At 59.2% G+C, this 397,293-nt stretch carries 332 protein-coding genes, 1 tRNA gene, 6 pseudogenes and 2 riboswitches; of the genes and pseudogenes, 146 read left to right on the top strand and 193 right to left on the bottom strand.

Translation table 11 applies throughout. The features are described 5' to 3' along the window. Positions 1-198 (top strand): NAD(P)(+) transhydrogenase (Re/Si-specific) subunit beta (locus tag AC1DIH_RS04920; RefSeq protein WP_477770818.1); only part of this gene is annotated, 198 nt, incomplete at its 5' end. Positions 199-282: 84 nt separating this feature from the next. Here the strand turns inward: AC1DIH_RS04920 and AC1DIH_RS04925 are convergent. Beyond that, positions 283-1,251 (bottom strand): DNA-binding protein, encoded by a 969-nt coding sequence (locus AC1DIH_RS04925; RefSeq protein ID WP_477770819.1) that lies wholly within the window; start codon positions 1,249-1,251, stop codon positions 283-285. Positions 1,252-1,433: 182 nt separating this feature from the next. On the opposite strand from AC1DIH_RS04925, the gene AC1DIH_RS04930 reads away from it, so the two are divergent. Next, on the top strand, positions 1,434-2,414 hold the full coding sequence (locus AC1DIH_RS04930; RefSeq protein ID WP_477770820.1) for a tyrosine-type recombinase/integrase: 981 nt from the start codon (positions 1,434-1,436) through the stop codon (positions 2,412-2,414). A gap of 6 nt (positions 2,415-2,420) precedes the next feature. On the opposite strand, the gene AC1DIH_RS04935 is transcribed toward AC1DIH_RS04930, so the two are convergent. The 14 genes from AC1DIH_RS04935 to AC1DIH_RS05000 form a co-directional block, all read right to left on the bottom strand. Beyond that, positions 2,421-3,614 (bottom strand): EAL domain-containing response regulator, encoded by a 1,194-nt coding sequence (locus AC1DIH_RS04935; RefSeq protein WP_477770821.1) that lies wholly within the window; start codon positions 3,612-3,614, stop codon positions 2,421-2,423. Positions 3,615-3,625: 11 nt separating this feature from the next. Then, positions 3,626-4,720, bottom strand: coding sequence for a fimbrial protein (locus AC1DIH_RS04940; RefSeq protein ID WP_477770822.1), 1,095 nt, complete (start codon positions 4,718-4,720; stop codon positions 3,626-3,628). Beyond that, positions 4,720-7,317 (bottom strand): fimbria/pilus outer membrane usher protein, encoded by a 2,598-nt coding sequence (locus tag AC1DIH_RS04945; protein WP_477770823.1) that lies wholly within the window; start codon positions 7,315-7,317, stop codon positions 4,720-4,722. The genes AC1DIH_RS04940 and AC1DIH_RS04945 overlap by 1 nt, the downstream gene beginning before the upstream one ends. A gap of 34 nt (positions 7,318-7,351) precedes the next feature. Further along, positions 7,352-8,092, bottom strand: coding sequence for a fimbria/pilus periplasmic chaperone (locus AC1DIH_RS04950; protein ID WP_477770824.1), 741 nt, complete (start codon positions 8,090-8,092; stop codon positions 7,352-7,354). Between the two features lie 72 nt (positions 8,093-8,164). Then, positions 8,165-8,710: a fimbrial protein gene (locus tag AC1DIH_RS04955; RefSeq protein ID WP_477770825.1), complete on the bottom strand. Its 546-nt coding sequence runs from the start codon at positions 8,708-8,710 to the stop codon at positions 8,165-8,167. A gap of 293 nt (positions 8,711-9,003) precedes the next feature. Next, complete coding sequence (locus AC1DIH_RS04960) at positions 9,004-9,777, bottom strand: OmpA family protein (protein ID WP_477770826.1); 774 nt, start codon at positions 9,775-9,777, stop codon at positions 9,004-9,006. A gap of 10 nt (positions 9,778-9,787) precedes the next feature. After that, positions 9,788-10,204, bottom strand: coding sequence for a DUF4398 domain-containing protein (locus tag AC1DIH_RS04965; RefSeq protein ID WP_427528943.1), 417 nt, complete (start codon positions 10,202-10,204; stop codon positions 9,788-9,790). A 479-nt stretch (positions 10,205-10,683) separates the two neighbouring features. Next, the gene (locus AC1DIH_RS04970) at positions 10,684-10,917 is read right to left on the bottom strand and encodes an Hpt domain-containing protein (protein WP_477770827.1); all 234 of its coding nucleotides are present in this window, start codon (positions 10,915-10,917) and stop codon (positions 10,684-10,686) included. Next, positions 10,883-14,326, bottom strand: coding sequence for a transporter substrate-binding domain-containing protein (locus AC1DIH_RS04975; protein ID WP_477770828.1), 3,444 nt, complete (start codon positions 14,324-14,326; stop codon positions 10,883-10,885). Before AC1DIH_RS04975 ends, AC1DIH_RS04970 begins: the two co-directional genes overlap by 35 nt. Further along, complete coding sequence (locus tag AC1DIH_RS04980) at positions 14,327-14,953, bottom strand: response regulator (RefSeq protein ID WP_477770829.1); 627 nt, start codon at positions 14,951-14,953, stop codon at positions 14,327-14,329. It lies immediately after the preceding gene. 141 nt (positions 14,954-15,094) lie between these two features. Continuing rightward, positions 15,095-15,883: an EAL domain-containing protein gene (locus tag AC1DIH_RS04985; protein ID WP_477770830.1), complete on the bottom strand. Its 789-nt coding sequence runs from the start codon at positions 15,881-15,883 to the stop codon at positions 15,095-15,097. Further along, positions 15,787-16,284, bottom strand: a complete 498-nt coding sequence (locus AC1DIH_RS04990) for a response regulator (protein WP_477770831.1) — start codon at positions 16,282-16,284, stop codon at positions 15,787-15,789. The genes AC1DIH_RS04985 and AC1DIH_RS04990 overlap by 97 nt, the downstream gene beginning before the upstream one ends. A 148-nt stretch (positions 16,285-16,432) precedes the next feature. Continuing rightward, positions 16,433-16,777 (bottom strand): cupin domain-containing protein, encoded by a 345-nt coding sequence (locus AC1DIH_RS04995; RefSeq protein WP_477770832.1) that lies wholly within the window; start codon positions 16,775-16,777, stop codon positions 16,433-16,435. Between the two features lie 209 nt (positions 16,778-16,986). Continuing rightward, positions 16,987-17,544 (bottom strand): ester cyclase, encoded by a 558-nt coding sequence (locus AC1DIH_RS05000; RefSeq protein ID WP_477770833.1) that lies wholly within the window; start codon positions 17,542-17,544, stop codon positions 16,987-16,989. Between the two features lie 103 nt (positions 17,545-17,647). Here AC1DIH_RS05000 and AC1DIH_RS05005 point away from each other — a divergent pair, with 103 nt between their 5' ends. After that, on the top strand, positions 17,648-18,571 hold the full coding sequence (locus AC1DIH_RS05005) for a LysR family transcriptional regulator (protein ID WP_477770834.1): 924 nt from the start codon (positions 17,648-17,650) through the stop codon (positions 18,569-18,571). A gap of 3 nt (positions 18,572-18,574) precedes the next feature. Here the strand turns inward: AC1DIH_RS05005 and AC1DIH_RS05010 are convergent, their stop codons facing one another. Then, a complete protein-coding gene (locus AC1DIH_RS05010) occupies positions 18,575-19,567 on the bottom strand; it encodes a sodium:calcium antiporter (RefSeq protein ID WP_477770835.1) in 993 nt (330 codons plus the stop codon). Between the two features lie 33 nt (positions 19,568-19,600). Then, positions 19,601-19,761, bottom strand: a riboswitch (yybP-ykoY riboswitch). A 374-nt stretch (positions 19,762-20,135) separates the two neighbouring features. Further along, positions 20,136-20,310: riboswitch (M-box (ykoK) riboswitch) on the top strand. A gap of 76 nt (positions 20,311-20,386) precedes the next feature. On the opposite strand from AC1DIH_RS05010, the gene AC1DIH_RS05015 reads away from it, so the two are divergent. Continuing rightward, entirely contained in the window at positions 20,387-21,406 is a 1,020-nt protein-coding gene (locus tag AC1DIH_RS05015) for a magnesium transporter (protein ID WP_477770836.1), read from the top strand. 60 nt (positions 21,407-21,466) lie between these two features. On the opposite strand, the gene AC1DIH_RS05020 is transcribed toward AC1DIH_RS05015, so the two are convergent. From AC1DIH_RS05020 to AC1DIH_RS05095, 16 genes are all read right to left on the bottom strand, one after another. After that, positions 21,467-21,562: transfer RNA gene (locus tag AC1DIH_RS05020), tRNA-Sec, on the bottom strand. Between the two features lie 6 nt (positions 21,563-21,568). Beyond that, a complete protein-coding gene (selB, locus tag AC1DIH_RS05025) occupies positions 21,569-23,488 on the bottom strand; it encodes a selenocysteine-specific translation elongation factor (protein WP_477770837.1) in 1,920 nt (639 codons plus the stop codon). After that, positions 23,485-24,915: an L-seryl-tRNA(Sec) selenium transferase gene (gene selA, locus AC1DIH_RS05030; protein ID WP_477770838.1), complete on the bottom strand. Its 1,431-nt coding sequence runs from the start codon at positions 24,913-24,915 to the stop codon at positions 23,485-23,487. The genes selB and selA overlap by 4 nt, the downstream gene beginning before the upstream one ends. An 86-nt stretch (positions 24,916-25,001) precedes the next feature. After that, a complete protein-coding gene (fdhE, locus tag AC1DIH_RS05035) occupies positions 25,002-25,928 on the bottom strand; it encodes a formate dehydrogenase accessory protein FdhE (protein WP_477770839.1) in 927 nt (308 codons plus the stop codon). 4 nt (positions 25,929-25,932) lie between these two features. Continuing rightward, positions 25,933-26,586 carry a formate dehydrogenase subunit gamma gene (locus tag AC1DIH_RS05040; RefSeq protein WP_477770840.1) on the bottom strand — a complete coding sequence of 218 codons (654 nt, stop codon included), beginning with the start codon at positions 26,584-26,586 and terminating at the stop codon, positions 25,933-25,935. Then, positions 26,583-27,533: a formate dehydrogenase subunit beta gene (gene fdxH, locus AC1DIH_RS05045; protein ID WP_477770841.1), complete on the bottom strand. Its 951-nt coding sequence runs from the start codon at positions 27,531-27,533 to the stop codon at positions 26,583-26,585. The genes AC1DIH_RS05040 and fdxH overlap by 4 nt, the downstream gene beginning before the upstream one ends. Then, on the bottom strand, positions 27,533-30,598 hold the full coding sequence (gene fdnG / locus AC1DIH_RS05050; RefSeq protein ID WP_477770842.1) for a formate dehydrogenase-N subunit alpha: 3,066 nt from the start codon (positions 30,596-30,598) through the stop codon (positions 27,533-27,535). Before fdnG ends, fdxH begins: the two co-directional genes overlap by 1 nt. Before the next feature lie 144 nt (positions 30,599-30,742). Next, positions 30,743-31,090 carry a carboxymuconolactone decarboxylase family protein gene (locus AC1DIH_RS05055; protein WP_054597361.1) on the bottom strand — a complete coding sequence of 116 codons (348 nt, stop codon included), beginning with the start codon at positions 31,088-31,090 and terminating at the stop codon, positions 30,743-30,745. Positions 31,091-31,131: 41 nt separating this feature from the next. Then, entirely contained in the window at positions 31,132-33,120 is a 1,989-nt protein-coding gene (locus AC1DIH_RS05060) for a thioredoxin domain-containing protein (protein WP_477770843.1), read from the bottom strand. 24 nt (positions 33,121-33,144) lie between these two features. Continuing rightward, positions 33,145-33,978, bottom strand: coding sequence for a putative Fe-S cluster assembly protein SufT (sufT, locus tag AC1DIH_RS05065; RefSeq protein ID WP_477770844.1), 834 nt, complete (start codon positions 33,976-33,978; stop codon positions 33,145-33,147). Between the two features lie 6 nt (positions 33,979-33,984). Next, positions 33,985-34,443, bottom strand: coding sequence for a Fe-S cluster assembly sulfur transfer protein SufU (gene sufU / locus AC1DIH_RS05070; protein ID WP_477770845.1), 459 nt, complete (start codon positions 34,441-34,443; stop codon positions 33,985-33,987). After that, positions 34,440-35,714 carry a SufS family cysteine desulfurase gene (locus tag AC1DIH_RS05075; protein ID WP_477770846.1) on the bottom strand — a complete coding sequence of 425 codons (1,275 nt, stop codon included), beginning with the start codon at positions 35,712-35,714 and terminating at the stop codon, positions 34,440-34,442. Before AC1DIH_RS05075 ends, sufU begins: the two co-directional genes overlap by 4 nt. Next, complete coding sequence (gene sufD / locus AC1DIH_RS05080) at positions 35,711-37,021, bottom strand: Fe-S cluster assembly protein SufD (protein WP_477770847.1); 1,311 nt, start codon at positions 37,019-37,021, stop codon at positions 35,711-35,713. Before sufD ends, AC1DIH_RS05075 begins: the two co-directional genes overlap by 4 nt. After that, positions 37,018-37,782 (bottom strand): Fe-S cluster assembly ATPase SufC, encoded by a 765-nt coding sequence (gene sufC / locus AC1DIH_RS05085; RefSeq protein ID WP_477765581.1) that lies wholly within the window; start codon positions 37,780-37,782, stop codon positions 37,018-37,020. Before sufC ends, sufD begins: the two co-directional genes overlap by 4 nt. A gap of 16 nt (positions 37,783-37,798) precedes the next feature. Continuing rightward, entirely contained in the window at positions 37,799-39,247 is a 1,449-nt protein-coding gene (sufB, locus tag AC1DIH_RS05090) for a Fe-S cluster assembly protein SufB (RefSeq protein WP_477770848.1), read from the bottom strand. Between the two features lie 89 nt (positions 39,248-39,336). Next, entirely contained in the window at positions 39,337-39,654 is a 318-nt protein-coding gene (locus AC1DIH_RS05095; protein ID WP_103314615.1) for a Rieske (2Fe-2S) protein, read from the bottom strand. 339 nt (positions 39,655-39,993) lie between these two features. Between AC1DIH_RS05095 and AC1DIH_RS05100 the strand changes: the two genes are divergently transcribed. The 3 genes from AC1DIH_RS05100 to AC1DIH_RS05110 are packed head-to-tail and all read left to right on the top strand — an operon-like array spanning position 39,994 to position 43,945. Beyond that, positions 39,994-41,367: a glutamine synthetase family protein gene (locus AC1DIH_RS05100; protein ID WP_477770849.1), complete on the top strand. Its 1,374-nt coding sequence runs from the start codon at positions 39,994-39,996 to the stop codon at positions 41,365-41,367. Positions 41,368-41,389: 22 nt separating this feature from the next. Further along, a complete protein-coding gene (locus tag AC1DIH_RS05105) occupies positions 41,390-42,781 on the top strand; it encodes an aldehyde dehydrogenase family protein (protein ID WP_477770850.1) in 1,392 nt (463 codons plus the stop codon). 3 nt (positions 42,782-42,784) lie between these two features. Then, a complete protein-coding gene (locus tag AC1DIH_RS05110; RefSeq protein ID WP_477770851.1) occupies positions 42,785-43,945 on the top strand; it encodes an iron-containing alcohol dehydrogenase in 1,161 nt (386 codons plus the stop codon). A 71-nt stretch (positions 43,946-44,016) separates the two neighbouring features. On the opposite strand, the gene cls is transcribed toward AC1DIH_RS05110, so the two are convergent. Then, a complete protein-coding gene (gene cls, locus AC1DIH_RS05115; protein WP_477770852.1) occupies positions 44,017-45,411 on the bottom strand; it encodes a cardiolipin synthase in 1,395 nt (464 codons plus the stop codon). Positions 45,412-45,639: 228 nt separating this feature from the next. Here cls and AC1DIH_RS05120 point away from each other — a divergent pair, with 228 nt between their 5' ends. Next, on the top strand, positions 45,640-46,368 hold the full coding sequence (locus AC1DIH_RS05120) for a Crp/Fnr family transcriptional regulator (protein WP_477770853.1): 729 nt from the start codon (positions 45,640-45,642) through the stop codon (positions 46,366-46,368). 123 nt (positions 46,369-46,491) lie between these two features. Further along, positions 46,492-47,187 (top strand): Crp/Fnr family transcriptional regulator, encoded by a 696-nt coding sequence (locus tag AC1DIH_RS05125; RefSeq protein WP_477770854.1) that lies wholly within the window; start codon positions 46,492-46,494, stop codon positions 47,185-47,187. A 5-nt stretch (positions 47,188-47,192) separates the two neighbouring features. Here the strand turns inward: AC1DIH_RS05125 and AC1DIH_RS05130 are convergent, their stop codons facing one another. The 4 genes from AC1DIH_RS05130 to AC1DIH_RS05145 form a co-directional block, all read right to left on the bottom strand. Then, complete coding sequence (locus tag AC1DIH_RS05130) at positions 47,193-48,044, bottom strand: sensor histidine kinase (protein WP_477770855.1); 852 nt, start codon at positions 48,042-48,044, stop codon at positions 47,193-47,195. A 1-nt stretch (position 48,045) separates the two neighbouring features. Then, complete coding sequence (locus AC1DIH_RS05135) at positions 48,046-48,495, bottom strand: carboxypeptidase regulatory-like domain-containing protein (RefSeq protein WP_427528964.1); 450 nt, start codon at positions 48,493-48,495, stop codon at positions 48,046-48,048. 125 nt (positions 48,496-48,620) lie between these two features. Beyond that, positions 48,621-48,779: a DUF3309 family protein gene (locus AC1DIH_RS05140; protein WP_081013818.1), complete on the bottom strand. Its 159-nt coding sequence runs from the start codon at positions 48,777-48,779 to the stop codon at positions 48,621-48,623. A 529-nt stretch (positions 48,780-49,308) separates the two neighbouring features. Beyond that, positions 49,309-49,869, bottom strand: coding sequence for a lipid-binding SYLF domain-containing protein (locus tag AC1DIH_RS05145; protein WP_477770856.1), 561 nt, complete (start codon positions 49,867-49,869; stop codon positions 49,309-49,311). 580 nt (positions 49,870-50,449) lie between these two features. Between AC1DIH_RS05145 and AC1DIH_RS05150 the strand changes: the two genes are divergently transcribed. Next, complete coding sequence (locus tag AC1DIH_RS05150) at positions 50,450-50,731, top strand: DUF3077 domain-containing protein (protein WP_477770857.1); 282 nt, start codon at positions 50,450-50,452, stop codon at positions 50,729-50,731. A gap of 122 nt (positions 50,732-50,853) precedes the next feature. Here the strand turns inward: AC1DIH_RS05150 and AC1DIH_RS05155 are convergent, their stop codons facing one another. From AC1DIH_RS05155 to AC1DIH_RS05215, 13 genes are all read right to left on the bottom strand, one after another. Further along, entirely contained in the window at positions 50,854-51,576 is a 723-nt protein-coding gene (locus tag AC1DIH_RS05155) for an NAD(P)H-dependent oxidoreductase (RefSeq protein ID WP_427528863.1), read from the bottom strand. 69 nt (positions 51,577-51,645) lie between these two features. Further along, positions 51,646-53,061: an aldehyde dehydrogenase family protein gene (locus tag AC1DIH_RS05160; RefSeq protein WP_477770858.1), complete on the bottom strand. Its 1,416-nt coding sequence runs from the start codon at positions 53,059-53,061 to the stop codon at positions 51,646-51,648. After that, complete coding sequence (locus AC1DIH_RS05165; RefSeq protein ID WP_477770859.1) at positions 53,054-54,244, bottom strand: pyridoxal phosphate-dependent aminotransferase; 1,191 nt, start codon at positions 54,242-54,244, stop codon at positions 53,054-53,056. The genes AC1DIH_RS05160 and AC1DIH_RS05165 overlap by 8 nt, the downstream gene beginning before the upstream one ends. A 42-nt stretch (positions 54,245-54,286) precedes the next feature. Then, positions 54,287-55,894 (bottom strand): 5-guanidino-2-oxopentanoate decarboxylase, encoded by a 1,608-nt coding sequence (locus AC1DIH_RS05170; RefSeq protein ID WP_477770860.1) that lies wholly within the window; start codon positions 55,892-55,894, stop codon positions 54,287-54,289. A 10-nt stretch (positions 55,895-55,904) separates the two neighbouring features. Next, the gene (locus AC1DIH_RS05175) at positions 55,905-58,004 is read right to left on the bottom strand and encodes an acetate--CoA ligase family protein (protein ID WP_477770861.1); all 2,100 of its coding nucleotides are present in this window, start codon (positions 58,002-58,004) and stop codon (positions 55,905-55,907) included. Positions 58,005-58,022: 18 nt separating this feature from the next. Then, positions 58,023-59,183, bottom strand: coding sequence for an acyl-CoA dehydrogenase family protein (locus AC1DIH_RS05180; protein ID WP_477770862.1), 1,161 nt, complete (start codon positions 59,181-59,183; stop codon positions 58,023-58,025). Between the two features lie 45 nt (positions 59,184-59,228). Then, positions 59,229-60,020, bottom strand: a complete 792-nt coding sequence (locus AC1DIH_RS05185; RefSeq protein WP_477770863.1) for an enoyl-CoA hydratase/isomerase family protein — start codon at positions 60,018-60,020, stop codon at positions 59,229-59,231. A 330-nt stretch (positions 60,021-60,350) separates the two neighbouring features. Then, positions 60,351-61,763, bottom strand: a complete 1,413-nt coding sequence (locus AC1DIH_RS05190) for an amino acid permease (RefSeq protein ID WP_477770864.1) — start codon at positions 61,761-61,763, stop codon at positions 60,351-60,353. A gap of 222 nt (positions 61,764-61,985) precedes the next feature. Further along, a complete protein-coding gene (locus tag AC1DIH_RS05195) occupies positions 61,986-64,247 on the bottom strand; it encodes an ATP-binding protein (RefSeq protein WP_477770865.1) in 2,262 nt (753 codons plus the stop codon). Further along, the gene (locus AC1DIH_RS05200; protein WP_477770866.1) at positions 64,244-65,017 is read right to left on the bottom strand and encodes a substrate-binding periplasmic protein; all 774 of its coding nucleotides are present in this window, start codon (positions 65,015-65,017) and stop codon (positions 64,244-64,246) included. Before AC1DIH_RS05200 ends, AC1DIH_RS05195 begins: the two co-directional genes overlap by 4 nt. Before the next feature lie 5 nt (positions 65,018-65,022). Further along, positions 65,023-65,739, bottom strand: a complete 717-nt coding sequence (locus tag AC1DIH_RS05205; RefSeq protein WP_477770867.1) for a response regulator — start codon at positions 65,737-65,739, stop codon at positions 65,023-65,025. 92 nt (positions 65,740-65,831) lie between these two features. Beyond that, on the bottom strand, positions 65,832-66,479 hold the full coding sequence (locus AC1DIH_RS05210) for a TetR family transcriptional regulator C-terminal domain-containing protein (protein WP_477770868.1): 648 nt from the start codon (positions 66,477-66,479) through the stop codon (positions 65,832-65,834). 103 nt (positions 66,480-66,582) lie between these two features. Then, entirely contained in the window at positions 66,583-67,632 is a 1,050-nt protein-coding gene (locus AC1DIH_RS05215; protein WP_477770869.1) for an ABC transporter substrate-binding protein, read from the bottom strand. Between the two features lie 218 nt (positions 67,633-67,850). Here AC1DIH_RS05215 and AC1DIH_RS05220 point away from each other — a divergent pair, with 218 nt between their 5' ends. Both AC1DIH_RS05220 and AC1DIH_RS05225 read left to right on the top strand, forming a co-directional pair. After that, positions 67,851-69,812: an oxidoreductase gene (locus tag AC1DIH_RS05220; protein ID WP_477770870.1), complete on the top strand. Its 1,962-nt coding sequence runs from the start codon at positions 67,851-67,853 to the stop codon at positions 69,810-69,812. 207 nt (positions 69,813-70,019) lie between these two features. Further along, positions 70,020-70,619: a cupin domain-containing protein gene (locus tag AC1DIH_RS05225; RefSeq protein ID WP_477771079.1), complete on the top strand. Its 600-nt coding sequence runs from the start codon at positions 70,020-70,022 to the stop codon at positions 70,617-70,619. Here AC1DIH_RS05225 and AC1DIH_RS05230 read toward each other — a convergent pair. After that, positions 70,616-71,548 carry a helix-turn-helix domain-containing protein gene (locus AC1DIH_RS05230; RefSeq protein WP_477770871.1) on the bottom strand — a complete coding sequence of 311 codons (933 nt, stop codon included), beginning with the start codon at positions 71,546-71,548 and terminating at the stop codon, positions 70,616-70,618. The genes AC1DIH_RS05225 and AC1DIH_RS05230 overlap by 4 nt on opposite strands. Before the next feature lie 173 nt (positions 71,549-71,721). On the opposite strand from AC1DIH_RS05230, the gene AC1DIH_RS05235 reads away from it, so the two are divergent. From AC1DIH_RS05235 to AC1DIH_RS05255, 5 genes are all read left to right on the top strand, one after another. Then, a complete protein-coding gene (locus tag AC1DIH_RS05235; protein WP_477770872.1) occupies positions 71,722-73,080 on the top strand; it encodes a glutamine synthetase family protein in 1,359 nt (452 codons plus the stop codon). Positions 73,081-73,275: 195 nt separating this feature from the next. After that, on the top strand, positions 73,276-74,364 hold the full coding sequence (locus AC1DIH_RS05240) for a polyamine ABC transporter substrate-binding protein (protein ID WP_477770873.1): 1,089 nt from the start codon (positions 73,276-73,278) through the stop codon (positions 74,362-74,364). After that, complete coding sequence (locus AC1DIH_RS05245) at positions 74,361-75,671, top strand: NAD(P)/FAD-dependent oxidoreductase (RefSeq protein ID WP_477770874.1); 1,311 nt, start codon at positions 74,361-74,363, stop codon at positions 75,669-75,671. Before AC1DIH_RS05240 ends, AC1DIH_RS05245 begins: the two co-directional genes overlap by 4 nt. 36 nt (positions 75,672-75,707) lie before the next feature. Next, positions 75,708-76,205, top strand: a complete 498-nt coding sequence (locus tag AC1DIH_RS05250) for a GNAT family N-acetyltransferase (RefSeq protein ID WP_477770875.1) — start codon at positions 75,708-75,710, stop codon at positions 76,203-76,205. 108 nt (positions 76,206-76,313) lie between these two features. Further along, positions 76,314-77,111 (top strand): DJ-1/PfpI family protein, encoded by a 798-nt coding sequence (locus AC1DIH_RS05255; RefSeq protein ID WP_477770876.1) that lies wholly within the window; start codon positions 76,314-76,316, stop codon positions 77,109-77,111. Positions 77,112-77,126: 15 nt separating this feature from the next. Here the strand turns inward: AC1DIH_RS05255 and AC1DIH_RS05260 are convergent, their stop codons facing one another. Both AC1DIH_RS05260 and AC1DIH_RS05265 read right to left on the bottom strand, forming a co-directional pair. Beyond that, positions 77,127-79,391 carry an ATP-dependent DNA helicase gene (locus tag AC1DIH_RS05260; protein ID WP_477770877.1) on the bottom strand — a complete coding sequence of 755 codons (2,265 nt, stop codon included), beginning with the start codon at positions 79,389-79,391 and terminating at the stop codon, positions 77,127-77,129. Then, a complete protein-coding gene (locus AC1DIH_RS05265) occupies positions 79,388-81,040 on the bottom strand; it encodes a VRR-NUC domain-containing protein (protein WP_477770878.1) in 1,653 nt (550 codons plus the stop codon). Before AC1DIH_RS05265 ends, AC1DIH_RS05260 begins: the two co-directional genes overlap by 4 nt. Positions 81,041-81,600: 560 nt before the next feature. Here AC1DIH_RS05265 and AC1DIH_RS05270 point away from each other — a divergent pair. Then, complete coding sequence (locus tag AC1DIH_RS05270) at positions 81,601-82,140, top strand: P-loop NTPase family protein (RefSeq protein WP_477770879.1); 540 nt, start codon at positions 81,601-81,603, stop codon at positions 82,138-82,140. A gap of 303 nt (positions 82,141-82,443) precedes the next feature. Continuing rightward, positions 82,444-82,668: a YgdI/YgdR family lipoprotein gene (locus AC1DIH_RS05275; protein WP_477770880.1), complete on the top strand. Its 225-nt coding sequence runs from the start codon at positions 82,444-82,446 to the stop codon at positions 82,666-82,668. Between the two features lie 9 nt (positions 82,669-82,677). Here AC1DIH_RS05275 and AC1DIH_RS05280 read toward each other — a convergent pair whose 3' ends face one another. Continuing rightward, positions 82,678-83,064, bottom strand: a complete 387-nt coding sequence (locus AC1DIH_RS05280) for a hypothetical protein (RefSeq protein ID WP_477770881.1) — start codon at positions 83,062-83,064, stop codon at positions 82,678-82,680. 284 nt (positions 83,065-83,348) lie between these two features. Here AC1DIH_RS05280 and AC1DIH_RS05285 point away from each other — a divergent pair, with 284 nt between their 5' ends. Next, complete coding sequence (locus AC1DIH_RS05285; protein WP_477770882.1) at positions 83,349-83,792, top strand: hypothetical protein; 444 nt, start codon at positions 83,349-83,351, stop codon at positions 83,790-83,792. 48 nt (positions 83,793-83,840) lie between these two features. Here the strand turns inward: AC1DIH_RS05285 and AC1DIH_RS05290 are convergent, their stop codons facing one another. The 13 genes and pseudogenes from AC1DIH_RS05290 to AC1DIH_RS05350 form a co-directional block, all read right to left on the bottom strand. Next, the gene (locus AC1DIH_RS05290; protein ID WP_477770883.1) at positions 83,841-85,694 is read right to left on the bottom strand and encodes a polyurethane esterase; all 1,854 of its coding nucleotides are present in this window, start codon (positions 85,692-85,694) and stop codon (positions 83,841-83,843) included. A 102-nt stretch (positions 85,695-85,796) separates the two neighbouring features. Then, positions 85,797-87,491 carry a polyurethane esterase gene (locus AC1DIH_RS05295; RefSeq protein ID WP_477770884.1) on the bottom strand — a complete coding sequence of 565 codons (1,695 nt, stop codon included), beginning with the start codon at positions 87,489-87,491 and terminating at the stop codon, positions 85,797-85,799. 43 nt (positions 87,492-87,534) lie between these two features. Next, on the bottom strand, positions 87,535-90,630 hold the full coding sequence (locus AC1DIH_RS05300) for an autotransporter domain-containing protein (RefSeq protein WP_477770885.1): 3,096 nt from the start codon (positions 90,628-90,630) through the stop codon (positions 87,535-87,537). Between the two features lie 241 nt (positions 90,631-90,871). Further along, positions 90,872-93,838: an autotransporter serine peptidase EprS gene (gene eprS, locus AC1DIH_RS05305; RefSeq protein ID WP_477770886.1), complete on the bottom strand. Its 2,967-nt coding sequence runs from the start codon at positions 93,836-93,838 to the stop codon at positions 90,872-90,874. 69 nt (positions 93,839-93,907) lie between these two features. Next, positions 93,908-95,272 carry a TolC family outer membrane protein gene (locus AC1DIH_RS05310; protein ID WP_477770887.1) on the bottom strand — a complete coding sequence of 455 codons (1,365 nt, stop codon included), beginning with the start codon at positions 95,270-95,272 and terminating at the stop codon, positions 93,908-93,910. A gap of 2 nt (positions 95,273-95,274) precedes the next feature. After that, positions 95,275-96,591, bottom strand: coding sequence for an HlyD family type I secretion periplasmic adaptor subunit (locus tag AC1DIH_RS05315; protein WP_477770888.1), 1,317 nt, complete (start codon positions 96,589-96,591; stop codon positions 95,275-95,277). 14 nt (positions 96,592-96,605) lie between these two features. Further along, positions 96,606-98,399, bottom strand: coding sequence for a type I secretion system permease/ATPase (locus tag AC1DIH_RS05320; RefSeq protein WP_477770889.1), 1,794 nt, complete (start codon positions 98,397-98,399; stop codon positions 96,606-96,608). A 217-nt stretch (positions 98,400-98,616) separates the two neighbouring features. Next, on the bottom strand, positions 98,617-99,003 hold the full coding sequence (locus AC1DIH_RS05325; protein ID WP_477770890.1) for an AprI/Inh family metalloprotease inhibitor: 387 nt from the start codon (positions 99,001-99,003) through the stop codon (positions 98,617-98,619). A gap of 103 nt (positions 99,004-99,106) precedes the next feature. Continuing rightward, complete coding sequence (locus AC1DIH_RS05330; protein WP_477770891.1) at positions 99,107-100,531, bottom strand: serralysin family metalloprotease; 1,425 nt, start codon at positions 100,529-100,531, stop codon at positions 99,107-99,109. A 570-nt stretch (positions 100,532-101,101) separates the two neighbouring features. Beyond that, a complete protein-coding gene (locus AC1DIH_RS05335) occupies positions 101,102-101,560 on the bottom strand; it encodes an REP-associated tyrosine transposase (RefSeq protein WP_477770892.1) in 459 nt (152 codons plus the stop codon). Positions 101,561-101,779: 219 nt separating this feature from the next. Continuing rightward, positions 101,780-101,950 (bottom strand): annotated as a pseudogene (locus AC1DIH_RS05340) (spermidine/putrescine ABC transporter substrate-binding protein PotF); the annotation flags it as partial. Positions 101,951-102,058: 108 nt separating this feature from the next. Then, the gene (locus AC1DIH_RS05345) at positions 102,059-103,465 is read right to left on the bottom strand and encodes an NAD(P)/FAD-dependent oxidoreductase (RefSeq protein ID WP_477770893.1); all 1,407 of its coding nucleotides are present in this window, start codon (positions 103,463-103,465) and stop codon (positions 102,059-102,061) included. Positions 103,466-103,515: 50 nt separating this feature from the next. Next, positions 103,516-104,331 carry an AraC family transcriptional regulator gene (locus tag AC1DIH_RS05350; RefSeq protein ID WP_477770894.1) on the bottom strand — a complete coding sequence of 272 codons (816 nt, stop codon included), beginning with the start codon at positions 104,329-104,331 and terminating at the stop codon, positions 103,516-103,518. A gap of 274 nt (positions 104,332-104,605) precedes the next feature. Between AC1DIH_RS05350 and AC1DIH_RS05355 the strand changes: the two genes are divergently transcribed. Continuing rightward, complete coding sequence (locus AC1DIH_RS05355) at positions 104,606-104,881, top strand: DUF1652 domain-containing protein (RefSeq protein ID WP_019690213.1); 276 nt, start codon at positions 104,606-104,608, stop codon at positions 104,879-104,881. A 79-nt stretch (positions 104,882-104,960) separates the two neighbouring features. On the opposite strand, the gene AC1DIH_RS05360 is transcribed toward AC1DIH_RS05355, so the two are convergent. Continuing rightward, a complete protein-coding gene (locus AC1DIH_RS05360; protein ID WP_477770895.1) occupies positions 104,961-107,435 on the bottom strand; it encodes a UvrD-helicase domain-containing protein in 2,475 nt (824 codons plus the stop codon). Positions 107,436-107,711: 276 nt separating this feature from the next. On the opposite strand from AC1DIH_RS05360, the gene AC1DIH_RS05365 reads away from it, so the two are divergent. Next, positions 107,712-108,407 (top strand): pirin family protein, encoded by a 696-nt coding sequence (locus AC1DIH_RS05365; protein WP_477770896.1) that lies wholly within the window; start codon positions 107,712-107,714, stop codon positions 108,405-108,407. Between the two features lie 202 nt (positions 108,408-108,609). On the opposite strand, the gene pgm is transcribed toward AC1DIH_RS05365, so the two are convergent. From pgm to AC1DIH_RS05385, 4 genes are all read right to left on the bottom strand, one after another. Beyond that, positions 108,610-110,256, bottom strand: coding sequence for a phosphoglucomutase (alpha-D-glucose-1,6-bisphosphate-dependent) (pgm, locus tag AC1DIH_RS05370; protein WP_477770897.1), 1,647 nt, complete (start codon positions 110,254-110,256; stop codon positions 108,610-108,612). A 125-nt stretch (positions 110,257-110,381) separates the two neighbouring features. After that, positions 110,382-111,782 carry an aminotransferase-like domain-containing protein gene (locus AC1DIH_RS05375; RefSeq protein WP_477771080.1) on the bottom strand — a complete coding sequence of 467 codons (1,401 nt, stop codon included), beginning with the start codon at positions 111,780-111,782 and terminating at the stop codon, positions 110,382-110,384. A 55-nt stretch (positions 111,783-111,837) separates the two neighbouring features. Further along, positions 111,838-113,313, bottom strand: a complete 1,476-nt coding sequence (locus AC1DIH_RS05380; protein ID WP_477770898.1) for a hypothetical protein — start codon at positions 113,311-113,313, stop codon at positions 111,838-111,840. A 598-nt stretch (positions 113,314-113,911) separates the two neighbouring features. Next, positions 113,912-114,934 carry a zinc-dependent alcohol dehydrogenase family protein gene (locus AC1DIH_RS05385; RefSeq protein ID WP_054597238.1) on the bottom strand — a complete coding sequence of 341 codons (1,023 nt, stop codon included), beginning with the start codon at positions 114,932-114,934 and terminating at the stop codon, positions 113,912-113,914. A gap of 267 nt (positions 114,935-115,201) precedes the next feature. On the opposite strand from AC1DIH_RS05385, the gene AC1DIH_RS05390 reads away from it, so the two are divergent. After that, a complete protein-coding gene (locus AC1DIH_RS05390; protein ID WP_019690206.1) occupies positions 115,202-116,116 on the top strand; it encodes a LysR family transcriptional regulator in 915 nt (304 codons plus the stop codon). A gap of 16 nt (positions 116,117-116,132) precedes the next feature. Here AC1DIH_RS05390 and fabF read toward each other — a convergent pair whose 3' ends face one another. Genes fabF through AC1DIH_RS05405 form a run of 3 tightly spaced genes read right to left on the bottom strand, consistent with a single transcriptional unit; the run spans position 116,133 to position 121,739 of the window. Then, positions 116,133-117,425, bottom strand: coding sequence for a beta-ketoacyl-ACP synthase II (gene fabF / locus AC1DIH_RS05395; RefSeq protein WP_477770899.1), 1,293 nt, complete (start codon positions 117,423-117,425; stop codon positions 116,133-116,135). Between the two features lie 58 nt (positions 117,426-117,483). After that, complete coding sequence (locus AC1DIH_RS05400) at positions 117,484-120,633, bottom strand: efflux RND transporter permease subunit (protein WP_477770900.1); 3,150 nt, start codon at positions 120,631-120,633, stop codon at positions 117,484-117,486. After that, positions 120,630-121,739, bottom strand: a complete 1,110-nt coding sequence (locus tag AC1DIH_RS05405) for an efflux RND transporter periplasmic adaptor subunit (RefSeq protein ID WP_477770901.1) — start codon at positions 121,737-121,739, stop codon at positions 120,630-120,632. Before AC1DIH_RS05405 ends, AC1DIH_RS05400 begins: the two co-directional genes overlap by 4 nt. 220 nt (positions 121,740-121,959) lie before the next feature. Between AC1DIH_RS05405 and AC1DIH_RS05410 the strand changes: the two genes are divergently transcribed. Both AC1DIH_RS05410 and AC1DIH_RS05415 read left to right on the top strand, forming a co-directional pair. Beyond that, on the top strand, positions 121,960-123,420 hold the full coding sequence (locus AC1DIH_RS05410) for an efflux transporter outer membrane subunit (protein ID WP_477770902.1): 1,461 nt from the start codon (positions 121,960-121,962) through the stop codon (positions 123,418-123,420). 140 nt (positions 123,421-123,560) lie between these two features. Next, positions 123,561-124,346, top strand: a complete 786-nt coding sequence (locus AC1DIH_RS05415) for an SDR family NAD(P)-dependent oxidoreductase (RefSeq protein ID WP_347929964.1) — start codon at positions 123,561-123,563, stop codon at positions 124,344-124,346. Positions 124,347-124,457: 111 nt separating this feature from the next. Here AC1DIH_RS05415 and AC1DIH_RS05420 read toward each other — a convergent pair whose 3' ends face one another. The 11 genes and pseudogenes from AC1DIH_RS05420 to AC1DIH_RS05470 all read right to left on the bottom strand — a co-directional run bounded on the left by AC1DIH_RS05420 (position 124,458) and on the right by AC1DIH_RS05470 (position 137,492). Beyond that, the gene (locus AC1DIH_RS05420; protein ID WP_477771081.1) at positions 124,458-125,729 is read right to left on the bottom strand and encodes an OmpP1/FadL family transporter; all 1,272 of its coding nucleotides are present in this window, start codon (positions 125,727-125,729) and stop codon (positions 124,458-124,460) included. A gap of 199 nt (positions 125,730-125,928) precedes the next feature. Next, on the bottom strand, positions 125,929-126,555 hold the full coding sequence (locus AC1DIH_RS05425) for a TetR/AcrR family transcriptional regulator (RefSeq protein WP_054597228.1): 627 nt from the start codon (positions 126,553-126,555) through the stop codon (positions 125,929-125,931). Positions 126,556-126,630: 75 nt separating this feature from the next. Further along, positions 126,631-126,840, bottom strand: a pseudogene (locus tag AC1DIH_RS05430) (12-oxophytodienoate reductase); the annotation flags it as partial. 270 nt (positions 126,841-127,110) lie between these two features. Beyond that, entirely contained in the window at positions 127,111-129,381 is a 2,271-nt protein-coding gene (locus tag AC1DIH_RS05435; RefSeq protein WP_477770903.1) for a TonB-dependent receptor, read from the bottom strand. A 230-nt stretch (positions 129,382-129,611) separates the two neighbouring features. Continuing rightward, positions 129,612-130,595 carry a siderophore ABC transporter substrate-binding protein gene (locus tag AC1DIH_RS05440; protein ID WP_477770904.1) on the bottom strand — a complete coding sequence of 328 codons (984 nt, stop codon included), beginning with the start codon at positions 130,593-130,595 and terminating at the stop codon, positions 129,612-129,614. Then, positions 130,592-131,374 (bottom strand): iron ABC transporter ATP-binding protein, encoded by a 783-nt coding sequence (locus AC1DIH_RS05445; protein WP_477770905.1) that lies wholly within the window; start codon positions 131,372-131,374, stop codon positions 130,592-130,594. Before AC1DIH_RS05445 ends, AC1DIH_RS05440 begins: the two co-directional genes overlap by 4 nt. Continuing rightward, positions 131,371-132,321: an iron chelate uptake ABC transporter family permease subunit gene (locus tag AC1DIH_RS05450; RefSeq protein WP_477770906.1), complete on the bottom strand. Its 951-nt coding sequence runs from the start codon at positions 132,319-132,321 to the stop codon at positions 131,371-131,373. The genes AC1DIH_RS05445 and AC1DIH_RS05450 overlap by 4 nt, the downstream gene beginning before the upstream one ends. Then, complete coding sequence (locus tag AC1DIH_RS05455; protein ID WP_477770907.1) at positions 132,318-133,262, bottom strand: ABC transporter permease; 945 nt, start codon at positions 133,260-133,262, stop codon at positions 132,318-132,320. The genes AC1DIH_RS05450 and AC1DIH_RS05455 overlap by 4 nt, the downstream gene beginning before the upstream one ends. Next, positions 133,259-135,028: an ABC transporter ATP-binding protein gene (locus tag AC1DIH_RS05460; RefSeq protein WP_477770908.1), complete on the bottom strand. Its 1,770-nt coding sequence runs from the start codon at positions 135,026-135,028 to the stop codon at positions 133,259-133,261. The genes AC1DIH_RS05455 and AC1DIH_RS05460 overlap by 4 nt, the downstream gene beginning before the upstream one ends. Next, complete coding sequence (locus tag AC1DIH_RS05465; protein ID WP_477770909.1) at positions 135,022-136,812, bottom strand: ABC transporter ATP-binding protein; 1,791 nt, start codon at positions 136,810-136,812, stop codon at positions 135,022-135,024. The genes AC1DIH_RS05460 and AC1DIH_RS05465 overlap by 7 nt, the downstream gene beginning before the upstream one ends. 161 nt (positions 136,813-136,973) lie before the next feature. Beyond that, positions 136,974-137,492: a sigma-70 family RNA polymerase sigma factor gene (locus AC1DIH_RS05470; RefSeq protein WP_103314543.1), complete on the bottom strand. Its 519-nt coding sequence runs from the start codon at positions 137,490-137,492 to the stop codon at positions 136,974-136,976. A 229-nt stretch (positions 137,493-137,721) separates the two neighbouring features. Here AC1DIH_RS05470 and AC1DIH_RS05475 point away from each other — a divergent pair, with 229 nt between their 5' ends. Next, positions 137,722-139,890: a condensation domain-containing protein gene (locus tag AC1DIH_RS05475; protein WP_477770910.1), complete on the top strand. Its 2,169-nt coding sequence runs from the start codon at positions 137,722-137,724 to the stop codon at positions 139,888-139,890. Positions 139,891-139,948: 58 nt separating this feature from the next. On the opposite strand, the gene basC is transcribed toward AC1DIH_RS05475, so the two are convergent. Together basC and AC1DIH_RS05485 are read right to left on the bottom strand one after the other, a co-directional pair. Then, complete coding sequence (gene basC / locus AC1DIH_RS05480) at positions 139,949-141,277, bottom strand: putative histamine N-monooxygenase (protein ID WP_477770911.1); 1,329 nt, start codon at positions 141,275-141,277, stop codon at positions 139,949-139,951. 83 nt (positions 141,278-141,360) lie between these two features. Further along, the gene (locus tag AC1DIH_RS05485) at positions 141,361-145,695 is read right to left on the bottom strand and encodes an amino acid adenylation domain-containing protein (RefSeq protein WP_477770912.1); all 4,335 of its coding nucleotides are present in this window, start codon (positions 145,693-145,695) and stop codon (positions 141,361-141,363) included. Positions 145,696-145,826: 131 nt separating this feature from the next. On the opposite strand from AC1DIH_RS05485, the gene AC1DIH_RS05490 reads away from it, so the two are divergent. From AC1DIH_RS05490 to AC1DIH_RS05530, 9 genes are all read left to right on the top strand, one after another. Next, the gene (locus AC1DIH_RS05490; protein ID WP_477770913.1) at positions 145,827-147,002 is read left to right on the top strand and encodes an isochorismate synthase; all 1,176 of its coding nucleotides are present in this window, start codon (positions 145,827-145,829) and stop codon (positions 147,000-147,002) included. A 25-nt stretch (positions 147,003-147,027) separates the two neighbouring features. Beyond that, positions 147,028-148,863 carry a (2,3-dihydroxybenzoyl)adenylate synthase gene (locus tag AC1DIH_RS05495; protein WP_477770914.1) on the top strand — a complete coding sequence of 612 codons (1,836 nt, stop codon included), beginning with the start codon at positions 147,028-147,030 and terminating at the stop codon, positions 148,861-148,863. A gap of 27 nt (positions 148,864-148,890) precedes the next feature. Next, positions 148,891-150,117, top strand: coding sequence for a histidine decarboxylase (locus AC1DIH_RS05500; protein WP_477770915.1), 1,227 nt, complete (start codon positions 148,891-148,893; stop codon positions 150,115-150,117). Between the two features lie 36 nt (positions 150,118-150,153). Then, positions 150,154-150,477: an isochorismate lyase gene (locus AC1DIH_RS05505; RefSeq protein WP_054597213.1), complete on the top strand. Its 324-nt coding sequence runs from the start codon at positions 150,154-150,156 to the stop codon at positions 150,475-150,477. Between the two features lie 267 nt (positions 150,478-150,744). Further along, positions 150,745-151,095 carry a DUF4190 domain-containing protein gene (locus tag AC1DIH_RS05510; protein WP_477770916.1) on the top strand — a complete coding sequence of 117 codons (351 nt, stop codon included), beginning with the start codon at positions 150,745-150,747 and terminating at the stop codon, positions 151,093-151,095. Between the two features lie 15 nt (positions 151,096-151,110). Next, complete coding sequence (locus AC1DIH_RS05515; protein ID WP_477770917.1) at positions 151,111-151,566, top strand: DUF805 domain-containing protein; 456 nt, start codon at positions 151,111-151,113, stop codon at positions 151,564-151,566. Positions 151,567-151,841: 275 nt separating this feature from the next. Then, positions 151,842-153,095, top strand: coding sequence for a multidrug efflux RND transporter periplasmic adaptor subunit MexE (gene mexE / locus AC1DIH_RS05520; protein ID WP_477770918.1), 1,254 nt, complete (start codon positions 151,842-151,844; stop codon positions 153,093-153,095). 15 nt (positions 153,096-153,110) lie between these two features. After that, positions 153,111-156,290, top strand: a complete 3,180-nt coding sequence (locus tag AC1DIH_RS05525) for an efflux RND transporter permease subunit (protein WP_477770919.1) — start codon at positions 153,111-153,113, stop codon at positions 156,288-156,290. Then, positions 156,287-157,708, top strand: a complete 1,422-nt coding sequence (locus tag AC1DIH_RS05530; RefSeq protein ID WP_477770920.1) for an efflux transporter outer membrane subunit — start codon at positions 156,287-156,289, stop codon at positions 157,706-157,708. The genes AC1DIH_RS05525 and AC1DIH_RS05530 overlap by 4 nt, the downstream gene beginning before the upstream one ends. A 92-nt stretch (positions 157,709-157,800) precedes the next feature. On the opposite strand, the gene AC1DIH_RS05535 is transcribed toward AC1DIH_RS05530, so the two are convergent. Genes AC1DIH_RS05535 through AC1DIH_RS05545 form a run of 3 tightly spaced genes read right to left on the bottom strand, consistent with a single transcriptional unit; the run spans position 157,801 to position 161,096 of the window. Next, the gene (locus AC1DIH_RS05535; protein ID WP_103314532.1) at positions 157,801-158,766 is read right to left on the bottom strand and encodes an HlyD family secretion protein; all 966 of its coding nucleotides are present in this window, start codon (positions 158,764-158,766) and stop codon (positions 157,801-157,803) included. Between the two features lie 4 nt (positions 158,767-158,770). Further along, complete coding sequence (locus tag AC1DIH_RS05540) at positions 158,771-158,971, bottom strand: DUF1656 domain-containing protein (protein WP_216743770.1); 201 nt, start codon at positions 158,969-158,971, stop codon at positions 158,771-158,773. Then, positions 158,961-161,096 carry an FUSC family protein gene (locus AC1DIH_RS05545; RefSeq protein ID WP_477770921.1) on the bottom strand — a complete coding sequence of 712 codons (2,136 nt, stop codon included), beginning with the start codon at positions 161,094-161,096 and terminating at the stop codon, positions 158,961-158,963. The genes AC1DIH_RS05540 and AC1DIH_RS05545 overlap by 11 nt, the downstream gene beginning before the upstream one ends. 175 nt (positions 161,097-161,271) lie before the next feature. Here AC1DIH_RS05545 and AC1DIH_RS05550 point away from each other — a divergent pair, with 175 nt between their 5' ends. Then, positions 161,272-162,327: a tetratricopeptide repeat protein gene (locus AC1DIH_RS05550; RefSeq protein ID WP_477770922.1), complete on the top strand. Its 1,056-nt coding sequence runs from the start codon at positions 161,272-161,274 to the stop codon at positions 162,325-162,327. 392 nt (positions 162,328-162,719) lie between these two features. Here AC1DIH_RS05550 and AC1DIH_RS05555 read toward each other — a convergent pair whose 3' ends face one another. From AC1DIH_RS05555 to AC1DIH_RS05570, 4 genes are read right to left on the bottom strand one after another with little or no spacing between them, the layout of a single operon-like run. Beyond that, entirely contained in the window at positions 162,720-163,097 is a 378-nt protein-coding gene (locus AC1DIH_RS05555) for a response regulator (RefSeq protein WP_054597203.1), read from the bottom strand. A gap of 44 nt (positions 163,098-163,141) precedes the next feature. Further along, entirely contained in the window at positions 163,142-164,356 is a 1,215-nt protein-coding gene (locus tag AC1DIH_RS05560; protein ID WP_477770923.1) for a hybrid sensor histidine kinase/response regulator, read from the bottom strand. Beyond that, a complete protein-coding gene (locus AC1DIH_RS05565) occupies positions 164,346-165,167 on the bottom strand; it encodes a CheR family methyltransferase (protein WP_477770924.1) in 822 nt (273 codons plus the stop codon). The genes AC1DIH_RS05560 and AC1DIH_RS05565 overlap by 11 nt, the downstream gene beginning before the upstream one ends. Continuing rightward, the gene (locus tag AC1DIH_RS05570; RefSeq protein WP_477770925.1) at positions 165,168-168,656 is read right to left on the bottom strand and encodes a response regulator; all 3,489 of its coding nucleotides are present in this window, start codon (positions 168,654-168,656) and stop codon (positions 165,168-165,170) included. It abuts the gene before it with no gap. 194 nt (positions 168,657-168,850) lie between these two features. On the opposite strand from AC1DIH_RS05570, the gene AC1DIH_RS05575 reads away from it, so the two are divergent. Beyond that, positions 168,851-169,213, top strand: coding sequence for a response regulator (locus AC1DIH_RS05575; protein ID WP_477770926.1), 363 nt, complete (start codon positions 168,851-168,853; stop codon positions 169,211-169,213). 2 nt (positions 169,214-169,215) lie between these two features. On the opposite strand, the gene AC1DIH_RS05580 is transcribed toward AC1DIH_RS05575, so the two are convergent. Continuing rightward, the gene (locus AC1DIH_RS05580) at positions 169,216-170,094 is read right to left on the bottom strand and encodes a GntR family transcriptional regulator (RefSeq protein ID WP_054597198.1); all 879 of its coding nucleotides are present in this window, start codon (positions 170,092-170,094) and stop codon (positions 169,216-169,218) included. 180 nt (positions 170,095-170,274) lie between these two features. On the opposite strand from AC1DIH_RS05580, the gene AC1DIH_RS05585 reads away from it, so the two are divergent. The 5 genes from AC1DIH_RS05585 to AC1DIH_RS05605 all read left to right on the top strand — a co-directional run bounded on the left by AC1DIH_RS05585 (position 170,275) and on the right by AC1DIH_RS05605 (position 175,695). Continuing rightward, complete coding sequence (locus AC1DIH_RS05585) at positions 170,275-171,570, top strand: glycosyltransferase (protein WP_477770927.1); 1,296 nt, start codon at positions 170,275-170,277, stop codon at positions 171,568-171,570. Positions 171,571-171,802: 232 nt separating this feature from the next. After that, entirely contained in the window at positions 171,803-172,660 is an 858-nt protein-coding gene (locus AC1DIH_RS05590) for a phosphatidylinositol-specific phospholipase C domain-containing protein (RefSeq protein ID WP_477770928.1), read from the top strand. Between the two features lie 43 nt (positions 172,661-172,703). Further along, positions 172,704-173,063, top strand: a complete 360-nt coding sequence (gene tnpB, locus AC1DIH_RS05595) for an IS66 family insertion sequence element accessory protein TnpB (RefSeq protein ID WP_477770929.1) — start codon at positions 172,704-172,706, stop codon at positions 173,061-173,063. Between the two features lie 18 nt (positions 173,064-173,081). Continuing rightward, complete coding sequence (gene tnpC, locus AC1DIH_RS05600) at positions 173,082-174,593, top strand: IS66 family transposase (RefSeq protein WP_477770930.1); 1,512 nt, start codon at positions 173,082-173,084, stop codon at positions 174,591-174,593. Between the two features lie 196 nt (positions 174,594-174,789). Beyond that, a complete protein-coding gene (locus tag AC1DIH_RS05605; RefSeq protein WP_477770931.1) occupies positions 174,790-175,695 on the top strand; it encodes an AraC family transcriptional regulator in 906 nt (301 codons plus the stop codon). A 10-nt stretch (positions 175,696-175,705) separates the two neighbouring features. Here AC1DIH_RS05605 and zapE read toward each other — a convergent pair whose 3' ends face one another. The 3 genes from zapE to AC1DIH_RS05620 all read right to left on the bottom strand — a co-directional run bounded on the left by zapE (position 175,706) and on the right by AC1DIH_RS05620 (position 178,087). Next, positions 175,706-176,824 carry a cell division protein ZapE gene (gene zapE, locus AC1DIH_RS05610; RefSeq protein WP_477771082.1) on the bottom strand — a complete coding sequence of 373 codons (1,119 nt, stop codon included), beginning with the start codon at positions 176,822-176,824 and terminating at the stop codon, positions 175,706-175,708. 153 nt (positions 176,825-176,977) lie between these two features. After that, complete coding sequence (locus AC1DIH_RS05615) at positions 176,978-177,319, bottom strand: nuclear transport factor 2 family protein (protein ID WP_054597193.1); 342 nt, start codon at positions 177,317-177,319, stop codon at positions 176,978-176,980. Positions 177,320-177,370: 51 nt separating this feature from the next. Further along, complete coding sequence (locus AC1DIH_RS05620) at positions 177,371-178,087, bottom strand: helix-turn-helix transcriptional regulator (RefSeq protein ID WP_103314518.1); 717 nt, start codon at positions 178,085-178,087, stop codon at positions 177,371-177,373. 698 nt (positions 178,088-178,785) lie between these two features. Here AC1DIH_RS05620 and AC1DIH_RS05625 point away from each other — a divergent pair. The 3 genes from AC1DIH_RS05625 (at position 178,786) to AC1DIH_RS05635 (ending at position 181,467) form a co-directional block, all read left to right on the top strand. Continuing rightward, positions 178,786-179,160, top strand: coding sequence for a DUF6124 family protein (locus AC1DIH_RS05625; RefSeq protein ID WP_477770932.1), 375 nt, complete (start codon positions 178,786-178,788; stop codon positions 179,158-179,160). A gap of 302 nt (positions 179,161-179,462) precedes the next feature. Next, positions 179,463-180,935, top strand: coding sequence for a nucleobase:cation symporter-2 family protein (locus AC1DIH_RS05630; protein ID WP_477770933.1), 1,473 nt, complete (start codon positions 179,463-179,465; stop codon positions 180,933-180,935). Positions 180,936-180,993: 58 nt separating this feature from the next. Then, positions 180,994-181,467, top strand: a complete 474-nt coding sequence (locus tag AC1DIH_RS05635; RefSeq protein ID WP_427537404.1) for an LEA/WHy family protein — start codon at positions 180,994-180,996, stop codon at positions 181,465-181,467. Positions 181,468-181,489: 22 nt separating this feature from the next. On the opposite strand, the gene AC1DIH_RS05640 is transcribed toward AC1DIH_RS05635, so the two are convergent. Continuing rightward, the gene (locus AC1DIH_RS05640) at positions 181,490-182,410 is read right to left on the bottom strand and encodes a carbon-nitrogen hydrolase family protein (protein ID WP_477770934.1); all 921 of its coding nucleotides are present in this window, start codon (positions 182,408-182,410) and stop codon (positions 181,490-181,492) included. Positions 182,411-182,495: 85 nt separating this feature from the next. Here AC1DIH_RS05640 and AC1DIH_RS05645 point away from each other — a divergent pair, with 85 nt between their 5' ends. Continuing rightward, complete coding sequence (locus AC1DIH_RS05645) at positions 182,496-183,401, top strand: LysR family transcriptional regulator (RefSeq protein ID WP_477770935.1); 906 nt, start codon at positions 182,496-182,498, stop codon at positions 183,399-183,401. A gap of 7 nt (positions 183,402-183,408) precedes the next feature. Here AC1DIH_RS05645 and AC1DIH_RS05650 read toward each other — a convergent pair whose 3' ends face one another. Further along, positions 183,409-183,660: a hypothetical protein gene (locus AC1DIH_RS05650; protein ID WP_339546978.1), complete on the bottom strand. Its 252-nt coding sequence runs from the start codon at positions 183,658-183,660 to the stop codon at positions 183,409-183,411. Between the two features lie 165 nt (positions 183,661-183,825). Here AC1DIH_RS05650 and AC1DIH_RS05655 point away from each other — a divergent pair, with 165 nt between their 5' ends. Then, positions 183,826-184,143, top strand: coding sequence for an ElaB/YgaM/YqjD family protein (locus AC1DIH_RS05655; protein ID WP_347929938.1), 318 nt, complete (start codon positions 183,826-183,828; stop codon positions 184,141-184,143). Between the two features lie 241 nt (positions 184,144-184,384). On the opposite strand, the gene AC1DIH_RS05660 is transcribed toward AC1DIH_RS05655, so the two are convergent. Continuing rightward, positions 184,385-185,425, bottom strand: coding sequence for an Ldh family oxidoreductase (locus tag AC1DIH_RS05660; RefSeq protein WP_477770936.1), 1,041 nt, complete (start codon positions 185,423-185,425; stop codon positions 184,385-184,387). A gap of 252 nt (positions 185,426-185,677) precedes the next feature. On the opposite strand from AC1DIH_RS05660, the gene AC1DIH_RS05665 reads away from it, so the two are divergent. The 3 genes from AC1DIH_RS05665 to AC1DIH_RS05675 all read left to right on the top strand — a co-directional run bounded on the left by AC1DIH_RS05665 (position 185,678) and on the right by AC1DIH_RS05675 (position 191,241). Beyond that, positions 185,678-188,941 (top strand): dermonecrotic toxin domain-containing protein, encoded by a 3,264-nt coding sequence (locus tag AC1DIH_RS05665; protein ID WP_477770937.1) that lies wholly within the window; start codon positions 185,678-185,680, stop codon positions 188,939-188,941. Beyond that, positions 188,919-190,508: a hypothetical protein gene (locus AC1DIH_RS05670; protein ID WP_477770938.1), complete on the top strand. Its 1,590-nt coding sequence runs from the start codon at positions 188,919-188,921 to the stop codon at positions 190,506-190,508. The genes AC1DIH_RS05665 and AC1DIH_RS05670 overlap by 23 nt, the downstream gene beginning before the upstream one ends. A 355-nt stretch (positions 190,509-190,863) precedes the next feature. Continuing rightward, complete coding sequence (locus tag AC1DIH_RS05675) at positions 190,864-191,241, top strand: fe2+ zn2+ uptake regulation protein (RefSeq protein ID WP_477770939.1); 378 nt, start codon at positions 190,864-190,866, stop codon at positions 191,239-191,241. Between the two features lie 16 nt (positions 191,242-191,257). Here AC1DIH_RS05675 and AC1DIH_RS05680 read toward each other — a convergent pair whose 3' ends face one another. Further along, positions 191,258-191,446, bottom strand: coding sequence for a hypothetical protein (locus AC1DIH_RS05680; RefSeq protein ID WP_019690573.1), 189 nt, complete (start codon positions 191,444-191,446; stop codon positions 191,258-191,260). Positions 191,447-191,603: 157 nt separating this feature from the next. Here AC1DIH_RS05680 and AC1DIH_RS05685 point away from each other — a divergent pair, with 157 nt between their 5' ends. From AC1DIH_RS05685 to AC1DIH_RS05710, 6 genes are all read left to right on the top strand, one after another. After that, positions 191,604-191,735 (top strand): hypothetical protein, encoded by a 132-nt coding sequence (locus AC1DIH_RS05685; RefSeq protein WP_256583727.1) that lies wholly within the window; start codon positions 191,604-191,606, stop codon positions 191,733-191,735. 307 nt (positions 191,736-192,042) lie between these two features. Then, positions 192,043-193,290 (top strand): MFS transporter, encoded by a 1,248-nt coding sequence (locus AC1DIH_RS05690; RefSeq protein ID WP_477770940.1) that lies wholly within the window; start codon positions 192,043-192,045, stop codon positions 193,288-193,290. A 22-nt stretch (positions 193,291-193,312) separates the two neighbouring features. After that, a complete protein-coding gene (locus AC1DIH_RS05695; protein ID WP_477770941.1) occupies positions 193,313-194,440 on the top strand; it encodes a LuxE/PaaK family acyltransferase in 1,128 nt (375 codons plus the stop codon). 1 nt (position 194,441) lies between these two features. Beyond that, positions 194,442-196,874, top strand: coding sequence for an acyl-CoA reductase (locus AC1DIH_RS05700; protein ID WP_477770942.1), 2,433 nt, complete (start codon positions 194,442-194,444; stop codon positions 196,872-196,874). Positions 196,875-196,908: 34 nt separating this feature from the next. Continuing rightward, positions 196,909-198,201, top strand: coding sequence for a phenylacetate--CoA ligase family protein (locus AC1DIH_RS05705; RefSeq protein ID WP_477770943.1), 1,293 nt, complete (start codon positions 196,909-196,911; stop codon positions 198,199-198,201). Beyond that, complete coding sequence (locus AC1DIH_RS05710; protein WP_477770944.1) at positions 198,198-199,163, top strand: GNAT family N-acetyltransferase; 966 nt, start codon at positions 198,198-198,200, stop codon at positions 199,161-199,163. Before AC1DIH_RS05705 ends, AC1DIH_RS05710 begins: the two co-directional genes overlap by 4 nt. Here AC1DIH_RS05710 and AC1DIH_RS05715 read toward each other — a convergent pair. Then, positions 199,121-200,047 (bottom strand): LysR family transcriptional regulator, encoded by a 927-nt coding sequence (locus AC1DIH_RS05715; RefSeq protein ID WP_477770945.1) that lies wholly within the window; start codon positions 200,045-200,047, stop codon positions 199,121-199,123. The two genes, AC1DIH_RS05710 and AC1DIH_RS05715, sit on opposite strands and share 43 nt — an antisense overlap. Before the next feature lie 117 nt (positions 200,048-200,164). Here AC1DIH_RS05715 and AC1DIH_RS05720 point away from each other — a divergent pair, with 117 nt between their 5' ends. Next, entirely contained in the window at positions 200,165-201,160 is a 996-nt protein-coding gene (locus tag AC1DIH_RS05720) for an aldo/keto reductase (RefSeq protein ID WP_477770946.1), read from the top strand. Between the two features lie 57 nt (positions 201,161-201,217). Here AC1DIH_RS05720 and AC1DIH_RS05725 read toward each other — a convergent pair whose 3' ends face one another. Further along, positions 201,218-201,751 carry a hypothetical protein gene (locus tag AC1DIH_RS05725; protein ID WP_477770947.1) on the bottom strand — a complete coding sequence of 178 codons (534 nt, stop codon included), beginning with the start codon at positions 201,749-201,751 and terminating at the stop codon, positions 201,218-201,220. 442 nt (positions 201,752-202,193) lie between these two features. Between AC1DIH_RS05725 and AC1DIH_RS05730 the strand changes: the two genes are divergently transcribed. The 13 genes and pseudogenes from AC1DIH_RS05730 (at position 202,194) to proS (ending at position 221,389) form a co-directional block, all read left to right on the top strand. Further along, complete coding sequence (locus AC1DIH_RS05730) at positions 202,194-204,188, top strand: methyl-accepting chemotaxis protein (protein ID WP_477770948.1); 1,995 nt, start codon at positions 202,194-202,196, stop codon at positions 204,186-204,188. A gap of 141 nt (positions 204,189-204,329) precedes the next feature. Continuing rightward, the gene (locus AC1DIH_RS05735) at positions 204,330-204,773 is read left to right on the top strand and encodes a DUF411 domain-containing protein (protein ID WP_477770949.1); all 444 of its coding nucleotides are present in this window, start codon (positions 204,330-204,332) and stop codon (positions 204,771-204,773) included. After that, positions 204,773-205,207, top strand: coding sequence for a YqaA family protein (locus AC1DIH_RS05740; RefSeq protein WP_477770950.1), 435 nt, complete (start codon positions 204,773-204,775; stop codon positions 205,205-205,207). Before AC1DIH_RS05735 ends, AC1DIH_RS05740 begins: the two co-directional genes overlap by 1 nt. A 98-nt stretch (positions 205,208-205,305) precedes the next feature. Next, entirely contained in the window at positions 205,306-206,259 is a 954-nt protein-coding gene (locus AC1DIH_RS05745) for a D-2-hydroxyacid dehydrogenase family protein (RefSeq protein WP_477770951.1), read from the top strand. Between the two features lie 646 nt (positions 206,260-206,905). Beyond that, on the top strand, positions 206,906-208,474 hold the full coding sequence (gene glgA / locus AC1DIH_RS05750) for a glycogen synthase GlgA (protein ID WP_477770952.1): 1,569 nt from the start codon (positions 206,906-206,908) through the stop codon (positions 208,472-208,474). A gap of 13 nt (positions 208,475-208,487) precedes the next feature. Next, positions 208,488-210,293: a malto-oligosyltrehalose trehalohydrolase gene (gene treZ / locus AC1DIH_RS05755; protein WP_477770953.1), complete on the top strand. Its 1,806-nt coding sequence runs from the start codon at positions 208,488-208,490 to the stop codon at positions 210,291-210,293. After that, positions 210,290-212,371, top strand: coding sequence for a 4-alpha-glucanotransferase (gene malQ, locus AC1DIH_RS05760; protein ID WP_477770954.1), 2,082 nt, complete (start codon positions 210,290-210,292; stop codon positions 212,369-212,371). The genes treZ and malQ overlap by 4 nt, the downstream gene beginning before the upstream one ends. Further along, entirely contained in the window at positions 212,368-215,154 is a 2,787-nt protein-coding gene (locus tag AC1DIH_RS05765) for a malto-oligosyltrehalose synthase (RefSeq protein WP_477770955.1), read from the top strand. The genes malQ and AC1DIH_RS05765 overlap by 4 nt, the downstream gene beginning before the upstream one ends. A 21-nt stretch (positions 215,155-215,175) precedes the next feature. Next, positions 215,176-215,493, top strand: a complete 318-nt coding sequence (locus AC1DIH_RS05770; RefSeq protein ID WP_477770956.1) for a DUF2934 domain-containing protein — start codon at positions 215,176-215,178, stop codon at positions 215,491-215,493. Positions 215,494-215,609: 116 nt separating this feature from the next. Next, on the top strand, positions 215,610-217,769 hold the full coding sequence (gene glgX, locus AC1DIH_RS05775) for a glycogen debranching protein GlgX (RefSeq protein ID WP_477770957.1): 2,160 nt from the start codon (positions 215,610-215,612) through the stop codon (positions 217,767-217,769). 224 nt (positions 217,770-217,993) lie between these two features. Further along, positions 217,994-218,752, top strand: a complete 759-nt coding sequence (locus AC1DIH_RS05780; protein ID WP_477770958.1) for a PIG-L deacetylase family protein — start codon at positions 217,994-217,996, stop codon at positions 218,750-218,752. Between the two features lie 138 nt (positions 218,753-218,890). Continuing rightward, positions 218,891-219,647 (top strand): annotated as a pseudogene (locus AC1DIH_RS05785) (endonuclease/exonuclease/phosphatase family protein). A 251-nt stretch (positions 219,648-219,898) separates the two neighbouring features. Next, positions 219,899-221,389, top strand: coding sequence for a proline--tRNA ligase (proS, locus tag AC1DIH_RS05790; RefSeq protein ID WP_477770959.1), 1,491 nt, complete (start codon positions 219,899-219,901; stop codon positions 221,387-221,389). A 52-nt stretch (positions 221,390-221,441) separates the two neighbouring features. Here the strand turns inward: proS and AC1DIH_RS05795 are convergent, their stop codons facing one another. Together AC1DIH_RS05795 and AC1DIH_RS05800 are read right to left on the bottom strand one after the other, a co-directional pair. Beyond that, positions 221,442-222,635, bottom strand: a complete 1,194-nt coding sequence (locus AC1DIH_RS05795) for an MFS transporter (protein WP_477770960.1) — start codon at positions 222,633-222,635, stop codon at positions 221,442-221,444. After that, positions 222,622-223,620: a class I SAM-dependent methyltransferase gene (locus tag AC1DIH_RS05800; protein ID WP_477770961.1), complete on the bottom strand. Its 999-nt coding sequence runs from the start codon at positions 223,618-223,620 to the stop codon at positions 222,622-222,624. Before AC1DIH_RS05800 ends, AC1DIH_RS05795 begins: the two co-directional genes overlap by 14 nt. 769 nt (positions 223,621-224,389) lie before the next feature. Here AC1DIH_RS05800 and AC1DIH_RS05805 point away from each other — a divergent pair. The 7 genes from AC1DIH_RS05805 (at position 224,390) to AC1DIH_RS05835 (ending at position 232,577) form a co-directional block, all read left to right on the top strand. Beyond that, entirely contained in the window at positions 224,390-225,454 is a 1,065-nt protein-coding gene (locus AC1DIH_RS05805) for an autotransporter domain-containing protein (RefSeq protein WP_477770962.1), read from the top strand. A gap of 280 nt (positions 225,455-225,734) precedes the next feature. Then, complete coding sequence (locus tag AC1DIH_RS05810) at positions 225,735-226,694, top strand: AAA family ATPase (protein ID WP_071550307.1); 960 nt, start codon at positions 225,735-225,737, stop codon at positions 226,692-226,694. A 5-nt stretch (positions 226,695-226,699) separates the two neighbouring features. After that, on the top strand, positions 226,700-227,644 hold the full coding sequence (locus AC1DIH_RS05815) for a DUF58 domain-containing protein (protein ID WP_477770963.1): 945 nt from the start codon (positions 226,700-226,702) through the stop codon (positions 227,642-227,644). Next, a complete protein-coding gene (locus AC1DIH_RS05820) occupies positions 227,641-228,135 on the top strand; it encodes a DUF4381 domain-containing protein (RefSeq protein WP_019690593.1) in 495 nt (164 codons plus the stop codon). The genes AC1DIH_RS05815 and AC1DIH_RS05820 overlap by 4 nt, the downstream gene beginning before the upstream one ends. Further along, positions 228,128-229,204 carry a vWA domain-containing protein gene (locus tag AC1DIH_RS05825; protein WP_477770964.1) on the top strand — a complete coding sequence of 359 codons (1,077 nt, stop codon included), beginning with the start codon at positions 228,128-228,130 and terminating at the stop codon, positions 229,202-229,204. Before AC1DIH_RS05820 ends, AC1DIH_RS05825 begins: the two co-directional genes overlap by 8 nt. Beyond that, positions 229,201-230,940 carry a vWA domain-containing protein gene (locus AC1DIH_RS05830; protein WP_477770965.1) on the top strand — a complete coding sequence of 580 codons (1,740 nt, stop codon included), beginning with the start codon at positions 229,201-229,203 and terminating at the stop codon, positions 230,938-230,940. The genes AC1DIH_RS05825 and AC1DIH_RS05830 overlap by 4 nt, the downstream gene beginning before the upstream one ends. Continuing rightward, positions 230,937-232,577 carry a BatD family protein gene (locus AC1DIH_RS05835; protein WP_477770966.1) on the top strand — a complete coding sequence of 547 codons (1,641 nt, stop codon included), beginning with the start codon at positions 230,937-230,939 and terminating at the stop codon, positions 232,575-232,577. The genes AC1DIH_RS05830 and AC1DIH_RS05835 overlap by 4 nt, the downstream gene beginning before the upstream one ends. 18 nt (positions 232,578-232,595) lie before the next feature. Here AC1DIH_RS05835 and AC1DIH_RS05840 read toward each other — a convergent pair whose 3' ends face one another. Beyond that, positions 232,596-235,115: an RHS repeat domain-containing protein gene (locus AC1DIH_RS05840; protein ID WP_477770967.1), complete on the bottom strand. Its 2,520-nt coding sequence runs from the start codon at positions 235,113-235,115 to the stop codon at positions 232,596-232,598. A gap of 340 nt (positions 235,116-235,455) precedes the next feature. Here AC1DIH_RS05840 and AC1DIH_RS05845 point away from each other — a divergent pair. Continuing rightward, positions 235,456-235,656, top strand: a pseudogene (locus AC1DIH_RS05845) (BatD family protein); the annotation flags it as partial. A gap of 72 nt (positions 235,657-235,728) precedes the next feature. Here the strand turns inward: AC1DIH_RS05845 and AC1DIH_RS05850 are convergent. Continuing rightward, on the bottom strand, positions 235,729-237,072 hold the full coding sequence (locus AC1DIH_RS05850; RefSeq protein ID WP_477770968.1) for a lytic polysaccharide monooxygenase: 1,344 nt from the start codon (positions 237,070-237,072) through the stop codon (positions 235,729-235,731). Positions 237,073-237,315: 243 nt separating this feature from the next. Between AC1DIH_RS05850 and AC1DIH_RS05855 the strand changes: the two genes are divergently transcribed. From AC1DIH_RS05855 to AC1DIH_RS05865, 3 genes are read left to right on the top strand one after another with little or no spacing between them, the layout of a single operon-like run. Next, on the top strand, positions 237,316-238,560 hold the full coding sequence (locus AC1DIH_RS05855) for an exonuclease SbcCD subunit D C-terminal domain-containing protein (RefSeq protein ID WP_477766836.1): 1,245 nt from the start codon (positions 237,316-237,318) through the stop codon (positions 238,558-238,560). Beyond that, the gene (locus AC1DIH_RS05860; RefSeq protein ID WP_477770969.1) at positions 238,557-242,198 is read left to right on the top strand and encodes an AAA family ATPase; all 3,642 of its coding nucleotides are present in this window, start codon (positions 238,557-238,559) and stop codon (positions 242,196-242,198) included. The genes AC1DIH_RS05855 and AC1DIH_RS05860 overlap by 4 nt, the downstream gene beginning before the upstream one ends. Beyond that, entirely contained in the window at positions 242,195-242,800 is a 606-nt protein-coding gene (locus AC1DIH_RS05865; RefSeq protein WP_477770970.1) for a glutathione S-transferase, read from the top strand. The genes AC1DIH_RS05860 and AC1DIH_RS05865 overlap by 4 nt, the downstream gene beginning before the upstream one ends. 89 nt (positions 242,801-242,889) lie before the next feature. On the opposite strand, the gene AC1DIH_RS05870 is transcribed toward AC1DIH_RS05865, so the two are convergent. The 6 genes from AC1DIH_RS05870 to AC1DIH_RS05895 form a co-directional block, all read right to left on the bottom strand. Beyond that, positions 242,890-243,147: a hypothetical protein gene (locus AC1DIH_RS05870; protein WP_216743825.1), complete on the bottom strand. Its 258-nt coding sequence runs from the start codon at positions 243,145-243,147 to the stop codon at positions 242,890-242,892. Further along, the gene (locus AC1DIH_RS05875) at positions 243,144-243,353 is read right to left on the bottom strand and encodes a hypothetical protein (protein ID WP_477770971.1); all 210 of its coding nucleotides are present in this window, start codon (positions 243,351-243,353) and stop codon (positions 243,144-243,146) included. The genes AC1DIH_RS05870 and AC1DIH_RS05875 overlap by 4 nt, the downstream gene beginning before the upstream one ends. Before the next feature lie 115 nt (positions 243,354-243,468). Then, positions 243,469-243,594 (bottom strand): hypothetical protein, encoded by a 126-nt coding sequence (locus tag AC1DIH_RS05880; RefSeq protein WP_427537509.1) that lies wholly within the window; start codon positions 243,592-243,594, stop codon positions 243,469-243,471. 211 nt (positions 243,595-243,805) lie between these two features. Next, on the bottom strand, positions 243,806-243,985 hold the full coding sequence (locus AC1DIH_RS05885) for a hypothetical protein (RefSeq protein WP_054597153.1): 180 nt from the start codon (positions 243,983-243,985) through the stop codon (positions 243,806-243,808). A gap of 158 nt (positions 243,986-244,143) precedes the next feature. Then, positions 244,144-245,319 carry a lactonase family protein gene (locus AC1DIH_RS05890; protein ID WP_477770972.1) on the bottom strand — a complete coding sequence of 392 codons (1,176 nt, stop codon included), beginning with the start codon at positions 245,317-245,319 and terminating at the stop codon, positions 244,144-244,146. Next, entirely contained in the window at positions 245,306-245,593 is a 288-nt protein-coding gene (locus AC1DIH_RS05895; RefSeq protein ID WP_477770973.1) for a DUF5629 family protein, read from the bottom strand. The genes AC1DIH_RS05890 and AC1DIH_RS05895 overlap by 14 nt, the downstream gene beginning before the upstream one ends. Positions 245,594-245,712: 119 nt before the next feature. Here AC1DIH_RS05895 and AC1DIH_RS05900 point away from each other — a divergent pair, with 119 nt between their 5' ends. Continuing rightward, positions 245,713-250,383: a dermonecrotic toxin domain-containing protein gene (locus AC1DIH_RS05900; RefSeq protein ID WP_477770974.1), complete on the top strand. Its 4,671-nt coding sequence runs from the start codon at positions 245,713-245,715 to the stop codon at positions 250,381-250,383. A gap of 79 nt (positions 250,384-250,462) precedes the next feature. Here the strand turns inward: AC1DIH_RS05900 and AC1DIH_RS05905 are convergent, their stop codons facing one another. The 8 genes from AC1DIH_RS05905 to AC1DIH_RS05940 all read right to left on the bottom strand — a co-directional run bounded on the left by AC1DIH_RS05905 (position 250,463) and on the right by AC1DIH_RS05940 (position 261,372). Further along, entirely contained in the window at positions 250,463-252,838 is a 2,376-nt protein-coding gene (locus tag AC1DIH_RS05905; protein ID WP_477771083.1) for an efflux RND transporter permease subunit, read from the bottom strand. A 23-nt stretch (positions 252,839-252,861) separates the two neighbouring features. Continuing rightward, positions 252,862-253,914 (bottom strand): WD40/YVTN/BNR-like repeat-containing protein, encoded by a 1,053-nt coding sequence (locus AC1DIH_RS05910; RefSeq protein ID WP_477770975.1) that lies wholly within the window; start codon positions 253,912-253,914, stop codon positions 252,862-252,864. Between the two features lie 922 nt (positions 253,915-254,836). Further along, positions 254,837-257,494: an aminopeptidase N gene (gene pepN / locus AC1DIH_RS05915; RefSeq protein WP_477770976.1), complete on the bottom strand. Its 2,658-nt coding sequence runs from the start codon at positions 257,492-257,494 to the stop codon at positions 254,837-254,839. A gap of 12 nt (positions 257,495-257,506) precedes the next feature. Further along, positions 257,507-258,337, bottom strand: coding sequence for a DUF2797 domain-containing protein (locus tag AC1DIH_RS05920; RefSeq protein ID WP_477770977.1), 831 nt, complete (start codon positions 258,335-258,337; stop codon positions 257,507-257,509). After that, entirely contained in the window at positions 258,334-258,594 is a 261-nt protein-coding gene (locus AC1DIH_RS05925) for a YeaC family protein (protein WP_019690610.1), read from the bottom strand. Before AC1DIH_RS05925 ends, AC1DIH_RS05920 begins: the two co-directional genes overlap by 4 nt. 44 nt (positions 258,595-258,638) lie before the next feature. Continuing rightward, positions 258,639-259,514 (bottom strand): rhomboid family intramembrane serine protease, encoded by an 876-nt coding sequence (locus tag AC1DIH_RS05930; protein ID WP_477770978.1) that lies wholly within the window; start codon positions 259,512-259,514, stop codon positions 258,639-258,641. After that, a complete protein-coding gene (locus AC1DIH_RS05935; RefSeq protein WP_477771084.1) occupies positions 259,511-260,485 on the bottom strand; it encodes a metallophosphoesterase in 975 nt (324 codons plus the stop codon). Before AC1DIH_RS05935 ends, AC1DIH_RS05930 begins: the two co-directional genes overlap by 4 nt. Then, a complete protein-coding gene (locus tag AC1DIH_RS05940; protein WP_019690613.1) occupies positions 260,482-261,372 on the bottom strand; it encodes an NAD(+) kinase in 891 nt (296 codons plus the stop codon). Before AC1DIH_RS05940 ends, AC1DIH_RS05935 begins: the two co-directional genes overlap by 4 nt. A 120-nt stretch (positions 261,373-261,492) precedes the next feature. Here AC1DIH_RS05940 and AC1DIH_RS05945 point away from each other — a divergent pair, with 120 nt between their 5' ends. Then, positions 261,493-262,443: a DUF1853 family protein gene (locus AC1DIH_RS05945; protein WP_477770979.1), complete on the top strand. Its 951-nt coding sequence runs from the start codon at positions 261,493-261,495 to the stop codon at positions 262,441-262,443. 103 nt (positions 262,444-262,546) lie between these two features. Here the strand turns inward: AC1DIH_RS05945 and AC1DIH_RS05950 are convergent, their stop codons facing one another. From AC1DIH_RS05950 to AC1DIH_RS05965, 4 genes are all read right to left on the bottom strand, one after another. After that, positions 262,547-263,830, bottom strand: coding sequence for an arsenic transporter (locus tag AC1DIH_RS05950; protein ID WP_477770980.1), 1,284 nt, complete (start codon positions 263,828-263,830; stop codon positions 262,547-262,549). A gap of 42 nt (positions 263,831-263,872) precedes the next feature. Continuing rightward, positions 263,873-264,220, bottom strand: a complete 348-nt coding sequence (locus tag AC1DIH_RS05955; RefSeq protein WP_429538711.1) for a metalloregulator ArsR/SmtB family transcription factor — start codon at positions 264,218-264,220, stop codon at positions 263,873-263,875. Positions 264,221-264,362: 142 nt separating this feature from the next. Continuing rightward, positions 264,363-265,466: a DUF2855 family protein gene (locus tag AC1DIH_RS05960; RefSeq protein ID WP_477770981.1), complete on the bottom strand. Its 1,104-nt coding sequence runs from the start codon at positions 265,464-265,466 to the stop codon at positions 264,363-264,365. Between the two features lie 99 nt (positions 265,467-265,565). Further along, the gene (locus tag AC1DIH_RS05965) at positions 265,566-266,123 is read right to left on the bottom strand and encodes an NADPH-dependent FMN reductase (protein ID WP_427533675.1); all 558 of its coding nucleotides are present in this window, start codon (positions 266,121-266,123) and stop codon (positions 265,566-265,568) included. 184 nt (positions 266,124-266,307) lie between these two features. On the opposite strand from AC1DIH_RS05965, the gene AC1DIH_RS05970 reads away from it, so the two are divergent. Then, positions 266,308-266,544: a hypothetical protein gene (locus tag AC1DIH_RS05970; RefSeq protein WP_477770982.1), complete on the top strand. Its 237-nt coding sequence runs from the start codon at positions 266,308-266,310 to the stop codon at positions 266,542-266,544. Between the two features lie 88 nt (positions 266,545-266,632). Then, positions 266,633-267,526, top strand: a complete 894-nt coding sequence (locus tag AC1DIH_RS05975; protein WP_477770983.1) for a LysR substrate-binding domain-containing protein — start codon at positions 266,633-266,635, stop codon at positions 267,524-267,526. Here AC1DIH_RS05975 and AC1DIH_RS05980 read toward each other — a convergent pair. From AC1DIH_RS05980 to AC1DIH_RS06030, 11 genes are all read right to left on the bottom strand, one after another. After that, complete coding sequence (locus AC1DIH_RS05980) at positions 267,492-268,106, bottom strand: GNAT family N-acetyltransferase (protein ID WP_477770984.1); 615 nt, start codon at positions 268,104-268,106, stop codon at positions 267,492-267,494. The genes AC1DIH_RS05975 and AC1DIH_RS05980 overlap by 35 nt on opposite strands. Before the next feature lie 14 nt (positions 268,107-268,120). After that, on the bottom strand, positions 268,121-270,376 hold the full coding sequence (locus AC1DIH_RS05985) for an Orn/Lys/Arg family decarboxylase (RefSeq protein WP_477770985.1): 2,256 nt from the start codon (positions 270,374-270,376) through the stop codon (positions 268,121-268,123). Positions 270,377-270,648: 272 nt separating this feature from the next. Beyond that, on the bottom strand, positions 270,649-271,407 hold the full coding sequence (gene dnaQ, locus AC1DIH_RS05990) for a DNA polymerase III subunit epsilon (protein WP_145016520.1): 759 nt from the start codon (positions 271,405-271,407) through the stop codon (positions 270,649-270,651). Between the two features lie 111 nt (positions 271,408-271,518). Further along, positions 271,519-272,292, bottom strand: coding sequence for a 1,6-dihydroxycyclohexa-2,4-diene-1-carboxylate dehydrogenase (locus tag AC1DIH_RS05995; RefSeq protein WP_477770986.1), 774 nt, complete (start codon positions 272,290-272,292; stop codon positions 271,519-271,521). Between the two features lie 141 nt (positions 272,293-272,433). Next, entirely contained in the window at positions 272,434-273,447 is a 1,014-nt protein-coding gene (benC, locus tag AC1DIH_RS06000; RefSeq protein WP_477770987.1) for a benzoate 1,2-dioxygenase electron transfer component BenC, read from the bottom strand. Positions 273,448-273,457: 10 nt separating this feature from the next. After that, positions 273,458-273,946, bottom strand: coding sequence for a benzoate 1,2-dioxygenase small subunit (benB, locus tag AC1DIH_RS06005; RefSeq protein ID WP_103314468.1), 489 nt, complete (start codon positions 273,944-273,946; stop codon positions 273,458-273,460). Further along, a complete protein-coding gene (gene benA, locus AC1DIH_RS06010) occupies positions 273,943-275,307 on the bottom strand; it encodes a benzoate 1,2-dioxygenase large subunit (protein ID WP_347929900.1) in 1,365 nt (454 codons plus the stop codon). The genes benB and benA overlap by 4 nt, the downstream gene beginning before the upstream one ends. Positions 275,308-275,540: 233 nt before the next feature. Beyond that, positions 275,541-276,497, bottom strand: a complete 957-nt coding sequence (locus tag AC1DIH_RS06015) for an AraC family transcriptional regulator (RefSeq protein WP_477770988.1) — start codon at positions 276,495-276,497, stop codon at positions 275,541-275,543. A gap of 155 nt (positions 276,498-276,652) precedes the next feature. Continuing rightward, positions 276,653-277,582: a catechol 1,2-dioxygenase gene (catA, locus tag AC1DIH_RS06020; protein ID WP_477770989.1), complete on the bottom strand. Its 930-nt coding sequence runs from the start codon at positions 277,580-277,582 to the stop codon at positions 276,653-276,655. Between the two features lie 51 nt (positions 277,583-277,633). Continuing rightward, positions 277,634-277,924, bottom strand: a complete 291-nt coding sequence (gene catC / locus AC1DIH_RS06025; RefSeq protein ID WP_054597129.1) for a muconolactone Delta-isomerase — start codon at positions 277,922-277,924, stop codon at positions 277,634-277,636. A 10-nt stretch (positions 277,925-277,934) separates the two neighbouring features. Further along, positions 277,935-279,083, bottom strand: a complete 1,149-nt coding sequence (locus AC1DIH_RS06030) for a muconate cycloisomerase family protein (RefSeq protein ID WP_477770990.1) — start codon at positions 279,081-279,083, stop codon at positions 277,935-277,937. Between the two features lie 127 nt (positions 279,084-279,210). Between AC1DIH_RS06030 and AC1DIH_RS06035 the strand changes: the two genes are divergently transcribed. Further along, positions 279,211-280,101 carry a LysR family transcriptional regulator gene (locus AC1DIH_RS06035; RefSeq protein ID WP_477770991.1) on the top strand — a complete coding sequence of 297 codons (891 nt, stop codon included), beginning with the start codon at positions 279,211-279,213 and terminating at the stop codon, positions 280,099-280,101. A gap of 31 nt (positions 280,102-280,132) precedes the next feature. Here the strand turns inward: AC1DIH_RS06035 and rnhA are convergent, their stop codons facing one another. Together rnhA and AC1DIH_RS06045 are read right to left on the bottom strand one after the other, a co-directional pair. Beyond that, a complete protein-coding gene (rnhA, locus tag AC1DIH_RS06040; protein ID WP_145016463.1) occupies positions 280,133-280,585 on the bottom strand; it encodes a ribonuclease HI in 453 nt (150 codons plus the stop codon). A 92-nt stretch (positions 280,586-280,677) separates the two neighbouring features. After that, a complete protein-coding gene (locus AC1DIH_RS06045; protein WP_123580423.1) occupies positions 280,678-281,436 on the bottom strand; it encodes a class I SAM-dependent methyltransferase in 759 nt (252 codons plus the stop codon). Positions 281,437-281,501: 65 nt separating this feature from the next. On the opposite strand from AC1DIH_RS06045, the gene gloB reads away from it, so the two are divergent. From gloB to fabI, 8 genes are all read left to right on the top strand, one after another. Next, complete coding sequence (gene gloB, locus AC1DIH_RS06050; RefSeq protein WP_477770992.1) at positions 281,502-282,269, top strand: hydroxyacylglutathione hydrolase; 768 nt, start codon at positions 281,502-281,504, stop codon at positions 282,267-282,269. Positions 282,270-282,368: 99 nt separating this feature from the next. Continuing rightward, the gene (locus tag AC1DIH_RS06055) at positions 282,369-283,796 is read left to right on the top strand and encodes a transglycosylase SLT domain-containing protein (RefSeq protein ID WP_477770993.1); all 1,428 of its coding nucleotides are present in this window, start codon (positions 282,369-282,371) and stop codon (positions 283,794-283,796) included. A gap of 173 nt (positions 283,797-283,969) precedes the next feature. After that, positions 283,970-285,796, top strand: a complete 1,827-nt coding sequence (locus AC1DIH_RS06060; RefSeq protein ID WP_477771085.1) for an extracellular solute-binding protein — start codon at positions 283,970-283,972, stop codon at positions 285,794-285,796. After that, on the top strand, positions 285,793-287,634 hold the full coding sequence (locus AC1DIH_RS06065) for an extracellular solute-binding protein (RefSeq protein WP_477770994.1): 1,842 nt from the start codon (positions 285,793-285,795) through the stop codon (positions 287,632-287,634). Before AC1DIH_RS06060 ends, AC1DIH_RS06065 begins: the two co-directional genes overlap by 4 nt. 1 nt (position 287,635) lies before the next feature. Beyond that, positions 287,636-288,709: a microcin C ABC transporter permease YejB gene (locus AC1DIH_RS06070; protein WP_347929894.1), complete on the top strand. Its 1,074-nt coding sequence runs from the start codon at positions 287,636-287,638 to the stop codon at positions 288,707-288,709. Between the two features lies 1 nt (position 288,710). Further along, entirely contained in the window at positions 288,711-289,730 is a 1,020-nt protein-coding gene (locus AC1DIH_RS06075) for an ABC transporter permease (RefSeq protein WP_054597120.1), read from the top strand. Position 289,731: 1 nt separating this feature from the next. Further along, positions 289,732-291,342 (top strand): ABC transporter ATP-binding protein, encoded by a 1,611-nt coding sequence (locus AC1DIH_RS06080; protein WP_477770995.1) that lies wholly within the window; start codon positions 289,732-289,734, stop codon positions 291,340-291,342. 19 nt (positions 291,343-291,361) lie between these two features. After that, positions 291,362-292,156, top strand: a complete 795-nt coding sequence (gene fabI, locus AC1DIH_RS06085; RefSeq protein WP_477770996.1) for an enoyl-ACP reductase FabI — start codon at positions 291,362-291,364, stop codon at positions 292,154-292,156. 176 nt (positions 292,157-292,332) lie between these two features. On the opposite strand, the gene AC1DIH_RS06090 is transcribed toward fabI, so the two are convergent. Continuing rightward, entirely contained in the window at positions 292,333-293,199 is an 867-nt protein-coding gene (locus tag AC1DIH_RS06090; RefSeq protein WP_477770997.1) for a LysR family transcriptional regulator, read from the bottom strand. A 114-nt stretch (positions 293,200-293,313) separates the two neighbouring features. On the opposite strand from AC1DIH_RS06090, the gene AC1DIH_RS06095 reads away from it, so the two are divergent. Next, on the top strand, positions 293,314-293,739 hold the full coding sequence (locus tag AC1DIH_RS06095; RefSeq protein ID WP_477770998.1) for a VOC family protein: 426 nt from the start codon (positions 293,314-293,316) through the stop codon (positions 293,737-293,739). Positions 293,740-293,758: 19 nt separating this feature from the next. Here the strand turns inward: AC1DIH_RS06095 and AC1DIH_RS06100 are convergent, their stop codons facing one another. After that, the gene (locus tag AC1DIH_RS06100; RefSeq protein WP_477770999.1) at positions 293,759-295,927 is read right to left on the bottom strand and encodes a xanthine dehydrogenase family protein molybdopterin-binding subunit; all 2,169 of its coding nucleotides are present in this window, start codon (positions 295,925-295,927) and stop codon (positions 293,759-293,761) included. 2 nt (positions 295,928-295,929) lie between these two features. Next, positions 295,930-296,391, bottom strand: coding sequence for a (2Fe-2S)-binding protein (locus tag AC1DIH_RS06105; protein WP_054598315.1), 462 nt, complete (start codon positions 296,389-296,391; stop codon positions 295,930-295,932). Between the two features lie 283 nt (positions 296,392-296,674). Between AC1DIH_RS06105 and AC1DIH_RS06110 the strand changes: the two genes are divergently transcribed. Further along, entirely contained in the window at positions 296,675-297,178 is a 504-nt protein-coding gene (locus AC1DIH_RS06110) for a VOC family protein (protein ID WP_477771000.1), read from the top strand. A 37-nt stretch (positions 297,179-297,215) separates the two neighbouring features. Then, positions 297,216-298,049, top strand: a complete 834-nt coding sequence (locus AC1DIH_RS06115; RefSeq protein ID WP_477771001.1) for an AraC family ligand binding domain-containing protein — start codon at positions 297,216-297,218, stop codon at positions 298,047-298,049. 10 nt (positions 298,050-298,059) lie between these two features. Here AC1DIH_RS06115 and AC1DIH_RS06120 read toward each other — a convergent pair whose 3' ends face one another. Further along, positions 298,060-298,647, bottom strand: coding sequence for a LysE family translocator (locus tag AC1DIH_RS06120; RefSeq protein ID WP_477771002.1), 588 nt, complete (start codon positions 298,645-298,647; stop codon positions 298,060-298,062). Positions 298,648-298,925: 278 nt separating this feature from the next. Here AC1DIH_RS06120 and AC1DIH_RS06125 point away from each other — a divergent pair, with 278 nt between their 5' ends. Then, complete coding sequence (locus tag AC1DIH_RS06125) at positions 298,926-299,210, top strand: hypothetical protein (RefSeq protein ID WP_031319492.1); 285 nt, start codon at positions 298,926-298,928, stop codon at positions 299,208-299,210. Between the two features lie 69 nt (positions 299,211-299,279). On the opposite strand, the gene AC1DIH_RS06130 is transcribed toward AC1DIH_RS06125, so the two are convergent. Then, a complete protein-coding gene (locus AC1DIH_RS06130) occupies positions 299,280-299,480 on the bottom strand; it encodes a hypothetical protein (RefSeq protein WP_477771003.1) in 201 nt (66 codons plus the stop codon). A gap of 194 nt (positions 299,481-299,674) precedes the next feature. Between AC1DIH_RS06130 and AC1DIH_RS06135 the strand changes: the two genes are divergently transcribed. The 3 genes from AC1DIH_RS06135 to AC1DIH_RS06145 all read left to right on the top strand — a co-directional run bounded on the left by AC1DIH_RS06135 (position 299,675) and on the right by AC1DIH_RS06145 (position 301,462). Further along, entirely contained in the window at positions 299,675-300,004 is a 330-nt protein-coding gene (locus AC1DIH_RS06135; RefSeq protein ID WP_477771004.1) for a DHCW motif cupin fold protein, read from the top strand. A gap of 143 nt (positions 300,005-300,147) precedes the next feature. Further along, the gene (locus tag AC1DIH_RS06140; protein WP_477771005.1) at positions 300,148-300,777 is read left to right on the top strand and encodes a hypothetical protein; all 630 of its coding nucleotides are present in this window, start codon (positions 300,148-300,150) and stop codon (positions 300,775-300,777) included. A 19-nt stretch (positions 300,778-300,796) separates the two neighbouring features. Continuing rightward, complete coding sequence (locus tag AC1DIH_RS06145; protein ID WP_477771006.1) at positions 300,797-301,462, top strand: helix-turn-helix transcriptional regulator; 666 nt, start codon at positions 300,797-300,799, stop codon at positions 301,460-301,462. Between the two features lie 59 nt (positions 301,463-301,521). Here the strand turns inward: AC1DIH_RS06145 and fabV are convergent, their stop codons facing one another. Then, positions 301,522-302,718, bottom strand: a complete 1,197-nt coding sequence (gene fabV / locus AC1DIH_RS06150) for an enoyl-ACP reductase FabV (RefSeq protein ID WP_216742151.1) — start codon at positions 302,716-302,718, stop codon at positions 301,522-301,524. A 281-nt stretch (positions 302,719-302,999) separates the two neighbouring features. On the opposite strand from fabV, the gene AC1DIH_RS06155 reads away from it, so the two are divergent. Continuing rightward, positions 303,000-304,367 (top strand): hypothetical protein, encoded by a 1,368-nt coding sequence (locus AC1DIH_RS06155; protein ID WP_477771007.1) that lies wholly within the window; start codon positions 303,000-303,002, stop codon positions 304,365-304,367. Positions 304,368-304,381: 14 nt separating this feature from the next. On the opposite strand, the gene AC1DIH_RS06160 is transcribed toward AC1DIH_RS06155, so the two are convergent. From AC1DIH_RS06160 to AC1DIH_RS06190, 7 genes are all read right to left on the bottom strand, one after another. Next, positions 304,382-304,717, bottom strand: a complete 336-nt coding sequence (locus AC1DIH_RS06160; RefSeq protein WP_477771008.1) for a hypothetical protein — start codon at positions 304,715-304,717, stop codon at positions 304,382-304,384. Between the two features lie 111 nt (positions 304,718-304,828). Further along, the gene (locus tag AC1DIH_RS06165; protein ID WP_477771009.1) at positions 304,829-305,218 is read right to left on the bottom strand and encodes a c-type cytochrome; all 390 of its coding nucleotides are present in this window, start codon (positions 305,216-305,218) and stop codon (positions 304,829-304,831) included. Between the two features lie 64 nt (positions 305,219-305,282). Beyond that, positions 305,283-306,281, bottom strand: coding sequence for a LacI family DNA-binding transcriptional regulator (locus AC1DIH_RS06170; RefSeq protein ID WP_427528992.1), 999 nt, complete (start codon positions 306,279-306,281; stop codon positions 305,283-305,285). A 105-nt stretch (positions 306,282-306,386) separates the two neighbouring features. Further along, positions 306,387-306,563 carry a GH32 C-terminal domain-containing protein gene (locus AC1DIH_RS06175; RefSeq protein ID WP_477771086.1) on the bottom strand — a complete coding sequence of 59 codons (177 nt, stop codon included), beginning with the start codon at positions 306,561-306,563 and terminating at the stop codon, positions 306,387-306,389. A 9-nt stretch (positions 306,564-306,572) separates the two neighbouring features. Next, positions 306,573-306,977 (bottom strand): acyl-CoA thioesterase, encoded by a 405-nt coding sequence (locus AC1DIH_RS06180; RefSeq protein ID WP_477771010.1) that lies wholly within the window; start codon positions 306,975-306,977, stop codon positions 306,573-306,575. Between the two features lie 22 nt (positions 306,978-306,999). Beyond that, positions 307,000-307,770, bottom strand: a complete 771-nt coding sequence (locus tag AC1DIH_RS06185) for a phytanoyl-CoA dioxygenase family protein (RefSeq protein ID WP_477771011.1) — start codon at positions 307,768-307,770, stop codon at positions 307,000-307,002. A 98-nt stretch (positions 307,771-307,868) separates the two neighbouring features. Next, the gene (locus tag AC1DIH_RS06190; protein ID WP_477771012.1) at positions 307,869-308,489 is read right to left on the bottom strand and encodes a cell wall hydrolase; all 621 of its coding nucleotides are present in this window, start codon (positions 308,487-308,489) and stop codon (positions 307,869-307,871) included. 239 nt (positions 308,490-308,728) lie between these two features. Here AC1DIH_RS06190 and AC1DIH_RS06195 point away from each other — a divergent pair, with 239 nt between their 5' ends. Together AC1DIH_RS06195 and AC1DIH_RS06200 are read left to right on the top strand one after the other, a co-directional pair. Continuing rightward, positions 308,729-309,046: a DUF2388 domain-containing protein gene (locus AC1DIH_RS06195; protein WP_054597100.1), complete on the top strand. Its 318-nt coding sequence runs from the start codon at positions 308,729-308,731 to the stop codon at positions 309,044-309,046. A 178-nt stretch (positions 309,047-309,224) separates the two neighbouring features. Then, positions 309,225-309,563, top strand: coding sequence for a DUF2388 domain-containing protein (locus tag AC1DIH_RS06200; RefSeq protein ID WP_477771013.1), 339 nt, complete (start codon positions 309,225-309,227; stop codon positions 309,561-309,563). 97 nt (positions 309,564-309,660) lie between these two features. On the opposite strand, the gene cuyB is transcribed toward AC1DIH_RS06200, so the two are convergent. Next, complete coding sequence (gene cuyB / locus AC1DIH_RS06205) at positions 309,661-311,127, bottom strand: cysteate racemase (RefSeq protein ID WP_477771087.1); 1,467 nt, start codon at positions 311,125-311,127, stop codon at positions 309,661-309,663. A gap of 8 nt (positions 311,128-311,135) precedes the next feature. Beyond that, entirely contained in the window at positions 311,136-312,431 is a 1,296-nt protein-coding gene (locus AC1DIH_RS06210) for a dicarboxylate/amino acid:cation symporter (RefSeq protein WP_477771014.1), read from the bottom strand. Positions 312,432-312,660: 229 nt separating this feature from the next. On the opposite strand from AC1DIH_RS06210, the gene AC1DIH_RS06215 reads away from it, so the two are divergent. Next, on the top strand, positions 312,661-313,578 hold the full coding sequence (locus tag AC1DIH_RS06215) for a LysR substrate-binding domain-containing protein (protein WP_477771015.1): 918 nt from the start codon (positions 312,661-312,663) through the stop codon (positions 313,576-313,578). 143 nt (positions 313,579-313,721) lie between these two features. After that, positions 313,722-315,485, top strand: a complete 1,764-nt coding sequence (locus tag AC1DIH_RS06220; protein WP_477771016.1) for an L-lactate permease — start codon at positions 313,722-313,724, stop codon at positions 315,483-315,485. A 74-nt stretch (positions 315,486-315,559) separates the two neighbouring features. Here AC1DIH_RS06220 and AC1DIH_RS06225 read toward each other — a convergent pair whose 3' ends face one another. The 3 genes from AC1DIH_RS06225 to AC1DIH_RS06235 form a co-directional block, all read right to left on the bottom strand. Further along, positions 315,560-316,918 (bottom strand): MATE family efflux transporter, encoded by a 1,359-nt coding sequence (locus AC1DIH_RS06225; RefSeq protein WP_477771017.1) that lies wholly within the window; start codon positions 316,916-316,918, stop codon positions 315,560-315,562. A gap of 410 nt (positions 316,919-317,328) precedes the next feature. Beyond that, a complete protein-coding gene (locus AC1DIH_RS06230; RefSeq protein ID WP_442114495.1) occupies positions 317,329-317,772 on the bottom strand; it encodes a hypothetical protein in 444 nt (147 codons plus the stop codon). A 233-nt stretch (positions 317,773-318,005) separates the two neighbouring features. Continuing rightward, positions 318,006-318,626 (bottom strand): DUF6988 family protein, encoded by a 621-nt coding sequence (locus AC1DIH_RS06235; RefSeq protein ID WP_477771018.1) that lies wholly within the window; start codon positions 318,624-318,626, stop codon positions 318,006-318,008. A gap of 474 nt (positions 318,627-319,100) precedes the next feature. Here AC1DIH_RS06235 and AC1DIH_RS06240 point away from each other — a divergent pair, with 474 nt between their 5' ends. Then, positions 319,101-319,373 carry a hypothetical protein gene (locus AC1DIH_RS06240; protein WP_477771019.1) on the top strand — a complete coding sequence of 91 codons (273 nt, stop codon included), beginning with the start codon at positions 319,101-319,103 and terminating at the stop codon, positions 319,371-319,373. Positions 319,374-319,451: 78 nt separating this feature from the next. On the opposite strand, the gene AC1DIH_RS06245 is transcribed toward AC1DIH_RS06240, so the two are convergent. From AC1DIH_RS06245 to AC1DIH_RS06265, 5 genes are all read right to left on the bottom strand, one after another. Then, the gene (locus tag AC1DIH_RS06245; RefSeq protein WP_019690667.1) at positions 319,452-319,742 is read right to left on the bottom strand and encodes a hypothetical protein; all 291 of its coding nucleotides are present in this window, start codon (positions 319,740-319,742) and stop codon (positions 319,452-319,454) included. Positions 319,743-319,892: 150 nt separating this feature from the next. Beyond that, entirely contained in the window at positions 319,893-320,555 is a 663-nt protein-coding gene (locus AC1DIH_RS06250; protein WP_477771020.1) for a dihydrofolate reductase family protein, read from the bottom strand. Positions 320,556-320,841: 286 nt separating this feature from the next. Continuing rightward, complete coding sequence (locus tag AC1DIH_RS06255; protein WP_477771021.1) at positions 320,842-322,020, bottom strand: cystathionine gamma-synthase; 1,179 nt, start codon at positions 322,018-322,020, stop codon at positions 320,842-320,844. Continuing rightward, positions 322,017-323,393: a pyridoxal-phosphate dependent enzyme gene (locus AC1DIH_RS06260; RefSeq protein ID WP_477771022.1), complete on the bottom strand. Its 1,377-nt coding sequence runs from the start codon at positions 323,391-323,393 to the stop codon at positions 322,017-322,019. Before AC1DIH_RS06260 ends, AC1DIH_RS06255 begins: the two co-directional genes overlap by 4 nt. Before the next feature lie 334 nt (positions 323,394-323,727). Next, entirely contained in the window at positions 323,728-324,063 is a 336-nt protein-coding gene (locus tag AC1DIH_RS06265; RefSeq protein ID WP_054597088.1) for a hypothetical protein, read from the bottom strand. Positions 324,064-324,211: 148 nt separating this feature from the next. On the opposite strand from AC1DIH_RS06265, the gene AC1DIH_RS06270 reads away from it, so the two are divergent. The 5 genes from AC1DIH_RS06270 to AC1DIH_RS06290 all read left to right on the top strand — a co-directional run bounded on the left by AC1DIH_RS06270 (position 324,212) and on the right by AC1DIH_RS06290 (position 328,367). Continuing rightward, positions 324,212-324,832: a LysE family translocator gene (locus AC1DIH_RS06270; protein ID WP_477771023.1), complete on the top strand. Its 621-nt coding sequence runs from the start codon at positions 324,212-324,214 to the stop codon at positions 324,830-324,832. A gap of 33 nt (positions 324,833-324,865) precedes the next feature. Beyond that, positions 324,866-325,906, top strand: a complete 1,041-nt coding sequence (locus AC1DIH_RS06275; protein ID WP_054597086.1) for a DMT family transporter — start codon at positions 324,866-324,868, stop codon at positions 325,904-325,906. Between the two features lie 76 nt (positions 325,907-325,982). Continuing rightward, complete coding sequence (gene chrA / locus AC1DIH_RS06280; RefSeq protein ID WP_477771024.1) at positions 325,983-327,341, top strand: chromate efflux transporter; 1,359 nt, start codon at positions 325,983-325,985, stop codon at positions 327,339-327,341. A gap of 97 nt (positions 327,342-327,438) precedes the next feature. Further along, on the top strand, positions 327,439-328,050 hold the full coding sequence (locus AC1DIH_RS06285; RefSeq protein WP_477771025.1) for a DNA-3-methyladenine glycosylase family protein: 612 nt from the start codon (positions 327,439-327,441) through the stop codon (positions 328,048-328,050). After that, a complete protein-coding gene (locus AC1DIH_RS06290) occupies positions 328,047-328,367 on the top strand; it encodes an Ada metal-binding domain-containing protein (protein ID WP_477771026.1) in 321 nt (106 codons plus the stop codon). Before AC1DIH_RS06285 ends, AC1DIH_RS06290 begins: the two co-directional genes overlap by 4 nt. Here the strand turns inward: AC1DIH_RS06290 and AC1DIH_RS06295 are convergent. Continuing rightward, positions 328,330-329,226, bottom strand: coding sequence for a LysR family transcriptional regulator (locus AC1DIH_RS06295; protein WP_477771027.1), 897 nt, complete (start codon positions 329,224-329,226; stop codon positions 328,330-328,332). The genes AC1DIH_RS06290 and AC1DIH_RS06295 overlap by 38 nt on opposite strands. A 100-nt stretch (positions 329,227-329,326) precedes the next feature. Between AC1DIH_RS06295 and AC1DIH_RS06300 the strand changes: the two genes are divergently transcribed. Beyond that, positions 329,327-329,989: an NADPH-dependent F420 reductase gene (locus tag AC1DIH_RS06300; protein ID WP_477771028.1), complete on the top strand. Its 663-nt coding sequence runs from the start codon at positions 329,327-329,329 to the stop codon at positions 329,987-329,989. A 135-nt stretch (positions 329,990-330,124) separates the two neighbouring features. Here AC1DIH_RS06300 and AC1DIH_RS06305 read toward each other — a convergent pair whose 3' ends face one another. The 5 genes from AC1DIH_RS06305 to AC1DIH_RS06325 form a co-directional block, all read right to left on the bottom strand. Continuing rightward, positions 330,125-331,444: an outer membrane protein transport protein gene (locus AC1DIH_RS06305; protein WP_477771029.1), complete on the bottom strand. Its 1,320-nt coding sequence runs from the start codon at positions 331,442-331,444 to the stop codon at positions 330,125-330,127. A gap of 161 nt (positions 331,445-331,605) precedes the next feature. Further along, positions 331,606-333,507 carry an acyl-CoA synthetase gene (locus AC1DIH_RS06310; RefSeq protein WP_477771030.1) on the bottom strand — a complete coding sequence of 634 codons (1,902 nt, stop codon included), beginning with the start codon at positions 333,505-333,507 and terminating at the stop codon, positions 331,606-331,608. After that, the gene (locus AC1DIH_RS06315) at positions 333,507-334,463 is read right to left on the bottom strand and encodes a fumarylacetoacetate hydrolase family protein (RefSeq protein ID WP_216742185.1); all 957 of its coding nucleotides are present in this window, start codon (positions 334,461-334,463) and stop codon (positions 333,507-333,509) included. Before AC1DIH_RS06315 ends, AC1DIH_RS06310 begins: the two co-directional genes overlap by 1 nt. A gap of 81 nt (positions 334,464-334,544) precedes the next feature. Next, positions 334,545-335,636, bottom strand: a complete 1,092-nt coding sequence (locus AC1DIH_RS06320; RefSeq protein WP_477771031.1) for a VOC family protein — start codon at positions 335,634-335,636, stop codon at positions 334,545-334,547. 88 nt (positions 335,637-335,724) lie between these two features. Next, complete coding sequence (locus tag AC1DIH_RS06325; RefSeq protein WP_477771032.1) at positions 335,725-336,339, bottom strand: TetR/AcrR family transcriptional regulator; 615 nt, start codon at positions 336,337-336,339, stop codon at positions 335,725-335,727. Positions 336,340-336,701: 362 nt separating this feature from the next. Between AC1DIH_RS06325 and AC1DIH_RS06330 the strand changes: the two genes are divergently transcribed. Beyond that, positions 336,702-337,946: an NADH:flavin oxidoreductase/NADH oxidase family protein gene (locus AC1DIH_RS06330; RefSeq protein ID WP_477771033.1), complete on the top strand. Its 1,245-nt coding sequence runs from the start codon at positions 336,702-336,704 to the stop codon at positions 337,944-337,946. Positions 337,947-338,061: 115 nt separating this feature from the next. On the opposite strand, the gene AC1DIH_RS06335 is transcribed toward AC1DIH_RS06330, so the two are convergent. Both AC1DIH_RS06335 and mhpA read right to left on the bottom strand, forming a co-directional pair. Beyond that, positions 338,062-338,706, bottom strand: coding sequence for a TetR/AcrR family transcriptional regulator (locus AC1DIH_RS06335; RefSeq protein ID WP_477771034.1), 645 nt, complete (start codon positions 338,704-338,706; stop codon positions 338,062-338,064). Between the two features lie 2 nt (positions 338,707-338,708). Then, on the bottom strand, positions 338,709-340,367 hold the full coding sequence (gene mhpA, locus AC1DIH_RS06340; protein ID WP_477771035.1) for a bifunctional 3-(3-hydroxy-phenyl)propionate/3-hydroxycinnamic acid hydroxylase MhpA: 1,659 nt from the start codon (positions 340,365-340,367) through the stop codon (positions 338,709-338,711). Positions 340,368-340,706: 339 nt separating this feature from the next. On the opposite strand from mhpA, the gene AC1DIH_RS06345 reads away from it, so the two are divergent. The 11 genes from AC1DIH_RS06345 (at position 340,707) to AC1DIH_RS06395 (ending at position 355,753) form a co-directional block, all read left to right on the top strand. After that, positions 340,707-343,607 carry an ATP-binding protein gene (locus AC1DIH_RS06345; protein ID WP_477771036.1) on the top strand — a complete coding sequence of 967 codons (2,901 nt, stop codon included), beginning with the start codon at positions 340,707-340,709 and terminating at the stop codon, positions 343,605-343,607. Between the two features lie 216 nt (positions 343,608-343,823). Beyond that, positions 343,824-344,039, top strand: coding sequence for a hypothetical protein (locus AC1DIH_RS06350; protein ID WP_477771037.1), 216 nt, complete (start codon positions 343,824-343,826; stop codon positions 344,037-344,039). A gap of 172 nt (positions 344,040-344,211) precedes the next feature. Further along, entirely contained in the window at positions 344,212-345,663 is a 1,452-nt protein-coding gene (locus AC1DIH_RS06355; RefSeq protein ID WP_477771038.1) for an efflux transporter outer membrane subunit, read from the top strand. A 30-nt stretch (positions 345,664-345,693) separates the two neighbouring features. Further along, a complete protein-coding gene (locus tag AC1DIH_RS06360; protein ID WP_477771039.1) occupies positions 345,694-346,806 on the top strand; it encodes an efflux RND transporter periplasmic adaptor subunit in 1,113 nt (370 codons plus the stop codon). Further along, positions 346,803-349,907, top strand: a complete 3,105-nt coding sequence (locus tag AC1DIH_RS06365) for an efflux RND transporter permease subunit (RefSeq protein WP_477771040.1) — start codon at positions 346,803-346,805, stop codon at positions 349,905-349,907. Before AC1DIH_RS06360 ends, AC1DIH_RS06365 begins: the two co-directional genes overlap by 4 nt. Before the next feature lie 203 nt (positions 349,908-350,110). Continuing rightward, positions 350,111-351,103, top strand: coding sequence for an aldo/keto reductase (locus tag AC1DIH_RS06370; RefSeq protein WP_477771041.1), 993 nt, complete (start codon positions 350,111-350,113; stop codon positions 351,101-351,103). 74 nt (positions 351,104-351,177) lie between these two features. After that, complete coding sequence (locus AC1DIH_RS06375) at positions 351,178-351,669, top strand: (R)-mandelonitrile lyase (protein ID WP_477771042.1); 492 nt, start codon at positions 351,178-351,180, stop codon at positions 351,667-351,669. A gap of 65 nt (positions 351,670-351,734) precedes the next feature. Beyond that, positions 351,735-352,517 (top strand): carboxymuconolactone decarboxylase family protein, encoded by a 783-nt coding sequence (locus AC1DIH_RS06380; protein ID WP_477771043.1) that lies wholly within the window; start codon positions 351,735-351,737, stop codon positions 352,515-352,517. Between the two features lie 2 nt (positions 352,518-352,519). Next, complete coding sequence (locus AC1DIH_RS06385; protein ID WP_477771044.1) at positions 352,520-353,602, top strand: alpha/beta hydrolase; 1,083 nt, start codon at positions 352,520-352,522, stop codon at positions 353,600-353,602. A 45-nt stretch (positions 353,603-353,647) separates the two neighbouring features. After that, a complete protein-coding gene (locus AC1DIH_RS06390) occupies positions 353,648-354,703 on the top strand; it encodes an alpha/beta hydrolase (protein WP_477771045.1) in 1,056 nt (351 codons plus the stop codon). 156 nt (positions 354,704-354,859) lie between these two features. Then, entirely contained in the window at positions 354,860-355,753 is an 894-nt protein-coding gene (locus tag AC1DIH_RS06395; RefSeq protein ID WP_477771046.1) for a LysR family transcriptional regulator, read from the top strand. Positions 355,754-355,817: 64 nt separating this feature from the next. Here AC1DIH_RS06395 and AC1DIH_RS06400 read toward each other — a convergent pair whose 3' ends face one another. From AC1DIH_RS06400 to AC1DIH_RS06410, 3 genes are all read right to left on the bottom strand, one after another. Next, the gene (locus AC1DIH_RS06400) at positions 355,818-356,513 is read right to left on the bottom strand and encodes a tRNA (adenine(22)-N(1))-methyltransferase (protein ID WP_477771088.1); all 696 of its coding nucleotides are present in this window, start codon (positions 356,511-356,513) and stop codon (positions 355,818-355,820) included. 253 nt (positions 356,514-356,766) lie between these two features. Then, the gene (locus AC1DIH_RS06405; RefSeq protein ID WP_477771047.1) at positions 356,767-357,150 is read right to left on the bottom strand and encodes a VOC family protein; all 384 of its coding nucleotides are present in this window, start codon (positions 357,148-357,150) and stop codon (positions 356,767-356,769) included. Positions 357,151-357,247: 97 nt separating this feature from the next. Continuing rightward, positions 357,248-358,366, bottom strand: coding sequence for an S-(hydroxymethyl)glutathione dehydrogenase/class III alcohol dehydrogenase (locus AC1DIH_RS06410; RefSeq protein ID WP_477771048.1), 1,119 nt, complete (start codon positions 358,364-358,366; stop codon positions 357,248-357,250). A gap of 68 nt (positions 358,367-358,434) precedes the next feature. Between AC1DIH_RS06410 and AC1DIH_RS06415 the strand changes: the two genes are divergently transcribed. Then, positions 358,435-359,565 carry a LysR family transcriptional regulator gene (locus tag AC1DIH_RS06415; protein WP_477771049.1) on the top strand — a complete coding sequence of 377 codons (1,131 nt, stop codon included), beginning with the start codon at positions 358,435-358,437 and terminating at the stop codon, positions 359,563-359,565. Positions 359,566-359,672: 107 nt separating this feature from the next. On the opposite strand, the gene AC1DIH_RS06420 is transcribed toward AC1DIH_RS06415, so the two are convergent. After that, the gene (locus AC1DIH_RS06420) at positions 359,673-360,569 is read right to left on the bottom strand and encodes a LysR substrate-binding domain-containing protein (RefSeq protein ID WP_477771050.1); all 897 of its coding nucleotides are present in this window, start codon (positions 360,567-360,569) and stop codon (positions 359,673-359,675) included. A 105-nt stretch (positions 360,570-360,674) separates the two neighbouring features. Here AC1DIH_RS06420 and AC1DIH_RS06425 point away from each other — a divergent pair, with 105 nt between their 5' ends. The 8 genes from AC1DIH_RS06425 (at position 360,675) to AC1DIH_RS06460 (ending at position 367,522) form a co-directional block, all read left to right on the top strand. Continuing rightward, positions 360,675-361,463 (top strand): HalD/BesD family halogenase, encoded by a 789-nt coding sequence (locus AC1DIH_RS06425; RefSeq protein ID WP_019690701.1) that lies wholly within the window; start codon positions 360,675-360,677, stop codon positions 361,461-361,463. Between the two features lie 196 nt (positions 361,464-361,659). Continuing rightward, positions 361,660-362,418, top strand: coding sequence for a transporter substrate-binding domain-containing protein (locus AC1DIH_RS06430; protein ID WP_477771089.1), 759 nt, complete (start codon positions 361,660-361,662; stop codon positions 362,416-362,418). Between the two features lie 154 nt (positions 362,419-362,572). Then, complete coding sequence (locus tag AC1DIH_RS06435; RefSeq protein ID WP_477771051.1) at positions 362,573-363,295, top strand: ABC transporter permease; 723 nt, start codon at positions 362,573-362,575, stop codon at positions 363,293-363,295. 16 nt (positions 363,296-363,311) lie between these two features. Next, entirely contained in the window at positions 363,312-364,070 is a 759-nt protein-coding gene (locus AC1DIH_RS06440; protein WP_477771052.1) for an ABC transporter permease, read from the top strand. Then, the gene (locus tag AC1DIH_RS06445) at positions 364,067-364,858 is read left to right on the top strand and encodes an ABC transporter ATP-binding protein (RefSeq protein WP_019690706.1); all 792 of its coding nucleotides are present in this window, start codon (positions 364,067-364,069) and stop codon (positions 364,856-364,858) included. Before AC1DIH_RS06440 ends, AC1DIH_RS06445 begins: the two co-directional genes overlap by 4 nt. Next, a complete protein-coding gene (gene hutH / locus AC1DIH_RS06450) occupies positions 364,855-366,501 on the top strand; it encodes a histidine ammonia-lyase (RefSeq protein ID WP_477771053.1) in 1,647 nt (548 codons plus the stop codon). Before AC1DIH_RS06445 ends, hutH begins: the two co-directional genes overlap by 4 nt. A gap of 255 nt (positions 366,502-366,756) precedes the next feature. After that, entirely contained in the window at positions 366,757-367,056 is a 300-nt protein-coding gene (locus AC1DIH_RS06455) for a hypothetical protein (protein WP_477771054.1), read from the top strand. Between the two features lie 40 nt (positions 367,057-367,096). Then, positions 367,097-367,522, top strand: a complete 426-nt coding sequence (locus tag AC1DIH_RS06460; protein WP_477771055.1) for a DUF1810 domain-containing protein — start codon at positions 367,097-367,099, stop codon at positions 367,520-367,522. 187 nt (positions 367,523-367,709) lie between these two features. On the opposite strand, the gene katG is transcribed toward AC1DIH_RS06460, so the two are convergent. Then, positions 367,710-369,944 (bottom strand): catalase/peroxidase HPI, encoded by a 2,235-nt coding sequence (gene katG / locus AC1DIH_RS06465; RefSeq protein WP_477771056.1) that lies wholly within the window; start codon positions 369,942-369,944, stop codon positions 367,710-367,712. Positions 369,945-370,302: 358 nt separating this feature from the next. Between katG and AC1DIH_RS06470 the strand changes: the two genes are divergently transcribed. After that, positions 370,303-370,965: a hypothetical protein gene (locus AC1DIH_RS06470; RefSeq protein ID WP_477771057.1), complete on the top strand. Its 663-nt coding sequence runs from the start codon at positions 370,303-370,305 to the stop codon at positions 370,963-370,965. A 118-nt stretch (positions 370,966-371,083) separates the two neighbouring features. Further along, positions 371,084-371,971 carry a YghX family hydrolase gene (gene yghX, locus AC1DIH_RS06475; RefSeq protein WP_477771058.1) on the top strand — a complete coding sequence of 296 codons (888 nt, stop codon included), beginning with the start codon at positions 371,084-371,086 and terminating at the stop codon, positions 371,969-371,971. Between the two features lie 82 nt (positions 371,972-372,053). Here yghX and AC1DIH_RS06480 read toward each other — a convergent pair whose 3' ends face one another. Together AC1DIH_RS06480 and AC1DIH_RS06485 are read right to left on the bottom strand one after the other, a co-directional pair. Next, complete coding sequence (locus tag AC1DIH_RS06480; RefSeq protein ID WP_477771059.1) at positions 372,054-372,617, bottom strand: antibiotic biosynthesis monooxygenase; 564 nt, start codon at positions 372,615-372,617, stop codon at positions 372,054-372,056. 78 nt (positions 372,618-372,695) lie between these two features. Next, positions 372,696-373,340: a hydrolase gene (locus AC1DIH_RS06485; protein WP_054597057.1), complete on the bottom strand. Its 645-nt coding sequence runs from the start codon at positions 373,338-373,340 to the stop codon at positions 372,696-372,698. Positions 373,341-373,516: 176 nt separating this feature from the next. Between AC1DIH_RS06485 and AC1DIH_RS06490 the strand changes: the two genes are divergently transcribed. After that, positions 373,517-374,410, top strand: coding sequence for a LysR family transcriptional regulator (locus AC1DIH_RS06490; protein WP_477771060.1), 894 nt, complete (start codon positions 373,517-373,519; stop codon positions 374,408-374,410). A gap of 30 nt (positions 374,411-374,440) precedes the next feature. Here AC1DIH_RS06490 and AC1DIH_RS06495 read toward each other — a convergent pair whose 3' ends face one another. After that, positions 374,441-375,055, bottom strand: coding sequence for a DJ-1/PfpI family protein (locus tag AC1DIH_RS06495; RefSeq protein WP_477771061.1), 615 nt, complete (start codon positions 375,053-375,055; stop codon positions 374,441-374,443). A gap of 112 nt (positions 375,056-375,167) precedes the next feature. Here AC1DIH_RS06495 and AC1DIH_RS06500 point away from each other — a divergent pair, with 112 nt between their 5' ends. Beyond that, positions 375,168-376,502, top strand: coding sequence for an aminotransferase-like domain-containing protein (locus AC1DIH_RS06500; RefSeq protein ID WP_477771062.1), 1,335 nt, complete (start codon positions 375,168-375,170; stop codon positions 376,500-376,502). A 276-nt stretch (positions 376,503-376,778) separates the two neighbouring features. On the opposite strand, the gene AC1DIH_RS06505 is transcribed toward AC1DIH_RS06500, so the two are convergent. Continuing rightward, positions 376,779-377,438: a LysE family translocator gene (locus tag AC1DIH_RS06505; RefSeq protein ID WP_477771063.1), complete on the bottom strand. Its 660-nt coding sequence runs from the start codon at positions 377,436-377,438 to the stop codon at positions 376,779-376,781. 174 nt (positions 377,439-377,612) lie between these two features. Next, positions 377,613-378,530 carry a LysR substrate-binding domain-containing protein gene (locus AC1DIH_RS06510; RefSeq protein ID WP_477771064.1) on the bottom strand — a complete coding sequence of 306 codons (918 nt, stop codon included), beginning with the start codon at positions 378,528-378,530 and terminating at the stop codon, positions 377,613-377,615. Positions 378,531-378,740: 210 nt separating this feature from the next. Here AC1DIH_RS06510 and AC1DIH_RS06515 point away from each other — a divergent pair, with 210 nt between their 5' ends. Genes AC1DIH_RS06515 through scpB form a run of 3 tightly spaced genes read left to right on the top strand, consistent with a single transcriptional unit; the run spans position 378,741 to position 382,118 of the window. Further along, entirely contained in the window at positions 378,741-380,030 is a 1,290-nt protein-coding gene (locus AC1DIH_RS06515; protein WP_427546180.1) for an MFS transporter, read from the top strand. A gap of 34 nt (positions 380,031-380,064) precedes the next feature. Then, positions 380,065-381,321 carry a CaiB/BaiF CoA transferase family protein gene (locus AC1DIH_RS06520; protein WP_477771065.1) on the top strand — a complete coding sequence of 419 codons (1,257 nt, stop codon included), beginning with the start codon at positions 380,065-380,067 and terminating at the stop codon, positions 381,319-381,321. Continuing rightward, entirely contained in the window at positions 381,318-382,118 is an 801-nt protein-coding gene (gene scpB / locus AC1DIH_RS06525) for a methylmalonyl-CoA decarboxylase (RefSeq protein ID WP_477771066.1), read from the top strand. The genes AC1DIH_RS06520 and scpB overlap by 4 nt, the downstream gene beginning before the upstream one ends. A gap of 526 nt (positions 382,119-382,644) precedes the next feature. On the opposite strand, the pseudogene AC1DIH_RS06530 reads toward scpB, so the two are convergent. From AC1DIH_RS06530 to AC1DIH_RS06540, 3 genes and pseudogenes are all read right to left on the bottom strand, one after another. Continuing rightward, a pseudogene (locus tag AC1DIH_RS06530) lies at positions 382,645-382,761 on the bottom strand (SAM-dependent methyltransferase); the annotation flags it as partial. Between the two features lie 247 nt (positions 382,762-383,008). After that, positions 383,009-383,500 (bottom strand): DUF2269 family protein, encoded by a 492-nt coding sequence (locus AC1DIH_RS06535; RefSeq protein ID WP_477771067.1) that lies wholly within the window; start codon positions 383,498-383,500, stop codon positions 383,009-383,011. 2 nt (positions 383,501-383,502) lie between these two features. Continuing rightward, positions 383,503-384,630, bottom strand: a complete 1,128-nt coding sequence (locus AC1DIH_RS06540) for a saccharopine dehydrogenase family protein (protein WP_477771068.1) — start codon at positions 384,628-384,630, stop codon at positions 383,503-383,505. 204 nt (positions 384,631-384,834) lie between these two features. Here AC1DIH_RS06540 and AC1DIH_RS06545 point away from each other — a divergent pair, with 204 nt between their 5' ends. Further along, entirely contained in the window at positions 384,835-386,253 is a 1,419-nt protein-coding gene (locus AC1DIH_RS06545) for a M15 family metallopeptidase (RefSeq protein ID WP_477771069.1), read from the top strand. Between the two features lie 40 nt (positions 386,254-386,293). Here AC1DIH_RS06545 and AC1DIH_RS06550 read toward each other — a convergent pair whose 3' ends face one another. The 8 genes from AC1DIH_RS06550 to AC1DIH_RS06585 form a co-directional block, all read right to left on the bottom strand. Further along, the gene (locus AC1DIH_RS06550; RefSeq protein ID WP_477771070.1) at positions 386,294-387,739 is read right to left on the bottom strand and encodes a SulP family inorganic anion transporter; all 1,446 of its coding nucleotides are present in this window, start codon (positions 387,737-387,739) and stop codon (positions 386,294-386,296) included. A 172-nt stretch (positions 387,740-387,911) separates the two neighbouring features. Further along, positions 387,912-388,568, bottom strand: coding sequence for a VOC family protein (locus AC1DIH_RS06555; protein ID WP_477771071.1), 657 nt, complete (start codon positions 388,566-388,568; stop codon positions 387,912-387,914). Positions 388,569-388,644: 76 nt separating this feature from the next. Continuing rightward, on the bottom strand, positions 388,645-388,827 hold the full coding sequence (locus AC1DIH_RS06560) for a DUF1289 domain-containing protein (protein ID WP_123580624.1): 183 nt from the start codon (positions 388,825-388,827) through the stop codon (positions 388,645-388,647). Between the two features lie 3 nt (positions 388,828-388,830). Then, complete coding sequence (locus AC1DIH_RS06565) at positions 388,831-389,202, bottom strand: hypothetical protein (RefSeq protein WP_477771072.1); 372 nt, start codon at positions 389,200-389,202, stop codon at positions 388,831-388,833. An 83-nt stretch (positions 389,203-389,285) separates the two neighbouring features. Next, a complete protein-coding gene (locus AC1DIH_RS06570; protein WP_477771073.1) occupies positions 389,286-390,671 on the bottom strand; it encodes an ATP-binding protein in 1,386 nt (461 codons plus the stop codon). Then, positions 390,647-391,312 carry a response regulator transcription factor gene (locus AC1DIH_RS06575; RefSeq protein WP_427529101.1) on the bottom strand — a complete coding sequence of 222 codons (666 nt, stop codon included), beginning with the start codon at positions 391,310-391,312 and terminating at the stop codon, positions 390,647-390,649. The genes AC1DIH_RS06570 and AC1DIH_RS06575 overlap by 25 nt, the downstream gene beginning before the upstream one ends. Positions 391,313-391,432: 120 nt before the next feature. Further along, positions 391,433-391,870 carry a hypothetical protein gene (locus AC1DIH_RS06580; RefSeq protein ID WP_477771074.1) on the bottom strand — a complete coding sequence of 146 codons (438 nt, stop codon included), beginning with the start codon at positions 391,868-391,870 and terminating at the stop codon, positions 391,433-391,435. Positions 391,871-391,899: 29 nt separating this feature from the next. Then, positions 391,900-392,667 (bottom strand): COG4705 family protein, encoded by a 768-nt coding sequence (locus tag AC1DIH_RS06585; protein ID WP_477771075.1) that lies wholly within the window; start codon positions 392,665-392,667, stop codon positions 391,900-391,902. Positions 392,668-393,011: 344 nt separating this feature from the next. Between AC1DIH_RS06585 and AC1DIH_RS06590 the strand changes: the two genes are divergently transcribed. Further along, on the top strand, positions 393,012-393,884 hold the full coding sequence (locus AC1DIH_RS06590; protein ID WP_103314373.1) for an undecaprenyl-diphosphate phosphatase: 873 nt from the start codon (positions 393,012-393,014) through the stop codon (positions 393,882-393,884). Between the two features lie 128 nt (positions 393,885-394,012). Here AC1DIH_RS06590 and AC1DIH_RS06595 read toward each other — a convergent pair whose 3' ends face one another. Next, complete coding sequence (locus AC1DIH_RS06595) at positions 394,013-394,366, bottom strand: BON domain-containing protein (RefSeq protein ID WP_477771076.1); 354 nt, start codon at positions 394,364-394,366, stop codon at positions 394,013-394,015. Between the two features lie 747 nt (positions 394,367-395,113). Here AC1DIH_RS06595 and AC1DIH_RS06600 point away from each other — a divergent pair. The 3 genes and pseudogenes from AC1DIH_RS06600 (at position 395,114) to AC1DIH_RS06610 (ending at position 397,143) form a co-directional block, all read left to right on the top strand. Continuing rightward, a complete protein-coding gene (locus tag AC1DIH_RS06600; protein WP_477771077.1) occupies positions 395,114-395,608 on the top strand; it encodes a Spy/CpxP family protein refolding chaperone in 495 nt (164 codons plus the stop codon). Between the two features lie 152 nt (positions 395,609-395,760). Continuing rightward, positions 395,761-396,248, top strand: a pseudogene (locus AC1DIH_RS06605) (GFA family protein). Between the two features lie 91 nt (positions 396,249-396,339). Then, the gene (locus AC1DIH_RS06610) at positions 396,340-397,143 is read left to right on the top strand and encodes a MipA/OmpV family protein (protein WP_477771078.1); all 804 of its coding nucleotides are present in this window, start codon (positions 396,340-396,342) and stop codon (positions 397,141-397,143) included. The last annotated feature ends 150 nt before the right edge of the window (positions 397,144-397,293 follow it).

Raw genomic sequence — 397,293 nt, forward strand, 5'->3', positions numbered from 1 at the left:
AAGAACGACCCGAAATCGCCGATTGCCGGCATGCCGATTCTCGAAGCCTTCAAAGCCAAGACCATCATCGTCAACAAACGCTCGATGGCCAGCGGTTATGCCGGCCTGGACAACGAACTGTTCTACCTCGACAAGACCATGATGGTCTTCGGTGATGCCAAGAAGGTCATCGAAGACATGGTTAAAGCCGTCGAATAAGCTCCCCACATACATTCTGCGAGGGCTATGCTTTCGCAGAATGTCGCGCGACCTACCCAGCATCGGTCGAAAGCTTGATGCACCTTAGCCATCGACATTTTTTGCGATAGTTGCTCGAGCAGCATCCAGCTCTTCTGCCAGGTCGTTCGCCTCTAGTGATCTCTTCTCCAGAGCATCAGCCAGCTCATTAATGTTGTGCTGCAAAGTGCTGACCTGATCCAGCAACACCTGTTTGCCACCCTCGCCTTGCGCGACCAGGGTTTTGAGCGAGTTTATTTCGCCCGTCTGGCGCTCCTTGACCAATTCCTGATCCAGATACGCCTTCTGCTGCTGGCGAGCTTCGGTTAATAAACGCTCGTTGTCCCGATTCAACTGAGTCAGCTCATCCTGTTTGATGATCAGCGTTTGCTGCAGATGGCGCAGCTCCATCTGGACCTGTTGCAACTGCCCTTCATGGCGGCGTTGTTCCTGCTCGCGCTGCTCCTTGATCGCTCCACGGTAGTGCTCTAGCGCATCACGTGCGTGCAGGTGCTTTTCCTCCAGCGAACGAATCTGCTCGTCCTTGTCCTTCATCCGCGCTTCAAGATCCAGATTGGACTGACTCAGCCGGGCATTGCGGGTTTGTTCGGCCTGTAATGTCGTACGGCAGGTCTGCAGTTCGGTCGACTCTGTATCCAGGGCGCTACGCTGGATATCGAACTGTTGCTGGAGTTGTCGCAGTGCATCCTGACTGGCCTGAAGCTGTTCGAGTAACTCGCTTTTCTCGGCCCGCGAAGCCGCGAGTGCCTGTTCAATCTGCTCCTCGCCCTCCTCTGCCAGGCGCTGCGCCACCCGCGCCACCAACTCGTTCAATTCGTCGCTGAGCCCCTGTTGAGGCGCTTTTCGGCGCTGATCAACCTCATCGAGCTCCTTCAGATAGCGATGAATTGTGGTTTTCGAGCCAGTATTTCCGAGTTCAACCCGCACGGCATCAATGCTCGGATTCTCTCCGCGAGCCAGCAGCGCCTCGCGTGCTTTCTGCACGATTGCCTTGTTTACACCGCCACGGGCCATTTTTTGCTCCTACGATTTCATACTGTTTTACATACCATGTATTTACGTTCTATTTTTGCGTGAAGTAAAGACCTATAAAACCGCAGTCATCTGATAAAGTAATCGAGCGTTATCGCATCAGATAAACAAAAATCGTCTTTTCCACGGCCGGAAAAGGTACGTTCGCGGGGAGATGGGTCGAGATGAGCAAGGTTGATCGCTACCTGCAGGCGGGCACCCGGGAAAACACCCGGCGCAGCTACCGCGCCGCAGTGGAGCACTTCGAAGTGACGTGGGGCGGCTTTCTGCCGGCAACCGGGGACAGCATCGTGCGCTACCTGGCGGAATACGCCGACCAGCACACCGTCAGCACGCTCAAGCAGCGTCTGGCCGCCCTCGCCCAATGGCACATCACCCAGGGCTTTCCCGATCCGACCAAGACACCGGCCGTGCGGCAGATGATCAAGGGCATTCGGGCCTTGCACCCGGCCCGGGAAAAACAGGCGGCTCCCCTGCTCCTGCAGCACCTGGAACACGCTGTTCAGTGGCTGGAACGAGAGGCGGAACAGGCCGCCGCGCGGCACGACCTGACGGGGATGTTGCGCAGTCGGCGGGATATCGCGTTGATGCTGATCGGGTTCTGGCGGGGTTTTCGCGGCGATGAGTTATCGCGAATACAGGTGGAGCACACCCAGGCGCAAACAGGTGTGGGCATCACCTTCTATCTGCCGCACAGCAAAGGCGATCGCCAGCACTTGGGAACGACCTTCCGCACACCGGCCTTGAAGAAGCTCTGCCCCGTCCAGGCCTATGTGAACTGGATTACCGTCGCGGGCATTGCGCGAGGGCCGGTCTTCAGAAAACTCGATCGTTGGGGGCACCTGGCGGAGGATGGCCTGAATGCCAACAGCCTGATCCCTTTGCTGCGTCGGGTGTTTAGCCGAGCGGGCGTGCCCGGCGAGCTGTACACCAGCCACTCATTGCGTCGAGGGTTTGCGACCTGGGCTACCGCTAATGGCTGGGATGTAAAATCGCTGATGACGTACGTCGGCTGGAAGGACATGAAATCGGCCATGCGCTATATCGACACGGCCGACTCATTTGGGGAGTTAGCCATGGAGCATTCGCCCTCTCCTTCGCCAATGCCTCGAAAACATTCCAGCGCTCTCGCCGAAAAGCTCTAGGTTGTGTCATGCAGCGGATGCAATCGGTAGCCATCGCAATAGCTCAGGACCACTCATGGGCCTGGCAAACAGGTACCCCTGCCCCTGCCTGCAACCGAGCGTAACCAGCTGCTCGCGCTGCTCCTCAGTCTCAATACCTTCGATCACCACAGACATGCCAAGACTTGCACCAAGGGCCAGAGTGCTACTGATCACCGCCCGACAACGCGGTTCTTCATTTAAGGTGCGGACGAACTCAGCGTCGAGTTTGATTTCGTTGAACGGCAACTGACACAGGCGTTGCATCGATGAAAAGCCCGCACCGAAATCATCAATGGATAATCGGCAACCCATCATCCGCAAGCGCACCAGGCTTTCGAGACTCGTGACTGGCGCTTCCAGCAAACCACTTTCTGTAAGCTCGAATGTCAGGCCGAATCCCGGCGCCGCATGATGAGCCAACATTTCCTTTATAAGGGTAGTCAGTTTGCTATTGGATAATTGGACCGTTTGCAGATTAAAAGCAATGTTCAAATTGAAACCCAGGCCCTGCGCCTGCTGTTGCATCTGCAAGGCCTGATGCATCTGCCCGAGCAATAGCTCATCCAATAACCCGCAACGCTCCATTACCGGCATGAACACCGCTGGAGACAGAGTCCCCTTGAGCGGGTGGATCCAGCGAGCCAACACCTCAACTCCGCAAACTTCCCCGGTCAGCAGATCAAGTTTTGGTTGGTAGTGCGCCTGCAATTGTTGTCGGGATAAAGCCAAACGAATTTCATCTTCACTCGCCAGCTGCGGCGACGGTTGGGAGACGACATCTACCTTAGGAGCCACCAGATACTGAATCAGTAAGGCCTTCAACTCGCTGGACTGAACGGGTTTACCAAGATCCCCCAGAAACTCAAGGCCTAGCAAAGAAACGATCTGCTGCACTGTTCGGCGCAGATCAGCCGACAACGAACTGTTGATAATGATCGAGCCCACTAGCACGGAAAGACCCGCCCGCTGAAAAAATTCCAGACCGTCCATCCCCTCCATGCGCAAATCACACAACGCAATGTCGACCGGACCAACCTCTTTCAGGATCTCCAGCGCGTGAGCACCGTCAGCCGCCTGGAATACTTCACTACAGCCAAGCTGGTGCAGCATATTGACCGCAACCGATCGCTGAAAGGAGTGATCCTCAAGCACCAGTACACGTAACGGGAGCTTAGGCATGCGCTCGACTCCTATTGGTAATTGATGGTGAAAACCGCAGACGCATTGGCGGGGCCCGCTGAAATGTTCCCTGCGGTCAGGATATAGCGAGCCTTGAGCGGGATGGTGTAGCTCGCGCCCTCCAGAGCTCGCGGGATAACGCCGCTGGGGCCAAGGGTGGCCAAGGGCAAAGGGGGACCGGAACTGTAAGCCACCTGCACACCGACTCCGGTTGCTTCAGCAGCGTCGCCGGGAGCGCTGGGGTTGAGGCTCAGGATACCAAGGGACGGATTGATCGCAGGCCGTGTTGCATCCAGACGCAGCATTAGCACGTTTGCATCAGGGGTACGCGGGGTCACCGTACCATCGCTCCCCCACCTTGGGCCGCCGCCTCTCTGCGTACCGTAAAAAGCAGGGCAGTTATTCAGCGCAATGGAAAAATCCTTCCACGGTGTGAAACTGTTCAGCCCGGAAAACTCGTTGGTCATATGCGTGCCCATGGGTACCGTGACATCCGGTGTTTCACAGGTCCTGGATACGACATTGATACTTCCGGAGAAATTGACGCGTGAAACATCAAGCGTATTACTGCTCACCCATTTCTGGTCGGCGGTGGGCAGTTGCGAACCTTGAATGGTCCCCGGAGATACATCGCCGATTTTGATGAATGACACATCAAATGCCACCGTTGATTGGACACCCCAGACACAGTTAGCTGTACCGCCACCGCAGTTTATAAAGCTTTCGGAGAACGGAAGTGGAGTACCAGCGTACCAAATAGCCACACCGATGCCCGGCACCCCTGATTGATAGACATGCCCCCCCCAAGGTACTCCCACCCAACTTGACAAAGGCAGCGGCAAAACAGGCAGTCCGCGACGCCTTTCAATGTTGTATAGCCCGGACGAGCAGCTAATTCTCAAGCCGGTAGAAGGTGAAAACGTCTGCCGATACACCTCGGTCCCCAAGGGCACATCACGTCCCACCGTAATATTGCCACCCAGCAACGGCATGGTCCTGATCAGAGTAGAGGTGCCGTCAACAAAGTTGCAGTCGGCCATCGCCGTCCCCACGACCGACGACAATCCCAGCGCCGCACTCAACTTCAACACTTGCATCATGTTCATCACTTGATCTCCTGTGCGCTGTTCACAGAAGCAACGCGATTATCGGGTTGTGCGGCCGAACACACGGCATCCACCTGTCGCAGTTGTTTGCCATCACTTTTGCCAGGCGGCAGGGGCAAGGCGCATTGCTGACCAACCTGGGGCCCCCAACTGATCAACAGTCGGCGGGCGTCTTCCTTGACTCGCGCATAGAGCTGACCGCCCTGCCCGACCACACCCACAGAAACTCCGCGATCATCGACCACACCGGCACCGAACGGCAGCGGGCTGCCATCGATCAAGGTCACGTTGAGCAACAATGCCTGGCCATTGCTGGTGCCGTACTTGAGTGCTACCACAGCACCGGCACGCGGAGCGGTTTGCTGACTGGTTTCGGTCAACTCGACGTCCAGCGAAGTGCCCAACGGATCGATCGCTACTTCGTTAAGTTCATAAGGACGCAAGTAAGGCACCACTGCATTACCCCGACCATCAAGCTTGAGACCCGGGAAGCCGACGACTTTCGCACCCTCGGCTCCCGGCGCACTGACCACTGCCATGGTTTCACCGCGATACGGGGTGAAGGTCACGCCGGTCGGGTGAGCCACCACCGATCCGCTGGCATTGAGCGACATGCTGTCATAGCCCTCGCCCCGACTCAGTGTTCCGCCGACGATAGCTTTAGGGCTGATGTACTGACCATTCAGCGAAGTGCTGCTGGTACCACTTGCGCCTTCGTGGCCGGCAGTGACGCCGTAGTTATATTGGCGATCCTCACCGGCCGTGCCGCTCAGGGTCGCCTGCTCACTGAAGCTGCCGTTATTGTCGCGCATGACCCGTGCCGACAGCTGTGGCCGGTTGATCGAGAATCCGAACTCCAACGGCATACTGACGGTAAACAACAGGTTGTTTTCCATGTCGCCCAGGCCAATGCGGCTGCGGTTGGCGCTGACACCATAGCTGACCGAATTGACCTGCTTGTTGTAGCTGAACTGGTACTGCACATCGCTGCCCGGGAGGTTCCAGTAATTTTGGGTAAAGCCACTGAATGCGACCTGGCCCCAATCACCGAGGCTTTGGTTGGCGGTCAGCGAAAAACGACTGCGTGGACGTCCGAACAGGCTGGTATCCAAACCGCTACGCTCGGCATCCAACAGTTGCACGGCATTGTTGAAATCCAGGTAACCCTCGGTAGAAAACCGCGTGGCTGCCACCGCAAAGTTACTGCCTGTACTGAGGATGTTTTTGCTATATGACAAACGCAGGCTCTGGCCTTTGGCAGCACCGCTTGGCAGATCAGTCTGAGCATGCGTGATGTCCGCCGCCATGGCACCAATCGGAGTGCTAAACGCCAGACCACTGAGCACGGCCATGTAGTCGTCGCTGACTTGAGAGCCCCCAAATCCCGTAAATGTATTGTTCAGGCCACGCTGATAAGTGCCTTGCAGCACTTGGGCCTGCTGAGTGATGTAGTTGTTGCGCGTTTCACCGGCAGTGACGCTGAAACGCGAAGTCCCCGGACGCAGCAACTGCGCGGTCGAGGCATAGGGAACAATGAAGTGCTGCTCGCTACCGTCCGCTTCGTAGACAGTCACGTCCAGATCACCACCGTAACCCGTGGAGTACAGATCATCGAGAACGAAGGCTCCCGGCGCCACGGTGGTTTCATACAACAGGTTGCCAGCCTGACGCACGGCCACTCGGGCGCTGGTACGGGCAATACCGCGAATCACCGGCGCGTATCCGCGCTGGGACTCGGGCAACATCCGGTCATCAGTACCCAACTGCATGCCACGATAGGCCACGGTGTCGAAAATCTCGCCGCTGGTGTTGGATTCACCGACGGTCAGCTGGCTTTTGAGCGACGTAATATCGCGCTGCGCGTAGGTATTCAGCGTCTGGTAATCCGGACCACTGATCTTGTCCCAGCTCAGCGAACCGTTGTGACGCAGGCGCCAGTCACCCACGTTCAGGCCGGTATTCAAGCCCATGTAGGCCGAATCATAATCTCCGGTACGGGTCTTGTTGTGGTTGGCGTTGACGTTATAGTTCAGGGTGCCAGCGGTCACACCACGGTCCCACAACTCAGGGCTAACGTAGCCACGGGCGTCACGGCGCAGGGCAATCTGAGGAATGCTTAGATCCAATTGCTGCGTGGACGGCGAAAAACTCGCACTCGCCCCTTCAATCAACTGCGCCAGGTCCAGGCACTGTTTGCCGCTTTCCAGGCTTAGCGTCGCCTCGGGGCTTAGCTTGCGCAAATCAACGCCTATCAACTCCAACAGCCCACGGTTGATACAGATGGTCGGGCTGCTGCCATCGGCTTCTGCATTGATGCGAATATCCTGACGGCTCACCAGCCGGCCATTGACCGCCACATCGGCACGGTATTCACCTGGCAGAACCGGATTGCCTTTCTGGTACTGAGTCAGGTCCAGGCTGCGCGAGTCTTGTGGCAGGAACACATCGTTGAACTGCACGTCTTCAGCCAGCGCGCCCTGTGCTGCAAAAATCCCCGGAGCAACCGCAAAGGCTTTGAGAATCAGCGCCGTCAATGGATTCAAGGCAAAGCGAGGCCGAGCCCGCAGGGTCGCCCCGTGGCTGAATAAAGTGGTCATAGGCTACTCGTGCGCAGGAACGTTCGCGTAAGGGTTAAGGCTTCAGAACTTGCTGAGTGGGCAACAATGCGCCGTAGTCGTTGATGGCGTTGAATTGCACTTGAGCACTCGTCGCCGGCATGGCCTTGAGGGTGGGTATCGCAAACGATTTGCTCTCGCCCGGGCCGACCATGCCATCTTCGCTTGGATAGCGCTGATTGCCCGCCACCAGAGTCAACTCGACCTGGGAAACGTGGTAGGCCGTCGGGTTGTAGGCCTGCAAAGCAAAGCCTTGATCAACCTTGACCAGCTTCCATTGCAACTGCGCAATAGCGTCAGTCGGCTTGCCTTGCAAGCCATCAGGCCGGTAGAAAATCTTGATCCGTGAACGGAAGGCCATCTGCAATACGTTCAGATCCACCGGGCCTTCAGCCTTGGGTGGAATCTCCAGCACGTTGAGCCAAAACACCGACTCCTTAGTGGTAGGCAAGGCCGCACCTGTGAACATCAGGCGCAGGCTTTGCCCCTTGCTCGGGTCAATACGCGATACCGGCGGCGAGAGCACAAACGGTGCTTTCGAACTGGTAGGACTGGAATCTATATCGCCACTGTCCACCCAGGATTGCACCAGGGCCGGACGAGTACCGTTGTTGTTCAATTTGACGGTGATTTCTTTCTGACCCGCCGGGTAAACCAGTCGGGTTCCGGTGATCACCACACCGGCCATGGCTTGGGAACAGATCAAGCCTGCAAGCATCGCCAACACACCACAGCGAAGTGTTTTTGCATAATTCATCATGCACCTCATCAGCCTCACGGTGGCGCACCCCCGCCCTCCTGGACGAGAGCGCGCTGCCGTGGACGTGGCTTATTGGTAGTCGACGTTGTAAGTCACGGAGCTGACCACGGTGCCCGGCGTGGTGGTGCCGGTAGCGAAATACTGAACGGCGTACGGCATGGTGGCCGCACCCGTGGCATCGATAGTGTTACGGGTAGTCTGGGTCTTCTGGTTGGTGTTACCCGCCTGAATGATCGCGCCGCCTTGGGCGTCGACCAGTTGCAGCTGCACGTTGGTCGCAGTGCCTGTCATGTTGTTCAGGTTGCCGCTGACCGGGTCAACCGTCGAACCCGAATTGAAGAAAGCGGCTGCGGTAGTCGCTGCACCTACGCAGTTAGTCAGCTGGATGTTGAAACCGGTACGGCCTTCGGCCTGTCCGGCAGCGTTCAAAAGACTGGTAGAGATGGTTGGCAGGGTTACAGTGGCAACGGCTGGAGTCACCACACCGTCAACAGCGATGGTGCATGTCTGGTTGACCAGTTCACCGTTGAAGTTGATGGTGCCGTCGGCGGCATTGGCGAACTGAGTACCTGTAGCTGCAACCAGCACGGCGAGAGCGAGGGCTTTGCGATTCATGAGACAACTCCAAAAAGAAAGAATTTGAAACCTGTCGCGTATGCCTCGATGGTTTGCCAGACGCTGGATGCGTCGTGGATAAGATCAAACCATCTGCCTTGGGCGACGGGGCTATATTCGCCTTCTACCCAGGCTGCAAACGTAGGCACCTTCCCCTCCGTTTGTAGGAAATTTCCTAGGAAATTCGTTCCATGTGGCGAGTGAAAAACTTCGACATTACAAAACCGACGCCCATTAAAAAGCCCGCATCCCATAGATGGGCAGCGGGCTTCAAGACAATGAGAGAGCACTGGTCAGTTGCGATTTCCGACGCTGGCCGCGGCATTGGAGACAATGACTTCGACCCGGCGATTATGCTGGCGCGACTCGGCATTGCCATTGTCGGCAACCGGGAATTCCTCGCCGTAACCCTGGGTGCTGAGCCGTTGGCGATCGATGCCCAGGCGCACCAGCGCCGAAGCCACAGACGCTGCGCGCCGTTCCGATAGTTGCTGATTGGAGTGCGCACTGCCGACGTCATCGGTGAAGCCTTCTACCCGAACCTTGCGCTCAGGGTTGCTGAGCAAAAAGTTCGCCAGTTGCTGAAGCTGCCGTTGGCTGCCGTACTTGAGATCAGCCTTGCCAGTGTCGAACAGCACATCGCCGAAGGTAATCACTTGCCCACGCGGCGTCTGTTTGGCTTTCATCGCCTGTAACGCCTTAAGCTGCTGAGTACGCACATCGAGTTGAACCTGAGTGCGCTCAGCGGCGATGTTTTTCAGCTTTGCCTCAGCTTCGCGCCCCAGAATGGTCTGTTCGGCCAGGGCTATTTTCTGACTGGCCAAGTAGGCCAATTGGTCGATTGCCGGGTCGCGACGATTCTGGTTGGACGCTGCGTCCGCCTTGTTCAGGGCGTTGAACGCTTCTTTGGTTTCCAGTGCCGCCAGCGTCTGAGACTCAGGCTTGCCTTGCAACGAACTGAATTGCTCGCGGGCCTGCTGCAAGTGGCTGTTGATCGGCGGTACGGCACACCCGGCAATCGTCAGCACCAACAGGGAAATGCCAGGGAACATCATGGATCTACACATAATCGTATCCTCACTCGGCGTCGGTGGCAGTTGGGTTAAAGCCCGTATCCGGGGCCTGGAGCATTTCCTGTTTCAGCACCTGAATGCCAGCGCGGGACTGTTGCAATTGCTGCTGCCACTTCACGGTGCGTGCCTTGCGCTCGGCCAGGTTTGCATCCACTTCGATCTGTTCGGCCAGAGCCCGTGCCTGAACGTAATTACGCTCGCCCATGGCACGTTCCATCAGAAACATCTTGTCCTGAGCGGCTTTCATTTCCAGCGGCGCATACTGCGTTGCCTCGGCGGACACGGCACGACTCACTGCATTTCTGGACAACACCATTTGGTCATCCGGCGCGGGGACATTGGCACAGGCACTCAACGCCAAACTGGCCGCTAACAGCGCCGTCCAGTTAATCGCACGGCGATATACAGGTTGAATAGTCATCAACAGCTCCAAATCAAATCACGTTTAATCCGGGACCTCTCCCGAATCAGCTCATACATATTTCAATACTCGAATCGTTAGAAAAGCCGTTTAAAAGGCGATAGAACTCCTTGCCCTGATAATTCAAGGCTGTTGCAAAAAGTGGCTTAAATCAGTTGCGGGAGGCTTGGGCGAAAAGAGGACGTCGGCATAACACGGTAATAGCCCAGTGTATGGACGTGTTTTTCAATGCGGGGGCGTTGGGCACGCTGCGGATCGGCAACGAATATTTTCAGTTGGGTGGACATGATTTCGACAGCCTCGCTTGGACACTCAAGATGCGACATGTCCAACAAACTATCCGAAGCTACTACCCAACTATGTAGGACATTTCCCAATGATGAAACCGAGAAAAAGGCTCTTCTTGGCTCACGCCGTGGCGTTGTCAGCAAGCGCGTGCACTTCACGAACGAGCTTGCTCACCACCGCGTCATAGCTCCTTATTCGAAGCGCAGCTCCAGTCTCAGCGCCAGCTTTTCCATTGTCTGGTGCAGTACATCCACCGCCTCGGTCAACACCGCAGAATCGAGCCCGTTGCAGGCTTCCTCCAGCACTTCGCAGCATTGGATCAGGCTGTGGGCCTTGATGATCCGCGCGCCGCCCTTGACGCGGTGGGCAAGATCCGAAAGTCCCTGCATGTCATGCTGAGTGAAGAGTTGCATCAGCCGCGCCATGTCCTCTTCGTTGCTGCTGGCCAAGTCCCCCCAACAGACTATTGATTGAGGCTCGATCGCCTCGGGTAAGTTGCTCGAGACTGGAAAGGTCGAAGCCGTCGTCACTCTCCATTCGATCTTCTTGCGCCGGGATCGACACGGTGTCTGGCGTTACCGATGACAGTCGCGCGCCAAGGTCTTTGAGACTGATGGGCTTGAACAGACAATCGTCCATTCCCGCCTCCAGGCAATGGATCTTTTCTTCAGGTTGGGCGTTGGCGGTGAACCCGAGAATCAGGCTCGGCACCAAGCCTCGCGTGCGCTCTTCGTCACGGATGGCCCGGGTCAGTTCATAGCCATTCATGATCGGCATGTTGCAGTCAGTGATCACGACATCGAAGCGTTGGCTGCGCCAGGCACGCAAGCCGTGCGCACCGTCTTCAGCGTCCTTGACCTTATGCCCCAGATAGCTCAGTTGTTGTGACAACAACAGGCGGTTGGCCGGGTAATCGTCGATCACCAGAATATTCAATGCCTGGTTTTTTTGATCCGGCTCCTCATCCTCGACGGCTGCCTGAGCCAATGGCGCCAGAGTCAACAGGTTCAGCGTAATGTCGATTTTCGTGCCCTGGTTCAACTGACTCGTCAGAACCAACTGGCCACCCATCATTTCACACAGAGTCCGGCTGATCACAAGCCCCAATCCGGAGCCGCTGCGCACCGACTGGTTATTGTTGCTTGCCTGGGAGAAAGGGCTGAACAGGCGCTGCTGGTCTTCCTCTGAAATCCCCCTGCCCGAGTCTTCAATCTGCAAGGCTATAAGCAGGCGCTCGCCATTAGTGTCGGGCTCGACACGCAGACTCAAACCCACCCGGCCTTGTGACGTGAACTTGATGGCATTGCTCAGCAGATTGGACACGACCTGTTTGAAGCGAAGGGGGTCGATCAACACATCGCAGTTCGCGCCAGCGTCCAGATCCAACACCAATTGCAAGCGTTTCTGCCGGGCCAGACCTTCGAAGATCCTCATCACGGACTCCAGCAGCTCACGCAGGTTGGCACGTTCAGGACTCAATGACAGGCGTCCCGACTCGATGCGCGCGATATCGAGAATATCGCCGATCAGATCAAGCAATCCCCGTGCGGCCCCGGAGGCCACCTCAATGGAAAACCGGTCGGTGACGCCCTGCTCGGCTTTTTTCATGGCCAGTTCCAGCATGCCGATCACCGCATTCAACGGTGTCCGAATTTCGTGGCTCATAGTGGCCAAAAAGGTGGTCTTCGCGCGGTTGGCGTCATCGGCACCCTTCTTGGCTTCGCGCAGCTCCTCGAGCAAGCGTTGCCGCTCGCTCACATCAATCCAGCCGGCAATCATGCCGCTGACTTCGCCGTCACTGCCGCGATACGGCAGCATCCAGTGGTAAATGGTCAGCGCTCGACCGTCGGGCATGCTCAAGGTCCGGTCCTGAACGCGAGGCACGCCCTCTTCCATGACCTGTAGGTAATCCTGGTGATAGCCCATAGCTTGCGCAGGGTGACTCAACACGCCCTCAATCACGGTTTTACCGATGACAGCTTCACGCTCAACACCGAATACCGTCAGGTAGCCGGAGTTGCAGATCATCAAGCGACCTTCCCGATCACGTACGTAAATCGGGTGCGGTGTGCCGTCGATCAATACCCGCATGAACTCCAGCTGATCGTTGAGTGCCAGCTCCGCTTGTTCACGCCGACGCATCAATCGGCGCAGGTAGGCAATCCACGCCAGCGCCAGAAACAGCAGCACCGCCGCAAGCGAAAAACCTTGAATGATCGCCGTGCGGTTGCGCAGCCAATAGCTATCATCCACCACGACCTCACTGCGCCAACGGTTCGTCAACTCGTCCAGCTCTTCCGGTGGAATACTCAGCAGTGCTTTATCAAGGATCGAATACAGCTCCAGCGCGCCCCGTTGCGTAGCGAAGGCAATCAGTGCCGGCTGGGTGCCAACGGTACTGGTTACCTGCAGGCGTTCGCGGTAACGGCGGGAGATGATGTAGCGAGCACTGATGAGCGAATTGACCGCACCCTGGACCTTGCCTTGAGCGACCAGCTCCATGGCATCGGAGGCATTTTCGGCAGATACCAGCTCCACCTCCGGAAAATGTTCGATCAGATACTCGCGCAGCACGTTGCCGCGAATCAGCGCCAGGCGCATACCTGCCATATCATCGAGCGTATTGGGCTTGAGCGTTCCAGCGCGAGTGACCAACACGAACGGGTTGACCAAGTAAGGCCTGGTGAAACGCAACGCGCCTTCCCGCTCGTCGCTGGGCGTGATGGCGGCCAGCATATCCGCTTTGCCACTGGTGACCTGATCGATCAGGTTGCCGACCGAATCACCCCGCTGAACATCGAACTTCAGACCGGTTCGCAGGCTGACCTTGGCCAGCACATCTGCGCTGATGCCACGAAAGCGTCCCTGCTCGTCCATGAAGGTCAGCGGCAGGAAACTATCGTTGATCACCACTTTGACTCGCGGATGCTTGTCCAGCCATCGCTGCTCACTGACACTGAAATGCAACGGCTGCTCTCCTGGCATGCTGCTGCCTCCGGCGCTCCAGCGACGCAGAATGTTGATGCGCTCGGTCACCGGAATCGCGTCCACCGCCTCATTGACGATACGCAACAAACGGCTATTGCTGCCAGCCACTGCGAACGCGAACGGTTGGACCTCCATACGCGAGAAGTCCGCCAGTTGCACATTGTTCAGGTAGTTTTTGCTGATCAGGTAATTGGCGCTGATCGAGTCCCCGAGGTACACATCGGCCTGACCAAAAGCCACAGCGCCAATTGCGCTGAGGGTTGAAGGATAAAGACGCACCGAGGCCTTGGGGTAAAACGCTTCGACCGCACTGGGCGGTAAGTAGTGATACAACATCGCCACTTTTTTACCTGCGAGGTCCGGCGCGAGTGTCTGGCTATCGCCCGCACGGGTAACCAGCGTCGGTTGATCCTGAGCGTAGGCCTTCGACATCGCCAGCTCCGGGTCAGTTGCTTCGAACCCGTTGGCGGTACCCAACAAATCAATCTCACCACGCTTGAGTGCATCGATTACCTCGACCCGTGACGAGTAGCGGCGCACTTTCACATCGATGTGCAACAGCTGGGAAAGCAGCTTTGCATAGTCGGCCGTCAGCCCTTCGTATTCATTACTCTTATTGCTTATGCTGAACGGTGGGTAATCTGGCGTCGAATCACCTAACACCAACGAACCCTTGTGCCGTAACCAGCTCCAGTCCTGTTCATCCAGGTTGACCTGATAGTCTTCAACGCTCGAACGCCCAAGAATATGCAAGTGCTCCGGCTCAGCGGCATCCACCGGTAATACGCTACTCAGCGAACACAGAAGCATCAGTGCAATGAGGTACTTTCGAAAAGAAGCACTCATCTAGACGAGGTTGTTACGCTTGGCGAAATCAGCCAGGTACACCACCGACTTCACTCTGAGTTTCTCGATCAGGCGTGTTTTGTAGGTGCTTATCGTTTTATTGCTCAGCAGCATGGCGTCGCCGATTTCCTTGTTGCTCAAGCCATTGGACAGCTGTTGCAGAATCGTCAGCTCGCGATCGGACAAACTTTGGATCAGCTCAAGATCCGTGGTTTCTGCGTCGCTGCGGCGCACGGAACTGGTCGCCAAGTTGGGGAAGAAGGTGTAACCGGACATCACTGCCTTGATCGCCTTGACCAATTCATCCAGGTCATTTGTCTTTGAGATGTAGCCCGCGGCTCCGGCCTTCATGCAGCGCATGGAATAAAATAGCGGCGACTGCGAAGTCAGCACCAGAATTTTGCTCGGCATCCCCAGCGCAGAGATACGACTGATGACCTCCAGACCATCAAGCTTGGGCATGGAAATATCCAGGATGATCAGGTCTGGTTCATGTTCACGGGCCATCTGCAACGCATCTGCACCGTTACCTGCCTCCGCGACCACTTCGAACTGTTCCTGTTTCAGAAGCATCTTGACCGACGAGCGAATGAACGGGTGATCGTCCACAACCAAAGCTTTATACATATGAACCCCTGTAAGGCACGCCGAAGATATCCGGTGACGAGAACGTCCATGTTGCTAAAAACGATGGAATGATTAACGGGCCGACCCGGGCTAAAAATACACGAGCGGCGCTTAATTGTAGGAAATATCTGAGCACTGATTTCACTGCGCCTTCCGAGGCTCTTCCAGCCACTTCAACAAACAGTGCCCGGTCATGGGACGCGCCAGGTAATAGCCCTGTCCGATCTTGCAATCCATCTGCACCAGCACATCACGTATTTGCTGGCTGCTCACGCCCTCGATCACAAGATTCATGTTGAGTGAGTGAGCCAGCGCCTTGGTACTGGAAACCATGGCCCGGCTTCGCGGTTCAGCCAGGTTTCGGACAAACTCACCGTCAAGCTTGATCTGATTGAATGGCAACTGACACAGTAACTTCAAAGAGGAGAAGCCTACGCCAAAATCATCGATAGACAGGCCGCAGCCCAACATTCGCAGGCGAAGCAGATTTTCCTGGGTTTTTGGCTGCAAATCCAGCAAACCATTTTCCGATAATTCGAATAACAGTCTGGATCCGGGTAGCTCATGACGCATCAAGGCATACCGGATATGTTCGGTCAGTTCATAGCTGGCTAACTGTGAAGCGTGAAGGTTGAACGCTAGCTCAAGGCTCACATTTTTGCGGCGCAGTACACCCAGCAGACACAACCCCTGCTCCAGCAGTTGTTTAAACATCTCGTCGATCAAGTCGTAGGCCAGGACAGCCGCGAGAAAGTCCTTCGGCAACAGCAGGCCCCGAGCGGGATGCTCCCAACGTACCAGGACTTCTGCACCGGCCAATTCACCACTGTCCATCAATAACTTGGGCTGGAACCACCCACGAAACTCACCCAACGCCAGGCCACGCCGCACATTATCCTCACTCGGTAGCTCATCATATCGATCGTGCATGACCAGGATGTTCGGCGCGGTCGACTGTAACGCTGTAGCAATTTGTGCAATGAGCGCAGCTTTAACGGCTGGCTAAGCATCCCGAGCAATTCGATACCCGATAACAAGGCCATTTGCCCAATTGCACGTTGCAACTCAGGCTGCAACTCGCGGAATAAAACCACGGCCCGGACCATATCGGTCTTGCTTGCGCAGTGCAGAAACTCCAGACAATCGAGCCCATTGCCGCTCAGGTCACAGAGCACAATATCGACGCCGCCCGATAAGTGCATCTGCACCATCGCCTGTTCGCCATTACTCGCTTGCAGCACATCGTGCACGCCGAGTCGCTGTAGCATCTTTACCAGCACGCTTCGCTGAAACCCGTGATTGTCCATAACCAGCACACGTGGAAGGATCATCTTTATCAACCGATTTGCAGACCCGAAGGCAGCAATAGTCGCGGTTTAAGATGATCATCCTGGAAGGATTAATCCCGCCGTCTTGTAGGAAATTTCCCAAGGTGTGGCTGGGCATTGCATAGTCGGAATGAGGCGCCTGAGGCTGACCTCACTCCTGCCTGACAATATCGACCGAGATCTCCACCGCCGCAACCGTCCCTCTGTTTTCAAGCCAGTGCGTGGTGTTCCTGTCCTCTGGCCAGCCCACTCCGGGCCCATAGTCCGTGGCGACTCCATTTCGATGGTCAGTGATCGTGCCTTGCAGAATGTAGACGATGCCCGGTCGGTCTTTATGGTTGTGAACCGGCCCGAAGACGCCTCCAGGCTCGATGGTCACCATACGCATTCGAAATTGGCGCCCTGCCATGCCCTCGATCTCAGGACCCAGGTCAACGGTGGCAAGTAACTTCACCGCCACACCTTTCGTCTCGGGTGCTACCTGTTCGCGACTCATCATGCTCTCCTCTCTGTACAAGCAGGGCCTGACTGTAAGTAAACACCCTAAAAGGCTAACCGGGTACCGTATCCTGACGCCAAGGGCCCATGAAACATTCCAGGCCGCGGCAATACGCGAGCTGCTCATGGAGCCGGTGTCTACGAGTCAGCTACATAACCGTCGCTGCCAAATGGATTCATGATCAATGTCCATCAGCGTGATCCCCCTTACTTCACCATGCCAAGCTGTTGCAGCAGGGTCAGGTTATCTTCGAGATGCCAGTTCTCGGCGATACGACCTTCGACGACGCGGTAGATGTCCGTCGCGATGAAGTCGATCGGCTGCCCTGTGCCCTGAACGCCCTTGAACTGGCCGGTAAAGTGACCGGTGAAACGCAAATGAGCGATGACCCGGTCGCCGACCACCATTATCTGTTCCACTTCGCACTGGATATCAGGAATCGCCGCGTGCATGGTTTTCGATGCCGCGATCGGCCCGGTGATGCCTTGGGGGCGACCTGGCGGCAGTGTCGAATCCTTGAAGTCGGGTGCCAGGGCGGCGCGAGCGAGCGCTTCGTCGCCGGTGGTCCAGAACGTGCCATAACGGCGTGCGGCCAGGATCTGTGCGTCGGCCTGCGCCTTCGCAAGGCTATGGTCGACGGTCACCGTGTGGGGCTGGACGAGCGGATCGGTCGCGGCGAAGACGGGGCCCGCCGTGATGGCGACCAGGGAAGAGAACAACCAGCAACGTGCGTGGGTCAGGCGTGCAACAGGGAAAAATGACATCAGGAGTCTCCAGTCGTTGATTGATGTCGCCATTCTGTGCAGGTCTCGTTTATTTGATAATTGACGTACTATTTGAATCACTTTCAAAAACTATCGAAATATCATGGACTACCTGGGCGACATCAGGCTGTTTGTCGAAGCCGCCAATCTGGGCGGATTATCGGCCGCCGGCCGCAAACTCGGACTATCCCCCGCTGCCGCGAGTGCGCGCCTGGTCAAGCTCGAGTCGGTGTTGCATACGCGCCTGTTCGAGCGCACGACACGCCACCTGCGCTTGACGGATGAGGGGCAGGCGTATTTGGCCTATTGTCAGCAGGCACTCCAGGCACTCGATGATGGCCATGCCTTCCTACAAGCCGGGAAAAGCGTCGTGGGGGGCAAGGTGCGAATTTCCGCAACCTCGGATTTCGGTCGAAACGTGCTGAAGAACTGGCTTGACCAGTTCAACACCCAATACCCCGAGGTGAAGTTCGCGTTAGTGCTGTCGGATTCGCTGTCGCATTTGTTGCAAGACGATATCGACCTCGCCATCCGATTTGGTGTGCCACCGGACAGTTCCTTCGTTGCCCGGCAGTTGGCCCCCAACCGGCGCGTGTTGTGCGCCTCGCCCCACTATCTTGCAAAGCATGACGCCCCCGAGCACCCACGGGATCTGGAGCGTTTCGACTGTATTGTCCTCAACTCTGTTGCCGGGCCGGCGAACGACTGGCGCTTCACCCGAAATGGCAAAGTTGAAAACTATACGGTCCCGCTCGCAAACGCTCGCGAGACGAATGACGGCGCGGTTGCTCGAGAATGGGCGGTTCACGGTTACGGCATTGCGATGAAATCGCTGTGGGATATTGGTGCAGACCTGCGAGCAGGACGCTTGAAGATCCTGTTGCCGGAGTGGCGAACTGCGGAGGCGCCGGTACATGCCCTGTATCAACGCAACCGGTACATGGCGCCCCGCGTACGTGCCCTACTCGATTTTCTGGTCGAGCGCTTTGCAGAAGAGTCCAGCCACCTGGACGACTACTTGAGCTGACAGCTACGCCAGATCAAGAACCTTCAAAAGGACTGCAAAGAGGATGTACAGCGACACCATCGATGCCAATAGCCAGCGCGAGATGATGCCCTTTCGGAACGCGAAGAACATGATGCCCACACCTATAAGGGTGATGATTGCTGCCAGAACCAGCGACGTGTCCAGCGCCCAAGGCGTAAAGAACAGCCCGAATGCAGTGGGCACTGTGGCTTGAATCATCATGGCGCCACTGATGTTGGCCAAGGCCAGTCGGTGTTTACCCTGCCGAACCCAAATGATCGCATTCAGCGTTTCAGGCAGCTCGGTGGCAATCGGGCTGAGCAACAGGGCCAGCAGTTGAGGGTGAATACCCAGCATGGGGCCCAGGGCATCGAGTTGTCCGACAAAGAAGTGCGAGGCCGCAAAGATAACCGCCAATGCAATAAGCGTTTGAATCACTGCCGCGAAGGTCGACGGAGTCGCTTTGCCTGGCGCAAGTTTCAGGGGCTCGAGTTCATGCTCTTCTTCATCCTGCTCACCGCGCATTTCCTTCCAGAAATACGCCGCATAGGCCGCCAGGAAAAGAACACCCAACCAAGGTTTGTAGGCGAACACGACAAGACCGAGCGCAATCTTTGCAATGAAGATTGCGAGGAACCATCCTTGATCACGGCTGAGCCGCTTGAAGTCCTGACGGATGGCCTCGGTATTCGCCAGGCGCTGACGACACAGCAAGAGTGTTACACCGACTACCGCATAGGCGATCGTCGCCAAAACCAGAGGGCCGCCGAGTGCAGCACCGACGCCGAGGGATTTCTGCTCTGGCGTGTCGCCAAACACAACGGCAATAAACGTGATGACGCTTTCCGGTAATGCCGTACCAAAGGCCGCCAGAATGGAACCCGTGGCTTGTTGCCCGACCGCAAGTTTGCGACCGACCCACTCGATGCCATTAACGAAGTATTCACAAGCCAGATAGATGACAACTGCGGAGCCCAACAGCAACGCAAACGTCATGGGCATTGAATGCATAAGGAAACCTGAGGGGCCGGACACAAGAGCCAATGGTTCAGACACCCGCGTCCGACCCACAGACAGGTGTCTTCACCAATGGTCTTGCCAAGTCATATGACCGGTCACGCCATGGCTTGCGAGCCAAGTATGTTGACGTGACCCCTTCCGAAAACGAAGGCGGCTACTCCCCAAGGGAGCGGCGATCCTAAAGACCAGGTACTAATGCGTCAACGACTTAGTTGCGAGTTTTCAAATTCAGGAGTTCATTGTTTTATGTCAGGCCCATATATAGCTAGAGCAGGCGGTACTTTAAATGCTTGATACAAGCACTTGTAACATTCCATGTCTAAAAAGAGCTTCAGCAGCAATTTCTGAATGAACGCTGAACACTATCCATCGAGTGGGTTACAGCAAAAGCAATCCCTCTTATTCTTGTTCCGGAAGTAATCCTTCAGGGGGTTATCAAACATTCTTTAATGGCAGTTATTGTTCAGGAGGCAATTAAACAGCAGCAAACTCACACCGGCGTTGCCCGACTCCAGATCGGCACCGCCCTGGTTTATTTAATGTTGCAGTATCTCGTTCGGCGAGGCTCCTGTACAAACACAGGTCACTGATCTGACGACGTCGAGAGACGCCCAAGGTTAAGACAGGCTCTATCGGATTAAGGTTTAGCCCAAGTGACTTCCGGCCAACATGGCCCGGATACGTTGTACAGTGCCAAAACCTAGACGTGGAGATCGCTTTCTGCACTCTCTTCTCTGGTTTACGCCCCTATGTGAGATCTGTTTGTGGTCAAAACAGCTACGGGGACTACCTCAAATGTCAATGGCAAGCGCTACCCCTTCCACCTTCAAGGACATCCGCCTGAAAGACACAGTAGTGTCTTACATGAGCCCTCTGCTCATCACCGTGACCGGCAACATGACGGTCAACCTGGCCAGGGAACATCTGCTCAAGCAACTACCGGACGATGATATTCCGGCCCACATCTTTGTCACCGACCCGCGCAGCGCTTTGCATGGTCAGCTGTCGGTGAAAACACTGCTTACGGAGAAAAACACCGACCTTTGCGTCCGCGATCTGATGCTGCCCATCCGCTTTTCGGTTTCGCCGAATCAGCTCCGGCACGATGTTGCGCCCGAGCTGATCGAGAAAGGCGTGGACATCGTTCCCGTGGTCAGCGAAGGCCGGCTATTGGGCGTGCTGTATGAAAAAGAAATCGCGACGCTGATTCAGGATGAAGGCACCGACGACGCTCAACGCCAGGGTGCCAGCCTGCCGCTGGAAACGCCCTACCTCAGCACCAGCCCGTGGAGTTTGTGGAAAAAGCGCTTGCCGTGGCTACTGCTGCTATTTCTCGCCGAAGCCTACACCAGCACCATCTTGCAGGTATTTGAAGAGCAACTCGAAGCCGCCATTGCCCTGGCCTTCTTCATTCCCCTGCTGATCGGCACTGGCGGCAACAGCGGCACCCAGATCACCTCCACGCTGGTACGGGCCATGGCCCTGGGCGAAGTCAGCCTGCGCAATGTCGGCACGGTGCTGCGCAAGGAAGTGACCACTTCCTTCATGATCGCACTGGCCATCGGTGTCGTGGCGTGGATCCGGGCGTGGATGCTCGGAGTGGGATCGGAAATCGCCATGGTGGTCTGCCTGACGCTGGTCGCCATCACCATCTGGAGCGCCGTTGTCTCATCGATCATCCCGATGCTGTTAAGAAAACTGCGCATTGATCCGGCAGTGGTCTCCGCCCCCTTCATCGCGACCTTTATCGACGGTACCGGCCTGGTGATCTATTTCAACATCGCCAAAATGGTGATGACCGACCTGCCGGCTTAAGCCACTCACCAGACAGCCCCGAGTCACCAGATGCCGGGGCCGTCTTGTTTTTGAAAAAAATGGCGGAAGGCAGCAGGAGTCGAACCTGCCCGGGAACGGCTGCCGTCCCCAACCGGGTTTGAAGCCCGGCCGCGCCACCGGACGCGATTACCTTCCTTGATGTCAGCTCTCGGGGCGCTGCGCCAGGGCATTGTCCGCACGGATGCAACGCTGGTCGCCAAGCCTGCGGGTCAAGCCGATCCGGTCGAAGAACTCGAGTATCTGGATGCAGCGCTTGCGGCCGATCCCTACCCTGTCGCGAAACGCCGCCACCTGAATCAACGAATGGTTGTCGACCAGTTGCATCAGCATAGCCGCCAGTTGGTGCACCGACGCGTCGAGGTAAAACAAGTCACGGACGACCTGGTGAACCAGCCCTAATCTCGCCATTTTGCGCAGCAGCAAGCGCACCGCAGCTTCGTCACGGCCAATGGCGCTGGCCAGGTTGCGCACCCAGGGTGGATCGAAGCCAGCTTGCTCGAACAATGGCCGCAATTGCTGCCACATGGCCTCGTCTTCTTCACTCAGTCGCACCTGGTGTTCGGGTAAGTGCAACCACGGCCCACTGACGGCAATGGCACCGCTGGACAGCAGTTCGTCGAGCAGGCTGATGAACGTTGGTCGGTCCAGCGACATGGCCGAAAACCGCCGCAAGCGATCCCGGTCCGGGCCCAGCTCATCCGGTTCAAGTTGATGAAAGTGCGCCAGATGCTCCAGCAACGAGACTTTCAGCGCCTCCCAGCGTTCGGTGTTGAACAATAACGGACCTTGGCGCGTGGCAATGACACGGACATCCGCCGGCAAATGCCAGGTGCTGCGCAGGCGATTGAACTGGCGCTCCAGGCGCACTGGGTCAAGCCCGGCGTCACTATTGGCCAGCAGCACTGGCAGTATTTGCTCCAGGCTTTCGCCAGTGGCCAGCGCTTGCAACTGCATCAGCCTGGCCGGACTGCGACGTTGGCGGGCCGGGGCAAACGGATCGAGCACCTGTCCGCCGCCGAGGGTCCGTCGGGCGCTCTGGTCACGCAGCACCAGACGGTCGCCATGCACCGCCTGCAACGGCGCGTTCAGCAACAACTGCGCGAACATCCGCGTCCCCGGTTCCAGGCGTGTGCCCTCCAGCAAGGCGACCCGGGCGGTGACATCCTGAGTGCCCAGATGCACGTGCACCGGGCTGAAATGTTCGAAAGCGCGTGGTTCGCTGGCCAGCAACTGCATCTCGATGTCCAGGCGCTGCGTGGGTGCGAATAGCCACTCGGCCAGCAACCAGTCACCGCGATGGATCTGTTCCAGGGCCAGGCGTTCGGCACTCAGGTTCAACGCCACCCGCTGCCCGCCCCACGCCTCGACGACCGCATGATTCTGCGCATGCAAACTCCGCACTCGTACAGGCTTGCCTGTCTGGCCCAGCAGGAGTGTGTCGCCGACCCTCACCTGCCCGGCCAGCGCTGTGCCGGTGACCACAATGCCGGCGCCAGCGACGCTGAAAGCGCGGTCGATTGCCAGACGAAATCCTCCGCTGGCGCTACGCTGCCGGACCTCATGCTGGGCGGCCAACAATGCCTGGCGCAGGGCTTCAACGCCCTCCCCGGTCAGGCTCGACACGGCGAACTGTGGCGCGCCGCAATACGGCCCCGGCGCCAGCAACGCGGCGACCTGGGCGTGTACCGACTGCACCCGTGCCGGCTCGACCCGGTCGATTTTGCTGATCACCACCAGCGCTCGTGGAATCCCCAGTAGTTCGACAATCGCCAAGTGCTCACGAGTCTGGGGCATGACCCCGTCATCGGCGGCCACCACCAGTAGCACCAGATCAATGCCCTGGGCGCCGGCGAGCATGTTGTGAATGAAGCGCTCGTGACCCGGGACGTCGATAAAACCGGTCATCTCCGCACCAGGTTCCAGCGGCGCATAAAGGAAACCCAGGTCGATGGTGATACCGCGTTCTCGTTCTTCCCGATGGCGATCGCCGGCCTGTCCCGTCAGGGCCTTGAGCAAGGCCGTTTTACCGTGGTCAACGTGTCCTGCGGTGCCGACAATCACCTTGCCTCCCCCGCTCCTTGCAGCAGGTCGAGTTGAGCGAGCCAGGCCGCTTCGTCGTCCAGTTGGCGCAGATCCAGCCACAGCGCATCGTCGTCGATGCGACCGAGCACCGGAATGGGCAAGGCTCGAAAAGCCGCTTCCAGGCCATGCAGTTGCCGCCCACGCAAGCGTTTGGACACCTGCGGACGCAGACACAACGCGGCGCTTGGCAAGCGCGCAATCGGTTGGCTACCGCTGCCGATCATGCCCAGCGCCGGCAGCGCCGCTACTGCCCAGCCGTCGCCCAATACACGCGCCAGCAGCGGACACAGGCGTTCGGCCTGAGCGAGGATATCGGCTTGCGGGCGGGTGAGCAGGCGCAGGCTGGGCAAGCGCTCGGCCAATCGATCGGGGTCGCGGTACAGACCCAGCACGGCTTCGAGGGCGGCCAGGGTCAGCTTGTCTACACGCAACGCCCGCTTGAGCGGATTCTTCTTGATCCGGGCGATCAGCTCCTTGCGACCGACGATCAATCCGGCCTGAGGACCACCGAGCAACTTGTCACCGCTGAAGGTGACGATATCGGCCCCGTCGACCAGCGCCTGGCGCACTGTCGGTTCGGCGGGCAGGCCCCAGCGGGTCAGGTCCAGCAGACTGCCGCTGCCCAGATCTTCCAGCAATGGCAGTCCGTGTCGATGGGCCAGTTGCGCCAGTTCGGCGGTCGGCACCTGGGCCGTAAAGCCCTGAATGCTGTAATTGCTCGCGTGTACGCGCATCAACAAGCCGCTGCGCGGGCCGATGGCGGCTTCGTAGTCGCGGGGATGGGTGCGGTTGGTGGTGCCGACTTCATGCAGTCTGACCCCGGCCCGCGCCATGATGTCGGGGATGCGGAATGCCCCGCCGATCTCGATCAGCTCGCCGCGGGAGATGATGCCCTCTTTGCGCGCGCCCAGGCTGTTGAGCGCGAGCAACACGGCGGCGGCATTGTTGTTGACCACCGTCACCGCCTCGGCACCGGTCAGCTCGCGTATCAGGCCTTCAATCAGATCATCACGATCACCACGCTTGCCACTTGCCAGGTCGAATTCCAGATTGAGCGGGTAGCGGGCAGCCTGTTGCACCGCCTCGATCGCTTCCTCCGGCAACAGTGCCCGACCGAGGTTGGTATGCAGTACCGTTCCGGTGAGGTTGAACACTCGCCGTACCCGACTGCGGTACTGGTTTGCCAGGCGCTCGCCGGCCCTCCCCGCCAATACCTGAGCCGTGAGTTCAATGGCGTCAAGCTGACCTAGTTGAACCGGTTCACGCACATCGTCGAGCAACTGCCGGAGGGTGGCGAGCAAGGCGTTGCGGCCATAACGTTCAGCCAGCGGCTGGCAGGCGGCGTTGCGCAACAGGCTATCGATGGAAGGTAAACGCGCGGGGACGCTGGCAAGTTTTGCGGGCATCAAGGGGGCTCCCTGAAACGGTTGGCCGTCGCGGGAGTGGAATGAAACAGGCTCCGGTCCCGGAAACCTGAGTGTAGCCGCTGTGATCAATCTCCCCCGGGCGCCAGCATCAGGTTCGGTGCCAGCCGCTGGTAGCCTTCCAGGTCCAGGCGCATGTCCAGCGTCAAGCTGGCGAGGTCCGCCGAGAGCGCTTCGGCGTCAGCGTCGTTTTCCAGGTACAGCAGTTTCAGGTAACTGTTGCAGCCGGGGCAGATTTCAGCTCGCAGTGGCGCCTGGCTGGCCGTATGCCGATCATCCTCGAAACTGACGTATTTGAGCCCCTTGCTCTGCTCGCAATAGACGCACTTGACCCGCACCACGTGCCATTCGCAGGCACACAGCGAACACACCAGGTAACGCAGCCCGTTGTATTTACCCCGTTGGTGAATCACTCCGGCCATGGCCGGCGAACCACAGGCCGGGCATTGGCCAAGGCTGGCGCACGGCTTCAGTTCACTAACCGGCATGCTGAGTAACCAGTGACTCCATGCCGCCTGCAAGGCCGCACCGAGAAATGGCACCAGCGCCGCCGGCAGCCCTGCATACTGGCCGCTGAGCAAGGCAATCGCCCAGACCTTGCGCTGCCCGACGCTGGCGGTGTTCAAGGTGGCCACGGCACTTTTCACTGCCGAACGCGGCGGTGCCTGGTAACGCCGCAGCAGGGTTTCCAGGTACGGCAGCCAGCCGTCTTCGCGTACCAGACTGTCGGCGGCCAGCGGCGGCAAGCCATGTTCCTGGCACAACAACAGACGTTCAGGGTTCGGCGCCGGGGCCAGCGGTGGCTCGTCCAACAGGCTTTGCTGGACGTGACACAAATCGGCCACCAGCCGCAGGAAATCAGCCAGCGGATGCCCATTGGCCAATCGCTCCAGGCGCATCGCACGCAAGGTGAACAGGTTGGGCGGCGGCAGGCGCAGGAACGGCGGTGTGCTCGCCGCCGCCTCGATTTGTCCGGGCTCGAGTATCGTGCTCAAGGCATCATCCTTTCTTGCTTATCTGGCTGTCAGGGTTCTCGTCGTGCGTCACCTCGCGGTACCAGAGCGCATGATGTTTCTTCGCCCAGGCACGGCTGACCCCGCCATGCAGCATTGCGCTGACCGAGCCCTTGATCCAGAGGCCGGCGTAGATGTGCACGATGATACTCAGCACCAGCACGAACGCCGCCAGGGCATGCAACAGCATCGCCAGGCGAATCGAGGTGATGCCGAAGTATTGGCTGAAATAGGCCCGCCAGATCACCACACCGCTCAGCAGCAATATCAGCATGCAGGCCAGCAAGGTCCAGAACAGCAGCTTCTGCCCGGGGTTGTACTTGCCGATGGGCGGTACGCCTTCCTCCTCATTGCGCATCACCCGGTTGACCCGTTTGAGCCACAGGCGGTCGTTGGCAATAAAGACATTGGCCCGCCAGAAGCTGATCACCAACCCCAGGAAAAACACGAACATCAGCACGCCCATGAAGGGGTGCAGGATGCGCGTCCACGGCCCGCCGCCAAACAACTCGCTGAGCCAGAACAGCGACGGGTGGAACAGTGCCAGACCCGACAGGGCCGCCATGAAAAACAGAATCGCTACCAGCCAGTGGTTGGTGCGTTGGTTGGCGTTGTAGCGCAGGATCGTTTTGTCTTTCATGGTCGCCTGTCCTCCTGCGATCCTGGCGTGTTCGGGTCATAGACATGCACTGTCGGGTCGACTTCATGCACGCTGGAATCCTTGCCAGGTGGATGCTCGTCTTCCTCGACGCGCTGCGGGCCGATACGCACATAATGGAAGAATCCCGCCAGCACCGCGGCGCCCATGGCCAGCAACGCCAGTGGTTTGCTCATGCCTTTCCACAGCCCGACCAATGGACTGATGACGGGCTGGTTCGGCAAGCCGGCGTACAGCGATGGCTGGTCGGCGTGATGCAGGACGTACATCACATGCGTGCCACCGACGCCGGCGGGATCGTACAGGCCGGCGTTGTCGAAGCCCCGTGACTTGAGGTCGACGATGCGCTCGGCGGCGTGTTCTTTCATGTCCTCCTTGCTGCCGAACACGATGGCCCCGGTCGGGCAGGTCTTGACGCACGCCGGTTCCAGCCCGACCGCCACCCGGTCCGAACACAGCGTGCACTTGTAAGCCTTGTGGTCTTTGCGTGAAATGCGCGGAATGTTGAAGGGGCAGCCGGTGATGCAATAACCGCAGCCGATGCAATGGTCCTGATCGAAGTCGACGATGCCATTGGCGTGCTTGATGATCGCCCCCGGACTCGGACACGCCGCGAGGCAGCCAGGTTCAGCGCAGTGCATGCAGCCGTCCTTGCGGATCAGCCATTCGAGGTTGCCGGCATCGGTTTCGTGCTCGGTGAAGCGCATCAGGGTCCAGGTTTCGGCGCTGAGGTCCTGCGGGTTGTCATAGGTTCCATGGTTGTGGCCGACCTCGTCGCGCAATTCATTCCATTCCGAACAGGCGACCTGGCAGGCCTTGCAACCGATGCACTTGGTGGTATCGATGAGTTTGGCGACTTCTTCCTGTTGACGTACCGAAGGCGGCAAGGTGGTGGTGGCCGAACGGGCAATGATGTCTTGGTTGGCCATCAGATTTTCTCCACATTGACCAGGAACGACTTGGATTCCGGGGTCTGTGTATTGCCGTCACCGAGGAACGGCACCAGGGTGTTTGTCAGGTAGCCATGCCGGGTTGCCCCGGTGAACCCCCAGTGCAACGGAATGCCGATATGGTGCACGGTCTGGTTGTTGACCTGCAGCGGACGAATCCGCTTGGTCACCACCGCCACCGCCTCGATATGCCCGCGCTTGGAGCTGACCCTTACCCGATCGCCTGGGGCAATCCCCTTTTCCTTGGCCAGGGCTTCACCAATCTCGACGAACTGCTCGGGCTGGGTGATGGCATTGATCGGGCAATGCTTGGTCCAGAAGTGGAAGTGCTCGGTGAGCCGGTAGCTCGTGGCGGCATAGGGGAAATCCTTCGCCGTCCCGAGCGAGTCCCAGACCGAATCGAAGATGCGCCCGGCCGGGTTGCTGGTCGCCTTCTTGTTGGTGGGATGCAGCGGGTTGATGCCGATAGGCGTTTCGAACGGTTCGTAATGTTCCGGGAAGGGACCTTCGTTCATCTTGTCGAGGGCGAAGAAACGCGCCACCCCTTCGGGGTTCATGATGAACGGGTTCATACCCGCTTCCGGCGGAACGTCGGCCTTGTAGTCAGGCACATCGGTGCCGCCCCAGGTCTTGCCGTTCCACCACACCAGGCGTTTTTTCGGATCCCAGGGTTGGCCTTTCGGGTCGGCCGAGGCGCGGTTGTAGAGAATGCGCCGGTTCATCGGCCAGGCCCAGGCCCATCCCAGATTCTGCTTCATCCCGAAAGGGTCGCTGTTGTCGCGGCGGGCCATCTGGTTGCCCTGCTCGGTCCAGCTACCGCAGAAGATCCAGCAGCCCGACGCCGTGCTGCCGTCGTCCTTGAGCTGGCCAAAACTGGATAGCTGCTGCCCGGCCTTGAGCGTCACTCCCGTAGCGTCGGTGACATCGGCAACCGCGTAGCCGTTGAACTCCTTGGCAAGCTCTTCCGGTGTCGGATCGTCAGGCACCTTGTAGGGCCAGCTGAGCTTGAGAATCGGCTCGGCGAAAGTCCCGCCGTTGGCCTGGTAGCGCTGACGCAAACGGATGAACAGCTCGCTCATGATCTTGATGTCGGTGCGTGCTTGTCCCGGGCCATTGGCGCCCTTCCAATGCCATTGCAGCCAACGGCCGCTGTTGACCAGCGAGCCGTCTTCTTCAGCGAAGCAGGTGGTGGGCAGGCGGATGACTTCAGTCTGTATTCCGGCCGTTTCGACATCGTTGTAAGGCCCGACATTACGCCAGAATTCCGAGGTCTCAGTGGCGAGCGGGTCCATCACCACCAGCCACTTGAGTTTGGCCAGCGCGGCCATCACCCGGTTCTTGTCGGGCAAGGCAGCGATAGGATTGAAGCCCTGGCAGACGTAGCCGTTGACCTGCCCGCTGGACATCATGTCGAACACTTTGAGGATGTCGTAACCGGGGATATCGAGCTTCGGCAGCCAGTCGTAGCCCCAGTGGTTGTCGGCGGTGGCATTGGCGCCGTACCAGGCCTTCATCAGGCTGACGTGGAACTTGCCGTAGTTCTGCCAGTAGGACAATTGCCCGGGCCGCAACGGTTTGAGCGCACGCTTGGCAATGTACGCGTCGTAGTCCTGTTCGGCATCGCCCGGCAAGGTCAGGTAGCCGGGCAGCAGGTTCGACAGCAACCCAAGGTCGGTCAGGCCCTGGATGTTGGAGTGCCCGCGCAGGGCATTGACGCCCCCACCCGGCATGCCGACGTTGCCCAACAGCAACTGCACCATGGCTGCGCTGCGAATCATCTGCGATCCGGTGGAATGCTGGGTCCAGCCCAGCGCATAGAGAATCGTCATGGTCTTGCCCGGTTGCGAGCAGGTGGCGATCTCTTCCCAGATCTTTTGCAGGGCATCTTGCGGCATGCCGCAGATCTGGCTGGTCAGCTCCAGGGTGTAGCGGCTGTAATGCTGCTTCATCAGTTGGTAGACGCAACGCGGGTGCATCAGGGACGGGTCGACTTTGGCGAAACCGTCCTCGCCGATTTCATAGCCCCAGCTCGACTTGTCGCTGTAGGTACGCTTGGTCGCGTCGTAGCCGGTAAACAGCCCGTCCTCGAATCCATAGCTGTCCTTGACGATGAACGCCACGTCCGTATAGGCGTGCACGTACTCGTGCTGGATCTTGTTTTCAGTAAGCAAATAGTTGATCAGACCGCCCATGAAGGCGATGTCGGTGCCGGTGCGGATCGGTGCGTAATAGTCGGCCACCGAGGCGGTACGGGTGAAGCGCGGGTCGACCACGATCAATCGCGCCTGGTTGTGCGCTTTCGCTTCGGTCACCCATTTAAAGCCACAGGGGTGGGCTTCAGCGGCATTGCCGCCCATGACCAGGACCAGATTCGCGTTGGCGATATCGGTCCAGTGGTTGGTCATCGCACCTCGGCCATACGTTGGGGCAAGACTTGCCACCGTAGGGCCATGTCAGACACGTGCCTGGTTATCGAACCCCAGCATGCCCAGACTGCGAACGACCTTGTGGGTCATGTAACCGGCTTCGTTGGAGGACGCCGAGGCGGCGAGAAAACCCGTCGTCAGCCAACGGTTGACCGTTTGGCCCTTGGCATTCTTCTCGATGAAGTTGGCATCACGGTCGGCCTTCATCAGGTCGGCGATGCGATCCAGCGCTTCATCCCACGACACCCGCGTCCACTCCTTGCTGCCCGGCTTGCGCACCTGCGGATATTGCAGCCGGCTGGGGCTATGGACGAAGTCCAGCAGGCCTGCGCCTTTAGGGCACAGCGTGCCGCGATTGACCGGGTGGTCGGCATCCCCTTCGATGTGGATGATGCTCTGATTGACGTTCTTGGCCGCATCGCCCTGGCTGTACATGATCAAGCCGCAACCCACCGAACAGTAGGGGCAGGTATTGCGGGTTTCATGGGTATGGGCCAGCTTGAAGTGGCGGACTTGCTCGGCGAAGGCTGGCGCGGGTGCCATACCCAGCGCGGCCAGGCTGGAGCCTCCAAGGCCGATAGCGGCGACCTTGAAGAACTGACGACGGTTGAGGTCCATCGTGCGCTCCTGATCAGGTGGAGTTACCCGGAACGTGCCCGGGAAATCTTGGACGAACACGGTGACTTAACGACGGCCGCCGACACTTGAAACTATAGTCAAGATTGCACCGGATGTAGCGAAACCCGGTCATCGGCGGTGTACTCAGAGCTCCGGCGCGTCATTGCCTCTTTTCCCGATCACATCATCCACCCAGCTCATCGCCGCAATGACCGTCGGGAAGCCGATCGTGCTGGTCAAGGCGATCAGTGCGTGATGGATCTCCTCAGTCGTCGCCCCGGCTGCCAGTGCCCGTCGGGTATGACTGTGCACGGCGCCTTCCGAGCGGATGGCCGCCGCGGCACCGAGCTGAATCAGTTGGACGGTTTTCTCTTCCAGCGGCCCGGCATGATGCACCGCTGTACCCAGGGCCTCCAAGGCACTGAAGTAATCAGGATATAGATGCTTGAGACGTTGGTACGTGTACGGGTTGTGGCTGTTCTTGTTGTCCATCGTTGTCTCCTCGTGTGACGGTTCGATTCAGTTCTGGTCCTTCACTTCAGACAGCGCTCTACAAGCTCTTCGGCGCTGGTGACCGGTGGCTCGCAGGTGCGGTTTCGGCAGACATAGGCGCTGGTTTGTCCCGCGAGCGCATGCCGGCCCCCGCCGATGGGCACATCCTCGGCAAAGGCCAGGACGCGTGCCGGCAGGTAGCGGCGCTGCAACTTCGCGACCAAGGCGCTGGCGGCGGAACGCTCGCCGGCAATGACGATGCTGATCGGGCCACGTTGCATCCAGTCCTGTGCCGCCAGCAGATGGGCGAAACCGAAGGGATTCTGCGCGGCTGCGGCGCGGTACATCGCCAAGACCTGCTCGGCGCGTTCGCGGTAAAGCTCGCGGTCGGTCAGCTCGAAGAGCCGCAGAAAAGCCAACACGCAGGACGAAGTTCCTGACGGCCAGGCACTGTCGTGCGGTGCCCGAGGCCTGTGCACCAGCGGCTCGCCATCGCTGGGGGTGAAGTAAAGTCCGTCCTCCCAGAACTTGTCGAGGACCACCTCAACCAGTTGTGTGGCGCGTTCGACATAACGATTATCGAAGTCGCACTCGTAGAGATCGATCAAGGCGTTGGCGAGGAAGGCGTAGTCTTCAAGGAAGCCTGGAACCTTCGCCGTGCCCTCCCGCCAGGCCCGGTACAGGCTACCTTCGGGCGTCGAGAGTCGGTCCAGAATGAAATCGGCGGCGCGCCTCGCGGCGTCCAGATACGTTGTGGTTCCGGTCGCCTGATAAGCCGCGCAGAGACCCTGGATCATTAACGCGTTCCAGCTGGTGAGGATGTTCTCGTCGCGCCCCGGACGAATACGCTGGGCACGCGCCAGCAATAACCTGTCGCGCAGGCCCTTGAGCTCTAGTTCCTGCACCGCGTCCAGTGCGACTGCGCGGTGCAGCACCGTGCTGCCATGCTCGAAGTTACCGTTGGCGGTGACGCCGTAAGCCCGGCAGGCCAGCCCGGCATCCGGCTCGCCGAGCGCGGCCTGCACTTGAGCGAGTGTCCACACGTAGAACTTGCCCTCTTCGCCCTCGCTGTCAGCGTCTTCACTGGCGTAGAAACCGCCGTCAGGGTGAGTCATGTCACGCAGGATGTAGTCGATGGTTTCCTCGAACACGCGCCGCCAGGCAGGCTTGCCGGTCTCGCGATAGGCGTCGGCATAGAGCTTCACGAGCTGGCCGTTGTCGTAGAGCATCTTTTCAAAATGAGGGACGGCCCAGCGTTCATCCACACAGTAACGAGCAAAACCGCCGCCGAGGTGATCGTAGAGCCCGCCGGCGGCCATATGATCAAGGGTCAGCTCCACCGAATGCAGCAGATCCGGTTCGTGCAGACGCTGATAGACGCGCAGGACCAGATCATGGCAGGCCGGGTTGGGAAATTTCGGAGCGTTGCCCAGGCCGCCGTTCACCGGGTCGGTGTTTCGGGCAAACAATCGGGCAGCGGCAGCCGGCTGGTCAGGCTCCAGCGGTGTATCGCCCTCCAGCATTGACGCCTCCAGCGTGCGGTAACCTTGAAGGAACTGCTTGACGTTCTGTTGCAGCGCCGCGCGGTTGTTCTGCCAGGCATCGCTCAGACCGAGCAGCAGTTGAGCGAAGCCTGGCCGACCATAACCGTCGTCTGGCGGAAAGTAGGTGCCGCCGAAGAACGGCTCGCGCTCGGCAGTCAGGAACACCGTTAACGGCCAGCCGCCGCCCTGCCCCATCATTTGCACGACTTGTTGATAGATGTCGTCGAGGTCAGGCCGTTCCTGGCGGTCGACTTTGATATTGATGAAGCGCTCGTTCATCAGGCGCGCGGTCTCGGGGTTCTCGAACGACTCGTGGGCCATCACATGACACCAGTGGCAGGCGGCATAACCCAGCGACAAGTGGATGGGCTTGTCCTCGTCGCGCGCGCGGCGGAACGCTTCCTCGCCCCACGGATACCAATCGACGGGGTTCTCTGCATGCTGGCGCAGATAGGGCGAAGTCTCTTTGGCGAGTCGATTGCTCATGGCTGGCTCCTCACGCCGGGTTCCTCAGAACAGCCCCAACTGCAAGCGCGCTGCCTCGGACATGCGGCTTTGATCCCATGGCGGGTCCCAGACGATCTCGACCTCGACCTCGCTGACTCCAGGGATACTCTGGACCTTGGTATACGCCTCCTCTTTGAGTACGTCGCCCATTCCGCAACCGGGCGCGGTCATGGACATCTTGATCTCGACTCGCTGGCCGCCGTCGGCAAGCAAACGGGTTTCACATTGGTAAATGAGCCCGAGATCGACCACGTTGACCGGGATCTCCGGGTCGTAGACGGTGCGCAGCATGTCGAGCACCTGCTGGATGTCGAACCCGCCACTGCTCGCCTGAGGCTGCTCCTGCTGCTGAGCATCCCGCCCCAACGCATCGGCGTCAGCGGCGGCGATCCGTGCCAGCCGGCCCCTGGAGATTTGCACCGTGAAGCTGCCACCGAGCGCCTGGGTCACCACTACCTGCTCGCCACGACCCAGTTGCAGTCGCTCCCCGCCCGGAATCAGGGTCACTGCGCAGTCGCGCGTGAGCTCGATCGGTTGCAGGTAGCCCGGTTTATTCGGGTTATCGAAATGGAAGCCGGCGCCATGCAGGTCATACTCGAAATCGACGGACAAGCCATCCGCGCGCTCTGCGCTCGCGGGATCGAGCAACAGCTTGATGCCGTCTGCCTCGACCGTGATGTCACCTTCGGCAGCGCGCTCAAAGAAAAACTCATGCGCGAAATGCTCGTCGATCCTGAGCCGCACGCCGCGCACATGGCCGTCCGCCAGGGCATCGAGCAAGACTTTGCGTGCCGGTTCGCGCAGGTGAATACGCGGGATTGGTAATGTGGCTGCCATGGCTGATTACTCCGTCGTGACCTGCGAGGCGCCACCTTCGAGTGCGCTACGCAGCGTGTGCCAGGCCAGAGTGGCGCACTTGACCCGCACCGGAAACTCCCAAACGCCTGAAAGCACCGCGAGTTTCCCGAGCTCTGCGGGTGTCACCCGGGCGTTTGGCCCTTCGGTGAGCAACGTATGCACCCGGGCAAAAAGTGCCTGCGCCTCCTCCGGTTTTTTGCCCTTCACCGCCAGCGTCATCAGGGATGCCGAGGCCTGGGAGATGGCACAGCCAACCCCCTGAAAGCTGATGTCCTCGATCACCCCATTTGCAAGCTTGATATAAATCTTCAGTTGATCGCCGCACAACGGATTAAAACCCTCCGCCGTACAGGTCGCGTCCGCAAGCGGGTGAAAGTTACGCGGCCGCTTGCCGTGGTCGATGATCACGTCCTGGTAGAGGTCGCGCAGTTCGTCGCTACTCATCGGAACACCTCCTGAACCTTGGCCAGCCCCGCCACCAGCGCATCGATATCCTGCTCGGTGCTGTAGCAGCCGAGCGAAGCGCGAGCCGTGGCGGGCACGCCGAAACGGTTCATCAAGGGTTGTGCGCAGTGGTGCCCGGTGCGAATCGCGATCCCTTCGCGGTCAAGGATAGTGCCGATATCGTGCGGGTGGATGCCGTCGAGGACAAACGAGAGAACGCCGACCTTCTCCGCTGCCGTACCGATCAGCCGCAGGCCGGGCACCGTTGCCAACGCCTTGGTGGCGTAGGCCTGCACGGCCTGCTCGTGAGCCGCAATCGCCTCCGGTCCCAGCTCAGCGAGAAAGTCGATCGCCGCACCAAGGCCGATAGCGCCGGCCATGTTCGGCGTTCCTGCTTCAAACTTGTACGGCGGTTTGTTGTAGACGGTCTTCTCGAAGCTGACCGAGAGAATCATGTCGCCGCCGCCCTGATACGGCGGCATGCTTTCGAGCAGCTCGTGACGGCCGTAGAGCACGCCGATGCCGGTGGGGCCGTACATCTTGTGGCCTGACAGCGCATAAAAGTCACAGCCCAGTGCTCGGACGTCGACCTTCAGGTGCGGAGCTGCCTGGGCGCCGTCGACCAGCACGCGTACGCCCCGCGCATGGGCGAGTTCGACAATGCGCCGGATCGGGTTGATGGTGCCGAGCACATTGGAGACATGAGTGACGGCCAGCAGCCGGGTCCTGGGCCCGATCAACCGTTCCAGCTCATCGAGCAGCAGTTCGCCGGCGTCGTTGATCGGTGCCACGCGCAGCCGCGCGCCAGTCTGCTCGCAGAGCATCTGCCAAGGCACGATATTCGAATGGTGTTCCATGGCCGTGATCAGCACCTCGTCGCCTGCGCGGAGCTGAGTCTTGCCATATGTTTGCGCCACGAGATTGACCGCTTCAGTCGTGCCGCGGACGAAGACGATCTCTTCGACGGACTCGGCATTGAGGAAGCCCTGGACCTTGGCCCGAGCCTTTTCATACTCCTCGGTGGCGCGCACCGAAAGATAATGCACACCGCGGTGCACATTGGCGTTTTCCTTTGAAAAGAAGTGCGACATGGCGTCGATGACCGCCTGCGGCTTCTGGCTGGTCGCGGCACTGTCGAGGTAAATCAGCGGCTTGCCGTAGATCGTCTCCGCGAGGATCGGGAACGCCTGGCGCACACGTTCGACGTCGTAGCCTGGCGTAAGGTGGAGCGGTTTCGATAGCCCCTGAAGGCGGTTTTCGAGGTCGCTCATGCCGACACCTCCCGCCCACGCAATTGCGCGGTGACCAGTCGTTGTACATGTTCGCGCAACGGCTCCAGCTCAATGAGCTCGAGCATCTCGCTGACAAACGCAAAGGTCAGCAGTGACCGCGCTGCCGCCAGCGGAATCCCCCGTGAGCGCAGGTAGAAAATAGCCTGCTCATCCAGTTGGCCGACGGCGGCACCGTGAGCGCACTTGACGTCATCGGCGAAGATCTCCAGCCGAGGCTGAGAGTTGACCTGGGCCGACGTCGACAACAGCAGATTCTTGTTGGTCTGGCTGGCATCGGTCTTCATCGCTCCCGGACGCACGATGATCCGTCCGTCAAAGATTCCATGCCCATGATCATCGATCACGCCTTTATAGCGTTCGCGGCTGGTGCAACGCGGGGCCCGATGCTCGATGGTGGTCTGGTTGTCCAGGTGCTGCTGGCCTCGCGGCAGGTACAGACCGTTCAGGGCGACTTCGGCGCCTGGACCTTCGAGTACAACGCGCAGTTCCTGCCGTGCCAGTTTCGAACCCAGTGCCAGGGAATGCGCTGTGAAGTGACTGCCCTGAGCCTGGCGCACGCTGAGCAGCGCGACATGGAAGGCCGCCGTGCTCTCGTTCTGCAGCGTGTAGTGTTCAAGCGTAGCGTCGGCGTCGAGCAGCACCTCGCTGACTGCGTTACTCAGGTAGACCTCGCCCTCGCTGCCGACGTGGCTTTCCACCAGAGTTGCCCGGCTCCCTGGCCCCATCTGCACCAGGACACGCGGATGGGTCACCCGTGGCGTGGCGTCTGACGTCGAGAGAAACACCAGATGGATCGGGACGTCGAGCGTCGTGTGGGCGGGAATCTGCACCAACGCCCCGTCCTCGGCGAACGCCGCATTCAGCGCGGTAAAGGCTTGTGGTTGTGAGCGAAACGCATGGGCGAACAGGTTTTCGAGCGCCCCGTTGTCGGCGTTCAGCAGCGGTGCAAATGCGCACACCTTTACGCCCTGCGGTAGTCCTTCAAGCGCCGACAGCTCCGCTGCGAAATAGCCGTTGACGAAAACCAGCCGCACGCCACCGTAGTTGCCGGCGAGTCGTTCGATGTCGACGGCGGACAGGTCCTGACTCGCGATCGTTTCGACCGGCTGGAAAGGAATCTCCAGGATCGGCGCGACTCGCGTGTGCTTCCAGGCCTCGTCCTTGACCGTCGGAAAGCCTTGCTCGGTCACCCACTGGAACGCATCGCGGCGTAACGCTTGCAGCCAGGCCGGACGCCGGGCGTCAACGCTGGGGTTGAGCTGCGAGAGCAACGCCGCGCTGTTCATGGCCTGGCTCCGGGCGCTGCAGAATCCTGCTCATAACTCGCATAGCCGTGTTTCTCCAGCTCGACAGCCAGCTCCTTGCCACCGGACTGGACGATCCGCCCGTTGGCCATGACGTGCACGTGATCCGGGACGATGTAGTCGAGCAGGCGTTGATAGTGGGTGATCACCAGCAGCGCGCGATCCTTGCTGCGCAGCGCATTGACGCCGGCTGCGACTGTTCGCAGCGCATCGATGTCGAGGCCCGAGTCGGTCTCGTCGAGGATCGCCAGCCGGGGTTCGAGAATCGCCATCTGGAAAATCTCGTTGCGCTTCTTCTCGCCGCCCGAAAAATCGACGTTGAGCGAGCGGTTCATGAAGCTCTGGTCCATCTCGACCAGCGCCATGCGCTCCTTGGCGAGCTCGAGGAAATCCAGCGCATCGAGCTCTTCAAGCCCGCGCTGCTTGCGCACGGCGTTGAGGGCCGTGCGCAGGAAGTAGAGGTTGCCGACGCCGGGAATTTCCACCGGGTACTGAAACGCCAGGAAAATCCCGGCGACCGCCCGTGCCTCCGGCGGCATGGCGAGCAGGTCCTGGCCGTCATACAGCACCTGGCCGCTGACCTCGTAAGTCTCAAGGCCCGCGAGGACCTGGGCCAGCGTGCTCTTGCCGGAGCCGTTCGGTCCCATGATCGCGTGCACCTCGCCCGCTTCCACCCGCAGCGTGATGCCCCGCAGGATTTCACGGCCGTCGACGCTGGCGTGCAGATCATTGATCTCGAGCATGCTCCCACCCCGGGCCTTAGCCCACGCAGCCCTCCAGGCTCACACCCAGCAGTTTCTGGGCTTCCACCGCGAACTCCATCGGCAGCTCCTTGAGCACTTCGCGGCAGAAGCCGTTGACGATCATCGGCACCGCGTCCTCTGCGCTGATACCGCGCTGCCGGCAGTAAAACAGCTGCTCGTCGCTGATCTTCGACGTGGAAGCTTCATGCTCGACCTGAGCACTGGGGTTCTTCACGTCGATATAAGGGAACGTGTGCGCGCCACACTCGCTGCCCAGTAGCAGCGAATCGCACTGCGTGTGGTTGCGGGCACCGGTCGCGGCTTTCTGGATTTTCACCAGGCCGCGGTAGGTGTTCTGCCCATGGCCGGCGGAGATTCCCTTGGACAGAATCGTGCTGCGGGTGTGCCGGCCGATGTGGATCATCTTGGTGCCGGTGTCTGCCTGTTGGTGATTGGCCGTCAGGGCGACTGAATAGAACTCGCCGACCGAATAGTCGCCCTGGAGAATCACTCCCGGGTATTTCCAGGTGATCGCGGAGCCGGTTTCGACCTGGGTCCAGGAAATCTTCGAGTGCGCGCCTGCACATTTGCCGCGCTTGGTGACGAAATTGAAGATGCCGCCGCGTCCTTCGGCATCGCCGGGGTACCAGTTCTGCACCGTGGCGTACTTGATCTGGGCGTTATCCAGCGCAACCAGTTCGACCACCGCCGCGTGCAGTTGGTTATTGTCGCGCATCGGCGCGGTGCAGCCCTCGAGGTAGCTCACATAGGCGCCCTCTTCTGCAACGATCAACGTGCGTTCGAACTGTCCGGTGTCCGCGGCGTTAATGCGGAAATAGGTCGAGAGCTCCATCGGGCAGCGCACACCCTTGGGCACGTAGCAGAAAGAACCGTCGGAAAACACCGCCGAGTTCAGTGTGGCGAAGAAGTTGTCGCTGTAGGGCACCACCGAACCGAGGTACTTGCGCACCAGTTCCGGATGGTTTTGCACGGCTTCGGAGAACGAGCAGAAGATCACCCCGACTTCGGCGAGTTTGTGCTTGAAGGTGGTCGCGACCGAGACCGAGTCGACCACCGCATCCACCGCTACGCCGGTCAGGCGTTCCTGTTCGGCGAGCGAGATACCGAGCTTGCCGAACATCTCGCGCAGCTCGGGATCAACCTCGTCAAGACTGGCGGGCCCCGGCGTTTTCGGTTTGGGCGCCGAGTAATAGATGATGTCCTGGTAGTCGATGGGCGCGTAATGGACGTTCTGCCAGGTGGGCTCGCGCATCGTCAGCCAGTGGCGATAGGCCTTCAGGCGCCAGTCGAGCAGCCACTGCGGCTCGTTCTTCTTGGTCGAGATCAGGAGGATGAGGTCTTCGTTGAGGCCGCGCGGGGCCGCATCGCTCTCAAAATCAGAGACAAAGCCGTACTTGTAGGCCCGGTTGCTGAGTTCGCGGATCCTCGCATTGTCAGTGCTCATCGCGGATGCCTCCTGCTGTTGGCAGGATGATGTGATCGTTTAACTATACTCCTTCCCTATTCCTTGCGACCCGAGCGCATCCCTGGCGTTCAAACATCCGACGATTGCCGTAACAGGATGTCGTTACCGTCCACCCGGACCTCGAACTGTTCGACCTGATAAGCCGGTTCTGTGAGGCATTCGCCGCTGGTCACGTCGAACTCGTAGGCGTGGACCGGGCAAATCACCACGGTGTCGCACAGGATTCCGTCCCCCAGCGAGCCGTCTTCGTGCGGGCAGGTGTTGTGGATGGCGAAGTACTGGCCATCGACATTGAACAACGCGACGGGCGTGCCCCCGAGGTTGACGGTTATGCCGTTACCCGGTTCGACATCCCCCACGCAGGCGACCTTGACGAACTCACTCATGACGCCACTCCAGGAGGTATAAGAAATTCCGGGTTTAACGCATACGCGTAGCAGCTGCCGAAGGCTGCGTTCGGCCGCGAAGCGGTCGTAAATCCTGCCTCCTCGGTCGATCTGGACGTCCGCATCGCGTGATTTCACGACCGCTGCGCGGCCGAACGCAGCCTTCGGCAGCTGCTACAGATTGCGTATTGACTTAACTGACTGACATTTCTTGATAGTTATTTTAGCTTCTGGATCTGCTGCTGATTCGTCGGGTTTCGTCCGCCAAGACTTGTTTACAGCAGCAGTAGGCTACGCTTTCAGCAACTCATTGCTCATATTTCACGCAGGACTGACGTGATGACCGAGCCCCTTCTCAGCTTCGAAGAACTGAAACTCGCCGCTAGCGCAGGTGATATCGATACCGTGCTGGTCTGCATGGTCGATATGCAGGGGCGACTGGTCGGCAAGCGATTCCAGGTCGAGTTTTTCATCGACAGCGGCCATGAAGAAACCCACTGCTGCAATTACCTGCTGGCCGACGACATCGACATGGAGCCGGTGCCAGGTTACGCCGCCGCCAGCTGGAGCAAAGGCTATGGCGATTTTGTACTGAAACCCGACATGGCCACCTTGCGTCGCGTGCCGTGGCTCGAATGCACGGCGCTGGTGCTCTGCGACGTGCTCGACCATCACCATCGGCGGGACTTGCCCCATAGCCCTCGGGCAATCCTGAAGAAGCAGATCGAGCGACTGCGCGAGCGCGGCTACAGCGGCATGTTTGCTTCTGAGCTGGAGTTCTATCTGTTCGACGAGAGTTACGAGGCCATCCACGAGCGCAACTACCACAAGCCGAAAACCGCCGGCCACTACATCGAGGATTACAACATCCTCCAGACCACCCGCGAGGAGCCGGTGCTGCGGGCGATTCGCAAGCATCTGCAGGCATCCGGCATTCCCGTGGAAAACTCCAAGGGTGAATGGGGCCCGGGGCAGGAAGAAATCAACGTCCGTTATGCCGATGCCCTGACCATGGCCGACCAGCACGTGATCATCAAGCACGCCTGCAAAGAGATCGCGCAATTGCAGGGCAAAGCGATCACGTTCATGGCCAAGTGGCGCTATGACGCCGCCGGGTCCAGTAGCCATATCCACAACTCGTTGTGGGACAAGAATGGCAAAAAACCGCTGTTTTTCGACCCCAAGGCCGAGTTCGGCATGTCGACGCTGATGCGCGCCTGGGTGGCCGGGCAGCTCAAGTACGCCAACGACATCACCTGTTTTCTTGCGCCTTACATCAATTCGTACAAGCGCTTCCAGGCCGGTACTTTCGCGCCGACCCGGGCGATCTGGAGTCGGGACAACCGCACCGCAGGCTTTCGTTTGTGCGCCGAAGGCAGCAAATCCATCCGTATCGAATGCCGCATCGGCGGCGCCGACCTCAACCCTTATCTGGCCTTCGCCGCGTTGATCGCCGCAGGCCTGGCCGGTATCGATGAGCAGCTCAGCCTGGCGCCACCCTTTGAAGGCGATGCCTACCTCGACGAACACTTGCCGGAAGTCTCGAAGACCCTGCGCGAAGCCTGCGCCGCGCTCAAGGCCTCGAACATGTTGCGCGAGGCGTTCGGTGACGAAGTGGTCGACCACTACGTGCACACCGCCGAATGGGAGCAGAAAGAGTACGACCGACGGATAACCGACTGGGAACTGCAGCGCGGTTTTGAGCGCTATTGAGCAATCGATTATTGAGGCAGCCATGACGACGATGATTCAACTCATCTCCCCGGTCGATGGCCGGGTCTACGCCGAACGCCACTGCGCCGATGCGACGCAGATCGAGCAAGCTCTGACAGCGGCCGCAGCCGCCCAGGCGTTATGGAAGAGCCGACCACTGAGCGAGCGCGCCGCATTTTGCAGCGCCGCCGTGGACGCGATGCTGGCCATGAAAGACGAAATTGTCCCGGAACTGGCCTGGCAAATGGGCCGCCCGGTACGCTTCGGTGCCGGCGAGCTGCGCGGTTTCGAAGAGCGTGCGCGGCATATGATCGCCATCGCACCTGAAGCCTTGGCAGCGGTCGAACCTGCACCTGTCGCGGGGTTTCGACGCCAGATCAAACGCGAGCCGCTGGGCACGGTGCTGGTTATCGCGCCTTGGAACTACCCTTACCTGACGGCGGTGAATACGATTATTCCGGCACTGATGGCCGGCAACAGCGTCATCCTCAAACACGCCTCGCAAACGCTGCTGGTCGGCGAACGTTTCGCCGAAGCCTTTCGCCGCGCCAATCTGCCTGAAGGGCTGTTCCAGAACCTGCTGCTCAATCACACCTATACCGCGGCGATCATTGCCTCGGGACGGGTGCAGCAAGTGAATTTCACCGGTTCGGTCGAGGCTGGCAAAACCATCGAAATCGCCGCCGCCGGGCTCTTCCTCGGCTTGGGGCTGGAGCTCGGCGGCAAAGACCCGGCCTATGTCCGGGCAGACGTCAACCTTGAGCACGCCGTGGAAAACCTGGTGGACGGCAGCTTCTTCAACTCCGGGCAAAGCTGTTGCGCCGTCGAACGCATTTATGTCGATCAAACAATTTACCCGGCGTTTGTCGAGCGCTTTGCCGCCCTGACCCGCCAATATGTGTTGGGCAACCCGCTGGACGAAGCCACCACTCTCGGCCCGCTGGTCAATCCGGGGGCTGCCGAGTTCGTGCGCGGGCAGATCGCCGAAGCGCTGGCAAAAGGTGCAAAAGCACTGATCGATCCAAAGGCCTTTCCAGCGGACCTGCCCGGCAGCGCCTACCTCGCGCCGCAGGTGTTAGTCGATGTCAGCCATCAAATGTCGGTGATGCGCGAGGAAAGCTTTGGTCCGGTGGTCGGCATCATGCCGGTTGCCAGCGACGACGAAGCCATCGCCTTGATGAATGACAGTGAGTTCGGGCTCAGCGCTTCCATCTGGACCACCGACCTTGCCGCCGCCGAACGCATCGGCAACGAGATCGCCACCGGCAGCGTATTCATGAACCGCTGCGATTACCTGGACCCGGCCCTTGCCTGGACCGGAGTGAAAAACAGCGGGCGCGGCGTCACGCTGTCGCGCATCGGTTACGAACACCTGACCCGAGCCAAATCCTTCCATCTGCGCCATGAGATCTGAGCCATGAGCCTGACTGCGAACTGGAACTACCCCACGAGCATCCACTTCGGTATTGGCCGTATCGCCGAACTGGCCGACACCTGCCGCAGCCAAGGTATCCAGCGACCGTTGCTGGTCACCGACAGTGGCCTGGCACGCGCACCGATCACCACCGCGGCGCTGGAGTCCCTGCGCGCCGCCGGCCTCGGCGTGGAGCTGTTTTGCGACCTCAAGCCGAATCCGGTCGAGGCCAACCTGGCGGGAGGGCTCGACGCCTGGCGCGCCGGCAAGCACGACGGCGTGGTCGCCTTCGGTGGCGGCAGCGGTCTGGATATGGGCAAGCTGATCGCCTTCATGAGTGGCCAGACCCGGCCGGTGTGGGATTTCGAAGACATAGGCGATTACTGGACCCGCGCCGACGAAAGCAGCATCGCCCCGATCATTGCGGTGCCGACCACGGCGGGTACGGGCTCCGAGGTCGGCCGTGCAGCGGTGATCATTGATGAGAGTACGCACACCAAACGGATCATCTTCCACCCGAAAATGATGCCGCGGGTGGTCATCAGCGACCCGGCGCTCACCGTCGGCATGCCGGCCAAGGTCACCGCCGGCACCGGCATGGATGCCTTTGCGCATTGCCTGGAGTCGTACTGCGCTCCCGGTTTCCACCCCATGGCCGAAGGGATTGCGGTAGAAGGCATGCGCCTGGTGGCCAACGCCCTGGTGCGGGCAGTACGCACCCCCTCTGATCTAGAGGCGCGCGCGGAAATGCTCGCGGCGGCGGCGATGGGCGCCACCGCCTTCCAGAAAGGCCTGGGCGGGATGCACGCGCTCGCGCATCCGGTGGGCGCCCTGTACGACACCCATCACGGCATGACCAACGCCACGTTCATGCCCTATGTGTTGAAGTTCAATCGCCCGGCCATCGAGGAACGCATCACCCGCCTGGCCGCTTACTTGCGACTGCCCTCGCCTGGCTTCGACAGCTTTCTGGCGTTCGTCCTCAAGTTGCGCAAGGACATCGGCGTGCCGCACACGCTGTTTGAGCTGGGAGTGGATGATCGGCAGGCTGACCTGATCGCCGACATGGCGATTGTCGATCCGTGCGCTGGCGGCAACCCGCTGCCCTTGACCCGCAATGGCGCGGCAGAGATTTTCGATGCGGCGTATCACGGCCGGCTCTAGAGTGCGGAACCTGTGGGAGCAAGCCCGCTCCCACATGGATTTCGCCCGGTTCAAAAGCCCCAGGGGTTGCCTCACAGCCAGTACTCCCAGAGGTGCGCAAACTGCTCCTTGGCTCTTACGTCAAGGGAACGCCGCTGCCACTTCTCAAGCGTAATTTCGTTCGACTTCAGCAGGTCCGCGAGGAACGCTGCACGCATTTTCTCGCCGAATCCGCTGCCCAATATCACGACGTTGACTTCCTGATTGTGCAAAAAACTCCGCCAGTCAAGATTGGTAGAGCCGACCGTGGACCAGACACCATCGATCACCGCGGTTTTGACATGCAGCAAGGCATCGCGGCGTTCGTAGAGCTTGACGCCGGCCTCCAGCAGCTCGGTGTAGTGCCTGCGGCCAGCGTTGAATACCAGCCAGGAATCAGTGCTGCTGGGCAGCAGCAGCTTCACATCGACGCCGCGTGCCACTGCGTTCTTGAGCTCCGTCAGCAACTGCGGATCGGGCACGAAGTAGGCGTTAGTCAGCCAGATTTCGGTTTGCGCACTGCGTAGCGCCGAAATCAGCGTGGCGTAGATCAGGCTGTAGGGTTCGTCTGGCGAGCTGCCGATGGCGCGCACGACCTCGTGGCCTTTGCGTTCGGTTTGCGGGAAGTAATGGCGTGCCGCAAGCGGTTTGCCTCTCTGCTTTTGCCACGTCTCGATAAACAGCTTTTGCAGTTCAGCCACGGCCGGCCCTTCAACCCGCAGGTCAGTGTCGCGCCAAGGCAACTTGCCGCCGGGCTTGACCTTGGCGTTCAGGCTGAACGAGTTGCCTGAATGGACACTGCTCACGTTGATACCGCCGAGGAAGGCAACGCGGCCATCAACGATCAGTAGCTTACGATGATCCCGCTGGTTCACTTGCCACCCAGCCTTGGCGGTCGCTGGATTGACCGGATTGAATTCCAGCACATTGATGCCCGCAGCGGTCAGTCGGGTAAAAAAAGCCGAAGGTGTGCTGAGGGTCCCAACGCTGTCCCGGATCAGATTGACCTGCACCCCAGCCGCCTGTTTGGCAATCAGCGCTGCGGCAAAGCGCTCGCCGATTTCATCGTCGTCAAAAATGTAACTCTCGATATTGATGTGATCACGCGCGCTGCCAATCGCAGAAATCATTGATTGGTAGGTAGTCGGACCGTTCTGTAGCAGTTCGACCTTGTTGCCGTCCGTCAGCGGGCTGCCGACGATGGCCTCCTCGATCGCCATATGCAGGTCGAAGATGTTCGTCTGGACGCCTTTGGCCTTCAAACGGTCAATAACGGCCTTGCTACGTTCGGCTGACAGCGGTCCATGCGTACTGTCGATCTTCACAGAGGCCGGGTTGGTGTAGGCCATATCGGGAACGATGGTGGGCAACGAACCACACGCCACCAGCAGTGTCAGGCTCGGCACTGTCAGCGTTCGCAGCAAAATCCGGATGGAAAACAGGTTCATGCAGCCTCCGCCCGAAACTGAAGGGATGCGCAGTAACTGAGCACAGTTTCGGTGCGATAACGCTCTTAAATCTAGACTCTGCACGGCCGCCCTGCGGCTTTTTTATCGCTGACAGCGGATTTGAATGCATGCAGTAATACCGACAGACGGTTAAGCACGGTCATGTACGCAGCACGCCATGGATTAATCTGTAGCGATAGGGAATCTCAACTTCGGACGGTGGCTGAAATGCCTGATGCTCCAAAGCCACAACAAAACCATCTGCTGGCGGCCCTGCCCGCGCAATCGCTGGAGCGTTTGCTGCCGCACCTCGAGCCGATCACCCTGCCGCTCGGCAAGGTGCTCTACGAGTCCGGGGATGCCCTGCGACACGTCTACTTCCCCACCGACTCCATCGTGTCCTTGCTGTACGTGATGGAAAACGGCGCCTCGGCAGAAATTTCAGTGGTCGGTAATGAAGGCTTGATCGGCATTGCCGTCTTCATGGGTGGCGAAAGCACGCCGAGCCGGGCAATTGTCCAGAGTGCCGGGCATGCCTTCCGGTTACCCGGCCAGCGACTCAAGGATGAGTTCAACCGCCACGGGGAGATGCTCCTGCTGATGTTGCGCTACACCCAGGCATTGATCACCCAGATGGCCCAGACTGCGGTGTGCAACCGCCATCACTCGATTGACCAACAATTGTGCCGTTGGCTGCTGCTATCCCTCGATCGCCTGCAAGACAATCAACTGATCATGACCCAGGAATTGATCGCCAACATGCTCGGCGTACGTCGTGAAGGCGTGACCGATGCCGCCGGCAAGCTGCAACGCCTCGGCGTTATCGAGTACAGCCGTGGCCACATCAAGGTGCTGGACAGAGCCGCGCTCGAGCAACTGAGCTGCGAGTGCTACGCGGTGGTCAGAAAAGAAACCGAGCGCCTGCTGCCTTACGTTCCGCTAAAGCCAACCCGCTGACTGCCAGTGCCTGCGTGTTCTAGCGAACAGACCGGCCTGCCAGAGTCACCCACACTTAAAACATGAGACGGCCCCGGCACCTGTCCCGCCCATCCAGGGCCCACTGTGCCGCAGGATCTGCGCATGCCAATTACGTCAGGGCAACCAATAGAAAACCGGCTACTCCAGGGGCTGTCGAAGACTGACTACAGCCGGCTGCAAGCACAGTGCGATAACGTCGAACTGGCGTTTGGCACTGTCCTGTTCGAACCGGGCCATCCGATCCTGCATGTGTATTTCCCTCAAACAGCGCTCATCGCTGAAGTGGTGACGTTGTACCGCCACCCTCCTCTGCACATGAGCCTGATCGGCAATGAAGGAATGCTTGGGGCGACACTCGCTCTGGGGGTTAATACCGCCCCCATGCGCGCCGTGGTGCAAGGCGCCGGCACGTGCCTGAGGATGAGAGGCTTGCAGTTGCAGGTCGCACTGCGAGAGAGCCCGTTATTGTTGCGCAGGCTCAATCAGTACCTGTACGTGCAGATGATGCAGCTCGCTCAAACCGCCGCCTGTACCCATTTTCACGAGATTGAGCCACGCCTGGCGCGCTGGTTGCTGATGACCCACGATCGCGCGCACGCCAATCACTTTCATCTGACCCACATGTCCCTTGCGGACATGCTCGGGGTTCGGCGCAGCGGCGTGACATTGGCCGCCGGCATGCTGCAACAGCGTGGATTGATCCGTTACACCCGTGGTGAAATCACGATTCTTGACCGCAAGGGATTGGAAGCGGCGTCATGCGAGTGCTATAGCGACACTCTCTCGACTCCGTTATGACGCAGTTATCGTGGTAAGGGAAAGGTCGCCGTGAACGTAGTGCCGCCTTCTATCGAGGAAGTCACCCTGATATCGCCGTGATGCGCCCTGACAATCTCTCTCACAATGAACAGGCCGAGCCCGACACTGCGCAGTTTTGCATTATCGTGACTGCCGCGAATCATCGGTTCGAACACGTTGTCGAGCAACTCCGAGGGTATCGGCGTGCCAAGGTTGTGCACGGTAATGATTACCTGGTCCTCGAAGCACGAAGACACCGTGACCCCACCCTCAGCCATGCCATAGGCAATCGCGTTGGCAACCAGATTGCCAATAAGCTGATGGATCCGGTCACTGTCGGCGATGAAATGACCTTGGCCGATACAAAGATGGGTCAGCGTGTGCTCAGGGAACACCAGACTCAGTTCATCCAGGCATTCGCCCACCAATGCGTGCAAATCAACCGGTTTGGGGGAAACCGCCATGCTTCGCCCGACTTGCCTCAGGGTGAAGTCCAGCAGGTCTGCCACCAGACGTTGCGCGCGCTCTGCAGCGTGCGTGATGTGGCCGAGTATTTGTGCTTGCTTGGGAGGCAGGTCAAGACATCCGAGCAATTGCGAAGCCATTTTTATCGCCGCCAACGGATTGCGCAGGTCGTGACTGACAATCCCGATCAGCTGTTCGGCGAACAGCGCCCGCTCTTCTGCCGCGGCGTAGTTGCTCCATAACGCATCCTGTGCAACGTCCATCGCATAGTCGGCCTTGAGGTTCATCGGCAGATACCGCTCGGCAAGCATGCGGGCAGCGAGAGGCCGGTCATCTGTCTTGAACGGCCTCACCTCATGAAACGTGCCGTGGTACGCCATACTCGGTTGCACGCTATTCACTCCAGTGTAGGTTCAGCGTTTCGATGGATTTACCGCCGACTGAAATGGTGTGGCGCTCTTCATGGCCATTCAAACTGGCAATGACCAGGTATTTGTTTGCCGGCAATTGCGCGTACACGATGGGCCCCACCTGACTCAGCGACAACAGGGGGCTACCTTTTTCGCTCTGGATCACCACGTCGACATTGCTGACGTACTGATTGGCAGGTCCGGTTGAAAAGGTCATGTGAAGGTTGTAGCCCTGGGTCTGGAGCAAGGCCTTTGACTCATCAAGGCCGATGCCTCCCGTCAGATAGCGGATGCCATTTTGCTCCTGCGGTTCCAACTGCACGGCCGACATGTCGACCGGCTCTGCGGTGGCTGCATGCAGCACCACGGGAGACAATCCCAGCAATAGGGCCAGGGTGAGTCTTGAAAGCGTCAGTGAATGACTGAATAACATGAGGGTTTTCATATTTTCTCCGGTAAATAACCAGCAGTAATCTGCCTGGTACTCAGAGTGCGCGTAGTGGCCGGATTGAGTCTGTGCGCTAGTGCACGGAGGTGTGCGTGTTTTATTAGCGGGTGTCAGATTCTCCCTAATAAAAGCAACACAACCAGGACAATAACGACCACGCCTAATAAACCGCTCGGTGCATAGCCCCAGCTTCGGCTGTGCGGCCAAGTCGGAATAGCGCCAACCAGCAGCAAAATCAGCAGGATCAACAGTATGGTTCCCAAGCTCATGGCTTTTCTCCTTGAGTCTGCAAGTAAGTGGATGTTGTGCAGGCGGTGAGACCTTGATCTGTGCAGTGCAGGCTACCAACATGACGCAAGTACCCGGTGCGGTCTGTACGGCAACACACATATCGTCAGTGTTTGATTGATCAGAGGCGCAGTCGTTGTTATTCCGCTTGTGCAACGTTTTTTGCGTTATTTAGATTGCCCAGTGTGTGATGGCGTACAGAACGCTGCGACGATCAGGCACAGAATAAAAATAACCACAGAGTAGCCTTCGCTGCAGCAGGTAACACCATGAACACGATGACCGAATCCGCCCTGGTACGCCGTATTAATGCACGGTGCCATCCCTTGATGCGCTACCTCCACAAATTAAGTGGCGTACGCTATTTGGCCGTCTATGACGCCGGCAGTTATGAACTGAACCCTATAAACGGCCACGCAAAACACGCGAACGACAGCGAGTTAGCCAATACGGAAGTCTGGGAGAGACTGCCTTAGGCAGCCTCTCGAACCCAGAGCTACGTTGTCGAATTTATCGTTTGATCAGCGAAATCTTGGTGCCTTCAATACTGACGCCCGCCATCAAGCCTTGCTGGCCAAAGACAAACGCATAAGCATCGTCTTTCAATGTCGAGCTCGACAGATTTTTCGCCACCCCTTCATCAACCACAACAACCGTAGGGCCTACGCCAACTTCCCAGCCCTTGGTCTCACGTACATACTTGACCGCTTTGTCAGTCATCAGGAACACGGCATACGCATAGGACTGGGCCCCGGCCTGTAAACCCCATGAGCCGGTCACGGTGTTGTAGTAATTATCAACTTTTGAACCGCTGAACATGACCCCCTCGCCATAACTGCCACCAAATACCAGACCCGCCTTGATAACTTTAGGGAATACGAGCACCGCCTTGGCAGTGCGCGACATGGTCTCGGCCACCGGGTTAGCTTTGTAGAGCATTTGCAAGGCATGCCGCGAATCCTGTTCCAGGTCCGCGGCCGTTGCGGCGCTTGCGGTATTAAGCAAACCTGTTGAGGCCAGTGACAGGGTTGTGAGGGCGATAAACAGCAGTGAGCGTAATGAAGTTGTCATGGTTGTACTCCAATGCCAGCGATACACACGATGCGGCAAGCTGATAATCAGCAGGATGGGTAGCCGCGACTGTCTATTAGAGTGTAGTAGCGACCGGGCCATGTCTGTTCGGTGGCGCACACACCGCCAGCCGCTGAAAGGCTTCAATCGTGGTGCAGCCAGCGCGAATTCCGCTCTGGATGAGGCCACTGGTTTTGCGGGCGGCGCCATAAGCGAGTGTTGTCGGAATGATCAACACTCTCAAGACAGTGGAGATCCCTGTGGGAGCGAGCCTGCTCGCGATGGCGGTGTATCAGGTCGCTTCGATGTTGGATTTGCCGACGTCATCGCGAGCAAGCTCGCTCCCACAGGGTTTCGTGTGTTTATGCCGAGCGGCGCGGTGTCAGTCGAGGGCTACGCGGCCTTGAGTTGTGACCTACACCTGTGCCAGAACCCGCTGGCTTGTGTGTCTGGCAGCGGTTCTCTATCGTTTCCGTGTCGCTGAATGTCCAGTGACCGGGTGTGAGAATCCGAAACAATCAAGGGTGTAACAGCGCCCTACATGACATGTAGTGGCTCCCAACAGTCAAGGAGCTAGACAATGCCCCACCCTCAGCCTCTGAAAACCGCCGGCCTCACCCCGTTTTCCATCCACAACGATCAAGCCCTGTTCCGCGTCAACAGCGGCGTGCCGATCCGCGAGGCGTTGTCCCACGTATCTGATTTGCTCCATCTCTCCAAACTCCTGGCCGAAGACGCGGCCATGGAACGCAGCACCGACCGCTATGCCTGGGCAGCGCACTACTTGCAGGAAATGAGCAAGGCGGTGATCGATGATATGGTGAAAGTGCTGGGCGCGGTGGACGGCCAGCGCACTCAGTAAGCACCTACGCATAACCTGTGGGAGCGAGCCTGCTCGCGATGCGGTGTTTCATTCAACATCAATGCTGACTGACAGTTCGCTATCGCGAGCAGGCTCGCTCCCACAAGGGTATGTGGTGTTGATCAGACGTCGGCGGTTGCCGGGTTGCGCAACGGATAGAGTTGTTCATCGAACTGCGACAAGCGCGGGAATTCCAGTGGCTGTTCATCGCCAAGGTGCTCCAGCCGCAGGCGATAATCTTCCAGAAACGCCTGGCGCGCCTCATCGCTGATGTAAGGCACATGCCAGGCCACGAACGGTTCCAGCACCTCAAACCCGACGTAAGCCAGCGTGCCGCGCAAGATCGGCCGCAGCATGTCCTGCAACGGGCCGTGAATCGCATCCTCACCGAACATATGTTCGCGTCCGCCCAGCGTTACGCTCACCAGCGCCTTCTTGCCGCTCAACCCGCCCTGATCGTAAAAACGCTTGCCGCCGTAGCAGACGCCGGATACCAGCACCCGGTCGATCCAGCCCTTGAGCATGGCCGGGGCGGAGAACCAGAAAATCGGGAAGTTGAGGATCAGCAAGTCCGCCCACAGCAGCTTGTCGAGTTCCGACTGGATATCCGCCGCCAGCGACTGGCTCTTCACGCCCAAACGTTGCTCCAGCGCATAGACCAGGTACTCCGGGTTCTCCCGCGAAGAAAAGTCATTGCTGCTTGCCACCGGGTTCCAGTTCATCGCGTACAGGTCACTGACCTGGACCTCATGCCCTTGGGCTTCAAGGGTCGCGACAGCCTGGTCACGCAGCGCAGCGGTAAACGATTTCGGCTCCGGATGGGCGTGGACGATCAGTACTTTCATGGCAATTCCTTGGACGTTTGCACGCTTTGTGTTTGAAGGCAGTAAAGGGTACGTGGACTCATCGCGAGATCACACCTGGATCGCCTTCACTTCGACGAATTCGTTGAGCCCCTCCTCCCCCCATTCGCGGCCGTTACCCGACTGTTTGTAACCACCGAACGGCGCCTGATAGTTGAACGCGGCACCATTGAGGAAACACTGGCCCGCACGCAATTGACGACCGAGTTGCAAGGCCCGATCTGCGCTGCCGGCCCAGATACCGCTGGACAGGCCAAACGGTGAATCATTGGCGATCTGAATCGCTTGCGCCTCGTCGGTGTAGGGAATCAGGCACAGCACCGGGCCGAAGATTTCTTCCTGAGCGATGCGCATCCGGTTGTCGACTTCGGCGAACAGTGTCGGGCTGACGTAGTAGCCACGCTCGAACGCTTGCGCCGTATCGCCGCCACACACCAGCCGCGCGCCTTCCTGCTGACCGACCTGAATGTAGTCGCGCACGGTACGCCGTTGGGCCGCCGAACACATCGGCCCGAGGAAGCTCTGCGGGTCGAGCGGATCGCCCATGCGCAAGCTCAAGGTTTCTGCCAGTGCCAGTTCCACCGCCTCGGCGTAACGACTGGCCGGCAGCAGCATGCGGGTCAACGCGGTGCAGGTCTGCCCGGAGTTAATCATCACGTCCTGCACGCCGTAGCGCACGGCGGCGGCCAGATCCGCATCCTCAGCAATCAGCAGCGGCGACTTGCCGCCCAGTTCCAGGCAGACGCGCTTCACCGACGGAGCCGCCGCTTGCGCCACCCGCACGCCGGCGCCGGTGGAACCGGTGAACGACACCATGTCGACGTCCGGGTGTTTGGCCAATGCTTCGCCGACCTTCGAACCCGGCCCGCTGACCAGGTTGAACACCCCGGCCGGCAAGCCGATGGCCTCGATCATTTGCGCCAGTAAAAACGCATGCAGCGGGGTTTCCTGACTCGGCTTGACCACCACCGTGCAACCGGCCGCCAGCGCTGGTGCGAGCTTGCCGATCAGTTGATGCAACGGGTAGTTCCATGGGTTGATGAAGGCACAAACGCCCACCGGTTCCCGAATCACCAGCGAATTGCCGACCTCGCGCACCTCATCCATCAAGCTGGCGAGTTCGACGTATTGCTCCAGGCCGATGATTGGCCCGTCCACCTGAACCGAACGACACCATTGCACCGGCATTCCCAGTTCGGCGGTGATCAGCGCGGCCATCTCGTCGGCCCGTGCGCGCAACTGCTCGGCGAGGGCGCGGATGTAGCCGGCGCGTACGCTGGACGGTGTCCGCGACCATGGTCCAAAGGCCCGACGTGCTGCGGCCACCGCGCTCTCGACATCACGCTCATCACCCAGCGGCACCGAACCTGCCACTTCCTCGGTGGCCGGGTTGATCACCTCGGCGATGCCCTGCCCCGACGGCGTTTGCCAGCGGCCATCAATAAACAGCGCGGTGTGGTTATGCATGGACCTGGGCCTCCATCAGTTCACTGGCACACCGGGCAATCCGCTGGCAGGCATCGCGCAACGGTTCTGCTCCCACCACCAGTCCCAGACGAATATGCCCGGCAGCACTCGGGCCGAACGCTTCACCGGCCAGCACCGACACACCATGCCGGTCGAGCAAACGATCGGCGAACGCCTGGGCGCTGAGCCCGGTTTCGCGAATGTCGACCATCACGAACATCCCGCCATCCGGCTTCAACGGCCGCACACCGGGGCAATCGGCGAGGGATTCACAGACCAGGTCGCGGCGCTGGCGATAGGCATCGCGCATGGCGGCCAGCTCCGGCAAGTTGCTTTCCAGCGCCACGACGGCGGCGTCCTGAACGAAGTCCGGCGAGCCATAAAGCATGCACAGCGCGAGGTTTTCCAGATGCGCCGCGAGGGATGTTGGCGCCACCACCCAGCCGACGCGCCAGCCGGTCATGGCGTGGGATTTCGACAGGCTGTTGAGCGTCGCGGTGCGCTCGGCCATGCCCGGCAAACTGGCCGGGCTGACGTGTTCACCCTCAAACAGCAGCTCGCTGTAGACCTCATCAGAAATCAGCCACAGGTCGTGGGCGATGCACAGTTCGGCCAGCGCCTGCCAGGTGGTGCGCGGCAGGCTGGCGCCCGAAGGGTTGTGCGGGCTGTTCAGCGCCAGTGCCCGAGTGCGCGGGGTGATGCGGGTGGCAACGTCTTCGGGAAGCACCCGAAAGCCGTTCTCGGAACGCACCGGAACCGGGACTACCACAGCGCCGCAAGCACCGAACACCGCTTCATAAGTGACATACATCGGCTCGGCGACAATCACTTCATCACCTGGGTTGAGCACGCACTGGGCGACGCTGAACAGCGCACATTGCGCCCCGGCCAGCACCGTGACCTGATCGGCCGAAACCCGCTGGCCGCTGCGTTGCTGGTGACGCTTGGCGATGCTTTCACGCAACGCACGCTTGCCACGCACCTCTGCATAGTGAGTGTTGCCGGACAACAGGCTGTCGATAGCCGCCTGCACGATCGGCACTGGCGTATCGAAATCCGGGTCGCCTACCGACAGCAGCAGAATGTCTTCGCCCTGTTCTTGCCGCGCCAGTGCGCGGTAGTGAATGTCCCAGGCGGCGGCGCCGTCACCGGCGATACGTTGAGTCAGATCGGAAAAGCGCATGGCCCCATCCCCTTTTAAAAAGCCCGAAACAATGTTTGGAAGTCAGTGCGCGCACGCATGCTTGAGTTCGATCAGGGTCACGCCGTTGCGTTTGAAGCCGTGGCGCAAATCGGTTTGTAGCTCAGCCAGACTCTGCGGCTGGCTCACGCTGCAGCCGAACGCCCGGCCAAGGGCGGCGAAGTCCGGGTTGCGCGGCAGTACGCCAATCGGCTCGATATCCAGCCCGAGCATGTCGTCGCGAATCTGCCCCAACGCGTCGTTGTTCCACAGCAGCACCACCAGTGGGCTGTCCAGTTCCTCGACGGCAGTCGCCAGTTCTTGCGCGGTGTAGAGAAAACCGCCGTCGCCAACCAGCACCAGCCCGGGCCGTTGCGGCGCACCGAACTTGGCGCCGATGCCCGCCGGCAGGCCATAACCCAAGGTGCCGTAGCCGGTCGGATGCAGCCAACTGCGCGGCGCCAGGCTGTTGAAGGCGTAGTTGCCGGTGTAGGCCAGTTGGGTCATGTCAGTGCTGATAAAGGCGTTGTCCGGCAGCTCGGCGGCGATACGCTCAAGAATTGCCTGATGGATCGACTGCAACGGACCGTGGCCGGCCTTCACTGCTGCACGCAATGCAGCGACTGCCTCTATTGGCGCACTGGCATCGCGGGTGGCGGGCGACAGGCGCTCAAGTAACGCCGCCAGGGTTTGTTGCGCATCGCCGTGCAACGCCACCGCGCATGGATAAAAGTCGTTGAACTTGCGCGGGTCGATGTCCACGCGCAGCAGTTCGGCTTTCAGCGGCAGACGCTCGCGCCAGAAATCGGTGTCGGCCATTTCGGTGCCGACCGCCAGCACCACATCGGCTTCGGCGATCAGTTGCCAACCCGGCTCTACGCACAAAGTCGAGCCGGCATTCAGCGGTGCATCCGGCGGCAACAAGCCTTTGCCAGCGACACTGGTGAAAAACGGTGCAGCCAGCCGGGTGCTGAGGCTCTGAAGTTCCTGCGCCGCGTTCAGCGCGCCGCCACCGGCAATGATCATCGGCCGCTTGGCCGCTTGCAGCTTGGCCACGGCTTGATCCAGCGCAGTTGCTGCCGGTACGCCGCGGCCGGGCCGACGCACCACTTCATGGCTCCAATCACGAGTGACCTGCGCTGACAGCACATCCAGCGGCACAGAGATGTGTACCGGCCGTGGCCGTTCGCTGTCGAACACTGCATAGGCACGGGCGATCAGCTCCGGCAGGTCCTCGGTGCTCAGCGCCACTGCCGAGAACGCGGTGATTGGCGCGGTCATGGCGCGCTGGTCCTGGGTTTCGTGCAGGCAACCCCAACCCTTGCCGAGGCTGGCAGTGTGGTTGACGCTGGAAATCACCAGCATCGGAATCGAGTCGGCATAAGCCTGACCGATGCCGGTCGCGGCGTTGGTCACGCCCGGCCCGGTGATGATGAAGCACACGCCGGGTTTGCCGCTGACCCGCGCATAACCGTCGGCCATGAAACTGGCTCCTTGCTCGTGTCGGGTCAACACGTGGCGAATGCCGCTGCCGGGCAGGCCGCGATACAGCTCCAGGGTGTGTACCCCGGGAATCCCGAATACGGTGTCGACGCCGTAGTTGGCCAGCAGGCGTACCAGGGCCTGGCCGCCGGTCAAAGTTGTGGTTTGCATGTTCATATCCTCACGTGTGGCCGAGGCGAATCAACGCATCGACCGCTGTCGTGCCGTGGGCACCGACCAGCAATGGGTTCACATCGAGTTCCAGCAACTGTCCGGCGTTTTCGCAGGCGTAATCGGCCACGGCACGAATCGCCGCCACCAATGCGTCCAGATCTGCCGCTTCACGACCGCGAAAACCTTGCAGCAACGCGGCACTGCGCAGGCTCAACAACGCGCTGCGAATCGCACCATCGGTGGTCGGCAGCAGCAGGCTGCGGCTGTCCTTGAGCAACTCCACCAGAATTCCGCCGGCACCGATTACCAAGGCCAGACCGAAATCGTTTTCACGCTTGATGCCGACAATCAGTTCGGCCAATGGCGGTGTAGCCATGGGCTCCAGCAGCACCCGATCGAACGGCACATTCGGTGCGTAATCGGCAATGCTCGCGCGCATCTTTTCCAGCGCGGCACTCAGGGCCGCGCCATCCTTGAGGTTGAGCGCCACGGCACCGGCTTCGGTTTTGTGCGGCAATTGCGCGCTGAGCGCCTTCAGCACCAACGGGTAACCCAGCGCTTTAGCGTCATTCAGTGCCTGGTCCGGGATGCTTAACACGCCGTTTGGAGTCGGCAGACCAAATGCACGCAGGGCCTGTTTGGAGTCCCACTCGTTGAGCAAGCGACCTTCGCCATCCAGGGCCTGCGGGCACAGCGGCACCAGCGCCGATTCGCCAAGGGCCAGCAACGCCTGACGATTGCGCTGATAGCCGGCGATTCGGCCCCACGCGGCCAGCCCGTCTTCCACGCCTTGCAACGCCGCCACGCCTTGAGCATGCAACCGCTCGCGGGCACTGGCCGGTAGCAGTTCGGGAAAGGCCGAGGTGACGAAACCGGTCTTGCCGTGACGGACCAACGCCTGGCAGTACAGCTCCAGCAGCAAGTCGCACTCTTTGCGCTCGCCAGTGAACTCTGCCGGATAGTCCAGCACCAGCATCGCCGCATCGGCTTCAGTGCGCAGGGCACTGTCGAGCATGTGGTTCAAGGCATCGCCATCGCCCCAGATTGCGGTGGTGAAATCCAGCGGATTGACCAGGTTGGCGTAGCTCGGCAACACCTGCGCCAGCTCATCGGTTTGACGCTCATCGAGCTTGGGCAGGCTCAGGTCGTTACGTTCGGCGTAGTCGGCAATCAGCCCGGCGTCACCGCCCGAACAGGCCAGCGCAATCAGGCTGTTGCCCGCGGGGAGCTTGCCGCACGCCGCGGCCTTGAGGGTTTCGACGAAACTCACCGGGCCACTGACGCGGATTACCCCAAGCCGTGCGAACAGGCTGTCGTACAGCGCATCGGAGCCCGACAGCGAGCTGGTGTGACTGAGGGCCAGTTCGGCGCCGATCTGCGACACGCCGGTTTTCAAGGCGATGATCGGAATGCCTTTCTCCAGCGCCTTGTGCGCTGCCCGGGCAAACCCCGGAACATTTTTCAGGCCTTCCAGGTGCAAGCCAATGGCAGTGACCCGAGGTTCGTCGAGCAGCACGTCCATCAATTCGGCGATACCGAGTTGCGCCTGATTACCAACCGAGGCCATGTAGGCCACCGGCAACGAACGGTCGCTCATCGACAGGTTGTAAGCGAAGTTGCCGCTCTGGGTCAGCACCGCGACGCCCTGCTCCACCGGTTTGCCGCCGTGGGCCACCGGCCACAACGCCGCGCTGTGCAAATAATCCAGCAAGCCGTAGCAGTTAGGCCCGAGCAAGGCCATGTTGCCGGCGACCTTGAGCAACTGTTGTTGCAGTGCCTGACCTTTAGCGCCGGTCTCGGCAAAACCGGAGGCGTAGCAAATCACCCCGCCCGCGCCTTTGGCGGCCAGTTCGGCGACGCAGGTCAGGGTCAGTTCACGGTTGGTCGCGACAAACACCGCATCCGGGCCGCACGGCAGTTCGGCGATGCTGCGCACACACGGCACGCCTTCAAGGCTTTCATGTTGCGGGTTGACCAGCCACAGTTGCCCAAGGTAGCCACCTTCAGCGCAGCGCTTAAGGGCCCGAGCCATGCTGCGGCCACCGACAAACGCCAGATGGCGCGGCGCGAGCAGGCGTTTGAGGTTGTCACGAATCGTCTGGGACATGGGTATTCTCCGGGGCGATCAGCGCAACAGCGGCCGCAGCAGTTCGCGGGAAATGATGTGGCGCTGGATTTCCGAAGTGCCCTCCCAGATCCGCTCGATCCGCGCGTTACGCCAGATGCGCTCCACCGGCCCTTCATCCATCAGGCCCATGCCACCAAAAATCTGCACCGCCTCATCGGCCGCCCGACCGAGCACTTCACTGGCGAACAGCTTGGCCATTCCGGCCTCGCCATCGGTCATCGTGCCTTGATCCATTTTCCACGCCGTGTGCAAGGTCAGCAGTTCAGCAGCGCGGATCTGCGTCGCCATGTCGGCCAACTTGAATGACACGCCCTGATAGCTGCCGATCGGCTGGCCGAACTGCTTGCGATCCGCCGCCCATTGCAGCGACACATCGAGTGCGCGCTGTGCCTGGCCGACGCAGTTGGCGGCGACCATCACTCGCCCGGCCGTCAGCCAGGCGTTGGCGACTTCCCAACCCTTGCCGACTTCGCCGAGCACTTTGGAGGCCGGTACGCGGCAATCGTCGAAGAACATTTCGAAGGTGTGGTAACCGCGGTTGCTCACGCACTTCGGCCCACGGCGAATGGTCATGCCCGGGGTATCGCGATCCACCAGGAACGAGGTCACGGCGTTGCGCTTGCGGCCGTTGTGTTCGTAGGTGTCGGTGACCGCGAAAACGATGGCGAAATCGGCGTGCCCGGCGTGGCTGATGAAGTGCTTGCTGCCGTTGAGCACAAAGTCATCACCGTCACGCACCGCGCGGGTCTTGATCGCGTTGGCATCGGAACCGGCGCCCGGTTCGGTCAACGCGAAGCAGTCGATCTTCTCGCCCTGGATGCACGGCAACAGGTAATCGTCGATCTGCTGGCCGGTGCAGGCCATGAGGATTTTCGACGGCCGTGCGACAAACACATGCAGCGCCCAGGAAACCTTGGACAGCTCCCGTTCGATCAGCGCCTGTGACAGGTAATCAAGGCCGCCACCGCCGACTTCTTCAGGCATGTTGAAGGCATAGAAGCCCGCCGCGATGGCCTTGCCGCGAATCTGTGCCGCCAGCTCCGGAGAGACTTCGTCGGCGCGATCGACCGCTTCCTCGTGGGGCAGCAATTCCTTGGCGACAAAGCTGCGGACCGCATCCACCAACATTTCTTGTTCTTGGGTCAGTTGGAAATTCATGGTGTTACCTGTTGTTCGTTCACTGAATAGATGAGCTGCGCGGGCCTACTTGCCGACAAACTGTGGCGGACGCTTTTCCATGGCCGCGCGCAGGGCTTCGGCACCGTCTTCGCTGCGACCGCAGAGCAAACCCGCCGCCAGTTCGGCGTGCAGTTGCTCTGGCAGGCTGCGCTGGGCGCCTTCGCGCATGAGTTTCTTGGTCTGGGCAAACGCAAAGGTCGGGCCATTGGCCAGGCGCGTGGCCAATTCACTGGCGGCGCCGAGCAGTTGTTCGTCGGCGCAAACTTCGCTGACCAGCCCCGCTGCCAAGGCGCGATCGGCGCCCCACAATTCGTCGAGGAACAGCAGGCGTTTGGCCTGTTCGGTGCCGATCAGCCGTGGCAGATGCCAGCTGGCACCGGCGTCCGGCGAATACGCCATGCTGGTGTAGCCGGCCTTGAACCGCGCCGATTGCCCGGCGATGCGCAGGTCACAGCACAGCGTCAGGTCCATCCCGGCGCCGACGGCAGTGCCGTTGATCGCTGCGATGGTCGGCTTGTCCAGGCTGTACAACCGGCTCATCAGCGCGTGGGCGGTTTCGGTCCAGCCGTAACTTTCCAGCGCACCACGGGCTTCGGCTTCGGCCCACTCGGCAAGGTCGGCACCGGCGCAGAAACTGCGGCCACTGCCGGTCAATACAACAACCCGAACGGCCGGGTCGGCATTGAAGCCATCGAGCAAGGCGTGAAGGTTTTTCAGGGTTGGAATGTCCAGCGCATTGCGCTGTGCAGTGCGATTGAGGGTGATCCAGGCAACGCCTGCTTCGACCTGACTGAGCAGAGAAGATTGAGTAGTCATGCGAGTCCTCGAATTATTGTGTTTGGCATGAGGTGATGCGACTTGAGGTCATACTAAACGAGTGTTCAGCAAGACGGCAATCTGCGAGGAAATTGGCTGTAACAGCCTTAAAAAATCTTTAAATAATTGTTTTTATTGAGTATTTATCTGCTTCTTCGCCGTACCGCAGCTACGCTGTTACAACTTTGAACAACTGGCTACAGGACACCGCAAACCACTGTGGGAGCGAGCCTGCTCGCGATAGCGGTCGATCAGTCAACAGAGATGTTGAATGTGACGCCGCTATCGCGAGCAGGCTCGCTCCCACAGGAAATGTGCTAAATCAAGGAATCAAACGGTCGGCAAGCTTGGTGCCAACACCGCCTGGCGTTTGCGGTGAATCAGGAAATACGCGCCGTAACACAGCGCCATGAACCCAAAGCCCCAATACAGTGAAGGGCGCTGGGTTTCATCCATGGCCAGGAACACAAACAGCGAGCAGCACAAGGCGATGCACAGGATTGGCAGCAGCGGGAACCACGGCGCACGGTATTTCAGGTCGCTGAGCTTGCCGCCATCGCGGATATAGGCGCGGCGGAACTTGTACTGCGCCAGTGCAATGACGATCCAGGTCACGGTACCGGACATCCCACTCACCGCCATCAGCACCATGAACAAGGTGTCGGCAGCGACGAAACTGGTCATCAGCGACACCAGCGCGAAGCACAAGGTGATGCTCAGCGCCCGCAATGGCACGCCGCGTTTGCTCAACGGCGACAGGCTCTTCGGCGCCATGCCGGTCTTCGACATCGCCCATAGAATCCGCGTCGAAGCGTACAGACCGGAGTTACCAACCGACAGAATTGCCGTGAGGATCACGAAGTTCATCAAATCGGCAGCGTAAGGAATACCAACCATGTCGAACACCTGCACGAACGGGCTTTCCATCAGCCCGGCCTGCTGCCACGGCACAATGGCCGACAGCACCACAATCGCCAGCACGTAGAAGATCAGCACGCGGAACACTACGTTACGCACGGCACGCGGAATGCTTTTTTCCGGCTGATCGGTTTCGCCGGCAGCCACGCCCATGATCTCGCAACCCTGGAAGGCGTAGACCACGGTCATCATCACCGCGAACACCGCGGGCAAGCCGTTGGGGAACAACGAGTCGCCGATCAGGTTGCTCATCATCGGCGCCGGCGCGCCGCTGGTCAGTGGAATCGCGCCGAAGATCACCAGGACGCCGACCACAATGAAACCGAGAATTGCCGCAACCTTGATCCCGGAGAACCAGTATTCCGCTTCACCGAAAGCGCGGGTCGCCAAGGCATTCAGCCCGAACAAGACGACCACGAACAGTGCCGACCAGTACCAGATCGGCACTGTCGGGAACCAGCGCACCATCAACATCCCGGCCGCGGTGAACTCCAGGCCGACAGTGGACGCCCAGCTCATCCAGTACACCCAGCCGATCATGAACCCGGTGGCCGGGCCGATGAACTTGGTGGCGTGGGTCTGGAACGAACCGGACACCGGCATCTGTACCGACAATTCACCGAGGCAGACCATCACCAGGTACATCAGGAAGCCGGCGACCAGGTAGGCCAGAATCGCCCCCACCGGACCGCCCTGGTTGATAGTCACGCCAGAGCCCATGAACAGCCCGGTGCCGATCACGCCACCCAGCGAGAGCATGAATATGTGTCGGCTTTTCAGGGCACGGGTCAGGTGTATGCCTTTACGTTCGATAGATTCGCTCATGTCGGCACCTCAGTAGTTGGCGAGGTGCGCGGCGGATGACAGGACGTCATGACGCTGGGAAGGATCAGCTTTACGGCAGTTCATTATTATTATCTCCAATAAGCTTAGAAGACCGCGCTGACGGCGGTTGCGTCGATTATTGGAAACCCGTGTAAGTTCGCGTTGAACGTACAGATCAAAGATGTAAAAAGTCGTAACATTCTTGTACGTCAGGCTTGTACGTCAGGCGTTCAACAGCTCGGCCAGCGTCTGTTGCGAACGCTGCAATTGCTCATGCACCTGCGGTGCCAACGCCCGCAACGCTGACTCATCGTTGACCAGCGCCGCCTCTTCCAACAAGCGCAGCACATTGGCCAGTGCGCGAAAGCCCAATGAGTCGCTGCTCCCGGCCAAGCGATGCGCCAGGTGGGCGACTTCGGTGCAATCGTCGGCCTCGACGGCCTCCGTTAACGCCTCTTGATGCTGAGTGATCGAATTGCGTAACACCGCGAGCAAGCCCTGAACCTTCTGTTCACCGAGCAAGGTCCGGTGAGTCTGTAACAGCGGCCAATCCATCGCCTCGTCATCGGGTTGCGGCTCGGGAATTGGCGACCGCCCTGCCAGCGCCTGCCGCAGGTTTTCGAGCTTCAAGGGTTTGGCGAGAATGCCGTCCATGCCGGCATCCAGATAGCCGCGCACTAGGACTGGTTGCACGCTGGCAGTCAGGGCGAAAATCCGGCTGTGACGGTTCGGGCCGGCGCTGCTGCGGATCAGTTTGCACAACTCGACGCCGCTGATACCCGGCAGGTGCACATCGAGCAGGATCAAATCGAAGGTCTGGCTCGCGCATTGCCTCAGCGCCTGTTTGGCCTCTTCGGCGAGCCAGACCTGATGCCCGTCGCGTTGCAGCAAGCCGCTGACCACGTCACGGTTCAGCGCCACGTCCTCGACCACCAGAACGTTCAGCATGTGACCTGCTGCGCTGCTCGATACCACATCGATCATGCCGGTGGCCGGTTGCAACGTCAGCTCGAACCAGAAACAGCTACCCTGCCCTATCTCGCTCTGAACACCGATCCGTCCGCCGAGTTGCTCCACCAAATGCTTGCTGATGGCCAGGCCGAGCCCGGTACCGCCAAAGCGTTGCGCAACATCTTCGCTGGCCTGAGTGAAACGTTCGAAAATCTTTGCCTGCATCGCCGGGACAATGCCGATGCCGTTGTCGGTCACGCTCAACTGCAGCCGTTGGCCGGTTTGCCCCGAATCTTGCGCCAGTAACGTCACCTCGACGCTGACCCTCCCGCCTTCGGTGAACTTGATCGCGTTGGCCAGCAGGTTGCTCAACACCTGACGCAAGAACTGCTCGGCACCGTAATGCCTGTCGGCGACCTGCGGATCGATCCGGCAGTGCAGTGTCGTGTCGTTGCTCAGCGCGCGCGGCTCAAGCAGCATCAGCACCTCGTCGAGCAAGTGCCGGACCGAGAAGTCGACCGGTTCCGGGTGGGTTTCGCCTTCTTCCAGCCGGGCGAAATACAGCACTTCGTTGAGAATCGTCAGCAACCCTTCGCCAGCCTTGTACAGCGCATCCAGACGTTTGCCGTCGCGCTCGCCAAGACTGGCACCGCGCAGCAACTCGGCCATGCCGAGGATGCCGTTGAGCGGCGTGCGCAGTTCGTGGCTCATGGTCGCCAGAAACCGCGACTTGGCGAGGTTGGCCGCTTCGGCTTCGTCCTTGGCGCGCATCAGGCTGGCCGTGCGGCGTTCGACCATTCTCAGCAGTTCATCGCGGTTATCCTGCAACGCCAAGCGATCGGTTTCGCGCCGATCAATGTCACTGAGGATCGCCCGGCGCATATCGTCCAGCGCATGGGCCACCGTGTCGATTTCGTCTTCGTTGGCGCTGCGGCTCTTGTCCAGATGCAAAGGCTCATGCCAGTCACCGGCAGCAATACGCCGGGCGAATCCGGCCATGACTTGCAGGTGCCGCGTGACCAATCGGTAAAACAACCCCGACAGCGCCACCGCCAATCCACAGAGAAATACACTCATCCACAACAGGCTGGTCAAGCCGGTAGCGAACAGCCGCTGATGTACCGCTCCCAAATCAGTACTGACCTCCAATTGCCCCAGATGCCGCACAGGACCTGTTGGCGGTTGGTAGTCCAGTTCAAAACGCTCGACGCGCAACGGTCCGATCGGCTCCTGGTTGCCTTGCAGCAGGTCGAAATCCGGGCCGGTCAGACGAACCCGGGCCACATCGGAGAAATCCACCAGGCCGCGCAGTTGCACATTCAACTGCTCCTGGTTCAGGTCCCAGAGGCTGCGTTCCAGGCTGGCCAGGTAACCGGCGCGAATCAGTTCCATGCGCGAGTCGATGTCACGCATCTCGCGGCGGTATTCGAAATACAGTTGCACGGTGCTCGCCAGTACGGTGAAGCACAGGCTGAACAACAGAATGAACAGCAGCAGGCGCCGCAACAGTCCACCGGGCCGTGCGCGGATCATTGCGTATCTGCCGGCAGGTTGATCATGTCGCGATAGGTCACCTCACTTTCGTTCAGCCAACGGTCGATGTCCCCGGCATCGACCATGCGCTTCAACTGCGCATCGATCTCCGGCATGCGGTTGGCCAGCAGGGAACGGCGCGATACCGCAACCCGCAGATAATCCACGCTCAAGGCATTCGGCAAGGCCACGATGTCTTGCGCCCCTGCCAGGTTTTCGACGTACAACTGCCCGGTGCGCCGTTCCGACGTGATGAAGTCGATGCGCCCGCGAATCAGCTTGCCGAAGTTCTGGCTGCTGTCGGACACCCATTCGATGTTCTGATGTTGGGCGACCAGGCGGTCGAAATCCACGCCATAACTTTCACCGAACAACAGCCCGCCACGGTAGTTGGCCAGGTCCTCCAGGCGTTCGAACTTCACCGGATGCTGACGATTGGTGAACAGTGCGACCTCTTCGCGCAACACCGGCACCGTCGAAAAAACCATGCTCTGCTCACGTTGTACGGTGCTGTAGGCCAGCACCACGTCGACCCGGCCTTCGGCAGCGTCCAGCAGGCAGCGTTTCCAGTTGCCCAACACGACGAGCTCGACTTCGTAGCCCAGTTGCCCGAACAGGTTTTTCACCACGCTGGGGGCCAGGCCGCGTACCTGTTTACCGTCGCTCCAGGAAATTGGCGGGTACACCGGATAATCGCAGTAGCGAACCTTCTCCGCCGCTATCGCGCTGTTGGCCACCAATGCCAACATCAGCCCAAACAGCCGCAACATACGGCTCAGGCCGCAACGCTGGCGGTGAACAGGTAACCGGCGCCGTGGATGGTGATGATCAATTGCGGCTCGGCCGGATCGTCGTTCAACTTGCGCCGCAAACGCCCGACCAGCACATCGATGGAACGATCGTTAGGCACCCACTCGCGGTTGCGGATCTGGTCCATCAACTGGTCACGGCTCAAGGTGTGGCCGCTGTTGCGCAGGAACACGCTGAGCAACTGGTACTCGCCATGGGTCAGCATGGTTTCGCTGCCGGCGTGGTCGATCAGCCGTCGGCGGTCGGTGTCCAGCGCCCAGGCGGCGAACTGCTTGACCGGCCGAGGGATCGCTGCAACCGGTTGCGGCGTCTGGGCATGACGAACCCTGCGCACCAGGTTTTTTGCCCGGGACACCAGCTCGCGTGGATTAAGGGGTTTGATCACATAGTCATCGGCGCCGCATTCAAGGCCGACGATACGGTCGATTTCATCGTTACGGCCGGTGATCAGAATGATCCCGACTTCCGAACGGACCCGCAGCTCCCGGGTGAGGGTCAGGCCGTCCTTGCCCGGCAGACGAATATCGAGCATCACCAGATCGACTGTCTGGCTCGCCAGAAAGGTTTCGGCGAGTTCCGCCGTGGCGGCGCAATGCACCTCATAACCTTCCTGGGACAGGTAGGCATGCAGCAGTTCGCGAATCAGCGGATCGTCATCGACGATCAGTACCCGAGGAGCCATCGCTTGGAGTCCTGCGTATGCCCGAAGGCGTGTTTCTTATTAGAGTTTTTTCCTGCACCCGCGCCAGAGAGTATCCATTGCTGAACAGGCGATCAACAGTCAGTCGTCCGCAAGCAAAAACGCTGGCGCCCACCGGCCTGTAAACCGTCGACCCAGGCTTCGCAAATCTGCATGCCCTGCTCCGGGGTAAAGGTCCCGGGGTTGAGTCCCGACTCCAGCCACAAGCCATCGAGCAAGGCGCTGAGGCTGATGGCGGCCAGGTCGGCGTCGAAGTGTTCCCAGCCCTCCTCCTGCGCCAATTCCGTCAGCACCTTGCGCAATATGCCGCGGTACTCGCCATAGGAATGATCGTGCGCCTGGTTGATCGCCTCCGCGGTCTTGACTGCCCCCCAGAACGCCAGCCAGGCGTCCAGCAGTTGCGGGTCCAATATCTCGGCGGAAAACGAGCCGCGGAAGAACGCCGACAAACGCTCGCGGGCATTCGGTGCCGCCTGTTCCATGGCCTCGCGCAGCAGGCTCATGACCCGCCCGGTGATCGACATATAGGCCTCGGCCACCAGTTCGTCCTTGCCCGAATAGTGATGGCTGATCAGCCCGACCGAAACCCCGGCCTCGGCGGAAATCTTGCGGATCGATGCGCCCTGGAAGCCATGGCGCTTGAGGCACACCAGTGTTGCCTCGATCAGGTTGGCCTTGCGCAACTCCGGCTCCATGCGGGAAAAACGGGCTTCCTGACTCATGCGCGACACTCTCCGTGGATCAATCGTTAGGGACCGCGGCCAGGAAGACCGCGGGCTAAACGACTGTACAGCAAGAGCGTGGCAAGTCTCCAGCCCGTGGCAATTACTTGCTGGCCCAGGCGTTGAAGCGCTCTTCAAGCTCCTCGCCGTGGTCGACCCAGAACGCCACGTTCATCGACAGTGCACCCTTGAGGTTTTGCGGCGCAGTCGGCACCCATTGCGCCAGTTTGCTGTCCAGTCGTGCGGCGGCCTGGGTATTGGTCGGGCCGTAGGGAATCTGCTCGACGTACTTGACCTGGGCATCCGGCTGATTGGCGAAGGCGATAAAACGCTTGGCCTGATCGACGTGTCTGGAACCCTTGATGATCGCCCAGTAGTCCATGCCGTACAGGCTGCCCGGCCAGACCAGCCCGAGGTGACTGCCGCTTTGTGCGGCAGCAGCCACGCGCCCGCTGTAGGTCGAGGTCATCACCACGTCGCCGGCGGTCAGCCATTGCGCCGGTTGCGCGCCGGCTTCCCACCACTGGATATGCGGCTTGAGTTCGGTGAGTTTGGCGAACGCCCGGTCCACGCCTTGCGGGGTGCTCAGCACCTTGTACACGTCCTCGACTTTCACCCCGTCTGCCAGCAAAGCGAACTCCAGGTTGTACACCGCACGTTTGCGCAGCCCGCGTTTGCCGGGAAATTTCTGCACATCCCAGAAGTCGGCCCATGAGGTCGGGGCCTGCGCCAGCTTCCGGGTGTCGTAGGCAATCGCCACGCTCCACACCAGCGCCGCGGAACCGCATTCCTGCGCAGCCTCGGGGATCAACTGCTCGGCGCGTCCCAGAGCTTTCCAGTCCAGGCGTTCGTACATGCCTTCGTCGCAGCCGCGCATCAGGTCCGGGCCTTCAATCTGCACCACGTCCCAATCGACGTTGCCGGTGTCGACCATCACTTTGATCCGGGCCATTTCGCCGTTGTATTCGCTCTGGATCAGTGTGCTCCGATCCGCCGTGCTGAAGGGTTTGAAGAACGCCACATCCTGGGCTTTTTGTCCGGCTCCGCCGTAACCTACCACCACCATCTCCGGTGCTGCCTGAGCGTTGCCAAGGCCGACGGCCAGGGTCAACAACAAGGGATAAAAACCGTGCTTGAGCGTGTTCGATTTCATCAGTGGTTCCTCGTGCTGGTGTCACTCAGGCAAACGCCGGCGTGACCCATTTTTTATTGTGGTGAGGTTCGCCCCAGGAGTGGGCGCCAAAACAAGCTACTGCAAGCGCAAGAAAAAAAACAAGTTGATTTTTTACTGGTGGTAAATTTCTATAGGGCAATAATAACAACGCCGAAAACCCGGCCTTTCGGCTTCAGCCCGCCTGGAGTACCCGTACCATGCCGACCTCGACCCCAGCTTTTGCGCATCTGTTCGAACCCTTGCAGATTCGTGGCAAACGCCTGAAAAACCGCATCATGTCCAGCGGGCATGACACCTCGATGCCCACCGACAACCGGGTCAACGAACAACTGATCGCCTACCACAAGGCGCGCGCCGAAGGCGGTGTCGGGTTGATCGTGTTGCAAGTGGCCGGTGTGCATGACAGTGCGCGCTACACCTCGCATGTGCTGATGGCGACCGACGACGCCTGTATCGAGGGCTATCGGAAGCTCGCGCAAAGCTGCCACGCCCACGGCACCGTGGTGCTCTCGCAGATTTTCCATCCGGGACGCGAGATCATGGAGTCCAGCGATGGCCTGCTGGCGGTCGCCTATTCGCCTTCGGCTGTGCCCAACGAGCGTTTTCGGGTGATGCCGCGCGCGCTTGATCAGGCGATGATCGACGAGATCGTCGCCGGTTATGGTGCTGCTGCAAGGCGCCTGTATCAGGCCGGGCTCGACGGCGTCGAAGTAGTCGCCAGCCATGGCTACCTGCCGGCGCAATTCATCAACCCACGGCTCAACCGTCGCACCGACGACTACAACGGTGACCTGCAACAGCGTCTGCGCTTTTTGCGTGAAGTGATCGCCGCCGTGCGTGCCAACACCGATGAGCAGTTCATCATCGGCTTGCGCATTTCCGCCGATGAGCGCGACCCCGAGGGGCTCACCGAAGACGAGTCGTTGCAAGCCGTCCAATCGCTGCAAACGCAGCTGGATTATGTGCACATCGTCGCCGGCACCTCGGCGTCGTTGGGTGGCGCGGTGCACATCGTGCCGCCGATGGCGATCGAAGCCGCTTACCTGGCCAAGGAAGCCGGAACCTTCAAGGCCGGCCTGAGCATTCCGTTGTTCGTCACCGGGCGCATTAACCAGCCACAGGAAGCCGAACTGATTCTGGCGCGTGGCCAGGCCGATGTGTGCGGCATGACCCGAGCACTCATTTGCGACCCGCAAATGCCCAACAAGACCGACACCGGGCGCGCCGAAGATGTGCGGGCCTGCATCGCCTGCAATCAGGCATGCATCGGGCATTTCCACAAAGGTCTGCCGATTTCCTGTATCCAGCACCCGGAAACCGGTCGCGAGCTGCTGTTCGGCCAGCGACAACCGACCACCCAGCGCAAACGCATCATGATTGCCGGCGGTGGTCCGGCCGGGATGAAAGCCGCGGCGGTGGCTGCGCAACGCGGGCATGAGGTGACGCTCTACGAGGCCCGCTCACAACTCGGCGGGCAAGTGCTGCTGGCGCAACTGTTGCCACGGCGCAGCGAGTTCGGCGGTGCCAGCACCAACCTCCAGCGCGAGATGGAACTGGCCGGGGTGCGCGTGGTGCGCAATACCCGGGTCGACCGCGCCTTGGTGGAGCGCGAACGGCCGGACATGGTGATCGTCGCCACCGGTGCCGAACCCTACTGGCCAGCGTTCGAACGTGGCGGTGAGTTGCAGGTGGTGGACGCCTGGCAGGTGCTGCGCGAGGAGGTGCAGATTGGCCGTTCAGTGGTGGTGGTCGACTGGCGCTGTGACTGGATCGGCCCCGGCATTGCCGAACGGCTGGTGCGCGCCGGGCATCAGGTGCAACTGGCGGTCAATGGCACCCACTGCGGGGAAAACCTGCCGCTGTACGTGCGCGATCAACTGGCCGGCGAACTGCATAAGCTGGGCATCCCGATCACGCCTTATGCGCGGCTTTACGGTTGCGACGACAACACCGTCTACTTGCAACACACCGCCAGCGGCGAACCGATGCTCTTCGAAAACGTCGATACGCTGGTGCTGTGTCAGGGCCATCAGCCGGTGGATACGCTGGGTTCAGAACTGCAAGGTCTGGTGGAGTTTCGGCGGATCGGCGACTGCCTGGCACCGCGCACCGCCGAAGAAGCGATTTATGAAGGCTTGAAAGTCGCCTGGGAGCTTTGAGGCTGTTTATACTCCGGGACTTTTACGTTGGGCCGTGAGTCAAGCACAGTTCATGTGGGAGCGAGCCTGCTCGCGATGACGGTGCATCAGTCAATGTTGATGTGACTGCCATGTCCTCATCGCGAGCAGGCTCGCTCCCACAATGGACTGCGCGCAACTGACTGGGCCCTTTACCGTTCGGAGCACGCCATGAGCAATAGCAGCAAGATGCCGCCTGCCAGCAGCGCGCCTTCGCCAGAAAGCAGCGCGGCAGAACCGCATTTTCTCGGCACGCGGATTCGCGGCCTGCGCAAACGTCGGGGCATGACCCTGGCGGAACTGGCGCACATGAGTGAGTTGACGGCAGGCTACATCAGCCAGCTCGAACGCAACCTCGCCTACCCGTCGATCCCTGCGCTGTTCAACATCGCCCGAAGCCTGGGCGTGACCATCCAGTGGTTCTTCGCCAGCGAAGCCAACACCGCGCCCGAAGACCACGGTTACGTGGTGCGCAAGAACAGCCGCATGAGCGTGCATTACGAAGACGGCATCGTCGACCAACTGCTGACCCCGCAACCCAACCGTCAGCTGGAAATGCTCCATTCACGCTTCCCGCCAGGCACCTACAGCCAGCACAGCTACAGCCACGAAGGCGAAGAAGCCGGTTATCTGCTGTCGGGCACTTTCGAGTTGTGGGTCGCAGAACGTCATTTCCAGCTCAACGAAGGCGACAGCTTCAGTTTTTCCAGCCAGGAACCCCACCGTTATGGCAACCCCGGCGACGTCGATGCGGTGGTGATCTGGGTGATCACCCCGCCTACATTCTAGCGACGCACGCGCCCATTCGACTGAGTGGCGCATGCACGCTTCAAGGTGTCACTCGGCAATTCCTTGAACAGCGCCCGGTAGCTGCTGGAAAACCGCCCCAGGTGCCAGAACGACCAGTTCATTGCCACTTCGGCCACCGTGGTGTCGGTCGCGGTGCGGTTGAGCAATTCGCGACGGGCGCTGTTGAGCCGGCGCAAACGCAGCCATTGCGTCGGTGCCATGCCGGTGTAGGTCTTGAACGCGTGTTGCAGCTGACGCAATGACACTTCGGCGACCTGGGAAAACTCGAGCAAATTGAGGTTCTCTTCYGGTGTATCCGCCGCCCATTCACCGATCCGTTTCATGATCGTTCGCTCCCCTGCCCGGCGCTGCAACGCGCCCTGGTCCAGGCACACGCAGGCGTTGTCGAGAATAAACAGGCAGTCGTCCAGCAGCTGTTGGGTCAGCGCGTCCTTGCTTGGCGGATCGATGGTCTGTGACAGACGCGTCAGGGTGCCGCTCAGCCAACGGCTGAACAATGCGTTCTGCTGCGAGTTGAGCGGCGCCATGAACAAGCCTTCCAGCCGCTCTACATTCAATCCATGGCGCTGAACGAATTCCGGGCCGAAGACCACGGCCACTTCCTGATAATTCTCTGGCGTGATCCAGATGTTGCGGCTTTCGCCGTTCAGCACATACAGCGCGTTGTCACTGCGATCGAAACAGAACGCCAGCGAGCCCGGTGGCGCACTGAAATTCTGCTCGACGCGGGTGTTCATGCACTCCTCGTAAATCTCCACGCCTTGCAGGTCCAGATAACGCACTTGCCCTGCGAAATGCCCGGGCGACATCTGCTGATAGTGCTGCACCCACCCAGGGGTCGCGCGGATCTGTTCGGCGACATCAGCGGTGTTGAAAGCCTGCACGTGCAAGGGGTTTGACTCTGTCATGGAATGACCTGTGCGCACTTTTTTGGTGCGTTTTGGTTCTGCTTAAAGTGGATAGATGGATCGAAACGCGTCGACCAAGATAGTCGTCAACGCGCTACAGGGGAAGTCTCTCGCCGCTTGTACGGAATGCAGAGACCGACTCTGGCGCTGACAAAACCAACCACGAGGTCTTTATGAATGCCCCTTTCGATCAGCTGTCTTCATGGCTGAAAGAACACAAGATTACCGAAGTCGAATGCGTGGTCAGTGACCTGACCGGTATCGCTCGCGGCAAGATAGCGCCCACCAACAAGTTCCTGCATGAGCGAGGCATGCGCCTGCCGGAAAGTGTGCTGTTGCAAACGGTAACCGGGGACTTTGTCGACGACGACGTTTACTACGACCTGCTCGACCCTGCCGACATCGACATGGTTTGCCGCCCGGATTCTTCGGCGATTTACCTGGTGCCGTGGGCGATCGAGCCGACCGCCATCGTGATTCACGACACTTTCGACAAGCTCGGCAATCCGATCGAACTGTCGCCGCGCAACGTCTTGAAGAAAGTCCTCAAGCTCTATGCCGACAAGGGCTGGCAGCCGATTGTGGCGCCGGAAATGGAGTTCTACCTGACCCAGCGCTGCGAAGATCCGGACTTGCCGCTCAAGGCGCCATTGGGTCGCTCGGGCCGCGCCGAAAGCGGTCGCCAGTCGTTTTCCATCGATGCGGCCAACGAATTCGATCCGCTGTTCGAAGACGTCTACGACTGGTGCGAACTGCAAGGGCTGGACCTCGACACGCTGATCCACGAAGACGGCCCGGCGCAGATGGAAATCAACTTCCGTCATGGCGACGCGCTGGATCTGGCCGACCAGATCACCGTGTTCAAGCGCACCCTGCGCGAAGCGGCGCTCAAGCACAACGTCACCGCGACCTTCATGGCCAAGCCGATCGGCGACGAACCGGGCAGCGCCATGCACCTGCACCAGAGCGTGGTCGACATCGCCACCGGCAAGCCGATCTTCGCCGACAGCGACGGGCAGATGAGCGAGCTGTTCCTGCACCACATCGGCGGTCTGCAAAAGTACATTCCGAAACTGCTGCCGATGTTCGCGCCCAACGTCAACTCGTTCCGCCGTTTCCTGCCGGACACCTCGGCACCGGTGAACGTCGAGTGGGGCGAAGAAAACCGTACCGTCGGCCTGCGCGTACCGACTTCCGGTCCCGAAGCCATGCGCGTGGAAAACCGTTTGCCGGGCGCCGATGCCAACCCGTACCTGGCCATCGCTGCCAGCCTGTTGTGCGGATACCTGGGCATGATCGAACGCATCGAACCGAGCGCACCGGTGCAGGGCCGCGCCTATGAACGACGTAACCTGCGCCTGCCGATCACCATCGAGGATGCACTGGCGCACATGGAAGACTGCCCGACCATCGAGCGTTATCTGGGGACCAAGTTTGTCCGCGGTTACGTCGCGGTCAAGCGCGCCGAGCATGAAAACTTCAAGCGGGTGATCAGCTCCTGGGAGCGTGAGTTTCTGTTGCTGAGTGTTTGATCTCAATCAATTGAAACACCACCCCCTGTGGGAGCGAGCCTGCTCGCGATGGCGGTGCATCAGTCAATGTTGATGTGACTGCCATGTCCTCATCGCGAGCAGGCTCGCTCCCACAAGGTCCGTGCCTGGCATTGGCCCGGGGGTGCAACAAACAAATCCAGAACATCGAAAACAATCATTCAAAGAGGTGTCGAAATGCGTCTATTGAAATCAGTCGTTCCCGCAGCGCTCGCGCTGTTCTGCAGCCTCGGCGCACAAGCGCAGCCGAGCGTCAGTGTGTACAACTGGACCGACTATATCGGTACGACCACCCTCGCCGACTTCCAGGCGAAAACCGGTATCAAGGTCATCTACGACGTATTCGACTCCAACGAAACCCTGGAAGGCAAACTGCTTGCCGGGCGTACCGGGTATGACGTGGTGGTGCCTTCCAACCATTTCCTGGCCCGTCAGGTCAAAGCCGGCGCGTTCCTCAAACTGGACCGCTCGCAGCTGCCGAACTGGAAAAACCTCGACCCGAAATTGCTCACGCTGCTGGAGAAGAACGACCCGGGTAACACGCATTCGGTACCGTACCTGTGGGGCACCAACGGCATCGGCTACAACGTCGACAAGATCAAGCAAGTGCTGGGTGTCGATCACATCGACTCCTGGGCCGTGCTGTTCGAACCGGAAAACCTGAAAAAGCTCAGCCAGTGTGGCGTGTCGATGATGGATTCGCCCGACGAAGTCTTCCCGGCGGTGCTCAACTACATGGGCATGGACCCACGCAGTTCGAATGCCGAAGACTACAAAAAAGCCGAAGCCAAGCTGCTGACGCTACGTCCGTACATTACCTACTTCCACTCCTCCAAGTACGTGTCGGACCTGGCCAACGGCGACATCTGCATCGCCTTCGGTTACTCGGGGGACGTGTTCCAGGCGGCGAACCGCGCCAAGGAAGCGAAAAACGGCGTGAACATCGCCTATGCGATTCCCAAGGAAGGCAGCAACCTGTGGTTCGACTTGCTGGCCGTGCCCGCCGATGCCGGCAACGCGAAGCAAGCCCACGAATTCATCAACTACCTGCTGGAGCCGGAGGTGATCGCCAAGGTCAGCGCCACCGTCGGTTACGCCAACCCCAACCCTGCGGCCAAGCAGTTCATGGACGCGGAACTGGTGAACAATCCAGAGGTTTACCCCTCCCAGGCGGTGCTGGACAAGCTGTATATCTCGACCACACCGACAGCGGAAATCATGCGTGTGATGACCCGTTCCTGGAGCAAAGTGAAGTCCAACAAATGAATCGGATTGCAATAAACCTGTCGGCGGAACACGCCCGCTCCTATTACAACGCCTCGGCCAACGCAATGGTGCAACACCCGACGTTGACGTCGGATCTGCAAGCCGACGTCTGCGTGATTGGCGGCGGCTTTACCGGCGTCAACACCGCCATTGAGCTGGCCCAGCGCGGGCTCTCGGTAATTCTACTGGAGGGGCGGCGGATCGGCTGGGGCGCCAGTGGCCGCAATGGCGGGCAGTTGATCCGGGGTATTGGCCACGACGTTTCGGGCTTTGCCCGTTACGTCGGCCAGGAAGGCGTGCGCTATCTGGAGCGCGCCGGCACCGAATCGGTCGAGGTGGTGGGCAATTGCATCCGCGAGCACGGCATCGACTGCGACCTGCGCTGGGGCTTCTGCGAACTGGCCAATACACCCGCGCAATTCGCTGCGTTTCAGCTGGAGCAAGAAACCCTGGACGCCCAGGGTTATGCCCATGCAACCCGCCTCGTCAGGCCCGAAGACATGCGCCAGGTGGTGAACTCCGGTGTATACGCAGGCGGACTGGTGGACATGGGCTCCGGCCATCTGCACCCGCTCAACCTGGTGCTCGGCGAGGCTCGGGTCGCCGAGTCGCTGGGGGTGCGGGTTTTCGAGCAAAGCCCGGTGCTGGAGATCATCCATGGCAGTACCGTGCAGGTTCGCTGCGCAGGCGGCACGGTGCGCGCCGGAAGTCTGGTGCTGGGCTGCAACGCGCACCTGGAGGATCTGGAACCACGGCTCAGCGGCAAGGTGCTGCCGGCGGGCAGTTACATCATTGCGACCGAGCCATTGTCAGCGCAGGCTGCCGCCGAATTGATCCCGCAGAACCTGGCGCTGTGCGACCAGAAAGTCGGACTCGACTATTACCGATTATCAGCAGACCGGCGCTTGCTGTTTGGCGGCGCCTGCCATTATTCCGGGCGCGATCCAGCTGACATCGCCGCCTACATGCGCCCGAAAATGCTCAAGGTGTTCCCGCAGTTGGCCGATGCGCGCATCGACTATCAATGGGGCGGCAGGATTGGCATCACCGCCAATCGTTTCCCCCAGGTCGGGCGGTTGTCGCAGTACCCGAACGTGTTTTATGCCCAAGGCTATTCCGGTCATGGCCTCAACGTCACGCACTGGACCGCGCGCCTGCTGGCCGAGGCGATTCATGCCGGACACAGCCAGGGCCTGGACGTGTTCAGTGCGGTGCCACACATGATCTTTCCAGGTGGCCGTGCATTGCGCACTCCGCTCCTGGCACTGGGTATGTTGTGGCATCGTTTGCGTGAGGTGCTAGGTTAATCGCCATCACCATCGAATCGTCTGGAGCTTCTAGCAATGGCCGCGATCGAGCTGCACCGCGCACAACGGGATGAACTGGACTGCATCGAAAACCTGATGCAGTTCTATATGTACGATTTCAGCGAGTGGCTGCCGCTGGAGTTTGGCGCCCATGGTTTTTTCAATATTCAGCCAAAACTCGACTACTGGCGAAAGCCTGCGACGCAGCCGTTCCTGATCAAGGTTGACGGGGAGATCGCCGGCTTCGTGACGGTCGACGACGCAGTTCGTTTCGACGACGTGCAATACAACATCGGTTATCTCTTCGTCAGCCGCCGCTATCGAGGTCGCGGCGTCGGCAGGTTTGTGGTGTCTGCCCTGCTCCAGCAGCTTCCCGGTCAGTGGCAGATTTTTCATATCGACGCCAATCAGCCGGCGCAGGCGTTCTGGTCAAAAGTCATCCCCGAGCTGACCCAGGGTCAGTTCACTCTTCATCAGCTTCCCGTCGACGGCTACCCGTGCACGCTGTTCAAGTTTCGGTTCACTGAAGCTTGAACCGCTGACTGCATCAAATCGGCAGGCAACGGCTGGCGAAGTCTAGTCCCTGCGTCCAGACTCAGAGCAATAGACGATCCCCAGCGCTGACGACTCGAGGCTTTGAGCATGCTGCTTTTCCTGTTACCTCAGGCTGACTACGACCCCACTGAAAGCAGCGTTCCCTGGCAGGCGCTGCATGACGCCGGAATCGAGGTGCGCTTCGCGACGCCAAAAGGCTTGCCGGCCTACGCCGACGCGCGACTGGTGGACATCGGTTTCGGGCCACTGAACTCGCTGCTGATGACCCGCAAGGAAGATCTTCAGTGTTACGCCGCCATGACCGCCGACGAGGGTTTCAAATCACCCATGGCCTACGCCGAAGTAGACCCCGAGCAGTTCGAGGGGCTGGTGATCCCGGGCGGCCATGCCAAGGGCATGCGCAGTTTGCTCGAATCCGAAGACGCCCGGCGGATTGTCCGGCACTTCTTTGAGGCACAGAAACCGGTCGCGGCGGTCTGCCACGGTGTCTTGCTGCTGGCCCGCACGCGGGATACCGATAACGTTCTTTCGGTGCTGCACGGGCGCAAGGTGACCGCGTTGCTGGCCAACACCATGGAGCTGCCAGCCTGGTGGATCACCGCGCCATGGCTTGGCCGCTACTACCGCACCTATTCGCAAACGGTGCAGGCCGAAGTCACCGCGGCATTGGCCAGCGTCCATGACTTCTTGCCGGGGCCGCGATTCGCGCAACGTGATTCGACAGAAAACCCGCAATGCGGATTTATCGTGCATGACGGCAACCTGTTGACCGCACGTTGGCCGGGCGACTGCCACCGTTTTGCCGCGGAGCTGGTCAGCATGGTGCACCAGGCACGCAGTGTTCAGACCTCGCGCCGGGCCGACCGGACAGTTGGCATGCATTGACGGCGGCGGCGCGTCTCACACGCGCCCGCTGACCGACCACCAGCGCGGCAACAACTGCTGAACCTTGCTTTCGCCAAAACGGTCATCGATCAGCATCACCACGCCTTGATCCTGCGGGGTACGAATCACCCGCCCGGCGGCTTGCACCACTTTCTGCACACCGGGAAACAGGTAGGTGTAGTCGTAACCTGCACCGAAGATCGCCGCCATGCGCTGTTTCAATTGCTCATTGACCGGGTTCAGTTGCGCCAGCCCCAGCGTTGCGATGAACGCACCGATCAACCGTGAGCCAGGCAAGTCGATACCTTCACCAAACGCCCCGCCCAACACCGCAAAGCCGATGCCCTGGCTCGCTGGCGTGAACTGTTCAAGAAACTCCTGACGCCGGGCTTCGTCCATGCCGCGCGACTGTGACCACTGGTTGATCAGCGGCCAGCTCTGGGCAAACAACTGCGCCACTTGTTGCAGATAATCAAAGCTGCTGAAAAACGCCAGGTAATTGCCGGGACGCTCCATGAATTGTCGGGCCATCAGCTCGACAATCGGCGCAAGCGAGGCCTGCCGGTGCACGAATCGGGTGGAGATCCGGCTGACAATCTGCACCTTGAGCTGCTCGGCGCTGAACGGCGACTCGACGTCGATCCATACCGTGCTCGTCGGCAACCCGAGCAGGTCGGCGTAATAGCGCTGCGGGCTCAAGGTCGCGGAAAACATCACGGTGCTGCGCGCCGCCGTCAGGCGCGGGCGGATAAACCCGGCCGGCACCACATTGCGCAGGCACAGCTGCGAAAGGCTGCGCGTGTTGCCGAGCTCGCGCTTGCTGATGTCGAACAGGAAATGCTCATCGAACAGCTCGGCGACCCGGCTGAATTGCAGCGCATCGAAATAGAAGCTCTGCAACGCAGCGTCCAGCCCCTGCGGGTGATCGTTGAGGTAGTCGCCGATGGCGGTCGTGCAGAGCGACAGCGCCTGCAACAGTTTTTCCGGGGCCTTGGCGTAGGCCTGATAAGGGCTGATCTGTGTTTTATGCAGTGCGTTCCATTCACGGTTGACCCGCTGCAAGCTCTTCTTCAGCACCTCGGGTGCGCTTTTGCGCAGGGTATTCAAGGTGAATTGATCGAGGCTGGCGCTGTACATCTGCCGACCGCGCTCCACCAGATTGTGGGCCTCATCCACCAGCACCGCGACCTTCCACTGGTTGGCCTGGGCCAAACCGAATAGCAACGCGCTGAAGTCGAAATAGTAGTTGTAGTCAGCGACCACCACGTCAGCCCAACGGGCCATTTCCTGGCTCAGGTAATACGGACATACCTGATGTTCCAGGGCGATCTCGCGCAGGGCCGTCTGATTGAGCAAAGTCACCCGGCTCGCCGCCTCGCGGGCCGCCGGCAAGCGATCGTAAAAGCCGTTCGCCAATGGGCAGGATTCGCCGTGGCAGGCTTTGTCCAGGTGCTCGCAGGCTTTGTCGCGGGCAATCATCTCGAGTACTCGCAACGGTAAACCGTCGCTGCTGTCGACGATCACCTGTGCCGCATCCAGCGCCAGTTTGCGTCCGGGAGTCTTGGCCGTGAGGAAGAACACCTTGTCGATTTGTTGTGGCGCCAACGCCTTGAGCATCGGGAACAGTGTACCGACCGTTTTGCCGATACCGGTCGGGGCCTGGGCCATCAGGCAGCGACCGGTGCTGACCGCCTTGAACACCGATTCGGCAAGGTGACGCTGCCCCGGGCGAAAGTCCGGGTACGCAAAGCCCAGTACCTGCGCGGCCTGATTGCGCGCTTCGCGATGGGCCATTTCCTGCTCGGCCCACTGCAGGAACAGCCCGCACTGCAGCGTGAAGAAACGCTCCAGCTCAAGCGCGCTCCAGGTTTCGACCAGGCTGGTTTCCTTTTCGCTGACGATATCGAAATACACCAGCGCCAGCTTGATCTCGGCCAGCTGCAATTTCTGGCACATCAACCAGCCGTAGATTTTCGCCTGGGCCCAATGCAACTGGCGGTGGTTGGCCGGCATTCGCTCCAGTTCGCCACGGTAGGTCTTGATTTCCTCAAGGCGGTTCTGGCCGGGGTCATAACCGTCCGCCCTGCCCCTGACCGTCAACTGCCGATATTCGCCTTCAAGGGCCACTTCGTTTTGATAGGTCTCGCTACGCCGCGAAGCGACAGTGCGGTGACCGACGATGCCTTCCAGGGCCGTCGGCGACGGGGTGAAACGCAAGTCGAGATCACCGACCTTGGCGGTGAACTCACACAGCGCACGCACCGCAACGCTATAGCTCACGCCTCGTGCTCCACCCATTGCACATAACAGACAGCGACAGGCATCTGATGCTCGTGGCAGAACTCCAGCCAGCGCAGTTGGTTGTCTTGCAGGCGATCGCCCGGGCCTTTTACCTCGATCATCCGGTAGGTCTTGTGTTGCGGCCAGAACTGGATCAGGTCCGGCATCCCGGCGCGGTTGGCCTTGATGTCCAGCAACAGGCGATTGAACCAGTGCCTGAGGTGTTCGGCCGGCAGACAGTCCAGCGCCTGCTCAAGCAGCTCTTCGGTCAGTACGCCCCAAAACACAAAGGGTGACTGCACACCCGACTTGGCGCGAAAACGCTGGCGGATGGTCTCGGCATAACGCCCATCGTCCAGCTCTGCCAGGCACGCCTGGAACAGCTCGGCACGCCGGGAATGAAAATCCTCGCTGAGCAGGTCTACCGGCCCCCGCTGGAACGGGTGAAAGAACGCACCCGGCAACGGTGCGAAAATCGCCGGCCAGCAGAGCAGCCCGAACAACGAGTTGATCAGGCTGTTTTCGACGTAATGCACCGGGGCTGTGGGTTCATCGAGATGAGCCTGCACGTAGAACTCGACTGACTGCGCCGGATCGATTCGCGACAGACTCAGCTCCAGGCGCTCAACTTCGCGGGCCTTGACCCGCGGCATTGGCGGCCCGCCAAGTTTGCGCCGCAACCGGGGCAGCACCCGCAACAATTGTTGTTGCTCGGCGGCGCTCTCCGGCGCGTGTTCAGCGTGGGTCGCCAACTCCAGGGCCAATTGAAACTCGGCGCAACGCTCCAGCACCCGGATCAAGCGCAACCTGGCGCCGGGGTACGCACATGCGCGGTAGATCGTCAGCGCTACCGGGAAATCGGACATGCGCTCGCAGTGTTGCCCGATCTGAAACAGCAGCTTGGCGCGTCGCCGCTCGAGCCAGGGGTTGGCGGTTTGCAGTGCCTGGATCTGTTCGACGACTTGTTCCAGCGGCTCCCCGGATTCAAAACGCAGCTGACAATCGTGCAGATAGAGAAACGCCTCGACGTCGTCACGACTGCGCAAGCCTCGGGATTCGGCGCAGAACTCGACTTTCTCGTAGGTGAAGATCCCAAGATCCGCCAGGACAAACTCCGACCAGTCCTGATACAGGTTGCCGAAGAACATCAGCCGCAACCGATCGCACAGGTCCATGATGGTCAGGCTCAACAACCGGTCATCCAGCGTCGGGCACCAGGTCTTGAAGGACTGCGTCTCGGTGAACTGCTCGCTCAGTGCGGCCAGCCACTCGGACTTCTTCGCTTTGGGTTGTTTGATGGCCGTGCTGAAACACTGAAGGATTTCCGGTTTGAGCAGTACCTCGAACAGTTGCTCAATCGACAGTGGCGTCTGTTCGTCAACCCAGCCAAGGTTCAGCAAGGGTTCTGCCGCGCGGGCGATCTCGCCTATTTCGGCGTAATGCAACTTGCCGAGGCGAAAATGCTCGCCCTTTCGCATGACCATTCTGACCAGCAGTGCCTGCGACGCGCGCGGCAACTGGCCAAAATCAACGATGAATTGCTGCTCCTCCACGCTGAGCACGTCGGCATAGCGCTGTTCAAGCCAGGCGAGCACTTGTTGAAAGTTGTTCAGGTAATAGAAGGGATCATCGAGCGGATTGACTGTCACGAATAGAAAGCGCCATGGCGAGCGGGTACTGGTTATGCGTACAGATATCAGCTGAAGCACGGTGCTGGCAAATGGAAAAAGATAAGTGGCGGGTTTTGCGTAATGAAGGTCACCATGTCCGGGCACGACGCATGACCCGTAGCAGCTGGCGAAGCCTGCGTTCGGCTGCGAAGCGGCCGTAAAATCAGGCCATGCGGTACGTCAGACAGACCGTGCAAGTAGGATTTACGACTGCTTCGCAGCCGAACGCAGGCTTCGCCAGCTGCTACGGACCGCGTTACGGCTTGACTGATAGTCATCAGCCGGTTGGGTGGCTTTTTCCACCATAAATCGAATTTTGCCGAAATGAGTGAAACCAAGGACGGTCAGTATCGAAATGACGCATGTGTGTGTCGAAACGATCTAGTGATTTCTGTAAGAGAGGTTTATTCACGAATATCTGACACACTTGCCTACGAAGAAAATGGGCAGTAAGCGCAACTACTGCCACAAAATTGAATGCCACCTCATACTATCTGCCTCCCCATAGCCATGTTCTGAACATATAGGAGATCCATGAAGTGAGCAGGCGTGTTTACATAAGCGGTGCATCTGGAGCCGGCGTGAGCACTCTGGGAGCCGCTCTGGCAGCAAGGCTTCGAGTCCCCCACTTTGATGTCGATGACTATTATTGGTATCCGACAGAGCCACCATTCGAGCAATCACGACCTCCAGCAGAGAGAGTTAACCTACTCAACCATAGCTTGGCTGATGGCCAGTGGGTACTCTCCGGTTCATTGGATGGCTGGGGAGACGAAGTGATTCAACACGCTGATCTGGTCATCTTCATCGATACGCCCACACACCTCCGAATTGAGCGCCTAAAGGCACGCGAATCACAGCGTTATGGTGAGCGCATTCTCCTAGGAGGGGACATGCACGCGAATCACTTGGCGTTTGTCGCGTGGGCTGAAAGTTACGAAGAGGGCACTAAGGCTGGCCGCAGCCGACCACGCCATGAGCGGTGGCTCAAGCAGTTGGACTTGCCCTCACTAAGGGTAAATGGAGAGCTCCCAACTGAGCAGTTGCTTGTACAGGTAATCGCTGCGATCCAGGATTGAGGAGTTCCACGCGCCTCCAATCAAAATGTAATCACCAGCCGTGAAATCAGGTAGCTCGGTCTATCAGATTAATCGCGCAATCAGGGTTTACGACTACTTCGCCCGAGCGCAGACCGATCCGAATGCAGGCTTCGCCATCTACGGACCGCGTTACGGCTTGACGGGTCGTCATCATTCGGTTTTGGACTTTTTCCGTCATCAACCGAACTTTCCGGGAGTGAGTGACACCAAGAACGGTCGGTATCGAAATGACGCACCTATGCGTCGAGACGATCAAAAGAATTCTGTAAGCGAGGTTTATTGATGAGTATCCGCATTCTGAGCATGCCCCTGACTATCGTAGGCTTGCTGGCATTAGGCGGTTGCGCGTCGCCAACGGTGGTGACGTTGCAGAACGGCACGCAATATTTGACCCAGGACACGCCGAAAACCAAAGGCACAGACGGTTTCATTGAGTTCAAGGACATTTCCGACGCCAGGATCAAGGTCAAGGCGGACGACGTCGCCACCATCCGCACAGGAAAATGATCGAAAGCCTCAGGGCATCTGCAATGCAGGGTTTTGCCCCGGGATACTGTTATCGCAGGAAATAACCTGCTCGCCGCGTCGCAGCAATTGCCCCCTGATCATTTGGCAGCGCTCGTATTCCCGGGCATTCGCGTTGTCGATGCTGATGTTGCCGGTCACGGGCGGTTGCTTGCCGTCACCCAGGCTCAGTTTCACCCAGGGTTGTTCCGGCTGAATCTGGAAACGGCTGTTCTCGGGTTCAGGCTCGGTTTGTTCAACCTGTGCGGGGGGTGGCAGTTGATCGGCGGTCACGCCGTACCGGTTCAAAATCGAGCCATGAGGCAACTCCTCAGCTATCGCGCTCGCCGATAACATCATCAGCGCCGCTGCGACTGCCTGCCTCTTGTTGTTACTCACTGTGTTCAATCTCCTGTTTCGGTTCACCGCGCCTGGTGTCTGTGCTGCTCGAAGGTGGCGCCCTCTGGAAACGCATGGCCTGCCCGGTGGTTTAATGCCATGGCAAAAAAAATACCGGGGCACGCGCGCAAAATTCTAATTTACGCCTGGCTCACCGGAACATTGTGGCTATGCTTTTCGGAGTCGACGGGCGTTTTCCTGATCCCGGGGAAATGCTTTTGTCCGGTATTTGAGCCTGCCGTGTAGCGACAGGTCACCTTTTCCGATCACAAGGAATCAACAGCGTGCAGACCCTACAACGCCTTTTGAGCGATAAGGAATTCGCGCTTCCCCTGCCCGGCTTCAAAGTTCTGGCACTGACCCTAGCCGTCTTCGGGCTCAGTGCATGCAGCAGTATCCGCGCGCACACCACCGAATACGCCGGGGCCCAGCACACAACCGCCACGTCCCCGGACTCGGTGCAAATACTGCGTACCCCGCCGACACGACCGTACACGCGGTTGGGTGAAGTGATTCTGCACACACGCGCGCAGCCGGCTCCGCCCATCGACGAGTTCGAGCAGAGACTGCGTGAAGAAGCGGCAAAAATCGGCGGCGATGCCGTGGTGGTGATCTACGACATGACCCTGCCCATTTCGGATTACGTCAGCGCTGCGCTTCCGATGGACCGGGATGTCCACAGCGAGCAGAGACGCAAGCTCAAGGGCATCGTGATTCACTATGAATAAATGCTGAAAAGCCCGACGCGAACCGAGGTTTGCGCCGGGCTTTTAATGTCAGGCGATCACCACGCCTGAACTGGCCAGGTGATCGAGCCCGACCCCGACCAGCGTCACCGAGTCATTGCCGAAGCTCAACACGGTATCGGCGCCTACGGCTTTGGCGTGGTCGCGTACGTCGTAGTTTTGCCCCACACCGTCGACGCCGAGGAAGACCAGCTTGTCGCTGCTCTGGTAGCCCACGATTCGGTCGTTGCCGAAGTCGCCGCTGAACAGGAAGGTGTTGCTCCCCCCGCCCGACTCCATCAGGTCATTACCGGCACCGCCGACAAACACGTCATTGCCCTTGCCGCCGATCAGATGATCATTGCCGTCCAGGCCAAACAGCCAGTCGCCAGCCGCATGCGCCGTGAGGACATTGCCTCCGGCGTCGCCCTTCACCGATGACGCGTACTGGGTCAGGTTATTGCCGGCCTGCAAGCCTTTGTCGGTAACGCTATGAGTCACGTCATCCTTGAGCAAGCCCCAGAGAAAACCCGGTTCTTTACTGATGATGCTGCCGATATCGCGGGTGATGCTGATCCCGCCGTTGGCATCGCGCACGTACAAGGTGCCGGCGCCATCGCTGGCAAAGTCGAAGTTTTTTACTGACTGCTGCAAGTCCAGTGTGTTGCTGCCCTTGCCGCCCAGCAGGATGTTGTAGCCACCGGCATCCCTGAAGGTGTCGTTGCCATCGCCGCCCTCCAGGTAGTCATTGCCTTTGCCGCCCTGGATCAGGTCGTCACCGTTACTGCCGATGATGAAGGTGCTGCCCTTGTGGGTTTCGGCGTTGCGGTTGAGGTCCTGAACCCAGGTGTTGCTGCGCGCCGGGTCCGACAGGTTGGCGACGATGATCGTCGAGTCCTTGCTGGTCAGGTCATAGAACTTCGACTCCAGCACCCGGGTCATGCCATCGCCGTAACCGGTGGGCAGATGGGAAATCCAGGTCGGGACGTTGAGGATCGAAAACGGCAGTACGTTCCACGCCGCCGAGGCGTAATGGTCGTTGAAGCTGACGATGTTGTTGGTTGCCGAATCCTGATGCGCATCGTGTACGCCGACCGATGCCAGGTTGAACGTTGAACCGTCCAGCGCGCGGAATACCGGATCGTTTTCGTAACCGATGTTGAGCACCTTGTCGGTGCTGCTTTGGGTCGGTGACGCGTAGGCGATGTAGTTGGAATCCTTATAGAAACCGTTCCAGTGATCGCCGCTCAGGTCCGCCAGGCTATTGACCGCCAGCCCGCCGAGGCTGTGGCCGCTGACCAGTACGTCCTTGCCGTTCAGGCCATTGGCGGTGGCAAATGCGGCGACATTCTTGAGCAATGAACCAAAGGCTTCACCGACGTAGTTCTTGGCGTAGTCCTTGGGGCCCAGCGCCGCCATCAGGTCGTTGATCACATCGCCGATGGAGTCGCTGATCTGTATCTCACGCGGGCCGCTGGTGCCGCGAAACGCGATGCCGATTTCCGTGAGATGCCCTTGAGCGTCGTACTTGCCAAGGATCTCGACCTGAGCGCTGGTGTAACCGGCTTTCTCGCCGAAGAAAGTTCCCCGCACATCGACCTTGCCGCCATAACCTAACTGGCTGGCAGTGATCGGGGGCCAACCGGCCTTTTGTACTGCGTCCAGCGCGGCTTTTTCCGAATCGGGGTTCCAGGGGACACCGGGAATCACCCCTTGCGAGTCGGTGCCGCCGATCAGCGCAGTGACCAGCGTCGCCGGCAGCCCGAGGCCGAAACCATTGTGCTGATAGCCCGTGGCAAAGCCATTGTCGAGGTTGTGATAGGAATACAGCGTGATCGCCAGCGCATCGGAAAACAGCGCTTTGGATTCGGCTGAGTTGTGGTTTTTGTAGTCATAGACACCCATGGTATTGCCTCTCTTTTGTTGAAATTGTTAGAGATAGCTCACGCAGATGGAGCGCCCCGCAGCGCAGGGCGTTCCATTTAGTGCAATGCCTTGTGCTGCGGTTTAAGCAAATACGATCTCCGCACCCGACAGGTTATTCAGGCCGACACCCACCAGCGTCACCGCGTAGTCGCCGACCTTGAGCAGCGTGTCATTACCCGATTGCGAAACGTGCTGGCTGTAGTCATAACCCTGCCCCGCGCCTTGAACGCCCATGAACACCAGCTTGTCGCTGCCCTGGTAACCATTGATGGCGTCGAAACCGAACGCGCCGCTGAACAGGAAGGTGTTGTGGCCGCCGGAGGCATACATGACGTCATTGCCCGCGCCGCCGACGAACGTCACCTGACTCTTGTCGCTGCGCAGCACGTCGTTGCCCGACAACCCGAACAGCCAGTCACCGTCGGCGGTCGCCACCAGCGAATTGCCGTAGGCATCGCCATTGAGCGAGTGGTTGTAGTGGGTCAGCTCGGTGCCGGCCAACAAGCCTTTGGCGCTGACGTTGTAGGTAACGTCCTTGTTCAGCAGGCCCCACATGGCCCCCGATTCCTTGCTGACCAGCGCGCCGATATCGCGGGTGATGCTGATGCCGCCGTAGCTGTCGCGCACATACAGCGTGCCGTCACCGTCGTTGGCAAAGGTGAAGTTCTTCAGTGGCTGTTGCAGGTCGAAAACGTTCTGCCCTTTGCCGCCGAGCAGGATGTTGTAGCCACCCGCGTCCCTGAAGGTGTCATTGCCGTCGCGGCCTTCGAGGAAGTCATTGCCCTTGCCACCGCGCAGCAAATCGTTGCTGTCGGTGCCGATGATGAAGGTGCTGCCGGTGTGCGTTTCACCACTGCGGCCCAGGTCTTCGATCCAGGTGCTGGCGCGCAACGACTCCGACAAGGTCGAGACGAGGATCGTCGAGTCCTTGCTGGTGAGGTCGTAGAAGCTCGAGCCGATCACCCGGTTCAGGCCGTCGGCATAACCGAGGGAACTGTGGGCCGCCCAGTGTTGCGGGTTGGCAATGCTGAACGGGGTCATCTGGGTGGAGACGTAGTGGTCGTTGACGTTGACGATATTGTTGGTCGCCGAGTCTTGAACCTTGTCGTGCTTGTACAGCGATGAACTGGTGAAGGTGGTACCGTCGAGCACGCGAAACACCGGATCGTTTTCGTAACCGATGTTCAACACATGAGTGCCTGCCGAGCTTTGCGTCGGCGAGGCGAAGGTCATGTAGTTGGCGTCCTTGAAGTAACCGTCCCAGTGGTCGGCACTCAATTCGGCCACGCTGTTGGCGCCCAGGCCACCGAGGCTGTGGCCGGTGATCAGCACGTCCCTGGCATTCAGACCCTTGGCGCTGGCGAACGCGGCGACGTCCTTGAGCAAGGTGTCGAAGGCGCTTTTGGCGTAGTTCTTTGCATAATCCGTCGGGCCGACAGCGGCCAGCAGATTGTTCTTCATGTCGCCGTAGGTGTCGCTGTAACCCAGGCCTCCGGTCCCGCGGAACGCGATGCCGAGGGAGATCAGCTTGCCTGCCGCATCGTACTTGGCCAGCACTTCGGCTTCTGCACTGGTGAAGCCATCCTGCTCGCCAAAGAAGGTGCCCTGGGCGCCGACCTTGCCCTTATAGCCCAATTGTCCGGCGGTGACCGGCGTCCAGCCCGTGGCCAATGGCTTGCCGGTCGGCGTGTAGGCGTACAGCGTCAATGCAATCGCATCGCTGTACAGGGCCTTGCTGGCCTCGCTGCCGAACTTCCTGTAATCAAAAACACCCATTTTCTTGCCTCTTCATTGCTGGTATGTGTTGCGGTTTTTCAAATCAGAACTGCCAGTCGAGGGTCAGCCCGACGCCGTGGGTCTTGTCCCGCGAGCCCAGCAGTCCGTTGTAATCCAGGTTCAGCGAGACATCGCGTGCCAACGCCAGCCCTGCGCGAACGCCGACCACCGCCGCGTTGCGGTCCATGGACACGCTCTGCACGGCAAACGGCGTGCTGCCGGATGCAAACGCGAGGTTTTCCTCGGCGTGGGTATTGCTCAGGTTGTGCTGCCAGCCCAGGGTCCCGGACAGGTCGAGTTGCTGATGCTCGGTGAGCGCCAGGCGTTTGCTCGCCCGCAGGCCCAGGGTGGAAAGCACCGCGTCGCGGTTGTCGTCGCCGCCGTTGAGCGCCGCCGCACCGCCCTTCTCGGTGAAACTGTCACTGTCCAGGTGCACGTAGGCCAGATTGGCAAACGGCTCCAGTGCCAACGGTTGCAGGTCCAGGCGATAAGCCGCCTCAGTGAACACTTGTGTGGTGTGGGCATCGCGCCTGGATTTCTGCTTGGCACTGATGTCGCCAAACTGCAGGTCGCGTTTGGCATCGATACGGTGCCAGCTGTACGCACCGCCGACGCTCAGACGCAGCGCGTCCATTTCATGCCCGGCGTACAGACCCAGGTGGTAGCTGTCGACCGTTGCCGAAGAATGGGTGTCATCGCCCATGTTCAGCGAACTGTTGCTGTAACCGGTGACGAAACCCAGGCGTGTGTGGTCGGCAATCAAACCGTCGGCCCCGGCCAGCAGACCGCTGATGGAGCTGGTGTAGTTGGCGTTGTCGTGGCCGCTGTCGGTCTTGCCCCAGGCGCCCAGCACTTTGACCCAGGCGTTGTTCTCGGTGCTGTTCGGCGTCGCGGCGTCATAGAGACCGCCATCGCGCAGGCGCTCACCAACGGCATCACGCACATAGCGCGAGTCATTGACCAGCAAGGTGCCGATCGCCGGATGAATTTCCCCGGACAATTGCTGGAAGGCTTGCTGCGCGCTTGCCGCGTTCGGCGACAGCAGCAGGCTTTCATACACGGCGTTGCCCGCGCCCAGTTGCTCGGCGACAGCAGCCACGGAGCGTTGATTCGGGGTTTGCCCGACGCTGGCGAAGGAGTTGCCGTTGCGCTCGATCGCCAATTGCACGCCGGTCGCCGAGTAATCGAGGCTGCCACCGATAAACGCGTAGTTGGGCAACACCGCACCGAACTGGCCCTGGATACCACCGGCCGCTTGCAGGATGTTGTATTGATGACCGATCAGGCTGCGCACGTCGCCGGGGCTCAACAGCGTCGGGCTGTTTTCCAGCGACAGGCTCACGGTCGCGCCCTGGATCGTGGCGGTGCCGCTGGCAACGATGCTGTCGCTGTTGGTGGGGGACAGCTCGACGGCATAGGTCGAACCGGGCTCGAAGGTTACGTTGCCGGCGACGTGCAAGGTGCCGATCGAGTTGCCCGGCGCGACGGTGCCGCCGCTTTTCGCGGTCAATACGCCGACCTGCCCGGAGCCACCGAGGATGCCGCTGTCGTTCACCGTGACCGCCGACAGCAGCGAACCGTTGACGGCCAGTCGCCCCTGATTCACCAGGGTTGGCCCGGAATACGTGTTGCTGCCCGTCATCACCAGCGTGCCAATGCCCTGCTTGGTCAAGCCGCCGTGGCCGGAAATATCGTTGCGCCAGACGTCGAACCCGCAACTGATGTCGTTACAGATCCGCTGCGTTGGCTTGCCGGCATCGATGACCGCACCAATGCCCGGCAGGTCGGCGACAAACTGGCCGGAGCCATAGGAGCCGGCCACGCGGAATTCCTGCGGAATGTCGGCATCGGCGACAAACATGCCGGGGCCGTCGATGCCCTTGCGCAGGTTGATCATGCCCCAGCCGTACACCGAATCGATGCCCGGTGCGCCCATGTCGGTGGCGGTGGTTTTCAGCACCGTGGCGACCTGCGCGCCCGTCATGTACGGGAAGCGCTCCATCAGCACCGCCGTGGCGCCGGCAACGTGTGGCGCGGCCATCGAGGTGCCGTTCTTGTTGGCATAGCCCACGGTCAGGTCATCGGCGTTGGTGCCGCCGATCACTGCGCTGTAGATCTTGGTACCCGGCGCCGACACACAAAAGCCTGCGGTATAACCGCAACGCGACGAGAAGGTGCTGATGATGTAGGGATTGGCGCTAGTGGTGTCCGGGTTCATTTGCAGCGCCGCGACCGTGACCCAGTTCGCGGCAATGTCCGGCACGAAGTAACCCAGGCCGGCGATCGCGTCCGGGTTGTTGAGGTTGTAGTCGTTACCCGCGGCGAAGATAGTCACGATACCGCTGCGCGCCGCGTCGATGGCGCCGCGGTACGCACCGCCCTGTTTGGTGTTGAGCAGCGGCTGGATTTGATCGAACTGCGCCTGGCCGTCCTGCACGGTGAAATGCGGGAACGCCGGGTCCTTGCCACCCTTTTTGAAGCGATCGGTGATGCCGATGCCCCAGCTGTTGTTGATGATCCGTGCGCCGCTTTCTCGCAGAGCATCCCAGCCGGCTTTGTAGACCGCGCCGTCGTTGCCGAGAATGATCCCGTCTTCAGGTCCCGGGTCACCGTTGTCGGCGCTGATGATTTGCGCGTTGAACGCCACGCCGTGCATCGGGCTGCCATCGCGGCTGCCGGCGGCAATCCCGCCGACATGGGTGCCATGAGACCCCAGCTTGCCGTCGGAACCTACCGTCGGTGTGCCGTCATACCGAAAGGCATCTCCGGCTTTGACCGGAATGTAGGGGTCGGTGTATTCACGAATACCGCTGGTGACCAGCGTCACTACTTTGTCTACGCCGGAAAACTCCGGGTGCTTGGCGTAGACCGGTTGATCGAAGATGCCCAGCTTGACGCCTTTGCCGGTGTACCCGGCTGCGTAGGCATCCTGGGCGTTGATCGCGCCCAGGCCCCATTCGGCGTTGAATTCGGGACTGCGCCAGCTGCTCGGATCGCCGAGCTTGCCGCTTTCCACATAGGGTGCGGCCTGAGCGACCCCGATTGCCGCCAGATAAGCGATAAAAGCCCCATTGAGGGCTTTGGCCTTGCGGCTGATGCCGATTTGCACAGGCGTGTTGTTGCGAGAGTTACCTTCCATCCAGCGACCTTCCTTAGTTGTCTTGCTTGAATCCCTTCGTGTTTATCTGCACACACTTTGATGTGTTCCACGCTCCCCTGTAGCAGCGGCCGCAGGCCGCGTTCGGCTGCGAAGCAGTCGTAAATCCATGCCCCGCGGTGCGTCAGGCTCACCGAGCTGTCCGCAATTGCGAGCGCTGCGCCCGAACGCGGACCGACTCGAACGCCGGCTGCGCCAGCCGCTACAAAAGCCGTGGTGTTCTTTAGAACTGCCAATTCAGGCTCAGCCCTACTCCGTGGCTGTTTTCGCCGCTGGCCAGGCGGCCGTTGTAATCGAGGTTCAAACGGACGTCCTTGGCCAATGCCAGCCCTGCCTGAACCCCGATCAGCGCCGCGTTGCGGGCCAGTGGTGCGCTTTCGACGGCGAACGTCGGACCGCCACTGGCAAAGGCCAGATGGTCTTCCGATCGGGTAGCACTCAGGTTGTGTTGCCAGCCGAGGGTGCCGGCCAGGTCGAGCTGTTGCTGACTGGAAAGGTTGATGGTTTTCAGCGCTCGCACGCCCAACGTGCCGAGCACCGCATCACGCGGGTCGCGGCCGCTTTTCAGCCCTGCGGCATCGCCTTTTTCGGTGAAACCCTCAGTGTCCAGGTGCACATAGGCGAGGTTGGCGAACGGCTCCATCGCTACTGGCTGCCGGTCCATCCGGTAGGCGGCTTCGGTGAACACTTGCGTGGTGTTGGCATCGACCTTGGCTTTCTGCCTGGCACTGACCTCGCCGTAGTGCAGGTCACGCTTGATGTCTGCCCGGTGCCAGCTGTAAGACCCGCCGAGACTCAGACGCCACGCGCCCAGTTCGCGCCCGGCGTAAGCGCCCAGGTGGTAGCTGTCGACCTGGGCCCGCGAGTGGGTGCCGCTGTCCAGGTTCAGCGAGCTGTCGCTGTAGCCCGTGACGAAACCCAGACGCGTGTCTTCGTCGAGCAAACCGTCGACCCCGGCCAGCAAGCCGCCAATCGAGCTGGTCGAACCCGCCATGTCATTGCGCTCATCGGTCTTGCCCCAGGCGCCCAGCGCCTTGACCCAACCGCTACCGCCCGTTGCCGGATCGGCCTGCAAACGCTCTGTCACCGCATCACGCAGGTAGCGGCTGTCGTTGATCAGCAAGGTGTCGAGCGCCGGATAGATTTCCCCGGACAACTGCTGGAACGCCTGTTGCGCAGACGCTGCCGACGGCGACAACAAGAGGCTTTCATAAACCGGATTGCCCGTGCCCAATTGTTCGACGACAGCCGCCACGGAACGTTGGTTCGGGGTTTGCCCGACACTCGCGAACGAAGTGCCGTTGCGTTGAATCGCCAGCTGCACGCCCGTCGCCGAGTAGTCGAGACTGCCGCCGATGAACAGGTAGTTCGGCACCACCGCACCGAATTGCCCCTGAATGCCGCCCGCCGCTTGCAGGATGTTGTACTGGTGCCCCAGCAGGCTTTCGACCTGGCTGGCACTTAACAGTGTCGGGCTGTTTTCCAGAGCAAGGCTGACAGTCGCGCCCGAAACGGTCGCCGTGCCGCTGGCGACAATCCGGTCGCTGTTGGTCGGCGACAGCTCCACCGCATAGGTCGAACCGGGTGCCAGCGTCACATTACCGTTGACCTGCAAGGTGCCGATCGAATTACCCGGCGCGACCGTTGCGCCGCGGTTGGCGATCAAGCCACCGACCCGCCCGGAACCGCCCAGGGTGCCGCTGTCATTGACCGTGACCGCCGAGCTCAGCGCCCCATTGACCGTCAACAGGCCGCCATTGACCGTGGTTGCACCGCGATAGCTGTTGTTCCCGGTCAGTATCAACTGACCCGCGCCGGACTTGATCAGGCTGCCTTCATACAGTCGTGTCGCGGCAGCGGCATCGCGCGCCGTGCCCACGGCGTAATCGGTCTTGTCCTGCTGACTGGCATTGGCCGCGACACCGTTTTCCCAACCTTTGTCTTTCAAGGTCTGTTGCCAGGCGCTGTGCTCGGCGGCGTCTTCGCTCTGACGCTGGATCAGCGCCTTATCCGAGATGTCGTTGCTCCACACATCACGCTGACCGGCGGCAAGACTGGCGTCGAATGGACCGAGCAATTGCCCCGGCCCTCTCATCGCCCGCGCAAGGTCGGGCACGCCCCAACCGACCCGAGTGCTCGGCGCGTCGGTGATCGAACCGTCAAGCTGGGTCGCGGTGGTCAGCAACACCTGCAAGGCTTGCTGGTTGTTCATGTACGGGTAGCGTTCCATCACCAGCGCCAAGGCACCGGTCGCATGAGGGGCCGCCATCGAGGTGCCGTTGTAACTGGCATAGCCACCACCAACGATAGTGCTGTAGATCTTTGCGCCCGGCGTGCTGATGCACCAGTACCTGGCGATCCCGCACTGGTTGTATTTTTGCTGGTTGTTTTTATCCAGCCCCGACACCGCCAGCCAGTGACCTTCCAGGTCCGGCTCGAAATACGGCAGGCTCGCACGCACGCTGGCGTTGGCGTACCCGCTGTTGCCGGCGCTGAACACGTTGATCACGCCGCGACGCGAGACATCGGCGGCCGCATCGATCCAGGTGTTCTGGTTCCAGTGCTGGGCATAGGCGGCGTGCAGGCTCTCGAGCGTCTTGTAGTCGACATCCTTGGGCTGGCTGCCCCAGCTGTTGTTGATGACCCGTACGCCGGCATCGGCCAAGGCGTCATAGGCCGCCTTGAAATACTTCGGATCGGGGCCAGGGCCAAACAGGAAGCTGTCGTTCTGATTGGTGTTGGCGACGTACACATCCGCGTTGAACGCCACGCCGTGCATGCCGACACCGTCGCGCGCGGCGCCCATGGTGCCGGTGACATGGGTACCGTGGGAGTCGTTGTTGGCGTTGTGAATGCCGCTGACGCTGAACGGTGTGCCGTTGACGTAGTTGCCGGTGGCCGTTACCGCGTGAAAGCGTGCTGCTTCGGGGTGGTTCGGGTCAAAACCCGAGTCCAGCGCGCCGATCTTCACCCCTTTGCCGGTGAATCCTGAGGCGTAGGCTTCATTCGCCTTGAGGCGATCCAGGCCCCAGTCACTCCGGTACTCAGCGGTGCGCCAACTGGCGGGATCCCCCACTTGCCCCGGATCAAGATAAGCCGCCTGAACTGCAGCAGGCAGCGCGGCGACGAGCAACAGCAATGAGCCAGTGGTGATCGGCTGGGCACGATTACGACGTACGTCCGTGTTCATAAATACTCGCTTTCCTGGCGTTATTAGACTTGTAGTCCCCTATCCCGGGGCGGTGCAGCGGTGTGGCGTTTATCGGGTCGTCTTGCGCGGGCCGAAGGCTTCATCGACCTTGGCCAGGTCCTCTTCACGCAAGTTGCCGGCGTAGTAATGCAACTTGGTCCAGGCCATTAAATAGTCATAACGGGCCTGGGCCAGGTCGCGGCGTGTGGTGTAGAGCTGCTGTTCGGCGTTCAGTGCATCAAGGTTGACTCGCTCGCCACCGAGGATGCTTTGCTTGGTCGAGACCACCAGCGCTTCGGCCGAGGTCAGGGCCTTTTGATAGGCGCGCAGCTTGCTGACTCCCGACAGACAGGCGCTGAACTGGCGACGCAGCTCGATCAGGGTTTCGCGGGTTTTCGAGTCCAGGTCGTATTCGGCCTGCTCCATCGAGCGACTGGCCTGACGCGTCGATGCCGACACCCCGCCGCCGGCATACAACGGCACGCTGATCTCGATACCGATGGTGTTGGTGTCGTAACGCTGGTTGTAGGTGTTGCCGCTTTCCGACTCGTTCTTGCGTGCCGTCGCGTAGGCGTTGACCCTGGGCAAGTGACCGGCGCGATTGCGCTCGACCTCGTAACGCGCCACTTCCACCGCCTGACGCTGGGAAGCGAGGTTCGGGTTGTTGCTCAGTGCGAGCTCATGCCAGCTGTCGAAATTGGCCGGTTGCAAGGAGAACGACTCAAAGGACTCGCTCAACGGCTCGAGGTCCTTGATATCGATATCCCGCGTACCGATCAGCGCGCCCAGCTCACGCAAGGCAGCGTCTTGCTCGTCGCGGGCCTCGATCTCTTCAGCGGTGGCCAGTTCGTAACGCGATTCCGCTTCGAGAATATCGGTGCGGGTGCCCTCGCCCTGACGGAACATCTGTTCGTTCTGCTGGAACTGTTGCTCGAAGGCTTTTTTCTTCGCTTGCGCGATGTCGATCTGATCCTGGGCAAACAGCGCCTGGGTGTAATAGGTCAGCACCCGAACCAGCAGCTCCTGGCTCTTGCCGCGAAAGTTCTCATCGGCAAACAGCGATTGCGCCACGCCCTTGCGATACGCCGCGTATGCCTCGTAGTCGAACAGCGGCTGTTGCAGGGTGAACGTCGAGCCGTAGCTGTTGTAGTTGCGGTCTTCGGTCTGGTTGCGACGGCGTTCGTCCAGGGACGTGGCCTTGGAGTTGTTGCGGCCCTTGTTGTAGTTGTACGACAGTTTTGGCAGCAGGCCGGCGCGACCAATCGTACGGTTTTCCAGGCCGGCGTCGCGTTCCTTGATGGCGCCGAGGAATATCGGATCATTGCGCAGCGCCTGTTCGTAAACTTCAAAGGGCCCCATGGCGTAAACGTTGGTGCAGACCAGCAATGCGATAGCGGTCCCGAGAATGGAATGCTTGCTCATACGACGGGACATCCTTATTCCTCGGTCAATGCGGAGCCTGCCCGGTCGAGCAGAGGTTTGAACAGATAGTTGAGGAGTGAGCGTTCGCCGGTGCGCACGAACATCTCGGCCGGCATGCCCGGCTTGATCACCAGACCGTTGAGTTTCTCCATGGCCACGTCACTGACGCTGCTGCGCAGCACGTAGTACGGCACGCCGGTTTTCTCGTCGACCATCTGGTCGGCGGAAATCAGGCTGACTTCGCCCGGCACGCGCGGTGTCTTGCTCTGGTTGAAGGCAGTGAACAGGATGTCCACCGGCAAGTGGCTACCGACCTTGTCGATCAGGTTCACCGGCAAATGACCCTCGACCTCCAGACGCGTGCCCTGGGGCACGATTTCCAGCAAGGTTTCGCCCGGACGAATCACCGCGCCTTCGGTGTGCACACCGAGGTTGACCGCGATGCCGTCGGCTGGCGCGACGATTTCACTCTGTTGCAGATTAAAACCGGCCGAGGTCAGTTGCTGCTCGAGGGTCAGGCTCTTGAGCTGCGCGTCCGCCAACTGGCTGCGTACCTCTTTCTGGTATTCCTCGCTGTGCTGTTGCAGCTTCAAGCGCGTTTCAAGAATGCCCTGCTCCACTCGCCCGCTTTCGCCGCTGTTCTGCGCCAGTTGCTGTTGCACCTGCGAGAGCTGACGCTGGAATTCCATCAGCCGGTTGCGCGGGATGTAACCGTTGTCCGCCAAGGGTTGCAGGTTGGTCAGTTGCTGGCGCAGGGATTCGGCCTGCGCGGTCAGGTCGGTGCGCGCCCGGCGCATCCCAGCCAGTTGTGCGTTGGCACCTTCGATGTTGGCGCGCATCCCGGCCTGCTCACGATCAAACGCTTCGCGGCGGCTGCTGAACAGTTGCCGCTGGCCTTCCAGCACCAACGCCAGTCGCGGGTCGGGGTCGTTGCTCAGTTCGGCCGGGAAACTCACCTGCTTGAGGTTGTCACGCTCGCTTTGCCAACGCGCCAGGCTGGCCCAGGCCATGCGGTACTGGGCTTGCAGGGATTGCACATCGGCTTCGACCTGCGTCTGGTCGAGGCGAAACAACGGTTGCCCTTGCTTCACCGCCTCACCTTCACGCACCAGAATCCGGCTGAGCACCCCGCCGCTCATCGATTGCACGGCCTTGCGCTTACCGGACACCACCACCGTGCCCTGCACCGGAATCCCCTGATCGAGAGGCGCCAGGCTGGCCCAGAGAAAAAAGCTGCCGGCGCCGACCACGGCGAGTATCCAGCCCAGGCGGGCAAAATAACCGGCGTCGCGCTCAGGACGCTCCGGTGCGTAAGCTTGTTCGATTGTCATGCCGCTGTCCTTGCTCATACACCACTACTCTTGGTCGGGGCCTGATACTGGCGGCTCATGCTGAGCCCGGCCGGTGCTGCGGCTTTTTTTTCCCGTGGCTGTTCCTGTTGTGCGCCAGACTGCTGTGCGCCAGACAGCGCCTTGAGCACTTCCTGACTCGGTCCAAAGGCTTGCAGGCGGCCTTCGTTGAGCACCAGCAACTTGTCGGCCTGGGCCAGCGCCGAGGAACGGTGGGTCACCAGAATCACGCTGGTGCCCTGGGCTTTCATCTGTGCGATGGCACTGGCCAATGCAGCCTCGCCAACGGTGTCAAGGTTCGAATTCGGCTCATCGAGCACCACCAGGCTCGGCTTGCCATACAGCGCTCGGGCCAGGGCCACGCGCTGTTTCTGGCCGCCGGACAAACCGCTGCCATCCTCGCCCAGCACGGTGTCGTAGCCGTGCGGCAGGCGCAGGATCATCTCGTGCACACCGGCCTGCTGCGCGGCCTCGACCACCTTCTGCGGGTCGGCTTCGCGAAAGCGCGCGATGTTTTCGGCGACGCTGCCGCTGAACAGTTCGATGGCCTGTGGCAGATAGCCGATGTAGGGACCGAGGTCGTCGCGGTTCCAGCGATGGATGTCCGCACCGTCCAGCCGCACGGTGCCGACCAGGGTTGGCCAGACGCCCACCAGCACCCGGGCCAGGGTCGACTTGCCGGAGCCGGAAGCCCCCAACACACCTAACACTTCACCAGCCCTGAGGTTGAAATTGACCATGTGCAGGGTTGCTGTGCGTTGACCTGGCGGGCCGGCGCTGACCTGTTCGAAGGTCACTTGGCCCTTGGGCGCAGGCAACTCCATGGCATCTTCATTGGGTGGGAACTCTTGCAGCAGAGCGTCCAGCCGTCGGTAAGCCAGCTTCGCCCCGCTCCATTGCTTCCAGACAGCAATCAACTGATCGATCGGGCTCAGAACCCGGCCCATCAGGATGGACCCTGCGATCATCATCCCGGCGGTCATCTCGCCCTTGATCACCAACAAGGCACCCAACCCCAGCACCAGCGATTGCAGGCATAGACGCAGGGTCTTGCTGAAGGAGCTGATGACCGCGCCGGTATCGCTGGCCTGGTTCTGCAAGCCGAGAAAACGTGAATGCACCTGGAACCAGCGTTTGCGCAACGCCCCGAGCATGCCCATCGCCTGGATGGTCTCGGCGTTATGCAGGTGACTGGTGGCCAGTTGCGTGGACCGCTGCGAGTAACCGCCGGCCTCACCCAAGGGTTTTTTGGTGATCGCCTCATTGAGGAACGCCAGACCGATCAACAGCACCGCGCCGACGGTAGCGAACACCCCAAGCCAGACATTGAACAGATAAATCACGAACAGGTAGACCGGAAACCACGGTGCATCGAAGAACGCGAACAGCGCAGGTCCCGTGACGAACTGGCGAATGTGGGTCAGGTCGCCCAACGACTGGCCGGCGTTGCCCTCGCCCTTGAACAGATTGCGCTCGAAGGCGGCCTGATAGACCCGCAGATTGAAACGTCGCTCCAGTTGGCTGCCGATGCGAATCACGATGAAGCTGCGCACGGTCTCCAGCAAACCGATAAACGCAAAGAAACCCACCACCATCAGCGACAGCATGGCCAGGGTGGTTTCATTCTGCGACGAGAGTACCCGGTCATAGACCTGGAGCATGTAAATCGACGGCACTAACATCAGTACGTTAATCAATGCGGTGAAACAACCGACGCTGATCAGAATACTTTTATAGTCGCCCAGCGCCTTCAATAGCGGTGCAGTGGGAGTGGTCTTCGCCATTCTCATTGATCTTCCCTGAGCTGATAGCCCGTGCGGTAGTTCGACACGGTTCCAATAAACTGCCCCCCACGCTGGCTGGGACATGCTTTTAATAATGCAACTGGCAGGCGAACGAACTCTATGTCATGACGATATAGAGTTCAGGTTATTTACCGGTCAGCAAAAAACTGTGAGGGCGTCGTTATTTCCATTACAGGAAAAGACTCGACTTACCCTGGCGCTCTTAGTTTGGAGCGCGTTGCAGGACAATCTGCGGATCAGAGTGTTTGGTACTTTCGTAGCGCCCTTCCTGCTGTCGGCCAAGATGAATAATTCTTGAACCTTCTTTACCCGTCAGCGATATACCGTCGGGTTCCGGGAACCAACCAACGGGTGTTTCACTCAGCCAACTGGCGAGGCATTGAATATCGCCCGCCAATGTTTGATTTTGCACAAGTTCCAGTGAACAGGTGTTCTGCGGCTGTGCCGTCAGGTAAACCTGCCATTGCCCGGCCAGTTCCGACGGGTCCGCTAATCTCAGGCTGCTTGCCATGGCTACATCTCCAGAAAACATCATCAGCGTGGCAATCAGCCAGGCCATTGCCCTGTAGGTAAAGGCGTTATGGGTCATAAGGTGCTTCGTTCCAGGTTGTAGCCTATGCAGCCTCGCCTACCGCAGCGGTGCTGGCAAGGACAAAGGGCAGCGCAGATGCGCTGCCCCCATAGTCATCGACTCAGGCCACAATGTCCGTGGTAGCTGCCTGGCCAATGGTGGTGACCAGGAAGTCCGCCACGCCATGCCCGGAAAAGTCGATGGCAAGGCTGCTGCCACCGGAGATCGTGCTCAATACCGCGTCGCCCGCTGCACCGGTGAACGAATTCACGAAGTGCAGGCCTGCGCCGTTGGTAATGGCACTCAGGTCGATTTTGTCCAGACCGCTGGTGAAATCCAGGATCTGATCGGCCGCCCCCGGCTTGGAGTCGGAGCTAGCTGCAAACACGAAGGTGTCGGAACCGCTGCCACCCCAGAGTTTGTCCGCGCCACCGGCACCGTAGATGATGTCGTTGCCGGCACCGCCCTTGAGCTCGTTGGCCACGCTGTTACCGATCAGCAAGTCGTTGCCCGAACCGCCGATGGCGTTCTCGATGGTCACACCCTTGGCAATGGAAACGTTGCCTACCATGCCACCAACGTCGGAGAACGAGGCTTCATTGAGGTTGATCTTCTGGTTTTGGGTGAAACCGGAGAAGTCCAGGGTGTCCTTGCCGCCCGCGTCCCACACCGAGAACACGACTTTGTCCGACGACGAGGTCGCGCTGTAGAAATCGCGGCCGGCGTTGGAGTTGAAGCCGTAGGTGGTGTCACCGGTACGGGTGCTCATGTTGGCGCCGTAGAGCTTCTGCACCGCAGCGATATCGTCCATCAACGGACCGGACGAATAAGCCTCGACGCCACCCTTGCTGAAGTTCTGGTTGGTGTTGCTTTCACTCCAGTAACTCATGAGGCTGTAGCCGCGCGTGTCCTGGCCATAGGACGCATCGTTGTAGGTCGGGTTGCCTTCGCCGGCGTTGTAGTCGCCAGGGTGAGACAGGCCGAGGGTGTGGCCGATTTCGTGAGTCAGGGTCTGACGACCGTAGTTGTTCACGCCCGGGGTCTTGTTGACGTTGTAGCCACTGCCGGTCAGGTACCACGATTGGCCGTCATAGCCAGGCTCGGTACCCGGCAGGAAGGCGAATGCTGCTGCACCTTCCTGGCCGCCACTGTAGTTGCCGAAGGTCATGTGACCGTCACCGCCCTTGGCGGCTTCAGTGAAGGTGACATTGGCCACGTCTGCCCAGGATTGCATGGCGAGCACGGCCTGAGCCTTCTGCAAAGAGCTGAACTGGCTAAAGCCGGTAACGCCCAGACCGCTGAAGTTCGACGTCGGTGCGGTCAGAAACGTGTACGTGAGTTCGATCTTGCCGCTGCCGTTGAGATCGTGCCAGGAGGCACCATCACGCAGCAGTTGCGTCGCAGCTTGATCTACCGAGTAGGAGGGTTTGCCATTGACCGTAAGATTGCCGCCACGGTCATACTGATGGCTGAAACTATCGATCTGCGACCACGCACTACTTGTGGCGGCCAGTGAGTCAATAGCGTTCACTTTTACTTTCGACATAAACACACTTCCTTGTTTAGCAATGGAACAGTTTTTGTCAGACAGCGACAATCTCTGGCGAGATCGTCCTATCACTCGCCCAATGAAGGCGTAAGAAAGCTGACACATTTCGAAATCAGACGTCTACTATTTTTTTGACGTCAAATTGAACTGCTCCACAAAACTCCCGAAAACAATGACCGACGAGTCGAAATAATCTTTGTGGTTCAATCCCTCAATAGGATTGTCGGACAATCTTCTATTTAAATATTAAATAGCAGTACAGTTGTATTTGATTACTACGTCGCAGTTTTATTTGGATTCCTTCACCCACTTATACTCAATACGCGCAGTAAATATTCGGATTGAAGTACATCAACTGCCGGGTTTACGAAGCCGCCGTAAAACCATGCCCTGCGGTGCATCAGATTCACCGAGTCGTCCGCATTGGCGAGCGCTGCGCCCGAACGCGGACCGACTCGAACGCCGGCTGCGCCAGCTGCTACAAAAGCTGCGGTGCGCACACACCCTGTAGCAGCGGCCGCAGGCCGCGTTCGGCTGCGAAGCAGTCGTAAACCAGGCGCCTCGGCATTAGAACCAGCACGCATCCCATAACGGATAATCGTGAACCCGTTGAACCAACCCGGCACGAATCGGGTTTTGAATGACGTATCGTGCAAGGGTTTTCACGTCTTCGTCAGTGCGAACAGCGCGATCGTGATACCCCTTCTGCCACAAACGTCCTTTACGCCCCAATGCCTGATTCACCGCCAAACTACTGCGCGACTTGATACGACACATCACTTGCGCCAACGTCTTTTCTCGCAGTTCAAGCAGGCAATGAAAATGATCTGGCATCACAACCCAGGTCAAGAAATCTGCCCAATCATCTTCCTGAACAAGCTTGAGTTGCTCCACGACCAACCGCCCCAAGCGCCAATCCGCAAAAACCGGATGGCGCTGATGGACGACTGCAGTCAGCAAATAAATCCGCCCAACCTCCGACACCCGTCCCTTGCGCAATAGTCCCGCATTCGTTGAAACAGGCATTCCTTGCCCCTTCATCCATTCATAGGTGGCTCGGAACTTACAACGATAACGACATTCAGGCTGGCGCAAAGCTCAACCAGATGTAACCCCTCAACTCCCCGTCCGAATCTTCTTCCACAACCGTGAACGAATCCGGTCGATGTTCAGTGGCATGGACTCCAGCGCAATCAGCTTGCCCATCATTTCCGGGCTCGGATACACCTTGGTGTCGCTCTTGGTTTCATTGCTGTCGTAGACGTCATAGCTGAAACCGATGCCGGTTTGCGCCTGGAAGTTTTTCATCGTGTCCGGGGCGATGTAGTCCGACCAGTTGTAGATCTTGACGGTTTCGGCGGCCTGACTGAGTGACGCAACGAGCATCAGCGGCGCCAGCAACAAGGGAGCCTTCATTGATGAAGCTTTGGGGGTACGGATCACGATTCGATTCCTGTATGGCGTTTTTATTGGCAGGTTTTCGGGTGATCAGAGGATCAGAAAATCAAGACGTAGGTACGGCGTTTACTGCATGAAACCTTCCATGAAACCCGCGACCCGAGAGGCCAGTCTGCGGCGCCATGGCGCGCTGGTCGGGTCGGCCAGGGTCTGGTCTTCATGGATGAAACTACGAATGATCGCGTTGTAGCCCAGCCAGCGCAGCGGCTCCGGCTCCCAGGCTTTGAGCGCGTCGAGGCCACCCTGCGTGATGACCCACGGCTGGCGGACCCGCTCGGTGTCGCGTCCAAGGATCAGGTCTGCCAGGGTCCTGCCGCCGAGATGGCTTGCGCCGACTCCCTCGCCGCCGTAACCGCCAGACAAGGCGATACCGTTGCACTGATCACAGAGCATGTGCGGCTTGAAACGTCGGGACATGCCGAGGTTGCCGCCCCAGAAATGGGTGATTTCGACATGCTTCAGCTGCGGGAAAAGCTCGCCAAACAGGTAGCGGCGCAACTCGACTTCATTGCGGGTCAGGTCAAAGTCGTGGCGTAGCTTGCCGGCAAACTGATAGCCGCCACGGGCACCGAACACCAGTCGGTTGTCGGCGGTGCGCTGACCGTAAGTCACCTGACGGCTGCTTTCGCTGAATGCCTGACCACGGTCCAGGCCAATCTCGTCCCAGGTCGCGGCGGACAAGGGTTCGGTCGCCACCAGCAGGCTCTGCACCGGTAATTGATATCGCCCCAACGGTGCCAGCGTCACGGCGTAGCCTTCCACGGCCGGCACGATCCAACGGCTGCGCACTGAAGCTTTGGCGGTGCGCAAACGGCCGGACTGCCACTGTGTGACCGGGCTGTTTTCGTAGATGTTGACGCCCATGCGCTCCACCGTCCGCGCCAGGCCACGCACCAGCTTCGCCGGCTGGATCGTCGCGCAATGTGGCGCATACACTCCGCCGTAGGGTTTGGCCACACGGATCTGCTGAGCGAGTTGCTCGGGGTTGAGCCAGCGGTAATCGGCTTCATTCAGGCCCTGGCGGTAGAGCGAGTCCAGATAGCGGCGCAGGCTGCTTTCCTGTTCGGGGTAACGAGCTGCGCAGTAAAGCACCCCACCCTTGCGAAAATCGCAGTCGATGCCCTCTCGTTCGAGGACAACTTGCACTTCATCGGGAATGCAGTGCAGCAAATCAAAAGACGCGCGGCGCTGCTCAGCCGGCAAGCCTGCGAGTAAACGCTCCTCGCCCAGCAAATTACCCATCAGCCAACCGCCATTGCGCCCCGATGCACCGAAACCGGCGGTCCTGGCTTCAATGATGGCGATCTTCAGGTCAGGCGCCTGACGCTTGAGGTAATAAGCGGTCCAAAGACCGGTATAACCAGCGCCGATGATTGCGATATCGACGTCCAGGTCCTGCTCAAGCGACGGCCGAGCCAGCAACGGCTCCTCAAGCTGATCCATCCACAAACTGATAGTGCGCCACGCCGGCATGCAAGACTCCGCCACTCAAACTTCGATGTCGTCGATCCTAGTGCCTCGGTTCAGTGGCTGTCTTGCGCGCGTGCACGCAAGGAAATTTGTTTGGCGTAGGTCTTGGGTGACAGGCCGGTGTGCTGGCGAAAGCAGCTGTAGAACGCCGAAAGCGAGTTGAAACCGGCGGCGAACGCCAGCTCGTCGATGCGCAGCGGCGGCGTTGCCGTGTCCAGCGCTGCCAGCAAGTGCCGCAGGCGTGCCTGGTTCACGTAACGGTAAAAGCTCTGGCCGAGCACCTGGTTCAGCAGATAGGAAATCTGATTTCGGCTGTAGCCACACTCCTTCGCCACCCGTTGCAGATCGAGTTCCGGGTCGAGATAGGGTTGCTGACGCTCGAAGTACTGTTGCAGGTCCTCAGCCATGAAACTCAATTGCCGCGGCGAAAGCCCCAGTCGACTGACCGCCGGGCGCGAGCTGGCGGCCGACTTGCTGGACGCCTGTTCGTGGACCAGCGAGGCGTATTCATTGACGCGCCAGATCAGCCCGTCGCGCACGGTGATCGCCTCGCTGGAGCGAAACGACACCAAGCCTTCGCCGCCGCGTAACGTCACCCGGTACTGAATGAATGCGGTGTTGCCGTCCAGGCGAATCCGGTCCGAATGTTCCAGCGCCTCATCCGGATCGCGCGGCATGCTGCTGCGCACGTACTCGCGCAGCTCACTCAAACCAAGCGTGCGGTTCTGGAAAAAGTCGTTGTACTGGATGTCCGGGTGATACAGCGCCATGACGCCGTCCAGGTCCCGGTGCTTCCAGCACAAGTGATAACGCAGCACGGTTTCGCCGGTTGCCCGGGTTTGCAGCGGGCCATCATCGTGGGCAGGCATAGGGCACTCAACGACAGAAAAACCGAGCTTGCCGAACTTCGGCCAAGGCTTCAATGCTCACTTTAATCGACAGATACAGCGGCGCTCCGGCCGATGCCCCACAAAACATGATCCAGATCAATGACAGCGCTTCAATCGCCAAACGGCCTTAAAGATTTCACGGTCCTTTCACCAACGAGTGCTATTTTTAAAATTCTAACGGTTGGGCCAGTGAGGGCTCATCCCTCCTAACTACGGGCTAACGGACGCGCTCGATGAACAAGGCGGGCAACACATGAATAGAGTGTCGTTGAGTAAGGTTACGTTTCCAAACGCCTGCCAGCTGATGCGCTGGTATTTTCATCCCATGGGATTCGAGGCGAGCATGGATGCCCCGGACAGTATGATTGCCCGGTTGTTTGATCGTGCCAGTGGCGAGACCATGATCGCCATTGCGGGAATTCCCTGCGCTACCGTGATGAACGCCGCCGATGTCGAACGCATAATCGAAGCGGTGGAAGATGAGCTTGAAGCCTTTGCTCCTCCGCTTGCCCTGAAAAGTGCTTCTTGAGCCGCACCCTTGATATCAAAGCCCACGCAGCGTGGGCTTTTTTCGTTCGGAGGCATTCCGGATGCCTGCACCATCCTGTTCAGGCTGACGGCTTGCCAACTCGCTGATCGGCGAAGAAAGGCTTGCCCTGCGCGATCCTGTCGGATGCCTTGGGCATATTGACCGATTGATTGTCCTGGCCATCGACATACCAATAGCAGTGCTTCACTGCCCGGGTGATGCCAACGTAAGCCAACCGCAGAATTTCGTCTTTCTGTGCACTGTCATAAGGCTCCGCGTCGCCGTCCTTGCCCAGCCCGGCCATGCGATAGACCTGATTCTTGTACGGTGAACTGGTCAGGTGCTGGCAATCGCCGAGCAGGAATACCGCGTCTGCCTGAAGCCCCTTGGCACTGTGATAGGTCAGCTGCTTGAGCCGTCGAGCCTCGAACGGCAAGCTAGAATCAGCATTAACTACAGGCAAAATATGCTCTTCAATCAATGACTTATCGCTACTTTTTCGATAAAGCATCAAGATTGAATCACCGTTTCGATAGTGTTCCGTCAGACGCTTGGCCATGGCCGAATCATCCCGATCATGGACGTTGACCGGCAGCAGTTCCCCCGGCTCGCCACTGGCCTTGGCTTTTTTGCCGGGAATCGCCGGTGCGGCGCGCACGATATGCTCGGCAGCGTCGATGATGTGCTGATGGCTGCGGTAGTTTTCGCTGAGCATTACCCGTGTGGTAGCGGGTGACGGAAATTCCTTGTTGAACTCCATGAAGTACTTCGGCGAACTGCCGCGCCAGCCATAGATCGACTGCCAGTCATCGCCGACACACAGTAGCGACGAGCGTTGCGCCCCGCGCCCGATGTGCATGGCCGGACCACGGCTGCGGATTTCCATCAGGGTTGCGCGAATCCAGGAGACGATTTGCGGGGAAACGTCCTGAAATTCATCGATCATCAAATGCGACATCGGTCGCAGCAACTCATCGCTCAGCAGCTTGAGGTTTTCTGGCGAATGCTCGCTGAACAAGGCGAACATCCGGTTGTAGGTCATCACCGGCGGCGACTGATCCAGCAGGTGATCCTCCAGGGCTCGCCAGTACAGGCTGAGCGCTTCAAAGAACAAACGGTCCGGATCGTCCTTGGCGAAACTCATCTGGCCCACGGCAGCCGGAACATCCAGCCCAAGGTTTTCGATAAAGCTGGCCGCCGCGACAAAACAGTCGAGCAGCGGCGCGGAACCCAGTTCGCCCTTGACCTTGTAATCGAACCCCGGCCCGGCGCTGGCATCCCCGGCCAGCGTGGCCAAGACGCGTTTTGAAGACTCGTAGCTATCTAGCCAAATCAAAGGCTTACGGCAGAAAGCTTGAAATAGGGTGCGCTTGACTGCCCATTCGGCGCGAACCGTCAGTTTGGCGTTGGGACGGCTGACTTGCGGGTTTTCACGAGGGTCGAAGCCTAGGACCACCCAGGCGTCGAGCGTCGGGATGTAACCGTGACAATGGAAGGTCGAACCGTTGATCTCGAATGTCTGGCGGCTCGGCTCAATGCCCTTGATCGGCCAGGCGCCTGCGTGAATCCACAGATCTTCGACGACATCGCAGAGTTCTTCATCGCGCTTGGCCGCCAGTTCAGTCACCGCCATACGCTTTTGCACATCCGGATGATCGCGTTCCAGCTCCTTGAGCTGCAAGGCATGACGGGACAGCGGCGTGATCAGCTCGCGAAAGCGCTCGCTTTGGGTAAACAGCCGGTGAAAACAGGCATTGAGTAGTTGGCGCTGAGTGTCGTTGATCCGCAGATCGAACGGGTTGCTGTCGACCTCTGCCTCATCGAACAGCGAACGACCGCTGAGGTTTTCGAAGGCCTGCAGCCGCTCGAATCCCGGCAGGCTGCGGACCATCGGCAGAATGCGTGAGTGGAAAGTTCGCACCAGATCGCGGGCGTCTTTCTGGGAGAGCGCTCGGCCCCACACGGCAAACAGCCCGATCAGCTTGTTGATGAAGTCCTTGCGCGATTCGCGGGTGAATGTCACCACGGTCAACGAATCGAGTTCAAACCCCAGGTAATGGGTCAGCAGCAAAATGCGCAGCGCCAGGGTTGTGGACTTCCCGGCGCCCGCCCCGGCGATCACCGAAGTCGAAGGGGTGTCGCTGAAGATCATCTTCCACTGTGCAGCACTCGGCTGCGCCGATTCCGGCAACAAGCGGGCGACATCGGCCTTCATGCGTTTCTTGATCTCGGCACTCAGCGGCAGCCGCCAGTCGTCGAACAGGTTTTCATCAATGCGCGGCGCCGGATGCTCGGTGGATCGACTGTCGCGGATCAGCAGTACCTGACGGCCTTCCTCTATTCCGTCCAGCTTGCCTTCCTTGTAGCCGTAGTCGACGCCGGCGCTATGACCGCTGCGAAAGCCGTCGGCCTGGCCGTGCAGCCAGGACGCCCGATGCTGCGCGTGCAGGCGGTTGAGGCCGTGGCCAAAAAAACGCGCGGCCAGGCGTTTGAGCAACGGCATCTCGGCCAGGGGCAAAAGCTCGGAAGGAAGATCGGGATTGTGGCGCGGCACGCTGACTCCAGGGTGTGAGGCTGTTGCAGGCTATGGTGTCTTCATTTGCCGGCGAGTTCTAGTCAAATGCTTATCCATCATTGGTTTAAGCGATGAAGTGAATGCTGAAACGTAGAATATAGTCTTTAAATAACATCTAATAAACTGATCAGATTAAGGCAGTTTTTACGCTTTTTATCGATTGTTGACTGATAGATGATGTTTGCCATCAACCACCGGTTCTCGTTTTGCGGCTCAAGCGTTCCGCCCCATGACGAACCTTTTCAGGAGACGATCATGCTTGAACTCAGACCCTTCAATTCCCTGGGCGGCGCCCACCATGGCTGGTTGGATGCCCATCATCACTTTTCGTTCGCCGAGTACCATGACCCCAAGCGCATGAACTGGGGCAACCTGCGGGTGTGGAACGACGATGTGATTGAGCCGGGTACCGGATTCCCGAAACACCCGCATCGGGACATGGAAATCATCACCTACGTTCGCGAAGGTGCGATCAGCCATGAAGACAACCTGGGTAACAAGGGCCGCACCGAGGCCGGTGATGTACAGGTCATGAGCGCCGGCACCGGGATTGCTCACAGCGAGTACAACCTGGAATCGACATCGACGAAGATTTTCCAGATCTGGATCATCCCGAATGAAACCGGGTTGGCGCCATCCTGGGGTGCCAAACCGTTTCCCCAAGGTCAGCGCGAAGGTTTCGTCACCCTGGCCAGCGGCAAGGCCGGCGACGACCAAAGCCTGCGGATCCGCGCCGATGCACGGTTGGTGGCGGCAAACCTGAAAGCTGGCGAAACCGCCGAGTATCAACTGGACAACGGTCGCCGGGCGTACCTGGTGCCTGCCACCGGAGTCATTGAAGTCAATGGCTTGCGTGCACAAGCTCGAGACGGTGTAGCGGTTGCGCAGGAACAGGTGCTGCGGGTGACCGCCATCGAGGACAGTGAAATCGTGTTGGTGGACCTGGCTTGATGCGCTGAAGGTCGGATGCAAAAAGGGGTGACCATTTAGGTCACCCCTTTTTGCTTACAATCGATGTTGGCTGCACTGCCTTCATCGCGGGCATAGTTTCTACACATCTAGCTGTCCCAGCACTCGTAGCAGCTGCTACGGAGGTGGTGCTTCACCGTATGTCAAGGTTGTGTAGATTCCTATGCAGTGATGGGGCCCTCGATTATTTGGTGCTGATGGCGCTGTCTACCAGTGTCTGGGCTTCGCTGACCAACTGCTTGAGGTGAGCGTCGCCAATGAAGCTTTCGGCGTAGATCTTGTAGATATCCTCGGTGCCCGAAGGACGTGCCGCGAACCAGCCATTTTCGGTCATGACTTTCAGCCCGCCGATTGCCTGGTCGTTACCCGGCGCCTTGCTGAGAATGCTCTGGATCGCTTCGCCAGCCAGTTGTGTCGACTTGACCTGGTCCGGTGACAGCTTGCCGAGCAAGGCTTTTTGCTCAGGGTTGGCCTTGGCGTCGACGCGTACCGAGAACGGCTCACCCAGTTCATCGGTCAGTGCGCGATAAGCCTGGCTTGGATCACGCCCTGTGCGAGCAGTCATTTCAGCCGCCAGCAAGGCTGGAATCAGACCGTCCTTGTCGGTGCTCCAGACGCAGCCATCCTTACGCAGGAACGAGGCACCGGCACTTTCTTCGCCACCAAAACCCAGCGAGCCGTCGAACAGGCCATCGGCGAACCATTTGAAACCGACCGGCACTTCGTACAGACGACGATTCAGACGCTTGGCAACGCGGTCGATCAAGCCACTGCTGACCACGGTTTTACCCACCGCCGCATCGGCGCGCCATTGCGGACGGTTCTGGAACAGATAGTCGATGGACACGGCCAGGTAGTTGTTCGGTGCCAGCAAGCCGCCGGACGGGGTGACGATGCCATGACGGTCGTGGTCCGGGTCGCAGGCGAACGCCACGTCGAAACGCTCTTTCAGACCGATCAGGCCTTGCATGGCATAGCTCGACGATGGGTCCATGCGAATCTGACCGTCCCAGTCGACGGACATGAAGCGGAACGTTGGATCGACCTGGGTGTTCACCACTTCAAGGTTCAGGCGGTAATGCTCGGCAATCGCCGACCAGTAGCGCACCCCTGCTCCGCCCAACGGGTCCACGCCCAGGCGCAGGTTGGCGCCACGGATGGCGTCGAAGTCGATCACGTTGACCAGATCGGCGACGTAGGTATTGAGGTAATCGTGACGATGGGTGGTGCTGGCCTTGAGTGCCTGCTCGTAGCTGATGCGTTTGACACCGGCAAGCTTGTTGGCCAGCAACTCGTTGGCCTTGGCCTCGATCCACTTGGTGATGTGGGTATCGGCCGGGCCACCGTTGGTGGGGTTGTACTTGTAACCGCCGCTTTGCGGTGGGTTATGCGATGGCGTGATGACGATGCCGTCCGCGAGCCCCGACGTACGGCCGCGGTTGTAGCAAAGAATTGCGTGGGAAATAGCCGGCGTCGGCGTGTACTCGTCGCCTTCGGCAATCATCACGGTCACGCCATTGGCGGCGAGGACTTCCAGCGCACTGGCGCCGGCCGGCGTCGATAGCGCGTGGGTGTCGATGCCGACAAACAACGGGCCGTCGATTCCCTGGGCTTCGCGATACAGGCAGATGGCCTGGCTGATGGCCAGAACGTGCCATTCGTTGAAACTCAGCTCGAACGAGCTGCCACGATGGCCTGAAGTACCAAACGCGACGCGCTGGGTCGAAACGGAGGCATCGGGCTGGCCGGTGTAATAAGCCGTTACCAGTCGCGGGATGTCGACCAACAACTCTACGGGTGCCGGTTTGCCCGCAAAAGGACTGAGTGTCATGCAAAACCTCTGAAAAAGAGTGGTTCAGGAATGGGGACGCAGTTTACTGGCAGTTTGACCAGAGAGCGACGATATCTATCCAGACAAAATCTATCCAGACATCGGCTGGGTATATTGACGCCCGGTCAATCGATGAGTTCAAGCCTCAACGCATCTGCCAGCATCGTCAATGCAGCCTCCAGGTCATGCTGCCCGCTGAATGTGTGGCTGAGCCTGACGTGCTGCGAATGCAGCCCATGCAGGCTGAACAGTTCACCGGGAGCAATCACCACCTGTTGCTTGAGCATGCGCTGGAAGACCCGCCGCACATCGACCGGCCGTAACGAGCGCGCCCAGATGGTCGCCCCGCCCGCCGGCTCGACAAACTCCAGCGAGTCGCTCAGACGGTCCTGCAGCATCTGGGTCATTCGGCCTTTTCGCTCTTTCAACAGCCGGCGCAACACCTGCAAGTGCTGGTCGATTCGGCCGCTGCTGTACAAACGCGCGATGGCTTTCTGACGAATTGGCGACAGGCGAAACGAGCGCAGCAAAAAATGTCGCTGCAATTGCGCGCTCAAATGCCGTGAAAGCAGATAACCGTAAGGCGCCTCAGGCCCCATGAGCTTTTCGAAGGTGGAAAACACGATCAGTCGATCAGGATCGAGCACATCGCGAAAACGACTTTCATTCGGCTCATGAGCGAGTTCGCCATACATGTCGTTTTCCAGTACCCAACTGCCGTGTTGTTCCAACAGCTCGGCGGTGGATTGCCGGTTGTCCGACGGCATCAGGCTGCCGCGCGGCATGCTCACGCCCGACGACAGCACCACCAGGCGAACCGCCTCGGTCTGGAGCAAATGCTCGAGCAACTCGAGGTCAAGGCAGCCGTTGCTGTCTATCGGCAACTCGATCACCTGCACGCCAGCGGTCTGGAACAAGCGCAAAATGGCCCAGTCGCAGGGCGATTCGACCAGCACGGTCGCATCCTTGAGTTCGAGCACTGCGATCAGTATTTCCAGCACACCCCGCCAGTCGGCACCGATGTAAACATCATCGGCGTGCCAGCAGCGTGCCGGTGAAGTGGTGTAGCGTGCCGCCAGCGCGGTGCGTAATTCCAGCTCGCCACACGGCTGCGAGTGAAGCTGCGGCTGACGCGGATACTGGCGCACCAGTTCTCGCTCCAGCAGTAACAGTGGACTGTCCAGCGACTGCAGAAGCGCGGGTTCGTCGATACTCAGGACCAGCATTCCCGGGCGCCTCGCGCTGACATAGACCGTTTCAAGCAGGTCGTTGCCGCTGCTGAACGACGTGTTCAAGGACACCGGCAACGCGTAGTAGCCGGACTTTGCCACCGAATACACTCGCCCTTCTTTCTCCAGCAGCGAATAAGCGTACTGGATAGTTGAAATCGACACGTTCAACCGGTCTGCCAGTTGCCTTAGCGAAGGCAGCTTGATCGGTGCTTCAGTCGCCATTTCATTAATCAGGGTGGTCAGGTATCGGTACACGGCCTGGTAGGCAAAATCGGTTTCCCTTTGCCCCTTCATGAACGCTGGCCAATCGCGGTGCAGGTAGTGTTTGAATCGGTCAAACCAGACTCCTTCAACGTCTCGCTGACCGTTCACTCAGCGCGTCATCCACCTCAAACTTTCCCGTGCCTGCGGCACTCAAGCCCGAATCACCTGCTTCGAGCCCGATCCCGGACACCGAACGCATGCCGTAGAGCTTGCAGATCAGGCTGACCGGCAGACCGCTGACGTCGATCATCCATTGCATGACTTGCTCTGGAGCGGCGTTGCCCTGCATCGCCTTGTGCAGCTCGGGCATCGCCACCAACATGCCGGGATGGCAGCGGCGCAAAAAGTGCTCGAGCCCGGCACCGGCATCGACAAAGGGAGCGAACAGCAGGCACAGCTGCTGTGTTTCATTGAGCCCCAATACTTGCTGAGCCTCGGCCGACGCCTGGGTCCGAAGCTCGGCCATTGCCTGCGGATTGCCGTAGACCTCCAGCACCTGCTCGCAAAGCCGCTCGGGCAGACGTCGTTTACGCATCTTCAACAACGCCCGTTGTATGTACTCGCTGAATCCGCTTTCGTAGGCCAGGCCATTCACGAAGCAGGCCTGCAAGCCCCCCAAATGGGCCGAGAGCAAAGGACTGGCAAATTCGTTTTCGCGCAGGTGAACGTCAATTTCATCCGGTTGCAGCCCGAGAAAGTCGGTCAGCAATGGCCAACGCTCCTCCATGTTGCCGGTCACGAGGTCCTGGATATCGATGTAGTCTGCGCCGCGTCGCGCCTCAAAACTCTCGCGTGGCCGCCACTCGACTGTTTCATGGCCCGCATAAAGCTTGCGATAACAATCGCCGCCCAATTGATCGAGCGTTGAAAACAATCCTTCATAACTGAAGGCCGGATGAGTGATTGCCGGCAAGCCGGCCTTTTGTGCCTCATGCATCAGGCCGGCCAAGAACCGCTTTTGCTGACGCACGGTTTCACCGCTGATCAACGCATCGACACCGCCCTCCCAACGGGCCATCTGCGAGTAGAACTCGCCTGTCGCCAGATAGCCGTCGCCACACGCTTCAAACACCCCGCCGGCCCCTCGCAAATGGCCGAGCATCAGCATGTTGGTGCGATTCAAATCGCGACCAGCCTCAGACATCGGCGCCAGATGGCTGAAGGGCAACACCTCGCGGTTATCGGCCATCACCACCTCGACCCGCGGATCGTCGTAGACAAACAGGGCACCGTAGCTGCTATGAATATTCTCCATGATCATCGACGTCGTCCCGCCCAGCCGTAGCGTGGCGACACGCAACTGAAAGGTTGCTGGCGCTCTGCCCGCGATACTCAACTGCGCGGCACGCAGGAATGCCAGTGTGTAGCAACTGTCGCGCGTTCCAGAGTGCATCATCAGCACCTTGTAAGTACCGATTCTGTCCATTCCCCCGGCAGCCACCACCAGACGCTGGATCAACAGCTGCAATGCAGTACGTTCCGCGCGAGAAAAGAAACTCAGCAACCGCTGCAAAACTTGCTGATAGACATAGTTCATCGCTTGATCATGAGTTGTGCTCATTGTCATTTACCTGATATTCAAAAAGTCGGCATCGCACAAACAATCATTTGCTTGCACGACCTGCGATCGATGCTGGCTGATAACGGCTTATCGTGAGTATCTGCTTTCAAATGCTAACACTTTGGTTGTGGTAACTATTTGAAACGATTGTTATAGGAATAACAGTCACGACCGAGCCAATCGCCCACAACCCCCTAGGCCATGAGCTCTGGCGGAGCGGATGGGCGGCCTAGGATTTTTCCGACAACGTCCCACAGACAATGAGCACGAGAAATAAGGAAGCCAGAACAAGGCAATACTTCCATAACTAACAAGCGAACCGCTTACTTGCCGCGTTTCAACGCGAAGCGCAAGCGAGCAATGGTCCGTATACATAGCACCAAAAGCAGTACTCATTAAAAAAAGATACCCAGCCATGACTTATTCCTTGAGATGAAATTAATCATGCAATTATCAGGGCTTATATGATGATTAGAAGATACAGATCAGGAGCAAAAACCAGTTCAGTTGCTGAACCGGAAGAGGACAAAGAGGCAGGAGAGGATTGCCCGTCCAACAAAAACGCAAGAGTCCGTCAACACGGACTCTTGCGCAAGCGTCATGCAGGTTCTACTTGAAGCGCCACTCGCTCGTGACACGGACATTCATCCATGTAACGGTGTGCCTGGACAAACTCGCTAAACGGGAAGACCCGGGTCTTGAGTGGCAGCAGTACACGATCAGCCGTCAACTGGTTGATATCGCGCAAGGCCCGCTGCAGTGCGACCTGGTCCTGAATGATCCCCAGTTCCGGTTTGCCGGTGAAGTTACCGATGCAGTGCACGAAGAACTGAATGTTTTTCTGGAACGCTGCGCAGGCCGGGAACGGCGTCTGGTTACCGCCTTGCAGGCCATACAGCACCAGGCTGCCACGAGGCGCCAGCACGTCACCGAGCATCGACATCTGCGGACCACCAAGGCCGTCGAATACCACGTCGACACCGCGGTTGTCGGTGAGCTTGTTGATCTGCATGAGCAGATCCTGCTCTTCAGTGACGATCACCTTCTCGGCACCTAGGGATAACAGGTACTCGCGCTCGCTGGCCGTTTTGGTCGCAGCAATGACCCGCACACCCAAGGCCTTGCCAAGCTGTACGAAGGACGGGCCGGCACAATGGCTCGCATCGGTGACCAGTGCAAACTGGCCGGGTTTGACCCGTGCCAGATCGGCGTAGGCAAAGTAGGCAACCAACAGCGGTGTGTAATGCACAGCGGCTTCGATCGGGCTGAGCACATCCGGATAGCGCGTCAGCGCCGAACGCGGCAGAACGATCTGCTCGCCGTAGACGGGATAGTCATTGGGACTTTCTGCCGGGAAGCTCGCGACCTTGTCACCCACGGCCAGATCATCGACACCTTCGCCGACGGCGGTGACCACGCCGGCCATTTCATGACCCAGGCCCGATGGCAACCGGGCATGGGATGACGCCAGGTTCTGGCGCCAGAGGATGTCATACCAACTGATGCCGATCGCTTCGACACGCACCTGCACTTCGCCCGGCGCTGGCAGAGCTGCCGCATGCTCTTCGCATTTGAGCACCTCGGCAGGACCAAACTTGTGAAAACGGATCGTGCGGGACATCGCAAACCTCGTCAAAGTAACCTCTAATGCCATGAACTCTATCTGGGCTTTCTGGCCAAGACCATCAGTGGCTATTAATAGTCGACATGCCTGTCATTGATTCCGCAGCTCCGGCAATACGTCAATAAACGTAGAAAACCGAACCAGCATTGTGGGAAAAATGAATTACTCGGTGCAGAGTAACAGCCTTTCCCCGTAAGATTCATGCCGGCCATTGTTCTCATATGGCCGCTCTCGTCAAGTTTGCTGACTCTGCCAGGACTCCAGATGAATCGTAATGACCTGCGTCGTGTCGACCTGAACCTGTTGATCGTGTTCGAAACCCTCATGCATGAACGCAGCGTGACCCGCGCGGCGGAGAAGCTGTTTCTCGGTCAGCCGGCCATCAGTGCGGCGTTATCACGCCTGCGCAGCCTGTTCGACGACCCGCTGTTCGTGCGTACCGGACGCAGCATGGAGCCTTCGGCCCGGGCGGTGGAAATCTTCGCCCTGCTCTCTCCGGCGCTGGATTCGATTTCTACCGCCGTCAGTCGCGCCGCTGAATTCGACCCGGCCACCAGCACCGCGGTATTTCGCATCGGTCTCTCGGATGATGTCGAGTTCGCCCTGCTGCCGATGCTGTTGAAGCGCCTGCGTGCCGAGGCCCCCGGCATCGTGCTGGTGGTGCGACGTGTCAACTATCTATTGATGCCGAGCCTTTTGGCGTCGGGCGAAATCTCGATTGGCGTCAGCTACACCACCGATCTGCCCGCCAACGCCAAACGCAAAGTCCTACGACGCAGCATGCCGAAACTGCTGCGCGCCGACTCGGTCCCCGGCGCCTTGAGCCTGGACGACTTCTGCGCTCGCCCCCATGCCCTGGTGTCCTTCGCCGGCGACCTCAGCGGTTTCATCGATGAAGAACTGGAGAAACTCGGACGCAAGCGTCATGTGGTGCTCGCGGTTCCACAGTTCAATGGATTGGGCACGCTGTTGGCCGGCACCGATATTCTCGCCACCGTGCCGGACTACACCGCCGATGCACTGACCGCCGCCGGAGGCGTACGCGCCGAAGACCCGCCGCTGCCGACACGAACCTTCGAGCTGCACATGGCCTGGCGCGGCTCTCAGGACAACGATCCGGGTGAGCGCTGGCTAAGGTCGCGGATTCAGATGTTTTTTGGGGATCCTGATAGTTTGTAACAACCCCCCGCCAGGCTCAAAATTCAGGCTCCCAGCGGCGGAACAGGACGCTGGCGTTAACACCACCAAACCCGAACCCATTTGAGAGCGCGTGCCTTATCAACGTCTTCCGGGACTTCAGGCCGACCAGATCGAGCCCGACGGCCGCCTCATCGGGATGAACCAGATTCAACGTGGGGGGCACGACCTGGTCACGAAGCGCCAGTACGGTGAAGATGGCTTCAATACCACCGGCCGCTCCCAGAAGATGCCCGGTGGCGGACTTGGTCGAAGTGATCGCCACGCCCGAGTCACTCCCGAACAACGAGCGAATTGCCGCCTGCTCCCCTTTATCGCCAACCGGAGTGGAGGTCGCGTGCGCGTTGATATGCTGCACGTCCGCAGGACTGACAGCGGCCTGCCGCAGTGCTTGCTCCATGGCGCGCCGTGCTCCGTTGCCATCTTCCGGACCTGCCGTCAGGTGATAGGCATCGGCGCTGGTGCCATAGCCGACCAGTTCCGCCAAGGGTTTGGCTCCACGTGAGAGGGCATGCTCCAGCGACTCGATTACAAGCAACCCGGCCCCCTCAGACATAACGAAGCCGTCACGATCGCGATCAAAGGGACGTGATGCCTCCTGCGGACGCTGGGCAAAACCAGTGGATAGTGCGCGGGCGGCAGCAAAACACCCCAGAGTCACACGGTCTATCGCTGCTTCGGTACCGCCGCATATGGCGATGTCCGCCTCGCCACTTCTGATGAGCCTGGCCGCATCGCCGATAGCCTGCACCCCTGCAGCACAGGCCGTTATGGGCGCCCCGAGGGGCCCTTTGAAACCATGCCGAATGGAAACGTGCCCAGCCGCCATATTGGCGAGAAATGACGGTGCAGTGAACGGCGACAATCTGCGAGGGCCACGCGCGTCGGTGGTACGTACAGCGTCGGCAATCGCGCCAAAACCACCTACGCCCGATGCAATGATCGTAGCGGTACGCTCCTGGTCTGCGACATCCGTCGGATGCCAGCCGGCCTGCTCCAGAGCTTCGTGCGCGGCCACAAGCGCAAACTCGATGAAGCGATCCATCTTCTTGCGATCCTTGGCCGAGATAATGCGCTCCGGGTCGTAACCCGCGATGGCATCATCTTCTAAAGACGGCACCTGGCCGCCTACTGCAACGCCCGTACCCTCAGTAATATCGTCGGGCAGGCTACGGATGCCAGAACGTCCGGCCAGCAATCTCTTCCAGACTTCTTCTACTCCGCATCCCAGAGGTCCGACAATTCCGGCGCCCGTGACTACGATTCGCTTCTGACTTTCGAGATTAATCATTGAACCCTCTTCATTTTTCAGTCGACACCCAATAAAAACAGCAAGCTATGGTGTACGGCTAAAGCTTTGTGGTGAGGTGAGTGGCGAGAGGACGGGGTGGCGTCCTGTCCACTAGGCTTGCTTGCCTTTTCGCTGGTTCAGGTTGATCCGTATTGTCAGGACGGATCTTGAACCAGATGGAGTACATCGCTGGCAGGAACACCAGCGTCATGATGGTTCCGATGAACGTGCCTCCGATCAACGTGTAGGCCAGCGTCCCCCAGAAGACGGAGTGTGTCAGGGGAATGAACGCCAGGATTGCCGCCAGCGCTGTCAGCAGTACCGGGCGGGCACGTTGGACCGTGGCTTCGACCACCGCGTGAAACGGATCCAGCCCTTCTTGCGCGTTGTGATGAATTTGCCCAATCAGAATCAGCGTATTGCGCATCAAAATGCCTGAAAGGGCGATTAGACCTACCAGAGCGTTGATACCAAACGGCTGCTGGAAGATAAGCAGTGTCGGCACCACACCAATCAACCCCAGTGGCGAGGTGAGGAACACCATGATCATCGCCGAGATCGAACGTACCTGCAGAATAATGATCAGTAGCGTCATGGCAATCATGATCGGGAACAACGGCAACATCGCCTTACCGGCTTTGCCCGACTCCTCGATTGCACCCGCCTGCTCGATCCGGTACCCGTCAGGCAGCTTGTCGATGACCGGCTGCAGCTCTTTCATGATCACGCTCGAGACGTCCGGTGGCTGCAGGCCTTCGGCAATGTCACCGCGCACGGTAATGGTCGGCGTGCGATCACGACGTCGGAGGATCGGGTCCTCCATACGAACATCGACCTCTCCCACCTGAGACAGCGGAATCCGCTGACCCGCCGTGCCTACCAGCGTAAAGCCTTCTATCTTGGCGGGATCGAGCCGGATATCACCCGCTGCGCGACCAACCACCTGCACCGAACGAATGTCCTCACGAACTGCGGTGATCGGCACTCCGGCCAACAGGAACTGCAGTTGCTGCGCGACTGAGTTTGACGTCAACCCCACCGCCTCCAAGCGATCCTGATCCAGAGCCAAATGCAGCGTCGGTGTCAGTGGCCCCCAGTCAGTGTTGACGGTTCTCATCATCGAGCTCGATTGCATCACGTCCTGTACCTGGCCCGCGATCTCGCGCAATTTCGACGGATCAGGCCCCATCACCCGATAGGCAACAGGGAACGGCGAATACGGACCAAACACAAGCTGAGTCACCCTGACACGCGCTTCTGGGGCAAGTCCCTCGGCAGCGGCCTCGCGGAGACGGAACTTGAGGGCCTCGCGCTCCTCCTGGCTGTCCGTCAGCACCACAATCTTCGCGAAAGACGGATCGGGGAGTTCCGGCGCCATCGCCAGATAGAAACGCGGCGCGCCTTGCCCGATATAAGCGGTGACGATTTTTGCCTCATCCTGCTTTTGCAGCCAGGCCTCTATCTTGGCGGTAGTGGCGCTGGTCTGTTCAATGGAGGTTCCATAAGGCATTTGCACTTCAATCAATACCTCTGGACGGTCCGAGGTAGGGAAGAACTGTTTCTTGACCAGGCTCATGCCGAGAATCGCCACGCCAAACATTGCGATAACAGTACCGGCTACCAGCCATTTGCGAGCGATGACACGCGTCAACACCTGGCGGAAGTGGTTGTAATTTCGGGTGTTGTAGATGGCCGCATGACCACCCTCCACCTTTTTGATGTTCGGCAACATCTTCACGCCCAGGTACGGGGTAAAAGCCACCGCAACCACCCAGGAGGCAATCAGGGCAATGCCCACGATCCAGAACATGTTGCTGGTGTACTCGCCGGCTGTCGACTGCGCGAAGCCGTTGGGCATAAAGCCGATAGCCGTCACCAGCGTACCGGAAAGCATCGGTGCGGCTGTATGACTCCAGGCATACGCGGAAGCTTTGATGCGGTCGTAGCCCTCCTCCATTTTCACCACCATCATTTCGATAGCAATGATGGCGTCGTCCACCAGCAGTCCGAGCGCCAGAATCAACGAGCCGAGGGTGATACGGTCAAAGTTCTTTCCAGTGGCCGCCATCACCACAAACACCACCGCCAACGTCAACGGTACAGCCGCAGCGACCACAACGCCTACACGCCAGCCCATGCTGAGAAAACAGACAAGCATCACCACAAGCAGCGCGACGAAAAATTTGACCATGAACTCGCCGACGGCCGAACTGATATTTACAGATTGATCGGTGACCTTGGAGAGCGTCATGCCCAAAGGCATGCCTTCATTTATCTTGACCGTCTCCGCGTCCAACGCCTTGCCGAGGTCAAGACCGTTCCAGCCCTCACGCATCACGATCCCCAGCAACAAGGCCTCTTCACCGTTATTACGCACGAGAAAGGTTGCCGGATCTTCATAACCACGTTCGATCGTCGCCACGTCCGAGAGCTTCAGCGTCCGCCCCTGAACCGCAATGGGTGTGTCACGAATCTTTTGCACCTTATCGAAGGCGCCATCCAGCCGGAGGAAGACTTGTGGCCCGTTGCTTTCGATCGAACCGGCAGGCGTGAGCACGTTCTGATTGTTCAGCGCGGCAAAGATGTCCTGAGGCGATACGCCCAAGGTGGCCAGCCGATCATGGGAAAAGGAAACAAAGATGCGCTCGGGTTGCTCACCAATAATGTTGACCTTCTTCACGCCCGGCACATGCAACAGTTGTTGGCGCAACGATTCTGCATCACGTACCAACAGTCGCTGCGGTTCGCCTTTGGCTTTCAGGGCGAACAGTGCAAATGTCACGTCCGAAAACTCGTCGTTGACCATTGGCCCGATGACACCCGCCGGCAGCTTCCTGGCCTCATCGTCGAGTTTTTTACGCGCCTGATAGAACTCCTCCTGCACTTGCGAGGGCGGTGTGCTATCGCGCAGTGACACCATCGTGAAAGCGAGGCCTGGACGGGTGTAAGTTTCCGTGCGGTCGTACCATTTCAGTTCTTGCAGGCGTTTTTCAAGTGGCTCTGCTACCTGATCCTGCATCTCCTGTGCCGTGGCGCCCGGCCACGCGGTAATGACCGTCAATTGCTTGACCGTAAACGGAGGATCTTCCGCACGCCCCAGTTGGAAGAACGACAGGATGCCCGCAACGGCGATCAGGAAGATCAGAAACACCGTGATGGAGCGCTCACGAACGGCGATCGCGGAAAGATTGAAGCGCCCCTCGCTCATGGATGACTCCCGGCAACCTTGACGTCACCCGGTTGAGCCAGTCTCACCTCCTCACCATCGCGCAGCAGATGCGCGCCTAACGCTACAATCTGCTCGCCGACCTTGAGATCGCCTGCGACTCGCGCTGCGTCGTCGCTCAAGCCCAGGACCTGAACAGATCGCCAAGTCACTTTCGCCGGTGTACCGGCGATGACCCACACGCCAGTGCCTTGGCCTGGGTCATAAACGGCAGCGATCGGTACTTGCAGCCCCTGCCCTTGCGTGGTGCTTTCAGCGATCCGAAGTGTGACGGTCGAACCTAGCGGTGCATTGGCCAGTGCGCCCTCAAGCACATACCGCGCCTCGAAGGTGCGTGTCATACGGTCGGCCGAGTCAGAAAGCAGCCTCAGCTTCGCTGTAACTGCACCCGTGGTATTGCCATAAAGCGTCGCCTGCGCAGTGGATCCTGCTGTGGGGCGTAGCGTCTCGGGCAGATGCACGATGGCTTCGCGTTGCCCTGCCCGCGCCAGTCGAACCACGGGCTGTCCCGGGCTGACAACTTGTCCGGGCTCGGCGAGCGTCTCCACCACTACGCCGTCGGAATCCGCAAACAGCACCGCATAACCAGAAGCATTGCGGGCAACGTCAGCCTGCGCTTCAGCAGCGCTGAGCTGCGCTTTTGCGGTATCCGCTGCGGCTTTGATCTGGTCATAGGCCGATGCAGAAACAGCACCTGCGGCGACCAGGTCGCGATATCGCGCCTCGTCATCTGCAGTCTGCTTGGCTCGGGCCCGAGCGGCTATGACTGACTCTTGCTGTGCTCGCGCCTGCAACCCCAGGTCGATTGGGTCAAGGCGCATGAGTGGCTGCCCACGTTTAACGGTCTGACCGGTGTCAACCAGACGCTCAAGCACCTTGCCTGATACCCGAAAACCCAGATCGCCCTGGACGCGGGCAGCCACGACACCCGTGAAAGAACGTGAGACGTCGGACGAAGCCTGAACCGCAGAAGACCTCACCAAAGGGGCCTGCGTGCGTGGATCTTCAACGGTGGATGAGTCGCCACACGCCGTCAGGACGAGAGGCAACAAGCAAGCGGCAATGGGGACAGGTCGAAGTCGGCGCATAGGTTCCCTTACTTAAAAAATAGGACAGGCGTCATATTCTCAGTCTGGTGACCATATCTGTCAATGGTCACACATTATGAAATACCGAGCCCCTTTAATCTCAGCACTAGTATCGCCGTAAGCTGTTGGCCAACCTCGAGCTTAGCCCAAAGAGTGTCGATTGACAGAAAGTGACCATAACGTAATATGGTCACAAACATCCTCAATTGAAGGAACCTCAATGCCTACCCTCCGTCCCGTTGCTCTCTTGGTGAGTGCCAGCTTGATGACAGGTTGCGCGGTCGGTCCGGACTATCACCGTCCGGACGCCCCACTTTCGGACCATTACCTGGGGCAGTCTTCTGTCGAACAGAGGCCAGGGGCGACGCCGGCCGGTCTTGTCGCCTGGTGGGAAGGCTTTGGTGATCCACTGTTAGCCGACTTCGTCTCCAAGGCACTTGAGCAGAACCTGGATCTGGCGCAGGCGTCGGCGCGAGTCACGCAGGCACGGGCCGGACTGGGCGCCGCAAATGCCGCTTTACTGCCCTCGGGGAACATCACCGGACAGGCCGCGCGCTCCTTCCAGTCAATCGAGACGCCGCTCGGCCAGATGTTGAACTCAACGCCTGGCTATGATCGGTACGGAAGTTCCTACGAGGCCAACCTCGATGCCAGCTGGGAGGTAGATGTCTTTGGCGGATTGCGCCGCGGACGCGAGGCTGCTCTGGCCGAGTACCAGGTGTCCCAGGCGGGCGTCGCTGCCACACGATTGGCCATCGCCGCGCAGACCGCTGATATCTACATCACTGTCCGCGGACTGCAGACCCGGCTGGACATTGCGAACCGACAAGTCAAAACACAGCAGGATCTGCTAGAGAAAGTCCAAATGCTCTACAGCAAGGGGCTCGCCGCCAACTATCAGATTCGCCAGGCCGAGGGAGCGCTATCGCAGGTCCAAGCGACAGTGCCGGTCCTGCAGACCGGTCTGGATGCTGCCATGAATGCGCTGGATGTCATGCTCGGCACGCCGCCAGGCACTCACCGCACACAACTGGCAAGTGCGGGGAGCATTCCTGTAGCGCCGCAATTAAAGGCGATGGGAACGCCGGCCGATTTGCTGCGCCGCAGGCCAGACCTCATTGTGGCTGAGCGCCGTCTTGCGGCCTCAAACGCACGCATCGGGGAGGCGATTGCCGAGTACTACCCGAAATTCTCCCTTAGCGCATTGCTGGGCAGTGCCACGGCTGTATCCGCAGGCAACCTTTTTACTGGCGGCGCCAGCCAGTCGGCGGGCGTATTGGGATTGCGCTGGAGGCTCTTCGATTTTGGTCGCATAAACGCCCAAATCGACCAAGCCAAGGGACAGGAAGCCGAAACCCTGGCCGCTTACCGTCAGTCTGTGCTGCGCGCCACCGAGGATGTGGAGAACGCGCTCTCCTCACTGGTGAATCGGGAAGCTCAAGCAACCACCCTCACCGGGGGAGAGGCGTCTCTGACACAGGCTCGCCAATCGTCGTTCATTGCCTATGAGAAAGGCACGGCCAGCCTGATCGACGTCCTGCACGCCGACGAGACGATGCTGCAGGCTTCCGATGCCCGGGCACAAGCACGAACGGAATCGGCACGGGCGGCGGTCGCGGCATTCAAGGCGCTCGGTGGTGGCTGGCAGCCTCCTGAAGCCCAGCCTGTTGCGACACGATGATTTAACCAGGTGACGTAGCACTTGATGCACGCACCTACCCCTCCTCTTTCAGCTACTACCCAATCCGAGCGCGGGTTCGTTCACCGACTGACGCGGTCAGTAGCCAATTGCTCAATAGAAACCAACCGGAGTACAGCGAAATGAAGTCGAACGAGAATTCCTGGGTGCTCATCACCGGAGCATCAAGCGGATTTGGCGAGGAGTTTGCCCGGCAATATGCAGCACAGGGAAAATCGCTCGTTCTGGTAGCAAGAAGACTGAGCAAGCTCGAAGCACTATCGGCGCAGTTGCGCGAACGCTTCGGCGTTGATGTGATCGTCGAACAAGTAGACCTGTCCTCGATCCCGGCGATCATCGAACTGCATGAGCGACTCAGCGAACGCAATATAGTGATCGATGTGCTCATCAACAATGCGGGTCATGGATTGCAGGGGCCTTTCCTGGATCAATCTCTGGATGAGTCTCTGACCATGATTGATTTGGATATCGCCAGCCTGACAGGGCTGACACGCCTTTTCGCGGCCGACATGCGAGCCCGCAAACGTGGGCACATCCTGATGGTCGCCAGCTTGCTGTCCTTCCAGGGCGTGAAGAATTTCGCCGTTTACTCTGCCGCGAAAGCCTATGTTCTTCGCTTCTCTGATGCGCTTCATCGCGAACTGAAAAAAGACGGCGTCGTCGTTACCGCACTTTGCCCAGGAATGTCGGATACCGGATTTGCAGAAAGCGCCAAGCAACGGATCACACCGGCCTTAAAAATGGTGATGATGCAGCCTCAACCCGTCGTGCGTGCAGGAATCCGTGCACTGCAAGCCGGACGCATGAGTGTGGTGCCGGGTTTTGGCAACAAGGCCATTACTGTCTTGACTTGGGCCACGCCTCGTCGGTTTCATCAGAGCCTTATGGCGCAGGTGATGGGAGTCTGAGGGGGCGACAAAGGGGCCTTTTACCTCAGGGGAAAGGCCCGAGATATGTTCTTAAAGGTCGGGAGGCAACGCATGCTCCCGACAGGACATTTATCGTGTAACAGCACTCAATTAGAAGCGGTAACTAACGGACGTACCGAGCCCGTTCGCACTGTTCTTGAATTTGGCACTGTATACACCTCTGTTCGCAGAGGCGTCGTTGATCTGCACGCTCTCCTCCCATAGGTAGGAATAAGCAACATCGATCGTGACATTGTCCGCCGGAGTCCAGCCAGCACCGAAGCTGATAACCTTCCGGTCGCCCGTGGGAATACGTGGTCCTCGGTTGGTGTTGTTGGTGGGCGACTGGTCGACCGAGAAGCCTGCGCGAAGTACCCATTGGCTGTTCAATTTGTACGCCGTGCCGATAGCGTGAGCCCACGTATCATGCCAGTTCTGTTCTTCGGTAATAGTGCCCAGGGAGCCGCTCAACAAAGGGGGTAAACCCGTGTTCTCGATGGTTAATTCTTTAAAGCGACTCCAGCGTGTCCAGGTACTCCCCAAATATAGAGTCCAGTCATTATTGAGCTGATGAGTCACCGAGAAATCCACTGACTCTGGGGTATCCACATCCAGCGAAGCGTCATAGCTCCGACCGCTGACCCCCAACACGCTAAAGATGCCGTCGGTGACCTTGGTCTTGGCGTCCAAGTGGTAACTGACCTTGGAATGGTAAGTCATGCCCAAGCGAGTTTGGTCTGTAGCCTGCACCAGGATACCGGCGTTGAAACCGAGGGCCGTGTCATCGCCCGTGCTTTTGAGTTTTCCGTCATTGCGACCTGGGCTCAGTGGATTGGGCACCATCCCGGACAGCTCACCGGTGATGCGGTTGATGGTCGGACCGAACCCGATCGAAACTTTGTCGTTAAAGGCATAGCTGATGGTGGGCTGGAACGTAAGGGTCGTGACCTCACTTTTGTTGGCGTAGTAACGCCCGGCAAAATCGCTGCCGTAGTCAGTCATCAGACCGAAAGGTACATAAAAACCTACACCAAACGCCCAATGCTCATCGATGGGTTTGACGTAGTAACCCATAGGCACTGTGGTGGTTGGCACCATGTCGCCGTCTTCCTGGCCTCCGAATGTACTGCGGGTTTGGCTTATGTCGGTCTTCGCGAATAGAGTCGCCGCGCCCACGCTGACCTGCTCTCTTTTCAATCGAGACATGCCCGCCGGATTACCGAAGACCGTGCTCGCATCTTCAGCGGATGAGGAGCGCCCGGCAAACCCGGCCCCCATCCCGCTGACGCTTTGTTCATTGAGAGCGAAACCGCTTGCAAACACATTTGAAGATGCGAGCACGACAGCGAGGCCAAATGGGCTCTTGAGCACTATTTTTTTCATTGTTTGAACTCTATGGGGATCACTGAGATGAAGCAGTAGAAGCAATGGCTCACCATATTTATTCATGTGACCAATTCAGTCAACGGTCACAATGCGAATAAATGAAATGCCCTTCGACGACTGGAAGAAGGGCAAAGTGAAAAGCCGTTTTGGTGATGTGTCGCTTACACAGGCATGACGTAAAACCGTTAGCCGAAGGTCAAGGCATGAGGCTACGCAAAATGAGGTTGGAGGTGAGCGTGGGCGCCTCCTCGACATAATCGAGGTTGTACTGCAGGAGTAAAGGATTGACGAAAGGCCGCAAAGCCAGATGTATCGCCTCTACTGTTTCGTCCAGGGGAGTCTTGCGTTCAAATTCGCCGATCTCTCGCCCCTCCCGCACAATTTGCAACACGAAGCGTTTGATCTGTGCGTCATAAGCCTGCGTACTGGGCCAGCTTTCCGACGCCGCGAATGCTGCAATGTCATAGAGTTTTCGGTCGTTAAAGAACAGATTCACACCTGTGGCGATCACAGTTTTGACCAATCGTCGAAAGCGCTCCGTCGGCGACAGGTCTTCTATATTGATCGCCTGCTCCACAGCCGCGACGATTTCTGCCAGACAATTTGCGCAGATGGCTTCACCGATCGCCTGCTTGGAATCAAAAAATTTGTAGATGTAGGCCTTGGAAAACCCGATGGCCCTGGCCAGGTCGGAAACCGTGGTTTTGCCGTAGCCGTATTGACTGAAGTGTTCGTTGGCCGCCGCGACAATCTGGTCTCGAATGTCGTGATCGGCTGGGCCACGGGGGCTGGGGGAAGCTGAAGATATTGATGGCTGATTCATGGGAACAGCTTACTCATCCTATCGAGGACTGACAACTTGTGACCGATAATACATATAGTCACAAATCGACCATGAAGAATCTAACGCTACATTACCTAGCGACACTGTGTAGCCTGCGCGTAAATGCCCGGGCCACACTGCAACGCAGTTCAGTCCGTTCTCCCCGTCAATTTCKGGAAATTCAGGGTCCCAGAAGCGTCGCTGCGAGCAATGCAGAACATCAACACCAGCCTCAACCAACGGTAGCAGCCAGTCTTCCATTAATGCAGGGGTCTCGGCGAACCGATGTTTCAGGCACATCCGCACTTGTGGCGAGGGAGCTTGCTCCCGCCGGACTGCGTAGCAGGCCCGATTCAGGGCCGCTTCGCGCCCCAGCGGGAGCAAGCTCCCTCGCCACAGATACTTCTCACGTCTCCAGACTTTCTTAAGTGAACAGCATTGCCGATTGATCGGGGCTTTATCGTTAAATCCAGCGAGAATTCCCGCGGGCCGTGTCGTACCGCCAAGACCGGAGAAAGTCGTAGAACTCTCCCCCGCCTCTTGGCTGGCCGACTGTCAGAAATCGACCGATGCTGAAAGCTGAAGGGTACGTGGAGCGCCCAGGCCGCCGGACAGGCCACTGCCGTCGCCGCCATTGTAGGAGCCGAGCCAGTAGGCCCGGTTGGCGAGGTTCTCTACGTTAGCCCGTAAGGTCACAGGTTTGGACATGACCTTGGTGGTGTACCGACCGCCCACATCGAACACGGTGTAGGACGGCAACTCCATCCGATGGTCGTCCGTAACGTAGCGGCTACCTACGTAGTTCGTGCCTGCGGTCAAGGTCAGCCCAGGGACCCTCTCCAGATCGTACTCGACCCCGAGTTTGCCGATGATTTTCGGAACTCCAGTCACCTGATTGCCTTCGTTCGACGCTACCAGCGCCTTCGTCAACACCGCCTGTGTGTAGGAAACACCGCCCATCAAACGCAGATCTGGTCGGGCCTCACCGAAGAAGCTCCATTCCACGCCACGGTTGCGCTGCTCTCCATTGACGCCAAAAATATTGGTGACCGGGTCGGTAAAGGTGCTGGGTTTTTCGATCTGGAACACGGCCAACGTAGTGGCGAACGTACCCAGGTCAAGCTTGGCGCCCACCTCATACTGTTTTGTCTGAATCGGGCTCAAGATTTCACCCGGGTTGGCTGCCGTCGTCGGAGCCGTCCCCCCCTTGGACAGACCTTCGATGTAGTTCGCGTAGACCGATACATCGTCAGTGACCTTGACCAGCAACGCGGTAGCCGGCGAAACACGGCTCTCGTCGTAGTGAGAGGTCTTGACCCGCGCCGGAGTCAGGTTAGTGCTCTCCACCGACTGACGTCGCACACCCACCGTCCATTGGATGCGATCATCAAGGAACGAAAGGGTATCGAGAAAAGCCAGACTGCCCAGCTTGTCTTCGGTCCGAGAGGTGACCGCACCGAAATTGTCCAACGGCGGTGTTTGGCCAAAGTCGAGGTTGTAGTAGTTGGTGGTCACGTAGTTGGCTATCTGTTTATCCTTGAAGCTCATCTCCGACTTGTACTGAGTGGCCGCCAGCGACCATTGGTGGCCTACGGGACCGGTGTCGAAGTTGCCCTTCAGGCCAACCTCGCCCGATTTCTGGGTGCCCTGCCCATCCGAGCGATAAGCCAGAACATTGATATCACCGGCGTTGTTGAGCAGCGTGTCGCGCGTCATCAGGGCGTTGCGGCCACCGTCCCTCTGCCCATAGGCCGCAAAGGCGGTGAGCGATTCATTCAAATCGACCTCGCCTCTGAGCAAAAAGGTTTCGGTGTCGTTGGTGGTGTACGCCCAGTCAGGTGCCAGCGCGTAATCACCTTTCTTCGCGCGGGGTACGCTGGTGACCGTGGGGTTGACCGAGAAAATACCGAAGTAGTTCGCGCCCTCCAGATGTTCACGGTGCTTGTAGGCGTCCAACGACAGGCGAATGCGTTCGGCGCGCCAGTCCAGGCCCAGCGCATTGAGCTGCATGTTTTGTTTCTGGTCGTCCACAGCGGTATCGCCGTCGCGGTACGCCCCGTTGTAGCGGATACCAAACTGATTCTGCTCGCCAAAGCGCCGACCCACATCGGCATGCGCACCGTATAAACCATTGGATTCAAAAGAGGTCGTCAGGCGTGTCAGCGGTTCGTCGCCAGCGCGCTTGGGCACCATGTTGATGCTGCCTGCGACGCTGCCATCCGGCGGCATGCCGTTCAGCAGCGCAGACGGGCCCTTGAGCACTTCGATGCGTTCGGCCAGCTCGGTCGCGCCGCGCAGGTTCGGCGCCATGCCGATCAGGCCGTTGTAGGTGATGTCGTTGGCGCTGGTATTGAAGCCACGAATGAAGAAGGTTTCGAGGATGGCCCGTTTGGAGGGAACGTTCACCGATGGATCGGTTGCGCCGATGACCGAACCGATGTCCTTCGCCTGGTGGTTGCGCACGAAGTCATCGGTGTAGCTGATGGCGCTGAAGGGCGTCTCCATAAAGTCCTTGGTGCCCAGCAGCCCGACTCGACTGCCAGTGGCAACCTGGCCTCCCGCATAGGCGGGCGGCAGGTCGGCAGTTGCACCCATAGTGCCCTCCACCGTCGTTTCAGACAGCACAAGGCTACCTTCGCCAGTGCCCGTCGGAGACTGTGTTGACGGCTCAGGCGCAGCAGCCACAGCCATCGATCCCCCAGTCAGCCCTAGTAACAGTGCCATGTGTACAGCAGAGAAGGTTCGATTCAAGGTAAACGAAAAAGCGCGTTGCGTAGCCTGCGATGAATCAGGATTGGCGCTGTGTGGGCGGCCGTGTTCCGACATGCTGGATTCCTTTCGATGCGATGAATTGAAGTGCATTCATTAGGTTTCCGTACCAGAACGCCAATTCCTCAATCCAAATGATAATAATTTGCATATACCGCACCAAGAACACTCCAAGGGGCTGGATCAGTGGCGCCCCCCCCAATGACCGAAGCAACATTCGAAAGCCACAAAAAAGGGCCGGTGCCTGAACAGGACCAGCCCTTTGTGCCGCAGATACACGTCGCGAATCAGCCCTTGTAGCCCTGAACCACCTCGTCAGCCATTCGATTCAGACAGGTCACGCTAGCGGTACACAGATACCAGGTCTGAGCATCGACAAAGATTACACGGCCGTTGTTCCAGGCCTTGGTCTTGCGCAGCAGCGGGTTATCCAGGCTCTTGATGTCCAGTGCCGGACGATGCTCCATCACCGCGGTTCGGTCGATTACATAAAGAATGTCGGGATCGGCCTGCTGGATAAACTCATTGGAAATCGGCTGTCCATGTAAACCGGCTTCGATGTCAGTGCTGGCCGGTTTCACGCCCAGGGTGTCGAAGACAAAGCCGTAGCGCGACTTCACGCCGTAGGAGGTGAAGGCGCCGTTGTTATGCAGCACGATCAAGGCTTTCTCTGGACGTCCTTCGGTGACACGGCGGGTCTGTTCCACCTTGGCGTCCATTTCCGCGACTTTCTGGCGGGCCAGCTCCTCTTTGCCGAGGATGCGTCCCAGGAGGGTCAAATGCTCCTTGGCTGTGCCGATGAAATTGCCTTGTTTGTTGGTCAGGTCCACGTCGTCGTAGACGGTCGGGGCGATCTGGCTGAGATCCTTATAGCTTTGCGCCTGGAGCGGAGAGATCAGAATCAGGTCCGGCTTGAGCGCATGCAACCGCTCGAGATTGGGCTGAATAGTCGATCCGACATCCATGACATTCGAGTCGTCACGGTATTTGGCGAGAAAGCTGGTGACGTAGTCCTTGGCGATACCCACCACCGGCGCACCCAACTGATCGAGTGTATCGAGCTCGCTCATATCGAAAGCCACTACGCGCTCGGGCAGTTTGCTCACCACGGTTGTGCCCAGAGGATGCTCGATCTTGATCGGCTCGTAGTGCGCCTGCGCACTCACTGGTGGCTTGGCCTCTGCCGCCGGCTTGTCACAGCCCTGCAGCCCGGCCGCTACGGCCATTGCCAGTAGCATTCCACAGAATTTGTTCGCGTGATCCATGCTCATATCAGTTCCCTTGAAGGTGATGGGTTGAAGTAGTTGCAGACAAACCCTTGTTCGCTCTGCAGGATTTCGAAATCCAGATCAAAAAGTTCGCGCAGGTGCGCCTCGGTCACCACCTCCGCGACTGGGCCGTGGCAGTGAACTCCCCCGCCTTTCATGGCAACGATATGATCGGAATAGTTGGCCGCGAAGTTGATGTCATGGACCACCAGGATCACTGTGCGGCCTTGCTCATCACACAAGCGCCGCAGGGCACGCATGATCTGTACGCCATGCTTCATGTCGAGGTTGTTGAGCGGTTCGTCCAGCAACAGGTAATCCGTTTGCTGGGCAATGGTCATCGCTAGGAAGGCCATCTGCCGCTGTCCGCCGCTGAGCTCGTCAATGTAGGAGAGGCGCAGGGACTGCAAAGACAGGAACTCGATGGCTTCATCGATAGCCTCGCGGTCCTGGGCGGTAAGCGCTCCACGGCTGTAGGGGAAGCGCCCGAAGGCGACCAGTTCCTCGACGGTCAGGCGCAGGTTGAAATCCGGGGACTGGCGCAAGGTGGCCACGCGCTTGGCATAGTCGCGAACGGGCACATCCAGAATGCTCCGCCCGCCAATCAGCACGTCGCCCCGGGTCGGCGTCAGCAGGCGTGCGATCAACATCAGCAGCGTGGTCTTGCCCGCTCCGTTTGGGCCGATCAGCGACGTGACCTGCCCCGGTGGAAACCGGACGCTGACGTCACTCAGGACGTGCCGGCTGCCATAGGCCTTGTAAACGTTATTGAGGGCGATCATGGGGTGCCTCGGGTTCGAATCATCAGCGCAAGGAAATACACACCACACACCAGGTTGATGAGAATGCTGACGGAGGTGTTGTAGTTGAATATCTGCTCGACCAGGTATTGGGCGACAATGAAAATGCCAATGGCGATGGCGCAACTCATGGGCAACGTGACCCGGTGCCGAGCGGTTCGGGCAAGCGCATAGGAGATGTTCGCAACGAACACGCCCATGAATGCCGTCGGCCCGACGAGGCTCGTCGAGATCGCCACCAGAATGGCAATAAGTGCCAGTTGAAGGCGCACGCTGCGCGGGTAATCGACCCCCAGGGAAATGGCCTGGTCACGCCCCAGGGAAAGCACATCGAGCACCGGCAGGGTTCGTTGGGCGATGCCGCACACCGCCGCGACCAGCACGCCCGAATAGATCACTTGCCCAGGTTGCGCCTTGTTGAAGGAGGCGTAGTTGAACCCTTGGAAAATCGAGAATTCTCCGGGGCTGATCTTCAGCTGGATGAATTGGGTAAACGTCCCCATCACCATGCTCAGTACCAGTCCCAACAGGAGCAGCAGGTACACGTTGTTGCTCCCGTCACGGAACAGCCACCGATGAATAAGCCATGAATAGCCGAGCATCAGCAGGACCGACAACAGGACGTTACCGTCACGCCCCAGCAACACCAGGCTCTGGGTGCCCAGCAGCAGAATCAACAGTGCCTGGAACAGCAGGTAGATCGCCTCATACCCCATGATCGCCGGCGTCAGTATTCGGTTGCCGGCGATGGTCTGGAAAATCACTGACGAATAGGCGATGCATACCCCGGCAATGCACATCGCCGCCAAACGGGTCAGTCGCTTGGGAATGACGTAGTCGAAGTCGAAACCGGCCCCCAACAACAGGAACCCGATCGCCAGCGCCAGAACCAGCAGCCAGAGACCATAACGGGTAGCCACGCGCCTCATGTGTACTTCCTGATCAGCAGCACGAGAAATAACAGGCCGCCCACACTGCCGGCGGTGAGGCCGATAGGCACTTCGAAGGGGTAGATCAGCAGGCGGCCGAGGATGTCGCAGGCCAATAGCAACGACGCGCCACACAAGGCGACGATGGGCAATGTTCGCTCCAGGTTTTCGCCGTAGTGCAGCGCCACCAGGTTGGGAATCACCAGACCGACAAAGGGGATCGCCCCGACCGTGATGACCGTGGCGGAAACGGTGACCGCCACGAGCATCAGACCTAGCGCCGCATTGGCCGCGTAGTTCAAGCCCAGGCTGCTGGCCATGCCCTCACCCATCCCCAGGACGGTAAACCGGTGCGCATACAGGTAGGTGAGCATGACAATCGGCAGGATCAGATAGATGATCTCGTAATTGCCCTGCACGATTTTCGAGAAGTCACCGAGCATCCAGCCCTGCATGCTCTGCAAGATGTTATGACGGTAGGCGTAGAACTCGGCGACGGCGCTCAACACGCCGCCATACATCAGGCCTATGACAGGGACCATCACCGTGTTCTTGAACTTGATACGGCGGATGATCGCGATATAGATCAGGCTCGCGGCAAAACAGAACGCCAGGGCAAACAGCATCCTGCCGGCAGTCCCCGCGGCGGGGGCTACCGTCAGTGAAATCAGAATGCCCAGCTTTGCCGCATCCAGCCCACCGGACGTGGCGGGTTCGACGAACCGGTTACGCACGATCTGCTGCAGGATCACGCCGCAGACGGCCAGCCCTACCCCGGTGAGTATCAGGGCTGCGAGGCGCGGAAGGCGGCTGGCGGTCAGTGTCAGCCAGGCATCTTCGGAAAAGGTGAAGAGCGCCGTCCAGGAGACCTGCTTGACTCCAACCATCAGCGAAAGGCAACAGAGCACAACAAACAGGATCAGTAAGGTTGCACGACTCAAGAATCGTCCTCACTGCCAAACGCCCCGGCAATCCGCCAGCCCTTTGCGGCCCGGCGCTGAGCGAGAAAGTGCGCGTAGAGACCTGGCTTGGCACTCAATTGCGCGTGGGAACCTTGCTCGCTGATCCGGCCATTATCGAGCACCAGGATCTGGTCGGCCATGGCCACCGTCGAGAGCTGGTGCGCGATGACGATCAGCGTACGCGTACCACGCAAGCGTGCCAGTGCCTCGGCAATAGCGGCCTGGTTCTCGGCGTCGAGCGCAGCAGTCGCCTCATCGACCAACAGAATCGGTGCATCCTTGATCAACGCGCGGGCGATGGAAATCCGCTGGCGTTCGCCGCCGGACAATCGGGCGCCGCCCTCGCCCACCGGGGTATCCAGGCCTTGAGGCAGTCGTTCGATGATCTCCACGACACCGGCTTGTCGTGCCGCTTCCATCACCTGGGCATCACTGGCATCGGGTTTGCCAATGCGAATGTTGTCGGCGATGCTGCCCTGGAACAGGTAAGCATCCTGGAAGATCTGACTGATCTGGCCGGCCAGTTGCTCGCCGGACATCTGGCGCACATCCACACCACCGACGATCACACTGCCTTGAGTCACGTCGAAGAAACGCGCGATCAGCCTCACCAGCGTGGTCTTGCCCGAGCCGGAAGCGCCGACCAGAGCGGTCATGCTGCCCGGCTCGATACGCAGGCTGACCTTCTGTAATACATCAGCCTGATCCTCGGCATAACGAAAGCTCACGTTGCGCAGTTCAACGGACCCACCGACGGGTGCCTGTGGCGTTTGCGGTTCAGGTAGCGGCTTGACCGCAAAGATCTCGTGCACGGCTCTCAACTGCCCTCGCGCGCCACGCAACACCTCGCTATAGCCAGCCACTTCCAGCAACGGATCGATAAAGCGGCTGACCAGCAGCAGTGAAACGATGACCGCGATGACCGTTCCCGCCTCCAGGCTTGCGCCCGACAGCTCACCCAGCCATAGCGCGGCGGCCACCAGCAAGGCGGCGAAGCTCGCCTGTACAGCCCAGGCATTGAACACCACCGACATCGCCGAGACGTGAATCAGCTGTCTTGCGGAACGCTGCTGGCGCCCGATGGCCTGTTCAAGAAACCGGGTACCACCGTCCTCGCCATTGAACGCCCGCAGCACCGATTGCGCCTGGGCGAACTCGACCATGCGCTGGCTGGTGTGGGCAGCGTTGTACTGGAAGTCCTGGTCGGCACGCTGCCCCAAGCGGGCGGTCAATACAAAGACACCCAACAGGATCGGCAGCGTCACCAGCGCGATCAGGCCCATCTGCCAGTGCAAGGCGAACAGTGCAATCAGGATCACTACCGGCGTGATCACGCCGGTAATCAGCGGCGTGAAAACGTGGGCGGGAAGCTGGGCCATTTCCATCATGCCCTGGGACGCGACATGGTTTAGCCGCGCGGTATTTTGTGCGGTGAACCATCCCACCGGCAAACGCGCCACATGGTCGCCGAGCCGATGGCGGCCCCGCTGGAGAACGGCGATGCCGACACGGATACCGGCTTTCTCCACGGTGCGTCGTAGTGCCCAGCAAATCACCACCCCGATCACCAGCGCGATCAACCATTGCCCCGCTGCGCGCGTTTCACTGCCCAGCAGGCTGGTGAGTATCGGCACCAGGGTGACAATCGTCAGCCCGCAGAGCAGGCCGTAGACCAGCGTCATATAGAGATAGCGCCGCAGCACCGGGGCATCATCACCCAACAGTTGAATAAAGGTTCTCAGCATGACGGCACCGCCTGTTCCTTGGCCTGTTCGTAGCCGCCCAGTGCCCACAGTCGGGCGTAGCGGCCTTTGCGGGCGAGCAGTTCGTGATGACGTCCCTGCTCACAAATCGTACCGTTGTCGATCAGAATGATCCGGTCGGCGTGCATCACCGTATCGAGCCGGTGAGCGATCACCATCAAGGTGCGGCCCCGGGCGAATCGCGATAGCGCTTGCTGGAGCTTTACCTCGTTCTCGGCATCGGCTGCCGCCGTGGCTTCATCAAGCACTAGCACCGGCGGGTCGAGCAACACGGCGCGGGCGATACTCACGCGCTGTAACTCGCCGCCAGAGAGCTGCACATCCTCGCCGATCACTGAGTCATAACCGCGCGGCAAGGCGAGGATGCGCTCGTGAATATTCGCGGTGCGTGCTGCGTCTTCGATGTCCTGCTGGCTGGCCGATGGCCTGCCCAAGGCAATGTTGTCGCGCAGGCTGGCATGGATAAGACGCACTTCCTGCAGCACAAAACCGATGCGCCGGTACAGCTGCGTGCTCTCGATCTGCCTGATGTCGACGCCGTCCAGCGTAATGCGCCCTTCAGTCGGATCGAAGAAGCGCAGCAGCAGGCGTGCCAATGTCGACTTGCCGGAGCCGGAAGCACCGACAATCGCTGTCACGGTACCGGGCTTGAGGGTGAAGCCAATGTCCTTGAGCACCGGGTTCTGGCCGTCGTAGCTATAGCCGAGCTGCTCGACGCGAATTTCGGCATTTTCAGGCAACTGCCGTGATTCGCCCGCCAGGGTTTCCAGTACCGGCGTTTCCAGTAACCCATGCACACGCTGGGCAGCGGCGGTAGCATTGTTCAGGTCGTGGGTGATGTAGCTCAACAGCAGCAGTGGCGCACAGATGCCCGGCGCCACCAAGGCGAAGGGCAAGACTTCTACCGGCGTGATCCAGCCCAGGCTCACCAACAAAGTGCCAAAGGCCAGCACCACCCCGAGTACCGCAACCGGGGTAACCATTGCATGGGCGTTGGCCATCGCACTGACCAGCGGCCGAGTGAAGTCGGTGAACGCTTCGGCGAAGGCATCCACCGCCTCACGGTAGCTGCCATGGGCCTTGCCCTCGACACCGAAGGCCTTGACCACGGGAATGCCGTTGACGAACTCGACCACTGCGTTGTTGATGCGTGCCATGCCGGCACCGAACGATTGCATGTTCGCCCCACTGGCCTTGGTCGCCCTGGAGAAAAACAGGAAAAACAGCGGGAATGGCAGCAGGGAGACAATCGCCATGCGCCAGTCCATGGCAAACAGGTACAGGATGGCAATGAGGATCGCCCCCACGGTACGGCCCAGCGTGGTAAAGAAATGCGCAGTCAGGCTGTGCAGCGTACCGATGTCATCCTGCATGGCCTGTTTGACTTCACCCGAAGCCCGACTGGTAAACCAACCCAGCGGCACCTTGGCCAGTCGACGAGTAATCGCCAGGCGCAAATGGCCGGTGATGTGATTGTCGGCCAGGTGCGCAACCATCTCGCCCACCGAAATCAACGTCATGCCGAGGAACAGGCACACCAGGCTGATGCTGACAACCTGCCAGACCTGACCCTGCATCTGGACCCAGCCGGTAGCGACCCCGGCCTGCCCCATCGAGAGCTGTGCGATATGGGCGATGCCGGCCAGTGGCACCATCGTCAGCATGGTCCCGATCGCGGCCAGTACCGCGGCGACAATCAGCCGGCCGCGAACAGGTTTCAGTATCCGGGATACCGAGCCGGCGGCGGGTGTGTCTTTATCACTCATGAGCTCTCCTGAATTACCACTGGTGACAGCCTGAAGGCATGCCTGACTTCCTTTGTGTTCGAGCGTTTTGCGCGATGCGTACCTTTTATTCCGAACGGCGACGCAAAATCCTCAATCGAAATGCGGATTAATCCGTTCGCCGTCGTGAACCGAACGATCGATCACAGGCCCGCCCCCGATGCAAATGGGTGACAGGCCCGAAGGCCCGCAGCGATGTATTTCTCGACGGAGGACACCGACACCTTCAATTCGGCCGCGATATCCCGGTGGCCCATGCCATGCAACTTGCACATCAGCAATGCTTCGCGGGCCTTGAGTGGCTTGTTATGCAAGGCGACATCGATCTGTGACAGGGCCTCGGATGCCAGTGCACGAACCTCTTCTGATGGCACCTGAGGCTCGGCTTGCTGCATCAGCCCTTCCAGATGGCTGGCCTCAAGATGCCGGCGGCGATACAGATCTATCACCATTCCCTTGGCGATTTGAGTCAGATGACGGCGTGAGTTCTCGGTCGAGGGAACCCGGCCCTTCCTGATGAGATTGAGATAGACGTCATGGGCCAGATCCGCGGCATCCACCGAATTGCCCAGCTTGCGACGCAACAAACTGCACAACCAACGGTGGTGGTCGACATACAGCTTTTCAAATTGCTCCTGGGACGCGAACGCTCCGTTGTCCACAACACCTCTCCTGAGACGATGGTCTTCGCGATCAGATTTTGACTAATGCGAATAGGTATGATTATTATTTAACATCATACGGTGTTCACAGAGCCCCTGCAATGCGACCTCATTGCAACTCCTTTGATGCCCGGAACCCTGGGCGTTACACCAGACCGAGGATCGGTCTGTCGGCACTCGGTGCCACCTCTACTTCTTACTGTTCAGTTTGATAAGGCGGGAAATTTCCATGATGGAACTCAGTCCAGATTCGTTACCGAAGCTATCTATCAACGGTCACGAGGAACATATCTGGCTCTTGCAGCAGCAATACCCCGAACGCATCCTCAAACACCTCTGCGCCTGGCGGCTCGACGCGGATGTCGATCTTTCAAGGCTTGAGTTGGCGATCAAGGCCGTCATCGAAGCACAGCCCGATTTGAATGCACGCTATCAATTCAACGACGACGGCGAGGTGGACAAGGTCCACGCCAGTGACTGGAAATCCTGTGTCGAACTCATTCACTCACCCTCCGACGCCGAAGCCACCGAGCAATTGCTCTCGCGGCAAGCGGCAGCGTGGGATGCGCAAAGCCAGCCGCCATTCAAGGCGCTGATAATTCAAACCAGGCAGAACGTTATCCTGGCGTTCGTGATCCATCAGATCCTCGACCAGACCTGCCAGGACATCGACCTCTATCACCAAGTCCTGAACGCCTATGTCGGTCACTCGACCAGCGACACCCCGTGGTTACGCCGTCAGGCCGATGGCAAGGATGCAGCTCCAGCAGCCAGTGCACCCAACGCCCGGCCAGTGGCCAACAGCAGTGAAGTGGCGACGATTATCCTTGGCGAATTCCGTGGTGCCCTGGCGGAGCCGGACATGCAATCTACGGATGACTTCTTTGATTTCGGCGGCCACTCCCTGCTGGCCACCCGCATCATTGGCAAGCTGTTGAGCAATCACGGCATCGAAGTCCAGTTCAATGACTTTTTCAGCGCCCCTACCGCCGAGGCCCTGGCATCACGGGCCCACGTCATCGCGCATGACAACCCGGCAGCAGCTGCGGCGGGCCAGCCGCAAGACGTGCAGCGGGCACCTTTCGCGCTGGCCCAGGCCTCCCTCGGGCGGGCCTATGTCGCCTATGGGTTCGGGACGATTTTCAACCTGCCCTTTGCCTTGGATTTCCTCGACAACGTGGATGAGGCGCTGTTCGAGCAAGCCTTCCACGACCTGCTCGTACGCCATGCCAGCCTGCGTACGACCTTCCACTTCCAGGACGCTGAGGCGTATCAGCAAATCGTGCCGATCGCGCAACTGTCCCACTACAAATGGTTCTGGCCCAGCCATGAGAGCCGAGGGGCAACACTGGAAAGCGAAGCCGCTTATCAATTCGACCTGGCCCGCGAACTGCCCCTCAGGGTTCGCTTCATTTACGACTCGCAGCGCAAGCGCCAAACCCTGTCTTTGCTGATCCATCACATGGCCATTGATGAATGGTCGCTCAACGTCATGATGGAGGAACTGGCCCAAGCCTACCTCGCCCGTGCCGCCGATAAAGCGCCGACCTGGGAAGCGCCTGCCCGCTCTTTCCACGAGTTCGCCGTGCAAGAACAAAGTACCGGCGTCAATCAGCAGCATCTCGACTATTGGACGAGCCTGTTGCGTGATGCAACCCGCGGCTTGACACTGCCCTCCCCCGATCATCAGGCGAGCGCGCCTGCCGAAGCCGCTTCGACGAAGGCTCAATGGTTCGAAATCAAACCCGACCAGGACCTCACCGATAACCTGTATGCCTTCGCCAGACAGAACAACTCGTCGCTGTTCGGCGTGGTCTATACGGCCATTGCGCTGTCGCTGCACAAACTCGGTGACTTGCAGGACCTGGTGATCGGCACATCGGCTTCCGGGCGCACCGACCCCGGGTTTTACGAAACGGTCGGTTACTTCACCACCATGGTCGCGCACCGGGTGCAGTTCGATCCTCAGCAGACAGTGGGCACGCTGGTCGAAAACGTCACCCACCTGATCAATGACTCCATGGCCTATGCCGATGTGCCGATGGAGACGATTCAACAAGCCTTGGGCATGACGGCTGCGGACGGCCTGCTGTTCGACGTCTATATCCAGATTCATGCCAACAATGCATTGAACGGTACGCTGAGCACGCCAGACGCAGGAACGATCCGCTACCGACAGATCGACCCGGACAAGAACCAGTCGATGTTCGGTATTCAGTTCGAGATCCTGGAAAACCTGATCGACGGCAAACGCTCACTGCGCCTGGTGATCACCTACCGTTCGGAGCGTTACAGCGCCGAACAGATGGCACGCCTCAGCGCAATGATCGATCACGTGTTCGCACGTTTTACAACGCCAGATGCAGCCGGCATCACCCTGAATCATATCCGCGCATAACCCTCAATCAGGGTCTTGTTAACGCCATAAGTGTTAACAAGACCCTGCACATCAAGCTCTACGCTTCATGCATCCCGTAGCGCTGGAACGATGAGCGCTTGGGCAAGCGGTAGTGCGTGTGGCCGAGTAACCGGTTGGCAATTGTCGCATTGCGAATGGCAGCTACTCCGAGATCCGGCGAACCAACACCATGCTGGAAGATCTCCGCATTCTGCACAAAAACACGGCCCGTGCCTTCGTCGCAGCGGCGCGCCGTAAAGTCTTCCTGGACGATACAGTCGCCGAATTCATCGGTTTCAAGCACGACGCCTTTGAGCCGTTCAAACCACTGTGGCCAGGCATGCCCGTATCCCGTCGCCGCAACAATGGCATCGGCCTCAAGGGTGCCGGTCTGGTCCAGCTCGCGGTGCCGGTAGGCAATTCGCAGCGTGCCGTCGACATCCTCAACGGTCTCGACCTCGCAGTTGGAAAGCAACGTCAGGCCTGTATCAGCGCCGCCAATCGAGCGTTCGTAGATCAGGTCGTAGATCTGGGCAATGGTCGAAAAACTGATGCCCTTGTACAGCAACCCCTGCCCCGCAACGATGTCTCGGCGACGCTCCCGTGGAATACTGTGGAAGTACTCCATGTAGGATGGCGTAAAGCACTCCTGCCCAAGTTTTGAATACTCCATGGGATGGAAGCCTGGCGAACGCGTGATCCAGCGAATCGAAGCACCGGCCGCAATCCGTTCGGGGGTCAACTCGTTGAACAATGCCAGCACGCACTCCGCCGCACTCTGCCCGGAGCCAATCACCGTGACCCGCCGGCACTGCGCCAACTGCTCCTGCCTTTTGCCGAACTGCGCCGAATGCATGACCGGCGCCGTGCTCTTGAGCTGGGCCCATTTCGGCAACAGCGGCACGGTGCCGACCCCAATCGCCAGGTCCCGGCTGTAGTAACGGCGTTTGAAGCCGGACACGGACTGGCTTTCAATCAGGAATCGGTCAACGCTCGCGTCATAGCTCACATCACAGATGTCTTCGCCGAAGTGGCAAGCGGGCAACTGCTGCGACGCCCATCGGCAGTAATGGTCGTACTCGCGCCGCGGCACCTGAAAGTTCTCGTAGTAATAGAACTGATACAGGCGATCGTGCTGATGCAGGTAGTTCAGATAACTCAGTGGATGCGTGGGGTCAGCCATCGTCACCAGGTCCGCCAGGAAGGGAACCTGCAGCGTCGTGCCGGGCAAGAGAAGCCCTTCATGCCAACGAAATTCCGCTTTGCGATCAAGGAAAATACCCGTCACGCCCGTGTGCCTGGACAGTAATGCAGCCAGCCCGAGATTAAAGGGCCCAATGCCAACACCGGCAATATCTACAGTGGGTATATCCGTCATCCGATCCATCTCCAAAGGGACTGCTTTCTGGATAGAAGGGAGCACGCTCTGTGGTGCCCCACTCCATACATTTCAATATTATTCAGAGGCGCTCACGAGCCTTCAGCCATGAGTAGCCGTTCGACGTCGTGTGCATTGCGGCAGCGCAGCAATTGCCCGGGTGAAAGCGCCACCGAAAAGTCTTCCTGGAACCGCGCCGAAATGGCTTTCAAATGCTGGGGACGCAACCCCAGGCTGATGAAATCCACCGCGTCATTGACCCCGTCTTCCAACGGGCGGCCCAGTACACTCAAGTAGAGGTCCAGCACCTTGTTTCTCCTGGTCGAGATGATCCTGGCGGCAGGCTCGGCCACTTCATTCGCCGGCGCAGTGAGCAGGCTGCGGGCCCGCTGGCGATCAGGCTTGCCGTTTTGCGACAGCGGCAACTCATCCACGCTCAAGAACCGCGTGGGGACATGGGAGTGCGGCAGATGTTGGCGGGCATAGTTGCGCAACTCGGTTGCCGTCAGCTCTGGGGCACCCTGCTGGCCGACATACAGCGCACCGATGCAGACCTCACCTTGACGTTGCTCGCCATAATCCACGACCAGCACGTGCCTGACCGATGGGTGATTGATCAGTTCGATCTCGATATCCGGGAGCGACACCCGTACACCGCGAACTTTCACATAGCCGTCGACCCGACTGTCGAAGATCAAGGTGCCATCGCGACGGTAGCGACCACAGTCACCGGTGCGGAACGCACGAACGGCTTGGCCATGTTCATCGTTGACGGTCACGAACTCGCTCTGTGTCAGCTCGCCGTTTTCCAGGTAGCCCAATGCGAGATTGACACCAGCCGTGTGAATTCGGCCGACAACGCCCACCGGGCAATGCTCACCCTGTGAATCAAGGGTGAAGTAACCGTTACCGGGCAAAGGCCTTCCGTAGGGGATCAGCGCTTGGTCATCGGCCGTGATTTCGTGCCAGATACTCCAGATGGTTGTCTCCGTCGGCCCCCCAAGTGAGATCAACCGGGAATCCGGCAGCAGCGCGCGCAGCTCGGCGATCACGGCGGGCTTGATGTAGTCACCACCCTGCGCAATCAGGCGCAGGCTCCTCAAGTCATGAGCGGCGCGGCAAGAAAGAAGCATCTCCAGGATGGCGGGCACCGAACACCACAACGTCACCTGATGCCGGGCAATCAACTGATTCCAGCGCACTGCATCCTTTTCTTCGCCCTGGCCAGGCAGTACCAGCGTCGCCCCCGCTGTCAGGCAGCCCAACACGTCGAAAACCGACATGTCATGGTGAAGCGGGGTTACGGACATGAACACATCGCGCTCGGTCACTGCCCAGCGCTCAAGGGTGCTGCCAATGACATTGGCGGTGGCTCGGTTGCTCAGCACCACACATTTGGGCTTTCCGGTGGTGCCCGAGGTATAGAGGTAATAGGCCGGCGCTTCGCTTGACGACAGGTCCTCCATCACCGGTGGAACCTCGGCTTGCGCTGCCAGCAGCTCATCGGGTGTCGTACAAGGATGCTCGACAGACTCGCCCTGGGTGATCACCACCAGATCAGGTTGACAGTTTTCCAGCAGGAAAAGCCGTCGTTCCTCAGGTGCCGAAGCATCGATGGGGACCCAGATCAAGCCCGTCAGTGCACAGGCCAACGTCACCATCGTGTGCTCCGGGCTACGGGGCAGGCATATGGCAACCACATCGAGCCGAGAAAGCCCGCGCGCTCGCAAGGCAGCGATCACCCGGCATACGCCGTCGCCAAGCTCGGCATAACTGATTTGCCGGTCGCCGCTGATGAGGGCGATTCTGGCGTTGCTACGATCAAAGATATTGCTCGCGATCTGCCCGAGAAAGGGTGCATGGCACGCCTCGGTCACCGGGCTATTCAGCCGATAGTGGCGCCTGTCGATAATCGCCGGAGCATCAATGGCAAAAACACCGTTTGCCGTGATCTGGTCGATCGCCCTTTCGAAGGCACTCAAGATATCGCTGACCACCGCCGGATCCAGTACTTCGCGCGCATAGTCGATGTCGAACACCAAGGCACCCTCGGCGTTGGCCGAGAAGCGGATATCCATCGCCACCTGTGGTGTCTGGGTCAGCCCGCCACACAGGCTCATGGGACTGTCCGTCGGCGAGACCGGCCAGGAAAAACCGTTGGTGATCACCACGGGCAGGACCGGGCCTGGACCGTGGGATTCGAACAGCAACCGGGCAAGGTCAACCCCTGAAAAGGCCAGATGCTGCAAACCTTCCAGCACATCGACTTGCAGCTGGGTAGCCCGCTGCGCAAAACCGTCTGGATCGGAGTTCCAGTTGACCGCGATAAAGCTTGAGCGATTGGCGAAGGCACCACTCGTTTGCGGAGCAACAGGCACCGCGACACACACGCCCCCCTCATCGACCCAGTGGGAAAGCACTTCCAGCACCAGCGCCATCAGGGCGGAATTCTTGAACAGCCGTTGCCGCGCTCCCAGTTTGCAGAACGCGCTGAACGCCGCTTTGGGCACCAACAGGCTCTGTCGCTCATAGCGAGAAGCGCCCACCTGGTCCAGCGGGGTGATCCACGGCAAACGTGGAGCGCCGCTTACGCAGGCGAGTTTGGCTTTCCAATAAACAGCATCCGCCTTGCGTTGGCTGACGAGCTCTTCTGGCTCAGGCGTAACCTCGGTGAACGGCTCCTCGCCGACCACACCGTCGAACAGTTCAACCATGAGGGTTGCGATCGATCGCCCATCGAGAATCAATGCATCAAGGCGCACAAAAACGCTCAGATGACCTTCCGGGAGCAGGAAAACCGTGACATTCCAGGGCGAGCGATCCAGTTCGAACAGAGCATGCGCATACGCCTCACGACGCTCCTCAACATAGCCAAGCGCTTCGTCTGGCGACAGAGCCGTGAGGTCGACTTCCTGCAGGTTTATCTGCACCTCGTCACTGACAAACTGCACGAGCTTTTGCGCATCGATCCGTGTTCTCAGGCTTTCGTGGCGCCGGACCATCCCGGCCAAACGGCTTCGCAGCAGAGCAGGATCCACAGAGCCGCGGTATTCGCGAAACTCCTGCATGGCCACGCCACCCAGCGGCATCTGCTGGCTACGCCCAAGCAGATAGGCCTGCTGAAGAGCGGTCAGCGGCAGTGTGCGCTGAGAAAACGGTTGATCCAGGACCGCGGAGCAGACAGACGCCTCACGCACGATCGCCACGAAGCGATTGAACAGATCCGACACCCAGGCTTCTGGCAGAGCATCAAGGCGAATATCCCAATTGATCAAGATGCCACCGTCGACGCACGCGATCTGCGCGTCGAGTGCAACCTGGGGCCCTTGGGAGATCACCCAGTTCATCGGCCCGAAGACCCGCCGGACGCGCTCGGAGAGAAGATCGCCGCCCGGCATGTCCAGCGCTGCGGTAAACACCACCGGTGCCAGTTGCGGCGAACCATGATGACGAGATAAATCGCGCATCAGATTCACCCCGGAATAGGCGCTATGTTCGAGCAAGTCGAGCATTCTTTTCGCCATCTGCGTGCAAAGGGCAGCGGGGCTGCGGGCCGACTCGATATCCACATCGAGAATCAGCACATTGGCAAAATCACCGACTACCCGTTCGACGTCGTCCACCAGTGGCGGACGCCAGAACGAGGGCACGTTGAGGCGGAATTTCCGGTCCCCTGTCTGCGCCCCGAGTACCGCCGCGAAAAGCCCCATCATCAAGGTCGACAGGGTCATTCTTCGCTCACGGGCCAGACGCTGCAGTGCCTGACGCTCATCGGGGCCAAGCCATGTGCTTAATCGATGGCTGCGGGCTTGATCAGGCTGAACCTCGAGAAACGGCAATGTGGGCGCAGGAGCGATTTCAGCCAGGCGCTCACGCCACCAAATGCGGTCTCGTTCCCGGGCGACTTTGAGCGAGGTGTCGGTACGCGCCTTGTCGTACCAATCGAAGAAAGAAGGCGTGTGTGGAACCGGTCCGTCGGGGTCGTCATAAAACCGTGCGAGGTCTTCGATTAACGTGCGAAAACCCGATGGGTCGATGGCGATCATGTCCGTATCGACGTGCAAGCGGAACTCATCGTCCGCCAGCAGGCTGACCGAGAAACGGACGCCCGGGCAATGACCAAGATCAAGCTGCTGATGAGTCCATTCCTCGCGCTTGCAGAGCAGATGTCTCGCTACTTCCGACTCGATCATCGAGCGTAGATCTTCGACTTCCAGCTGCGGTGACTGGTCCATCGAAGCAATGGATTGCAGGCCATCCGCATTCAGCCGGACCCGCAGCATGGGATGCAGCCAGCATACCCGTTCAAGCGCCGTGCGCAGCCGTTCAAGGTCAATGGAACGGCCATCGAACTCGGCATAAAGATGAGCCGAAACTCTCCCTAAAGACGCATGAGCAGCGCGCCCGATCCAACAGGCGGCTTGCATTGAAGTTAACTCTCTCATGGCTCACTCATGTGATTGACAAATCTAAATGATTAGCGTCCCATAATAGAAACGATAATGATTATATTTCAAGACTTAATTTTTTACCCATAGGCCACGGAGGCTTTCCCCAAATGAGATCGGGCACCCTAAGAGCGAATGACACGGATGAGGTGCAAGCTATTGATGAAAAAGAGAGTTTTTCATTTACCTCCGGCGATCGAGAACTAACAGTCGCCGGGATGCTTCAGCGAATCGAAACACCTGCCATTGGCGGCGATAACGCCAATAGCTTGTTCCAGAAAACCGTGCTGCAAGCCTTCGACCGGGCGCGCAAGGCCGGCCAGAGCAACCCGATAATCGTCGGCGCCATCCCCTTCGATCCTGCTGAAGGCTCCTGCCTCTATATTCCTGAACACGCCGAGTGGCGAACACGAACCGCCACCGTATGGACGGGCCTTGCAGCACTGCCTGAACTGATCGAGCAAAAAAACATACCGGACGAGCAAGGCTTCAAACGCGCGGTAGAGCACGCGATCGTCAACTTCCGCCACAGTGACGTGCGCAAGGCCGTGCTCTCGGTGCAACGTGAGTTGGTGTTTGCGCAGGATGTGGATGTGGGCGCCATGCAGAACAATCTGCGGGCCCAGAATCAAAGCGGTTATCACTTCCGTGTACCTATGCCGGACGGCGCTACGCTGATCGGCGTCAGCCCTGAACTGCTCGTTCACAAGGACGGTCTGGACTTCGTTTCCAACCCGCTGGCAGGCTCGGCCAAACGCATGAGCGATCCACAAGCGGACCAGCGCAACGCCGATTGGCTGTCAGCTTCGGAAAAGGATCACTACGAGCACCGCCTCGTGACCGAGGACATCGCCACTCAACTGGGGGAGCTGTGCACACAGCTGAATGTGCCCCAGCGCCCTTCCCTCATCAGCACACCCGCACTCTGGCATCTCTCCACCCGCATCGAAGGCACCTTGGCGGATCCGACCGTCTCGGCCTTGCAGCTTGCCTGCCGCCTACATCCAACCCCTGCCGTCTGTGGCTTCCCCACCGAGCGCGCCCGGCGCCTGATCCGCTTTGTCGAACCCTTCGAGCGTGGCCTGTTCACCGGCATGGTTGGCTGGTGCGACGCCCAAGGCAATGGCGAGTGGGTGGTGACCATTCGCTGCGGCACCGTCAAGCGCAACAGGGTTCGCCTGTTCGCCGGCGCTGGCATCGTCGAAGCCTCGAGCCCCGACTCCGAATGGACAGAAGTCCAGACCAAACTCGGCACCATGCTGCGCGCATGCGGTTTGGCCCACTAATACGAACTTTTCAGTAGTGACAATCATGACTATAGAATTCAATCACTGGCCCCTCGACAGAGCACAGCGCTATCGGGAAAAAGGCTACTGGCTCGACCAACCACTCACACACATTCTCCAGGCACGCAGCCAGTCGCAACCTCACGCATCGGCGATCATTTGCGGTGATCGTCGTTTCAGCTATGCCGAGCTGGAGCAGCTGTCGTCCAACCTGGCCTCGCGCCTGGCGGCCAGCGGGCTTGGCAAAGGCGACACCGCCTTGGTGCAATTGCCCAATATTGCGGAGTTTTACATTGTCTTGTTCGCGCTGCTCAAGGCCGGGATTGCGCCCCTCAACGCGCTCTACAGCCATCGAAAACTGGAACTCAAGAGCTACGCCCAGCAAATCGCGCCAAGGTTGCTGATCGCCTCTCGCGAGCATGAAGTCTTTCGCGACGACAGCTACATCACAGACCTTAAGGAAGTGGGTTCCAACCCTGAAATCACCCTGCTGCTGGGCGAACCGCGTGACGAAAACAACCTCGCCGCCTGGATCAAAACCCCGAGTGAGCAGTACGTGGACTTCTCCCCCAGCGAACCGGGTGAAGTGGCACTATTCCAATTGTCGGGCGGCAGCACAGGCACCCCAAAACTCATCCCGCGCACCCATAACGACTATCACTACAACGCCCGGGCGAGTGCGCAAGTATGCGAGCTCACTGCACAAACGCGCTTTCTGTGCGCCCTGCCTGCGGCGCACAACTTCTTGCTCAGCTCGCCCGGTGCCCTGGGTGTCCTGTATGCCGGCGGCACTATTGTCATGGCTCCGAGCCCGGAGCCGTCGACGTGCTTTTCGATCATTCAGCGCCATGAAGTGAATACCGTGGCCCTGGTTCCAAGTGCAGTCGCCTTATGGTTGCAGGCCGCGCCGGAGCACAAGGAGCAACTGCAATCGCTGGAGTTCCTCCAGGTCGGCGGCGCCTGTTTCGCCGACTCGCTGGCACGCCAGGTTCCCGGAGTGCTCGGCTGCAAGTTGCAGCAGGTGTTCGGCATGGCCGAGGGTCTGATCAACTACACCCGCCTGGGCGACACTGACGAACAGATCTTCGCCACCCAAGGCCGTCCGATCTGCCCGGATGACGAAATCAAAATCGTCGACGAACAAGGCATTCCAGTCCCGCACGGTGAGCCTGGCATGCTCGCTACTCGCGGTCCTTACACGTTCTGCGGCTATTACCGAAGCCCCGAGCAGAATGCCCAGGCGTTTGACCATGAGGGTTACTACTATTCCGGCGACCTCGTTGAGCTCACACCGACAGGCGATTTACGGGTCGTCGGCAGGGTCAAGGATCAGATCAACCGCGGTGGCGAAAAAGTAGCCTCGGAGGAAATCGAAAACCTCATCGTCCTCCACCCGGACGTGACCCACGCTGGCCTCGTGGCCATGCCCGACGAAAGACTGGGGGAAAAGAGCTGCGCCTTCGTCGTCACCCGTAACCCCCATCTCAAACCACCCGCCTTGAGACGCCACCTGATGGAACTCGGCATCGCCGAATACAAACTCCCCGATCGTATCCGGCTCATCGAGACCATGCCCCTGACGGCCGTCGGCAAGATCGACAAAAAACAACTACGCCAACTCCTGGCGGCGGAAACCACCCGCGCCTGGCTACACACCCGCGTACTGCAACTTGTCGAGGACTGTGAAGACCTGGACCCGGAAGAAAACCTGATTTTCTACGGCCTCGACTCCTTGCGGGTGATGAAGCTCGCTGCAGAGCTCAAAGAGCGCGGCATCGCTGTCAGCTTCGAAGAGCTGGCGGCCTCGCCGACGCTCGCCAGTTGGTGGTCGCTGGTAGACACCAAGCAAAAAGCCGCCTGACCGGGCGGCTTCTAAAAGGAGTTAGGCATGACTTTATCCACTGCCGACCAAAGCAGGCTTGAACGCTTCTGGCAGCACTGCGTGACGAATCAGTACTTCAATATCGGGTACCCCGAATCAGCGGACTTCGATTACTCCCAACTGCATCGTTTCCTGCGATTTTCGATCAACAACTGCGGGGATTGGAACGAGTACAGCAACTACCTGTTGAACTCATTCGACTTTGAGAAGGACGTCATGACGTACTTCTCCGAGCTGTTCAACATCGCGCTCGAAGACAGCTGGGGCTACGTCACCAACGGGGGAACCGAAGGCAACATGTTTGGCTGCTACCTGGGTCGCGAACTGTTCCCGAACGGCACCCTGTACTACTCGAAAGACACCCATTACTCCGTTGCGAAGATCGTCAAGTTGCTACGGATCAAATGTCGTGCAGTCGAGTCATTGGCCAATGGCGAAATCGACTACGACGACCTGATGGCCAAAATAACCGCCGACCAGGAACGCCACCCGATCATCTTCGCCAACATCGGCACCACCCTGCGCGGAGCGGTCGACAATATCGTCACCATTCAACAGCGTCTGAAGCAGGCGGGCATTGCCCGTCATGACTACTACCTGCACGCAGACGCAGCGCTGAGCGGGATGATCCTGCCCTTCGTCGATCACCCACAACCCTTCTCGTTCGCCGATGGCATCGACTCGATCTGCGTTTCCGGCCACAAGATGATCGGTTCGCCCATTCCTTGCGGGATCGTCGTGGCCAAACGCAAGGACGTTGCGCGCATCTCGGTGGAAGTGGATTACATCCTGGCCCATGACAAGACCATCAGCGGCTCGCGCAATGGCCATACACCCTTGATGATGTGGACGGCACTACGTAGCCACTCGTTCGCTGACTGGCGCCAGCGTATCCACCACTGCCTGGAAAAAGCCCAGTATGCGGTGGATCGATTCCAGGCCGCGGGCATTGATGCCTGGCGCAACGAGAACTCCATCACCGTAGTGTTCCCTTGTCCGTCGCAGAGGATTGCGAAGAAATATTGCCTGGCGGTATCTGGCGATACAGCGCACTTGATAACGACACCCCATCATCACGACAACGTAATGATCGATGCATTGATCGATGAAGTCATTACCGAGCTTGAAACGGATGCCTGGCGATTCGGGGGAGCGCATGTCAAACAAGGAGGGAATGAGCGACGACCTTCAAACTCCGTCAGGGAGACCTGCCCCCGATTCGACGTCATCTGAAATTGGCTATTTTCAACACACCTTGAGACAAGCACCATGTCGCCACTTAAAACACCTGAAGCCTGCGAAAACCTCAATGATATTCGGGCAGGCATCGATTTTTATGATCGCCAGATCCTCGAGTCCTTGAAACTACGCCTGGGTTATGTAAAAGCCGCCGCGCAATTCAAAGCCAATGAGCGGGCTATTCCCGCTCCAGAGCGGGTCGCGGCGATGCTCGAAGACCGTCGCGAGTGGGCAGTCGCCGCCGGGTTCGAAGTGGCCTTCGTCGAGAAACTCTACAAGCACATTATTCATTGGAATATCCAACAGCAGATTCTGCACTGGCAAGAAACCTATTCCGACCGAAATACGGCCTAAGCCATTAATGAGCGTATGACCAGGAATATGGTGTAGACGTTTCAGAGTTTGTGGTTCTCAAAGGGCGCCAGAGAGGGGCGCCCTGCACTTTCAATGTTGCGTTCGCTGGCCGGCTTGTGACCACGCCATCGAGGCCGCACCAGGATCCGGACAGCCTCCAATAGCAGTGAATAAACCCTACCGAAATTTATTTTAAATAATCCTAACGTTTTTCCAGGTCTGGTCGATAATGAGGCGGGTATTTAGCATTAGACGTTAAGGAAAACGATGGCAATGGTCTTTTGTCGTGCGTGCGCCAAGGAAATTCACGAGACGGCCCCAACGTGCCCCCAATGCGGCGCGAGCCAACACGTTGCTATCGCTGCAACGAATGACGTTGGTTCGCCGTGGCTGGCCATCCTCTCGTTAATATTGGGCATCCTCTGCGTACTCAGTCTGTTTGATGACTCTGAATGGGATAGAGATACCCTCATTGGACTGGGAGCCCTCTCCGTCACAGGTCTCATTTGCGGCATCATCAGCATTAACCAAAAAAAATCAGGAAATAACCTGGCGATCGCCGGTGTCGTCTTATCGGCTATTGCGACGTTTATTTTTGTTGGACTGTCGTTTGACTAATTTTAGGGAAAAAATATGAGCATGGTTTTTTGTCGTGGTTGCGCCAAGGAAATTCACAGCACTGCTACGACCTGCCCGCAATGTGGCGCACCTCAGGCGTTCCAGCCAACACGTCCAGCGTCAAGCGCTGTACCAGAGACCGGCAATCCGTACCTTGAAGTGCTCAAGAAATATGCCGAGTTTAAAGGCCGCGCCAGCCGCCGCGAATACTGGATGTTTATTCTGATCAACCTCGGGGTCTCTTTAGGGCTCATCGTTATTGAGGCCTTGCTGGGTGGCAAAGGGTACATTTACAACCTTTATAGCCTTGCCGTGTTTCTTCCTGGTCTGGCGGCAGCCGTTCGCCGGATGCACGACACTAACCGCAGTGGCTGGTGGATCTTGCTACCTATCGTGAACATTGTCTTCATGGTCCAGGACAGTCAGCCTGGCGACAACCGTTTCGGGTCGAACCCAAAAGGGATCAACTGAACCTGGTTCACAAGACGCTTATCGAGACGGCCGCAATGGCCGTCTCTTTGCTTATAGCAGTTGACCCGCCTGACAATCCGTCCGATCTTTGCACTCCCCGCAACACTGAATTGCGCTTGAGCCAATTGATAGCTACCTAACAAAACCCCCATGCTAGAGGGCTTACTTCGCGCTTATATCATTCCGAATGATAGTTACCTTTGCCTCATTCGATTCGTTTGATACAGCCCCGCCGAGCATCATCCGCCCATCTCAATACAGTGGCGGATGCATCCATGGAACAGTCATTCAAACATTTGCGCTTCCCCTTGGCCGTTTTGGCCTTGCTGGTGATGAGCGCCTGCGGCAAGACCCCGGGAGCTGCTGCCGCCATGCCTGCGGCCAAAGTCAGCGTGGCCAAGGTACTGGAACAACCGGTCAACGAGTGGGACGATTTCACCGGCCGCCTGGAAGCACCGGAAACCGTCGAGATTCGTCCTCGGGTGTCTGGCCAGATCGACGAAGTCGCATTCACCGAAGGCGCCCTTGTGAAAAAGGGCGATTTGCTGTTCCAGATCGACCCTCGTCCCTTCCAGGCTGAGGTCCGCCGTCTTGAAGCCCTGGTTGCCCAGGGCCGAGCCAATGCTACCCGCAGCGAAAACGAAGCCCAACGCGGTGAGCGCCTGCGCACCAGCAATGCGATTTCTGCCGAGCTGGCCGACTCGCGCAGCAGCGCCGCCCAAGAAGCCCGAGCGGCTGTCGGCGCCCTCCAGGCGCAACTGGACCTGGCCAAACTGAACCTCAGTTTCACTCGCGTCACCGCACCGATCAGCGGCCGCGTCAGCCGTGCCGAAATCACCGCCGGCAACCTGGTCACCGCGGATGTCACCGCGCTGACCAGCGTGGTTTCCACCGACAAGATTTACGCCTACTTCGACGCCGATGAGCGCGTGTATCTCAAGTACACCCAGCTCGCCCGCCAGGGCCAACGCGGTCAAACCACTCCGGTTTACCTTGGCCTGTCCAATGAAGAAGGCAACCCACACCTGGGCCAGATGAACTTCGTCGACAACCAGGTCAACCCGAAAACCGGCACCATCCGTGGTCGCGCCGTATTTGACAACAGCAAGGGCGAATACACCCCCGGCCTCTATGCTCGCCTGAAACTGGTGGGCAGCGGGACCTATTCCGCCGTGCTGATCAACGACGAAGCCGTCGGCACCGACCTGGGTAAAAAGTTCGTGCTGGTGATGGACGCCGACAACAAGTCGGCTTATCGCGCCGTCGAACTGGGACCGAAGATCGAAGGTTTGCGCATTGTGCGCAGCGGCCTGAACAAGGACGACACGATCATCGTCAAGGGCTTGCAACGGGTACGTCCGGGTTCCCCGGTGACACCTGAAGTGATCCCGATGGCCAGCCAGGAAACCCTAGCGGCCCTCGCTCAACAACGCCAAGCGCTTGAAGCCAGCAACCTGCCCCAAGTCGCACCTGCCAAGGTTGCGCCGGGTACGGCTGTGAAACTCGCCGCTGCGACTCCACGCGGTTAAGGGACGACAACTCCGATGAATTTTTCCCAATTCTTCATTTCACGGCCGATCTTCGCAGCGGTGCTCTCGCTGCTGATCCTGATCGCCGGCAGCATCTCGCTGTTCCAGCTACCGATCAGCGAATACCCGGAAGTCGTGCCACCGACCGTGGTGGTCCGCGCCAACTTCCCGGGTGCCAACCCTAAAGTCATCGGTGAAACCGTGGCCGCTCCGCTGGAGCAAGCCATCACCGGTGTCGAGAACATGCTGTACATGTCGTCGCAGTCCACCGCTGACGGCAAGATCACCCTGACCATCACCTTTGCGCTGGGCACCGACCTGGACAACGCCCAGGTGCAGGTACAGAACCGTGTCACCCGCTCCGAGCCCAAGCTGCCCGCAGAAGTGACCCGGATCGGCATCACGGTGGACAAGGCCTCGCCCGATCTGACCATGGTTGTGCACTTGACCTCGCCGGACAAGCGCTACGACATGCTCTACCTGTCCAACTACGCCCTGCTCAACATCAAGGATGAGCTGGCGCGGCTGGGCGGTGTCGGTGACGTACAACTGTTCGGCATGGGCGACTACTCGCTGCGGGTCTGGCTCGATCCGAACAAGACCGCTTCGCGCAACCTGACCGCGACTGATGTGGTCAACGCGATTCGCGAACAGAACCGCCAGGTCGCCGCCGGTGCCCTGGGTGCGCCGCCTGCGCCGAACGCCACCGCGTTCCAGCTCTCGGTCAACACCCAAGGTCGCCTGGTCTCCGAGGAAGAGTTCGAGAACATCATTATTCGCTCTGGCGAAAACGGTGAAATCACTCGCCTCAAGGACATTGCTCGTGTCGAGCTGGGCTCCAGCCAGTACGCCTTGCGCTCCCTGCTGAACAACCAACCGGCCGTGGCGATCCCGATCTTCCAGCGTCCGGGCTCCAACGCTATCGAGATCTCCAACGAAGTGCGCGCCAAAATGGCCGAGCTGAAGAAGGGCTTCCCCGAAGGCATGGACTACAGCATCGTGTATGACCCGACGATTTTCGTTCGCGGTTCCATCGAAGCGGTGGTGCACACGCTGTTCGAAGCACTGATTCTGGTAGTTCTGGTGGTGATCCTGTTCCTGCAAACCTGGCGCGCCTCGATCATTCCGTTGGTGGCAGTCCCGGTATCGCTGATCGGTACGTTCGCCGTGATGCATCTGTTCGGCTTCTCGCTGAACGCGTTGTCATTGTTCGGATTGGTATTGGCCATCGGTATCGTGGTCGACGATGCGATTGTGGTGGTGGAAAACGTCGAACGGAACATCGGCCTCGGGCTGACACCGGTCGAAGCGACCAAGCGCGCGATGCGTGAAGTAACCGGACCGATCATCGCCACCGCGCTGGTGCTGTGTGCCGTGTTTATCCCGGCGGCCTTCATCTCCGGCTTGACCGGGCAGTTCTACAAGCAGTTCGCGTTGACCATTGCGATCTCCACGGTGATCTCGGCCTTCAACTCGCTGACCCTGTCGCCAGCGTTGGCGGCTGTGTTGCTCAAGAGCCATGACGCGCCGAAGGACCGTTTCTCGAAGGTCCTCGACGGGATCTTCGGTGGCTGGCTGTTCCGTCCGTTCAACCGTTTCTTTGATCGTGCCAGCCATGGTTATGTCGGCACTGTTGGTCGTGTGATCCGCAGCAGCGGTATCGCCCTGCTGCTGTACGCCGGTCTGATGGCGCTGACGTTCCTCGGTTTCTCCAACACCCCGACCGGGTTCGTTCCGGCCCAAGACAAGCAATACCTGGTGGCGTTTGCTCAACTGCCTGACGCATCGAGCCTGGATCGCACTGAAGAAGTGATCAAGCAGATGTCCGAGATTGCCCTCAAGCAACCCGGTGTCGCCAACTCGGTGGCTTTCCCTGGTCTGTCGATCAACGGCTTCACCAACAGCCCCAACGCCGGCATTGTATTCACCCCGCTCAAGCCGTTCGATGAGCGTAAGGACCCGAGCGAATCGGCCGGAGCTATCGCAGCGGCATTGAACGCCAAATTCGCTGACATTCAAGGCGCATACATCGCGATCTTCCCGCCGCCGCCAGTACAGGGCCTGGGCACCATCGGTGGTTTCCGCCTGCAGATCGAAGACCGGGGCAACCTGGGGTATGACGAGCTGTACAAAGAAACCATGAACATTATTGCCAAGAGCCGCAGCGTGCCGGAACTGGCTGGACTGTTCACCAGCTACACCGTGAACGTGCCACAGGTCGATGCCGCCATCGACCGCGAAAAAGCCAAGACCCACGGCGTGGCCGTCAGCGACATCTTCGACACCCTGCAGATCTACCTGGGTTCGCTGTATGCCAACGACTTCAACCGCTTCGGTCGCACTTATCAGGTCAACGTTCAGGCCGAGCAACAGTTCCGCCTCGAACCGGATCAGATCGGCCAGCTGAAAGTGCGCAACAACAAAGGCGAGATGATCCCGCTGGCGACCTTCATCAAGGTCAGCGACACCTCGGGGCCGGACCGCGTGATGCACTACAACGGCTTTATCACCGCCGAAATCAACGGTGCCGCAGCCCCTGGCTACAGCTCCGGCCAAGCGCAACAGGCCATCGAAAAACTGCTCAAGGACGAACTGCCCAACGGCATGACCTACGAGTGGACCGACCTGACCTACCAGCAGATTCTGTCCGGCAACACCGCGCTGTTCGTGTTCCCGCTCTGCGTACTGCTGGCGTTCCTGGTACTGGCCGCGCAATACGAGAGCTGGAGCCTGCCACTGGCGGTGATCCTGATCGTCCCGATGACCCTGCTGTCGGCGATTACCGGGGTGATTCTGTCCGGTAGCGACAACAACATCTTCACCCAGATCGGCTTGATCGTTCTGGTGGGACTGGCCTGCAAGAACGCGATCCTGATCGTCGAGTTCGCCAAGGACAAGCAAGAGGAAGGCCTGGACCCGCTCAGCGCGGTACTGGAAGCCTGCCGTCTGCGTCTGCGGCCGATCCTGATGACGTCCTTCGCCTTCATCATGGGCGTGGTGCCACTGGTGTTCTCCAGCGGTGCCGGTGCAGAAATGCGTCACGCCATGGGTGTAGCGGTGTTCTCCGGGATGCTCGGGGTGACCTTCTTCGGTCTGTTGCTGACGCCGGTGTTCTACGTATTGATCCGTCGTTTTGTGGAGCGCAGCGATGCACGCAAAGCGGCCAAGGCCCTGAAACTGGAGGCGCAACAATGAGCCTGAAAGCCTTCCTGCCGAGCTTGCTGGTGCTGGCCCTGAGCGCCTGTGCCGTCGGCCCGGACTACAAGACCCCGGCAACGGAGGCGGCCAACATCACGGCCGCCACCGACGGCGCCAACGGTCAGAAGAACTTCGACCGCGCACGCTTCGAAGGTGTCTGGTGGCAGCAGTTCGACGACCCGATCCTCAATCAGTTGGTGACCCAGTCGTTGCAGGGCAACCGTGATCTGCGAGTGGCGTATGCCCGCTTGAAGGCGTCTCGTGCGTTCCGTGACGACGCGGCCACCCAGACCACGCCCAATGTCACCAGCCGTGCCAGCAGCGATTTGGCCAAGGGCCAGATTCCCGGCCAGACCACTCAGCGCGTCAACAGCGAGCGCTATGACCTGGGCCTGGACATGGCCTGGGAAGTGGATCTGTTCGGCCGAATCCAGCGCAACCTGGAAGCCGCCGATGCCGATCAGCAAGTGGCCGAAGCCGACCTGCACCAACTGCAAGTCAGCATGATTGCCGAACTGGTGGACGCCTACGGTCAACTGCGCGGTGCGCAACTGCGGGAAAAAATCGCGCTGGCCAACCTGCAGAACCAGCAAGAGTCGAGCAAGATCACCGTGAGCCTGCGTGATGCCGGCGTCGGCGATCAGCTCGATGTGGTTCGTGCCGATGCCCGCCTCGCTTCCGTCGAAGCCAGCGTGCCGCAGCTGCAAGAAGTGCAGGTACGCCAACGCAACCGCATCGCCACCCTGCTCGGTGAACGGCCGGACAAACTGACCGTCGACCTCAGCCCGGCCAACTTGCCGGCGATTGCCAAGGCCCTGCCGATTGGTGATCCGGGTGAACTGCTGCAACGCCGTCCGGATATCCGCAGTGCCGAGCGCAAACTGGCGGCCGCCACCGCCCGCATCGGTGTGGCCAAGGCCGATCTGTTCCCACGGGTCAGCCTCAGCGGCTTCCTCGGCTTCACCGCCGGGCGTGGCTCGCAAATCGGCTCGTCGGCAGCCAGCGCCTGGRCGCTCAGCCCAAGCATTACCTGGGCCGCGTTCGACCTGGGCAGCGTGCGCGCTCGTTTGCGAGCAGCCGATGCTAACGCCGAGGGCGCCCTGGCGACCTACGAGCAGCAAGTGTTGTTAGCACTGGAAGAGTCGGAGAACGCTTTCTCCGATTACGGTAAACGTCAGCAACGCCTGATCTCGCTGATTCGCCAAAGCGAATCGAGCCGCGCTGCCGCCGACCTCGCGCAAATTCGCTACCGCGAAGGCACCGTGGATTTTCTGGTGCTGCTCGACGCGCAACGTGAACGCCTGGCCGCCGAGGATTCCCAGGCCCAGGCCGAGGTTGATCTTTACCGTGGCATCGTTGCCATCTACAAGGCCCTCGGCGGTGGCTGGCAACCCGAGACGGTCGCCAGCAGGTAATCCCCTTTCAAGAGCTCCTTTGGTTGGCCGCAACCAACCAAATTTTTTGCCCCGTGCCTCATTCGGTCGCGGGGTTTTTTTTGCCTGCAAACTTAGCGGTGATCGTCGGATTTGCGGGTTTCCTGGACAGTCACCGTAGCCGTGGTCCCGGCGCGCAGCGTGTTTTTTCCGGCGTAGTCGGCATCGATCTGAATCCGTACCGGCACCCGCTGCGCCAGTTTGACCCAGGTGTAGCTCGGGTTGATGTTGGCCAGCAAACGGCCGCCGGGCAGGTTTTCCCGGTCGGCAATAGCGAAGGCGATGCTTTGCACGGTGCCGCCAAAACGTTCGCCACTCATCAGTTCGATGTCGACCCGGTCACCTTCCGCGATTCGTGGCAGTTTGGTTTCTTCGAAGTAGCCGCTGACATAAAACGAGTCGCTGTCCACCAGCGCCACCAGCGGACCGCCCGCAGTCGCGTAATCGCCCTGCCGAGTCAGCAGATTGGTGACGTAGCCACTGACCGGCGATTCGACCCGGGTGCGCTCCAGATCGTGTTCAGCCTCGGCCAATGCGGCGATGGCCAGTTGCACATTGGCCTGGGCAAAACCCAGGTTGGCCTGGTTGCGCAGCAAATCGGCCTGAGCCACCGACACCTCGGTACTGGATTTTTCCCACTCTTCGCCAGAGACCGCCATGCGTTCCTTGAGGGTCCGTCGACGCAGCTCCTCGCTTTGACGCTGCTTGAGCAGCGCCTGGCTGGCAACGATGGTCGCTTGCGATTGCCCGAGAGAAGCCTTCGCCACTTCCACCGAACGCTTGGCATGTTCCACCGCCAGGGCGTAACGCGAGGGATCGATTTCCAGCAGCAACTGCCCCTTCTCCACATGCTGGTTATCCTGCACACCCAGGCGGACGATGCGTCCCGCAACATCGGCGGACAAGGTCACCACATCAGCCCGCACTCGTGCGTCCCGGGTCCAGGGTGCGCGGGTGTAATGCTCCCAGGCAAACCAGCCGAGCACAAAAGCCAGCACGACCACCGCCAGTGTCGAGAGTTGGGCAAGGATCTTCTTCAAGGCATCAGGCTCCCATCACCAGAATCAACACCGCGCACACGCAGGCGTACAACGCGCCTTCGAACAAGGCTTCATGCCAGACGAACTGCAACACGCCGAGGCGCCGCAGGATCCAGTCCAGCACCAGGAAAATCGGCAAGCCCAGCAACAGCGCCTGGGCAATCGGCGGCAGATAGACGCCGCCTATTTCCAGATCAATGGTCAAGCGCAGGTACTCCTTGCAAGGTGACAGGCTCAAAGTGGCCACGGTGGCGCTCCAGGAACGACACCACGATCAACAACGCCACGCGCATGCGAAACACTGACCACAGGTGTTCATGGACGCTGCAGTGCAGCGCGTCCAGCTCATCGCCCAAGGCGTGCAGGCTGTCGATCACGCGATCCACTTCGAAGTTCGGCCGACCGGCAACCAGCCGCCCGGCTTCCTGAACGGTGGCAAACAACCGGGTTTGCGTCTGCGGACTCAGTAGCACGTTGTTCTGCCCCTGCTGCCTGAGCTGGTTCAAGGCAATGCCCAGGGCCAGACAGCCGAGGCTGACCTCGAACAGGTCGCGCGACGGCTTGTCCTGGATGGCGGGCAACAGCCCCAGCATCGTGGTCAGACGGTCGACAAGACGACTCTCGAAGGCAAACTGGTTTTCATCCGTGGCCGGTTTTTTCAGCAAGGCATAGACCTGCTCGCAATTTTCCTGGTGCAGCCGGCGAATACGCAGAACGGGCCTGAAGGGGAAGATCAAGGCATACACACTCAACGCCAGCACGGTGGCGCAGGTGTAAGCGCCAGCAAATTCAAACCACTGGATCGCGGTGTTCTGCCCCAATCCGGTGTTCTGCGGGCCCAATAACAGAAACGTCGACAATCCCAGCCCGATCCCCGTCCCCGTGGTTGGCGGGCTGGACAACCCCACCGCAACGGCATACAGCAATGGCGCCAGCAACAGGGCCAACAGTTCGAAGCTACTGATCATCGGCACCAGCGCAAACTCAAGCACCGCCGACACCACCAGCGCCAGCCCCAGGCCCCGGGCATAGCTCTGGGCAGCCAACAACGGGCGGGGAAACGTCGCCATCAACGAGCAGAGGATCCCCGCCACAATCATCCCGCCCCGGGCGCCATCCCAACCGGTTTCAATCCATATCAGGCCAGCCACCATCAGTGCGCAGAACGCGCGGATGGCATTCATCGTCGCCAGGGTGAAATCCAGGTGCAGCGGATTGGCCTTACCGCGAAACACGCTACTGGCCTTGCGTCCGCTCTGGATCGCGTCGCTCAATTCCAGAATCGTTTCAAGCTGCTGCAGCATTCGCGCCTGTTCCCAACGCAGTGACCATGACAGCGAGCGCAAGGTGGCCTTCAAGGGCTCGGTCAGTTGCTCCGAACGGTAGGCCAGTGCATCGAAGCGCTGTTGCAATGCCGCAAACTGGTGCCGCTTCTCGCTGGACAGCGCGCGCCCCTGCCGGGCCAGTTCATCGAGAAAGGTCAGCTCTTCGTTCAGCAAATGCTGGATTTCGCCAGGGATCTCGCCTTCCCAGCGTTCGAGCAACAGCTCGCGCTGATGGCGCAATGCGGTGAGCCGCGCGGTCAGCAACAGCAGTTGATTGCCAAGCAATTGCACCAGGTCGTCGGCACTGCGCAAACGCGGCGCGTCGTAATACAAATGCCGGCGTACCCCCTCCAGCGCGCTGATCTGCGCAAGCAGTTGCATTTGCCGACGGTGGAAGTCTTCCTCGCTTTCCTCGGTCCGAATGACCGCGCTGGCATGGGTTGCCAGCAGCTTGATCACCTGATCGATCCTGGCAAAGTAATCCTTGGCCACAGCCTCCGGACGCGCGGTCAGCAGGCTGACCACACAGACACAGGCAACCGCCAGCAACGTCTCGGTCACGCGGGTCACGGCCAACAGGAAGGTGCCCTCCAGATCAGGCACTGCCAACAGCCCCACCACGACTGCCGTATAGCCGCTGAGCACAAATGCCTGGGAACTGGTGTAGCGCAACAAGGTGCCACCGGCGGTGCACAGCGCCAGCCACAGGGACAACGTCATCACGAAAGGCACCGGCGCCTGGGGGAAGATCGCCATGATCACCACGGCCACGGCCGCGCCCAGCGTGGTGCCGATGACCTGGCCAAAACTGCGAGCAAGCGCCATCCCGGCCAGGGGTTGGCTGACGATGACCACGGCCATGATCGACCATTTGGGCTGGTCGAGGTCAAACACAAAGGCCAGGTACAGTGTCAGCAACCCGGCGGTGATCGTTCTCAAGGCAAACAGCAACACCCCGGGACCGGGGTGGAGGATCGCCTTGAAGTACTGCAGCAACGCTTGCATGGCAACGCTCGTCGAGTCATCTCCAGCAAGCGTAGTCACTACGACGACACGTGAGAGGTTTCAGCTCGACTTGTGCCCATCAAGTATGGTTTTAACCATGTCCCGGGTTTGACTCGCAGCGCCAGCTGACCGATGCTGGCAGCTTTGCAAACACTGTCAGATTCCGGATTCCTGCATGCCCATGCCTCGCCGCTACCTGTACATCAGCCTGCTGGTCCTGTTTGCCGTCGGCATTGCCTGGTTTTCTCTACGCAGTACAACGCCCCAGGTGCCCCCCGCAATCAAGCAGGGCTATCACGACGCCATGGAAAAGGCCCGTAACGGCCAACCCGGTGCGGCGCGAGTGCTCTATCAGCAACTGGCACGTCCGGACTTGTCGGATACGCGCCGTGTCCTGTTGCATGCCGAACTGGCGAATTACCCGAGCCCGCAGGCACTGAAACTGGCAGACGCCGACCTGCAAAATCCTGTGGCCGAGGTTCGCCAGGCGGCGATCAAAAGCATCGTCGGGCTGGTGCCCAATGGCCAACGCAGCCTGTTGCTCGGGCCATTGCTCGACGACCACGAGCAAGTCGTGCGTTTTGCCACCGCGAACGCGTTGCTGGGGCTTTCGCCGGATGATCTGGGGTTGTACTTCGGCCCTTTGCAGCAGGTCATCGACGAGTATGAGCACTCGCTTAACAGTCAGCCCGAAAGCGCCGAGACCCAATACCAACTGGCTCGCCTGCACCTGCACAACGCCCAATTGAAAGAAGCACAACAAGCGCTCGATCAGACCTTGCGCCTGGACCCGGGCAACTTGCCGGCGCTGGTGATGCAAATCGAGGTCCTGGATAAACAGGGCCAGGCCGATGCGGCCCAACAAATGCTTGCCAGGCAGTTGAAGGCCCAACCTGACTCTGCCTATCTGCAACATGCCTTGGGGCTTTGGCTGCTGCATCACGGGCAAAGCGAGTTTGCCTTGCTCGGCCTTTCAAAAGCCGTGGAACTTGCGCCCGACAACAAGGAATACCGCTACGACCTGGCCACCACGTTGCACGGCCAGGAAGAACTCGAAGCCGCACAAAAGCAGCTTCAGGAAATCGTTCAACGCCACCCGGCCGACCGCAAGGCGCGCGTAACGTTGATCAACTACTGGAAGGAAAGTGGCCAGCTGCAGAACGTTCAGGTGCTGCTGGCACAGCTTGAGCAGATGAATCCGGATGACCCGGCGTTGCAGCAGGGACTGTAAAAGACCACCAGGTTCGATAGATGCGCCGTGGGGCATACGAAAGCACGGATCGTTCCCACGCGCGTGGGAACGATCAAGGGCTGCGCCCGTAGCAGCTGCCGAGCCTGCGAGGCTGCGTTCGGCTGCGAAGCAGTCGTAAAATCATGCAACACGTTCTGTCACGTAAACCGCGTGCGCAGGATTGGCGAGGACTGCGTCCTCGAACGCAGCCTCGCAGGCTCGTCAGCTGCTACGACGGGTGTTTAGGCTTGCCTACTCGGTGAATCGCGCACTGGATCACCTCGATACACCTGAACCAGCGTAGGAGCTGGCGCAGCCTGCGATCTTTTGATCCTGGAAAGATCGTCCGAACGCGGCCCGAACCTTCGGCTGCCCGGGGTATTGCGTGGGACTTACGAAAGCATTTCGTGCATCAAGACCTGCAACTCGTCGAGATCGAACGGCTTGGCCAGGATCGGCGCCTTTTGCGCGATCGGACTGCCGGACTCGCGAATTTCCTGCGGGTAACCGCTGATGAAAATCACCTTGAGTTCAGGTCGCAACTTCACCGCAGGTTCGGCAATCTGTACGCCGGAGATGCCACCGGGCAGACGGTAATCGGTGATCATCATATCCAGGTGCGGTTTGCTCGCGAGAATTTCGAAAGCCTGCTCGCCATCTACAGCCTGCAAAACCCGATAGCCCTCACCCGACAGATAGGCGACCAGTACCATCAGGATCGAGGGGTCATCTTCAACGATCAATACGACGTCTTGTGCATCTTCACTCATGGGAAGCCTTTGTTCGGTCAATAGCTGCTGATACGACCCTTCGGTCACGCAGAGGTTGCGTTGCTTTGTCTGTTTTCCTGCAGCGGTAGGCAAACACGAAATAACGAACCTTGATTAATCTTGCTCTCAACGGTGATGGATCCGCCATGGGCGGCGACGATTTGCTCGGAAATAAATAGCCCTAAACCCAGTCCGGCCACCACGGTTTTCGCCGACACACGCTCGAACTGCTGAAAAATACGTTTCTGGTTTTCCTCACTGATGCCAATCCCCTGGTCCCTGATCTCCATCCGCGCTTCGCCGTCCTGGCTGTACACGCGCACCTCGATCGGACGCTTGGCACCGTAACGCAGGGCGTTGGTCAGCAAGTTGGACACCACCTGCTCGATGCGAAATTCATCCCAATTGCCTTCCACCGGTTGCGGCGCGAAAAACGTCACCGACGATTCGGCAGACTCCACCTGCGGTGCAAAATTCTGCAACAGGTTACCCGTCAACTGCGCCAGGTCAAAACGACTGGGGCGAATGGACAGCTTGCCGGTGCGAATCCGCGACACATCGAGCATGTCCTCGATCAAGCGAATCAGGCTCTTGATCTGCCGCTCATCGCGATCGACCATCGCGTGCATCTTGTCCAGGGTAAACGCTGCCGCATTGTCCCGGGCCAGGTGCATCTTGCGCAGCTGGGTTTCGAGGATCAGCCCGTTCAACGGTGTACGGACTTCGTGAGCGACGATCGACATGAAGTCATCGCGCATGCGCACGGCCTGCTCCAGTTCGTTCTGCGTGGCCTGCAATTGCTTGAGTAACGCCTCCTGCTCACGGCGGCTTTGCTCCAGGGCGTCGACCTGCAGTTTCATCGCCTTGCGCTGTCGGTACAGGTCGACAAACACGTTGACCTTGCTTTTCACCGCGTGGATATCCAGCGGTTTATGCAAAAAGTCTACCGCGCCACTTTCGTAGCCCTTGAACGCGTAATTGCTCTCGCGCCCTGCCGCACTGACGAAAATTATCGGAATGCTCCGGGTTTTCTCGGTTCCGCGCATCAGTTCGGCCAGTTCGAAGCCGCTCATGCCGGGCATCTGCACATCGAGGATGGCGATGGCGAACTCGTGTTGCAGCAGTAATGACAAGGCTTCGTCCGCTGATAGCGCCTTGTACACCGTACGGTCTTCACGGGCGATCAGCGCTTCGAGCGCCAGCAGGTTCTCTGGCAGATCGTCGACGATCAGCAATTTGGCCTGGATATTACTCAGCATGCTTGCGGTAGATCCGTTCTTGTTTGACCAAAGGTTCGAACTGCTTGCCATAGATTGAGAATTCCAGGGTCTCCTTACTGCCCAACACCAGGAAACCACGATGGCACAGCGACTCATGAAACAGCCCGAAGGCGCGATCCTGTAACTTTTTATTGAAATAAATCAATACATTGCGACATGAAATTAATTGAGTTTCTGAAAAGACGCTATCAGTCGCCAGGCTGTGATCGGCGAAGGTCACGTTCTCACACAGGGTCTTGTCGAATATCGCGTGGTCATACGCTGCCGTGTAGTAGTCGGCGAACGAGCGCTGACCACCGGCCTGCTGGTAGTTATGGGTGTAGGCGCGGATGTTCGCCAACGAGAAGATCCCTTGCCTGGCCTTTTCCAGCGAGCGTGGGTTGATGTCAGTGGCGTAAATGATCGTGCGCTCCAGCAAGCCTTCTTCGCGCAGCAGAATGGCCATCGAATAGACCTCTTCGCCCGTGCTGCACCCGGCAATCCAGACCTTGATCGAAGGATAGGTCTTGAGCAGCGGCACCACTTCCTGACGAATGGCCTGGAAGTGCGCCGGGTCGCGAAACATCTCGCTGACCGGAATCGTCAGCAACTGCAGCAACTGCATGAACGCCGTCGGGTCGTGCAGCACCCGCTCCTGCAGCGCAGAAATGCTCTTGCACTCGAACTGATGCAGGGCGTGATTGACCCGGCGCTTGATCGAAGCGCCGGAGTAATCACGAAAGTCGTAGCTGTATTTGAGGTAGATCGCTTCGACCAGCAACCGCAGCTCGATGTCGATATTGTTCTCCACTTAGATACGTTCCATCTTCGGCAACCACACGCGAATCAGCGAGAACAGCCGATCCAGGTCGATGGGCTTGGCCAGGTAATCGTTGGAACCTGCTTGCAGGCAGCGCTCCTGATCGTCCTTCATGGCCTTGGCCGTCACCGCGATGATCGGCAGCTTGCGCCAGCGCGGGTCCTTGCGGATCTCGAGGGTGGCTTCGAAACCGTCCATCTCCGGCATCATCACGTCCATCAGCACCAGGTCGATGTCATCCACTTCATTGAGTTTATCGATCGCTTCACGACCGTTACGGCCAATCACCACGATAGCGCCCTTGTGCTCCAGTGCGCTGGTGAGGGCAAAAATATTGCGCACATCATCATCCACCAACAGCACCTTGCGGCCTTCGAAAACCCGGTCGCGGCTGCGGGCAGTCTTGAGCATCGTTTGCCGCTCATGGGACAACCGCGATTCGACCTTGTGCAGAAAGAGTGTCACCTCGTCGAGCAGGCGCTCTGGCGAGCGTGCGCCCTTGATGATGATCGAGCGTGAATACTTGCGCAGGTCCGCCTCTTCATCGCGGGTCAGGTTACGCCCGGTATAGACGATCACTGGCGGGAACGAACAGATATCTTCGGTGGACATGCGCTTGAGCAAGTCATTGCCGAGCATGTCCGGCAGTTTCAGGTCGATGATCATGCAGTCATAGATCGTCTCGCGCAGCAGGTCCAGTGCTTCCTGGGCCAGGCCAACGGCGGTGATCTCGATGTCATCGTCACCGATCAGCCGGGCAATGCTGTCGCGTTGCAGGTCATCATCTTCCACCAGCAACACGCGCTTGACCTTTTGCGTCAACTTGGCTTCCAGTCGCGCGAACACGTCCTTGAGCTCTTCGCGGGTAGTCGGCTTGAGCGCATAACCGATGGCGCCCATGTGCATGGCGGCCTCGACGCGGTCCTCGACGGAAATCACGTGAACCGGGATGTGCCGGGTTTCGGCATGTTCTTTCAGGCGCTGCAACACCGTCAGCCCCGAATGGTCCGGCAGGCGCATGTCCAGCAGGATCGCATCCGGCATGAAGCGTGTCGCCAGCTCGTAACCTTCATCGGCGCCGTGAGCCACCAGGCATTGAAAGCCCAGTTCATGGGCCAGGTCGAAGAGGATGTGTGCAAAATTCACTTCATCTTCCACTACCAGCATGCAACGGCGGGTGAACGGCGCTTTGTCACGGTCATCCGCAAAGCGCGGAATCTTCGCTTCGACGATCAGCGGCGCAGGCGCGGCAGTCACCTTGGGAGCGGCGACGACCGGTTCGATCTTCAGCAGCTCACGCGGCTCATCGCCGGGCTCGACATACTGCACAGGCAACACCAGCGTGAATGAGCTGCCCTGCCCCGGCTCGCTGATGAGGCTGATCGAGCCACCGAGCAATGCGGCCAGGTCACGCGAAATCGACAAGCCCAGTCCCGTGCCACCATAACGACGGTTGGTGCTGCCATCGGCCTGACGGAAGGCCTCGAAAATGCCTTCCTGCTGATCACTGGCAATACCGATGCCCGAGTCACGAACGATAAAGGTAATGCCCTCACCCGACTGCCTGGCGACCGTCAGGCTGACGCTGCCCTTCTCGGTGAATTTGATGGCGTTCGACAAGAGGTTCTTGAGCACCTGTTCCAGACGCTGGCGATCGGTGAACAGCGTCAACGGTGCATCCGCTTGCAGTTCGACGTTGAACGCCAGATGCTTGTGCGCGGCCAGCGGTTCAAACATGCCGCACAAGCCATCGACCAACCGCGCGACGCTTGTGTTCTCCGGGCGTATTTCAAGCTTGCCGGCCTCGACCTTGGAAATATCGAGAATGTCGTTGATCAGGTTGAGCAAGTCGTTGCCGGCCGAATAGATCGACTCGGCAAATGTCACCTGTTCAGCGCTGAGATTTTGTTGTGGGTTCTCTGCCAGCAATCTGGCGAGAATCAACGAACTGTTCAGCGGCGTGCGCAGTTCGTGGGACATGTTGGCGAGGAATTCGGATTTGTACTGGCTGGAACGCTGCAATTCTTGCGCACGCTCTTCAAGTTGTACCTGGACCTGGTTCAACTCGCCGTTCTTGCGATCCATTGCATCACGCTGCTCGGCCAAAAATTTTGCCTGTTCGGCTAGCTGCTCGTTGGTCTGCTCAAGCTCGGCCTGCTGAGTCTCCAGGTGCCACTGCGACTCTTTGAGCACCCGTGACTGTTCTTCCAGCTCTTCGTTGGCAGTCTTCAGTTCTTCTTGCTGCACCTGCAACTCTTCATTGAGTTGCTGGGTTTGGGCGAGTACCTCCTGCAACCGTTGGCGATAACGCGCCGCTTCGATGGAGGTGCCGATATTCCCGGCGATCAGCTCCAGCAACTCGACATCGCGTTCGGTCAGGGCACGCAGAAAACCCAGTTCGATGACACCGTTGACCCGATCGTCATCACGGGTCGGCACCACCAGCACACTGCACGGCACGCCCTCACCCAACCCGGAGCTGACTTTGAAATAGCCGGCGGGCACTGTATCCAGACGGATCAGCCGACCTTGTTGTGCCACCTGCCCGGTAATGCCCTCGCCACTGTCGATCGCTTGCTCGCGCCCTTCCTGTTCGCGGGAGAAACCATAAGAGGCGATGCGCGTGAGGCCTCCGTGCTCTTCTTTGACGTACATTGCGCCGACAGCGGTGCCGAGGTACTGCGCGCAAAACTGCAGAATATTGCGGCCCAACCGATTTAACGTCAGTTGCCCAAGCACCTGTTCCGCCAATTCAGTCTGGCCATTGCGCAGCCAGGCTTGTTGTTCCAGACGTTGTGCGCTGCTCTGTTGCGCTGCGAGATTGGCGCTGTAGTTTTTCGACAGACTGAGCAAATCGCGACGGCCGACGTAGGCCAGCAAACCACTGATACCGGCAACCAACAGCAAATACAGGGAAATGCTCCAGATCGTTGTGCGTCGAACCTCTTCGTTGCGCGTAATGCGCAACTGTTGCTCCATATCGATGACATCTTCGTACTGCTTGCGGATTTCATCGGTCAGTCGCTTACCCCGGCCGGCTTTCACGGCGGCTCGGTAATCACCGCTGCGGTGCTGCAAGTCGATCATGGTCTGCGAGTAATCGTTCCACTCGACCTGCAACGCCTCGAGCCTGCGCAGGCGATCAACCTGTGGCGGGTTATCGGCCGTCAGTTCCTGCAAGGTCTTGAGCGCAGCAATGATCCTCGGTTTGGCCGTTTCGTAGGGATCGAGAAAGTGCTCGTCACCGGACAACAGAAAACCCCGCATCCCGGTTTCCAGGTCGACCGTCAGCGTCAACGCTTCGTTGGCGTTATTGATCACCCGGTCTGTGTGCTGGACCCATTGAATCACCGACAACAGATAAGTGATCAAAGAGACAAAAAACACCGCGCTAAGCACGCCCATACCCAGCGGCAAGCTGATATTGCGGCTCAGCAGTTTGCGAAAACTTTGCTCATCAACCGAAGACGAAGAAGTCATTGGATGGCCTTGGTGAACCGTTGTAAGTGAAGGAGTTTGCTCCATAAACGCCTCTCGGATACTTTTTTCTGACAACCTTGTCGGCAATACCCTGCATCGTTCTGCATGATTCAAAGAGAACGGTTACCCTGTCGACTCATGCCGGTCACTACAATCAACCTGTGACCGACCGCCTTCTTCCGAGAGCCACCACCATGTCCGCCACAGCGCCCACCATCCTTGTAGTCGAAGACGATAGCATCGTGCGCATGCTGATCGTCGACGTGCTGGAAGAACTGAAGTTCAAGGTACTGGAGGCCGACAGTGGCAAAGCAGCGCTTGCCCTGCTCAACGATAGCGCGCAAATCATCGATCTGCTGATGACTGATGTGGGATTGCCGGAGATGGATGGCCGGGAGCTGGCCGCTCGGGCGCGTGCACTGCACCCGGCGTTGCCGATACTGTTTGCCAGTGGCTATGCGGAAAGTATTGAGGTGCCGGAGGGCATGTCGGTGATTGGCAAGCCGTTCTCTATCGAGCAGTTGCGCGACAAGGTCCTGAGCATGCTCACGGCTTGAGCTCAGCTTTTCTTGCGCACTTCATTCAAGGTACTGGCCACTTTCAAGTGCCGGTACAGCAATGTCGACGCCCATTCCCGATCGCCCTGCTCCAGCGCATCGATAATTTCCAGGTGCTCACGGCAGGAGGTGCGAACCCGCTCAAGATTGGACACGGTGTGAAATTCGGTCAGCCGGCGCAGACGGTTTTGCTGCTGCACGGTTTGCAGGATGAAGCTATTGCCGGACGCAGCAGCCAATAATTCGTGGAACTCGGCATTGGCTTCGAAAAAGCTCAGGCTGTCGGGAGTCCCTTCGAGCAGCGCCTGCTGCTTTTCACGGCAACGCTGCAAGCGTTCACGCGGCAAATTGAAGGTCGGTTCGAGCAAGCCCGCAGGCTCCAGGAGCATGCGGAAGCGATAGCTTTCGAAGCGCTTTTCGGCTGAACCCAAGGTGGGTAAAAACATCCAGCCGTGCCCGTGTTTGCGCTGCATCACACCTTCGTCGGACAACCGCAGCAAGCAACGGCGCAATACCGCTTTACTGGCACCGTAGCGACGCAGCAGGTCACTCTCCATCACCTGATCGGGAATCGCCTGAGCCAGTCGATCATCGATCAGCCGCTGATACAGCTCCTCATCCTCACCGATCGGCAGACTGACCTTGGCCAACTCATCGCTGAGCGGTGTATCCAGCACGCAATACCCCTGATGGGGCAAACGTCCGATCACCTGCTCTTGCGCCAGATAGACCAGCGCCCCGCGAATCGGCGAGCGAGACACGCCAAAGCGCTCGGCCAGTTCGACCTCTTTGAGGTGACTGCCGGGGGTTAACTCGCCAGACCGGATCGCCATGAGAATCTGCGAGGCGACTTTGGTCTGGAGTGCGGTGGGTTGGGTCATCGAAAAACGTCCATGAATCAGCTGTCAGACGCTAACTCATGAATCGGTAAACTTCCAGTCAATACAAGCGCATAAGGCACCGCTGGGCGATTGTCGGGCACTATAAACATCATCAGCTGTGGTTTAATTGCGCCCCGCGTTTCTCCCCAGTCTTCTGCCCGCATCAAGGAAATCCCGTTCATGAGTCAGCCCCGCGCAACCAAAGTCCTGGTCATTGGTTACGTCTGGCCCGAGCCGCGCTCATCCGCAGCCAGCGGACACGTGATGCAAATCCTTGAAACGTTTTTACAACAAGGTTGGGACATTACGTTCAGCAGCCCGGCCGGCGCGGGCGAACACAAGGCCGATCTGGCGGAGTTGGGTATTCGTGAAGTCCCCATCGAGCTGAACAACAGCAGTTTCGATGCCTTCGTCAGCGATCTGGCTCCCGACATCGTGCTATTCGATCAATTCATGATGGAAGAACAGTTCGGCTGGCGTGTCGAGAAACATTGCCCTGGCGCCTTGCGCGTACTTGAGACCTCTGATCTGCAGAGCTTGCGACATGCCCGCCACCAGCGGCTCAAGGACCGCCTGAAGGCCAGTGACGACGCCAATGACTTCAGCGAGTTGTTCGCCCCGGCGTTGCGTGAAGAGTTCGAACTCATGGCCGATACCGACCTGGCCAAGCGCGAAATTGCCGCGCTGTTCCGCTGTGACCTGAACCTGATGATCTCGGAAGTGGAAATCGAGCTGCTGGTCGAGCAGTTCAAACTGCCACGCCAGTTGCTGCACTGGTGCCCGCTGATGATCGACCCGATCACTCAGCCGTTCACACCCTTCGAGGACCGTGCGCACTTCCTCAGCATCGGCAATTTCCGCCACGCGCCGAACTGGGATGCCGTGCTCTGGATGAAAACCACCCTCTGGCCACTGATCCGGCAACAACTGCCCGGTGCGCAACTGCACATATATGGCGCGTATACGCCGCCAAAGGCGACCGCGCTGCACAACCCGAGCCAGGGATTCCACGTAATGAACTGGGCCGAAGACGCCTTGCAGGTCATGTCTGCGGCACGCATCTGCCTGGCTCCGCTGCGTTTCGGTGCTGGCATCAAGGGCAAGATTGTCGACGCCATGCTGTGCGGCACACCGAATGTCACTACGCCGGTCGGTGCCGAAGCCATGCACGGACAATGGCCATGGCCTGGAGCAGTGGCTGAGTCTGCCAGTGCATTGGCCAGCGCCGCTGTGAGGCTTTATCAGGATAAAAAGCAATGGTCAGTGGCTCAGGCGCAAGGGGCTGACCTGCTGGCAGCGCGTTACCAACAACAGGTTCATGGTCCTGCACTCATCGATAAAATTGCCTACTGCCGTCAAAACCTGCCGCAGCTAAGACGTGACAACTTCACCGGTAGCATGCTTCGACACCACCACCATAAAAGCACTCAATATATGGCTCAATGGATCGAGGCCAAAAATCGAGCCGACTCATAAACATGACCGCTATAACCCCAGGCAACATGTATTACCTCCGCTGCCAAACAAGCATTTCCTCTGCCTGATCGAAAAGAAACACCAGCGCATTTAATTACCTGGAAACCTTTATCGCCTTGCAAGTAAACCTTCCATTGGATTATCTATAACTCACGAGTGCTGCTGAACGCGCACCCCACATAACAAGCCATTCAACTTGTTACCCAGTTAATATTAAGCAATGGAATGCATCATGGCGAATTCATACCCCTATAAGAAATGGATGTCCGAAACATATTACATTGACCGCCTATCCATTGGCGAAATAGTTTGGCCTGGCGCCCACAACGCCGGTGTAGACTTTGACTTTTCTTATCCACCTCATATAGCCGTCATTTCCAACTGGGTTGTGTGTCAGGATGGCCCATTCATCCAGCAACTCAATGAAGGCGTGCGAGCGCTCGACTTGAGATTCCACTCGATTGAACACTGGATAGGCGTCAAGAAATTCCATACGTTTCACGGCCCTGCTACAGGTCGTTCGTTAAGCGAGCTAATTAAAAGCCTGAACTATTTCCTCGATGAAAATCCAGATGAATTTATTATTCTGGACATGCACGAACTGAAGGCATCGAATGGTAGCGTCTTCGACTACAAGACATTTAATACGGTCATCATGAATGAGTTGGGATGGCGGCTCATTCCCAGTGAGAACAAGTACCTTACGCTGGGAGAACTCAAAAAACTCAGCAGCAAACAAAGGATCGTGCTGGCAGCTGAATGGCATCCTGACTTTAACAGTCCGCTGTATTGGGACGGCATCAGCCACAAATGGAGCGGCAATAACATTACGTCCCCCAATGAACTGAAACAGTACATTGCACGTACATTGCAATCTCCACCATCGGGTCCTATGCCTTGGTCATTGTCAGCAACCAGTTATGGGGAGCTTGCCGGTGTGAAAAGAATCACCACAGAACTGAATGAGTGGTTCGGACCAACGTCTGGCTGGGCACCGAAATGTAGCATTATCAATGTCGATTTTTTGGGAGACTCTTCGCTGATCAACCGTAACCGCTCCACGAACCCCACATTCAAAGCCGCGATTTGATGCCTGATGCTGGGCTCCCGATCTCTTTCAGGAGCCAGCGGCCATGATGCGTCCCGATGCCAAAGTTGAAAAAGTGTACCTCTACCCTAAACCAGTAGACTTTCGAAAATCCATCGACGGCCTAGCCGCACTGGTGGAACTGGATATTAAAGTGGCGGTGTTCGATCCGGTGCTTTTCGTCTTTCTCAACAAACCCCGCAATCGGGTGAAGATTTTGTATTGGGAGCGCAACGGCTTTTGCCTTTGGCTCAAACGCCTTGAATCCGAACGCTTCAAAACATCGCCCGATCACACCGGCGAAGCCATCGTGCTGACGGTCCAGGAGCTGAACTGGCTGCTCGATGGTTTTGATCTGTGGCGCAACCGTCCACATCAGGTTTTGACACCTCGATTTGTCGCCTGATTCGGTATAATCCACGGCATGATTTCCATGCCCGACCACCTTCCCGATGACCTGACTGCGCTCAAGCAATTACTGGCTCAGATGCAGTCCAAGGTTGTTCATCTCGAAGAAGAAAATGCGCTGCTCCGCCAGCGTCTCTTCGGGCGTAAATCCGAACAAACAGTCGATCCAGCGACCCCGCAATTGGCTCTTTTTAATGAAGCCGAAAGTGTCGCTGAACCTGCCGCCGAAGAGGCGGAGGAAGAAGTCGTCGCTGCGACCAAATGCCGTGGCAAACGCAAGCCTCTGCCCGCCGATTTGCCCCGTATCGAAGTCATCCACGAACTGCCCGAGCACGAGCTGACGTGTGCTTGCGGCTGCCGCAAGCACGCCATCGGCGAAGAAACCAGCGAGCAGCTGGAAATCGTGCCGATGCAGATCCGCGTGATCAAACACATTCGCAAGGTCTACGCCTGCCGTGGCTGTGAAACCGCGCCGGTCACCGCTGACAAGCCAGCGCAATTGATTGAAAAGAGCATGGCGAGTCCCAGCGTGTTGGCGATGTTGCTGACCACCAAATACGTCGACGGTCTGCCGCTGCATCGCTTCGAAAAAGTACTCGGTCGCCACGGCGTCGATATTCCACGACAAACCTTGGCACGTTGGGTCATCCAGTGCGGCGTACACCTGCAACCGCTGCTCAACTTGATGCGGGATCGGCTGCTGGAAAGTCGCGTAATCCACTGCGACGAAACGCGTGTCCAAGTGATGAAAGAGCCTGATCGAGACCCGACTAGCCAATCCTGGATGTGGGTACAAACCGGCGGACCGCCGAATCAGCCAGTGATCCTTTTTGATTACTCGACCAGCCGAGCGCAAGAGGTGCCGTCGCGCCTGCTCGAAGGTTATCGCGGCTATCTGATGACCGACGATTACGCCGGTTATAACGCCTTGGGCGCGCAGGCGGGTGTCGAACGCTTAGGCTGCTGGGCACATGCGCGACGCAAGTTTGTCGAGGCGCAAAAAGTGCAACCCAAGGGCAAAACCGGGCGTGCCGATATCGCCCTGAATCTGATCAACAAGCTGTACGGTATCGAGCAAGATTTAAAAGAAGTCGGCGATGAACATCGCCATGAAGGTCGACAGCAAAACAGCCTGCCGGTGCTGGCGCAGTTACACGCCTGGCTGGAGAAAACGCAGCCTCAGGTGACGGCGCAAAACGCGCTGGGCAAAGCCATCAGTTATCTGGCCAGCAACTGGGACAAGTTAGTGCGCTACACCGAAGCCGGTTTTTTGCCGATCGACAACAACGCGGCAGAGCGTGCGATCAGGCCCTTCGTGATCGGGCGCAAGAACTGGCTGTTCAGCGACACGCCCAAAGGCGCGACGGCCAGCGCTCAACTTTACAGTTTGGTCGAGACGGCTAAAGCCAACGGCCAAGAGCCCTATGCGTGGCTGCGCCACGCACTTGAACGGTTGCCGCGAGCCGCCACAGTAGAAGACGTCGAAGCCTTGCTGCCGTGGAACTGCACGCCGCAAATGCCAAGATAGCTATACGCCCCACCTTTAAAAGGTGGGGTTCATGGATCGCATACGATCAACCACTGCGGGGAGGCGAATATGACCAAGGGGCGAGCCAAGCGCTGACCCTAAAATATCGGAAATCCTCGCCTAGCGGCGCGACGGGTTGGAACTGTCTTCCTGAAAGTGCATCATCCAGTCGCGATAACCATAAAAGCGCCCTGCCATGACCCGAGTCGCCCGAGTTACCGACCCATCCTACGAGCTGATGGACGACCACAACGGGTTGTCCATCATCTATCGCCAGCACGGTTTCCCCTGCCCGCTGGTGCGTTGGCATTTCCACAAGGAATACGAACTGCACCTGATTGTCGCCAGTTCGGGCAAGGTGTTCATTGGCGACTACATTGGCAACTTCTATCCCGAAACGCTGTTTCTGACCGGCCCCAACCTGCCCCACAACTGGATCAGCCAGGTCGCCGAAGACGAAGTGGTGCCCAAGCGCGACATGCTGGTGAACTTCACCGATGAGCTGTTCGAAAGCGGCCATCAGGTGTTCAGCGAACTCAAGAGCCTGACGCCCCTGCTGGAGCGTGCGCAGTACGGCATCGAGTTTCGCTGTAAACACACGATCCGCCAGGCCATGGACCTGATGCAGCGGATTGCCGACGCCAAAGGCGTTACCCGCCTTGGGTACTTTTTCATTCTGCTGGAGTTGCTGGCGGCCACCGACGATTACCAGTTGCTGTCCGGCGCCACCACGCCGCAATTGGCCGACGAACACAACATCGACCGTACCAACCGGGCAGTGGATTACATCTTTGCCCACTACGCTCGCGAACTGCCACTGGAAGAAGTCGCCGAACACCTGGGCATGAAACCGACCTACTTCTCGCGAGTCTTCAAGCAGGCGACCGGGCGCTGTTTCATCGAGTTCGTCAATCGCTTGCGCATCAGCAAATCCTGCGAGCTGCTGGCCGATGGCGATAAACCGGTGACCGAGGTGTGCTTTGAGTCGGGCTTCAACAATATTTCCAACTTCAATCGGCGCTTTCAGCAACTCAAAGGCATGACCCCCACCGATTACCGTCGGCTGGCGGTGCAGCGTTTGACTGAACAGAATCTCGGTTAGCCTGATAGATTCAGGCTTCGGCAAAACGCTGTAATTGCATTTCCTTCAACCGGCTGTGGGTCCGGCGAAACGGAAACTCCAGGTAACCCTCGGTGTACAGTTCATCCATCGGCACCTGCGCGTCGAGGTACAGCGGCACTTTGCGGTCATAGCACTCGTCGACCAGCGCGATGAAGCGCCGCACGCTGTCATCGTGTATCGACAATTGCGGCAACTCACGGTCGCCGGCCTCGACGCGCTCGGCGCCATCCTCAGTGCCACGGGCAATGCGGCCGGGGCGCTGATGGGCGCTGAGATTGGGGACTTCGCTCAACAAAATAGCGCTGAAGCGATCACACAACGCCATGAAGTCCATCGCCGCAAATGGTTGCTCGCACAGGTCCGCGTAACGGCACCAGAGTACGGTTTCACTGGCCTTGACGACCGTCACCGAGCGATAGCCGATGATCACCGGATCGCTGGATACCGGCTGTCCCTCGGTCAGTTGTTTGAACACCTCACTCATCGGATCGGGCTGACCCGGTGCGCTGACCCAATAACGCTGCAGCGCTGTGCCAGGATGCAATCGGTGATCTTCACCACCGTCCACCGCCACCACGTGCATGTGGCCTTTGATCGCGGCAATCCCCGGCAAGAACCGGTCACGGTTGAAACCGTCTGCGTAGAGCTGGTCCGGTGGTTGATTGGAGGTGCAGACCATCACCACACCTTCGTCGAACATCACTTGGAACAGCCGCCCGAGAATGAGCGCGTCACCGATGTCGTTGACGAACAGTTCATCAAAACACAGTACCCGCACATCCCGGGCCAACTCACGGGCCAGCGCTCGCAGCGGGTCGGCGGTGCCGGTCAGTTGAAACGAGCGCTGATGCACCCAGCCCATGAAATGGTGAAAGTGCTGACGCCGCGCCGGCACCCGCAGGCTTTGGTAAAACTGATCCATCAACCAGGTCTTGCCACGCCCGACCGGCCCCCAGAGGTAAACCCCGGTGACTGGCGTTCGGCCTTGATGCAAGGCTTCGTGACACTGCTGCAACGCCAGAACGGCACGTTCTTGCGCGGCATCGGGGACGAAGCCTTTTTGCTTGATTGCGTAGTGGTAAGCGCTGAGGGGCGAATCGAAAGTCATATCGGCCATGGGTCCGAACGCAAAAGTCCAGAGTATGCCACGACACACGTAGCAGCTGCCGCCAGGCTGCGCGTGTATTCAGATAGACCGAGAAGACCGGATTACGAGTGCTTCGCCCTCGAACACAGGCTTCGCCAGCTGCTACAGGGGGGGTTAGAGCGAGATGTCGAGTCGGGTGATTTTGCCCTGTTCGTTCAGGCGGAACACGTAGCGCAATTCCAGCGGGCTGCCGGGGAACGTGCCGGAAATCAGGTTACTGACCAGTACCTTGCCGGTGCGTTGCTGCACGTCCAGCACCTCGACCCGAGGCTGGTAACGGCGTGCGGTGTCTTCCATCCATTGGGCGATGGCCTGGGTACCGACCTGATGGGCGCCCTCATCGAAAACATTGGCATCCTCGGCAAAAAAACTGGCGACCGCCGAACTGTCACGGGCATTGGCAGCGGCGATATAAGCGGCAATGGCAGGTGCGAGTGAAACGGCTGGGTTCGACATGGTACGGCTCCTTGTTGATTGATTCTGGATCCATGCTAAAACAACGCTGTGTCAATTCTTGTCAGGAGTGAATCGCCCCGCTTCATCCAGTTGCATCGCCTTGCGCCAGGCTCGCAACAAGTCACTGCGACGACCTGGATAGCGTTCACCCAGCTCTTGGGCGGCGGCAATCCGGTCGGTACGAAAAGTTCGATAATCCCCGCGCAACTCGCACCAGGCAACGATCACCCGCGCCTCATTCAGAAAACCCAGCGCCAACGGCCAGATCAACCGCTGGCTGGGGGTTTTGTTCACGTCCGCGTAATCGATATGCAACTTGGCCTGCGCACGAATTGCCTGGCGAAACACATTCAATTCCACAGCGTTTTGCGGATAACCGTAACCCGGTGGCCCCGGCAATACTGTCGGATTGCGCAAGGCTTCCTGAGCGTCCGGCGCCAACACCGCGGCAATCTTCGCCAATGCGTCGGCGGCGGCCTTGCTCAACACCTCGTCGCCACGCTGATCGACATAACGCAACCCCAGCACCACCGCTTCGGTCTCGTCGGCATTGAGCATCAGCGGTGGCAGAAACAGACCGCTGCGCAGCACATAGCCGATACCCGCCTCGCCAAAGATCGGCGCGCCGAGGGCTGTCAGTTCGGCGATATCGCGGTACAGCGTGCGCTCCGAGATCTCCAGCTCGCTGGCCAGTGTCGCCGCCGTCACCGGACGACTTTTACCGCGCAGCACTTGCAACAAGGTCAACAACCGACTGGTACGCGACACGATCCGCCTGCTCTGTGGAATGAAGGTTGACGGAGCTTAGCAGAGGCTACTGTCAGAAACTGTCAGCAGCAAAAGCCCCCAACAGGGTTATTGGTCGACCTTATGCCTGGCTCGGAGGTAATGCGCAGCGGGAGTTTGAAAAGGACTTGTTGGCGGCGTTTGCACACACGCCAAATACGCTGGAGAGCTGCGCTCGTACTCGTAGCAGCTGCCGAGCTCGCGAGGCTGCGTTCGAGGACAAAGTCCTCGCAAATCCTGCGTACGCGGTTCGCCTGAAAGAACGTGTTGCCTGATTTTACGACCGCTTCGCGGCCGAACGCAGCCTCGCGGGCTCGGCAGCTGCTACGACGGGTGTTTAAGCTTGCCTACGCAGTGCCCATTAGAGGCTACAACGCCTTGCGTCACGGCCTACACCTGCGCCAGAATCCGCCGGCTTGTGCGCTTTGGTCCTCGCCTCTATCGTTTCCGTGTCGCTGAATATCAGCGATCGGGTTTGGTAGCCCGAGGTAAGGCGCACAGCTCCGACATTTCCATTCAGTGACGCTTTTTTGTCGTCTGCTGTTTGTTATGGCGGCTGTGCGCAGGGCGCCTTCGGGTGCGCCGGTTTCCTTACCCGGTCTACCAACCTGCGTTCAGTCGCCACCCTATCGTTTGGTAGCAATAGGTTGCGACTCCACTTTAAAGTAAGGAGATTCGCCATGTTCAAAGCCACGCCCAATCCGCCCGAAACCGATCCGGTTTCTCCCTACGCCTCCCCCGACTCAAAAGAACTCCACGCCGCCGCGCACCGTGCGCTCGATCACTACCTGGTGCTGCCGGAAACCAAGACATTGCTAGCCGACCGCCGTCCCGGCTGCATTTTTGTCATTGCCCCCGACGTCGACTCTGAAACCCTGCTGGCCCACGCCTGCGAGACCCTCGCCTCGGCCAATGTCATGTCCAGCGATCTGGCGTTCGAACTTGAAGGCCCCAAGCGCAATACCGCACTGGCGATTCAGCAGATGATTTCCCTGGCCGAGTTGGCGGTGAATCGCGCCCTCGATCACCTCGACCCACCTGATTCGCCGCAGTAACCAGCAACACCGGGTGGGCCCCTTGTGGCGAGGGAGCTTGCTCCCGCTGGGTTGCGAAGCGACCCTAAAATCAGTCACCGCGAGTATCCAGAGGGATCGCGATTACCGGATTACGACCGCTTCGCGGCCGAGCGGGAGCAAGCTCCCTCGCCACAGGTTCTCGCTTGTGTCTGCGAACAACACAAAACCCGCCACCTTTTCACAAGGCTGGCGGGTTTGTCGTTTCCTCGCGTTGCCCTCGATGCCTGCGGCTGGCATCCTGCGCCTCCCTTTTCTGACCTGGCCTTTTTGGCGCCCTCCCCGTGACCTCATCTGACCACTCGAAAACTGCGCTTCGTTCCGACCTGATCTACGGCCTCAACGACCGCCCGCACTTCACCGCGACCCTCTTCGCCGCCCTGCAACACGTATTGGCGAGCTTCGTCGGGATCATCACGCCGACCCTGATCATGGGCAGCGCCCTGGGCCTGCAAAGCGAAATCCCCTACCTGATCAGCATGGCGCTGTTCGTCTCGGGCCTGGGCACTTTCGTTCAGGCGCGGCGCTTTGGGCCGATCGGTTCCGGCCTGCTGTGCCTGCAAGGCACCAGTTTCTCGTTTATCAGCGTGATTCTCAGCGCCGGGTTCATGGTCAAGGCGCGTGGTGGCGGCACCGATGAAATCCTCTCGACGATTTTCGGCGTGTGCTTCTTTGCCGCGTTCATTGAAGTGGTGCTGAGCCAGTTCATTGGCAAGTTGCGGATGCTGATCACACCGGTAGTCACCGGCACCATCATCACCTTGATGGGCTTGTCGCTGGTCAAGGTCGCCATGACCGACATCGCCGGCGGTTTTGGCGCGACGGATCTGGGCGCCGCAAGCCACCTGGCGCTGGCCGCATTGGTGCTGGGCACTATCGTCGTGTTCAACCGGGTCGACGTGCCGTTCCTGCGCCTGGGCGCCATCGTTATCGGCCTGACCCTCGGCTACGTCGTCGCGTGGCTGATGGGCGATGTCGATTTCGCCAACATGACCGCCGTGCCGCTGATGAGCGTGCCGGTGCCGTTCAAGTACGGTTTCAACTTCGATTGGGTGGCGTTCGTTCCGGTGGCGGTGATTTTCCTGGTCTCGCCGCTGGAAGCGGCCGGCGACCTGACCGCCAACTCGATGATTTCCCAGCAACCGGTCAAAGGCCCGATCTACATTCGGCGGATCAAGTCCGGCTTGCTTGCCGACGGTCTCAACTCGGCAATGGCGGCAGTCTTCAACAGCATGCCGATGGTGACCTTCGCGCAGAACAACGGGGTGATCCAACTGACCGGCGTGGCCAGCCGTTACGTCGCATTCTTTATTGCCGGACTGCTGGTGTTGCTCGGACTGTTCCCGATGATTGGCGCCGTGTTGCAACTGATGCCCAAACCAGTGCTGGGCGGCGCTGAGCTGGTGATGTTCGGCACGGTGGCGGTGGCCGGGATCAAGATCCTCGCCGAGGCCGGACTGCATCGGCGCAACATGCTGATCGTCGCCATTTCGCTGGGCATGGGCCTGGGTGTTGCGGCCGTACCGGAAGTGCTGCGCGAATTGCCCAAGGCATTGCACAACATCTTCGAGTCGCCGATCACCGTCGGTGCATTGTGCGCTATCGTGCTGAATATCTTCCTGCCCGAAGAATTCATCGAGCTGGAAGAAGACGATTTCGATCCGGAAGCTTCAATCCTCACGGTCATGGAGAACCCGGATGTCGCGCCTCACGGCGAACCACTCAAGCCTTCCGTGGTCGCACAGGTGAACCGCTAACGCTGCTCGAGGGTCGAGCCGCCGGCGGTTCGACCCTTATCTTTACGAGAGCTCGTTCATGCGCAGATTCCTCGCTTTAAGCCTTTCCTTGCTGTTGCTCAGCCTGAGCGCCTGCGCGCTGTTCCCCAACCGTGATCCGCTGAACATCAACGTGGTCGGCATTGAACCGCTGCAAAACCAGGACCTGGAAGTGCGCTTTGCGGTGAAACTGCGCCTGCAAAATCCCAACGAAACGCCCATTTATTACAACGGCGTGGCCCTGAGCCTGGAGGTCAACGGCCAACCCCTCGCCACTGGCGTGAGCGATCAAACAGGATCGATCCCGCGTTACTCGGAAGCGATCATCACTGTGCCCGTGAGTATTTCGGCGTTCTCCGTGTTGCGTCAAACCCTTGGCCTGAGCCAGACGCAATCGCTCAACAACCTGCCCTTTGTATTACGCGGCAAGCTGTCTGGCGGCGCGTCAGGCACCGTCCGTTTTGTCGACAAAGGCACACTCAACCTGCCGGGCTCGACAGCCGGCATCTGGTAAATCAGCCGCAGGGCTCAGCGCCTCAGATAAACCGCACACCGGGTTTGGCCCGTTCATCCACGCTCAGCTCGAACACATCCGGGCGCGCGTAGTGCCCGACCACGTCGTAGTCGTAGCGCGCACGCACCAGTTCGTCGGTGTCGATCTCGGCCGTGAGCAAACCTGCGCCGCCCAACAACGGACCGGCCAGCACGTCGCCCATCGGGCCGATGATTACACTGCCACCGGCAATCAATGGGCGCTCGGCCGGCCAGTTGGCAATTTCCAACCCCAAGGCTTGTGGCGATGGCTGGACCTGGCAGGCGCTGACCACGAAACAGCGGCCTTCATGAGCGATGTGGCGCATGCTGACTTGCCACATTTCGCGCTCGTCGACCGTTGGCGCGCACCAGACTTCCACGCCCTTGGCATACATTGCGGTGCGTAGCAGCGGCATCATGTTTTCCCAGCACACGGCGGCGCCAATGCGCCCGACCTGGCTGTCGATCACCGGCAGCGTCGAGCCGTCGCCCTTGCCCCAGATCAACCGTTCGGTGCCGGTGGGCATCAGTTTACGGTGCTTGGCGACCAAGCCGGATTGCGGTTCAAAGAACAACGCAGTGCAGTACAAGGTGCTGCCTGAACGCTCGATCACCCCCAGCACCAGATTCGCCCCGGTGCGCGCAGATAACCCGGCCAAGGCTTCGGTTTCGGCGCCCGGCACCTCGATGGCGTTGGCGAAATAACGCGCGAACGCCTCGCGACCTTCCGGCAATCGGTAACCCAACTGCGTGCCGAAGCCTTCGCCCTTGGGGTATCCGCCGAGTAACGCCTCGGGCATGACCACCAGCCCGGCACCGGACTCGATGATCGCCTGTTCATAAGAAAGAATCTGTTCCAGGGTCTCGCCCTTGCCGCCTGGCAACGAACCGATTTGCAGTGCAGCAACAATGGATTTTGGCATCGCGGTAACTCCCTGAGCAGTGAGGTATTGCTCATTCTCCGGCCACCGCCGATCATGAATAAAGCCCCGTTCACTGCTGAAAGATATGAGCCAAATGAATATCGCCGACATCGACCTCAACTTGCTCAAAGTCTTCGAAGCGCTGCACGACGAGTCCAGCGCCAGCCGCGCCGCCCTGCGTTTAGGGGTTACGCAGTCCGCCGTGAGTGCAGCATTGCGCCGACTGCGCGACGTGTACGCCGATCAACTGTTTGTGCGCACTGGCCGCGGTCTGGCGCCGACATTGCGCGCCAATCAATTGAAACCGGTCGTCAGCGACGCGCTGAACAAGTGCCGACAAAGCCTGGCGATGGTCGATCCGGAGGCCAACCAGTACGAAGGTCGTTCAGTGATTGTCGGTTTATCGGATGATTTCGAGATTGCCTATGGCCGGCGATTGATCGAGGAAATTGCCCATCGGGCGCCAAAGCTGCGGCTGATCTTTCGTCAGACCCACAGCCAGATCGTGGCTCAGGCCTTGATGGAGCGCAGCGTTGACCTGGCGATCACCGCCGGCGGGTTTGCCGAACGCTTGCTCAGCCGTCAGGTGCTGGGTGAAGGCGGCTATCAGTGCCTGGTCGACCCCGACAGCCTGGCCGACGGACAACAGGAAATTGGCCTCGACGAGTTTGTCGCTCGCGAGCACATTCTGGTGTCGTCTGGAGGGTTTATCGGCATTACCGATGAGGGTTTGGCGGGGCTGGGGTTGAGTCGGAGGGTGTGCGCATCAACCACGCATTTTGCCGCGTTGCCGTTCTTGCTCAAGGGTAGTCGGGCTGTGGCAACCATTCCGGCCCACGCGGCGCAGAGCATCGCCGCACTCAGCGGGCTGACAGTGCTGCCCTGCCCGCTGGCATTGCCGCGTTACCCGATCGAACTGGGCTGGCGAACCAACAACCAGCTCGATCCGCTGTTGCTGAAAGCGCGTGAAGCGATCGTAGCGAGCTTTTGACAAGCGCCTACTTGGCAGCCATCAAGCGATTGACTTCACTGCGGACCATGTTGGCGTATTCCGGCGGTGACATGGCGTCCAGTTCGGAGCGCACCCACTCGGCCCATTTGCCTTTACGCTTGGCGCGCTCGCCGAACAAACGTGCTGCTTCGCCTTTGGATTTACCCAGGTTGCTCTGCCAGAGATCGAACAGACGGGACTTTTCATCTTCAAGCGCAGCGCGCTCGGCAAGGGGCTTGTCAGCCAGATTGAAGCTCATGGGAGTTACCTGCTGCATAAAATAGGCAACATCTTACACTGTAGGTGGAAATTTCCGGAGGCAGATTTTCCATTGGCGTTGAGTTTCAGGGCAAAAAGCCTGCAACTTTTCCGTCGCGCCTACACTCCATTGATCACTGTCCCTTTACCTGCAAGGAGTCACCTGATGGCCCGAAAAACCCCGGTGCAAGCAAACGATGAGCAAATCAAGGATCAAGTCTTCAGCGAGCTGCAAGCGTTGATCGAAGAATCGGAGAAACTGCTCAAAAGCAGTGCTTCGCTGGTCGGTGAGGAAGCTGAGAACCTGCGCGAACAAGTCGCGCTGAAACTGCGACAGGCACGCGATTCCGTCTCCAGCGTGCGTGAGCGGACCCGGCCAGTGGTCGAGGCGACCGAAACCTACATCGGCGGTCACCCTTGGCAAACCGTCGCAATCTCGGCCGGTTTTGGCCTGGTGGTGGGGTTGCTGCTGGGGCGGCGCTGAAACAACAAAGGCGAGCCTGTGTGGCTTAACGCCAGTCAGTGAAGCGAACACAATGTTCGAAACAATATAGAACCAATGTGGGAGCGAGCTTGCTCGCGATAGCGGACAGACAGTCAACTGAGATGTTGAATGTGATGGCCTATTCGCGAGCAAGCTCGCTCCCACATTAAATTTTTATCGTTTCGAACATCGCGTTTGCTTCACTGACTGGCGTTAAGCCACACAGACTCGCCTTTTTACATCAATTACCCGCCAGTTCGCGCAATTGCGCCAGGGTCTGCGCATCGAGCGCGATGCCCCCAGCCAACGACTTGGCCCGCTCGCGATGACGTCGGTCACCCGGCAAACGCCGCAGCCCCACAGCATGCATCTGCCTGACCAGTTCTTCACTGCGTTCGGCGAAGCTCTGCCCGGCGGCTTTGCTCGGGTCGATCACAATCAGTAACTGGCCGGTCCACGGGGTTTTCGCCCCGGGATGATTCGACCAGTCGAACTCGAACGAGAAGTTGCCACCGGTCAACGCCGCCGCCAGCAGTTCGACCATCATCGACAACGCCGACCCCTTGTGCCCGCCAAACGGCAGCAATGCGCCGCCCTCCAGGATGGCTTTCGGGTCCTGCGTTGGCTGGCCCAGGCTGTCGACACCCATGCCAGGTGGCAGACGCTCGCCCTTGCGCGCAGCGATCTGCACGTCGCCATGGGCGATGGCGCTGGTGGCCAGGTCGAACACGATCGGGTCTGCACCCGCACGGGGTGCAGCAAAAGCAATCGGGTTGGTGCCAAACAGCGGGCGATCAGCACCGTGCGGCACCACGCAGGTCATGCTGTTGACCACGCTCAGCGCCACCAGACCTTCATAGGCAAAGGGTTCGACGTCTGGCCAAAGTGCCGCGAAATGATGGGAGTTGCGGATCGCCATGACCGCAATGCCGGCGCTGCGGGCTTTCGCCACCAACAGTTCGCGGCCCGCGGCCAACGCCGGTTGGGCGAAGCCGTTGCCGGCATCCACCCGGACAAAACCCGAGGCCACATCCTCGACCACTGGAACGGCCTTGCCATTGACCCAACCGCTGTTGAGCGTCGAGACATAGCCAGGCATCCGGAACACGCCATGGCTGTGGGCACCATCGCGTTCGGCGCCCGCACAGTTTTGCGCCAGCACCCGAGCAACCTCGGGGCTTGTGCCATGCCTTAGAAATATCGATTCCAGTAGACAAACCAACTCTTCGTACGACAAGTGTTGCGAGACTGCATTGACGGCATGATCGTGTGGCACAGACATCTGAAGCTCCAGGTTTTTTATTGGAGGGGGCAACAGCGTACGGGGACCTTACGGGCTGATTAAACACCGTTTTGCGAGCCCTCTGTCAACCTTCGTCGTTCAACGACGCCGAGACCTGCAACAGGCCTGATCATCAACGATGCAGGCGCCGCGCATGCACTAACTATCTACCACCGTTTGACGCTGCCACGACTCTAGCCTTGGGCTTTCTTCCTGCGACGTAGAACCGTCACTTCAGCTGAGGCAAAAACAATGACTGACGCTTCGTTACCGCTTTTTTTTCCTGAAGCATTACGCGACACCCGAATAGTGAGCCCACGCATCAGGGCACTGGGTTACACACTCGCGGACCTGTCCTGGCTGCGTACCGTTGAACTGGCGACCCACGCACTGCGCTCAGCGCAAACAACACCGATGACCGTCGAGAACATCATGCTGAAGGCTGCTGGTTCAGACGCCGAGCCCCTTGCGGGCAGCTTCATGATGCATCCGGTGCCCAACGGCACACAGGCCATCCTCTACACACCCTATGGCGGGCTGCAAAAGTTCGATGACCGACAAGCATTGTTGAAGGCGCTGGACGACAAACTGAAGAATGCTGCAGAGCGCAAGGACCTGTTGCGCTTTCTCCCCATCTCCCGACGCAATGCGCCAGGTGCCAACGACGCACTCACATTGACCGGTCAAGTCATCGACGGGCTGGTATTCGAAGAACAGACCCGCATTCTGAAACAGAGCCATCTAAAAAATGTCGAGCTCATGCTCCAGGAGCTGAGTGCAATACCGACACTGACGGCCATGCTCAATCAATTGCTCAACAACGCGCTGCGCAAGTCCTTTCCCAGGCTCGATCAAAGCGCCACCCATGTCAGCTTTTTCGTTGAAAGCCGGGCCGCTGGAGCGACGAACACGACCCTCACTCGACACCAGGTGGACTCCATGCCCCTGAGTGATGCGCTACTGCGTTTTTACCTGCATCAGACATGGCCGTCGGGACAGGTTCGCGAGTTCACCAATCCTCTACAACCCTCCTCTCCCGTTAACCCGGTACATCAATATCAGTGGGAGCAAGCCACAAAGGAGCTCGCAGCGAGCTTGATGCCCATGCTGGCAAGTCTGCTGCAGGTCTATTGGGCAACAGACGTTCATACAGGTGTTTCTCGCCGGGACTTCTTTGCTCAAGCCATGAGTGACAAGGCCCGAACGGATCTGTTGTTGAAGCGCCAGAGCGCAATCATCAGCCCTGAGCAAAGCCTGGCATTAACCGCACTCCTCGACCAGGAAAGCGCTACACGCAGCAACGCTGCCAGCGACCTGAAACCGGAAAAAATCCGCATCTGGGAATACCGCGAGAATTACGTCGAACTTGCTGGCGCCATGATGCTGAACAGCGACTCCACCGCTTATCTGTATACCCAGTCCAATGGCTTGCAGGTCCTGAAAGATTACGCAGACCTTAAAGCGATCATACAAACCATGGTCACGTCGGCCGGACACGACGACGAGCTATACAGCTTGTTGACGCGGCACCAGCGTGATGTGTTTCTGGGCTTCGACAAGCCTGAGGTGTCGGGAGTGCCGATGTTCGGTCCGGTCTTTCACGACATGGTCGACGACATCATCGTCAAGCAACAACACAGCATCACGGATGCACTGGACACCTGCCGACACAGCGATGGTGCCATCGATGTCCAGGCCTTGTTCGACCGGGCACTGGATGTGCGTGGCATGCTCGACAATCAGCTGCTGGCGACAGCAATCACGGAGCGCTGGAGCACACGCCCGCTGATTTCCGGCGACAATCGCCCTTCGGTCTTGCTGGCGGAAAAGGCCGCCCTGTCGCTAAAAACATTTCAAAGCGTTCAATCGTCCCTTGACCTGAAAACAGCCGCTCAACCTTCAGGCAGTGTTGAACAACAAAGCACGTTTCTGGAGACCATCAAGGCCGATCTCGCCCATGCAATGTCGGTGGGAATCCGCGGTGAAGCCACGCTGAGAGTGAGCACCAAGACACTCCGTGCAGACGAAAAGGCCATGCTCGATACCCTGCTCAACCCCGACAAACCGACCCGAAATCAAAGGGAGGCGCTGAACGGGTTTCGACCAGATGCCTGGTCGTTGACGCTTGAGTGCTCGACTGAGCCGGATCTGATACCGCTGGCCAACTGCTTTTTGCTGACCGAGCGTGGCGGGCTTGACCCGGCACACTCCGGTCGGGCCATCCTGTGGACGCCCGGGTGCGGGCTCGAAACCTTCAGTTCCGTCGCCAGCGTCAAGGTCGAGCTGGGCAGGCGTCTCCTGGATGACGAACAACGAATGTTGCTCCTGGAAAATATCCCTCGCACGCAATATCGCCCACACCGAACCTACACCCTTGGGCCTTTTCGGCTGATTGAAAGAAATGTGCTTCAGGATCGTCAACAATCAGCCATCGAACAGTACCTGGACGCCCGAAGGCACACCCATTCACTTGAGTTGCCCAGCTCGGTGGTACAGGCTGATTTTGAACAACACAAACAGACTCCCACCCCACTCAACCTTCAGCGTGCGATGCAGATTGCCGAGGGGATCGTCACGCAACAATCACTCCCCGTCTGGCTCGGGGCGGCGCCTGAGAGTGAAGTGCTGCGACACCTGGAAATACTGGAGCAATTACGACACAGCATAGAGAGCGGCAAAGACTACCTGCATGATGTCAAGCCGCTGACGGACTATGCCCGCGAACAACTGAAAGCGTTAATGACCAGGCAATTTCCGGGAGCCAGTCTCGATCCGGATCAACTGTTGGTGACGCCCAATCTGGCGCTGGCCGGTCCTGCGCGAACATTGACCGATTTTGCGCTGAACCATATCAATACATTGCAAAACACCGGTTTCAGCATTGCCTCGAAAATCGCTCAGACGCTCCCGGCAGCCCTTGATGCCAACGCCGTCAAAAGGCTTTTGCTGCAGCTGGACATCAAGGCGACCTATCGTCAGTTTCTTTCGGACACCTTGGCGATTGATGCGCCAGGTGTCGCGACCCGACAGCTGCGATTCATCAAGCAACTGCCCTGGCAACTGCTGTTGCATGCCCACACGCTGAAGCTTCAGGGAAAACTTTCCGAACGCGGCTTCGGGTTGGTTCAGCAAGTTCTGGACATGCCGGATGCCCTGGCACGCGCAGCGGTCACAGGCGCCAAGGCAATCGTGCGTCCCCTGGAGCTGATCGCGACAGAAGGCGCCGCGGCCGTCAAGACATTAGGGCTCTACCTGATCGGAGAATCCGCTGCAGCGCCGCAGATTCTGTATGCGCCATACGACAGGCATCTGGGAATCACCGAGTATGAAAATGAAGCCAGCGTCCTGAACGCAATCAACCTTCCGGGAGCATTGCAGGATCTGCTGATCAGACGCCTGCCGGATCCGCATCAGGCGACCTACAAAAAATTTGCTGGCCGGCAGCGGCACGTCCGACATTCGACTGGCATCCAGTCCTATCGATGGAAATCTGTTGCACCAATTGTTCATCGATAACAAAGCGCTGCTGTCACACATGCTCGACAGTCAATCGCAACCTGCCGGGCAGTCCGACTGGGAGGCGCTCAAGGCATTGTTCAGCAAAGGCCTCAGGTACGGCATAGAGTTTCTGCCAGGCAAACTGGCGATCCCCCACCTGCTGTGGGAAAGCTACACGTCATTCAAACAGTCGGCCGAGGCCCTACAGGACCATCATTGGAAGATTGCGCTCAAGACCTTCATCAACGGCGTGGCGCAGATGGCATCACTAGGCAAGTTATTGCATCAACCTGGCGCGTCGACCGCTGAGCCGGTTGTGCACAGCGGACCTGTCGCCGAAAAGCCTTTCGTTGCCACCGACCTTGCAAAAGTCGACCTCACCTCTCCTTCTCGCACTTCGCTGCAACCCTTTGAAGCCACCGGCATCGAGTTGAAAAAGCTGGAGGCCAAGGCGGTTGACGGCACTTACCGTGATTCAATAACCAGGCACAAATACGCCCCAGTCGACGGAAAGGTTTATCGGGTCGAAAAGTTCGGTGTGGCACCACGCATCGTCGACAATCAACGACAAGGCCCTTATCTGCAGAACAGCGGCACGCAGTGGGTGCTGGATCCGGATGTGCACACCGTTCATTTCGGGAAAACCATGTCTCAAATGTACAACCGGTACCAGTCCTACTTCAGGGCTCGAAAACACATCAACATAGAGGCTCAAGGCATGGCGGCCATCCGTCAGCTGTACCCGCAAAGGGCCCGGATGATTGAACAGTCGCTGGATCTGGCCCGTTCATACGCATTCAACAGTCTGCACAATCTGGTTCAACTGAGAGCCGTCACGCCCGGAACACGGCTGGATGGCTTTCTCAAAGTATTCTTTGATGTGCCGACGGTCGATAAGTCCCTTCTGGATAAAATCAAGGCAACCATTGTTCCGCTGTGCAAGGCACTGGTAGATCCGACACTGGACAAACTCGACCATAAGCGTTTTGTCGTCGGTTCAAATCATTATCCCGGGGAAGGCTTGATTGCCTTTGTATTCGACGATGACCAGCAACAGAAAGTGCACTTTACAGAGAAGTTCTTCGATCAAAAACTAAACCACTACAACCATGTGCTGACAGAGCCCTTTGATGTCGTTGCCCATGCGCAGGCGGCAACGCTTATCCATGAGTTCTCGCACCTGTTTTCAAATACGCTGGATATCGCTTACCTGGAATCGAGAAGACCCTTCAGCGACCTGATCTCGACGATCACCACTCAAGCCCGCCAGTTGAAACAGGATCAAGAGCAATTTCAGCGCGAGGCATTGTCGATACAGACCCCCATCGATGAATTGTTCGCCTACTGGAACAGCGCGGAGAAAGCCTGGCAGGACCTCGATGACATTCCTGCCGCCAAAAAACTGAGTGACGGGATCAAGACCATCACTGGCACCAGCAATCTGAAGGAAGCCCGCAGAGTGTTTCGCGACAGGGCTTCACCGGATCGGCGGATCGACACCATCCTTCGCAATGCCGATTCTGTCGCACGTCTGGTCTGTGAAATGGGACGTCAACTCGACCCGGTGCCTTTGGCCGAAAATTGATGCCCGTGAATCAAACGTGAAGGGTAATGCTCGCGGACACGGCCACCGGCATGCTTAGCGTTGGCGGCATTTACAACATCAGCGAGCTGAAAACACTGAAGGCCGCACCCGTGATGAGGGTCGCGGCCTTCATTTGGCCTGACTGCACGTTAATGTGCCTTGCCAGTAACGAGTCAACATGAAAAAAGTTTAATGGTGCAGACCCCGACAAAACAGCACATCTCACCTTGCACTGACGTGGTTCCGACAAATTTTCTACATCCGAACCTTCATGATTTGCGCAGCTCATTCGTCATTAATCAATGAGAGCACCTATCACTTTTTTCCTGATCAGGCTCTGAAAAGGAGTTTTTGCATGTACAACTCGCAACTGCCAACGGATGGCAACCCTGCGCCAAATAGTAAGCTGAACCTGGACGCTGACACGTTCACCAAAAACGCTGAACGCCACAACAACGAGCGCATCAGGCAACTGCTCAAAAGCTTCGGCCTGCGAACCAGCCTGATTCGCCTGAAAGTGATCGACGCACTACTGACCGCCGTCGAAAACGATCGTCCGCTGGGAGTGCGCGGCGTACACAGCCACCTGCTGGACCTGGGCATCCCCCTGTCCTTTCTCAGCGTTCGCGAAGTGCTGAAGCGACTGTGCAGCGAGGGCGTTGTTGTCTTGAACGAAGACAAGAGCTACAGCCTGCACCCTCAAGCCGCGGCTGTGCTCTACAGCAATCAATAAAACGTTGCCGCGTCGCTTAAGGTTTGACCTTGCGACGCATCACGCCATTGATCACGACGACGATCACCGCAACACCAATGGCGATGTACTGGAACAGCTTTTCGCTGATCATCCCGGCGTTCTGCATGTACGACAGACCAAGCATGATCCCCAGCACGACAAGGGAGATCAGAATCGAATATTTCAAACGTTGCGACTGGGTCATTGCGGGTTCCTGAACCTGAAAATATGTATCCGGTTTGTATCGAGATGCATGCCAAGCTCATACGCTTCTTCGGGGATGAGCGGCTGCAAGCGGGGTCTCATGTTACAGCCCATGAATCGTTTTGGCTGCATGCGGTTCAAACGATGAGGATTGAGAAATGTACCGTCGAATCACACTGCTGATTCCCCTGCTGATTATCCTGACCATGAGCGGTTGTGTATGTTTCCCATGCGGAGGTGGCTGGCATGGCGACCATCGCTACCACCATGATGGCTACTACCGTCGTTGACGTGTATTAAGCGGGGGCGACTTGCATCATTAAGTTCCCCTGTTCTCAACAATTGACAACATTTGAGATCACCACGAAAAGAGCCCGCCTCCCCGCGGGCTTTTTCGTACAAGGGTATTACACCTTGGCCTGCAAGATAATACCTAAAACAGGCATCAGCACATTCACCTGATATTCCCGCCAGAAATAACGCGACAACTATTACTACCAGCAAAACAATAATTTGGCTTGGCTTATTACTATTCCAGACTACTCTCACCCCTGTCGCGATACTTCTATATAAATCAGCACTGCACCTTGGAATTTTATGTTCAAGCCCATTATAAAAATCGGATCCTTTCGAGCGCTCGGCTTTTGCCTGGCGATTACCGCCTTTGAGTTACTGACCTACTTGGCCAGTGACATGATAATGCCTGCCATGTTGACCGTAACTGATGACTTGAATGCCAGTACTCGGCATATCCCATCGGCCTTCAATCTTTACTTGCTGGGGGGTGTGCTTCTGCAATGGCTGATTGGCCCGCTTGCGGATTGTTTTGGACGCAGGAAAGTACTCTTGATCGGCTGCGCAGTCTTTGCCATGACTTGCGTCATGACACTCTGGGTGCAGAGTATTTTTGCATTCAACCTGCTGCGCCTGCTTCAGGGCATGGGCTTGGGGTTTGTCATCGCCGTCAGTTACCCCGCGCTGCAGGAAGTATTCCGTGAAGCCGACGCCGTGCGGATCATGGCCTTGCTGGGTAATGTTGCCCTGCTCTCTCCGCTCCTTGGTCCCCTGCTCGGGAGCCTGATGCTGAAATGGATTTCCTGGCGTGAGCTGTTTCTCATGCTCGGCGTCCTCGGCGCCGCAGTCTGGCTGGCGCTTTATTGGCTGATGCCGGAAACCATAGGCGTGCTGCGTCAGGACGGTAGCCGGCTAAACCCCACGCCATTCAGGCTGCGAGCGATAGCGCTTCGATACATCGCCCTGCTCAGGAACCATCGATTTATTTGCGCCAGTGTCGCGCTCAGGCTGATGAGCCTGCCCCTGATCGCCTGGATCGGCCTGTCCCCATTGCTGTTGATTCAGGGGCAAGGGTTGTCCGTTCTTGAGTACGGCCTGTGGCAGATCCCCGTCTTCGCTGCCGTCATCATCGGCAATCTGATACTGAACCTGATTATTTCCAGGACTCGCCTTGAAGGCTTGATTCAATGGGCGCTCTGGCCATTCTGCGCAGGCCTTGTGGCGCTCATCATCGCCAGCCGGTTTGCCCTTTCGATCCCGGTTCTCGTCGGTGGCCTGATGCTTTACAGCATAGGTCTTGGGATGAGCAATGCCGCGTTGTACCGCGCAGCGCTGTTTTCCAGTGACGACAACAAAGGATTGGTCTCGGCCATGCTGGGGATGATCTCCATCGCGCTAATGGCCGGCGCAGGCTCAGGGATCGCAATGCTGGGTGCTGGCGAAGATCCGCAGTCCTTCGCCCTGACCGTCGGTATCGCCGGGCTTCTGGCACTGGTGCCATTGCGCTGGGTTCTGCTGCCGGCCGTGCCTGTGCCGGCGCACTCTCTATAACTCAATCAAAAAAGGATTTTTGATGATTCATCTACCCTACACCGATGCCTTATGTGCATTGCCACGACCGTATTGTCTGGACGCTGTCCCGCCAGGCTTGTTCGACAACGCGATGCGTGAAACCAGTCTTTTTCACTGCCATCACACACCCGGTTATGAGCATTGGCTGGAGGCCAACGGCCTGAGTGCCAGCGTTCTGGATAACCTGGACGACTGGTCGCGTCTCCCTCCCCTTTACGCCAACTACTTCAAGCAACGCCTGCTGCTGAGCCCCACCGGGGAGGACGCCCTGGAGCTGACTTCCTCGGGCACCAGCGGCCAGAAAAGCCGCATGCGCTATGACGTGCGAAGCATCACCGCGGCGCAGAACATGGTGAGTCGGATCTTCGAGCATTACGACTGGATCAGCCACACCCCGTGCAACTATCTGTTGCTGAGTTATGAGCCTGTAGGCGCCATCAGCCTGGGAACGTCCTATACCGACCAGTTCCTGTGCCGATACGCGCCGGTCAACCGGGTGGTCTATGCGCTAAGGGCCACAGGCAGCGGCCACGAGTTCGATGTGTTCGGCGTGATCGAAGCCCTGCGCCAGTTTGCAATTGAAGGTTTACCGGTGCGCATCTTTGGCTTTCCTGCGTTTCTTTGGCAGGCCTTGCAACGCATGCAAGACCTTGGAGCCGCCGACCTTGAGTTGCATCCCGATTCGCTGGTGTTCCTTGGCGGTGGCTGGAAAACCCGGGCGAGCGAGGAAGTCCCCAGGCAGCAACTCTATTCCCGGATTGCGCAGCAAGTGAGGATAGACGCCAGTCGTTGTCGGGACGGGTACGGTGCTGTCGAGCATGCCGTGCCGTATATCGAATGCACCAACCATCACTTTCATGCACCGGTTTACTCAAAGGTGTTTGTCCGCAACCCGAGCGACTTCGCCGTCCAGCCCTACGGCAAGCGGGGGCTGTTGCACTTCGTATCGCCTTATATTTCATCGAGCCCGGCACACGCCGTGGTCATGAGTGACCTGGCAACCCTACACCCCGGTGCCGCCTGTGGCTGTGGCCTGGCCACCGACTGGTTTCATCTGCATGGCCGCGCCGGAACCAGCGCCAGTCGCAGTTGTGCAATGGCCGCAGCCGAACTGATCGGGGGCGCTTGATATGTACCTGATCAACGGCCAACTGCACGGCACGCTCACACCCGAAACGGCCCTCGACACGCTGCTGCCAGGATTGGCGCAACAACTGGGGCAACCACCGACCAGCGAAAGGGTTCTTGAATGCGCAGACCGTTTCACACAGAAACTGCAGGCCCATCAACACCCCGTTGAACTCGATGAGGGGCAACGCCTGGAACTGATCGCGTTCTGCCAACGGAGCGCCTTGAGTGCAAAACTGGAACGTGAGTTGGGCGTGCAGCCGCGTTCTCTACGGCGTATTGCCTACGATCAACCGCGTTTCGAAAACTGGCACCCGTTAGGACTCGTGGTGCATATCACCCCGGCCAACGCGCCATTGCTGGGCTTCTGCGCAGTACTGGAAAGCCTGCTGGTGGGCAACATCAACTGGCTGCGCCCAAGTTCCAGTGACAACAGCCTGAGTGCGCAATTACTGGCGGCGTTCCTCGAGTGCGATACCAGCGGTTTATTGGCCAGTTGCATCGCCGTACTGCCCGTCGATACCGATCGCCTTGATCTTCTATGCGCTCACGCCGATGGCGTCAGCGCATGGGGTGGCGACGCAGCGCTCAATGCCATTCGCCGGCTGGTTCCCAGCGGGTGCCGCTGGATCGACTGGGGCCACAAGATCAGTTTTGCCTACCTGTCGCCTGAAGCCGTGTCCCCCGCAGCGCTGGATGCCCTGGTCGATGAGGTCTGTCGACTCGATCAACAAGCGTGCTCCAGCCCGCAGTGGCTGCTGGTGGACAGTGATGATCCGCAAACCCTGCACGCTGTCGGCGAACAACTCGCTGACGCGTTCGAACGCCGTGCCAGCCGCTGGTCAGCGTTGCTCCCCACACCTCAGGAAGCCTCTGAGATCACCACCCGGGTTGCCTTGGCGCGACTCGATCAGAGTTTTGCCGATCAAACGGGACGCGTCTGGTCCGGTGATGGATGGCGCATCATGTGGGAGCACCATCGCCGATTGGCGCCTTCACCGTTGTTTCGAACGCTGCTGTTACGGCCGATGCCCAATGCGCTGATCGCCGAGTCACTGCTGTCGTGGCGGGCACACCTGCAAAGCTGTGCACTGATCAGCACACCCGGGCAAACGCCGGGTCTGGTCAGGCAATTGCTGAGCGCAGGCGTCAACCGAATCGCACCACCCGAGCAGATTCACGAGGGCTACGCAGGCGAACCCCATGACGGTGTTCTTGCCCTGTCACGCTTGACCCGCAGGACCTCGGTCACGTTGCCAGCGCAGTTACTGAGCAACCGCGCGACGCTGGACCTGCCTCCTTGCGCGCCTGCAGGACTGAACGCTTGTGCCGTGATGAGCAAGGCCGATTTCATCGCACAACCCGAGTCGTCCGACGCTCAACTGTTTTTCCGCTCAGGCGGTACCAGCGGCGTTCCGGCCCTGGCTGGCTACAGCTATCGAGACTTCAACCGGCAGATGCGCGCGGCGGCAGACGGCATGTTCGCCATGGGGCTGCCCCCAGGTCAGGATCGCGTGATGAATCTGTTCTACGGTGGCAGCCTCTATGGCGGGCTGCTCAGTTTCTCCAGGATCCTTGAACAGATGGGGGGCACGCACTTCCCCATGGGCGGCCCCCACGATGACGACTTCAGTGAAATAGCTCAACTGATTGTGGACCAGCGCATCAACACGCTGATTGGCATGCCCAGCACATTGCAGCGCCTGTTTCTCAGTGAGCAGGATCGCCTCAGGGCCTATGGAGGGGTCACTAAAGTCTTCATGGGCGGTGAACATCCTGGCGATGCCAGCCGACGGCTGATGGAGAGTTGTGGGGTTTCGACGGTTCGTTCGGCCCTCTACGGCTCTGTCGACGCCGGCCCTCTCGGGCATGCGTGCCAGGCGACCGCAGATGGCGTTTTTCACCTGATGAGCGATATCCAGTGGCTGGAAATCGTCAACCTTGAGCACGACGCTCCCGTCGAACCCGGCGAAGTCGGTCGCTTGCTCTTTACCTCGCGGGTCCGCGAAGGTCGGACGATCAACCGTTACGAGGTCGGGGACAGTGGACGTTGGGTGCCGGGAACCTGCCCTTGCGGTCTGGACACGCCCCGATTTGAACTGCAAGGAAGACACGGTCGACTGCTGCGGGTCGCTTCGAATTTCGTCTCGATCAGCGATCTGGAAGCAAAAGCCGCCACTCAACTGCAGCTTGTCCTTGATCACGACTCGAACGGAACCGAACGTCTGGTGGTACGCGCGGAACACGATCCACAGGTGCTGCGCCAACGCCTGCTGGAAATTCCCGCCATTGCAACAGCGGTGAATAGCCACCTGCTGGAACTTGATGTTCAGAGGTGTTCGCCCTTGCGGTTCGAACGCAACAAGCACAGCGGAAAAGCCCCCCTGATTATTGACTTGAGAACTGACTTCTCAGCGAACAAACATCACAACTGACTGCCGCTTTTTAAACTATCAAGAGCCTGAACTTATGAACATTAACCATTCATTCGAAGACTTGCTGTTGCACTCACGAAAACACTCTAATTATTACAAAGCACACTTCAATCATCTGCCGGAACATCAGTGTACTGTCGAAGATCTACCGCTAACCGTCGCGTCAGATTATTGGAACGGCAGCCACAATTTAAACACCTGGCCGGTACTGACCGGTAAAGCCGAAAACGCCCTGATTTATAAAACCGGTGGTTCTACCGGCCAGGAAAAACTGGTGGCCTACACCCGTGATGAATGGCAGAACATGGTGACTCGTTTCGGCAACGCCCTCTCGGGACAACTGTGCGATGGCGACCGGGTTGCCAATCTGTTTTTTGCCGGCGACCTTTACGCCAGTTTTCTGTTTATCCATGAATCCTTGGCCCACGTGAGTCCTTCCATCTGTGAATTCCCGTTTGCCGGCGAAGTCGATTCCGCAACACTGTCGGCGGCCATTGCCAAACACCAGATCAATGTCCTCGCTGGCGTGCCTGCACAACTTCTGCGATTCGCCGCCGGTCTGGCCGAACGAGATTGCGTCCTGCCACAGATAACCACCGTGCTCTACGGTGGCGAAAGTCTGTTTGCCGCACAGGTGCCGATGCTGGCTCAGGTCTTTCCCAATGCGCGCGTCGCATCCATTGGCTATGCCTGCGTCGACGCAGGACTCGTAGGCGCCAGCACCCGGGATTGTGAGGTGGGCGAGCACCGGGTGTTCGATGAACAGAGCGTGGTGGAAATTGTCGATGAACACACCCACGAGGTCATCGAGGAATGTCATCGTCCTGGCCAATTGATCGTCACCAACCTGACCCGGATGTTGATGCCACTGCTGCGTTATCCAGTCGGTGATCGCGCGTGTTGGCGCGAACCGAGCGGCACCCCGCGGCGCAAATTCGCCTTGCTGGGACGTAGCGAACAGAGCATTCGTATTCGCATCGGTGTCATCTCGCTGTTCCAGGAGGAGATCGCCGAAATTCTTCAACGCCTGGCTGATTGCTGGCAATGGCAGTTAGTGATTGAAAGTGTCAGGATCAAGGATCGAATGACCCTGAGGTGGGTGCCCGCGCAAGACTCGAAGTCAGTAAAAGCCACCACCGCGGCCATTCATGCGGCACTGCTGGGCCAGTACCCGGGCATCAGCCAAATGGTCGGCAATGGCCAGCTTGAATGTCTCGTCAGCCCCTGCACGGCCGACGCCTTGCTGCTGCATCCACGCTCGGGAAAGCAGCGCAGGATCGTCGACCTGCGCGTGTACAGCGCCCCTCAGCGGGGGCCGGCTCCATGAGTACAATAAGGTTTCGATGTTTCAGGCAAGCGGACTCTGCCGCTGTCAGTGCGTTGTTTCGTCAGGTGTACGGGGAAAACTATGTACAGCCTGATGTCTATTTGCCGTCGATGATTGGCCAGCACAACGCCGACAACCAATGGCACTCAATGCTGGCGCTGATCGATGAACGCATTGTTGGCCACGCGGCATTGTGCAGGGATGCACATAGCCTGGATCACGCAGAACTCGCCTTGTGCCTTGTACACCCGCAAGCCCGGGGCAAAAACATCGCCACCCGGCTGGGTCGCGAACTGTTGCGGCGGGCGGGCCGACTCGACCTCAAGAGCGTCTCGATCAAGCAGGTCACCCATCATCTCTACACTCAGCAGATGGCGCAAAAACTCGGCTTCAAGAACATCGGGCTGCTTCCCGACTATGTTCCCTCGCCTTTTGGTGAGTCCCATGAGGAAAGCGTTGTCATTGGCTATCAAATGGTCGAAGGGCATGCACGTCCGTTACCGCAACTGGAATGGCCGGCGGCCTGTGCAACCTTCATGGGGCAACTGTCTGCTTCATTCGGCACCCGAAACGACTCGCCATCACAACGCTCTTTTCCAATGCAGATCAGCCAGCACCATGAACGAGTGGAAGTGGTGCTCTATCAGTTGGACGAGAGCGTGCTGTTACAGCTCGAACAGCTACCCGCGCACTGGATGATCTCGATCAAGCTTGATCTGTCGCAGCATTCTCCACAGAGCATGCGTCGACTCGCCGCCATCGACTTCGTCTTTACCGGACTGATGCCTGGACCCGCAGCGTCTGGCTGGTTTGCATTGTTTCATCGTGGCGCAAAACCGCGGCCCGTCAGTTTTTATTGTCCGCACATGCAGCAACTGCATGACAGCTTAATCCACCAGCAGCCAGCGACGCCTCACCGTCAGTTACCCGAGTCTCTGCGTAGCAGCCCGTTGCCCGGCTGAGCGCAAAGCTGCACCAGCCAGTCGACAAACACCCGCACCCGCAGAGACAACTGGCGGTGCGGAGGATAGAGCGCCGTCAGGGGTAACCCTGGCGGCGGCAGATGCTCCAACACCTCGCATAACGTTCCCTCGCGCAGCTGCCGTGCAACGTGATAGTACGGCGTCTGGACCAGGCCATAACCCGCTTCACAAGAGGCCAGATAACCATCGGCGCTGTTGACCGCCACCTGTTTGGGCAGGTCTACCAGGTGCACCTGCCCTGCTATTTCAAACTCCAGGCCGAAACGCTTGCCAGTGGTGCTGGAGAAATACTCGACCATCTGGTGCCCCGCCAGATCTTCCAGACACTGTGGCGTGCCCTGGCGTTGCAAGTAGCCGGGACTGGCGCAGGTGACCTGATCGAGCAACGCCAGCGGTCGCGCTACCAGCGAATCATCCAGCGATAAGCCGCCGCGCAGCACACAATCGACGCCCTCGCGAATCAGATCTACCGGGCGATCGTTCAAGCCGATTTCCAACTCGATCAGCGGGTAACGCCGGGTAAACTCTGGCAAGGCCGGGATCACCAGCAAACGCCCGATGCCGGCAGGCATGTCGATACGCAAAAGCCCGCGCGGATTTTGCCGGGAGCTGGAAAACGCCGCCTCTGCCTCCTCCAGATCAGCCAGCAATCGCACGCAACGCTGGTAATACGCCGCACCATCAGCGGTTGGACTGACGTGCCGTGTGGTGCGCTGCAACAGTTGCACGCCCAAATGCGCCTCAAGCTGCTTGATCAGGATAGTCACCGACGCCCTGGGCATTTGCAGGCTGTCCGCGGCCTTGGCAAATCCTTCCAGCTCGACAATGCGAGTGAACACCCGCATGGCATTAAAACGGTCCATTGCTCTTGGTTACCTGCGGATTATTTAGAAATTACAAACAGTGATAGCGTTTTTAGCCGGTTTATCTTGTTTTTGTCGAGCGCAACAATGGGTCCACATCAAAAAAGGAGCGACACCATGCACACTCGTCAATTGGGCAAAAACGGCCCTCAGGTTTCTGCGATCGGTCTGGGCTGCATGGGCATGACCGACTTCTACACCACGGGCGGCGATACGTCCGAGGCATTGGCAACATTGCATCGCGCCATGGAGTTGGGCGTCAACTTGCTCGACACCGCCGACATGTATGGCCCGCACACCAACGAAGAGTTGATTGGTAAAGCCATTGCAGGCAAGCGCGACCAGGTGTTCCTGGCCAGCAAATTCGGCATTGTGCGTGATTCGGCCAACCCCACCGCACGCGGAGTCGATGGCCGACCGGAGTACATCCGTGCCGCCATCGACGGCACGCTGAAACGCCTGGGCGTGGACACCCTGGACTTGTACTACCAGCATCGCGTCGATCCGGACGTGGCCATCGAAGAAACCGTCGGTGCCATGGCCGAACTGGTCCAGGCCGGCAAAGTGCGCTACCTCGGCTTGAGCGAAGCCTCGGCGAAAACCCTTGAACGAGCGCATAAGGTTCATCCGATCAGCGCGCTGCAAAGTGAATACTCGCTATGGAGCCGCGATCAGGAGCACAACGATTGCCTGGCCACCTGCCAGCGCCTGGGGATTGCCTTTGTGCCGTACAGCCCGCTCGGTCGAGGCTTTCTGACGGGGGCCCTGAAAAGTCCTGACGATTTTGCCGCGGACGATTACCGGCGCTTCAGCCCGCGCTTTCAGGGCGAAAACTTCAAGCGGAACTTGCAGTTGGTCGAGCAGGTGCAAGCGCTGGCAGCGGAAAAAAACGTAACCGCAGGGCAACTGGCGTTGGCCTGGGTACTGGCGCAAGGCGATTACCTGATCCCTATTCCGGGTACCAAGCAGCGCAAGTATCTGGAGGAGAATGTCGCCGCGCTGGACGTAGTATTAAGTCAGGAAGACTTGTCGGCGCTGGAGGCGATTTTTCCGGATGACGCGGTGCTCGGGGCGCGTTACCCGCAGGCCGTCATGCAGATGCTCGATCGATAACATTGAGCGTCGCAGGCCCGTTCATGCGGTGTATGACGGGCCTGTTGCACTTGAAGATCAGGCTTTGCCGCTGACACCTTTGGTGTTTGGAACAGCGGTGCCATTGCCCATGCCATAAGTCTTCAGGTTCTGCAGGACGTAAATCGCCTTTTTATATTCGGGAACCAGGTGATTGGCGTACTTGTTGCCCTTGAGGTTGTTGCTCTGGATGTTATCCAGCTGCATGGCGAAGTATTCCAGTGCATTGAATTTTTCATCCGGGTCTTTCTGCACCCCAAAGCGATCGAACTTGTCACCGGCGTTGAGCAGCGTCAGCGCCGTCACATCACTGATCAAACCCCGCTCGCGCAAAAAGGTACTGACGTTGCCGAGCTGTTTGACCGTGACGGTCTCAGGGTTGAATCCCTTGAAATTCTTGTAGAGCTTCTGCTCGTTCATTTTCGCGGTGTTGAGCGCCAAAGGGTCGCTGCCCACCAGTGCGAGCATCTGCCTGACCTTGACGCTCTGCGATACAGGTTTAGTCCCCGTCCCGCCCTCGCGAACCAGTAACCCGGCCTTGCTGGTCCAGCCACCGACATAACCGATAGTCATGACAATGCCCCTGTGCGCAGCGTGAGCCTGGCCGGGAGATACCCCGAAGCGCGCAGACGTCCTTGTAAGGTGACCATAAAGAGTCCTTGTTCAACTGATGAATTGGTACGCAAGTATCAATGTGCCAGCGCCCCTCCACCTACTAATATTTCCGTTTTTTACAATTCTTGTACAATTCGGATACAAACCACCAACCCCTTGAATTCATTGGTCTGAAACAATTGTTTAACAATCAGACTGTCATTGAATTCACTTGAATCCTCCGGAAATAAACCACGTTGCCGATCCTGAAGGAACGTGGAAATGGCTCACGCCCGTGACTTACCGGTCGTCTATAAAAAGCCTGTTTTGGGACTATGGTACTAAAGCCGGCCTGCCGCAGGCCGATAGCTGCTAAACGCCGCACCAAATCAACAAGAGCGCTTAGCACAAGGACAGGTTCATGCCCGCATTCCGTACCATTCAAGCCCGTTACACGCTGTTTCTGGTGCTGTTCATCCTGTTGTTGTTCGCCTTGACGGTGGCGGGCATCAGTCAGTTGGTCGCGCCGAAACTTCGGCACACGGAAGAACAGGTGGCCCTGAACCGTATTGCCGAAGTGGCCGAACAGATCCAGGGCGAGTTGAACAAGGTTCAAGCGCAACAACGCAGCATCACCCAGACCATCCCCCTGCTCGACAGCGCAACCATCGACACCGTGTTGCCTGGCTTGGTGGACCAGTACGGTGAGCTGAAGGTGTTTGGTGGCGGGATCTGGCCGTTGCCTGGCCAGCGCGAAGCCGGACGCAACAAGTTCAGTACTTTCTGGCACCGGGATGCGTCGGGCAAACTGGCCGTCAACACGTTCTGGAACAGCGACGCGGCGCCCAACTATTACGACCAGTCCTGGTACAAGGGCGGCATGCAGACACCGCGCGGTCAATGCGCCTGGGCCGCGGCCTACAAGGACGATGCCAGCGCCGAACCGCGCACCAACTGCGCCATGGCGATAGCGCGCAATGGCGTGCCGTACGGAGTCGCGACCATTGACGTCACTCTGGGCTTCTTCAACGACCTGGTGGCGCGCAAGGAAAAAGACCTGGGCGCCGAAATGCTGATCGTCGAGGCCGACGGCAAGATCATCAGCAACAGCTCGCGCATCAGTGCTCCGATTGTCCTGAAAAACATCAGGGAATTGGCTGGCAACTCGCCTTTTGCCGCGCAAATCAAAACCGCGCTTGAGCGCCATGACGCCTCGCTGCAACGCGTCGAGTTCGACAATCAAGGCGTGGCGAACACGTTCTTCATGCGCCCGATCGAAGGCACACCGTGGTTCCTTGCCACCGCCCTGCCGACCCACCTGATCACCGCTCAACGCGACGACGTCTTGAGCACCTTGAGCCTGTTGCAGATCCCGATGGTTCTGCTGCTGGTGCTGCTGCAAATCTATGCGATCCGCCAACTGATCCAGCGCATGAAAGCCTTGAAAGCCAACATCGACGCGCTGTCCACCGGCGACGCCGACCTGACCCGGCGCATCACTATTCGCGCCGAGGATGAACTGGGCGCGATCGGTCATTCGGTCAACACCTTCATCGCCTACCTGCAAAACATGATCGGCGAAGTCACCCAGGCCACGGGCGCCATGGCCTCAAGCCTGGAAAAGCTGCAACAGACCTCGGCACACACCAACCAGATCCTGCAGCGTCATGCCTCGGAGACCGACCAGACCGTCACCGCCATCACCGAGATGAGCTCGACCGCCGACAGCGTTGCCGAGAACGCCGCAGAAACCGCGGCGTTTACCCAGCGCGCCAACGAACACGCGGACCGCTCACGGGTGGTAGTGGGTGAAGCCTCAAGCAGCGTGATCGCCTTGATCGGTGAAGTGGCCAGTGCCACCCACAAAGTCCAAAGCATGCAGCAGGATGCCCAGCGCATCACCGAAATCCTCGGGGTGATCGGCGCCATCGCCGGACAAACCAACCTGCTGGCACTCAACGCCGCGATTGAGGCCGCGCGGGCCGGTGAACAAGGTCGAGGCTTTGCCGTGGTCGCCGATGAAGTCCGCGCCCTCGCCGCCCGCACCCAGGCCAGCACCTCGGAGATCAACGAGATGCTCAGCCGTTTGACCCAAGGTGTCAGTTCTTCGGTGGCGGCCATGGAAAACACCCAGGCCAGCTGTCAGTCCGCCGCCGATGCGACGGCGCGAGTCAACGCCGGGCTGGACGAAATGGCCGGCTCGGTCAGCCACATCAACAGCCTCAGCACCCAGATCGCCACGGCCGCCGAGCAGCAAAGCGCAGTGACCGAGGAGATCAACCGCAGCATGGTGCAGATCCGCCACATGGTAGAAGAGCTGGTGCAAAGCGGTCACGCCACCGACCTCAATACACGCCAGTTGCTGGATGCCAATAGCCGGGTCAGCTCGATCATGGGGCGCTTCAAGGTCAAGTGAACCCGTGAATGCCGCCCGCGCGTTTCGCGTGGGCATAACCTTCAAGGGATACCCATGAATAACTTTGAAACATAAGCAGCCTTTTTCATCGGGGAAAATGGTCAAAATGCGCGGCGTGAAATGATCAACGAGAGACAACCGATGAAAACCACACTGCGTCTGGCCGCCCTTGGCGCCCTGTTCATCAGCTCCCTGGCCCAGGCCGCCGAGCTGATTCCGATCGATGTCCACCGCGATGCCAATTGCGGTTGCTGCAAAAAGTGGATCGCGCACCTGGAGGCCAATGGCTTCCAGGTCAACGATCACGTTGAAACCAACATGAGCGAAGTCAAGCAGCGCCTCGGCGTCCCACCGCGACTGGCTTCGTGCCACACCGCGGTGATCAATGGCAAATTCGTCGAAGGCCATGTTCCCGCTGATCAGGTTCTGGCCTTGAGCAAATCCGACCTGCTCGGCGTGGCTGCTCCGGGTATGCCCATGGGCTCGCCAGGCATGGAAATGGACGGCATGGCCGATGCTTATCAGGTCATTGGGTTGACTAAAAACGGCACCGATAAAGTGATCGCCGACTACCCGGCCCGGTAATGCTCGCTGGCTATCTCGGGCTGTTCTTCGCGGCATTCGGTGCCGCGACGTTGTTACCGTTGCAGTCCGAGGCCGTGCTGGTGGGTTTGCTGCTCAACGGCGAGCATGGAGTGTGGTGGCTGCTCGCCGTCGCCACGCTCGGCAATGTGCTGGGCTCGTTGCTGAACTGGTGGTTGGGACGTGGCATCGAGCGTTTCAGGGAGCGTCGCTGGTTTCCGGTCAGCTCCGTTCATCTGGAAAGGGCCCGCACTCACTACCAACGTTATGGCCATTGGTCACTGCTGCTGAGCTGGGTGCCGATCATTGGCGACCCACTGACCCTGGTGGCCGGTGTGATGCGAGAACCCATGGGGCGTTTTTTGCTGATCGTGACCTTCGCCAAAGGTGCGCGTTATGGTGTGCTGGCGCTGGCAACACTGGGCTGGATGCCTTGAACCTTGGGTGCGCCTCCTTGTTAATGTCGCCATAATCGCGACATTCCAGCCTCGGCCGACTGGCAAAACCACGCCAACCCTTTGAAGAGACAATGCTCATGACTGTGCAGATTGCGGTGATCGATGACTGGCAGGGCGTAGCCCGCAATGTGGTGGATTGGTCGGTGCTGGACGGTATCGGCGAGGTCAGTTTTTTACATGACTACCCTGCCGACCACACCACACTGAGCGAGCGCCTGCGATCCTTCGAGGTGATTTGCGTGATGCGCGAGCGCACGCGGTTCGACGAAACACTCCTGCGTAGCCTGCCCAAACTGAAATTGCTGGTCACCGGCGGGATGCGCAATGCCGCCATCGACCTCAAGGCCGCCGCGGCATTGGGAGTTCAGGTCTGCGGAACCGACAGCTACAAACAGGCGGCGCCCGAATTGACCTGGACGCTGATCATGGCCCTGACCCGCAATCTGCTCGCGGAAGCCAACGCCCTGCGGGCCGGTCACTGGCAACAAGGCCTCGGTGGCGACCTGTACGGCAAGACCCTGGGTATTCTGGGCCTGGGCAGCATTGGCAAACGGATCGCCGAGTTCGGTCAGGTGTTCGGAATGCGCGTTATCGCCTGGAGCGAAAACCTCACCGCCGAGCGTGCAGCCGAAGCTGGAGTCACTTATGTCAGCAAGCGCGAATTGTTCGAGCAAGCCGATGTGCTGTCGATCCACCTGGTGCTCAGCGAGCGCAGCCGGGGCCTGGTCGATGAACAGGCGCTCGGCTGGATGAAACCGTCTGCATTGCTGATCAATACCGCGCGCGGACCGATCGTCGATGAAGCCGCATTGATCCAGGCCCTTGAACAGAACCGTTTGAAGGGTGCAGCGCTGGATGTCTTCGAGCGCGAGCCATTAGCCGCCGACCATCCGTTTCGGACATTGCCCAACGTACTGGCCACACCGCATGTCGGCTATGTCAGTGAGCAGAACTACCGGCTGTTCTTTTCACAGATGATTGAAGATATTCAAGCCTGGACAACCGGCCATTCGATCCGAATGTTGAATTAGGCCACACCGTCCCGACCCACAACTTGTAGCAGCTGGCGTAGCCTGCGTTCGGCCGCGCAGCGGTCGTAAATACTGACGACTCGGTGAGCCTGACACACCGCAGGGAATGGTTTCACGACTGCTTCGCAGCCGAACGCAGGCTGCGGCAGCTGCTACAGGGTTGGTGGTGTCTGCTTCTGCAAGCTGTTCGCACCAATAGAGTGCGGACAGCGCTTTGACACGCCCCACTCTCTGGCAACCCTCTCCCCCTTTTTGTGCCTTGGCTGCGAAAGAACCTGCACTTCGTCGGTGCGGGCGCGGCTCATTGAGCCCGGAAATCCTGACGTCAGACCGATTGTCGAACAATTTCAAAACGTCACACACCCCGCTCTAAGTTCTGACCTAGACTGCATTTCGTGACTGAAAACCGGCCGGTCATTTTGTGGGGAAAAAATCGAAACTTTCTGCCGAAGCAACAGGTCAGGTTAAAGGTGGGGCCGCAGCGACTGGTGCAATCCTTGCAATGACCACTACAGCCTTTGAGATTCAGCGCATCGACCAGCGTTTGCTGTTCATTGCGTAGCGCTTTTGCGCCCGGCCACGGGAACTGGCCGCCTGCATCATGGGGTGAGATGCCTGAAACAGATCAATAAAACGGGAGAAACACATGAACAGTGCCGCTTTAGAAATCCAGGGAGAGCGTTCTCACCAGCAAATCGGCGAGCCGACCTCGATGTCGGTTCTTGCCCCGGGTGCGAAAACGGTACTGCCCGCTCCACGCCAGAATCCAAACAAGAAGAAAGTGTTGTTTGTCACCTCGGAAATCGCCGATCTGGTGAAAACCGGTGGCCTGGGTGACGTTTCTGCAGCATTGCCCCGCGCCATGGCCCATTTGCACGATGTTCGGGTATTGATCCCCGGTTATCCGCAAGTAATGCACAGCGAAAATCCGATCCACATCATCGGCGAACTGGGCGGACATGCCGCCTTGCCCCCCTGCAAGATCGGCCGCATGGACATGCCCGACGGGTTGGTCATCTACGTCCTGATCTGCCCCGAACTGTACGAACGCGAGGGCTCGCCCTACGGCGCCAACAATGGCCGCGACTGGCCGGACAACCACATCCGTTTTGCCCGTCTGGGCCTGGCTGCCGCCGACATCGCCGCCAACCTCGCACACATTCACTGGCGCCCGGATCTGGTGCACGCCCACGACTGGCCCGCTGGCCTGGCCCCGGCCTACATGCACTGGCGTGGTCAGCGCACACCGACCCTGTTCACCATTCATAACCTGGCTTATCAAGGCGTGGTCAGCCTCGCGTCTTGCCCCGAACTGGGTATTCCCGAACATGCCCTGCAACAGGAAGGCATGGAGTTCTACGGCAAACTGTCGTTTCTCAAGGCGGGCATGGCCTACTCGAGCCATATCACCACCGTCAGCGCGACCTACGCCCAGGAAATCACCACCCCGGCCTTCGGCTGCGGTCTCGACGGTTTCCTTGCCAGCAAGACCCAGCAAGGCCTGCTCAGCGGCATCCCGAATGGCATCGACGAAAGTTGGGATGCGGCGACCGATCCCCACCTGTTTTGCCCGTTCAGCATCGGCGACTGGGACGGCAAGGCGGTGAATGCCGCCCACGTGCGCAAACTGTTCGGCCTGAAGGACTCCAAGGGGCCGCTGTTCGCCGTGGTTTCGCGACTGGTCTACCAAAAAGGCCTGGACCTGACTGAAGCCGTGTCCGAGTTCATCGTCTCTTCGGGTGGGCAAATCGCGATCATCGGCCGTGGCGAGCCGGAAGAAGAACAAGCCATGCGCGCCCTCGCCCTGCGTTTTCCGGGGCAGATCGGTGTACGCATCGGCTTTAACGAAACCGATGCACGGCGGATGTTCGCCGGCAGTGATTTCCTGTTGATGCCTTCACGCTATGAGCCGTGCGGCTTGAGTCAGATGTATGCGCAGCGTTTCGGCTCGTTGCCGGTCGCACGCAACACCGGCGGGCTGGCCGACACCATCGACAATGGCGTCACCGGTTTTCTCTTCGACGAGTCGACGGTCGCCAGTTACGAGGAAGCCTTGAGCCGGGCGTTCAAGGTGTTCGCCCACCCACCCCTGTTAAACGCGATGCGTTGCCGGGCCATGGCCGCGCCATTCAATTGGTGCAAAGCGGTCGAACCCTACGCTGAACTCTATGAACAACTGGTCGCCAAGGCGTTGGGGCATTCGGTCAGGCAGTGAGAGGGATTCTTGAATGCCGTTACGGACTCTGGAAACCTGGCCCCACGGCGCCGTCATGCTGGATGCCGAACACACCCGTTTCGCCCTGTGGGCGCCCGATGCGTTTTATGTCAGTGTCGAGCTGGAAGATGGGCAATCACTGCCGATGTTGCCTCAGGCAGACGGCTGGTTCGTGATCGAGGCCCGTTGCCCGGCCGGCACCCGCTATCGCTACAACATCGATGGCGAACGCGACGTGCCGGACCCCGCGTCCCGGGCGCAAGCCGGCGGTCTTGCGTCACCCAGCGTGGTGGTTGACCCGCACGCTTACCATTGGCAGCACTGTTTCTGGCAAGGCCGGCCCTGGCACGAAGCGGTGATCTACGAACTGCATGTGGGTGTGTTGGGTGGTTTTGCCGAAGTCGAAAAACACCTGCCGCGGCTGGCCGAACTGGGCGTTACCGCAATCGAACTGATGCCGCTGGCGCAGTTTCCCGGCGAGCGTAACTGGGGCTACGACGGCGTGTTGCCTTACGCGCCCCAGTCTTCATACGGCACGCCTGATGCGCTCAAGCGCCTGATCGATAGCGCCCATGGCCTGGGTCTGGCCGTGATTATCGACGTGGTTTACAACCATTTCGGCCCTGACGGCAATTACCTGCATCACTATGCCAAGGGCTTTTTCCGCGAAGACCTGCACACGCCTTGGGGCGCGGCCATCGATTTCCGCCGTCGCGAGGTGCGCGACTTCTTTATCGACAACGCGCTGATGTGGCTCCTTGAGTACCGTTTCGACGGTTTGCGCCTGGATGCGGTACATGCCATCGATGAGCCGGATTTCCTTCAGGAACTGGCGGCAACCGTGCGCGAGCACATCGACCCGCCCCGCCATGTCTGGCTCACCCTGGAAAACGAGCACAACCAGGCCAGCCTGCTGGAGCAGGGTTTCGACGCGCAGTGGAACGACGATGGGCACAACGCGCTGCACGTCTTGCTGACCGGAGAAACCGAGGCTTATTACGCCGACTTTGCCGAGCGACCCACCGAAAAACTGGCGCGCTGCCTGAGCCAGGGCTTCGCCTTTCAGGGCCATGTCAATCGCCACGGCCGTGCCCGCGGCGAACCCAGTGGGCATTTGCCGCCCAGCGCCTTCGTGCTGTTTCTGCAAAACCATGACCAGATCGGCAACCGGGCCTTTGGCGAGCGTCTCCACCAGTTGACTGCACCTCAGGCGTTGCACGCGGCGACGGTCCTTCTGTTGTTGTCACCGATGATCCCGCTGCTGTTCATGGGCGATGAATACGCCGCTGACCAGCCGTTTCTGTTTTTCACCAGCCACCATGGAGTCCTGGCCAGGCAGGTGCGAGAAGGTCGACGCAATGAGTTCGCGGCGTTCAGCGCCTTCGCCGATCCGCACACCCGCGAGCAGATTCCCGACCCGAATGCGTTGCACACGTTCACCGCTTCGCGTCCGACACTGACCTCATCCGAACCGCTGACACCGCACGCGACCCTGACGCTGTATCGACAGTTGCTGCTGATCCGTCATCGAGAAATCATCCCGCGCCTGCCCGGTGCTCACGCGCTGGGCGCCACGGTGCTGGCAACGGGTGCGATAAGTGCGCGCTGGCATTTGGGCGATGGCAGCCTGCTGTGCATCGACCTGAACCTCACCACGGAGCCCGTGTCCCATTCATCACAAGCCCATTCCCGGTTGCTGTTCGAGTACCCGCAGCGGTCCTTCGAAGCCCTGCAACAAGGCACCCTCGCCCCCTACTGCGCGCTGGTCAGTCTGACGGCAGCGGCACCTTTGCTACCCACCACTGGAGAGCGTCCATGAGCGATGCGCAACTGGAAATCCTCGCCAGCCGAGCCGGCCTGGCAGTCGACTGGATCGACGCCAACGGCCGCCCCCAAAAAGTCGCTCCGGCGGCACTGCGAGCGATCCTCACCGGGCTCGGCCACCCGGCTGGCAGCGCTCAGGAAATCGACGCCAGCCTGCAGGAACTGCAACAGAACCAGCAAAAAAAACGCTTGCCGCCCTTGATGACAGTCGACGTCGGCACCGGGCTCGACCTCGGAAGTCATTTTGCCCCTGAAACGCCCTGTGAGATTCACCTGGAAGACGGCACGATCCTCCACCTGAAACTCGATGAGGAAGCGGTTCTTCCGGGGCTGATCCCGATCGGCTATCAGGACGTTCACATCGCCGGCCAACGCTTCACACTTGCCATCGCCCCCTTGCAGTGCCATAGCGTGGCCGCTGCCGTTGACAGCCCGATCCCCCGGGCCTGGGGCCTGAGTGTGCAATTGTATTCACTACGACGCCCCGGCGACGGCGGCTTCGGCGACCTGCAGGCACTGGAAAACCTCGCCCGCGTTGCCGGTGAGCGCGGCGCCGATGCATTGGCGATCAGCCCGTTGCACGCGATGTTCAGTAACGACACACAACGCTACAGCCCTTACTCGCCTTCCAGCCGTCTGTTTCTCAACAGCTTGTACGCCTCACCCGGGGAAGTTCTCGGCGAACGCGCGCTTCGCCTGGCCATCGACGCCACTGAATTGGCCGACGAGTTCAAACACCTCGAAGAGCAACCGCTGATCGACTGGCCCGCTGCTGCCAAAGCCAAGCAGCAATTGTTGCAAGCGCTGTATGAAGGGTTCTCCCAGGGTGATCATCCCTTGCTCGCGGACTTCAACAGCTTTCGTCACGACGGTGGCGAGGCCCTGGAAAACCACTGCCGTTTCGAGGCGCTTCAGGAAGCCTGTGCCGCCCTTGGCGAAAGCCTCGACTGGCGCCAGTGGCCTGAGCACTGGCGCGACCCGCGCAGCGTCGAACTGACGGTATTTGCCGAGAAAAATGCAGATCGCATCGGCTTCTACGCTTTTTGCCAATGGTTGATCGCCCACAGTTTACAACGCGCACAAACCGTTGCGCGTAGCAGTGGCATGGGCATCGGTTTGATCGCCGACCTGGCGGTCGGTGCGGATGGCGGTGGCAGCCAGGCCTGGAGTCGTCAGGACGAATTGTTGGCGGACCTCACCGTCGGCGCCCCCCCGGACATTCTCAACCGCACGGGTCAAGGCTGGGGAATTTCTGCGTTTTCCCCCGAAGGGTTGATCCGTAATGGGTTTCGCGCGTTCATTGAAATGCTGCGGGCCAATTTTGCCCATACCGGCGGTCTGCGCATCGACCATGTCATGGGTTTGCAGCGGCTGTGGGTGATCCCCCTCGGCGCGCCGCCGAGTGACGGCGCGTATCTGTATTACCCGGTGGACGACCTGTTGCGTCTGGTGACGCTGGAATCCCATCGACATCAGGCGATCGTACTCGGCGAAGACCTCGGCACCGTGCCCGATGGCCTGCGCGACAAACTCATCGCCCGCTCGATCCTGGGGATGCGCGTACTGCTGTTCGAGCAGGACCACGGGGCACACTTCAAACCGATTCTTGATTGGCCGGATAACGCACTCGCCACCACCAGCACCCATGACTTGCCAACGCTCAACGGGTGGTGGCATGGCCGCGACATTGAATGGAGCGTCCGCTTGGGGCTGGTCGACAGCCACGGTGAACAGCAATGGCGCGAGCACCGTCAGCGTGAACGCGAAGGTTTACGTCGAGCCTTGAGTCAGGACCCGCAAAATTTCCGTGAAGAGAGCCACGAGACCGACCAGGTACTCGACGCCAGCGTGCGTTTCCTGGGGCACACCCGCGCCCCCTTGGTGTTGCTGCCGCTGGAAGATGCGCTGGGCATTGACGAGCAGGCCAACCTMCCCGGCACCACGGACAGTCATCCGAACTGGCGCCGGCGCTTTGCCGATGAAAGCGACGTACTGCTGGACGATGCGGATGCCGCACGACGGCTGGAGCTGCTCGCTTGCGCGCGCCTTCAGGCGGCCGAGCGTGATCAATGAGTGAGGTGCAAACCCTCTCGGTACGGGCGACGTTGCGCCTGCAGTTTCATCAGGGGTTCACCCTGGATGACGCCGTGCCGCTGGTGCCGTATTTCAGCGGTTTAGGCATCAGCCACCTCTATGCCTCGCCGCTGTTGAGTGCGCGCGCCGGGTCGATGCACGGCTACGACGTGGTCGACCCCAGCCAGGTCAATCCCGAGCTGGGCGGCGAGGCAGCCCTGCGGCGACTGGTGAGTGCGCTACGCGCCCAGGACATGGGGCTGATTCTGGATATCGTGTCCAACCATATGGCCGTAGGCGGCGCCGACAATCCCTGGTGGCTGGACTTGCTGGAGTGGGGGCGATTGAGTCCTTATGGTGAGTTTTTCGACATTCAATGGCATTCGCCAGACCCATTGCTCGTAGGCCAGCTATTGCTGCCGTTCCTGGGCAGCGATTACGGCAGTGCCTTGCAGGACGGCACGCTGACGCTGCACTTCGATCCAGGACGGGGCAGCTTCCATGTCGAACACCATGAGCATCACTTTCCGATCTGCCCCACCGACTACGCTGAACTGCTCAAGCCTGCCGACTCGCTCGACGTTGAACGGGCACTGCAACTCAAGGTACTGGCCGATCAGTTCACCTCCCTGCACTACCAGACCGATGCCCATTCCCTCGCGCGCCCCTTGCAACAAGCGCTCATCACACTGGCGTCTGACCCGGCGATCTTGTGCTGCATCGAACACAACCTCCGCCGCCATGACTCACGCCAACCCGAAGGTTTCAGCCGTCTGCACGAGCTGCTCGAACGCCAAAGTTATCGCCTGGCCAGTTGGCGTACGGCAGCCGATGACATCAATTGGCGGCGCTTCTTCGACATCAATGAACTGGCCGGGCTGCGGGTCGAACGCCCGGCCGTGTTCGAAGCCACCCATGCAAAAATCTTCGAGCTGATTGCCGAGGGCCTGGTGGATGGATTGCGCATCGACCACATCGACGGGCTCGCCGACCCGCGGGGTTACTGCCGCAAACTCAGGCGTCGGGTGAACGCCCTGTTACCGTTGCGGCACGTACCGATCTATATTGAAAAAATCCTCGGCGACGGTGAAACGCTGCGTCGCGACTGGCAGGTCGATGGCACCACGGGCTATGAGTTCATGAATCAGTTGTCGCTGCTGCAACACGACCCGCAGGGCGAGCAAGTCCTTGGCGAACTGTGGAGCCGACATACCGAACGGCCCGCGGCGTTCATCGAGGAAGCACAACTGGCACGCCAGCAAATTCTCAACGGTTCGCTGGCCGGCGACTTCGAAAGTGTCGCGCAGGCCTTGCTGCAAGTGGCCCGCGATGACCTGATGAGCCGAGACATGACCCTCGGAGCGATTCGTCGGGCATTGCAGGAACTGATCGTGCATTTCCCGGTGTACCGAACGTACATCGGCCCGTGTGGGCGCTCGGCGCAAGACGAGGTGTTTTTCCAGCATGCGATGAACGGCGCGCGCCAGACCTTGAGCGAAGCCGACTGGCCGGTGCTCGACTATCTGGCGCAGTGGCTGGGTGGACAACCCTGGCGCGAACGCCCGGTGGGCCGTCAGCGCAAGATTCTCAAGCACGCCTGCGTGCGCTTCCAGCAACTGACCTCACCGACTGCCGCCAAAGCCGTGGAAGACACCGCGCTCTATCGCTCAGGCGTGCTGTTGTCGCGTAACGATGTCGGCTTCAACACCGAGCGGTTCAGCGCCCCACTCGCCGACTTCCACGCGGCGTGCAGCCAACGTCTCAGCGAATTCCCGGATACGCTGCTGGCCAGCGCTACCCATGACCACAAACGCGGCGAAGACAGCCGCGCACGTCTGGCGCTGCTCAGCGAACGCAGCACCTGGTATGCCGAACAGGTCGAAGACTGGCGAATACGGGCCAGCGCCCTGCGCAGCGATCCGTCGACGCCCTCCGTTGCCGATGAACTGCTGCTCTACCAGACCTTGCTCGCCAGTTGGCCGCTGGAGCTTCGCTGCGATGATCAAGCGTCGCTGACGGCCTACACCGAACGCCTGTGGCAGTGGCAGCAAAAAGCCCAGCGCGAAGCCAAACTCCAGAGCAGCTGGAGCGCACCCAACGCGCCTTATGAGCAGGCCACGCGGGCCTTCCTCGAGCGCCTTCTGCTCAGCCCCGAAGGCCTGCCTTTACGCACTGCCATCGCCGATGCTGCGCAAGCGATCGCTTGCGGCGGCGCGCTCAATGGATTGGCGCAAACCTTGCTGCGCATGACGGTGCCGGGGGTTGCGGATCTGTATCAGGGCAACGAGTTCTGGGACTTCAGCCTGGTGGATCCGGACAATCGGCGAGCAGTTGATTTCAGCGTCCGCCAGCAAGCATTGCATACGCCGGTGGACACTCGACAGTTGCTGCACACCTGGCGTGACGGGCGCATCAAACAGGCGTTGATCGCCCACACGTTGGCGTTACGCGCGAGATACCCGCAACTGTTTCAGCGGGGCCGTTATCAAGCGTTGCAGGTGGTGGGCAGCCAGGCCGGGCGGGTGTTGGCTTTCGCCCGTGAACTCGACGGCCAACGGGCGATTGTGCTGGTGCCGGTGCGGGTTGCGTCGTTGCTGGAAAGCAGTGCCACACCGCAGGTGCCTGCCCTGCTCTGGGGCGACACCCGGGTCAAACTGCCGTTCACCGCCGCCGAAGAAAAGCTGAAGGGACTTTTTACAACAGGTGCAGTCACACACCACAAGGAATTGCTGATCAGCGCCGCGCTGGGAGATTTCCCGGTCAATCTGTTTATCCAGACTTGAGTTCAACTCAGGAGCATTGCGATGAGTACCGATGACAAACGCATTCGTGAATTTGCCTATCTGATCTGGGAGTCCGAGGGGAAACCCGAAGGCCAGGAGACGCGCCACTGGGAGATGGCGTGCAAGCTGGCAGAAGCCGAAGCCCTGGCCCCGACCAAGCCTGCCCGTACCGCCAAACCCAATAGCGGCAAAACCAACAGCAGCAAAACAGCTGCCAGCAAGCCCACAGCGGCCAAGCCCAAAACCAAAGCCGCGACAAACGCCAAGGTCGCAGCGCCACCGGGTGAAAAGCCTGTGACCGCGAAAAAGCCTCGAGCACCGCGCAAGCCAGCCAGTTGAGCGTGCCAGGCTCTGATTGACCGCGTGGCGAGCAGGCTCGCCACTTCGGGGTTGGTTCGACGTTGAGAAACCAGCAATGCCGGCGCCAACACCCAAGCCCGATTGCAGGAGCAATGATGACCACGCCAAAAAAAACCGCGCCAGAACCTCACATCGAGGCCTCGCGAATCCGTGAAGGCTTGCCCTTCCCGCTCGGTGCGACCTGGGATGGTCTGGGGGTCAACTTCGCGATATTTTCGGCTAACGCCACCAAGGTCGAACTGTGTTTGTTCGACGATGCCGGTGAAGTCGAGCTCGAACGTATCGAACTGCCGGAATACACCGACGAAATCTTTCACGGCTACTTGCCGGACGCTCATCCGGGGCTGATCTACGGCTACCGGGTGTATGGGCCTTACGACCCGCAAAACGGTCACCGCTTCAACCACCACAAATTGCTGATCGACCCCTACGCCAAACAGTTGGTGGGGAAACTGAAGTGGTCCGAAGCCTTGTTCGGCTACACCATCGGCCACCCCGACGCCGACCTCAGTTTCGACGAGCGCGACAGTGCGCCCTTCGTGCCCAAGTGCAAGGTCATCGACCCCGCGCACACCTGGGGCCATGACCATCGGGTCAATGTGCCGTGGGATCGAACGATCATTTATGAGGCTCACGTACGCGGTATCAGCATGCGTCACCCGTCCGTCCCGCAAGCGCTGCGCGGGACCTTCGCCGGGTTGATGGTCGATGACCTGCTGGAACACATCCGCAAACTTGGCGTGTCGTCGGTGGAGCTGATGCCGATACACGCCTTCGTTAATGACCAGCACCTGCTGCACAAGGGCATGACCAATTACTGGGGCTACAACAGCATCGCGTTCTTCGCCCCCGATCCGCGCTACCTGGCCAGCGGCAAGATCGCCGAATTCAAGGAAATGGTCGCGCACCTGCACGAAGCCAATCTTGAAGTGATTCTGGACGTGGTCTACAACCACACCGCCGAGGGCAACGAACAGGGCCCGACCCTGTCGATGCGCGGCATCGACAATGTCTCCTACTATCGACTGAAGCCCGATGACAAACGCTTCTACATCAACGACTCCGGCACCGGCAACACCCTCGACCTGAGCCATCCCTGTGTGCTGCAAATGGTCACCGATTCGCTGCGTTACTGGGCCACCGAAATGCATGTCGACGGGTTCCGCTTCGACCTGGCGACCATCCTCGGGCGTTACCACGACGGTTTCGACGAGCGTCACAGCTTCCTCGTTGCCTGCCGCCAGGACCCGATCCTGCGTCAGGTAAAACTGATCGCCGAGCCTTGGGACATTGGCCCTGGTGGCTATCAGGTCGGCCATTTTCCGCCAGGCTGGGTCGAGTGGAACGACCGATTCCGCGACACCGCACGCGCCTTCTGGAAAGGCGATGACGGCCAGCTCGCCGACTTCGCCGCACGCATGACGGCATCGGGTGAGATGTTCAATCAACGCGGCCGCCGTCCCTATGCCTCCATGAACTTCGTCACCGCCCATGACGGCTTCACCTTGAATGACCTGGTCTCTTACAACGACAAGCACAACGAAGCCAACGACGAGAACAATCAGGACGGCACTCATTACAACCTGTCCTGGAACCACGGCGTTGAAGGCCCCACCGATGATCCCGAGATCAATGCGCTTCGCCAGCGACAGATGCGCAATTTCTTCGCCACCCTGCTGCTGGCCCAAGGCACGCCGATGCTGGTGGCCGGTGACGAATTTGCCCGAACCCAGCACGGCAACAACAACGCCTACTGTCAGGACAGTGAAATTGGCTGGGTCAACTGGGACCTGAGCGAAGACGGCAAGGCCTTGCTCAAATTCGTCAAACGCCTGATCAAGCTGCGCCTGACCTATCCGATACTACGGCGCGGACGCTTTCTGGTTGGCAATTACAACGAGGATATTGGCGTCAAGGACGTCACCTGGCTGGCACCCGACGGCAGCGAAATGTCCACCGAACAATGGCATGACGGCCACGGGCGATGCCTGGGCATGTTGCTCGATGGACGCGCCCAGGAAACCGGAATCCGTCGCAAAGGCGCCGACGCTACCTTGCTGCTGGTGGTTAACGCGCATCACGACATTGTCAATTTTCGACTACCGGAAGTGCCTGACGGCGGATTCTGGATCTGCCTGATTGACACCAACCAGCCCTCGATTCAGGGCCAGGAGCGGTTCGACTTCAATCACCAATATTCGGTGACCGGCCGCTCGTTGCTGTTGTTCGAGTTGCAGCATGAGGAGCAAGACTGAGACGCCCCCTTTATCGGCAACATTTGAGCAAGCTACGTCACAAAAAACGCTCATTAAGGAGGTGACGGGGCGACGAATGGTGATCCATGAGCAATACTCTGCTCGCAGCAATCCAGGGTTTGGAGCGCTGTGCCCTGTGATCATCCGGCCGCAAAGGGTCTGCGCCGGCGTGTTCAGCCAGCCGTAATACGTGTGACGGCACACCAGAACAAGGACGTATCGCCATGAAATCCACTACCCTCGTCGACAGTAGTTTGCCTGTGCAGATCTGGAACACTGCCCGGCAACTGGACAATATTCCCGTCATCAGCACATCCACCCTGATCCCTGCTGGCGCTCGCGCAGTGGTGATCGCACCGCATCCGGGTGATGAAGTCGTGACCTGCGGTGGCCTGCTGCAACTATTCGCCACCCTTGGCCACCCCCTGCAATTGATCTCGATCACCGATGGCAGCGCCGGTCATCCAGGCTCGAACCTCTGGTCGGAGAAGCGCCTGAGTGTGTTCCGCCCACAGGAAAGCGTCGAAGCCCTGCGTCGCCTCGGTTTGCCCATGCATAGCCTGAAATGGATACGCGGCGGTTTTACCGACAACGGACTGGCCGAGCGTGAACTCCAATTGACACAATTCATCGCACGCTACCTGCGACCGGGTGATGTGGTGTTCAGCACCTGGAGCGAGGACGGCATCATCGACCATGACACGGTAGGTCGGGCCACGGCAAAAGCCGCCCTTATGGTGGGTGCGAGTTTCAATGAAGTGCCGGTCTGGGCCTGGCACTGGCCTGCCCGCGATCAGGGGCGGCTTCCCTGGCACCGCGCCCGCAAGGTTCGCCTCGACACCTGGACCGTCGCGCGCAAATGCCACGCCACCCATGCATACGCCAGCCAGCTGAACGGTGAACCGGAGATCGGCATCGCGCCGAAACTGCCCAGGGTTATCCTGGAGCGGATGCGTCAGCCCTATGAAATCATTTTTGTGTGATCGCGAAAGAAGTGATGCCTTGGCCCTGTTCAAAATGCTGATTTTCGGCCAATGCATCAGTTGCATAGATAACCCGACCGATGCCGTGGAGTGAACGTGAGCCCCGATTCAGAACGGCGCACCATCGATCCAGCCTCGATGAATACACCTGCGGCCACTCATCGCCTGAGGATTCTGACGGTCAATGCCCACAAGGGCTTCACGGCCCTCAACCCGCTTCATTCTTCCGGAACTGCGTGAAGCCGTGCGCAGCACCTCTGCCGATCTGGTGTTTTTACAGGAAGTGCTCGGCGAATATGATCGCCATGCTTCGCGTCATAGCACTTGGCCGCAAACCTCGCAGTACGAGTTCCTCGCCGACAGCATGTGGAGCGATTTCGCCTACAGCCGCAATGCGGTGTATCCCGCCGGCCATCACGGCAATGCTCTGATGTCCAAATATCCGATCCGCCACTATCGCAACCTCGATGTTTCCATCACCGGCCCCGAGCGTCGCGGGCTACTGCATTGCGTGCTCGATGTGCCGGGGCACACCGAAGTACACGCGATCTGTATCCACCTGAGCCTGCTGGAAAGTCATCGCCAATTGCAGCTGGCCCTGCTCTGTCAATTGATCGAATCACTGCCCGATGACGCCCCCGTGATCATCGCTGGCGACTTCAATGACTGGCAGCTTCAAGGCAACGCCACGCTTGCTCAACGCGACGATCTGCACGAAGCCTTCGAACGCCACCACGGACACCCTGCCATGACTCACCCGGCACGCTTTCCACTGCTGCGGCTGGACCGCGTCTACCTACGCAACGCCAGCAGTCACGAACCGAAGATACTGGGAAACAAGCCGTGGCCCCACCTCTCCGACCATTTGCCGCTGGCGGTTGAAGTGCGTTTTTGAAGAGGGTTCGCTTCGGGCTTGCGGGTGAATGTTTCAGGTTCTTCTTGTTACTGAATAACGGTCCAGATTGCCGAACGAACCACATTTTTAAAAACTTCGCCCCGTCAGAAAGCAGACTTATCTGAAAGAAATTTCCTAAATAACCAAACAAAAACATGAACACTTGAAATTTCAGTCTCCAAAAAATATACATACGCCTACACAACACCAGATCCAAAATCACACGCAACCTTTTCTAGGCCCGAGGCATTATGAAAAACGCGATATCGCCTACAAGAAATGAAAACTTTTCGGAATGGTATCAACAAGTCGTCAGCCAAGCTGAACTTGCTGAAAATTCTCCCGTTAGAGGCTGTATGGTCATTCGCCCTTGGGGCTATGGAATCTGGGAACAGATTCAGCGAGAACTTGATCAGAAATTCAAAAAATCAGGGCATGCGAACGCATATTTTCCACTTTTGATCCCGTTATCCTTCCTTCAGAAAGAAGCAGAGCATGTAGATGGTTTTGCCAAAGAGTGCGCAGTTGTAACCCATCATCGACTCGAACAATCAGCCAATGGAAAATTAATCCCTGCCGGTGAACTGGAAGAACCACTCATCATAAGACCCACCAGCGAAACAGTTATCGGCGCCTCGTTTTCAAGGTGGGTGCAAAGCTACCGAGACTTACCCTTGCTTATCAATCAGTGGGCCAATGTGCTCCGCTGGGAAATGCGTCCAAGGATCTTCCTCAGAACGTCGGAGTTCCTGTGGCAGGAAGGCCATACCGCTCATGCGTCCAAATCAGAGGCCCTGGACGAGACATTAAAGATGCTCGATATCTATGAGCGTTTCACCGTCGACCATCTGGCCATACCGGTTATCAAGGGTGAAAAGTGTTCATGGGAAAGATTTCCGGGTGCCGTCAGTACCTACACCATTGAAGCGATGATGCAGGACGGCAAGGCTTTGCAGGCCGGGACCTCGCATTTTTTAGGTCAAAACTTCGCCGAGGCCTCGGACATTCGTTTCGTCAACAAGGAAGGGATCAAGGAACTTGCCTGGACAACCTCATGGGGCGTTTCCACGCGATTGATTGGTGCCATGATCATGGCCCACGGAGACGACGATGGACTGGTGATACCGCCGTTGGTAGCACCAACGCAGATCATCATCGTTCCGATAGTTGGCAATGAGCAGGATGCCGAAGCTATCCATGCTTACTGCGATGATTTGAAAAAGAAGATCTCACGCAAGAAAATCAAGGGACAGAACCTCAGAGTCAGTGTCGATAAACGCGAGATGAATGGTAGCGAGAAAAAGTGGTATCACATAAAGCGCGGCGTGCCTGTTCGTGTGGAAATCGGGACAAAGGAACTCGAACAAAACATGGTCTCTTATTCTTGCAGAGACAACGCCAAGAGCATTATGAAAATTAACCACGATACCTTTTTAAAAGAAATTCCTAGCACACTACTTACCATTCAGAAGTCTATGCTGGACCGTGCAAAATCAAAACTTTCCGAACACACCAAAACAGTGACTAGCCTTGAAGACTTTAAGAAAGCCTTCAAACAAAAAGACAATTTTAATGCTTTCGCTCTAGCGCCTTTCATTGAAGACGAAGAAGTTGAAAAGGCCATTGGAGAGTTCGGCGTAACAGTCCGCTGCATTCCTTTGGCTCAACCCAAGTCTACAGCAACCTGTTTATTCACTGGAAAGTCAACCAATACGTGGGCTCTTTATGCGAAGTCATATTAATCCTTAATCAGGATCAGCCCCTCCGGAAAGGGGCTGTTTTTTCATACAATTCTTACTGAGCCAGCTTGCCGCCTTCGACATAGAAGATCAGCCCCCCCACAAGAAGCAAAACCATCAAATACAAAAGAAAATAGAGCGGATTCAAGCCGGAGAGGATAAAACCGCATACCACCGGCGTCGAGGCCGCGCCCAGGTACGTCAGGTTTTGCGAACTGTAATACGCCCCTTTCATCCGAGCCGGCGCAATACGGGTGATGTAAAAAAATTCCAGGGGTTGAATGATAATTTCCCCCACAGTAAAAATAGCAGTGAAGAAGATCCAGGCGTAGAGGGTCTGGGAAAAAGCGAAGCCGATCAGCCCGACTACGAATGCCAGAATGCACCCGGCGATCCAGATTCTGAATCGTTCAGCGGCAACCCGTCGACCGATCAGATACTGCAGCAGTATCGAAGTCAGGGCATTCGTGACAAATACAACGTTGATGATCTCGTACATCTGGGCCGTGGAGTGGGTCGCGATCAGATACTGGCCCACATAAATATGAAACTGCCCGAACACACCTGCCAACAGAACACTGGCAATGGTGAATTTCAACAGGTTGCGATCCTTGGCCATGATTGCCAGAGAACCGAACACGCCTTCGCCTTCGACGTTTTCCTGTTCGACCACACGTGGCAGTGCGAAGGGACTGGCAGCCACTAGGACAAAAAACAACGCCGATGCGCTGCAAAACAATAACGGCGAAACGCCTTGCCGATTAAGCCAAAGCCCGACCAAGGGCCCTAATGCATAGGCTGTGTTAGTGAAAGTGTACTTGAGCGATAGCACCGACGAGGTTTCCTGCGGGGGAAACAACCGAGCAATGCACATGCGTACCGCAGTTTCCAGCGTTAGATATGCAAAGTTGAGTAACAGACAAAGTACAAAAACCAGGGTCAGCGAGTTGAACACAAACAGACTCATGTACACCGCCGACTGAATGATCGATGACGTGAGCATCAGTGCCTTGATGCTCAGTTTGTCGAGCACCGCACCGAACAACAGGCTGGCCAAGGAACTCAAGAGAATAAAGCCGCCGACAAAAAGCCCAATCTCATCGACTGAAAGTGAAAACCTTTCCTTTAGAAAAATCAAAAAATAAGATAGGAAGGCGGCCCTTGCCAGCGTCGGAAAAAAAGACAGTGGTACAACGATTGCCGAACCACTGAACAGCGAACCTTTTCGGATGGCCTTAAACACGGCCATAGACAACACGCGTTCTGTAATTTAGCGTGACTTCGCCGTTTTGTTGGTGTTCCTGATGTAAGGTGTTTAAGGCGTTACTGGCCGCCACATACTCGGGTGTCCCAGGCTGTGACGCATACGAACAGGACATGGTTCTTTCCAGCAGTCCCGATGCGCTCAACCGCTGACAGTTGTGAAAAGTCCGCTCCTGAAAGGGCCCGCTGAAAAACTGCCGAATCTTGTCTTCCAACGCATCGTCGATTTGCAATGTCTCCGAGTATCGGTCGAAGGCACCGCTCAACAGACGCTCGTAGGCGACATGAAACCCATCGCAATCCGGGCTTCGAATATTCCAGACGAGAAACACTGGATTATCGGTAGCTAGCACCCGCTTGAATTCGAGCCTGGTATTGTCCGGCTCGAACCAATGAAAGGATTGCCCGCATATCAACGCAGCCACACTATGGTCCCGGACGTTCAAGTGTTCTGCCGAGCCCTGATGATAGATCGCACTCTGTTGCCCCTCGTGCCGCTTGGCCCTGTCCAGCATCTGTGCATCGGGCTCAACCCCGATCACAGGCATGCCCGTTGTCGCCAATTGCCGGGTCAGTATCCCGGTTCCGGACCCCACATCAAGAACGGGTAATGCCAGCGACATATCAAGCTGACTCTTGATGAAATCGACGGCCTCATCAGCGCCAACAGCCACCACGATGCCTGAGGCATCAGACCCGGCGATATGAAAAGCATGTTTCTCACCACGGGATCTTTGAAGATCAATGACGTCGACTGGATATCCTCGTGCAGCCCAAACTCCATTGTGATTGACACCTGCAGCCATGACCCTGATTAAGCACTCATCAGATTGGAAATAAGGCACAGGTACAGACTCAAGAGCAAAAGCGCTTAAAGGTTCGCCATACCTTTCAGGTCTAATAGTTTGAGCCAACATCATCTCAGGAACATTGAGACCTGTAGGATCAAGGATCATAACCACCCTATTCATATTCTGATCATCCTTGGGATTTTTTTATTTGATTAGAAATCCTTTCTACCAGCCGTACCAAACCCAACAAACAGCAGATCAATTATTCGAAAAACACCGCAAAGTAGACCGGTAGATAAATCGACGCCACATCGCCGACAAACCAAAACTAGTACAGATAAAAAATTATCGCAAAGAAAACCCCAATATTTCGGAACTTACGTACAATCAGCGAACTACTAATCCTAATTCAACTCCAGAAATTTCTCGAAATTGCGTAACTTTCTTCCTACAACCATATCAACACATAAACATCAATTTATTAGTTGCTTGCAAGACTCTATATTCGCCGAAACAAAGCGAGCGGTAAGATTTTTTCTTGTTATGGAACGTAAGGCGGAACGTAAGCCGTTCGGAGGATGACACCTCCTAGAAAAACTTTTCACGGCGCCACTCACGCCTTGGACCAAAGCCTTTGGGACGTGAAAAAAACCTCAAATTTGACGTCAAAATATGATTTCCCAGATAAACAATAACTTAGATAATTACTAAAAATCAGTCAGTTGCAACGTCTAAATTATTCATACCACTCATCGTTCAATTTCTTGACGCAACGCCAACGGTCTTCTTAGCTAAACGTTACTACCCCCGGAATTACCTTCTGGGGCAAGCCCCGGAAACCTGCTCAAGCGGGCCGGAGGGGTTTGCCTCTATGAAATCGGTCGCCCCTCGTTCGGGGTAGGAGAGACGCCAAACAGAGTCATGGCATGCGATTGCAAGGTAGACCTCCATGAACACCGCCCACTTCCAACATGAGATCAAAATCACCCTGTACACCGTTTCCACTTCGTTGCTGCTGTGCACATCCATGGAGATTCAGGCGTCCTCTGCCGAGGACGAGGCTATACCCTGGTTTGAGCAAGATGTCCCGGCGCTCTCCCTGCCGACGCCTGATACGAGTAACGGCATCCGCTTCAGCCGCAATCCCGGCCTTGATAACCAGTTGCTGACAGTCGAGCAAGCCGCTCCTTCTGCCTGGGATCGGGTCTACGGCCAGCCTGCCAGGAGCGCAGAGCGCGACGTCCTCAGCTCACCGTTTTCCGGCATGAGCGGTTCCGAACTCAAGGCCCCGGCATTGATTACCCTGCAAAGCAGCGGCGGCAGCACCCAGCGCGTTGGTCTGGTGGGCGGCACAAACCAGTTTCAGGGCAATGCCAATGGTCTGTTGATCAGCCCTGCCATCGTCGACCCGAACAACACCCTCAACGTGCAAGGCCCCAATCTTGGCGCCTATTGGAGCCTGACCGGCGCAAACGGCTGGCACGTGGATTTGACCGCCAGCGGTGGTCGGGTCAATGGCTACAGCCTCAATGACCAGGGCCAGCGCCAAGCCACTGAAGGCAGCGCCATGACCCTCTCGGTACAAGGCGGGTTCCCCATCGGCATCAGCGAAAACTGGGTCATCGAACCCCAGGCGGAATTGATCAACCAGCGTATTAGCCTGGACACCCCGTATGCCGGTAGCGCCAATGCCTCATCCACCGATCTGACGTCCTGGAGCGGCAGGGTCGGTGCAAGCTTGAAAGGCAGTTACGACATCAAGGGCCTGCCGATCGAACCCTATGTTCGTACCAACTTCTGGCACACGGTCAATACCACCGACACCGTGACCCTGGGTCAGGTCGACAGGCTCAGCAGCAGCCGGAACTCGTCCTCGATAGAACTGGGACTGGGGCTGGTGGCCAGGGTCACGCCCTCCGTCAGCCTGTATGTCAGCGGCGATTACAACAGCGCGACCGTCAACAACGACTTGAACGGGTTGATCGGCAGCCTCGGGGTGCGGATGCTTTGGTGACTGTCAGGAAGATTTGCGAACCATAGGCGCACGGTTTGCCAGCGATGGCAGCCGTAAGATCGCCATCGCCGGCAAGCCGTGCGCCCACAAGTCGCGCGCAAAACAGCGCTGATTGAGGCTCTGCACAGCAAAAAACCTGAATAACCCCCCAACAAGTGCACAAAACCCAAAAATTCCCTGATCGCCGTTAGTCTCCACCCCCTGCGATGGATTAAAGTAACGCCCCCAGCCCTGGCGTTATTCGAACGCCTTTGCTCACCCTCTCCAGGAACAGTCATCGATGGAACATCGTGAAGCGCTGCTTGCGCTGCGAACCTTTCTTTCAACGCAGATTCTCGGCCAGGAAAAACTCATCGAGCGGTTGCTCATCGCTCTGCTCGCTGACGGCCACATGCTGGTCGAAGGCGCCCCTGGCCTGGCCAAGACCAAGGCCATCAAAGAGCTTGCCGAAGGTATCGAAGCACAATTCCATCGCATCCAGTTCACGCCCGACCTGCTGCCTGCCGACATCACCGGCACCGAGATCTATCGCCCGGAAACCGGCAGCTTCGTGTTCCAGCAGGGACCGATCTTCCATAACCTGGTGCTGGCCGACGAAATCAACCGGGCACCGGCCAAGGTCCAGTCGGCCTTGCTCGAAGCCATGGGCGAGCGGCAGGTCAGTGTGGGCCGCAGCACGTATGAGCTGTCGCCGCTGTTTCTGGTCATGGCGACCCAAAACCCGATCGAGCAGGAAGGCACCTACCCGCTGCCTGAAGCCCAGCTCGACCGTTTCCTGATGCACGTCAAAATCGGCTTCCCCGACGCGGCCGTCGAGCGGCGTATCCTGCAACAGGCCCGCGGTGAAGCGCTGCACGGCGAAACCAAGCCCGAGCGGCGGATCAGCCAGCAGGCGATATTTGCCGCACGCAAGGAAATCCTTGGTCTGTACATGGCCGACGCGGTGGAGGAATACCTGGTGCAGCTGGTCATGGCGACCCGCACGCCGGGCAAGTTCGACCCGGAAATGGCCGAGTGGATTGCCTATGGCGCCAGCCCGCGCGGCTCCATCGCCCTCGACCGCTGCGCCCGTGCTCACGCCTGGCTGGCCGGTCGCGACTTCGTCAGCCCCGAAGACATTCAAGCGGTGCTGTTCGACGTGTTGCGCCATCGCATCATTCTTTCCTTCGAAGCCGAAGCCGCTGGCATTGACCAGGACCGTGTGGTCCAGCGGATTCTCGACGTCGTCGCTGTCGCTTGACCCCGATGACCAAGCCGCTTGCGCCCGAACCGGGTATCCGTGTCAGCCTCTCCGAGCTGATCGAGATGCGCCATCGCGTGCGCGAAGTGCAGTTGTTTTCCACGCCAAGCCAGCGCAGCCCACTGATTGGCCTGCACCATTCCAAGCTGCGCGGGCGTGGCGTGGACTTCGATCAGGTGCGGGTCTATCAGGCTGGCGACGACGTGCGAACCATCGACTGGCGCGTCACCGCACGCACCCAGGAACCGCACACCAAGCTGTTTCACGAAGAGCGCGAGCGGCCGATATTCATCATGGTCGAGCAAAGTCGCCGGCTGTTTTTCGGCTCGGGGCTGATGTTCAAATCGGTGTTGGCCGCGCAAGCCGCGAGCCTGATCGGTTGGGCTGCACTGGGGCACAACGACCGTGTTGGCGGGCTGGTGTACGGTGAAAACGAGCACTACGAAATCAAACCCCGACGCAGCAAGCAAAGCCTGCTGCAACTGCTCAACCGCATGGTACGCGTCAACCAGTCCCTCACGACCGAAAGCGAGCCGGACCGCGACAGCCTGGGCATGGCTCTGCGCCGCGCGCGCGAAGTGCTACGCCCCGGGAGCCTGGTGATCGTGATCTGCGACGAGCGCGCCTTGTCCGAAGGTGCCGAGCAGCAACTGAGCCTGCTGTCGCGGCACTGTGACTTGCTGTTGCTGCCAGTCTCCGATCCTCTGGACCATGCCCTGCCCGCTGCCGGTTTGCTGCGTTTCGCCGAGCGCGGGGCACAACTTGAACTCGACACGCTGAACTTCGACCTGCGCCAGAGTTATCGCGCCCAGGCCGAAGCCCGCATCGCCCGCTGGGAATTGCTGGCGCAGAAGCTGCGCGTGCTGTTAATGCCGCTGAGCACTCAAAGCGGGATGGTCGAACAATTGCGTGAATACCTGAACCCGCAGCGTCCGGGTAAAAGCCAATGAACAGCCTCGATCAACTGCAACCGCTGATGACTCCACCGCCCATCGAGTTCTGGCCGCCGGCGCCGGGCTGGTGGCTGCTATTGGTGCTGCTGCCACTGATCGGCTTTGGCCTGTGGCAGCTACGCCGCTTTATTCCCGTCAAGCGTTCTACCGTGCGCGCCGAACAGCCGCTGGACCCGGTGCGTCTGGCGGCGCTGGCGGAACTGGCACAAATGCCCAAACCCTATGACGGTGCGCCGGCCGGTGCCTGGTTGCAGCAACTCAACGGGCTGCTCAAGCGTCTGTGCCGCAACCACTACCCCTACAGCCAGAGCCACACCCTGAACGGTCGTAAATGGCTGGCGTTTCTCGACAACCGTTGCCCGGCTGCCGGCCTGACCCGCTGGATGATCCTGGTTGAGGGCGCTTACAAACCGGAATGCAAACTCGACGACAAGGCCATTGCCGGCCTGACACAAGCCGTCGACACCTGGATTCGCAAGCATGTTTGAGTTCGCCTGGCCATGGATCTTCGCCCTGCTGCCACTGCCGTGGCTGATGCGGGTTGTGCTGCCGGTCGCCGACAGCGGCGAACCGGCGCTCAAGGTCAGCTTTCTGTCCGACCTTGAAGGCCTGGCCCGGCGTCGCGCCCGTGCCAACCTGCCGACCTGGCGCCAGCAAGCACCGTTCATCCTGCTCTGGCTGCTGCTGTTGATTGCCGCCGCGCGCCCGCAATGGCTCGGCGAACCGCTGCCGATTGCCGCCAGCGGACGCGACCTGCTGGTGGCCGTCGACGTTTCCGGCTCCATGGATTTCCCCGACATGGAGTGGCAAGACGAAGACGTCAGCCGCCTGACACTGGTCAAACACTTGCTCGGTGATTTCCTTGAAGGGCGCGACGGTGATCGCGTCGGCCTGATCCTGTTCGGCAGCCAGGCGTATCTGCAAGCACCGCTGACGTTCGACCGGCACACCGTGCGCATCTGGCTTGACGAAGCGCGGATCGGCATCGCTGGCAAGAACACCGCCATTGGCGACGCCATCGGCCTGGCCTTGAAGCGCTTGCGCCAACGCCCGGCGCAAAGCCGCGTGCTGATTCTGGTCACCGACGGCGCCAACAATGGCGGCGAAATCGATCCACTGACCGCGGCAAGACTGGCTGCCGAAGAAGGCGTGAAAATCTACCCGATCGGCATTGGCGCCGATCCGGAGCAAGCAGGCCCTTTGGCTTTTCTGGCGGGCAATCCGACCATGGACCTCGATGAACCCGCCTTGAAAGCTATCGCCGAGGCGACCGGCGGGCGCTACTTCCGTGCGCGTGATGGCAAGGAATTGCTGCAGATCAAGAAGACCCTCGATCAACTGGAACCCGTGACCCAACAGCCGACCCAGGCTCGCCCGGCGCAAGCGCTGTACAGTTGGCCGCTGGCTGCCGCGTTGCTGATGAGCCTGTTGCTGGTAATCCGCGAACGCTGGCCCGACAATCTGCTGCAACGTTTTTTCACCAAGGAACATTTTCTGCAACAGCACACCGACTGGCACCAGCGGCTTAAACGCCTGCGTCTGCGGAGGCGCCGATGATCGCGCTCTGGCCGTATTGGTTCCGCCCTTGGTGGCTGCTGCTGTTGCCGCTATTGGGCTGGTTGCTGTGGCAACTCTGGCACCGGAAAAAACGCGCGGGTCGCTGGCAGATGATCCTGCCGCCGGCCTTCCATGCCGCCCTGCTTAGCGGTGGCAACGGACGTGAAAGCAAGTTGCCGTGGGTCGCCCTGGGCCTGGCCTGGATTCTGGCGGTACTGGCACTACTGGGGCCCAGCTGGGAGCGGGTTGAACAATCTGCGCAGAAACCTGCCGACCCCTTGGTGGTTCTGCTTGAACTGACCCCGGAAATGCTCGCCACCGACGTGCCGTCCACGCGCCTGGAGCAGGCCCGGCGCAAGCTGCTCGATCTGTTGCAAGCGCGCAGCGACGCGCAGACCGCCATCGTCGTCTATGCCGGCAGCGCGCACACGCTGGTGCCGCTCTCGGACGACCTGGCCACCAGCCGTAACCTGCTGGACGCGTTGAAACCGTCGATCATGCCCGAGGCCGGTCATCGCGCTGATCTGGCCGTGGCCAAGGCGCTGGCATTGCTCAACCGCGGCGCCCTCGGTCAGGGCCGGATTCTGCTGATAGGCTCATCCCTGACCGAACAGGAGCGCCAGGGTATTCGTCAGGCCCTGCGCGGTCAGGCACCGCAATGGTTGATGCTCGGCATCGGCACCCCGCAAGGCGCACCGATCGCTGACGAACACGGCAGTTTCCTCAAGGATGCACAAGGCGCGATCCTCGTACCGCGTCTCGACGGGCCGAGCCTGAAAGCCTTTGCCAGCGAAATGGAGGGGCGTTACCGGCAAGCGCAACTGGACGACAGCGACCTGCGCGGCCTCGGGTTGCTCGATAGCCCGCATAGCGTGCGTAACGATGGCCAGACCCTGCGCCTCGATACCTGGGCCGATCAGGGCTATTGGCTGTTACTGCCGCTGTTGCTGCTGACGGCCTGCGCGGGACGCCGAGGCTGGCTGTTTTGCCTGCCATTGCTGTTCATGCTGCCGCAGCCGAGTTACGCCTTCGAGTTCAACGATCTCTGGCTGCGCCCGGACCAACAGGGCCTGCACTTGCTCAAGCAACACCAGCCCGCGGAGGCCGCGCAGCGTTTCCAGGACCGGCAATGGCAAGGCGTTGCGCTGTATGAGGCCGGCGAGTATGCCACTGCCGCCGAGCGTTTCGCCGAAGGCAACGACGCCCGTGCGCACTACAATCGCGGCAACGCCCTGGCTAAAAGCGGTGAACTGGAAGCCGCCGTCGATGCCTATGAACAAGCCCTTGAACTGCAACCTGATTTACGCCCGGCGCAGACCAACAAAGCGCTGGTAGAAGCGTTGATCAAACAGAAAGCCCCCACATCCCCCAATGAGCCGGACAAAACCGACGGCGAAGAGCACCCGCAAACCCAGCAACCCCCACCGCCGGGTGCGGCGACACAGCCCTCGACCGGTGACGAGCAAAAGACCGACACGCAAACCGCGCAATCGCACAGCGACGCCAACAGCGAAAACCAGACCGACAGCCCGCCACAACCGGGCAATAATGAAGTGCCGGGCAATGAGTCGGGCGACGAACAACGCAGCACACCGCCGATCCGCACCGCCGACGGCGAGCGCCGCCAGGCCTTGGAGCAATGGCTGCGTAAAATCCCGGATGAGCCGGGCGAACTGCTTAAACGTAAATTCTGGTACGAACAGCAACAACATCAGGATCAGGGAAAAACTCGATGACCCGCTTCACCGCTCTATTGCTCAGCCTTTCGCTCTGGACCGTGGGTGCCCAGGCTGCGGGGCTGGTTGCCAGCATCGATCGCAGCCGCGTGAATTCCGGCGAAACGGTCGAACTGACCCTCGAATCCAGTGATGTCACGCAGTTCGGCAAACCTGACCTGAGCGCACTTGAACCACTGTTCGAAGTTCGCGGCACCCGCCAGGTCAACCAGCTCACCACCCTGGGCGACGACAGCCACGCCACCACCCGCTGGATCATCACCCTCCTGCCCAAGCACAACGGCACACTGGTCATCCCGTCCCTGCCGCTCGGAGAGTACAAAAGCCAGCCGATCAACTTGCAAGTGGTCGAAAGCGAGAAGCAGGACAGCGCCGACAAACTGGCACCCGTATTCATCGAGACCAGCCTCGATCAGGACGCGGTGTACGTGCAGGCCCAGGCGATTCTGACCTTGCGCATCTATCATTCGGTGTCGCTGTATGACGACAGCAGCCTGACCCCGCTGCAAATCCCCGATGCCCGCGTCGAACAACTCGGCGAGTCGCGCACTTACGAAAAAGTCATCAATGACCTGCGCCACGGCGTGATCGAACGACGCTACGCCATTTACCCACAACACAGTGGCCTGCTGACGATTCCCGCACAGATGTTCAGCGCCACCCTGGCGGAGACGCAACCCTCTCAGGAGCCGGCCCCGCAAGGGCCAAAAGCGGGCAAACTGATTCGCGTGAGTTCCACCGGGCTCAACCTGACCGTCAAGCCCAAACCGGCCGATTATCCCGCCGACGCCCCTTGGCTGCCTGCGCGCAGCCTGAGTCTCAGTGAAAACTGGAACCCTGCGCCTGATCACGTTCAAGTGGGCGACTCCATGACCCGCAGCCTGACCCTGAAAGCCGAAGGCCTGGCCAGTTCGCAACTGCCGCCCCTGCCCGCCACTGAAAGCAGCGGATTGCGGCGTTATCCCGATCAGCCACAACTGAGCAATCAACCCAGTGACCAGGGGTTGATCGGCATCCGCGAAGACCGCGAGGCACTGGTGCCCACTCGTATCGGGCAGATCGAATTACCGCCCGTGGAAGTGGTCTGGTGGAACACCCTTCAAGATCATCTGGAGCGCAGCAGCCTGCCCGCTCGCACCCTGAACACCGTAAACAACCCGAGCCTGATGGTCGACGCTCCAGCGGGTAACGTGCCGGCTACCCTGGCGGTCGGCAGTGAAGCACTCTGGTACTGGAAGCTCAGCACCTTGATCCTCGCCTGCACCACCCTGCTTGGCTTCGGCCTCTGGTGGCGTGCGCGTTGGCAGCCGGCGATTCTGCGTGCCGCGCAAACGGGCCCGAGCCCGCGCACGCTACTCGACGACCTCAAGCGAGCCTGCCAGGCCAACGACCCTCAAGCCACCCGCCAGGCGCTCGACGCCTGGGCCCGCCAACAGCCGGAAACCCTGGCCGACATGGCCGCACGCTTCGTACCGCTGTCCGACGCACTCGACGGCTTGAACGGCGCGCTCTACAGCGAAACCGGGCATTACTGGCAAGGCGAAGAACTCTGGCGCGCGATCCGCGCCATCCCGATCACCGAACGGGTCCATGATCCGGTCGGTGACAGTGGTTTGCCGCCGCTGTATCCGAAGTAAAAGATGATGGTGGTATTTTCAGAATCGCCGGTAACTACCCCTGCGCTCCACTCGTTCCATATCTATGGACCCTCTGCGAATGGAGCCTTTCAATATATCCGCCTCGAAGTAACGTGAATTTTCAGGTGGTTCATGGCTATTTTGGACAGATGTCTCACTGTCCACCTCATTCGCCTGTCGAGCCGACAATTTGATCGTTTTGGGCTGCACACGAATCAGAAAATCAATCCTCCCCTCTGGCCCTTTAATTCTTTCCACGCTAACGGGTTCAAGATCGAAGTCTTCCATTATCCGCATCGTGCTTTTTCCATTAGGCGTCTTGGTAAAAAAAACATTCATCAAGTCTTTCCCATCATTCCCAGTGCTCACCGTATTAGCGAGAGCGATGTAACTCATGACATTCTCTCGTTTGATCACGGAAGGTAGCTTGCCAAAAAAGCTACGCTGGCTGGCGACCAATTCATATTGGTATCTGGCAACATCACTGGCATGGAACCTGTCAGGTTCACCGGAACCGGAAATGTCCCTGCGAGGTGGATTGGTTTTATAGTTCTGTTTGAAAATCCAAATATCTTCATGGAATTCGTTCACGAACCAACTTTCATAACTATGACCGCCTACCTGATGGAAATATGTTGAACTGACTTCATGAGAATTAGGCTCGAGTTCGTGGGCCTTAAATCTATCCTTTATAAAACGCTGCGCCGCTTGACTGGAGTCACCCAGGCTATCAAGTCGTGCCCTCAAACCCTCCTGCCAGAAGGATTGGTATGCGCTACTCGGCGGTACTGGTTCCAAGCCATACATGTCAACGAGCGTAGTGGGTCGGTTTTCGACCATTCTGTACAAATTCTGCCCATATAACGTGCCTGCTGGATCAGGGCTCATCCAGCGACACAACCAAGGTGCGTAATACCGATACCCATAGTAGTAAAGTCCGGACGCATCCCGCTCTTTTCCTGAGTAACGAATAGTTTTGTATTTAGCCTCCAACGTACTTCTACCCACCCACCAGGCTGTACCGCCAAACGGGTAATAACCCTCTTGGCTCAATAGTCCGGCTTTCTCATCCAGCTCCAACGTGCATGAACCCAGGTGATCACTCAGACTGAAGCGCACTTGATCATTGCTTATGCCGTCGGGCGGCTTCGTTTCCCAATGTAATACCCACACACGGCTGCGTCCGGCCTCGACGCTGATCACCTGGCGCTCTTCGCCTGTTACCGCGTCACGATGAATCTCTAGTCCCGGTAAATAACGAACCTCAGCGCGCAAGATACGACTGCCGGCTTGAGTAAGGCGCACCTTGCGCAGACGATGGCCGGGGCGGTCGTAGACATGGCACTCAAGATCATCCGGCCCATCCTCACGCTTCACCATCGTCACCAGACTCAGTTGATTGCGAACGTCCCAACTCATGGCCTGGCCGCGTTGCAACTCCTGCTGGTTGCCGTTGGCATCGAAGCCGTTGGTAATTTCCTCCTCGTCCGGTAGAGATCCATCTTCGCGCTGAGCCAGGCTGTGGTTGTTGAAACTGGAGGTACTCATATTGAACGTCGGTGCGCCGCTATGATGGCGGGAAAGTAGATTGCCGGCTGCGTCGTAGAGGAACGACTGAGTGTAATTGCGCAGTTGATTCGAATCCAACGGCATGCGCTTCAACGCTGGTAGTGCTAGTCCGTAGCCAGGAGTGATGACCTCCCGGCCACTGGCTTCGACCAGCTGATAAAGGCTGTCGTAGCGATAGCAGTTGATCGGATCGATACGCTGATTGTTGAAATAGCGCACCGACTGAGACTTGTCTTCAAGACTGACGATGTTTCCCACCGGGTCGTAACAGTAATTCAGATTCTGAAGAGGAGCACTGCCGGGAATACCGGCCAGGAGCTGGATCAAACGACCATCGTCAGCGCCATAAAAAGCCTTGTTCACCACGCGATTGCCGGCAGTTTCGCTCTCGATTTGACCAAGGGCATTGTAGTGAATAGAGCCGACCAGCAAGCGCGGCAGCTCATCAGAGCCCGCCAGTTGCAGCCGGGTTTCTTTCAGTTCGCCGGCCACCGTATAGTCGAATATCCTTAAGTTACCCATTGCATCGATCTGGGTCTGCATCTCATTTGTAGCAGTGAAGGTCTGAGCAGTGATAAAACCCTTACCGTCTTCCAAGAGATCATCGCGCAGTGAAATGTCGGGAGGCCAGTCCGGCGCCTCCAGACCGCTCAGGAACTGCCGTGCTTCCACCAGACACGTATCGAACAAACTATATTCGGATAACCGCAAGGTGCCCGCAGGATCATCATGTCGAATTAGCCGACCGCATTGGTTATGGGCCGCGACTTCGTCACCGCAATCGCCATAGGTAAAGCGCTCCACCACCTTGGGTAACTGACCTGCCGCGTGTTCACGTACGGTAACAGGGCGCAGTAACGAGTCGTGCTCGATCTGTTGCTGGTTGGCGCGACTGTCCCAGGAATGAAGTAATTGCCCGGCTGCGCCTGGCAAGGCCAGCCGCAGCCCCGCATCGACGCATCGACGCATTGCGTTGACAGTACAGCGTCGTGAAGTGTGTAAAGAGTGATCCTGTTGGGAACTTGCTTGCCCCCCATTGCAGCCTCCTTCCAGAAGCGCGGATCCCAACTAGCGATCTCTCGCCCGGCTGCATCGTAGGCATGCCGGGTAATCCGCGAGTCGGGCACCTGGCCAGACTCCGAGCGGCAGTAAGCAACTTCCCGACTCAACAGACCACGCGGGTCCATGACTGTCAGAGTGGGAGTTGAGCGATCTACAGAGATGTTGTCCATGGCTTTGAATAACACAGTAGGAATACGACGCCTACTGTCAGAAATTACAGGTAGATCTCTGCGTAATGCAGACACACCCGGTCCATCAGGCCGACATGGCTGCACGCTTCGTACCGCTGTCCGACGCACTCGACGGCTTGAACGGCGCGCTCTACAGCGAAACCGGGCATTACTGGCAAGGCGAAGAACTCTGGCGCGCGATCCGCGCCATCCCGATTGCCGAACGGGTTCATGATCCGGTCGGTGACAGTGGTTTGCCGCCGCTGTATCCGAAATAAACATCGAATGCCAGCTGCTACAAATACCAACCTGGAACAATCACCTTCAGGATGATTGTTCCAGTGCGCAGGTCAGGGTTGTTTGATCCAAAGCACATTGTCGCCCACACCAGGCGCCCAGTCCGACACGTACGAAACATGCGCCTGAATGCACCTCCACTTGCTCCCCGAATGGCTGACCCATGCGTCTTTTTCATACCTCGCATTCAGCTCCCAAGCTGGGTAATCCCCTCCTCCCCCTTCGGTTCTGACGCCCAGAACGTTACTGGATGACGACAGTTTGCCGTTCTGGTCGAGCGCTTTCACAAAGTATTCGTAGGTGGTATTTGGCGTCAGGCCTAGATCTTCAAACGAGGTCTTATCGCCGTCTACGCGGTCGACTTCATAGTCGTTACGGAAAATGACGTATTGGGTAATCGGAGTTGTGCCGGTAGAGACACCCCACATCAGTCTGACGCTTTGCGCAGTCTGGCCCATGCTGTGCAGATTCACTGGGGCAGTGGGTGCTCCATCTTCTGTCAACGTATGCACGTCGATGGCCCGACTCGGCGCAGAAACCTTGCCCTCGTTATTGATTGCGGAAATAAAATAGCTGTATCGGGTTCCAGCCGCCACGCTGTTATCGGTCCAGGTCTGTTGCGTTGCGTCAATATCGACAGTGGTGGTCCCGTTTCGTGTAACACGGTACTTGGCAATGGGGGCGGCTGCCTTATCCCACGTCAGCACCACTTGCTTGTCAGTAACGTCACTGGCCGTCAGCCCGGTCGGTGTGTCGGGACGTTCACCTCCGTCGGACGTCTCAAAGAGCAGATCAATTACCTGATAGAAAGCCATCCCCGTATCGGCAACGACATAAATAGCCAGTAACACGTGGTAGCCCTCACGCTTGGGTAGCGGGACTTCATGTTCGGTAGGGGAAGGTAGCATCAATTCATCTGGATATTTCCAGAATGGTTGCCAACTGTTTTGCACCGTATAAAACGGCTTTGCGCCGAACTGATAGCGCGCCAGGGGCTTGCTGGAGTCCCAATCTTCTTCGGTTATGAAATAGTCCCAACGCCTTGCGGGGTGGTTTGCAGTAAAGTTCCATGAGACAGGCAATGATTCGCCACTACACACTTCGTGCTTTTGCCAGTGGTCACCAGGCTGATCAAGAAACGCACCGGTCAGCTGCCCCGCACTGGCAATCATTCCATCCAGAGGTGGCGTGGCACTAAGCACATCGTCCGGAGCCAAAGGATCCTTCAAGCCGCCAGCGGTCTGCGGGAAATGCTTTCCGGACTCCCGCTGATTCAGCGCGCCCTCATCCAGTTTCCGTTCCTGCCAGGCAAAATAGGCCCGTGAGGCGGGAGAAAAGACATGACCGTGACGCGGTGTATTGCTTCGACTGATCGTGTTCGAGCTACGCTGTGACATAGTGTTTCTCCACATTTGTTTAATCACTGCAAGGGATCCATACCCTCCGCCACCATTAAACGCTCCGCCCTCCGCCACGAATACTGTTAGAAGTAACAGGTCAGCGCGTCATTGGTCGGTTATTAACCTCCGCGATCTGCAAGAAGCCCCTCAGCAACCCAAAGCATTTGCCAGTAAACTCCCTCCCCTTTAGCCGCCATCATTTTTCCCGCGGCCATCACCTTATTTCCTACGGAGTTTGCCTTGCGTCTGTTCCACACCTCCGACTGGCACCTTGGGCAGAACCTGCATGGCCAGGAGCGCGACTTTGAACACGGCTGTTTCCTCGACTGGCTGCTGCGTCAGCTGGCGCTGGAAAAGCCCGATGTGCTGCTGATCGCTGGCGACATCTTCGACACGGTCAATCCGCCGGTCAAAGCCCAGGAGCGGCTCTACGACTTCATCGTCAGCGCACACGAGCAGCAGCCATCGCTGACTATCGTGATGATCGCCGGCAACCACGACTCCGGCTCGCGGATCGAATTGCCCGCGCCGCTGATGCGCCGGTTGCGCACTCATGCGCTGGGTCGGGTGTTGTGGCTCGATGACGGGCAACTGGACGCCGAACGCTTGCTGATTCCGCTGCCCGATGCCTCGGGTGAAATCGCCGGCTGGTGCCTGGCGCTGCCGTTTCTGCGGCCCGCCGAAGTGACCGGCGCACATCTGGGCGACAACTACCTGCGCGGTATCGGTCAGGTGCATGAATGGCTGATCGAAGCCGCCAACGCCAAGCGCCAACCCGGTCAGGCATTGATCGCCATCAGCCACGCGCACATGGCCGGTGGTTCGGTGTCCGAGGACTCCGAGCGCAGCCTGATCATCGGCAACGCCGAAGCCCTGCCCGCCAGCCTGTTCGGGCCGAGCATCAGCTACGTTGCCCTTGGCCATTTGCACAAACCGCAGAAGGTCAACGGTGAGGAGCGCATTCGCTACAGCGGCTCACCGATTCCGTTGTCGTTTTCCGAAATCGGCTATCAGCATCAGATTCTCGACATCACGCTCGACGGCGAGACGCTGCTCAGCGTCGAACCCCGGTTGATCCCCCGTGCGGTCAACCTGCAACGCCTGGGCCCTGCTCCGCTCAGTGAAATCCTGACGCAGCTCGCGGATTTGCCGAATATCGACTTGTTGGCCGATCTCCAGCGCCAACCATGGCTTGAAGTCCGCGTACGCCTCGATGAACCGCAGCCGGACTTGCGCCAACAGATCGAAACCGCGTTGCAAGGCAAAGCCGTGCGGCTGGTGCGGATCGCTGCCGAATACGCCGGCAATGGCGGTCGAGATGGCGCTGATGACACAGGCCAGTTGGTCGAACTGGACCAGCTCACGCCACAGGAATTATTCAGCCGTGCCTGGCTCGATAACTACGGCAGCGCGGTCGACGAACAGACACTCAAGGACTTTGCGGTGCTGCTGCAAGACGTTCAGCAGGAGAGCGAACAGCCATGAAAATCCTCGCGATCCGCCTGAAAAACCTCGCCTCGCTGGCAGGCCCCTTTGAAATCGACTTCACCGCCGAACCCTTGGCCAGTTCCGGCCTGTTTGCGATTACCGGGCCGACCGGCGCCGGCAAAAGCACCTTGCTCGATGCCCTGTGCCTGGCGCTGTTTGGTGCAGTGCCGCGCCTCAACAACACCGGACGCGACGCCAAGGTGCCGGATGCAGACGGCGAGATCGCCACGGGCGACCCGCGCACCTTGCTGCGCCGTGGCACCGGTGACGGCTATGCCGAAGTCGACTTTGTCGGCATCGACGGCCGTCGCTACCGCGCGCGCTGGGAGGCCAATCGCGCCCGTGAAAAAGCCAACGGCAAACTGCAAACCAGCCGTCAAAGCCTGCGCGACCTCGACACCGATCAACTGTTGGCGAGCCAGAAAGGCGAATACAAGACTCAGCTTGAAGCCGTGCTGGGCCTGAACTTCGAACAGTTCACCCGCGCGGTGATGCTCGCTCAAAGCGAGTTCAGCGCGTTTCTCAAGGCCGATGACAACGACCGCAGCGAACTGCTGGAAAAACTCACCGACACCGCGCTCTACACGCGCCTGGGCAAGCGTGCTTTCGACAAAAGCAAGGAAACCCGCGAAGTCCACAAGTTGCTGCAAGATCAGGCCACAGGCGTCACACCGCTTGAACCCGAGGCCCGCGCCGAACTCGATCAGCGTTTCAACGACGCCCAACAACAACTGAAAAACCAGCAAGCACAGCTCAAGCAACTTGAACTGCAGAACACCTGGCTAAAGGAGTTGCAGCAGTTGCAGGACCAGCAACAGGCCGCTGCTGAACAACTGCAACAGGCTCAACAGTCGTGGGACGCCCAGGCGGGCGAACGGCTGAACCTGGCGCGCCTGGAACAACTGGCACCGCAGCGGCATCAGTTTGCCCGGCAAACCGAGCTGCGCGCGCAACTAAGCCCGCTGGCCGCGCTGATTCAGCAACACAGCCAACAGCAAAGCGAGCTGCAAACCCGTCAGGTGCAACTCGAAACCAGCCTGGAATCCGCAAAAGCCGCGCTGATCCAGGCCCAAAGTCAGCACAGCAACAACGCCCCGCTGCTGCGTCAGGCTTTCGAAGAGCAAAGCAACCTCGCGCGCCTGACCCAGGCCATCAACGCCTCAGCCGAACTCAAGCACAACGCCGAACAGGCCAGCACCGAAGGCCAGCAAGCCATCGCGCAAATGCTCGAACAGCAACAACGGGTTGCCGAACGCCTGGCGACGATTGCAACGCAACTGGAACAGAGCCTCCATCTGGCTCCCGTCAGTGACGCCTGGAACGCCTATCGCGAGCGTTTGCAGCAACTGATGCTGGTGGGCAATCGCCTGAAAAAAGGCCAGGCCGAACTGCTCGAACTGGAGCAACGAGCGGCCGACACCGCGAGCCAACTCAGCGCACAACGCCAAAGCCTGGAGCTGCTCTACAACGAAGCCGGCGCTGAACCTGCAGCCGTAGCCGAACAGATTCAGATCCTCGGCAGCCTGCTGCAAGACAACCGCAAGCAGCAACGCGCCATCGAAGAGCTCGCGCGGCTGTGGGCCCGTCAGCAGGAGCTGGACACGCGCACGCTGGAACTGCAACAGCGCCTTCAGACCGTCCAGACAGAACGCGAACGCCTGACCCGCGAAGGCGTCCAGGCCAAGGCCGAACTGACGGTCGCCGAGCAAACCCTGACAGTCACCCGGGAACTGCTGGAGCGTCAGCGCCTGGCGCGCAGTGCCAGTGTCGAAGAGTTGCGCGGGCAGTTACAGGACGATCAACCGTGCCCGGTCTGCGGCAGCGTCGAGCATCCTTATCATCAGCCAGAAGCGTTGCTGCAAAGCCTCGGCCGGCACGATGAAAACGAACAGGCCAACGCGCAAAAAGCCGTTGACCTGCTCAAGGAAAAACTCGCGGACCTGCGCACCGATGTCGGCGGGCTGATTGCCCAGCAAAAAGAACTGCTGCAACAACAGGAACTGCTGGCAACCCAGCAGCAGAGCCTGACACCGAGCCTTGAAGCGCATCCACTGGCCGCCCAGTTGCTGACCCAGGAAACCGCCAAACGCGACGCCTGGCTGAATCAGCAAAGCGCTCAGTTGAATCAGAGCATTGCCCAGGATGAACAACGACAAAGCGCCCTGCTCACCTTGCAGCAAGACGCCGCACGCCTTCAGCAACAACTGCAAGCCGCCGACCAGGCCAGCCAACAGGCTGCCCAGCAACTGGCGATCCAACAACGCGAGTTGAACAACGACAGCCAGCGCCTTGAAGAAGAACTGGCAGCGTTCGGCACCCTGCTCCCTGCGGCGACCCTTGACGGTTTGCGCAACGAGCCCGCTACGACCTTCATGCAACTCGATCAGCAGGTTGCCCAGCGGCTGGAACAGCTGGAATTGCAACGCGAAGAACTCAGCGAACAACAACAGCGTCAGCAAAACCTGGAGAAAGAACAGGACCGGCAGCTGACACGCGTGCAGCAATTGGAAGCCGCACAGCAACAATTCAGCGCACTCGCCGAGCAGCAACACGCCGCCCAACAGAAACTCGCCGAACTGCTGGGCGACCAGCCGAGCGCCGAGCAGTGGCAACAGCAACTGGATCAGGCCGTCGAACGGGCTCGACAGGCTGAAGCGCTGGCCAATCAGCACTTGCAGGAAGTCCGCAGCCAGCAGATTCAACTGGCCGCCGAACTCAAAGCCGAGCAACAACGCCTGCACGCGCTGGAAGCCGAAAGTCATGAGCTGAGCGGCAGGATCGCCGAATGGCGTGCCCATCATCCAGAACTGGACGATGGCGGTCTGGAGCAGTTACTGGCGTTCAGCGACGAGCAGGTCACGCAGTTGCGCCAACAGCTTCAACTCGGCGAAAAAGCCATCGAGCAAGCCAAGGTGCTAGTGCATGAACGCGAACAGCGCCTGCACAGCCATCAGGCGCAGCACAACGGCAACCTCGATGCCGAACAACTGGCCACCGCCCTCGGCGAGCTGCAAAACCAGTTCGGGATCAGCGAGCAGCTCTGTGCCGAACTGCGTGCGCAACAAGCCGAAGATCAACGCCGTCAGGACGCCAATCAGGCGCTGGCACAACGCATTAGCGAGGCCTACAACGAGTGGCAGCGCTGGGCACGGCTGAATGCCCTGATCGGCTCGGCCACCGGCGACACCTTCCGCAAGATCGCCCAGGCCTACAACCTCGATTTGCTGGTGCACCACGCCAACGCCCAGTTGCGCCAACTGGTGCGCCGCTACCGGCTCAAGCGCGGCGGCAGCATGCTCGGCTTGCTGGTGATGGACACGGAGATGGGCGATGAACTGCGCTCGGTGCACTCGCTGTCGGGCGGCGAAACCTTCCTGGTGTCGCTGGCACTGGCGCTGGGCCTGGCCTCGATGGCGTCGAGCACGCTGAAAATCGAATCGCTGTTCATCGATGAAGGCTTCGGCAGCCTCGATCCCGAATCACTGCAATTGGCGATGGACGCCCTCGACGGCTTGCAGGCGCAGGGGCGCAAGGTCGGGGTGATCTCCCACGTACAGGAAATGCACGAGCGAATCCCGGTGCAGATCCAGGTTCATCGCCAAGGCAATGGCCTGAGCACGCTGGAGGTCAAATGAGCACGCCGACGCTCTACTCCTTCCGCCGCTGCCCCTACGCCATGCGCGCTCGCATGGCATTGCGTTACAGCGCTGTGGAGCTGAACATCGTCGAAGTCAGCCTCAAGGCCAAGCCACCGGAAATGCTCGCGCTGTCGAGCAAGGGCACCGTGCCGGTACTCAGCCTTGACGGTCGGGTGATCGAGCAAAGCCTGGAGATCATGCAGTGGGCGCTGGAACAGAACGACCCGCAGGATTGGTTGCTCAAGGACGATCCTGCGGCGCAGCAACTGGGCACTGCGCTGATCGAAGCAAACGACCAGACGTTCAAGCTGCACCTCAATCGCTACAAATACGCTGAACGCTACCCGGAACACCCCATGGAGCATTACCGCGCGGAAGGCGAAGGGTTTTTGCGCGAACTGGATGAGTTGCTGCAACAGCGAGCTTATCTGGTGGCCGATCATCTGAGCCTGGCGGACATCGCGCTGGCACCGTTCATACGCCAGTTCGCGCATGTCGACCGCGAGTGGTTTGCGCAGACGCCGTACCGGCATTTGCAGGCGTGGCTTCAAGGGATTCTTGAGTCAGATCTTTTTACCGCTGTCATGGCAAAAACCTAGTGTGTGCGAGCCTGCTCGCGATGACTGACATTCAACATTGATATCGACTGTCACACCGCTATCGCGAGCAGGCTCGCTCCCACATTTGATTACGCCAACGCGCTGCACATTTGCAGCGCCGAGCAATCAACCTCAAACGGCCCCAGAACCACCGCTTTGGGTTTGGCTGGCGGGTTACCCGCCAGCAACCCCAGCGCCTTGGCAGTCTGGATGTTGTGGGCGATGTTGTGATTGCACTCGATGGCCCGTGCCAGCGAGCCCGCCGAGCCTTGGCCGATGCCGAGCAGTGAAGATCCATTGGTCAGGAATGCCAGGAAGGCCACGACCATCAGTTTGCGCCCTTTCATACCCCCACGGCTCCCGCGATGTCGGAATGCTCAGCGCTGACGCGCTGCGCGTGTTCAAACTGGATGGCGGGATAAGCGACCTGAATCGGCGCTTGCATGACGCGCTGCGACTGGGCCGAGAGGCTGACCACCAGAACCATCGCCACGTATAAACCAATGGCTACATACGCGCCGTGTTTGGCAGAAGAAAGGATTGCGCTGGCCATGGGATTCTCCGTGGGCATGTTTCAGTGCCCACAGAATCAATTAAATAGCCTGCTATGAATAGCGACCTTTATGCATAGTAGCTATCAGTTTAATTGATCGAAAATCCGACGACGTTCAGTCCTGCAACACGCTCATCAAACGCTCGTGCGCGGCTTCAGGCTCGCCGTCAACCGGACGGGCAGCCGAGAGAATCGGGGTGGAATAGAGAAACAGCAGCACCACAGCCAGACGCATTGCCATGCCATCGATCCTTGGGAAAGATTGAGTCAATAAATTAGCGTCAAATTTAAACACATGGCTATGTGATATTACACGCGATATTTGTGCTGATTGGGGTGCGGAGTCGCAAATGCTTTATGCAGAAGCGACATCACTCGGGTCTTTCCAGCGAAAGGATCGCCGATCGGATCAAGTGACTTCGCTCCTGCATAAAGTCGGCAGGGTTTGAATCTCAGTGTTGGATCTTGTGATCCAGCGCGGCATAGAAGTTGGCGCTTTGTTGCAGGTATTTCTGGGTGTAGCTGTGGGTGCCGGATTTTTTCGAGCTGATCTCGGTGTTGGCACTGGCTGGCAGAGCAACGCTGGCGGAGATGGCGGATGCGGCAATCACGGAGAAGAGATTGAAGTTCATGGCGGTAACCCTCGTAGATTCAGTTGGCTTGCTTGCCTGTTCAGGCCGTGAAGCAAACTTACGCCCGAGGGTTGGCGCTCTTGAAATCTTTTGCAGCAGTAGCGGATATCACTCAGATTAATAGAACCGTGCAGGCCCCGGCGTACGGGGCCTGCGGCTTATTGACGCAGGAAGAACTTGATATCGCTGGGTGAGTCGAACGGCAGTTTTTGCACGGTTTTGCCCAGCAGGCCAGTCTTCACATCACGCGCGATGATGACGATCTGATTGCTCTTCTGGTTGGCGACCAGCATGAACTTGCCGCTTGGGTCGAGGCTGAACTCACGCGGGTGATCCCCTTCCACCGGGCGCCGTTGAAGCTCCTTGAGCTCACCAGTGGCCGGATCGATGGCGAACACCAGCAACTCATTAGCGGTGCCACGGTTGCTGACGTAGAGGAACTTGCCATCCGACGAGGCATGCAACGCAGCGGCGGCTTTCTGTGCCGGGGGTTTGCCGGCTGCCAGGTCGACCATTTGCCGTTGGGTCAACTTGCCCGCCTGATAATCGAAGACGGCGACTTGCGCGCTCATTTCCAGGGTCAGGTACGCGTGCTTGCCGTCGGCACTGAACAGCAAATGCCGCGGCCCGCTGCCGGGTGGCAACTGAACCGAGGCCGGCGTGGCAGCGCTCAGCGGCCGTTCCGGATTGGCCTTGGGGTCATAGCGATAGACAAAGACCTTGTCGGCACCCAGGTCATTGGCAAACACGTACTGACCGTCCGGCGAGGACACTGTCGAATGCACGTGCGCCGACAGCTGCCGCTCGGGATTGACCCGGCTCGGCTGATGGCTGCTCAGTTGCACCGGCGACGCCAGCTTGCCATCGGCGCTCACCGGCAATGCCGCCAGGCTGCCACCCGGGTCTTCGGCCACAGAGTAATTACTGACAAACAGGTACTTGCCGTCAGCGCTCAGGCTGGAATGGGTCGGCTCGTTGCCCAGGCTCTGTGCCTGACTGATCAGGCTCAGCGCGTGGGTGTTCGGCTCGACAGCGAAGCTGCTGACGCGCCCTACCGGGTCGGCTTGCCCCGGACCATTCTCGTTGACCACAAACAGTCGACGCTGATCGCTGGACAAGGTCAGCCACGACGGATTGGCACTCTTGACCACCTGCAACGGCGTCGCGTCGAGTTGACCGCTCTGGCTGTCGAATTTGAGTCGGTAGATCCCCCGGCTCTGGCCTTGGGTGTAGGTGCCGACCAGCAGTTCATGGATGTCGGCGGGGGCTGCCTGCACCCCCATCGCGCCGAAACTGCCGGCCATCAACAGTGGCCAGACATTACGCATCTTCATGCTCGTCGTCCCCTTCGTCACCACCGAACGCGTCCATGCACACCAGTCGGTGCTCGCCGGAATCACCGGTGATGGTCCAGCTCTGCAGGGTTTGATCGAATACCGCCGCCTGCACCTGGGCCGGGCTGAACTCCCAGTGCTTGGCCGCTCGGCCGTCCATGCATTCAATGTGCAGATTGTCGTCTTCGTCGAGAGCGAATTCGAAGGCGTGCAAGCCGTCGATTTCGACCATGGCGCAGTGTTCGAGGGCGTTGAGAAGGGTTACGGCAGTCATGGCAGTCAATCTTTGAATGGGAAAGACGCCATCATAGCTCAATGTGGTAGCCGGCTACCGCACACATCACCCGGCCTCGTCGTATGTTACAGACTCAACCCCATGCAAAGGATTGCATCATGTCGACACCTGCATCGCCGCCCGTTACGGCGGGCTATACCCACATCGTCGCGCGCGCGATCAACGCCCGGTTCAGCACCCGGCCGACGTTGCGCTCGGTAACCTCTCGCTTGCTCAAGGACGGTTTGCAGGAAAAATACCCTCACCTTGATTTTGACCCTGAGCGGACCAAGGTTGCACAACCGATCCCGGATGGCGCATGGCGTCTCACACTACTTCTGGACGTGGTGCTGGAGTATCTGGCCAGCGACATACCTCCCGACTTGAGCGAGCAATACGGTCGCGATTGTTTTCTGACCAACAAGGCCCCTGCCCGGTTGACCGTCGGCAAAACCACCTCCCGCGTACCCGACATGCAGGTGATTGCAGACGTCATCCGTGAACTACCGACGATTCTATTCATTGCTTTTCAGGAGTCACTGACGAGCTATTGGAACGAGAGCGTCGACACCGGGTCCAGCCGCTGGCAATGGCTGGGAGATCTGTTTGCCGGAGTCCTGAAGACGTCCGCCACACGTTTGTCGGCGAGTAACGCAGTGCAGGCCGACGTCCTCACGGAACTGGCCAATCATCCTGACCAACAGCAACGCCTTCAAAGGCCCTGGTCCAAAGGCTCTATTCATGCCTACACCCTTCAAACGACCCTGAGTAAAGGTCAGTCGGCAGTCAGCCTGCAGAGCCCCGACATCCTCGTCGAATGCGGTGAGATCCTGCTGTTGTGCAGCGTGACCGGGAGCATCGAGTCCTTCCCTTCCCTGCAGGCTTTCGGCCTGGCCTGGGGGGCTCGGTTTGAACGGGATTTCATGACCGAGACCATCACGTGGAAACGCTTTGAGCCCGACGGGAACATATTTGACACCCAGGCCGCCTTGCTCTTGAACCAGCAACTGGAGGACCTGGCTTCACTGCAACTACCGGCCGGCCAAAGCCTGGATGACCTTGAACAACGCGTTGATTCGATCACCGATGTCGCCACGTTGTTCATCGGTCACCCAGCCCGCTCGATGCACCTTCAACCGGTACAGGCAACGATCCCCGAATGGCTGCAAACGGCTGCAACCGCTGAGCGCATGGCCTACCGCAAGCACGTGCTGATGATGGCCAGCGTCAAGCAACAGACCCAAGGGCGCTCGTTCCGGGACGACATCGATGACATTCACACTTTCGCCAAAAAGGCGTTGCACACACAGATGCTGAAGGATCAACCCCAAGCCCCGGCATACAATGCCGATGAGCTGGAACTGACCTTTCATGTCCCCGTCGGTGACCTTGGCAGCGGCTACATCGAACCGGTCAAAATGTCCCTGACCGAGTTGGCGATCAAAAATCTGGCAGGTAAACCCAAAGGCCGGATGACCATTCGCCACACAGCGGATCAATTGATCCAGGACTGGACCACCGAGGCCTACTTGCTGGATCTGGTGAGCCGGGTCGATGTGGGTAAACACTATCCCGAACTGATCGAAAACCTGCTGTTCGCAGAGAGCCCCGAGGCTAAGGAGCGTGGGCGCCTGTTCGGCCTGGAGCTGAGCATCCATTTGCCGATGCTGGCCCTTGAGCATTCGATCAAGGGTGAGCACGGCTTCACCCACCGGGGATACCGGTATGTCGACGCGGTGATGAATCCACTCGCTGCCGAGCGATTCGTCGATGACCAAGCGATCGTCATCAGACCTTTGGCTTTTCAACGCAAAGCCGAGGCCGACTGCGATGTGGTGAGCAACATGTTCATCATTGAGCCCAAAGACCTGAATGCCGATGGCCCGCATATTCTCTATCGGCCGTTGTACTCACCGGCCCTGCATGAATACCCCAGCCGCCAAGAGTTGCTGAGCGCCATTGCGCAGCCCGGTCCGTTGCAAACCAGCGTGCTGACCTGGCTGTCCGATCGAGCACGACCGGTCTATGACAACAACGGCTTCAACGAGCCGCACATTGTTCATTTTCATCCAGGCGATGAGTTCATACGTCCTGAAAAGCCGAAGCCGGCGATTCTGGTGGGCGACGAGGCCGCCAGCGACTGGCTCTCGGCAATGGAAAACGGTCAGTTGCTGGCCAGCCTGTTCGCCAGCAATGGCCGTGCACTGGTCGATCTGGCCGACCGGCAATCGGTGTCCAATGCCGAAAGTCGCTGGGCGATCATCCTGGAGGGCGGCTGGCTGGTATTCAACAACCTGATTCTGCCCCTGTTACGCGGCCCGGCCATGCTGGTGGGCTGGATGCTGCAAATCTCCCACAGCCTGATCAACGATCTTCCGGCCCTGGACAGTGATGATGCCAACGCCCGGAACCAGGCCTGGATCGACGTACTGTTGAACATTGGCCTGGTGCTTTTGCATGTGGCCCGTGAACAAGGTGCCGTTGATACGCCGTTATCAGACAGAAAGGGCAAAGAGGTTCCGGTAGCCCTCGACCCACTGCGCCGCCCACTATGGCAATCCTCACTGAACACCGAGACAGCCATTACCCAGGAACCGCCTGGACTGCCTTCCGAGCCACCGGGCAGCGGCGATACCCTGCTGGACTTCAACCTGTCGACCGCTCGCGACTCCGCCTCGGCCCGGCTGTTCAACAAGCTGCTCGAAGTCAAGGTTCCATGGCCGGAATCTCTACCAGAGCCCATTGCAGTCGGTCCTTTCAAGGGTTTGTACCGGATCAGGGACCTATGGCATGCCACCCTCGCCGGCCTGCTGTTTCGCGTCAGTATCGTGCCCGGATTCGGCGAGGTTTATCTGGTGCATCCCGAGCACCCGGATCATCCGGGGATCAGGCTCAAATCCAATGGCGATGGCAAATGGACGCTGGACCAGGGGCTGAAACTGCTCGGGGGTGGACCCAAGAGCCGAATTGCCGCCAAGCGAGAACAAGACCAACAGCGCATCGACTTGCTGGAGCTCAATCGCCGGGAGTTTTTCGAGCAACAGGAGCGAGTGCAAAAGCGTGTCGATATCGCGGAAAACCTGATGCAGCTGAAAAGAAACCACCCCGCCAGTACCGAGACAGAGCGTGCGACATTCAGGCAACGGTTCGCCATTGAGCTCGACAGGCAGAGCGAAAGCTACGTCACGCAGATTGCCGAGATCAAAGAGATAAGCACCCTGAAAAAGATCGATCCCGACAATCAGCTACTGTGCAACTTATTGGAAAACATCATCAACAATGCTCGCAAACAGGTAGTTATTGCAGATCTGGATCGCGCCGCAAACAGCCGACACTACGCAGACTTAAGCGGCGGCGTCCGGCAGCTCTATGAAGCGCTGAATGCCGAGGGCCTGGTGGTGATGGATCGGTATTTCGACTTCGTGCGCAAAACTTGCGAGATCAACGAGACCATGATCAAGTTCTATGAAGAGGTAGACCGCCGTCTTCAGGAGCTTAAACAGATCCCTCGCCTGGGTGCCGAACCCTGGACTCGATTGAGCCAGAACAGACCGGAAAATGAAATGACGGCCCTGAGGGTCAAGTCCTACCAACTGGTTATCCTGCGTATCCTCAGCGTCAAGGCGCTGGGAACTGAAACCTCGGCGGCGCTGGAGAGTGTCGTTGATCCTGTACTGCTGTTGTCCCGATCCCATGCCGAACTGCAAGGCTTGCACATCTATGAACGCGGCGACCGTATTGAAGTGCTGGACAACCTGGTGGATCACTACAACAAAGCGCAGGACGGCCTCGAGAGTATCGGCATCTTCAATACCGATGATTTACAGTCGCCAGCCTTCAATCGTCTGCGGGAAATCATCGACCAACTGCGCGTCGATGCCGAGCGCCGTCTGGCCGAGGAACTTCAAAGCCTGCCGCAACCCGAGGAACCATCCCCTACCTCATCGACCAGCCGCAAGAAGGTCATCAAGACCGCAAAAGGCACACTGATCGGCGATATACGCCCGCGAATTTCCAACCAGGGCGGGGACATTGTCGACATCAACGGCCCTCTTGAAGACGAGCCTCTGGCGTCTTTCCACGAACATGAGCCGAATGTCTGGGTAGAAATCGTCGATGTCAGACCACCCGCCCCCAAAGCTTCCTTGCGCCCCTACCCGCAGCTCAAAGGCGATGCCCGCAAGGCAATGGTCAATGTCGATAAACAGGTGAAAAAGATCGATGGCTATGCACAACGTGCAAGCTCGCCCAAGGAAATCGAAGAGCAACTGCAACGCGAAGCGCAAAAACTGGTTGGGTATGCCGATAACCTGGAACGACATGAAAACGCCCCGTCAAACCGGGAACAGGATGCAGCACTTGTCAGCGAGCTACGAGACAAGGCGCGAGCCCTCGACAACAAGGCAACGGAACTGCGTACCCGCATGACCTTGGCCCAGGCGCCTACCAGCGAGGGCGTGGAGCATTTGTTGCGATGTAACGAAATATTCGTACATGTCAGCGGCAACCGGGTTCAGCTGAAAACCGGACGCAGGGACTTCATGCAGGAGTACGTCCTGCTGAACCGTGATAGTCAAGCCTGGTGGTATGGGCACTTTCACTATGCAAATTTCGCTGATGCCAAGACCGACTACACCCAGGCACATCTGAAAACCAAAGAGCAGCGTTTCGAAACGTACGAATCGGCACTGGCCAAGGCTAAAGATCCGAAACAGAAAATCGACATTCATCGCGGCTTCATCAGCAAGGCGCTGGCCGACAGCGATTTCTTGCCACTTGAACCGCGTTGAATCACGCTAAAGCCGTGAGCGACATGCCAATAAAAAAAGCCGCAACCTGAGGTTGCGGCTTTTCTGTTCCCACCCGGAATCAGTGAGCGAACAGTGAGTTGCCCTTCTGCCCAGCGAGGCTCGAAGGTTTGATCAGGAAACGTGCCAGCGCCGGCAACAGCCACAGCGCACCAAACATGTTCCAGAGCAGCATGAAGGTCAGCATCAGGCCCATGTCGGCCTGGAACTTGATCGCCGAGAAGATCCAGGTGCAGACGCCGATGGCCAGGCACAGACCGGTGAACAGCACCGCTTTACCGGTGGACTTCAGGGTCTGGTAGTAAGCCTCTTGCAACGGCAGGCCGGCACGCAGGAAGCTTTCGAGGCGGCTGTAAATGTAGATGCCGTAATCCACGCCAATCCCTACCCCGAGCGCCACCACCGGCAAGGTCGCGACTTTAACGCCGATCCCCATGAACGCCATCAGCGCGTTGCCCAGCACCGAGGTCAGCACCAGCGGCAACACGATGCACAAGGTCGCCGCCCAGGAACGGAAGGTGATCATGCACATGGTGGCCACGCAGATGTACACCAGCACCAGGATGGTCAGTTCCGACTCCTTGATCACCTCGTTGGTGGCCGCTTCGATCCCGGCGTTCCCGGCAGCCAGGATGAACTCCAGGCCGTCCTTGTTGTTTTCCTTGGCGAAGTCCTGCACCGCATGCACCGCGCGGTCGAGGGTTTCGGCCTTGTGGTCGTTGAGGAACACCAGCACCGGTGCCAGCGAGCAGCTGTTGTTGTACAGGCCATCGGCACGGGCGATGGAGTTGTTCAGCACGTCCGGGTTACGCGACAGGGTTTCCCACTTCAGGTTGCCCTCGTTCATGCCCTTGATCATCTGCTTGGAGACGGTCACCAGGGAAATCGCCGACTGCACGCCCTCGGTGTTCTGCATCTTCCACATCAGTTCATCGATTGGCGCCATGGCTTCGTAACGCGAACAGCCTTCCGCCTTGGTCTTGACCATCACTACCAGCACATCGGAGCTGGTGGAGTAGTTCTTGATGATGAAATTGTTGTCCTGGTTATAGCGCGAGTCCGGACGCAACTCCGGCGCACCTTGGTCGAGGTCGCCGATTTTCAGGTTCTGGCTGTACCAGAGGCCGCCACCAAAGGCGATCAGCGCCAGGAGKATCGAGACCGGGGCGACTTTCGAGCTGGCAAAATTCGACAGCAGACGCCAGAAACCATGCTCGCGGATTGCGTCTTTCTTGCTGCGTTCGACCGCACGCTTGCTGATGCCGACGTAGKAAATCGCTACCGGCAGCAGGATCAGGTTGGTGAACACGATCACCGCCACGCCAATGGACGCGCCGATGGCCAGCTCACGGATCACCCCGATATCGATGATCAGCAAGGTTATGAAGCCCACCGCATCCGCGAGGATCGCAATCATCCCCGGCAGAAACAGCTGACGGAACGTGCGCCGGGCAGCAGTCAAGGCGTTGTCCGCATCGCTGGACTGCAAGGCAATCCCGTTGATCTTCTGCACGCCATGGGAAATACCGATGGCGAAGATCAGGAACGGCACCAGCATCGAATACGGGTCCAGGCCAAAGCCGAAGGCGTGCATCAACCCGAGCTGCCAGACCACCGCCACCAGGGTGGTGCTCAACACCGCCACGGTGCTGCGCAGGCAGTTGGTGAACCACAGCAACAGAATCAGGGTAATGACGAACGCCACGCCGAAGAACATGACCACCATGATCAGACCGTCGATCAGGTCGCCGACCTTCTTGGCAAAACCGACGATGTGGATCTGTACGTTGGGGTTCTGCTTTTCGAACTTGTCGCGGATCTTGTCTTCAAGTTCGTGGGAGAACTTCTGGTAGTCCAGTGCCAGCAGCTTGCCCTGGTCCTGCGGGTCCGGGTAGGACTCCAGCAGCGGAATATCGACGATGCTCGACTTGAAGTCGTTGGCCACCAACCGACCGACCTGACCGGATTTGAGCACGTTGTTGCGCAGCAGATCGAGGCTGTCGGCTGAGCCGTTGTAGCTCTGCGGGATGACTTCACCGCCGGCAAAACCCTCCTCGGTCACTTCGGTCCAGCGCACGCTCGGACTCCACAGCGACTTGAGGCCGGAACGGTCGACACCGGAGATGTAGAACACCTCGTCGTTGATCTGGCGCAGGGTCTCCATGTACTCCCTGGAGAAGATGTCGCCATCGGTGGCTTCCACGGAAATACGCACGGTATTGCCGAGGTTGGCCAGGTCGTTGCGGTGCTCCATCATCTTTTCAATGAAAGGATGCTTGAGCGGAATCATTTTTTCGAAGCTGGTGGACGGCCGGATCAGTGTCGCCTGCCAGAACAGGAACATGCTGACCAGCAGGCAGATAACAATCACTGCCGGGCGGTTGTTGAAAATCAGGCGCTCGAGAAACGTCGCCTTGTCCTGATGATGACTGCTCATGGATGTCATATCTGCGCCTCTCATTAATTGCCCAGCTCGGCGCCGATTGGCGAAGTAGCGCGAACGCCGCCCTGTCCTACCAGAATCAGGTTGCCATTGCCTGCCGCGGTGACCGCCGAAACGGATATGCGGTCGGGACGGTTGAATACGCTGAAGGTCACGCCGTCGTCACTGCTGCGCACCACGCTGCCGCCGTTGCCGACGATCACGATGCTGCCATCGTCAAGCAGGGTCGCCCCGGACAGACCGAATTCCAGCGCGCCGCGCGCAGCCTTGAGCTCGACCTGCTCCCAGGTAGTGCCAAAATCAGTGGAGCGGAACAGATTGCCGCGCAGACCGTAAGCCAGCAAAGTCGCCGGTTTGGCGGTGCCAATCACCCCGAACAGCGAACCCTGGTACGGACCTTGAAGGCGTTCCCAGGTTTGCCCCCAGTCTGGGGAACGGAACATGCTGCCCTGCTCGCCCACAATGAAGAGCCCGGAATCCTTTACCGCGGCGATAGCGTTGAGGTGGTACTGATCCGGGTTATCGAGGCGATCGCCGACGTCTGCCCAGTTCTTTCCACCGTCAGTGGTTTCCAGCAGAGCGCCGTAAGCGCCCACGGCAAACCCGCTGCTGAGGTCCTTGAACCAGACAGCCAGCAACGGCGCTTCGCGCTTCAAGTCTTCGAATTGTTTGATCCAGGTAACGCCGCCATCTTCACTGGCGAGAATTTGCGCGTCATGACCGACAGCCCAGCCATGCTTGTCATCGACGAAATAGACCGCGGTCAGCAGTTGCCGACTGGGCACTTTGGCCTGGGTCCAGGTCTGGCCCTGGTCATCGGAATACAGAATATGGCCACGATCGCCGACCGCCACCAGGCGTTTGCCTGCATGCGCAACATCAAGCATCAGGCCCTTGGCGGACTTTGCGGACTCAATCGAATAGACCGTATCGGACGCCTGTGCATCTGCTGCCAGGACGGGTGCCGACAGCACGGCAGAACCCAACAGCGAGAGCGCTGTAGCCAGCAACGCGAATTTGCGTAACGCCGGCGGGCGGCAAAAACCCACACCCATGACAGGCTCACTCATAGACCTTTCCCCCATTATTATTGTTAGGTCGTTCAACCTTTCAGGGCGCCGCAGGGTTGCTCGTAGCGATTGACGGTTTTTGGAGCATAGTCCTGAAACGCGCAATCTAGAGCCCCTTCGGAAGCTGGCCTATCCTATCCAGCTTTCGAAAGGTCTGACAATCAACACCACGTTATCTTTTGTTAACTGGGGGGAGTTACGGACTGTCGCTGAATTACCAGGCATTCGCAGGGGTGATCTGAAACCAGCGATTGAGCAGAATTTTCCGACAGAAAAGGTTTGAGCTTTGGCTTTGGTTTTGGTTTTGGTTTTGGACTTTGATCTTGATCTTGATCCGGCTTTTGATCCACCCGCCCCTTCGGAAGGCCGAACGCAGGTGTTCATCAGGGGGTGGGCGCGCAGCGCCGTACGGCGCAGCCGGACACATCGAGAGGAGGTCGTCGCGAAGCAGACCGTAGGCGATGCCCTCTGATGGACACCGGAGCGAGGGGACGCCGAGCCTAGGCGAGGTGCCGTACGCTTGGGCGAGACCTTTTGGGGCGTTTGCCAAAAGTGACACGCTGTAAGAGCGGAACCCTAAGTGGCCGTTACCGCAGGAATGGATATGTACACCTGCAAGAGATTGGTCGGCTGTCAGGCCGCCTTCGCAGGCAAGCCAGCTCCCACAGTATGGATTGGTGTACATCCGCAAGAGATAGGTCGGCTGTCAGGCCGCCTTCGCGGGCAGGCCAGCTCCCACAGGTTTGATTGGGGTATATCTGCGGAAGATAGGTCGACTGTCCGGCCGCCATCGCAGGCAAGCCAGCTCCCACACTTTTGATTGGTGTACATCCGCAAGAGATAGGTCGGCTGTCAGGCCGCCTTCGCGAGCAGGCTCGCTCCCACAGGGTTCGAGTGAACGCCTGAGGGAGCGATGATTGCGTCACGCCAGGCTTTTGCTGACCACTTCAAACACATCGCTGGACAGCTGGCCCGAGCCGCGAATGCGCTCCAGCTCCGCCTTCATCAACGCCTGACGGGCGCTGTCGTATTTACGCCAGCGCGTCAGCGGCGCCAATTGGCGCGAAGCGATCTGCGGGTTGAAGCCGTTCAGCTCGATCACCAGATCCGCGAGGAAGCGATAACCCGAACCATCGGCCGCATGGAAGTTGATCAGGTTCTGCCCGGCAAACGCACCGACCAGCGCCCGCACCTTGTTCGGGTTCTTGATGTTGAACGCCGGGTGCTTCATCAACTGCTGAACCCGCTGCAAGCCACCCGGCAACGTGCTGCCTGCCTGAACGCTGAACCATTGGTCCATGACCAACGGGTTGTCCTTGAAGTGCTCGGCAAAACTGGCCAGTGCCTTGGCCTTCTCGGCGTCGAACGGTGAGTTCACCAGCACCGCCAACGAGGTCAGGCGCTCGGTCATGTTGTCGCAGGCATCGAACTGCTCAAGGGCCGCTGCCAGCACTTCGGGCTTGCCACTGAGCATCAGGTAGGACAACGCGATATTTTGCAGGCTACGACGGGCGAAGTGCTCGGCTTCGGCAACATAAGCGGTTTGCTTCGACAGCTCGCGATTGGCCTGATAACGCAGCCACAACGCATCGAACAGGCTGTCCGCCAGTTGCTTGCGGGCGAACTCACGGGCGGCGTGAATCGCATCGACGTCCGCCACTTCGCTGATTTCGGTCAGGTAAGCCTCGCTTGGCAGCGAGAGCATTTCGGCGACCATGGCCTGATCCAGGCTTTCGTCGGCCAACACAGTGCGCAACGCGCTGATCAGTCGCTGATCGAGCACCAATGCCTGACCCGCTTGATGCTGAGCGATCAGTTCCTGCAACACCTGCACCGACAATTGCTGGCCGGCTTCCCAACGGTTGAAGCCGTCGCTGTCGTGCTGCATCAGGAACATCAGCTGATCGCGGTTGTACGGGAAGCTCAGTTTCACCGGCGCCGAGAAACCACGCAGCAGTGAGGGCAACGGCTGTTCAGCGATGTCGACGAAGGTAAAAGTCTGCTCGGCCTCGGTTACCGACAGCACGCGGGATGTCCCGTCAGCGGCCGCTTCACCGGCCAGACGCAATGCGATCGCCGCACCTTTGCTGTCCAGCAGGCCCAGTTCTACCGGAATCACGAACGGCAGCTTTTCAACCTTGTCCGGGGTCGCCGGGCAGCTCTGGCGGAAGGTCAGGCTGTAGGTTTTCGCCGCCGCATCGTAAGACTCGCTCACCGCCAGACGCGGAGTACCGGCCTGGCTGTACCAGCGTTTGAACTGGGTCAGGTCGACGCCGTTGGCATCTTCCATGGCCTTGATGAAATCGTCGCAGGTGACCGCCTGGCCATCGTGACGCTCGAAATACAGGTCGCTGCCTTTGCGGAAACCTTCGGCGCCGAGCAAGGTGCGGATCATGCGCACCACTTCCGAACCTTTCTCGTAGACGGTCAAGGTGTAGAAGTTGGAAATCTCGATGAACGCATCCGGGCGCACGGCATGGGCCATCGGGCCGGCATCTTCGGCGAACTGGTGCGTGCGCAGGTAGGCCACGTCCTCGATGCGCTTGACGGTGCGCGAGTGCATGTCGGCAGAGAACTCGGCGTCACGGAACACCGTGAACCCTTCCTTCAGCGACAGCTGGAACCAGTCGCGGCAGGTCACGCGGTTGCCCGACCAGTTGTGGAAGTATTCGTGGGCCACCACCGCTTCAACCCGCTGGTGCGCGGCGTCGGTCGCGGTTTCGGCACGGGCCAGCACGCAGCTGGAGTTGAAGATATTGAGGCCCTTGTTCTCCATGGCGCCCATGTTGAAGTCGTTGACCGCCACGATCATGAAGATGTCCAGGTCATACTCGCGACCATAGACTTCTTCGTCCCAGCGCATGGACTTCTTCAGGCTGTTCATGGCGTGCTGACACTTGTCGATGTTTTCCGGCTCGACGTAAATGCGCAACGCCACACTGCGCTGGGTCATGGTGGTGAAGGTGTCTTCGACGCACCACAAGTCACCGGCCACCAGCGCGAACAGGTAGGCCGGTTTCATGAACGGGTCTTCCCAGGTCGCCCAGTGCCGGCCATCTTCACCGGGACCGGAGGCAATCGGGTTGCCGTTGGACAGCAGCACCGGATAGCTGTGCTGCTCGGCGACCACCGTGGTGGTGAACTTGCTCATCACATCCGGGCGGTCGAGGTAATAGGTGATCTTGCGAAAGCCCTCGGCCTCGCACTGGGTGCAGAACATCCCGCTGGACTTGTACAGGCCTTCCAGCGCGGTGTTGGTTTCCGGGTGAATCCGCACGCTGGTGTCGACCGTGAAGCTGGCGCTGGTCGGGTGCAGGGTCAGGTGGTTTTCTGTCAGTTGATAGTCACTGGCACTCAGCTCGGTGTCGCCCAGGCTGACCGACAGCAGCTCGAGTTGCTGGCCATCCAGTACAAGCGGCGGCAGGCCCGGGCCACGGGCCGGATTGCGGCGCATCACCAGTTGCGCATGAACCAGGCTGTGGTCCTCGTACAACTCGAAGGTCAGGTGCGTCTCGTCGATCAGGTACTCGGGCGCCTGATAGTCTTTCAGGTAGATCATCTTCGGTTGTTCGGTGCGCATGCTGGAGTCCTTTTACTGATGCACGGCGAGCTGGTAGGCCGTGTATTTACGAATATTGATAACGCCGGTATCGAAGATCAGGTATTGACCCTTGATCCCCAACAGCGTGCCTTCGGCAATCGGGTTCTTGTCCAGATTGAAGCTGACAATCTTGGCCGGGTACTGCTCGACCGGGTAACGGATTTCAATCGGCTCGACATCAAATACCGGCTGAATCGCTTGCAGGCCGAAGCGCTCCTGCAGTCCTTGCACGCCCTCGGCACAGCTTTCGAACAGTTGATCACGAATCTGTTTCAGGTCAACCGGTGCGGCATCACCCTTGAGCAAGGCGCGCCAGTTGGTCTTGTCGGCCACCTGACTGCGGAACAGGTCTTCGACGAAACCCGATTGCTGACGGGTCGACACGCGCATGATCGACAATGCCTGGCTGGCGCCCTGATCGAGCCAGCGGGTCGGCAGCTGGGTGGCGCGGGTGATCCCGACCTTGACGCCCGACGAGTTGGCCAGGTACACCACGTGGTCGGTCATGCAGAACTGCTCGCCCCAGGCCGGCTCACGGCAGGTCCCGGCGTCATAGTGGCAACGCTCCGGGCTCATGATGCAGACGTCGCACTGCGCCAGTTTGGTCATGCACGGGTAGCAGTAACCCTGGCTGAAGCTGGTTTTGGTTTTGCGTCCGCAATGGATGCAATGGATCGCACCCAGGTATTCCAGGCGAACCGTGCTGCCGATCATGGGATTGACCGGCACCTCGGTATCGCCCAGGCGAAAAGCGTATTGCACGGTCGACGCTTCGAGGCGCGCCGACATCTTGCTGATTGCACCGCGGCCAATCTCGATCAATGGATGGCATCCGACTTGAACAGGATATTCGGCACAGTGATCGACTTCGAACTGCATTCCTGCGGGCCCATGTAGCCGGTGCGTTGTTCCTCGGGCAGGTTCTGCACTTCCCAGGCGATCATCGCCTGCAACGACAGTTCGCGCTGCTCGGCAGTCAGTTTGCCGCCGTCGGACCACTTGCCGATCTCTACCGCCAGTTTCAGGCTCTGGTAGATTTCCGGCGTGATGTTTTTGATCATTTCGTTAAAAGAGGACATCAGGTCTCCGCGCTCGTTATTCACAGCACAATTTAGACGGCAGTTTATTGGACAGAGAGTCTACGGCGACTGTACAAGCCGCCCAACAAACCGGTGAGGCATCCGACGAGTAACCCGCCGACATGCGCCGCATTGGCAATTTCGCCGAAGCCGATCATCGAGATCAGCCCCGACATACACAGCAGCAGCCACACCAGCATCATCACCAACACCCCGCGAGGCAGGCGATACGCCGGGTTCGGCGACAGCAACTGGTAGATCCAGCAATGCCCGAGCAGGCCGTAAAGCACCCCGGACAGGCCGCCGAACAAGGTCGCGCCGCCGTAATAGTATTGGGCGTAGTTCGACACCAGGCTGAACAGCAACGTCAGCCCCAGCAGGTTGATACTGCCCTGACGCGACTCGATGCGCCGCCCCAGTTCCCAGTACCACATGCCGTTCATGGCCAGGTGCAGAACGCCGAAGTGGATCAGCATCGGCGTCACCAGACGCCACCACTGCCCCGCTGCCAGACTGTCGGCCAACGGCGTGAAGTGGATGTACTCGCCCACCACACGAAAATCGAGGAACGTCAGCCAGCGCATCGTGTCGAGATTCTCGCCGAGCAATGTCACCGCGCCGACGATCATGCTCAGCAGCAGAATCAGCGCCGTCACCGGGCTGTGGCGCAGTTGCTCGACGAACCCCGGACGCTGGATATGCGCTTGTGCAGCCGGGATATCCAGTTGATGCTCGGGATCGCCCGCGGGAAACCGTTCGTACAGCGAGCGAACGTCTTCGCTGATCGCGTCCGGCACCCACAGCACCTGTTCACCGGCTTCTTCGCTGACCCGATGCGGCACGTGCATGCGTTGCAGCAATTTGACGAACCCACTGAGGTCCACCGCCAGCGGCAGACGTAAAACAGCCACAACACTCATCTCAATACCTCTGGCCGTTCAACATCGACCCAGACAAACTTGTGTGGATCGAGACGGGTTTCCTGATCCAGCCGATAGGCAACCAGCTTGCCGTACAACACCGCGCTGTAATCCAGGCAGGCCAGGTTCGGGCGGATCGGCGCCGGTTTGCCGCTGCGCCAGTAGTGCCCGACGAACAACATCGGTTCGTCGATGCCGTAGCGCAACAGGTTATCTTTTTCAACCGGCGACAGCGGCGTGCGCGCCACGGACTCGGGCAAGGCATCTGGCTGGAACACAATGTCGCCGTAGGTTTGCGGGTTGTCTTCCCAGAATTTGGTGCGGAAGAACGAACGCGTCAGACCGTCGCCGCTGGTCATGGTCAAGCCGTGCGGCAGGCGCATGTCAGTGCCGCGCAGCAAGCGGTCGAAGGCCATGCAGGCGAAACTGCCGGAAACCGCCGCTGCCTGGACGAAGTGCTCATCGATGCAGCCATCGGAATACTGCGCACGCAGCACGTCGATCAGGCCACCGTCCCAGCAGGCGTGGACGACCCGGAAGCGTCCGGCGTCAACGAACAGTGGCATCTCGTAGAACCAGGCAAGAAAGTCGTGCCAGTCCTCCGGGTGATCGGCAAATTGAGTCAGGGTTTCTTGTAGCAGGCGCGCATGCCGAGGCGTGTGTTCACGCACATACTGTTTACCGCTGCCGGGCGGTGCCGGCGTGCTCCAGCCGAGCGCGTTGAATTCATGGTTGCCCATGATGCACAGCGCCTGACCGGCCTCGACCATATCGTGAACGATGTGCAGCGCTTCGCGAATCCGCGGGCCGCGGTCGATGATGTCACCGAGAAACACGGCCATGCGTGACGGATGGCGCCAGACGCCAGCTTGCTTGTGATACCCGAGTCGGTCCAGCAAATGCTCAAGGGTATGAGCGCAACCGTGCACGTCACCGATCAGGTCGTAGCTACGCGCGGGATCGAGCATCAGTCGCCTCCACCGCCCAACCGGCTGCCCCAGCCCAGCTTCGTCCGGCAGACTTCGTAGTAGTTGTGGTCCAGCGGATGAATCAACCGCAGTTTCTGGGCTTTCTTGCTCACCGTGATGGTATCGCCGGGGGCGCAGGTGAAGTGGTTTTGCCCATCACAGGAGACTTGCGGGTAAATCTGCATATCCTTCGACACGACGATTTTCAGCTCGCTGTTGCCATCGACCACAATCGGCCTTCCTGACAAGGTATGGGGGTACATCGGCACAATCACAATGGCATCGAGCTTGGGATGCATGATCGGGCCACCTGCCGACAGCGCATAGGCCGTGGAACCGGTGGGTGTGGCGACGATCAGGCCGTCGGCTTTTTGGCTGCAGACGAACTGGCCGTCGATGTACAGCTCGAACTCGATCATCCGCGTCGACTTGCCGGGGTGCAGCACCACGTCGTTCAGTGCATCGCCCTGGCCGATGGCCTCGGCATGACGGCGAACCTCGGCCTGCAACAGGAAGCGGTTTTCGACCAGATAGTGCCCGTCGAGCACTTCGGCGACCTTGACTTCCAGTTCATCCGGGCGGATGTCGGTCAGAAAGCCCAGGTTGCCACGGTTGATCCCCAGCACCGGAATGTTGTGCCGCGCCAATGCCCGAGCGGCGCCCAGCAGGCTGCCGTCACCGCCCACCACAATCACCATGTCACAGACTTCGCCGAGCATCTTGCGCGATGAGGTTTGCAGGCCATGGCCAGGCAGGACTTCGGCGATGGTGTCCTCGAGTATCACGTGCAAGTGCCGGTCAAGCAGGAATCTTTTCAGTCGGCGAACGGTATCCAGCACCTGTGAACTGCCCAGGCGACCGATGATGCCGATATTGCGAAATTGCTCCATGGGGCTCCTAGTCAGGATCTGTTGACGCTTGGTCTGCGACGGCGAAAAACACGATTATGGGCGAAAGCGCGCCGTAGACAAAATCCTTTCAGCCGCGAGCCAAAGCGCTATGCTCGCAAGATGACCTTATTTCCCGAGTTGCTGACTTTACCTCGTCAGTTGCGCCATCCCGAAGTGCGCGACCTGGCCTGGGTCATCCTCGCGCCACCGATGCTCAGCGAAACACCCTGGCCACAACGTCATCCACTGGCCGGCAGCGATTGGGTACAAGCCCCCGAACGACTGCAACACTGGCTGCTTCAGCTCGATCAGGACAGCCGTGAGCTGCAGCGTTGGCTGGCGCTCGGCCCGACTCGTCGCCTGGGCCTGTATTACGAACGCCTCTGGCAGTTTGCCGTGCAGCATGCGCCGGGGGTCGAGCTGATTGCCGCCAACCTGCCGATTCGCCGCGACGGCCACACGCTGGGCGAGCTGGACATGCTGCTGCGAGACCGCGACGGCGTGCATCACCTGGAACTGGCGATCAAATTGTATCTGGGCCCCCAGAACGGCGAAGGCCACGACACGGCCCAGTGGCTCGGACCGGGCTGCCATGACCGACTGGACCGCAAGCTGGCGCACCTGACCCACCATCAACTGCCGATCTCCGCGCGTTCCGAAAGCCGTGATGCGTTGGCCGCGCTGGATATCCTGCGGTTCAGCGCACACTTGTGGCTGGGCGGTTATCTGCTGTACCCATGGCCGGGCCAAACCCAGTCACCCGACTGCGCCCATCCGCAACACCTCAAGGGACGCTGGCTGCATCAGCGAGACTGGGCACACTTCATCGCCCAGAGCCCACCCGGTCGCTGGCAACCCTTGCCACGGCACGCCTGGCTCGCGCCCGCCCATTATCTTGCCGAGCACACCTGGGACCGCACCCAACTGGAGACCTGGCTGAGCGGACTCGACCCGCAGGCGCCTGCGCAGTTGCTGGTACGCCTGACTGAAAACAACGACGGTGACTGGGAAGAAGCCGAGCGGTTGTTTCTGGTGGCGGATTTGTGGCCGAACGTGCCGGGCCAGGGTTGAGCCTTGTGGCGTCTGACCGGCCCTATCGCGAGCAGGCTCGCTCCCACATTTGGAACGCGTACCCCTGTGGGAGCGAGCCTGCTCGCGATGAGGCCGACACGGTCTAGATAGACAGGCGCAACGCCAACGCCGCCAGGGTCACCAGCAACACCGGCACCGTCAGCACGATCCCGACCTTGAAGTAATACCCCCAGCCAATTTGAATATTCTTGCGCGCCAGCACGTGCAGCCAAAGCAAGGTCGCGAGGCTACCGATCGGGGTGATCTTCGGTCCCAGGTCGCTGCCGATCACGTTGGCGTAGATCATTGCCTCTTTCACCACCCCGGTGGCCTGGCTGGCATCGATCGACAACGCACCGATCAACACCGTCGGCAGGTTGTTCATCATCGACGACAACAGCGCGGTCAGCAGCCCGGTGCCCATGGCCGCGCCCCACACGCCGTAGTCTGCGAACACGTCCAGCCAACCGGCCAGGTACGTGGTCAACCCGGCATTACGCAAGCCGTAAACCACCAGGTACATGCCCAGGGAGAAAATCACGATGTGCCACGGGGCCTCTTTCATCACCTTGCGCGTGGAAATCCTGTGCCCTCGGGCGGCAATGGCCAACAGCAATGCCGCGCATACCGCAGAGATCGCGCTGATGGGAATCCCCAACGGCTCCAGCGCAAAACAGCCCAGCAGCAAAATCACCAGCACACACCAACCGGCAACGAAGGTTGCCTTGTCGTGAATCGCGGTCTTCGGGTCTTCCAGTTGATCCAGGTCGTAATCGGCAGGAACGTCCCGTCGGAAGAACCACAGCAACACCGCAAGCGTCGCCGCGACCGCCACCAGGTTGACCGGCACCATGACCGCTGCATAACGGTTGAACCCAATGTGGAAGAAGTCCGCGGAGACGATGTTCACCAGGTTCGATACCACCAGCGGCAGGCTCGCGGTATCGGCGATGAACCCGGCGCCCATCACGAACGCCAGCGTCGCCGCCGGAGAAAACCGCAAGGCCAGCAGCATCGAAATCACGATGGGCGTGAGGATCAACGCCGCGCCATCATTGGCGAACAAGGCCGAGACCAGCGCCCCGAGCAAAATCATGTAAGCGAATAGCTTGCGCCCGTTGCCGTGCCCCCAGCGAGCCACATGCAACGCCGCCCAGGCAAAGAAACCTGCTTCATCCAGCAGCAGGCTGATGATGATCAGCGCCACAAACGTTCCGGTGGCGTTCCAGATGATCTCCCATACCAGCGGAATGTCGCTGACCTGCACCACCCCGCAGAGCAGCGCCAACACGGCCCCCAGCACCGCACTCCAGCCGACGCCGAGGCCTTTGGGTTGCCAGATCACCAGGGTAATGGTCTGGAGGAAAATCAACGATGCGATCAGCATGCGAAACAGCCTTGAGCAAAGGTTAAAAAGATGCAGGGAAAATCAGCAACAACGGACCGGACGGTCATCCATCGCCTGTAGTCGCGCGACATCAGCGCCAAGCCATACACCGTTGGCTGCCAGCGCGCCGTGCAACAACGTCACGACCCACGGGGATAATTGCGGGTGCAGGCGATAGAAAACCCATTGCCCCTGACGGCGGTCCGCCAGCAAACCATGACTGCGCAATTGCGCCAGGTGACGGGAGATTTTGGGTTGGCTCAGGTCCAGCGCCGCCGTCAGCTCGCACACACACAGCTCACCCTCTTTGGCGATGAGCAACGCGATACGACTGCGGGTGTCATCGGCCAATGCCTTGAACACATCGACGGGATTGCAGGAATCGGACATGGAAGTGAATGCGCCTGAACAAACGAAGCGCGAATATATGGAACTTCGAATATAGGGTAAAGCGAATAAACCACATCGCACGCATCCGTAGCAGCTGGCGCAGGCTGCGCCAGCTGCTACGGTCAGTTGTGAGGTTCTGGAATTACAAACGGATCACATGCCCCTCGATCGGCGCGATCTGCCCGTGAGACAGCCGCGAAATCACCGTTTTCGCCGCTTCAAGCCCATCACTTTCCACCACCCTGAGCAATGGATTGGCCGGTGCCGTCACTCGCCGATGAAACTTCTGCCCGCCCTCACCGATGTACTCGACAAGCCGCTGCGCGCCCCATTCGGCATTGCGTTTGCGAATCTGGATCGGCGCGAAGAAAAACGCCGGCTGCGGCCCTGTTATAGCGCCCAACTGCGCCTCATCCATGTTCTGGATAGAACCTACAGCGCAGCTGTATACCAATTGCCCGGCGAAATGCTGATGCACCTGATCGCGTAAATCCGGACGGCCAGAGAAATCCACGTACAAGGTCGGACGGTCAGCGGACAGCGACGCCAACTCGGCGTACCCGAGCGTGCGTTCGTAACACCCTAGATGCTCAACAAACGCCTTGTTCCCGTCCGATGTCAGTGCCACGCGCTCCAGATTCGACTGGTCCTCCAGGCAAATAGCGGTGCCGAAAGCAGTTTTGCTCGAAGCGCTGGAGAACACCACGCGCGTCGCACCGAAGAGTTGATTGTTCTGAAGGAAGTCCGCCAACATCAATGACGTCAAAAACAGCGGATTAAGCAGCATTTGCAGGTTTTCATTCGCTGGGCTGTAGTACCGATCCCAACTGCAACGGGTGTACTGGTTGTAAACCGAGTTCAGTGTTTGACGGTGCGGGGCGGCGTCATAAAAACCGCGTTCGGTCACCCGCTCTGGATGCACCCAAAGATGGCTGGCCAGTGGAAAGTACCCGTAAAAGCGCTCTCCGAGCGTAATGCCTTCAACTGTAGAGGCAAGCACATCGGCAAACCCCCAGACCGGGATGTGGCCCCATTGTGCCTGTCCCGTCGGGAAAAACTCCCAGTAATGCATCGAGTCGCCATAGGCTGCGTAGGTGACGTTATTGGTGGTCAGCGCGCAGCGATCGATCTTCAGGATCACGTCGCCAGCCGCAGGAATCAGGCTGCGCCGCTCACACTCGACACGACTCTGGTCGATGGCGTTTTTACGGGTGATCAGCCGTGTGACTGTGTCCAGGCTTTGCATTGTTCAGACTCCCTGTCATGTGGCTGCCCACGTTTCAATGGTTCGATCATCAGTCGACTGGCCAGCGCTTCCTGAGCGCAAGCGCTGGCTCCCGATCGATCAATCCTTTTTGAATTGCTCGACCCACTCGGCGTAGGCATTGATGAAACTCTGCAAAAACGGCCGGACCGACTCGGACACCTTGCCAGACTCGTCGAACGCCGTACCGGCGTTGCTCAGGTAGGCTTCCGGTTGCTGCATGCAAGGCACATTGAGAAACACCATGGATTGACGCAAATGGTGATTAGCGCCAAAACCACCGATAGCGCCGGGCGAAGCGCTGATCACCGCCCCCGGTTTACCGCCCCAGGCACTCTTGCCATAAGGCCGGGAACCGACGTCAATGGCGTTCTTCAGGGGAGCAGGCACCGAGCGGTTATATTCCGGCGTCACAAACAACACCGCGTCGGATGACCTCACCTGTTCACGGAAAGTGCTGTAGGCTGCCGGCGGTGTTACGTCGATGTCTTCGTTGTAGAGCGGTAGGTCGCCAATCTCGACGATGTTCAGCCTGAGGTTTGCCGGAGCCAGTTCAGCCAGCGCCAGCGCGACTTTGCGGTTGATCGACTGTTTTCTCAAGCTGCCAACCAGGACAGCAATCGTATAGACCTTGCTCATTGGGAATCCCCGACTATCTGGCTAAAGGAGCCTGTAGTTATAGATGATTCGGTAGCACTTAACGTGCTCCGTGTCGCGGAATGGCAGTTAAATACTATTTTTTTCCTGTAGGAAAACTTACCAAGCTTATCGACGGTCTACAGAACCGCAAATTGAGTGACTTATCTCCAGAGGTTCTAAGCAGATGGCAGCAGTACTCGTCGGACAATTCCATGCAAGAGATGCGGAAGGCCGTGTTTATTCAGTGCATGAGTTCCAGGAATCCACCCCGTCACAGGACGGTATCGCCGGCCTTGCGCCTGTCACCACCTATAAACTGGCGATTGGCGATCGCATCAACAAACTTGATGACAACGAATTTGTATTGGTGCAATCGGGTGTCACCATCACCCGCGAGCCTGAACCAAACGTCGCCTCATAAGCCTCCGTTATGAGCTGAAGTCATAGGCACGGACTTGGGTTAGGATTCAGTCACTGACCCCCTCACCTGCTGAACATGGACTTCACGCATGCGTTTACGTCATATCGAAGTGATCCAGGCGCTCTTGCAAACCGGTCATCTGGGCACCGCTGCCGAGATGCTGCAATTGCAGGTGGCCGAGGTCGAGGGGATTCTGCGCGAAGCCGAGGAACAGCTCGGCTTCATGCTGTTTGCCAGCGTACGCGGGCGTTTGCAGGCTACCCGTGAGGCACGGGAGTTGCAGGTCGAGATTGCCCATGTCTTTGACGCGCTCGAACCGGTGCAGCGGCTGGCCAACAGCCTCAAACAATACCTGGCGCCGCCGTTGCGAATCATTTGCACGCCCCCCTTGGCGCAGCAATTGTTGCCACAGGGCATTGCCACCTTGCGTCGACGCTTCCCGGATGCGCCCTGCTCGCTGCTCAGCCAGCCCACGCGTGACATCGTCAGAAGCCTGCTGCTGCGTGAAAGCGATCTCGGCTTGAGCCTGCACGACCCTGACCACCCCGACATTCAGTGTCAGATCATTGCCCAAGGCAAGCTCCAGCTCCTGGCGCCTCATGGCTGGCTGCAACCCAAGCAAAAATACATTTCCGTGCAGGACCTGGCCGGCCAGTCGATGGTCGGGCTCGAAGGGCACGACCCGCTCAGCGTGATGTTCGAGAGCAAACTGCAGGCTTTGCGCCCGGCACCGGTGGTGCAAACCCGGGTTCAGACCCATCAGATGATGCGCAGCATGGTCGAGGCCGGTGAAGGCCTGGCCATTGTCGATCCGTTTACCGCGATCGGCGCCAAGACCAGCGGACTGGACGTTTGCCCGCTCTCGCCGGCCGTTCCGATCAGCCTTTACGCCTTGACCCTGAACAATACCGCGATAGCGCCTGCAACCCAGGCCTTACTGGATATCATCAAGGAACAAGCCGAGGCGATGCTGGCGGGCTGACCGGACCGTCCAACGGGTTATCGAACAATCGATACCAGAACAACGCCACCTCAGCAGTGTGCGGGTCGATGCCGCGATAACGCAGGTGATCGATGCCCCCCATGACATAGCCGCAACGCTCGTACAGCCGACAGGCACCCAGGTTGTTATTCTGGGTTTCCAGCATGATGCCCGGCAGTTTCTTCTTGCAACTCCAGAACTGCGCGACATCCAGCAACGCCTTCGCCACTCCGTGGCGGCGCGCCGGGGCGTGCACTGCCAGCTCGTCGATATGGGCAAAGCCGTTCCAGTTAGTGCTGATCACGATGTGCCCCACCGGGTGATCGTCGAGAAACGCCATGAAAATCGCACTGTCGACCGCGTTCCGGTAACTGGCGAACTCCTCCGGGTCAATGCCATAACACTTGCGGTAGGGCGTGATGGTTTCCAGCGGCCACTGATCCACCGGCTGATTGAGCTCGGCGGCCGCGTACGCCCAGACCTCGAAACTGAAGTCACTGCCCCAGATATACGCCGCGAATCCCTGATCGGCGACACGTACCGCCAAACCCGGATACTTGGGGTTGATGACCGGCTGCATACTCGGAAAAGTCCTCAAGTTTTTATGCAATCGACGGTGTAACACCGCCCATTACCCTCGTCTTCATGCTGCAGGCCGTGCACATCGGCGACGAAGCCCGGGAAGCTGCTGTTGAATGTGCGGGCAAACGCCAGGTAATCGATGATCGAGCGCGTCGACTCGGTAAAGCGTTCGCCGGGCATGATCAGCGGAATCCCCGGCGGGTACGGCACCAGCATCACCGCAGCGATTCGCCCCTGCAAATTGTCGATCGACACTGCCTCGACCTCGCCACGGACCAATTGATCATAGGCGTCGGCCGGCTTCATGACGATTTCCGGGAGTACCGTGTACATCCGTTTAAGGTGCTTGGCGGTGGCATTGCTGCGGTAGCAGGCATGCAATTGATCACACAGGTCGCGCAGCCCCATGCCCTGGTAACGCGCCACGTCTCGTTGCGCGACACACGGCAGGCACGCCGCCAGGCTGACGTTGGCGTCGTAGCTGCGTTTGAATTCGAGCAACTCGGTAAGCAAGGTGCTCCACTTGCCCTTGGTAATGCCCATGGAAAACAGCACCAGGAATGAATATAGACCGGTTTTCTCAACCACCAACCCGCGCTCCCAGAGGAACTTGCTGACCACTGCCGCCGGAATCCCCCGCTCGCTCAGCGCGCCACCGGCCGTCAGCCCCGGCATCACCAGCGTCACTTTGATCGGGTCCAGCAGCACGTAATCTTCGGCAATGTCGCCAAAGCCGTGCCAGTCGGCTTCGGGCTGCAACAGCCAGTCGGAGGTCGTGACCCTGTCGATCCCCTCCACCAGCGGCGGCTGCCAGATCGAGAACCACCAGTCGTCGGTGGCGATGTGCTGGCGCAGGTTGGCCAGCGCCCGGCGGAAACTCAGCGCTTCATCGAACATTTCCTGCAGCAGCGAACGGCCGGCCGGGCCTTCCATCATCGCCGACGCCACGTCCAGCGAGGCGATGATGCTGTATTGCGGCGAGGTGGAGATGTGCATCATGAACGCTTCATTGAAACGGTCGCGGTCCAGTTGCCGAGCGCCGCCATCCTGCACGTGAATCATCGACGCCTGGCTGAAAGCCGCCAGCAGTTTATGGGTGGAATGGGTGGTGAACACCAGCGGGCTGTCTTCAGTGCGCAAAGTGCCCATGCCGTAGCGCCCGGCGAAGAACTCGTGAAACGCTGCATAGGCGTACCAGGCTTCGTCGAAGTGCAATACTTCGACGCTGTTGCCCAATGTTTGCTTGATCAGCTCGGCGTTGTAGCAAAGGCCGTCGTACGTCGAGTTGGTCAGCACCGCCAGCTTGACCTTTGGCTCTCGACCCTTGGTCAACGGGCTCGCATCAATCTTGGCCTGGATCGATTCACGGCTGAACTCGCTCAGCGGAATCGTCCCGATGATCCCCAGTTCATTGCGCTCCGGACACAGGTACAACGGGATCGCCCCGGTCATGATGATCGAGTGCAACACCGATTTGTGGCAGTTGCGGTCCACCAGCACCAGGTCGTCACGCGCGACCATGGCTTGCCAGACGATCTTGTTGGCCGTCGAGGTGCCATTGATCACGAAAAACGTGTGATCGGCGCCGAAATTACGCGCCGCGCGGGCTTCGGCTTCCGCCAGCGGGCCGGTGTGGTCCAGCAACGAGCCGAGTTCCGGCACCGAGACCGACAGGTCCGAACGCAGGGTATTTTCCCCAAAAAACTGGTGGAACGCTTGCCCTACCGGGCTCTTGTGATAAGCCACTCCCCCGCCATGCCCCGGGGTGTGCCAGGAATAGTTGGAATCGGCGGTGTGTTGTACCAAGGCCTTGAAAAACGGTGGCAGCAAGCCATCGAGGTAGCTACGCGCCGCCCGGGCAACCTGGCGCGCCAGAAACGGCACGGTGTCTTCGAACAAATAAAGGATGCCGCGCAACTGGTTCAGTTCGCTCATGGCATCGGCCGGGGCGTTTTCCAGGGTGACTTGCTCGCCCAGGGCGAAGATCGGCAAATTCGGCGCACGGGCGCGGGCCACACGAATCAATTCGGCCATGTTCTGTAAAAGATGGGTGTTTTCCCCGGCGCCTTCGGCGGCAATCAACATGCACGCGAGGCCGTGGTGAGTCGAAGCGACCAACCGTCCTTCGGCGTAATCCACCGCCGAAAGGACACTGAAACCTTCCTGTGCAAGCTCCGTGGCGATGCCGCGCACGCGATCACCGGCGACTGTGTCGGCCTTGATGTCGCGGTGGACAATTAGGACCGGGAACTTCAAGTCTTTATACATGGGGCTCGGCGTCCTGAGGCAGCAGACCGTGGTCTGCCAATACACTCAGGGTAGAGGGTTGCGGCCCGTGTGGCGAGAGGATGCCCCAAAACAGGTCACGCCCCACCCGATACTGTGGCGAGGGAGCTTGCTCCCGTTGGGTCGCGAAGCGACCCTAAAATCAGGCACCGCGAGTATTCAGATGAAATGCGATTGCCGGATTACGACCGCTTCGCGGCCGAGCGGGAGCAAGCTCCCTCGCCACAGGAGCCCGGACTATTCACGTTCGGTGGTTAAGCTTGTGCCTCGGCTTCGGCCAGTTGGGTCCAGAGCGCCGGGGCACCGGCAGACTTGGCGATCACTTCAAGGCGTGAGGCGTGCTCGGCAAGCTCCGCTTCACTGGCGCGGATAATCCGTGCCGGCGTGCGATCGGCCGGCAGGCGACGGATCTCGCTCGCCTGATTGCCCGAACCTTCGCCCGAACCATTACCGTCGGATGCGTTACCAGCCAGCGACAGACTGGTCTGGCCGCCGGTCATGGTCAGGTAAACGTCAGCGAGAATCTCGGAGTCGAGCAAGGCGCCGTGCAGTTCACGGCCGGAGTTGTCGACGCCATAGCGTTTGCACAAGGCATCGAGGCTATTGCGCTGGCCGGGGTGACGCTCCCGCGCCATCATCAGGGTGTCGAGGATCGAGCAATGCTGGGTGATATCCGCCCGATCCTGCTGGCCCATCAGCGCGAATTCGTTGTTGATGAAGCCAACGTCGAACGCCGCGTTATGGATGATCAGTTGCGCGCCCTTGATGAATTCGAAGAACTCATCGGCCACTTCAGCAAAACGCGGCTTGCCCACCAGGAACTCGTTGGTGATGCCGTGGACGCCAATCGCGCCCTCGTCACTTTCCCGGTCCGGTTGCAAATAAACGTGGAAATGCCGGCCCGTCAGGCGTCGACCGATCAACTCGACGCAACCGATCTCGATAATCCGGTGGCCGTCGGTCACCGGCATGCCGGTGGTTTCGGTGTCGAGCACCACCATCCTCTGAGCCATCGTTGTTCACCCCTTCTGTGTCGCGTTTACATAAGGGCGCGATGTTAACACAGAGCTTGAATGCGCTCAGCCCACCCCTGGGGGAGCGAGCTGGCTCCCACAAGGGATATCTCAGCCCTGATCACCGCCGCCGACCGGCATCACCAGCCCGGTGATGTAGGCTGCGTCGTCCGAGGCCAGAAACAGGATCGCCCCGACTTGCTCGTCAATCGTGCCGTAGCGCTTCATCAGGCTGCTGTCGACGGTTTGATCGACAATCTGCTGATACCAGACCTTCTCCTGCGGGCTTTGCTCAGCGCTGTTGCGCGGAATCCGCCGTGGTGGTGCCTCAGTGCCGCCAGGGGCCGTGGCATTGACCCGCACACCGCGCTCGGCAGTTTCAAACGCCAGGCACGCGGTGAGCGCATTGACCCCGCCCTTGGCCGCACCGTAAGGCACGCGATTGACCCCGCGCGTGGCAACGGATGACACGTTGACGATGGCCCCACTGCCCTGCTCCAGCATGAACGGCAACGCCGCGTGGCAGCACCACAGCGTCGGAAACAGCGAACGGCGGACTTCCGCTTCGATCTGATGCTCTTCGTAATGCTCGAAAGGCTTGGCCCAGATGGTCCCGCCGACATTGTTGACCAGTATGTCCAGACGACCGAAACGCTCGATGGCCGCCGTCATCACGCGCTGGCATTCGGTGTACTGTTCGAGGTCGGCGGTGAGGGTCAGCACGTCGCTGGATTGTCCCAGTTGCTCTTGCAGCTCAAACACCAGTTCGGAACGGTCGACCAGAATCAGCCGCGCACCTTCGGCGGCCATACGCTCGGCGACACGGCGGCCAATCCCTTGGGCCGCACCGGTAATCAGCGCGACTTTTTCATGGAATCTGTTCATTTCAACCCCTCAAGTTTGCGTAAGAGCACAGCAATCCTTGTGGGAGCGAGCCTGCTCGCGATGACGGCAGTAAATTCAACATCAATGTTGACTGACCCATCGCTATCGCGAGCAGGCTCGCTCCCACAGGGTTTACGCATTTCAAGCCGCACTGGCCGCGAATTTTTCGTAGTAGAAATTTTTCGGCGAGACGCCCTGCTCGCGAATGAACTGGCTCACGGCCTCAACCATTGGCGGCGGGCCGCAGAGGTAGACGTCGACATCGCCGTCGTTCAAGTGCTTGGGTTCGATGTGCTGGGTCACATAGCCCTTGAGCGGGTGCGCGCTTTGCGGGTTGGCCACGCAGCAGCTGAAACTGAAGTTCGGGATCCGCGCGGCCAAGGCTTGCAGCCGGTCCAGTTCCACCAGGTCAAAATCGTTGGTCACGCCGTAGATCAAGTGCAACGGATACTCACTGCCCTGCTCGGCAATTTTTTCCAGCATGGCGGTGAACGGCGCCAGCCCCGTACCGCCGGCCAGCAACAGCAACGGACGCTGGATATCGCGCAGGTAAAAGCTGCCCAACGGCCCAGCCAGGCTCATGCTGTCGCCGGCCTTGGCGATACCGGTGAGAAAGCTGCTCATCAACCCGCCCGGCACGTTGCGGATCAGGAAGCTGACTTCACCGTCGCGTTGCAACGAGCTGAACGAGTAGGCGCGGGTCTGTTCGCTGCCGGGAACGCCAAGGTTGACGTATTGCCCCGGCAGGAACGCCAGTTTGCTCAGGGCATCGCCCTTGATTGACAGCGCAATCGTGCTGTCCGACAGCTGACGCACCTGGCTGATGGCCGCGCTGTAGTGGGCCTTTTGCGTGCGGCAGACGTCCGAGGACACCGGCACGCGCACCACGCAGTCGCTGAGGGCGCGCATCTGGCAGGTCAGTACAAAGCCTTTTTCGGCCTCGTCACTGCTCAGGGCGTCTTCGATGTATTCCTCGCCCAGATCGTAACGCCCGGCCTCGGCAAAGCATTTGCAGGTGCCGCAGGCGCCGTCGCGGCAGTCCAGCGGGATGTTGATGCCCTGGCGATACGCGGCGTCAGCCACGGTTTCGCCGGGATTGGCGTCAACGAAACGGGTGACGCCGTCTTCAAAATTGAATGCAATGGAATGAGTCATGACGGCTGCCTCACAGGTGGTAGACATCGATGACCTGACGAACGTAATCGTTCTTCAGGATCACTTTCTTGGCCTTGATCAGCGGGCTGTCGCCACGCACGTCGAGGGTGTAGAAGCTGCTGCCGAAATAGCTGTCGACGGTCTTGTAGCGAAAACTCAGGGTGTGCCAGTTGAAGCGCACCTTGCACAGCCCGTCGGCCTGTTCGAGCAGCTCGATGTTGCTGATGTTGTGCGAGGTCCGGGTGTCCGGCACGCTGGCACTGGAACGCTCGGTCTTGATCCGGAAGATGCGGTCTTCCAGGCCCGTGCGGTTGCCGTACCAGATCAGCGAGATTTCCCGTTGCGGGTCCTCGGTCAGTTCGTCGTTGTCGTCCCAGGACGGCATCCAGAAGGACGCATCGGCGGCATACAGCTCCAGCCAGTTGTCCCATTCCTTGTCATCGAGGTAGCGCGCTTCGCGGTAGAGAAAATCGCGTACGGTGTCGTAGGTGATGCTCATGACAGCGCCTCCACCTTGATCAGTTCCGACTGTTCTTCGCTCAAGGCCTTGAGCATGGTTTCCTGCCAGTACTTGTGTTGCAGCACGAACAGGCCTTCGTCTTCGGTACGCACACCGCTGAGCAACGGGTGCAAGTCGATTTCCCTGGCCGCCTCATCGGCACCTTCAACCCAGTGTTCGGCGCCACGGGACATGTCGTTCCAGGTGGTGACGCTGCCCTGGTAGCCGGTCTGGCAGGAGCGGAACTCTTCGAGGTCGTCCGGCGTCGCCATGCCGCTGACGTTGAAAAAGTCTTCGTACTGACGAATCCGGCTCGAACGCGCGCTGTCGCTTTCGCCTTTGGGGGCAATGCAGTAAATGGTGATTTCGGTGCGGTTGACCGAGATCGGCCGGGCGATGCGGATCTGTGAACTGAACTGGTCCATCAGGTACACGTTGGGGTACAGGCACAGGTTGCGCGAGTTCTCGATCATCCAGTCGGCACGGGCCTGGCCAAAGTCCTTGGCGAGCTCGTCGCGGCGCTCGTACAGCGGCCGGTCTTCCGGGTTCGACCAACGAGTCCAGAGCAGCATGTGGCCCTTGTCGAAGGAGTAGAAACCGCCGCCCTGCTTGGCCCAGGTGCCGGCGCTCATGGTGGGGTTCTCGTCGCCGCATTCGCGCTGCTTGCGCTGGTTCTGGGTGGCGGCATAGTTCCAGTGCACGGAGCTGACGTGATAGCCGTCGGCGCCATTTTCAGCGGTGAGCTTCCAGTTGCCTTCGTAGATGTAGCTGGATGAACCACGCAGTACTTCAAGGCCATCGGCGGATTGATCGACGATCATGTCGATGATCTTCGCCGACTCGCCCAGGTGCTCGACCAGCGGCACCACATCGGCCTTGAGGCTGCCGAACAGGAAGCCACGATAGGATTCGAAGCGCGCGACTTTGGTCAGGTCGTGGGAGCCTTCGCAGTTGAAGCTCGCCGGGTAGCCGGCCGCCGCCGGATCCTTGACCTTGAGCAGCTTGCCGGAGTTGTTGAAGGTCCAGCCGTGGAACGGGCAAGTGTAGGAAGACTTGTTGCCGGTCTTGTGTCGGCAGAGCATCGCGCCACGGTGGCTACAGGCGTTGATGAACGCGTTGAGCTCGCCGTCCTTGTTGCGCGCAATGAAGATCGACTGACGGCCCATGGTGGTGGTGTAGAAGTCATTCTTGTTCGGAATCTGGCTCTCGTGGGCGAGGTAAAGCCAGTTGCCTTCGAAGATGTGTTGCATCTCGAGATCGAACAAGCGTGGGTCGGTAAACATCTCCCGCTTGCAGCGGTAGATGCCCTGGTCTTTGTCTTCTTCAAGCAGGGAGTGAAGGTATTCGGGTCGCAGGGACATGGCCGCCGCCTCCATTGTTTTTATTCAGGCAGGCTCATGCTAGGGCGGGCGACTATTGGGCAATATCCGCTGGGTGCAGACCTTTATCCGTTTTGTGCAAAGGGAGCGATCAATCCATGTGGGAGCGAGCCTGCTCGCGATTGCGGTGGGTCAATCGACATTGATGTTGAATGTACTGCCGTCATCGCGAGCAGGCTCGCTCCCACAGGGTCTGGTATCAGTAGGGTCCAGGGTCAATGCCGGCGCTTGAGGGTGTCCGATGGCAATTCGCCGAACTGCTTGCGGTAGCTTTCGGAGAATCGTCCCAGGTGTAGGAAGCCGTAATCCATGGCCAGTTCGGTCACGTTGCGTACCGTGCAGGTCGGGTCGCTGAGACAGGCGTTGACCCGCTCGAGCTTCTTCTGCCGGATGTAGTTTTTCGGGGTAGTGGCCGCATTACGCTCGAACAAGCCATACAACGACCGCAGGCTCATCTGTGCCTGACGCGCCAGTTCTTCGCTGCAAATGTCCTGCTTGAGGTTGCGTTCGATGTAGTCGGCGATCAACTCGAAGTTCGCTGACTGCGAACCGAGACCGAGGCGCCTGACGTTGGTTTTCATCAGGCTGAGCATCTTGCTCACGACAATGTGTGCGTAATGTTCCTGAACACGGGGCATGCGCTCGGTCGCTTCAGCTTCCTGGCAAACCATGCCCAGCAGATTGACGAAGCCTTCAAGCTCATCCAGTTGGTAGCGGTTCTCCAGAAACCGCACGCCCTGCCCCGGGTGCAACCAGCGTTGCTCCTGGCACACCGACTCCAGCAGGCTGGCGGGCATTTTCACGATGAATTTTTCGCAATCTTCAGAGTACGTCAGGTCCACCGGGTCGTCCGGGTTGATCAGCAGCAACTCGCCGGGCGCAAAGTAGTGTTCCTGCCGATGACCACGCCACAGGCAGTTTCCGCGTAGCAGCACTTGCAGGTGATAGATGGTTTCGAGCGCCGGCGAAGTCACCCGCACGCTGCCGCCATAGCTGATACGGCACAGGTCGAGGCTGGCGAATTTACGGTGATTGAGACTGGCCTGAGGGATGCCACTTCCGGGCAAGCGGATGCAATGGTTGCCCACGTGCTGATTGACGTAGCCCGACACCGCATAGGGGTCGGCCTGCTCAAACACTCTGCTGCGCTCACTCAATAGATGCGCTTGCATAACCGTTCACTCTGGTTGTGATTATCGGCTGCGGTGCGGGTGCTATAGGGCTCGCACCTCAGAAAAACCGGGTCTGGCCATTCTATGCGAGCCGCCGCAAAGCGGAAGGCCACGAGATAAACGGTCTGTTATCCCGTGGCCTGGGCCAGCGCTGATCAGTCTTCCAGCGCGCGCACTCGCTCGTGACGGTGTTGCTCTTGCGGTTGCGCCGACGACTGCAGGGTGAAATCGAATTCGATCTCGGCAAAGCGGCCGCTGACGCCGTGCTCGCGTGCACGCTGCTGATCGTCACTGAAGGTGATTTTGGCGATCAGTTCATCGCGAGTGGCGTAGGCGAAATCGTCGTGCAGGTACTTGTCACCGTCCAGGTTGATCTGGGTGGTCAGATGGCGATGGTCATCCGCCGAGATGAAGAAGTGGATGTGCGCCGGGCGTTGGCCATGGCGACCCAGTTGATCAAGCAACTGCTGGGTCGGACCGTCCGGTGGGCAACCGTAGCCCGACGGCACGATGCTGCGGAAGCGATAGCGACCTTCGGCATCGGTGACGATCCGCCGACGCAAGTTGAACTCGGACTGGCTGCCATCGAAGTACGAATAGGTGCCGCCGGTATTGGCGTGCCAGACATCCACCACGGCGCCGGCCAGCGGCTTGCCATCGGTGTTCTTGACCTGGCCCTGCATGAACAGCACCACGCCCGGGTCAACGCCGTCGTCCAGCCGTGCTTCGCCGTTGGACAGTGGTGCGCCGGCGACATACAGCGGGCCTTCGATGGTGCGCGGGGTGCCACCGGTTTTACCGGCCAGCTCGTCTTCGGCATCCATCAACAGGTCCAGGTAGTGTTCCAGGCCCAAGCCTGCAACCAACAGGCCCGCCTCTTGGCGCGCGCCCAGTTCGTTCAGGTAGTTGACGGCCTTCCAGAACTCTTCCGGGGTCACTTCGAGGTCTTCGATGATGTTCACCGAATCACGCAGGATGCGGTAGATCAGCGCTTTGGCGCGTGGGTTGCCAGCGTCGTTGAGCAGGCCACTGGCTTCTTCGAGAAACTTCTGTGTGCTGGCAGTGTGGGAAATTTTTGCGTTCATGATTAATCCTCATCTTGTATTTATTAGAGTACAGAACTGGCAGACAACGGCTCAGCGATCATCCTCATGAATAGAGGAAGGATGCCTGCACATCGCGTTCACTTCGATAGCCATGTAGGGGTAAAGCGGCAGTTGCATCAGCAGGTCGTGCAGTTCCTGCACGCTGTCGACGTCGAATACGCTGTAATTGGCGTAAAGCCCGGCAATGCGCCACAGGTGGCGCCACTTGCCCTGTTGTTGCAGGCGCTGGGCCAGGGCCTTTTCGTCGGACTTGAGCCGAGCGGCGCGCTCCGGGTCCATATCGACCGGCAGGTTCACGGTCATTTTTACGTGGAACAACATGCTGTTCTCCTCATACGGAATGAATGGCAGTGGAGGTTTTGTCGCGGCGGAAAAACGCCAGCCGCTCTTCGTCCAGGCTCAGGCCAAGGCCGGGGGCCTGCGAAACATGCAAATGGAAATCGCGGTAAACCGGCGGCTCGCTGAGGATGTCTTCGGTCAGCAACAGCGGGCCGAACAGCTCGGTGTCCCAACTCAGCTCGTTCAACGTGAGGAAGGCATGGGCCGAGGCCAACGTGCCGATCCCGCCCTCAAGCATGGTGCCGCCGTACAGGCCGATACCTGCCGCTTCGGCAATTGCCGCGGTACGCAGCACTGCACGGGGGCCGCCGTTCTTGGCGATTTTCAGGGCGAACACCGAGGCGGCGCCTTCGCGTGCCAGGTTGAACGCATCTTCGACGCACTCGATCGACTCGTCCGCCATGATCGGCGCCGGGCTCATGGCGTTCAGGCGCACCATGCCGGAACGGTTGTTGCGCGAGATCGGCTGTTCGATCAGGTCAATGCCGTTGCCACCGAGAATCCTGCAAGCCCGCAGTGCGACGGCTTCGTCCCACGCCTGATTAACGTCGACGCGCACGCTGGCACGGTCGCCCAAGGCTTTTTTGATCGCAATGACATGAGCCAGGTCGCGGTCGACTTCGCCGGCACCGATCTTCAACTTGAAGATCCGGTGACGGCGCAGGTCGAGCATTTGTTCCGCTTCGGCAATGTCCTTGGCGGTATCACCGCTGGCCAGCGTCCAGGCCACTGGCAGCGAGTCGCGTACACGGCCGCCGAGCAGCTCGCTGACCGGCAGGCCAAGGCGTTTGCCATGAGCATCGAGCAAAGCGGTTTCGATACCGGATTTGGCGAAGGTATTGCCGCGAATACTGCGCTCCAGGCGCAGCATCGCCGCGTTGATGTTGCAGGCATCCTGCCCCAGCAGCAGCGGCGCAAAGTGCTTGTCGATGTTGGTCTTGATGCTGTCCGGGCTTTCATTGCCGTAGGCCAGGCCACCGATGGTGGTCGATTCGCCGATGCCTTCGATGCCGTCTTTGCTGCGTATGCGGATAATCACCAGCGTCTGGTTCTGCATGGTGTGCATCGCCAGCTTGTGCGGGCGGATAGTCGGCAGATCGACGATGATCGTCTCGATCGATTCAATGGCAGAAGAAAGCATGTCGATACCCGTCAGGTTCTTGAAGTTCTGTGACGGATTCTCGTACGGCTTTTTTCAAGGTTCCAATATAGAATTGGTCTGGATCGATACCTTAAAGGTATTCACCATCGTCAACTGTGGAGGGCTCATGGAGCTGCGTCATCTGCGTTACTTCCAGGTGCTGGGTCAAACCCTGAATTTCACCCGCGCCGCCGAACGCCTGCACATCGCCCAGCCACCGTTGAGCCGGCAAATCCAGCAACTGGAAGATGAACTCGGGGTGGTGTTGCTGGAACGTGGCAGGCCATTGCGTTTGACCGAAGCCGGGCGGTTTTTCCTTGAGCACTCCGGCGCCCTGCTTGAACAACTGAGCAAGGTCTGCGACAACACCCGACGTATCGGCCTGGGCGAAAAAACCTGGTTGGGTATCGGTTTTGCCCCTTCGACCCTGTATGGCGTGTTGCCCGAACTGATTCGCCGACTGCGCAGCAACGAGTCGCTGGAACTGGAACTCGGCCTGTCGGAAATGACCACGCTGCAACAGGTGCAAGCGCTCAAGGCTGGACGCATCGACGTTGGCTTCGGGCGGATCCGTATCGATGATCCGGCGATTATCCAGACCGTTTTGAACGAAGACCGACTGGTCGCGGCCCTGCCCGCCGGGCACCCGTTGCTGGACAGGCCCATCAGCCTCACCGAGTTGGCCAATGAACCGTTTGTGCTGTATCCCGGCAACCCCCGCCCCAGCTATGCCGACCATGTGATCGCGCTGTTCGAGTCCTACGGGGTGAGCATCAAGGTCGCGCAATGGACCAACGAGCTGCAAACCGCCATTGGCCTGGTGGGCGCCGGTATCGGCGTCACGCTGGTGCCGGCCTCGGTGCAATTGCTGCATCGCGACGACATTGGTTTCACGCCGGTACTGGAAACCAATGCCACTTCGCCGATCATCCTGAGTCGACGCGTCGGCGATGTCTCACCGGGATTGAATCATTGCCTGAAAATGATCGAAGCCTTGCGTACGCGCGATCCAAAATGATCGCCCTGTGCGTTCGTGGTGACCCGGCGCGTCAGTCCTGCTTGTAACCCCGGACGTCGTCGACACCACGGTTGGCCAACTGGTCGGCGCGTTCGTTACCCGGATGCCCGACGTGGCCACGCACCCATTTCCAGGTGACGTTGTGGCGATTGACCTGCTCGTCGAGCAGCTTCCACAGGTCAGCGTTTTTTACTGGCTCTTTCGCTGCGGTTTTCCAACCGCGCTTCTTCCAGTTGGCCATCCATTCGTTGATGCCTTTCATCACGTATTGCGAGTCGGTGACCAGCAATACGTCACAGGAACGCTTGAGTTCTTCAAGGCCACGAATCGCGCCCATCAGTTCCATGCGGTTGTTGGTGGTATTGGCTTCGCCGCCCCAGAGTTCCTTTTCAACGCCTTTGCACACCAGCAGTGCGCCCCAGCCGCCAGGGCCAGGGTTGCCCTTGCAGGCGCCGTCGGTGAAGAGTTCTACGCTATCACTCATGCCAATCTATCCAGAAAATGTCTGCGGCTTGCCGATCAATGATCGACAACGCCCAAGGCCGGGCAAGCCCGACCGGGAAATTAAAATGTTTATTACGGCTCGCTGTGGCGACGATTGACCTTGGCCATCGGCAGCGGGATCAACTTGCCCATAGGCTCGCGGCGCACCTGGCGGACCGGTCGCAAGCCGACGACGATCTTGCGCGCCACCAATAAATAGAAACCGCCGCCGGACAGCTGCCAGTCACCGGCCTTGCGTTCCCAGCCGGCCAAGCGGGCTTGCCATGCCGGGGACGCAAGCGGCGGACGATAGCACCCGAAGCGGCGTTTCTCCAGCGCAAACCCCAGCAGGTTGAGCCAGTCGGCGACCCGCGACGGCGAAATGCAGCGCGCCTTGCGCATGGCGTCGCTCGCAAACACGTGGCGCAGCCCCCAGCTGCTCCAGGGGTTGATCCCGACAATCAACAGGTGCCCGCCGGGCCGCACCGCGCTGGCGGCTTCACGCAGCAGGCCATGCGGCGACAGGCAGAAATCCAGACCGTGTTGCATCACCACCACGTCGGCGGCGTGCTCACTGATCGGCCAGGCCTGTTCTTCACAGACAATTTCCACCCCCGGCAGCGGCGCGCCCAGACGGACATTACGCTGCACCTGCTTCGCCGCCGGTGGTGCTTCGGCCGAAGGGCCGTAATGCACCAGGTAGCCGCCAAAGAAACGCCCCAGTTCGTCTTCGAGCATCCGGCGTTCTTCGTTCAACAAAAATTGGCCGATGGGACCTGACAGCCACTCGCGAGCGGCACTGATCAATGCCAGCCAGTCAGGATCAGCCTGAGCGAACGCTTTATCGGTCATTGCATTCTCCAACTCGCCAAGAAGCTCTAAGATGCACCATTGTTTTCCGCTTGGCGAATCCTGCGATGATACAGATCAGTGCCCTTCCCGCCTTCACCGACAACTACATCTGGTTGTTACAGGATCACCGCAGCCAGCGCTGCGCCGTGGTCGATCCGGGTGATGCCGCCCCCGTGCAGGCCTGGTTGGCCATGCATCCGGGATGGCAGCTCAGCGACATCCTGGTCACCCATCACCACCATGATCACGTGGGCGGCGTCGAGCGACTCAAAAAAGCGACGGGCGCCACGGTCTACGGCCCGGCCAGCGAAAACATCCCCGGACGTGACATCGCCCTGAACGATAATGATCGCGTCAGCGTACTCGGCCTGGAGTTCGACGTGTATGCGGTGCCGGGCCACACACTGGGTCATATCGCTTACTACCATCAGGGGCTGCTGTTCTGTGGCGACACCCTGTTCGCCGCCGGGTGCGGGCGCCTGTTCGAAGGCACGCCGGCACAAATGCACCACTCCCTCAGCCGCCTGGCCGCACTGCCCGAAGACACACTGGTGTACTGCACCCACGAGTACACCCTGAGCAATCTGCGCTTCGCCGCCGCTGTCGAGCCGAGTAACCCCGAGATTGCCGAACGTCTCGAGAAAGTCTCCCAATTACGCGAATCCGGTGGCATGTCGCTGCCGTCGACCCTGGCGCTGGAGAAGCTCACCAACCCTTTCCTGCGTACCGGCGAAACATCCGTTAAAGAAAAAGTAGACGAACGGAATGGCCCGGATAACCGGGCTCCGAGTGAGGTTTTTGCGGCTCTTCGGGCTTGGAAAGATACGTTCTAGAGAGGGCCACTATTGGTCCAAAAATTCTGAATGGTTGACCGCACCCCCTGCGCTTTCTAGAATCGCCCGACATTTTTGCCCGGAACTAACTTCCAGCCAATGTCGTCATCTATTCGTAAATCCATCAATTCAGACGCATTGACCCGCTTGGCTCAAGCCATTGCGGTGGCTGTGTCCGCCACCCTGGCGGGCTGCCAAAGCACCAGTCATGTGCCACAAACCGACGTGGCACATACACTTTCCACCCGGACCAAGCAAAAACCTATCTGGCTCAACGAGAAGCCAAGCCCACAAGCCGCGCAGGACGTCTGGGAGCGCATGCGCCAGGGCTTCCAGTTGCAGGACGGGCTAGGCGTCAACCCGCGCATCGAGCAACAGCGCCTGTGGTTCGCCAGCAATCCGTCGTTTCTGCAAGGCGCCAGCGAACGTGGCAGCCTGTACATTCACTACATCGTCGAACGCCTTGAAGAACGCAACATGCCGCTGGAACTGGCGCTGTTGCCGGTGATTGAAAGCGCCTACAACCCGATGGCCTACTCGCGCGCCGATGCGGTCGGCCTGTGGCAGTTCATCCCGTCCACCGGGCGTTACTTCAACCTGCGTCAAACCCGCTTCTATGACGGTCGCCGCGACATTACCGCCTCGACCATCGCGGCGATGGACTACCTGACCCGTCTGCACGATATGTTCAACGGTGACTGGCTGCTGGCCCTGGCAGCCTACAACGCCGGTGAAGGCACGGTCAGCCGGGCCATCGAGCGTAACGAAAAGCTCGGCTTGCCAACCGACTACTGGAACCTGCCGCTGCCGGCGGAAACCCAGGCGTATGTGCCCAAGCTGCTGGCCTTGTCACAAGTGGTGCTGTCGCCAGAAGCCTATGGCGTGAACCTCAATCCGATCGCCAACCAGCCCTACTTCGAAGTCGTCRAAATCAACCAGCGCATGGATCTGTCCAAGGTTGCCGCGGTGGCCAACATCGACGAAGACGAACTGTTCCAGCTCAACCCGGCCTTCAAGCAACGCACCACCATCGACGGTCCCCAGCACCTGCTGGTACCGACGTCCAAGGCGCAGTTGCTGACCGCCAGCCTGTCGACCATGAAACCCGAAGAGCTGATCAGCAAGCGTCCGCTCAAACCGGTTTTCGAAGGTGCAGACGACCGCGAACTGGCAACACTCAAGCGCAGCTACCGGGTCAAACGCGGCGACAATCTGACGCAAATCGCCAAGGCGAACAAGGTCGAGGTCAAGGACCTGCAACACTGGAACAAGCTGAACGGCAAGGACCTCAAGGTTGGCCAGACCCTGGTAATGCGAGACACCAGCAAGCGCAGCGGTGGACGCATCAGCACAGTGGTTGCGGCCAACAACAAGAAGCAGACCCAATACAAGGTCAAGCAAGGCGACTCGCTGTACATCGTCGCCAAGCGCTTCAACGTTGAGATGCAACACCTCAAGCGCTGGAACCCACGTGTTGGCCAGGCCCTCAAGCCTGGGCAGGTGCTGACGGTTTCTTCCCCGCGTTAATCGGGAGTTTGTAGCTTTTTCTGTAGGAGCCAGGCTTACCTGCGATGGCGCTCTCAAGATTGCCATCGCAGGCAAGCCTGGCTCCTACAAATTCCCTACCTTTTTCCTGTCGATACAAGCTGTTACTGTACGGTCCACAAAGCCCAAGCCGCCTGGACCGGATCTCTGCCTTGATACGTCCCCTCCTGCTCCTAATCAGTCTGGCCTTGAGCTTCCCCGCAAGCGCAACGATCAGCGAAAGCCATGGTTATGCGCAGTTCGGCACACTCAAGTACCCGGCCAAATTCACCCACTTCGACTGGGTCAATCCGCAAGCGCCCAAGGGCGGTACATTGCGGGTCATGGCGTTTGGCACCTTCGATACGCTCAACCCCTACACCTTCAAGGGCACCAGCCCGGTTGCGACCCCGAATTTCCTGCAGTACGGCATCAACGAACTGAACGAACCGTTGATGGTCGGTACCGGCCAGTACGCGCCGTCCGGCGATGAACCCGCCTCCAGTTACGGGCTGATCGCCCAGTCGGTCGAATACAGCGAAGACCGCAGCTGGGTAGTGTTCAACCTGCGCCCGCAAGCACGCTTTCACGACGGCACGCCGATCACCGCCTACGACGTCGCGTTCTCCTATCGCTTGCTGCTCAAGGAAGGTCATCCGCAATACCGCACCAACCTTCAGGAAGTGCAGCGCGTCGACATCCTCACCCCACAGCGCATCCGTTTCGTGTTCAAGCGTGCCGGCAATCCGTTGCTGATCCAGCGCCTGGGCGAGTTGCCGGTGTTGCCGCAGCATTACTGGGAAGGTCGCGACTTCAAGGCCACCACCTTCGAACCGCCGCTGGGCAGTGGCCCTTACCGCATCACCGAGGTTCAGCCGGGTCGGCAGCTGGTGTTCGAGCGGGTCAAGGATTACTGGGGCAAGGACCTGCCGGTCAATCGCGGCAAGTACAACTATGATCGCGTCGAAGTCGAGTTTTACCGCGACAGCGACGTGGCGTTCGAGGCCTTCAAGGCCGGCGAGTTCGACATCTACATCGAGCACCAGGCCAAGAACTGGGCCAATGGCTACAGTTTCCCGGCCGTGCGGCGTGGCGAGGTGATCAAGGCGCAGATCGACCACCAGATTCCGACCCAGACCCAGGGCCTGTTCATGAACACCCGGCGCAGCACGTTCGCCGAGGACAAGGTGCGTGAAGCCCTGGGCTTGATGTTCGACTTCGAATGGACCAACCGCGCCCTGTTCAGCGGTGCCTACAAACGGGCCATGAGCTATTACCCCAACAGCGAGTTCACAGCCACAGGCGTTCCGGTCGGCCATGAATGGCTGATGCTCTCGCCCTACCGCGATCAGCTCCCCGCCAAGCTGTTTACCGAGCCCTTCAGCCTGCCGCAGACCGACGGCCGCGGCATCCCCCGGGAAACCCTGCGCCGGGCGCTGGGTTTGCTCGCCGAGGCTGGCTGGAAGCTCAATGGCCAGCGCCTGCAGAATGCGGCCGGGCGGCCACTGCGTTTCGAGATCCTGCTGGTCAATCCGAACCTGGAGCGCATTCTCCAGCCCTACGCCGAGAACCTCGCCAGTATCGGTATTGACGCGCACTTGCGCACCGTTGACCGTGCCCAATACAAGCAGCGTCTGGACCAGTTCGATTTCGACATGATCCTGATGACCCTCGACCAGACCCTCAGCCCCGGACTTGAGCAGTGGCAGTACTTCCACTCGAGCCAGGCCTCGGTCAAGGGCAGCAAGAATTACGCGGGTGTTGCCAACCCGGTGGTCGATCATTTGCTGGAACAGCTGCTCGCGGCAAAATCCCGTGACGAGCAACTGGCGGCCGGCAAAGCGCTGGACCGGGTGCTGCTGTGGCAGCACTACTGCATCCCCAACTGGTATATCAATTATCATCGCCTGGCGTACCGCAACCGGTTCGCCTTCGTCACCACGCCGCCCTACACCCTGGGGCTGAATGCGTGGTGGCTGAAGACTTCGGAGAAAGCCCAATGATGCGTTTGCGTACCCTGCTGGGTCTGGTCTTTGCAGGGCTTGCCTGCACGGCCCACGCTGCCCCGCAGCACGCCTTGACCCTGTACAACGAGCCGCCGAAATACCCGGCCGATTTCAAGCATTTCGACTACGTGAACCCGGACGCGCCCAAGGGCGGGACCTTCCGCCAGGCCGGCTTCGGTGGCTTCGACAGCCTCAACCCGTTCATCAGCAAGGGTGTACCGGCCGATGACATTGGCCTGATCTACGACACCCTGGCCAAACAGGGGCTCGATGAGCCGTTTACCGAATACGGCTTGATCGCCGGCAAAATCGAAAAGGCTCCGGACAACAGCTGGGTGCGTTTCTACCTGCGCCCCGAAGCACGTTTTCATGATGGTCACCCGGTGCGTGCCGAAGACGTGGTGTTCAGCTTCCAGACCCTGATGAAAAGCGGTTCGCCGCTCTTTCGCGGTTACTACAGCGACGTCGACAACGTGATCGCCGAGGACCCGTTGCGGGTGCTGTTCACCTTCAAGCACACCAGCAACCGCGAGCTGCCGCTGATCCTTGGACAGCTCTCGATATTGCCCAAGCACTGGTGGGAACACCGCGACTTCAGCAAGGGCAACCTGGAGATTCCGCTGGGCAGCGGCCCGTACAAGGTCAGTGAGGTCAAGGCCGGGCGCTCGATCCGCTATGAGCGGGTCAAGGACTACTGGGGCAAGGACCTGCCGGTCAACCAGGGCTTTTACAACTTCGACAACATGACCATCGATTACTACCGCGACAACACCGTCGCGCTGGAAGCACTGAAGGCCGGACAGTTCGATTACTGGCAGGAGATGAGCGCGAAAAACTGGGCCAACGCCTACAACACGCCGTCCGTCACCGAGGGTCGCCTGATCAAGGAGCAGATTCCGAACGGCAACCCCACCGGCATGCAGGGCTTCGTCTTCAACCTGCGCCGCCCGGTGTTCCAGGACGTGCGCGTGCGTCAGGCCCTGAGCCTGTTGCTGGATTTTGAATGGACCAACAAGCAGCTGTTCAACGGTGCCTACGCGCGCACCCGAAGCTACTTCGAAAACTCGGAAATGGCCGCCACCGGCCTGCCGGATCAGGATCAACTGGCAATCCTCGATCCGTTCCGGGGCAAGATCCCTGATCAGGTCTTCAGCGAAGCGTTCCAGAACTCCGTCTGCGACGGCAGCGGAATGATCCGTGCCCAACAGCGCAAGGCCTATCAACTGCTGCAGGAAGCCGGCTGGCGGATTGTCGACGACAAGATGGTCGACACCACCGGCAAACCGGTGAGCATCGAGTTTTTGCTGGCGCAGACCGAGTTCGAGCGAGTGCTGTTGCCGTTCAAACGCAACATGAGCGACCTGGGGATCGACCTGGTGATTCGTCGAGTCGACGTATCGCAATACATCAACCGCGTGCGCTCGCGCGACTTCGATATGGTGGTTGGCAGCTTCCCGCAGTCCAGCTCACCGGGTAACGAACAGCGCGAATTCTGGAAGTCCGAAAGCGCCGACAAACCCGGCAGCCGCAACTACATGGGCCTGAAAGACCCGGTAGTCGATGAGCTGGTCGAAGAGCTGATCAACGCCGACTCGCGCAAAAGCCTGGTGGCCCATACCCGGGCGCTCGACAGGGTGTTGCAATGGGGCTATTACGTGATCCCCAACTGGCACATCAAGACCTGGCGCGTGGCCTACTGGAATCACATTGGCCACCCGAAAGTCCCACCGAGCAATGACGTGGGCATTTCCACCTGGTGGGTCAAACCCGATGCAAAACCTGCGATCGAAGTGCTGACCAAAGAACAAGCCGATCCTGCGGGCATGGAGCAATAAGATGCTGGCGTATATTTTTCGGCGACTGTTGCTGATCATTCCAACCCTGTTCGGCATTCTGCTGATCAACTTCGTGATCATCCAGGCCGCCCCCGGCGGCCCGGTGGAACAGATGATCGCCAAGCTCGAAGGCTTCGAAGGCGCCACCAGCCGCATTGCCGGCGGCGGTGCCGAAGTCTCGGTGGCCGGTTCCAGCTATCGCGGCGCGCAGGGCCTGGACCCGGCGCTGGTCAAGGAAATCGAGCACATGTACGGCTTCGACAAGTCGGCGCCGGAACGCTTGTGGATCATGATCAAGAACTACGCGACCCTGGATTTCGGCGACAGCTTCTTCCGTGACGCCAAGGTCATCGACCTGATCAAGGAAAAGATGCCAGTGTCGATTTCGCTCGGGCTCTGGAGCACGCTGATCATGTACCTGGTGTCGATCCCGCTGGGGATCGCCAAGGCCACCCGGCACGGCAGCCACTTCGATGTCTGGACCAGTTCGGCGATCATCGTCGGCTACGCGATCCCGGCGTTCCTGTTTGCGATCCTGCTGATCGTGGTGTTTGCCGGCGGCAGCTACCTGGACTGGTTCCCCCTGCGCGGCCTGACCTCGAACAACTTCAGTGAATTGAGCTGGATGGGCAAGGTCCGCGATTACTTCTGGCACATCGCGCTGCCGGTGACGGCACTGGTGATCGGTAACTTCGCGACCATGACCCTGCTGACCAAAAACAGCTTCCTTGACGAGATCAACAAACAGTACGTCGTCACCGCCAAGGCCAAGGGCCTGACCCGGCACCGCGTGCTCTACGGCCATGTGTTCCGCAACGCCATGCTGCTGGTGATCGCCGGCTTCCCTTCGGCCTTCATCGGGATTTTCTTCACCGGTTCGTTGCTGGTGGAAGTGATCTTCTCGCTCGACGGCATGGGCCTGATGAGTTTCGAAGCGGCGATCAACCGCGACTACCCGGTGGTGTTCGGCACCCTGTTCATCTTCACCCTGCTGGGGCTGGTGGTGAAACTGATCGGCGACCTCACCTACACCCTGGTCGATCCACGGATCGACTTCGAACACCGGGAGCATTGAGATGAACCTGTCCCCTCTCAATCGCCGACGTTTCGAACGGTTCAAGGCCAACAAGCGCGGCTGGTGGTCGCTGTGGCTGTTTTTGATCCTGTTTGGCGCGAGCCTCGGTGCCGAGCTGATCGCCAACGACAAGCCGCTGGCGGTGCATTACGACGGCCAATGGTATTTCCCGGCGCTCAAGCGTTACCCGGAAACCACCTTCGGCGGTGAATTCCCGCTGGAAGCCAACTACAAGAGCCCGTACATCCGCGAACTGCTCAAGGCCAAGGACGCCTGGACCTTGTGGGCGCCGATCCCGTTCAGCTACCAAAGCATCAACTACGACCTGAAAGTCCCGGCCCCGGCACCGCCCTCGGCAGACAATCTGCTGGGCACCGACGATCAGGGCCGCGACGTGCTGGCGCGGGTGATTTACGGCTTCCGGGTGTCGGTGCTGTTTGCGCTGACGCTGACCATTCTCAGTTCGATCATCGGCGTGATTGCCGGTGCCTTGCAGGGGTTCTATGGCGGCTGGGTCGATCTGGCCGGGCAGCGCTTTTTGGAGATCTGGTCGGGTTTACCGGTGCTGTACCTGCTGATCATCCTCGCCAGTTTCGTGCAGCCAAACTTCTGGTGGCTGCTGGGGATCATGCTGCTGTTTTCCTGGATGAGCCTGGTTGATGTGGTCCGCGCCGAGTTCCTGCGTGGGCGTAACCTGGAATACGTACGCGCCGCCCGCGCGCTGGGGATGCAGAACGGCGCAATCATGTTCCAGCACATCCTGCCCAACGCCATGGTCTCGACCATGACCTTCATGCCGTTCATCCTCACGGGCGCCATCGGCACCCTGACCGCACTGGACTTCCTCGGCTTCGGCCTGCCGGCAGGCAGTGCATCGCTGGGTGAACTGGTGGCCCAGGGCAAATCCAACCTGCAAGCGCCGTGGCTGGGCATGAGCGCCTTTGCGGTGCTGGCGCTGATGTTGAGTTTGCTGGTGTTTATCGGCGAGTCCGCTCGCGATGCCTTCGACCCGAGGAAGTGAAATGAATCAGGACAATCTGATCGAAGTGCGCAACCTCTCTGTCGAGTTTGTGGTCGGTGACCACGTGCAACGGGTGGTGGAAGGCGTCAGCTTCGACATCAAGCGCGGTGAAACCCTGGCACTGGTCGGCGAAAGCGGCTCCGGCAAATCGGTGACGGCGCACTCGATCCTGCGCCTGCTGCCCTACCCCTTGGCGCGCCACCCCACCGGCACCATCAGCTACTCCGGGCATGACCTGCTGTCGCTGAAAGAGAAAACCATCCGGCACATTCGTGGCAACCGGATCGCGATGATCTTTCAGGAGCCGATGACCTCGCTGAACCCGCTGCACTCGATCGAGAAACAGATCAACGAGGTACTGGGGATTCACAAAGGCCTGACCGGCAAGGTCGCGACCCAGCGCACCCTGGAGCTGCTGGAACTGGTGGGGATTCCCGAACCGCGCAAACGGCTCAGGGCCCTGCCCCATGAATTGTCCGGTGGCCAGCGTCAGCGCGTGATGATCGCCATGGCCCTGGCCAACGAACCGGAACTGCTGATCGCCGACGAACCAACCACCGCGCTGGACGTGACGGTTCAGCTGAAAATCCTCGAACTGCTCAAGGAGCTGCAAGCCCGTCTGGGCATGGCGCTGCTGCTGATCAGCCACGATTTGAACCTGGTCCAGAGAGTCGCGCATCGCGTATGTGTCATGCAGAAGGGTTGCATCGTCGAACAGGCGTCGTGCGAGGAGTTGTTCCGCGCGCCGCAGCATCCTTACACCCGGGAACTGCTGGCAGCGGAGCCTCGTGGCAACCCGGCAACCAATGTCATTGGCCCGCCCTTGCTGCAAGTCGAGGACCTGAAAGTCTGGTTCCCGATCAAAAAAGGCTTTTTGCGCAACACCGTCGACTACGTCAAAGCCGTGGACGGAATCAACTTCAGCCTGCCTCAGGGACAGACCCTGGGCATTGTCGGCGAGAGCGGTTCGGGCAAGTCCACGCTGGGTCTGGCGATTTTGCGGTTGATTGCCAGCAAAGGCGCGATCCGTTTTGAAGGCCAGTCGTTAGACTGCCTGTCGCAGCAACAGGTAAGGCCGCTGCGGCGGGAAATGCAGGTGGTGTTTCAGGACCCCTTCGGTAGCCTGAGCCCACGGATGAGCGTGAGCCAGATCGTCGGCGAAGGCCTGCGGATACACCGGATCGGTACAGAGACCGAGCAGGAGCTGGCGATTATCGCGGTACTCAAGGAGGTCGGTCTGGACCCGGCAACCCGGCACCGCTATCCCCACGAGTTTTCCGGCGGACAACGGCAGAGAATCGCCATTGCCCGAGCCCTGGTGCTGAAACCGGCGTTGATCTTGCTGGACGAGCCGACCTCGGCCCTCGACCGCACCGTGCAACGCCAAGTGGTTGAACTGCTGCGCTCACTGCAAAGCAAGTACAACCTGACGTATCTGTTCATCAGCCATGACCTGGCGGTGGTTAAAGCGCTGAGTCACCAGTTGATGGTGATCAAGCACGGCCAAGTGGTCGAACAAGGTGATGCGCAAGGTATCTTTGCCGCACCGCAACATCCTTATACACAGCAGTTGCTGGAGGCCGCTTTCCTGGCACCAGCCACTGCGCAATAACCTGAAAGAGGAGCAACACATGGGTTTTCTCGCCGGTAAGCGCGTACTGATCGTCGGTGTCGCCAGCAAGCTGTCCATCGCATCCGGCATCGCTGCCGCCATGCATCGCGAGGGCGCTGAGCTTGCCTTCACTTATCAGAACGACAAACTCAAGGGTCGTGTCGAAGAGTTCGCACAAGGCTGGGGTTCGGGCCCTGAGCTGTGCTTCCCGTGCGACGTGGCCAGCGATGAAGAAATCGCCAAGGTTTTCGAAGAACTGAGCAAAAAATGGGACGGCCTGGATTGCATCGTGCACTCCGTTGGCTTCGCTCCGGGCGACCAACTGGACGGCGACTTCACCGAAGCCACCACCCGTGAAGGTTTCCGCATCGCTCACGACATCAGCGCCTACAGCTTCGTGGCCCTGGCCAAAGCGGGCCGCGAGATGATGAAAGGCCGCAATGGCAGCCTGCTGACCCTGTCGTACCTGGGCGCCGAGCGCACCATGCCGAACTACAACGTGATGGGCATGGCCAAGGCTTCCCTGGAAGCTGGCGTACGTTACCTGGCCGGCTCCCTGGGCCCGGAAGGTACCCGCGTCAACGCCGTATCGGCTGGCCCGATCCGCACCCTCGCCGCTTCCGGCATCAAGAACTTCCGTAAAATGCTGGCCGCCAACGAAGCGCAAACGCCGCTGCGTCGCAACGTCACCATCGACGAAGTCGGCAACGCCGGCGCCTTCCTGTGCTCGGACCTGGCGTCCGGCATCAGCGGCGAAATCATGTACGTGGACGGCGGCTTCAACACCACCGCCATGGGCAACATCGAAGAGTGATCTTCGCGCGTTAACAAGAAACCCGCCGATTGGCGGGTTTTTTGTGCCGGTCATTTCAGCCCCACCACGAACCACTGTGGGAGCGAGCCTGCTCGCGATAGCGTACTGACAGGCGACATTGATGTTGAATGTTACGGCCTCATCGCGAGCAGGCTCGCTCCCACAGGGATTTGTGTTCAATCTTCGATCTGTGTCAGACATCGCGCAAACAACTGCTGGATCGGTTGTGTACGCTGGCTGTAGCGCTGCAACAGCACGATCTCCCGATAGAACGTCAGTTCGCCCAGCGCGATGATCCTGACTTTCGCTCCATACTCAAGCCAGAGCCCCGCCCGGGGAATCAGCGCCACACCCAGGCCGCACTCGACCATTTTTACAATCGCTTCCAGCTCATCCAGCTCCAGCGCGACTTTGACTTCAATCTGCTGCTCGCGCAGAAAGCCTGTCACCAGACGGCCACCGAACGAGTTGCGGTCATAACGCACCTGCGGATGCGTGCTGAGTATCTGCAACGGATCCTCGCCTTCAAGGTCCGGCGGCACGATCAGCACAAAAGGCTCCCGCCGGATCACCTGGGCCGACAGTTCCTTGGGCAGTTCAAAGGGTGGCTTGATCAGGATTGCCAGATCAAGTTCGCCAGCGTCGACCTGACTCAACAGGTTGAGTGACACGCCGGGCACCAGTTTTGGCTCGAGCAACGGCGCCTGCTGCCGCAAACGTAACAACGCCTGAGGCAGCAGACCGGTTTGGGCAGTCGCCACAGCGCCGACCCTCAATTCGCCGCGAAACTCGCTGACGTCGTCACTGACGGCCATGCGCTGAAAGGTTTCGAGGATTTCCCGGGCCATCGGCAACGCCCGCTGCCCGGCCGCGTTGAGGATGGCTTGACGCCCGGTGCGGTCAAACAGGCGAATACCCAGCGCCTGCTCCAGGTTGCGCATTTGCGCGCTGACGGCCGATTGCGTGAGGCCAATGTGCATGCCGGCTGCGGCGAACGTGCCATAGCGAGTCACTGCGATGAAGGTTTTCAGTTCACGCAGCATGAGCGCCTCGATTGATCGATTTTATTTGAGCTGGAGGCAAAAATTATCGTCTTTTAATCAAAAATCACAAGACTAGAATCAGCTCAACTTCCCTGTCATCGAGGCTTGAACACCATGCGTCTCTCCCCTTTTCATCTGGCCATTCCGGTGTATGACCTTGCTGCCGCGCGGATTTTCTATGGCCAGGTGTTCGGCCTGGAGGAAGGACGCTCCAGCGAACACTGGGTGGACTTCAACTTTTTCGGCCATCAATTGGTCATCCACGAACACCCGAAAACCGCCACCCAGGAGTCCGCCCACACCAATGCGGTGGACGGTCACGACGTGCCGGTCCCGCATTTCGGCGTGGTGCTGTCGATGGAAGAATGGGAATCCCTGGCCGAACGACTCACATCGCTGGGCACGCGCTTCGTGATCGAGCCCGGTATTCGCTTCAAAGGACTGGTAGGCGAACAGGCGACGATGTTTCTGTTCGACCCGTGCGGCAACGCGCTGGAGTTCAAGGCGTTCAAGGACATCGGCCAGTTGTTCGCCAAGTAGCTTTCAGCGTCGTCGCATCTCACACCCCTGCCAGTTGCAAGGGCAGTTCACGCAAGCGTTGCCCGGTCAGGGCGAACACCGCATTGGCCACTGCCGGCGCCGTCGGTGGCACCCCGGTCTCGCCTATGCCGCCCGGTTTTTCAGTACTGGGGACGATGTGCACCTCGACCACGGGCATTTCATTCAGGCGCAACACCTGAAAGTCATGGTAGTTGGACTGCACCACTTTCCCGTCCTTGAAGGTCAGCTTGCTGTGCAAGGTGAACCCCAGGCCAAAGGTGATGCCCGATTCCATCTGCGCGGCGATGCTCGCCGGGTTCACCACAACACCGCAATCGACCGCACAGACCACTCGGTGCACGCGGATCTTCAGGTTGTCCTGGGACACCTCGGCCACCTGCGCAACGTAACTGCCAAAAGACTCATGCACCGCCACGCCCAACGCGTGCCCCGCAGGCAGCGGCGCCTTCCAGTTGGCCTTCTCTACTGCCAGGTTCAGCACGCCCAGATGGCGCGGATGCTCCTTGAGCAAGGTCCGTCGGTATTCCACTGGATCCTTTCCGGCCGCCGTGGCCAGCTCATCGATCAATGACTCGACGACAAATGCCGAGTGAGTGTGCCCCACAGAACGCATCCACAGCACGCTGATGCCGGTTTTCGGCGAATGCAGATCGACCAGATGGTTGGCCAGGCCCTTGATGTAGGGGCTGTCGGCCACGCCTTCGACCGAGGTGGCGTCGACGCCATTCTTGACCATCGTCGCTTCGAATGGCGTACCGTCCATGATCGACTGCCCGACCAGTACGTGCTGCCAGGCCTGGGGCATACCCTTGGCGTCCAGGCCAATGCGCGCCTTATGGAGGAACGCCGAGCGGTAGTAACCACCACGTATGTCATCTTCCCGCGACCAGACGGTTTTCACCGGCGCACCGGCCGCCTTGGCGACTTGCACCGCTTCACTGACAAAGTCCGAGGTCGGATTGGCTCGACGGCCAAAACCGCCTCCGAGGAATTCGGTATGAATCTCGACCTGTTCGGGTTTGAGCCCGGTGATTTTCGCCGCGATCATTTGGTCCAGCGTCTGGAATTGGGTGCCGGTCCAGATCTCGCATTTGTCCGGGGTGATTTTCACCGTGCAGTTGAGCGGCTCCATCGGCGCATGCGCCAGGTAGGGAACGCTGTATTCAACATCAATCGTCTTCACTGCCTTGCTCAACGCGGCGCTGATGTCGCCCGCCTGGCTGGCCGGGGTCCCGGGGATCGCAGCCAGTTTGCGGAAGTTTTGCAGCAAGACGTCGCTGTCCAGATCGGCATTGGGGCCCAGGTCCCAGTCGATTTTCAGCGCATCACGGCCTAATTTCGCGGCCCAATAATGGTCGGCCACCACCGCGACGCCCGTCGGCACCTGGACGACTTTATGCACGCCCGGCAGCGCCAATGCCGCTGCACCGTCGAATGATTTGACGCTGCCGCCAAATACCGGCGGACGTGCAACCATGGCCGTCAGCAATCCATCGAACTGCACATCCATGCCAAATTTCGCCTGGCCGGTGATTTTTTCCGGGGTATCCAGGCGTTTGGTTGGTTTGCCGATGATCTTCCAGTCCTTGGCGTCCTTGAGCTTGATCGACGCCGGATCGGGCACCGGCAGCTTGCCGGCGTCACTGGCCAACTCACCGTAAGTGGCGCGCTGATCACCGGCGATCACCACGCCCGGTTCGGTCCGTACCTTCGAGGGTGCGACGTTGAATCGCTTGGCGGCGGCCTCGATCAACATCAAGCGTGCAGCTGCGCCGGCCTGACGGTAGCGGTCGAACTCCATCCAGGTCGAAGTCGAGCCGCCGGTAATCTGCATGTTACCGAAGGCCGGCAGACCATAATCGACCGCCGATGCCGGCGCATGCTCGACGCGGATCTTCGTCCAGTCGGCGTCCAGTTCTTCGGCGATCAACATGGTCAGGCCGGTCCAGATCCCCTGCCCCATTTCGGAGTGCCCCAACAGAATGGTCACGCTGCCATCGGGGGCGATGCGCAAAAAAGCGTTGGGGGCGAACACCGCGTCCGGCGTCGATGCCGCCTGCGCGAAGCGATTGCTCCCCGGAATGACAAACGCCACCACCAAACCAGCACCGAGCACGGCACTGCTTTTCAAAAAGTCCCGTCGAGAAGTCTCGATCTTTGCGTTCATCGTCATGCCTCCCCGATTTGCGCAGCACGTTTGACCGCCGCCCGAATGCGCGGATAGGTCCCGCACCGACAGATATTGCCCGACAGTGCCTGATCGATATCGCTGTCGCTCGGCGACGGGATTTTCGCCAATAAAGCCGCCGCCGACATGATCTGCCCCGACTGACAATAACCGCATTGCACCACGTCGATCTCGGCCCAGGCGCGTTGCACCGGGTGCGAACCGTCGCTCGACAAACCTTCGATGGTAAGGATTTTTTGCCCGTTGGCGACAGCTGCCGCCGGAGTGATGCAGGAGCGCAACGGCGCGCCGTCGACATGCACCGTGCAGGCACCGCACTGGGCCATGCCGCAGCCGAACTTGGTGCCGGTCAAGTGCGCGACATCGCGCAATACCCACAACAGCGGCATGTCGCCGGGCACATCCAGGGATTGGTCTTTGCCATTGATATTGAGCGTCAGCACGGCGGTCTCCTCAGTCACATCACTGATGTCCTTTCAGGGCGTCACTGCGGCAACGACTGCCTACGCGCGCCTCGGTTTATCCATTGAGCTAAGCGCAATTTTCCCGAAGCCTTGGTTTGCGCGACCACCGGTCACAAAAAAGCGCCACTTCCCAGGAAGCAGCCCTGTGTTTCAAACCATCAACCGACCTACACCCGCGGCTTGTCGATTGACGGTTACGCCTGACGACCATCGGCTGACTACGCTAACAGTCCAGCCGGATCATTCCTGGAGGAGAACCTTCATGTCGCGCATTCAGAAACTCACGCCCTGCCTGTGGTTCGACGATCAGGCCGAAGCTGCTGCACAGTTCTACTGTTCGGTGTTCGAACACTCGACCATTACCGCCATCACTCACTATGGCAAAGCCGGTTTCGAGCTCCATGGCCGGCCCGAGGGTTCGGTGATGACCGTCAGCTTCATGCTCGATGGCCAGACTTTTACCGCACTCAATGGCGGCCCGGTGTTTCGCTTCACCGAGGCCATCTCGTTCCAGGTCAACTGCCATACCCAATATGAAATCGACCACTTCTGGAATGCGCTGTCTGCCGGCGGTGACAAACAGGCCCAGCAATGCGGCTGGCTCAAGGACAAGTTCGGCCTGTCCTGGCAAATCGTGCCCGTGGTGATGATGGACATGATGACCGACAGGGACACCGCCAAATCCCAGCGCGTCATGCAGGCGATGTTGCAGATGAAGAAACTCGACATCGCTACACTCGAGCGAGCCTTTAATGGCGAGAGCTAATACACTCCCCAACTGAACTGCCAAAGGACGCTCGCGGATGAAACACGCCATCGCCAAAAATGCCGACAAAGCCCCTCGCTTCTGGCGCGATGACGCACTGCCTTTCATCGAAGCGCGCTCCATCGCCGATGGCCGCGAAGTCTGTTACGCCCGACATTCCCACGAGTTTTTTTCCATCGGTGCGATTACCGCCGGGCGCAGCACCTATCTCCATGAACACGCCGCGTTTGAAGTCGGCAGCGGCACCGTGGTGCTGATGAACCCCGGCGATGTCCATGCCTGTAACCCGATCGACAATCAGCCCTGGTCTTATCGCATGCTGTATGTCGATACGCCGTGGTTGAACGACCTTCAGCATCAACTGGGGTTCAGCAAAGAGCTGGACTTTCGGCGCTTTTCAACCACCCACTGCGACGACGCCGGGCTGTTTAGCGGGCTCAATCAGCTATATGACGTACTGCTCGACGAACAACTGGAGACGCTGCAAAAACACAGTGCCGCCGTAGCGTTTTTTACTGAAGTGCAGCAAACGCTCAATCCGGCTGAATTGAGCGTTCGCGAACCCAACCTCAAGCTGGAGCGAGCGGCCGAGTACATCCGCGACAACTGCACCCAGTCGCTGAAACTCGAAGACATCTGCGAGGCGGCAGATCTGTCGGCGTCGTACCTGATCCGTGCTTTCAAGCAGCATTACGGCATGACGCCCCACGCGTTTCTGGTCAACCATCGCATCCAGTTCGCCCGCAGCCAACTGCGTCGGGGCAAGTTGATTGCCGACGTGGCGCTGGAAGCCGGGTTCTCTGATCAGGCGCATTTTCAGCGAGCGTTCAAACAGCATTTGGCCGCGACGCCGGGTCAGTATCGCGGTTGAAGCCCGAGATTTATGGCAACAGCAAGTAGCCCGCACTCACCGCCAGCAACGACGCCATGAACCGGTTAAACAACCGCATACCGTCGGCATTGCTCAGGTACTGTCGCAGAAAGGTCCCGGCATAAGCCCAGCAGGCCACCGACAGGTAGCAGACCACCAGATACACCGCCGCAAACTGCCAGACCAGTTGCGCCTCGCCATCGGCAACAAAAGCCCCCATCCCCGCGACACAGGCCAGCCAGGCTTTCGGGTTCAGCCATTGCATCAGCGCGCCGTAGAACATCGTCGGCGCTTGCCCTGAATCACCCGCACTGAGCCGCCCATCGTCAGTGGCGAGCTTCCAGGCCATGAACAACAGGAACGCCACCCCGAACAACTGCACCGCCCGTGTCAGCGATGGCCAGAGTTTTAGCAGTTCATGCAGGCCCAACCCCATCAACACCAGTAACAGCACAAACCCCAGCGTTGCACCCGCTACATGCCGTTGGCTGGCGCGAAAGCCGTACTGCGCGCCAGAGCTCAGTGCAACGATGTTCACCGGCCCAGGGGTGATCGACGACGCCAGCGCAAACGCGGCCATGGAAATGATCAGACTCATTGCACACCTTCTTCAATAACTACGGGACATCCCGGCGCTCAAAGTAGGAGAACGCTGATAGGCCTGTATTGAAGAAAAACACCCCCGTGCAGTCCTCGACATTTCACATCGAACGCGTCGGTCACCCAGGTGTCATTAATAGTAATGGGATCGCGGCCTCTGACCACCCTCACACCGTTGAACGGGCAGCGAGTCCAGACAGAAGAGCAGAGTCACCGACAGGGATGTGGCAAGTGACCCGTGCGCTACGCCGTAATCCTTGCAAAGGAGATCCACTGATGGTGACTCACTATAAGACTGCCGGGCACCTGGCCTGCGGCCGCCATGGCAGCAACCTCGCCTCTACGACTGAATTTTCCCGGGTCAAATGCCGCAGCTGCCGCAATACCGACGCGTTCAAGGACGCCCGAAAAGACGCTCGCAACGCTGCACGTCGAGCGGCGCGTAGAGCCAAAGTAGCCCACGCCTCGATTGATTGGCGCGCGTCCTGGATTAAAAGACTCAGCGATATGCCGGGCCAGCAACGACTCCCACGGGGATTCAGCGGTCAGCCGTACGTTTAGGATTGTGGAAACACAGAGATCAATACGCCGATGATTGCCATCGGCGTATCCAGTTTGCAAATGCCCCAATCAGTCGTGCTGCAACAGCCCCGAACTGTATTGATTAAAGCTGTTGCCGATCGGGCTACCACCAAAACTCATCTTGTTGGCACTACGGCCGTCGAATTGATGGCAATCCTCTGAAAAACAGCTGCTGGTTGTCACCCCAGAGCACGCGCTCAATAACAACGTGCCGGTGATCAAAAAGACTTTGGCGAGGTTCAACTTCATTGTTCAGTTCCCCTTGGCTGGAAACGAGGCGATGCACGATCCGAGTCAAGCATCCTACGCCGCCAGATCAGCTGAAACATAATGAAACATTGCAGGCTGACAGCCTGGGTTCAGCTTCTGGAGAAATCCCGTCAATTGACAACCTGCCGCCAGCTGCGTAAATCGGTTCTCTCTCCCGACTTCAAGAGATCGCCATGGATATCGCAGCCATCCCGTTCGGCACCACCGACTGGTCGACCGTCGAACCCTCCGTCCACGCTGGCGAAATCGGCAGCGCCTATTGGCGCACCCAGCAGTTCGGCGCAATTCGTGTGCGAATGATCGAATACACCGCCGGTTATCGGGCAGACCACTGGTGCTCGAAGGGCCACATCCTGCTGTGCCTTGAAGGCGAACTGCACACCGAACTCGAAGATGGCCGCCAATTCGTACTGAAACCCGGCATGAGCTATCAGGTGGCAGATAATGCGGAGTCTCACCGGTCGTCGACGGAGACGGGGGCGAAACTGTTTGTGGTCGATTGACCTCCCCTCGCTGGGCCGTAAATGCAGTGATAACTACGCACAGGACGACCGTTGATCTGCGATTTCGGCCCACACCCAATAAAAACATATTTATATGCTTCAATTGATATTGTTGGACAATCCCACAACAAGAGGGTGTCGTCATGAATATCAAAACCTTGGCCTTACTGCTGCTGGCGCTCTGCGCCCAGCCCGCCTGGAGTCAAACTCCCCCCGCCTCGCCTGCACCAGCCGAAAGCGCTGCGCTCACTACGCGCCTGTCAATACGTGACCTTTGGGTCGAGCATATTTTCTGGACCAGAAATTACGCGATAGCCAACCAGGCCGCTAACCATCAACAAGCCCAGGTCGCCGCCGCTCAGGTGGTAGACAACGCAACCCGCATCGCCAACAGCCTTGCTCCGCTGTATGGCCAGCCCGCTGCCGATCAACTGCTCAAGCTGCTTGCCGGTCACTGGGGTGCGGTGAAACATTACAGCGACGCCACTGTCGCCAAAGACAAGAAGGGCCAACAGGCCGCTGTCACAGAACTGACGAGCAATGCCAAGGCCATTGCGGCATTTCTCGCCAAAGCCAACCCCAACCTGCCTGAAAGCACGCTGGTGACGATGCTGGCAGCTCACGGCGGCCACCACGTCGCCCAGATCGACCAACTCGCCGCGCACGACTATGCCGGTGAAGCGAAGACCTGGCACATGATGCGCGCCCATATACTGGCGCTGGCTGACACACTGACGGCGGCACTGGTCAAACAGTTCCCGGACAAGTTCTGATACCGAGCGAGTGCAGACCATGCTTGAAGGATTGGGCCGTACACAGCAGGACCTGCTCAATGCGCTGCTGCACCACGCGGGCGGTATGAGCATTGACGAGTTGGCTGAGCAACTGGCTGTCACACGCACCGCGATACGCCAGCATCTGGCGGCTCTGGAGCGGGACGGACTGGTGCTGCGCGGCGAAACCCGTCCGACAGGCCGGCGACCGGAGCAGCTGTATCAGCTCACAGACCATGCGCGGGAGCAGTTCCCTCGCCATTATCAATTGCTGGCCAGTGCGCTGATTGAAGAAGTCGCCGACATCATCGGCCCCGTCGAACTGGCTTCGCTGATGCGCCGTATGGGCCGCAAACTGGCGCTGGACCTTGAACGTCAGGTGGTTGACGAAACAAAAATCGTGCAGCACATGAACCAGACGGGATACGAAGCGCAGGTGTTCTTTCGCTCATCCGACGACAAGGAAATCGTCGCGCACAACTGCGTCTTCCACCGCTTGGCCGCGGCCTATCCGGTGGTGTGTGAGCTGGATCTGGCGTTGATCGGGACGCTGGGGGGGGCCGAAGTCGACCATACGGAGTGCATGGTACGGGGCGGCAATGTCTGCCGATTCAAGCTTCGGCCAATCGAGCATCAAGCCGAGGCTGAACAGGATGCACCACCCGATCCAGCAACGGCTCGATGATCGGCAAACAGCAGCTGCCTCGCGTTCACGACGTCGAGGCAGCTGTTTACCCTTGAGACTTAAGCCTGGACCAGGTTGGAGATCTTGACGTCCGGATCGACGTCAGCCTCGTAGTCCACCCCTTCGATCCCGAAGCCGAACAGGCGCAGGAACTCCGCCTTGTAGCCGGCAAAGTCGGTGAGTTCGTAAAGGTTTTCATTGCTGACCTGATCCCAGAGCAGCTTGACGCGCTCCTGGACTTCAGGTGCCAGCTCCTTGTAATCCGCGCGCAGACGCCCTTCTTCGTCCATGACCGGAGGATGGCCGAACAAGCTGTCCTTGTAGAGCGCGTAGACCTGCTCAATGCACCCTTCGTGTGTGCCCTGCTCTTTCATGACCTTGAACAGCAAGGACAGGTACAGCGGCATGATCGGGATCGCCGAACTGGCCTGGGTCACTACCGCTTTCAATACCGAAACCCGTGCATCGCCGCCCAGGTCCGCCAGTCGCTCGCGAATGCTCAGGACTTTCTGGTCCAGGTCTTTCTTCGCCGCGCCGATGGAGCCATTCCAGTAAATGTCGTGGGTCAGCTTTTCGCCCAGGTAAGTGAACGCGGTGGTTTTCGCACCTTCGGCCAGAACGCCCGCTTCGTGCAGGGCGTCGATCCACATCTGCCAGTCTTCGCCACCCATGACCTTGACGGTACCGTCGATTTCTTCCTGGGTCGCTTCGGCCAAGGTGGTCACGTTGACCTCTTCCTTGTCGGTGTTCAGGCCGCGCTGGGTAACCGACTTGCCGACCGGCTTGAGCGTCGAGCTGTAGACTTCACCGGTTTTCGGATCGGTACGACGCGGTGCGGCGAGGCTGTAGACCACCAGGTCGATCTTGCCCAGGTCGCGCTTGATGGTCTCGATGGTCAGGCGCTTGACTTCATCGGAGAACGCATCACCGTTGATGCTCTTGGCGTAGAGACCTTCCGATTCGGCGAACGTGTGGAAGGCCGCGGTGTTGTACCAGCCGGCGGTGCCGAGTTTGCCCTCGACACTTTCACGCTCGAAGAACACACCCAGCGTCTTGGCGCCGCAACCAAAGGCCGCCGTGATGCGCGCAGCCAGTCCGTAGCCGGTCGATGCACCCAGCACCAGGACATTCTTTGGCCCATCGGTGATCTGTCCTTGCGCACGGACGTAGTCGATCTGATTCTTGACGTTGGCTTTGCAGCCAGTGGGGTGGGTAGTCACACAAACAAAACCACGAACGCGCGGTTTAACGATCATAAATATCTCCCTCTTCCAAGATGCCGAGAGCCAATACTGGCTATAAAAGTCATAGACGCTGGGAAAACGGAAGCGTCACGGTGGCGGGCCGATTCATTGACCTCACTGTCCGGGCCTGTCGCAAATCCAGCGCATACCCTCGATGATTTGAGCCGCTGTTTCCAGTCCGAGAGTGGCGTTATTCAAAAACAACCTAACACGCGGTGATGACATTCTGGACGAACCCGTTTCCATTGCTAGCGTTATCCGTAGAAACACCTCAGGTCGTCAGGAGCAGTCCGGTGAACAAGCCCATGGAAGAGCCTTATGGCGCTAGGCGCAGAACCTATCTGTTCAAGGAATCGCACCTGAGACCTCGGCAACGGGCCCTGCTTCTTGCACTGATTCTGTTGCTCATCAACGGTGTCGGTCGATTGTTCATGGTGGACGTGGTCGGACTTGAAGGCGCAATCCTCCACCTCGTGGTGGTCCTCACTGCTTTCGCCACGGTGATCTGTGGCGCCCCACTCATCATGTTTCTGAGCCTGGGCTGGTTTACCCGCTACAACGAATTCCAGAACAGCCTGAAGGGCGGCGCCCTGGCGGCCTATCTGCAACGCTTCTGGTCAACCAGTCTGATCCATTCACTCCAGGACGAAGGAAAGCTGGGGCAGACCGGTTCCTCGGATGATTGGCGAAGCTGCTCCGACAAGAACCCGGAACTGTGCGAGCGTTTGTTTGCGCGGATCTACCATGAGCAATATGGATTGGTGCCGTTTATCGTGCCTTTCATCATTCTCTTGTTGGTGGCTTACGCCGCGGCAGCCTTGGTCGCCTCCAACTATGTCATCCCCAACTGCGACAACACGCTTCAAGTGGCGTGCGTGTACAAGCTCGGAATTCCACTGCTGGTCAGCTCGCTGGCGGGGGCTTTCATGTTTGTCGTGAGCGACTCCGTCCTCAGTATCCGCCGCAAATCACTGAACATTTCCGATGTGTATTGGTACTCCCTGCGCCTGTTCCTGGCCATTCCGCTGGCCATGGTGATCATGAATGCCGGCGCTGGAGATGGCCCGCATATCGTCACTGCCTTTGCCTTGGGTACCTTGCCGATAGATCCGCTGATGAAGATCGTGCGAAGACTGGGCTTTCCCCAACTCACCGACCAGGACATGAGGGACGGCAGTTCAGACAAGTTGCTGGTCCTTGAAGGCGTGACCCTGCCTGTGGTTGCGACGCTGGAATCGGAGGGCATCAACTCGATCGAGCAGGTAGCCGCGGCGGATCCGGTATTGCTTTCAATCCGCACCGGATTCCCCTTCAGGTTCACTTTGCGCCTGGGCTCCCAGGCTATCGTGCGGCGCCATCTGGGGGAAAACGCGGCCAGGCTACTTCCGGTGGGGCTGGCAGATGTCGTCCCGGTTTTCCTGCTGGTGCGGGCACTCGATACCCCGGCCGTGCCCACAGGCGATTCCCCCAACCAGTACGACGGACCGTTTCCGCGGATCGAGGCACCCGATGCGGTCGTCCAGAACGCGGCCAACCGCCTTTTCCCCGATGACAATGACCTGCAACGCCAGGCCATCACCCGAATGAAATTCCGGCAAATTGCGGCCGAAGAATATACGGTGATGCTGGCACGGATAACGCCGCCTGATACCGGGTTGTAACTACAGGGCGAAGGTCATTTACGCGCCAACTTATACTTGACGCACTCATTATAGAAACTCTGCCGGACAGCCTCGGGCTTGAACTTCGATTGACTGTCGTAGGTTTGCTCCGTAATGCCCATGGCCATCATCCGCATCCAGCCCTTGCTGAACTTGTATGCCTGGATCTTCTGGCGAGCGGCATACAGCGAGACCCCGGACAGCTTGAGTTCCTGGGCCCTTGCCGCAGTACCCGCCCCCCAACTGCACATAAACCGATCATTGGGCATCAACTCTCTTGCCTGGACAGAGACCGCAATGCTCGCCAGTACCAGCGAGATCGGCATGATCAATACATTGCGCATTTGCATTCCGCCTAACCACCTGAAAATAAAGTGATTTTGGCGGTGATTTTGAGGCTCCGGGGCCAGCAAAATGCCTTCTGTCCGGCTTTACGGGGATGATTTTTGCGGAACTACGGTTTATTGCGGCTGAAATGTCTGAAGGTAGGCCAACAGGTTTTCGATTTTTTCCGGATCGCTGATACCCCAGAAAATCATGCGGGTCCCGGGGACTACTTTCTTTGGCGCTTCGATGTAGGCGGCCAGCGTTTCGCGGGTCCAGACCACGCCTGATGATTTCATTGCGGTGGAGTACTGGTAGTCCGTCGTGCTGCCGGCATGGCGCCCAAAAATGCCATTGAGCTGCGGACCAAAAGAACCCCGGGCTGATTCGCCCACTTGATGGCAGCCACCGCAAATTCGGTTAAAGAGTTTCCCGCCTGCTTCAGCATCGCCGGCCGCGTCTGCGGGTGTACTGAATATGCCTGCATTGAGTATCAAGGCGACGGTTAGTACTGCGGCTTTCTTCAAGTTCTGCTCCTCATCAGGTGTTACTTACCGCGTTGAAGATCTACAGCGTGCCCTGTGGCAGCGATCACCAGGATTTACGCTCCACGAGGGGACATGAAACCCGATGAATAGAGGGCTCATTCCTGCTTTCGATCAAGTGCTGAGCGGCACGCCGGCCCATTTCGTAATACGGGAGTTGCACGGTGCTCAGCGGTGGATAGAACAACTCGGCAACGCCGATCATATTGTCGTAGCCAAGTACGGCCACCTCGGCGGGAATACGCAGGCCACGACTGAGCAGGTATTGATAAGCGACCAACGCAATGCGGTCGTTGCCACAAATAAGCAGATCGAAGGTCGGCTTTCCATCCGACTCACGCAATTGCTGCTCCAGCGCTACAACCGTTTCCCCATAGGCGTCATCGGTCGACAGGTTGTATTGGGGAACACTGTTCAGGGACACACCACCCTCTGCCAGGGCGCGAACCAATCCCTGCTGGCGCAGCTCCCACGCGAGGCTGCTTTGCGGCAGGTTGATGCACAACGGATGCCGGTAACCACGCTTCAGCGCTTGCCGCACGGCCTGGTACTGACCGTCTTCGTCGTCGGGGACATAACAGGCCACGCCTGGCTCTGAACTCATGCAATTGCTGAGCACCAGCGGCAGGCTGCGGAGCACTTGGGGAATCTCGACGGTACGAAGCTGCATGGCGCTGAAGATGATCCCGTCGGGCTGATGCGACAGCATCAGGTCGATGGTTTGCTGACTCGGCGGAGCCTCGAACACGTTGAGAATAAAGACGTTCCAGCCGTTTTCTCGTGCCGTGCGCTCCATTGAAAGCAGCATTTCTACGGCGAAGGGGGTTGTCGCGGTATCCAGCGCGAAGACGCCAATAGTCTTGCCACTGGAATGACCGCCACGGATCTTGCGCGCAGAAAGACTGGGGACGTATCCCAGGGACTCGACCGCTTGACGAACTTTCGCCAGCGTTTCCTGGTTCAGCTTTTCCGGGGTGTTGAGCGCCCTGGATACGGTCATGAGGGAAACCCCCGCCAGCCGTGCGACATCTTTAACTGAAGCCATTCGCGGGTGCCATTGCCTGTCTGGCCGGGCATCATGTCATGCTTGGCAAAAGCATGACAACACGATGCCCGGCAGCAGGCGGCACGAATGGTCTGCCGGGGGTGCTCAGAGCTTGAGATCAGCCAGGTTCCAGACAGAAGTCTCCCCGAACACCCCTGCCCCGTTGACTGCAAAAGCGCTGACAACCTGGCTATCGGGCCGCGGATAAATCCGACTGCTCAAGCTATAGACGCCGTCGTCGACAAACACCTCGATGGACGAGCGATCGAGAAAAAACCGCAGCGAGGATGTTCAAGACAATAGCGCCCTCAGCGCTGCTGGCATGGCAACAACCTCCTTGGTTTTGGGTGAGATACACACGTGAGTGACATTGGCGGTGAAAGACAATGTGTCACTGTTGAGAAAACCCTCGACTAAAAAAGTGAAGGAACGAGTCCCTAGTTTCTCCACACTGACCTTGATGCTCAACTCGTCGTCCCACGTCAAAGGCCTTAGCAGCTCCAATGACATGGCGCGCACCGGGGGCAATATATCGAACCCCATCAGCGTTCTGAGTCCGGGCGCTCCCAGCCATCTATCAAGCGCCGTATAAATGGCTTCCACTGCAAAATATGAAAATCGCGGAGTGTAAACCACACCTGCCGGGTCGCAATCTCCAAATAGAATGGTTCTGCTGACGAAAACCGCTTTAGGCATCAGTCTGTTCTTCCTTGAAATGTCAGTCGTATTCCGCTTCCCGATGCTCCCCCAACAGGCGCCGTTGACGCGGCGTCGCGGCGGCCAGCACGGCTGGGTTGAAGCGCCAGTGCAGGTAAGGCGAGAACTTCTGCGCCACCATTCGCCGGCCGTAGTGTACCTGCAACAGGTAGCGCACGCGGTCGGCGGTTCGGTTGTCGCTACCGGCGTGCCACAGCTCACTGCGAAACATCAGAGCGTCCCCGGCCCGACACAGCACTGGTTTCGCCATACTGCCATGCCACTGGTTTTCGCCGCGAGCAGGCGCGCGCCCGGCTCGGTGGCTACCGGGGATCACCTGGGTGGGACTGAGGTCGGCATCGATGTCGTCGAGGTAGAGCTGCGCGGTGCAGATCTGCATCGGCAATTCAAAGGTCGGGGCGGCCAGCAGACTTCGCGGCAGTTCCATCACCAGATAATCCAGGTGCAATGGAGCACCGATGAAGCCGGGATGGCTGCGCCAGGCGGTCTGGCCAATGATGTGACAATCCTCTCCCAAGGCCGCTTCGGCCAGTTCGATGACCCCATCCAGATCGAGAAACGGCAACCAAAACGGATCGCGGTTGAACACGCACTTGTAATGATCAAGCAAGCCGCTGTAGTCCCAGTGCTGGGGTTTCAGGCCATCTATCGCATGGCGCAGCGCACTGATTTGCGCGCTACCCAGCACGCCGGGCAGCACCACAAAACCGTCCTTGTGCAAGGCTTGAAGGCGGTTGGCAGTCAGTAATGACAAGCGCTCGGTGGTGTCCATGTTGCGCACCCGGAAAATGCCGACAACTCCCACTCATACTGGCACTGCGCAGGGCGCTTCGCCACGTTTGCATCCTGACGGAATCTGAGCGAACGCCCCTATCGCGCGGTACCGTCGTGAGGCTTATAGAAGAGAAATTTTCGGGTCTCGGCGGTCTTGATGTATTCCCTGGCCCATTCGGGTTTCACGTGTTTACTGTGGAAATACATGGCGCCATGGGTTCGGTCGGGGATTTGATGATTGAGCGCTTTTCGCGCTATTTCCGTGGCAACCGCGTAGGGAGCATCTTCGTCGGCATGTTCCGAACGTCGATCACACCACCACGAAAACTGGCAGGCATGCTTTTTCGAACCTTGCTTGACCACCTCGCACACCGTACCTGGAAAACCTTCATGGCCTAGCCGGTTCAACACCACATTGGCAACCGCTTCCATGTCGGCCAATTCCCCGCCTTTGGCCTCCCAGAAAATGGTGCGTGAAAGGCAGGTAATTGCATTCTTCAAAGGTGCCTTGCCTGCCGGATCGACTGCCTGCGCTTCAGAGGGCGTAATCACCTCGGCTTTGGGGACGGGCGCCACACTGCCCTTCTCTGCAGTCTTCTGCTCCAGGACCTGGGCCTTGTCCACCGCCACCGCCTTGTTTTGCGCTTGGTCAGCCGCGGTCACCTGCCCCCCGAGAAGGGTTATTGCGAGGCAGGTGGCTATCCAGATCAGGCGCATGACAAACCTTATGACCGAGTCATGTTGGCGACTCCGCTTATTGCGGTCGACACCGTGGCAGCCCAATCATTCCAACAGACTGACAGCAGGTAACCATTGCGGCTACGCACCAACCTGACCGTCCACTTCTCCCTCTGCTTTGCGTGCACAGATGCTGATAACGGGGAACTCCTGACTGCCGTCACACCTCCAAATTCATGTAGCACATCCGTTGCTTCATCCATTCGGAGGACGCCGTCATGCGTCGCACACTTGTCATCTCTTCGCTAATCCTTTGTCTGCCCTTTGGTTCGGCCTTTGCCCGTGTGGATGCACGCGATGTCGCCACCTCGGCAGGTGTTTCCGCATCCCTTTACTCAACGTTCAAGGACCACAAACTGGTCGTTTCCGCCCGCGATGACGCTTCCAGCTTCGTGGCGAGTGGAGGCGCGATTCGCGGTGCCTATCTGGAGTCGGAGTTGAAACGGATTCGACTTGAACACCCAGGCCTCAAGGCCAGCGACGAAGACCTGGCCCAAGCGATCCTCATTCAAGCCGAGGCACCTGCCGATCACTAGAGGCATACGCACGTCAGTGACAGGCTTCGGGGTTCACCGGGATGATGACGTTGGCCTAACGTCCCGGTCCTCGGCCTCTGTGCTGACATGCACCACCGACCAGGAACTACTGTCCGACGCCACGTATCAAAAAACATAAGGCCGTTCACTCAGGCCTCATGCATACGGAGGACTCGCCATGCGACGTATATTCCTCATTCCTTTGCTGGTGCTGCTTTGCCTGCCCTTTGGTTCGGCCATGGCCCACAGGCGCCATATGCCCGACATTGATGCGCGCGATGTGGCGACGTCGGCAGGGATTTCCTTGTCGCTGTACTCGACACTCAGAGACGACAAAATCGTCACGCCAACCCGCGAAGACCTCTCCAGCTTCGTCGCGAGCGGCGGCGCCATTCGCGACGCCAATCTGGAGTCGATGTTGATGCAGGCTCGACACGATCATCCTGGCCTCAAGGCCAGTGACGAAGAGCTGGCCCAGGCGCTGCTCGTTCAATCCGAGGCACCTGCTGATCACTAGAGATACGGTGAAGTGTCGAGTCGATCCCTCCTGCGAGGGATCGACGGCACGACCGTGAGTCGGCATCGTCGTTGCACCCGCAAGCGGGTCGACATCATCACTGCAAAGCCCATTGAACACATTTGATCGCCAGAATAGTGGTCGGATCCACCAACGCGACAGTGTGCTCACGTATTTTGAAATCGTCGCAATGGCTCAAGACCAGCGGCAGTTCCGTGCATCCCAGAATCAGTACATCCGCCCCCAATTCGCACAGATGCTCTGCTGCAAGCAGTAGCTGATCCTTGCAATGCCCGTCGACAAAACCTGCCTTGATCCCACGCTCTCCATAGATCGCATCCATCACCAGCCCCTGATAATCGAAGCCTGGAGTGATCAGTTGCAAACCGGCGAGCCGTGCAGCGTCATGATAGACCCGGCTCTGGATCGTGCCGGAGGTGGCCAGCAGTCCAATTGTCTTGCCTGAACCATATCGCTCAGCGATAGCGCCTATGGTTTCGTTGAGCATATTGATAATGGGAACCCGAAGGTAAGCCTGGATACGCTCGACGAACGCGTGCGCGGTATTGCACGGGATCGCTATGGCGTTTGCACCATAACTCTCAAGCCGTTTGCAGGCGGCATACATGGCCATGGTTGGATCGGCTTGATTGAACAACAGGTTCGCAGTTCGGTCCGGAATCTGCGGATTCTGTTCGACGACCATCTTGATGTGTTCCTGGTCCCGGCCAGCAGGCGTATGCCTGACCACCTTGGCCATGAAGTCCACCGTCGCCGCCGGGCCTACGCCGCCCACGATGCCAAGCTTGAACGGTGGACGAGCGGTTTGATTCTCTGGAAGGGTCGCCACCGCAGCGTATATTTCATTCACATCGAGCAGCTTCACCCCGCGACGTTGCAGGTCGGCACACACCAGCGAGAGCTCCGTCATCCCCGGTACGATCAGGCTCGCACCCTGGTGTTGCAGCGACAGGCAGGCCTGATGCACACGCTCCAAGGGGACACCCTCCAACTGCCCGTCCTTGATACCGTCGACACCGTACATCGCCTCCATCATCGCCGATTGATCCTGCTCAGTCGGATAGACCAATTGGAAGTCAGCCCCAAGGTAGCGCTCAAATAACCCTGAGTGACGAACGTAGTCCGAGGCCAGAACCCCCAGCGTGCTGCCCGGATCTGCAACATGACGGATGTTCTCGCTCAGGGCCGCCATCATGTCCAGGATGGGAATGCCCAACTCCTCCTGGATCTCCTCCCGGAAGGTGTGGCTCGCGAAACAAGGCAACATGATCGCGTCCACCCCGCTCGCCTCAAACGATTGGCAGACTTGAAAGACATAGAACTTTCTGGAGGTCATGCTCGCGACCCTGTCCAGTGGTAACAGAATGTCCTTGAAGGGATGTTGCTCGAAGAGGAAGTGGTATCGACCTTGATCAGCCAGCACGGCTCTGGACTTGACCAGCTTGAAGAAAAGGTCGCCTCCCGCCAGGGAGCCAAGGCCACCGACGATACCCAGTTTTCGGGTCAGGGATGGCGTGTTTGTTCGTTGGGATTGGGTTTTCATCATGATGTTCACACGGCAACCGAGGAAGCTCTTGGTGCTGTTGACGCCTGGATGGCCGGCGCTGCTTCATCAACCTCCTCGGCCGGTTCCGATTTCGCGACCACAGCCGTGGCGATACTGTTACCGACGACATTGGTCGCGGTCCTGGCCATGTCAAGGAACTGGTCGATACCGAGAATCAACAAAATGCCCGCTTCAGGAAGGTTGAACATCGGCAACGTTGCCGCCACCACCACAACCGAAGCTCTTGCGACACCGGCCATGCCTTTGCTCGTCACCATCAAGGTCAGCAATATCAGCAGTTGCTGGGTAAAGCTCAGCTCAACGTTATAGGCCTGGGCGATGAACATGATTGCAAACGCCTGGTACATCATCGATCCGTCGAGGTTGAACGAATACCCCAACGGCAGCACAAAGCTGGACACCCGTTTCGGAGCGCCGAACTTCTCCAGGGCTTCCATGGTTTTCGGGTAGGCAGATTCGCTGCTCGCCGTGGAAAACGCCAACAGGATCGGTTCCTTGATCAGCTTCCCCAAAGTAAAAACCGAACGACCGAGAAACAGATAACCTGCGCCGAACAGCACCGCCCAGAGGATAGCGATACCCAGGTAGAACTCGGCGATCAGCTTGCTGTAGTCCAGCAACAAGCCAAGCCCTTCAGTGGTGATCGCGGACGCAATAGCGGCGAACACGCCGATGGGCGCAAAGGCCATGACATAGTCGGTGATCTTGAACATCACCTTGGCCAGCTCATCCACACCCTGGGTGATCTGCGTAAAACCCGCTTTTTTCACGGCGGCCAGGGCAAAACCGAAAAACAGCGAGAACACGACAATCTGCAAAATCTCGTTGTTGGCCATCGCCTCGGCAATGCTGCGCGGGAACACGTGACTGATAAACACCTTGAGACTGAAATCACCGGTGTTCACCGCCAACGGCGTGGCGCCCACCTGACTCACTTGCAGATCAAGCCCGGCACCCGGCTGGAACACGTTCACCAGTAGCATGCCAATGAACAGTGAAACCACCGACGCTGAGATGAACCAGGCCATCGCCCGGGTGCCGATGCGCCCCACGGATCTCGAATTGCCCATGCTGGCGATACCGCCAACCAGCGTCGCAAACACCAGTGGCGCGATGATCATTTTGATCATGCGAAGAAAGATGTCGGTGACCATCGAGAAGTAGGTAGCGATTTCTTTCGCAGACTTGGCGTCTGCTGCGAAATGGTGGCAAAGCCAGCCAACGAGCACGCCCAATGCGATGGCGTAGGCGATATGCCGAGGGAGTCTGTTGTTCTTCACGGTGTTGTCCTCAAGTCGTGTTATTGGTTTTTTGCTTGGCAGGAGAAAGGATCGAAATGCCCGGGTGCTTTGCTGCGGCGGGCGGCATGATCGATTCTATGAAGAGCGCGATAGGGAGATGATGAGTAATCGCCATATCCCGATGCGGTTTTGGAATAGTTTGTGAAATGTCGCGAATACCCGGTATCAGGGGCGTAGAATTTTGCGCAGCACAGCTGGAGGCGGCGTCATGCAAATCAAGTGGTTGGACGATCTATTGGCAATCGCCGAGTGCAAGAATTTCTCCCGGGCGGCCGAGATTCGATGCGTCACCCAATCGGCATTGTCGAGACGGATTCGCTCGTTGGAGGATTGGGTGGGTGTCGAGCTGGTCGATCGGGGCACCTACCCGATTCAATTGACGCTGGCAGGCCGAACCTTTTGCGAACAAGGACGCGAAGCCCTGGCTGCCTTGCTTGAATTGCGTTCAGCACTCAGGCAAGAGGAACGCATGCCTGGGCGTTCCATTCAAGTCACTGCCGGGCACAGCCTTTCAATGACCTTCCTGCCCAAATGGTTGACCCGCTTTCAACAGCACAATGCGCATTTCAATGCACGTGTGGTGGCGGCCAATATCCATGACGCGGTCATCGCACTGGCCGAGGGAAACTGCGATCTGATGATCGTTTACCATCACCCTCAAGCGCCTATCCTGCTGGATGTCGAAAAATTCGTCAGCCTGACCTTGGGGCACGACTCGTTCATCCCTCTCTGCGCTCCGAATCGTCGGGGTGAACCGCTGCACCGGCTGCCCGGGAAAACCGGAAAACCCGTCCCGCACCTGGCCTATACCACCACGACTTTTTTGGGGCGCGTTGCCGATATCGTCATCAAGAACGCCCCTGTTCCCTGCGTGCTTTCCCGTTGCTATGAAGCCGATATGGCGATGCTGCTCATGCGGATGGCAATCGAGGGCTACGGCGTGGCGTGGTTGCCCGAAAGTGCTGTGACGGAAGCACTGGAGCGCGGGCAACTCGTCAGGGCCGGTGGCAACGAGTGGAGCGCTCAGCTCGAAATCCGCTCGTACTGTTCGAAAGCCAATCAGAATCCGACCATGCTGGAACTGTGGAAAACGCTGGAGAAAGCTTCACACCGTATCGCTGTCTAGCATCAACGGGCTGTGACGACGCTCATTCGAGCGCATGCCGCCAAACGCAGGCCGGCCCGCCCACCGCGCATTGCCACCTATACTCAATTTCACCTCCCCCCTTCGGGGCCTGCACTGCCAACAATAAGTAGCAGAGGTGGAACATGGTCTGGCAGCAAGTCTACGATCCCTTCGGTAACCCGCTGGTCTCGACTCTCATGGCGGCGTTACCGGTGGTGGTGATGCTCACGTCCCTGGCGTTTTTCCATCTCAAGGCGCATATCGCCGCCTTGCTGGCCCTGAGCACCGCCTTGCTGATCGCCATCTTCGCCTTCGGCATGCCGGCGAACATGGCCGGTTCCGCCGCTCTCCTGGGTGCCGCGACGGGTCTGGTTCCGATTGGCTGGATCGTGCTCAACATCATTTATCTGCATCGGCTGACCACTGAGAACGGCTCGTTCAAAGTCCTGCAGGATTCCCTGGCGCGCATTACCGATGATCGCCGCCTGCAATTGCTGCTGATCGCCTTTTGCTTCGGCGCGTTCTTCGAAGGCGCGGCCGGGTTCGGCACCCCGGTGGCGGTGACCGGGGCCATTCTGATCGGGCTGGGTTTCTCGCCCCTGGCCGCGTCCGGCCTGGCGTTGATCGCCAACACCGCGCCGGTGGCGTTCGGGGCCTTGGGCACGCCTATCATCACCCTGGCCAAGGTCACCGGGCTGGACGAAATGCAACTGTCGATGATGGTTGGCCGGCAGTTGCCGTTCTTCTCGGTGCTCGTGCCGTTCTGGTTGATCTGGGCCTTCGCCGGTTGGCGCAAGATGCTGGAAATCTGGCCGGCGATTCTGGTGGCCGGGGTCAGCTTCGCGGTGCCGCAGTTCTTCGTGTCCAACTACCATGGGCCGATGTTGGTGGACGTAATTGCCGCACTGATTTCCATGGCTTGCCTGACCGGTTTTCTCAAGGTCTGGAAACCCGCCCGCGTGCACACCTCCGCGGCCTTGTCGGGGCGAGTCGACGACTCAAAAGTTGAGGAATCGCCGGACGAAAAAACGGCGGCCAACGCAACCTTTGCCAGCGATGCCCGACCCACCGTCATGCGTGCGTGGATGCCCTGGATCATCCTCACGGTTTTCGTCTTTGCCTGGGGCACTCAAGGCTTCAAGAACATGTTCGACACCCGTCCGGCTATGGACCCGCAAACCCACTCGGCCAAGCTCGATCCCCAGGGTAAGCCGATGAGCGAGGCGAACCCGATCTTCGCACCGGCCCTGACCTTCACCACCCTGCACTTGCAGGTCGAGAAAGTCCCGCCCGTGGTGCCGCAACCGAAACCTGAGGAAGCTATCTATAAATTCACCTGGTTCACCAGCACCGGCAGCGGCATCCTGCTGGCGGCGATCTTCGGCGGGCTGCTGATGGGCTATTCGATCCCGCAACTGATAAGCCAATACCTGCGAACGCTGTGGGTGGTGCGCTATTCGCTGACCACCATCGCGGCGATGCTCGCCCTCGGTTTCATCACCCGCTATTCCGGTTTGGACGCAACCATGGGCCTGGCCTTCGCCGCCACCGGGATCTTCTACCCGATGTTCGGCACCCTGCTCGGCTGGCTCGGCGTTGCCCTGACCGGCTCGGATACGGCGTCCAACGTGCTGTTCGGCGGCTTGCAACGAGTAACTTCGGAACAACTGGGCATCAGCCCGATCTTGATGGCCGCGGCCAACAGTTCCGGCGGAGTCATGGGCAAGATGGTCGACGCCCAGTCGATCGTAGTGGCCTCCACCGCCACCCGCTGGTATGGGCATGAAGGGGAAATCCTGCGCTATGTGTTTTTCCACTCCATCGTGCTGGCGATACTGGTCGGCGGGCTGGTCACGTTGCAGGCGTATGTGGTGCCGTTCAGCCATTTGGTGGTCGGCGGGCATTGATCGACACCAGGCGGGTTGTTTTCCTTTAGCTCCATGCCCGGGATCTTCGCCCGGGCATGGAGCGTGTCAGCCACCTACACCAACCGCTCGATCTTCTGATGCTGCCAGACGATTTTGTAATACGCCGTCTGCAACATCAGCATCCCCAGATAAGCCAGCGGAAACGCCATCCACACCCCTTGCAATCCGAACCGCGCGTCCAGTACATACGCCATCGGCAACTGCACCCCGACCACGCACACGATCGCAATCGCCACCGGCACCATCACCGTGCCGCTGGCGCGCATGATGCCGCCAATGACCGCCTGGAAGCCGAACACCAGCAGGCTCCAGAGCATGATGTGCAACAGGTGTTCGGCCATGGCCCGGGTGGACGGATCGGTGAGGAACAGCCCCAGCAACCAGTGCGACAGCAAATAACCCAACACCACCAGGCCACCCGTCAGCCACACATTGATCAACAGCCCGGTGCGCAGGATCAGCCCGATCCGCTCGATGCGCCCTGCCCCGATGGCCTGGGCGCCGAGGATCGACGCCGTGATCGCAATCGACAGCGCCGGGAATTGCACGTAATTGACGATCTGCGTCACCGCCCCGTACGCCGCCGTCGCCTGGGAACCGTGCTGGTTGACCAGCGCCAGAATCACCAGCTCCGACAGCGACAGCACCACCATCTGCAACCCCGTGGGCAGGCCGATGCGCAGCACTTTGCCGAGGATCCCCAGGTCCAGCCGCATCGCCGCAAAAAACGCCCGATCCGGCGCCAACGGATGCCCCTTGCGAATCAACCGCCAGGCCAGCCAGGCCATCGCCGACAGGTTACCCGCCAACCCGGCAAACGCCGCACTCTGAATGCCCATTGGCGGCAAGCCGAACCACCCGCGAATCAACGCCGGCGTCAGCGCCAGCCCGATACACGTCGACACCAGCAACGCCACCAGTGGCGACAGCGTATCGCTGACCCCACGCAACAACTGGGTAAACAGCACATAAACCAACAGCGACGGCAGGGTCCACATCATCACATGCGCATACGCCACCGCATCGTCCAGCACATCCGCCGGCGTCCCCAACCCCTGCAACGCCGGCCGCGCAAACACACTCCCCACCACCGCCGCCACCAACCCGATCATCGCCCCCAACAGCAACGTCGTCCCGGCAATCGCCTTGACCATCTGCGGCTCCCGCGCGCCCCACGCCTGACCAATCAACACCCCTGCCCCCGCACCGAGGCCGATGACCAGCGCGATGAAGAAAAACACGATCGGGAACATCCCGGACACCGCCGCCAGGGCTTGAGTGCCGAGCATTTGGCCGATGTAGATGCTGTTGATCGTGCCTGACATGGATTGCAGGAAGTTGGACAGGACCATGGGGGCCAGGAACAGAAGGTAGGTTTGCCAGAGGGGGCGTTGGGTGGAGGGGGTTTGCATGGAGGTTCCGTCTCGGGTGGGGATGCCGTGACGGGATTCTACGGAGGGTGGAATGAGTAATGAACACAAATAATCGGGATCGATCATGTACTCGGAATCGGTGAATGACCGAGTCGATGACTCGCTATTCACGGGAGCCTGCATATGTTGCCTTGTGCCAATGCTCAACCCTTCGCCGGCACACAGTGTATCGAGCGACAGTGCGGGTCGTTAGCTGCCTGTCACGAATGGGAGGTGACGACCCATAGCTGCCCGTGGTGCCTGTCGAAAAGTGCAAACTCTGCAACAATTATATACGACAGGTGGAAGCCTTAGACGCATCCAGAAATGTCGCGTAAGTCAGGGTTGATTTGGGGCTATTGAGCTAAAGGGGATGCATCTGCGCCCCCCCAGTAAACGACTTGTGATATTTAAAATTGCAGGCGATATAGTGCGTTTCTGGAGCTTTTGCACCCGCCATTACCATGACCACTGAAGTTGTCATTATAAAACTCACACAACATGCTTGTGCCTTTATCGCCAAACAGTGAAGCAGTACCAGGGCTGCCGCCGGGCATTACATATGAGTTTGAACTGCCGGAAAATGAAGATGAGCCCGTCGAGCCATAAACCGAACCGTACACATTACCAAACCCGATGGCGCCGCCACGAACTAAAGAATACTCACCGCTCAACAATTCGCCATCAGGCATAATAATTTTAATCTCTCCATGACCTGAGCCATAAGACTTAAAATCTGCCGTAAGGACACCTGTAGCAGTAGCAATATCATTTGCGGGGTACAAGTGAGCACTACGCGTACAACCGGATAACGTAATGCAGACTAAAACCCCAACAAAAGCAAATTTTCTCATTGTTATTTCCTTGTGAGTCTAACCATAAAGCACACTGGTGAGCCGCTGATCCATTCGATTTTCGTCCTAACAACTCTCAGAACACCTTTACTTTCAAAGGGTTGATAGCCGGCTTTTAAATAAGCAATTTATTTACCTGGTAGATAACACTCATTGTGTTCTAGGATTTCCTGTCTAGAAAGGGCGTATTCGCTAATGACCAGCAACACATGGCGTCCAGTTTGAATGACCAATTAAGCTTGCTGTATTGGAGTTAGGTCACCAGCGTAGATTGAATAAAAGCCGTCGAGAAGATTGTTTGCCAGTACGTCGTTATCTGCAATGGCTGCCATTCCCACATAGCCCATAAACGACAACACCGAAGACCAGCGCAACATGCCGACGATGTGTTCGCTCTTGTAGTTTTTGTCGATCTCGTTGGCCGTAATTCGTGCTCGAACTTGAAATGAGCCGCCATGTGTGAAGTCATTGAGCACACCCCATACGGCCCGCTTGATTTCGAGAAGAGATTGACTGTCGAAGTCCGGAAGAATTCCAATGTCATGAAGCAGCGCGGAAATTTTTGGCGGTTCCGCGCCTTTGACAAATGAGTTTAGCTTAGAGTCTGGGGCGCAGCGATGGTACCAAACGCCGCGAACGTATGCCTCGAACTGTGGACGCATTAGAGCGAATGCAGATCCAAGTAACCCATGATTGATTAGTGTGTGTACCGCCTGCTGATGTTCGGTGCAAAGATGGAAAAGTGATGCTGCAACGCGGCTACGGACAGATGGGTCAATCTCGAGCCCATCGACAAGGGACGATGACCGGACCATCCATTGCTCAGACTTCTCGATAGCGCTCTGCAGTTCCATGGGTTTTTTAGCCCTAAAGATTGAATTCAGCGGCAAGTGTCGAGGGTATCGCGCGCCACTGTGGAGAAGCAATCGGGGTTGCTCGCAGATTCGCACTTGAGCTGAAACAAGTGAAGGACTCTTCCTTGACGATTGCTGCCCGTCGCCACCGTCCGCTTTTGGCCGTTTTCTGCCCGTCAGGTCTGGCTACTTTGGGCTCAGGCTGTGTGAAAACGCAGGCAGTGTCTTGAAGTCTGCGTCGCTACGTAAAATTTGCCAGTAATAAGTTGATCAGCCGGACTGGAAATTTGCGTAGGAAGGCGATTTTGTTCTGGTCCAGGGCCACATCAATACAGATCCTACAGCAGCCTCAGAATCCCTCACCTTTCCCCCTGATTGGATGAAGCTTATAGTCCCCCCGTCGCCCGTATGGCGACCAGGTTTGGCGACCTGTCGATCGGATCAGCCCTTTAAATCTGATTCGGAGTTCCACCCATGGATAGATACATGCCCCTCACCGGAATCGACCTGATCCCGGCCTCCCTGCTCATCGACACCCAAGCCCCGCTCGACGTACTGCAAGCCACCGCCGACTACCGCGTCCGCACCGTCACCCAAGTCCTCGAAAATATCGCCTTTCGTGCCGACATCGAGAGCGACACCGTTGTGCTGGCCGACTTCGCCAAGCTGCTGGCCATTCCGTTGCGCGATGGGTGTGATGTGATGGATGTTATCGGCAGACGCTTGCGGGAGCAGGCGTCGAAGTGAATGAAAACGGGCGCCTTGAAGGCGCCCGTTTTGTGTGCCGGGGAGCGATAGTGTCGTGACATCAACCGGAACAGCGCGCTATTTGATCTGCACAATGACCGGACCTTCCGTGACAATCGGCGGGCTCGCGTGGATATGCGAGGCATTTTTCTGAATCCACTCGCGCGCGACTTTCAGGCTCGCATCGCTGCCGGCCTTGTCCGTGCAAACAGTCACCGCCGTAACACCATCACCCGTATTCAGCAGCGTGTAGCTGACGAGGCCAGGCACTGTCCGCAGGGCAGCTTCGACATCGGCCTTGCGCTCTTCCAAGAGTTTGAAAAGCTGCTGTGCTCCCGTACCCAGGTAGGTTCTTATCACCGCATACATAGTCGTCTCCTTTGGGAGTCCCGTCTTGATGCCAAGCCAGATCCGATGATCGCCGCTATCACTCTGGTTTCAGTTCACTCCCGACTTTTTAAGTTTAGCCAAACGCTGGTGACAAACGAGATGCAACGACTACCGGCCTTCAGCGAGTGGTTAGTCGTCCGTGTGTCCTTGGCGCCGTAGGACGACATGCGTGGCCTTCTCCGACGCTACGTATTCAACGCATTCGTATCCCAAAGCCCGCAAATCAACCCCTTCGAACAGCGATGCTCCCCGGCCGAGCAGGACCGGTGCGATAGCAATGTGCAGTTCATCAATGAGGCCCTCACGAAGATACTGCCGGATTGTGTCCGGCCCACCGCCGATTCGCACGTCCATTCCGGCAGCAGCCTCGCGTGCACGGTCTAGCGCCTCGCGAATGCCTCCTGTTATGAAGTGGAACGTCGTATCGCCTTCCATCTCGATGGGGGGACGAGCGTGATGGGTCAAAACGAAGACTGGAGCGTGATACGGTGGATTATCTCCCCACCAGCCTTTCCAGTTTGTGTCCGGCCAGTCCCCACGAATGGGTCCGAACATGTTCCGCCCAAGAATCCAGGCCCCAACATTCTGAAAGCCACGGGCGGCGAAATCATCGTCAACCCCGGTCGTACCGCCGTCCTTGCCGAACAAGGCCCGCTGGAACGTGCGTGTTGGTACCAGCCACTGGTGCAGTTCCGTCCCGCCAACACCGAGCGGATTGTTGATGTCTTGATTCGGACCTGCTCCATATCCATCGAGCGAGATGGTGAAGCCCTCAACGCGAACCCGTGTCATCGTTTGCCTCCGTTTAGACGCCTGGCAGGTAATCAGCGGATGCCGGCGTTCGGTCATGCTTATCAGTAGGGACAGGTTGTGTCATGCGTAAGCTTTTGTTTTCACGACGAGGCCTTTCCGAGCTATGTGCGCCCTGCCCCTGTAGCAGCTGGCGAAGCCTGCGTTCGGCTGCGAAGCGGTCGTAAATCCTGCCTCCACGGTTAACCTGAAAAAACGTGGTGTCTGATTTTACGACTGCTGCGCAGCCGAACGCCGGCTCCGCCAGCTGCTACAGGGGGTGCGCTGCTCAGATTTGCGCCAGCGCCTGGGCCAGGTCGGCGCGCAGGTCTTCGACATCTTCGATCCCCACTGACAACCGTATCAACGCATCACCGATGCCAAGCTCTGCACGGGTTTCGGCGGGGATGCTGGCGTGCGTCATGATCGCCGGGTGTTCGATCAGGCTTTCGACCCCGCCCAGGCTCTCGGCGAGGGCGAAGATCTGCACACTCTCGAGGAAACGCTTGGCACCCGCCAGGTCGGTGTCCAGGTCGAGGGAAATCATCCCGCCGAAACCGTGCATTTGCCGTTGCGCCAGTTCGTGCTGAGGGTGCGACGGCAGGCCCGGATAATAGACGCGCGCCACCTGCGGCTGATGCGAAAGCCAGCGTGCCAGTTCCAGCGCGTTGCTGCAGTGACGCTCCATGCGCAGCGCCAGGGTCTTCACGCCGCGCAGGGTGAGAAAAGCGTCAAACGGACCGGCGATAGCCCCCACCGCGTTCTGCAGAAAACCCAGGCGCTCGCGCAGTTCCGCATTCTGCCCGACCACCGCAATGCCACCGATCACGTCGGAGTGGCCGTTCAGGTACTTGGTCGTCGAGTGCAGCACGATATCGAAGCCCAGCTCCAGCGGCCGCTGTATCCGTGGGCTGGCGAAGGTGTTGTCGGCCACACAGATGATGCCCCGCTCGCGGCAGGTACGCGCGACCGCGGCAAGGTCGGTGATGCGCAGCAAGGGATTGCTCGGCGTCTCGACCCAGACCATCCGCGTGTCGTCCTGCAGCGCCGCTTCGAATGCCGTCAGATCGGTCAGATCGACGAAGCTGAAACGATGCCCGGCGCTGCGCCGACGGACCTTGTCGAACAGTCGGAAAGTACCGCCATACAGGTCGTTGCCAGAGACGATGTGCGAACCGGTATCGAGCAGTTCGAGCACGTTGGAGATGGCCGCCAGCCCGGAGGCGAAGGCAAATGCCTGGGTGCCACCCTCGAGGTCTGCCACACAGCGCTCCAGCGCAAAGCGCGTCGGATTGTGCGAGCGCCCATAGTCGAAGCCCTTGTGTACACCGGGGCTCTGCTGCAAGTAGGTGGAGTTCGCGTAAATCGGTGGCATCAGCGCCCCGGTGGTAGGGTCCGGCGTCTGTCCGGCATGGATCACACGGGTGGCGAAGGCCCGTGGCGTGGCGTTTTCATCGTGTTGACTCATGTAAGGGATCTCCGCAAGTGATTGAGCATGTCGACGCGAGTGATCAGGCCGTGGAAGCCCGAGGCGTCGGCGATGATCGCCACCAGCCCACGGTCGAGTTCCGCCTGCAATTCGGCCAGACTGGCGTCGGGAGGTAGCGTTTCCAGCTTGTCGGTCATCGCACTGGCCACGGTCGCACGAAAGTGCGAAGCGTCTTCGTGCACGTCCAGCAGAATATCCGATTCGTCGATCACCCCGACCAGCCGCTTTCCGCCCACCAGCACCGGCAGTTGCGACACATCCGCCAGACGCATGCGCTGGAAGGCGGTCAGCAACGTGTCGTCCGGGCCAACGCTGATCACCCGGCCATCCTCGAAGCGCCGCGCGATCAGGTCGCGCAGGTCGCCGTAGCGCTTGCGCGCAAGCAGACCCTGGTCGGTCATCCACTGGTCGTTGTAGATCTTCGACAGGTAACGGGTGCCGGTGTCGCAGACGAAGCTGACCACCCGCTTCGGCTCGGTTTGCTCTCGGCAATAGCGCAATGCGGCCGCCAGTAATGTACCGGTCGAAGAACCGCCAAGAATGCCTTCGGCGCGCAGCAGTTGGCGGGCATGATCAAAGCTTTCCTCGTCGCTGATCGAGTAGGCCTGGCGCACGCTGGACAGGTCGGCAATCGACGGAATGAAGTCTTCGCCGATGCCTTCCACCGCCCACGAACCGGGTGTGCCAAGGATGCCGCTGCGGCTGTATTCGGCCATCACCGAGCCGACCGGGTCGGCCAGCACCATTTCCAGGTCAGGTTGCACACGGCGAAAGAAACGGGTCAGCCCGGTCAGCGTGCCGGCCGAACCGACGCCGACGACGATGGCATCCAGATCATGCTCGGCCTGCGCCCAGATCTCCGGAGCGGTGCTGCACTCGTGGGCCAGCGGGTTGGCCGGGTTGTTGAACTGATCGGCGAAGAACGCGTCGGGAATCTCCTGCGCCAGCCGCGCGGCAACGTCCTGGTAATACTCGGGATGGCCCTTGCCGACGTCGGAGCGAGTGATGTGCACCTCGGCGCCCATCGCCTTGAGGTGAAGGACTTTCTCGGTGGACATCTTGTCCGGCACCACCAGCACCACCCGGTATCCTTTGGCGCGACCGACCAGGGCCAGGCCGAGTCCGGTGTTGCCGGCGGTGGCCTCGACGATGGTGCCGCCAGGTTGCAGGCGACCATCGCGCTCGGCGGCGTCGATCATCGCCAGGCCGATACGGTCCTTGATCGACCCACCGGGGTTCTGCGATTCAAGCTTGAGGAACAACGTGCACGGGCCGGTATCGAAGCGGCTGACGCGCACCAGCGGCGTATTGCCGATCAGCCCGAGCACAGCCGGGCGAGAGTTGTTCGGCATGTCTTCACCTCCTTGCGGACTATCACAGTGGATGGACTGCAACCGACGGTGAGTCAACGTGCGTCCATCGCAGGAAATGTCTCGCTTGGACCATAGGCCGGGATCGTGTCGCCCGCAACTTTGCGCAGCCAATCGGTAGCGTCGCCGACGGCCTCAAGCCCTCCTCGCAGGGCAAGCGTATTGCGTTCGATGGTCCCGGCCGTACGGTTATCGATGGACCTGTCACAACAATAATGCCGTCGCCATTTCGCGCAACGAGCACAAACGAAAAAGCCCGGAAACCCGGGCTTTTTTTTACGTCAGAGCGCACTCGCCAGTAGGCTGAGTACCGCGCTTACTGAACGTTTTTCAACTTGATCACATCACCGGAGATCTTGGTGGTGTAACCAGTCAGGACCCAAGCCCAGAACCATTTTTCCTGCACCTGGGTGTTGATCATTGCATCGCCGCCCTTGGCCTTGATCGCCGCGTCCTGAGCACGAACAAAACGGCTGTTCTGCTGGATCGGGATGCAGCCAAACAGCATGAGGCCTGTGGCGCTCGCTTCACTGTGACCCAGAACAGTGTATTGGGTGCTGTCGTAGTGCTGGGTCTTCATCGAGGTGCCGGTGCAACCTGCCAGAACCAGGCCGAACAGTACAACGGCAACAACTTTGCTGAGGTGCTTCACTGAATTACTCCATGAGAAAAAGCCCGGGATCCATCTCTCGAGCGGCGCATACTTTAATGGATGAGATATCAAAATGGTATCAGCACGAAATCCGTTAAACCGCCCGACACCTGTGATAAAAATACCGGTCCCGCTTTTGGAGGCTGCCATGGATCTCGCCACGCTTACGTTGTTTCTTCCCGCCTGTTTCGCCCTGAACATGGCGCCAGGCCCGAACAATCTGCTCTCGGTCAGCAACTCGACCCGATACGGCTACCGCACGTCCTGTGTGGCCGGGCTTGGGCGTTTGCTGGCGTTCGCCGGCATGATTGCGCTGGCCTCAGCCGGGCTGGCGGTAGTCCTGCAAACGTCGGAACTGCTGTTTTACGCAATCAAGATTCTGGGGGCGGCGTATCTGTTCTACCTCGCGGTTCAACTCTGGCGAGCCAATCCGCAGGCTGAAAGCGCAGTCGCGAGTGCGCCGATTGGCATCATGGCGCTGGCCCGGCAGGAGTTTCTTGTCGCGGCTGGCAACCCGAAAGCAATTTTGATTTTCACCGCATTCCTCCCACAGTTCGTCGACCCGACGAAAGCCGTGACGCCGCAGTTTGCGGTGCTGGGTGCGTTGTTTCTGGGTCTGGAATGGATCGCCATCAGTGCCTACGCCTACATGGGTTTGCACATGCGTCGCTGGTTTGCCGAGCCACGTGGCAAGCGGATTTTCAATCGCTGTTGCGCCGGGTTGTTGTCAGCAGCAGCGTCGGTGCTGCTGATGGCTCGCCGTGCCTGAATCCCCTTTAACGTTAAGGCACTGAGCCCCCATATGAACCTGAGTATTTTCTACGCCTTGAGCGCGGCCGCACTGTTTGGCGCAAGCACCCCGCTGGCCAAACTGCTGGGTGTTGAAGTCTCACCGATTTTACTGGCGGGGCTGCTGTACCTGGGCAGTGGCCTCGGCTTGACCCTGGTCAGGTTTATCCGTGACCGCGGCTGGCAGGCAACCGGTCTGACGGCCGGCGAGTGGCCGTGGCTGATCGGTGCCATCGCCTTCGGCGGTGTGCTTGGGCCGGTGGCATTGATGTTCGGCTTGACCCTGACTTCAGGGGCAACGGCCTCGCTGATGCTCAATCTGGAATCGGTACTGACGGCGCTGCTGGCCTGGCTGGTGTTCAAGGAGAACGCTGATCGGCGAATCGTTGCGGGGATGTTGGCCATCGTCGCTGGCGGAGTGTTCCTGGCCTGGCCGCAAGACTCGACACACGCACAAGGCTGGATCGGCCCGCTGGCCGTCGCGCTGGCCTGTGCCTGCTGGGCCATCGATAACAACCTGACCCGCAAGATCTCGGCGTCCGATGCCCTGTTCATTGCCGGTATCAAGGGGCTGGTCGCGGGAGCGGTCAACTGTACGCTGGCGCTATCGTTGGGGGCCAAACTGCCGAACATCGCCACGCTCGCGCCGATACTCCTGGTCGGTTTTCTCGGTTACGGCATTAGCCTGGTGCTGTTCGTGCTCGCCCTTCGCGGCCTCGGCACGGCACGCACCGGCGCTTACTTTTCGACCGCACCGTTTCTGGGGGCGGCGATTGCGATTCTGATCCTCGGCGAACCGGCTTCACTGACATTCTGGATCGCGGCCCTGCTGATGGGCATTGGCGTCTGGATTCACCTCACTGAAAGCCATGCGCACGACCACCAGCACGAACCGCTCATCCATGGTCACCGGCATGTTCACGATGAACACCACCAGCATGAGCATGACTTTGAATGGGATGGCAGCGAACCCCACAGTCACGTTCACCAACATCAGGCGATCCGGCATAGCCACCCGCACTACCCCGACATTCATCACCGGCACAAGCATTGAGCGGGTACTGGCCGGTAAACGCGAACCCCTTGCCCATGACCACCACCTGCAGCGTTTGTGAAAGAGGAACACCCCAATGAGTAAGGTTTCTCCATCGCTCGTTGAAACGCAACTGCCAAGGCCTGAGGCGATCAGTTTGCGTGAGGCGTTCTGGTTCTGGCTCAAGCTGGGTTTCATCAGTTTTGGCGGGCCGGCAGGACAGATCTCGATCATGCACCAGGAGCTGGTCGAGCGACGGCGCTGGATTTCCGAGCGGCGATTCCTGCATGCCCTCAACTACTGCATGTTGCTGCCAGGGCCGGAAGCCCAGCAGCTGGCAACCTACATCGGCTGGCTGATGCATCGAACCTGGGGCGGTGTCATTGCAGGTGGGCTGTTTGTGCTGCCCTCGTTGTTCATCCTGATTGCCTTGTCCTGGATGTATATCGCCTTCGGCGACGTGCCGATGGTGGCCGGGCTTTTCTATGGCATCAAACCCGCCGTGACCGCCATCGTCGTACAGGCGGCACACCGAATCGGTTCGCGAGCGCTGAAGAACAATTGGCTGTGGGCCATGGCGGCGGCGTCGTTCGCGGCGATATTCGCATTTGATGTGCCCTTTCCGCTGATCGTGCTCAGTGCGGCCTTGATCGGCTATCTGGGTGGCCGTTTTGCTCCCGAGAAGTTCAGGATCGGAGGCCACAGCGCGGCCCAAAAATCCTATGGCCCGGCATTGATCGATGACGACACCCCCTCCCCCGACCATGCCCGGTTCAGTTGGTTGAAACTGGCGTTGCTGACACTCATCGGCGCGGTGTTATGGGCGTTGCCAATGGCGATCCTGACCATGCTCTTTGGCTGGGAAGGTACCTTGACCCAGATGGCCTGGTTCTTCACCAAGGCGGCACTGCTGACATTTGGCGGCGCCTACGCGGTGCTCCCGTATGTCTACCAGGGCGCAGTCGGACACTATGGCTGGCTGACCCCTACACAAATGATCGACGGCTTGGCGCTGGGGGAAACCACGCCGGGGCCGCTGATCATGGTGGTGGCTTTCGTCGGCTTTGTCGGGGCCTATGTTTCGCAGGTGTTCGGCGCCGACCAGGTGTTTCTCGGCGGCGCCGTCGCCGCGACACTGGTGACCTGGTTCACCTTCCTGCCTTCGTTCCTGTTCATCCTCGCCGGCGGCCCGCTGGTGGAGACGACGCACAACGAACTCAAGTTCACCGCGCCGCTCACCGGGATCACTGCCGCTGTGGTTGGGGTGATTCTTAATCTGGCAGTGTTCTTCGGCTATCACGTGCTGTGGCCCAAAGGGTTCAGCGGCACCCTCGACTGGCCCTCTGCGCTGATCGCCATTGCCGCAGCGATTGCCTTGTTTCGCTTCAAGCGTGGCGTCATTCAAGTACTGATGGCCTGTGCGCTCATTGGTTTGGCAGTGCATCTGCTGCGCTAGAGAGCGTCACGAAGTTTTGAGCGCAAGAGACCGGGTGCGATCCTGCGGGCAGACCGTTAATCTGCCTGCAGTACCTGATCTTCTGTCTGGAAAAACCATGCCCTATCACCCCGCCAGCCACTACCTGTCCGCCATCGACCCGGACTGGGCGCGGCACATCGCCGCCATCGGCCCGTGCCTGCATCAGCCAAAACCGGCTCGTGATCCCTACGAAGCGCTGGTTCGGGCCATTGCTTATCAGCAACTGCATGCCAAGGCCGGCGATGCCATTCTCGGGCGTTTGATAGCGCTGTTTCCCGATTCGCCGTTCCCGACACCCGAGCAATTGCTGGCCTGCGAATTCGAGGTGCTGCGCGGCTGCGGTTTCTCCGGCAGCAAGATCGCCACGCTTCACGGTATCGCCCAAGGCGCGCTGGAGGGGCTGGTGCCGGATCGTTCAAATGCGCTGGCGATGAGCGACGACGCACTGATCGAACGCCTGACCCGGTTACGCGGTGTCGGCCGCTGGACTGTCGAGATGCTGCTGATCTACACCCTCGAACGCATGGATATCCTGCCCGCCGACGACTTTGGCGTGCGCGACGGCTACCGCCGCCTCAAAGGTTTGGAGCAACAGCCAAGCCGCAAGCAGATGATCGATATCGGTCAGGCATGGAGTCCCTATCGAACCGTGGCCGCCTGGTATTTGTGGCGAGTGCCGAACCCATGAAACGCTTTGTGCTGATCAACGCTCAGGGCGAACCGCTAGACAGCACCGAATCCGGACAAATGGGCGGCCATCGACGATCCCGAATCTACGGTCGACTCGACTGCCCTGCTGCACTGCGAGCCATTGCCCGTGGCGGCTATGTCGCGCACCGGGTATTTTTCGCCGATGAAGCCACAGCCCGCGCCGCGGGTTATCGACCGTGTGCGGTATGTTTGCCGCTGGCGTATAGGGAATGGAAAAAAGCATCCAGTCTGCGGCTTGGACAACTCAAAAGCCTGCTCAAACCGCACCAAAGCGGGCGATTGCCGCATCGATAAATCGTCGGAGTTTGGCGGTTCTCTGACGATTGGCCGTGTAGAGCAAATGCATGTGTCGGCTCGGCGCTTCGAAATCGGCCAGCAGCCGTACCAACTCGCCGCTTTGCAGCGCCGGCTGAAGAAAGTCTTCGGGGCCAAGGACAATTCCAAACCCGTCAAGCGCGGCGGACAGCAGTGCTTTGCTCTCGTTGACCTGCAAACGACTGGTGACTTGTACCTTATGAACGGTGGAGCCTTTGCAGAACAGCCATTCGCGGTCGGCCGGGCGGGACCAATAGGCATATCCCAAACATTCATGGTTCTCGAGATCAGCCGGTGTTTGTGGCGTTCCGCGTTCAATCAGGTAGCTCGGTGCCGCGCAGGCCACCAGCCGATAAGGCGCCAACGGTCTGGCGGTCAAACTGGAGTTGGCCAAGGGACCGATCCGGAAAGCCACTTCATACCCCTCCTCCACCAGATCGACGAAGCGATCCGTCAAATGCAGATCGATTTCCACTTCAGGGTGCTGACGCAAAAAATCCGTCACGAATGGCATGAGGCTATAGGAACCGAAAGTCACGGGCGCACTGATTTTCAGTTTGCCACGAGGCGTGTCATTCATGATCTGCGCAAGGGAGTCGGCAGCCTGGGCTTCGCTCACAATATGCTTGCAGCGCTCATAGTAAGCACTCCCGAGTTCAGTCAGGCTCTGTCGCCGGGTGGTACGGTTCAGTAACCGCGCCCCCAGCCGGTGCTCAAGAGCGGCAACATGTTTGGCCACCATCTGCGGCGACATGCCCAAGCGCTCTGCGGCACGGGCATAGGAGCCTGATTCCGCCGCCATCACAAAAGCGCCCATGCTCGTCAGGCGATCCATCATTCAACACTCCTGGTAACAAGACTAAGTCCCCGACGGTAATTTATCCCCCATTGGTTGCCAATCATCATAGCCTCTTCCTGACAAACAACGGAGCAAGGACATGCGGATAGGCATTGTTGGCGCAGGGTTCATCGGACGTGCAGTGGCGCAATTGGTTATAGCTGCAGGGCACGAGGCAATGCTCAGCAACTCACGTGGGCCACAGACCATGAGCAGCGTGCTCAGTGGCATTCCCGGCAGTAAAGTCGGGACCCTCGAGGAGGCAGCGCAGTTTGGCGAAGTGGTTCTCGTGGCAATCCCCCTGGCGCATTACCGAAGCGTGCCAGCCAAGTGGCTGGAGGGCAAAATCGTCCTGGATGCCAACAACTACTACCCGGAACGAGACGGCCACATTCCCGTCCTGGACCGATTCGAAACCACCACCAGCCGCCTGCTCGCCGAACACCTGCCCCACTCCAGGGTGGTCAAGGTCTTTAACGCGATCCTCGCTCAAGACCTGGTGCAGGACTCGCGCCCGAAAGCGGCACCCGACCGACGCGCACTGCCGATCGCTGCGGATGACCCGGTCGCGAAAGCCCTGGTGATCACGTTGCTGGACGAGATTGGATTCGACGCTGTCGATGCTGGCAGTCTTGATGAAAGCTGGCGATTCGAACGGGCCAAACCCGCCTACTGCATCCCCCTGGATAAACAGGGGTTGAAGGTTGCCTTGGCGGCGGCTCAGCGGCAGGTTGAATTGCCGGATGGTTCGTGGCGCCGCTGAAAAGCCCGCAACCCACAGGATCGAGAAAAGAGCTGGAATTGCCGGCCCCCCACCCACTGCCGCAAACGTGTTCGCGGCAGCGGGTGCTGATTGGCAGGCGAAAATGGGCGCCCTTAAAAAGAGCCGTCGCGTCGATCAGTACCGATAGGTTGCCTGCACTGAAACCCCACTCGCACTGTTTTCATAATTGGCACTGTAGGCCGGTTGAAGACCGGAAGTGTTCGGCTGGTTCACCGAAGCCTTGGAATCCCAGAGATAACCATAAGCAAAGTCTATGGTCAGATCGGGAGTCGGCAGATAAGCGCCACCCAAGGTCACGGCCTGGCGGTTGCCAACCGGAATGCGCACGCTGCGATCGGCATTTCCAACGGGCGATGGATCATAGGCGTAGCCTGCGCGCAACAGCCATTGCGGGGTCAATTGATAGGATGCGCCCACCGCGGTGGACCACGTGTCGTGCCAGTTCAGTTTTTCGCCCACACTCCCCAGGCCGACACTCTGGCCAGCGGCGGAAACATCGCTGTTGATCGCCTCGAACTTGTCGAGTCGGCTCCAGCGTTTCCAGGTGGTTCCCAGGTATCCGGTCCAGCGACTATTGAAATGATGGGTGATGGATGTATCCACTGATTCGGGCATATCGATAGCTATCTTGGCGGGATAACTTCCGTCCAGCGGGAGAACACTCGGGGAGCCGGTAACTTCCGTATGCCCTTTGAGCTGATAGCTCACCTTCGAGTGATAGTTAATCCCCCAACGGGTTGCCTCGCTCAAGTCAACCAAAAGGCCGACGTTGTAGCCCACTGCCGTGTCATCGCCTTTGATGGTGACCCGTGTGTCCTGGCCGTTGTTCAAGGCGCCGGTGGCCAGGTAATTCTGAAGTTTGGCATCGAAACGGTTCAGGGTCGGTCCGCCGCCAATGGACAAGTAATCATTGATCCGATAGGCAATCGTGGGCTGCAGGGTGACCTCCTTGGTCGAGCTATAGGAGCCATGGTAGCGGCCCTGAAAACTGCTTTCGTAGTCATTGATCAGACCACTTGGAGCATAGAGGCCCAGCCCCACCGAAAAACGATCATCAAGCGGCGTCGATATATAGAAGAAGGGCACGACCCCCAGCGGTACCGAATTCCCCTTGCTCGTTCCTGCGACACCGCTCTGCGCATCGCTAATGTCGTCGCTCACCGAGACGACCGCAGCCCCGCCGGAAATTTCACTGCGCTGCAACTTGGTCAAGCCTGCCGGATTTCCAAAGATAGTGCTGGCGTCCAGCGCGGAGGACGACCTTCCCGCATAAGCCGTTCCCGCACTGCTGGCGCTTTGTTCGTTAAGGGCAATGCCATTGGCGCTGGCCAGTGTAGAGGCGCTGAGCAGTGCCATGGCGCTGGTGAACTTGATCCACGCAGCACACTTGCGCTGAGCTGAGAGACACAGGACCGCACGGCTATTCAGTTTCATATTCCACCTCTTGTTTATTGTTTTTGTTGATTGCACGCAGGCAAGGCTTCGCCTTCCTGTGCACTTGTCAGTGCCAGTTGGAGTGGATCGACGTTGTGTAAAAGGCCCTGACTGATGAGTGTCAGGACCTGTTTGCTGGACTTACGGAAGCGAATTCGGGCTCATTCAAGCCACTCGACTTGAAAGCTGTAGTGTCCGAGGAGAGGAGCCAGGACTTCCTGGTCAGTTCCGGCCCTGATGCAGGCGACAGGCCCACGGCGATTATCCTGTATGACCTCCACTGCAATATCCGAAAGCCCCAGGCGCTCCACTGCCTGAAGGATCACCCTGGCAATCTCGCGCTGCTGCAAGGCAGGCTTGAATATCTTGCCCACGGCAGTCAGTGGCAGTGCTTCGAGGATTTCAATGCGCTTGGGAACTGCTGCCCGCTCGCTGATGTTGAGATGAGCGAACGCCTCAAGCTCTTCGGCGTTGCAGACTTGCCCGGGTCGCAGTTGAACGTAGGCGACCGGCACCTCGCCCGAGTAGACGTCGGGGCTCCCGATTGCGGCGGCCAGGGCGACGGCGGGATGGGTTTGCAGAGCCTCTTCGATTTGCTTGGGATCGATGTTGTGGCCACCGCGGATGATCAACTCCTTCTTGCGTCCGGTCAGCCAGAAGTAACCTTGCGCATCCTGGCGCCCCAAATCCCCCGTATTCAGCCAGCGCTGACCGTCGATATCGATCCAGAGGCCGCGGTTATGACTTTCTTCCAGATAGCCTCCGAAGAGGTTCGGGCCACTGATGGTGATGAGGCCGATCTCATCCACATTGGCGTCACGCAGGTACTCTCCAGAATCATCGAGCACAACCGCGCGCATATTCTGATAGGCGATCCGCATCCCGATGGAACCGATACGGCGCTCGCCATGGGGCGGATTGATCGAGGAAACGCAGGCGCCCTCGGTCAGGCCATAACCTTCAAGGATCTTTACCCCGGTCCGGCGCTCGAACTCCCGGAACAGCTCAGCCGGCATGGGGGCGGCGCCACACATGGCATAGCGAAGACTGGACAGGTCGCGGCCCTGCCATTCATTTTGCAAAAGTGCGGCATAGACAGTGGGTACGCCGGAAAAGAAGTTGATACCGAAGTGCTCGACCATCTCCCAGAATCGTCGGATCACCCCCTCGCCACGATACCCATGAGGCGTCCCGAGGATAACCTGGTCGCCTTGAGTCCAGGGCATCAGGCCCGTCACCAGCTGTCCATTGACATGAAACAGCGGCAAGCCACAAAAGATGACCTGGCCACTGCTGCGTGGCTGCATGTGAGCGGCCATGGCCCATGCATTGAAGACTTCCGAGCCATGGGTTCGCGCGGCGATTTTCGGGAGCCCTGTGGTGCCGCCGGTACAGATGTAGGACGAGCACTCATCCTGGCGGATTTGCCGACCGCTCTTCAGGTGTGTGTGCGGCTGCGTATTCATCAGCGATTGCCAATCGTGGATCGCGATTGCGCTGTGCACGGCTCGTTCCTTCAGTGCCACGGATTTCAGAATCCCGCGCACAGGTTCGGCGACATAGGGTTCCATGCTGACCCAAACCACAGACCTGACCGCGGGCAACTGATCCAGCTGCGAAGCCAGTTTGGGCCACAGATCGCTACCTGGAGTCGGTGCGAGTGTCACCACCACGGAGGCCTTCGCCGCGTTCAGCAAACCGGACATCTGCTTGGCTTCGAGCAGAGGATTGATCGCCATGACGATGCCTGCCGCCTCCCCGCCCCAAATAGTGAAATGGGTTTCCGGCAGGTTGGGCAGGATGAACGCAAGCACCTCGCCCGGCTTTATGCCCAGGTCATGGAAGGCATTCGCCGCGCGGGTGATGTCCGCGAAAAGCTCGAAATAGTTCCAGTCGTGGGTGCTTTTGAAGTCAGTGGCGTCGGCGAAGAAACTCAATGCGGGCGCGTCGGGAGTGCGTCCGGCCGCACGTCTCAGCGCTTCATAAGTGCTGGAAGCCAGGCCACGCTCCGACAACGGGACTCGTTCGATACTTTCGATGTCGTTCAGGGTCTGCACCGTCATCAGGCTTCTCCCACGACTCGGTTGCGTTGCACGCCGAGGTCGATCACGCCATCGGCGCTGCGAATGCGCGCTTCGACCACGTCACCCGCCTGGAGGTACTGCGTCCGGCCTTCCTGCGCCTTGAGGAAAAGCTTCCACTTGGTGGCTTCCGGCATCAGGGCCGCAATGCGCTGTTTGGCAGGCGAAGGTACCGTTAGCGCACAGCCGGCAGGAGTGCCGGTGGCGATCAGGTCTCCGGGGGCGAGATCTTGCACTGATGAGAGTTCGGTCAGGGTTTCAGCGGGGCCGTAAACCAGATTCGCCGTGCTGTCGTTCTGGCGCACCTGATCGTTGACCGTCAGGCGCAGTTGCAGTGCTTTGAGGTAATGCATGTCCTTGGCATCCAGAAGGCAGAGGTAGGGGCCGACCGGGCCAAACGTGCGGAAGCTCTTGCCCTTGTAGAACTGCATCTGGGGAATCTGAATGTCACGGGCCGAGTAGTCATTGACGATGACGACGCCGGCGATGAACTCATGCAGGTTAGCGTCGGTGACAGTCACGGCGCCGGTGATCGCGCGTTTCATCACCAGCCCCAGTTCGATCTCGTAGTCAAGGAAGCGCACGCTGCGCGGCTTGATCAGGTCGCTGTCGGCCGCCACCAGGCAACTCGTCGCCTTGGTGAAGATCATGTTGAATTTCTTCGCATCCGGGTCCATGCCCGACTCGATCATGTGCTGACGGTAGTTGGCGCCCTGGCAGACGAACTGCTGGTTACGAGTCACCGGCGACAGCAGTTTCACTTCGCCTTCATCCAGCTCCGTACCGTTCATTCGAGCGAGGTCGTCGATGCTGTTCTGGCGAATGAAGTCGCCGGTGGTTTCAAAAACACCGGGGACAACAGTGATACGGCCTTGGCGTAGCACGCCCCAGTGGATACCGTTCTGAAACTCAAAGCGGACTACATGTACAGCAGACATTGAAGGTACTCCTGGAGCGTGTTTGTCCCGCGCGCGGCAGCACGAGAACTGTGGTGTTGTTCTGAGGAAGGGCTGGCGGGTCTACCCGAACATCCGCATCAGCGTTATCAACTTGCGAATGGTCAGGTCCGGGCTGCGCCGCAGGTTGCGGATCAGCGCGCGCAGATTGGTCAAGCTCATCTTGGGTTTGGTAAAACTCTTGGGCATGCGCTGCCCCCACTGCGCCATCGCCTCGGGACTCACGGGATGAATGCCCGTAGGCTGAGCATCCGTGAAGATATCCCCGTCGCAGTAATGCTCGTGTTTATCGCCCCAAGGGTCCTGCCAGTAATCGAAGATCTGACTGCCCAGGATGTGCCGGCCGATTCCCCATGAGTGCTCCCACCCCCGCTCCCGCAAGACGCGCTGCCCCATGCCTACCGCGTCTGCATCGACGACCTCATAGGCGCTATGGCTGTAGGTGGCCATGAACCCTTGCGCTATCGCGAGCGTATGGTGAGCCGTTGGAATCTCACCAAGGTCAAGGCGCATGAAGGCGACGATCGGTGTGCCGTCGGGGAGTACCTGCACATCGCTGGGAATAAACCCGAAATGCTGCGTATACCAGGCACAGGTCGCCTGGTAGTCGGCCACTTCAATCACGATGTGGCCCAGTTTGAGTATTTCAGGCGGTGCGATCGGCGGGCGCTGCGTGGCGTTGATGCGTGGCTGCTCTTGCGTCAGATTCCAGGGAAGCGGGGCTCTGTGCACCAGGGTTTTACCTGGAGCCTGGTCGCATACAGCTTCTACAATGAACCCGGAAGGATCGGTCAGCCTGACGTAATGCCCACCGCCAGGATGTGCCGATTTCTCGACCGGTGACGCGCCCGGGATTCGAGCCAGCTTTTGCAGATCCTTGAGCGACTGGACTGCCAGTCCGAACCCGACAAAGCGTGCATGGTCTGCACGATGGACACGGTAACAATAGGCAGCCGCTCCAGTGGCGCGCAGATAAAGCGTATCGGCGTTCTGATGACTGACGGTCAAACCAAAGTCCGTCAGGAACCGCGCCGCCTCGTTCAAGTCCGGCCGTTGAAAGATCAGGTGAGTCAGATCCTGGGCCTTCACCGTCGGCTGCGGATGCCGGGCCGGATGTTGTGTCGCCAACTGGCACATTTCATTTTTGTTGTTCATTGTTCTTGTTTTCCGGTTTTTCAGGCCAAAACGATCCCCGCCCCCCTGAAAATGCCAGAGGTGTTTTTTGTCGGGTCGGTTACCGCGCTTAGTCGAGTGGGGGAAGTGCCGGCAACTCTGTGGTCGCCAGCGCTCTAGCCTCTTCGTGAGGCACGCCCAATGCCCGTAGCACCAGCTCGGCCGTGTCAGAGCCTGATTCGCGCCACGTTCTGTGCCCTTCCAGCACCAGGAAAATCGAGCCGAGGACGCTGCTCGATATCAGCGTCAGTACCGAGAGCAATTGCTCCTGCGCAAACGTGTACCGCCCACTGGACAGTCCGCTCAGAAGATCAGTAGTCGCTTGGCTGCTGAACATTTCGCGCAACGAAGAGTTGCTCATGGCGAATTTATGGATGAACGCCCCCCACTGGGGGTCCTCATGAGCTCGACGAATGAAAAATCGAATGCCATTGGCAAGGCGCTGAGCCGGATCGGAGAGGGAGTTGAAGCTCTTGTTGACGCGCTCATGCATCTCCCTCGCGAGATAGCCGGCGACCTCCTCGAACAGGTTTCCCATGCTGACAATATTGCTATAGATCGTGCCGCGCGCCACGCCTGCCTCTTGCGCAAGGTCGAGGACGTTCACCTGAGAGGTGCCTTTTTCAGCGAACAGGCGAAAGGCGGCTCGATGAATGCGGCGCTGTATCGGATTTAGGGATTCCACGCTCTCTCTCCAGAATTACCATATGGACCAATTGAACACTCGTGTTCATCCGCCGTCAACAAGGTTTTTCGAATCAAGAACGTTCCTCACGCTAAAAGGCGTTCTATTGCCCCACATTCCGGATTTCATGAGTGATATGGCAAGGTCAATAAAAGGAGGCTGCAGATCTCTACATATTGACTTAGCTGAACACGTGTGTTCATCTTCGCAATACATCAGCCCCCTCCTGGCAGGGCCTTCAAACCGGCCCATCGATGTCATTCAGGACTCGACAATCCTGAGGAGCCCCGTGCCGACGTCTCTGCAAAGGTATTTATCCCAGACGATGACCGGCCGACTTTTCATTAACTGAAGGACAGAACATGACCGGCTCAAAGCTCTTCGAACCGCTCCGATTGCCTAACGGCACGGTGATTCCAAACCGAATCGCCAAGGCCGCCATGGAGGAGAACCTTGCCAACGAGGATCACGCACCAGGGGAAGCGCTGACCAGGCTCTATCGGCGTTGGGCGGACGGAGGGGCCGGCTTGATCATCACTGGCAATGTCATGGTTGATCGCCACGCCTTGACCGGACCGGCTGGCGTGGTACTTGAGGACGATCGGTACCTGGGCAAATTCAGTCTATGGGCCGATGCTTGCCGCAGTCGTGGGGCCCAGGCCTGGATGCAAATCAATCATCCCGGACGGCAGCTATTGGCTTCAATGGGGCAATCTGCACGGGGGCCCTCCGCGATCGCCGTCGACATTCCCGGGTTATCGAAAGCTTTTGTGCCGCCCAGGGCCTTGAATGAGCTGGAGATCGAAGAGCTGATTGAGCGCTATACCCATGCGGCAGTACTGGCCGAGCGTGCCGGATTCACCGGTGTGGAGATTCATACAGCGCATGGCTATCTGTTCAGCCAATTCCTTTCGCCCTTGACCAACAGGCGTAGCGACCGCTGGGGTGGCAGCCTGGAAAATCGTGCGCAAATTCTCCTGCAAACCATCGATGCCATACGTCAGCGAGTCGCACCGAGCTTTTGCCTTGCTGTGAAACTCAATTCCGCAGACTTTCAGCGAGGCGGTTTCGATGCTGAGGATGCAACTCGCGTGGTGGAAATGCTCAACGCCAAGGCGGTCGACCTGGTCGAGTTATCAGGTGGCAGCTACGAAAGCCCGGCGATGCAGGGGCAAACCCGCGATGGCAGCCGCTTGGCTCGAGAAGCCTATTTTCTCGAGATCGCGCAGAGAATAGGAGAAGTCGCGCGCATGCCGCTGATGGTCACCGGCGGCGTGCGTAGAAAGGAGGTCGCGGAACGCGTGGTGAGCGGCTCGGTATCGATGGTGGGGCTTGCCACTGCACTGGCCATCGAGCCGGCCCTGCCCGGCCTGTGGATGGCCGGTCAGAACACCGAAGTGGAGCCCATCGTCGTGCGCTGGAAGAACAAGGCGCTGGCATCGCTTGCGTTGTCGTCGGTCGTCAAGAAGCAGCTCGGCTTGCTGAGCCAGGGGAAACGGACAAAACCCAGGATGTCGCCACTCATGGCATTGATTGGCAATCAGCTGAAATCTCGTCGCCAGGCGAAGAGCTATCGGCAATGGATTGGCCGGTTGCCCGTAAGTTAAGGCGACGACGCGGTCCGTAGCAGCTGTCGTAGCCTGCTGCTACGGGGAATGCGCGAAGCCAGAAAGTCCTTCTTACCGGCATTGGGGTCTAGCGAGCTCGAGGATGACTTCAGGACTAGGGGAGCGGCTTACCGGCAATTCGCTTGGCTCTGGCAGGTGTTGCGCCCAGAGCCTTGAGAATCATCTCGGCGACCCGCAGATCGTGCTCCGGCACCCCACGCCCCTCGACCACCGAACGCATGGCTCCGGTGGTGCACGATACGACCATGTCCAGGGCGATCCCTTCGTCCTCGTAAGCCAAAGTGCCCGCGCGCAGGCCATCACGCAGGTCGCCCAGCACATGGGCAGCCAGGCGCGAACGCATGGTCTGGTCGGAATGGATGATGCGCAGCAGCGCGTTGGCCCATTGATGGTCGTACGCGGCCCGGCATACGAACATCCGCACGCCAATCGAAAGCCGCTGCGCGCCGCAGTGCACGTCCGAACTCAAGGCGGAAATGGCATCGGAGAATTCGGTCGCCATGGCGATGCCAACTGCCTCGAGCACTTCGTCGCGTGTTCGAAAATAGTTGTAGATGGTGCCGTTGGATACCTCGGCCTCCGCAGCGACGTCGAGCAGTGCAATCTCCCCCACCTCCTTGCGCGCGACAAGACGCAATGCCGCGTCCACCAGGCCGCGACGGGTGCGTTCGCGCTTCTTGTAGCCTCGGGTGAGAGGCTCTTGCGCAGTTGCTTCTGAAGGACAAATGGGGGACGGCATCTTCAGGCTCTTAATCGAGGGGGTTCGTTGATGGTAATGGAAACGCTATCGGCAGTGGAGTCGGTGCAAGCCATCAGGATCTGGCAGTCTCGAATGAGACTGCCAGCCTCTACGCCGGGAGCATGGTGCATGATGATGCGGTCAGGGCGAATCGCGACGAGCGTGCCTTTAGCCGCCAGCGACAGGATGTCATGGTTCAGGTCTTCAATGAAGTCGCAACGGCCGCCGGAGCGTTGGCCGCGTGTTCTGATTTCCAGGAAATGCCCGCCCATCTTTTCCCAGGAAACGACTTGAGCAGCGGTCAGCAGCGACAGTGGGTCTACGCCGAATCCAACCAGGGTCAGGTTGTCCCCAAGCGCATCGTCGCTCAGTTGAATCTGCTTTTGCGTGTTGCGAACCCAAGCCTGCGGAAACAGGCTGCCACGTAGCAGCTTGTCGCCCCGACGGTGCTTCACGAACAGCCCGTGCTTGAAGATGTTCTTCGGCTTGATATCCAACTGTTCGAAATACCTCCGGGTAGCGGGTGTCAACGTCAGCATGCGCATCAGGCCGTGGATGAAGAACGCCGCAAGCTTGTTCTTGGGCATCACCAGGCGGCCCATGAGTTTCGCCAGATTGATCATCGCCTGAGCATGGGGGCGGCGCTCTACGTCATAGGTCTCGAGCACCGCCGGCGCGGCATAGCCGCGAAGGACCCAGGCCAGTTTCCAGGCCAGGTTGGCGCCATCTCGAAGTCCCGCTACGAGACCTTGCCCGACAAAAGGCGGCGTGATGTGCGCGGCGTCGCCGGCGAGGAAGACGCGGCCCTTGCTGAAGCTGTTGCAGCAGCGCGCATGGAATCGATACACCGCCTTGCGTTCGATTTCCAGCTCCTGCGGTTTGATCCACGGCTCTATCAGCCGAGCGATGCTTTCCGGGCTTTCCAGTTCTTCGCGCGATTCGCCGGGTTGCAGCATGAACTCCCAGCGCTCCCTACCGCCGGGTGCGGGCATATGCGGCGTTGGGCGCCGTGGATCACAGAGAAACTCAATGTGATCAATCGCTGACTTATGCCGATTCATGACATCGACAATCAGCCAATCCTCCGCATAGGTCTGCCCTTCGAACTCCTGGCCTATCAGTGTCCTGACCCTGGAGCTTGCACCATCCGCCCCGACCACGTACTGGGCGCGAACGGAATGCGAACGACCCTCCTGATCCCGTACGGAGGCAACGACGCCGTCCGCCTCCTCGACCAGGCTTTCGAGCTCGAAGCCGCCCAGGCTGGTCACTGACTTCAGCCGGGAAACCTGGCTGCGCATCGCTCGTTCGAGGTCCGGTTGATAGAAGGTCACAAGCTTGGGGTGGCCGTCGATACACCCGGCAGTGTTGGCGCGACCGAATTGCCCGAGAACCGGCGAATGCATCTTTACTTCCGGGATAGCAATCTTCTCGAAAGCCTCCTCCGACAGTCCGGCGAGTTGCAGGATACGCAGCGCCTCGTTGTCCAGGGCAATCGCGCGGGGCATCAGAACGATCTCATGGATCTTGTCCAGCACCAGTGTCTTGACCCCATAGCGGCCGAGCAGCGCCGCGATTGTCGCACCGACCGGACCGTTACCGACGACCAGCACATCGACGGCGGCGGGAGGCAGTTCGGATACTTTCTTGTTGTTGTTCATATCGAGCCCTTGTTGTGATTGAAGTCGTGAGACGCGCCGGTCTCATCGTCAGGCAATGTGAAGGTATGCAATATTGAGAGATATTTCAATATTGATGTTTTAGTCATTAATTTTTGAGATCATTGCCACCCCCGGATGAGGCCACCCGGGTTGTGCTGTAAGTGTCAGGGGGACTTGCGAATCGAGCGGTCCGAAGAGACGAATCCCGGATACCCGAGGAGTGGAGTCACGCTTGCATCAGTTTCCGACCGGTGAGGCTTGGCTTCCGAGCCGATCAGCGTTGTCATGGAAGCCACGCTTCACAGCGCACAACTATGTTTTAGTCTTCAGGAATCAAACGTGGCGCGTCCGCAGCCCCATCCGAACCCCGTCCAGCTCTGCTTCGTCGAGTTCGAACTCGACGAGGCCAACGCCTGCTTGTTACGTAATGGAGAACCCGTGGCGTTGGCGCCGACGCCCTTCACCCTGCTGTGCGTGCTTGCACGCCAGCCGGGATCGCTGGTGACCAAGGATGCACTGCTCGATGCCGTGTGGGGGCATCGGTTTGTCAGCGATTCGGTGCTGAAGACGGCCATCAGCGATCTGCGCAAGGTGTTGGGCGACGACCCCAGGCAGCCCCGCTTCATCGAGACGGTGTCGCGGCGCGGCTATCGCTTCATCGCCGCGCCGTCCCCTGCCCCTTCGATGCCGCCTGCAGCCACCACGTTACCCGCCGCTGGCGCGCATCCGTCGCTGCCATTCATCGGTCGCACCGACGAGGTTTCAAGACTGCAACGAGCATGGGTGCGGGCATGCGGCGGCCAACGTGCAGTGGTCTGGCTCGCCGGAGAGCCGGGGATTGGCAAGACCACGTTGATCGAACATTTCCTCGCCAGCCTTGGCGGCGGCATCGCCTGCGCACGCGGCCATTGCGTGGAACACTACGGCAGCGGCGAACCGTACTTGCCGGTGCTGGAGGCGTTGGCCGATCTGTGCCGCAGCGACTCCACTCTGCCGGCGCTGTTGCGCGCCGTGGCACCGACCTGGCTGCTGCAACTGCCGTGGCTGAGCACCGCAGAGGAGCGCGACGCATTGCGGCGCGAGCTTGCCGGCATCGGCCCGGACCGCATGCTGCGGGAAATGGGCGAACTGCTGGACCGCTACACAGAACAGCGCCCGCTGTTGCTGGTGACCGAAGATCTGCACTGGAGCGATCGGGCGACGGTCCAGCTCATCGACTATCTGGCGCGGCGACGTAGCCGCATGCGGTTTATGTGGCTGTCGAGCTTTCGCCTCGCCGAGGTGGTAGCGCTTGATCACCCACTCAGCTCGTTGCGCCACGAACTGCGCCTGCAACGCCTGTGCGAAGAAGTGGTGCTCGATCCGTTCTCGGAAACCGAGGTCGCTGACTATATTGCGCTGCATTCCGCCTCGTTGGCGCGAGATGAAACCTTCGTGCGGGCCCTGCACGAGCGCACCGACGGTGTGCCGTTGTTCGTATCGTCAGTCATCAGTGAAGTGATGGGCCCAACGGACGACGATGCCACCATCGAGGCCCGGCTGGCGGGATTGGCGGTCCCCGAGAACCTCGCGGCCATCATCGATCACTACATCTCCAAGCTCGGACAGGAGCAGCGTGCGCTGCTTTCGGCGGCAGCGGTGTGTGGCGTCGAATTCCGGGTCGAGACCGTTTCGCGGGCCCTCGAGCGCGACCCCGCGTCTGTGGCGGACACCTGCGAGGAACTGGTGCGCAAGCAGGTATGGCTCACACGATCGCGGGCCACCGACGTCGAAGAAACGGCAGAGCCACCCTACTCGTTCCGGCATGCCCTCTTCCGCCAGGTGCTGTACGACCGCACGCCGCGCTCATTGCGCACCCACCTCCATCACCAGGTCGGCGCCACCCTCGAACGCGAGCGCATGGCCGGTGTACCGATTGCTGCCTCGGAACTGGCAATGCACTTCGACCGGGCCCGGCGGCCGATGGTCGCGCTGCGCTACTACGCCGAGGCCGCAGAAGCCGCGCTGCTGCACTTCAGCCCGGCCTTGTGCATCGCCCTCACTGAACGCGCGTTGGTCCTGCTGACCCAGGCACCGGACGGGACCGAGCGCGCTACGCTCGAAATCACCTTGGCCACGCTGCAGGGGGTGTCGGCTTTCCACATGTTCGGTGTCGGCGACGAAGCCAGGAACGCATTCGAACGTGCATACACGCTGCTCGCGGATGTACCCGAACATCCAATGCGCGGTCGCCTGCTGCACGGATTCGGCTATCTGCTGGGTCTGCGCGGCGATTATGCGCTGGCGCTGGAGGTGGCAGAACGTGCCGAAGCCCTCTCGTCCGAGACGCACGATCCAACACTCATGTTGGCGGCGTGCATCGTGCAGGGCGAAGTGCATCACCTTCAGGGGCGCACGCAGACAACCCGCCGTTGGCTAGAGCGTGCCCTCGCGATTGCCGAGCCGCTGGACATCGGGGCGAACGAGGTTTTTGCGACCGATCCTCAGGTCATGCTGCACGGAATGCTGGCCATAGAACTCGTGCGTTCCGGCCTGATTGAGCAAGGCCGAGCCCACATGCAGCGGGCGCGGACCCGCGCGCAGGCGCTTCGCCAACCGATGACCTGGCTGGTCGCCACCTGGCAGGAAGTGTTGATCGAGGTGCGGATGGGCAACCCTGTGCGTGTGGCGGCGCTGGCTGACGACCTGCAGAAGCTGGTCGATGAGTATTCGCTCGCACTGGGACGTACGGCTTGCCGCTGGTGGCGCGGCTGGGCCGACGCGCGCAACGGATCGCCGCGTGACGGCTACCGACGCATCCGCCAGGCCTACGAAGAACACACCGGGCTCGGCATGCGCTCCGGCGCCAGCGAGGTGCTCGGCTATGCCGCCGAGGCGTTGCTGCTGGCGGGTGATTACGACGTCGCGCGAGCCGAGCTGGAGCAAGCACTACGAGTAGGAGAAGAACTGGGCGAGCGCGTATACCTGCCGCAACTGTTGCTATTGGAGGCAGCGATTGCGCGGATGCAAGGCCAACTCGACGCCGGCAACACGGCGGTTCGGCATGCGATTGAAGAGGCTCGCGCCCAGGAAGCTCCGTGGCTGGAACTGCTCGCGCTGGTCGAACTGTGCGAGCACCACGACGCCACGGCCGAGGACTTTCAAGCACTGGCTACGCTGGTTGACCAGTTGCCCGAAACGGATGGAACCGAGCTGGTGAAATGTGCGCGCTCGCTGCTTCTGGCTGCAAGGCCCGCTTGAAGAGTTAAAGGCGCAAAACCTGTGGGAGCGAGCCTGCTCGCGATAGCGGCGGGTCAGCTTACATTGATGCTGAATGTACCGCCGTCATCGCGAGCAGGCTCGCACAGGGACTGCGGTGTTCATGTCTGTCCCGACCGAAGTCCGACCTTTCGCTTACGACTCCACCCAGGGGACGGCCTACGCTGTCGTCGAACTTTCCTGAGCCCCTGGTCTGCGATGATCCTGAACCCTGAATCCAAGTACCCGAGCCGCCGCTCGTACGTAGTGAAGCTGCGTGGCGATGCCGCACCGGGAGCCCTCGTCGGCCGCCTCGAAAACCTCGTCACCGGGCGTCAGCGGGAGTTTTCGTCCGCTGAAGAGCTGCTGGAGTCGATTGCCTCGGACCTTGCGTCGGCGGCCGGCGAGCACACGGCAGATGCCGACGGCGAATGACGCCTCCAACACCAATGAGCACTCGATATGGCGACCGAACGGCGACGCTTCGCTGACGACTTCGCGCATACCGGGCCCTACGCTGTTGCCATTCTCGAATCCACACGAGTCCAATGCGATGCCGCGACTTCCAGTTTCCCTTCCACCGCCCCTCCACACCGGTCGGGCGACCTTGCAACGGGCCGGGCTCGCCGTTGCAGCCGCCCTTGCCACTTCGATCGCCCTCGCCCTGGGCGGTTGCTCCACCCCGGTCGTCAAACCGTCGGTCGAACTGCCGAGCAACTTCGCCGCGAGCACATCCTCCGAGATGGAACCCGAGGCGGCGTGGTGGGAGGTCTACCACGACCCGGTGCTGACGGATCTGGTGCGCCGAGCAGCGCGCGAGAACCGCGACGTCAAGATTGCCGCCGAGCGTCTGCGCGCGGCACGTGCCGGCGAAACGGTCAGTCGTTCCTGGCTGCTCCCGAGCGTCGGCGCATCCGCCTCCGGCAGCGATCGCAGCAGTGGCTACAACTCGGCCACGAAACAGGGTTATCCGGATACCAAGACCACCAGCGTGGGCCTGGACGTCTCGTGGGAACTCGACCTCAGCGGCCGCCTGCGCGCCGGCGCAGCGGCGGCCAACGCCGATGCACTGGCCGCAGAGGACAGCATGCGCGGCGTACGGCTGCTGGTGATGAGCGATGTCGTCAGCAACTACTTCTCACTGGTCGGCGCACAGCGCCAGGTCGCGACGCTGCGCGCCATCTCGGCGATGCAGGACGAGACGCTGCGTCTGGTCACCGCGCGCCAGCAGGCCGGGCTGGCATCCGCCTTCGACGTCGAGCGCGCGCAGACCGACGCCTTGTCGGCACGGGCGCAGATTCCACCACTGGAAACGCTGGCGGCGGTGTCGCGCCATCGTATCGCCGTGCTGATTGCCGACCAGTCCTTCAATACCGCGAACATCCAGTCCTCGAGTAGCGATGTGGCGGCGGTGCCCGAGGCCAAGCCGGGCCAGCCCGCCGCGCTGCTGCAACGCCGACCTGACGTGCTGGCGCTGATGGCACAGCTCGACGCCGCCAATGCGCGCCGTCAGCAGGCCGCGGCCGAGTGGTTCCCGCAACTATTTCTCGGCGCGTCGTTCGGGCGCCAGGGCCTGAACGTGAACGGCGCCGATCTCGGCGTTGCACGCTTCACCAATGTGGCGGGCCTGCTGGCGATACCGATCTTCAATGCCGGGCGCACACAAGCGATCAACGAGGCTGCCGAAAGTGCTCAACACGAGGCGCTGCTGCGCGCCGAAGACGGCATCGTACGGGCGCTCGAGGATGTGGAGAACGCCCTCGTTACGCTGTCGCAGGAACGCCGCCGCGCCGGGTCGCTGCAATTGGCCGCCGCGTCCGCGGAGTCTGCGCAGAACCGCGCCCAGTCGCTCTATAACCGCGGGCAGATCGACCTGTTGCCACTGCTGGATTCGCAGCGGGCGCGCCTGGCGGCACGTCTGAACGCCAACGACAGCAACACCCGCCTGCTGCTCGATAGCGTGCAGCTCTACAAAGCACTGGGCGGGGGCTGGCAGGTGTTCGAACAGCCCACCACGCCCACTGCTGCCACCCATGCCGACCGGCCACCACTTTCCTGAGATCCAGTCGTTTTTCAAAGAGGAACCGCCTTGAAGAATTCCCTTACTGCGGCCGGCGCCCTGGCCGTCGCCGTCATGCTGTCCGCGTGTAGCCCGGACCAGCCCACCGTGCAAACACCACGCCCGGTGCGCACGGTTGAAATCAACTATGACAACGCCCGCCAAACCAGTCGCTACGTGGGCACCGTACAGTCACGGCATGAAGTCGAACAGGCCTTCCGCGTCGGCGGCAAGGTCGCTCAGCGCAAGGTCGATGTAGGCCAGTTTGTGCATGAAGGCGACATATTGGCGGTGCTGGATGACAGCGATTACCGCCTCGCGGAGGAAGCGTCGCAGCAACAGTGGGCGGTTGCCGTCGAGCAGACGCACCAGGCCGACTCGGAGCGCAAGCGCCTGAGCGCGTTGAAGGTTGACGGCTCGGTCAGTGCCGCCGACGACGAGCGTGCCCAGACCAATGCCCAGACCACGCACGCGAACGCCGAAGCCGAGGCGCGGAAGCTTGAGCTCGCGCGCAACCGACTCAAGTACACCGTGTTGCGCGCCTCTCGAAGCGGCGTCGTCACGTCCGTGCGCTTTGAGGCGGGGCAAATCGTCGCGGAGGGCCAACCGGTTGTCTCGGTGGCGAATCCGGATGAATCCGAGATCGTCGTCGATGTGCCCGAGGATCAGCTGTCGGTCTTCAAGGAGGCGCGCTTCAAGGCCTCGCTGGCCAGCGCGCCAAACGAGACCTTCGATGTCACGCTGCGCGAGTTGTCGCCACAGGCTGCAGCGCAGACGCGCACCTATCGCGCGCGGCTCAAGCCGGTGAATGCGCTGCCGCTGGGCGCCACCGCCACAGTAATGGCCGAGCGCAAAATGACCAATGTCTCGGTGGCGGCAGTACCCGCCACGGCACTGACGCAAAACGGCGGCCAGCCGGCGCTGTGGGTGGTCACGCCCGCAGGCAAGGATCCGCTCGGCACCGTCGAACTGGAGCGAGTGGCCGTTTGGGGCTATCGCAACGACGAAGTGCTCGTCTCCGGGCCGCAGGCCGGCGTATTGGTCGTCACTGCCGGGGTCCAGAAGATGACCTCCGGACTGAAGGTGGCGCTTCCCGGCGCGGCGATCGTTGACGCGAATACCACGCAGCAGGCCACCCGATGAACAACTTCAACCTCACCGACTGGGCGCTGCGTCACCGCGCCATCGTCCTGTTCATGCTGATCATCGTAGCCGTGGCCGGTGTCTTCAGTTTTACCCGGCTGGGTCAGCTCGAGGATCCGAGCTTTTCCGTGCCCTCCATGACCGCGATCGTCATCTGGCCGGGCGCTACCGCCCAGCAGATGCAAGACCAGGTCCTCAACCGCATGGAGAAGAAATTCGAGCAGATCGACAACTTCGAGAAGGTGGTCACCTACGCGCGGCAAGGCTACGCGGGCATGACGCTGACCGTGCGCGGCGGCACCTCCAAGGCCGACCAGCGCGAGGCCTGGTATCAGGCGCGCAAGAAACTCAACGACCTGAGCCGTGAGCTGCCTGACGGCGTGATCGGCCCGATCGTAAACGACGAGTATGGCGACGTGTATGGCCTGATGTACGCGGTCAAGGGCGACGGCGTCGGCCACGCCGACCTGTCGGACGCGGCCGAGGACATCAAGCGCAGCCTGCTGAAAGTGCCGATGGTCAAGAAGATCGATGTCATCGGCAAGCAGGCCAAGCGTGTCTACGTCGAGTTCTCGCACGAGCGCCTGGCAGCGCTGGGCATTACACCGCTGGCCATTGCCGAAAGCCTGAAGAGCCAGAACGCCCTGCTGCCCGCCGGCCAGATCGACACCAACGGCGACCGCGTCATGGTCCGCGTGAGCGGCCAGTTCGCCAGCGAAGAGGCTATCCGCAACGTACCCATCACCGCGGGCGGGYGGTTGATCAAGCTCGGCGATATCACGACTGTCTCGCGTGGCTTTGAGGACCCGCCGACCTACACGGTTCGCCACAATGGCCAGCCGGTGCTGATGCTTGGCATCACGATGACCAGCGACGGCAATATCGTGGACCTCGGCAAAGCAATGGAGACGGCGGTCGCCAAGATCCAGTCCGAGCTGCCGCACGGCGTGGAACTGGAGCGCGTGGCCGACCAGCCCTCCACAGTCAAGGACGCGATCTGGGACTTCGAGCGGTCGCTGATGGAAGCGCTGATCATCGTGATCGCGGTGAGCCTGGCCAGTCTCGGCTGGCGCACAGGCCTGGTGGTCGCGACTTCGGTGCCGCTGGTGTTGGGTGGCGTGGCGCTGGTGATGCTGGCGATGGGCTGGAACCTCGAACGCATCTCCCTCGGCTCGCTGATCATTGCGCTCGGCCTGTTGGTCGATGACGCGATCATCGCTATCGAAATGATGGTGGTGAAGATGGAAGCCGGCATGGACCGCGTGAAAGCCGCCGCCTTCTCCTACCAGTCCACCGCCATGCCGCGCCTGACCGGTGCACTGATCACTGTTGTGGGCTTCTTGCCCATCGGCCTCTCGAAGTCCACCACCGGCGAGTACGCGGGTGGGATTTTCTGGATCGTCGGCGCCGCGGTGCTGTTCTCGTGGATCTGCTCGGGCATCTTCACACCCTACCTGGCGGTCAAGATGCTGCCCAAGGATTTTGGCAAGCACCAGCATGCCAATGACCCCTACGGCACGAAGTTCTACCGCACGCTGCGCGTCCTGATCGACACCGCCATCGAGCGCCGCTGGGTGGTCATCGGTGCAACGTTTGGCGCCCTGGCGCTGGCGCTGGCCGGCATCAAGTTTGTGCCGCAGCAGTTCTTCCCCAACAGTTCGCGCCCTGAGTTGGTCGTTGACCTGCGCATGAAAGAAGGTTCGTCCTTCGCGGCGACCACCGAGCAGGTCAAGCGAATGGAGGCGCAGCTGTCGAAGGATCAGGAGGTCAAGTACTTCACCGCCTACACCGGCGCCGGCGCACCGCGCTTCTATCTCTCGCTCAACCCCGAACTGCCGAATCCGGGCTTTGCCCAGTTCGTCGTGATGACCAGGGATCTGGATGCACGCGAGCGAGTACGTACCCGGCTGATGGCCGCCGCCGACCAGCAGTTCCCACAGGCGTGGGTGCGCGTAACCCGGCTTGAACTGGGGCCGCCCGTCGGTTACCCGGTGCAGTTCCGCGTCGTCGGCCCCGATACCCAGGTGGTGCGCCGGATCGCCCGCGATGTAGAGAAAGTGGTCGCGGCCAGTCCGAAGGTGCGCGACCTCCAGCTCGACTGGAACGACCCGGTTCGCACGCTGAACGTGCAGCTTGATCAGGACAAGGCCAGCGCGCTGGGCCTCACGCCGGCCGACGTGTCGCTGGCGACCCAGACCGTGATGAACGGCGCAACCTTGTCGCAGCTGCGTGAGCACGAGGACCTGATCGACATCGTGGCCCGTGCCGTACCTGAGGAACGCTTGAACCTCGACACATTGAAAGACATCAACCTGTACACGCGCCAGGGCACGGTGGTGCCGTTGTCACAAGTTGCACAAGTGCGTTCTGAGTTGGAAGAGCCTGTCCTCTGGCGCCGCAACCGCGACATGGCGATCACGGTGCGTGCCGATGTGAAGGATGGCGAGCAAGGTGTATCGGTGACGCAGGAGATCCGGCCATTGCTCAAGGACATCGAAGCCAAACTGCCGACGGGCTACCGCATCGATGTGGGCGGTGCGGTAGAGGAAAGTGACAAGGCCAACAAGGCGCTGCTCGCCGTGGCCCCGCTGATGCTGATCACCATCCTGTTGCTGCTGATGCTGCAACTGCAGAACTTTTCCCGCATGTGGATGGTGACGCTGACTGCACCGCTGGGCCTGATCGGTGTGGTGCCGGCGCTGTTGGTGTTCCAGTCGCCGCTGGGCTTTGTCGCAATCCTGGGCATCATCGCCCTGGGTGGCATGATCATGCGCAACTCGGTGATCCTGATCGACCAGGTGCAAACCGAGATCGCTGAAGGGCGCGACCCGTGGAATGCCGTGCTGGACGCCGCCATTCACCGGGCCCGTCCGGTGATGCTGACGGCACTCGCCACCGTACTCGCCATGATCCCGCTGACGCGCAGTGTGTTCTGGGGGCCGATGGCCATTGCGATCATGGGCGGCCTTACCGTGGCGACGCTACTGACGATCTTCTTCGTCCCGGCGCTGTACGCCGCATGGTTCAAGGTGGGTCGCCAGACGGTCGTTGGCACTCAACCGATGAAGGTGGACGCCGCGCTCGTTTCTGAAAACAACTGAAGTTTCTGCTTCATCTGCAACACGCCTCCTGCCTACACAGGATTGGGCGTGTTGCAGATTGGACTGATGAATACTCCTCATAAGTCTTTGCCGATTTACCCATCTAGTCCCCCTCCGTTAGCTCGCTTAATGTTTCTACAGCGGCATTCAGGCTCGTGTAATTGATCGGATGCGCCTCTAGATTTCTGTATGGGAGTAGACCAATGAACACACGCAAACTGGGCAACACGCTGGAAGTGTCCGCACTGGGCCTTGGATGCATGAGCATGACCTCGGCGTACGGGCCGGCCGCCGACAAGCAAGGCATGATAAAACTGATCCGCACGGCGCATGATCGCGGCATCACCTTCTTCGACACCGCAGAGGCGTACGGCCCTTTCAGCAATGAAGCGCTACTGGGTGAAGCCCTGCAGCCGATTCGCGATCAGGTGGTCGTGGCCACCAAGTTCGGTTTTGACATCAATCTGATTACCGGCGAACGGGGCAGCGGCACCAACAGCCGGCCGGAGCATATCCGGGCGGTGGCAGAGGCCTCATTGAAGCGTCTGCGCACTGATCGCATCGACTTGTTCTACCAGCATCGTGTGGATCCCGAGGTGCCGATCGAAGATGTCGCCGGCACCCTCAAGGACCTGATCGCCGAAGGCAAGGTCAAGCACTTCGGCTTGTCGGAAGCCGGTATCGAGACGATTCGGCGTGCCCATGCGGTTCAGCCGGTGACTGCCGTTCAGAGCGAATACTCGCTGTTCTGGCGAGGCCCGGAAGACGGACTCCTGGCTGTGCTGGAGGAACTGGGCATCGGCTTCGTGCCGTTCAGCCCGCTCGGCGCCGGTTTCCTCACCGGCAAGATCGACGAAAACACGCAGTTCGACGCTTCCGACTTCCGCAACATCGTCCCCCGCTTTTCCCCTGAGGCACGCAAGGCCAACCTGGCGCTGGTCGAAGTGGTAAAGGCCGTCGCACAGCGCAAAGAGGCTACGCCCGCGCAGGTGGCCTTGGCCTGGTTGCTGGCCCAGAAACCCTGGATTGTCCCGATACCGGGCACGACGAAGCAGCACCGCCTGGAGGAGAACCTCGGGTCCGTAGAACTGGAGCTGACCGGCGAGGATCTGCGCTTTATCGATGAGCAGATTTCCCGAATCCAGGTGCAAGGTGATCGCCTGCCCGAGCCTGCGCTGAAGATGACCGGGCTCTGAATCCCCCTCCTGAAAGCTGCTCCTCACGCGGAGCAGCCTTGTTGTCGACTCACCACCTTGCAGGAGCACCTTCGATGAACCCCCTGATCGCCCCACTGATTGCCTTGTCGCTCTTGGCGGGGGAAGCCTGCGCCCAGACTCCCAGGGAGATCCGGATCAGCAGTGCAGGCTCTCAACCCTCAGTGCTGGGCGCTGTAGAAAATTTCACCGGTACGGTGCGTGTCGATGGCCTGTTCAAGGGTGACTCCCCTGCTCGCATCGGCGGTGGCACGGTGACCTTCGAACCCGGCGCGCGTACGGCCTGGCATACCCATCCGCTCGGGCAGACGCTCATTGTCACCGCCGGCGTCGGCTACGTGCAGCAAGAAGGTGGCCCACGTCAGGAAATCCGCCCGGGTGACATCGTCTGGATCCCGCCGCACGTACGCCATTGGCATGGGGCTACGGCTACCACCGGCATGACCCACATCGCAATCGCCGAAGCCGAGGACGGGAAAACCGTCACGTGGGAGGAGAAGGTCTCGGATGCAGAGTACGCCGGGACATCGCCCGCACGGGGCATCTAGATGACATAACGGGAACACGACCTGCCCGCAGGTAGTGCTGAACAATGGATGGAGCCCTTTTACCGATGACTGCTAAAACACCCGTTGCGCGTTGCGAGACCAAGCCCCTGGCCGCTTTATTAGCCCTGTGCCTGGGGCTTGGGTGTGTGCCGGGTTTTGCCGCTCAGAACGCCGAGACATCGCAAACCATGACCAGCACACAACCCGCTTCAGACACGCTGTCGGCCAAGCAACAGGCCATTCCACTGATCGCAGCATTCATGGCTACGAGTGACATGCCCAAGCTCGACGTTGCCTTGAACCAAGGTCTGGACGCTGGCCTGACGGTCAGCGAGGCCAAGGAAATCCTGGTGCAGCTTTACGCCTATGTCGGCTTCCCGCGCAGCCTCAATGCGTTGGGTGAACTGATGACGCTGGTGGAAACACGCAAACAACGTGGCGTTGAGGATTCGCCTGGCCGAGAACCCTCTCGTCCGGTCCCCACAGGTGAAGCCTTGCTGGCAGCAGGTGTGGCCAATCAGACCCGTATCGCGGGCGGCCCGGTCAAGGGCCCGGTGTTCGATTTCGCGCCCGTCATCAACCAGTTTTTGCAGGCTCATCTGTTCGGTGACATTTTCGGGCGCGATAACCTCGACTGGCAAAGTCGAGAACTGGCGACCGTCGGCGCTCTGGCCGCCACACCAGGTGCAGAGGCGCAATTGCGTTCGCACATGCTCGCGAGCATGCGGGTGGGGCTAAGCGCTGGGCAATTACGTCACGCCATCGAGGTGCTCGAGCGCGGGGATCAACAAGCCGCCAAGCGTGCAAGCACAGCCCTGACACAGGCACTTGCTGCTACGGGAGGTTGAACATGACGCCTGCAAAAAACCTGCTGGGCATTGCCCTGTTGAGCGTGCTTGCCGCCTGTGCGACCCATCCTGCTGACTCAAGCAGTGCCGTCGCCCCCTTGATGATTCAGCAGCAAGGCAGCTTCGCCGCTGGCGGAACGATGACCACAGCACCAGGCACGTTCAACCCACGTAAGCCCATGAATCCTGAAGGCCAGACCTACCACGGCGACCATGCCTACACCTTCTACCAAATCCCGGTCGATGCCCGAAAGCTGCCCATCGTCATGTGGCACGGCGCCGGCCAGTTCTCCAAGACCTGGGAAACCACCGCGGATGGCCGGGAAGGTTTCCAGAACATCTTCCTGCGCCGCCATTTCGGTGTGTATCTGATTGACCAGCCGCGTCGTGGTAATGCCGGGCGCAGCATGGTCGAGGCGACGCTCAAGCCAACGCCGGACGAGCAGCTGTGGTTCAACCAGTTTCGTATCGGCCTCTGGCCTAACTATTTCGACGGCGTGCAGGTTGCCCGCGATGCACAAACACGCGACCAGTTCTTCCGGGCGATGACGCCGAACACCGGGCCGTTCGACATGGGTGTGGTTTCCGATGGCGTGTCGGCGGTCTTCGACAGGATCGGCCCCGGCATCCTGTTCACTCACTCTCAGGGTGGCGGGCCTGGTTGGTTGACGGCGATCAAGAACAATAAGGTCAAAGCCATTGTGGCCTTCGAGCCGGGCAGCAGCTTCGTCTTCCCGGAGGGTGAAGTGCCAGCACCGATTCCCAGCGCATTCGACACGGTGCAGGGTGCGGCGGTGCCGATGGCGCAGTTTATGGCGCTCACGCGAATTCCGATCCTTGTCCTTTACGGCGACAACATCCCGGAACAGGCCGTCGACCTGCCTGCCCAGGACAGTTGGCGCGCCCGACTCACGATGGCCCGGTTATGGCGCGATGCTGTCAACCAGCATGGCGGTGACGTGAGGCTGATCCATTTGCCGGAGATTGGCATCAAGGGCAATACCCACTTCCCCATGTCGGACTTGAACAACGTACAGATCGCCGACCTGGTATCGAAATTCCTCGCAGAAAAGAAACTGGACTGACGAGAACCGCACCTCTGCATTGCCTAAATATTCAGGAGTCTTCACATGAGAAACACCATTTTGAAAGCCACGCTCATGGCCGCCATGGTCGGTGTCTCTGCCGGCGAGGCTGGGGCTGCCGACTATAAAAAGAACCCGTTCACATTGGCTTACGACGGCGCAATTACCAAGAATGAGCCCGGCAAGGTCAATATCCATCCGGTCACCTACAAGCTCAACGGCCTGGCTATCGCTGCGAACGTTTATACCCCTGCCCATTACAACCCGAACAAAACCTACCCGACTGTGGTCGTCGCGCACCCGAACGGCGGTGTGAAAGAGCAAGTGGCCGGCCTCTATGCCCAGCGCCTGGCTGAACAAGGCTATATCACCATTGCTGCGGATGCCGCCTACCAGGGCGCAAGCGCGGGACAACCGCGTAATGTCGACAAGCCTGCGTATCGCATCGAGGATATCCACGGCATGGCAGATTTCATTACTCAATATGCCGGGGTCGACGGAAAACGCCTGGGCTTGCTCGGCATCTGCGGTGGCGGCGGGTATTCCTTGGCTGCTGCGCAAACCGACAAGCGATTCAAGTCGGTCGCGACAGTGAGCATGTTCAACTCCGGACGGGTTCGCCGTAATGGCTACGCCGACTCGCTGCTGGACACCGTCCAGCAGCGCCTGCAGCAGGCATCGGCCGCCCGCGCCCAGGAAGCGGCTGGCGGGGAAGTACTCTATTCGGGGGATGCCAATCTGACGGATGAGCAAATCGCCAAACTGCCATTCGACCTGTACCGCCAGGGTTACGAGTACTACTGGAAGACGCACGCGCATCCCAATTCGACCTTCAAGTACACCACGAGCAGTTTGCTCGACCTTATGCGCTTCGACGCCACCCACCAGATTGACCTGATCGAACAGCCGTTGCTGATGATCGCCGGCAGCAAGGCCGACAGCCTGTACATGACCGAAGATGCGTTCGCCAAGGCCACTGGCACCAAAGACAAGGAACTGTTCAAGATCGATGGGGCAACGCATATCGAGACCTATTGGGTGCCCCGGTATGTCGACGCCGCCGTGGGCAAGCTGACCGCGTTTTACGCTAGAACCTTGTGATTCGGGGGCGTGTGCCCTATTCCGTTCTGTCACCACCCGCCGGGAGTCTGTGGCCCGGCCGGCCTGTTCTGCACAGCTGATACAAATAATCCACGCATCCAGGCGGGACATGATTACATGGGATAATTCAGTGCCCTTCATGAGAGGTTCTCATCAATGTCCCGAGCCAATCTCAATGACCTCCAGGCCTTCGTGGTCATAACCCGCGAGGGCAGCTTCACCCGCGCCGCCGCCCAACTGGGTGTCTCGCAGTCCGCCCTGAGCCACACAATGCGCGCCCTTGAGGCTCGACTCGGCGTTCGACTGTTGACCCGAACCACCCGCAGCGTGTCCCCCACCGAGGCAGGTCAGCGGCTGTATCTCTCGATGGCGCCACGGTTCGAAGAGATCGAACTTGAACTGGCTGCTGTCAGCGAGTTTCGGGACACCCCGGCAGGCAACGTGCGGATTTCAGCCTCGGAACATGCAGCGAACAACATTCTTTGGCCCAAGCTGTTGAAGGTGCTTCCGGACTACCCGGACATCAAGGTTGAAATCACGGTCGACTACGCCCTCTCCGACATTGTCGCGCAGCGCTACGACGCAGGCGTACGGCTTGGCGATCAAGTCGCCAAGGACATGATTGCCGTTCCGGTCGGCCCTCAAGTACGCAGGGCGGTAGTGGGCTCCCCTGAGTACTTCAAGCGGCGGCTCCCACCGAAAGTGCCCGGCGACCTTGCGGAACATAGTTGCATCAACCTGCGCCTGCCTACCCACGGGAACCTCCTGCAATGGGACTTTGAAAAGGCCGGCCATGAGCTCAAAGCGCGTGTCGAAGGTCAGTGGACGTTCAACAGCAGCCTGCCCATCCTCCGTGCCGCAGTCGCGGGCTGCGGGTTAGGTTTCCTGCCAGAAGACATGGTATCGAAGGAGGTTGCCGACGGGAGCCTGGTGCGGGTACTGGAGGATTGGTGCCAACCCTTTCCTGGCTACCATCTCTACTACCCTAACCGCCGTGAGCATTCGTCAGCGTTTGGCATTGTGGTTGACGCACTGCGCTATACGCGCTGAGTGGTCGATCATTGAGGTGCCTTGGCGTGCAACGCTAATCGTTTCGTAGAACCCCGGACCGGGTTCAAGCCAGCAGCTCGGTAATCCACCGGGCCTGCCGGGCGATGTCTTGCACCTTCTCCTCGGGCACGGCCTGCCGCGCTCGGGCGAAGTTGCTCAGGGTCTTCTGCTTCTCGCGCAGTATGCGCTGCCACTTGGCCAGGAACACCGGACTGCGTGCCTGCATCTGCAGCGGGCCGAAGTACAGCTCCTCGGCGGTATACATCACCGGCCCGGCGCGCTCGGCGACGATGATTTCGTAGTCAAAGCGGTTTTCCCGCAGCACTTCCTCGCAGAGAATGCGGTAACCATTTTCCATCAGCCATTGGCGCAATGGCTGCTCGCCGCCGTTGGGCTGCAGGATCAGACGCTCCTGGCCGCTCAGGCGCGCTTTGCCACTGTCGAGGATGTCGCGGATCGTCTCGCCGCCCATCCCGCAGATGCTGATCGCCGTGATCCCGTCTCCCGGCTCGATCGCCGCCAGGCCGTTGGCCAGGCGCACGGTGATCCGCTGGTCCAGGCCGTTCTCGCGCACGGTCCGTTCGGCCGAGCAGAACGGCGTCAATGCCACCTCGCCGGCCACCGCCGCCGCGATAGCGCCACGGCGCATCAACGCCACCGGCAGGTAGCCGTGATCCGAGCCGATATCGGCCAGCCGCGCACCTGCTGGCACATGCCCTGCCACGCGTTCCAGACGCATGGACAATGTCTGTTCGTTCAACTGTTGCCCCTTTTCACCACGAACGTCCGGCACCTTTGGCTGGATCGGGGCGCGATTCTGTCGGGCATCGCCGTGCATATCAACTTTATGCGACCAGGACCATGGTTCACCCCCGAACCTGGCCCTTGCGCATCGGCCCAAAGCGAACCCTGGTTATGGGACGCTTTGGGCCGACCTTTGCGGAGCCTGAGAGACCGTGACTGATTCAACCTTGGCCGCCCTGAATGTGGAGGACAAGGCCTTACCTTCAGGCCTAGGCTGGATTGAAGCAGTAAGCGGCCAACTTGTTGCCGTCCAGGTCACGTGCGTAGGCAGCATAGGCGTTCGGTGCCCAGCTCCGGGGGCCCGGAGCGCCTTCGTCTGTACCACCGGCAGCTATGGCGGCGGCATGGAAAGCATCAATTGCAGCGCGGTTCTGCGCCTCGAAGCTGACAGTGACGCCGTTACCGACGCTGGCGGGTGCACCATTGGCCGGTTTAAGGACGAAGAACGACGGTGCACTCTCGCCCCAGATCGAGCCATTGTCGGCCAGATCGGCGATACGCTTGTGGCCCAGCTTACCCAATACACTGTCGTAGAAAGCACGGGCTTTGCTCAGGTCGTTGGTGCCGACTGTAACGTGGGTGAAGATACTCATTTATTATCTCTCCAAGGTAAAACGAGGTGGGTTTGAGTTGGTGTTGCAGCGCCGTCAGGGAGGATTGACCCCGACCGCTATCGCTGTGCTTTTTGACTCAACGATCGAAGTGAATAACGGTGCGGATGCTCTTGCCTTCGTGCATCAACTCGAAGGCCTTATTGATCTCTTCCAACGGCAAATTGTGGGTGATGAAAGTATCCAGCGGGATCTCTCCCTTCTGCGCCTTTTCCACATAGCTCGGCAGCTCGGTGCGACCTTTTACGCCACCGAATGCCGAGCCACGCCATACGCGACCGGTCACCAGCTGGAATGGGCGCGTACTGATTTCCTGACCGGCACCGGCGACGCCGATGATTACCGACTCACCCCAGCCCTTGTGGCAACTTTCCAGGGCGGCGCGCATCAACTGTACGTTGCCGACGCACTCGAAGGAGTAGTCGACGCCGCCATCGGTTAGCTCGACGATGACTTCCTGAACCGGCTTGTCGTAATCCTTCGGATTGACGAAGTCGGTAGCGCCCAGTTGCCTGGCGATCTCGAATTTTTCCGGATTGATATCGACCGCGATGATCCGTCCGGCCTTGGCCATGCTCGCGCCGATGATCGCCGCCAGACCGATGCCGCCCAAACCGAAGATCGCCACCGTGGCGCCCTCCTCGACTTTGGCGGTATTGAGTACCGCACCGATGCCGGTGGTGACTCCGCAGCCGAGCAGGCAGACCTTGTCCAGCGGGGCATCCTTGGGAATTTTGGCCAGGGAAATTTCTGGCAGCACGGTGTATTCGGAAAAAGTCGAGCAGCCCATGTAGTGATAAATTGGCTGCCCCTGATAGGAGAAGCGGCTAGTCCCATCCGGCATCACGCCGCGCCCCTGTGTACTGCGAACCGCCTGACAGAGATTGGTCTTTCCGGACTTGCAAAACTTGCACTCACCGCATTCGGCCGTGTACAGCGGAATGACATGATCACCGACCTCCAGCGAAGTGACGCCAAAGCCCACAGCGACGACTATGCCGCCCCCCTCGTGACCGAGAATGCTCGGAAATATGCCTTCCGGGTCGGTCCCTGACAGGGTATAGGCATCGGTATGACAAACCCCAGTGGCGACGATACGCACCAGCACCTCACCGGCCTGTGGCGGTGCAACATCCACCTCGACAATTTGTAAAGGTTGGTTGGCGGCGAAGGCTACAGCGGCGCGCGATTTGATCATGGTCCATTTTCCTGATTTTCTGCGGATTGATTTAAGCGGTGTGCATTTCGCTGGAGCGAATCATTCGCGTGCTCCACCAAGCCGGTGCTGCCACGCGCGGTTACCGGGTCACGCTGCTCGCCAACCAGTCCGCTGAACGTTCAGGCACCGGCAAAGCAAGCGCGGTCATCTGTAGCTCTCCAGTCGCTGTTGCTGAAAACAGATTGCGCCCAGCAGAATTCCAAGTCACGCTCATTATTCTTGACTTTTTTGTGAATTTTTTTCAGGTCGCTTCCATGAAACTCAGTCTGGATCATCTGGTAATGCTGCAGTGCCTGTCGGAAGTCGACTCGATAACAGCGGTTGCCGAACGTTTATGGCTGACGCCATCGGCGGTCAGTCATCGTCTCCGCGAGGCGGAGCGGCGCTTGGGTGTGAAGTTGACTGAGCGCGCGGGAGGCAAGTTGCGACTGAGCCCCGCCGGCGTGCGACTGGAACGGGCGGCAAGAGATATCGCGACGATTCTGAACGAGGCAGAAGCAGACGCTGGCTCCATGGCTGGCGGCGTCTGCGCCTTCGTGCGTCTGGGCGTCACTTCCTATGGCCCGTTCCGCTGGATTCCAAAATTTATCAAGCATTACGCCGCGCTACGTCCCGATATCGAAATCACGCTGGTCTCAGTGCACCGCGACGAGATTTACTCCAGCTTGGTCCAAGGCAAACTGGATGTCTCGATCATTGACGATGGGATGGTGCCAAGTGGCGTCGCTAAACGCCCACTGTTTCGGGATGAGTTGATCGCCATCATGGCAACAGATCATCCCCTGGCTGGAAGGCGCAATGTTCACGCTGAAGATTTCAAGACCTATAACCTGGTTACCTATTCGACCGAGCGATCCAAAGGCTGGGAATACGACCGTTTCTTTGCGCCAGGCGGTGTTCTGCCGCGTCGCATGATCACGGTGGAGGTGATCGAAGCCATTGTCGAACTGGTGCGCTCCGGCTACGGCCTCAGCATCTTGCAGCGCGACCTGGTGACACCAAGCCTGGAACGAGGTGAGCTTGCCTGGGCAGCCCTTGATGACGGGCTCGATATTGCCTGGAATGCGATTGTCAGGCCTGCGGAGCCGGAGGGCAGCGAGGTGCAGAAGATGGTGACAGAACTGACTGACTGGATGACGACGCAAAGTCATTCTGAAAGCTTTCGGGATTTTTCCTGACCCAGCCTGAAAATTGCTCCCGCCCAACCAACAGTTCTGGCCGGACTCAACCTGACCATACGTGGCGTCACCTCGCGCAACCGTCAAAAACCATGTGGCCTCAGCGGTTATTTCCTCAACAGCGCCAGCATCCGTTTGATATCGGCACGACCGGTCTTGGCGCTGGGCACAAAGGCACAATAGGGGTGACCGAGTCGCAGTGAGACCGATGACAAGGTAATCAGTCGCCCCGACTCCAGGTCACTGCGCGCCATGAGCTTTTGCCCCAGCGCGATGCCCTGACCCAAGCGCGCCAGTGAAATCGACAGACTGGATAATCCGCTACGTCGACCTAATTTCGGGTCTGGATAATGGCTGATGGATGCCTGGGAAAACCAATCGTGCCAGGTCGGATGGGACGCATAGTTGATACCCCAGTGAGTATGGATGAACAGGTTCTGCTGCACCTGCGCGAGGTCGAATTCCTGGTTGCCATGGACGTCCCAGAACTCAGGTGTGCACATGGGTATCACTTCGTCATGTACCAGAGGTATCACCTCAAGCCCCGGATAGTGGTAATCCCCATAACTGACCCTAAGATCAATGTCATGGCGCACAAGATCCACCGGGTCATCTTCCACGCGGATATCGATCGACAGTTGCGGGTGAAATTCCAGCAACTCCGACAACTTCGGTGCAAGCCAGGATTCGGCCAAGGAAAACGGCACGCTGACCACCAACCGCCGCGAATGCAAGTCCCCCTCGAGAATCCGTGTTGTCATGGCGGCAATATCGTTAAGCGCACGTGAAGTCTGCGGGTAGATGGCATGCCCGGCATCCGTCAGGGTGATGCGATTGCCTGCTCGCACGAAGAGTTTGCGCCCGAGGAACTCTTCAAGATGCCGCACTTGCTGGCTAACGGCCGCAGAGGAGACGCCCAGCTCCGAGGCAGCCAATACGAAGCTGCCCATCCGGGCAGCAACTTCAAAAACCTTGACAGCATTGAGCGGTGGAAGCCGATTCATATCGTACTCATTCGAAAGTTTTTCTAGGGGGACGCTAACAATTTGTGCCGTTGTTGGAAAGTTTTCCTCAAGGTAATTTCAAGTCTCACTCACTGGGAGGTACCCATGAAAGACATTCTGGATCTCGAGCGCTATCCACTGGACCAAGAAGGCAGCCCGCAATGGCAGGCTGCGGTCGACCTTGCTGCTATCGAGTTGCAAACCACTGGCATGTTCAATCTGAAACAGCTTATGAAACCGCTGGCCATGACAAAGGCTGTAGCGGAAATCAAACCCATCATGGACAGCCAGTCGCATACTCATAAACGCCGACACAATATTTACTTCAAACCCGACGTCCAGGGAATCGATCCCAAGCACCCGGCGCTGCGCGAGGTCGAATCAACCAACCACACTCTGTGCGCTGATCAAATAGCAAAGAGCACCGTGCTGGCCATCTATGAATACCCTCCTTTGCTTCGCTTTATCGCAGCAGTCATGGGCAAGCCGGCCCTTCATGTAATGAAGGACCCTCTGGCGCGCGCCAATGTCATGAGCTATCGCGAAGGTGAAGCGTTGAACTGGCATTTCGATCGTAGTGAGTTCACCACCACCTTGCTGTTGCAAGAGCCACTTGAAGGTGGCCAGTTCCAATACCGCAGCAATCTGCGCACGGCTGACAACCCCAACTACGAAGGCATTGCGGCCGTGCTTGACGGGCGCGATCCCGACGTCAAAACCCTCACACTTGAGGCTGGCACCTTAAACGTATTTCGTGGAGTGAATTCCTTGCATCGCGTGACGCCAGTGCAGGGGTCGAAGGAGCGCATGATTGCCATATTCTCTTATTACGAAAACACAGGCGTAATGTTCAGTGATGAGGAAAGCATCGGATTTTACGGGCGCGCGTCCTGATTGACTTTACCGAGTCAGCAAAACGGCTTCGCGGCCTACGCCGCAAGCCATTACCCATGCCATCAATCGCTCACTGCAATGCGGAGCAGTTATGAAAACAACAAAAATAAAGCATTCAGCAAAACTGGCGAAGTACGCCCTGATCGGCGCAGCCTGGCTCTGCGCATCAGCATCCCAGGCTAAAGAGTGGACGGCTGTGACTATCGCCACCGAAGCCGCTTACCAGCCTTGGAACATGACGCTTCCAGGTGGTGCCATCGGTGGCTTCGAACCTGAGTTGATGGCAGATCTATGTGCACGCATCAAGCTTCAATGCACCCTGCTCGCCCAGGATTGGGACGGGATGATCCCTAGTCTGCAAGCCGGCAAATTCGACCTCATTATGGATGCCGTCGTAATCACCCCCGAGCGAGAGAAAATCATTGCCTTCTCTCGGCCCTACGCCGCAACCCAAGGTGTACTGGCTGCGAGCGATCCGAAACTGATTGCCCAAGCGGGTATTGCCACGGAGGTGGTCAAGCTGACCGGGGATGCCAAGGTGGACAAACCTTACATCGACAAGATGCGGACCTTACTCAAGGGTAAAACCATCGGCATTGCCTCCGGCACGGCGTATACCGAATTCGTCGAAACCAACTTCAAGGACATCGCGACCATTCGTGAGTACAAAAAATCCGATGAGCATGTTCTGGATCTGCAGGCTGGGCGTATCGATTTTTCCTTCGATGACGTGACCTTCTTCAGCTCGATACTCGACCAACCCGAGAACAAATCGCTATCCATGGTCGGCCCCAAGATCGGCGGTACCATCTGGGGTCCGGGCGAGGCCCTTGGCTTTCGTAAGGACACGCCTGAGTTGAAAGCAAAATTCGACGAGGCGCTGAGTGCGGCGTTGGCGGACGGCACGGTGAAGAAACTCACTGAAAAATGGTTCAGGGCTGACATCACGCCATAAAAAGACTGACCACGGGCCGGAAATAGAACGCTGCCCCGCGCTTGCGGCTTTCCAGCAATCCAATGCCGGCCCGGCAACTCCCTCGACGCTTCGTTGCGAGCCCAGTTCATGGGCTATCCGCCAACGAAGGGCGTTTCGATAGAAGGATACATTTATGGATACCTTGCAGATGCTCAGTTTCGGTAACGCCGGCTGGGGCTTGGCATTGTTGAAAGCCGCAGGCATGACGCTGTCACTGACTCTGGTGTCGTTGCTGGTCGGTGCCGTGTTCGGCAGCCTGGTGGCAGCGGCCAAACTGTCACATCGACGTAGCCTGCGTTGGTTAGGTGACTCGTACTCGGTACTGTTCAGAGGCGTTCCCGAGCTATTGGTGATTTACCTGTTCTACTTTGGCGGTGCCACGGTAGTGTCCGCCGTTGGCCACTGGTTCGGCGCCACAGGGTATATCGACATGCCGCCTTTTGCGGTGGGCGCGCTCGCAGTCGGGCTGCTTTCGGGCTCTTATCAAGCCGAAGTCTATCGTGGTGCATTCCTCGCAGTCCCCCGCGGTGAACTGGAAGCTGCACTGGCCATTGGCATGGGCCGCGCAATGCGTTTCAGGCGTGTGTTGATCCCCCAGGTATTGCGCTATGCGCTCCCAGGCTTGGGTAACGTCTGGCAGATGACGCTGAAAGACTCAGCACTGATATCCGTGATCGGTTTGATTGAACTGATGCGCGCCAGCCTGATGGCCGCCGGCTCTACTCGCCAATATTTCACCTTTTACATCATCGGCGGCATCGGCTACCTGCTGCTGACTGGATTGTCAGGGCGAATATTCGGTATCGCCGAGGCTCGCGTGCATCGTACGCAGCGCCGCAGTCCAATCCAACACTGAGACAGGTGAGCCTCAAATGATCGACTTCGCATTTTTGCTCGATACGTTACTCAAGTTGCTGGCGGCGCTGCCCACCACGCTGACTTTATTCTTCAGTTCGCTGTCACTGGGGCTGTTGTTGTCATTCATCATTGTCAGCATGCGCGTTTGCCGTTGGCCACTGCTGAGCTATCCGGCGCGCTGCTACATCATGATTTTCCGCGGCACGCCGCTGATCATTCAGATGTACCTGATCTATTACGGATTGGGTCAATTCCCCGCGGTCCGCGATAGCGTCGCCTGGGTTGTTCTGCGTTCGTCCTACGGCTGCGCGGTCGTCTCGCTGGCGCTGTGCACTGCAGGCTATACCGCCGAGATCATCCGCGGCGGGCTGCTTAGCATCCCCTATGGCCAGATTGAGGCAGGGCAAGCCATTGGTATGTCGCGCTGGGCGTTGTTGCGCCGGATCATCGCCCCGATCACCTTGCGCCAGATACTGCCGGCCTACTCCACAGAAGCAATCCTGATGCTCAAGGCCACGGCACTTGCGAGCTTGATAACCGTCTGGGATGTCACCGGTATCGCTCAACAGATCATCCAGCGGACCTACCGCACCATGGAAGTGTTCGCCTGTGCCGCACTGATCTACCTGGTGCTCAACTACATCATCGTTCGCGCCATCGGTTGGTTTGAGCATCGCTTGACACCGCATTTGCGTGAGCGGCCAGTGCATGTGCCGACGAAAGCCAACCTCGACGCCAGCAGCAATCCGAATTCCCTGCGGAGCTCACTATGAACAGTCAGTCAACGGCCGCTCTGTCGGTCACCAATATCCAGAAATCCTATGGGCAAGCGCATGTACTCAAGGGAATATCCCTGAAAGCGCACAAAGGCGACGTCGTATCGATTCTCGGTGCTAGCGGCTCAGGAAAAAGTACATTTTTACGCTGCATCAACCTGCTCGAAACACCCGATGAGGGCAGCATCTGCCTCAATGGTGAAACCATCGAAATGAAGCGCCTGCGTGACGGACGCCAAGTACCGGGCAATACGCGCCAGGTTGAGCAGATACGCAGTCGCCTCGGCATGGTGTTTCAAAGCTTCAACCTGTGGTCGCACAGGACCGTGATAGAGAACGTTATGGAAGGTCCAATGCGGGTTCTCAAACGCTCGTATACCGAATGTCTTGAAGAGGCCGAACAATTATTGCAGAAGGTCGGGCTGTACGATCGACGCGATTACTACCCTGCCCACCTGTCCGGAGGCCAGCAACAACGGGTTGCGATTGCCCGGGCCCTGGCGATGAATCCGCAGGTCATGCTATTCGATGAACCGACTTCGGCGCTGGATCCGGAGTTGGTCGGTGAGGTCCTCAAAGTCATGCGCGCACTGGCTGAAGAAGGTCGCACCATGTTGGTAGTGACCCACGAGATGGGTTTTGCCCGGCACGTATCCAATCGAGTGGTCTTCATGCAGGGCGGTCGCATCGACGCCCAAGGCACTCCAGCAGAGCTGTTCGAAGGTTTGCCCACCGAGCGTTTTCGTCAATTCGTGGCCAGCCATCAAATGAGGAGCGCAGAATGAGCAGTACCGCCCCCGCATGTGGCATCGACATGAATCCGATGCCTGCAGACGACCTGATACCTCAGCAGGTGACAGCCAACGTCACAACTGAAGACAGCCATAGCGTTACCCTTGGCGACAAGTCGTTGACATGGCGCGAGATCGTCAAGGTCGCACGACATGGCGCCAAGCTGCACCTCTGTGATTCGGCCTGGGCAAGAATTGACGACGCTCGCGCCATCGTCGACCACATTGTGGTAAGGGGTGAGCGGGCTTATGGCATCAATACCGGCTTGGGTGCTCTCAGCAACGTAATGTTGCAAGGGCCGCAACTGGCGCAGCTGTCTCGGAACACTCTACTGAGCCACGCGTGTGGTGTCGGCGCGCCATTAACGGTCGAGCAAACACGGGCCATCATGTGCGCCGCTGTTAACAACTATGCCCACGGTCACTCAGGTATCAGCCGCAGCGTGGTAGAAGCGCTGATTGCACTGTTGAATCTGGACATCACACCAAGCGTGCCGTCACAAGGCTCTGTTGGCTATCTGACGCACATGGCGCACATTGGTGTTGCCTTGCTGGGCTTTGGCGAGGTGATTTGGCAAGACCGGCCAATGCCGGCTGCACAAGCATTGCGCGAAGCGGGTATGACGCCGCTGGAACTGTGCGCCAAAGATGGCCTGAGCCTGGTCAACGGCACGCCCTGTATGACCGGTCTGGCCTGCCTGGGACTGGCCGACGCCTTCAATCTGGCCGAATGGGCAGACATCATCGGCGCAATGAGCTTCGAGGCACTAAAAGGACAGATCGATGCCTTCGATGAAGTCGTCCTGGCGCTCAAACCTCACCCTGGTATCCAGCGCGTGGGGGGTAACCTGCGCGCGTTACTGGCGGGAAGCGAAGTCATCGCCAGTAGCCGCGGAATTCGAACCCAGGATGCCATGAGTATTCGCTCGATTCCCCAGATTCATGGTGCTTGCCGCGATCAAATGATTCACGCCGAACTGCAGATCAATGCTGAACTGGCTTCGGCCACCGACAATCCCCTAGTCGTGGGCACACCTGAGAATTATCGCGTGCTGTCTCAATCCAACCCCCACGGCGAGTACCTGGCAATGGCTGCCGATCTGCTCTGTATTGCAGTCGCTGAACTCGCGGGAGTTGCCGAACGCCGCCTCGATCGCTTGATCAATCCCTTGGTAAGCGGATTGCCAGCATTCCTGGTCAGTCAACCCGGCGTGAACTCGGGAATGATGATCGCGCAATACGTGGCAGCCTCCTTGGTCGGAGAAAATCGCCATCTGGCGCAACCGGCAGTGGTCGATAACTTTGTGACCTCTGCGCTGCAGGAAGACCACCTGAGTCTCGGCACAGGGGCAACCCTTAAACTGCTCAAAGTCATCAACAATACGACCCAGGTGCTGGCTATCGAATACCTTCTTGCAGCCCAGGCATTCGAATTTCTCAAGGAGCAGCGCTTCGGGGTCGGCACCGGCTCTGCCTGGCGCCTCCTACGCGAACAGGTCCCCCCTTATGACGAGGACCGCTGGCTAGCGCCTGATATCGAAAGTGCGGCTCGTCTGCTTCGAAAAAAAACTTGGCCGATAGCCTACGCAGTGGCTGACTGTCCCAATTGTGTGCGGAATCACCGAAACTCCCAGTGATTGATGCGGATCACCTTTGAGGCCGATCTGACATCCGTGAACTTCCCTCGATAAGCACGTTCTCAACAGCGGCTCGTTATATCTGACGAGCCGTTGTTCTTTGCGCGGCTCTTTTGGACAATCACGGACTGAAAAGAGCCAGCCCGGCAAAAACGCCCCCCAATGCACTCGGCCCGCTGAACCGGCCCAAGGGCAGGCGCAACACTGTCTAATCTGAATAGAACACGACCACACTCTTGATACAGGGGAAACGGCATGACCAGAATCACAGCGCGCCAATGCTCGTCATGGGCCCTGCTCTCCCTGCTCGCCATCAACCTGGCGCTGACCGCCGGATGTTCAGGCAAAAATGCCGCGCACCGCTATTCGACCTCAAGCACAGCCTCGAACTGCTACGCAAAAGCGCTACCCACTGCCGGCGAAGGCGGCCTGGCCTGGGGCCCCACTTTGGGCATGGCTCGGCAAAAATCCCTGGATAATTGCAAACGCTATGCCGGCCAATCCGGTGGCACGCCGAGTACCTGCCATGTGGTGACAGCGGAGTGCAAAAAGTAATAGCGCGTTTGCAGTGTTTGCCAATTGAGGGAGTACAAACATGCACGACCCCTTCAATCTTCTTCGTTTCGTCGAGGCCCAGCGCCCGGTTTTTAGCCGAGTCATGGAAGAGTTGCGCGCCGGGCACAAGACCAGCCACTGGATGTGGTTCATCTTCCCGCAACTGCAGGGCCTCGGGCATAGCGAGATGGCCCGGCGCTTTGCCATTTCCGGTGCTGCCGAAGCCCGGGCCTATCTGCTGCATGATGTGTTGGGGCCACGACTGGAGGAAAGCGTCAGTACCCTCCTGCAACACCGCGACAAGAGTGCGCGGGCCATCCTTGGCCACCCCGATGACCTGAAGTTGCGCTCCTGTCTCACGCTGTTCGCCAGCATCAAGCCCGAACAGCCCCTGTTCCAGCGGGCCCTCGATCAGTTTTTCGCCGGTGAGCCAGACGCCAGGACCCTGGCCCTTCTTGGAGAATAAGGTCGACACGAGCTACATCGCGACGGAACGCCGTGATCGGTGCACAAAGCAACCGATGTCTCGCGCCGGCTGATTGTCCCATCGTGCAGACGATGCTTCTCATTTTGTCTGATTGTTCCCGGAGCCCCCCGACCTGAACGATCAGGTCGAGGTGGCCCACTCCAGGATCCAGGGTCCAACACTCGCGTTACCTGAGGTCGAAGCGGTCGAGATTCATCACCTTGGTCCAGGCTGCCACGAAGTCTTTTACGAATTTCTGCTGCGCATCGCTGCTTGCATAGACTTCGGCCAAGGCCCGCAGTTGCGAATTCGAGCCAAAGACGAGATCGACACGAGTGCCTGTCCATTTGAGGTCGCCGGTTTTGCGATCACGTCCTTCAAACTCTTCATTGGCGTCCGAGACCGGCTTCCATTCCACGCCCATGTCGAGCAGGTTGGTGAAGAAGTCGTTGGTCAACGCTTCAGTTCGCTGGGTGAAGACTCCGTGCGGGGTTTGTCCGACGTTGGTGTTCAACACGCGCAGGCCGCCAATCAGCACCGTCATTTCTGGCGCGGTGAGAGTCAGCAGTTGCGCCTTGTCGATCAGTAACTTCTCGGCCGGGACCTGGTATCGGGTCTTGAGGTAATTGCGGAAGCCATCGGCGATAGGTTCGAGAAACCCGAAAGACTCGACATCCGTCTGCTCCTGGCTCGCGTCCATCCGCCCCGGCGTGAAAGGCACCGTAACGGTGTGACCGGCATTTTTCGCCGCCTGTTCGACACCGGCACTGCCGGCCAGCACGATCAGGTCCGCCAGCGAGATCTTCTTGCCGCCAGTCTGCGCGCTGTTGAACTCGCTCTGGATTTTCTCGAGGGTCGCCAGCACGTTCGCCAGTTTCGCAGGCTGGTTAGCCGGCCAGTCTTTCTGCGGGGCCAGACGCAGGCGCCCACCGTTGGCGCCACCGCGCTTGTCGGAGCCTCGGAAAGTGGAAGCCGCCGCCCAGGCAGTTGATACAAGCTGCGAGACTGTCAGGCCACAAGACTGAAGCTTGCTCTTGAGTGAGGCGATGTCGCTGTCGTTGACCAAGGCATGGTCAACCGCCGGGATGGGGTCTTGCCACAGGAGTACTTCGCTCGGCATTTCCGGACCGAGGTAGCGCGAAAGCGGCCCCATGTCGCGATGAATCAGCTTGAACCAGGCGCGAGCGAACGCGTCGGCCAACTGATCGGGATGCGCCAGGAAACGCCGTGAAATGGGTTCATAGATCGGGTCGAATCGCAGGGACAGGTCCGTGGTCAGCATGGTCGGATTACGCCGCTTGGACGGGTCGTGAGCATCGGGAATGATGCCCGCGCCAGCGCCGTTTTTTGCTGTCCACTGGTTCGCACCGGCCGGGCTCTTGGTCAGTTCCCACTCGAAACCGAACAGGTTCTCCAGGTAGTTGTTGCTCCACTTCGTGGGCGTAGTGGTCCAGGTCACTTCCAGGCCGCTGGCGATGGTGTCGCCACCTTTGCCGGTGCCAAAGCTGCTCTTCCAGCCCAGGCCCTGCTGTTCGAGGCCAGCGGCTTCGGGGTCGGCGCCCACATGGGTTGCAGGCCCGGCGCCGTGGGCCTTGCCGAAGGCGTGGCCGCCGGCGATCAATGCCACGGTTTCTTCGTCATTCATCGCCATGCGAGCGAAGGTTTCGCGGATATCCACCGCAGCAGCGACCGGATCCGGGTTGCCCTCAGGGCCTTCCGGGTTGACGTAGATCAGGCCCATTTGCACCGCAGCGAGCGGTTTCTCCAGGTTGCGCTCCTGGACCGTAGGGCTCTCATCTTTGCCATAGCGCACGTCGCCCCCCAGCCAGGTTTTTTCGGAGCCCCAGTAGACGTCCTCATCCGGTCCCCAGACGTCCGGACGGCCTCCGGAAAAACCAAAGGTCTTGAAGCCCATGGACTCCAGCGCGACGTTGCCGGTGAGGACGATCAGGTCGGCCCAGGAGATGTTACGACCATACTTTTGCTTGATCGGCCAAAGCAGTCGGCGCGCCTTGTCGAGGCTGACGTTGTCCGGCCAGCTGTTGAGCGGCGCAAAGCGTTGCTGACCGGAGCCGGCACCACCACGCCCGTCACCGGTGCGGTAGGTGCCTGCAGCGTGCCAGGCCATACGGATAAAGAACGGCCCATAGTGACCGAAATCCGCAGGCCACCAGTCTTGCGAATCGGTCATCAGCGCATGCAGGTCTTTCTTGAGCGCCGCAAAGTCCAGTTTTTTGAACGCTTCGGCGTAGTTGAAGCCCTCGTCCATGGGGTCGGACAGGGACGAGTGCTGGTGCAGGATCTTCAGATTGAGTTGGTTCGGCCACCAGTCGCGGTTCGACGGGCCACCGCCCGCGGCGGCGTGATTGAACGGGCATTTCGATTCAGTTGCCATGTGTGAGCTACCTTTGGTCGTGTTCATCCGGCTATCCGGCCCCGCGTGGGCGCGCAATAGCGACGAGCGAAATCAATGACATAAGCTGCAGGGCCAACAATTCGATCCATTGATCGTCGTGGTCACACGGGCAATCCGGATAGCGGCAATCGAGTTACCTGCACGGTGGCCCACGGCAAGCCTAGTACGCTTCTGACTTATTCGTATCTCTTATCAGGTCTCAACCGGCCAGTTTTCACCAGCGCTCCGTTAAGGTTAGCCCCCTATAAAGCGCTCAGCTAATAGGTGGCGTATTCGGTGCTGATAGGCCTAGTCTTTTACCTGACACCCAAGGACGGAGTAGACCGGTTACGCGACGTACGCCTGTACGGGAGAGGACCAGACCATGAATAAGTGCCGGCGCTGCACGGCCGTCCACGAAGCTGGCCACGTTCTGGCCTTTTGGTGGAATGGTCAGCACATAGAGCGCGTCACTGTGCGTACCAGGACAGAAGCCTGCACCGGCCCAATGATTGATCTGCGCGGCAACCCGCAAAACGTAGAGGGATTGGTTGAGGCCGATTATCTGGTCCCGCACCCATCCTTCGGCGCGCCCGGGATTGCTGAGTACCTGCCCTCTATGGTCGATTCTATTGAGCGCGACCTTCTCGACTGCTTCGCCGGCCCGGTGGCCGAAGCCGTCTACCGGCGCACCAAATCGGACAAATTCACCCGGGCCAGCGGCCGGGGGGACCGGTGCCGGGGTTACGAATTGATCAGTTTGCTGCCCGCACGAAAGCTACTCGACGCCGAACCCCGGGCAATCGCCCGCTCCTGCTGTCTGGTGCGTCGTTACTGGCCCGCTGTCATCGCTGTCGCGGACCTTCTACAAGAGCACGGCACGGTTAACGGAGAAGCTATAACCGCGCTGCTGTGCGAAGTCACGGGGGAGTCACCTACGCGGCTCGCTAATGACCTGGCAACTCTCGATAGGCGATGCAACAGGCGGCGGACTGCAGTCCACTCGAAGCTACTTTTCAGCAAGGCCCAGCAATCGATAGTCTTTTAGCCAGCGGTGATTAAGCCCTATTGATTTGATGGAGGGTGACACACCACTGATGTTTGTCTCAGTAATCGGCCCAGCCCCCGTCACGTGGCAACCCGGTTGATGCAAAGGGAGCGCACAGATGAACCGCCTTACTGCAAAAGATTTTGCCCCTGAACTGCTCGAGCTCTACGACTACTACGCCCATGGCCTGATCAACAGGCGAGAGTTTCTGGATCGTGCGGCGCTGTTCACGTTAGGCGGTTTGACGGCCAGCGCACTCCTCGCCGCCCTGAGCCCGAATTATGCGCTCGCCGAGCAAGTGCCCATTACCGACCCGGACATCATCGCCGAGTACATCACCTATCCCTCCCCCAAGGGACACGGGCAAGTCCGTGCCTATCGGGTGCGTCCGGCGAAAGCCAGCGGCAAGGTGCCGGCGGTGGTGGTCGTGCATGAAAATCGCGGGCTCAATCCCTACATCGAGGATGTCGCCCGGCGGTTGGCCAAGGCAGGATTCATCGCCCTCGCCCCCGACGGCCCGACATCGGTCGGAGGTTATCCCGGTAACGATGAAAAGGGTCAGGCGCTGCAGCAGACTGTCGATCCTGAAAAGCTCATGAACGATTTTTTCGCCGCCATCGAATGGCTGATGAAGGATGACTCGACCACTGGAAAAGTCGGCATCGTCGGCTTCTGTTATGGCGGTGGCGTCGCCAATGCCGCGGCCGTGGCCTATCCAGAGTTGGGTGCTGCAGTGTCGTTTTATGGCCGTCAGCCAAGGGCTGAAGAGGTCGTCCGGATTCAAGCGCCTCTGCTACTGCACTACGCCGAACTGGACACGCGTACCAATGAAGGATGGCCTGCCTTTGAGCAGGCGTTGAAAGCTGCCGGGAAGACTTACGAAGCCTACATCTACCCTGGCGCTAACCATGGTTTCCATAACGACTCCACGCCTCGATACGATGAAGCCGCCGCCAGGCTTGCCTGGAGCAGGACGCTGGATTGGTTCCGGCGGTACCTGGCTTAGTGTTGAAATCGCCCCGCAACACGAGAACCTGCTCACGGTCAGCGAGGAGTTGCACTCTGCAGGACCTCGCTCATGAGCCGGATCACGGCTGCAGCCATTTTCCGAACAGACGTGTCACCCGAGGCATGAACACGTAGACCACCAACAGCACGATGCTGGCCGTGATCAGTACATTGCTTTGCACATAACCGCCCAGCCAGGGCATCCAGCCAAACAGCGGTTTGAACAGCATCGGCACCAGAAAACTCAGGGGCAGGATGACTAAAAAGGTCACGCAGGACTGCTTCCAGCGCGGCGGGGGCAGCGCAGCCGCATCAGTCGGAGTAAACCAGAACTCACGGTCGGCATTCACCTCGGTCTGGTCGCCATCGGCGAGCAATGGCCGCGCCTCTTCCACCAGCTTGCGGCGATCCTCGGAATCGAGCCAATACTGCAACTGTTCGGTCGTGGCGAAGCGCAGCACGCTGGTGAACTGCGCCAACCCCTGGCTTTGTCCGCGCATCACATCAATGCCCAGATGCCCTGGATACGTGCGCGCTATGGCGATGATGTGACGCAACCAGTTTTCGTACGCCTCATCCCCTCCCTGTTTGACCCGATGGCGCACCAGCAATGTGACCACGCCTTCCGACAATTCGATGTTCATGACTGACTCTCCGAGCGCGCCCGTTGGCAGTGACGGCGCAGCGAACTGCGCCGTTGAGCAACGATATTTTTCCGAGGTTTACTTGACCTGACGTTGCGGAGCCTTGTGCACCATGGTGTAGGCGTAATCCACGCCCATGCCGTAGGCACCACTGTGCTCACGCACCAGGTCCATTACTGCGTCGTAAGTCTCTTTGTGTGCCCAGTCGCGCTGGTACTCGAGCAACACTTGCTGCCAGGTCACCGGCACCGCACCGGCCTGGATCATCCGCTGCACCGACATGTCGTGAGCTTCTTTGGTCGTCCCGCCCGATGCGTCGGTGACGATGTACACCTCGTAGCCTTCGGCCAGAGCTTCCAGAGCCGGGAAGTTCAAGCAGACTTCAGTCCAGAGTGCGGCCATGATCAGTTTCTTGCGACCGGTGGCCTTCACCGCCTCCACCAGTTTTTTATCTTCCCAGGAGTTCATCGAGGTGCGCTCGATGGGCTGATGATCGGGAAACACACTGAGCAATTCCGGCCAGATGTAGCCACTGAAGCTTTCGGTTTCGACCGACGTCAAAATGGTCGGCACGTTGAAGATCTTCGCGGCTTTGGCCAATGCAACGGTGTTGTTCTTCAGGGTCTGACGGTCGATCGATTGCACGCCGAAGGACATTTGCGGCTGGTGGTCGATCAGGATCAGAGCGGAGTTGGTTGGGTTGAGCAATTCACGAATAGACATGGCGTGTTCCTTTTGATGTCGCTGTTCTGGAGGGTTGAGTTATTCAGGCTGTAAGGCGCGGTGCGTGGTCTCGTTGGAGGTGGTGTGCTACCGGCTTGGAACCTAATGTAGTTGCTGGATAAAACCGAAACAATTACCTAAAATGCATAATCATTATTTCCAGAACAGGGACAATCTTGGACCGTATCGAATGCATGCGTGCTTTTGTCGCCACCGTCGGAGCAAACGGCTTCGCCGCCGCAGCCCGAGCGATGGATGTGCCGCGCTCAAAAGTCAGTAAACAGATTCAGGCGCTGGAAGAGGCCATCGGTGTGCAGTTGCTGCAGCGCACAACGCGCAGCCTGCACCTGACCGAGGCCGGCGCGGAGTACTACGAAGCGGCCCGTGAAGTGATCGCGTCCGTGGACGAAGCCGAGCAACGGGCGCGTAACGGTATTGGCGAACTACGTGGTGTGCTGCGGGTCAACGCGCCGATGTCGTTCGGTCTGCGGCGGCTCGGGCCGCTGATCCCGTTGTTTCATGAGCAGCATCCGAACATTGAGCTGCAACTGGTGCTGAGTGACCAGCAGGTCGACCCGGTACGTGGCGGCTTCGATGTCACCATCCGCATCGCAAGCCTGCCGGACTCCTCCCTGGTGGCTCGCCTGTTGGCGCCCGCTCCGCGGATCATGGTCGCCTCCCCGGCCTATCTTGAGCGCGCGGGTACACCACAATCGCCAAAGGACCTGAGCGCACACCAATGCTTGAACTATGGCTATCTGCAGAGCGGCGTCAGCCTGCAGTTGAGCAATGGCAACGAGACCCAGCGCGTGCACGTCACCGGCCCGCTGCATGCCAACAATGGCGACCTGCTGGCCCAGGCCGCAGAAGCCGACATGGGGATCGCCTTGCTGCCGAGCTTCATTGTCGAAGAGGCTCTGGCGGCCGGCAGGCTGGTCGCCGTGTTGTGCGAATGGCAGGCCCCGCCGATCACCATCAACGCGGTCTACTCGTCTGCACGCCGGGTTCCGCAGAAGACCCGGGCGTTTATCGAGTTTTTGGTGGCGCAGCTTGCGCAAAAGCCGAGTTGAGTCGGCGGTTTGATTCTCGCTGTAATCGCCTCAAGCAACCTGCCCATCGGGCAGATACGCGGCGATATTGCGCATTGCGCGCTCAACGTACTGTTCTTTTTCCCCGACTGGCGCGACGTAGTGCAATGCACTTTCTGCCGCTTCGACGCCTTCCAGACGCGCAATAATCCAGGCCGCAAGATAGACCGAAGCGAGGCATCCTCCGGCGGTGGCGATGTTGCCTTTGGCAAAGAACGGCTGGTTGAGGATATCGATGCCAGCCGCCTGGACCCACGGTTTCGTCGTCAAGTCCGTGCAGGCTGGTACACCCTCCAGCAAGCCAAGCTTGGCCAGCACCAGCGTGCCGGAACATTGCGCACCCAGGAGCTGCCTCGAGGGATCAAGTTGCAACTGCGCCATAAGGGCGGTATCAGCCACGACTTCGCGAGTCTGCATGCCGCTCCCGACAATCACCGCATCGGCTTCGCTCGCCTCGCGAAGCGTTGCCTGGGATTCGATCACCACTCCGTTCATTGAACGGACACGGGCCGTTGGGCTGGCAATCGACACGCGCCAGCCAGGTTTCTTGATGCAGTTAAGTACGCCGAGTGCGATCAGGGAGTCGAGTTCGTTGTAGCCTTCGAAGGTGAGAATGGCGATATGCATGGTTGAGCCTTCCTGCAAATGTGGCTGGTATCCGTCAGAAGGAGGCGGTTGTACAGGCGCAGGCTATGGCGAATAATTAGTACAATCAAATTATTGTAATGGATACATCTCCATGGCTCGCTCCCGGTATAAATCGTTGGTCGACGCGTTCGCCGCCGACATTCGCGCAGGACGCCTGTCACCTGGGACGCGCCTGCCCACGCACCGGGAGCTTGCGGCCAACGAAGGCCTCGCATTAGCCACGGCGACCCGTGTCTACGCAGAGCTTGAAACAATGGGCCTGGTCAGCGGCGAAACCGGGAGAGGTACGTTTGTCCGGGAGACTTCATTGCCATCAGGATTAGGCATCGATCAGCAAGCGGTCGCCACCGGTGTTCTGGACCTTAACTTCAACTACCCGTCTCTACCGGGCCAGGCAGAACTGCTGCGTGGCGCCTTGCGCCAACTGGCGTCTTCGGGCGATCTGGAGGCATTGCTCCGTTATCAGCCCCATGGCGGGCGACAGCATGAGCGTGCGTCAGTCGCCCGGCATCTCCAGTGCCGAGGCTTGAGCGTCAGCGACGAGCACGTACTGATCGTCAACGGGGCTCAACACGGGCTGGCAGTGACTGTCATGGGGCTGCTGCGCCCAGGCGATGTTGTCGTGACGGATGCCTTGACCTATCCCGGTTTCAAAGTCCTCGCGGATACCCAGCGCCTGGAACTGGCCCCCCTCCCTGCTGCAGGCGGTGAACCTGATCTGGATGCCCTGGTTCGACTGTGCCAGAGCAGAAAGGTCCGCGCCGTCTACACCATGCCAACCTTGCACAATCCACTGGGGTGGGTCGCCAGCCAAAGCTGGCGGCAACGCTTGGTGAGCATCGCCCGTGAGCATGACTTGCTGATCATCGAGGACGCCGCCTATGCGTTCCTCGCAGAGGACGCACCGCCCCCCTTGGCAGCGCTTGCACCGGAAAGAGCCGTGTACGTGACAGGCCTCTCGAAAAATGTCGCCACCGGGCTGCGTGTCGGATTTGTCGCGGCGCCCTCCGCCTGGATCCCCGCTATCGAGAGAGCCATACGCGCGACCATTTGGAACACGCCTGGGGTGATGACTTCAATCGCCTGTCACTGGCTCGACGACGGCACGGTCAATCGCCTGGAGCGCGAAAAGCGTCAGGACGCCGCAAAGCGACAGGCCATGGCCAGGGCCACGTTGACCGACCTGAAGTACATCGGCCATCCCTCCTCCTATTTTCTCTGGCTGCCTTTGGGAGAAGAGGTTCGCGCCGACCAGGTGGCGATGGCGCTGATGCGCGAGCACGTTTCGGTATCGACCGCGGAGCCCTTTGCGACTTCTACACCTATTCCTCACGCGATCAGGCTTGCGCTCGGCTCGCTGGAACTGGATGCCCTGCAAGTTGCCCTCGACACGGTGAAGCGCGTGGTTGACGCTCATTCTTATTGAGGTGGCTGAGCGTCGCTGAACGATGAGCAAGCAGGCCTTATACGGCGCCGTCATCAAGGTAGCGCGACAGCGCTGCACAGCGTTTCAGGCTGTAATCCAGCGCTCTACTGATAGCTGAACCTTCGGGCACTAAATTCCGCTGGACGATCATCCGGGTGTGCAGCATACCCATCACCGGCATGGCTTTTTCTGCCGTATTCGATGCCGTAATTCCTTAATAATCACCGAGGCTCAGCGAGGCTGGACTCTTATCCCCGCGACGCCAATACACGGATCCTATTTTTGGCTGAGCGCCGCTATCGATACTCCCGAAGCAACGAAGGTGAGTCCTGCCCCTACATTCAGGCCATTTACCAGCCGTGGACTCTGACGCAAAAATCGGGACAGTGCAGTGGCGAATACGCCCATAAGTGCGAATCCCACTGCCGTAAGTGCCGCGAACCATATGCCGTACACCAGCATCTGCACGCTCACTGAGCCGCGTTGTGGGTCTACGAACTGCGGGATGAATGCAAGGACGAAAAATCCAGGCTTCGGATTGAGTGCTGCCGAGAGTAATCCCGTGAGGAAAATGCTCGGCAGTGATTGCCGAGTCGCTGGCTGGAAGCTAATCAGGCTACGAGAGCGTAGGACTTTTATGCCAAGCCATAGTAAATAACCGGCGCCGATAAGCTTGACGACCCAGAAGGCAACTGCGGACGTCTGCATAAGCAAAGTCAGTCCCAGCGAAGCGGTTGCTACATGAAATAGAATTCCCGCCCCAGATGCCATGCCCGATACGATAGCGGCTACCCTGCCCTGACTGAGTCCTCGGCCTACGGCCAGCAGATTGTCCGGGCCTGGTGCGAGAACCAATAGCAAGCACGCGGCAGTATAGGCAAGCCAAATATTGATCGGAAACACGGCATTCTCCTTAAGCCTCACCGAGGCATCCATCCTCATGTAGCGCCAAACTCTGCCCGTACCAGGCGGTAAAGTCAAAGCCACTGCATTTGACAATATGTGCTTGCCGAACGGTTACCGAAATACGTTTGTTTTCCCGCAAAGGACACATGCTCTAAGTCGATCACGACTTCAGGTTATTGCCTGAAGCCCACGCAACCGGACTCATCATTGCCCGTCCGCCCACCCCGGGTGGTGTCCAAACGCCTCGAACAGTTCGAAAATGGTCGCCTTGACCTTCTGCACCGCGTTGCTCTGCACGGCGCTGTCAGGCCAGCACAAAGACAGCTCGCGGGTGAACAGTCGATGATCGATTCTGGCGAGCTTGAGCTTATGTTGATCCAGTTCAACATGGGCGGCGGCCCAAGGCAGGATCGTCACGCCCAGCTTTGCCAGAACGGCTGAGAACAACAGGTCCGTGGAGTTGGCTTCGAACTCGACCTCACAGTGCAGACCGGCCTCTTGCAATGCCGACTCGACTCGACTGCGAATGGTGTTCGGGGCACAGGGCAACACCAGCGGCATCTTCGCCAAAGCGTCGATCGTCACCGGCCCCTCGGGTAACGGAAATTCCGGCCACGCGATCAGGTATAGCGTTTCGGTGAGCAGTCGCTGCGAGATCATCCCGCGGGTTTCGACCACGTCGACATTCACCGCGAGCGCCACCCGCCCGACCGTGATCAGGCCTCCCAGCTCGGCGCTCGGGGCATCGATCAATTCCAGCTTGATACCCGGGTAACGACTGCGGATCGTGCGTGCGAGCGGAATCGCCAACATCCGCGCCGTACTCGATGGCATGCCGACCGAGACCTTGCCCTGCGGGAGTTCGGCGTCCTGACGCAGCAGTTCACGGGTGCTGTCGGCTTGGCGCAGCAGTTCGATGGCATGCCGGTACAGCGTCTGCCCGGCCGCGGTGGGCACCACGCCCTGCACGCTGCGCTCGAGCAATTGCGTGTCCATGTCCCGTTCCAGATTGCGCATCTGCTGGCTGATCGCGGGCTGCGCGATATGCAGTGCCTCGCTGGCGCGGGTGATGTTGCCGCACTCAACCACCTTGATGAAATACCGCAACTGGCGCAGGTCCATGGGGGGGCGTCCAAAGAATCTGACTCTATATAAAATTCCGATGGGACCAAAGGAATTTCATATTTGTAGCTTATGAGATGCGCTGCCTAGACTGATTTCACAATAAACGAAGCGCTGACGGCGTCCCCCGCCTCGCAGCGCCTCAATAGGCCTGATCAAGGTCAATGGGAGATCTTAATGTCTAGAGCATTAACCGCATCAGCAACGAGCGTGAAGCCGATCAAAACGCCCCTGACCCGCGAGCAGATTCGCGGCTTCTGGACCGTCTACCTGGGATGGGTGCTGGATGGCGTGGATTCGGTGATCTTCGCCCTGGTTTTGATTCCCGCCTTAACCGAGTTGCTGCCCAACTCGGGCATCACCCCAACCCCCGCCAATATCGCCATGTACGGTTCTCTGCTGTTCGGGTTGTTCCTGATCGGCTGGGGAATGTCGTTTATCTGGGGGCCGCTCGCCGACCGTTTTGGCCGGGTGAAGATGCTGGCAGCCAGCATCCTGGTGTACTCGCTGTTTACCGGGGCCGCGGCGTTCTCGGAGAACATCTGGCAATTGGCGGCATTTCGTCTGATCGCCGGGATCGGCGTCGGTGGCGAATGGGCACTGGCCGGCACCTACGTGGCCGAGAGCTGGCCGGAGGACCGGCGCAAGATGGGCGCGGGCTATCTGCAAACCGGCTACTACTTCGGCTTTTTCATTGCCGCGTTGCTGAACTACACCGTCGGCGCAACCTACGGCTGGCGCGTGATGTTTCTGTGTGGTCTCGCCCCGGCGGCGGTGGCGATCTACACCGCACTGAAGGTGAAAGAGCCTGCCCAGACGCATAAGGTAGCGCACCCTGTCGCACGTTCCTCAACCACTTCTACACGCACGACATGGTGGGAAATCTTTGCCCCGGCCTTTCGCCGACGCACGCTGACCAGCTCGGCACTGGTCGGAGTTGCGATCGTCGGTTTGTGGGCCGGCTCGGTTTATGAAGCAACGGCCGTGGTGACCCTGGCGACCCGCGCCGGCATCGACCACGTCGGCGCCGTGCACCTGGCCTCCATTGGCGCGGCAGTGCTGTCGCTCAGCACCATCCTCGGCTGCCTCGTTGCGCCGTGGCTGGCCGAACGGCTTGGGCGACGGCTTGCGCTGGGCATCTACTTCGCCGGTATGGCGACGTCGATCGTGGTCGCCTTCGGCTGGGTGTTCTACATGGACGACGGCCTGCACCTGTTCATGGTGTCACTGGTGTTTCTCGGTTTCTTCGGCGGCAACTTCGCGATTTTCTCGCTCTGGCTGCCCGAGCAGTATCCGACCCGGATCCGCGCCACGGCGTTCGCCTTCAATGCCTCGGTCGGCCGCTTCATCGGCGCCGGGGTCAACTTCCTGCTGGCCGCTGCGATCCACTGGCACGGCTCGCTGGGCGCACCCATCGCCTGGACCGCTGCGGCCTTCGTGGCCGGCATTCTGATCCTGCCGTTTGCCGTCGAAACCCGTGATCAACCATTGCCGCAATAAAACCGCAGTGCTCAAACATTCAGTGGAGAACCGTATGCAAGCTTTGCAAGGCGTGAAGATCGTCGACTTGAGTCGCGCACTGTCGGGGCCGTTCTGCACCATGGTGCTGGCGGACCTCGGCGCCGATGTGATCAAGATCGAGCACGGCCCGAGCGGTGACATGAGCCGGACCTGGGGCCCGTTCGACCGGGGCGTGAGCACCTACTATCTGTCGTGCAATCGCAACAAGCGCGGCATCTGCATCGACTTCCGCAACCCCCAGGGCCTGGCCGCGATCCAGCGGCTGATCGATGAGGCTGACGTGGTGATCGAGAACTTCAAACCCGGCACCCTCGATAGCATGGGCCTGAGCTATGAGGTGCTCAGCGCACGCAATCCGCGGCTGATCATGGGCAGCATCAACGCCTTTGGCAGCGACGGCCCGATGAGCAGCTGGCCAGGTTTCGACCAGATCGCCCAGGGTTACTCGGGGCTGATGAGCCTGACGGGGTTCGTCGATGGCGACCCGACCCGCACCGGCACGGCCATCGGCGACCTGACCTCGGGCATGTGGCTGGTGACGGCGGTATTGGCCGCCCTGCTGGAGCGCGAACGCACGGGTTGCGGCCAGCACGTCAGCACCTCGTTGCTGGCCAGCCTGGTCGGGTTGCTGAGCGTGCACGGGCAACGCTACCTCAGCCTCGGCGATGTCCCCCGCCGCACGGGCAACGCCCACTCGGTCATTGCGCCTTACGGGGTGTTCCAGACGCAGGACGGCCCGCTCAATCTGGCGCCGATCACCTCGGCCATGTGGGGACGTTTATGCACGCTGCTTGATTTACCCGCGCTGCCGGACGACCCGCGCTTCGCCACCAATGAAGCCCGGGTCAAGCGACGTGACGAGTTGAAAGCTATTCTGGAAAGCCGCTTGAAAACCCGCAGCAAACGCGTGTGGACCGAGCTGTTCATCGAGGCTGGTTTACCCGCAGGTCCGATCAATACACTCGACGAAGTGTTCGACGATCCGCAGGTGCTGCATAGCCAACTGACCAAGACACTCATGCACCCGACACTCGGCGCACTGCGCCAGGTCGTGACCCCGGTGTTCAGCACAACCGACGCCGCAGAACCTGCGCCCGGTGCCAGCCAGCGCCCACCGCCGCTGCTCGGAGAACACACCCTCGAAGTCCTGCGCGAGGCAGGTTTCGACACCGCGGCGACCAACGCGCTGCTGGCCGCGAAGGCCGTGTATCAGGACACCAGTGATTCGCCAGCCATGGCATCCGGACAATCAACAGGAACCGCACAATGAACCCGACGCAAACCTCTTCCGCCACCGTGACCGTCAACAGGGTCGATGAACGAATCGGTCGGTTGGTCTTCAGCAACCCCACCCATCGCAACGCCCTCAGCGCACAACTGCTGACCGCCCTCGACGAAAGCCTCGCCGCACTGGCGTCACAACGCGTACCCGTGGTGATACTCGGTAGCGAAGTCGGCCATCCCGTCTGGAGCGCCGGCCATGACATCCGCGAACTGCAACACGACCACGACCCGGTTGCCTACGGCAAGCCACTCGAAAAAGTCTTGCGCCGCATCCGCGCCTATCCCGGCGTGGTGATCGCCATGATCTCCGGCTCGGTATGGGGCGGCGCGGTGGACCTGGCGATGAGCTGCGACCTGGTGGTCGCGGATCGCAGTGCGAGCTTTTCGATGACGCCGGCAAACATCGGTTTGCCCTACACCACGAGCGGGCTGCTGCGCTTTTTCAACAACCTGCCGATCCACGTGTTGAAGGAAATGTTTTTCTGCGCGCACAAGCTCGATGCAGAACGCGCTGAACATTTTGGTGTGGTGAACCGGCTGGTCGATAGCGACGTACTGGAGGCCACCGCGCTGGAACTGGCACGCACCATTGCTGGCAAAGCGCCGCTGGCCATTGCCGCGGTCAAGGAGCAGCTGCGCATCCTCGAAGACCTGCAACCGATGCCCGTCCAGGCGATGGAACAGATCGCAGAACTGCGTCGACAGGCGTGTGAGAGCAGTGACTTTGATGAGGGGCTGGCAGCATTTGCAGAGCGTCGGCCGGCGGTGTTTAGCGGTCGGTAGGATTCCCTGAGGCAGACAATCAAGCCTGGTGAACGACGTACGTCACACGGTTGAATCCCGATGGAGCCGATACCCATCGGGAACACCGGTAAAAAATCGAACCCAAGCCATACCGCTGCTTCCAATGTACAGGCCAGTGGAGGTAGCGAATGAAAACGGAGCTATGTGTGCTGCCGAACGGAATTTCGAGCACCAGTGCCGTACCTTGTATTGGCAATACCCTGGTGTCGCAATCCCGTTCAGTATGAGAGGTGGATTTCATGAGCAGCATCGTCTACATCGTCGGGGCAGTTGTGATCGCCCTGTTTGTCCTGTCGGTCCTCGGGCTTCGATAGATTCGAAGACCATCTTTATTCATCGTTTGTGCTTTATTTCCCTGACGTGGACGTTCGCCTCATCACCCTTCCTTCGATGATGGCACGGGCGTCACCCGCCACACGACGTTACCGGCATCGTCCGCAATCACGATCCAATGCTCCCGGTGGCGACAGGCTCCTGTCGGCCAATAACCGACAATCGGTTCCATTCAGAAAGTTCTACACGTCACCCGAGCGCCCCAGAAAAGGCGGCTGAAAAAACGAGTAGCGTCTCCGAATCCCGAGTCATGCAGCAGTTTTTGAACTGCCGCCTCGGAGTGTGGAGGGGTTGACTGGCATAGGCGTACTCATTGCCCGTGAGGTATCAGATTTTTCAGCTGCGCTCAGAGGCGATGATTTCAAGGCGATTCTCCATGTCCTCAAATCAAGCTACGCCACGCACTTCGATAATAAAAATCCATTAATTTTATGCTCTGCATTCCTATGAGGAATACGACGCTTGAGTGAGTGCTCGTCTGCCTGGGTTGGTCGCGTCGTTTGGCGATAGCCCGCGTCCGGCATTGCCTCACCCTCCTACCCCATCACCTCAACCAAATCCCTCGGCGTCATCTTCGTCACCATAATCATCACAATCACGAACATTCCCAAAAAACCCAGCACGCCCATCCAGAACCATTTCCTGTAAACGGATCTGTACTCCTCAGCAAGCCCCACCCCCGCCTCAACCGCGCTCAACGCCATCATGTGCAGCCGCTTCTGAAGCACCAACACCGGAAGCCACAGCGAGCCCACACACAGGAAGATGATCAGCGACGTCAGAACCCATTCCGTGGTGAGGGGAAGCCCGGCGAGCTTCACCAACAGGTAACCCGTCACGATCTGAATGAAACCTGCCGGTGTGGTAATCCAGGTGTCGAATCGCACGACCATTCTCGCCACGTGCGCGATCACTTGAGGATTGGCCGTGCGGCTGGCGGCGATCAAATAGAGGTAAGACCCCATGCCGAATCCGAACAGGAAAATGGCGGCGATGACGTGGATGTACTTCAGACTCAGGTAGAGCATGGTCAGCCCTGCTCGTCAGAGAATTTTACCGACAAGTGTAGATTCACCGGGTCGTTGATCGCAGCCATGTACTCATCGACGGTGATCTCACCCACGCAAGCCCGGGCACCGGGCTCGGGCAAGTACCCCTGGACGATTTTTGCGGCCAAGGCAACCGCTGCGCAGCTGGGGATCTCTGGGCCCTTGTCATTCATAGCCGTCAGTTGCACCGTCATGGACAGCGGCTTTGCATCAACATCGATGCCCTGGACGTCGATGTACATTGCACTTTTACCATCACCGAATCGCTCGAACCTGCGGCCCCAGCGATGCAATCTTGCAGCCCATGGCGCAGGGTCTTGAACCAGCCCCACTCTCATCGCCTGAGCCAGCAGATAATTGGCCACACCGCCGAGCTTCAGGCCTGACCCAGCCTTGAAACTCAGGGTTTGCGCACCATAACGCTGGGCGAATATATCGATGTCCGGCACGTCGACATTGGCCAGCACCCGAGTACCCAGTCGTGGCATCTTGCGAAGCGTCAGGTCCTGCCAGCCCAACACTTCATGCACCTGTCCATTCCTGAGTTGCTTGATCGGTTTACCTGCGTAGGCGAGCACACCTTCGACGGTCGACAGTCCCGGCATCTTTGCCGAAGATGAAATGCCATGGTCGATCGAGTCGATACGTTTGAAGCGATGTCGGTGTTGGTCGATTATTGCCGACGATAAGGTCGGCACCGAACTGCAACCGCTGAGGATAGCCACTCCTGCACGCTTGGCTTGTGCGTCGAGCGCGCCAATTCCGGTGACGAAAGTACGGCAGTCAGACAGGTCGCAATAGTTCACGCCCGCATCGATACAGCCCTGCGCAACGGCATAGGTCTGTCCCTGGAACGGGCCGCCGGTATGGATGACCAACTGAATAGCCATCGAGTCGAGGACGGACTTGAATGCAGTGTCCATGGCATCGCCGCACCAGCTTTCACAGGTGGCGCCCGACTGGGCTTTCAGCTCGTCGACTTTGCGCAACAACTTCTGTGAGTCACGCCCAGAAATCACCAGCGATACACCTGGCATCGCAATTAAATGCCGGCAAACGATGCTGCCAAAGTTTCCGTAGCCACCGATTACCATCACCCTGAGCGTCATTCATCTCTTCCCTAAACCATTCGATCATGTGGCTAATTCGCCCTGAACATGGACTGGCGCGGAGCTTCTCTGATATCAGATGGCCAGGCAAGCGGCAATGCCATCGACCCAACCAGGCAACTCACCCCGCTAACCCTGATTGAGAAAAAAGGGTACAACCATTAGCCTGCTCTGGATTGAAAACCGGCACCTTTGGAGGCATCGATGCGCCTGCTGTGCAGAATCAAACCGCTGTGCCTCTCGATGCTGGCCATTATCACTCCCTGCCTGGCGAGCGCCGAGCCAAGGCCCGAGCATATGGTCTATTTGCGGGCGATTGATCCAAATATCGAGCAGGACATCCGCTACGCCAGCGCTCATAACTTCACCGGACACCCACTTGACGGCTACGACGCTGCGGAGTGTCTGTTGTCGCTGGACGCCGCCAAGGCCCTTGCCCGGGTGCAAACGGCGCTGCGCGCGCAAGGCTACGGTTTGAAGGTATTTGACTGTTATCGGCCCAGCCGGGCTGTTGCCGACATGGGGCGCTTTGCGACGCAACCGGGTGACCCGCGCAAGGCCGAGTTCTATCCGCGCGTAGACAAGCAAGACTTCTGGCGTTTGGGTTATGTCGCCCGGGTTTCGAATCACTCCAAGGGCGGCACGGTGGATCTGACGCTGACCGGGCCGGAGGCTCTGCCCGCCCAGACATGGAGCCCCTCGGCGGCGCAAGTCGACTGCGCCGCGCCCTATGAGCAGCGTTGGCATGATGGTGCCGTCGACATGGGAACAGGGTTCGATTGCTTCGATGAACGAGCGCATACCGACAGTTCAACGATCAACGCGACTGCCAAAGAGAATCGCCAGCGGCTCAGCAACGCCATGCTAAAAGAGGGATTTTCCGGGTACTCGAAAGAATGGTGGCACTTCACCTACACCGGGAACGATGCGCTGAAGAACGTCATGGATTTCCCTATTACGGCTCAGGCGGTGGACACCAGCAATCAGTTGATTGTGGTCACGACAAAAAACTGGACTGATGTCCAGGGGACTGCCCAACGTTACGAGCGGCAAGGGAAAACGTTTCAGAAATACGGGGCGCCGTTTCCGGTGGTTGTCGGCAAAAGCGGGCTGGCCTGGGGCAAGGGTCTCGGTGTCGTCGAGCAACGCGAAGGGCCGGTCAAACGTGAAGGCGACGGGAAAGCGCCTGCTGGCCTGTTCAAATTGGGAACAGCTTTTGGCTACGACAGCTCGGCCGATACCAGGCTGCCTTACCTACCGCTGACACCAACCACCGAGTGCGTGGATGACAGCCACTCCAAACGCTATAACGAGCTCGTCGACGGGTCGAAAATTGCCAAGGACTGGAACAGCTCAGAACACATGCGTCGCGATGACGACATGTATCGACAAGGCATTGTCATCGAGCACAACACACCGGCGTCCGCCGACGCGGGCTCGTGCATTTTCTTCCACATCTGGCGAGCCCCCACCTCCCCGACGCTTGGCTGCACAGCCATGGACCCGGCAGATATTGCTCGCTTGTTCAGCTGGCTGGACCCGCGTCAGTCGCCTCTACTGGTTCAACTGCCCGAGGCGGAGTACGAGCACTTTCGCGAACGCTGGAACCTGCCCCAGCGTTGATACCGTTGACTCAAACTCGGCCTGCGCCCATGCACCGACCTCAGTCGTGATCCACGCCAGCGCGCTTGAGCATTTTCTTGCAGCGTTCGGACAAGTGAAACACCCGCAACTGTTTGCCGGTCTTGATGTAGCGCTCACGCAGCGTCTTCAGCGCGGCGACGGCCGAGTAGTCGACAAAGCTCAGGTGACGACAATCGAGGGTTACCTCGGGCGGGTCGTTGGCGGGGTCGAACTGGTTGAGGAACGGTGCAGTAGAGGCGAAGAACAGCGTGCCGTGCAGGCGGTAGAGTTTGCTGCCGTCGGCTTCCAGGTAACTTTCGGCGTATAGCTCGCGGGCCTGCTGCCAGGCGAAGTTCAGCGCGGCAATGATAATCCCGCAGAGCACGGCGATGGCCAGATCGGTGAACACCGTGATGATCGTTACGGCAATGATCACCAATACGTCGTTCAACGGTACTTTGTTGAGCACCCGCAGCGAGGCCCAGGCGAAGGTCTGCTGCGCCACGACGAACATCACCCCGACCAGTGCGGCCAGCGGAATACGCTCGATCAGCGGCGAAAGGAACAGGATGAACAGCAAGATCATCACTCCGGCGACCACACCAGAGAGGCGACCGCGGCCGCTGGAACTGAGGTTGATCACGGTTTGACCGATCATGGCACAGCCGCCCATCCCACCGAACAGACCGGAGACCATATTGGCCGCGCCCAATGCCACGCATTCACGATCCGGGTAGCCACGGCTCTCGGTGATCTCGTCGGTGAGGTTGAGCGTCAGGAGGGTTTCCAACAGCCCGACCAGGGCCATCAACACGGCGTAAGGGGCAACGATGCGCAGGGTTTCCAGGTTCCAGGGCAGTTGAGGCAGGGCCAGGCCAGGCAGGCCGCCGGCAATGTGCGCCATGTCGCCAAGGGTGCGCGTCGGCAGGCCGAGCAGGTAGACCGCCAGACCGACGCCGAGGATCGCCACCAACGCCGGTGGCACGGCTCGGGTCAGGCGCGGCAACACGTAGACGATGGCCATCGTCAGCGCCACCAGCCCGATCATCAGATACAGCGCTGTACCGCTCAGCCAAGTCCCGCCACTCTTGAAATGCTCCAGTTGGGCCAGGGCAATGACAATCGCCAGGCCGTTGACGAAACCGAGCATCACCGGGTACGGCACCATGCGCACCAGTTTGCCCAGCCGTAGCAGACCGAACGCCATCATCAACAGTCCCCCCATCAACACCGTGGCGAGCAGATACTGCACGCCGTGCTGCACCACCAGCGCGACAATCACCACGGCCATCGACCCGGCAGCCCCGGAAATCATCCCCGGCCGGCCCCCGAACAGGGCGGTCAGGGTGCAGATGATGAAGGCCCCGTACAAACCCATCAGCGGATTCAGGTGCGCAACCAGAGCGAAGGCGATGCATTCGGGCAGCAAGGCAAAAGAGGTGGTGAGTCCGGCCAGGGCATCAGCGCGCAGACGTTTGGGTTTCATGGCTTACCTAAAATACAGGCCGACGGAACAAGCCGCAGGGCGTGGTGGATAAAGACGGCTGCGGATATTACGGAATTGAAGAAGGCCCGGCCAGCAACCGGGTAATCCCCCTCCCCTGCGTAATCGTCGGTTTTTAAGCTTTTTTGCTTTCGAGCCTCCGTTTCAGGCCGAACTACCAGTTCATGATCATCGGCATCCCCGGACGAAAATCATGCGTCTGGCCGCTCGCCCCATGATCAATCTCCACTACGAGCAGATGCTCATGGCCCTGAACAATTGCAAACCCATCCAGCTGGTTTGCACATTGCGCAGCGCTAGAAAAAGCCTGGTTGTCGGGAGTGATCACTCGCACCGATGTAATGTCGCGAAAACCATTGGGATGCTCGAACGGCTGCGCTCGCTCAATCGGAGCCTCATCGGGTCTCTTGGCAAACGAAAGAAAAAACCACATCGGTTCAGTTACAGGCGCATGTCCCACGTCGACGCTCAGCGCCGCGGGTAAGTAAACGGGTCGATACTCCCAGACTGGAAATAGTGGCTTCTCCCCTACCGTGGAAGGTCTGAAGCAAACACCAAAGGGCGCGGCGACTCCCTCCATGCACGTGAGGCGGTCAAAGAGTCGGGTTGGCGCCGTTAACTGACTTCGAGCTTCTGACTCATCCGTGAGATATAGAAGTTCAATAAAAGCGTTTCGGAAGAAGAACCGTCTATTGGCAGTGCCTTGACCTGGGTGGACGTTTGGTGTCCCTTCGACAAGCCCGAGAGTTTTCAGAGCTTCAGCACCTTGAGCGTCATGATTCACACAAATAAAAACATGATCCATTTCCATCGTTAACTCCCTTTAACGTTGTGACTTGACTGTCTGGTTACTCAGCAACGACTCAACAACTTTACTCGCCAGCGGCTCACCCGTTATTTTTTTTCAGGCTTTGCAGGCGCAGGTTCGCGCGTTGCACGGCGGCCATTTTTTCGGGGCGCTTCATGCGCTTCCATTTCCTGATGTCCTCTTTGATGCGCCCACAACTCACACACAGCTCACCGCGCAGCTGACAAACGGAAATACACGGGTTTTCGATATCCTTGGCCATGGTTCAATCCCGAGTCGAGCGCTGGCGCGCCAAGCGTTGCTGCCAGTTTCCGGCATGAGCGCACTGACACTCTTCTTCAGTGTCAAATTGCACGTGAGCCGAAACCGGACTGACGAGAATGTCCGCTTCACTCAACGCCACGGCCGTCAGTTCGACCATGCGCTCAGCTTGCCCGACGGCCAGGGCCTGACGCTTGTTGGCCAGTGTGTCGAAGACCCAGGTCACCCTCAGGCTTGCGGGGAACGCCGAGTAATCCACCTCGTGGGTCAACCAGGCGAAGCCGACGATTTCCGCTTTGGCCGTCTCACACGCCTCGGTAAGGGTAACCACCAGGCGACGCTCGATTCGCGCCTGATCGCGTTTGCTTAAAAGCATGGATTGATCCTTGAATGAGTATCCAGGGCCGGCTGAGAGATGCATCAGCCGGCCATGTGTTCTTTTTGCAAATGATGCCGCGCCTACAAATGGGCGACAGGGGGAACGCTGCGGGAAATCAATGACGGCAACCATACCGAAACACACAACCCGCGTCTTGCCACCTCATCGCCAAACCCCAGGCGAATCTGTGCCCCGTTGCGATCGGCTACCGCCTTGACGATCGACAGCCCCAGCCCGGACCCGACCTCATGGTTCCCGAGGCTGCGATAAAACGGGTCGAACACACGCTCCCGTTCCTCGGCCGCAATCCCGGGACCGGTGTCCTTGACCTGCAACAGCGCTCCGCCCTCCTCCATGCTCACCGAGAGATCGACCCGTCCGCCCGCAGGCGTATAGCGAATGGCGTTATCGACCAGGTTCTTGGCCATGGCCAGCAGGTCGAGCTCGTTGATCAGCACCTGCACGTCCTGTTCGTCCTCGACACCGATGTCGATATGCTTGGCCTCGGCCAGCGGCAGCAGGTCCTCCAGCACGCGACGATAGATGCCATGCACGGAAACCGGCGTTGCAGGCAGTGTCGAGTTCGATTGTGCGGTGGCCAGCGCCAACAGTTGATCAATCAGATTCTTGCCGCGCTCGATCCCCCGCCGCAACGCAAACAGACGCTCCCGGGCCAACGTCGACATGTCTGCGACGGCCAGGCGCTCGGCTTGCAGCGACAGGGCCGTCAACGGCGATCGGAGTTCGTGGGCGGCGTCGGCGACGAAGCGTCGCTGGGTCTCCATCGACTGCGCCACACGGTTGAGCAATCGATTGATGGCCAGCACGAAGGGACGGATCTCGGCGGGCAAATGGTTCTCGTCGATGGGGTGCAGCTCCTGCTCGCCGCGCTGGTCGATTTCAGACGCCAGTGCCGCGATAGGCCGAAACAGCTTGCGCACCAGATCGGCAACCACCAGCAAGAGCACGGGAAACAGGATGAGAAACGGCAGCAGGCCGCGCCAGGCGCTCTCGCGGGCGTCCTTGTCACGCGTGCCGGTTTCCTGCGCAACGGCGATGCGGGCGCCACTGTTCAGGGTCTTGACCAGCACACGAAACGGCTCGCCACCAACCACCAGCGTCGACAGGCCGTCGGCCAGCGTTGTCGGCAGTGGCAGCGGTGCGCCAGCCTCCACATTGCCCGACACCTGGTTGCCATCGTTCAGGTATTGAACGGTGACCCTGGATTCCTCATCGTCGCCCTCGATGCCCTTGCCTTGCGTCGGATAGGTCAGCGTCATCTGCTGACGCTCGAACAACACGGCCACCTGGTGCAGGGTGTTGTCCTGCATTTCCAGGGCTTCATCGAATGCCGAGACAAAGGCAAAAATGCCGGCCACGATAGCGACGATCAAAATCGCCAGCGACAGGGAAACGGACAACCTGACCTGGACCGACTCGCTCAGTCGCCTTTTGAAACCATCCATCCCATACCCCTGACATTCTTGATGACGTGGCTGCCCAGCTTGCGACGCAGCGCATGGATCAGAAACTCGACCGCATTGCTTTCCACTTCATTGCCCCAGCCATAAATGCGGTCTTCGAGCTCGCTGCGCGAGAGAATCGCCCCCGGCCTGATCAACAGTGCCTGCAGCAGTGAAAACTCGCGACTGGAGAGCTGGACCTCGGGATTTTCTTCAGTGCTGGCTTGTTTCGAGATCGGGTCCAGCGACACCACGCCGTTGCTGAACACCGGCAGCGCGTTRCCGCCTTTGCGGCGCAGAACGGCCCGCATGCGGGCCAGCAGCTCGGCCATATCAAAGGGTTTGAGCAGGTAATCGTCGGCGCCACCGTCGAGGCCGCGCAAGCGATCGTCGAGGCTGTCGCGGGCCGTGATGATCAGCAATGGAACGCCGTTGTTGCGAGCCCGAATGCTGCTCAATACCGCCAAGCCGTCCTTGCCGGGCAGGCCGAGGTCAAGCAGCACCAGGTCATAATGTTGAGTGTCCAGCGCCGTCAGGGCGGTGAGGCCATTGTTGACCCAGTCGGCGGCGTAACTGGCATCTTTCAGCGCGTCCTGGATCGCCTCCCCGATCATGGGGTCGTCTTCGACCAGTAATATCCGCATGTCCCTCTCCGGTGATAAGTGAGGCTCGACACTCACGCGGGTATACCTGCGCGAATGTCGAGCCTGCATTGAATCACCTGTTCAAGCGTGGGCGAAGCGATTTATGGGGATTGAAAGCGGTCAGCTTTTTCCTTGCAGCGAATTGAAGGTTTTCAGCAAGTCATCCATCGCCGCCTTGCAGTCGCTCTGTTTCGGGCCGCTGGCGCGCAAGGCTTCAAGTGCGGTGTCGATGGACTTGTCCAGGACATGCCAGTCGCTGGCAGCACGCGGCTTGATGCCGGCTTCTGCGGAGTCCCAGGACAACTCCAGGTCCTTGATTCGCGTTTTCGCACCTGGCAGGTCGTTTTTATTCACCAGATCGGCAACGTTGGCCGCAATGCCCTGGAATGCCGACAGGTCGCCGAGCTTCGAGGCCGAGCTTTGCTGGACGCTGGCCGCGCCCGAAGTAGCACTCGTTTTAGGCGCGTCAGCGGGTTTCGAACACCCGGCGGCCAGGCTGAACACGACAATGGCGGATAGGACGGCGGCTTTACGAATGGCGGTTTGAACGTAGACCATGATGATTCCTTGATAGGCTTTTGAACGGGTTATTCAGTGACGAGTTTGCGATTGCCGACGCTCATCTGTGCGACGGCGACCAGGATCAGGATGACGCTGAGGAAAATCGCGCTGGTCCACATGGCGCCCATGCCGAGGCCACCATAGGTCTTGGCTTGCGTCAGCAAATCTCCCAGCGAGGCGCCGAAAGGACGGGTCAGGATGTAGGCGATCCAGAAGGTCAGGACCGTATTGCCGCCCAGGCGCCAGGCGGCGAACGTCACGCCGATCAGCGCGCCGAAAATCACCGCACCCAGTGTGAAGCCAAGCCCCAGCGCCTCGGTGGCGAGGTCGCCGGCCGCTGTGCCCAGCGCAAAGGTGCAGAGCACCGTCGCCCAATAGAACAGCTCCCGGCGCGGCGTGACGATTTCAGTGATCGAAAGACTGCGCTCCAACCCGTACCAGATCATGAAATTGATCGCCAGCAACACGGAAAATACCGCCGTGCTGGCATACAGGCTGATGCCCATTTTATCAGTGAGCACGTCGGTAATCTGCGTCCCGACGATGCTCACCAGCACCACCGTCAGCCAATAAATCCAAGGGGTGTAGGCGCGTGTACGAAGTTGGCCGAACAGTGCGATCGCCAATAGCACGGCCATGCCGATACTGGTCACACCCTGCCCCAACCCGGCATCGACGGCGAGAAAGTCAGCGCCGGTTTCACCCACGGTGGTGGACATGATCTTGATGACCCAGAACGACAGCGTCACCTCGGGGACTTTATTGAGCCAGTCAGCTTTCGTAAGCGGCTTCATGTGGATGCTTCTCCTTGACAGCGCTGCAAATCGCGCAAGGGAGAGACTACGCAGGCAAACTTAGCTGGGACTGAGGAACCTCGATTGTCGGTCATGAAGCGAACATAAAATCCCGCCCAGGCCTGTACACAGGGGCTTCGCGGGCGCTCATGACTAAAAAAATCATCTCGACAGCCTGTAGCAAACAGTTACAAATAAGGCCATTATTCCGCTCGCAGTCACCATGAACGCCCCTCTCACAGAGCGGTTCAGTCCAGGATCATTTGCCCACTGCCAAGACTTTCCGAGCGTCGCTCCGTTTTTTCGGGGGTAGTGGGAAAGCCTTACTTTTTAAGGAACGTATTTTGACAAACGTCTGTACCAGCGGCCTTGATATCGGCTTTGCTTCTCTGGATTACCTGCAAATTGGCATCCTGGGGATCATTCAAGGCATCACCGAGCTATTACCCATTTCGTCCACTGCGCACATGCGAATCGTACCCGCCCTGCTCGGCTGGCCCGATCCTGGCTCGGCGTTTTCCGCCGCCATGCAATTGGCCGCACTGGCTGCAGTCGTCAGCTATTTCTGGCGTGATGTACGGGAAGTCGTCGCTGGCAGCATAGGCGCCGTGCGGCAGCGTGATTACAACAATCAGTCGTTCAAGCTGGCCGTTGCGATTGTGCTGGCGACCATCCCGATCGGCATTGCGGGCCTGGCCTTGTCCTCGCTGCTCAATACGTGCAACTCACCGTTAAGAGGCCTGATGGTGATTGGTATCTCGTGCCTGGTGATGGCCGTTCTGCTGGCTGCGGCCGAACTCAGCTGCCGCCATCAACGCGTCGTGGGACAAATGCGCCTGCGGGATGCATTGATTGTCGGCATTGCGCAGATTGGCGCGCTGATCCCCGGTGTTTCACGCTCTGGTTCAACACTCACCGCCGCACTCTTCCTTAACTTCAAACGTGAAGAAGCCGCGCGCTTCTCATTCCTGCTTGGACTGCCCGCTATCGCGCTGGCCGGCTTGAAAGAGCTGTGGGTGCTGTATCACGCGCATATCCCGGCCGAAGCATGGTCGCACCTGATTTTCGGGTTGGTGATCGCCAGCGTGTCGGCGTTTTGCGCCATCTGGGGCCTGATGAAATTCCTCGAAAGGTTTTCCACCTGGCCTTTCGTTATTTACCGGGCGGTACTGGGTATTTTCCTGATTGTCGCGGTCAGTACCGGGCTGTTGAGCTAAACAACGTTCCAACGCTGATAGAGCCCGGCCCAGTGCCGGGCTTTTTATTGTCAGCCGACGATACGGTCTGCATTGCGCCGCGCTCCCGTTTCGCAACCGGGAGCGCGGCGTTCACACGGTTGCCAGCATCATTTGTCATCCATCTTTTTTTCCGACGATTGCGGACGGTACTCGGTGCTTTCTTCAGCGTTGGGTGCTTCGGGGAGATGCCCCGGAGTGAACACATGAGTGAGCAAGTCTTTGGCATCGATTTCGTTGACACCATTCACCGAACGGGCGAGCTCTACCACCCGCTCGCATTCTTTATGGGTGTTGACGCGACCGCTCAGCGCCACCGTACCTGCATGGGTTTTGACATTGACGTGCATGCTCAGAGTCGGTTCTGCAAATGCCAGCGCCGATTTCACCCGGGTAGTAATCCATGCGTCGTGAACGGCTGTTCCCAGATTATGAGAGTAATGCTGGAAGGAGTGAGTTTTCATAGTTGGACCCTCTCTCGTGTCATCGACAGATTAATTATAGTGCGGCCATTGCGGTCCGAGCGCTGTCCCCCAGCCCGTCTGCTTTAATCACTCTGTATCGGGCGCAAGGGTGCGCTACCGAACAGACCCGCGCCGGTCGCTGAGTCAATCTGGCGTGAGGTAGATCGCTGCCAGGTCAGAACGGTCACGATCCTCCTGCACATCAGTGGACGGTGGGGTTCAGTGATTCCCTCATCCAAAGAGGCACGACTCATGACTCAGTATTCGCACATACCTTTATACCGACGACTGGCAGTAATGCTCGTCGCTGTTACCGCGGCAGCTACCGTGCTACCGGCACAAGCACAACACGACTATCAGCGGGACGGCTACGGCCGGCAGGTTTACCATCGCGACTATCGTGGCGGTCATGACAACCGTCGTGACTATCGCGGCGGCGGTGGTGGCTATCGCGGTGGTGGCAACGGCGATTTGGGCGCGCTACTCATTGGCGCCGTAGTGGGAGCAGTGGCCGCGGGCGCGGTACGGGCGCCGCCTGCCGTGATTTACCGGGAACCCCCTCCGCCGCCGCCACCAGGGGTCCGGTACTACCCAAGGCCGGACTATCCCGATTCGTACAACTCCTATCGATATCCTCCTCCCGGCTATTAAGCTGCCTGGCCATATGAAACCCGAGCGACCGCCACTGACACTGATATATCCCCTGCAACGGTCGTCAGTTCGACAACTCAATCCGGATATAAAGACATGAACAACTTCGTACTCAAAGCGGCTATGCCGGCAGCATTGATGCTGGCATTGCTCAGCACTTCTGTCTCGGCACAGACGACGGCTGCCAGCACTCCTGCCGAACAGTCACAGAAGGCTGCCACTCACACCAAAAAGCACATGGACGTTGTAGAGAAGAGGATCAGCGAACTACACGCCAAGCTGAAAATCACCGACAAGCAGTCAGCGCAATGGGATGCCTATGCGCAAACCATACGTGATAACGCACACAACGCTGATACAGCCTTTGTGGAACGTGCGGAAAAGCTCTCATCGTTAAATGCCGATGATGCGATGGCATCCTATGCCAAATTAGCCCAATTGCACGCAGACAATATGCAGAAGCTTGCAAAGGCGTTTAGTGCTCTGTATGGCACCTTTTCCGATGTTCAGAAAAAAAATGCCGACAAGCTGTACCGCAATGAAGAGGAGAAGCGGGAGGACCGGCACGAGGTTGCGAAAAAAGCCAAGTGATATGCCACGACCTTCGACCAGGCGAACCGGCCGCAGCAGGCTCGGTTCGCACTGGAACGCAACGACCGCAGAGGCTGATGCCAAGGGCTGAAGTATTGCTGAACTGCTAGGCTGTTCCAGGAAGTCTGCGCGACCTTTTGGAGGTTTGCCCCATGCAGCTTGAAGGTTCCTGCCATTGCGGCGCGGTGTCGTTCAGTCTGAACAGTGCCCACCCCTTCCCGTATCAACGTTGTTATTGCTCAATCTGCCGCAAGACTCAAGGCGCTGGCGGCTATGCGATCAACCTCGGCGGCGAGGCGAAAAGCCTGAAGGTCCGCGGCCGCAAACACATCTCGATCTATCACGCGCGCCTCAAGGATGACGGCGCCCGGCGTGCCCACAGCAGCAGCGCCGAACGGCACTTCTGTTCGCTCTGCGGCAGTGGCTTGTGGTTGTTCAGCCCTGAATGGCCCGAGTTGATTCACCCTTTTGCTTCGGCCATCGACACCCCGCTGCCGGTGCCGCCGGAACACACGCACCTGATGCTCGGTTCAAAAGCCTCGTGGGTCGAAGTCGAGCTCCATCCCGGCGATCAGCAGTTCGAGGTCTACCCGCAAGAATCCATTGCCGAGTGCACGAGCGGCTGGGCCTGAGCCGTTAACAGTCTTTGACAGTTTCCCGACAAAGCTCTCAAAGATTGCCCGCCTATAGGCCCCTAGCATGATGGCATCCTAATCCCTGCCGGGTGCCTCATGCTTGCTCTGAAAAACCGCAAAACCTTCTGTCTTTCGCTGACGTCCATCTGCCTGCTGGCCTCGACCGAGCACCTGCGGGCCGAAGACTGGCATTACAGCGTTCAGGCCGGAGTGGCCAACGCGCCACGCTACAGCGGCAGCGCTGAACGGGTGACTGCGCCGCTGCTGGGTGGCCAGATTGTCAGCCCTTATGGCCTCTTCCTCGACACCGAACGCGGTCTGGGCTGGCAGAACGAATGGGGAGACCTGGCATTCAGCACCTACATTGGCCTGAGTGAAACGCGCAAGGACCGCAAGTCGAGGTTCAAGGGTTCGGAGCGCCTGGACGGCATGGGCTCGATCAAATCCCGCCCGCAACTGGGTGCCCGCATTCACTACACCCTGGGTGAAGTGGTCGTCGGCGCCACCCTGGAGCACGCGCTGAAAAAGAGCGATGACGACCGCGACACCGACTCCGCCTACAACCGACTGGAACTGAGCATCAGCACCAACCTTTACGAAGGCGAATACGGCAGCCTGGATGGCAGCCTCAACAGCGTGTTCGGTGATGCCGACTACGTGCGGACCTGGTACGGCGTGAGCACGGCCCAGGCTTCACGCAGCCAGTTCCGGGCCTACGCCACCCACGGCGGGATGGTCAGCCGAGGTGCAGCGTTGACCTGGGCGGTGCCGATCAACGACCAGACCGAATTCTCGACAGTGCTGGCGATGCAGTACCTCAATGGCGATGCAGCGGACAGCCCGATCGTCGAACGACGGATGCAAACGTCGCTGGCCAGCCAAGTGAAATACAGCTTCTGAGTTGCCCTCCCCAGCACACACCCGCCCTGTAGCAGCTGCCGAGCCTGCGAGGCTGCGTTCGGCTGCGAAGCAGTCGTAAAACCTGAATCCCGTTTCTCACTGTAGAACCCGGACAGCCGGGTTTACGACTGCTGCGCAGCCGAACGCAGC

It is taken from the genome of Pseudomonas sp. 05N36, assembly GCF_056397385.1.

Excerpts from the sequence above, each read along its gene's own strand:
- AC1DIH_RS04925 (WP_477770819.1), bottom strand. The coding sequence starts at position 1,251 with ATGGCCCGTGGCGGTGTAAACAAGGCAATCGTGCAGAAAGCACGCGAG.
- AC1DIH_RS04930 (WP_477770820.1), top strand. The coding sequence starts at position 1,434 with ATGAGCAAGGTTGATCGCTACCTGCAGGCGGGCACCCGGGAAAACACC.
- AC1DIH_RS04935 (WP_477770821.1), bottom strand. The coding sequence starts at position 3,614 with ATGCCTAAGCTCCCGTTACGTGTACTGGTGCTTGAGGATCACTCCTTT.
- AC1DIH_RS04940 (WP_477770822.1), bottom strand. The coding sequence starts at position 4,720 with ATGAACATGATGCAAGTGTTGAAGTTGAGTGCGGCGCTGGGATTGTCG.
- AC1DIH_RS04945 (WP_477770823.1), bottom strand. The coding sequence starts at position 7,317 with ATGACCACTTTATTCAGCCACGGGGCGACCCTGCGGGCTCGGCCTCGC.
- AC1DIH_RS04950 (WP_477770824.1), bottom strand. The coding sequence starts at position 8,092 with ATGAATTATGCAAAAACACTTCGCTGTGGTGTGTTGGCGATGCTTGCA.
- AC1DIH_RS04955 (WP_477770825.1), bottom strand. The coding sequence starts at position 8,710 with ATGAATCGCAAAGCCCTCGCTCTCGCCGTGCTGGTTGCAGCTACAGGT.
- AC1DIH_RS04960 (WP_477770826.1), bottom strand. The coding sequence starts at position 9,777 with ATGTGTAGATCCATGATGTTCCCTGGCATTTCCCTGTTGGTGCTGACG.
- AC1DIH_RS04965 (WP_427528943.1), bottom strand. The coding sequence starts at position 10,204 with ATGACTATTCAACCTGTATATCGCCGTGCGATTAACTGGACGGCGCTG.
- AC1DIH_RS04970 (WP_477770827.1), bottom strand. The coding sequence starts at position 10,917 with ATGGCGCGGCTGATGCAACTCTTCACTCAGCATGACATGCAGGGACTT.
- AC1DIH_RS04975 (WP_477770828.1), bottom strand. The coding sequence starts at position 14,326 with ATGAGTGCTTCTTTTCGAAAGTACCTCATTGCACTGATGCTTCTGTGT.
- AC1DIH_RS04980 (WP_477770829.1), bottom strand. The coding sequence starts at position 14,953 with ATGTATAAAGCTTTGGTTGTGGACGATCACCCGTTCATTCGCTCGTCG.
- AC1DIH_RS04985 (WP_477770830.1), bottom strand. The coding sequence starts at position 15,883 with ATGCACGATCGATATGATGAGCTACCGAGTGAGGATAATGTGCGGCGT.
- AC1DIH_RS04990 (WP_477770831.1), bottom strand. The coding sequence starts at position 16,284 with ATGATCCTTCCACGTGTGCTGGTTATGGACAATCACGGGTTTCAGCGA.
- AC1DIH_RS04995 (WP_477770832.1), bottom strand. The coding sequence starts at position 16,777 with ATGAGTCGCGAACAGGTAGCACCCGAGACGAAAGGTGTGGCGGTGAAG.
- AC1DIH_RS05000 (WP_477770833.1), bottom strand. The coding sequence starts at position 17,544 with ATGTCATTTTTCCCTGTTGCACGCCTGACCCACGCACGTTGCTGGTTG.
- AC1DIH_RS05005 (WP_477770834.1), top strand. The coding sequence starts at position 17,648 with ATGGACTACCTGGGCGACATCAGGCTGTTTGTCGAAGCCGCCAATCTG.
- AC1DIH_RS05010 (WP_477770835.1), bottom strand. The coding sequence starts at position 19,567 with ATGACGTTTGCGTTGCTGTTGGGCTCCGCAGTTGTCATCTATCTGGCT.
- AC1DIH_RS05015 (WP_477770836.1), top strand. The coding sequence starts at position 20,387 with ATGTCAATGGCAAGCGCTACCCCTTCCACCTTCAAGGACATCCGCCTG.
- selA (WP_477770838.1), bottom strand. The coding sequence starts at position 24,915 with ATGCCCGCAAAACTTGCCAGCGTCCCCGCGCGTTTACCTTCCATCGAT.
- AC1DIH_RS05040 (WP_477770840.1), bottom strand. The coding sequence starts at position 26,586 with ATGAAAGACAAAACGATCCTGCGCTACAACGCCAACCAACGCACCAAC.
- fdxH (WP_477770841.1), bottom strand. The coding sequence starts at position 27,533 with ATGGCCAACCAAGACATCATTGCCCGTTCGGCCACCACCACCTTGCCG.
- AC1DIH_RS05055 (WP_054597361.1), bottom strand. The coding sequence starts at position 31,090 with ATGGACAACAAGAACAGCCACAACCCGTACACGTACCAACGTCTCAAG.
- AC1DIH_RS05060 (WP_477770843.1), bottom strand. The coding sequence starts at position 33,120 with ATGAGCAATCGACTCGCCAAAGAGACTTCGCCCTATCTGCGCCAGCAT.
- sufT (WP_477770844.1), bottom strand. The coding sequence starts at position 33,978 with ATGGCAGCCACATTACCAATCCCGCGTATTCACCTGCGCGAACCGGCA.
- sufU (WP_477770845.1), bottom strand. The coding sequence starts at position 34,443 with ATGAGTAGCGACGAACTGCGCGACCTCTACCAGGACGTGATCATCGAC.
- AC1DIH_RS05075 (WP_477770846.1), bottom strand. The coding sequence starts at position 35,714 with ATGAGCGACCTCGAAAACCGCCTTCAGGGGCTATCGAAACCGCTCCAC.
- sufD (WP_477770847.1), bottom strand. The coding sequence starts at position 37,021 with ATGAACAGCGCGGCGTTGCTCTCGCAGCTCAACCCCAGCGTTGACGCC.
- sufC (WP_477765581.1), bottom strand. The coding sequence starts at position 37,782 with ATGCTCGAGATCAATGATCTGCACGCCAGCGTCGACGGCCGTGAAATC.
- sufB (WP_477770848.1), bottom strand. The coding sequence starts at position 39,247 with ATGAGCACTGACAATGCGAGGATCCGCGAACTCAGCAACCGGGCCTAC.
- AC1DIH_RS05095 (WP_103314615.1), bottom strand. The coding sequence starts at position 39,654 with ATGAGTGAGTTCGTCAAGGTCGCCTGCGTGGGGGATGTCGAACCGGGT.
- AC1DIH_RS05100 (WP_477770849.1), top strand. The coding sequence starts at position 39,994 with ATGACCGAGCCCCTTCTCAGCTTCGAAGAACTGAAACTCGCCGCTAGC.
- AC1DIH_RS05105 (WP_477770850.1), top strand. The coding sequence starts at position 41,390 with ATGACGACGATGATTCAACTCATCTCCCCGGTCGATGGCCGGGTCTAC.
- AC1DIH_RS05110 (WP_477770851.1), top strand. The coding sequence starts at position 42,785 with ATGAGCCTGACTGCGAACTGGAACTACCCCACGAGCATCCACTTCGGT.
- cls (WP_477770852.1), bottom strand. The coding sequence starts at position 45,411 with ATGAACCTGTTTTCCATCCGGATTTTGCTGCGAACGCTGACAGTGCCG.
- AC1DIH_RS05120 (WP_477770853.1), top strand. The coding sequence starts at position 45,640 with ATGCCTGATGCTCCAAAGCCACAACAAAACCATCTGCTGGCGGCCCTG.
- AC1DIH_RS05125 (WP_477770854.1), top strand. The coding sequence starts at position 46,492 with ATGCCAATTACGTCAGGGCAACCAATAGAAAACCGGCTACTCCAGGGG.
- AC1DIH_RS05135 (WP_427528964.1), bottom strand. The coding sequence starts at position 48,495 with ATGTTATTCAGTCATTCACTGACGCTTTCAAGACTCACCCTGGCCCTA.
- AC1DIH_RS05140 (WP_081013818.1), bottom strand. The coding sequence starts at position 48,779 with ATGAGCTTGGGAACCATACTGTTGATCCTGCTGATTTTGCTGCTGGTT.
- AC1DIH_RS05145 (WP_477770856.1), bottom strand. The coding sequence starts at position 49,869 with ATGACAACTTCATTACGCTCACTGCTGTTTATCGCCCTCACAACCCTG.
- AC1DIH_RS05150 (WP_477770857.1), top strand. The coding sequence starts at position 50,450 with ATGCCCCACCCTCAGCCTCTGAAAACCGCCGGCCTCACCCCGTTTTCC.
- AC1DIH_RS05155 (WP_427528863.1), bottom strand. The coding sequence starts at position 51,576 with ATGAAAGTACTGATCGTCCACGCCCATCCGGAGCCGAAATCGTTTACC.
- AC1DIH_RS05160 (WP_477770858.1), bottom strand. The coding sequence starts at position 53,061 with ATGCATAACCACACCGCGCTGTTTATTGATGGCCGCTGGCAAACGCCG.
- AC1DIH_RS05165 (WP_477770859.1), bottom strand. The coding sequence starts at position 54,244 with ATGCGCTTTTCCGATCTGACTCAACGTATCGCCGGTGACGGCGCCGCC.
- AC1DIH_RS05170 (WP_477770860.1), bottom strand. The coding sequence starts at position 55,894 with ATGCAAACCACAACTTTGACCGGCGGCCAGGCCCTGGTACGCCTGCTG.
- AC1DIH_RS05175 (WP_477770861.1), bottom strand. The coding sequence starts at position 58,004 with ATGTCCCAGACGATTCGTGACAACCTCAAACGCCTGCTCGCGCCGCGC.
- AC1DIH_RS05180 (WP_477770862.1), bottom strand. The coding sequence starts at position 59,183 with ATGAATTTCCAACTGACCCAAGAACAAGAAATGTTGGTGGATGCGGTC.
- AC1DIH_RS05185 (WP_477770863.1), bottom strand. The coding sequence starts at position 60,020 with ATGACTACTCAATCTTCTCTGCTCAGTCAGGTCGAAGCAGGCGTTGCC.
- AC1DIH_RS05190 (WP_477770864.1), bottom strand. The coding sequence starts at position 61,763 with ATGAGCGAATCTATCGAACGTAAAGGCATACACCTGACCCGTGCCCTG.
- AC1DIH_RS05195 (WP_477770865.1), bottom strand. The coding sequence starts at position 64,247 with ATGATCCGCGCACGGCCCGGTGGACTGTTGCGGCGCCTGCTGCTGTTC.
- AC1DIH_RS05200 (WP_477770866.1), bottom strand. The coding sequence starts at position 65,017 with ATGTTGCGGCTGTTTGGGCTGATGTTGGCATTGGTGGCCAACAGCGCG.
- AC1DIH_RS05205 (WP_477770867.1), bottom strand. The coding sequence starts at position 65,739 with ATGGCTCCTCGGGTACTGATCGTCGATGACGATCCGCTGATTCGCGAA.
- AC1DIH_RS05210 (WP_477770868.1), bottom strand. The coding sequence starts at position 66,479 with ATGAGTCAGGAAGCCCGTTTTTCCCGCATGGAGCCGGAGTTGCGCAAG.
- AC1DIH_RS05215 (WP_477770869.1), bottom strand. The coding sequence starts at position 67,632 with ATGAAATCGAACACGCTCAAGCACGGTTTTTATCCCTTGTTGTTGACC.
- AC1DIH_RS05220 (WP_477770870.1), top strand. The coding sequence starts at position 67,851 with ATGCCGACCTCGACCCCAGCTTTTGCGCATCTGTTCGAACCCTTGCAG.
- AC1DIH_RS05225 (WP_477771079.1), top strand. The coding sequence starts at position 70,020 with ATGCCGCCTGCCAGCAGCGCGCCTTCGCCAGAAAGCAGCGCGGCAGAA.
- AC1DIH_RS05235 (WP_477770872.1), top strand. The coding sequence starts at position 71,722 with ATGAATGCCCCTTTCGATCAGCTGTCTTCATGGCTGAAAGAACACAAG.
- AC1DIH_RS05240 (WP_477770873.1), top strand. The coding sequence starts at position 73,276 with ATGCGTCTATTGAAATCAGTCGTTCCCGCAGCGCTCGCGCTGTTCTGC.
- AC1DIH_RS05245 (WP_477770874.1), top strand. The coding sequence starts at position 74,361 with ATGAATCGGATTGCAATAAACCTGTCGGCGGAACACGCCCGCTCCTAT.
- AC1DIH_RS05250 (WP_477770875.1), top strand. The coding sequence starts at position 75,708 with ATGGCCGCGATCGAGCTGCACCGCGCACAACGGGATGAACTGGACTGC.
- AC1DIH_RS05255 (WP_477770876.1), top strand. The coding sequence starts at position 76,314 with ATGCTGCTTTTCCTGTTACCTCAGGCTGACTACGACCCCACTGAAAGC.
- AC1DIH_RS05275 (WP_477770880.1), top strand. The coding sequence starts at position 82,444 with ATGAGTATCCGCATTCTGAGCATGCCCCTGACTATCGTAGGCTTGCTG.
- AC1DIH_RS05290 (WP_477770883.1), bottom strand. The coding sequence starts at position 85,694 with ATGGGTGTCTATGACTACAAAAACCACAACTCAGCCGAATCCAAAGCG.
- AC1DIH_RS05295 (WP_477770884.1), bottom strand. The coding sequence starts at position 87,491 with ATGGGTGTTTTTGATTACAGGAAGTTCGGCAGCGAGGCCAGCAAGGCC.
- AC1DIH_RS05300 (WP_477770885.1), bottom strand. The coding sequence starts at position 90,630 with ATGGAAGGTAACTCTCGCAACAACACGCCTGTGCAAATCGGCATCAGC.
- eprS (WP_477770886.1), bottom strand. The coding sequence starts at position 93,838 with ATGAACACGGACGTACGTCGTAATCGTGCCCAGCCGATCACCACTGGC.
- AC1DIH_RS05310 (WP_477770887.1), bottom strand. The coding sequence starts at position 95,272 with ATGTCCCGTCGTATGAGCAAGCATTCCATTCTCGGGACCGCTATCGCA.
- AC1DIH_RS05315 (WP_477770888.1), bottom strand. The coding sequence starts at position 96,591 with ATGACAATCGAACAAGCTTACGCACCGGAGCGTCCTGAGCGCGACGCC.
- AC1DIH_RS05320 (WP_477770889.1), bottom strand. The coding sequence starts at position 98,399 with ATGAGAATGGCGAAGACCACTCCCACTGCACCGCTATTGAAGGCGCTG.
- AC1DIH_RS05325 (WP_477770890.1), bottom strand. The coding sequence starts at position 99,003 with ATGACCCATAACGCCTTTACCTACAGGGCAATGGCCTGGCTGATTGCC.
- AC1DIH_RS05330 (WP_477770891.1), bottom strand. The coding sequence starts at position 100,531 with ATGTCGAAAGTAAAAGTGAACGCTATTGACTCACTGGCCGCCACAAGT.
- AC1DIH_RS05335 (WP_477770892.1), bottom strand. The coding sequence starts at position 101,560 with ATGCCTGTTTCAACGAATGCGGGACTATTGCGCAAGGGACGGGTGTCG.
- AC1DIH_RS05345 (WP_477770893.1), bottom strand. The coding sequence starts at position 103,465 with ATGCCGGCGTGGCGCACTATCAGTTTGTGGATGGATCAGCTTGAGGAG.
- AC1DIH_RS05350 (WP_477770894.1), bottom strand. The coding sequence starts at position 104,331 with ATGCCTGCCCACGATGATGGCCCGCTGCAAACCCGGGCAACCGGCGAA.
- AC1DIH_RS05355 (WP_019690213.1), top strand. The coding sequence starts at position 104,606 with ATGAATAGAGTGTCGTTGAGTAAGGTTACGTTTCCAAACGCCTGCCAG.
- AC1DIH_RS05365 (WP_477770896.1), top strand. The coding sequence starts at position 107,712 with ATGCTTGAACTCAGACCCTTCAATTCCCTGGGCGGCGCCCACCATGGC.
- pgm (WP_477770897.1), bottom strand. The coding sequence starts at position 110,256 with ATGACACTCAGTCCTTTTGCGGGCAAACCGGCACCCGTAGAGTTGTTG.
- AC1DIH_RS05375 (WP_477771080.1), bottom strand. The coding sequence starts at position 111,782 with ATGAAGGGGCAAAGGGAAACCGATTTTGCCTACCAGGCCGTGTACCGA.
- AC1DIH_RS05380 (WP_477770898.1), bottom strand. The coding sequence starts at position 113,313 with ATGAGCACAACTCATGATCAAGCGATGAACTATGTCTATCAGCAAGTT.
- AC1DIH_RS05385 (WP_054597238.1), bottom strand. The coding sequence starts at position 114,934 with ATGTCCCGCACGATCCGTTTTCACAAGTTTGGTCCTGCCGAGGTGCTC.
- AC1DIH_RS05390 (WP_019690206.1), top strand. The coding sequence starts at position 115,202 with ATGAATCGTAATGACCTGCGTCGTGTCGACCTGAACCTGTTGATCGTG.
- fabF (WP_477770899.1), bottom strand. The coding sequence starts at position 117,425 with ATGATTAATCTCGAAAGTCAGAAGCGAATCGTAGTCACGGGCGCCGGA.
- AC1DIH_RS05400 (WP_477770900.1), bottom strand. The coding sequence starts at position 120,633 with ATGAGCGAGGGGCGCTTCAATCTTTCCGCGATCGCCGTTCGTGAGCGC.
- AC1DIH_RS05405 (WP_477770901.1), bottom strand. The coding sequence starts at position 121,739 with ATGCGCCGACTTCGACCTGTCCCCATTGCCGCTTGCTTGTTGCCTCTC.
- AC1DIH_RS05410 (WP_477770902.1), top strand. The coding sequence starts at position 121,960 with ATGCCTACCCTCCGTCCCGTTGCTCTCTTGGTGAGTGCCAGCTTGATG.
- AC1DIH_RS05415 (WP_347929964.1), top strand. The coding sequence starts at position 123,561 with ATGAAGTCGAACGAGAATTCCTGGGTGCTCATCACCGGAGCATCAAGC.
- AC1DIH_RS05420 (WP_477771081.1), bottom strand. The coding sequence starts at position 125,729 with ATGAAAAAAATAGTGCTCAAGAGCCCATTTGGCCTCGCTGTCGTGCTC.
- AC1DIH_RS05425 (WP_054597228.1), bottom strand. The coding sequence starts at position 126,555 with ATGAATCAGCCATCAATATCTTCAGCTTCCCCCAGCCCCCGTGGCCCA.
- AC1DIH_RS05435 (WP_477770903.1), bottom strand. The coding sequence starts at position 129,381 with ATGTCGGAACACGGCCGCCCACACAGCGCCAATCCTGATTCATCGCAG.
- AC1DIH_RS05440 (WP_477770904.1), bottom strand. The coding sequence starts at position 130,595 with ATGAGCATGGATCACGCGAACAAATTCTGTGGAATGCTACTGGCAATG.
- AC1DIH_RS05445 (WP_477770905.1), bottom strand. The coding sequence starts at position 131,374 with ATGATCGCCCTCAATAACGTTTACAAGGCCTATGGCAGCCGGCACGTC.
- AC1DIH_RS05450 (WP_477770906.1), bottom strand. The coding sequence starts at position 132,321 with ATGAGGCGCGTGGCTACCCGTTATGGTCTCTGGCTGCTGGTTCTGGCG.
- AC1DIH_RS05460 (WP_477770908.1), bottom strand. The coding sequence starts at position 135,028 with ATGCTGAGAACCTTTATTCAACTGTTGGGTGATGATGCCCCGGTGCTG.
- AC1DIH_RS05465 (WP_477770909.1), bottom strand. The coding sequence starts at position 136,812 with ATGAGTGATAAAGACACACCCGCCGCCGGCTCGGTATCCCGGATACTG.
- AC1DIH_RS05475 (WP_477770910.1), top strand. The coding sequence starts at position 137,722 with ATGATGGAACTCAGTCCAGATTCGTTACCGAAGCTATCTATCAACGGT.
- basC (WP_477770911.1), bottom strand. The coding sequence starts at position 141,277 with ATGGATCGGATGACGGATATACCCACTGTAGATATTGCCGGTGTTGGC.
- AC1DIH_RS05485 (WP_477770912.1), bottom strand. The coding sequence starts at position 145,695 with ATGCAAGCCGCCTGTTGGATCGGGCGCGCTGCTCATGCGTCTTTAGGG.
- AC1DIH_RS05490 (WP_477770913.1), top strand. The coding sequence starts at position 145,827 with ATGAGATCGGGCACCCTAAGAGCGAATGACACGGATGAGGTGCAAGCT.
- AC1DIH_RS05495 (WP_477770914.1), top strand. The coding sequence starts at position 147,028 with ATGACTATAGAATTCAATCACTGGCCCCTCGACAGAGCACAGCGCTAT.
- AC1DIH_RS05500 (WP_477770915.1), top strand. The coding sequence starts at position 148,891 with ATGACTTTATCCACTGCCGACCAAAGCAGGCTTGAACGCTTCTGGCAG.
- AC1DIH_RS05505 (WP_054597213.1), top strand. The coding sequence starts at position 150,154 with ATGTCGCCACTTAAAACACCTGAAGCCTGCGAAAACCTCAATGATATT.
- AC1DIH_RS05510 (WP_477770916.1), top strand. The coding sequence starts at position 150,745 with ATGGCAATGGTCTTTTGTCGTGCGTGCGCCAAGGAAATTCACGAGACG.
- AC1DIH_RS05515 (WP_477770917.1), top strand. The coding sequence starts at position 151,111 with ATGAGCATGGTTTTTTGTCGTGGTTGCGCCAAGGAAATTCACAGCACT.
- mexE (WP_477770918.1), top strand. The coding sequence starts at position 151,842 with ATGGAACAGTCATTCAAACATTTGCGCTTCCCCTTGGCCGTTTTGGCC.
- AC1DIH_RS05525 (WP_477770919.1), top strand. The coding sequence starts at position 153,111 with ATGAATTTTTCCCAATTCTTCATTTCACGGCCGATCTTCGCAGCGGTG.
- AC1DIH_RS05545 (WP_477770921.1), bottom strand. The coding sequence starts at position 161,096 with ATGCAAGCGTTGCTGCAGTACTTCAAGGCGATCCTCCACCCCGGTCCC.
- AC1DIH_RS05550 (WP_477770922.1), top strand. The coding sequence starts at position 161,272 with ATGCCCATGCCTCGCCGCTACCTGTACATCAGCCTGCTGGTCCTGTTT.
- AC1DIH_RS05555 (WP_054597203.1), bottom strand. The coding sequence starts at position 163,097 with ATGAGTGAAGATGCACAAGACGTCGTATTGATCGTTGAAGATGACCCC.
- AC1DIH_RS05560 (WP_477770923.1), bottom strand. The coding sequence starts at position 164,356 with ATGCTGAGTAATATCCAGGCCAAATTGCTGATCGTCGACGATCTGCCA.
- AC1DIH_RS05570 (WP_477770925.1), bottom strand. The coding sequence starts at position 168,656 with ATGACTTCTTCGTCTTCGGTTGATGAGCAAAGTTTTCGCAAACTGCTG.
- AC1DIH_RS05575 (WP_477770926.1), top strand. The coding sequence starts at position 168,851 with ATGTCCGCCACAGCGCCCACCATCCTTGTAGTCGAAGACGATAGCATC.
- AC1DIH_RS05580 (WP_054597198.1), bottom strand. The coding sequence starts at position 170,094 with ATGACCCAACCCACCGCACTCCAGACCAAAGTCGCCTCGCAGATTCTC.
- AC1DIH_RS05585 (WP_477770927.1), top strand. The coding sequence starts at position 170,275 with ATGAGTCAGCCCCGCGCAACCAAAGTCCTGGTCATTGGTTACGTCTGG.
- AC1DIH_RS05590 (WP_477770928.1), top strand. The coding sequence starts at position 171,803 with ATGGCGAATTCATACCCCTATAAGAAATGGATGTCCGAAACATATTAC.
- tnpB (WP_477770929.1), top strand. The coding sequence starts at position 172,704 with ATGATGCGTCCCGATGCCAAAGTTGAAAAAGTGTACCTCTACCCTAAA.
- tnpC (WP_477770930.1), top strand. The coding sequence starts at position 173,082 with ATGATTTCCATGCCCGACCACCTTCCCGATGACCTGACTGCGCTCAAG.
- AC1DIH_RS05605 (WP_477770931.1), top strand. The coding sequence starts at position 174,790 with ATGACCCGAGTCGCCCGAGTTACCGACCCATCCTACGAGCTGATGGAC.
- zapE (WP_477771082.1), bottom strand. The coding sequence starts at position 176,824 with ATGACTTTCGATTCGCCCCTCAGCGCTTACCACTACGCAATCAAGCAA.
- AC1DIH_RS05615 (WP_054597193.1), bottom strand. The coding sequence starts at position 177,319 with ATGTCGAACCCAGCCGTTTCACTCGCACCTGCCATTGCCGCTTATATC.
- AC1DIH_RS05625 (WP_477770932.1), top strand. The coding sequence starts at position 178,786 with ATGTTCAAAGCCACGCCCAATCCGCCCGAAACCGATCCGGTTTCTCCC.
- AC1DIH_RS05635 (WP_427537404.1), top strand. The coding sequence starts at position 180,994 with ATGCGCAGATTCCTCGCTTTAAGCCTTTCCTTGCTGTTGCTCAGCCTG.
- AC1DIH_RS05640 (WP_477770934.1), bottom strand. The coding sequence starts at position 182,410 with ATGCCAAAATCCATTGTTGCTGCACTGCAAATCGGTTCGTTGCCAGGC.
- AC1DIH_RS05645 (WP_477770935.1), top strand. The coding sequence starts at position 182,496 with ATGAGCCAAATGAATATCGCCGACATCGACCTCAACTTGCTCAAAGTC.
- AC1DIH_RS05650 (WP_339546978.1), bottom strand. The coding sequence starts at position 183,660 with ATGAGCTTCAATCTGGCTGACAAGCCCCTTGCCGAGCGCGCTGCGCTT.
- AC1DIH_RS05655 (WP_347929938.1), top strand. The coding sequence starts at position 183,826 with ATGGCCCGAAAAACCCCGGTGCAAGCAAACGATGAGCAAATCAAGGAT.
- AC1DIH_RS05660 (WP_477770936.1), bottom strand. The coding sequence starts at position 185,425 with ATGTCTGTGCCACACGATCATGCCGTCAATGCAGTCTCGCAACACTTG.
- AC1DIH_RS05665 (WP_477770937.1), top strand. The coding sequence starts at position 185,678 with ATGACTGACGCTTCGTTACCGCTTTTTTTTCCTGAAGCATTACGCGAC.
- AC1DIH_RS05675 (WP_477770939.1), top strand. The coding sequence starts at position 190,864 with ATGTACAACTCGCAACTGCCAACGGATGGCAACCCTGCGCCAAATAGT.
- AC1DIH_RS05680 (WP_019690573.1), bottom strand. The coding sequence starts at position 191,446 with ATGACCCAGTCGCAACGTTTGAAATATTCGATTCTGATCTCCCTTGTC.
- AC1DIH_RS05685 (WP_256583727.1), top strand. The coding sequence starts at position 191,604 with ATGTACCGTCGAATCACACTGCTGATTCCCCTGCTGATTATCCTGACC.
- AC1DIH_RS05690 (WP_477770940.1), top strand. The coding sequence starts at position 192,043 with ATGTTCAAGCCCATTATAAAAATCGGATCCTTTCGAGCGCTCGGCTTT.
- AC1DIH_RS05695 (WP_477770941.1), top strand. The coding sequence starts at position 193,313 with ATGATTCATCTACCCTACACCGATGCCTTATGTGCATTGCCACGACCG.
- AC1DIH_RS05700 (WP_477770942.1), top strand. The coding sequence starts at position 194,442 with ATGTACCTGATCAACGGCCAACTGCACGGCACGCTCACACCCGAAACG.
- AC1DIH_RS05705 (WP_477770943.1), top strand. The coding sequence starts at position 196,909 with ATGAACATTAACCATTCATTCGAAGACTTGCTGTTGCACTCACGAAAA.
- AC1DIH_RS05710 (WP_477770944.1), top strand. The coding sequence starts at position 198,198 with ATGAGTACAATAAGGTTTCGATGTTTCAGGCAAGCGGACTCTGCCGCT.
- AC1DIH_RS05715 (WP_477770945.1), bottom strand. The coding sequence starts at position 200,047 with ATGGACCGTTTTAATGCCATGCGGGTGTTCACTCGCATTGTCGAGCTG.
- AC1DIH_RS05720 (WP_477770946.1), top strand. The coding sequence starts at position 200,165 with ATGCACACTCGTCAATTGGGCAAAAACGGCCCTCAGGTTTCTGCGATC.
- AC1DIH_RS05725 (WP_477770947.1), bottom strand. The coding sequence starts at position 201,751 with ATGACTATCGGTTATGTCGGTGGCTGGACCAGCAAGGCCGGGTTACTG.
- AC1DIH_RS05730 (WP_477770948.1), top strand. The coding sequence starts at position 202,194 with ATGCCCGCATTCCGTACCATTCAAGCCCGTTACACGCTGTTTCTGGTG.
- AC1DIH_RS05735 (WP_477770949.1), top strand. The coding sequence starts at position 204,330 with ATGAAAACCACACTGCGTCTGGCCGCCCTTGGCGCCCTGTTCATCAGC.
- AC1DIH_RS05740 (WP_477770950.1), top strand. The coding sequence starts at position 204,773 with ATGCTCGCTGGCTATCTCGGGCTGTTCTTCGCGGCATTCGGTGCCGCG.
- AC1DIH_RS05745 (WP_477770951.1), top strand. The coding sequence starts at position 205,306 with ATGACTGTGCAGATTGCGGTGATCGATGACTGGCAGGGCGTAGCCCGC.
- glgA (WP_477770952.1), top strand. The coding sequence starts at position 206,906 with ATGAACAGTGCCGCTTTAGAAATCCAGGGAGAGCGTTCTCACCAGCAA.
- treZ (WP_477770953.1), top strand. The coding sequence starts at position 208,488 with ATGCCGTTACGGACTCTGGAAACCTGGCCCCACGGCGCCGTCATGCTG.
- AC1DIH_RS05765 (WP_477770955.1), top strand. The coding sequence starts at position 212,368 with ATGAGTGAGGTGCAAACCCTCTCGGTACGGGCGACGTTGCGCCTGCAG.
- AC1DIH_RS05770 (WP_477770956.1), top strand. The coding sequence starts at position 215,176 with ATGAGTACCGATGACAAACGCATTCGTGAATTTGCCTATCTGATCTGG.
- glgX (WP_477770957.1), top strand. The coding sequence starts at position 215,610 with ATGACCACGCCAAAAAAAACCGCGCCAGAACCTCACATCGAGGCCTCG.
- AC1DIH_RS05780 (WP_477770958.1), top strand. The coding sequence starts at position 217,994 with ATGAAATCCACTACCCTCGTCGACAGTAGTTTGCCTGTGCAGATCTGG.
- proS (WP_477770959.1), top strand. The coding sequence starts at position 219,899 with ATGAAAAACGCGATATCGCCTACAAGAAATGAAAACTTTTCGGAATGG.
- AC1DIH_RS05795 (WP_477770960.1), bottom strand. The coding sequence starts at position 222,635 with ATGGCCGTGTTTAAGGCCATCCGAAAAGGTTCGCTGTTCAGTGGTTCG.
- AC1DIH_RS05800 (WP_477770961.1), bottom strand. The coding sequence starts at position 223,620 with ATGAATAGGGTGGTTATGATCCTTGATCCTACAGGTCTCAATGTTCCT.
- AC1DIH_RS05805 (WP_477770962.1), top strand. The coding sequence starts at position 224,390 with ATGAACACCGCCCACTTCCAACATGAGATCAAAATCACCCTGTACACC.
- AC1DIH_RS05810 (WP_071550307.1), top strand. The coding sequence starts at position 225,735 with ATGGAACATCGTGAAGCGCTGCTTGCGCTGCGAACCTTTCTTTCAACG.
- AC1DIH_RS05815 (WP_477770963.1), top strand. The coding sequence starts at position 226,700 with ATGACCAAGCCGCTTGCGCCCGAACCGGGTATCCGTGTCAGCCTCTCC.
- AC1DIH_RS05820 (WP_019690593.1), top strand. The coding sequence starts at position 227,641 with ATGAACAGCCTCGATCAACTGCAACCGCTGATGACTCCACCGCCCATC.
- AC1DIH_RS05825 (WP_477770964.1), top strand. The coding sequence starts at position 228,128 with ATGTTTGAGTTCGCCTGGCCATGGATCTTCGCCCTGCTGCCACTGCCG.
- AC1DIH_RS05830 (WP_477770965.1), top strand. The coding sequence starts at position 229,201 with ATGATCGCGCTCTGGCCGTATTGGTTCCGCCCTTGGTGGCTGCTGCTG.
- AC1DIH_RS05835 (WP_477770966.1), top strand. The coding sequence starts at position 230,937 with ATGACCCGCTTCACCGCTCTATTGCTCAGCCTTTCGCTCTGGACCGTG.
- AC1DIH_RS05840 (WP_477770967.1), bottom strand. The coding sequence starts at position 235,115 with ATGCGTCGATGCGTCGATGCGGGGCTGCGGCTGGCCTTGCCAGGCGCA.
- AC1DIH_RS05850 (WP_477770968.1), bottom strand. The coding sequence starts at position 237,072 with ATGTCACAGCGTAGCTCGAACACGATCAGTCGAAGCAATACACCGCGT.
- AC1DIH_RS05860 (WP_477770969.1), top strand. The coding sequence starts at position 238,557 with ATGAAAATCCTCGCGATCCGCCTGAAAAACCTCGCCTCGCTGGCAGGC.
- AC1DIH_RS05865 (WP_477770970.1), top strand. The coding sequence starts at position 242,195 with ATGAGCACGCCGACGCTCTACTCCTTCCGCCGCTGCCCCTACGCCATG.
- AC1DIH_RS05870 (WP_216743825.1), bottom strand. The coding sequence starts at position 243,147 with ATGAAAGGGCGCAAACTGATGGTCGTGGCCTTCCTGGCATTCCTGACC.
- AC1DIH_RS05875 (WP_477770971.1), bottom strand. The coding sequence starts at position 243,353 with ATGGCCAGCGCAATCCTTTCTTCTGCCAAACACGGCGCGTATGTAGCC.
- AC1DIH_RS05880 (WP_427537509.1), bottom strand. The coding sequence starts at position 243,594 with ATGGCAATGCGTCTGGCTGTGGTGCTGCTGTTTCTCTATTCCACCCCG.
- AC1DIH_RS05885 (WP_054597153.1), bottom strand. The coding sequence starts at position 243,985 with ATGAACTTCAATCTCTTCTCCGTGATTGCCGCATCCGCCATCTCCGCC.
- AC1DIH_RS05890 (WP_477770972.1), bottom strand. The coding sequence starts at position 245,319 with ATGAAGATGCGTAATGTCTGGCCACTGTTGATGGCCGGCAGTTTCGGC.
- AC1DIH_RS05895 (WP_477770973.1), bottom strand. The coding sequence starts at position 245,593 with ATGACTGCCGTAACCCTTCTCAACGCCCTCGAACACTGCGCCATGGTC.
- AC1DIH_RS05900 (WP_477770974.1), top strand. The coding sequence starts at position 245,713 with ATGTCGACACCTGCATCGCCGCCCGTTACGGCGGGCTATACCCACATC.
- AC1DIH_RS05910 (WP_477770975.1), bottom strand. The coding sequence starts at position 253,914 with ATGAGTGAGCCTGTCATGGGTGTGGGTTTTTGCCGCCCGCCGGCGTTA.
- pepN (WP_477770976.1), bottom strand. The coding sequence starts at position 257,494 with ATGCGCACCGAACAACCGAAGATGATCTACCTGAAAGACTATCAGGCG.
- AC1DIH_RS05925 (WP_019690610.1), bottom strand. The coding sequence starts at position 258,594 with ATGTCCTCTTTTAACGAAATGATCAAAAACATCACGCCGGAAATCTAC.
- AC1DIH_RS05930 (WP_477770978.1), bottom strand. The coding sequence starts at position 259,514 with ATGAGTGTTGTGGCTGTTTTACGTCTGCCGCTGGCGGTGGACCTCAGT.
- AC1DIH_RS05940 (WP_019690613.1), bottom strand. The coding sequence starts at position 261,372 with ATGGAGCAATTTCGCAATATCGGCATCATCGGTCGCCTGGGCAGTTCA.
- AC1DIH_RS05945 (WP_477770979.1), top strand. The coding sequence starts at position 261,493 with ATGACCTTATTTCCCGAGTTGCTGACTTTACCTCGTCAGTTGCGCCAT.
- AC1DIH_RS05950 (WP_477770980.1), bottom strand. The coding sequence starts at position 263,830 with ATGCTGATCGCATCGTTGATTTTCCTCCAGACCATTACCCTGGTGATC.
- AC1DIH_RS05955 (WP_429538711.1), bottom strand. The coding sequence starts at position 264,220 with ATGTCCGATTCCTGCAATCCCGTCGATGTGTTCAAGGCATTGGCCGAT.
- AC1DIH_RS05960 (WP_477770981.1), bottom strand. The coding sequence starts at position 265,466 with ATGCAAAGCCTGGACACAGTCACACGGCTGATCACCCGTAAAAACGCC.
- AC1DIH_RS05965 (WP_427533675.1), bottom strand. The coding sequence starts at position 266,123 with ATGAGCAAGGTCTATACGATTGCTGTCCTGGTTGGCAGCTTGAGAAAA.
- AC1DIH_RS05970 (WP_477770982.1), top strand. The coding sequence starts at position 266,308 with ATGGCAGCAGTACTCGTCGGACAATTCCATGCAAGAGATGCGGAAGGC.
- AC1DIH_RS05975 (WP_477770983.1), top strand. The coding sequence starts at position 266,633 with ATGCGTTTACGTCATATCGAAGTGATCCAGGCGCTCTTGCAAACCGGT.
- AC1DIH_RS05980 (WP_477770984.1), bottom strand. The coding sequence starts at position 268,106 with ATGCAGCCGGTCATCAACCCCAAGTATCCGGGTTTGGCGGTACGTGTC.
- AC1DIH_RS05985 (WP_477770985.1), bottom strand. The coding sequence starts at position 270,376 with ATGTATAAAGACTTGAAGTTCCCGGTCCTAATTGTCCACCGCGACATC.
- dnaQ (WP_145016520.1), bottom strand. The coding sequence starts at position 271,407 with ATGGCTCAGAGGATGGTGGTGCTCGACACCGAAACCACCGGCATGCCG.
- AC1DIH_RS05995 (WP_477770986.1), bottom strand. The coding sequence starts at position 272,292 with ATGAACAGATTCCATGAAAAAGTCGCGCTGATTACCGGTGCGGCCCAA.
- benC (WP_477770987.1), bottom strand. The coding sequence starts at position 273,447 with ATGACTCATTCCATTGCATTCAATTTTGAAGACGGCGTCACCCGTTTC.
- benB (WP_103314468.1), bottom strand. The coding sequence starts at position 273,946 with ATGAGCATCACCTACGACACCGTACGCGATTTTCTCTACCGCGAAGCG.
- benA (WP_347929900.1), bottom strand. The coding sequence starts at position 275,307 with ATGTCCCTGCGACCCGAATACCTTCACTCCCTGCTTGAAGAAGACAAA.
- AC1DIH_RS06015 (WP_477770988.1), bottom strand. The coding sequence starts at position 276,497 with ATGCAAGCGCATCTATTGAGTGAGCGCAGCAGAGTGTTTGAGCAGGCC.
- catA (WP_477770989.1), bottom strand. The coding sequence starts at position 277,582 with ATGAACGCAAAAATTTCCCACACTGCCAGCACACAGAAGTTTCTCGAA.
- catC (WP_054597129.1), bottom strand. The coding sequence starts at position 277,924 with ATGTTGTTCCACGTAAAAATGACCGTGAACCTGCCGGTCGATATGGAC.
- AC1DIH_RS06030 (WP_477770990.1), bottom strand. The coding sequence starts at position 279,083 with ATGCTTTCTTCTGCCATTGAATCGATCGAGACGATCATCGTCGATCTG.
- AC1DIH_RS06035 (WP_477770991.1), top strand. The coding sequence starts at position 279,211 with ATGGAGCTGCGTCATCTGCGTTACTTCCAGGTGCTGGGTCAAACCCTG.
- rnhA (WP_145016463.1), bottom strand. The coding sequence starts at position 280,585 with ATGAGTGATAGCGTAGAACTCTTCACCGACGGCGCCTGCAAGGGCAAC.
- AC1DIH_RS06045 (WP_123580423.1), bottom strand. The coding sequence starts at position 281,436 with ATGACCGATAAAGCGTTCGCTCAGGCTGATCCTGACTGGCTGGCATTG.
- gloB (WP_477770992.1), top strand. The coding sequence starts at position 281,502 with ATGATACAGATCAGTGCCCTTCCCGCCTTCACCGACAACTACATCTGG.
- AC1DIH_RS06065 (WP_477770994.1), top strand. The coding sequence starts at position 285,793 with ATGATGCGTTTGCGTACCCTGCTGGGTCTGGTCTTTGCAGGGCTTGCC.
- AC1DIH_RS06070 (WP_347929894.1), top strand. The coding sequence starts at position 287,636 with ATGCTGGCGTATATTTTTCGGCGACTGTTGCTGATCATTCCAACCCTG.
- AC1DIH_RS06075 (WP_054597120.1), top strand. The coding sequence starts at position 288,711 with ATGAACCTGTCCCCTCTCAATCGCCGACGTTTCGAACGGTTCAAGGCC.
- AC1DIH_RS06080 (WP_477770995.1), top strand. The coding sequence starts at position 289,732 with ATGAATCAGGACAATCTGATCGAAGTGCGCAACCTCTCTGTCGAGTTT.
- fabI (WP_477770996.1), top strand. The coding sequence starts at position 291,362 with ATGGGTTTTCTCGCCGGTAAGCGCGTACTGATCGTCGGTGTCGCCAGC.
- AC1DIH_RS06090 (WP_477770997.1), bottom strand. The coding sequence starts at position 293,199 with ATGCTGCGTGAACTGAAAACCTTCATCGCAGTGACTCGCTATGGCACG.
- AC1DIH_RS06095 (WP_477770998.1), top strand. The coding sequence starts at position 293,314 with ATGCGTCTCTCCCCTTTTCATCTGGCCATTCCGGTGTATGACCTTGCT.
- AC1DIH_RS06100 (WP_477770999.1), bottom strand. The coding sequence starts at position 295,927 with ATGAACGCAAAGATCGAGACTTCTCGACGGGACTTTTTGAAAAGCAGT.
- AC1DIH_RS06110 (WP_477771000.1), top strand. The coding sequence starts at position 296,675 with ATGTCGCGCATTCAGAAACTCACGCCCTGCCTGTGGTTCGACGATCAG.
- AC1DIH_RS06115 (WP_477771001.1), top strand. The coding sequence starts at position 297,216 with ATGAAACACGCCATCGCCAAAAATGCCGACAAAGCCCCTCGCTTCTGG.
- AC1DIH_RS06120 (WP_477771002.1), bottom strand. The coding sequence starts at position 298,647 with ATGAGTCTGATCATTTCCATGGCCGCGTTTGCGCTGGCGTCGTCGATC.
- AC1DIH_RS06125 (WP_031319492.1), top strand. The coding sequence starts at position 298,926 with ATGGTGACTCACTATAAGACTGCCGGGCACCTGGCCTGCGGCCGCCAT.
- AC1DIH_RS06130 (WP_477771003.1), bottom strand. The coding sequence starts at position 299,480 with ATGAAGTTGAACCTCGCCAAAGTCTTTTTGATCACCGGCACGTTGTTA.
- AC1DIH_RS06135 (WP_477771004.1), top strand. The coding sequence starts at position 299,675 with ATGGATATCGCAGCCATCCCGTTCGGCACCACCGACTGGTCGACCGTC.
- AC1DIH_RS06140 (WP_477771005.1), top strand. The coding sequence starts at position 300,148 with ATGAATATCAAAACCTTGGCCTTACTGCTGCTGGCGCTCTGCGCCCAG.
- AC1DIH_RS06145 (WP_477771006.1), top strand. The coding sequence starts at position 300,797 with ATGCTTGAAGGATTGGGCCGTACACAGCAGGACCTGCTCAATGCGCTG.
- fabV (WP_216742151.1), bottom strand. The coding sequence starts at position 302,718 with ATGATCGTTAAACCGCGCGTTCGTGGTTTTGTTTGTGTGACTACCCAC.
- AC1DIH_RS06160 (WP_477771008.1), bottom strand. The coding sequence starts at position 304,717 with ATGCAAATGCGCAATGTATTGATCATGCCGATCTCGCTGGTACTGGCG.
- AC1DIH_RS06170 (WP_427528992.1), bottom strand. The coding sequence starts at position 306,281 with ATGGCTTCAGTTAAAGATGTCGCACGGCTGGCGGGGGTTTCCCTCATG.
- AC1DIH_RS06180 (WP_477771010.1), bottom strand. The coding sequence starts at position 306,977 with ATGCCTAAAGCGGTTTTCGTCAGCAGAACCATTCTATTTGGAGATTGC.
- AC1DIH_RS06185 (WP_477771011.1), bottom strand. The coding sequence starts at position 307,770 with ATGGACACCACCGAGCGCTTGTCATTACTGACTGCCAACCGCCTTCAA.
- AC1DIH_RS06190 (WP_477771012.1), bottom strand. The coding sequence starts at position 308,489 with ATGCGCCTGATCTGGATAGCCACCTGCCTCGCAATAACCCTTCTCGGG.
- AC1DIH_RS06195 (WP_054597100.1), top strand. The coding sequence starts at position 308,729 with ATGCGTCGCACACTTGTCATCTCTTCGCTAATCCTTTGTCTGCCCTTT.
- AC1DIH_RS06200 (WP_477771013.1), top strand. The coding sequence starts at position 309,225 with ATGCGACGTATATTCCTCATTCCTTTGCTGGTGCTGCTTTGCCTGCCC.
- cuyB (WP_477771087.1), bottom strand. The coding sequence starts at position 311,127 with ATGAAAACCCAATCCCAACGAACAAACACGCCATCCCTGACCCGAAAA.
- AC1DIH_RS06215 (WP_477771015.1), top strand. The coding sequence starts at position 312,661 with ATGCAAATCAAGTGGTTGGACGATCTATTGGCAATCGCCGAGTGCAAG.
- AC1DIH_RS06220 (WP_477771016.1), top strand. The coding sequence starts at position 313,722 with ATGGTCTGGCAGCAAGTCTACGATCCCTTCGGTAACCCGCTGGTCTCG.
- AC1DIH_RS06225 (WP_477771017.1), bottom strand. The coding sequence starts at position 316,918 with ATGCAAACCCCCTCCACCCAACGCCCCCTCTGGCAAACCTACCTTCTG.
- AC1DIH_RS06230 (WP_442114495.1), bottom strand. The coding sequence starts at position 317,772 with ATGAGAAAATTTGCTTTTGTTGGGGTTTTAGTCTGCATTACGTTATCC.
- AC1DIH_RS06235 (WP_477771018.1), bottom strand. The coding sequence starts at position 318,626 with ATGGAACTGCAGAGCGCTATCGAGAAGTCTGAGCAATGGATGGTCCGG.
- AC1DIH_RS06240 (WP_477771019.1), top strand. The coding sequence starts at position 319,101 with ATGGATAGATACATGCCCCTCACCGGAATCGACCTGATCCCGGCCTCC.
- AC1DIH_RS06245 (WP_019690667.1), bottom strand. The coding sequence starts at position 319,742 with ATGTATGCGGTGATAAGAACCTACCTGGGTACGGGAGCACAGCAGCTT.
- AC1DIH_RS06250 (WP_477771020.1), bottom strand. The coding sequence starts at position 320,555 with ATGACACGGGTTCGCGTTGAGGGCTTCACCATCTCGCTCGATGGATAT.
- AC1DIH_RS06255 (WP_477771021.1), bottom strand. The coding sequence starts at position 322,020 with ATGAGTCAACACGATGAAAACGCCACGCCACGGGCCTTCGCCACCCGT.
- AC1DIH_RS06260 (WP_477771022.1), bottom strand. The coding sequence starts at position 323,393 with ATGCCGAACAACTCTCGCCCGGCTGTGCTCGGGCTGATCGGCAATACG.
- AC1DIH_RS06270 (WP_477771023.1), top strand. The coding sequence starts at position 324,212 with ATGGATCTCGCCACGCTTACGTTGTTTCTTCCCGCCTGTTTCGCCCTG.
- AC1DIH_RS06275 (WP_054597086.1), top strand. The coding sequence starts at position 324,866 with ATGAACCTGAGTATTTTCTACGCCTTGAGCGCGGCCGCACTGTTTGGC.
- chrA (WP_477771024.1), top strand. The coding sequence starts at position 325,983 with ATGAGTAAGGTTTCTCCATCGCTCGTTGAAACGCAACTGCCAAGGCCT.
- AC1DIH_RS06285 (WP_477771025.1), top strand. The coding sequence starts at position 327,439 with ATGCCCTATCACCCCGCCAGCCACTACCTGTCCGCCATCGACCCGGAC.
- AC1DIH_RS06290 (WP_477771026.1), top strand. The coding sequence starts at position 328,047 with ATGAAACGCTTTGTGCTGATCAACGCTCAGGGCGAACCGCTAGACAGC.
- AC1DIH_RS06295 (WP_477771027.1), bottom strand. The coding sequence starts at position 329,226 with ATGATGGATCGCCTGACGAGCATGGGCGCTTTTGTGATGGCGGCGGAA.
- AC1DIH_RS06300 (WP_477771028.1), top strand. The coding sequence starts at position 329,327 with ATGCGGATAGGCATTGTTGGCGCAGGGTTCATCGGACGTGCAGTGGCG.
- AC1DIH_RS06305 (WP_477771029.1), bottom strand. The coding sequence starts at position 331,444 with ATGAAACTGAATAGCCGTGCGGTCCTGTGTCTCTCAGCTCAGCGCAAG.
- AC1DIH_RS06310 (WP_477771030.1), bottom strand. The coding sequence starts at position 333,507 with ATGACGGTGCAGACCCTGAACGACATCGAAAGTATCGAACGAGTCCCG.
- AC1DIH_RS06315 (WP_216742185.1), bottom strand. The coding sequence starts at position 334,463 with ATGTCTGCTGTACATGTAGTCCGCTTTGAGTTTCAGAACGGTATCCAC.
- AC1DIH_RS06320 (WP_477771031.1), bottom strand. The coding sequence starts at position 335,636 with ATGAACAACAAAAATGAAATGTGCCAGTTGGCGACACAACATCCGGCC.
- AC1DIH_RS06330 (WP_477771033.1), top strand. The coding sequence starts at position 336,702 with ATGACCGGCTCAAAGCTCTTCGAACCGCTCCGATTGCCTAACGGCACG.
- AC1DIH_RS06335 (WP_477771034.1), bottom strand. The coding sequence starts at position 338,706 with ATGCCGTCCCCCATTTGTCCTTCAGAAGCAACTGCGCAAGAGCCTCTC.
- mhpA (WP_477771035.1), bottom strand. The coding sequence starts at position 340,367 with ATGAACAACAACAAGAAAGTATCCGAACTGCCTCCCGCCGCCGTCGAT.
- AC1DIH_RS06350 (WP_477771037.1), top strand. The coding sequence starts at position 343,824 with ATGATCCTGAACCCTGAATCCAAGTACCCGAGCCGCCGCTCGTACGTA.
- AC1DIH_RS06370 (WP_477771041.1), top strand. The coding sequence starts at position 350,111 with ATGAACACACGCAAACTGGGCAACACGCTGGAAGTGTCCGCACTGGGC.
- AC1DIH_RS06375 (WP_477771042.1), top strand. The coding sequence starts at position 351,178 with ATGAACCCCCTGATCGCCCCACTGATTGCCTTGTCGCTCTTGGCGGGG.
- AC1DIH_RS06380 (WP_477771043.1), top strand. The coding sequence starts at position 351,735 with ATGACTGCTAAAACACCCGTTGCGCGTTGCGAGACCAAGCCCCTGGCC.
- AC1DIH_RS06385 (WP_477771044.1), top strand. The coding sequence starts at position 352,520 with ATGACGCCTGCAAAAAACCTGCTGGGCATTGCCCTGTTGAGCGTGCTT.
- AC1DIH_RS06390 (WP_477771045.1), top strand. The coding sequence starts at position 353,648 with ATGAGAAACACCATTTTGAAAGCCACGCTCATGGCCGCCATGGTCGGT.
- AC1DIH_RS06395 (WP_477771046.1), top strand. The coding sequence starts at position 354,860 with ATGTCCCGAGCCAATCTCAATGACCTCCAGGCCTTCGTGGTCATAACC.
- AC1DIH_RS06405 (WP_477771047.1), bottom strand. The coding sequence starts at position 357,150 with ATGAGTATCTTCACCCACGTTACAGTCGGCACCAACGACCTGAGCAAA.
- AC1DIH_RS06410 (WP_477771048.1), bottom strand. The coding sequence starts at position 358,366 with ATGATCAAATCGCGCGCCGCTGTAGCCTTCGCCGCCAACCAACCTTTA.
- AC1DIH_RS06420 (WP_477771050.1), bottom strand. The coding sequence starts at position 360,569 with ATGAATCGGCTTCCACCGCTCAATGCTGTCAAGGTTTTTGAAGTTGCT.
- AC1DIH_RS06425 (WP_019690701.1), top strand. The coding sequence starts at position 360,675 with ATGAAAGACATTCTGGATCTCGAGCGCTATCCACTGGACCAAGAAGGC.
- AC1DIH_RS06435 (WP_477771051.1), top strand. The coding sequence starts at position 362,573 with ATGGATACCTTGCAGATGCTCAGTTTCGGTAACGCCGGCTGGGGCTTG.
- AC1DIH_RS06440 (WP_477771052.1), top strand. The coding sequence starts at position 363,312 with ATGATCGACTTCGCATTTTTGCTCGATACGTTACTCAAGTTGCTGGCG.
- AC1DIH_RS06445 (WP_019690706.1), top strand. The coding sequence starts at position 364,067 with ATGAACAGTCAGTCAACGGCCGCTCTGTCGGTCACCAATATCCAGAAA.
- hutH (WP_477771053.1), top strand. The coding sequence starts at position 364,855 with ATGAGCAGTACCGCCCCCGCATGTGGCATCGACATGAATCCGATGCCT.
- AC1DIH_RS06455 (WP_477771054.1), top strand. The coding sequence starts at position 366,757 with ATGACCAGAATCACAGCGCGCCAATGCTCGTCATGGGCCCTGCTCTCC.
- AC1DIH_RS06460 (WP_477771055.1), top strand. The coding sequence starts at position 367,097 with ATGCACGACCCCTTCAATCTTCTTCGTTTCGTCGAGGCCCAGCGCCCG.
- katG (WP_477771056.1), bottom strand. The coding sequence starts at position 369,944 with ATGAACACGACCAAAGGTAGCTCACACATGGCAACTGAATCGAAATGC.
- AC1DIH_RS06470 (WP_477771057.1), top strand. The coding sequence starts at position 370,303 with ATGAATAAGTGCCGGCGCTGCACGGCCGTCCACGAAGCTGGCCACGTT.
- yghX (WP_477771058.1), top strand. The coding sequence starts at position 371,084 with ATGAACCGCCTTACTGCAAAAGATTTTGCCCCTGAACTGCTCGAGCTC.
- AC1DIH_RS06480 (WP_477771059.1), bottom strand. The coding sequence starts at position 372,617 with ATGAACATCGAATTGTCGGAAGGCGTGGTCACATTGCTGGTGCGCCAT.
- AC1DIH_RS06485 (WP_054597057.1), bottom strand. The coding sequence starts at position 373,340 with ATGTCTATTCGTGAATTGCTCAACCCAACCAACTCCGCTCTGATCCTG.
- AC1DIH_RS06495 (WP_477771061.1), bottom strand. The coding sequence starts at position 375,055 with ATGCATATCGCCATTCTCACCTTCGAAGGCTACAACGAACTCGACTCC.
- AC1DIH_RS06500 (WP_477771062.1), top strand. The coding sequence starts at position 375,168 with ATGGCTCGCTCCCGGTATAAATCGTTGGTCGACGCGTTCGCCGCCGAC.
- AC1DIH_RS06505 (WP_477771063.1), bottom strand. The coding sequence starts at position 377,438 with ATGGATGCCTCGGTGAGGCTTAAGGAGAATGCCGTGTTTCCGATCAAT.
- AC1DIH_RS06510 (WP_477771064.1), bottom strand. The coding sequence starts at position 378,530 with ATGGACCTGCGCCAGTTGCGGTATTTCATCAAGGTGGTTGAGTGCGGC.
- AC1DIH_RS06520 (WP_477771065.1), top strand. The coding sequence starts at position 380,065 with ATGCAAGCTTTGCAAGGCGTGAAGATCGTCGACTTGAGTCGCGCACTG.
- scpB (WP_477771066.1), top strand. The coding sequence starts at position 381,318 with ATGAACCCGACGCAAACCTCTTCCGCCACCGTGACCGTCAACAGGGTC.
- AC1DIH_RS06535 (WP_477771067.1), bottom strand. The coding sequence starts at position 383,500 with ATGCTCTACCTGAGTCTGAAGTACATCCACGTCATCGCCGCCATTTTC.
- AC1DIH_RS06540 (WP_477771068.1), bottom strand. The coding sequence starts at position 384,630 with ATGACGCTCAGGGTGATGGTAATCGGTGGCTACGGAAACTTTGGCAGC.
- AC1DIH_RS06545 (WP_477771069.1), top strand. The coding sequence starts at position 384,835 with ATGCGCCTGCTGTGCAGAATCAAACCGCTGTGCCTCTCGATGCTGGCC.
- AC1DIH_RS06550 (WP_477771070.1), bottom strand. The coding sequence starts at position 387,739 with ATGAAACCCAAACGTCTGCGCGCTGATGCCCTGGCCGGACTCACCACC.
- AC1DIH_RS06555 (WP_477771071.1), bottom strand. The coding sequence starts at position 388,568 with ATGGAAATGGATCATGTTTTTATTTGTGTGAATCATGACGCTCAAGGT.
- AC1DIH_RS06560 (WP_123580624.1), bottom strand. The coding sequence starts at position 388,827 with ATGGCCAAGGATATCGAAAACCCGTGTATTTCCGTTTGTCAGCTGCGC.
- AC1DIH_RS06565 (WP_477771072.1), bottom strand. The coding sequence starts at position 389,202 with ATGCTTTTAAGCAAACGCGATCAGGCGCGAATCGAGCGTCGCCTGGTG.
- AC1DIH_RS06570 (WP_477771073.1), bottom strand. The coding sequence starts at position 390,671 with ATGGATGGTTTCAAAAGGCGACTGAGCGAGTCGGTCCAGGTCAGGTTG.
- AC1DIH_RS06580 (WP_477771074.1), bottom strand. The coding sequence starts at position 391,870 with ATGGTCTACGTTCAAACCGCCATTCGTAAAGCCGCCGTCCTATCCGCC.
- AC1DIH_RS06585 (WP_477771075.1), bottom strand. The coding sequence starts at position 392,667 with ATGAAGCCGCTTACGAAAGCTGACTGGCTCAATAAAGTCCCCGAGGTG.
- AC1DIH_RS06595 (WP_477771076.1), bottom strand. The coding sequence starts at position 394,366 with ATGAAAACTCACTCCTTCCAGCATTACTCTCATAATCTGGGAACAGCC.
- AC1DIH_RS06600 (WP_477771077.1), top strand. The coding sequence starts at position 395,114 with ATGAACAACTTCGTACTCAAAGCGGCTATGCCGGCAGCATTGATGCTG.
- AC1DIH_RS06610 (WP_477771078.1), top strand. The coding sequence starts at position 396,340 with ATGCTTGCTCTGAAAAACCGCAAAACCTTCTGTCTTTCGCTGACGTCC.